The following is a 461,373-nucleotide window of genomic DNA, read 5'->3' as shown; positions in this document are numbered from 1 at the left end:
GCAGCAGGGAGGCCTCCAGCCGCTGGTACTCGCCCGGGGAGCCCCGGAACCCGAGGCGTGTGCCCAGCAGGTCCGCCAGCGCCGTGGCCCAGGCACGCGGGCCGGTGAGCCCGAAGGGCAGCATCCCGGCCAGCCGGTCGAGTTCGATCTGCGCCGCGTCGAGCCCGGCGTCGTCCAGCGCGGAGTCCGCCTCCGTACCGATGAGGAGGCAGAGCAGCGCGACGTCGGGCCGCTCCGCGCGGGCCTCGGCGGCGAACAGGCTGCGCCGGTCCGGCGATGACGGTCGAGGTTCCATGTCCGTCCGTGGCTCCTCACGCGGCTCGGAAGTGGTGGTACCGGTGATGCGTGGCGAAGCCCATGCCGTCGTACAGCGCGCGGGCCGCGTCGTTGTCCGACTCGACCTGGAGCCACGCGGCGGACGCGCCCTCGTCCAGCGCGCGGCGGGCGAGCGCGCGCATCACCGAGCCCGCCAGCCCCTGCCGCCGCCGCGCGGGAGCGACCTCGACGGCCATGAAGCCCGCCCAGCGCCCGTCCACGACGCACCGGCCGATCGCCGCCGGTACGCCGTCGTCGCCGGCCACCGAGGCGAACCAGACACAGGGCCCGGCGCTCAGTACGCGCAGCACATGCGGACCGGGCTCCCCGGAGCGCTGGTAGCGGCGCAGCCACGCCTCGTCGCAGGCGCGGTCCAGTCGCACCGGGGCGGCGGACGCCGGGCCGTTCCCCGGCGGCCCGTCCGCCAGCGGCGCGAGCGCGCCGACGCGCACCTCGGCCGTCACCTCCCGCCGCCAGCCCCGCGCCTCCAGTTCGGCGCAGAGCTGTTCCTGCGTCCCCTCGGCGCCCGTGGCCGTCTGGATGTACGCCGGCAGCCCCCGAAGGTCGTACCAGCGCCGTACGCGCGCCAGCGCCCCGTCCAGGGGCATTCCCGGATCACCCAGCGGCAGCGCCGAGTTGGCGCGCCGGGTGAATCCGCCGGACGCCCGCAGCTCCCACTCGCCCAGTGCCTCCCGCTCCACGGGCTGCCACGCCCGCGCCGTCACCCGGGCCAGCTCCCGGAACGAGGCGGCCGGCCCCCGTCGCCTGGCGGGCGCGGCCGGCACGGCCTTGCCCGCGACGAGCGAGGACTCCGGGATCCGGACGGTCTCACCGGTGCGGCGTGTGATCAGGACCACGCCGTTGTCCCAGGATGTGAGAACACCGACCGTGTCGGTGAACTTCTCCGCGCCGTCGCCGGCGCCGGTCAGACGGCGGACCGACACGCGTTTGCCCACGTCAGCGCGGGTGATACGGACCTCCAGCCGTCCGCCGGTTGTGAATTCCACAGCTCTGTGCGCCCCTCCTGTGCGGATCGTGCCCAGGAACGGAGATACTAGGTGCGGGCATCGACGACGCCGCGCTCCCGCGCGCCCGTGGACGGAGCCGCAGATGGCCCGCCGCGCCCTATCGAGGAGGAACGACAGCGTGACCTACGTCATCGCGCAGCCTTGTGTGGATCTCAAGGACAAGGCGTGCATCGAAGAGTGCCCGGTCGACTGTATCTACGAGGGCTCCCGGTCCTTGTACATCCATCCGGACGAATGCGTCGACTGTGGCGCCTGTGAGCCGGTCTGCCCGGTCGAGGCGATCTTCTACGAGGACGACACCCCGGAGGAGTGGAAGGACTACTACAAGGCGAACGTGGAGTTCTTCGACGAACTCGGTTCCCCCGGTGGCGCCTCCAAGCTCGGTCTCATCGAGCGCGATCACCCCTTCATCGCCGCGCTGCCGCCGCAGCCTCAGAACGACTGACGGGCCAGGTCGGACAGGGCCTGGGCCCCGGTCCCGTACGGCACACCGCCGTACGGGACCGAGGTGTTTCCCCTCGTCCTCGAAAAGTGAGCAGTGTCGAGAAAGTGAGCACCGTGTCCGCAGTCTCTTCGCGCCTCCCGGTCTTCCCCTGGGACAAGCTGGAGCCCTACAAGGCGACAGCGGCGGCCCATCCGGACGGCATCGTGGACCTGTCCGTCGGGACCCCGGTCGATCCGGTCCCCGAGCTGATCCAGCGGGCCCTTGTCGCCGCCGCGAACTCCCCCGGCTATCCCACGGTGTGGGGAACGGCCGAGTTGCGCGACGCGCTGACGGGCTGGGTCGAACGAAGGCTCGGCGCGCGCGGCGTCGCGCACACCAACGTCCTTCCGGTGGTCGGCTCCAAGGAGTTGGTGGCCTGGCTGCCGACCCAGCTCGGCCTCGGCGCCGGTGACCGGGTCGCGTATCCGCGGCTCGCCTACCCGACGTACGAGGTGGGCGCCCGGCTGTGCGGCGCGGAGCCCGTCTCCTACGAAGACCCCACCGAACTCGACCCGGCGGGCCTGCGGCTGCTGTGGCTCAACTCGCCGTCGAACCCGACCGGCCGGGTCCTGGACAAGGCCGAGCTGACCCGGATCGTCGCGTGGGCCCGTGCGCACGGTGTGCTGGTCTTCAGTGACGAGTGCTACCTGGAACTCGGCTGGGAGGCCGAGCCCGTCTCCGTACTCCACCCGGACGTCTGCGGTGGCTCCTACGAGGGCGTCGTGGCCGTCCACTCGCTCTCCAAGCGCTCCAACCTGGCCGGTTACCGCGCGGCCTTCCTCGCGGGCGACGCGGCCGTCCTGGGCGAGCTGCTCCAGATCCGCAAGCACGGCGGCATGATGACGCCGGCGCCGGTGCAGGCGGCGACCGTCGCGGCGCTGGGCGACGACACGCACGTCACGGAGCAGCGCGCGCGCTACGCGGCCCGCCGCACCGCCCTGCGCGCGGCCCTTCAGGGCCACGGCTTCCGGATCGAGCACAGCGAGGCGAGCCTGTATCTGTGGGCGACGCGCGACGAGCCGTGCTGGCGGACGGTGGAGCACCTGGCGGCGCTGGGGATCCTGGTGGCGCCGGGGGACTTCTACGGCCCCGCGGGCGACAGCTTCGTACGGGTGGCGCTCACGGCCACCGACGAGCGCGTGGAGGCCGCGGTCAAGCGGCTCGGCTGAGACCTGAGCCGTCGGCCGGCGCGGGACGGCCGACGACGCGAAGGGGCCCGGGGAGTACGTACTCCCCGGGCCCCTTCGCCTGTGCGTACCGACAGGACCGGCTCGGATCAGAGGGGCAGGTTGCCGACCGGGAGCTGGCCGGTGGGCAGGCCGCCGAGCGACTGGGTGGGCAGGCCGTTCTCGGTGACGGACGTCGCCGCGTCGCCGAGGGTCTGACCGGCACTGCCGGCGACCTGACCGGCCGCCCGCTGGGCGACGGGGGTCGCCTTCTTGGCGACAGCGCCGAGGGTCTTGCCGGCCGCCGGGACGGACGAGGCGATCGCCTCGCTGCCGGCCTCGCCGGCCAGGCCGGTCGCCTTCTGGGCGCCGCTGTCGAGCGTGCTGCCGAGGGCGGCGCCGTCGAGCTGGGAAACGGCACCGAGGTCGGCGGCCTGCGGGAGCGCCGCTGCGTTGGCGGAGCCGGCCGCACCGACCACGGGGGCTGCGCCCGCCGCGACAAGCAGCGCGGCGCGGGCGATCCGACGGGTCAGGGGGAGGGACATGGTGCTCCTTCGACGGAAGAGGGAATTGTCGTGCTCCGGTGAGCGGACGCAGTGACAACCCCTCGAAGGGCACTGGAGGTTGCGGTGTGCAAGAGTAAAGAATTGGTAATGCGTCGCATTATCGGCCACGGATAAAAACGGTCAAAGGATCCTCGGTACGGAAACCTGGCGAACCGTCACTTCGCTTTTGTGGCAAGGGATTTGGTGCCAGGAAAGGACGCCGCACGGTGAGATCACCCCATGCCGACCGGATATGCCGCGGGTACCCCGTCCGGGCGAAGTCCGCCGTACTACTGCGCGATACGCATTCGAACGTCGTTCGCGGCGGATTTCTCCGGACCCGATTGGCCCTCGGTCTTCCGCCAGCCCTCTTCGGACTTCGCCGCGCTCCACACCCGGTTTCCGACCGAGACCTCCGCGATCCGCAGATCGGCTGAGTGCGCCACCGCCCAGTGGGCGAGTTCCCAGCCGCGCGCCGAGTCCGACGCGCCGACCGGCACCGCGACCTCGGCAGGGCCCTTCGCGTCGGCCTGTCCGCCCCCGTCGGCCTGTCCACCCGTCTGGCCGCCCGCCTCGCCGCCTTCCGCGGCCGGGTCGGCGCCGGCGGTGCCCGGCAGCACCTCGGGCCCGAAGGCGCGCGCCAGGGCCGTCCGTACCTTCGCCGGATCGCCCGGTTCGCCGTCGCTCGCGCCCGTGCAGGTGAGCGTCGCGGCGGCCCGCCCGGTGAGCGCGGCGGACAGCAGCGTCGCGTCCGGCTCGTGCTTCGCGTACGCCTGCGGGAAACCGCTGCGCTGGACACGCTGCGCCGCCTCCGTAAGAGGCAGCCGCGAGTAGCCGGGGACCTCGGCGAGCCCCGCGTAGAACTTCCCCGCCGAGTACACCGGATCGAGGATCTGCTCCACCGTGCCCCAGCCCTTCGACGGGCGCTGCTGGAAGAGGCCGACCGAGTCCCGGTCACCGTGGTCGATGTTGCGCAGCGCCGACTCCTGGAGAGCGGTCGCCAGAGCGATCGTGACCGCGCGCTCGGGCATCCCGCGTGTGGTGCCGACTGCGGAGATCGTGGCGGCGTTCGCGGCCTGCTCCGGGCTCATCTCGTACGAGGGCACGTCGCCGCCCGACGCGTCGGCGGCCCGCGCCGTGCAGCGCGGCGGGCCGCTGTCGCCGGACACGTACCGCACCGCGACATAGCCGGCCACCGCGAGGAGCACGGTGAGCGCGGCCGTGAAACGCAGGAGTCGGCCGCGACGGGAAGGGGAGACGGTCTCGGACACGCGCCCACCGTACCGGCCCCGAAGGCCGCGCAGGGCCCGTCCGCCAGGCCCCTGCCGTACCCGCGGGACACGGGCCACGTCGTAGGGTCTGGCCATGCCCGAAACGAAGCCTGGAACCGTGCTGGACCTCACGCTGGACGCCCCGGAGCTGACCGCCCGGCTCGTCGACATCCCGTCCGTCAGCGGCGACGAGAAGCCCCTCGCCGACGCCGTCGAGGAGGCGCTGCGCGCCCTGCCGCATCTCACCGTCGAGCGGTACGGCAACAACGTCGTGGCGCGCACCGACCTCGGACGGGCCGAGCGGATCATCCTGGCCGGCCACATCGACACCGTCCCCATCGCGGACAACGTGCCCTCCAGGCTCGACGGGAACGGCATCCTGTGGGGCTGCGGCACCACCGACATGAAGTCGGGTGTCGCCGTCCAACTGCGCATCGCCGCGACCGTCCCCGCGCCCAACCGCGACCTCACCTTCGTCTTCTACGACAACGAGGAGGTCGCCGCCGACCTCAACGGTCTGGGACACGTGGCCGCCGCCCGCCCCGACCTGCTGAAGGCCGATTTCGCCGTCCTGCTCGAGCCCTCCGACGCGCAGGTCGAGGGCGGCTGCCAGGGGACGCTGCGGATCCACCTCCGTACGGAGGGCGAGCGCGCGCACTCGGCGCGGAGCTGGATGGGGTCCAACGCCATCCACGCCGCCGCGCCGATCCTGGCCCGCCTCGCCGCGTACGAGCCGCGCCGCCCGGTGATCGACGGGCTGGAGTACCGGGAGGGCCTGAACGCCGTGGCGATCGAGGGGGGCGTGGCGAACAACGTCATCCCCGACGTGTGCACCGTGGTGGTCAACTACCGCTACGCGCCCGACCGCGGCGAGGAGGAGGCGCTGGCCCACGTGCGCGCCGTGTTCGCCGACTGCGGGATCCGGGAGTTCGTCGTGGACGATCACTCGGGCGCGGCCCTGCCCGGCCTCTCGCACCCCGCCGCCGCCGCTTTCATGGCGGCCGTGGGCGGCACCGCGCAGCCCAAGTTCGGCTGGACGGACGTCTCGCGTTTCGGCGCCCTCGGGGTGCCCGCGGTCAACTACGGCCCGGGGGACGCGCTGCTCGCCCACAAGCGCGACGAGCACGTGGCCGTCGAGCGGATCACGCACTGCGAGAACCGGCTGCGGGAGTGGCTGACCTCGTAACCAGGCGTGGGCGGGGCGGTCGGGCACGAGGCCGATACGCGGTCGCTGCGCCACCGGCGTGCGCTCCCCGCGCGCCCCGCACACGGTCGGTACGGCGGGGGCGTCGGACCGACCGCCGGAATTTCGCCGTTTGTCACCTCCATGGATCTACGCTGGCCGAGAACTGGCACAGCAGCGGAGGGAGCAGTCCATGGGCAGTCCTGAGGAAGCACGGAAGCCGGACACGCAGCGTCTCGGGCCGGTGCTGCGTCGCCGGGACCAGGTGCAGCCCGGCACCACCGACCAGCGGCTGCTGGACACCGCGGGCGACTCCGAGTGGGTGCACACCGACCCCTGGCGGGTCATGCGCATCCAGTCCGAGTTCGTGGAGGGCTTCGGCGCGCTCGCCGAACTGCCCAGCGCCATCAGCGTCTTCGGCTCGGCCCGTACGCCGGTCGACTCGCCGGACTACGAGTCGGGCATCCGGATCGGCCGGGCACTGGTCGAGGCCGGTTTCGCGGTGATCACCGGCGGCGGCCCCGGCGCGATGGAGGCGGCGAACAGGGGCGCGCGGGAGGCGAAGGGCATCTCCGTAGGACTCGGCATCGAGCTGCCCTTCGAGCAGGGGCTCAACCCCCATGTCGACATCGGCGTGAACTTCCGTTACTTCTTTGTCCGAAAGACGATGTTTGTCAAATACGCCCAGGGTTTCGTCGTGCTGCCCGGCGGTCTCGGCACGCTGGACGAACTGTTCGAAGCGCTCACACTCGTGCAGACGCGCAAGGTGACGCGCTTCCCGATCGTCCTGTTCGGCACGGCGTACTGGAACGGGCTCATCGACTGGCTGCGCGGCACGGTCGTGGCGCAGGGCAAGGCGTCCGAGAAGGACCTGCTGCTGTTCCATGTCACCGACGACGTCGAGGAAGCGGTGGCGCTGGTGACCAAGGAGACCGGCAAGTAGCGGTATCCGTACGGTCGTCGGGTCAGGCGAGTCCCCGGCGGGCCACCGCCGGGGGCCGGTGGCCCGCGAGGGACGCCACCATGTCCAGCACCTGCTTCGTCTCGGCCACCTCGTGCACCCGGTAGATCCGCGCGCCGAGCCAGGCCGAGACGGCGGTCGTCGCGAGCGTGCCGATCAGCCGCTCCTTCACCGGCTTGTCGAGGGTCTCGCCCACGAAGTCCTTGTTGGACAGCGACACCAGCACCGGCCAGCCGGTCTCGGCCATCTCGCCCAGCCTGCGGGTCGCCTCCAGCGAGTGCCGGGTGTTCTTCCCGAAGTCGTGCCCCGGATCGATCATGATCGCGTCCCGCCGGACGCCCAGCTCCACCGCCCGCTCGGCCAGCCCGAGCGTCACTCGGAGAATGTCCGCGACCACGTCGTCGTACGCGATCCGGTGCGGCCGGGTCCGGGGCTCGGCCCCGCCCGCGTGCGTGCAGACCAGCCCCGCGCCGTACCGGGCCGCGACCTCCGCCAGCGCCGGATCCACCCCGCCCCAGGCGTCGTTGAGCACATCGGCGCCCGCCGCGCAGACGGCCTCACCGACCTCGTGCCGCCAGGTGTCGACGCTGATCACCACGTCCGGGTACCGCCTGCGGACCTCGGCGACGAAACCGACCGTGCGGCGCGCCTCCTCCTGGGCCGTCACCTCGTCGCCGGGCCCCGCCTTCACCCCGCCGATGTCGATGATGGCGGCGCCCTCGGACACCGCCCGCTCCACCCGGTCGAGCGCGGGCCGGTCGCGGAAGGTCGCGCCCCGGTCGTAGAACGAGTCCGGCGTCCGGTTGACGATGGCCATGATCACCGGCTCGTACGCGTCGAACTCCCGCCGTCCCAGCCGCAGAGTGCCGCTGCTCATCCCCTGGTCACCGCCCGTTCCAGCCGCCCGTTGCCTCGCGACAGACCCTAACTGTCACTCCCGCATGGCACGATCGGCACCGGACGTTTTCCTGCCCCGGGGAGAAGCACGTGTTCTTGTTCTTGCTCATCGCGATGGTCGTGGTGGTCACGGCCGTCACCCTCGCGGTGGTCGGCGGTGGCGACCGCGAGGTGCTGCCCGAGTCCGCGCCCGAACACCTCGTGGACCCGCTGCCCACGACACGCCCGGTGGGCCGGGCCGACATAGAGGCCCTGCGGCTGCCGGTCGCCCCCCGCGGCTACCGGATGGCGGACGTGGACGAGGTGCTGGCCAGGCTCGGCGCCGAGCTGGCCGAGCGCGACTCGCGGATCGCCGAGCTGGAGTCCGCCCTGGCCGGCGCCCAGGCGACGGCGGTCGGCCGGCCCGACCTCTTCAAGAACCCGGGCGAGGAGGATCCGCGGTGACCGACGGGGGAGTGGTGGCGGGACCGGACGGCGAGCCGCGCTGTCCCTGGGGCCTGTCGACCGAGGACTACGTGACGTACCACGACGAGGAGTGGGGCCGCCCCGTCCACGGCGACGACGCGCTGTTCGAGCGGCTGTGTCTGGAGGCGTTCCAGTCCGGCCTCTCCTGGATCACGATCCTGCGCCGCCGCGAGGGCTTCCGCCGGGCCTTCGCGGGATTCCGCATCCCTGCGGTCGCCGCCTTCACCGACGCGGACGCCGCCCGGCTGCTGACCGACGAGGGCATCATCCGCAACCGCGCCAAGATCGACGCCACGCTCGCCAACGCGCGCGAGCTGGCCGACTGGCCCGCCGGCGAGCTGGACACCGTCATCTGGTCGTACGCCCCCGACCCGGCGACGCGCCCGGTGCCGAAGACGATCGGGGACGTCCCGGCGGTGACCGACGAATCGACCGCGCTGGCCAAGGCGCTCAAGAAGCGCGGCATCCGATTCGTCGGCCCCACGACGGCGTACGCCCTGATGCAGGCGTGCGGCCTGGTGGACGACCATCTGGCGGGGTGCGTGGTCCGCGGACAGCTCGCCGGGTCCTGAGGCCCGGCGAGGCCGTCAGCGGCCCACGTAGCGGGGCTGCTCCTTGGCGAGGAAAGCCTGGACCGCGATGCCGTGGTCCTGCGACGCGCCCGCCCGGTTCTGGAGTTCGCCCTCCTTCTCCAGCGACTCGGCCAGCGAGTGGCCCGCCCCGTACGCCAGGGACTCCTTCAGCGCCGCGTACGCCAGCGTGGGGCCCTGCGCGAGGGTCCGGGCGACCGTCACCGCCTCGGTCGCGAGATCGGCCGCGGGGACCAGCTTGTTGACGATCCCCAGCTCCTCCGCCCGCCGCGCCGTGATCGACCGCGGGAACATCAGCAGATCGGCCGCCCTGCTCTGCCCGATCAGCCGGGGCAGCGTCCACGACACGCCGGAGTCGGCCGTCAGTGCCACGCCCGCGAACGAGGTGTTGAAGGAGGCCGTGTCGGCGACGACGCGGTAGTCGCAGGCGAGCGCGAAGCCCAGGCCCGCCCCCGCCGCGACCCCGTTGACCCCGGCGACGACCGGCTTCGGCATCTCGGTCAGCGCCCGCACGATGGGGTTGTAGTGCTCCCGCACGGTGGTCATGGTCCCGCCGCTGCCGTCGGCCGCGTCGGCCGCCAGCAGCGAGACATGCTCCTTCAAGTCCTGCCCCACGCAGAAGGCGCGCCCGGTGGCGGTGAGGAGCACGGCCCGTACGGCCAAGTCGCCGGCGGCGGTGAGAAGCGCGTCGCGCAGGGCGACCTTGGCCGCGATGTTCAGCGCGTTCATGGCTTCGGGCCGGTTGATCGTGACGGTCGCGAGCCCGTCGCTCACCTCGTACAGCACCGTGTCGGCCATGATCGGATCTCCTCTGCGATGGTGACTGCCTGTCCCGCTGTCCTGTCGGGGCCCAGCATGGCGGAGATCACCGCAGGTCGGCATGTGACCTGCGTCAAACATTCCACGGCCGCGGAGCCGTGAACAGCCGCGAAGTATCGCAGGCGGATCGCCGAATTGAGTCGTTTTGAGAGAGCGCGTTGCGCAAGCGATGCCGTCCGATGTTGGTCATCGGGTCCCGCCATGCGGGATAATGGCCTGGAAGCAATGTGTTCGATGCCGGTGACACAGCGCCTGTCATGGGGCCGCCGGCTGCGATGAGCTGGTTTCAGGAAGGGGAACGAGCATGGCGGCCATGAAGCCGCGGACGGGCGACGGCCCGCTCGAGGTGACCAAGGAGGGGCGGGGCATCGTCATGCGCGTTCCGCTCGAAGGCGGCGGTCGGCTGGTCGTCGAGCTGACCCCCGACGAGGCGGATGCGCTGGGTGACGCCCTGAAGAAGGTCGTCGGCTGACGCGGACAGAACGCGCACTCTCGTGCTGCCCCGCCGCGGACACCTCCGTGTCGGGGCAGCTTTATGCCGTTCTCCGTTCTCCGTTCTCCGTTCGCCACGGAGCGCGTCGTCGGCGAGGCCACCCGCCGGACCCGGTGGGTGAGCCTTTCCCCTGGCGGCGTGCCCCTAGCGGCGTACCGCGCAGAGCAGCCCGTCGCCCACCGGCAGCAGTGACGGCAGCAGCTCGTCGTGCATCTCCCGGACCGTGCGCAGCAGCTCGCGCAGCCGCAGCACCTCGTGGGGCTGGGACGCCGAGTCGACCGTACGGCCGTCGGCGAAGACGCCCTCGAAGCACACGAGCCCACCCGGCCGCAGCAGGCGCAACGATTCAGCGAGATAGTCCAGGCACTCCAGCCGGTCACCGTCGCAGAAGACGAGGTCGTACCCGCCGTCGGCGAGCCGGGGAAGTACGTCGAGGGCCCGGCCGGGGATGAAGCGCGCGCGGTTGTTCGTGAAGCCGGCCGCGCGGAACGCCTCACGGGCGAACTGCTGCCGCTCGGGCTCCGTGTCGACCGTGGTCAGAACACCGTCGGGCCGCATCCCGTTCAGGAGATAGATCCCGGAGACCCCGGTACCCGTACCGATCTCCGCGACCGCCTTCGCGTCCGCCGTGGCGGCAAGCAGACGAAGCGCTGCGCCCGTGCCCGGTGACACCGAGCGGAGCCCCATGTCCCGGGCCCTGTCGCGGGCCCAGCGCAGTGCCTCGTCCTCGGCGACAAAAGCGTCGGCGAACGCCCAGCTTGTCTGCCGGTTGGCGGTAATGACCCTCTCCTGTCCCCGTAGTTGGCGCACCGGTGACTGTATCCGCTGGACGCGGGAACCCGCTGATGGGACCGGGCGTTATCAAGGGGTGGGGGAACACATGGATGAAGACCTGGGACCAGGCGCAAATTCAGGCAAAGATTCTTATCCGGAGCTAACGGGCGAGGTGGCTATGGTAGGTGCTCCGCTGGACACCACCAGAGTCGATAGGGGAGGTGCGGCTGCGCCTGCGGATCGGGGAGGAGCGTTCAAGCGCTTTCTCAGGTCGGCCGGTGAGCCGAAATCCGTGACCAACTTCGCTGACCGTTCTCGCTCGACCGACTCCGCAGTTACGGCGACCTTCGCATCGGATGCGGAATCGCAGGCGTGGACGCCTCCTAGCTGGGAGGAGATCGTCAGCACGCACAGCGCCCGCGTGTACCGCCTGGCCTACCGTCTCACGGGCAACCAGCACGACGCCGAGGATCTGACCCAAGAAGTCTTCGTCCGGGTCTTCAGGTCCCTGTCGACGTACACCCCCGGCACGTTCGAGGGCTGGCTGCACCGCATCACCACCAATCTGTTCCTGGACATGGTCCGCCGCAAGCAGCGGATCCGCTTCGACGCGCTCGGTGACGACGCGGCGGAGCGCCTGCCCAGCCGTGAGCCCTCACCGCAGCAGGTCTTCCACGACACCCACTTCGACGCGGATGTGCAGCAGGCGCTGGACACCCTCGCTCCCGAATTCCGGGCCGCGGTCGTCCTGTGCGACATCGAAGGACTGTCGTACGAGGAAATCGCCGCCACCCTGGGCGTGAAGCTCGGCACGGTGCGCAGCCGGATCCACCGAGGCCGTTCACACCTGCGCAAGGCCCTCCAGCACCGTTCTCCCGAGGCTCGGGCCGAGCAGCGCACGTTCGCGAGCGTGGCCGGGGAGGGCGGACTCGCGTGAGTGGCACAGGACCGACCCCCGCGGAGCAGCACCTGGGGGACCGGCTCGCCGCCCTGGTGGACGGGGAGCTCGGTCACGACGCCCGGGAGCGTGTGCTGGCGCACCTCGCGACCTGCGCCAAGTGCAAGGCGGAGGCCGACGCCCAGCGCCGGTTGAAGAACGCGTTCGCGCAGTCGGCACCGCCGCCGCTGTCCGAAGGGTTTCTCGCCCGGCTCCAGGGTCTGCCCGGCAGATCGTCCGACGACGACGAGGACGAGGCCCCCGGCCCGTTCGACGGATCGGCGTTCGGCGGCGGTGTCTTCGGCCCACGCAGCGACGCGTTCGGCCACCACCCGACCGGTGCCCCCACATCCCCCCTGCGCGGCCGCTCAGGCTCCGGCGCGGGTTTCAGAATCCACGAGGTGGGGCGCGTCGAGGCCGAGCGCTCCCCGTGGCGCGGCCGGCGGTTCGCCTTCGCCGCCGCGAGCGCGGTGTCGTTCGCCGCGATGGCGCTGAGCGCGCTGCCCATGGGCGCCACGGCCGACACGGCCGCGCGCGGACCCGGCGGCAACAGCATCACGCCGCTGACCAGGGCCACCACCACACCCAGCGGGGGCACCCGAGGCAGACAGGGCGGCGAGCGGGGTGAGCGGGGCGCCATCCTCCCGCAGTCCGTCGACAGCGCGCCCGTGCTCGTCCCCGGCCCGACGCCCTCGCCGTTCACTGCCCATCCGTTCCAGTCGGCGGTTCTCAACCACTTCCCCGCGGCGCCCTTGATACGGCCTACGGGCGCGGCGTTCCAACTCGCCGCCAGCCCCGGACTGACCACCCCCACGGCCACGCCCGACCCCACTCATCTCTCCGCGCCCACACAGTCCGGCGTGCCGCTTTCGCGGCGTCGGTGACGGGGTCCCGGACGGGGTCCCTGCGCGGACATTCGTAAACCTGGTTGAATCCCTGCACGGGTGCCCTTCTCGGGGCACGGACGAGTCAGGTGCGGGGAGAGCATGGACGACGGGAAGCCCACCGGACCCAAGGCCAAGTGGTGGAGCCGCCCGGCGTCGGGACGCGCGATACCGCGAGAGCCCGACGTACCGGAGCGCCGGAACACCGAGGAGACGACGGAACTGTCGCCGGTCACCGATGAAGTCCCCCCGAATCCCGACCGCGCGCCGGTCCCCGAACCGGCCGACGCGCAACCGGCCGACAGCGTCCCCGAGCGGGCGTCCGAGCCGGGTCCGGATCCGGCCCCGGATCCCGAGGACCATCTGCTCGCCCCGCCCGAGCGCGCCCCCTCCGCGGTGAGTGCCGCGACACAGACGCAGGGCCGGCCGCAGCCGCTCCACGAGCCCGACCCGTACAGCACACCGCCCTACGGCGGCCCCGGCCCCTGGGCGCCCGCACCGCAGGTGCAGCGACCGGTGCCCACCCCGGCGCAGGGCACGCCCATTCCGCCGCAGCACTACGCCGGGCCGACCGGCCCGGCCGCCCCCGGCGGGCCGCAGCAGCACGCCCAGCCGCAGCCCCCGCAGACGTCCGGATACGGCGTGCCGGCGCGGGCGGCCCAGCAGCCGATGCCGCAGCCCATGCCCGCGCCCGCGCCCCACCCCCAGCCCCACCCGCAGGCGCATCCCCAGCCGCACCCGCAGCCTCTCGCGCACCCGCAGGGGCAGACGCAGCAACTCCCCCCGCCCCAGGGCCCGCACCCGCACCCGCAGCCGACCCAGTGGCTCCAGTACGACCCCTGGAGCGCCCCCGGGCCGCAGCAGACCCTGTCGTACCCCGACGCGGGCCGGTCCCGGAAGAAGCGCCGGGGCATCGGCCTCGTGGGCGCCCTGGCCCTCGCGCTCTGCACCGCCGTCGTCGGCGGCGGTGTCGGCGCGTACGTCGAGCGCAACGGCGGCCTCACCAGCGTCGAGCTGCCCCAGGCGGGCACCGACGGCGGAGACCGGCCGGCCGACAGCGTCGCCGGGATCGCCTCCAGCGCCCTGCCCAGCGTCGTCACCCTCCATGTCAGCGGAGGCGGCGAGCAGGGCACCGGCACCGGCTTTGTCCTGGACCGCACGGGCCACATCCTGACGAACAACCATGTCGTCGACCCGGCCGGCGACTCCGGCGACATCTCGATCACCTTCAGCGGCGGCGAGACGGCCAAGGCGAAGGTCGTCGGCAAGGACAGCGGCTACGACCTGGCCGTGGTGAAGGTCACCGGAGTCTCCGGGCTCAAGCCGCTGCCGCTCGGCAACTCCGACAACGTCCAGGTCGGCGACCCGGTCGTGGCGATCGGCGCGCCCTTCGACCTCCAGAACACCGTGACGGCGGGCATCATCAGCGCCAAGGAACGCCCGATCACGGCAGGCGGCGAGAGCGGCGACGGCAGCGACATCAGCTATGTCGACGCCCTCCAGACCGACGCCCCGATCAACCCCGGTAACTCCGGTGGCCCGCTGGTGAATTCGAAGGCACAGGTCATCGGCATCAACAGCGCGATCCGCGGCGCGGACGGCGGCGGCACACCGGACGGCGCCCAGGCCGGCTCCATCGGCCTCGGCTTCGCCATACCGATCAACCAGGGCAAGCGCGTCGCCGAGGAACTGATCAACACGGGCAAGGCGTCGCACCCCGTGATCGGTGTCACGCTCGACATGGAGTACACGGGCGACGGCGCCAAGGTCGGTGCCAAGAGCGCCGACGGCGGACCGGCGGTGGAGGACGGCGGCCCGGCCGCGAAGGCGGGGATCAGGACCGGCGACATCATCACCGAGGTGGACGGCCAGCGGGTGCACAGCGGCGAGGAGCTGATCGTGAAGGTCCGTTCGCACCGTCCGGGTGACGAGTTGGAGCTGACCCTGACCCGCGGAGGTAAAGAGCAGACCATGACTCTGGTCCTCGGCAGCGCGGAGGGTAGGTGAGAGCCGAATGAAGGTACCGTCCGGGCTGGTCCGCCGGGTACCGTGGAGCGGCCCGGGCCTTGACCCACCACAGGCCAGGCCGACAAGGTCCCGCCTGCGGGCACGGAGAACACGAGGAGCAGCAAGGTGTTCAATGACATAGGCGCGCTCGAGCTGGTGACGCTCGTGATCCTCGCCGTGCTCGTCTTCGGCCCGGACAAGCTGCCCAAGGTCATCCAGGACGTGTCCCGTTTCATCCGGAAAGTCCGCGAGTTCTCCGACAACGCGAAGGACGACATCCGTTCCGAGCTGGGCCCGGAGTTCAAGGACTTCGACTTCGAGGACCTCAACCCCAAGAAGTTCGTCCGCAAGCAACTGGCGGAGCACGAGGACGACCTGGGGCTGAAGGAGATCCGCAGCAGCTTCAATCTCAAGAAGGAAATCAACGACGTCGCCGACTCGGTCCACGGCAAGGGCGGTGACACCGCCGGGAGCGACACCGGTGGCGGTGACACCGCCGAGAGCAAGCCCGCGCCGCCGAGCCTGACCAAGAGCCCGTCCGGCACCTCCGGCACCGCTGACCTGCTCAAGAAGCCGGAGACACCCGCGCAGGCCGATCGTCCGCCTTTCGACGCAGACGCCACCTGAGCCCGATCCTGCCCGGCGAGCCGGTAACGGGTGGCTATCCTCCATCTGTCCGGTAGTGAGACGTCCGTGAGGGCGGGCCGCTCCGGACCCCGAGATGGAGGAGGCGGTCCGGACAGATGGAGACGACGAACCGGGTAGGGGCCCATGGCGCGGCCGGCACGGCGGAGGGAGTGCCGGGGGCCCGGCGCACGGTCGACGGCTATCTGCGGGCGACCTTCCCCTGGTACGGCCTGGACGACGCGTTCACCGGACCCAGATGGCTGATGCAGGTGGGGACGGCGGCGGACGACACCGTGCAGCACGGCTCCACGGGTCACGGCGACGAGCCGTCGATAAGACCGGACGCGTCAGCCGCGGAGAAGGAGCGTTTCGCGGCGGTCGTGACGGTCGCCGCGAGCCCCGTACGCCGCAGTGGTGACGGCACGGGCGTCCTCGACGCCACGACGGTGTCCTCGGCCGCCTGGCTGGCCGGTTCGGGGCTCCTGGTGTCGACCTGGCCCGCGCAGCTCGACCACTCGCTGCGCGACGACTGGCTGGACCAGCAGACCGAGACGGCCTTCGAGTTGGCCGACGACCTCAACGGCTCCGCCTGGTCGGTGCTGTCGCTTCCCGTGGACGGTGTGCCGACCCCGTTCCACTATCGCGAATCCGAATTCGGCTGGGTGCTCGCCGGCTCGACGGGCCCGACCGCCTCGGCCGAGGCCGGGGTGCACATCGGCGCGTACGGGCGGGGCATGAGCGCGTACGGCCTCGGCTTCTCCGTGATCGAGGACATCCACTCGTACGTGAGCGAGTGACCGAGTGACCGCGTAGCCACGTGTAAGGGGCGCCCACCATGGGTGGGCGCCCCTTACACGTGGCGTGGCCGGTCTCAGAACTTGTTACGCGGCGTCAGCCCCAGCGTCATGCCCGCCAGTCCACGCTGCCGCCCGCCGAGCTTGCCGGCGATCGACCGCAGCGCGGCGCCCGCCGGGGAGTCGGGGTCGGAGAGCACGACCGGCTTGCCGTCGTCGCCGCCCTCCCGGAGCCGTACGTCGATCGGGATCGCGCCGAGCACCGGCACCGAGGCGCCGGTCGTCTTCGTCAGCCCGTCGGCGACGCGCTGGCCGCCGCCGGTCCCGAACACGTCGATGACCTCGTCGCAGTGCGGGCACGGCAGCCCCGACATGTTCTCGACCACGCCGACGATCTTCTGATGGGTCTGTACGGCGATGGAGCCGGCCCGCTCCGCGACCTCGGCGGCGGCCTGCTGCGGGGTGGTGACCACCAGGATCTCGGCGTTCGGCACGAGCTGTGCCACCGAGATCGCGATGTCGCCCGTCCCCGGCGGCAGATCGAGCAGCAGCACGTCCAGATCGCCCCAGAACACATCGGCGAGGAACTGCTGGAGCGCCCGGTGCAGCATCGGTCCGCGCCACACCACCGCCGAGTTGCCCGGGGTGAACATACCGATCGAGATGACCTTCACACCGTGCGCCGACGGCGGCATGATCATGTTCTCGACCTGGGTGGGCCTGCCGTCCGCGCCCAGCATGCGCGGCACGCTGTGCCCGTAGATGTCCGCGTCGACGACACCCACCTTCAGACCGTCGGCCGCCATCGCGGCCGCCAGGTTGACCGTCACCGACGACTTGCCGACGCCGCCCTTGCCCGAGGCGACCGCGTACACCCGGGTCAGCGAGCCGGGCTTGGCGAAGGGCACCTCGCGCTCGGCCGTACCGCCGCGCAGCGACGTGGCCAGCTCCTTGCGCTGCTCGTCGCTCATCACGTCGAGCGTGACGTCGACGCGGGTGACGCCCGCGACCGAGGCGACGGCCTCCGTGACGTTCGTGGTGATCGTCTCGCGCATCGGGCAGCCGGACACCGTGAGATAGATCGTGACAGCCACCGCGCCGTCCGACCCGATGTCGACCGATTTGACCATGCCGAGGTCGGTGATCGGCCGGTGGATCTCGGGGTCGTTCACCGTCGCCAGTGCTGCGCGCACCGCGTCCTGCGCGGGGGCGGCGGTTCCGTGCGTGTCGGTAGCCATAGGGAGATGGTACGGCGCCGCGCGCATGCCCCGGAAAGCGCGTCAGTGCTCGGGACGGTCGGGTTCGTCACGTCCGCGCGACGGGTCCGCGGGCGGCAGGACACGCTGTTCGGCGAGGTCCCGCATCAGGTCCTGCAGCTCCGAGCGGATCCAGTCACGGGTGGCGACCTCGCCGAGCCCCATCCGCAGCGAGGCGATCTCGCGGGTCAGATACTCGGTGTCGGCGATGGAGCGCTCGTTCTGCTTGCGCTCCCCCTCCTGGGTGACCCGGTCCCGGTCGTCCTGGCGGTTCTGCGCCAGCAGGATCAGCGGAGCCGCGTACGACGCCTGGAGGGACAGCGCGAGGGTCAGGAAGATGAACGGGTACTCGTCGAAACGCACTCCGGGGGGCGCGAAGATGTTCCACAGCACCCACACGATGATGGTCAGCGTCATCCAGACGATGAAGCGTCCCGTCCCGAGGAAGCGCGCGATCCGCTCCGAGAGCCGGGCGAACGCCTCGGGGTCGTAGTCCGGCAGGAGCCTGCGCCTGGGCGTACGCGGCTGGTCCAGCCGTCCGTGCGGCCCACGCGCCACGGCGCTCGCTCCCGTGGCCGCCAGGCTCCGTTCCCTCGCCGTGTCCCTCTCCGGCCGCTCAGCGCTCACTCGCGGCCTCCTGAAGGCCGTGGAACCCGGTCTCCCGCCAGTCGTCGGGCAGCAGGTGGTCCAGGACGTCGTCGACGGTCACGGCGCCGAGCAGCGACCCGCTCTCGTCCACGACCGGCGCGGCCACCATGTTGTACGCGGCGAGATAGCCGGTGATCTGGGGCAGCGGCGTATCGGGCGCCAGGGGCGGCAGGTCGCTCTCCACGATCGAGCCGACGAGCGTGAACGGCGGGTCGCGCAGCAGCCGTTGGAAGTGCACCGTGCCCAGGTACTTGCCCGTCGGCGTCTCGTCCGGCGCCCGGCACACGTAGACCTGCGCCGCCAGCGCGGGCGACAGATCCCGCCGGCGTACCCGCGCGAGCGCGTCGGCGACCGTCGCGTCCGGCCGCAGCACGATCGGCTCGGTCGTCATCAGACCGCCCGCCGTGCGCTCCTCGTACGCCAGCAGCCGCCGCACGTCGGCGGCGTCGCCGGGCCGCATCAGCGCCAGCAGCCGCTCCTTGTCCTCCTCGGGCAGCTCGGACAGCAGGTCGGCCGCGTCGTCCGGGTCCATCGCCTCCAGGACGTCGGCGGCCCGGTCGTCGTTGAGCTTGCCCAGGATCTCCACCTGGTCGTCGTCGGGCAGCTCCTCCAGGACGTCGGCCAGCCGGTCGTCGTCCAGGGCGGCGGCCACCTCGGCGCGTCGCTTCGGCGTCAGATGGTGCATCACATTGGCCAGGTCGGCGGGGCGCAGCCGCTCGAACGTGGCGACCAGGGACTCCGCGCCCTGGCTGTCCTCCTCCAGCGTGAAGCCGGTGACGGCGGACCAGTCGACGGTCAGCGTCTCGCCGCGCCGCCGCAGCGCGCCGCCCTTGCCGCGCCGGACGAAGACCTTCCCGATCTCCCACTCGCGGCGCGCGGGCAACTGCTCGACGGCGACATCGAGGACCGTCGCCTCCTCGCCGCTCTCCACGAGCTGTACGCGGCGGTCCAGCAGCTCGCCCAGCACCAGCCGTTCGGTGGGGCGCTGCTCGAAGCGCCGCATGTTGACCACGCCCGTCGTGATCACCTGGCCGGACGCGACGCCCGTGATCCGTGTCATGGGCAGGAAGATCCGCCGCCGGCTGAGCACTTCCACGACCATCCCGAGCAGCCGGGGCGGCCGGCCGCCGACGCGCAGCATCGCGACGAGATCGCGTACCCGCCCGACCTGGTCACCGTTGGGGTCGAAGACCGGCACCCCGGCGAGATGCGAGACGAAGACACGGGAGGCGCCCGACGCCATCATGTGCTCCTCCTCGTCCGCGGCCGGCTCTGTCCCGCCCTGCGTCCTGCCCTGGTTGTGGGCTTGCCGTGACTGTCCCCGACTGTCCCTCTATCGACCGTGACAACGGGTTCAGGCTAGCCCGTACCGCTCCGTCCCGCCCTGGTGGATCCGTCCGTACGGTACGGGCGATCCGCCGCCGGGGCTCGTTGTCGAGGGGGGTGCCCGGCACGGGTACGCTGCGGTCTGCCGTTCCCCGTCACGCATGAGAGGCAGTGCGTTCGTGACCCTTCTTCGGTCCTCCGCCCGACTTTGCCGGGCCGCGGTTCCGCTGGCACTCAGCGTCGGGATGACCCTCGCGCTCACGGCGTGCGGCGGCGACGAGGATCCGGACGCCGGCACGAACGGCGTCGGCAAACTGACGGCCGCCGGGATCGAGAAGAAGGCGAAGTCGGCGGCCGAGAGCGCGGACGCGGTACGGCTGTCGGGCACGGTCGTCACCGACGGGCAGACGTACAAGCTCAACATGTCGCTCAAGGAGGCCGGCGGGACCGGATCGGTCAGCTCCGAGAGCGGCGGCACGTTCGAGCTGCTGCGCGTCGAGGACGAGCTGTTCCTGAAGGCGGGCACCGACTTCTGGACCCACGCGGACGGCAAGGGCGGCGAAGGCGGGGCGAGCGCCGAGCCCAGCGAGGCCGACGCGGAGGCCGCGAAGAAGCTCGACGACAAGTTCGTGAAGGTCCCCGAGGACGATCCGTCGTACAAGCAATTTCGGGGCTTCACCGACAAGAGCCTGCTGCTCGACGGGTTGCTGGGGCTGCACGGCAAGCTCGGCAAGGGTGACCGGACCGAGATCGGCGGCGTACGCACCATCGAGGTCAACGGCAGCGAAGGCGCGGGCGGTTCCCTGAACGTGTCGCTGGAAGGTACGCCGTATCCGCTGCGACTGGCGCGCGCGGGTGACGCGGGGACGCTGGCGCTCAGCGACTGGGGCAAGGACTTCCCGCTGAAGGCGCCCTCGAAGGGTGAGACGGTCGACTACGGCAGCACGCTGCCGAGCACCTGACCGGTTCTGAGTATCCGACCGGATGACCGGACCGGGGCGCGCCGCTCGTCAGCCCTGCTTCTTCCTCCGCTTGAACAGCAGCCGCGGCACCGCCGCCGGGGCGCTCTGACGCGTCGTCGCCGACGTCGGCAGCGGCGCCGCCGCCTGCGAGTCCCGCGGCATGTCGGTGATCGCGTCGCGTGGCTCCAGTCGCAGCACCCGCGACTCGCGCGCCCAGCGCTCCGTCATCGCGTCGAAGTCCGGCGCGTTCAGCCGTTTGCCCTTCAGCTCGGCGACCGCCGCCTCCCACTCCTGCGTACGAGGAGTGAGTTCCGTGACGGACGCGGTCCAGGCCACCAGCCGCCCGCCCTTGTCCTTGCTCCGTACGGTCACCTCGGCGGTGGCGCCGTCGACCAGCCCCGGCAGGGGCTGCTCACCGCTGCCGTCCCCGACGATCAGCGCGGCGCCGTCGAGCCAGACATGCCACAGGGCACGGGCGGGACCGCCCGCCCGTACCCAGATGAGGCCGGACTTCTTGGTGGCCTCCTCGACAAGCGCCGTGCCGAGGAGCGGGGAGCCGGGGGCGGTTTCTGTCATGCCCGCAGCCTAAGCCGTGTCCGACCGCCGTTCGGCGGCCTCAGGACACGACCTAGAGCCACCCGTTGCGCTTCAGCGTCCGGTGGATGGTGAGACAGACGACCGCGATGCCGCACAGCACCATCGGGTAGCCGTACTTCCACGCGAGTTCCGGCATGTGGTCGAAGTTCATGCCGTAGACGCCGCAGACAGCCGTCGGTACGGCGATGATCGCCGCCCACGACGTGATCTTGCGCATGTCCTCGTTCTGCGCGACCGTCGCCTGCGCCAGATTGGCCTGGAGGATCGAGTTCAGCAGCTCGTCGAAGCCGACGACCTCCTCGTGCACCCTGGCCAGATGGTCCGCGACATCCCGGAAGTACTTCTGTACGTCGGGTTCGACCAACCGCATCGGACGCTCGCTCAGCAACTGCATCGGGCGCAGCAGCGGCGCCACGGCGCGCTTGAACTCCAGTACCTCGCGCTTGAGTTGGTAGATCCGCCCCGCGTCCGAACCGCGCGGGCTGCCCTTCGCGGGCGCCGAGAACACATCGATCTCGACCTCGTCGATGTCGTCCTGCACGGCGGCGGCCACCGCGATGTAGCCGTCCACCACATGGTCGGCGATGGCGTGCAGGACGGACGACGGCCCTTTGGCGAGCAGTTCGCTGTCCTCCTCCAGCCGGTGCCGCAGCGCCCGCAGCGAACCCTTGCCGCCGTGCCGCACGGTGATGACGAAGTCCCGGCCGGTGAAGCACATGACCTCGCCGGTCTCCACGACCTCGCTGGTCGCGGTGAGTTCGGCGTGCTCGACGTAGTGGATGGTCTTGAAGACGGCGAACAGGGTGTCGTCGTACCGCTCCAGCTTGGGCCGCTGGTGGGCGTGTACGGCGTCCTCGACGGCGAGCGGGTGCAGCCCGAACTCGGCCGCGATACCGGCGAATTCGGCCTCGGTCGGCTCATGGAGGCCGATCCAGGCGAAGCCGCCGCCCTTGCGCACCTCCAGCATCGCCTCGTGCGGGGTGAGGCACGGCTCGTCCTTCACCCGGCGGCCGTCGCGGTAGACGGCGCAGTCGACCACGGCGCTGGAGGCCGAGGGGTCACGGGTGGAGTCGTACGTGCTGTAGGCGGTGTTGCTCTTGCGCAGGGACGGACGGACCGCCGCACGCAGGTCACGGATCATCGACATGGCTGGCTCCTCACGGAGAGGCCGTCGGCGGGGCGTGGCGCAGCCCGGAACGGGGACGTGACGCGCGTACGTGCAGACGGGCCATCGAATCCGGATGGCATGCCATGACGTGACACGACGCGGCGCGTATACGTCCGCAAAGCGGGCGGCACCGCGAGGACGCGGTGACGGCGTTCGCTACAGACAGGCAAAAACAGTGCTGGTGCAGTGCTCTTCCGTCGTGCGACGAGCCGCGGGCCTGTACGGGGCAGGGCCTCAGTAAGAGGCGGTACAGCGCGAGGAAGAGCGGCTGGTACTGGCCGGGTGACTTCGATCCACCGCAGCCCCACCTCCTCCGGCCGGTCCCCCGTGGGGGATGACGTGTGTCGGGACCGGAGAGCGACGCTGACGCGCGCTGTCCCGACCGGCGGCCCAGACTAGCAGCCGATCAGGGCCAATTTCGTCTCCTGCCCGTTAAGACGGCGTTCTATGCTCGCCCGATGGCAGAAGTTCTCTCTCTGGTCGAGGCACGGTTGCGTACGGCGCTCGGCGAACCCGATTCGCGCGCCGCGATGACGTTCGTGGGTACGGACCGTGTCGAGGTGCTGCGCTTCCTCGACACGGGGGACCGGGACGACTGGGGGGAGTCCCCGGGGTCCGGCGGCGGCGCCGTCGTGCGGTACGCCACGCTGGGAATGTCCGCGCGGCCGATGGCCGATCCCACGGTCGTCGTCCCCGACCCGGACCGGGGGCCGCGCGCCGAGCTGGTCCTGTCGGTACGCGCCGGGCTCGCCGACACCGACAAGGTGCTCCACCCTCTCGCCGTACTGGCCGCGTCGCCCCAGGTCGAGGGGCTGGTCGTGTCCCCGGGGGCGTCCCTGGAGATCGGTGAACCCCTGTGGCCGGGCGCGCCGTTCAGCTCCGTGCTCGTCGCGGAGTCCGGCGGGCTGGTGGCCGATCTGGAACTGGCCGAGCCACTGGAGCCCGTACGGTTTCTGCCGCTGCTCCCGATGACGGCCAACGAGGCCGCGTGGAAGCGGGTCAAGGGCGCGCAGGCGCTCCAGGAGCGGTGGCTGACGCACGGGACGGACCTGCGCGACCCGCTGCGCGGCTCGGTCCCGCTCGACTGACGGCCGACTGCCGGCCGACCGAGGGCCGACCGAGGGCCGGCGTACCCGCGTACCCGCGTACGCCGGAGCGCGGCCGGTCGCTGAACCTCGTACGCCGCCCGCAGGAGCACCCGTCTCGTACAGGCCGCCGGTATTTGCCAGGGTTCTGTGCCGGACGGGTGATCGTCCTTGACGGGGGGACGACCGCGGAGGACCGTGGGGCGCTATGAGGGGCGAACCAGGTTGCCCGAAGTGCGGTGGCCGGGTCAGGGCGCCCGGTCTCTTCGCCGACTCCTGGCAGTGCGACACGCACGGCACGGTCCATCCGATGCAGCCGGTCATACCGCCCAGCGTCGAAGCCCTCGGAGTCGTGGTGAACCGCGCCCGGGTCCCCGTCTGGATGCCCTGGCCGCTCCCGGTCGGCTGGCTCTACACCGGTGTGGCGTACGCGGGCGACGACCGCAGCGGCGGCCGGGCCACCGCTGTCGCGTGCTCCGGACCCGGCCCGCTCGGCGGCTCGGGGGAGCTGCTGCTGGTCGCCGAGGAGCTGGGCGTCGGCCTCGGCGCGCGGTACGCGGGGATCGACGGACCCGATCCGGGACCGCACATCTGCGCCGACAAGCCCCCGCACGCCAAACTGCTGGCCGCCGGCCGCCCCACCCCGCTCTGGCACGTGCCCGACGTCCCGCCCGACCGCGCGGTGTTCGCGGGCGAGGCGCTGGGGCTGTGGCTGTGGGCGATCGTCTGGCCGGAGCAGACGGGGCTGCTGATGTACGACGAGCTGGTGCTGACCGATCTGCGCGACGCGGGCGCCGAGGTGGATCTGCTGCCGTGCGGGGCGCTGTCCCCGCGTCTGCTGAGCCGGCCGGGAGCCTGACGGGCCTTGACGGGGGCGGAGGGCCCCGGGGCGGGGAGCGGCCGGGAGCGCCCCGTACGCCCGTTATCCTGGAGCGTCCCCTGCCTGCCCGAGCCCTGGAGTACGCGTCGTGCGCATCGACCTGCACACCCACTCCACGGCGTCGGACGGTACGGACACCCCGGCCGATCTGGTACGTAACGCCGCCGCCGCCGGTCTCGACGTCGTCGCGCTCACCGATCACGACACCACCCGGGGCCATGCCGAGGCCGTCAAGGCCCTCGCCGATCTCGACACCGGCCTCACTCTCGTCACCGGCGCGGAGCTTTCCTGCCGGACCGACGGTGTGAGCTTGCACATGCTGGCGTATCTCTTCGACGCCGACGAGCCCCAACTGCTGCGCGAACGCGAGCTGGTGCGCGACGACCGGGTGCCGCGCGCGCGGGCGATGGTGGCCAAGCTCCAGGAACTCGGCGTGCCGATCACCTGGGAGCAGGTCACCCGCATCGCCGGGGACGGCTCGATCGGCCGCCCGCACATCGCGTCGGCGCTCGTCGAACTGGGCATCGTGGGCTCGGTCGACGAGGCGTTCAGCTCCCAGTGGCTCTCCGACCACGGCCGGGTGCACGTGCCCCGGCACGAGCTGGACCCCTTCGAAGCGGTCCGGCTGGTCAAGGCAGCCGGCGGCGTCACCGTCATCGCGCATCCGCTCGCGGTGACCCGTGGCGCGGTGGTGACCGAGGCGGCCGTCGCGCGGCTCGCCGAGGCGGGGCTGGACGGCGTCGAGGTCGACCATATGAACCACGACGAGCCCACGCGCGCGCGGCTGCGCGGACTCGCCGCCGAGCTGGGCCTGCTCACGACCGGGTCGAGCGACTACCACGGCAGCCGCAAGACCGTCCGGCTCGGGGACTACAGCACGGACCCGGAGATCTACGGCGAGATCGTCCGGCGCGCTTCGGGCGCGTTCCCGGTGCCCGGTACGGGCGGACACGCGTAAGCGCTCGTTCCGCGCCGCCTGTTCGACGGCGCCTGTTCCACCGCCCGTTCCGCCTGTCCGCGTGCCCGAGGGCCTGTACCCGCCCCCGTCGTCCCCGTACCTCCGCGTACGCGCTCCGCACGGCTCCCGAGCCCTCGCTCGCCGGAGCCGAGCCCCGTGTTCCGTCCGCCCACTCCTCGCAAGGGCACACCGTGTTCGACGCCGCCGTTTTCGGCTCTCTCTTCCTGACCCTCTTCGTGATCATGGACCCGCCCGGGATCACACCGATCTTCCTCGCCCTCACCTCCGGGCGCCCCGCCAAGGTCCAGCGCCGGATGGCCTGGCAGGCGGTGGCCGTCGCCTTCGGTGTGATCACCGTCTTCGGCATCCTCGGCCAGCAGATCCTCGACTATCTGCATGTGTCCGTCCCCGCGCTGATGATCGCGGGCGGACTGCTCCTGCTGCTCATCGCGCTCGATCTGCTCACCGGCAAGAGCGACGAGCCCAAGCAGACGAAGGACGTCAACGTCGCCCTCGTACCGCTCGGGATGCCGCTCCTGGCGGGGCCCGGCGCGATCGTCTCCGTGATCCTCGCCGTCCAGCACGCCGACGGCGCGGCGGCGCAGGTGTCGGTATGGGCGGCGATCGTGGCGATGCACGCCGTGCTCTGGCTGACGATGCGCTACTCGCTGGTGATCATCCGGCTGATCAAGGACGGCGGTGTGGTGCTGGTGACCCGGCTCGCCGGAATGATGCTCTCGGCCATCGCCGTGCAGCAGATCATCAACGGCGTCACCCAGGTCGTGCGGGCCGCGTGAGACCAAAGCGCCCCCGTACGGACCATCCGTACGGGGGCGTCTCGACAGGTGCCGATCAGTGGATCAGATCCGAGGGATCGATCCTGGAATTACGAGGCCGTGGTGACGGCCGGCCGGATATAGAGGCGCTGCCCTGTTGAGGCGGCCTGCTGCACGATCTGATTGACGGAGGCGGCGTCCACGACGGTGCTGTCGACGGCGGTGCCGTCAGCATCGTTCAGTCGCATGATTTCGAAGCGCATATCGCTTCTCCCTTCGTCTGATCCTCCGTAGGAGAACTGTGTGTGACGGTTGGTCCGTCGTTGATTACATAAGGCCACAACGCCTTGCCCTCTGCAAACATTCCCTACACTAAGGAAAGTTTTCAGGTCGTTGACTACTGGCGGGTACGGCCGTGTCCACGGACAATGGGCACCGTATGAGCGAGGCATGGTTCAACCCCGACATCGCCGAGGTCGGCGCCCGCCTGGAGCGCACGAACGAACTGCTCCAGCGGATGCTCGCCGAGGTCGCGAAGACCCCGTCCACCCACGCCATTTTCGTCGACGCGGGTTACGTCTACGCTGCGGCCGGATTACTGGTGGCGGGTACCGAGGACCGACGGGCCTTCGATCTCGACTCCGAAGGGCTCATCGAGGCGTTCATCGACAAGGCGCGCACGATCTTCGCGGACAGCAGGCTGCTGCGCGTGTACTGGTACGACGGCGCGCGGCGGCGTATCCACACGCCCGAGCAGCAGTCCATCGCCGAGCTGCCCGACGTCAAGGTCCGTCTCGGCAATCTCAACGCCAACAATCAGCAGAAGGGCGTCGATTCGCTGATCCGCACCGATCTTGAATCGCTCGCCCGGCACCGCGCGATCAGCGACGCCGCGCTCGTGGGTGGCGACGAGGACCTGGTGTCCGCCGTCGAGGCGGCGCAGGGATACGGCGCGCGCGTCCATCTCTGGGGCATCGAGGCCGGCGACGGGCGCAACCAGGCGGAGCCGCTTCTGTGGGAGGTCGACAGCCAGCGCACCTTCGACCTCGACTTCTGGAGGCCGTATGTGACACGGCGGCCGGTCACCACGTACGAGAACGAGGGCGAACCGCCGCCCTCGCGCGAACAGGTGCGCTTCATAGGCGCGCAGATCGCCGCGACGTGGCTGGTGGGGCGCGGGCGGGTGGCGATGGCCGAGCTGCTGCCCGGCCATCCGTATCTGCCGGGGCCGGTGGACCAGGATCTGCTGATCGAGGCGGAGAAGCTGCTGCAACGCTCGCTGCGCGGGCACGCCGTGCTGCGGCGGGCGCTGCGTGACGGGTTCTGGCAGCACCTTCAGGCGCAGTTCTGAGTCTTCCAGGTGCTCAGTGCCGGTCGTTCCGGGTCAGCTCCGGTCAGCTCCGGGGGCTGTCCCAGAAGGCGCTGAGCGCGGCGGCCGTACGCGGCGGCTGATCGGTGTTCGGCGAGTGCTCGGCACCCTCGATCACGGTCCTGCGCGCGCCCAGTCGGCGCGCCATGTCGTCGAGCAACGGCACCGGCCAGGTGTCGTCCCGCTCGCCGGACATCACGTGAACTGGCAGATTCCGTACGGCTGCCAGCTCGGCCACCCGGTCCGGCTCCACCGTCAACTGCCGCCCCGTGGCGATCAGTTGGGCCGGGTTGTGGCCCAGCCAGCGACGGTGCAGATCCGCGCTGCCGCCGTCGATATCCGTCTCCTCCGGCGGCTCCATCGCGCGGATGCCCGCCCAGACCTGCTCCATGTCCATGTGCGTCAGCTCCAGGGCCTCGCTCAGCAGCCGTACACGCTCCTGCTGGGAGGGCGCGATACGGGCGGGGCCCGAGGAGATCAGCGTCAGCGTCAGGAACGGCTCCGGGTCCGTCAGGACGGCGGCACGGGCGATCTGCCCGCCCAGCGAGTGCCCCACGAGATGGACCGGGGCGCCGACCGCCGCCGACTGCGCCAGCACGTCGGCCGCCAACTCCTGCTGGGCGTAAGCCTCTTGGGAGTCGGGGCCGGCGGACTCGTACTGCCCGCGGCCGTCCACGGCGACGACGCGGTAGCCGGCCGCGGTGAGCGGTTCCAGCATCGCGATGAAGTCCTCCTTGCTGCCGGTGTATCCGGGCAGCAGCAGCGCGGTGCCCCGTGGCGTCCCCTCGGGGCGGGCGTCGAGCACGGCGAAGGGCCCGCGCCGCGTCGGCATCTGGAGCGCGCGGGCGCAGGACGGGGGAGTGAACGTGGGCGGCCGGCTCATGCGACGAGCCTAAGACCCCACGCCGACGACCGCCTCACCCGGCAGGGGCGTCGAAGACACCCTCCTACTGAGGCACGCGTATACGCCGACGGCCCGGCACCCCTCGCGGGGGCCGGGCCATCGGTGTGTGCTGTGCGGTGTCAGCTCTCGGGCTGGGCGACCGCCGCGCGGGTACGGCGGCGGCGCGGCTTGGCCTCGGCGACGGGGGCCTCGGCCTCCGCCGTCTCGACCTCGACCGGGGCCTTGGCGCGCGTACGGCGCCGGGGCTTGGTCTCGGCCTTCGGCTCGGCGACGGTGTCGGTGTCGGCGGCCGGGGCCACGGCCTCGACGGTGTCGACAGCGGGCTTGGCGGCGCGCGTACGACGACGGCGCGGCTTGGTGACCACCTCGTCTTCGGCGGCGGCGGCGTCGGCCTTCGGCTCGGCCGACGGCTCGACGAACACGTCCGCCACGGCCGTACCGACCGCGGCGACCGCCTCGGCGGGCACGCCCACGCGCGTACGCCGACGACGACGCGGGATACGCGGCTCGGTGCCGTCGGCGCCCTCGGCGGTGTCGACCGCTCCCGTCGCCGCCGGGTCCGTCGCCGTCACGCCCTGCGCCTCGCCGGCCTCCAGGGGAGTCCCGCCGCGGGTACGGCGGCGCTGCCGCGGCGGACGCGTCCGCGCCGGGCGCTCCTCCTTCACGGCGGCGGCCGTCCGCGCCGAGGAGGACGGACCGGCGGCGGACTTACGGCCACGGCCGCCCGTCTCGCCCAGGTCCTCGACCTGCTCCGCCGACAGACCGGCACGCGTCCGGTCCGTACGCGGCAGGATGCCCTTGGTCCCCGCGGGGATGTTCAGCTCCTCGAAGAGGTGCGGCGAGGTCGAGTACGTCTCCGGCGGGTCCGGGAAGCCCAGGTCCAGCGCCTTGTTGATCAACTGCCAGCGAGGGATGTCGTCCCAGTCGACCAGCGTCACGGCGATGCCGGACGCGCCCGCGCGGCCTGTGCGGCCGATGCGGTGGAGGTAGGTCTTCTCCTCCTCGGGCGACTGGTAGTTGATGACGTGCGTCACGCCTTCGACATCGATACCGCGAGCGGCGACATCGGTACAGACGAGAACGTCCACCTTGCCGTTGCGGAAGGCGCGCAGCGCCTGCTCACGGGCCCCCTGTCCCAGGTCGCCGTGGACGGCGCCCGAGGCGAAGCCGCGCTGGGCGAGCTGGTCCGCGATGTCGGCGGCCGTACGCTTCGTACGGCAGAAGATCATCGCGAGCCCGCGGCCCTCGGCCTGGAGGATGCGCGCGACCAGCTCCGGCTTGTCCATGGAGTGGGCGCGGTAGACCCGCTGGGTGGTGTTGGCGACGGTCGCGCCCGCGTCGTCCGGCGACGTGGCGCTGATGTGCGTCGGCTGCGACATGTAGCGACGGGCGAGACCGATGACCGCGCCCGGCATGGTCGCCGAGAACAGCATCGTCTGGCGCTTCGCCGGCAGGAGCTGGATGATCCGCTCGACGTCGGGCAGGAAGCCCAGGTCGAGCATCTCGTCGGCCTCGTCCAGGACGAGTCCGCGCACATGCGACAGGTCGAGCTTGCGCTGGCCCGCCAGGTCGAGGAGCCGGCCCGGAGTGCCGACGACAACGTCGACACCCTTCTTCAGGGCCTCGACCTGCGGTTCGTAGGCACGGCCGCCGTAGATCGCCAGCACGCGCACATTGCGCACCTTGCCGGCGGTCTGGAGGTCGTTGGTGACCTGCTGGCACAGCTCGCGGGTGGGGACGACCACGAGGGCCTGCGGGGCGTTGGTCAACTGCTCGGGAGCCGCCCGGCCCGCCTCGACGTCGGCGGGGACCGTGACGCGCTCGAGGAGCGGCAGGCCGAAGCCCAGCGTCTTGCCGGTGCCGGTCTTGGCCTGGCCGATCACGTCCTTGCCGGACAGTGCGACCGGGAGGGTCATCTCTTGGATGGGGAACGGAGACAGAATGCCGACGGCTTCAAGCGCTTCGGCTGTCTCGGGGAGGATTCCGAGGTCTCGGAAAGTCGTAGTCAGGGTGCTGCCTCTTCTGTGAGACGCGACGCGAGGCGAACGCTGGGGGTCGTACCGCACCTGGGTACTCGGCCGGCCGTGGATTGGCCGGATGGCGCGGGACCACTGCCGTCGCTCGAGCGCTCGTGCCGCTGAGGGGGCCCCTCATCTGCGGACATACGCTGCTGTGCGTACGATCCGCGCGGAGGGCGGTCGGGGTCGGAGCCGATCGGGCCACCGACCGGGCATCCTCATGGGGCCTGTCCGGGACAGATCTCCCGGTCAAACACTGCGATGGCCCACCGAATACTCGGCAGGCGCATTACCACTGTACCCCGGAATCGCGCATGTGTGTTGGACGAATTCGTCGGATCGGTATGACGGCAGTCTCTGACCAGGCCCTTACGGGGTGCGCGGAGCGGGCTATTGTGCGCTCCATGGAGACGTCTGACAACGCCACTGCGCCCGAGTCCGCACCCGGCTCCGCCGCTGGATCCGTACCTGGCTCCGCACCCTCGGAACTCACCGGGATCGCCGCCCAGGACTGGGCGACCGCCTCCGCCGATCCGAAGTACCGGGCCGCGGTCGTGGATCTGCTCGGGGCACTCGCCTACGGCGAACTGGCGGCTTTCGAGCGGCTTGCCGAAGACGCCAAACTCGCACCGACACTGGACGACAAGGCGGAACTCGCGAAGATGGCCTCCGCCGAATTCCACCATTTCGAGAGGCTGCGCGACCGGCTCGGTGAAATCGACGCCGATCCCACGGGTGCCATGGATCCCTTCGCCGCCGCGCTGGACGACTTCCACCGGCAGACCGCACCGTCGGACTGGCTGGAGGGCCTGGTCAAGGCGTACGTCGGCGACTCGATCGCCAGCGACTTCTACCGCGAGGTGGCCGCGCGGCTGGACTCCGACACCCGAGGTCTGGTGCTCGCTGTGCTCGATGACACAGGGCACGGCAATTTCGCGGTCGAGAAGGTCCGGGCGGCGATCGAGGCCGAACCGAGGGTCGGCGGGCGGCTCGCGCTGTGGGCGCGGCGGCTGATGGGCGAGGCGCTGTCGCAGGCGCAGCGCGTGGTGGCGGACCGGGACGCGCTCTCGACGATGCTGGTGGGCGGGGTCGCGGACGGCTTCGACCTGGCCGAGGTCGGCCGGATGTTCTCGCGGATCACCGAGGCGCACACCAAGCGGATGGCGGCGCTGGGACTGGCCGCCTGAGGCTGTTCTCCGGCGGCGGGGGCCCTGGGGTCGAGGGCTGTGTCCCTGCCGGGGGATCGGCGGGGCCGGGGGATCGGCGGGGGTCGGTGTCAGGAGGGCATCGGCCGACGCAGACCGCGGCCCGCGGGACGCAGCAGCAGCGACAGCAGGACCGTCCCCACGGCCACCGCGCCGATCAGCGTCGCGACGACATGACCGGGGCCGAGCGCCGCGTGGGTGAGCACCGCGCCGAAGAGGGAGCCCAAGGACCCCGCCGCGAGCACGAGGCGGCGGGACGGGAGCCGGTGGGGCAGCCGCTGGATCGCGGCCCACGAGGCACCGAGTCCGAGCAGGATCGCACCGAGAGCTTCGAAGATCACTGCTGATCACCTCACCAAGCGCGCTGGGCAATTCGGTCGTAGCCCGGTCTACCCGGAGTGTGCGTGAGGCAACCCTCCGCGATCCGAAGAGACGACGAAGGAGTGGCCCGGCGGGAGATCCCGCCGGGCCACTCCTTCGTCGCTGTGATGCTGTCGCGCCGTCTCGGACAGGGCCCGGGTCGTGCCCTAGAGAGCGCCGAAGCCCACTCGTCGTGTCGTCGGCTCGCCGATCTCCACGTACGCGATGCGTTCGGCCGGTACGAGCACCTTCCGCCCCTTCTCGTCCGTGAGGCTGAGCAGCTTCGCCTTGCCGGCGAGTGCGTCGGCGACGGCGCTCTCGACCTCCTCGGCGGACTGCCCGCTCTCCAGAACGATCTCGCGGGGCGTGTGCTGCACGCCGATCTTGACCTCCACCGCTATGTCCCTCCGAACGGTCGGTGCGTTGCGCGGTCAACCGCGCGGTACGCAGCACACATTAGCCCGGCGGGAGAGTGCTCAGGACGGTGGCGGGGCACGCCCGCAGCGAACACGGACAGGGGTCAGGCGCCGGGGTGCTGCTCGCTGCCGTGCAGCGGGAATCCGGCGATGCCGCGCCAGGCGAGGGAGGTGAGAAGTTCCACGGCCTTGTCGCGCGGGATGACCGACTCGCTCGAGAGCCAGTAGCGGGCCACCACCTGGGAGACGCCGCCGAGCCCGACGGCCAGCATCATGGACTCCTCCTTGGAGAGGCCCGTGTCCGAGGCGATCACGTCGGAGATGGCCTCCGCGCACTGGTGCGCCACCCGGTCGACGCGCTCGCGCACGGCCGGTTCGTTCGTCAGGTCGGACTCGAAGACCAGCCGGAACGCGCCGCCCTCGTCCTCGACGTAGGCGAAGTACGCGTCCATCGTGGCCGCGACGCGCAGCTTGTTGTCGGTCGTCGACGCCAGGGCCGTACGCACCGCGTGCAGCAGCGCCTCGCAGTGCTGGTCGAGCAGTGCCAGATAGAGGTCCAGCTTCCCCGGGAAGTGCTGGTAGAGGACGGGCTTGCTGACGCCGGCCCGCTCCGCGATGTCGTCCATCGCCGCGGCGTGGTAACCCTGTGCGACGAAGACTTCCTGAGCCGCGCCCAGAAGCTGATTGCGTCGAGCGCGGCGTGGCAGGCGCGTGCCTCGCGGGCGCGCCGCCTCGGTCTGCTCTATGGCTGTCACGCCGCCTCCCAGAATCGTTCGTGCGCGCTGTGCGCCGCCTTGCCATCGTACTTTTGGGTAACCCGGCTGTGCGTGGTCAGGTCGCAGAATTTCACGGACCGGACGGTCGGGGAGCCGGATATCCGTCCGGCCTCACAGGCGGCGGCGGAGAAAAGTATCCAATGCTGACAAAAGGCGAACCCGGTCCTGGGCGGTCGCTCAGCGGTAGTCGTCCTCGTCCTGGGAGACGATACGCGCCTGCTCGGCGGCGTCCGCCTCGTCGGCCTCGGTCGTACCGACAGGGGCCGGTGGATCGTCGCCCTCCGGCCGCACGTCCGTGTGCTGCTCGGCGGCGTCGGCCTCCGGCGTCTCCTCGTCGATTTCCTCGAGTGCGCCGTAATCCGTCCCGGCGGTCGGTTCTTCTTCGTCGGTGTCGTTCGCGAATGTGTCCGGGTCGCTCGGGTCCGCCGCCATGGGGCGCCGCCCTTTCCTTCTCCGGTCGTCTTCCGTCTTCCATTCGCGCGTCTACCGTTCGCGAAATGAGGCGAATGCCTACGCGTACTTACGAGGGTAGGAGGTACGGACCCGAGACGCTATGTGTCCTGTGACGGTGAACACGCGAACCGGCACGTGATCGTCTCGTAACATTGCCCGCATGTCTTCGACCGAGCTGCCGGAAACCCTCGCCGCCCTCCCGCGCGTGAGCACCGTCCGGGTCGCCGACGGTGAGCGGCTGCGCACGGTGGCCCTGCCGGGGCTGAGCCTGCACGTGCGCTCACGGCCCCCCACGCGCACCGGGCTGCCGCGCGCGCTGTACGTGCACGGTCTCGGCGGCTCCTCGCAGAACTGGTCCGACCTGATGCCGCTGCTGGCCGACGTGGTCGACGGCGAGGCGGTCGACCTGCCCGGCTTCGGCGACTCACCGCCGCCGGGGGACCGCAACTACTCGATCACCGCCCACGCGCGGGCCGTGATCCGGCTGCTCGACGCGCGTGGCCACGGCGCCGTGCATCTCCTCGGCAACTCCATGGGCGGCGCCGTCACGACCCGGATCGCCGCCGCCCGCCCCGACCTGGTGCGCACGCTCACCCTCGTCTCGCCCGCGCTCCCCGAGATCCGCGTGCAGCGCGACGCCCTGCCGACCGCCCTGCTGGCCGTGCCCGGTGTCGCCGCGCTGTTCGGCCGGATGACGCGCGAGTGGACGGCCGAGCAGCGCACACGCGGGGTGCTGGCCCTGTGTTACGGAGACCCCGGCCGGGTCTCCGAGGAAGCGCTGCGGCACGCGGTGCAGGAGATGGAGCGGCGGCAGAGTCTTCCGTACTTCTGGGAGGCGATGACCCGCTCCGCGCGGGGCATCGTCGACGCGTACACCCTCGGTGGACAGCAGGGGCTCTGGCGGCAGGCCGAGCGGGTCCTCGCGCCGACGCTGCTCGTCTACGGAGGGCGGGATCGGCTTGTCGGATACCGGATGGCACGGAAGGCGTCCGCCGCCTTCCGGGATTCCCGGCTCCTGACACTTCCGGACGCCGGGCATGTTGCCATGATGGAGTATCCCGAGGCGGTCGCCGAGGCCGCGCGGAGTCTCATCCGGGAGTCGGACGGGGCGACGGGCGACGCGGGCGCGACGGCTGGTGAGATGACAGATGAGACGAACGACCGCGCCGGCCGTAGTGACGGTAGGGGCGGGGCGCTCGTGAGGGACGACGGCGACGACGGTGACAACGACAGTGGCGGGAGCTGATCCTGGGCGTGGGACGACACAGCCGTAAAGGCCCCGCACCCCAGGGATCCGACCGCAAGAAACGCGCCTCCCCCGCGAGCGGCCCCGTGGCCGGCGGGCAGGAGGCGCCCCCCGCGCCACCTCGCGGCGAGCGGGACCATGCGGCGCCGGCGTACGGCACCCCCGCGCAGGGCGTGCCGCAGGTGCGTGGCGGGCATCCCGAGCACCGTGAGCCGGGTGGCGGCTGGGGCGGGCAGCAGCGCTACGGGGACTGGCAGGGCGACGGCTCGCCGGACCGGGGCGGGCCACGGGGTCCGCAGCAGCCGCAGGGGCAGGGCCGGGTGCCGGGGCCGCGCCGTGAGTTCATCGACGCCTTCGACGCGCCGCCCCTTCCGTACGGAACCGGTGTCGCCGCCGGACTGGGTGTCGCCGGCGGCGTCGGCGTCGGTAGGGGCGTCGACTCCACGCGGTGGCGTCCCGATCCGTACGCCCCCGGCACCGACCGGGACGACGAGAGCGGCGGGCCCCGCGTGGGCTCCGCCGACGGCTCGGGCCGCGGCTCCGACCGCGACGACGACGGCGAGGCCGTCCCGGACCCCGAGGGCGACCGGAGCGCCGGGAGCGACGGCGAGCGGCCCGCCAGGGGCGGTCTGGGGCGTACCTTCACCGGGATCGCCGCGGCGGCGGTGATCACGGTGCTCGCCGTCGTGGTGGCCGGCCAGGTCAGGGACGGCGGTGGCTCCCGGGCCGACGCGGGGCCCCCCGGCGGGCTCGCCCGCGACGGGGATGACGCGGCCTCGCGCTCGGACGGCAGGCCGACGCCGCAGGAGCCCGCGGTCGAGGCCCCGGCGGTGCCGCCCACCTACAGCCAGTTGATGACCAAGCAGTTCCCGCTGGCCGCCGATCTGAAGGGCTCGGGCGAGTTCGGGGCGGTGCCGGGACTGGTGAAGGCGCCCGGCGAGGGCAAGAAGATCCGCTATCGGATCGATGTCGAGAAGGGCCTCGGTCTCGACAAGGAGCTGTTCGCCGACGCCGTACAGAAAACCCTGAACGACGACCGGAGTTGGGCCCACGACGGGGCCATGACCTTCGAGCGGATCGCCGGCGGCTCGCCCGACTTCGTGATCACGCTGGCGAGCCCCGGGACCACGGCCGAGTGGTGCGCCAAGTCCGGTCTGGACACCACCGTCGACAACGTGTCCTGCGACTCCGCCGCGACCGACCGCGTCATGATCAACGCGTACCGCTGGGCGCGGGGGGCCAAGACCTACGGCCCCAAGGCGATGCACACCTACCGGCAGATGCTGATCAACCACGAGGTCGGGCACCGGCTCGGACACGGCCATGTGAGCTGTAGCACACCCGGCTCGCTCGCCCCCGTGATGCAGCAGCAGACCAAGACGCTCGATCTCGACGGCGTCAAGTGCAAGGCCAACCCCTGGGTGTTTCCGGGTAGTTGAGGCATCGGCCGCAGCTTGACGCAGCGTGACCGACTGACCCCTTACCGCGACGGAACGCTGTCGTGGTGGGAAAGTTACGTGCATTCACCCCTTCTGGTGGTGCGACGGACAACCGTCCGCCGTTCGACCGTCATGTCCGCTTACGGTCGTCCCGCTGCGAGTCGCCGATCCAACGGCGGCTTCCCACAAGGGAGATCGGGGGTGTGCTCGTGCGGATCGGACTGCTTACGGACGGTGGCTACCCGTATGCGACGGGTGAGTCCAGGCTGTGGTGCGACCGGCTCGTACGCGGGCTCACACAGCACGAGTTCGACATCTACGCGCTCAGTCGCAGCGCCCACCAGGAGGGCAACGGCTGGATCCAACTGCCGCCCTCCGTACAGCGGGTGCGCACGGCGGCCCTCTGGTCGGCGCAGGGGGACGGGAGGGCGTACGGACGGCGTGAGCGACGGCGCTTCGTGGCGCACTTCGGAGATCTGATCAACGCCGTCTGCACCCCCGACGGGCCGGCCGCGGAGAGCGCGCGACGCGAGGGCGACGGCGACTCCGACGGCGACGCGCGCGGCACGAGCGCCTTCGCCGAAGGGCTGTACGGGCTCGCCGAGCTGGCGCACGAGCACGGCGGTCTGGCCACGGCCCTGCGTTCGGAGGCCGCCGTACGGATCCTGGAGTCCGCCTGCCACGCCCCCGGTGCACGCCGGAGCGTGCGCGGTGCCACCGTCCCCGACTACCTGGTGTTCGCCGACCAGTTGGAGCGCGCGCTGCGCCCGCTGGCCCTCGACTGGTACGACGACGACGGCCTTGGCGCCGTCGACCTCTGTCACGCGACGACGGGCGGATCCGCCGCCCTGCCGGGACTGGTGGCCAAGCGCTTCTTCGGGGTTCCGCTGCTGGTCACCGAGTACGGCGTGCAACTGCGCGCCCACTACCTGGCCGCCGGACCCGGCGGTGACGCGCCTCTGCGCGCGCCGGTGCGCGCCCTGCTCGCGGCCTTCCAGGGCCGGCTCGCCGCCGAGGTCTACCGGCAGGCCGCCGTCATCACCCCCGGCAACACCCACGCCAGACGCTGGCAGGAGCGCTGCGGCGCCGACCGCGCCAAACTGCGCACCGTCTACCCCGGCATGGAGACGGAGCGCTTCGCGGCGCTGGGCGAGAGCGACGGGAGCGCCGGGGCCGGTAGGGGCGGCCAGGACGGCGGCGACGGCGGTGACGGCGGTGACGGCGGTGACGGCGGTGATCCGAACACCCTGGTGTGGGTCGGGCGCATCGAGCCCGCCAAGGACCTCATCTCCCTGCTGCACGCCTTCGCCGACATCCGTAAGGAGGAGCCCGCCGCCCGACTGAGGATCATCGGCGCCGCGGCGCAGGGCACGGAGGCGACGGCGTATCTCGCCCACTGCCGCGCGCTGGCCGCCCAGTTGTTCCCCGACGAGGCGGCCGGCGCGCACGCCGTGGGCGACAACTGCGTCTCCTTCGAGGAGGTCGGCGGGCCCGGCGCGCCGGACTTGGTGGACGCGTACGCGGCGGGCGCGGTGATCGTCCTGTCCAGCATCGTCGAGGGCTTCCCGGTCAGCCTGGTCGAAGCGATGTTCTGCGGGCGCGCCACGGTCTCCACCGACGTCGGCGCGGTCGTGGAAGTCATCGGTGGCACCGGGCTCGTCGTGCCCCCGCGCAATCCACGGGCGCTCGCCGACGCCTGTGTCGCGCTGTTGCGCGACCCGGAGCGGCGCGAACGGCTGGGCGCCGCCGCGCGGGCGCGCGCCTTCGAACTCTTCACCGTCGAGCAGAATCTGGCGGCGTTCCGCGGCATCTATCTGGAGCTGATCTCGCACGCCCCGGTCCGGCGCCCGGCCGAGACCGTGGACGCGCACGGCGAACCACTGCCGTTCGCCAACCCGGCCGAGGCGTACGTCCCCGGCCACTGGACCGCCGGACAGGCCAGGACCGTACCGATGCCGTCGCCGGTACCGATGGTGCCGCCCGTATCGATGCCGCTGCCCCTGCCCGTAGCCGCGCCCCTGTCCTTGTCCGGGGCGACCGGGGTGGCCGGGGTGGCCGGGGTGGCCGGGGTGGCCGGGGTGGCCGGGGTGTCCGGGGTGGCCGGGGCGCCGCGTCCTACGGAGGCGGTCGGCGTGGGAGCCGGACAGACACGGGGGGAGAGCGATGTCTGACGCGGGCACCACACCCGGGGGAGCGACCCGGCTCGCGCGGCGGCAGGGCCCCGCCGACCCCGTCAAGACGCTGATGCACAGCCACCGCGAACTGTGCGAGCGCGCCGTCGACCCGCTGGAGATCGCCGCCGGTCTGGAGGCGCACGGCGTCACCGACCGGGCGGCCGCGCGCTTCCGGCACCGGGACGTCTTCTCCCTCGCGGAGGAGCTGTACGCGCGCGTGCCGCGCGCCACCGACACGGATGCGGACACCGCCGACGCCGAAGCCGCCCCGCATCCGGCGCGCTCCACCGACCCGCGCGCCGGGTGGGCGCTGCGCACCCTGCTCCCGGGCGCCGTGTGTGCCCTGGCCGTCGTCGCTCTGCGGTACGCGGGGGAGGCCGGCGGCACCGGTGAAGGGGCGCGGTCCGCGATAGGTGTGGCGGGGGCCGTCGCCCTCGCCATCGCGCTCACCGTCGCGCTCCGGCGCGGACCGCTGCGCGTCGAGGGCCACACCGCGCGCGTCTCCCGTCTGTGGGTGTGCTGGCTGCTGGCGTACGTGCTGTACGGAGACGGGCTGCTGCGTCTGTCGGGCGGCGGCGCACCGCACGGGACGTCGCCCCTGACGCAGGCGGCGGCGCCGCTCCTGGCCCTGGCGTTCGCCGTGGTCCCCGCCGCCTGGTGCGCCCATCTGATCTCCCTACAGGCGCGGCGCGGGCTCACCGGCAGCCGCGGACTGGCCGAGTTCGCCTCCCGCACCCGGCCGCCGCTGCTCGGCCTGCTCGTGCTCCATCTCCTCACGCTGACCGCGCTGGCCGTCCTCGCCGAACACCTCGTCGGCGGCGACCGGGGCACGGGCGCCAGTCATCCCGGCGCCACCGTGGCCCTCGGCGGTCTGCTGTTCCTCGCCAAGCTGCTCACCGTCCACGGCTTCCCGAAGGCCGCGGCGACCGGCCTCGCCACCGCCTGCGCCGTCGAGGCGCTGGCCCTCGTCCTCGCGACGGCGGGCCGCGTCCCCGGCCTCGAGACCGTCTCCGCCCCCGTCCGGGCCCTTGTCGACGCGGGGGGAGCCGGAGCCGTACCGGCCCTCGCCTGCGGCGCCGCCGCGCTCGGCCTGCTGATCCACGCCACCGTCGCACTGCCCCGGGCCTCGGCCCATACCTGACCGGCGGACCACCGACCACCGACCTCCGGCGCACGCCCCGTCCGGGCCACACCCCCGGACCCCACAGACCTCCCGCGGAGCCGACGCCGCGGGCGTAACCCGAAGCACACGGCAACATCCTCTAAGGAGACGACAGAACATGACCCGTCAACCCCCAGCACCGGCACGTCGGAACCAAGGGGCCGCGCGATGAGGGTCCTGCTGCTCGGTGCCAACGGTTTCCTCGGGCGCTTCGTCGCCGACCGGCTGCTCGCCGACCCGGCCGTGCATCTGACCGCACTCGGCCGCGGCGACGACGCCGACGTACGGTTCGACCTCGCCGGCGGCAGTCCCGGAGCCCTCACCCGCTTCCTGGACGCCGTCCACCCCGGAGTCGTCATCAACTGCGCCGGCGCCACGCGCGGCGGCGCCCGCGACCTGACCCGGCACAACACCGTCGCCGTCGCCACCGTCTGCGAGGCGCTGCGCCGCAGCGGCTGCGGCGCCCGCCTCGTCCAGCTCGGCTGCTCCTCCGAGTACGGGCCCTCCCAGCCCGGCTCGTCCACCGCCGAGGACGCCGTGCCACGGCCCGGCGGCCCCTACGGGGTGAGCAAGCTGGCCGCCAGCGAGCTGGTGCTGGGCGCCGGGCTCGACGCCGTCGTCCTGCGGGTCTTCTCGCCCGTCGGGCCCGGCACGCCCGCCGGCTCCCCGCTCGGCAGACTCGCCGAGGCGATGCGCCGCGCGATGCAGTCCGGCGACGGCGAGCTGAAGCTCAGCGGCCTCGGCGTGCAGCGCGACTTCGTCGACGTACGCGACGTGGCCCGCGCGGTGCACGCCGCGTCGCTCTCGGCCGCGCAGGGCGTCGTCAACATCGGTACGGGGCGCGCGGTCCGGCTCAGAGACGCCGCCGCCGTCCTCGCACGGGTCGCCGGATACGGCGGCGCCCTGCACGAACTGGACGCGCCCAGCGGCCCGCCACGCTCCGTACACGCCGCCACCCATGCCACCCACGCCACCCTCGGCCCGCAGCGCGGCGAGCACCCCTCGGAGCAGTTGGGCGCCGGCCCGTTCCCGTACCCCGACGGCTGCGGCGGCTGGCAGCAGGCCGACGTCCGCACCGCGCGGGACCGGCTCGGCTGGCGGCCCCGTATCAACCTGGAGGAATCGCTCGCCGACATCTGGATGGAGGCGGCATGCCGCATCTGACGTCCACCGGGGACAGTCTGTCGGCCACCGGGGCGGCCGGGCTCGGCTTCGGCATCCCCGGTTACGCGCATCCGCTGCTCGCCCCGGTCGAGTGGGCCGAACTGACGCGCCCCGGCACGCCGTTGCACTGGGCGGTGCTCAACGTCGCGGACGGGCCCGGCAGCATGCCCGACCCGCACTGTCTGGAAGCCGCGGGCCGGCTCAAGAACGCGGGCGTGCGGGTGCTCGGGCATCTCGATCTCGCCTACGGGGCCCGGAGCTTCGGCGAGATCGTCTCCGACGCGCACGACTTCCACGACTGGTACCGCGTCGACGGCTTCTATCTGGACCGGTGTCCGTCGCAGGCGTCGTACCTCCCCGACGTCAGACGTACGGCCGCGACGCTGGACACCGTCGCCTACCGGGGCCATCTGGTCCTCGGCCACGGCACACATCCGTACCCCGGATACGCCGAGATCGCCGACCAGTTGGTCACCTTCCGCGGGCCGTGGACCGACTATCGCTGGTCACAGGTGGCGGAGTGGACGGCGGAGCATCCGCCGGAGCGCTTCGCGCATCTCGTCCACGGGGTGCCGCGCAGCCATCTGGACGAGGCGATGAGGATCGCGCGCTGGCAGGGCGCGGGCACGGTCTTCTTCACCGACCGCAGCGATCATGACGAGCGGACGGGACAGAACAGCCCATTCGCGGCCCTGCCCGGCTACTGGGACGAAATCGTCTCGCAGATCGGACCGGGTGTCTCGGAATGAGAAGGCGCGTGGCAGTGTTACTTGAAGAACAAACGTACTGACCAACCGACCAATCCCTGTTGAGGTCCCTGTGTCGCTGCCACCCCTGGTCGAGCCCGCTGCCGAGCTCACCGTTGACGAGGTCCGCAGGTACTCCCGTCACCTGATCATCCCGGACGTCGGGATGGACGGGCAGAAGCGGCTGAAGAACGCGAAGGTGCTCGTCGTCGGCGCCGGCGGGCTCGGCTCGCCCGCGCTGATGTATCTGGCCGCCGCCGGTGTCGGCACGCTCGGCATCGTGGAGTTCGACGAGGTGGACGAGTCGAATCTCCAGCGGCAGATCATCCACAGCCAGGCGGACATCGGCCGCTCCAAGGCCGCTTCCGCGCGTGACTCCGTCCTCGGCATCAACCCGCTGGTGAAGGTCGTTCTTCACGAGGAGCGGCTCGAGTCCGAGAACGTGATGGAGATCTTCGCCCAGTACGACCTGATCGTGGACGGCACGGACAACTTCGCCACCCGCTATCTGGTCAACGACGCGTGTGTGCTGCTGGGCAAGCCGTACGTATGGGGCTCGATCTACCGCTTCGACGGTCAGGCGAGCGTCTTCTGGTCCGAGCACGGTCCCTGCTACCGCTGCCTCTACCCGGAGCCGCCGCCGCCCGGAATGGTCCCGAGCTGCGCCGAGGGCGGCGTTCTCGGCGTCCTGTGCGCGTCGATCGGGTCCATCCAGGTCAACGAGGCGATCAAGCTTCTCGCGGGCATCGGTGAGCCGCTGCTCGGCCGTCTGATGATCTACGACGCGCTGGAGATGCAGTACCGCCAGGTCAAGGTCCGCAAGGACCCCGACTGCGCGGTCTGCGGCGAGAACCCGACCGTCACCGAACTCATCGACTACGAAGCCTTCTGCGGCGTCGTGTCCGAGGAGGCGCAGGTGGCGGCGGCCGGTTCGACCATCACTCCGAAGCAGCTCAAGGAGTGGCTCGACGACGGCGAGAACATCGAGCTGATCGATGTGCGCGAGCCGAACGAGTTCGAGATCGTCTCGATCCCGGGCGCCAAGCTGATCCCGAAGAACGAGTTCCTGATGGGGAACGCGCTCCAGGACATGCCGCAGGACAAGAAGATCGTCTTGAACTGCAAGACGGGTGTCCGCAGCGCGGAAGTGCTCGCGGTGCTCAAGTCGGCGGGCTTCGCCGACGCCGTGCACGTCGGCGGCGGGGTCGTCGGGTGGGTCAACCAGATCGAGCCGGAGAAGCCGATCTACTGAGTGACGCAATCTATGTAGGAGGCCGGTCCACGCATCTCGTGGACCGGCCTCCTACGTATGCGGGGCGGGGCACGGCCTCACGTACGTCGCGTGCCTCATGTACGTCGCGTCCCTCACGTACCCCGCTCGCATCACTTGCAGACCGTCCCGGCCTTCGGCACGTCGCCGTTCAGCAGATAGCCGTCCACGGCGTTCTGCACGCACGCACTGCCCCCGTTGTACGCGCCGTGCCCCTGGCCCTCGTACGTCAGCTCCACGCCGACACCCTTGCCGAGCGCCTTCGCCATCGCCTGCGCGCCCGCGTACGGCGTCGCCGGGTCACCGGTGTTGCCGATGACCAGGATCGGGGCCGCGCCCGGCGCGCTGACGTCCGGCTTGTCCCACTCGCCCGGCACCGGCCACTCGGAGCAGCCGAGCAGGCCCCAGCCGAGGAAGTCGCCGAAGACCGGCGACGCCGCGCGGAATTCGGGGAGCTTCGCCTTGGTCTGCGCGAGTGAGTAGCGCTCCTTGGAGTCCACACAGTTGACGGCCGCGTTGGCCGCCTGGATGTTGCTGTACCGGCCCTTCTCGTCGCGGCCGTTCATCGCGTCCGACAGGACCAGCAGCAGCGCGCCGCTGCCCCCGTCGGCCTCGTCCAGCCCCTGTTCGAGCAGCGGCCAGTACTCCTTCGAATACAGCGTCTGGGCAATGCCGTTGGTGGCCTGCGTCTCGGTGAGCTTGCGCGAGCCCAGGCCGGCGATCGGCTGCTTGTCGAGCCGGTCGAGCAGCGCGACGATGAAGCCCTCGATCTGCTGCGGGGTGCTGCCCGGCAGCGTGCACTTGTCGCCGCGGTTCACACAGTCCTTCGCGAAGTTGTCGAGGGCGAGCTGGAAGCCCTTGGCCTGGCCGAGCGAGCCCTGTTCGGAGGTCTCGCTCGGGTCCACGACGGCGTCGAAGACCGCGCGGCCCACGGACTTCGGATACAGATGGGCGTAGACGCCGCCCAGTTCGGTGCCGTACGAGATGCCGAAGTAGTTGAGCTTGTCGTCGCCGAGGACCTGGCGCATCAGCTCCATGTCGCGTGCGGCGTTGACGGTGCCGACGTACGGGAGTTCCTTGCCGGACTTCTGCTCGCAGCCGCTCGCGTACCACTTGAGGCCGTTCACGTACGCCTTCTCCTCGGCGGTGTCGTCCGGGGTCATGTCCTGGGCGTAGTACGCGTCGAGCTGCTTGTCGTCCTTGCACTCCACGGGCTCGCTGCGGCCGACGCCGCGCGGGTCGAAGCTCACCAGGTCGTAGCGGGTGCGCAGCTTCTCGTAGTCGTTTCCGAAGGAGGGCAGTCCGGTCACACCGGAGCCGCCGGGGCCGCCGAAGTTGAAGACGAGTGAGCCGATGCGCTTGCCCGGATCGCTCGTCTTCGCCCGGATCAGGGCCAGCGGGATCGTGGCGCCCGTGGGCTTCGCGTAGTCGAGCGGGGCGGTCATCGTGGCGCACTCCCACTTGGTGCCGCCCGGCAGCGGCGACGGGGACGTACCGCCGCCCTCGGCCTCCGACGGGGTCGGACAGGCCTTCCAGTCCAGCTTCTGGGACGTCAGGTCCTTGGGCGCGGCGGAGGCGTCGGCCCTGTCCTGGCCGTCTTGGTTGTTCTGGCTGTTCTGCCCGCCCTGGTCGCCGCTGCCGGAGCCCGAGCCGGAGCATCCGGTGGCGGCCAGCAACGTGGCGACAGCGACGGCGGTGACGGCGGTCAGCGCCGGGCGGCGGCGACCGGCGGGGGCGGTGGAGGCGGAGAAGGAGGGCATCGGCATCTCCCCATGGTGCGTCGTGGCGGGGAGAGGCGCGCGGCCCGGGGTCCAGCCGGGTGGTGCCACCGTCCCGGAAGCCGCCCTGGGAGCCGTCCTGGGAGCCTCGGGAGCTGTGCCGGATGCCGCGGGTCCGGGGCCGTGTCCCGGGCGGCGTCAGAGGGCTCCCTTGCGGGTGAGGTGGTTGAAGCAGATCCATCCGGGCAGCACCGGCAGCCACAGCGTCAGCGTCCGGAACAGGAGCACCGCGGGGACCGCGACCTCCGACGGCACGTGGCCCGTCACGACCAGGCCGACCGTCAGCGCCGTCTCGACGGCGCCCACACCGCCCGGCGTCGGCGCGGCCGACCCCAGCGCGTTGCCCGCCAGGAAGATGACGGCGACGGTCGCGTAGCTCAGCCCGTGACTGTCGCCGTCGAAGGCCCGCACGGACGCGTCCAGGCACATCACGAACAGACCGGTCAGCAGCAGCATGCCGCCGATGCCGGTGGCGAGCTTCATGGGCCGCTGGAGGACGTCGAGCATGCGCGGCACGACCCCCGCGAACAGCGAACGCAGCCGCGTCACCAGGAACTTGCGCAGGAACGGGATCGCCGTGACGACCAGCACCAGCACGGCGACCGTCAGCAGACCGGCGATCACCGTCCTGGACGGGGTGAGGGAGGCCGTCTTCTCCGTACCGGTGAGATAGCCGAAGGCGAGCAGCAGCAGGATGTGCGCGCCGAGCCCGAACAACTGCGAGGCGCCGACGCTGGCCACGGCGAGCCCCGGGCGTACGCCCGCGCGTTGCAGGAAGCGGGTGTTGAGCGCCACCCCGCCGACCGCCGCCGGGGCGACGATCTTGACGAAGGACCCGGCGACCTGCGCCACGACCGTACGCATGAAACCCACCCGCTCCGGCACGAAGCCGAGCAGGCTCATCGCGGCGGCGAAGTAGGTGAGCGAGGAGAACAGGACGGCCGCCGCCACCCAGCCCCAGTGCGCCTCCGCGAAGACCTTGCCGAAGTTGATACCGGCGAGCTGCGAGAGCAGGAAGTACGCGGCGACGGCGCCCGCGATGAAACTGAACAGCGTGCGCGGTCTGATCCGCTCGAGACGGACCGGTTCGACCGGTGCCTGCGGTCTGATGAGCAGCACCTGCGCCCGGATCTGGGAGAGCAGGTCCTCCTCCCGCGCCTCCTCCTGCGCTTCCCCCAGGGCCCGCTTCTCGGCCTGCTTCTCGGCGCGCAGCGATTTGCGGGCGGCCTTGCGTTCGGCGTCGGTGGCCGGTTCCTTCGCATGCGACGTACGGGAGCGCTTGGCCGCCTGAGACGCCTGGAGCACCGCCTGGCGCTCGCGCTCGGACCGCTCACGGGCGAGCCGGCGCAGCGTCGCGCGCGTGGAGCGGCTGAGCGCGATCGGCTGGAGCAGCGGCAGACAGTCGGCGACGGTGTCGGGGCCCAGGACGTGTACGGCGGCGGCCACCGCGCGTTCGGCGCCGATCCGCAGTCCGACCGTGGTGAGGAGCTGCGCGATGTCCATCCGCAGCACTATGTCGCCCGCGGCGATCTCACCGCCGCGCAGATCGGTGACGATCACCCGGCCGTCCCGGTCGACCAGCAGCGCGTCGCCGGTGAGCCTGCGGTGGGCGATACGGCGCGACTGGAGCGCCTTGACCTGTTCCCAGGCGCCGCGCACCAGCTCGTCGGTGATCTCGTCGTCCGGCAGCGAGTCCAGGGACCTGCCGCCCATGTGCTCGTACACCAGGATGACGGCGTCGGGGCCCAGCTCCGAAGTGGCGATCAGCTTGGGGGCGTTGGCGCCGGCGGCGATGGCGGCGTACGCGAGAAGCGCCTCTTGCTCCAGCGCCTGGCGCAGGGAGGGGATCGAGCGGCGGGTGCTGATGGAGCGCAGGGTGAGGCGCCGCCAGACTCGGTAGAAGAAGCCCTGCGCCTGCTGTTCTCGGTCGACGACGGTGACGTCCAGCGGTGGGCCCTCGTCGAGCGTCACCAGATAGCGACGGCCCCGTTCGCCCTGCTCGGCCGAGTCGCCGACATCCTCCGGCTCGGCGCGCATCGCGCTGACGGGGCGGAAACCCACATGGCGAAGACCCGCCATCAGTGTCTGGCCGGTGGGCCGTACGTTCGGCGAACCGACCGTGTAGAGCGTGCCGTACGCGACGGTCCAGCCGATCAGCACGGTGAGGATGATCGAGAACGGTGTCGTGTAGCCGGCGACCAGCATCGCGAACGCGTCGAGCAGCAGCACCACCCACAGGACCACGCGCCAGCGGGGTCTGCGGGCCATCCCGACGGCCGTCATATAGGCGATGACGGGCGCGAGATAGCCGTGTACGGGGTCGGTGAGCCCTTCGCCGGGCTGCGCGCGCGTCAGCGCGTCCTGGATGGAGCCGGGCGCCGCGCGGGCGACCCACAGATCGGTGGCGAGCGTCACACCGTGCGCGAGGACGGCGGCGAGCACGCCGTCGGCGATGCGCAGGCCGTCGCGTTTGATCAGCCGCTCGATCGCGAAGGCGACCGGGACGAGCAGCACGGCGATGCTGGAGATCAGGCCGGCGACCTTGACGAGCACGTCGGGGGCCTGGCCGGTGCCCTTGCTGATGTCCTGTTCCAGGCCGGACGTGGTGCCGTGGGCGAAGGCGGAGAGGCCGATGACGACGGCGATGGCGAGGACGCCGATGAGCAGGCGCAGGAGGTCGGAGGGGCGGTGCACGCGGGCGGCGAGCAGCGGCTCGTCACCGGCGAGCGGGTCGGCGTGGCTGCCGGGGGGGATGTCGCCGCTGTCGCTGTCGCTGTCGCTGTCGTTGTCGCTGTCGCCGTCGTCCGTGGTGTCCGCGGTGTGTGCGGTGTCCGCGGTGTCGGCTTCGGGGGTGGTGCCGGACTCGGCCTCGGCGCCGGTGTCCGCGCCGGTCTCCGCGCCGGTGTCGGGGGCCGATTCGGGGCGTGGCTCGGCGTCAGGGGTGCCGGCCACCGTCGGAGGCTGCACGCCCTGCTCCTTTGTCGAATCCGTGTCTTCTTGATCTCGTATCACCAGTCACCGCCCGGACGATGGTGGCACGCCAGGGTGACAGAGGGGGGTATCAGGGTGCATTGAGGAACACCGCGTCGACCGCGCCGAGCCCCTGGCGCGTGCCGCCGGGCCGGGCCGGGCGGTCGGGTGGACTGTCGGTGCCGTGCGGCAGGATGAGGCGGATGATGGGACGGATGAGGAGCGACGAGCCCGACGAGGTGTCCGGAGACCTGCCCGAGTACGCGGAGCGGGTGCTCGACGTCGCCGACCTGATCCCGCCGGGCCGCGTCATGGCGTACGGGGACGTGGCCGAGTGGCTGGGCGAGGGCGGCCCGCGCCAGGTCGGCCGGGTGATGGCGCTGTACGGCGAGACCGTGCCCTGGTGGCGTGTGGTCCGCTCGGACGGTGTGCTGCTGGTCGGCCATGAGCTGGGGGCCCTCGCCCACTACCGCGAGGAGGGCACCCCGCTGCGGGAGGCCCCGCGCAGCGCCGACGGCCATCTGCCGCGCCTCGATATGAGACGGGCGCGATGGGACGGCCGGCCGCCGGAAACGGGCGCTGATACGGGCGATGCTGCTCACATCTGACAGTTTCTGACATTCCGCTGCGTCGCGGGCGGTCCTGCGAGTCCGCTGAGGACCGTACGGATGACGACGAGGCGCGGCGACAGCGGCCAAAGTCGCGACCACCGCGACCACCGCGGTCGCTGTGCCCGTGAAGGCCGTCAGATCATCAGGCGGACTCCCCGCTTCCGTACCGCCCCTCGGCGTAGCCTCGTCAGCTCGCGGCACACACCCCCCAGAAAGCCCCGTCACCACCAGCACCCCCTCCAGGACCGGCGATCCACGTGAGCTCCTCCTCTTTCACCGGGCGTACCCCGCACCGTCGGGTACGGCAGCGGACCTCCGGTGCGTACCGACTGGTGCGCACGGCACCGGCTCCGGTGGATCCCCCTGTGCTGGACGCAGCGCAACGTCCGGTGGTTGACCACGACCGCGGACCGCTGCTCGTCCTCGCGGGTCCGGGCACGGGGAAGACGACCACGCTGGTCGAGAGCGTCGCCGCGCGGGTCGCGCGGGGCCTCGATCCGGATCGGATGCTCGTCCTGACCTTCAGCCGCAAGGCGGCCGTCGAACTGCGCGACCGTACGGCGGTCAGGCTGGGCGGCGCGCAGGGGCCGCAGGCGACCACGTTCCACTCCTTCTGTTACGCCCTGATCCGCGCCCACCAGGAGGCCGACCTCTTCACCGAACCGCTGCGGCTGCTGTCGGGACCGGAGCAGGACGTCGCCGTACGGGAACTGCTCGCCGGCCAGGTCGACCTGGAGCGCGAGGGGCTGGCGCACATCCGCTGGCCCGACGAGCTGCGGGCCTGCCTCACCACGCGCGGTTTCGCCGACGAGGTACGCGCGGTGCTCGCCCGCAGCCGTGAGCTGGGGCTCGGCCCGGACTCCCTGGCCGTCTTCGCGCGGCGCACGGGCCGCCCCGACTGGACGGCGGCGGCCTCCTTCCTCGCCGAGTATCTCGACGTCCTGGACATGCAGGGCGTCCTCGACTACGCCGAACTGGTCCACCGGGCCGTGCTCCTCGCCGAACGCCCTCAGGTCGCCGCCCAACTGGCCGACCGGTACGACGCGGTGTTCGTCGACGAGTACCAGGACACCGACCCGGCGCAGGTCCGACTGCTCAGGGCGCTGGCCGGGAACGGCCGCACGCTGGTCGCCTTCGGCGACCCGGACCAGTCGATCTACGCGTTCCGGGGCGCCGACGTGAACGGCATCCTCGACTTCCCGGACGCCTTCCCGCGCGCCGACGGACGGCCGGCCCCGGTGGAGGTCCTGACGACCTCCCGGCGTTCGGGAGGGGGCCTGCTCGCCGCGAGCAGACTGCTGACCCGCCGGATGCCGCTCAACCGGCTGCCGGCCGAGAAGGTGCGGGCGCACCGCGAGCTGGCGGCGGTCCGCGAGGGCGGCCGGGTCGAGACGTACACGTATCCGACCGCTTCGACCGAGCTGGAGAACATCGCCGACATCCTGCGGCGCGCGCATCTTGAAGAAGGCGTGCCGTGGAGCGAGATGGCGGTGCTGGTACGGGCCGGCGGCCGGACCATCCCGGCCGTCCGGCGGGCTCTCACCTCGGCTGGCGTGCCCCTGGAGATCGACGGCGACGATGTGCCGCTGCGTCATGAACCGGCGGTGTCACCGCTGCTGACGGCGCTGCGCGCGGTCGCGACTGCGGCGGTGGGGTCGGTGGGGCCGGTGGGGCCGGCGCGGGGAGAGTCGGAGCCCGAGGCGGAGGCCGACGGGGGCACCGACACCGAAACGGACACCGAAGCGGACGGTGGCACCGGCACCGGCACCGGCACGCGGATCGAGGGCCGCCGGCTCGACGTCGAGACCGCGCTCGCGCTGCTCACCTCGCCCCTCGGCGGCATGGACGCCGCCGACCTCCGCCGCCTCGGCCGGGCCCTGCGCGACGAGGAGCGGGCCGCCGGGAACCGCGTACCGCCGCCCTCAGACACCCTCCTGGCCCGCGCCCTCGCCGAACCGCAGCGGCTCGTCGCACACGACCCCGCCCACGCGCGCGGCGCGCAGCAGCTCGGCGCGCTCCTCGCCAAGGCACGTGACCTGCTGGCGGGCGGCGGCACCGCCGAGGAGGCGCTGTGGGAGCTGTGGAACGGCACCCGCTGGCCCGAGCGGCTGAGGCTGTCGGCGCTGCGGGGCGGTGCCGGAGGCCGTAACGCCGACCGGGACCTGGACGCCGTATGCGCCCTGTTCGACGCCGCGGCCCGAGCCGAGGAACGCACCGGTGGGCGTGGTGCCCTCAACTTCCTTGAGGAGATCGACGCGCAGGACATCGCCGCCGACACACTCGGCGGCAGGGCGGTACGGCCCGACGCCGTGCGTCTCATGACCGCGCACCGCTCCAAGGGGCTGGAGTGGCGGCTCGTCGTCGTCGCCGGGGTACAGGAGGGGCTGTGGCCGGACCTGCGCCGGCGCGGCTCTCTTCTGGAGGCGGACAGGATCGGCCGCGACGGTCTGGCCGAACCCCTCACTCCCGGCGCCCTCCTTACCGAGGAGCGGCGTCTGTTCTACGTGGCGGCGACCCGCGCCCGCGAACGGCTCGTCGTCACCGCGGTCAAGGCCCCCGCCGACGACGGTGACCAGCCGTCCCGCTTCCTCACCGAGCTGGGCGCCGACCCCAAGGACGTCACCGGCCGGCCACGCCGTCCGCTCGCCGTCGCCGCGCTCGTGGCCGAGCTGCGCGCCACGACCGTCGACCCGAAGGCGGCGCCCGCGATGCGTGACGCGGCGGCCCGCAGGCTCGCCCGGCTCGCCGCGCTCCGCGACGAGGAGGACCAGCCGCTCGTCCCCGCCGCCCACCCCCACCGCTGGTGGGGGCTGTACGAGCCGACGCACAGCGCCGTGCCCCTGCGCGACAGGGACAAGCCCGTCGCGCTCTCCGGCAGCGCGCTGGACCAGCTCGCCAACACCTGTGCGCTCCAGTGGTTCCTCGGGCGTGAGGTCAAGGCGGACGAGCTGTCCACCGCCGCCCAGGGCTTCGGCAACGTCGTCCATGTCCTGGCCGACGAGGTGGCCTCCGGCCGTACCCCAGCCGACCTCGACGTCCTCATGGAGCGCCTGGACTCCGTCTGGGACGCCCTCGCCTTCGACGCGCCCTGGAAGTCCCAGCAGGAGAAGCAGCACGCGCGCGTGGCGCTGGAGCGCTTCCTGCGCTGGCATGTGATGGACCGCGCGGGGCGCACACCGGCGGCCACCGAGCACTCCTTCGACGTCACCCTTGAGGCGGGGGCGTACGAGGTACGGATCCGGGGCTCCATGGACCGCGTGGAGCAGGACGCCCAAGGACGCGCCTACGTGGTCGACTTCAAGACCGGCAAAGCGGCTCCTACCAAAGAGGAGGTCGCGCACCACCCTCAGCTCGCGGTGTACCAGCTCGCCGTGGGGGAGGGCGCGGTGGACGAGGTCTTCGACGGGCGGCGGCCGGAGCCGGGCGGCGCCGAACTCGTACAACTGCGGCAGCCCGCGGCCAAGAAGGAGGGCGGCGAGGATCTGCCCAAGATCCAGGCGCAGGAACCGCTCGCCGGGGAGTGGGTCGGCGATCTGCTCGCGACGGCGGCCGGGCGCGTACTGGACGAACGCTTCACCCCCAGCGCCGGCCAGCACTGCGCGCACTGCTCCTTCCGCGCGTCGTGCAGCGCGCAGCCGGAGGGCCGGCAGATCGTGGAGTGAGTGCCCCTCCCGGATGAATCCCCTCGTGCACATGCACCCTTCGCGGCTCGTCACATGACCGGAAAGGGAACGGCACGCAGGCACGGAGTGCGAGACGTGTCAGACGTCGGCACACGTGCCGGAGGTGCCGGATGTGCGAGGAGAGACGACAGATGACCGCGATGAAGCGGAAGTTCCCGAAGGCGGCGCTGGTGAGTGCGATCACGGTGGCCGCTCTGGCGGGCTGTTCCACCGGCGGTGGCACCAAGGTGGCGCAGGGCGCGGTCGACAAGGAGGCGGGGGCCGCCGCGAAGCAGGCGGTCGCGCCGTCGTCAGGAGCGCCGTCGGCCGATCCCTTCGCGGGCCTCGGCGCCGAGGAGATCGCCCGTGAGTCCGTGACCGCGACGAAGGGCGCGAAGTCCCTGCGGCTGACGGCGCAGGGCACGGACGGCGGCCACCGCGTCAAGGTCGACTTCTCGCTGGACGAGCGGGGCACCTGCGCCGGGGGGCTGCGCCGCGACGACAGCGAGGCCGAGTTCACCGTGGTGGACGGCGTCACCTACCTCAAGGGCGACGACGAGTTCTGGCGGTCGATCAGCTCCGCCGGGAGCGCCGGGAACGGCGGGAACGACGAACTGGTCCAGCTCCTGAGGGGCAAGTGGCTCAAGATCCCCGCAGGGGGAGACGCCGCCGGGCGCGCGCTGGGCGGCGCGTGCGATCTGGACGCGATGCTCGACCGCCTGGACACCGCCGAGACCAAGGGCGTGACCAGGGGCGCCGCCGCCGAGGTCGACGGCCGCAAGGCGGTGACTCTGGTGAAGAGTGAGGACGGCCTGACGCGTACGACGTTCGTGGCGGCCGAAGGGGCGCCGTATTTGCTGAAGTCGGTCAGCGAGGGCGGCCGGAACCCGGGCACGGTCCTCTTCGGGGACTTCGGCGTGCCGGTGAAGGCGACGGCGCCGCCCGCCGCCGAGGTCGTCGACCTGGGGGACGTCCAGCGGTAGGGCCGAGCCCTCGGTCGCAGGGGCCGGCCATCGGCCCGGCTTCCGAGGCCGTGGGGGACCGCCGGCGACGGTGACGTACGGCACCCAACAGCCGTACCGTCCCGATCTGTCGGATCTGTCGGATCTATCCGTCGTTCCGCTGTCAGTGGTCCCCGATAGCCTCTCTGAAGTGTCCGCACGTATCACCGACCCCGCGCAGCTCAACGAACTCCTCGGCATCCCGTTCACTACGGAGCAGACGGCGTGCATCACCGCACCGCCCGCCCCGCAGGTGATCGTCGCCGGGGCGGGCTCCGGCAAGACGACGGTGATGGCCGCGCGCGTGGTGTGGCTGGTGGGCACCGGCCAGGTGGCTCCCGAGCAGGTCCTCGGCCTCACCTTCACCAACAAGGCCGCGGGTGAACTGGCCGAGCGGGTCCGCAAGGCGCTCGTACGGGCCGGGGTGACCGATCCCGACCTGCTCGACCAGGAGAACCCTCCGGGCGAGCCGCGCATCTCCACGTACCACGCGTTCGCCGGACAACTCCTCACCGACCACGGCCTGCGGATAGGGCTGGAGCCGACCGCCCGGCTGCTGGCCGACGCCACGCGCTACCAACTCGCCGCGCGGGTGCTGAAAGAGGCCCCCGGCCCGTATCCCGCCCTCACCCGATCGTTCCCCGCCCTGGTCAGCGATCTGCTGGCCCTCGACGCCGAACTCGCCGAACATCTCGTGCCGACCGGTGAACTCGCCGCGTACGACACCGAACTGCTGCGCACCCTCGAAGGTGCCCGGCTCACCAACGCCGACCTGCGCAAGGTGCCCGAGACCGCCACCGCCCGCCGTGAACTGCTCGATCTGGTCGGTCGCTACCGCGCGGCCAAGAGCGCCCGCGACCTGCTCGACTTCGGCGACCAGATCGCGCTCTCGGCCCAACTGGCCCTCACCCGGCCCGAGGTCGGCCGCATCCTGCGCGACGAGTTCCGCGTCGTGCTGCTCGACGAGTACCAGGACACGTCGGTCGCCCAACGTCTCCTCCTTTCAGGTCTCTTCGGCGCCGGCACCGGCCACGCCGTGACGGCGGTCGGCGACCCCTGCCAGGCGATCTACGGCTGGCGCGGCGCCTCCGTCGCCAACCTGGACGACTTCCCCTCCCACTTCCCGTACGGCGACGGCAGCCCGGCCGCCCGCTACTCGCTCAGCGAGAACCGCCGCAGCGGCGGCCGACTGCTCGACCTCGCCAACGGCCTCGCCGGGCCGCTGCGCGCCATGCACGAGGGCGTGGAGGCGCTGCGGCCCGCGCCAGGCGCCGAGCGCGACGGCATCGTGCGCTGTGCCCTCCTGCGTACCCATGCCGAGGAGTTGGACTGGCTCGCCGACTCCGTCGCCCATCTGGTGCGCACGGGCAAGGAGCCCGCCGAGATCGCGGTGCTGTGCCGCACCGCCGCCGACTTCCCCGCGATCCACAGCGCGCTCGTCGCCCGCGACGTGCCCGTGGAGGTCGTCGGCCTGGCCGGGCTACTCCATCTCCCGGAGGTCGCCGACCTCGTGGCGATGTGCGAGGTCCTTCAGGACCCGGGCGCCAACGCCTCCTTGGTACGGCTGCTCACCGGCCCGCGCTGGCGCATCGGCCCCCGCGATCTCGCGCTCCTCGGCCGCCGCGCCCGACTGCTGGTGCACCGCGCGAACGGCGCCTTCGGCGACGAGTTGGCCGACGCCGACGAACGGCTGGCGGCGGCGGTCGAGGGCACCGACCCCGCCGAGGTGATATCGCTCGCCGACGCGCTCGACACCTTCCTGGGGTCGGCCGGCGGCAAGGACGACGGCCTGCCGTTCTCGGCCGCCGCGCGTGTCCGGTTCGCCCGGCTCGCGGCCGAACTGCGCGATCTGCGCCGCTCGTTGGCCGACCCGCTGATGGACGTCCTGCACCGGGTCCTCGCCACCACCGGCCTCGAGGTCGAACTCTCCGCATCGCCGCACGCACTGGCCGCGCGGCGGCGCGAGACCCTGGGCAACTTCCTCGACACGGCCGCCTCTTTCGCGGCGCTCGACGGGGACGCCACACTCCTCGCCTTCCTCGCCTTCCTCAGGACGGCGGCGCAGTACGAGAAGGGCCTGGACAACGCCCTGCCCGGCGGCGAGAACACGGTGAAGGTCCTCACCGCGCACAAGTCCAAGGGCCTGGAGTGGGACGTCGTGGCCGTCCCCGGGCTGGTCACCGGACAGTTCCCCAACAGCAAGGCGCGCGAGGCCTGGACGTCCCAGTCGAAGGTCCTGCCGCACGCCCTGCGCGGCGACGCCCCGACGCTCCCGGACGTCCCGGAGTGGGACGCCAAGGGCCTCAAGGCGTTCAAGGACGAGATGCGCACCCATCAGCACACGGAGGAACTGCGCCTCGGTTACGTGACGTTCACCCGTCCGCGCTCACTGCTGCTGGGCTCGGGCCACTGGTGGGGCCCGACCCAGAAGCGGGCCCGTGGCCCCTCGGACTTCCTGCACGCTCTGTACGAACACTGCGCGGCGGGCTTCGGCGAGATCGAGGTGTGGGCCGAGGAGCCACCGGAGTCGGAGGAGAATCCCGCGCTGCTCACGGCGGACACGGCGCGGGCGTGGCCGCTCCCGCTGGACCCTGAGTCGCTGGCCCGCCGCCGCGCGGCGGGGGACACGGTCCTGGCGTATCTGGACGCCCTGACGGCCTCCGTCGGGGCGGGGAACGCGCCGTACGACGAACCTCCTACGGAAGAGGACGCCCCTGAGGAGGACGCACCGCCGCCGGAGGACGACGCGTACGGCGATCTGGCGGACTGGGACGACTGGGCGACGGGACGCGGGCACACGCAGCACGCGCGGACCCCGGAGACCGTGGAGCACCCGCCGGAGGCAGGGGCAGGGGCAGAGGTAGAGGTAGAGGCACAGGCACAGGCGGCGGACGTGGCGGCTGCGGATGCCCCGGCCGGTCCCGTCGCGCGCCTGCCCAACCCCCGACCACCGGCCGAAGCGGACCACCTCACCATCGAGGAGCGCCGCACCCTCGCCTCCTGGGACCGGGACCTCGACGCCCTCTCCGGAGAGCTGCTGCGCGCCCGCGCACGCGTCCATGACGTCCCCGTACCGCCGTCGCTGTCCGCCTCACAACTGCTGCGTCTCGCCGCCGACCCAGACGGCTTCGCGCAGGAGCTGGCCCGCCCCATGCCCCGTCCGCCGCAGCGCGCCGCACGCCGCGGCACCCGGTTCCACGCCTGGGTGGAGTCGCGGTTCGAGGAGCTGCCGCTCCCGATGCTCGGCCCCGACGAACTGCCCGGCGGAGCCGCGGACGAGCCGGAGATCGCCGACGAACGTGACCTGGCAGCCCTCAAGGAGGCGTTCGACCGCACCTCGTACGCCCGGCGCACGCCGTACCGCGTCGAGGCGCCGTTCCAGCTCACCCTCGCCGGCCGCGTGATCCGGGGCCGTATCGACGCGGTGTACCGCGACGTCGACCCGGTGACAGACACCGTCACGTACGAGATCGTCGACTGGAAGACCAGCCGCGGCCGTACCGCCGATCCGCTCCAGCTCGCGGTCTACCGGCTGGCCTGGGCCGAGCGGCACGGCATCGCGCCGGAGGCGGTCACGGCCACCTTCCTCTACGTACGCAGCGGCGAGGCCGTACGCCCCGATGGCCTGCCCGGCCGCACCGAACTGGAACGCATCCTCCTGTACGGGACGGACCACGACAGCGACGACGGCACCGACGACGGCACCGACCGCACCTCCGCGCCCGCCGCTGGCGAACACATGCCAGAACGGGATCCCGAACGGGGAACGGCAGACAAGGCCACCCCCGCAGCCGGATAGGCTCGAAGTATGAGCGAGACCCCGGACAGCGCCGTCCGTACGCACACCCGTGACTACATCGAGTCCCACCGCGCGGCTTTCCTCGACGACCTCGCCGAGTGGCTGCGCATCCCGTCCGTATCGGCGCAACCCGACCATGAAGCGGACGTACGGCGCAGCGCCGACTGGCTCGCGGCGAAACTTCGCGAGACCGGCTTCCCGGTCGCGGAGATCTGGGACACCCCCGGCGCCCCCGCCGTCTTCGCCGAGTGGCCGTCCGACGACCCGAAAGCCCCGGTCGTGCTGGTCTACGGCCATCACGACGTACAGCCCGCGGCCGTCGAGGACGGCTGGCGGACCGATCCCTTCGAGCCCGTCGTCCAGGACGGCCGGCTCTACGCGCGCGGTGCCGCCGACGACAAGGGGCAGGTGTTCTTCCACACACTCGGCGTCCGGGCCCATCTCGACGCCACCGGCCGCGACAGCCCCGCCGTCCATCTGAAACTGCTGGTCGAGGGCGAGGAGGAGTCCGGCTCACCGCACTTCCGGGCGCTGGTCGAGCAGCGGGCCGCCCGCCTCGCCGCCGACGCCGTGATCGTCTCCGACACCGGCATGTGGTCCGCGGACACCCCCACCGTCTGCACCGGGATGCGCGGCCTGGTGGAGTGCGAGGTGGAGCTGTACGGCCCCGACCAGGACATCCACTCCGGCTCGTTCGGCGGCGCCGTGCCCAACCCCGCCACCGTCGCCGCCCGCCTCGTGGCCGCGCTGCACGACGCCGACGAGCGGGTCACCGTGCCCGGCTTCTACGACGGCGTCGCGCCGCTCACCGACGCCGAGCGCGCGCTCATCGCCGAACTGCCCTTCGACGAGGGCGCGTGGCTGCGTACGGCCAAGTCGCACGGCACACTCGGCGAGGCGGGCTACTCCACGCTCGAGCGTGTCTGGGCCCGCCCCACCGCCGAGGTCAACGGCATGGGCGGCGGCTATCAGGGCCCCGGCGGCAAGACGATCATCCCGTCGTCCGCCCGGCTGAAACTCTCCTTCCGGCTCGTCGCCGGCCAGGACCCGGACCGGATCGAGCGCGCCGTCGGTAACTGGATCGACGCCAGGATCCCGGCCGGTATCCGCCACAAGACCACCTTCGCCGGGGCCACCCGCCCCTGTCTGACCCCGCTGGACCATCCCGCGCTCCAGTCGGTCGTACGGGCCATGGGACGGGCCTTCGACCAGAAGATCCGCTTCACCCGCGAAGGCGGCTCGGGACCGGCCGCCGACCTCCAGGACGTGCTCGGCGCACCCGTGCTGTTCCTGGGCATCTCCGTACCGTCCGACGGCTGGCACGCGCCCGACGAGAAGGTCGAGATCGACCTCCTTATGAAGGGCGTGGAGACGACCGCCTACCTGTGGAGCGATCTCGCCGCCGCCCTTCGCTGAACAGACACCCATCCATCCGGGGGAGTTGGAAGTACCAGTGAGCACCACCACCAGCGACGGAGACACCGCCGCACACCGGCCGATCGTCCTCACCTCCAACAGCGGCATCGACCGGGCCGCACACCACCGCCTCGACGAGGCGTGGCTGGCCGCCGCGTGGAGCCACCCGACGACGCGGGTCTTCGTGGTCTCGGCCGGTCAGGTACTGATAGACGACACCCCGGACGGCCGCACCGAACTCGTCATGACCCCGTCGTTCGAGGCGCCCCTGACCGAGACGCACCGCTACTTCCTCGGTACGGACGACGACGGAGTCAGCTACTTCGCACTCCAGAAGGACACCCTGCCGGGCCGCATGGACCAGTCGGCGCGCCCCGCGGGGCTGCGCGAGGCCGGGGTGCTGCTCTCCCCGCGCGACGCGGGCCTGATGGTCCACGCGGTCGCGCTGGAGAACTGGCAGCGGCTGCACCGCTTCTGCTCCCGCTGCGGCGAGCGCACGGTGATCGCGGCGGCCGGCCATATCCGCCGCTGCCCGGCGTGCGGCGCCGAGCACTATCCCCGTACCGACCCCGCCGTGATCATGCTCGTCACCGACGAGCAGGACCGCGCGCTCCTCGGCCGTCAGGTGCACTGGCCGGAGGGCCGGTTCTCGACGCTGGCGGGCTTCGTGGAGCCGGGGGAGTCGATCGAACAGTCCGTGGCCCGCGAGGTGTTCGAGGAGGCGGGCATCACGGTTGGCGCCGTCGAGTACGTCGCGAGCCAGCCGTGGCCGTTCCCCTCCAGTCTGATGCTGGGCTTCATGGCCCGCGCCACGTCTTCCGAGATCGAGGTGGACGGCGACGAGATCCAGGAGGCGCGCTGGTTCTCGCGCGACGACCTGCGGACCGCGATCGAGTCGGGCGAGGTCCTTCCGCCGTCCGGCATCTCGATCGCGGCGCGGCTCACGGAGCTGTGGTACGGAAAGCCGCTGCCGAAGCCGCTGAACTGACGGGAACACACCGGAACACGCCGCGACGCGCAGGAGCCCCCGCCGACCGGCGGGGGCTCCTGCGCGTCGGCCGGGCCCGTGGGCTCAGGCGCCGACCTTCTGCTTGACCTGCGCGAGAGACGGATTCGTCAGCGTCGACCCGTCGTCGAAGAGCAGGGTCGGCACCGTCTGATTGCCGCCGTTCGCCTTCTCGACGAACGCCGCCGAATCCGGGTCCTGCTCGATGTTGATCTCGGTGTACGCGATGCCTTCGCGGTCCATCTGGCCCTTGAGCCGACGGCAGTATCCGCACCATGTGGTGCTGTACATCGTCACGGTCCCCGGCATGTCTTCTCGCGCTCCTCTGGCAGGCTCGAAATGTCTTCGCTGACAGGAGAACGTACGTGACCTGGCCACCATTCCCGCACTTGTACGACCAACGTGACTCCCCTGTGGACAAGTGCGGCACCAGCCTCACGGGACCTGGCAGCATGGCGGGGTGACAGCAGCAACGCACTCCCCACTCTTCCCGCAGGATTCCGACGGCAGCCAGATCGTGGCGCCGCCGCGCGACGCAGACGCGGTGCTCGACGGGCTCGACCCCGAGCAGCGCGAGGTCGCGACGGCGCTGCACGGTCCGGTATGCGTGCTGGCCGGTGCCGGCACGGGCAAGACGCGCGCGATCACCCACCGGATCGCGTACGGCGTGCGGGCCGGGATCCTCCAGCCCGCCAGCGTCCTCGCCGTCACCTTCACCAACCGGGCGGCGGGGGAGATGCGAGGGCGGCTGCGCCAGCTCGGCTCCGGCGGTGTCCAGGCGCGTACGTTCCACTCGGCGGCGCTGCGCCAGCTCCAGTACTTCTGGCCCAAGGTGGTCGGCGGCGAGCTGCCCCGGCTCCTCGAGCGCAAGGTGCAGTTGGTCGCGGAGTCGGCGGCCCGCTGCCGGATCCGGCTCGACCGCAACGAGCTGAGGGATGTCACCGGCGAGATCGAGTGGGCCAAGGTCACCCAGACCGTGCCCGCCGACTATCCGGCCGCCGTCGCCAAGTCCCACCGCGACGCCCCGCGCGACCCGGCGGAAATCGGCCAGATCTACGCGATGTACGAGCAGTTGAAGCGCGACAGGTCGGTGATCGACTTCGAAGACGTCCTGCTGCTCACGGTCGGCATCCTCCAGGACCGGCACGACATCGCCGAGCAGATCCGCGGTCAGTACCAGCACTTCGTGGTGGACGAGTATCAGGACGTGAGCCCGCTCCAGCAGCGGCTCCTCGAGCTGTGGATGGGCGACCGGGAGAATCTGTGCGTCGTCGGCGACGCCAGCCAGACGATCTACTCGTTCACCGGCGCCACCCCGGACCATCTGCTGAACTTCCGCACCCGCCATCCCAGCGCGAAGATGGTGAAGCTGGTCCGTGACTACCGCTCCACCCCCCAGGTCGTGCACCTGGCCAACGGCCTGCTGAATCAAGCCAGGGGCCGCGCCGCCGAGCACCGGCTGGAACTGATCTCCCAGCGCGACGCGGGCCCCGAGCCCGTCTACTCGGAGTACGCGGACGAGCCGGCCGAGGCCGAGGGCACCGCGCGCCGTATCCGCGATCTCATCGCGGCGGGTGTCCCGGCCGGCGAGATCGCCGTGCTGTACCGGATCAACGCCCAGTCGGAGGTCTACGAACAGGCGCTCGCCGACGCCGGGGTGCCCTACCAACTCCGCGGCGCGGAGCGGTTCTTCGAGCGCCAGGAGGTACGGGAGGCGGGCGCGGCCCTGCGCGGCGCGGCCCGCTTCGGCGGCAACGATTCCCTGCTGGACGATGTCGTGGATCTGCCGTCCCAGGTGCGGGCCGTGCTCTCCACCAAGGGCTGGACCACCGAGCCGCCCACCGGCTCGGGCGCCGTGCGCGACCGCTGGGAGTCGCTGGCCGCCCTCGTCCGTCTCGCCGAGGACTTCGTACGGGCCAAGCCCGAGGCGACCCTCGGCGATCTGGTGGCCGAGCTGGACGAGCGCGCCGCCGCCCAGCACGCCCCGACCGTCCAGGGAGTCACCCTCGCCTCGCTCCACGCGGCCAAGGGCCTGGAGTGGGACGCCGTTTTCCTGGTCGGCCTGACCGAGGGCATGATGCCGATCACCTACGCCAAGACCGACGAGCAGGTCGAGGAGGAGCGCAGGCTCCTGTACGTGGGGGTCACCCGCGCGCGGCTGCACATCTCCCTGTCGTGGGCGCTCTCCAGGGCCCCCGGCGGCCGGGCCTCCCGACGCCCCACCCGCTTCCTGAGCGGCCTTCGGCCGGGCTCCTCGGCCCCTGGAACTCGCGGTGCGGGCGCGGCGGCGGCCGGCGGTGCCGGCGAGCGCGGTGGCCGGCGCAAGCGGCGCGGCCCGGTGCTGTGCCGCGTCTGCGGGACGACGCTGACGGACGCGGGCGAGATGAAGCTGATGCGCTGCGAGGGCTGCCCCTCGGACATGGACGAGGCGCTGTACGAGCGGCTGCGCGAGTGGCGCTCCGACCAGGCGAAACAACTGGGCCAGCCCGCGTACTGCGTGTTCACCGACAAGACGCTGATGGCGATCGCCGAGTCCGTGCCGGGCGACGACGGTGAGCTGTCCAGGATCTCCGGGGTCGGCGGCCGCAAGCTGGAGCGGTTCGGAGCCGATGTCCTCGCCATCTGTGCAGGTGAGGAGCTTGCCGGGGACGACGAGGACGACTGATGAAAACTCATCGAAAAAATAGTTTGCGCCCGCCCCGCGAATCACCATAGGTTCTTAACCACGGGAACAGCGGGCTTCTCCAAGACCCTGTCCCCATGTTCTACTTGTCCGAAGTGGTATCCGGATTTCGATACGCCGAGAGGAGGCGATTCCAGTGATCAGCATCACCAGCAACTTCGTGCGCACCGTCAAAATGACCGATCGCTCGGTCGTCTCCGCCTGCTCGTTCGACGTTTCGCTGTCCGGACTGCTCGCCACTGATGGATCTTCGTTCATCGCCACCGGTCTCTCCGGAGTCAACGCCGGCCGGACCAACCCCGTGGCACTTCCTGTCACGGGCGGCAATGAGCGACCGAGCAAGGCACTGGCGGCAGAAGTAGCAGCGGCAGAGGCCAAGGCCTATGCGATCGCGGCAGCCGGTGCGGAAGCGAAGAAGCAGACGAAGCAGCACCACACGATGTGGGCCTTCCGTGGGCCTGACCCCTGGAGTGATCCAGCCTGATTCACCATCAGGCCGGCGCCTTCAGGGCCGCGGAACCCCACCCGGGATCCGCGGCCCTTCTGTTTGTCCCGAACGGGACGGGCGGAGCGAAGGGGCCTCGGGAAGAGAACCACCCCGGTACCAGCCGACACCTGGCCAACAGGCCGGACCGACCAGACGAGGAAGACACCACCGTGCAACTCGAAGCGCACGCCCCGTCCGTACCGCCTTCCGAAACGATCACCCCGCCCGGCCTCACGGAGGACTCCACCTTGACCCCGCTCACCGCGCTCACCGCGCTCGACGACGCCATCGAGAACCTCGGCGTACCCGTTCCGTGCCGTGCCTACGACCCGGAGGTCTTCTTCGCGGAGTCCCCGGCCGACGTCGAGTACGCCAAGTCCCTCTGCCGCACCTGCCCGCTGATGGAGGCATGCCTCGCCGGCGCCAAGGAGCGGCGTGAGCCGTGGGGTGTCTGGGGCGGCGAGCTGTTCATCCAGGGTGTGGTCGTTGCCCGCAAGCGGCCGCGTGGCCGTCCGCGCAAGAACCCGGTCGCGGCATGAACGCCACCGGCACCATCGACCGCCCTTTCACGCACGATCCCAAGAAGCAGGCTCTGATGACCTCTTCCCTGCGTGAGCCGTCCGGCTCCGCGACCACAGCCGTCAGTACCACCGGCGCGAGCGACTCGCGCCAGAACAGGACCCGCGAGATGCAACTCATCCCAGAAGCCATGGCACGCGCGCATATGACCGAGCGCCTGCGTGAAGCCGACGCGGAACGCCAGGCCGTGCGCCTGGTCGCCGCTCGGCGGATGCAGCGCCGTGCCGAGCGCGTGTCGATGCGCGCCCGCCGTGCGCTGGCCATGGCGGTCATGCACTGACCACCACCGGCCGGGCGCGACAGCGCGACAGGCTCCGAGTAAGTGCCCTTGATGCGGGGGCCGGTCCTCAAGGACCGGCCCCCGCGGCGCGTTCGCCACGTGGCCGACCGGGCACGTGCCCGTGTGCTGTCCTCAAGCGCCGGACGGCCTAGGACTTGTCCGGCCGATCATGTGACTGGTTCATGTCCGGGTCGTTGGTGTGGGCATGGGGCGGGGTGATCTGAGTGATGCCGAGTGGGAACGGCTGCGGCCGTTCCTGCCAGTCAGCAACGGGCGTTGTGGCAGGTGGCGGGACCATCGGCAGGTGATCGACGGGATCCTGCACCGGGTCCGGACCGGTGTTCAGTGGCGTGACCTGCCCGAACGGTTCGGCCCGTGGAAGACCGTCTACGAACGGCACCGGCTGTGGTCGGGCGACGGGACGTGGGAGCGTCTGCTCCAGCATGTCCAGGCCGCCGCGGATGCGGCGGGTGAGATCGACTGGGACATCTCGGTCGACTCCACCATCGTGCGGGCTCATCAGCACGCGGCCGGCGCCCGCACCGACCCGCCGCCGGCACCCGCCTCAAAGGGGGGCGACGGTCCAGAACACCAGGGCGAAACCGCCTGGCAGAGTCTGCACGCCCGCCTGGTGGAGGTGGTGCGGGAGGTGAGGGCCTGGGCCGCTCACGCGGCGGGTTCACCACCAAGCTCCACCTGAGCGCAGACGGCCGCTGCCGCCCGCTGTCCCTGATCGTCACACCAGGTCAGGGAGCGGACTGCACCCAGTTCAAGCCGGTCCTGGAGAAGATCCGCATCCCGAAGACCGGGCCTGGCAGGCCCCGCAAGACGCCTGACAGCGTCGCGGCCGACAAGGCTTACAGCAACGGGCCGTGCCGCGAATACCTGAGGCGTCGCGGTATCCGGCACACAATCCCGGAGAAGACCGACAGCCAGGCCGCCCGCCTGCGCAAAGGCTCACGCGGCGGACGGCCACCGGGCTTCGACGAAGACCGGTACAGGAAACGCAACACCGTCGAACGGGCCATCAACCGCCTCAAGCAGCACCGGGCGGTCGCCACCCGCTACGACAAACGCCGCTACGTCTACCTCGGCACCGCAACCGCCGCAGCCCTCACCATCTGGCTCCGAACATGATCGACCGGACACCCCCTAGTGATCTGGTTGTGAGTTCGTTGGGCACCACGTGAGTCGCTTTGCGCACCAATTCGCGGGTTCGGCTGACGGGTGCCGGTGGGCTTCGGTCTGCTGTCGGTTGTGGGTGACAGCAGGCTGGAGCCGTTGGTCCTGAGTGAGGCCGAGCGGCAGGTGTTGAGTATGTGGGTCAAGCGCCGGACGACCGCGCAGGGTCTGGCCCTGCGGGCGCGGATCGTGCTGGCGTGTGCGGAGGGCGGGCCGAACCTGGCGGTCGCGGCCCGGCTGGGGGTGAACCGGGGCACGGTCGCGAAATGGCGGACCCGGTTCCTGCGGGACCGGCTCGACGGGCTCGCTGATGAGCCTCGGCCCGGGGTACCGCGGAGCATCACCGATGCCCAGGTCGAAGAGGTGGTGGTCCGCACCCTGGAGCAGACACCCGAAGGCGGGACGCACTGGTCGAAGCGGGAACTGGCCAGGGCCGTGGGGATCTCCCCCGCGAGTGTGCTGCGGATCTGGCACGCTTTCGGTCTGCAGCCGTGGCGGACCGAGACCTTCAAGATCTCCCCGGATCCGTTCCTGATCGACAAGGTCCGTGACGTCGTCGGCCTCTGTCTCGCCCCGCCGGCCAACGCGGCTGTCTTCGCGGTGGACGAGAAACCGCAGATCCAGGCCCTTGAACGGACCGCGCCGGTGCTGCCCATGATTCCGGGAGTGCCCGAGCGGCGGAGTTTCGACTACGTCCGGCACGGCACCGTCGATCTGTTCGCCGCGTTGAACACCGCGACGGGCAAGGTGATCACGAAACTGTCCGCGCAGCACCGTGCCGTGGACTTCCGCGACTTCCTCGACGAGATCGACCGCCAGACGGAACCTGGCCTGGCGGTCCACGTGATCTGCGACAACCTCTCCGCCCACAAAGCACCGGTGGTGCACAAGTGGCTGATCGCGCACCCCCGCTTCCACCTGCACTTCACCCCCACCTACTCGTCATGGATCAACCAGGTCGAGCGGTGGTTCGCCGAGCTGGAACGACGCTGCCTCGAACGCGGTGTGTTCTGCTCCCTCGACGACCTCAAGGCCGCACTGGAGAACTGGACCAAGGTCTGGAACGACGAAGCCCGGCCATTCAAGTGGACCAAGACCGCCGATCAGATCCTCGACCGGATCTGCCGCTACTGCTCACGCATCTCCGAACCAGATCACTAGGCGCCTGCCTCCGCCTCGGCCTCCTCCTCGTACGCGTACTCCTGCGGCAGGAAGCCGGGCAGCCACTCCTCCAGCTCGTCGCGCAGCCGCACCGTGGCGTTCAACTGGCACAGCACTCCGATCGTGCTCAGCGTGACGCGATGTATCAGCAGATAGGCGGGCGGCAGATTCAACTGCTTCCCCAACTGGTGGGCCGGGGACCGCGGGTCGCCGATCCGCGCCGCCTGGGTACGCATCCAGCCGCGGCTGAAGGTGAACTCCTCCGCCTCCGCCGGCTCGATGATCGGCACCAGATACTCCAGCACCGCGTCCGGGTCGAGATCGATCGACTCCTTGACGAACCCCTCCGCGCGCAGCAGTTCGTACACCGCCTCGGCGTCACCCTCCAGCGTCAGCCGCAGCGACTCACCGATCGTCTCGGGCAGCCCGCCCGGCAGCCGGTCCACCGTGCCGAAGTCCAGCACACCGAGCCGCAGTTCACCCTCGGCCTCCATACCGTCGTCCCCGGCGTCGGCCGGCGGCAGCAGCCGGAAGTTGCCCGGATGCGGATCCGCGTGCAGCAGTCCCGTACGGGCCGGGCCCGAGAAGAGGAAACGCGCCAGCAGTTGGCCCGCGCGGTCGCGCTGCTCGTCGGTGCCGTCGGCGATCACGTCCGCCATCGGCATGCCGTCCATCCACTCCGTGACCAGCACCTGGTCACACTGGTGCACCACGTCCGGCACCACCACGTCGGGATCGTCCGCGAACTCCGCCGCGTGCTCCCGCTGGGCCTGTGCCTCCAACTCGTAGTCCAGCTCCTCCGACACCCGGTCGCGCAACTCGGTGATCAGAGGCTTGACGTCCATGCCCGGGATCAGCGGACCCAGCAGCCGGGCGAACCGGCTGAGCTGCGCCAGGTCGGACAGCAGCGCCTCACCGGCACCCGGGTACTGGACCTTGACGGCCACCTTCCGCCCGTCGTGCCACACCGCCCGGTGCACCTGCCCGATCGAGGCGGCGGCCGACGGCTTCTCCTCGAACTCCAGGAACAGCTCGCGCCACTCCTCACCGAGCCGCTCCGCCAGGACCTTGCGCACCGTGCTGGTGGGCATCGGAGGGGCCGCCTCCTGGAGCTTGGTGAGCGCCGCCCGATACGGCCCCGCCACCTCCTCGGGCAGCGCGGACTCGAAGACGGACAGCGCCTGGCCGAACTTCATGGCCCCGCCCTTGAGCTCGCCGAGCACCTTGAAAAGCTGGTCCGCCGTGCGCTGCTGGAGCTCGCGGCCCACGATCTCGGCGGACTTGCCGCCGATCCGCTTGCCCAGGCCCCAGGTGGCACGGCCGGCGAAGCCCAGTGGCAGCGCGGCCAACTTGGCAGTTCGGGTGACCGCCTTCCGGGGAAGATCAGACATACGCCCCTCCAATTCCCAGACAGCCGAGCCGCGTACGGCGGTTATCCCACCATTGTGTCGTGCGGCGCGCCTGGCACGGTCATGCCCTCTCCCTCCAGTTCTCCGGCGGCCCCGCAGGGGCAGGCCGGATGCGGCACGATCCGCTCCGAACGCCAGTCGAGCAGGGGCTGCGTGATCTCCCAGCGCGCACCGGTGCTCGCCGGCAGCTCCCCGTCCAGGAAGGACAGCGCGTGGGCGGCGGCGAGACCGGCCACGGTGGTGGCGAGCCCCAGGTCACAGGCCGGAGTCACCGACGCCCGGCGCCCCGACCGCCACTGCGCCAGCATGAGCGGCCACCCCGGTTCCCGCCCGATCCGCTCCTCGGCGAGGCACCCCGCGCACGCTGTGCCGCCGGGCAGCACCAGCGGCCCCACCACGCCCGTGGCCTCGACAACTCCCGCGTAAAGATGGGGAATCCCGGTGGCGATCCAGCGCTCGGCGGACGCCGGATCAGGGGCGTAGGCCGCGAGTCCGTCCCGTGGGGCGACGATCACCAGCGACAGCCCCGCCCCGCCACCGCCTACCCTCGCCGCCCGCTCGTCGGCGCGCTCGGGCCGCTCGATCGTCTGCCCGCCCGCCGGCACGTCGTCGCAGACTGCCATGCCATTCGCATCGTCCGCACCCTGCGTCGCTCTGACGGATCGGCTCGGCGCCGAGCGCCGCACCAGATGCCGGGCCGCCACATCCCTGCGCTCACCGACCGACTCCGCGGGCAGCCCGCCCGGCGCCACGTCCCACGCCTGTGCGAGCCCGCTGTCCAGCACATCCACCCGTCCCACCCCGGCGGCCGAGAGCGCCGAGGCGACCGCCGCACCGACGCGACCCGCCCCGCGCACCTGGACGCGCATGGTGCGCCGGGCCGCCAGCCGCTCCATCGCCGCCCCCGGCTCCCGGTGAATGACGGACAGCGACGCCAGATCCGCCCGCAGCCTGTCCAGCTCGACCTTTCGATTCCGTAACGCTTCGGCGGCCCGCCCGCCCGCCGTGCTGTCGTCCAGCAGCCCGGCCGCCGCGAGCCGGTCCACCAGCGCGTCCGCCTTGCCGTCCGGCAGCCCCATGGTCCGCGCCTCCTCCCGCAGCAGCGGAAGCCCCCGCGTGCCGTCGAGCAGATCGAGGAAACTGCCCGTGGCCGTATCAACAGGCCCCACCACCACCGCGTGCGCAGGCGTGATTCCGAACTGAACCGTCTGCCGCTCCCGCCAAGCCCGGCGCAGCGCGGGCTTCACCATTGGATGCATATTCGTCTCCCCCGTGATGCCTGTCGTGCGATCGGATTCCAGAATGCAGGGAACCGGTGAGAGGTGCGGAGAGTTATCCACAGGCGTGGGGAATTAGTCGTTCGAATGACGGGTGTATGGAGTGGATCAAGATCGAAAGGCCCCCGCGACGGGACTTCTCCCACTGACAGCGGGTAACGTCGAGACGTGTCCGCCGACCCTTCCCCTCGCGTTGCGGGGGAATCCCCACCACACAGCGCCGGAAGCGAAGAGCGCGGCGTGACCGGCCGCCCGCAGCGCGGCCCGGCGACGAGCGCTGTCGAAGTCCGCAGGAGCGCTCGGCGCAACAGGACGGTCTCGGCCTACCGCGAGGGCGACCGCACCATCGTGCTCATCCCGGCCCGGATGTCGGAGGCCGAGGAGCGGCGCTGGGTGACGGTGATGCTCGACAAGCTCGCCGCCCAGGAGAGCAAGCGCATCCTCGGCGACGGCGATCTGACCGAGCGCGCCAACCGGCTCTCCGCGCAGTATTTCGACGGCCGCGCCCGCCCCGCGTCGGTCCGGTGGGTCACCAACCAGAACACCCGCTGGGGCTCCTGCACCCCGGCCGAGGGCAGTATCCGTCTGTCGCACCGGCTCCAGGGCATGCCCGAGTACGTCGTCGACTACGTGCTCGTGCACGAGCTCGCCCACCTGCTCGTCCCGGGGCACGGCCCGCGCTTCTGGAAGCTGCTGGAGGCCTACCCCCGCACCGAACGCGCCCGTGGCTACCTCGAAGGTGTCGCCGCCGCCGAGCGGCTGCCGCATCTGCCCGCAGCCCCCGGCGAGTGACGTCGCTTCCTCGGTGATCGTGTACCGAATCTGTACCGGCTTGGCCCGATCCGGGAGTTAACCGTTAGCCTGACGCGACGTGTTCAGCTCGGGATGGGGGACGGTCGTTACGCATGGCCAGGGAATTCCAACGCGGCCACAAGGCCAAGATCAGTGACCTCACGCCGGGGACGGATCTGTACGTAGGTGTGCAGATCGCGGCACCCGGCTTGACGTTCGACATCAGTTGTTTCGGCCTCGACGCCAATGAACAGCTCTCGGACGACCGGTATTTCATCTTCTTCAATCAGCCGAAGTCTCCCGAGGAATCCGTCCAGTTGCTGGGCGCGCAGTCGGGGGACACCGAGTCATTCCGCGTCACGCTCGACCGCATTCCCGCGAACATCCACCGGCTCTCCTTCACCGCCACCATCGACGGTGCCGGACAGATGTCGCAGGTGGGCCCCGGATACATCCGGATAGTCGCGGGCGGCGAAGAAGTCGTCCGATACGCGTTCAACGGATCCGAGTTCAGCACCGAGCGCGCGGTGATGCTCGGCGACTTCTATCTGAAGGACGTCTGGCGGTTCGCCGCGGTCGGCCAGGGCTTCGACGGCGGTCTCGACGCGCTGCTCAAGAACTTCGGCGGCGAAGTCGCCGAGGAGGAACCGGCCGCCGCCCAACCGCCCGCCGGTGGAGCCGCGCCGGGGTTCGCCCCGCCGCCCGGCGGCCCCGCGCCCGCACCGTCCTTCGGAGCCCCCGCCGCGCCGCAAGTCCCGCAGCCCGCACCGTCGTTCGGTGCACCGCCGCAGGCCCCGGCCCCGGCACCCGCTCCGCACCCGATGCACGGCGCGCCGACCGTCGCCGCGCCGATGGCACCGCCGCCCGCGCCGTCGCCGTACGCGCAGCCGCCAGGCCAGCCGCAGGCGCCGCAGCAGCCTCAGTTCGGCCAGATCCCCGGCCAGGCTCCGGGCCAGATGCCCGGCCAGTTCCCGGGTCAGGGGCAGCCACCCGGCGCACCCTCCCCGTACGGGCAGCCGGCGCCGTCTCCGTACGGAGGCCACCCCCAGGGGGCACCGCCCCCCGGCATGCCCCAACCGGTCCAACAGGCCGGCGCGGGGCTCCAGGCGGCGCTCCAGCCGTACCGCGAGGCGGCCACCGGCCAGCGCTGGACCCCGCAGAACCAGCAGCTCATGCGGGTCGACCTCGCCATGGGCGGCGACGCCGTCCTCGCCCGTCAGGGCAGCATGGTCATGTACCAGGGCAAGATCGACTTCAGCGCCAAGAGTGCCGGTTTCGCGGGCCGTATCGTCGGCAACGCGACCGGGCAGGAAATGCAACTCATGCGCTGTACCGGCCGCGGCCAGGTGTTCCTCGCCGAGGAGGGCTCGCATCTGCACCAGATCGAACTCCAGGGTGACGGAATCTGCGTCTCCGCGGAGAACGTCCTGGCCTTCGACGAGTCCCTTCAGTACGAGGTCCGTCGTATCGAGGGACACGGCATCCCCGGCGGAGCCCTGTTCACCATGCAGTTCCAGGGCACCGGCACCGTCGTCGTGAAGACCCACGGTGTCCCCGTCGTCCTGCCGGTCACGCCCACGACCTTCGCCGACTGCAACGCCGTCGTCGCCTGGTCCGCCGCGTCCCAGGTGATCCTCTCCAGCCAGGTCCGGCTGCGCCGCAACGCGTATCCCGGGCACAGCGGGGAGACCGTGAATCTCCAGTTCCGGGGCGCTCCCGGGAACTTCATCGTCGTCCAGCCGTACGAGGTCTGAGGGAGCCCGGCACATGAACCAGCAACTCGCGGGCTTCGCCCCGACCCCCGTCACGGCCCGGATGGAGAATCACGGCCGCACCATGCTCAAGGTCGCCATGACCACCGGGCAGGACCTCTACGCGCGCACCGGCTCGATGGTCGCGTACGAGGGCTTCGTGCAGTACGAGCCCAATCCCCCCGCCGTGCGTCAGGCCGCCGCCCAGTGGGTGACGGGCGAAGGCGCACCGATCATGAAGTGCGCCGGAGACGGCCTGCTCTACCTCGCCGACTACGGCGCCGACGTCGTCGTCATCAACCTCAACAACGACTCGCTCTCGGTCAACGGCACCAACCTCCTCGCCTTCGACGCACACCTCCAGTGGGGCGTCGAGAAGGTGAAGGGGCTGGCGAAGTTCGCCGGACAGGGCCTGTGGAACGTCACGATCGCCGGGACCGGCTGGGTCGCGCTGACCTCGCGCGGCACGCCGATCGTCGTCGACTGCGGCCGTGGCGAGGACGAGACGTACGTCGACCCCGACGCCCTCGTCGCCTGGTCACCCGCGCTCAAGGTGAAGGGCAAGCGGAGCTTCAAGGCATCGTCACTGATCGGGCGCGGCAGCGGAGAGGCGTACCAGATGGCGTTCTCGGGCCAGGGCCTCGTCGTCGTACAACCGAGCGAGGACAGCACCGACCGCCTGCGGATCCGCGGCTGAGGGGGAGGAGAACATCATGCAGAGCTCGCTTTTCGGACTCGCGGAGACGCAGTCCCAGGACCGCTATGTCGTGCAGAACCCGCAACTGCTGCGGGTGGCGCTCACCGGCCAGGACGACGTCCTCGCCCGTAAGGGCGCGATGGTCGCCTACCAGGGCCTTGTCGACTTCGACGGCGAGTACCAGTCCCCGGGCCAGCGGCGCGCAAGGGCGAACACCGGTGAAGGTCTCGACCTGATGCGCTGCTCGGGTCAGGGCACGGTCTACTTCGCCAACCTCGCGCAGTACGTGCACCTCGTGGACGTCGACCAGGAGGGCATGACCGTCGACAGCGCCTATGTCCTGGCGCTCGACTCCACGCTGCGCACCGAGGTCATCGCCGTGGACAGCCAGTACGGCATCTCGGGCTCCGGCAAGTACCAGCTCAACATCTCGGGCCGGGGCAAGGTCGCCCTGATGACGTCCGGGCAGCCGCTGATGATGCAGGTGACGCCCGACAAGTACGTCAACGTCGACGCCGACGCGATCGTGGCGTGGTCCTCCGGGCTGCGGGTGCAGATGCAGGCGCAGACACACTCCTCGAACATACGGCGACGGCGCGGCAACACGGGCGAGGGCTGGGAGCTGAGCTTCCTCGGCCAGGGCTTCGCGCTCGTGCAGCCCAGTGAGGTCATGCCGCCGCAGAACGCGGACATCGGGCAGGGCGTGCGTGCGCAGTTCGGCGCGGGTCAGCAGGGCGCCCACGCACAGAACCAGAACAACGTCTGGAACAACGGCCGCTGAGGCCGGTTCTGCCGTCACTCAGGGGCGGTCTCCTCGGAGGCCGCCCCTGACCCGTACCGTTCTTCGTCCGCTACGTCGGCCTCAGCCGCGCACCCGCGCGGACAGCGCGGCGCGCGTGCGGTCCAGGAGCCGTACGACCGACCCGTCGGCGACCGCCGCCACCTCGTCGTAGCCGAACCAGCGCAGATCCAGCGACTCCTCGCTGATCTCCGCCACCGCGCCGACCGGCGCCACCGCCACGTACTGGACATCCAGATGCCAGTGGCAGGGCGCCGGGATGGCGTGCCTGTCGAGCTGTACGGGTCCGCCCGGCAGCAGTGTCAGTCCCCGGATCCCGGACTCCTCCGTGGCCTCGCGCAGCGCAGCGGCGGCGAGCGAGGTGTCCTGGGGCTCGCAGTGCCCGCCCATCTGGAGCCACAGCCCCAGCTTCTTGTGAAGGGTCAGCAGGATCCGGCGGCGCTCCGCGTCGATCACCAGCGCGCTCGCCGTGACATGCCCGGCCCCACAGGATTTCCACATCCCGTCCGGACGGGCCGCCAGATGCTCCAGATAGATCCGGCGCAGTTCCTTCTGGCCGTCGTCCCGATCGTCGTACGTCTCCAGTACGCGGACGGTGTCGTCGTGCAGACTCACTTGGCGCTGTCGTCCTTGCCCTGGTCGTCGCCCTTGCCCTCGTCGCCCTTGTCGCCCTTGTCGCCCTCGTCGTCAGGGCTGGTGTCCTTCTCCAGCTTCGGCTTGCCGCCCGCGGCCTCGCCCAGCATCTTGTCCAGCTCGGAGAAGTCCGCGTGCTCGTGGTGCACGAAGCCGTCCGGGTCGTCCAGGTCCGAGGCCGTCGGCAGCATGTCCGGGTGCTCCCAGAGCCCGTCGCGGCCGTCCACGCCCCGCGCGTCCGTGAGCGAGGCCCAGAGCCTGGAGGCGTCCCGCAGCCGCCTGGGGCGCAACTGAAGGCCGATGAGGGTGGCGAAGGTCTGTTCGGCCGGGCCGCCCGACGCGCGGCGCCTGCGCAGCGTCTCGCGCAGCGCGTCCGCCGACGTCAGCCGGGTCTTGGCGGCCTCGTGCACCACCGCGTCCACCCAGCCCTCGACCAGCGCCAGCGCGGTCTCCAGACGGGCCAGGGCGGCCTTCTGCTCAACCGTGTCCTCGGGCTGGAACATGCCCTGCTGGAGCGCTTCCTGAAGCTGCTCGGGGTTCGACGGGTCGAGCTGGCTGACGGCGTCCTCCAGCTTGGACGAGTCGACCTTGATGCCGCGCGCGTAGCCCTCGACGGCGCCGAACAGATGCGACCGCAGCCACGGCACATGGGCGAAGAGACGCTGGTGGGCGGCCTCGCGCAGGGCCAGATACAGCCGCACCTCGTCCCGGGGGACACCGAGGTCCTTACCGAAGGCCGCGATGTTCAGCGGGAGCAGCGCGGCCTTGCCGGCCGGGCCCAGCGGCAGTCCGATGTCGGTTGAACCGACCACCTCGCCCGCCAGCACGCCCACGGCCTGCCCGATCTGCTGGCCGAACATGGCGCCTCCCATGGAGCGCATCATGCCGATCAGCGGGCCCGCCATGGCCTGCATCTCCTCGGGCAGCACGTCGCTCATCGCGGCGCCCACCCGCTCGGCCACCGGGTCGACGAGCTGCTGCCACGCGGGGAGGGTCGCCTCGACCCACTCGGCACGGCTCCACGCCACGGTCGAGCCCGAGCCGGACGGCAGGGACGTCACGGCGTCCAGCCACACATCGGCCAGCCGCACGGCCTCCTCGACCGCGATCCGCTCGCCGGGGCTCACGCTGGCGTCCTTCGTGCCGTCCGGTGTGCCCTGCGAGACCTGCCGGCGGGCGATCTGCTTGGCCATGTCCCAGTTCACGGGACCGCCCTCGTAGCTGAGCATCTGGCCGAGCTGCTGGAAGGCCGCGCCCAGGTCGTTCGGGTTCATCGACCCGAACATCGCGGCGAACGGGTTGTCCCCGCCCGCCCCGGGACCGCCCGGACCACCGGGCAGGCCGAACCCCGAGAAGGGGTTGCCCCCTCCCTGACCGCCGGCACCCTGACCACCTCCGGCGGGGTCGTTCTTCTTGCCGTCGCCGTCCTCTGGCTCCTCCGGCGGAAGGCCGAATCCGAATGGTGTGTCACTCACGGGTTTCCTCGGCTCGTTGGGCCGCCGGCTTTCCGGCCGGCGGCGACTGCCCGACAACACCACCCAGCGTAGACATCCCGGCCCGCATCCGGGCTCGGTGCTTCGCCAACGCCTGGCCTGCGGCAGGATGGACGCCACCTGGTACGTACGTGTCATACACGTCCGTACTGAAGACAACCGCTGGAGACGCCCGGTGAGTTCCCCAGATCCGCAGGTTCGCGCAGCGCGAAACCGCTCAACCCCGACCCCGCCACGCGGCCCCGTCGTCGCGGTCACCGGAGCCGCCTCGGGCGTCGGAGACCTGCTCACGCGGCGTCTCGCGGCCTCGGAGGAGATCAAGCAGGTCGTCGCCATCGACGAGCGGCGCGGGGAGGTGACCGAGGCGCAGTGGCACATCCTGGACGTACGGGACCCGGCCATCGCCGAGAAGCTGCGCGGCGCGGACGTGGTGGTCCATCTGGCGCTCGATCTGGACCTGGAGCGGGATGCCGCGGCCCGTACGGCGTACAACGTACGCGGCACCCAGACCGTGCTCACCGCCGCCGCTGCCGCCGGGGTGCACCGGGTGGTGCTGTGCACCTCGGCCATGGTCTACGGAGCGCTGCCCGACAACGACATTCCGCTGTCGGAGGACGCCGAGCTGCGCGCGACGGCGGAGGCCACGGGCGTCGGCGATCTGCTGGAGATCGAACGGCTCGGCCGCCGCGCGCCCCGCGCGCACCCCGGTCTGAATGTCACGGTCGTACGGCCCGCCGTCCTCGTCGGCGGCACGGACACCGCCCTGACCCGCTACTTCGAGTCGCCCCGGCTGCTGGTCGTGGCGGGCTCCCGCCCCACCTGGCAGTTCTGCCATGTCGACGACCTGGTCAGCGCCCTGGAGTACGCCGCGCTGGAGAAGGTCGAAGGCGAGTTCGCGGTCGGCTGCGACGGCTGGCTCGAACAGGAGGAGATCGAGGAGCTGAGCGGCATCCGCCGCATGGAGCTGCCGTCGGCGGTCGCCCTGGGCGCCGCCGCGCGGCTGCACCGGATCGGCCTCACCCCGTCCCCGGCCGGTGACCTCGCCTACACGATGCACCCCTGGGTGGTCAGCGTCAGCCGTCTCCACGACGCCGGCTGGCGGCCCCGGTGGACCAACGAGGAAGTCCTCGGCGCGCTCCTCGAAGAGGTGGAGGGCCGGCACACCGTCGCGGGCCGGCGCCTCGGCCGTAAGGACGCCACGGCGGCCGGTGCGGCCGGTGCGACGGTCGCCCTGCTCGGCGCGGCGGCGGTGGTACGCCGCGCCCGTAAGGCGCGCCGACGCCTCTAGGGCGTGTCGTGCCGGTGGCCACGCCCGGTGGGTCCTCGCTCTCCGTAGGAGGCCGCGCCGCGGGACACTGCGAGCCGGGCTGCCCGATCGCCGGTCGCACGCGCCATTACGTAATGCCGGTGCCGTACGGCACGATGGAGCGCATGGCACGCATCGAGACGCACCCGGGCGAGGGGGCGGCACCCGACCCCGTCCGGCTGCTGGCGATCCGCGAGACCCCGCTGTCCGTGGACGAGATCTTCCAGGCCGTCGGGGACGACGCGGCCGGAGGCACCGCCCTGTTCGTCGGCACGGTCCGCAATCACGACGGGGGCGCCGACGTGGACACCCTCGGGTACTCCTGCCACCCGTCCGCCGAGGCCGAGCTGCGCCGGGTGGCCGAGAAGGTGGCCGCCGACTTCCCCGTCCGCGCACTGGCGGCCGTCCACCGTGTGGGTGACCTCGCCGTCGGAGATCTGGCGGTCGTCGTCGCCGTCTCCTGCCCGCACCGCGCGGAGGCGTTCGAAGCCTGCCGCAGACTGATCGACGACCTCAAGCACGAGGTGCCGATCTGGAAGCACCAGACCTTCTCGGACGGTACGGAGGAATGGGTCGGCGCCTGCTGACGCCACTGTCCGACCGCCCCGTCGCCGTCTGTTCCCATGTGGCCCGATTTGCGTAACCGCACCCCTGGCCGGAGCGTTGAAGCAGCAGATGACTAATCTGCTGATCAGTCGGTTTGCACACACATGGGTAAGGAGGTCGGAATGGCCGCGCTTGCCTGGTTGCTGATTCCGCTCTTCGCCGCGGTCGGCGCGGCGATATGGGGAAGCTGGGCCTCAAGGAACCGAACCACCGGAGACATAGCCGAACTCGCCGGCTACGCACGCTTCCGGGACGCGATGTCGAAGTCCCACCCCGGTACGACGGACGCCGCCTGAGGCGCCCAAGTCGCCCCGTACGGACCGGCCCCGAGGGTGCACTGACAGACCCTTCCCGTACTGTCGTTCCATGCCACGCCGCACCGCGACGATGCTCGCCTCCACCCTCGTCCTCATCGCGCTGCTCTGCGCGGGAGTGTTCATCCCCGTCCCGTACGCCGAGATGAGTCCCGGCCCCACGGTGAACACGCTCGGCGACGCGAATGGCGAGCCGGTGCTGCACATCGCCGGTCGAAAGACCTATCCGACGACGGGTCATCTCAATATGACGACCGTCAGGGTCACCGGCGCGGATTACAAGATGAATGTGGTCGAGGCGGTCTACGGCTGGCTGTCGCACGACAACATCGTGGTGCCGCACAACACGCTCTATCCGGACGGCAAGACGGAGGAGCAGTCCACGCAGGAGAATGCCGAGGAGTTCAGCCAGTCCCAGGAGAGCGCGAAGGTCGCGGCCCTGAAAGAGGAGAACATCCCCGTCACGTCACGGGTCGTCGTCGCCGCGGTCGTCAAGGACAGCCCCTCCGACGGGACGTTGCACGCCGGTGACGTCATCAAGGCCGTGGACGGCAAGACCGTCGAGGCGCCGCCGGACGTCGCGGAGATCGTCACCAAGCACAAGCCCGGCGAGGACGTCGTCTTCACGATCATCCCGGCCAAGGTCGCCGAGGCGGCCGAGAAAGCCGGCAAGGAGCCCGAGGGCAGCGAGAAGGTCACGGTCACGACGGTGAAGTCGGACGAGGGTGACGACCGGGCCATCGTCGGGATCCAGGCCGGGACGGACCACACGTTTCCGTTCGAGATCGACATCAAGCTGGCCGACGTGGGCGGACCGAGCGCCGGGCTGATGTTCGCGCTCGGCATCGTCGACAAGATCACGCCCGGCGATCTGACCGGCGGCAAGTTCGTCGCCGGCACCGGCACGATCGACGACAACGGGAAGGTCGGCCCGATCGGCGGTATCGGGATGAAGCTCGTCGGCGCGCGGGACGCCGGGGCGCGGTACTTCCTGACGCCGGACGAGAACTGCGCCGCCGCGGCCTCCGACATCCCGGAGGGTCTGACCCTGGTGCGGGTGAAGAACATCGAGGACGCGACGGCCTCTTTGAAGAAGATCAAGAGCGGGGACCCGGCGGGCCTGCCGAGCTGTTCCACGAGCTGAGCGCGGTCCGTCCCTGTCGGATCCGCCCGGCGGGCGAATTGGCCCCGAGCGCCGGGCGGGCCGGCTACGGGCGCCGGGCGGACCGGCCGCGCGGGCCCGTCCGGCGCTCGGGCGTTACGCCTCGAACGTGGCCGACAGAGCCTCCGCGAGGCCCGGCACCAGACCGGCGCCGGTCAGTACCTGCGTCGGTGAGTCCTTCTCGCGCAGCCGCAGCGCCGAGTCCCGCGTCCCGTCCCGCAGGACGGCGACCGTCATCCTTACCTCCTGACGGTCCGGGTGGGCGGCGACCCAGTCCACGAGCGCGGACTCGTCGAGCCCTTCGGGCACGGCCGCCTCGGCGGACGGCGGCAGCATCAGCCGCTCCACCGTGATCGCGCAGCCCGCGACCGCGCCGGGCCAGGCGATCGTGGCGAGGAATTCGTCGAGCGGGGTGCCCGCGGGGATCTCGTCCTGCTCGACGGGCGTGAGCGGGGCGGGTGTCGAGCCGTCGTCGAGACCGAGCTGGGTGGCCAGCTCCGGTTCGTCGGAGCGAAGTCGGGCCGTGTCGACGAGCGCGAACAGCCTGGCCGGCTGGTCCCAGCCCAGGCCGGAGGCGTATTCGTCGATCTCCAGCACCGCTCTGGTGATGGGGGTCGAGGCGACCGGACCCGACGCCGAGTTCGGCTGATCGGACGAGGACGCTGCGGAAGAGGAGGAGGAAAGGTTGGACATGGCCAACATCCTGCCTCCTTCGGACCCCCGTGCGGGAACTAGGTAAAGCCTCAGTAAGTTGCATGGGTGGGGCCTACGCTCGCTTGGACCCCCTTACAGACGCTGATTTAGCTGCTTCACACGACCGCGAACTTCGAGGTGCGCACGTTGGCTTTCCAGATGCCGGACCGCGGCGGAGGCCCGACCGGGCCACGGATCAGAGTGGGCCGGCCGTCCAGACGTGCCCGGACCCTGCTCATGACACTGGGCATCCTGGCCGTCCTGGCCATGCTGTTCGTCATGTTCGCGGGGTTCTGGACCGACTGGCTCTGGTATCGCTCGGTGAAATACTCGTCCGTTTTCACCACCACCCTCTGGACCAAGATCGGTTTGTTCGCGGTCTTCGGTCTGCTGATGGCGGCGGCCGTCGGCGTGAACATCTGGCTGGCGCACCGGCTGCGTCCGCCGCTGAGCGCGATGTCGATGGAGCAACAGAGCCTCGACCGTTACCGGATGGGTATCGCCCCGTACAAGAAGTGGGTGCTGCTCGGGATCACCACCCTGGTGGCGCTGATCGCCGGAGCGTCCGCGGCCGGTCAGTGGCGCACCTGGCTGATGTGGGTCAACGGGGTGTCCTTCGGGCAGAAGGACCCGCAGTTCGGGCTGGACGTGAGTTTCTACGCGTTCGACCTGCCCTGGTACCGCTTCATGCTGGGCTTCGGTTTCGCCGCCGTCGTCCTGGCGCTGATCGCCGCCGCGCTGACGCACTATCTGTACGGAGGGCTGCGCGTCACCAGCCCCGGCGCGCGCGCGACGGGCGCGGCCACCGGTCATCTCTCGGTGCTGCTCGGTGTGTTCGTCTCGCTCAAGGCCGTGGCGTACTGGCTCGACCGGTACGGCCTCGCGGTCAAGTCGAGTGACTTCAAGGCCACCGGCAACTGGACGGGTCTGCGGTACGTCGACGCCAACGCCTATCTGCCGGCGAAGACGATCCTGTTCTGCATCGCCGCCATCTGCGCCGTGCTGTTCTTCGCGACGCTCTGGCGCCGCACCTGGCAGCTCCCGGTGATCGGCTTCGGTCTGATGGTCCTGTCCGCCATCCTCATCGGCGGCCTCTACCCGGCGATCGTGCAGAAATTCCAGGTCCAGCCGAACGAGCAGGCCAAGGAAGCGCCGTACATCGAGAAGAACATCGATGCCACGCGCGCCGCGTACGGCATCGACGAGGCCCAGGTGACGGACTACTCGGGCAAGGCCGATCCCGACAAGAAGGCGCAGCAGCGTGAGGCGGCCGACTCCGCCGCCAGCTACCGGCTGGTCGACCCCAACGTCGTCTCGCCCGCCTTCCAGCAGCTCCAGCAGGAACGCAAGTACTACCAGTTCCCGGACACGCTGGACGTCGACCGCTACGAGGGCGCGGACGGCAAGCCGCAGGACACCGTCATCGGTCTGCGCGAGCTGAACATCGCCGGTATCCCCGAGCGCAACTGGATCAACGACCACTTCACCTACACCCATGGGTACGGAGCGATCACGTCCAAGGGCGAGGCGACGGTCTCCGACGAGAACGACGGCACGATCGGCGCGCCCGACTTCACCGAGTCCGGCCTGCCGACCACCGGTGACCTGCCCGAGTACGAGCAGCGGATCTACTACGGCGAGAAGACCCAGCAGTACTCGATCGTGGGCGGCCCGCAGAAGGAGCTCGACTACGAGAAGAACGGTGAGAAGACCACCAGTTACAAGGGCGACAGCGGTGTCGATCTCTCCAACCCGGTGAACCGCGCGGCCTACGCCGTGGCGTTCAGCGAGCCGCAGATGCTCTACTCGGGCGCCATCGGCGAAGGTTCGCGGATCCTGTACAACCGCACGCCGAAGGAGCGCGTCGAGGCGGTCGCACCCTGGCTGACCATCGACGGCGACGCCTACCCGGCCGTGGTCGACGGCAAGATCAAGTGGATCGTCGACGCGTACACCACGACGAACGGCTATCCGTACGCCTCCCGTACGACGCTGGGCGACACCACGGCGGACTCGCTGACCAACAACCAGCGCGCGGTCGTCGCGCAGGAGAACCAGGTCAACTACATCCGCAACTCGGTGAAGGCCACCGTCGACGCGTACGACGGCTCGGTCAGCCTGTACCAGTGGGACACCGAGGACCCGGTCCTCAAGACCTGGATGAAGGCTTTCCCGAACACGGTGAAGCCGAAGTCGGAGATCAAGCCGGACCTGCTGGCCCACCTGCGGTACCCGCAGGACATGTTCAAGGTCCAGCGTGAACTGCTCACCCGCTACCACGTCGAGGACGCCGCCCAGTTCTACAGCGGCTCCGACGCCTGGCAGGTGCCCGACGACCCGACGAACAAGGACAACAGTGCGGTCCCGCCGTACTACCTGAGTCTGAAGATGCCGGGGCAGTCGTCCCAGAAGTTCTCGCTGACGACGACCTTCACACCCAACGGACGTCCAAACCTAGGGGCGTTCATGGCGGTCGACGCCGACGCCAACAGCAAGGACTACGGCACGATCAGAGTCCTGAGAGTGACCTCCACGGTCCAAGGGCCACAACAGGTGCAGAGCGAGTTGAACGGCGTGCCCGAAGTGGCCACGTTCGTCCGGGACATGAGAGGCACCGACTCCGACATCGAGTACGGCAATCTCCTGACCGTGCCGCTCGACGGGGGCTTCCTCTACATCGAGCCGGTGTACGCCCGAGGTGGCAGCGCCAACTATCCGCTGCTGAAGAAGGTGGCCGTCTCCTACGGAGGCAAGCCGGTCTTCAAGGACAGTCTGTCCGAGGCGCTGAACGCGGTGTTCGGTGTCGACGGCGCCGAGCCACCACCGGAGACGACACCGCCACCGGGGGACGGCGACACGACGCCGCCGCCCGCCACCGGTGACGCCGCGCTGGAGAAGGCCATCGCCGACGCCCAGAAGGCGTACACGGACGGTGAGGCCGCCCTGGCGAAGCAGGACTGGGAGGCGTACGGGAAGGCCCAGGAGGACCTTCAGGACGCCCTGGAGCGCGCGGCCGAGGCGGAGAAGAAGGCGCCGCCACCGGCCAAGACCGAGCCACCGGCCGGCGGGAGCGACGACAAGACCTGATCAGCAACCACCCCGCGTCGTGGTACGGTTGAGAAACAACGACGCGGGGTGGAGCAGCTCGGTAGCTCGCTGGGCTCATAACCCAGAGGTCGCAGGTTCAAATCCTGTCCCCGCTACTTACCAGTCAAAGGCCCGGATCCGATCAGGATCCGGGCCTTTGCTGCGCGTTGTGATGTCCTCGTACCTGTTCGTGGCCGGTCCGTGACCGTGTGTCCGGTGAAGTGGGCGGTGAGAGTGGCGAGTTGGGCGCCCAGGCGTTTGAGTTGTCTCTCTGTGGGCATGTCGACAAAACGCTGAAGTGACCTTGGTGGCCGCGATATACCAGGTGTACGCGGGTAACAGGTGGTGCGACGATGGATTTTATGGGGGACAGGGCAACTCTGTTGGAGACAGGGCGGTTTGTACAGGGACGGGCGGACAGTGCCGCCGACGCCGAGAATGTCACGGGCGCGACCGGTGCCACGGCTGCCGGTGGCCCCACGGAGAGCGCCGACGCCGAGACGGAGGCGCGCCACCGGCGGGCCGCCGACACGGGCGACGTCGCGTCGATGAGCGTGCTCGGCGCGCTGCTGCTGCGCCGCGGCGATCTCGACGCCGCCGAGAACTACCTGCGCGCCGCGACCGCCGAGGGCGACCGCGCCGCGGCCAACAACCTGGGCGTCCTCCTCCACCAGCGCGGTTACACCGAAGAGGCGTCGGGCTGGTGGCGCGTCGCCGCCGTCGCCGGTTCGGCCGCCGCCGCGCACGCGCTCGGCCGGCACTACCGCGAGCAGGGCGACGAGCCCGCCGCCGAGTACTGGCTGCGGCTGTCCGCGGAGCAGGGGCACGCGCTGGGCGCCTACGCGCTCGCCGACCTGCTGGAGCACCGCAGCGACGTCGGTTCGGAGCGCTGGCTGCGGGCCGCCGCCGAGCAGGGGCACCGGGAGGGCTCGTACCGCCTCGCACGCGCGCTGGAGCGGCGGGCGCGGCAGGCCGCGCGGACCGGCAACACCGTCCGCGCGGTGATCACGGGCAAGCGCGACGGTACGGGCGCGGGCGCGGGCCCCGGCGTGCGCGAGGCGCGCGTCGGCGTCGGCGTCGGCGTCGGCCCCGACGGCGCGGGCCCCGGAGCCGAGGCCGACGCCGGGCAGTCGCTCCTCGCCGAGGCCGCCCAGTGGTACCGGCAGGCAGCCGCCCGCGGGCACCGCCGCGCCGCGCTGCACCTGGGCGCGATCCTGGAGAGCCGCGGTGAGTTGAAGGAGGCCGGGCGCTGGTATCTGACGTCCGCCAAGGACGGCGAGGCGCGGGCCGCCTGCGCCCTCGGCTTCCTGCTGCGCGACGCCGGTGACGAGGAGAGCGCCGCCGTGTGGTGGCTGCGGGCCGCGCAGGACGGCGACGGCAACGCCGCCAACGCGCTCGGCGCGCTGCACGCCGCGCGCGGCGAGCAGCAGACCGCCGAACGCTGGTACCGCGCCGCGATGGACGCGGGCGACGTCAACGGGGCGTACAACCTCGGGCTGCTCTGCGCGGCCCAGGACCGTACGGCGCAGGCCGAGCAGTGGTACCGGCGGGCCGCGTACGCGGGCCACCGCGAGGCGGCCAACGCCCTTGCCGTCCTGCTGCTCCAGGCCGGTGACCCGACCGGCGCCGAGCCGTGGTTCTCCAAGGCGGCCGAGGCGGGCAGCGTCGACGCGGCGTTCAACCTGGGCATCCTGTACGCGGGCCGTGACGACGACCGTACGGCCCTGGTCTGGTACGAGCGGGCCGCGGCGGCCGGGCACACCGAAGCGGCCCTCCAGGTGGGCATCGCGTGCCTCAGGGACGGCGACGAGCAGGCCGCGGAGCGGCATCTGCGGTGCGCGGCCGGTGGCGGCAGCGCGGAGGCGGCCTTCCGGCTGGCGACCGTGCTGGACGCGCGGCAGCCACCGCCGAGCGCGCCGGCGCTCGGTGAGACACAGCCGGAGAAGACCGAGTGCGAGCAGTGGTACGAGCGCGCGGCCGAGCACGGTCACCGGCGCGCCCAGGTGCGGGTGGGGATGCTCGCCGCGGGCCGCGGCGACATGACGGACGCGGCGCGCTGGTACCGGGAGGCGGCGGAGGCGGGCAGCCGCAACGGCGCCTTCAACCTGGGGCTGCTGCTCGCCCGCGAGGGCAGCGAGCGGGAGGCGGCGCTGTGGTGGTCCCGCGCGGCACAGGCGGGCCACGGGCGCGCTGCGCTGCGCCTCGCGCTGCTCGCGGCCCGGCGCGGGGAGCTGACCGAGGGGCAGCGCTGGTGCGCCCGCGCGGTCGAGTTGGGGCCGTCCGAGGTTACGGAGCGGGCCGCGCGGCTGCGCGAGGCGCTGCATCAGGAGCTGACCGCGTGAGCGGCGGTCGCCGTCGGGCGACCGCCGCCGGCTGCCCCGACCACCCGCTTGTCCGCGCCGAAACAGGGATTTGCGCTGGTCGACGGGGTCACGTAATGTCGAGTTCACCGACGCGGGGTGGAGCAGCTCGGTAGCTCGCTGGGCTCATAACCCAGAGGTCGCAGGTTCAAATCCTGTCCCCGCTACTGAAGAAGGACGAAGGCCCGGATCCGATACAGGATCCGGGCCTTCGTCGTACTCCGAAGCGGTTCGGGGCGGATGCGAGGCGACTGGTCCGCCCGGCCCAACGGGCTCAGGCTTGGGCGCAGTTGGGGCAGGTGCCCCGGTACGTCACTTCCACGTCCGAGATCGCGAAGCCGAAGCGCTCGGTCGCGGGCAGGTCGGCCAGCAGATCGCCCAGCGGGTGCACGTCGCGGATCGTGCCGCACTGCGCACAGACCAGGTGGTGGTGGGGCCGGTGGGCGTTCGGGTCGTACCGCTTGGCGCGCCGGTCGGTGGAGACCTCGATGACCTCGCCGAGCGACACCATCTCGCCCAGCGTGTTGTACACCGTCGCCCTGGAGATCTCGGGCAGCCGGGCGACCGCCCGTGCGTGCACCTCGTCCGCGGTGAGGTGCACGTGGTCCCCGTCAAGGACCTCGGCCACCACACGGCGCTGGGCGGTCATCCGCCAGCCGCGTTCGCGAAGTCGTTCCAACAGGTCACTCATGAGAGTCAGCTTAACAGTGAGGGCGCCCAGATCCTGAATGAGTGTGGAGTTGGATCCTTACTTGACTTAGACAAAGTCCATCGTAGGATCGGTGACAGGCAAACGCCGAGTGACAGGTTCAACAGCAGGTATGACGCAGGAGGCGCACGTGACGCAGGGACCGCTTACTACGGAGGCCGGTGCGCCGGTCGCCGACAACCAGAACAGCGAGACGGCGGGCGCCGGCGGTCCGGTTCTGGTTCAGGATCAGGCTCTTCTTGAGAAGCTGGCCCACTTCAACCGCGAGCGCATCCCGGAGCGCATCGTGCACGCCCGCGGCGCCGGGGCGTACGGCACCTTCACGCTCACCCACGACGTATCGCGGTGGACGCGTGCCAAGTTCCTCTCCGAGGTCGGCAAGCAGACCGAGACGTTCCTGCGGTTCTCCACCGTCGCCGGAAACCTCGGCTCGGCCGACGCTGTGCGCGACCCGCGCGGCTTCGCGCTGAAGTTCTATACCGAGGAGGGCAATTACGACCTCGTCGGCAACAACACCCCGGTGTTCTTCATCAAGGACGGGATCAAGTTCCCCGACTTCATCCACACCCAGAAGCGCGACCCGTACACGGGCAGCCAGGAGGCTGACAACGTATGGGACTTCTGGGGTCTGAGCCCCGAGTCGACGCACCAGGTCACCTGGCTGTTCGGCGACCGCGGCATCCCCGCGACGCTGCGCCACATGAACGGGTACGGCTCGCACACCTACCAGTGGAACAACGAGGCCGGCGAGGTCTTCTGGGTCAAGTACCACTTCAAGACCGATCAGGGCATCAAGAACCTCACCTCCGCCGAGGCCGCCGTACTCGCCGGCGCCGACCCGGACAGCCACCAGCGCGACCTGCGTGAGTCCATCGAGCGCGGTGACTTCCCGTCCTGGACGGTGCAGATCCAGGTCATGCCGGCCTCGGACGCCGCCACCTACCGCTTCAACCCGTTCGACCTGACCAAGGTCTGGCCGCACGAGGACTACCCGCCGATCGAGATCGGCAAGCTGGAGCTCAACCGCAACCCGGAGAACATCTTCGCCGAGGTCGAGCAGTCGATCTTCAGCCCGGCGCACTTCGTGCCCGGCATCGGCCCGTCGCCCGACAAGATGCTCCAGGGCCGTCTCTTCGCGTACGGCGACGCCCACCGCTACCGCGTCGGCGTCAACGCCGACCATCTGCCGGTGAACCGTCCGCACGCCACCGAGGCGCGCACGAACAGCCGTGACGGCTTCCTGTACGACGGCCGCCACAAGGGCGCCAAGAACTACGAGCCGAACAGCTTCGGCGGCCCGTACCAGACGGACAAGCCCCTCTGGCAGCCCGTAGCGGTCGCCGGTGTCACCGGCGAGAGCGCGGCCCCCAGCCATGCCGAGGACAACGACTTCGTGCAGGCCGGAAACCTCTACCGGCTGATGTCGCAGGACGAGAAGGGCCGGCTGGTCGACAACCTCGCCCAGTTCATCGCCCAGGTCTCGCGCGACGACATCGCCGAGCGAGCGGTCAACAACTTCCGTCAGGCGGACGGAGACTTCGGCAAGCGGCTCGACACCGCGGTCCAGGCCCTGCGCGGCTGACGGCCCTCGCCGATGAGGTGGTGGAAGCCGGGTTCCGGGACGGATCCGGCTTCCATCACCGCCCCGCGATATCTCTCGGCCACTGCGGGGCCTGTCAGCCGGTCAGGGCCGACGGGCGCCGCCTGACCGGGGCCCAGCAGCGGATGATGTCGCGTACGGAGACGATGCCGACCGGCTCCCGGTCGTCGCAGACGATCAGATGACGGAAGCCGCCGTGTGTCATCGCCTCGGCCGCCTCCTCCAAGGTCCAGATCGGCGACGCGTACACGACATCGGTGGTCGTGTGCGTGCCGGCGAGCTCCACCTCGGGATTCTGCCCGGCGCCGATCGAGATCAGGATGTCACGCTCGGTGATGATCCCGAGCCCGCTGGTATCGGTGTCCAGGACGACGGCGGCGCCGACCCGGCGTGCCGCCATCAACTGCGCGGACTGGCGGAGTGTGTGGGTGGGCCCGATGGTGAGGACCACCGTGCTCATGGCGTCACGGACGAGCATGGATGGAGCCACCTCCTCGGTGAACCGGTCCCTGTGCTGGAGAACGGATTCACAAGTTCACAAGTGGGGGGACTCTCAGAGTGACACCGACACGGTGAGTCAACAAGGGGGCGGACGGAGCGAGCCGCCCGGCGCGCGATGATCAGAACCGCACGCCCCTGGAGTCCCAAGGGTTCCCGCGTCCCCCGAATGGCCGAGCGCCCGGTGAAAAAGTTTGCCGGGTGTCCGGTCGCGCACGGGACTTCTGTACAGCCGGGACGCCGTGAGCGGTCCAAGACGGCCGGGTGTGAGCACCCTGGCGAGTGAGCCGAAGGGGCGCGTCGGTGTCGAAAGGGAGAGCGCGCACAGGCCCCGAGGAACGAGGGGCCGAGCACGGTCGACCGTCGACGCCGACTCAAGGCGCCCCGGAGGCGAACCGAGCCCCAAAAGAGAAAAGGCGTCAGTAGCGCTGGTTCAGATAGCCGAGCAGCTCCTCGTGGAGCACTCCGTTCGACGCCGCCGCGTTGCCGCTGTGCGGCCCCGTACGCCCGTCCAGGCCCGTGAACTGCCCGCCCGCCTCCTGGACGATCACCGAGGGCGCCGCCATGTCCCACAGGGACAGCTCCGGCTCGGCGCACATGTCCACCGAGCCCTCGGCGACCATCATGTACGGCCAGAAATCGCCGTATCCGCGCGTACGCCAGCAGGCCCGGGCCAGATCCAGGAACCCGTCGAGGCGCCCCTGTTCCTCCCAGCCCTTCAGCGAGGCGTGCGCGAACGACGCGTCCTGGATGCGCGACACCTTCGACACGCGCAGCCGCGTCGCCGACGAGAGGCTGCGGCCCGAGTACGCGCCGCCGCCCTTCGCCGCCCACCAGCGGCGCGCCAGCGCGGGCGCCGACACCACGCCGACCACCGGCTCGTAGCCGCCCTCGCCCGCCACCATCAGCGAGATCAGCGTCGCCCAGACGGGGACGCCGCGTACGTAGTTCTTGGTGCCGTCGATCGGGTCGATCACCCAGCGGCGCGGGCCGGTGCCCTCGATGCCGTACTCCTCACCGAGGACGGCGTCCCGGGGCCGCGCGCGCTGGAGATTGCCGCGGATCAGCTCCTCGGCCGACTTGTCGGCCTCACTCACCGGGGTCATGTCCGGTTTGGTCTCCACCTTCAGGTCGAGGGCCTTGAACCGGTCCATCGTCGCGGCGTCGGCGGCGTCCGCGAGGACATGGGCGAGTCGCAGATCATCGTGGTAATCGGGCATGGTCGTCACAGTATCGACAGCGTCCAAGATCGGGCTACGGGCCGATGACCGGCCACCGGGGGAGCCGGACCCGCCCCCCGTCCTCTTGACAGCGCGCGAGGCTGCGTCAACTCTGAGTGCGGAGCCGAACGGCCCGGGAGGCACCGATGCCTACAGCGCGCGAAGCCCTACTCAACGCCGCTCTTTCGGCGCTCACGGACCAGTCCTGGTCCGCCGTAAGGATGGTCGACGTCGCGTCGGCCGCCGGGGTCTCGCGGCAGACCCTTTACAACGAGTTCGGCAGCAAGGACGGTCTTGCCCGCGCTCTCGTACGGCGCGAGGCCGATCTGTATCTGTACGGAGTCGAGCGGCTGCTGGCCGAGCCGGCGGACGCGGTGGACCGGCTGGTGTCGGTGGCCGAGTGGACGGTGTCCGAGGCGCGCTCCAGGCCCCTGCTGCGGGCCCTTCTCACCGACGGCTGGACCGAACGCACCCCGGCGCCCCGCCCCGTACGCCCGGCGGCGCCCGCGGGCGGCGCGCCCGCCCAGCGCCGCGCGGACGCCGGGCCGCCCGCGCCGGCGGATCTGGTGGCGGCGGTACGGAACAGGGCCGTGGCCGCGCTGGACCCGGGGCGGCCGGACCGCCGGGGTGGCCGCACGGACCGGCTCCGGGGTGACCAGCCCCGTACGGAGCCGCTGGTCGTGCACGCGGGACGGGTGCGGCGGGCGCGCGTCGAGCAGGCGAGGGCGGACCAGGCACGTGCCGAGCAGGCGCGCGCCGAACAGGGACGCGCCGAGCAGGGCCGTACCGAGCAGGGCCGTACCGAGCAGGGCCGTACGCCTGCGCTCCGCAGACCCGAGCGGGCCCCCGAGCCCGCCCCCCTCCGTACGAAGGACGAGTCCGCCGAGCTGGCCTTCCGCTGCGAGCTGGCCGTACGCCTCGCTCTCGCGCATGTCGTCGCCCCCGACTCGGAGCCGGTCGGCCGACTGGTCCGCGCGGCCGTCGCCGGACCGATCGCGGCCGTCAGTGCTGGGACGAGCCCGAGAGCTGGAGGCCGATGACCCCGATGATGACCAGCGAGATCGAGACAATCTTCAGCGTGGAGACCAGGTCGTCCAGGAAGATCATCCCGTAGATCGCCGTACCGGCCGCGCCGATGCCCGTCCACACCGCGTACGCCGGTCCGACGTCGAGCTTCTTGAGAGACAGGGTCAGCAGACCGAAGCTGGCCAGCGCGAAGACCGCGAAGGCGATCGTCGGCCAGAGCCGGGTGAATCCGTGGGAGAGCTTGAGACAGACGGCGAAGCCCGTCTCGAGCAGTCCTGCGACCACGACCAGCAGCCACGCCATCGTCTGTGCCCTCCCGCATCGCTGACCGCGTCATCTTCCGCGCCGTCTTCCGAGCCCCGGTAACCCTCATCGGCCTTGCCAAGACTTGGTGAGTTTATGCACTTACCAAGGCTTGCGCGTGGCAAACATGGCGAGATCAGTCGCCCTCGCGCCGTTCCCGGGTGGAGAGCAGCCGGCGCAGCGAGTCGAGCCTCGACGGGTCCGCGTGCCCCTCGGCCACCCACGCGTCCAGCGCGCAGTCCGGTTCGTCGTGGCTACAGCCGCGCGGGCAGTTCTCCGTCCCCGGCACAAGATCCGGGAAGGCCAGGATGACGCGCGAGGGATCGACATGGTGCAGGCCGAAGGAGCGGATACCGGGAGTGTCGATCACCCAGCCGTCCGCCTTCTCCAGGGGCAGCGCGAGCGCCGATGTGGTGGTGTGTCTGCCGCGCCCGGTGACGGCGTTGACCAGGCCGGTCGTACGGCGCCTGTCGTCCGGTACGAGGGCGTTGACCAGCGTCGTCTTACCGACGCCGGAGTGCCCGACGAACGCCGTCATCCGGCCTTCGAGGTAGTCGCGCACGCGGTCGGCCGCCTCGCCGGTGGCCAGCTCGTCCCGTCGCGTGACGACGTAGCGGATCCCCAACGGCCGGTAGGTCTCCAGCAGTTCGTCCGCCGACGCCAGGTCGGACTTGGTGAGGATCAGCAGCGGTTCGAGGCCCGCGTCGAAGGCCGCGACCAGACAGCGGTCGATCAGCCGGGGGCGCGGCTCGGGGTCGGCGAGTGCCGTGACGACGGCGAGTTGGTCGGCGTTGGCGACGACCACGCGCTCGAACGGGTCGTCGTCGTCCGCCGTGCGCCTCAGTACGGAGCGGCGCTTCTCGATCCGTACGATGCGCGCGAGCGTGTCCTTCTTGCCGCTCAGGTCGCCGACGAGCCACACCTGGTCGCCGACCACGGCGGCCTTGCGGCCCAGCTCGCGCGCCTTCATCGCCAGGACGACGGTGTCGCCCACCAGGCACGTGAGCCGGCCGCGGTCGACGGTCAGGACCATGCCCTCGGCCGCGTCCTCGTGCTTGGGGCGGATGTTGGTACGCGGCCGGTTGCCCTTGGGGTTGGGGCGTGAGCGGATGTCGTCCTCGTCCGGGTTCTTGCCGTAGCGGCGCATCGCGTCAGGCTCCCGCTCCCGCGAGCATCTCGGTCCACATCTGCGGGAAATCGGGCAGGGTCTTGGACGTCGTCGCGACGTTCTCGATCTCCACGCCGTCGACGACGAGTCCGATGATCGATCCGGCCGTGGCCATGCGGTGGTCCTCGTACGTGTGGAAGACGCCGCCGTGCAGCGGACGCGGGCGGATGTGCAGGCCGTCGGCGGTCTCGGTGACATCGCCGCCCAGCTCGTTGATCTCCTTGGTGAGGGCGGCCAGCCGGTCCGTCTCGTGAAGCCGCAGATGGGCGACGCCGCGCAGCGTGGAGGGGCTGTCGGCGAGTGCCGCGACGGCCGCGATACCGGGGGTCAGCTCGCCGACCTCGCTCAGGTCGACGTCGATGCCGTGGACCCGGCCGCCGCCGGTGAAGTTGAGCCCCTGCGGGGTCAGTTCGCAGGAACCGCCCATTTCGGTGAAGATCCGGCGCAGCGCGTCGCCGGGCTGGGTGGTGCGGCTGGGCCAGTCCCGTACGGTCACCCGGCCGCCGGTCACCAGGGCGGCGGCGAGGAACGGCTGGGCGTTGGAGAGATCCGGCTCGACGGTCAGGTCGCGGCCGAGCACCGCGCTGGGGGAGACCCGCCAGACGTTGGGCTCGCCGCCGGTCTCCGGCTCGTCCACCTGGGCGCCGACGCGGCGCAGCATGTCGACGGTCATCCGGATGTGCGGCAGCGACGGGAGGGTGGCGCCCACGTGCCGTACCTCGACGCCCTGGTTGAAGCGCGGGGCGGAGAGCAGCAGCGCGGAGACGAACTGGGACGACGACGAGGCGTCGATCCGCACCGTGCCGCCGTCCAGCGCGCCGCCGCCGTGCACGGTCAGCGGGAGGGAGCCGCGGGACTCGTCGTCGATGCGGGCGCCGAGGACGCGCAGGGCGTCGATGACGCCGTTGAGCGGGCGTACGTAGGAGCGGGGGTCGCCGTCGAAGTGGATGGGGCCGTCGGCGAGGGTGGCGACGGGCGGGAGGAAGCGCATGACCGTGCCGGCGTTGCCGACGTCGACCGTGGCCGGGCCGCGCAGTGAGTTGGGGAAGATCCGCCAGGCCTCACCGGTGAACGACGGGCTGCCCGCGCCGTGTGCGGGGGTCATGGAGCCCGCGGCGGCGGAGCTGGAGGAGACCGTCTCCTCGATGCCGACGCCCATCGCGCGCAGGGCGTCCGCCATCAGCAGGGTGTCGCGCGAGCGCAGGGGCCGGCGCAGCCAGCCGGGTTCGGCGGCGAGCGCGGCGAGGACGAGACCGCGGTTCGTGACCGATTTCGAACCGGGCACGGTGACCGTCGCTTCGACGGCCCCGCTCGCGTAAGGGGCGGGCCAGGGGGCAGGATGCACGGCGCTTTCGGTCATGGCTTTTACTTTAATGGCTGCACAACGGCCGCGATCTCGATCAAATACGTTGAAATCGGGGCGTAATACGAAGGTGGTATGGGGGTGACGACCGGCTCGCGTGCCCCGCGCGTGCGCTACAGGCCGAGCAGCCAGGTGCCTCCGCCGATCAGTGAGCACAGCGAGACGGCGTGGAAGAGGAACAGCCACATCGCCGGCGGTACATGCGTCAGCCGCCCGAGCTGGTCCGCGTCGGAGTCGGGGGCGCCGCCGTGCCGCCGCTTGGACTGGAGCTCGAACGCCGGCCGTACACCGCCGAGCAGCAGGAACCACACGGCCGTGTACGCGAACGCGGCCTGCACGGCCGGACCGGTCAGCCACGAGATCAGCAGGAACGCCGCACCCGTCACGACGACGGTGAGCACCCCGTACGCGTTGCGGATCATCACGAGCATCACCAGCAGCAGGGCTGTCGCCAGCCACAGCAGCAGCGTGATGTGGTGCGCGGCGAGCAGCCAGGCGCCGCCGAGGCCCAGCAGGGGCGGGGCCGTGTAGCCGGCCGCCGCGGTGAGGATCATGCCGATGCCGGTGGGCTTGCCCCGGCTGACCGTGAGGCCGGAGGTGTCGGAGTGCAGTTGGATGCCGTCGAGCTTGCGGCCGGTGAGGAGGGCCACGAGGCCGTGTCCGCCCTCGTGGGCGATGGTGACGGCGTTGCGCGACAGATGCCACAGGGCGCGCGGGACGACGGCGCTGAGCGCGACGACGGCCGTGACGATCACCAGCCAGTCGTCGGGGACGGGCTGGGTGCCGAAGACGCGATCCCACAGATCGCCGATCGAGGCTATGGAGCTGGAGTCGGTACTGATCATCGCTCGGGCGGCTCCTTAAGGGGGTGTGCGTCGTCGCAGTGTGGCACTTGCGTGCCGGGGCCGGGTCACGCACGCGGACGGGACCGGGCCTAGAGACTTTCAAGCCACGTGCGGTCAGGGGCAGTTCACGTCTTGACGACACCCGAGGGTGGCTGCCATGGTCTAGACCTAGTAGAACATCGGAATGGAATCCCCTGCGGCAGCACACCACCGGACCGTCACCGGACCTCTGTGGCTGTCGATGCAACTGTTCGTGCACCTTCGCGAGTTCCCCACACGCAGTGAGTCCGTCACGGGGCGGAGCCGGCCGCGTCCGCGGCGCCGGTCCCGTCGGGCGTCACCACGAAGGAGTTGTCATGCACAAGAAAACTCGACTCGCGCTCATCCTGAGCGCGGCGGTCGCACCGATCATCGCCGTCACCCTCCCCGCCCCGACCGCCTCCGCGCACGGCTGGATCAACTCGCCCGCCAGCCGCCAGGACCAGTGCAAGACCGGCGTCGTCTCCTGCGGCGACATCAAGTGGGAGCCGCAGAGCGTCGAGGGCCCGAAGGGCCAGAACAACTGTCACGGCGGCGTCGGCCGGTTCGCCGAGCTGAGCGACGACAACAAGGGCTGGAAGCGCTCCGACATCAGCTCCACCCAGACGTTCAACTGGACGCTGACGGCGCGGCACCGCACCAGCACCTGGCAGTACTTCGTCGGCGGCACCAAGGTCGCCGAGTTCAACGACGGCGGTGCGCAGCCCGGCGCGAACGTGAGCCACAGCGTCAACTTCGGCGGCATCCGCGGCAACCAGAAGGTCCTGGCCGTCTGGAACGTCTACGACACCGCGAACGCGTTCTACGCCTGCATCGACGTCAACATCCGCTGACCGAGGCGGGTCGAAGCTGACATCTGGCCCTGTCGGGGCCGGGGCTCGCCCCGGCCCCGACAGGGCTGTCGCCGTCACCCTGCCCCTGCCCACCCTGCCCGTGCCCCTGCCCACCCTGCCCGTCCGGCATACGCCGACCCTCTGCGAGTGTTGGACAGGTGTCGGTAGCGTGACCTGGCGCGAGTGCGTCGGGTCGGCAAGGGGTGGTTGAGGATGTGCGGTCGGTACGCGGCGAGCCGGAGGCCGGAGGATCTGGTCGGGCTTTTCGAGGTCGAGAAGTGGGAGCCGAAGGAGACGCTCGCGCCCGACTGGAACGTGGCTCCTACCAAAGAGGTGTACGTGGTCCTGGAGCGCCCGGTGAAGGGCGCCGACGATCCCGCCCCCGTACGGCAGCTCCGCACGCTCAAGTGGGGGCTCGTGCCCTCCTGGTCCAAGACGCCCGAGGGCGGCGCCCGGATGATCAACGCACGTGCCGAGACGGTGCACGAGAAGCCCTCCTTCCGGCGCCCCTTCGCCTCCCGGCGCTGCCTCATACCGGCCGACGGGTACTACGAGTGGGTCACCGCCCCCGAGGAGCGGGAGCTGGAGGAGCGGGGCAAGAAGAAGCGGCCCCGCAAGCAGCCGTACTTCGTCACCCCGGCCGACGGGTCGGTCATGGCCATGGCCGGTCTGTACGAGTTCTGGCGCGACAAGACCCTCCCCGACGACCACCCCAACGCCTGGTGGGTGACCTGCTCGGTCATCACGACCGAGGCGGAGACCGGTCCGCTCGGGGTGGCCCCCGCCGAGGGGCCGGGGTCGCTCGCCGACATCCACCCCCGGATGCCGCTGATGCTGACGCCCGACCGGTGGGACGCGTGGCTGGATCCGGCGCGTACGGACGTGGACGAGCTGCGCGGGCTGCTGACGCCGCCGCCGGAGGGGCTGATGCGGGCCTATCCCGTGGCGACGGCCGTCAGCAACGTACGCAACAACGGACCGGAGCTGCTGGAGGAGTTGGCCGCACCCGAGGAGAGCACCCTCTTTTAGAAGAGGTGGCGATCGCGCGTCGCGCGCCGGTGGTGGATCCGGCGAGTTCCCGTGCGCCGATGTGATCCTGGTGTCATGCAGAGCGAGATCGTCGACACTCCCGCGGGCGACGCCCGCATCACCTGGCACCCTCCCAAGAAGGAGACGGCCGCGCGCCTCGTCCTCGCCGTCAGCCACGGCGCGGGCGGCGGCATCGAGGCACGCGACCTCCAGGCGCTCGCCGCCGCGCTGCCCGCGCTCGGGGTGAGCGTGGCGCTGGTCGAGCAGCCGTGGCGGGTGGCCGGGAAGAAGCTGGCACCGGCGCCCAAGACCCTCGACACCGGCTGGCGGGCCCTGTGGCCGGCGCTGGCCGAGCGCGGGCTGCCCGTCGTCGCGGGCGGGCGCAGCGCCGGGGCACGGGTCGCCTGCCGTACCGCGCGGGAGCTGGGCGCCCACGCCGTACTGGCCCTGAGCTTCCCGCTGCACCCGCCGGGCCGGCCGGAGAAGTCCCGCGCCGACGAACTGCTCGGGGCGGGGGTGCCGACGCTCGTCGTGCAGGGCGGGAACGACCCGTTCGGGAAGCCGGCCGAATTCCCCGCCGGGGTGCCCGACGAGTCGTCCGACGGCGGTTACGAGCTGCTTGAGGTGCCGTACGGAAACCACTCCTTCGCGATCCCCAAGCGGGCCACGATCACTCAGGAGGAGGCCATGACCGTCCTCACCGACGGCGTCGGGAAGTGGATCGGGTCACAGTCGTCGCGCTGACGCGGCGCTGACGGAGAGTGGTCACGTACCCGGGAATGTGTCGCACGCGGCGACTGTTGTGCGAGATGTCGGTACACAGATCCTGGAAAGGGAGTCCGTCGCATGGGTTCGACCATCTGCCCCGCCCGGTCGCACGCCACCGAAGTGGAGTGGACGGTGCTCTCCGCACCCAGGACCGCGCCCGCTCGCCCGGCGGCCGAGACGGCATCGAAGCCCGCCTCGCCACAAGGTCGACTATTCTCCGATTCGAGTGGGTCCGCCTTCGGACCTGCCACAGCGTTGGAGGAGGTGGGTCCGGTCACTGGGACCGACACAGGGACCGACGACGGCCACAAGGAAGAGTCCGCCGCCGAGCGTAACGCCCGATTCGAGCGGGACGCACTCGGCTATCTCGACCAGATGTATTCGGCCGCGCTGCGTATGACGCGCAATCCGGCCGATGCCGAGGACCTCGTGCAGGAGACGTACGCCAAGGCGTACGGCTCCTTCCACCAATTCCGTGAGGGCACCAACCTCAAGGCGTGGATGTACCGCATCCTCACCAACACCTTCATCAACTCGTACCGCAAGAAGCAGCGTGAGCCCCAGCGCAGCGCCGCCGAGGAGATCGAGGACTGGCAGCTCGCACGCGCCGAGTCGCACATGTCGACCGGCCTGCGCTCCGCCGAGTCCCAGGCGCTCGACCATCTTCCCGACTCCGACGTGAAGGAAGCGCTCCAGGCGATTCCCGAGGAGTTCCGCATCGCCGTGTATCTCGCGGACGTAGAGGGCTTTGCGTACAAGGAGATCGCGGACATCATGGGGACACCCATCGGTACGGTGATGTCGCGACTGCACCGTGGCCGGCGTCAACTGCGCGGCATGCTTGAGGACTACGCCCGCGAGCGCGGGCTTGCCCCGGCCGGCGCCGGAGAGTCGTCGGACGATCGGAAAGGCTCGGGCTCATGAGTTGCGGAGAGCCGCACGAGACGGATTGCACCGAAGTTCTCGATCATCTTTACGAGTACCTCGACCGGGAGATGCCGGACAAGGACTGCACCAAGTTCGAGGAGCACTTCGACGAGTGCTCGCCGTGTCTGGAGAAGTACGGACTCGAACAGGCCGTGAAGAAGCTGGTCAAGCGGTGCTGCGGACAGGACGACGTACCGACCGACCTGCGGGCCAAGGTCATGGGACGGATCGACCTCATCCGCGCGGGGCACACGGTGCCCGAGCGGGACGTGACGGCCCTCGACACGGACCGGACGGCGACCGCCGGCGAGTAGCCGGTATCCGGCAGCCGCAGTAATCGCACGCCTACGGGGCGCGCCGCGCACATCGCGGCGTGCCCCGCGCGCTTTTCGACCGGTATCACCCGATGGTGCTAATCGCCGCTGTAGGCCGGTGGGCCGCTGCCCAACTGGCTAGCCTGGCACTTTCTTTCGGGCCGGTGACGAGGGGGCGGGTGCGGGGTGAAGGCGGGGGTGAACGCCATTCCGGGAGCGGCGCGCGCGTACATCTGCTGCGCCGTGCTGGGCGCCCTCGCGTGCGTGCTGCCCGCGTTCGCGCTGCCCGGGTTACGTGTCGTCGGCGCGCAAGCGCGACCGGACAGCCAGTGGCCCGCCGTCCTGCTGCTCGGCGCGTTGTACGCGCTCTGCGAGGCCCCGGCCCGCTGCCGCTTCCTGGGGAAGTCGGTGCGCGGCTCGGTGCCCGTCGCCGCAGGATCGTTCTTCCCCGTGCTGCTCACCGCCGCGTTCCTGCTGCCGCCCGCCGCCGCGGCGCTGGTGGCCGTCCCCGGCGCGCTGGCCGGTCAGGTCGCGCGGCGACCGGCCGGGGTCCGCCGCGTGTGGCGCGCGGCGCAGCTCGCGATCGCGACGTGGGGCGCCGCGCAGGCGCACCTGGTCCTCGGCGGACCGGCGGCGCTGGGCGGCGCCGTGTCCGCGGGCCACGGTGTCCCCGACTTTCCGTACGCCCTGCTGCCCGCCGGGGCCGGGGCGCTCGCCTTCTGCCTGATCCTGAGCGCGCTCGACGGCGGCATCCTGGTCACCGCCGAACGGCGCCCCGTGCGCACCGCCTGGCGCGGCCTGCTGCCGCGCTCGCTCGCGCCGTACGGCGCGCACGCCCTGGCCGGACTGATGATGGCCGTGCTCTGGCGCAGCCCGTACGGCCCGCTCTCCGCGCTTTTCCTCCTACTGCCGATGTACATCTCCTGCTGGGTCTTCACGCAGTACCACCGCGAGCGCGCCGCCCACCAGGCGACCATCAGGGCGCTCGTCCAGGCCGTCGACCTCAAGGACCGGTACACACGCGGCCACAGCGAACGAGTGGGGCGGGCGTCGGCGATGATCGCCGGCGAGCTGGGGATGGCCGGTGAGCGCCTGGAAGTCCTCCGGTTCGCCGGGATCCTGCACGACGTGGGCAAGCTCGGCGTCCCCACGCGCGTGCTGCGCAAGGACGGGCCGCTGACGCCCGAGGAGCGGCGCGTCATCGAGCTGCACCCCGAGTACGGCCACGAGATCGTGCGCGGCATCGACTTCTTGGGAGAGGCCCGGCTGGCGATCCTGCACCACCACGAACGGCTCGACGGCAGCGGCTATCCGTACGGCCTGGCCGGGGCCGAGATTCCCGAGTTCGCACGGGTCGTCGCGGTCGCGGACGCCTTCGACGCGATGACCTCCACCCGGTCCTACCGACGGGCGCGGCCCGTGTCGGCGGCCGTCTCGGAGCTGCGGCGGTGCGCGGGCACCCAGTTCGACCCGCGGATGGTGCGGGCGCTCGTGCGGGCGCTGGACCGGCACGGCTGGCAGACGGCGGTGACGTCGGACGAGACGGGCGTCGGGGCGGCTGGGGCCGGGCGGGTGCCGGAGCCCTCCTCGGACCTGTCGCGGGAGGCGCCCGCCGTGTCCGCCGGGGCGCTGCTCCAGGCGGCCCCGAGCACGCTTGCCGCTCCGCGAAAAAACGTCCCGCCACCGCACCGCCGCCCGGACGGCCCGGGTACGACCCCGCCGCGCGGCGGTTCGGGCACCCCCGGCGGCCACCGATGAGCGCCCCGCGGCCTCGGCCCCCGGCCACCACCGACCGGCTGCGCGCGGTGCTCAGCCCCGAAGGGACCGGTCGTCGGCCGGCCCCGGTGGACTCTGCCGGTCTCGGCACCGGCGCCTGTCGGCTGCGCGTGGCCCTCAGCTCCGAAGGGGCCGGCCGCCGTCTGCCGCGCGTGGCCTCCAGCGCCGACCGGGTAGGTCGTCGGCCGGCCCCGGTGGGCCCTGCCGGTCTCGGCACCGGCGCGTGCCGGCTGGGCGCGGCATCGAGCGTCGACCGGGTGGGTCGTCGGCCGGCCTGGGTGGACCCTTTCGGTCGTGTCACCGGCGCCTGCGGCCGGACGTGCGGGCTTCGCCAGACGGGCGCGGCCTCCAGTGCCGGCCGAGCCGGTTGTCGGCCACGCCCGGTGGGCCCCGCCGGTCGCGGCACCGGCGCCCGCCTGCCGCGCGCGGACTCCAGGGCCGGTCGAGCCGGCCGCTGGCCGGTCCCGGTAGGCCCCGCAGGTCACCGCACCCGCGCCCCCGCCGACGGCAGCAGTCCACGCGCCCCCGGCGGTCGCCCATGAGCGCCCCGCACGCCCCGTCCGTACCCCGCCCCTCCCTCACCGTCGTCGCCGTCCACGGTGGTGCGCTCGTGCTTGCCGGGGGTGGGCTCGCGTGGACCCTGTGGCACGGGGTCGCCGAGCCCCGGAACGCGCTCGCCTTCGGCGTGCTCATCGCCCTCGGCGAACTCGTCCGCCGGGGCGCACTCCCCGGCGAGCGCGAGCCCGCGCCCCTCGCCGCCGCCGGGGCCCTCGCGTACGCCCTGCTCGGGCAGAGCGCGGGGCGGCCGGCCGAGCACGGTGTGCCGCAGACCGTCGCCGTCGTCGTCGCGGCGGTTCTCGTCGGAGCCGTACCGCATCTCGCCCGTGGCCACGGTCCCGCGCTCGACCACGTCGCCCGCCGCGTGCTCACCGTCGGCTTCGCCGCCGTCTGCTTCCAGCCGCTCGTCGCCTCCGGCGAGTTGGGGAGGAGCGTCGGCGAAGGCCCGTACTACGCCCTTCTGCTCCTCCTCCTACTGATCCTGACCGCCCTGTGCGACGCGGTCCTCGCCGCGCTGATCCTGCGCGCCCGCACCCGCCATCCGTACGGTCCGCTGCTCCGCGACGAGCTGCGCGCCCTGATCGGCATCGGCTCGGCCGTCTGCGCGACCGGCGCCGTGATGGCGCTCGGCGTCGCCGTCGCCGGGCTGTGGGCGCTGCCCGTCCTGTGTGTGCCGCTGCTGCTGACCCAACTGTCGTTCCGGCGGTACGCGGCGGTCCGTACGACCTACCGGCAGACCATCGCCTCGCTCGCCCGCTCCACCGAGATCGCCGGATACACCCGCCACGGCCACGCCCGTAGGGTCGCCGAGCTGAGCCGCGCGGTCGGCCGCGAGCTGGGGCTCTCCGGGACCGAGCTGACCGTCCTCGAACATGCCGCGCTGATGCACGACATCGGCCAGCTCTCGCTCGTCGACCCGGTGCCCGACGGTGCGACCGCCCTGCTGCCCATCACCGAGCAGCGGCGGATCGCGCTGCTCGGCGGAGCCGTCGTACGCCGGACCGGGGTCCCGTCGGCGGTCGCCGTCGTCGTGGAACGGCAGGCCGATCCGTACCGCGAACAGCCTCTGTCGGCCCGGATCGTCCGCGCCGTCAACGCGTACGACGATCTCGCCGGGACGGGCGCGGGCGGCGCGGGAGGGGCGACCGGGCCGCTCAGCGCCCTGGAGTGGCTGCGCCTGGGCACCGGGCACGACTACCAGCCCGAGGTGGTGGAATCCCTCGCGCGTGTCCTGTCACGCGGTGGTCTGACCCCTGGTCGGGCTGGGTAACCCATGGGTAAGGAGCGAGCGTCCGACCGGGCATGGTTGGATGCGAAGAGGAGTCCAAGAGGGTGTCCGGGGGCACAGACCCGAGCGACCGGCAGGCGGGAATCGTGAAGATCTTCGGGAAGGTACGGCATCGGCCCTCCGCCTCGTGGCGGCAGGCCACCGACCGCGCGTTCACGCTGATCGGCGACGGACGGTACGAGGACGCGGGCGCGCTGCTCACCCGTGCGGCGGATCTGGAGCCCTGGCTCTCCGAGTCCTGGTTCAACCTGGCTCTGCTGCACAAGTTCCGGCACGACTGGGAGCAGGCGCGGGCCGCCGGGCTGCGTGCCGTCGCGCTGCTCGACAAGGAGACCGGGGCACCCGACTGGTGGAACGTGGGGATCGCGGCCACCGCGCTCCAGGACTGGCCGCTGGCCCGGCGGGCCTGGCAGGCGTACGGCCTGAAGGTGCCCGGCAATCAGTACGCGGCGGCGGCGACCGGTGAGCCGGTCGGTATGGACCTGGGCAGCGCGGCCGTCCGCCTCTCGCCCGAGGGCGAGGCCGAGGTGGTCTGGGGCCGCAGGCTCGACCCGGCCAGGATCGAGATCCTGTCCATCCCGCTGCCGTCGTCGGGCCGGCGCTGGGGCGAGGTCGTCCTGCACGACGGCGTGCCGAACGGTGAGCGGACGACCGCCGCGGGGTCGCACGGCGCCGCGCGGGCCTTCCCGGTCTTCGACGAGATCGAGCTGTGGGCCCCGTCGCCCGTGCCGACCTGGGTGGTGCTGCTGGAGGCGGCGACCGAGTCCGACCGGGACGCCCTGGAGCGGCTGGCGGCCGACGCGGGCTTCGCCGCCGAGGACTGGTCGTCCTCCGTACGACTGCTCTGCCGGGCCTGCTCGGAGAGCCGTATGCCGAGCGCCGAGGGCGACGGCGAGCATCTGGACCCGCACGATCACAGCGAGCCGGGCCATCCGGGGCCGCTCGGGCATCGTACGGAGGGCGAGCTGTGGGTGCCCGAGCGCGAGTGCGGAATAGCCGCACCGCCCGGACTGGTCCGCGGTCTGCTCGACGGCTGGGTCGCGGACAGCCCTGACACACGTGAGTGGCGGGATCTCGAAGAGGTCTGCTGACCTCTCGGCGGGCGCCGGGTCCCGCGGCGGCGCGGGCGACCGGCGCGGGGGAGACAGCGGCACGGCGGGCCGTAGGCTGTACGGGCACATCGCACAGGCGGCGGTGTACAGGCAGCAGCGGGTACCGAGGAAGGCGTACTGCGGACATGGCGCAGCAGGAGACGGACCAGATGACCGAGGGCGGGGCCTCCCAGGCGGAGCGGGGGGACGGGTTCGTCGCGGGCGGCGAGGGGATCGTGGACGACGAGGGGTTCGTCGTGGACACGCGGGACGCGGAGGCGCGTGAGCTGGCCCACCGCGAGCGCGGCACGTCGCGGCCGATCACCGTCGTCGGCAATCCGGTCCTGCACAAGGAGTGCGCGGACGTCACCGAGTTCGACGGCGAGCTCGCCGCGCTCGTGGACGACATGTTCGCCAGCCAGCGGACGGCGGAGGGCGTGGGCCTGGCCGCCAACCAGATCGGTGTGGACCTGAAGGTCTTCGTCTACGACTGCCCGGACGACGACGGTGTGCGGCACGTAGGCGTCGTATGCAACCCGGTGCTGGACGAACTCCCGCCCGAGGAGCGCAATCTGGAGGACGGCAACGAGGGCTGCCTGTCCGTCCCGACGGCGTACGCGGAGCTGGCGCGGCCCGACTACGCGGTGGTCCGGGGCCAGGACGTCCACGGCAAGGAGATCAAGGTGCGCGGCACGGGCTACTTCGCGCGCTGCCTCCAGCATGAGACGGACCATCTGTACGGATATCTGTACATCGACCGGCTCTCGAAGCGCGACCGCAAGGACGCGCTGCGGCAGATGGAAGAGGGCACCCCGCGTTACGAGACGGTGCCGAACGCCTGACGTTCGAGGGATGAGCGGCTCCGTTCCGGAACTTCGGGAGCGGGGCCGCCCGCGTCGCCATTGGTCGGACAACAGGCCCTGGTCGGAGATGGGTTGACGCGCGTCGACCCGTGCGCCACTCTCTGCCGTACATCCCGCTTCGCCGTACGTCTCGCGATACACCCGGCGTACGTCTCGCCGTACGTCTCGCCTCGAATCTGGAGACCCGATGCTTCGACGCACCGCACGACTCCTGCTCAGTCTTGTCATGACCCTGTCGTTCGCCTGGGCAGGTGCGGTGGTCACCGCCGGCACCGCGCAGGCCGACGGCTGCTACACCTGGTCCGGCACCCTCTCCCAGGGGTCCAGCGGCGCCGCTGTGACCCAGCTCCAGATCCGCGTGGCCGGCCACGCGGGCAACGGCGCCGTACTCGGCATCGACGGCGCGTACGGACCGGCTACCGCCGCCGCGGTCAAGCGCTTCCAGTCCGCGTACGGGCTGGCCGCCGACGGCGTGGCCGGCCCCGCCACCTTCAACAAGATCTATGAACTCCAGGACAACGACTGCACACCGATCCACTTCACCTACGCCGAACTCAACACCTGCAACTCCGACTGGTCGGGCGGCGCGGTGAGCGCCGCGACCGCCAAGTCCAACGCCCTGCGCACCATGTGGAAGCTGGAGGCGATGCGGCACGCGATGGGCGACCAGCCGCTCCGTGTCACCAGCGGATTCCGCTCGCAGGCGTGCAACGCGGCGGTCGGCGGGGCCAGCGGCAGCCGTCATCTGTACGGTGACGCCGCCGACATCGGGTCCGGACCGCACACGCTGTGCTCCCTGGCCCAGAACGCGCGGAACCACGGCTTCAACGGCATCCTGGGCCCGGGGTACCCCGGACACGACGACCACGCGCACGTCGACCACCGTTCGGGCCGCTTCTGGTCGGCGCCGAGCTGCGGGATCTGAGTAACGGCACTCTCCGCCGATACTCTCCGCCGACGCTCTCCGCCGGGGCCTCACGCGACGCGCGTGGGGCCTCGGAACGTGCGCCGGTAGGCGTTCGGGGTCGTACCGAGCGTGCGCAGGAAGTGGTGGCGCAGCCCCGCCGCGGTCCCGAAGCCCGACCGGCCGGCGATCGCGTCCACCGTCTCGTCCGTCCCCTCCAGCAACTCCTGTGCCAGCAGCACGCGTTGGCGCAGCAGCCAGCGGTACGGAGTGGTCCCCGTCTCCTGCTGGAAACGGCGCGCGAAGGTACGGGGCGACATATGGGCCCGCTCCGCGAGCTGTTCGACGGTGATCTCGAGGTCCAGATGCCGCTCCATCCAGGCAAGGACCCCGCCCACCGTGTCGCACGCGGTGGGCAGCGGGCGCTCGATGAACTGCGCCTGCCCGCCGTCACGGTGCGGCGGCACCACCATGCGGCGGGCGATCGCGTTGGCGACCTCGGGGCCGTGCTCCTGGCGTACGACATGCAGGCAGGCGTCGATGCCGGCGGCCGTACCGGCGGACGTGACGACCAGTCCGTCGTCGACATACAGGACGTCGGGCTGCACGTCGGCGAGCGGATACGCCTTCGCCAGCTCGGCGGAGTGCTTCCAGTGGGTGGCGCAGCGGCGCCCGTCGAGCAGTCCGGCGGCGCCGAGGATGAACACGCCCGCGCAGACACTGAGCACGCGCGCGCCCCGGTCCACAGCCCGGCGCAGGGCGGCCAGCAGCTCGGGCGGATAGTCGCGGACGACGTACGTGTCCCCGGCCGGCACGCAGATCAGATCGGCCTCCTCCAGCCGGTCGAGACCGCTCAGGTCGGACAGGGTGAATCCCGCGTGCGTCCGCAGGACGGCGCCCTCGGCCGAGACGGCGGCGAAGTCGTAGACGGGCAGCCCCTCGTCGCTGCGGTCGAGGCCGAACACCTCGCAGACCACGCCCAGTTCGAAGGGGTGCACGCCGTCGAGAAGGACGACCGCCACGTTTTTCAGCATGGCAGCAGTCTGGCAGTAATTCGATGGTCCATGACAGTCCTGCCACTGCTTTTTCTGCCCTGGAGCGACGACAGTAGAGCCATGAACACAATCGGTGGTTACCTCGTCGTACTGGCCCTTTTCGTCCTTCTCGCCCTTCCCGGGATCGTCGGGCACATCAAGGACCGCGCCATCGACCGCCAACTGCGGCGCGCGGAGCACCCGGACGGTGCGCCGGAGCCGCCCGTCGACCGGTCACAGACATATGCGCCGGCGCGGCCGCCGCGGCACCGAGCGCGCACCACAGCAGGTCAGGCGCATTGAAGGTCGACCCGAGCACGAGCCGTACGAGCACACTCCGCCCGGCAGGCTCGGCGGGCCCGGCGGTCACCCCGCTGAGCTGAGCTGGAGCCGTTGACGCCCGCCCCCGTACTGTGGGTTCGTATGACCGACGCCGAGATCGAGATCACCGCAGACCTGGTCCACGACCTGTTGCGGGAGCAGCATCCGGACCTCGCAGGACTGGCCATCCGTGAAGTAGCGGGCGGGTGGGGCAACCAAATGTGGCGCCTCGGGGACGACCTGGCCGTGCGCATGCCGCGTCAAGAAGGTGCCCCGGACCTTCTGCGCAAGGAGTACCGGTGGCTGCCCGTCCTGGCTCCGCGCCTGCCGCTGCCGGTCCCCAACCCCGTACGGATCGGGGAACCGTCCGCGCGCTTCCCGAAGCCCTGGACCGTCATGACGTGGGTGCCCGGCGAGCCGCTGGACCACACCTCCATCAGCCGCGGCGACCACGCGGCCGACACTCTCGCCGGCTTCCTCAGGGCGCTCCACGTGGAGGCACCCGAAGACGCGCCGATCAGTGCGGACCGCGGCGAGCACCCCAAGAAGTGCACCGACGGATTCGACCACTTCTTCCACTCCGTCGCCGTCCCCGGCGACCTCGCCGACGGGGTGCGGGCCGTCTGGGACGACGCCGTCGCGGCTCCCGAGTGGCAGGGCCCGCCGCTGTGGGTGCACGGTGACCTTCATCCCGCCAATGTCGTCGTCTCGGACGGGACGCTCGCGGGTGTGATCGACTTCGGTGACATGTTCGTCGGCGACCCGGCGTGGGACCTCGCCGCCGCGTGGGTGATTCTTCCGGCGGGCGCCGCCGCACGGTTCTTCGACGTCTACGCGCGCGCGGACGAGGCGGCGATCCGGCGCGCCCGCGGACTGGCCGCCATGAAAAGCCTGATCCTCATGCTCATGGGCCAGAACGGGGATCGGGGCCTTCCCGGCGGCAAGCCGACATGGGGACCCGCCGGCCGGGCAGCGCTCGATCGTGTGGTGCGAGACGGTCCGGTGTAGCCGTGGGACGGTCCGCGACCCGTACACGCGCCGTCAGTAGGAGGCGCGCCCCGAGTCATGCCCCGAGTCATGCCCCGAGTGGTGTCCCGCCATCGCCTCGCGCCGCACTTGCCACGTCTGGAGCTTCACGCTTCGCGTGTCGTTCTCGCGGAGCACCGGTGGCTCCTCCGTGAGCTGGAAGCCCGTGGCGCGCGCCACCGCCGCGCTCGGCGCGTTGGACGGCTCTATGCGGAGCACCGCGCGGCGGACCGCCGGGTCGTGGAAGGCGTGGGGGAGCAGCACGCGTACGGCTCGCGAGGCCAGGCCCCGGCGGCGGTACGGGGCGCCGATGCCGTAGGCGAGTTCGACCTGCGAGCCGTCCTGCGCCGCCATGAACAGCAGCACCTCGCCCATCGGGGTCTGCCCGTCCGTCGTGATGGCGAACTGGAGCGCCTGGCCCGCCGCCCGCCGTTCGTGGGCGCGGGTGACGTACTCGCGGGCCGCGGCCTCGTCGAACGGCGTGCGCAGCGGCGTCCAGCGGGCCATCTCGGGCTCGTCGAAAAGCGCGGACAGGGCGGTGACGTCCGCCTCGGTCCACTCCCGTAGGCGAAGGCCCTCACCTGCGGGGAGAGGGAAGGGTGTGCGAAGCATGGGGTCATACTGCCGCAGCCCCGTGGTGCGTTCCACGGGGCTGCGGCGGTTCCACTTCTTCAGAAGTCGTCGTCGAAGCCGACCGTTCCCTCCACCGCCACCTGGTACGCCGACGGGCGGCGCTCGAAGAAGTTCGTCAGCTCCTGGACGCCTTGCAGCTCCATGAACGAGAACGGGTTCTCGGAGCCGTACACCGGCGCGAAGCCCAGGCGCTGGAGGCGCTGGTCCGCGACGCACTGGAGGTATTCGCGCATCGACTCCGTGTTCATGCCCGGCAGGCCCTCGCCGCACAGGTCGCGGCCGAATTGCAGCTCCGCCTCGACCGCCTCCTTGAGCATGTCGGTGACCTGCTGCCGCAGTTCGTCGTCGAAGAGTTCCGGCTCCTCCTTACGGACGGTGTCCACGACCTCGAAGGCGAAGTTCATGTGCATCGTCTCGTCGCGGAACACCCAGTTGGTGCCGGTGGCCAGCCCGTGCAGCAGACCGCGCGAGCGGAACCAGTAGACGTACGCGAACGCTCCGTAGAAGAACAGGCCCTCGATGCACGCCGCGAAGCAGATCAGGTTCAGTAGGAAGCGGCGCCGGTCCGACTTCGACTCCAGGCGGTCGATCTTCTCGACGGAGTCCATCCACTTGAAGCAGAACTGCGCCTTCTCGCGGATCGACGGGATCTCCTCGACCGCGTCGAACGCCGCCGCGCGGTCCGCCGGGTCCGGGAGATAGGTGTCGAGCAGCGTCAAGTAGAACTGGACGTGCACGGCCTCCTCGAAAAGCTGGCGGGAGAGATAGAGCCGCGCCTCGGGGGAGTTGATGTGCTTGTAGAGCGTCAGCACCAGATTGTTCGAGACGATCGAGTCGCCCGTCGCGAAGAACGCGACCAGCCGGCCGATCATGTGCTGCTCGCCGGGGGAGAGTTTGGCGAGGTCGGTGACGTCGGAGTGGAGGTCGACCTCCTCCACCGTCCAGGTGTTCTTGATCGCGTCGCGGTAGCGCTCGTAGAAGTCCGGGTAGCGCATGGGGCGCAGGGTCAGCTCGAAGCCCGGGTCGAGCAGGTTCTTGTCTACGGCAGGGGTGGAACTCATTACTGGCAGGCCTCGCAGGACTCGGGGTTTTCCAGGGAGCAGGCGATCGCGTCGGCGTCCGGCGCCATCTGCACCGGTACGGCCGGGGTGGGTACGGCCGCCGCCACCGGTTGGGACTTCGCCGCGCGGGCGATCCGTGTCGCCGGGCGCGAGCGCAGGTAGTACGTGGTCTTGAGCCCCTTCTTCCAGGCGTACGCGTACATCGAGCTGAGCTTGCCGATGGTCGGCGTCTGAAGGAACAGGTTCAGCGACTGGCTCTGGTCGAGGAACGGCGTGCGCGCCGCCGCCATGTCGATCAGTCCGCGCTGCGGGATCTCCCACGCCGTGCGGTACAGCTCACGCACGTCGGCCGGGATCCAACCGAAGCCCGCCACCGAGCCGTTGGACTCGCGCAGCGCCTCGCGGGACTGCGCGTCCCACACGCCGAGCCGCTTCAGCTCGGCCACCAGGTAGGCGTTGACCTGGAGGAATTCGCCGGACAGCGTCTCGCGCTTGAAGAGGTTGGAGACCTGCGGCTCGATGCACTCGTACACCCCGGCGATCGACGCGATGGTGGCCGTCGGCGCGATGGCGAGCAGCAGGGAGTTGCGCATTCCGCTCTTCGCGACGCGCGCCCGCAGCGCGTCCCAGCGCTCGGGCCAGTTGAGCGCGACGTCGTAGTGGTCCGGGTGCAGTACGCCGCGCGCGGTGCGGGTCCGGTCCCAGGCCGGCAGCGGGCCCTCGCGCTCGGCGAGGTCGCAGGACGCCTCGTACGCCGCGAGCATGATGCGCTCGGCGATACGGGTGGAGAGCGCGGCGGCCTCGGCGGAGTCGAACGGCAGCCGCTTCTTGAAGAAGACGTCCTGGAGGCCCATCACGCCCAGGCCCACGGGGCGCCACTTGGCGTTGGAGCGGCCGGCCTGCTCGGTCGGGTAGAAGTTGATGTCCACGACCCGGTCGAGGAAGGTCACGGCGGTACGGACGCTGTCGTCCAGCCGCTCCCAGTCCAGCTCGCCGCTCTCGGTCACGAACGCGCCGATGTTGACCGAGCCGAGGTTGCAGACGGCCGTCTCGCCGTCGTCCGTGACCTCCAGGATCTCGGTACAGAGGTTCGAGGAGTGCACGACGGTGCCGGGCTCGGCGGTCTGGTTCGCCGTACGGTTCGACGCGTCCTTGAAGGTCATCCAGCCGTTGCCGGTCTGCGCGAGGGTACGCATCATGCGGCCGTACAGCTCGCGCGCCGGGATGGTCCTGCGGGCCTTGCCCGCCGCCTCGGCCGCGCGGTACGCCGCGTCGAAGTCGTCGCCCCACAGATCGACCAGCTCGGGCACGTCGGAGGGGGAGAACAGCGACCAGTCGCCGTCCGCGTCGACCCGGCGCATGAACTCGTCGGGAATCCAGTGCGCGAGGTTCAGATTGTGCGTACGGCGCGCCTCCTCGCCCGTGTTGTCGCGCAGCTCCAGGAACTCCTCGATGTCCGCGTGCCAGGTCTCCAGATAGACGCAGGCCGCGCCCTTGCGCCGGCCGCCCTGGTTGACGGCGGCGACGGAGGAGTCGAGCGTGCGCAGGAACGGCACGATGCCGTTGGAGTGCCCGTTCGTGCCGCGGATCAGTGAACCGCGGGCGCGGATACGGGAGTACGAGAGGCCGATGCCGCCCGCGTGCTTCGAGAGCCGGGCGACCTGGTGGTAGCGGTCGTAGATCGAGTCCAGCTCGTCCAGGGGGGAGTCCAGCAGATAGCAGGACGACATCTGGGGGTGCCGGGTGCCGGAGTTGAAGAGGGTGGGGGAGGAGGGGAGGTAGTCGAGCCGGCTCATCAGGCCGTACAGCGCGGCGACCTCGTCCACGGCGGCCGGGGAGTCGTCCTTGGCCAGCCCGGACGCGACGCGCAGCATGAAGTACTGCGGCGTCTCGATGACATCGCGGGTGATCGGGTGCCGGAGCAGATAGCGGCTGAAGAGGGTACGCAGGCCGAAGTAGCCGAAGCGGTCGTCGGCGGCCGGGTCGATCAGCGCGTCGAGGCGGGCGGCGTGGCGGGTGACGAACGCGGCCGTACGGTCGGCGATCAGGCCCTGCGCGTGGCCCACGCCGACCGACGAGGAGAACGAGACGGCGCCCTGACCGGCGGCCTCGTCCGCGATGGTGCGGGTGAGCAGACGGGCGGCGAGACGCGAGTACGCGGGGTCCTCGGAGATGAGCCCGGCGGCGGCCTCGGTGGCGAGTTCACGCAACTCGGCCTCGTCGGACGCGGCGTTACGGCCACGGAGCGCGGCGGCGGCGACCTTGCCGGGGTCGGTGTCTGCGAGGTCGGCGGTGAGGTCCGTGAGGAGCCGCAGAAGGCCCGTCCCGGGCCCGTCGGCCGGCCTGTCGGCTGTGACGGCGGCGGCCGTGACGGCGGCCGTCTCCCGTACCCGCTCGGAGATCGCTGAAGCCGGATCGGCTGGCGCGATGGTCACGTGGTGCTCTCCCTCGCTCGGCTCTGGGCCACGGAGGGAGGGGCACGGCAGCGCACGCCCGCGTACGCCGCCCCACAACCGGGCAGCGCGCGCTGCGGCGTCCACCGGCCCAACCTCGAGGCCCGGACGTCTCGGCACCCGGATCGGTCGAGCCGGATGCGCCGTCGGCAGGTGCTCGGACTCGCGGGCACGACAAAGCGCACCACAGCACACCGTTGCGGGACAGTTCCGGATTCCCACCGGATTCTCCTGCGGCGACAGCAGACTTGAGCATACATGTGGGGTTGCTTGGGAGCGGCACCCCCCACATGTTGTGTCGCGGGCGTTTCGCCTTGCCCGGAATCAGCCCCGAAACGCCTTAGATTTCCAGGCTGTAGGTGAGCAGGGACAGCCCTGGGATGGGCGACCAGTCGCGCTCCGGGGTTCGTACGAAGCCCAGGCGCTCGTAGATCCGGTGCGCGTCGAGCATCGACTTCTGCGTGGACAGCCGCACCCGTACACACCCCTCGGTGGCCCGCGCACGGTCCACACACGCCCGCACCAGCGCCCCGCCGACACCCCGTCCCCGGGCGGCCGGCGCGACGGCCAGCATGCGGAACTCGGCCTCCCCGTCCCCGGCCAGATCGGCCCACGCGGACGGCCCGGAGACATGGGCCACCCCACCGAGCACACCCCCGTCCGCGCCGACGGCCACGAGCACCTCGGCCCCGACGGCCCGCGCCGCGACGTCCCGCAGGGTCGCCAGATAGGGGTCGTCCTCCCCGAAGTCCAGCAGCCCGTCGTCCAGATAGGCCCGCGCGGTTATCTCCCCGAGCACGTCGTACTCGCCGGGCTCGGCCGCTCTGATGGTGAAGCCGGCCTCCGGCCGTGTCGTCTGATCCATCCATGCAGTGTGCGACACGGCTCCGGCGGTGCGTTGTCCGAGGGCACCGCTAGCGTCGATCGCGACATGAGGAGGTTTGAGCCGCGTGGTCACTACCGACCGAGTCCATGTGGAAACCGACGACTTCGACGAGTTGTACCGCATTCTGAGCCGTACGGCCGAGCGTGCCCGCCTTGAGCTGATCGACGGGAAAGTGCACAGCAAGGCGGGCCCGGACGGTACGCACGGATGCATCATGCAGTGGCTCCTGCGCCGCTGTATGCGGTCGCGACCAGAGCTGTGGCTCTATCCCGCCCAAGGGCTGAAAGCCCAGCGACATCGCCAGGGACGCGTCCGGACGGACGGTTCTCTCGCTCCGAGCGGTGCGTTCGTCGGCCAAGGCGAGTGGGTCGACCCTGGCCCCGTCCTCATGGCCGTCGAGGTCACGTTGTACGACTCCGACTCCGACACCGACGCGCGCGACCGCGTGGAGAAACCCCGTGTCTACGCCGAGACCGGTATCCCCGTCTATCTGCTGATCGACCGGGACTCCTGCGAGGTGACCGTCCACAGCGAGCCGGACGGTGTGCGGTACGAGAGCGCCCGCACCGTGCCCTTCGGCAAGACGGTCGTTCTGCCCGGCCCGGTGGACATCACCCTGGAGACCGAGCAGCTCAAGGAGTGGGTGTGCTGACACCGGTTCGCGTACGGCGAAGGGCCGCCGCTCCCCGTGGGGGAACGGCGGCCCTGGGACCGCTCAGCAGCAGCGGAAGCCCTCCCTCGGGTCCGCCTCGCGCGCGTCCATCCGTTCGCGTTCGAAAGCGCGGCGGGTCTTGACCTCCGCCGTCGGGTCGCAGGCGCGGGTGTGGGCCACGTAGTGGTCGTACGCCGACTCGCCCGTCAACTCGCGTACGTACCAACGGATCCGGCCCATCGCGTGGCGCACCTTCGCCGCGGAGGTCAGGACCGCGGACGTCATGACGGCCCCACCCCCGTCCCGGTGGACGCCCCCGTCCCGTTGGACGCCGCCGCCAGTTCCGCCTTCTCCTCCTTCGTCGGGATCAGGCCCGCCGGCGCGACCAGTTCCGACTTCACGTACGGCGTCTCCGACAGCTTCACGCTCTGCGGGTCGCGGATCGCCTTGTAGCAGACCCGCGCCGCGTCGGCGATGACCACGATGATCAGGATCGCGAACAGCGCCGAAAGCACGCCGTCCACCGTCGAGTTGGTGACGACCGTGTGCATCTCGTCCATCGATGTCGCCGGCGGGATCACCTCGCCGTTGTCGATGCCCGCCTGGTAGACGTCGCGCTGGGTGAAGAAGCCGACCCTCGGGTCGTCGGAGAAGATCTTCTGCCAGCTCGCGGTGAGCGTGACCGCCGCGTCCCAGGCGAGCGGAACGCCCGTCACCCAGGCCCACTTCAGCCGCCCCGACTTCACCAGCAGCGTCGTGCACACCGCGAGCGCCACCGCCGCCAGGAGCTGGTTCGCGATGCCGAACAGCGGGAAGAGCTGGTTGATGCCGCCCAGCGGGTCGTGCACGCCGACCCACAGGAAGTAGCCCCACGCGCCGACGACCACCGCGCTGGCGAACCAGACGCCGGGCTTCCAACTGACCTGGCGCATCGGCTTGTACACATTGCCGAGCATGTCCTGGAGCATGAAGCGCCCGACGCGCGTGCCCGCGTCCACCGTGGTCAGGATGAACAGCGCCTCGAACATGATCGCGAAGTGGTACCAGAACGCCTTCATCCCCGTACCGCCGATCACGGACGAGAAGATGTCCGACATCCCGAGCGCGAAGGTCGGCGCGCCGCCCGTACGCGACAGCAGGCTCGACTCCTCGACGTCCTTCGCCGCCTGGGCGAGTTGATCGGGCGAGATCGTGAAGCCGAGGTTCGCGACCGCCTGGGAGGCGGATTCGACCGTGCCGCCGATGACACCGGCGGGGGAGTTGACCGCGAAGTACAGACCCGGGTCGATGATGCACGCCGTGATCATCGCCATGATCGCGACGAACGACTCGGTGAGCATCGCGCCGTACCCGATCATCCGGATCTGGGTCTCCTTCTGCACCATCTTCGGCGTGGTGCCCGAGGAGACCAGTGCGTGGAAACCGGACAGCGCGCCGCACGCGATGGTGATGAAGACGAACGGGAACATCGATCCGGCGAAGACCGGACCGTCCCCCCGGCTCGCGAACTCGGTGACCGCGTCCATCTTCATCGTCGGCAGCGCGACGACCACGCCCACCGCCAGCAGCGCGATCGTGCCGACCTTCATGAAGGTCGACAGATAGTCGCGCGGCGCCAGCAGCATCCAGACCGGCAGTACGGAGGCGAGGAAGCCGTACACGATCATCCAGATGACCAGCGTGCCGGCCTCCAGAGTGAAGGTGTCGGCGAGCGAGGACTCGGCGACCCAGCCGCCGGCCACGATCGCGAGCAGCAGCAGCGCCACGCCGATGAGCGAGACCTCGCTGACCTTGCCCGGCCGCAGCACCCGCAGGTACACGCCCATGAACAGCGCGATCGGGATGGTCATCGCGATGGAGAAGACGCCCCACGGCGAGTCGGCGAGCGCGTTGACGATGACCAGCGCCAGCACCGCCAGCAGGATGATCATGATGAGGAAGACCGCGATCAGCGCGGCGGCGCCGCCGAACGGGCCGATCTCGTCACGGGCGATCTGACCGAGCGAACGGCCGTCCCTGCGCGTGGAGAAGAACAGCGTGACCATGTCCTGGACCGCGCCCGCGAAGATGACACCCGCGACGATCCAGATCGTGCCCGGCAGATAGCCCATCTGCGCGGCCAGCACCGGCCCGACGAGCGGCCCCGCGCCCGCGACGGCGGCGAAGTGGTGCCCGAACAGCACACGCCGGTCGGTGGGGTGGAAGTCGACACCGTTGTCGAGGCGTTCGGCGGGCGTGGCCCGCGTCTTGTCGACCTTCAGCACCCGCCGCGCGATGAATCTGGCGTAGAAGCGGTAGGCGATCGCGTACGAGCCGAGTGCCGCCGCCAGCATCCAGGCCGCGGAGACCTCCTCACCGCGCGACAGCGCGAGGACGCCCCAGCCGACCGCGCCCACCAGGGCGACCAGCGCCCAGATCGCGATCGACTTCGGCGCGAGACGCCCGGACGAGCCCGAGCCCGAGCCCGAGCCCGAGCCCGACGAGCCCGACGAATTGGTCGAACTAGGTGTGTTCTGTGCGGAACTTGCTGGTGTCGACTCTGGCATGGTGGGTCGTCCCCTCGCTGATCACCTGCGGAAACACGCAGGAAATCTAGGGGACTTGCTCGCATGCGTCACCCCCCAGGCGTCTCGTACTCCCGCGCGGGTGCTGAACGTACGTCGTGATGTGGGGTTTTGTTGGTTGAGGTCCGGCTCAGTCGGTCGGCCGGCGCAGCCTCGCCACGAACTTGTAACGGTCGCCGCGGTACACCGAGCGCACCCACTCCACCGGCTCCCCGGAGGTGTCGATCGAGTGCCGCGACAGCATCAGCATGGGCAGGCCCACATCAGTACCGAGCAGCCCGGCCTCGCGCGGTGTCGCCAGCGACGTCTCGATGGTCTCCTCGGCCTCCGCCAGGTGCACCCCGTACACCTCGGCCAACGCCGTATACAGAGATGTGTACTTGACGAGTGAACGGCGCAGCGCGGGGAAGCGTTTGGCCGAAAGATGTGTGGTCTCGATGGCCATCGGCTCGCCGCTCGCCAGCCGCAGCCGTTCGATGCGCAGCACGCGCCCGCCGGTGGTGATGTCGAGCAGCCCGGCGAGCGTGTCGTCGGCGGTGACGTAGCCGATGTCGAGCAGTTGCGAGGTCGGCTCCAGGCCCTGCGCGCGCATGTCCTCGGTGTACGAGGTGAGCTGGAGCGCCTGCGAGACCTTGGGCTTGGCCACGAAGGTGCCCTTGCCCTGGATCCGCTCCAGCCGGCCCTCGACCACCAGCTCCTGGAGCGCCTGGCGCACGGTGGTGCGCGAGGTGTCGAACTCGGCCGCCAGCGTGCGCTCCGGCGGTACGGGCGTGCCCGGCGGCAGTGTCTCGGTCATGTCGAGCAAATGCCGCTTCAGCCGGTAGTACTTGGGCACACGGGCGGTGCGGGTCGCCGCCCCGTTCTCGGGTTCGCCGCCGCCCCCGTCCGTGGCCATGGTCTGCCTTCCCGACTCCTGCGCTGCTGCCGTCACCGGCTCCTCCGTCTGTTGCGGCTCACATGGTGGCACGGTCCGGTCGCGGGTCGTCTCCCCGATCCAGGTGTCGGTCCGATAACGGACACGACAGCCCTCTTATACACCCTTGACACCCCTAAAGGTCTAGGCCAAGCTCCCCGTACTGGTCTAAACCATTAAAGACCAGGTCCCAGCCCCGGTGGTACTCGTCGTAAGTCTTCGCGGTGGGGAGGGGGGGCAGGAATCCCTGAGGAGGATGGCGTGAAGCGCAAGCTCATCGCGGCGATCGGCGTCGCGGGCATGATGTTCTCGGTCGCGGCGTGTGGATCGGACGACAGCAATTCGGCGGAGGATCCGAAGGACCGTAAGGACACTGTCACCGTCTGGCTGATGGTGGACGCGCAGAGCACCTGGCCGGAACTGGTCAAGGATGTCAACGCGCAGTTCAAGGAGAAATACCCGAACGTCAAGGTCAATGTCCAGTACCAGCAGTGGGCGGACAAGGCCAAGAAGCTCGACACCGCCCTCGGTGGCGACAAGTTCCCGGACGTCGTCGAGCTGGGCAACACCGAGACGATGCAGTACATCCTCAACGGCGCGGTCGCCGAGATCGACCCCAAGAAGTACGACAACTCGGACACCTGGATCCAGGGTCTGAAGGACACCTGCACCTTCGAGGGCAAGCAGTACTGCGTGCCCTACTACGCCGGTGCCCGAGTCGCCATCTACAACACCGAGATGCTCAAGAAGGGTGCCGGCCTCGACACGCTGCCGGAGACCGAGGACGAGATGCTCGCGGCGATGGACAAGGTCGGCGCCGAGTACGCGAAGGACGACAAGCGCTTCTCCAGCCTCTACCTGCCGGGCCGTTACTGGTACGCGGCCATGTCGTACGTCGCCGCGTACGGCGGCAAGATCGCCGAGTACGACGAGGGCGCCAAGGAGTGGAAGGGCACGCTCTCCTCGCCCGAGGCGCAGAAGGGCATCCAGCACTTCATCGACCTGGTCAAGAAGTACAACAAGGCGGACCTGACCAAGGACGAGCAGGACCACGCCAATGTGATGGCCAACGAGAAGGCGGCCCTCATCTACGGCAACGGCTGGGAGTCGGGCTCCGTCATCGACGGCGAGAACAACGGCAACCCCAAGCTCGAGGGCAAGATCCTCACCGCCGGAATGCCCGGCCCGAACGGCAAGGCGCTGCCCTCCTTCATCGGCGGCTCCGACCTGGCGATCACCGAGAAGTCCAAGGTGCAGGACCTGGCCGAGGACTGGGTCTCGATGTTCACCAGCGAGAAGTCCATGGAAGTTCTCGCGAGCAAGAACATCCTGCCGAACAACGAGAAGCAGCTCGAGCCGCTGAAGGCGAAGCCGGAGACGGCCGCCATCGCCAACGCCGTACCCGACGCGTGGTTCACCCCGATCGCGCCCGGCTGGACCTCCATCGAGAAGGAGGAGGTCCTGAAGAACATGCTCCTGTCGATCCTCAAGGGTGACTCCGTGGCCGACGCCGCGAAGGAAGCCGACGCGAAGATCAACGAACTGATCAACGAAGAGTCCTGACCCAGGAGTTCTGAGCCAGGGTCAGGAGCCACGAGCCCTGACCCAGGGCCTCCGGCGCCCCCGCCCCCGGAGGGCCCGTCGGCTCAACGGCGGGCGGGCGGGGGTCCGGTCACCACCGGGCCCCCGCTCCCCGCCCTTTCGGGCGTGGATTCGGTGCAGAGAATGAAACGGAAGGTCAGTCAGTGACTGCTGCCGACACGCAGGAGGCCGCCGGACCACCGGCGCCCCCGGTACCGCGTGACCCGAAAGGGACAGACGGCCGGCCCGACCCCGGGAACGGGACGGTCAAGGCCACCGGGAGGAGACGCCGCAAGAAGGGCGAACTCCTTCCGTTCCTGCTGATTCTCCCGGCGATCGTCGCCATCGCCGCCGTCTACGCCTTCCCGCTCACCAAGACCGTGATCATGTCCTTCCAGGACATGGGCCGGCGCGAGCTGTGGACGGGGGACTCGCCGCCCTGGGTCGGCTTCGAGCAGTTCACCAACATCCTCGGTGACAACGAATTCTGGTCCGTCACCGGCCGCACCGTCCTGTTCATGATCGTCTGCGTCGCCCTCACCATGGCCATCGGCCTGCTGGTCGCCCTGATGATGACCCGGCTGTCCACCTGGGTGCGCCTCACCCTGACCGCGGCGCTGATCGCCGCCTGGTCGATGCCCCTGATGGTCGCCGCCTCGATCTTCCGCTGGCTGTCGGACTCCGACTACGGCCTGCTGAACACCCTGATAGCCAAGGTCGCCGGCGAGGACTTCCTCGGCCACAACTGGTTCCTCGACCCCTGGCAGGGCTTCGCGATCATCACGCTGCTCGTCGTCTGGGGCGCGATCCCGTTCGTCGTGATCACGCTGTACGCGGCCCTCACCCAGGTCCCCCGGGAGCTGGAGGAGGCGGCGGCCCTCGACGGTGCCAGCATCCGCGGCGTGTTCCGCTTCGTGACCTGGCCCGTCATCCGCCCGGTCTTCGTCATGGTCACCACGCTCTCGGTGATCTGGGACTTCAACGTATTCGGCCAGATCTGGCTGTTGCGCGGCAACAAGCCCGAACCGGAGTACGAGACCCTCGGCCTCTACTCCTTCTCCAAGGCGTTCGAGTCCACCTCCTTCAGCCAGGGCACCGCGATCGCCCTGATCACCGTCCTGCTGCTCTCCGGCGTGGCCGTGTTCTACCTGCGTCAGCTCATGAAGACAGGAGAGGTCGAATGAGTACCTCAACCTCCGCCGCGCCCACGCCCGTTCCCGCCACGTCCGCGCCGGTCACCGAGCAGAAGCTGCGCCCGGACCGCAAAAAGAGCCGCGGCCTCTTCGACGTACTCGGTCTGCTGTTCGCCGTCGTCATGGCCTTCCCGGTGTACTGGCTGGTCATCAGCTCACTGCGGCCCAACCACGAGATCCGCTCCTACGACCAGACGCTGTGGCCGTCGTCGCTCACCTTCGACAACTTCGCCCGCGCGGTCGACCAGCCGAACTTCGGCACCGCCGTCCAGTCCAGCCTGATCGTCTCGGTCACCGCGGTCGTCGGCGGCATGGTCATCGCGACGCTGGCGGCGCTCGCCATCGGCCGGTTCAGATTCTTCGGCCGCCGCGCGCTGCTGATGGTGCTCATCCTCGTACAGATGCTGCCGCCGACGGCGATGCTCATCCCGATCTACGCGCAGCTCAACGCGATCGGGGGCCTGGACGAGTACTGGGGCCTGATCATCGTCTACCTGGTGTCCACCCTGCCGTTCGCGATCATCATGATCCGCGGTTTCGTCGTGAACATCCCGGTGGAGCTGGAGGAGTCGGCGATGGTCGACGGCTGTACGCGGATGGGCGCCTTCCGGCGGGTGATCTTCCCCCTGCTGGCCCCGGGCCTCGCGGCGGCGTCGATCTTCGCGCTGGTCAACGCGTGGAACGAGTACCTCTTCGCGTACATCCTGATCAACGACAACTCCAAGTACACGCTCAACGTGTGGCTGATGACCTTCACCACCGAGCGCGGCACCGACTACGGGGCGCTGATGGCGTCCTCGACTCTCATCGCGCTGCCGGTGGTGGTGTTCTTCATGATCATTCAGAAGAAGATGGCGACCGGTCTGACATCCGGCGCAGTAAAGGGATAACGCCGTATGACGACTCTCACCCATGGCTCGGACACACTGACCCGGGACGCGCTCGCCGTCCTCCAGCCCGGCTTCCACGGCACCACGGCGCCCGACTGGCTGCTGCGGCGCATCGGCGAAGGACTGACGTCCGTCGGTCTCTTCGGCCGCAACATCAGTTCGCCGGCCCAACTGGCCGCGCTCACGGCGCAACTGAGGGCCGAGCGGGAGGACGTCCTCGTCGCCATCGACGAGGAGGGCGGCGACGTCACCCGTCTCGAGGTGCACGAAGGCTCGTCCTTCCCCGGCAACTACGCGCTGGGCTCCGTGGACGACGTCGACCTCACCCGCGCCGTCGCCCGCGAGCTGGGCAGCCGGCTCGCCGCGTGCGGCGTCAACCTCAACTGGGCGCCGTCCGCCGACGTCAACTCCGACGTCAACAACCCGGTCATCGGCGTCCGCTCCTTCGGCGCCGACCCGGCGCTCGTGTCCCGGCACACGGCCGCCTATGTAGAAGGTCTCCAGTCCGCCGGGGTGGCCGCCTGCACCAAGCACTTCCCGGGACACGGCGACACGGCCGTCGACTCGCACCTCGCGATGCCCCGCATCGACGTGGACTTCGACACACTCCACGCCCGTGAGCTGGCGCCTTTCCGCTCGGCGATCACCGCCGGTTCCAAATCGGTGATGAGCGCGCATATCCTGCTTTCCGCGCTCGACCCGGACCGCCCCGCGACTCTCAGCCCGCAGATCCTCACCGGACTGCTCCGTGAGGAGCTGGGCTTCGACGGGCTGATCGTCACCGATGGCATCGAGATGCAGGCCATCGCGTCGACGTACGGCATCGAGCGCGGCTCCGTCCTCGCGATCGCCGCGGGCGTCGACGCGATCTGCGTCGGCGGCGGCCTGGCCGACGAGGGCACCGTCCTGCGACTGCGCGACGCGCTCGTCGACGCGGTACGCGGCGGCGAACTGCCCGAGGAGCGACTGGCCGACGCGGCGGCGCGGGTACGCGCCCTCGCCGACTGGACGCTGCGGGCGAGGGGGGCTTCGGGGCCGGGCGCGGCTGCACAGGAGGGGACCGCGCCCGGCATCGGCAGCGGTACGGGCACGGGCTCCGGCCCCGGTGCCGGTGCCGACATCGGGTTGATCGCCGCGCGCCGCGCCCTGCGGGTGACGGGCACGATCGAACCTCTTCAGGAGGCGCCCTACGTCGCCTCCTTCGAGCCCGTCGCGAACATCGCCGTCGGCGACGAGACCCCCTGGGGCGTCGCGGCCGAACTGGCGGAGCTGCTCCCGGGTACGCGGAGCGACACCTACGGCGCCGAGGACGGCGCGGCCGAGGTACTGGCCGCGGCGGGGGAGCGCAGGATCGTCGCCGTGGTACGCGACGTCCACCGGCACGCCTGGATGGCGACCGTCCTTCAGGGCATCCTCGCGGCCCGTCCGGACACGGTCGTCGTGGAGATGGGTGTCAACCACGCCGAGCCCACGGGAAGCCCGCACATCGCCACGTACGGCGCCGCGCGCGTCTGCGGACGGGCGGCGGCGGAAGCCCTGACGGGTCGGGGGGCCTGAGCACGGCGCGTACACGCAGAACACCGGAGGGCCCGCCGCACACGGCGGGCCCTCCGGTGTTTCACGTCCGGTGTTTCACGTCCGTCCGGCGATCGGGGACGAGCCGGTCAGATGCCCTGCCAGTCCGGCTTGGCGGCGTACGTGGCGCGGAAGTACTCCGCCAGCTTCAGCTTGGACGCCGCGGCCTCGTCGACCACCACCGTGGCGTGCGGGTGCAGTTGCAGCGCCGACGCGGGTACGACGGCGGCCACCGGCCCCTCCACGGTCTGCGCCACGGCCTCGGCCTTGCCCTCGCCCGTGGCCAGCAGCACCAGGTGCCGGGCCTCCAGGATCGTGCCGATGCCCTGGGTGATGACGTGGTGCGGGACCTCGTCCGGGCTGTCGAAGAACCGGGCGTTGTCCGCCCGGGTCTGACGCGTGAGCGTCTTGATACGGGTGCGCGAGGCCAGCGACGAGCACGGCTCGTTGAAGCCGATGTGCCCGTCCGTACCGATGCCGAGCAGTTGGAGGTCCACCCCGCCGGCCTCGGTGAGCGCCCGGTCGTACGCCTCGCACGCCGCCTGTACGTCCTCGGCGGCGCCGTCCGGTCCCATGAAGGCGTCCTCGGTCAGTCCGAGCGGTTCGACGACCTCGCGCAGGACCACCGAGCGATACGACTCCGGGTGCCCGGCCGGCAGGCCGACGTACTCGTCCAACTGCGCGATGCGGGCGCCCGACGCGTCCACCTCGCCGGCGCGCACCTTGGCGGTCAGCGCCTGGTATATGGGCAGCGGGGTCGATCCTGTGGCCACCCCGAGCAGGGCGTCGCGCTTGCGGCGCAGCAGGCCCGCGATGCTCCGCGCTATGAGCTCGCCGCCCGCCTTGGCGTCCTGGACGATGACAACTTCCACGCTGGGCCTGCCGATCTGGTGAAGGGTCCTCTGGGTCTCGTGGTATAGACCAATCTAGCAGAGCGCCCGGGGGTGGCGGGGCCCCCTCCGCTGGCGGGGGTACAGGTTCTCGTGGTCGACTTGTGCGGGGCCCGTGGGCGCCGTCCCCCGGTCATCCTCAGCGATGTGGAGGCACCCCACCATGTCCGCGACGAATCCTTCTCAAGAGGCCGTACGGCTCGCGCACACCGAACCTCCGGGCCGGCTGATGGCCGCCGAGACGGCGGAGCAGCCGGCGGTGCTGCGCCGCATCCTTGAAGAGGGCGCGCCGCGCGTCCGCGCGGTGGCCGCCGAGATCGCCGCGCGCGGTCCGCGCTTCGTCCTGCTCACCGCGCGCGGCACCTCCGACCACGCCGCGCTCTACGCCAAGTACCTGCTGGAGATCCGCCGGGGCATGCCCTGCGGGCTGTCCTCCATGTCCACGACGACGGCGTTCGGCGCCCGGCCGGACCTGCGCGACGTGCTGGTGATCACGGTCAGCCAGTCGGGCGGCTCGCCCGACCTGATCGCGTCCACCCGCGCCGCCCGCGCGGCGGGGGCGATCACGCTCGCCGTGACCAACAACCCGGACTCGTCCCTGGCCGCCGTCTCCGAGTTCCACATCGACATCCTCGCGGGCCCGGAGAAGGCCCTGCCCGCGACGAAGACGTACACGGCCTCCCTGCTCTGTCTCTACCTGCTCGTCGAGGGCCTGGACGGAGGTGACGGGGCCGCCGCGAACGTCCTGCCGGACCTGGCGGGGCGGATCCTGGCCCGCGCGGACGAGGTGCGCACCCTCGCCTCCCGCTACCGGTTCGCCGAGCGGATGGTGATCACCTCGCGCGGCTACGGCTACCCGACCGCCAAGGAGGCGGCGCTCAAGCTCATGGAGACCAGCTACATCCCCGCCCTCGCCTACTCGGGCGCGGATCTGCTGCACGGACCGCTCGCCATGGTCGACAACATCTCGCCGGTCATCGCCGTGGTCACCGACGGCCGGGGCGGCGAAGCGCTCCGGCCGGTCCTGGAGCGGCTGCGCGGCCGGGGCGCGGACCTGTGTGTGGTCGGCCCGGAGACCTACGTCGCCGCCGCGTCGACGGGATTCGCGCTTCCTACGGAGGGCGTCGCCGAGGAGGTCCAGCCGGTCCTGGAGATCCTGCCGCTCCAGCGCCTCGCGTACGAGATCGCCCTGGCGCGCGGCCAGGACCCGGACGCCCCGCGTGCGCTGGCCAAGGTCACCGAGACCCACTGAGCCCGCGGCCCGTCCGCCCTGACGCGCCGCCGCCCCCGGAAACACCCACGGGCCGCGGCGCCAGGACGGGACCCTCAGCCCGTCCGGCACCGCAGCCCGGAGTTGCTACGGCCACAAGGGCCGTGAGGGAGGTATCGACGCAGTCAGGGCAGAGAGCGCCGGTTACCTCGTTCCGTCCTCCTGTGCGGGGAGGACGGAAGCTTTACCCAAGCATTGTGGACTAGACCATTCTCATCTGTCCATCGATCGGGAAGGGCATTTTCCAGCCCCATCCCTCACCACGTGGGGCGGACCGCCCCGGTTCACCTCGCGGGTACGCTCGCCTGTGTGCCCTCCATGAACGACCTCGTACGCCAGCACACCGCCCTGACCGAGTCCGACCTCGAATGGCTCCATCTGCTGGTCTCGGAGTGGCAACTGCTCTCCGACCTGTCCTTCGCGGACCTCGTCCTGTGGGTCCCCACCCGCGACGGCGCCCGCTATGTCTCCGTGGCCCAGATGCGGCCCAACACGGGCCCCACGTCCTACCAGGACGACATGGTCGGCCATCTCGTCCCCCGGGGCCGCAGGCCGCTCCTGGACGCCGCGCTGGACGAGGGCCGGATCGTGCGGGAGGGGGACCCGGAGTGGCGCGAGGAGGTCCCGGTGCGGGTCGAGTCCATCCCCGTACGCCGCGAGGGCCGCGTCCTCGGCGTGATCGCCCGCAACACCAACCTGCTCACGGTCCGCACCCCCAGCCGGCTGGAGCTGACCTACCTCCAGTCCGCCTCCGACCTCGCGCAGATGATCGCCGCCGGATCGTTTCCCTTCCCCGGCCAGCAGGTCGACATGGACGCCTCGCCGCGCGTCGGCGACGGGCTGATCCGGCTCGACGTCGACGGCGTCGTCCAGTACGCCAGCCCCAACGCCCTGTCCGCGTATCACCGGCTGGGACTCGCGTCCGACTTGGTGGGACATCACCTCGGACAGACGACCGACGAACTGGCCCCGGCGCGCGGCCCGGTGGACGAGGCCATGGTCAAACTGGCCAGCGGCTACGCCCCGCGCGAGACCGAGGTGGAGAGCAGTGGCGGCGTCATCCAACTGCGCGCCATCCCGCTCAGGCCGAAGGGCACCCGGATCGGCTCGCTGATCCTGCTCCGTGACGTCACCGAACTGCGGCGACGTGAACGCGAGTTGATAACGAAGGACGCCACGATCCGGGAGATCCACCATCGGGTGAAGAACAACCTCCAGACGGTCGCCGCGCTGCTCAGGCTCCAGGCCCGCCGGATGGACTCGGAGCAGGGCCGCGAAGCCCTCAACGAGGCCGTACGGAGGGTCGGTTCCATCGCCATCGTCCATGAGACGCTTTCTCAGAATCTGGACGAACGCGTCGAGTTCGACGAGATCGCGGACCGGGTGCTCGCGATGGTGTCGGAGATCTCGCCCGGCAAGACGGTGCGCCGCACCGGCCGGTTCGGGATTCTGGACGCCGAGGTGGCCACGCCGCTGTCGATGGTTCTCACCGAGATCCTGCAGAACGCGCTGGAGCACGCCTTCGCGACGGGGGAGCGCGGCACGGTCGAGGTGCATGCCGTCCGCAGCGGCGGGTCCGCCGCCAAACGCCCCGCCGACGGCCGCCGTTCGGACGCCCGGCTGCTCATCACCGTCCAGGACGACGGGCGCGGACTGCCCGAGGGCTTCGACCCGCGACGGGCCGGCAATCTGGGGCTACAGATCGTACGGACGCTGGTGGAAGGGGAGTTGGGCGGCGGATTCGACATGCTTCCCGGCCGGGAGAAGGGCACGCGGGTGATCCTCGACATCCCGGTCGAGCCGCACAAGTGACCGACGCCTGAACGTCTTTCACAGCAACGAGCCCCGGACCGTGGTGACGGTCCGGGGCTCGGCCTCAAGCTCTGTGACGTTGCGCATCGGGGGGTACTGCGCGCTGCGGTTCGGGGGCGGGGTTATGCGTACACGCTGTACGCGCCGCCGGGCTCAAGGTCGGTGGCGGGGGCTCAGGCGGTCGCGTTACGCGCCCGATTGCGAGCGGCACGGCGCTTCATCGCGCGGCGCTCGTCCTCGCTGAGGCCACCCCAGACACCCGAGTCCTGACCGGACTCGAGCGCCCACTGCAGGCACTGCTCCATGACGGGGCAGCGACGGCAGACGGCCTTGGCTTCCTCGATCTGCAGCAGCGCAGGACCGGTGTTGCCGATGGGGAAGAAGAGCTCGGGGTCTTCCTCGCGGCAAACGGCGTTGTGACGCCAGTCCATGGCTGCTACCTCTCTTGGTGTTACGTGCGGATTGCTTGTGAATGTGAACGCTTTCACGAATCCCCCGACAAGGGAAGGGCCGACTCCCAGATGAACTGGTGTGGTCCTGGTTTGAGGAGGGGGTTCTGGTGCTCAGTGGAGGCCGGTGTTGCGGGCCGTCCCGAGCGCCATGTAGAGATTCGCAAACCTCGGCGGCGGATACAACCCCTTCAGGAAAGTTTTTTTTGATTCCTCGGTGTCGACTCGGTCACAGCCGTACTTCCATGGGGTGGAGGCCAGCCTAAACGTTCGAGTGAAAGGACTTTCCCCACTTCCACTCACACAATCACACGCAGTGCACGGCGTACGCCTGTGAACGTCACGCTCGTTCGCAGTCCCAGGTGGTCGCCATCCATCTGGAAGGGCAGTGGGACCTTCGATTGCAAGGTGAAGTCGGTCAGGTCGTGCAGCGAAACCGCGTGCCTGCCGTGCGGCCCCCGTTCGGGGGTCGAATTGAGCAACTGCGTCGCATAACGAGCCACCGCCGGAGTCGACAACTTGCTGAGTCCGAGCACGTCCAGAGCGGTGTCGAACGAGGCGCCCGGCGACGCGTACAGCGGACGATTGCCCAGGTAGGAATAGGGAGCGGTGTTGCAGACTATGGACAGCACGAGGTCTGTGACCGGCTTCTCGCCGGGGCGCACGAGGGTGATCATGCCGTGTCTGCGATGGGGCTCGTCGAGGAACTGCCGTACCACCTGGCGCACATAGAGCGCGTGCGTCGAACGCTTACCGCGCTCCCGCTGCTGTTCGACTCGGCCGACCACTCCCGCGTCGAATCCCAGCCCCGCGCAGAAAGTGAACCAGCGTGCGGGAACCGACTCGTCGTCCGTCCCCGGAGTGCCGGCCGCCAGTCCCAGACCGACCGTACGTTCGCTGCGGCTACTCAGCGCGTCCAAAATGGCGCCGGTCGCCTCCACGGCGTCATTGGGCAGTCCGAGCGCGCGGGCGAAGACATTCGTCGAACCACCCGGCACGACAGCCAACTTCGGCAGCCGGTCGGGGTCCGGACCGCCGTGCAGAAGGCCGTTGACGACCTCGTTGACCGTGCCGTCGCCGCCGAGGGCGACGACCAGCTCGATGTCGTCGGAGTCCGCCGCGCGCCGTCCCAGATCCCGGGCGTGACCCCGGTACTCGGTCGTCACCGCCTCCAGCTTCATCTCGCTGGCGAGCGCGTGGATGAGTACGTCGCGTGTGCGGGCACTGGTGGTGGTTGCTGCCGGATTGACCACAAGGAGTGCGCGCATACGGAGGAGATTACCGGCCACGGACCCCTGCCCCCGCCCCGGGCGGACCGCCCGCCCCCGCCGGGGGCCGGCCGGTCACCGGCAGCCGGCCGCTACCCTGCTGGGGTGAGCAGCAGTGAGCGGAACACCCCCGACCCCACCCCGCGCCCCGGCCGACTGACCGCGGCGGCGGCCTGCGCCGGGCTCGAAGCCCTCGCGCTCGTCGTCGGCGGCGGATACATGCTCGCCATGGGTCTGCTGGGGCAGCCCGACAGCCCGCAGCAGGCAGAGACGGGCGGTCTCACCCTCATCGCGCTGGCCGTCATTCCGCTGCTCGCCGCCCGGGGGCTGCTGCTGCGCCGGAGCTGGAGCCGCGGCCCCGCGCTCGTCACCCAGTTCATGGCGCTGCCGGTCGCCTGGACGCTGCTGAACTCCAGCGGCGCGTTCATCCCGGCCGGGATCGCGCTCGCGGTGGTCGCCGTCACGGCGCTCGTCCTGCTGCTGAACCCGGCGACCGCCAAGGCGCTCGGCATCCGGGGCCCGAACGCGGCGTAAGACAGGGCGTAAGGCTGTGGCCCGGGAGCGTTGACCGGGTCGCGCGGCTCGTCGGCCGCGCTTGTCCTCGATCGCCGGACGGGCTTGAAATGCCGACCGGACGGGCCCGAATTGCGACCCGTCCGGCGATCGAGAACTTTCTCACTCCTCCACGAGCAGCTTCTCGCGCAGTTGGGCCAGCGTCCGCGCCAGCAGACGGGAGACATGCATCTGCGAGATGCCGACCTCCTGCGCGATCTGCGACTGCGTCATGTTGCCGAAGAAACGCAGCAGCAGAATCCGCTTCTCCCTCGGCGGCAGATCCTCCAACAGAGGCTTCAGCGACTCGCGGTACTCGACGCTCTCCAGCGCCTCGTCCTCCGAGCCGAGCGTGTCCGCCACCGCCGGGGACTCGTCGTCCGTGTCGGGCACGTCCAGCGACAGCGTGCTGTACGCGTTGGCCGACTCCAGCCCCTCGAGGACCTCTTCCTCGGAGATGCCCAACCGTTCCGCCAACTCGTGCACCGTCGGCGAACGGCCGTGCTGCTGGGAGAGTTCGGCCGTCGCCGTCGTCAGCGACAGCCGCAACTCCTGAAGACGGCGCGGCACCCGCACCGCCCAGCCCTTGTCACGGAAGTGCCGCTTGATCTCGCCGACGACCGTGGGCGTGGCGTACGTCGAGAACTCGACACCCCGCTCCGGATCGAACCGGTCCACCGACTTGATCAGGCCGATCGTCGCGACCTGCGTCAGATCGTCCAGCGGCTCGCCGCGATTGCGGAACCGGCGGGCCAGATGCTCCACGAGCGGCAGATGCATCCGCACCAGTTGATTGCGCAGCAGCGCCCGTTCCGGCGAGTCCTCGGGCAGCTTGCGCAGCTCGATGAACATCGCCCGCGCCCCGCTGCGGTCATGTGGATCGTGTTGCCTGTGCTCGCTCATCGTGGCCGCCCGCTCTGCCCGCTCCTGCTCCGCCCCGGCCGTCTGGCCGTCAGGCCCGTCCACCGGATGGGGCCGGGCCTGCTGCTCCGGAATGCCCGACGGCACGAGCGCCGGATCCGCCGGAACCTCATGCCCCTCGCGCGGATCCTGCGGGACCCGCTCCTCGTCACGCACCGGACCGTCCCCGTTCCTCACGCCGGCCCGGGTCCCGCGCCGCGCTGTTTGTACAGGCTGATGGCGACCGTACGGTCGTCGGCGACCGTCGCGTCGACCTTGCCCGCGAGGGCCGAGAGCACGGTCCACGCGAACGTGTCACGCTCCGGCGCGCGCCCGTCCGTCGTCGGCGCCGAGACGGTCACTTCGAGCGAGTCGTCGATGAGCCGGAACACACAACTGAGGACGGAGCCCGGAACGGCCTGTTGCAGCAGGATCGCGCAGGCTTCGTCAACCGCGATGCGCAGGTCCTCGATCTCGTCGAGGGTGAAGTCCAAACGTGCTGCCAGTCCGGCCGTAGCCGTACGCAGCACGGACAGGTAGGCACCCGCAGCGGGCAGCCGGACTTCCACGAAGTCCTGGGTCCCGGGCTCGCCTGCGATCTGGGACACCCTCACCTCCAAGGTGGCACAAGCTTCTCAAGGGCTCCGGAAGAAAAACGCCCGAAGCCTCGCGGTACGTGGTCGGCACGCGGCCGGTCTGGACTGGCGACGCTATCGCGATCCATGGTCCCGTGTCGCAGGGACCCCCGGGCCGCACCGAGCGGTCAGTTACTCATAGTAGGCATATGAGTACGGACAGTGGCTAGGGGTGTGTGGGAATCAATTGCGAAGAACCGGCGGATGGTTGACGTACCCACGCCTCGGACGATCGAACCGTCGACAAAGCACCAACGCCACCTCCCACCTGGCTCGAAGCCACGCATCATGGTCCGGGGCGTGGGAGGCCGGCAACATGCCGACACTCACTCATGATGGCCAGATTACGACGCAGCCAAGGACGGTGGGATGGACCCGTTGCAGTTGATCGCCCTCGTGGCGGGAAGCGCGGTGATCGCCGCACTGGCGCGCAGGACGCCCGTGCCGGCCCCGCTGCTCCTGGTCACGGCGGGACTCGGCGCCGCGTACGTCCCGGGCGTGCCCAGCTACGTACTCGACCCGCACATCGTCCTGCCGCTGCTGCTGCCGCCCCTGCTGCACATGGCCGCCGTGGACAGCTCGTATCTCGATCTGCGGGCCAATGTGCGGCCTGTCGGACTGCTCTCCGTGGGATACGTCCTCTTCGCGACGCTCGCCGTCGGCTATCTCGCCTATCTGTTCATCCCCGACATGCCGCTGACCGCCGCCCTGGTGCTCGGCGCCGTCATCGCGCCGCCGGACGCGGTGGCCGCCACCGCGATCGCCCGCAAACTGGGGCTGCCGAGCCGGATGACGACCATCCTCCAGGGCGAGTCGCTGGTGAACGACGCGACCGCGATCACCGCGTTCAAGGTGGCGCTCGCGGCGGCCGTGGGGGAAGGCGCGAGCTGGGCCGGCGGGCTCGGCGAGTTCGCGCTGGCCTCTTTGGGAGGACTCGGCGTCGGCTTCGTACTGATGGTGCCGATCCACTGGCTCCGTACACATCTGCGGGAGGCGCTGCTCCAGAACACGCTCTCGCTGCTCATCCCCTTCGTCGCCTACGCGGTGGCCGAACAGGTGGGCGCGTCGGGGGTGCTGGCCGTCGTCGTGGTCGGGCTCTATCTCGGACACCGGTCCTGGCAGGTCGACTTCGCGACCCGGCTCCAGGAGGAAGCCGTGTGGAAGATGGTCTCCTTCATCCTGGAGTCCGTCGTCTTCGCGCTGATCGGGCTCCAGTTGCCCTATGTACTGAAGGGGCTCGGCTCCTACGGTGGATTGGAGGTCGCCGGTTACGCCGTCGGGGTGTTCGTCGCCGTCGTCGCGGTCCGCTATCTCTGGGTCTTTCCGGCCACCTTCGTGCCGCGCCTGCTGTCGAAGCGGATCAGGGAGCGAGAACCGGACACGACCTGGCGGGCACCACTGATCATCGGCTGGGCCGGGATGCGCGGCGTGGTGTCGCTGGCCATCGCCTTCTCCATCCCGCTGACCACGCACAGCGGTGACGCCTTCCCGACCCGCAATCTCGTCCTGTTCCTGGCGTTCACGACCGTCATCGCCACCCTGGTCGTCCAGGGCCTCACGCTGCCCGCGCTGATCAGGCTGCTGAAGCTGCCGGGGCGCGACCCGTACGCCGAGACGCTGGCCGAGGCGCAGGCACAGAATCAGGCGTCGGTGGCGGCGGAGCAGCGGCTGGACGAACTGCTCGCCGACGAACACAACGCGCTGGCCGAACCGTTGGCGAACCGGCTGCGGGACGTGCTGGAGCGGCGGCGGAACTCGGTGTGGGAGCGGCTGGGCACCGTCAACGAACTCACCGGCGAATCCGCCGACCGTACCTATCAGCGGCTGTCCAGGGAGATGATCGGCGCCGAGCGGGAGGTCTTCGTGACGCTGCGCGACGAGCGGCGGATCGACGACGAGATGCTGCGGACGCTGCTGCGCCGGCTGGACCTGGAGGAGGCCGCGGCCTACCGGGAGGAGGCCGACTGAGCGCCGTCGGCGCCGGGTCCGGGGCGCTCGGACGGCTCCGGGGGGCGGCCGGTGACGACGGCGGCGACCGTGCTGCCCGGCGGGAAGGCGCCCTCCTCGGCGAGGGTGGTCAGGCCGTGGAGCATCTTGGCGACGTACAGGCGCTCGACGGGCAGCGCGTGCCGGTCCTCGAAGTCGGCGGCGAAGGCGTCGAGAGCGGGCGTCGTACGGGCGTAGCCGCCCGAGTGGAAGCGCTCGTCCAGCCACCAGTCGCCCCGGGGGCCGCCGAAGGCCGCCGACTGGAGGGCGCGGACCTCCCCGGCCAGAAAGCCGCCCTTCAGTACGGGGAAGCCGACGGCGCGCTGTCCGGGGGCGAGACCGGCGGCCAGGCCCGCGAGGGTGCCACCGGTGCCGCAGGCGACGCCCACCACGTCGGCGGCCCCGCGCAGCTCCCGCCCCAGGGCCGTACAGCCCTGCGCGGCAAGGGAGTTGCTGCCGCCCTCGGGAACGACGTACACGCGCTCGCGGGGCACCGGGAGCCCGTCGACGGCGGCGGCCAGGATCGTCCTCAGTACGGAGGGCTCGGTCTTACGGCGGTAGGTCGCCCGGTCCACGAAACGCAGCCGCATGCCGTCGGCCGCGCACCGGGCGAGCGACGGGTTCAGCGGGCGGGTGGCCAGCTCGTCGCCCCGTACGACGCCGACCGTCGCGAAGCCCAGCAGTCGCCCCGCGGCGGCGGTGGCGCGCAGATGGTTGGAGTAGGCGCCGCCGAAGGTCAGCAGGACACGGTGCCCGCCGTGGGCGGCGGCCCGCAGATTCGGTTCGAGTTTGCGCCACTTGTTGCCCGCGAGGGCGGGGTGGATCAGATCGTCACGCTTGAGCAGCAGCCGTACGCCGCGGCGGGTGAAGCGCTCGTCCTCGACGGGCCGCAGGGGTGAAGGCAGCCGTGGTCGCAAGGAGGCGAGGTCGAGCGCTTGCGGAGGCACACATCCATTGTCGCGCCGGTGCGGTGGCCTGCTTCGGGCGGATCAGGCTTTACCCCTGGCTCAGCCGTTCGTCGACGCGCCGGCGCAGGCCGGCCATCGAGACGCCTCTGGGGTCGATCTTGCCGGGCTGCCACTCCAGGTGGCCGATGACCGAGGGGCCGTTCCAGTCGTGGACGCGGCAGACGGCGGCGGCCGCGGCTTCCATGGCCTCGACCTGGACGGCGGGCCACGGGTCCTTGCCGTCGCCGAGGTTCTCGCACTCGAAGCCGTAGAAGTGGCGGTTGCCGTCGGTGTTGGCCTCGTTGTCCGGCGGCAGGGCCTTCTCGGCGATGACGGCGCGCAGGACGTCGTCATCGCCGCTGCCCGCGTGGTTGGCCCGGCCGTAGCCGACCAGATGGACCTTGCCGTCCTTGGCGATGACGCCGTGGCACAGCGGGCCCGGCAGCCCCGCGTAGCCGTCACGGCAGATGCGGACCGTCTTCGCGGTGCCCTTGGTGACCGTGTGGTGCATCATCACGCCGTGGACCGGGCCCCAGGGCCCCACGTGGTTGCGGTTGTGCGTACGCCAGTCGCCGACCTCGACGACGCTCAGCCCTTCGTTCTTCAGCGCGCGGATGAAGCTGCTCGCAGACATGGGTGTCGCCATGGCCGCCTCCCTGAGCGGTGGATGTGGAACTTCTCCTACCGGTGGCTCTTACCCGAACGCGGCCGGGTGGACCACCGATTCGCACGCTGTACGAGCCGATCCGGTCACTTTCGGCCGTGCGTGGGCCGTGGATGACAGAAGCCGCAAACGTGCCCCGACCGCGGTGATCCAGTCCCACTCATTTGTGTGATGGCGCGACAACTACACGTGATGCAAAGCTTTTCACGCAGGTCAGCCCATGAATCGAGAGGGAGTTACATGTCGGTTGGTGACGAGGTCCGTACAGTGGAGCCGCCTTCCCAGCAGAGTCTGGGAACGGCCGCGGCGCGGAACCTGGCGACCACCACGAAGTCGGCGCCGCAGATGCAGGAGATCACCTCACGGTGGCTGCTGCGGATGCTGCCCTGGGTGCAGGTGCAGGGCGGTACGTACCGGGTGAACCGCCGGCTCAGCTACGCGGTGGGCGACGGACGCGTGACATTCGTGCAGACCGGCGACCGGGTGGCGGTCATCCCGGCGGAGCTGGGCGAACTGCCCGCGCTGCGTGGCTTCGAGGACGAGGAGGCACTGGCCGAGCTGGCGAACCGCTGCGAACAGCAGGAGTTCGCCCCGGGCCAGACCGTGGCCGCCGCCGGCGGACCGGCGGACCGGGTGTATCTGCTGGCGCACGGCAAGGTGGAGAAGGTCGGCGAGGGGCCGTACGGGGACGAGACGGTGCTCGAAGTCCTCGCCGACGGGGCGTACTTCGGGGATCAGGCGCTGGTGGACGACGAGGCCACCTGGCTGTACACGGCCCGCGCGGCGACGGCGTGCACGGTGCTCGTGCTGACCCGGCAGGACGTGCTGAACCTCGCGGAGCGTGCGCAGTCGCTGCGCGGCCATCTGGACGCGCTCGCGTCCATCCCCGAGCAGCGGACCAACAAGTACGGCGAGGCGGCGATCGACCTGTCCGCCGGCCATGTCGGCGAGGCGGTGGTGCCTCATACGTTCGTGGACTACGAGGGGGCGCCGCGGGAGTACGAGCTGAGCGTCGCGCAGACCGTGCTGAAGGTCCACAGCAGGGTCGCCGACCTCTACAACCAGCCGATGAACCAGACCGAGCAGCAGTTGCGGCTCACGGTCGAGGCGCTGCGCGAGCGCCAGGAGTACGAGCTGGTGAACAACCGCGAGTTCGGCCTGCTGAACAACTGCGACTACGGCCAGCGGATCCAGCCGCACGAGGGCGCGCCCACCCCGGACGACATGGACGAGCTGCTGTCCCGCCGCCGTGGCTCGAAGATGTTCCTTGCGCACCCGAGGGCCATCGCCGCCTTCGGGCGCGAGTGCAACAAGCGGGGGCTCAATCCGACGACGGTGGATGTCGCGGGCCATCAGGTGCCGGCCTGGCGCGGTGTGCCGATCTTCCCGTGCGACAAGATCCCGGTCTCGGACACCCGGACGACCTCGATCATCTGTATGCGTACGGGCGAGACCGAGCAGGGCGTCATCGGGCTCCAGCAGAGCGGTATCCCGGACGAGATCGAGCCCAGCATGTCGGTGCGGTTCATGGGCATCGACGAGCAGGCGATTATCTCCTACCTGGTCACGGCCTATTACTCGGCGGCGATTCTCGTGCCGGACGCCCTCGGTGTCCTGGAGAACGTGGAAGTGAGCCGCTGGGGGTGACCTGACATGACCTGAGTGACGTCACCGGGTGGGGCCCGTTTCCGTACGTGCGTCCATACGTGCGTAGGTTCCGTGCGTCCGTACGGCGGGCGGGCCCCGCCCGGCTCCAGGGCATGTCCGGCTGATGAGGAAGCGAACGTGACCATGACCAGTGCGGATGCCGCTACCGACGGCCATGAGGCCGTGGCGCTCCTGGAGCGCTCGCGTAGCGTCGTCCAACCCGAACTGCGCGCGGCCGTCGAGTCGTTGCCACCGGCGATACGCCGTGTCGTGAGATACCACTTCGGCTGGCAGCGGGCCGACGGGTCGCCGGCGGCGGGCGGCGCGGGGAAGGCGATCAGGCCCGCTCTCGTGCTCGCGGCGACACGGGCTCTCGGCGGGGAGCCGCACCGCGCCGTCCCGGCGGCGGTCGCCGTGGAGCTGGCGCACAACTTCACCCTGCTGCACGACGATGTCATCGACGAGGACCCGACCCGAAGACACCGGCCCACGGCCTGGACGGTCTTCGGCACCACCGACGCGATCATCGCCGGCGACGCGCTCCAGGCGCTGGCGCTGCGGCTGCTGGCCGAGGACCGTCATCCGGCCTCGTCCCCGGCCGCCGTGCGGCTCACCGACTGCGTCATCGAGCTGTGCGCCGGACAGCAGACGGACTGCGCGCTGGAGCTGCGCGGGCCGCAGGATGTCTCGCTGGACGAGTGCCTGACGATGGCGATGGCCAAGACCGGTGCGCTGCTGGGCACTTCGTGTGCTCTGGGCGCGCTCTACGCGGACGCGGGGGACGAGGAGGTGGCCGCGCTCGACGCGTTCGGGCGGGAGGCGGGGCTGGCGTTCCAGCTCATCGACGATCTCATCGGGATCTGGGGCGACCCGGACCGTACGGGCAAGCCGGCCGGTGCGGATCTGGTCGCCCACAAGAAGTCGTTGCCGGTCGTCGCCTCGCTGGTCTCGGGGCACCCGGCAGCCGAGGAGCTGGCGGATCTCTACCGGCGCCCGATGGACGAGGCCGCCGTCGCGCGCGCGGCGTCGGCGGTCGAGCGGGCCGGCGGGCGCGACTGGGCGCAGGCGCAGGCGGCGGACCGGATGTCGCGGGCGGTCCAGCAACTGTCCACGGCGGTGCCGGACTTGGGGGCGGCGGGTGATTTGTTGGCGCTGGCGGAGTATGTGACACGTCGGACGCGGTAGTTCTGCGATCGGGGTTGGCTCTGCCCGGGTCCGGCCGGTGGCCGGTTCGTCCTCAATCGCCGGACGGGCTGGATTGGTTCCGGTCGGTGGGTGGTGTCCTCAATCGCCGGGCGGGGTTGGAGTGCCCGCCGGGCCGGTTTGGAGTGCTCGCCGGGTGGGCCGGGATCGGTGCGGGCGGAGAAGGGGCTTGCGTAACCACTACGGGTGAAGCACTATGGATGGAGTGGTCATGCCGGGTACCGGACATGGCGTCTCTTAATCCTTCGCCCATCGCAAAAGAGGACAGACTTGCGCAAGCTCAGCTATTTCATCGCAGCGTCGATCGACGGTTTCATCGGCGACCCCAGTGGTGAGGCGGAGTTCTTCACCCGTTACGTCGACGAGGAGTACTTCGACTTCCTCAAGGCGGAGTATCCGGAGACGCTGTCGACGCCCGGCCGCCGGCATTTCAATCTCGGCCACCTGGAGAACCAGCAGTTCGACACGGTCATCCAGGGCCGGCGCAGTTACGACGTGGCCCTCAAGGAAGGCATCACCAGTCCGTACGCGCACATGCGTCAGCTCGTGGCGTCGCGGACCCTCACGAACCCTGACCCGGCCGTGGAGATCGTGTCCGGCGATGTCGCCGCCAGGATCAGGGAGTTGAAGCGGGAGGAAGGGCTCGGGATCTACCTCTGCGGCGGCGCGAACCTCGCGGCCGAGCTGTTCGACGAGGTGGACGAGCTGGTCGTCAAGTCGTACCCGCTCATCCTCGGCTCCGGAATGCCCATGTTCGGCACGAAGTACGCCCAGACCGAGTTCGCGCTGGAATCCAACCGCACCTTCGGCAACGGAGTAGTCGTCAGGACATACAGCCGCAAGCGGTGACCCACGCGGCGGCGGAGCGTCCCGTACCGCTACAGTCCGCGCCATGACAGCGGAGTCGACGGAGTCATGGGCGGGCTGGTATCGGGACCGCCGCGGTGCGGAACCCATCGCGATCATCGCGGACGGGCGGCAAGTCCGCACCCACATCAGGGGAGTTGCTTACGAGGGGGCCGATTTCTCCGTGCTCGAACCCACGGAGGCGGGCGGGGTGTTGTCGTCGTGCGTGCTGGAGTGGGACATACCCATGCCCGTCAGTGCGGGCGGCACGGTCCAACAGGCCACGCTGAGCTGCCTGCTGACGCTCGGTGAGCGTCCGTCGGGCACACCCTCGGGCCGCGCTGAGCTGAGCCTCACGCTGCGCTGCGGCGGGGCGGCCTACGAGTCGGGCATCGTCGGGGGAGGGTTCCGTGACGCCCTCGACCGGATCAAGCGGCAGTTGCCCGACGACACGGAATTCGGGGGCAGGATCCTGGTGAACGCCTGACCTCCCCAGAGGTACGAACCACCCCGAGAACCACCCCTCGACCGCCCCGGCAGGTGCATGACGCCTGCCGGGGCGGTTGCTTTGTGCCTCGATACTTGTTCTAGTAGTATGCGAACAAGGGAGGTTTTATGAACCAGGCTCGTATGCGCCTCGCGACCGTCACCGTCGCGCCGTTCCTGGTGGCGCTCGTCGTCCATCTGACCGTTTTCCTCACCCTCGGGGACCGGTTGCCCGACTCGCTCGCCGCCCACTTCGACCTGTCCGGTGACTCCGACCGCGCGTCCATGTCCCGTACCGCGTTCCTCGGCGGCGCCGTCGCACTCTTCGCCGGCGTCGGCGTCCTGTGGGTCGTGGCGGCGCTCGGCAGTCCCCTCACCGCACGCGGGGTGAAGGGGCTCACGGCGGGAGGCTGGGGGCTGTCCGGGCTCCTGGGATACGCGCTCACCGCGACGCTTTTCGCCAATCTCGACGCGACCGACAGCTCCGCCGTCCGCCTCCCGCCGTGGCAGCTCGGCGTCGCGGTGGCCGTCGGTCTGGCGGCGGCCGGCGTGGGCCTGCTGCTCACCCGCTTCGTACCGGACCCGAAGCCCGAACCCGCCGGGGACGACGGCACGGCCAGGATCGACCTGGCGGACGGTGAACTGGCCGGCTGGTCCCGGCGGACCGGGTCCGGCGCGCTGCTCGCGGGCGGTCTGGTGACGCTGGTCGCCGGGGTGTTCGTGGTGGTCCTCGCAGGCTGGCGGTACGGTCCTTTCGTGTTCGTCATCGGCTTGCTGCTCCTGGTCTTCGCCTCCGCGCACGTGTCGGTCGACCGGCACGGGCTCACCGTCCGTATGGGCGTGCTGTCCTGGCCACGGATACGGGTCCCGCTCGACGCCGTCGAGACGGCGAGCAGCCGCCGTATCAACGCCGTGGCGGACTTCGGCGGTTGGGGCTACCGGATCCGCCACAAGCGCACCGGGTTCGTGCTGCGCTCGGGGGAGGCGATCGTGGTGCGACGCACCAACGGCCGGGAGTTCGCCGTCACGGTGGGCGATTCGGCGACCGCCGCCGCGCTGCTCAACACGCTCGCCGACCGGCGGAAGAGGGGCTGACGTGCTCTTCCGGGTGGACCCGGCGTCCTCCGTGCCGCTCGGCGACCAGATCGCGGGGTCCGTGCGCGGTGCCATCGCCGACGGCACGGTGAACCCCGGTGACCGCCTCCCGGCGGCGCGGGCGCTCGCCGACTCGCTCGGCGTCAACGTCCATACGGTGCTGCGCGGTTACCAGCGGCTGCGCGAGGAGGGCCTGATCGAACTCCGCAGGGGCCGGGGCGCGGTGGTCGTGCCGGGACCGGTCTCGCCCGGACGGGCCAAGCTGCTGGAGCGGGTACGTGAACTGGTCGCCGAGGCACGCGAGTTGGGGATGTCGGAGGAGGAGCTGGTGTCGATGGTGCGGATGAACCTCACGAGCTGACCCTGACCTTGGCGCGCACCGCCGGCACCTGCTGGACCGCGGACGCACCACGGGCGTGCCGGTACTCGACCAGCGAGTACCGGCACGCCCGATTTCGACGCCTGATCCGGTGGGGGGTTCGCGATCCGACGATCGGTGGCGGACCGGCGCCGGATCGCGACGGATCAGCGACGGATCAGTGACGCGTCAGGACACCTTGGCCAGCGCGGCCGCGAAGCCGTTCGCCCAGAGGGTGTTGACGCGGCTGCGCTCGGCGGCGTCCGGCTGCGGGTTGGTGCAGGACGGGCCGGGGCCGCCGCCCGACATCAGCTTGCTGCACGGGGCCGAGTAGTTGTCCGGGAGGCCGAGCACGTGCCCGGTCTCATGGGCGGTCACGCGCGTGGAGTTGTACACCTGGTTCTGCCGGTAGTCCAGGAAGATATAGCCGCGCCCGTGCCCGTCCGTACTCGCGTACGAGCCACGCGGGTCGTTGCCCTCGTGGTAGGTGAAGTCGGCGTTACTGCCCTGCTGGAGCCGCACGTTGGCGACGGCGCTGTTCCAGATCTGGGTGCTGCTGGCTATCTGCCCGGCGAACGACGGGGCGCCGGAGGCGTCGTACACGACGGTGACCGCGAGCGCGCCGGGATTGGCGGCACGCTTCTCGGCGACCGACTTCAGGACGGCCTCGTAGAAGGCTTCGGTCGCGGCCGAGTCTTCCGACGAGCCCTCGTACGCCGCGTACGAGGTGGTGGCGGGGGTGGCGCCGGTGGGGTCGGCGGCGGCGGCCGGGGTGGCGGTGAGGGCGGTCGCGAAGGCGAGAGAGATTCCGCAGATCGCGGAAAGCGCCGTCTTGGGGTATCTCATATGGGGGGCTCCTACTCGTCCGACGAACGGGTTCGGTAGGGAGAGTGTCGTGCCCCGCGGCGCCGTCGCGGATGATGCCGAAGGGCGATAGCACCGGAGCATCCCCCCGGCGTCGGCCCGCCCAATTTCCCGCGAATGAAAGGCAATTACCGCGCTTTGGGTCCCTGGCGTGACGCATACGGCGGGCCTACCCTTCGGTACATGGAGCTGGAGGTCAGGCATCTGCGCGCGCTGTGCGCCATAGCCGACGCGGGCAGCCTGCACAAAGCGGCCCGGCAGCTCGGCATGAGCCAGCCGTCCCTGACGACGCAGTTGCGGCGGATCGAGAACTCACTGGGCGCCGAGCTGTTCTCCCGTGAACGCACCGGCTGCCGGCCCACGCTGCTCGGCCACTCCGTGCTCAGCCGCGCCCGCCCGCTGATCGCCCAGATGGCCGTGCTCGTCAGCGAGGCGCGAGCCGCGGCCGACCGGTCCGCCGGTCCCCGGCTGCGGATCGGCTCGACGGCGAGCCGCGCCCTGGCGGGCTGGCTGCGCAGGCTGCGCGAACGGCTGCCGGACACCGACATCTCGCTCCAGATGGACGTCTCGGCGAACGCGCTGCTGCGGCAGGTCGCGGCGGGCGGGCTCGACGTGGCGTTCGTGCACGAGGTGGAGGGCTGCCCGCTGCGCGTGCCGCCGGGGCTCGACCGGCGCGTACTGGTCGAGCGGGAGCCGCAGTTCATCTCGCTGGCCCGGGACCATCCGGCGGCCGGCCGGCAGATAGTGGAGCTGGCCGATCTGGCGGCCGACCGGTGGATGATCGATCCGACCGTGGACGGTGAGTGGGACGGTCTGCGCCGCGTACTGAGCGCGGCGGGGCTCAACCCGCCCGTCCTGCACGGGGATTACCTCACCGCCTCGTCGCTGATCGCGGTCGGCGAGGCGGTGGCGCCCTGCCAGCCCACGTCGGTCCCGCGCGAGGACATGGTCGTACGGCCGCTGCGGGACGACCCGCTGGGGGTGCGGCTGCTGCTGTTCTCGCGGCCGGGGGCGTACGAGGGCGCGGGCATCGCCGAGGGTGGCGGGGAGGGCCCCGGTGGCGCCGAGGTGTACGCGGACCTGGCGGCGGCCTACCGCGAGGCGGCGTCGCAGGCCGTCGTGTACCACCAGTGGCTGACGCGCAACAAGAGCCCGCTGCTGCATACGCCGGCCGCCTGAGCCCGCTTTTCGCACTCTTCGCCCGCCTTCTCCCTCCTTCTCGCTCCCGTCGAACAACGGGGTTAGTAATTCGCGTAGGCACCTGCTAACTTTTCTTTGCATGTGCAGGAGGTCGCGATGAGCCCACCCGTGCCCACGGGCGACGAACTGGTGCGCGTACTGGCGACGCTGTCCAACCCCCACCGGCTGCGCGTCGTCGCGGCGCTCGCCGGAGGACGTAACTACGTCAGCCGACTGGCCAGGGAGTTGGACATCAGCAGGGCGCTGCTCCAGGTCCATCTCAAGAAGCTCGAAGCCGCCGGTCTGGTGACCTCGCGGCTGGAGCTGTCGGAGGACGGAAAGGCCATGAAGTTCTACGAGGTGAACGCGTTCGCGGTCCTTCTGACGCCGCAGGACATCGTCACCGCCGTACAGACGCTGAGCAATCAGAGCAATCAGAGCAATCAGAGCAATCAGGGCAACCAGAGCAACCAGAAGGACGAGAGAGAAGAGAAAGGGGCCACCTGATGGAAGACGAACAGGACTGGCAGGAAGTCATAGGCGCGGTAGGGCTGTTCGCGCTCCTGCTGATCGTGGTGACGCTGACGCTGTGGCACTTCACCGTGGGCCGCCGGAACAGGGAGATCAGGGCCGGCGAGAACGAGTACCGCCAGCTCGCCGCCCAGGCGGTGGAGGGCCAGGAGCGTACGGAGAAGCAGCTCGCCGACCTCGGCAGGCAGCTCACCGATCTCCAGAGCCGCACCGGATCGCTGGAACGGATCCTCAAGGACGTCGAATAGCGCGGCGACCGAGCAGGACAGAGCAGAACAGAACAGGACACGACACAACCCCGGGCCGCCGAGCGGCAACTCGACGGCCCGGGTACTGGAAGACGCTCCACCTCGCCCTGCGGCGAGCTCCACGGATACGACCCTCCGAGTGAAGGAGAGCAGCTAATGCTGCGCCGAATCAAATCAGAACGCCCACGCGCCGGACTGGTCGAGTCCGTCGCGGGCTGGTCCGCCAGACACCGTACGGCGGCCATCGCCGCGTGGCTGCTCCTGGTCGTCATCGCCGTCATGTCCAGTTCGCTGTTCCCCGGCGACGAGGTCAGGTCCACCGACCCCGGCGAGGCGGGCCGGGGCCAGCGGATGGTCTCCGCGCAGAACGCCGGTGACTCGATACGCGAGAGTGTGATGATCCGGGCCGGGGAGGGCGCGGACCCCGACACCCGGCGCGCCGTCACCAAGGACCTGGTCGCGGCGCTGGGCGCGGTGCCCGGCGCCGTCACGGACGTCGGGTCGCCGAGCGGCGAACACGGCGGGCGCTGGGTCTCGAAGGACGGCACGGCCGACCTCGTCACCTTCGAGATCGCCGGTCCCGACGCCGAGTTCGGCACCCACAAACAGACGGCCTTCGCCGCCGTCGAGAAGGTGACGCGGCAGCACCCCGAGGCGCGCGTCGACCAGGCCGGGGACTCCAGCCTCGCGTCGGCGGTGGACGAGGGCATCAAGGACGACATGAAGCGCGCCGAGACCACCTCGCTGCCGCTCACCGTCGTCATCCTGCTCGTCGTCTTCGGCTCGCTGATCGCCGCCGGGATTCCGCTGCTGCTGTCGGCGACCGCCGTGGCCGCCGCGTTCGGGCTGCTGGACACGCTCGGCAGGTGGGTGCCGTTCAACAGCGCCTCCTCCGCGATCGTGCTGCTCATCGGCATGGCGGTGGGCATCGACTACTCGCTGTTCTATCTGCGCCGTATCCGCGAGGAGCGCGCGGCCGGGCATCCGGTGCGAGAAGCGCTGCGGATCGCGTCGCGCACCTCGGGCCACGCGGTCGTGGTCTCCGGTCTGACGGTGATGGTGTGCATGACCGGCCTGCTGTTCACGGGAGTTGACGTGTTCAAGGGGCTCACGCTCGGGACCGTCCTGGTGGTCGGTCTGGCGGTGCTCGGGTCGGTGACGGCGCTGCCCGCGCTGGTGGCCGCGCTCGGTGACCGTATCGACCGGGGCAGGATCCCGTGGTTGGGACGGCGGCGTACGGCGGCGGGCCGCTCACGCCTGTGGACGGCCGTGGCGGAGCGCGTCGTACGCCGTCCGCTGCTCACCGGCGGTACGGCGGCGGTCGTCCTCGCCGCCATGGCCCTGCCGGCGCTCGGGATGCACCTCCAGGACTCCACGCAGATCCAGTCCCTGCCGCGCGGCGTCTCGGCGGCGGCCGACGCGGGGGCCCGGATGCAGGAGGTGTTCCCCGGAGTGGCCATGCCCGCGCGCGTGGTGGTGTCGGCCGACGGGCCTCAGGTGCGGGCGGCGGCCGACGCGCTGCATGAGCAGGCCGCGCGCAGTGACGGGGCGCTGCGCGAGCCGATCACGATGGTGCCGGTCGGTGAGGCGCTGGTCATACGGGTGCCGCTGGCCGGCGCCGGTACGGATCCGGAGTCGATGCGGGCCCTGGAGTTCCTGCGGGAGCGGGCGCTGCCCGCGACGGTGGGGGCGGTGGAGGGGACAGAGATCGCGGTCGCGGGCCGTACCGCCATGCCGTACGACTTCACCCGGCAGGTGAACGCGCGGACGCCGCTGGTCTTCGGCTTCGTCCTCGTCCTGGCCTTCGCCCTGCTGGTCGTCGCCTTCCGCTCGCTCGCCCTGCCGCTGGTGTCGATCGCGCTGAATCTGCTGTCGATCGGGGCGGCGTACGGGGTGCTCGTCGCGGTCTTCCAGGGTGGCCGGCTGGAGTCGCTGCTGGACTTCAACGCCTATGGCGGTGTGGTGAGTTGGCTGCCGCTGTTCATGTTCATCATTCTCTTCGGGCTGAGCATGGACTACCACATCTTCATCCTCAGCCGGATCCGCGAGCGGTGGACCGGTTCGCCGGGCGGCGGCCCCGACGCCACCCGCGAGGCGATCGTCGGCGGCATCGCCGCCAGCGCGGGTGTCGTGACCAGCGCGGCGGTCATCATGGTCGGCGTCTTCTCGGTCTTCACGACGCTGTCCGCGATCGAGTACAAGATGCTCGGTACGGGGATGGCGGTGGCGATCCTCATCGACGCGACGGTCGTACGGGGCGTACTGCTGCCGGCCGCGCTCGCGCTGCTGGGGGACCGGGCGTGGACGCTGCCGGGGCGACGGCGAACGCAGGTCGCTCGCCCCGGGACCGACCGTCAGAGGTACGAGTCGAGCACCACCCGCGCCTGATCGCGCGCGAGCCCGAAGGCGTCGGGGAAGACGCCCAGGCCGTGGGCGACGAGCGCGCCCTCGTGGAGCAGCATGAGCGTACGTCCGAGGCGGTCGGCCGCCTCGGACGCGGTCGCCTCGCCCGGTGCCAGGACCTCCCGAGCCAGGCTGGTGAACAGCTCCAGCATCCATGCCTTCTGGCCGGTGATCATCGCGTACGCCGGATGCCGGGGGTCGTCGATCTCGGCGTGGGCGTTGATCATGCCGCATCCCCGTGAGCCGTTCGCCTCCGCCCAGGCGCGCGAGGCGGCGAAGACCGCGAGGACATGCTCGGCGGGGGACGACGGAGCCGCTGCCAGCCGTTCGTCCAGCAACGCGCGCCAGCGCTCGTCGCGGCCGGCCAGATACTCCACGACGATCTGCTCCTTCGAGCCGAACCGGTCGTAGAGCGTCTTCTTGGTGACCCCGGCCTCGGCCGCGATGCGGTCGACGCCTACGGCGTGGATGCCGTGCTCGTAGAAAAGCCGCGACGCGGCGTCGAGGGCGCGTCGCGCGCCGGGAGTCATGACGATCCGTCTCGGGGTGCTGTTCCTGCTCATGCAAGAAGTATACCGATCTGTATAGTGCAGGAGGTGAGTAAACAGATCGGTCTACCTGTCTCCTCGGTCACCGGTGGTGTCCTTTCATGAACGTCCTCCTCTCCGTCGCGTTCGTCGTCTGCTGGAGCTCGGGCTTCATCGGCGCCAAGCTCGGGGCCGGCAGCGCCGACGCCGTCACGATCCTGATGTGGCGCTTCCTGCCGCTGGCGCTGGTCCTCGGGGCGGTCGCCGCCGTGCGCGCCCGCGCGGCCTGGCGCGGGCTGACGGCGCGCGACGTGCTGCGGCAGTGCGTGATCGGCGCGCTGTCGCAGAGCGGATACCTCCTCACCGTCTACTACGCCATCCAGCTCGGCGTCTCCAGCGGCACGACCGCCCTCATCGACGGGACGCAGCCGCTCGTCGCGGGCGCGCTGGCCGGACCGCTGCTGCGGCAGCACGTCTCCCGGCGGCAGTGGCTGGGACTGTGCCTCGGTGTGACGGGCGTCCTCGTCGTCACATCGGCCGACGCGGCGGCGGTACGGGGCGTCGCGCCGTGGGCGTACGCGGTGCCGTTCCTCGGCATGCTGTCGCTGGTCGCCGCGACGTTCCTGGAGAGCCGCGCCCGTACGACCGTCGCGCCGTCCGTGGCCATGACGATCCACTGCGGCACGAGCGCCGTCGTCTTCACCGCCCTCGCCGCCGCCTCGGGCGCGGCGGTGCCACCCGCCGAGACGTCCTTCTGGCTGGCGGTCGGCTGGCTGGTACTGCTGGCGACGTTCGGCGGATACGGCTTGTACTGGCTGGTTCTGCGCCGCTCCGGGGTGCTGCGCGTGAACACCCTGATGTTCCTGATGGCGCCGGTCACAGCCGTGTGGGGTGCGGTCATGTTCGGCGAGCCCTTCGGCCCGCAGACCGCCGCCGGTCTGGCCGTCGCGCTGATCGCGGTGGCGGTGGTACGAGACCGGTCGGCCGGGCCGGTGGGCGGCGGAAACTCCGGTGACGTGCCCGCCCGTCACGCCGACAATGGCACGCGGGTATGACCGCGCGAGCGTTCGAGATGCCCCCGACGACCCATAACCGGCAAGGAGCGACCCCATGGTGCGCCGCACGACCGTCCCCGGCCTCTTCCCGCCCCCCGGCTACGCGCACGCGGCCGTGGTCGAGACCGACAGCCGCCTGGCGTTCATGGCGGGATCCGTACCGCTCGACAAGGACGGCACACTCGTCGGACCCGGCGACTTCGCCGCGCAGACCGAACAGGTTTTGGCCAACCTGGAGACCGCGCTGCGCGCCATCGGCAGCGGGCTCGACCGGGTGATATCCACCGACGTGTACGTGGTGTCGTCCGACCCGGCGGATCTGAGCCGGGTCTGGGACGTCGTCCACGCCTCGGGCCTCACCACGGCGCCGCACACCTCCACACTGCTCGGCGTCGCGTGCCTCGGCTACACCGGGCAACTGGTGGAGATCACGGCGGTGGCCGAGGTCGCCGAAGGCGCCCAGGCCGGCGCGGCGGCGGACGCGGGGCGGTGAGGCCCAGCGCACGCGTGGCCGTGACGGCCGCCGCGCTCGCGGCCGTCACGGCGCTCGCCGGCTGCTCGCCCGGCTCCGCCGACGACGGCGCGGGCGGCACCTCCACGACCGACACCTCCGCGTACACCGACGGCAGCCGCGTACCAAACGTCGACGAGGAACGGGACATCCCCGAACTCCCCCTCGCCCGCTACGAGTTCAGCGAGACCGACACCAAGCGGTTCAGCCAGGCCCAGGCCCGTTCCGCACAGCGCTGCATGGCGGACTTCGGCTTCCCGGACTTCCCCCTCGAACCCGCCCTTCCCGACTCGCTCGGCACCACCACGGGCATGATGGTCGCGGTGGCGATGGCGACCTCGTTCGGCGAACTCGACCTGGACGAGGCCCGCCGCTGGGGCTACGGCTGGGAGCCGAAACCGGCCGACAGCCAGGCCGGGAAGAAGGGCCGCGCGATGACCGACGCGGAGTATCAGGTGTACTACAACTCCGGCGGCTCCGCCGATCGCACCGTCAACGGCCGCGAGGTCCCCGAGAACGGCTGCTACGGCCGCGCCTTCGCCCAACTCACGGACGGGGTCCAGGACGCCACCCGCATGTGGACCTACCCCTCGAAACGGGCCGAGGCGCTGGCGAGGACGACACTGAAGGACCCCGACGCGAGCGAGGCGCTGCGCACCTGGGCGGACTGCGTCGAGGACAAGGGCTTCACCCGTTACGCGGGCCGCGAGGAAGCCTTCCGCGACAAGGCGTGGCACCGGGGCGACGACGGCAACACCCGCCGTACGCAACGCGAAAGGGACACCGCCGTCGCCGACATCGAGTGCGCGCGCGAGCACAACACGGTGGGGGTGTGGTGGGCCGCCTCGGCGCGCGCCCAGACGTCCGACATCGACAGCCACCGGGCCACGTACGAGGCGGTGCGCCGCGACAAGGATGTCGTACGGGCCAACTCCCGCCACATGTTGGGGAATTGAGCGGGAGGTGAGCGGGGATCGCGCGGCGACCGTGGCTGCGGAGCCCGTCCGGTAGGGGAAACCCGACCACGAAGTCTCGACCTGACCGTGCAGACCCCGACCGGCCCCGGCGGCTGCAATGTCGAGGTGATTACTTGGCGAGTCGAACGCGAGAACAGCAGGTCCGCAGCCCCGTGGCAGTGGTCCGTGGGATGGGCCGTCGCCGCCGTGTGGGCGGCGGCCTTCCCCGTCGTCTCCGGTGTGGACACGCACCGCGTCTGGGGGAGCTGCGCGGCCGTGGGCTACACGGGCGCCGCCGTCGCCGCGCGGATGCTGCCGCGCCCGCGCGCCGTACGGGTCTCGGTCGCGGTGGCCCTGGCGGGCGCGGTCGTACTGCCGCTGCTGTTCCTCGTCCTCACCGGGCAGGCACAGTCCGAGGTCGATGTCATCGAGCGGTCCGGCCGACTGCTGTCCGAGCGGGGGACCCCGTATCTGGACGCGCCCACGCGGGTCGAGGAGTACACGCCGTATCTGCCGGGGATGGCGCTCCTGGGAATCCCGCGCGCGCTGCTCGGCGAACACACCTGGGCGGCACGGTACTTCGGCGACGCGCGGCTGTGGTGCGCGGCGGTGTTCCTGGCGTGTCTGGTGGCGAGCCGCGCGGTCGTACGGCACCCCGGCGCTCACATGGGCGGCGCCCAAGTACGCGACGGCGACGAGCGGTTCGCTGCCGCGATGGCCGTCCTGATCGCCTCGCCCGTGGTGGCACTGCCGCTGTGCGTCAGCGGAGTCGACCTGCCGCTCGCCGGGCTGTGCGTGCTGGCCATCGCCTGCGCCGTACGCGGCCGGCCGGTGGCGGCCGGGCTGGTGCTCGCCGCCGCGTGTTCGCTCAAGTGGACGGCCTGGCCCGCGATTCCGGTCGTCGTGTCGCTGCTGGGCTGCGCGTGGGGCGCGCGGCCGGCGCTGCGGAGCGCGGGTACGGCGGTTGCCGGTACGGCCCTGCTCGTCCTGCCGAGCGCGCTGCTGTCGCCCGGTCCGATGGTGCGGCAGGTGCTCGCCTTTCCCACCGGGCGGGGCGAGTTGGCGACCCCGGCGGCCAGCCCGCTGCCCGGCCGGCTGCTCGCCGAGCAGGGCGCCATGGGGTGGGCGGCGGCGGTGACGCTGCTGATGTGCGGCGCGATCGGAGTCGGTGTCTCGCTCGTCGTGAAACCGCCACCGGACGCCGTGGCGGCGGCCGGCCGGCTGGCGATCGGCCTCGCGATCGCGTTCCTGCTCGCGCCCGCCGGGCGGTTCGGCTATCTGGCGCTTCCGGTGCTGCTGGTGGTGTGGGCGCGGTGGGTGGGCGCGGCGCCGGCGTCGCAGCCTGAGCCGACGCGTACGGCGGTCGGCACGGGCGGGGGGCGGCGACGCTCATGAACGCGACTCTCGTCATCACCAACGACTTTCCGCCCCGCCAAGGGGGCATCGAGACCTTCGTGCACGCGCTGACCGCCCGTATGCCGGCCGACCGCGTCGTCGTCTACACCTCCAGCGAGCCCGGAGCCGCCGCGTACGACGCCACCCTCCCCTTCCCCGTCATCCGCGACCGCGCCCACATGCTGCTGCCCACGTCGCGCGTCACCCGGACCGCGATCGAGATCGCGCGGAGCCACGGCTGCGACCGGGTCTGGTTCGGCGCGGCGGCCCCGCTCGCGTACATGGCACCGGAGTTGCGGCGCGGCCCGATACGGCGCACGGTCGCCACCACCCACGGCCACGAGATCTGGTGGGCCCGGACGCCCGGCGCGCGGCAGGTCCTGCGGCGGGTGGGCACGTACGTGGACGTCGTCACCTACCTCGGCGAGTACACCCGCTCGCGCATCGCCCCGGCGCTGGGCCCCGGCGCGCGGACGAGCCGCCTCGTACCGGGCGTGGACGCCGCGACGTTCCGGCCGGACAGGGCCGCGAGCTGCGCCCGTGACATCCGTGACCGGCACGGGATCAAGGGGAAGAAGATCATCCTCTGCGTCTCGCGCCTCGTCACCCGCAAGGGCCAGGACGTCCTCGTACGGGCACTGCCGCTGATCCGGCGGGCCGTACCGGAAGCCGTGCTGGTGCTGGTCGGCCAGGGGCCGGACGAACGGCGCCTGCGCGCACTCGCGCGCCGGCACGCCGACGGCGCGGTCGTCTTCGCGGGCGGCAAGGACCATACGCGGACGGCGAGTTACTACGCGGCGGCCGACGTCTTCGCGATGCCGTGCCGCACACGCAAGGGCGGCCTGGAGGCGGAAGGGCTCGGCATCGTCTTCCTGGAGGCGGCGGCCAGCGGGCTGCCGGTGGTCGCGGGCGACTCCGGAGGCGCGCCCGACGCCGTACTCGACGGGCTTACGGGTCGGGTGGTCGACGGCCGCGACGTGGCGTCGGTGGCGCGGGCGCTGACCGCACTGCTGCTCGCACCGGAGCGGGCCGCCGAGATGGGGGAGGCAGGGCGGCGCTGGGTGACGGAGCGGTGGTCCTGGGAGGCGTCGGCGCGCCACCTGACGGAACTGCTCGCTCCTGAGCGGGAGTTGGGATCCCTCTGAGACCAGGTCCGTCCGGTGGCCGGTTCGTCCTCAATCACCGGACGGGCTGAGATTCGTCCGGCCGATGGGCGGTGTCCTCAATCGCCGGACGGGCTTGAATGCCCGAACGACCCCGGCGGGACCCAGGCCGTGCCACCCGGCGCTCTCTGCCACCGCTACCCCGTCTCGCCCCGCAGATGCGCCAGCACCGCGAGCACCCGCCGGTTGCCCTCCGTGGGGTCGAGGTCCAGCTTCATGAAGATGTTCCCCGCGTGCTTGACCACCGACGCCTCGGTGACCGTCAACCGCTGCGCGATCGCCTGGTTGTTGAGACCTTCCGCCATCAGCCCCAGGACCTCGCGCTCGCGCGGTGTGAGCCGGCGCAGCGGGCGGCTCCGCGCGTGCTGGACGAGCAGGACCCGTACGACCTCCGGGTCGATGACCGTCTGTCCGCCCGCGACCCGCCGCATCGCGTCCAGGAACTCCGAGACCTCGCCCACCCGGTCCTTCAGCAGATAGCCGAGCCCGGCGGCCTCCGCCCCGCTGCCGCCGCCGAACAGCCGCGTCGCGTACGCGGTCGCGACGTACTGCGACAGCACGAGCACCGGCAGCCCGGCGTGCCGGGCCCGTAGCTCCAGTGCCGCCCGCAGCCCCTCGTCCCGCTGCCCCGGCGGCATCCGGACATCGGTGATCACCAGGTCCGGGAGGGCGGGGAGCAGGTCGTCGACGGCGCGCGCCAGCGCCTCGGCGTCGCCGACCGCCGCGATCACCTCGTGTCCGCCACGGGTCAGCAGCTCGGTGAGCCCCGCCCGCAACAGCACGGAGTCTTCCGCCAGCACTACGCGGAGCACGGCACCTCCATGCTCACCCGCGTCGGACCGCCCACCGGACTGGACACCACGAGCCTGCCTTTCAAGATCGCCGCACGGTCCGCGAGACCTTGCAGGCCCGCGCCGGCGGAGGGGACCGCCCCGCCGTCGCCATTGTCGGTGATCACGAGCGTCAGTCTGCCCTTGCGCAGCCTGCCGACGACCGTCATGTCCGTGGCGTCACTGTGCTTGGCCGCGTTCGTCAGCGCCTCGGTGACCGTGAAATACGCGAGCGTCTCCACCGCGTCCGGCAGCCGGCGCGGCAGATCGATGTCCACCCCGACCGGGATCGGGCTGCGGAGCGCGATCTCCGCGACGGCGGCGTCCAGACCGTGATCGGTCAGGACCTGCGGGTAGATGCCGCGCACCAGGTCCCGCAGTTGCGTCAGCGCGAGCCGCGCCTCGCCCCGCGCGCGCGACACCAGCTCGGTGGCCGGCGACCCGCTCTCCCGCAGCTCCATCTCGGCCAGCCCCAACGTCATGGTGAGCGCGACCAGTTGCTGCTGCGCGCCGTCGTGCAGATCACGCTCGATACGGCGGCGCTCGGCCTCGAACGCGTCGGCCAGCCGCGCGCGCGACCGGGTCAGCTCGACCACCTGACGCTCCTCGTCGCGCGGCGACAGCACGAACACCGCGATCTTGACCTGCGCGCCCGCCAGCAGGCCGGCGGCGTACGCGCACAGGGCGAGGGCGACCAGGCCCACGGCGGTGGCGGGCAGGGCGTGCAGCGGGCTCCGGATCGCCTGTCCGGGAATGAGCATCACGGTGTCGGGGGCGGTGTTGAAGACGATGAGCGGGGCCGCCGTCAGGATCAGGGCGAACGTGAGCCCGACCGCGAGGGCGCAGCCCGCCAGCACCAGGACGGGCGAGAAGACGACGACGTACCCGAGTTCGCGCCAGGTCGCACGCTCCCGCAGCCGGGTACGCAGCCGGCCCCGGCGGCCCGCCCCGACCAGCGAACGGTGCGGATCGCCCACCGGCACCGGTTCCACCAGCCGGGTCCGGCGCCGTTCGAGTGCGGCGACGGGGATACCGAAGGTGGCGGCCAGCATGAGCACGAGATCCACGCCGATGACGGAGAAGGCCAGTCCGCAGACGGCGAGCACCGCGAGAAGGACGACGGCGGCGAGGCCGGTGACCGCCCCGCCGAGCAGATGCGCCCAGACACGCCAGGGCCAGCTCGACAGGAGGAAGCGGTGCGGGGGCTGCCGCATGGCGCGCCATACGGTGACGCCGGGCGCGGCGTCCTCTTCCCGTATCGCTCCGGGGTTCGTCCTCAGGTCCGGCTCGTCCGGCTCGTCCGACATATGCACCAGGCCAGGGTACGAAACGGGGCGCGGCACCTAGTTTTCGCGGAGTGGCGCCCGGCCGGGCGCCCGCTCAGCCGGGCGGGGCCACCAGCCCCGTCTCGTACGCCAGGATGACGAGTTGGACCCGGTCGCGGGCGTCGAGTTTGGCCAGCAGACGGGTCAGATACGTCTTGGCGGTGGCGACGCTGATGGACAGCTCCGCCGCGATCTCCGTGTTGGACAGACCGCTGCCGACCAGCACCAGCACCTCGCGCTCCCGGTCGGTGATGCCGGTGACCGTCCGCCGTGCCGGGGCCGCCGCGGGGCGGCCCGCGAACTCCTTGATCAGACGGCGGGTCACGCTCGGCGCGATCAGTCCGTCGCCGCTCGCGACCACCCGGATCGCGGCGAGGATGTCGTCCAGCGCCATGTCCTTGACGAGGAAACCGGCCGCCCCCGCGCGCAGCGCGCCGTACACGTGATCGTCCTCGTCGAACGTCGTCAGCACGATGACATGCGTCGTGCCGGGACCCTCGGTGATCTGCCGGGTGGCCCGGATGCCGTCCGTGCCGGGCATGCGGATGTCCATCACCACGACATCGGGGGCGAGTTCGGCCGCCAGCCGTACGGCTTCGGCGCCGGTCCCGGCCTCGCCGACCACATCGAGGTCGGGGGCGTCGGTGATGACCATGCGCAGCGCGGCGCGGACGAGGGGCTGGTCGTCGGCGAGTACGACGCGTACGGGCGCCGTGCCGCCGCCGGTCATGCCCGTCACGCCGGTACCGGCAGCCGGGCCGTCACCCGGAAGCCGCCTTCGGGGCGGGGCTCGGCGGAGAAGTCGCCGTGCAGCAGCGTCGCGCGCTCGTGCATACCGACGAGCCCCCATCCCCATCCGCATCCCTGGGCCGCACCGCCGCGCCCGTCGTCCGTGATTTCGATGGCCAACTCCTCGGCCTGGGAGTCGACGGTGACGTGGCACGACGCGGTGCCCGCGTGACGTACGACGTTGGTGACCGCCTCCTGGATGATGCGGTACGCCGAGATGTCGATCTCCGGCGGCAGCGGGCGCGGTTCGCCGTGCCACCGCACGTCGACGCGGACCCCGGCCGCCGTCGTCGTCTCGGCGAGCCGGTCGACGTCCGCGAGACCAAGGGCGGGGTCGAGCGGCGCGACGTACGCGGCGCCCGGTCTCTGTTCCCCGCCTTCCGGCTCCGCCTGCCGCAGCGCGCCGAGCATCCGCCGCAGCCCCGCCAGCGTCTCGCGCCCGGCGGTCTCGATACTGCCCAGCGCGTCGCGCGCCGCCAGCGGCTGCGTTTCGATGACGCGCGCCGCCGCGCCCGCCTGGAGGGCGATGATGCCGATGCTGTGCGCGACCGTGTCGTGCATCTCGCGCGCGATCCGCAGCCGCTCGGCGGTGACCGCCTGCGCCGCCGCCTGGACGCGGGACTTCTCCGCGTACTCCCGTGCCTGGTGCGTCGAGTTGCCGATCAGCCAGGCGATGACCACCGTCATGGCCACGGCCATCTCCGCCGACATGCCCACGTCCCAGCCGCGCAGCAGCCGGAAGCCCAGGAAGCCGGCGAGCGTGCCGAGCGCCATGGCGGCGGCCACGACCCCGGTCCGGCGCGGCTGCGTCGACGCCACGAAGTACAGCGCGACGTCGACCGCCAGGAACTGCGCGAGGGGGATCTCACCGGCGCCCAGTGGGGTCGTCGCGAGGACGGAGGCGGCGAGGAGCAGGCCCATGGCGGACAGCGGACGGCGCGGGACGCGCCGCCCGCCCGCCACCGCCAGGGCCGTGGCGACGGCCAGCATGACCAGGCCGTCCCACCGGTAGATCAGGACCCCCGCCAGCACGGCGGGCTCATCCTCGCCGGGCAGCCTGAGCCGGACGAGGAAGGTGAACACCGCGCCCGCCGCCCACGCGAGGGCGACCCAGACGCTCGGCTGTACCCGCTTGAGCAGGGGCATGGGCGGCATGGCGTGCATGCGCCGATCGTAACGACGGCGCCCCCGGCCGGTCATCGGACCGTGGTCGTACACCCGTGGCAGACATCCGGCGCCCCGATTGACGGCGCAGGTCCGACGACACACGGGGGAGCGCGCCGCCACCGTTGGCCGGGTGATCGAAGTCAACGAACTGACCAAACGCTACGGCGGTACGAGCGGGACCACCGCCGTCAGGAATCTCAGCTTCACCGTCCGCCCCGGCCTTGTCACCGGCTTCCTCGGCCCCAACGGTGCGGGCAAGAGCACCACGTTGCGGATGATCCTCGGCCTGAACGAACCGAGCGGCGGATCGGTCACGGTCGACGGCCGGCCGTTCCGGGACCGTCCGCGCGGGCTGCGGCACGTGGGGGCGCTGCTCGACGCGGGCGATGTGCACGGCGGGCGCACCGCCCGCGCCCATCTGTCCGCACTGGCCCGGAGCAACGCGCTGCCGAAGGGGCGGGTGGACGAGGTGCTGCACGAGGTGGGGCTGACGGCCGCCGCCCGGCGCCGTATCGGCGGGTTCTCGCTCGGGATGAAACAACGGCTCGGGATCGCGGGCACGCTGCTGGGCGATCCGCCGGTGCTGCTGTTCGACGAGCCGCTGAACGGGCTGGACCCGGAGGGGGTGAAGTGGGTGCGAGGGCTGTTCCGGCGCCTCGCCGCCGAGGGCCGCACGGTGTTCGTCTCCAGCCATCTGATGAGCGAGATGGAGTCCACGGCGGACGAACTCGTCGTCATCGGGCGCGGCGAGCTGATCGCCGCCGAGAGCCTGGCGGACTTCGCGGCCCGTGGCACCCGGTCGAGCGTCACCGTACGGACGCGGGACGGCGCCGCGCTGACGGAACTGCTGACGGCGGAGGGCGCGGACGTACGGCCGGCCGGTACGCCGGGGCGGCAGGACCTGCTCACCGTCACGGGCGTGGACAGCGAGCGCATCGCGGAACTGGCCTTCCAACACCGCATCCTGCTGGGCGAGTTGACCACCGAACGGTCCTCCCTGGAGAAGGCGTTCATGGAACTCACCGCCGACAGCGTCGAGTACGGCGCGACTCAAGCCCCGGGAGCCACCCGATGACCGCCGCTACCACCACCGCTGTGACGACTGCCGAACCCGCCGCCCGCTTCCGTGATCTCCTGGCCGCCGAATGGCTCAAGTTGTGGTCGCTGCGCTCGACGGTATGGGCGTACGCGATCGGCGCGCTGGTCGTCGTCGGGTTCAACGTCGGCGCCACGTACGACCGTTACCGCTACTGGAGTGCGCACAACGCGGCCGACCGCGCCAGTTTCGTCTCCGACGGAATCGCCCTCATGTACGCCTACACCACCAACGCGGGCACACTCATGATGCTCGCCGCCGGTGCCATCGGGGCGGCCGCGATCACCGGCGAGTACGGCACGGGCCTGATCCGTACGACATTCGCCGCCGTCCCGGCCCGCCGCTCGGTGATGGCGGCCAAGGTCTGCGTTCTCACGACGGTCATGACCGGGTACGGGGCGGTCGTCGCCGCCCTCTCGTTCTGGCTGTCCCAGGCGATCCTGGCCCGGCGCGACGCGGGCGTGTCCCTCTCCGACCCCGGCTCCCTGCGGGTGGTCGTCGCCTCGACGCTGCTCGCCCCGGTGTGCGGCCTCGTCGGCATGGCCCTCGGCACCCTCCTACGACACGGCGCGGCGGCGACGGTCACGGTCGTGGTGGTCCTGCTGGTCGTCCCCCTGGTCTTCGCCGACGACCGCCACTGGGCCGCCGTGATCGACCACGCGCTGCCCAGCAGCGCCTGGATGCGCCTGGTCGACACGCGCTACGGCTCCGGCATCGGGCTCCCCTACCCGTGGACGGAGGGCGGGGCATGGACGGTGTTCGCCCTGTGGGCGCTCGGCGCGGCGGCCGTGGCGGTGCTCGCGGTGCACCGCCGGGACCAGTGACGGACCATCAGCGAGCGCCTTCCACCGGCGCCGGGGGTTTCGCGTGAGGCGGTTCAGCTCGCCGACGTGGTCGACGTGGTCGACGTGGTCGACGTGGTCCGGCGGCCGGCGAAGGCGCGCAGGAGCACGGCGAGGGAGACCAGGACGATGCCGAACCAGACGACGCTCGTCACACCCACGTGGTCGGCGAACAGGCCGCCGATCAGGGCCCCCAGGGCGATGCAGGTGTTGTAGGCCATGGTGTTGAGCGACATCGCGGCCTCGAAGGTCTCGGGGGCCGCCGAGAGCGTCATATTGATCTGGCTGAGCTGGACGACGCCGAAGGCGAGGCCCCACAGGACCATGGCGGCGATGACGCCGATCTCGTACGAGCCTATGGCCAGCAGCATGACGAGTGCGGCGATCATGACCAGGCCGCCCCCGATGAAGCTGCCCCGCAGGCTCTTGTCGACGCTCCGGCCGCCGACGAAGTTGCCGATCGCGCCGCCGACACCGAAGACGATGAGGACGACGGTGATGAAGCCGACGGAGGCGGACGTACTTTCCTCGAGGTAGGGGCGGACGAACGTGTAGGCACCGAAGTGGCCGAGGACGAAGAGCACCACCATGACCAGGACCACACGCAGCGGCACGTTCTTGACGGGCAGTCCGAAGACCTCGCGGACCGAGACCGCGTTGGCCGACGGCAGCGACGGGATCGTGAAGGCGACCGCGAGGAACACCAGGGCGCTCAGACCGGCCCAGATCTGGAAGGTGGTGCGCCAGTCGGTGGCGCTCTCCAGCAGGGTGCCGAGCGGGATGCCGACGACGGTGGCGATCGAGATCCCGGACATCACGACGGCGGCGGCCCGGTTGGCGTGGTGCCGCGGGACGATACGCATGGCCATGCTGACGCCGATGGCCCAGAAGACACCACTGGCGAAGCCCATGATCAGCCGAGTGCCCAGGATCAGCGGGTAGTTGGGGGCGATCGCGGTGATCAGGTTGCCGACGGCCAGGACGGCCAGCAGTGTCGTCAGCAGCCGGCGCCGGTTGACGCGCCGGGTCCACGCCACGATGAACGGCACACTGAGCCCGGCCGCGACACCCTGCGCCGTGACCATGAGGCCGGCCGAGCCCGTGGAGACCCCGAGGCTCTCGCTGAGCGGGGTGAGCAGGCCGATCGGCATCAGTTCGGTGGTGAGGAAGACGAACAGACTGGCGGTGATGGCAGCCACGCCCAGCCATCCCCGGGCCGGGGTGATCCGGCTCTGTGGCGTAACAGGGGCAGGGGCGGGGACGTTCATCTCTTCTGTGGTCATGTCTGTCAACTTTCTGAAATGTGGTCAGGCGCAGGCGTACGGGAACGACTCATGACGCGGGCCGGGGAGGCGTCCCCGGACTTCGGTCCGGGCGGACGCGGTTGGCCGAGCACGACCGCCACGAAGACGACGAGCAGGCCGACGATCTGGAGCGCGGACAGCGCCTGGTCCTTGACGAGGTAGCCCAGGACGGTCGCCACGACCGGGCTGCCCAGCGCGAGGAAGGAGATGGCCACAGCCGGCAGGCGTTCGATGCCTCGGAACCACACGATGTAGCTCAGGACCGCGCCCAGGGTGACGAGGTAGCCGAACCCGATGACGTGGGAGCCGGTGACAGCGTCGGGAAGGTCCTCCAGCGACAGCCAGAACGGCAGCAGGGCCAGCCCGCCCGCGGTGAGTTGCCACCCGGTGAACGTGAGCAGGCCGACGCCTTCCGGCCGGCCCCACCGCTTGGTCAGTGTGATGCCCGAGGCCATGCACAGCGCTCCGCCGACCGCGGCCAGGACTCCGAGGGCGTCGAGTGACGCCGTGCCCTTGAAAACGAGCAGCCCGACGCCCACGGCGCCCGTCGCGCAGGCCAGGACGTGGCTGGGTCTGATCCTCTCGCCGAGGAGGAGAGCGGCCAGGATGACGACGAGCATGGGCTGCGCCGACATGATCATGGCGGCGATGCCGCCCGGCAGTCGGTAGGCGGCGGTGAACAGCAGGAAGTTGAAGGCGCCGATGTTCAGAACGCCCAGCACAAGCGCACGCCACCACCAGATACCGATGGGCAATCGCCGGCCGACGGCCAGCAGGACCAGGCCGCCGGGCAGGGCCCGCACGGTGGTCGCCAGGAGCGGCCGGTCCGGGGGCAGCAGTTCGGTGGTGACCAGGTAGGTGCTGCCCCAGATCGCCGGGGCCAGGCCGGCGAGGGCCGTCCCGGATCGCGGTGCGGTGGTGCTCATGGCCGTCGCTCGTCCTTTCGGTGTCATGGGCGCCAGGGCGCCAGGGCGCGCGGGATCGCCTCGGCGGTGTGCGCCCAGGTGCGGGGGATACGGGAGAGGGCAGCGCGGCAGTTGCTTCCGGGCCTGCCGGAGGAGCCTTGATCGAGGGCCCCGCCCGGCGGAGCCGACCCGAGGACGTTCCTGCCGCGTGCGAACGTCACCAGTGTCGGGCCGGAGATATCAATGAGTCCAACACATGCTTGTCACGTGACGGATCTCGTATCACGATGGATCGATGGAGCTCCAGCAGATGCGGTACGTGATCGCCGTGGCCGAGGCGAACAGCTTTACGAGGGCTGCCCAGCGCTGCCTCGTAGTCCAGTCCGCGCTCAGTCATCAGATCGCGCGCCTGGAGAAGGAGTTGGGCGCGCGACTCTTCGAACGCACCAGCCGCCGGGTCCGGTTGACCCCGGCGGGCGCGGCCTTCCTGCCCGTCGCCCGCCAGTGCCTGGACGCCGCGGAGCGGGCCGCCGCCGAAGTCGCGGCGGCTGTCGGGGAGGTGCGCGGGCGGCTCGCGGTGGGACTGATCCCCAGCGTCGGCGCCGTGGACGTTCCCGCCGTACTCAGGGACTTCCACCGGCGCCATCCGAAGGCCCGGATCAGCATCGACGTCGGAGCGAGCGACGAGCTGGTCGAGCAGGTCAGGCAGGGCGAGCTCGACGTGGCCTTCATCGGCATCCCGGTCACGGCCCGCCCCCGGGGCGTCATGGCCCGGGAGCTGGCCCGCGAGCGGCTGGTCGCCGTGGTCTCCCGGGATCACCCGCTCGCCGGCGAGACCTCGGTAGACCTGCGCCGACTGTCCGCGGAGGAGTTCGTGGACCTACCCGCGAAGACCGCCGGCCGGGCCCAGTCCGATCTGGCCTTCGTCGCCGCCGGCCTCACCCGCGAGGTCGCCTTCGAGGTGAGCAACGCGGACTATCTGGCCCGACTGGTCGGCGCGGGCCTGGGCGTGGCCCTGGCCCCGCGCGCGTACCTCGCGACCCTGACGGGGATCACCACGATCGAGGTCACGGACGCACCGTCCCGCGCCGAGCACCTGGTCTGGGGCCGGGAGAACATCGGTCCGGCGGCCACGGCCTTCCTGGAGCTGCTGGACATCGAGCCCTCGCCCCAGAAGGCCGGGCCCCTCCCGGCCGCCGTGCCGGGAACGGACCGCTGACACCCGCCGGCCCCGCCGCGAAAAAACGACCGCACCCGGTCCGTCGTGCGGGCCGGGTGCGGGCGGTCGGGCTGATGTGCCGAGCCTGATGACGACGGGCGATCAGGCCTTCTTCGTCTCCCAGAAGATCTTGTCGATCTGGGCGATGTACTCCAGGGCCTTCTGGCCCGTCGCCGGGTCCTTCGAAGCCTTCGCGGCCGACAGCGCCTTGAGGGTGTCGTTGACCAACTGGTGCAGCTCCGGGTACTTCTCGAAGTGCGGCGGCTTGAAGTAGTCGCTCCACAGCACCGAGACGTGGTGCTTGGCGAGTTCGGCGCGCTGTTCCTTGATGACCGTGGCGCGGGCCTGGAAGTGCGCGTCGTCGTTGGCCGCCATCTTTTCCTGGACGGCCTTGACCGACTCGGCTTCGATGCGGGCCTGGGCGGGGTCGTACACGCCGCAGGGGAGGTCGCAGTGGGCGCTGACCTTCACCTTGGGGGCAAACAGGCGGGAAAGCATGGAGCTGTCCTTCCTCGTGATCGTCTTCTCAGGTGGGACATTACTCCGTGAGAAGCCGGATTTCGCGAGTGCCCCCTAGGGCTTAGGACAAAAGTCCGGGGTCGGATCGGGACCGGCGGCGGAACGTACCGTGGGACCGGGAGGTGCCGGATGACGGAGCACGGGCGCGAGCCGAGAGCGCTGTTGGGGATCGCGGAGGTGTCGGGACCGTCCATGTATCCCACCCTCAAACAGGGCGATCAACTGCTGGTGCACTACCACGCACCGGTGAAAGTCGGCGATATCGCCATACTGAAACATCCGCTCCAGCAGGATCTGCTCATCGTGAAGCGGCTGGTCGAGCGGCGTGACGGCGGCTGGTGGGTGCTCGGGGACAATCCGGGTGCCGAGGGGGACAGCCGGGTGTTCGGGGCCGTCCCCGCCGAGCTGCTGCTCGGCCGGGTCCGGGCCCGTTACCGGCCGCGCGCCGAGGATCAGCGGTCCGCGGCCGGCGCGCTCGCGTGGGCCTTCTCCGCGCTGCGGCCCGTGCTGTCCGACCGCTCGGTCTCCAGGCGTTTGCGGGCCCGGTAGGCGGCGACATTGGCGCGGGTCGCGCAGCGGTCGGAGCAGTAGCGGCGCGAGCGGTTGGTCGAGGTGTCGAGGTAGGCGTTACGGCACGGCGCGGCCTGGCACAGGCCGAGCCGGTCCACCCCGTACTCGGTCAGATGGAACGCCAGGCCCATCGCGGCGATCGCGGCGAACCCGGCGGTGGCGTTCGACGGGTGCTCGGCCAGATGCAGATGCCAGCGCGGATGGCCCTCGTCGTCCAGGAAGTCGTGGCCGGAGATCTGCGGGCTGACGGGGAATTCCAGCAGCAGCGAGTTCAGCAGGTCGACGGCGCGCGTGGCCTCGCCCTCGTCGGCCGCCGCGAAGATCGCGCGCAGCCGGCCGCGTACGGAGCGGAAGCGGGTGACGTCCGCGTCGGTGGCCCGGCGCGACGCCTGGGTGGATTCGCCGAACAGGGCCCGGACGGCTTCGACGGAGGTCAAGGTGTCCGTGCCGCGGGCCGGTTCCTCGGTGTTGACCAGTCGTACGGCGTAGTCCGAGTAAGAGGCCAGTTCCACTTGTAGTCCTTACGGCAGCGGTCTAGGGTCGGCGTAATAGCTGGTCTTGCCTACAGGGTATTACGGAGCGGAGGATTCCGATGGTGGACACGGGCACGGGGACGGGCACGGCGGCGGACGCGGGGACTGCCCCGGGCACCGCCGTGAGCGAGGCGCCCGGGGCGGAGCGGGCCCGCTGGCGGGCCTGGCAGGACAGTTGGGACCGCCAGCAGGAGTGGTACATGCCCGACCGCGAGGAGCGCTTCCGGGTGATGCTCGACATGGTCGAGGCCCTGGTCGGCCCCGAACCGAGGGTGCTCGACCTCGCGTGCGGCACGGGCAGCATCACCGACCGGCTGTTCCAGCGGTTCCCCGCCGCCACCAGCACCGGCGTCGACCTCGACCCCGCGCTGCTCGCCATCGCCGGCGGCTACTTCGCCGACGACACGCGCCTGACGCTGGTGCGGGCCGACCTCAAGGACCCCGACTGGACGGCGAAGCTGCCCTACGACTCGTACGACGCCGTCCTCACCGCCACCGCGCTGCACTGGCTGCCCATCGAACCGCTGGCCGCGCTGTACGGGCAGCTCGCCGGCCTCGTCAGGCCCGGCGGCGTCTTCATGAACGCCGACCATATGACGGTCCCCGGCACACCCCGTATCAACGCCGCCGAACGCGCCCACCGGCACCGCGAGATGGACCGCGCCAAGGCCGAGGGCGCCGTCGACTGGGCCGACTGGTGGAAACTCGCGGCCGAGGACCCGGTGCTCGCGGGGCCGACGGCCGAGCGGTTCGCGATCTACGGCGAGCACGCCGAGGGCGACACGCCCTCCGTGGAGTGGCACGCGACGACGCTGCTCGGCGCGGGCTTTGCCGAGGCGCGCCCGGTCTGGTCCTCGCCGTCGGACTCGCTGATGCTCGCCCTGAAGTAGGCAGAAGGAAGGGGGTGTTACGGGCGTCGCGCGCCGTAACACCCCCGCGTCGCTACAGCACCTTCGACAGGAACGACTTCGTCCGCTCGTGCCGCGGATTCGTCAGCACCTCACGCGGGTGGCCCGACTCCACGACCATCCCGTCGTCCATGAACACCAGCGCGTCGCCGACCTCGCGGGCGAAGCCCATCTCGTGCGTCACCACGATCATCGTCATGCCCGACTCGGCGAGATCGCGCATCACGTCCAGGACATCGCCCACCAGCTCCGGGTCGAGCGCCGACGTCGGCTCGTCGAAAAGCATCAGCTTCGGCTCCATCGCCAGCGCGCGGGCGATCGCCACCCGCTGCTGCTGACCGCCCGAGAGCTGCGAGGGATAGCCGTCGGCCTTGTCCGCGAGCCCCACCCGGTCCAGCAGCTTCCTGGCCCGCTCCCGCGCGACGGCCTTCGGCTCACGGCGCACCCGCATCGGTGCCTCCATGATGTTCTCGACGGCCGTCATGTGCGGGAAGAGGTTGAAGCGCTGGAAGACCATGCCGATGTCCCGGCGCTTCAGGGCCACTTCGGAGTCGCGCAGCTCGTACAGCTTGTCGCCCTTCTGGCGGTAGCCGACCAGCTCGCCGTCGACGTACAGCCGTCCGGCGCTCACCTGCTCCAGATGGTTGATGCAGCGCAGGAAGGTCGACTTGCCGGACCCGGAGGGCCCGATCAGACAGAAGACCTCGCGCGGCGCGACCTCCAGGTCGATGCCCTTGAGCACATGCGCGGCGCCGAACGACTTGTGTACGGCCTCGGCCTTCACCATCGGGGTCATGCGGTGCCTCCCTTCGGGCGGCCCAGTGAGAACAGATTGGCCTTGATCCGCTGCAACGGGGTCGGCGGCAGGGTGCGCAGCGAGCCACGCGCGTAGTACCGCTCCAGGTAGTACTGACCGATGCTCAGGACCGAGGTCATGAGCAGATACCAGGCGGCGGCGAGGAACAGCATCTCGACCGGGGCGCCGGACGTCTGCCCGATGTCCTGCGCGTATCTCAGCAACTCGTAGAACTGCACGGTCGCCACCAGCGATGTCGTCTTCAGCATGTTGATGACTTCGTTGCCGGTCGGCGGCACGATCACCCGCATCGCCTGCGGGATCACTATGCGGCGCAGCGTCTTGCCGTGGCTCATGCCCAGCGCGTGCGACGCCTCCGTCTGCCCCTCGTCGACCGAGAGCAGACCGGCGCGGCAGATCTCCGCCATGTACGCGGCCTCGTTGAGACCGAGGCCGAGCAGCGCCGTCAGGAACGGCGTCATGAAGCTGGCCCAGTAGTCCTTGTAGATCGGCCCGAGGTTGATGTACTCGAAGACCAGCCCCAGGTTGAACCAGACCATGAGCTGCACGAGGACCGGCGTACCGCGGAAGAACCAGATGTACGACCACGCGAGGGACGACATCACCGGGTTCTTCGACAGCCGCATCACCGCCAGGACGATGCCGCCGATCACGCCGATGGCCATCGACAGGACGGTGAGGATCATCGTCTGGCCGACACCCTTGAGGATGCGGTCGTCGAAGAAGTAGTCCGGTATGGCGCCCCAGTTGATCCTGCCCTGCCAGAACGCCCTGACCAGCAACGCCAGCAGCGCGAGCGCGACGACCGCGGCCACGTACCGCCCGTAGTGCCGGACCGGTATGGCTCTGATGGCCTGCGGCCCGGCGGATCGCGCCGGGGCCGCGTCGGAGGGGCCGTCCGACTTCGATATCTCAACAGTCACGGATGCTGCCTTTCGCGAGCCGGGCGCGGATCAGGTGCCGGCGTTGATCGTGGCTTCCTTGACCGCGCCGGCGTCGACGCCCCACTTCGCGATGATCTTGTCGTACTCGCCGTTCTTGATGATCGCGTCGAGCGCGGCCTGGAGCGCCTTGCTCAGCTCGTCGTTGCCCTTGGCGACCGCGATGCCGTACGGGGCGGCCTCGATCTGCTCGCCGACGAGCTGGAAGTCGTTGCCGCCGCCCGAGGTCTTCACCGCGTACGCCGCGACCGGGAAGTCCGACGAACCGGCGTCGGCACCGCCGGCGCGCAGCCGGGTCTGGGCGAGCTGGTCGTTGTCGAACGCCTGGATGCCGATGGCCTTCTTCTTGCCGTCCGTACACTTCTTCGACTCGGCCTTGGCCAGATCGTGCGAGACGGTGCCACGCTGGACGACCATCTTCTTGCCGCACAGGTCCGACCAGCTCGCGATGCCCTTGTCGTCGCCCTTCTTGGTGTAGATCGAGACACCGGCGGTGAAGTAGTCGACGAAGTCGACGCCCTCACCGACCTTCTTGCCCGTCTCGGAGTCCACGCCGTCCTGGCGGGCCTTGGTGTCGGTCATGGCCGACATGGCTATGTCGTAACGCTTGGAACGCAGCCCCGTCAGCAGCGTGTCGAAGGTGCCGTTCTCGAACTCGAACGTCACACCGAGCTGCTTGCCGAGCGCGGCGGCGATGTCGGGGTCGATACCGACGGTCTTGCCCGCTTCGTCCTTGAACTCGACGGGCGGATACGCGATGTCGGAGCCCACCTTGATGACGCCCTTGTCCGCGATCTCCTTGGGCAACTGGTCGGCCAGCGGGGCGCTCTTGGTGGTCGCGGGCGAGTCCTTGGACCCGCTGTCCGACCCGTTGTCGGTCTGGTCGCCGCAGGCGGTCAGCAGGAGTGACCCGGCGACCACGATCGCGCCGACCGCGGCGATCCGGGACTTCCCGGCGGTGGTACGGCTGGTGAGGCTGGCGGTCATGATGAGGATCCTCCGGCGGACGAGGGACGTGTCACGGGGCGGGCACGCGCGCACACGCCATCGAGTGTCGCGACCCTGTGTGATTGATTAGGGCATCTTGCCATTCGGACTGGTCCGTTCAGGGGCCCCGTCATGTCAAAATCGGATAACGGGTGACCCCCGTGTCCCGGCGGACCGGCACATCAATACCGGACCATCTACGGGAACGCCTTCCTCCGGCCGGACGATCTGCGTCCCGTCCCGGCTCTCCCGGCGGTTTCGTGTCGTGCGGCGCGAGTGTCCTGAAACTCCGCTATGAGTCATGTCACCGCTTGTAGAACGAGTCGTGGACAACCCGCCGACGAGGCCCGTCCGGTATGAAGGACAGCTACACCCCTCATCCGGGGCTCAGGGCGCGTGTGCGGCGCGCCCGCGCGTACGTACCTCCTCCTGTTCGGTGCTCCAACCGCCGATAACAGGTCACGTACGCGGTGCCCGCCCACCCCTCCGTAACCCAGGAGTGGACACCCTCAACTGATGAAGAGACTTAAGGGGTCAAAGACATGGCAGCGGAGATCGTGAATCCTCGCAGTGAGAGCGAAAGTGTCAGTGCCGGTGTGAGTGACGGCGTGAGTGACGGCGTGAGCGATGGCGTGAGCGACGGGGTGAGTGTCGGCGAAGGCGCGACGGACGAGCCCTTCGATCCGGCGTTCGCGCTGCACCGCGGCGGGAAGATGGCCATCCAGGCCACCGTGCCCATCCGGGACAAGGACGACCTGTCACTCGCCTACACGCCCGGCGTCGCCAAGGTGTGCACGGCGATCGCCGAGAACCCGGAGCTGGTCCACGACTACACGTGGAAGTCACAGGTCGTCGCCGTCGTGACGGACGGGACCGCGGTCCTCGGCCTCGGGGACATCGGACCGGAGGCGTCGCTGCCCGTGATGGAGGGCAAGGCGATCCTGTTCAAGCAGTTCGGCGGCGTCGACGCGGTGCCGCTGGCGCTGGCGACCACCGATACCGACGAGATCATCGACACCGTCGTGCGGCTCGCGCCGTCCTTCGGCGGGGTGAACCTCGAGGACATCTCGGCGCCCCGCTGCTTCGAGATCGAGCGCAGGCTCCAGGAACGGCTCGACATCCCCGTCTTCCACGACGACCAGCACGGCACGGCCGTCGTGACGCTCGCCGCCCTGCGCAACGCGGCGAAGCTCACCGGGCGCACGCTCGGCGAGCTGCGGGCCGTCATCTCCGGGGCGGGCGCGGCGGGTGTGGCCATCGCGAAGTTCCTGCTGGAGGCGGGGATCGGCGACGTGGCGGTCGCCGACCGCAAGGGCATCGTCAGCCCCGACCGCGACGACCTGACCGACGTCAAGCGCGAGCTGGCCGCCCTCACCAACCGGGCGGGGCTCTCCGGCTCCCTGGAGGCCGCGCTGTCCGGCGCGGACGTCTTCATCGGCGTCTCCGGCGGTACGGTCCCGGAGCCGGCGATCGCGTCGATGGCACCGGGCGCGTTCGTCTTCGCCATGGCCAACCCGAACCCGGAGGTCCACCCGGACATCGCGCACCAGTACGCGGCGGTGGTGGCGACGGGGCGCAGCGACTACCCGAACCAGATCAACAACGTGCTGGCGTTCCCGGGGATCTTCGCGGGCGCGCTCCAGGTGCGGGCCTCGCGGATCACCGAGGGCATGAAGATCGCCGCGGCGAACGCGCTGGCGGATGTGGTGGGTGACGAGCTGTCGGCGGACTACGTGATTCCGTCGCCGTTCGACGAGCGGGTGGCGCCGGCGGTGACGTCGGCGGTGGCCGCGGCGGCGCGGGCGGAGGGGGTTGCGCGGCGCTAGCTTCTGCCGGTCCGCGGGTCGCCTTTCCCCGGCGGGGTGGCGGCCTGCGGGCCGGGTTCGTCCTCGAGCGCCGGACGGGCTTGGTGGTGGGCGGGGTTGCGTTTGCCGCCTGCGGGCCGGTGGTCGTTGGCCTCAAGCGCCGGCCGGGCTTGGTGGTTGCGGTGGTGGCCGGGTGCCGCTCCGGGGTCATGCCCGGACGGCATGATTTACGGCGCCCGACGGTCCTGGGCAACTGCTGGTCCGGGTTGCGCCACAAATCACGCTTTAGTGTCCGGACACGACCCCTGCGCGTCCCCCTTCCCCGCGCGGGAGGTGGGGGTTGACCCTCGCCGTCGCGGTTCGAACTCCCGTCTCCGAGTTGGGCCCAAGGCGCATGCCATCGCGGCTGTGCCGGTCTTGGTTCGCCGCCGGTAGCTGTTTGTTGCACCCGCTTCTCCGACGTGGCGTCGTGGAAGAATCCGCGTGTGCCTACCTGGATAACTTCGCGCCGTCTGGGCGCCACCGCGGTCCTGTACGCCGTATTCGTCGGGGGGTGGTTCCTCGGCCAGCCCCTTGAGCACGTCGGTTGCAACAGTCCTGATACGACGACTGCGTTCGAGAGAGACGAGACGATCAACGAGCCCGGCGACATCGTCTCCGACATCCGCACCACGGCTACGTCCGCCGCGCAGGTCGCCACCGTCGAGATCTTCGCCACCAGTTCGCTCGTGCCGTGCGACGCGACGTCCCGCCCTCGTCTGGTGGCCTGGGTGACCGGCGACTGGCGCTGAGGGGGGGGCGGGGTCGGAGGGTGGGTGTGTTCGGACACCCGTCGAGACCAACGAGCCTTGCACGCGGCGTAAATCACGCCGTCCGGACATACCCACCCGCAGGGCCCGCACCCCGACCCCGGCAACGAAACCGCAACCCGGACCCGCGACCGCCGGACGGCTACCGAGGCTCACCGAACAGTGCCCGCTCCACCGCTCCGTACGTCCCCCCGTGATCCGCGAGTACGTCCGCCACTACACCCGGCCGGGCCGTCAGGGCCAGCAGGATGTGGCCGTCGGAGATCTCCTTGTCGCCGCGTCCGACCGCGACCCGCAGGGACTGCTCCAGCGTCTGCTTCGCGGCGGGCGTGAACTTCGTGTGCGACACCCACCCCCGCTTCCTCTTCCGGCCCGCCCGCAGCGCGCCTTCGCCGTGCGTGCCCTCGACCCTCGAGACGATCTCCGCCACGTCGATCCCCAGTTCGGCGAGCGCCGCCGTATCGGCGTGTGTCATGCCGCCCCGCCGGCCCGCGTCGGCCAGTCCCGCCTCCACGGAGTCGCGCCGGTCCAGGATGCCGAGCGACGCGAAGGCGAACGCCGATCGCGTGCCCTTCGAGTCGAGCAGCGCGAGCAGCATGTGCTCCTCGCCGACCTCGGGTGCCGACGTGCGTTCGGCCTGCTCGACGGCGTCCGTCACCACGGCGCGCGCCCCTCGTGTGAAGCGTTCGAACATCACTGCCTCCCGTACTTCTTGTGTACCGCCTGCCTGCTGACACCGAGCTGGGTCGCGATCTCCTGCCACGACCAGCCCTGATTACGGGCGCTGCGCACCTGGACGGCTTCGAGCTGTTCGGCCAGCCGCCGCAGCGCGGCGACCGCCCTCAGCCCGACCCGCGGGTCGCGGTCGCCCGACTTCTCGGCGAGATCCATCGCATCCGTCATGCCTGTCAATTTACGTTGACAGACATTGAGTGTCAACCAACATTGACAAGCGGTGTCAGCCCCGCAGCCGCCGCGCCCAACGCCGCAGTACGGAGCGGCGGTTACGGGGCGCGGTGGGCCGCCTTCGGTACGGACCGGGGCCACCGGCCCCGCGCGCGTCGTGCGGATCGTCCGGCGCCGGAAGCGGGAGCTGCCGCTCGGCCGCCGCCTGGATCTCGTAGTGCGCCTCGTGCGCGGTCACGCGGAACGCCTCGTCGTACGCGGCCATGGCCGCCGTGATGCCCGCGCCCGCGGTCCCGCGGCGCTTGACGTGCAGCGCGAGCCGGCCGAAGAGGCCCATGACCAGTGCGAGTGTGCCGACGACCAGCAGCAGGGGCAGCAGTGCGTCCATGAAAGCTCCTTCAGCCGGTCAGCACGATCTTGCCGAACAGATCGCCCGCCGCCATTCGCTCGAACCCCTCGCGGGCCCGGTCCAGCGGTAGGACGTCGTCGATCACCGGGCGGATCCCCGTCGTCGTACAGAACGACAGCAGGTCCTCCAACTCGTCCTTCGTGCCCATGGTCGAGCCGACGATCTTCAGCTCCAGGAAGAAGATCCGGGTCAGCTCGGCGTGCGAGGGCCGGTCGCCGCTGGTGGCGCCGGAGATCACCAGTGTGCCGCCGGGCCGCAGGGACTTGACCGAGTGGGACCAGGTCGCGGCGCCGACCGTCTCGATGACCGCGTCCACGCGGTGCGGCAGCCGCGCGCCCGGCTCGAACGCGTCGACGGCGCCCAGTTCGACGGCGCGCTTGCGCTTCGCCTCGTCGCGGCTGGTGGCGTACATCCGCAGCCCGGCCGCCTTCCCGAGGACGATCGCGGCGGTCGCGACACCGCCGCCCGCGCCCTGGACGAGGACGGAGTCCCCGGGCCGTACACCGGCGTTGGTGAACAGCATCCGGTACGCGGTCAGCCAGGAGGTCGGCAGACAGGCGGCCTGCTCGAAGGTCAGGCCGGCGGGCTTGGGCAGCAGATTCCAGGTGGGGACCGAGACCTGCTCGGCGAAGGTGCCCTGGTAGCGCTCGGTGAGGATCGAGCGGGGCTCACGGGGGCCGACGCCGTGGCCGCTCTGGCCGACGACGGAGTGGATGACGACCTCGTTGCCGTCCTCGTCGATCCCGGCGGCGTCACAGCCGAGGATCATCGGCAACCGGTCCTCCGAGATGCCGACCCCGCGCAGGGTCCAGAGATCGTGATGGTTGAGTGAGGCGGCCTTGACTCTCACGGTCGACCAGCCGGGGCGTGGCTCGGGAGCCGGGCGATCGCCCAACTCAAGGCCGTTGAGGGGCTGGTCGCGGTCGATGCGGGATGCGTAGGCGGCGAACATGACCTTGACCCTAGGGCGGGGACGGGACGCGCGGAAGCACGCGGGCGTGTGAGGCGGGTCCCGCCCCCGCCGGGTGTCAGTCCCTGCGGTACTGCGCGGGTGACGACTTCGTCGCCGGGTCCTCGTACGCGCCCGCCGTACCCCGGTCCACATGGAACGTGGTCAGGGTGGAGACGGCCGAGGCCGGGTCGCGGCGGTCGTCGATGACCCGCATATGGGTGCTGAACCGTTCCGGCGTGACCTCGTACACGTCGTAGCCGTAACGATTCCCCTCGAAGTACTGAAGGTGCGGATTGGCCGCGCCCATCAGCGGACCGTTGGTGGCGTTCCACTGCGCGCTGTACGCGCTGGAGGTCACCGAGTGCGCCGTGAACTCCGTTCCCACGACGGGTGATTCGGTGTTGTCGTAGTCCGGCCGGATGTCGTCCACGAACGCGGAGTGCCAGTCGCCGGTGAGGACCACGAGGTCTTCGAGGCCGCTGGTACGCACATGCTCCAGCACCTCCTTGCGCTCACTGAGGAAGCCGTCCCACTGGTCGGTGAACATGTAGCCGCCGCCGGGGCGGCCACGCAACTGGCTGAGCATGATCGAGTTGGCCCAGACGTGCCAACTGTCGGGCGCGCGGTCGACGGTCGTCTTCAGCCAGGACTTCTGGTCGGCGCCCAGGATGGTGCCGCCCGGGAGATTCTGCGCGGAGCGGTACTGCCGCAGGTCGAGCACGGCCAGCTCCAGCAGATCGCCCCAGCGGCGCACCCGGTGGATGTCGATGTCCGGCAGGACGGAGTCCCCGGCGCCGCGGTGCGGCAGGTGCTCGTACCACGCCTGGTACGCGGCGGCCCGGCGTGCCATGAACGGGGCGCCGCCACCCGTACCGCTGTAGTCGTTCACGACCTCGTGGTCGTCCCAGGTCAGGAACCACGGGTGCGCGGCGTGCGCGGCGCGCAGCGACGGGTCGCCCTTGTAGAGGGCGTGGCGCATCCGGTAGTCGTGCAGGGTGTAGATCGCCGGACCGTTGTGGTCGCGGATGTCGCTGCCCTCGGGGCCGTGCTCGTATATGTAGTCGCCGAGGTGGATGACGAAGTCCAGCTCCTCCCGGGCGATCCCGGCCAGGGCGGCGTAGTGGCCCTGCGGATAGTTCTGGCAGTTGGCGGTGGCGAAGCGGGCGCTGCGGACGTGTCCGGAGGGTGCGGTACGGGTACGGCCCAGGCGGCTGGTTCTGCCCAGCGCGGTGAACGCGTAGTAGTACGTACGGCCGGGGCGCAGACCGCCGACCGGTACGTGCACGCTGTGCGCGAGGGTCGCGGACGCGGGGACGGTGCCGCGCGCGACGACGCGGCGCAGGGCGCGGTCCTCGGCGACGACCCACTTGACGTCGACCAGCTCGGCGAGCGGCTGGTCGCCCGGCTCGGCGAACGGCTCGGGCGCGAGCCGTGTCCAGAGCACGACACTGGTGGGCCGCGGGTCGCCGGACCCGACGCCGAGGGTGAACGGCGCCTCGTCGTAAGCCGATCCAAGCGTCTCGGCGGCCTCGCGGGCCTGCGCGGGGGAGAGCCCGGCGCTCAGGGGCCAGACCACGTTGAGCGCGCCGACGGCGCCGGCCGCCTTGAGCAGATCACGTCGGTTGAGGGTCACGAGTGCCGTCCCGTCGTTGTTAGCCGGAGTGAGATCGCGTCGGCGTAGCCGTCGTTGGACGTGCCCGAGCCGGTGCGGGTGAAGGAGAGCTGTACGCGCGCGGAGCGGGCACCCGGCGGTACGGCGGCCTCGGCGTGGCGCTCCAACAGGGCGGTGGCGTGGCCGCGTTCACCGGCGGTGACGGGGCCGAGCACGGACAGCGCCAGCGGGGTCCCGGCGCGGTCCCGGAACTCGACGGACAGCCTGACCCCGTCCTCCTGCCCGGCGTACCCGCCGAGCCAGCCGCTCAGCACGTACCGGACGCGCTCGGCGTCGACGGCACGGTGCCCGGCCGAGCCGGCGGCGGGAAGGGCCACCTCCTGGACGAGGGCGGTGACGGCGCTGTTCCCGCCGGAGAAGAACCGCCCCCCGCCGCCACCGCCCGGCCCGGGGTCGGCGGGCGTGGGATAGCCGCCACCGACGTCGTACCCGACAAGCGCGGGCGCACCCTGCCGCACGACCCAGCCGACAACCTGCCCGACTGGCTCGGCGGTTCCCCCGGCTCCTTGCTCGGCATCACCGTTGACAAGCAGATTCACAAGCGCCTCCTGGGTGGGATGTGTAGCGCGAGGATCCCACCAGGCGCGGGTGAATGGCGGGGGTTGGTTGGGTTGCGGTTGTCGGGGCGGGGCCGGGGCGACCGCGCTCCGACGGTCGGGTCCATTTATTCAAGGTAAAGAATGCGAAAATTCACGCCGAGCCGGCGACCCCTGGAGTGTTGTCGGTGAACTGGATGAGCGTCACCGGAAAATTGCTGACGTGACGCCGTACGGCGGGAGTTATGTAAGGCTCGGACCGAATTTGGTTACGCCCGAAAACGAAGTGGACCGTGCGATTAAGGCTGTCGCCGACATTAAGTGAACCTGCGGGCCGGTGGTCGTTGTCCTCAAGCGCCGGACGGGCTGGGTGGTTGCGGTGGTGGCCGGGGGCCGCTCCGGGGTCATGCCCGGACGGCATGATTTACGGCGCCCAGCGGTGTTGGTGTGGTGCTGGGCCGGGTTGCGCCACAAATCACGCTTTAGTGTCCGGACACGACCCCTGCGCGTCCCCCTTCAACCCGCAGGGGGTGGGGTTGTTTTAACTGCGGGCGGTGGCGGCGTGAGGGGGGCGGGGTCGGAGGGTGGGTGTGTTCGGACACTCAGGCTGATTTGTGTCGCGTGGACATGCTGGTCTCGTCGAGACCAATGAGCGTTGCACGCGGCGTAAATCATGCCGTCCGGACATATCCACCCGGAGGCCCCGCACCCCGCCCCCGGCAACGAGACCGCAACCACCAAGCCCGTCCGGCGCTTGAGGACACCCGACCACCGGCCCGCAGGCGCGAACCCGGCAACCCCTACACGGGCGGCTGACCCAGCAGCCCCCCAATACGCGCCGCCGCCGTCGACAAGTGGTGGCGGGCCTCCTTCAGTTGGGACTCCGTCACTCCGTGGTCCCGCGCCGCGTCGCGGACGTCGTCGCGGAAGCGGTCCAGCAGCCGGTCCAGATCGCGTACCGGGTCGCCCGTCGAGGGCGTGTCCCGCGCCCAGTCGGCATCCGTGTCCGCCGGTTCCGGTTTGGTGAACGGTGGCCACGCGGTGCCCTTCGCCAGGCCGCCGAGTTGCGTCGACAGTTCGGACAGGCCCTCCCGTACCCCGGTCGGCCAGTCGCCGCGCGAGAAGTGGCCCTGGACCTGGTCCTGGACCTGCTTGGCGATACGCAGCATCTCCTCGCGCGCCGTCTCCTGCGCCTCCTTGGCCTGGCGCCGCGCCTGCTGTGCGTCCTCACGCGCCCGGCGTGACTCGTCCTTCGCGCGGCGCGCCTGTTCCTTCCACTCCTGCTTCGCGCGGCGCAGTTCGTCCTTCGCCGCGTGCCAGGACTCGCCGTCCTCCGGCATGTGTTCACCGCTGGCCGACGCGGACGCCGCCGCCGCGCGCATCTCGTTACGGAGCTGGCCCGCCGCGCCCCGTACGTCGTCGCGGATCTCCGCGGCGAGTTCGGAGACGGACTCGCGGATCTCCAGCTCCAGATCGGCCAGTTCACCGCTGCGGCCCGCCAACTCCTCGCGGCCGGCGTCGGTGATCGAGTAGACCTTGCGGCCTCCCTCGGTGGCGTGGGTGACCAGCCCTTCGGCCTCCAGTTTGGACAGCCGCGGGTAGACGGTGCCGGCGGAGGGCGCGTACAGGCCCTGGAAGCGCTCCTCGAGCAGCCGGATCACCTCGTAGCCGTGGCGCGGCGCCTCGTCGAGCAGCTTGAGCAGGTAGAGGCGGAGGCGACCGTGGGCGAAGACCGGGGGCATGTCAGAGCTCCTTCTCGTCGGCGTCGGCGTCGGCGGACGCGGCACCTACCGGCGCCACGCGTTCCGCACCGTACGGTTCCTCCGCCGGTGGCCGCCGCAGCAGGGCGATCGAGCCGGACACCGTCACCGCCCTGAGCTGCCCCGTACCCGCCCCGAGTGTGCCGGTGATCTTCTTCGCTCCCCACTGCCCGCCGACCCGCAGGTCGTCGAAGGCGTTGGAGACCGAACCGCTCGCCGTGTTCGCCTCGACCGTCGCGTCCGCCGGGTGCGGGAGCCGGATCGCCACCTCGCCGGAGATCGTGTTGATCTTGATGTCGGTGGGTTTGCCGGCGGGCTCCAGGTCGATGACCATGTCGCCGCTGACGGTGTCCGCGCGTACGGAGGCCCCCGCGCCGTCTACGACGGTCAGATCGCCCGAGACCGAGTTGAAGCGCAGATCGCCGGTGACGGCCTGGGCCTCCACATTGCCGGCGACGGTCTCCGCGCGGACCCGGCCGGCCAGGCCGACGAGCGTGGTGTCTCCGTTCACGCCGCGGATGTCCGTACGCCCCTTGATCCCGGAGACCACGGCGCTCGCCCCGACGACGCCGACCTCGACGCTCGCCCCCGCCGGGACCGTGAGGGAGACGACGGCGGTGCGCCGGTGGCCCTTGCGGTCGAGCCACTTGAAGAAGCTCTGCCAGGGCAGGTCCTCGTAGGCGATGGTGAGCGTGCTGCCGGTGCGGGTCACGATCAGGGGCGGGCCCTGGATCTCGGAGATCTCCAGCCGCGCGCCGCCCTGTTCGGCCAGTGCGGTCTCGTCGGTGCCGACGACATTCACGGTGCCGTTCACGATACGTACGCTGAGCGCCGTCACCGGGTCGTCGAAGGTGAGCTTCTTCGGCTCGCTGACTTCCCACGTCGACTCTGCCATGGTGCTGACTCCCTGCGGCCGGCCATGACGCAACATATCGCGTCTCTTGCTCAACACGATATATCGTGGATAGGGGAAGTCAAGACCTATCGCGATGCCCGGCCGAGGCCCTAGTCGTCTTCGTCTTCGTCGTCCAGGCGGGCCAGCCACGTGGCCAGACGCTCCACCGGAACCTCGAAGTCCGGGTTGAGATCGACGAACGTACGCAACTGCTCGGCCAGCCACTCGAAGCTGACCTCCTCCTCTCCCCGCCGCTTCTGAAGCTCCTCGATTCCGCGATCAGTGAAATACATGTCATCAGCGTAACGAGCTGGTGGGAGGGGGAGGTAACCCAGAACACAGGTGTGCGGTGAGTGGGGGAGGGGTGGCGTTGGAGCACGACGTACAGGAGGTGGTCCTGCCCGGTGGGCAGGTCATTCTCGCCAGGGTCAGTGTCCTGCGGCCGGACGAGTCGACGTTCGACGACGTCGGAGCCGTCGACCGGCTCCGGGCGGGCGTGACGCGGGTCAACGAGGTGATCGCCGCGGTCGGCGCGACCGTGATGGACGCGGCGCGGGCGGCCGGGCCGAGCGAGGTCAGCGCGACGTTCGGTATCGAGCTGGCGATGAAGCCGGGCAAGGCGGTGGCCGCCGTGCTGGCCGACGGGGAGGCCAAGGCGTCCATCTCCGTCACCCTCACCTGGCAGCCCGGCCGCGACCGCGCGGAGCCCCCCGTCCCGGACGGGCCACCCGCCTCGCCGGGACCCGAACCACTCCCCACTTCGGGATCATCCGGTTAGCCTCGTCCCACATGCCTCAACTTCGGGGGGACGGGGTGCGGATGAACGACACTCAGGTCTGCGGATCGCTCGACAAAGGGGCGCGCGCCGTCCCAACGCCCTCGTACTCCCCGTGTGTTGACGCATGAGCTCCCTCGAAGACCCCGTGAGCCGGGGAGTCGTCCGCATCGGCCCCGCCGCCGACGGGTATGACGCAGACAGTGCCGGATTCTGGGGCAGCGGCTTCTTCGTCGCCCCCGAATGGGTCGTGACCTGCGCGCATGTCGTGGACAAGAGGGTGGGTGCGATGGATCGGGAGCCAGCGGGCGGTGTCACGGTCACCACCTACGACGACGAGCGACTGGCGGGCGAGATCGCCCATGTCGTCGCCGGTCACGACCTCGCGCTCATCCGGGTCCCGGGCGCCGACTTCGCCGACTGCCTCTGGCTCAGCGACCGTTCGGCGCCCACTCCCGCCGACGTCGAGCTGTACGGCTGGGCGCAGACCTCGGGGGCGCACGGCGGCGAGGAGTTCCTTTCCACGACGGCGATGGCCACCGGAGGACGCCGCGGGAATCCGATGTGGCTCCAGAACGGGCTGGTGCTGCACGGCTGTTCGGGCGGACCGGTCATCGACACCCGGCACGGATCGGTCATCGGCATCATCAAGGGCAAGGGCCAGGGCGACGCCACCATCGGCCGCGCCGAGTCCGTCACCGCGCTGCGCACCCTCTGCGACCAGGGCGCCCAAGCCCTGTGGGCGGAGGTCGTCGGCGCCCACGACCGGCACCATCTGCGGCGCTTCGAGGGCTCCGGCGACTGCTGGCCCCGGCTGCACACCCGCCTCGCGGTGGCGCAGGGCCGGCCGCACAGCTTCAATCCGCGCTCGCGCACCCAGTTGTACGGGCTGTTCGCCGATGTCGAACCGCCGTCCGGCCCCGGCCAGGTGCTGCATCTGGTCAACGGCACCAGCCGCCGTCTGCTGCGCAGCCCGCAGCGCATCGAGTCCAACGACCCGCGCAACTGGCGCGAGGGCTCGGGCCTCCTCTACGACCCGCGCGAGCGCACCGAAGCGGCCCTGGCGGGCCGGGACCTCGAACAGGAAGCCGTCGTCCTGTACGCGGCGATGGTGTACGGCGCGCTGCGCGCGACCCGCGGCACCCCGGGGGCCAAGAAGCTCCGCGACTGGGTCGAGACGGCCGCCAACTCCCTGGAGACCGAGTGGATCCGCGAGGAGAGCCTGGCGCTCCTGGCCGGCGGCGACGACGACGCGGCGGACGACGGCGGCGGCGCGGGTACGGGCCCCGGCGGAGCGGCCCACGACGACGTACTCGTCGTGATCGAGCCCGAGATCTACGGCACCCACCCCTGGCGCGTACAACTGCTGGACCCGGACGGCGGCACCACCACCGTCCGCTACGACGAGGAGGGCGTCCCGCGCACCGGCCTCGAGGCCGCCGTACGCCAGGGGCTGAGCGAGGCGCTGGCCCGCGCGGACGCCGGGCAGTATCTCGCCGCCGTCGACTTCCTGCTGCCCCGCGCGCTGTTCGACGAGCCCGTCGACGAATGGCGCTCCCGGCTGCCGCGCGGCGACGAACCGCCCAGCGTGCACACCCTCCCCATCGGACGGCGCCGAGTCGTCGCCCTGCGCGACCAGTTGCGCCGGCGCGACGGCGTGACCCCGGAGTGGAACCGCGGCAGACGCGCCACCGACCACGGGCCCCTGGAAGCCGTCCCGCTGTGTCTGGACGTACCGGACGCGGGGCACGGCGCCGCGTCGCCCGAGGGCGAGGAGGCGGCGTACGCGCGGCTGTCGGTGAGCGGCACGGCGGGCGTCGCGGGGGTGTCCCTGCCCGTGTACTGCGCGAGTACGGCCACGGGGCGCGGCTCGCGCGTCCTGACCCGCGCCTTCCACGCCGGCCATGTCGCCGTGCTGTGCCGGCGCACCGGCGAGGACGGGCACGACGACTGCGCCGAGTTCTACCGCAGGGCGGCCCAGTTGGTGCGCGAGGCCCCCACCGGCAGCGAACTGCGCGAGCGCGTGCGGGTGCTGCGCAACCTCAGCGCCGCCGACCCCGACCGGGAAGGCCAGGTTGATCAGGAAACAGCCTGGGCACGGCACATCGTCCTCATCTACGATCCACCCCACAGACCGGCGCTGCCCGACGAACCTCTGCACAGTCCATCCCTATGACCGGAACATGCCCCCAAGTCACCTGCCGCGGACGGGGTACGGACGACCAGGCGGGGTACGGACGTCCAGGATGCCGGGCGTACGCCGGGCTGAAAGCGATGAGGAGCCCACAGTGAGCGACTGGCGCATCTACCGAGGAGCGGGGCTGCCGCACGACGGTGCGCGGCAGTTACCCGATCCGCCCCCCTGGCGCGAGTTCACCGCGCGAAGCACCCACGGCGTCAACGGCGGTGATGGCGGCGACGGTACGCAGGACGGGCCGGCCGACAGCGAAGAGGTGGACAACGCCCGCCGGCTGGGCGTCAAACGCCGACTCGTGGAGTCGTTCCACCCACGCCCCGACGAGGTCGAGGCCGTCAACGCCTCGCTCCAACTGCGCCGTCCGCTGCTCGTCACCGGCAACCCCGGCACCGGCAAGTCGACACTCGCGCACGCCGTCGCCCACGAGCTGCGGCTCGGCCGGGTGCTGCGCTGGCCCATCGTCAGCCGTACCACCCTCCAGGACGGCCTCTACCACTACGACGCCATCGGCAGGCTCCAGGACGTACAGCTCGACCGGGCGGTGTCCGGCGACGCGGTGCGGCAGCCGCCCATCGGCTCGTACATCAGGCTCGGCCCGCTCGGTACGGCGCTGCTGCCGTCGCCCGACGGACTGCCCCGGGTACTGCTCATCGACGAGTTCGACAAGAGCGACATAGACCTGCCGAACGACCTCCTGAACGTCCTGGAGGAGGGCGAGTTCACGATCCGTGAGCTGGAGCGGCGCGCCGAGCGGGAACCGGCCACCGACGTCCTCACCGACGACGGCACCCCGGTGACCGTCGTGGGCGGCCGGGTGCGCTGCACCGCGTTCCCCTTCATCATCCTCACCTCCAACGGAGAACGGGACTTCCCCGCCGCCCTGTTGCGCCGCTGCATCCAGCTCGACCTCAAACCGCCCGGCCAGAAACAGCTCGCCGCGATGGTCGCGGCGCATCTGGGCGAGGAAGCCCTGGAGGAGGGCGCCGAGCTGATCGAGCGGTTCCTCCAGCGCGAGCCCGGCGAGGTCGTCGCCACCGACCAGCTCCTGAACGCGCTGTATGTGACCCAGCGCGCCGCCGACGCCGAACAGGTCACCCGCAACAGGCTCGCCGAGATGCTGCTCCGCCCTCTCGACCGTCCGAGGTGATGGCGGTGACCACCCCCGGCCCGCCCCCCGGCGCCACCCCGCGCCCACCCCCCGGTCAGCAGGGGCACCCGGACCACCCGGCGCGGCAGCCGTCCGGCGGGCAGCCCGGCGACCCGTCCGGCGGGCCGCCGCCCGGCTCCTCGGGCGGGCCCGACAGGCTGGTGGAGCTGGTCGGCCGGCTGCGCGCGGCGGGCCTCGACGTATCGGCCAGAGAGCTGGCCGACGCCGTCTGGCTGGCGCGTCTGACGGCGCCCCGGCCCCGGACAGGGGATCGTCCGGAGCACCATGAACCTCCCACCGCCCGCCCGGCCGGGCCACAGGCGCCCCTACGGCCGCCCGCCGACGAGCCGGGGTCCCGGCCGCCCGACCCCGCGCCCCGCAGCGCCGAACAGACCGCGCCCGTCTCCCTCTACGCCCCGTCCGGCGCGGACGCCGTGCCCACCCGGTCGTTCCCGATACGGGCACCGGCCACCGGAGCCCTGTCCGGCCTGCTCGGGCTGCAACGCGCGCTGCGACCGCTGCGCGGCTACCGCCCGCCCGTGCCCCCGCTCCTCGGCCCGGAACTGGACGAGGAGGCGACCGCCGAACGCAGCGCCGCGGACGGCTTCCTGCGCCCCGTACGCCGCCCGGCCGCGCACCGGGAGGCCGAGATCCAGCTCCTGATGGACGCCTCACCGACCGCCTCCGTGTGGCAACTGACCCTCGAACGGCTCCGCCAGGCCTGCGAACGGCTCGGCGCGTTCCGCGACGTCCAGGTGCACTACCTGCACCAGGGGCCGGACGGTACGGCGATGGCCGGCACCGGGCCCGACCCGCACCAGACCCGGCTGCGCCCCGCCGACCAGCACCGCGACGTCACCGGCCGCCGGCTCACCCTCGTCATCAGCGACTGCGTGGGACCGCTGTGGCAGTCGGGCGGCGCCCAACGCCTGCTCCACCGCTGGGCCGAGAGCTCCCAGATCGCCGTCGTGCAGCCCCTGCCGCCGCGGCTGTGGGACCGCACGGCGCTGCCCGCCGACCCGGGGCTCCTCGTGCACGAGCCCGGCGTGGGACGCGGCATGCGGTTCGTCCCCGACGAGACGCACGGGCGCGCCGCACCGCCCGCCGGCGCGCTCCCCGTGCCCGTCCTGCTGCCGACCGACCGGGTCCTCGGCGGCTGGGCCCAACTGCTCGGCGGCACCGGCACCCGTACGATGCGCGGCGCGGCGGGCTGGGTGCTGCCCCGGCATCCGGCACAGCCCGAGTCGGGACCGTACGGCGGGGCGCGCACCCCGCAGGCACGGCTGCGCGACTTCCGCTCCGGCGCGTCGCCCGGCGCGCTGGAGCTGGCCGTGCATCTGGCGGCCGTACCGCTCTATCTGCCCGTGATGCAGCTCGTACAGGAAGCGCTGCTGCCCGACACCGGCCCCATGCAACTGGCCGAAGTACTCCTCGGCGGACTGCTGGAGCGGCTGCCCGACACCGCCGATGTGCCAGGACCGCGCTACGACTTCGCGCCCGGCGTACGCGAGCTGCTGCTGGAGATGCTTGACCAGGGCGCCGCCGAACTGGTCCTCAAATACCTGTCGGAGTACGTCACCCGGCGGTTCGGCAAGGGCATGCGCAACTTCCCGGCGCTGGCCGTCGCCCGCCTCCAGGGGCTGGAGACCGGCGAGCCGGTGGTGCCCGAGGACCCCGACGGCGGTCCGCAGGCCGACGAGGAGCTGTTCGCGCAGGTCCCCGCGCGCGTGGTGCGCTGGTACCGGCCCGTACGGCCGGTGCCCGGCAGGCTGGACGAGGTGGAGCGGCTGCTGGGCCTGTGGCGCGACCGGCGCGACCGGCAGATGCTGTTCGACGCGCAGGCGCTCGCCGAGGCGGCGCTGGCCGCCGACGACGAGGGACGCTCGCGGTATCTGCTGGGGCGGGTGCTGTTCGCCCGCGCCAACACGGCGGAGGCGCGCCGCGATCCCGAGGAGGCGCACGCGCTGCTGACCCGCGCCGAGCGGCTGCTGACCGGACACGAACCGGCGACGGCCGTCGCCCGCGCGGACGTACGACACGAGCTGTGGCGCCAGTCCGGCGACGTGCGATGGCTCCGCGCGGCGGTCGCCGGGCTGGCCGAGATGCCCGACGGGGCGGACCTCGCCACCCGCACGGCGCGCCAACTGCGCATGGGCCGGGTCCTGCTCGACCTGGCCACGGCGGGCACCGAACCGCAGGAGCCGGCCGCCGCCGCGGTGAGCGAACTGCGCACCGCGCTCGGCATGCTGGACGAACTCCAGGCACCCCCGCACCGCCGCGCGGGCGCGCTCCTGGACCTCGTGTCCGCCCTGCGGCTCACGCGCGAGCGCGACACGGCCGAACTCCTCGACCTGACAGGAGCGGCCGAGGCGGCGGCCGAGGACAGCGCCCCGCTGCTGCTGCGCGCCCGGCGCGAGCGGGCCCGGATCCACCGCGAGGAGCGGGACTGGGAGGCCGCGGCGGCCTCGTACCGGCGGGCCGAGCACAGCGCCCCGCGCGACCGGGACGAGCGCTGTGAACTCCTCGCCGAATGGGGCGAGATGCTGCTCACCGAGACCCGGCGCCCCGACCGCGCGGAGGGCATCCTGCGCGAAGCCCTCACCAACGTCTCCTCCACGGTCCCGCTGCGCTGGCGGCTGCATCTGCTGCTCGGTACGGCCCTGCTGGACCGCTACCGGGGCGACGGCGCGGACGGCGGCTTCCTGCCCGACGTCTACGAAGGCTGCCATCTGCTGGAGCTGTCGGCCCGGCGCGCCGCCGACCCGGCCACCCGGGCGCGCTCCTGGCTGCTGCTGGCGGGCGCGCGCCTGGAACTGCCCCAGGCGCAGACGCACTTCGCCGCGGCGGAGTCCGCGTACGGCCGGGCGCTGCGCGAGATCACCGACCCGCCCTCGCTCACGGCGGCCCGCGCGCTGCACGGCCGCGCGGAGCTGTACGAGCGCATGTCCCGCCCGTCCGCCGCCCTGGCGGACTACACCGCCGCGGCCACCCACTGGTCCGGCCTGGCGGCGCTGGGCACCCCGGCGCCGCGGGCCGAGACACGGGCGACAGGTGAACGGCTGGAGGCGCTGTCGGCCTCGCGGTGACCGCGGGGGCGGTGTCCGCAACGTAGCGCCGTCCGCCCCGCGGGGCGGGGCGCACACCCCCGCCCCCGCCCTGCGGGGCGGCTGATGTCTCGTCGGTGCGGTGCATCGCAAGGCGGAGGTCCGGCGTTGTGGATGGCCCGGCCGTACGTGGCCGACTCCGACAACGTAGGGGGCACCTCTGTGCCCGAAGGGCTACGGGGGAGAGCCGGCTTCCGGGCGTCGCGCGCCAGGCGGGAATTGTCAGGCACGGCCTGGCCCGGCGGCTTCGCCCCCCTCGCGTGCGCGACCGGCGCGTGCATCGACGCGCCCCGGTACGCGCTCCCCAGGAGACCGCGCGGGTGCGGCCGAACTCCAACTCCCTGTGTAGCGAACGGGTTTCCGATTCGTGTGCTCGGGAAGAAGAACCCTCACGGCGTCGCCTCCCAACAAGGTGTGCCGTGAACCCGGCGCCGTCCGCCCCGCAGAGCGGTGCTCACGGCGTCTGGTGTGCGCGATCGCAAGGCGGGACTTTCACCACACGCCCTCGGGGGCATCGGGGAGGAGCAGAGCGTGCTGGAGCAACGTGTGGCCGGATCCGCGGAGCGGATCGAAGGGATGCCAGGCAGCCCGGCGCTCCCCGATCTCACCGGTGTCGATCTGTGGACCCTGGGGGACCTGGACGACACCGCGCTGATGGCGGCCGTCGAGGACGTGCTCCGCTGTCCGGGCTCGTTCACCGATTCGTGGAACGACGGGGAGTGAACAGGCGGACGTGGCGACGGGATTCGGCCACTCTCGCGGCGGAGCGGAGGTAGTGGCCGCGGCGCCGGGGGCCTTCGTGGTCCCGCCCGGCAGCCTCGTGCGGCTCGCCACCACCCGCCAACTGTCGCGTGACACCGACCTGTTGCACGCCGCGCTGCACAGCCGCCGGCTGGTCCTGTTCAAGGCCCTCCTCGCCCGCGTCGGGCACGAGCACTTACCGCGGGGCGCCCGCGCCGCGTTCGACCGGGACTGGCGGCTGCTGGCGCGGGCCGAGACGCCCGCACCGGACGTCGCCCGGCGGCTCCTGGACTACCCCGCTGTCGGCGGATGGGTCGTGGACGCCCTCAACGCACCCGGACCGGAATCTCTCGCCGCCGCCCTGCACCCCCTCGGCGGGATCGCCGTCGGTACGGCGCTGCGTACCGGAGTCTCGCTCGACACCGTGCTGCCCACGGCGGACGGCCGTCTCGTCCTGCCCGGCACCGGCGTCCACGACGCCCGCACACCGCTCGTACGGGTCCGTACGGGGCGCCGCGGCACCCTGCTCACCCCCGTGGGCCGCCCGGCCCGCTCCGTACTCCTGCGGCCCGACGGCCGGGGGGTGGGGTTGGGGGTGGGCTGGGACTGTCTGGCCGTGCTGCCGGGCAGCACCGGCCGGCTCGACGACCTGGGCGCCGGAGAAGCCGCCCCCGCCGCCGACGTACGGCCGCGTACCGACCGCACCGCCTGGCTCACCCGCTGGCGCGCCGCCGTCGCCCTCCTCCAGGCCGCCGACCCGTGGCGCGCGGCCGAGGTCACCCGGCTCGTACGGTCCGTGGTGCCGATGGTGCCGGCCGGCGAAGGGGCCTCCAGCGGCACGCTCAGGGCGGCGCCCTGGGCCGTACAGACCGCGCTGCCCGACACCGCGCGGCGCTTCGCCGAGGTCCTTGTCCATGAACTCGCCCACAGCAAGCTCGCCGTTCTGGCCGACCTCGTCGCACTGCACCGCGCGGACGGCGCCGCCGTACACCGCGTCGCGTGGCGCAAGGACCCGCGGCCCCTCGGCGGCGTCCTCCAGGGGACGTACGCGCATCTCGCCCTCGCCGACCTCTGGTCGCGCGTCGCCGAGCGCCCCGGCGCCGCGCCCGCCGCCCGCCGCACGGCCCGCGCCCGCCGCGAGGAGTACCGGGCGCAGGTCGCCGACGCGCTCCCGGTCCTGCTGGACAGCCATCAACTCACCGAGTACGGCGTGCGGTTCACCGTCTCGATGAAGCGGCATCTGACGTCGCTGGGAAGCGGCCCGAATAGCCCGTACGCACTGTCCGATTCCCTGTCCGGTGACGGTGACGTTCGGTAACATTTCAGACGCGCCGTCAGGGAACGGCGCAGCTCGATGAATGAGGAGACGCGCGCATGGTCGCTCAGCGGCACCTGACGGGGGACGGCGGCCCCGATCAGGAGTCCCAGCATTTCGTGGTCGCCTTCCCGGGCCACCACCGCCCGTGGGCCACCTGGATCGCACGCCGGCTCGAAGCGCACGGCCATCGCGTCACGAGCCATCGCTGGGATCCCGACCGGGAGCTGCCCCTGGAGGACGCGCTCGGCGACCTGCTGCTGGCCAGAGGCCGGGTCCTGCTGGTGCTCAGCGAGTGGTTCTTCCAGTTGGGTCCGCGCCGCGAGGGCGAGTGGAACGACGTGCTGCGCGGCTTCGTCGCCGACAACGCCGACCGGTTCGCCGCCGTCAACCTGACCAACCGCTCGCTGCTGCCGGCCACCGCCGTCCTCGAACCGGTCGACCTGTGGGGCATCGGCGAACAGGAGGCCGAACGGCGCCTGCTGACCCGGCTCTCCCTCGAACCGACCGCGTCCCGCGACGACTTGGTGCCCACCGCCTCCCGCTACCCCAGCGACGCGCCCGCCGTCTGGGGTGAGGTGCCGCGCCGCAATTCCCGCTTCACCGGCCGGGACGAACTGCTCAACCGCGTCCAGGAATCGCTCACGGAGGTCGAGCCCGGCGCGGCCGTCTGCGCCCTCGTCGGCATGTCGGGCATCGGCAAGACGCAGCTCGCCGCCGAGTACGCCCATCGCTTCATGCCGGACTACGACGTCGTGTGGTGGGTCAACTCCGACCAGCGCGGCACCCAGCGCGACCGGTTCGGCGAGCTGGCCCCGGCGCTCGGACTGCGCAGCGGCTCCGAGCCCGGCGAGCGGATCCGCGCGGTGCGCGACGCGCTGCGCCGCGGCGACCCGCACAGCCGCTGGCTGGTCATCTTCGACGGCTGGGAGGACGTGGAGGAGGCCGCCGCGATGCTGCCCCGGGGCGGCACCGGCCATGTCCTGATCACCTCGCGCAACCACAACTGGCGCACCGTGGGCGAGGTCGTGGAGGTGCCCGTCTTCCGGCGTGCCGAGTCGACCGGCTATCTGATGCGCAGGGCCCCGCACATCACGGCGGCCGAGGCCGACGAGGTCGCCGTCGAGTTCCAGGACCTGCCGCTCCAGATGGCCCACGCGGCGGCGCTGCTCGGCGAGTTGCGGATGCCCGTGCCGGAGTATCTGGAGAAGGTCCACAGCGGCGAGATCAACCCCCTGGACGAGGTCTCCGAGCTGGGCGACTACCCCAGCTCCTCGCTCACCTCCTGGTCGATGCTGTTCAACCGGGTCCGCGAGTCCGAGCCCCGCGCGCTCGAACTTCTGAAGTTGTGCGCCTGTTTCGCACCCGGCCGCATCCCCATCGGCCTGGTCCGCGGCGTGTCCCCGGAAGGGCTTCCGGAACAACTGCGCTGGATCGCCGACAACTCGCCCGACTGGCCGCGCGCCCTGGACACCCTCGCCAACTACTCGGTGATCATCAAGGATTCACGCAGCCCGTCCGTCTCGGAGGCCGGCGAGGCCGGGCTCCGCCAGGAGTCCATCCACATGCACCGCGTCGTGCACGGCATCGTCAGCCGGCTCACCGCGGGCGACGACCGTGACATCCACCGCGCGGTGGTCCGTCAGGTCCTCGTCGACAGCGACCCGGGCGAGCCCGCCGACAGCAGGCAGTGGCCCCGGTACGCCGAGATCCTGCCCCAGCTCGAATACTCCGGCGCCCTTCAGAGCACCGACCCGCGTACGGTGCAGCTCGTCCTGAACTGCCTGCGGTACTGCCACACCAGCGGTGAGTACACCGTCGGCATGGACCTGGCCCGGCGGGTCCGGGAGCGGTGGGTCGAGCTGTTCGCGCCCGACTCCGAGGTCATGCTGGAGCTGAGCGCCCGCACCACGATCATCCTGCGCGCCAGCGGCCGGTTCCACGAGGCGTACGACCGCGACAGCGGGACCCTGGAACTGCTGCTGGCCCAGGCGGAGCCCGACCGGGTCCGGCTGATGTCCGCCAACAGCGGGCTCAGCTCCGACCTGCGCTTCCTCGGCCGCTACCCGGAGTCGTACCAGCTCCAGCGGGACGTGGTCGACGTCGGCCGGGAACTGCTGGGAGCCGATCAGTGGACCACCCTCCAGGCCCAGCACAACCTCGGTGTGTCCCTGCGGCTCCTCGGCAAGTACGAGAAGGCGTACGAGATCGACCTCGACACGCTCCGCAAGCGCGAGGCCGTCCTGCGCGCCCGGCACTCCAACACCCTGCACTCCGTCAACGCCTGCGCCCGTGACCTGCGGCTGCTCGGGAAATATCATGACGCCCTGGCCAGACAGGAGTTGGGCGTACGGACCCAGATCCAGGTCCTCGGCGAACATCACCCGCAGACGCTCTGGGCGCAGCACAACCTGCTGCTGTGCAAGCGCAGGGCGGGCACGAAGGGCGAGGACATCGGTCCGGTGATGGCCGACCTGCTCGAGCGCCAGGAGCGCGTCTACGGCAAGGGCCACCACAACAACCTGATGCTGGTCACCGACTACGGCAACTACCTGCGCGTGCACGGCGATCTGGGCCACGCCAGGGACCTGCTCGCCGAGGCCGAGGTCACCTACCGCGCACTGGTCGGCCAGGCCCACCCCGTACCGACCGGCATGCAGTCCAACATCGGCCTCCTCATGCAGGCCGAGGGGGACAGGGACGGCGCGCTCGTCCTCTTCGAGCAGGCGCTGACCGGACTGCGTACCCTGCTCGGCGACGACCACCCGTGGACGCTGGGCTGCGCGCTGAACGCCTCGGGCGGGCGCAATCTCACCGGCAGGCTGGAGGAGGCCGCCGAGCTGAGCAGGGAGACGCTGCGGCGTGCCAGGGCCGCGCTGGGCGACGACCATCCGATGACGCTCTCCAGTCAGACGGCGCTCGCGGCCGATCTGCGGGCGCTGCGGCAGCGGGAGGAGGCGGACAAGGTCGAGGAGGACGCGCTGTCGAAGCTGACGCGCACGATGGGCGCGCAGCACCAGCACACCCTGTCGGCGCGCCAACGGGTGCGGCCCTACTGGGACTTCGAGCCGTACCTCGGCTGACGCCCCGCGCCCGTACGTACGTCGTACGGAGCAGGGCCCGGCACCGCTCGCTCGCGGTGCCGGGCCCTGCTTTTCGTACGTACGGGCGTTACGGGCTTCGGGACCCGGTCAGGCGTCGAAGACCTCCGCGCACAACTGCGCCTGCTCCGCCTGGTGCCGCTTGGCGGAGCCGACCGCCGGCGACGACGACGCGGTCCGCGAGATACGGCGCAGCCGCTCACCGTGCGGGACGTCGGCGCCGACCGCCAGGTCCAGATGGTCGATCAGGTTGAGCGCGATGAACGGCCACGCGCCCTGGTTCGCCGGCTCCTCCTGCGCCCACAGGTATTTCTCGGCGTTCGGGTACTTCGCGATCTCCGCCTGGAGCTCCGCGCCCGGCAGCGGGTACAGCCGCTCAAGCCGCACCAGCACCGTGTCCTTCAGACCGCGCTTCTGCCGCTCGGCGTCCAGGTCGTAGTAGACCTTGCCCGCGCAGAAGACGACCTTGCGGACGTCCGCCGGGTCGATCGCGCCCGACTCGGCCAGCGCGTCGCCGATCACCGGGCGGAAGCCGCCGGTGGTGAACTCCTCGATCTTCGAGTTCGCGGCCTTCAGCCGCAGCAGCAGCTTCGGGGTGAAGACCACCAGCGGCTTGTGGTGCGGGTTGTGGACCTGCCAGCGCAGCAGATGGAAGTAGTTCGACGGCAGGGTCGGCATCGCGACGGTCATGTTGTTCTGCGCGCACATCTGGAGGAAACGCTCGGGGCGCGCGGACGAGTGGTCCGGGCCCTGGCCCTCGTAGCCGTGCGGCAGCAGCAGCGTGACGCCCGAGGTCTGGCCCCACTTCTGCTCCGCCGAGGAGATGAACTCGTCGACGACCGTCTGCGCCCCGTTGACGAAGTCGCCGAACTGGGCCTCCCACATGACCAGCGACTCCGGGCGGGCCAGCGAGTAGCCGTACTCGAAGCCCATCGCCGCGTACTCGCTCAGCAGCGAGTCGTAGACGTTGTAGCGGGCCTGCTCGTCGGAGAGGTAGAGCAGCGGGGTGTAGTCCTCGCCGGTCTCCTGGTCCACCAGCACCGCGTGGCGCTGGCCGAACGTGCCGCGGCGGGTGTCCTGGCCCGACAGCCGGACCGGGGTGCCCTCCATCAGCAGCGAGCCGATGGCCAGGGTCTCGCCGGTGCCCCAGTCGATCGTGCCGTCCTCCACCGACGCCGCGCGGCGCTGCATCTGCGGCATCAGCCGCGGGTGCACCGTGATGTTGTCGGGGATGTTGACCTGGGACTCGGCGATCCGCTTGACGACCTCCTGCGAGATGGCCGTCGTGACCGCGACGGGGAACTCCGCCTGGGCGTCCGGGACATGGGTCGGAGCCGGGTGCGACGTGGCCTCGCGGACCTCGGCGAACACCTTCTCCAACTGGCCCTGGAAGTCCTGGAGCGCCTGCTCCGCCTCTTCCAGCGTGATGTCGCCGCGGCCGATCAGGGACTCGGTGTACAGCTTGCGCACCGAGCGCTTCTTGTCGATCAGGGTGACCATCTGCGGGTTGGTGAACTGCGGGTTGTCGCCCTCGTTGTGACCGCGCCTGCGGTAGCAGATCATGTCGATCACGACGTCCTTGTTGAACGTCTGGCGGAACTCGAACGCGAGCCGCGCCACCCGGACACATGCCTCCGGGTCGTCACCGTTGACGTGGATGATCGGCGCCTCGATCATGCGCGCGACGTCCGTCGCGTACATCGACGAGCGCGACGCCTCCGGGGCGGCGGTGAAACCGACCTGGTTGTTGATCACCACATGCACCGTGCCGCCGGTGCGGTAGCCGCGCAACTGCGACATGTTCAGCGTCTCGGCGACGACACCCTGGCCCGCGAAGGCCGCGTCGCCGTGCAGGGCGACGGGCAGCACGGTGAAGTCGGTGCCCGCCTTGTTGATGATGTCCTGCTTGGCGCGCGCGATGCCCTCGAGAACCGGGTCGACCGCCTCCAGGTGCGAGGGGTTCGCGGCCAGCGACACCTTGATCTGCTCGCCGTCGAGCCCGGTGAAGGTGCCCTCGGCGCCCAGGTGGTACTTCACGTCGCCGGAGCCGTGCATCGACTTCGGGTCGAGATTGCCCTCGAACTCGCGGAAGATCTGCGCGTACGACTTGCCGACGATGTTCGCCAGGACATTGAGCCGGCCACGGTGGGCCATACCGATGACGACCTCGTCGAGCCGCGACTCGGCCGCCGAGTCGATGACCGCGTCGAGCAGCGGGATGACGGACTCGCCGCCCTCCAGCGAGAACCGCTTCTGGCCGACGTACTTGGTCTGGAGGAACGTCTCGAACGCTTCCGCGGCGTTGAGCCTGCGCAGGATCCGCAACTGCTCCTCGCGCTCCGGCTTGGTGTTGGAGCGCTCGATCCGGTCCTGGAGCCACTTGCGCTGCTTCGGGTCCTGGATATGCATGAACTCGACACCGGTGGTGCGGCAGTACGAGTTGCGCAGCACGCCCAGGATGTCGCGCAGCTTCATCATCGACTGCCCGGCGAAGCCGCCGACCGCGAACTCCCGCTCCAGGTCCCACAGCGTGAGGCCGTGCTCGGTGATGTCCAGATCGGGGTGCTTGCGCTGGCGGTACTCCAACGGGTCGGTGTCGGCCATGACATGGCCGCGCACCCGGTAGGAGTGGATCAGCTCGAAGACCCGCGCGGGCTTGGTGACGTCCTCGTCGTGCGAGGCGTCGATGTCCTTGAGCCAGCGGACCGGCTCGTAGGGAATCCGCAGCGCCTTGAAGATCTCGTCGTAGAAGTCGTTCTCGCCGAGCAGCAGTTGACTGAGGATCCGCAGGAATTCGCCCGACGCGGCGCCCTGGATGACGCGGTGGTCGTACGTCGAGGTCAGCGTCATGACCTTGGAGATGCCCAGCTTGTTCAGGGTGTCCTGCGACGTGCCCTGGAACTCGGCCGGGTAGTCCATCGCGCCGACGCCCAGGATGAGGCCCTGACCGGGCATCAGACGCGGTACGGAGTGGACGGTGCCGATGCCGCCCGGGTTGGTCAGCGACGCGGTGACTCCCGAGAAGTCGTCCATCGTCAGCTTGTTGGTGCGGGCGCGGCGGACGATGTCCTCGTACGCCTGCCAGAACTCGAAGAAGTTGAGCGTCTCGGCCTTCTTGATGCCGGCGACGACGAGTTGACGGTCGCCGTTCGGCTTCACCAGGTCGATGGCCAGGCCGAGGTTCACATGCTCGGGCTTGACCAGGGTCGGCTTGCCGTCCTTCTGCGTGAAGGAGTAGTTCATCGACGGCATGGCCTTGAGGGCCTGCACCATCGCGTACCCGATGAGATGCGTGAAGGAGATCTTGCCGCCGCGCGCCCGCTTCAAGTGGTTGTTGATGACGATGCGGTTGTCGAACAGCAGCTTCACCGGGACGGCGCGCACGGACGTGGCCGTGGGCAGCTCCAGCGACGCGTTCATGTTCTTCGCGACGGCGGCCGACGGGCCGCGCAGCGTCACGTACTCGGGGCCCGTGGGCTCCTCGCCGAACAGCTCGTCCTTCGGCGCGGCGGCCGCGGTGGAGGCGGCGGCCGGCTTCGCGGCGGCGGGCTTCGCGGCCGGCGGCGCGGCCTTGACCGGCGCGGGAGCCGCGGCGGCGGGCTTCGCCGGAGCGGCCGGGGCGGACGCCGGGGCCTGGGACTCGGCCCGGGGAGCGTGCGCCTGCGCGGGAGCGGCCGCCACCGGCTTCGCAGGGGCGGCGGGGGCCGTGGTGGTGGCCGTGGCCGTCGGCACGGGCGCCGCGGTGGGTGCGGCCGGTGCGGTGGTGGGCGCGGCCGGCGCGGCCGGCGTGGCACTCGCCGCAGCCCCCGCGGCTGCGGTGGACGCCGTCGTGGGCTCCGGGGCCTTGTCCGCCGCACCGGTGGTGCCCGGCTTGTAGTCGGCGAAGAAGTCCCACCAGGCACGGTCGACCGAATTCGGGTCCTGGAGGTACTGCTGGTAGATCTCGTCGACGAGCCACTCATTGGGCCCGAAGGCGGCGGCAGGATCTTTGTCCTGGCCCGTTCGGTCGGTCGAAACGCTTGAGTTACTGGGGGACTGAGACGACACGGCGGCAACCGCCCTCTTCCGCTTCACAAGGTGATGGACAGCGGGAATCAAGGCTACGCCTACCGGGCCGAGAGGAGCAGACCGGGCGGGGGCAACGTCATGCAAGTCACACCGGAAGGCGGGTTTCGGCACAGGAATTGGCGGGAAACGAGCCAGGTTTCCTTTGAGCTGTCCTGGAGCTGTGGACGCACTCCGACACTGACGCGGCCTTTTCGCCGCCTGAGCGGGTCCGGACCGGCAGCACCCGACCGAATTTCCGGCAGAACTGGCTTGTCCGGTGCCTCCGGTTCGAACCCTACGTCAACCGCGCGCCCGTGGGATTCCCGGAAGTGTCACCTGGATGAGGCAGCCACGTACGGATTCGGCCACCCCGATACGCCCGCCGTGCAGATCCACCGCCCAGCTCGCGATCGCCAGCCCCAGTCCCGTACCGCCGTCACTGCCGGGACCGTGCGGCGACGGGGCGCTGCCGCGGTTGAAACGCTCGAAGACGCGGTGCCGCTCCGGCTCGGGAATACCGGGCCCCTCGTCCTGGATCTCCAGATCCAGCGACTGCGGCCCGTGCCCGCGCCGCGCCCGTACCGTCACCCGCCCGTGCGGCGGGCTGTGCTTGACCGCGTTGTCGATGAGGTTGGCGACCACCTGGTGCAGCCGCTCCGCGTCCGCGTGCGCCGTCAGCTCCGGCGGCGACACATCCAGATGCAGATGGACGTCCGTACGGGTGTGGTTGCCCGAGCCCGAGCTGAGACCGCGCTGCGACGCCGCGAGATTGGCCTCCTTCAGCACCCCGGACAGATACGGCCACACCTCGAAACGCCGCGCCTTGAGCGGCAGTACACCGTTGTCGAGCCGGGACAGATCCAGCAGCGTCTCGACCAGCCGGCCAAGACGCTCGGTCTGCTTCAGCGCCGTACGCATCGTCTCCGGGTCGGCGGCGGACACCCCGTCCACCACGTTCTCCAGGACGGCGCGCAGCGCGGCGATCGGTGTGCGCAGCTCGTGCGAGACGTTGGCCACCAGCTCCTTGCGGTGCCGGTCCACGGCCTCCAGATCGTCCGCCATGCGGTTGATGGTGGAGGCCAGGTCGCCCAGCTCGTCACGGCGGTCGGCGCCGCTGACGCGCCGTGTGTAGTCACCGTGCGAGATGCCCTTCGCGACGGTGTTCATCTCGTCCAGCGGGGCGGTCAGACCGTGCGCCACGAACTGCGTTATCAACAGCGTCGCGATCATCGAGAAGACCGTGATGAAGCGCAGCTCGGTCTCGGTGCGCAGCGCTACCATCAGCAGACCGGTGGTGATGAGCACGGAGACCACGACGAGCGTGCCGAGCTTCGTCTTGATGGAGAACGGCCGCAGACCGCCGCTGTTCGGCCCGCCCTGCCCACCGTGCCCGCCGAGAGACCCGTGCCCCGACCTGATCCGGGCCGGGCCCTTGCGCGCCGGACCGTGCCCGGAGGGGTCGTGGCGCTGCGAGCCGCTTCTGGAGGGGCAGGAGGCGCGCGAGGGACGGCCGGCGCGGCCCGTACGCCCGGGGCTCTCGTCCTGCTCGTTCCCGTTCCCGCTGCCCCTGTCGCCCGCCGGCCGGCTCATGGCGCCGGTGTCTCCAGGGCGTAGCCCACGCCGTGCACCGTACGGATGCGCTCCGCGCCGATCTTGCGGCGCAGCGCCTTGATGTGGCTGTCGACCGTACGGGTGCCGGAGGCGTCCGCCCAGTCCCACACCTCGGCCAGCAACTGCTCGCGCGAGAGCACGGCACGCGGCGTGTTCGCCAGACAGACCAGCAGGTCGAACTCGGTGGGCGTCAGATGGACGTCGTCGGCCCGCACCCGCACCCGGCGCTGCGCGTGGTCGATCTCCAGCTCGCCGAGGCGCAGGATGCCGCTGCGCGGCGTCACGGCGGCCAGCGCCGCCCGCTCCACCCGGCGCAGCAGGACATGCACCCGCGCCGCCAGCTCCCGCATCGAGAACGGCTTGGTCATGTAGTCGTCGGCCCCGACACCGAGCCCCACGAGCATGTCGGTCTCGTCGTCGCGCGCCGTCAGCATCAGCACCGGCACCGGACGCTGCGCCTGGACGCGGCGGCAGACCTCCAGCCCGTCGAAGCCCGGCAGCATCACGTCGAGGACCATCAGATCGGGCTGCCACGCCTCGGCGGCGTCCACGGCAGCCGGGCCGTCGACCGCCGTCTGCACGACGAAGCCCTCGGCGCGCAGTCTGGCCGCGATGGCGTCCACGATCGTCGCGTCGTCCTCGACCACAAGCACCCGGCGCTGCGCGCCGGGAGTGGCCGCGACCCCGTTCTGGCTGGTGTGTGTCTGCTCCATCGCCCCGCCCCTGGTACGTTCCGCGATCCGTGTTCCTCGATCCACGATCCCCGTGAGGATGTGCATCCCGTGTGTGGGGAGCAGCGTAGAGGCACCGGAGGGGTCCCGGCTACGCAGACGGCTACGCAGGGCGAAGGGCGAGATGGACCACGTCAGGCACTCCTCGGGCAACTTGGATCTCTTCGGTCCTAACCCCGGTGAAACCGGCATTCCGCAGGGCCTGTTCGAATACGGGGGAGGGCTGGGCGGACCAGACGGCGAGGACGCCGCCGGGGTTGAGCCGCGCCCGGCAGCGGGCCAGCCCGCCGGGTGTGTACAGGCCCGCGTTGTCGTCGGTGACGGTCCAGCCGGGCCCGTTGTCGATGTCGAGGCACAGCGCGTCGTAGACGTCCGCCGTCGTACGCAGATACTCGACCAGGTCGGTGTGGAGGATCACAGTGCGCGGGTCGCCCAGCGCGGTGCCGGAGATCCGGGCGAGCGGTCCCTCGTGGTGCCACTCGATGACGGCCTGCTCGCGTTCGACCACCACGATCCGGCCCCAGCGGTCGTCGTCGGCGGCGTGCGCGAGCGAGAAACCGACGCCGAGCCCGCCGATGAGGACGGACGGCCCGCTGTCGCGGCGCTCGGGAGTGAGGGCGGCCTGCGCGGCGTCGATCAGCAGCCGCTCGGAGCGGCCGTCGGAGGTGTCCATCAGGAACGTGCCGTTGGCGATGATCTCGTGGATGTCACCCTCGTCTACGGGGCCGGGCCGCCTCCGTAGGACGACCTCGCCGTACGGGCCGTCACGCCGGTCGAGGGTGACGGGGCGGTCGTCGGTCGCTTCGGTCGCTTCGGTCGCTTCGGCGGTGGAGTCGGGCACGGGGACGTCTCCTCAGATCTGCGGCTGACCGGGTCCGCCGTCATCCTCGCGGGGGGCGCGGGGTGCCGACAAACCCGTTCGTGAGGCGGCGGTTGACGCGGTGCGTCCCGGACGCGCGGAACTACCCGCGCTCGCGCCCAGCGCCCCGCCACGCGTGGAGCGCCGCGCCGCAGCCGTACACCGCCAGCGCGGTCACCCACGCCCGTACCTCCCCCTCCGGCCGCATCGGCCACGCCCACGCCGCCGCCGCGCCGCCGTCGGCCGGGTCCGCCGCCCCCAGATACGACGTGACGGCCACGTAGACCATCATCGGCAGCCAGCTCAGCCGGGCGCCGAGCAGCACCGCCGACGCCGCCGCGACCCCGGTCGAGCCGATGACGTTGCGCGCCATCGCCGACGCGCCGTAGGCGTCGAAGTGGCCCGGCACGGCGAGCGCGAGCAGCGCGGCGGCGAGTGCCGTGGCGAGCAGCAGATGGGCGAGGCGGCGCGGCCACCAGGGCCGTACGGCGCCCCGTTCCAGCTCCGGGCTGTGGGTGAAAAGCCCTGTGCCGATCACTCCGGCGGCGAACAGCGGGGCGAGGACCACGACCGACAGCCGCGCGGTCGGCCCGGCGTCGGGCTGCTCCACCAGCCGCTGCGCGGCCCAGGCCGCGCCGAGGGCGGTCGCGGCGAGTACGGCGAGGGTGGCGGGCGCGGCGCGGGAGCGGGCGTACAGGCGCAGACCGGGCAGGGGCCTGCGAGCGGTCGTGCGAGCGGTCACGGACGCGGTCATGGGACGGGCACCTCGGCGGGGTCGCAGCCGGGGACGGCTTCTCCGGCGATGTAGCGGGTCAGGTAGGCGCGGCCCTGCGCGGGGTCCATGGCTCGCAGCCGTTTGAGATGCCTCTCCACGCCGGCTATGTCTTCGTAGGAGGCGAAGTCAGACGCCGGGGCCAGCCATTGGTGGACGGCGCTGTTGATGTCACTGGCTTGGTCGAAGCCCGGCAGCTCGAAGTCGCTGTCCGGGCAGGTTTCCGAGAACAGCCAGCCGACAGTCGAATTCGCGTACTCGGCGGGCTCCGGGATGCGGCCCCGTACCGCCGCGTCGTACGGACTCGGCAACTCCACGTCGCCGGGTGCCGGGCCGGCCGGAGCGGTGCCCTGGCGTACGACCCGTGCGCTCCCCGACCAGTACATCCCCGTCCCTGGCGCGCCGGGGCCGCTGATCCAGCGGGTCGGCGCACCGGGGATGCCGCGCAGTTTGCCGTTGAGATCGGCGAGCGCGGCCGACACGTCGGGCAGCAGGTCCTTGTCGACGGCGCTCACGCACACCTGTGGTGTGCCGTCGTCGCAGACGAGCCGGGACGCCTCCGGGTCGCCGCGCCACAGCCCGTCGCCGGTCTGCACGAGGATCACGGCGGCGGTACACGCGGCGGCCAGCGGCAGTACGGCGACGGCGCGTCGCCGCGCGGCGAGCGCGAGGAGCGCGGCGGTGGCGAGACCCGCGGTCCACACCATGGCGGCCGGCCCGAACCACCACACGGGGCGGTCCCAGAAGTAGTCGTGCAGAGCGGCGGGATTGAGCCACAGGCGCGGGTCGTTGCCGTAGGTACTGAAGAGGATGAGGGTGATGTACGCGAGCACGGCGAGCAACGGGGCCGTCAGCCGCCAGGGGACCAGCCGGCCGGCGACGAAGCCGAGGACACCGGCGGAGCCGAGAGCGACGGCGTCGGCGAGGACGAGGGACGCATAGGGGCGTCCCCCGCTCACGTACGGCCAGGTGGCGAGCAACGAGCCGCCGGCGGCGACGAGATAGCCGATGGCGGGCCACAGCGCGGCGGGCAGCGCGGCGGGCATCGTCCGCCGCAAGGGACTGCGGGGGAGCGTGGACACCAGCTCCCCCGTGCCGCGCCGCCGCTCCCGGCCACCGTGCCAGCAGCCCGCCGCGAGGGCGAGCGGCACGCCGAACAGGATGCCGTACTCGCGCAGCGCGTCGGTGACCGCGACCCACCGGCCCTGCCAGGCGGGCGCGGCGGTGTACATCCCGACCCCGACGACAAGGGCGAGTGTCAGCCCGGTCCAGGGCCCGATGCCACGGACCAGCTCGGTCCGGGCGGGGTGGCGGGGGCGGGGGCGGGGGCTGTCCTGGGGGCGGGTCCGGGCGGCCGGGGCGGCGTGGGCGGTACGGGCGGTACGGAGGGGGCTCACCGCTGTGCCTCCGTGCTGTCGGGGCGGGCGGGACCGGCGGCGTACGGGGCCGCTGCCGGTTCGGCCGTGCCGGGTCGGGGTGCCTTCCCGGTCCCGCTCTCGGGACGGCCCGGACTGCCGGAACCGCCCCCGTCGCCGGGCGGGTTCGAACCGGTCGGATTCTGTGTCGCGCCCGCCACGCCGGTGGCGCGGGCCGGCTTCGCCGTGCCCTCGGCGACCGTCCGCCCCGCCACACGCGGCAGCGGCAGCCGCTCGCCCGCGCGGTGGGCGCGCAGCGCGGACGTGTAGCCCCGTTCGATCGGGTTTCCGTCGTGGTCCGAGGGGTCCTCCCCGCGACCCGGCGGCGTCGAGTTCGAGCCAAGACTCGTCAGCTCCGCCGTCGTCCCCCGGAAGGCCACCCGGCCCGATTCCAGCAGCGTCACCTCCGAGCAGGCCGCGGCGACGTCCTCCACCAAATGGGTCGAGACGATCACCGTCGATTCCGTGCCCAAGTCCCGCAGCAGTCTTCGGAATTCGACCCGTTGCTCCGGGTCGAGCCCGGCCGTCGGCTCGTCCAGGAGCAGCAGGTCCGGCTCGTTGACGACGGCCTGGGCGATACCGACCCGGCGGACCATCCCGCCGGACAGCGTCTTGATCTTCGCGTCGATACGGTCCAGAAGGCCCACCCGGTCCACCGCGCGCACCACCGCCTCGGGCACCCCGGCCGCGGGCATCTCCTTGAGCCAGGCGATGTACGAGACGAACTCCCGCACCGTGAAGCCCGGGTAGTAGCCGAACTCCTGCGGCAGATACCCCAGTCGGCGCCGCACCGCCGACCGCGCCCGGTGTTCCGAGACGTCGTGGCCCAGCAGGTGGACCCGGCCGTCCGTCGGCGCCGCGACCGTGGCCAGTACCCGGATGAGTGAGGTCTTGCCCGCCCCGTTCGGGCCGAGCAGACCGTGCACGCCGGTGCCGAAGGTGAGATCGACCGCGTCGAGCGCGACCGTCCTGCGGTGCCTGACGGTGAGCCTCTGTACCGAAACGCCGTTCATCGCCGTGTCCCCCTTGGTGTCGTTCATATGCGCCCCACCTGATGGAAGGCCGGGAATTCGACGGACCGTCGCCGTAGCGCGAGCAGCCCCGCGCACAGGACGGCCGCCGCCGCCCAGCCGCTCTGCGCGGCCGGCCCCGCGAGATACCGCGCCAGATGCTCGGACAGCTCGGCGGTCGGCGCGAGCCCGCCCGAGGCCCACGCCGCGCCACCGGTCGGGCCGAGCACGGGCACGGTCACCGCCAGCACCCAGGCGGCGGAGAGCCCCCCGGCGGCGACGCGGCAGCCGACGTACGTGCCGAGCGCCAGGACGGCCAGCGACAGCGTCAGCCCCGGCAGCAGCCAGACGGCCGCCCCCGGCGCCCCCGCCGACGCGGGCAGCGCCGCCCCCGCCAGCGTCAGCAGCGGCAGGCTCACCGCCAGGACGGCGGCGGTCCGCGTCAGCAGCAGCCGCAGCCCGCCGCCGGGAGTGGACGCGGCGATCTCGTACAGCGGGTCGGCGGACCCCCTGTACGACACGGCGACCCCCGCCACCGGCAGCACCGGCGCCAGCGCCAGCAGCACCGGGCGGGCGCCGGTGAAGTCCGCGCCGTACGCGAGGGCGACCGCCCCCGCCGCGACGAGCACCACCGCGAGCAGCCACGCGCCGCGCAGCGCCGGTCCCGCCGCCCACAGCAGCCGGGCGGTCGGCCCGACCCGTGGCGCGGCGGACGCGGCGGGCGCGGCGGTGGTCAGCACCGCCGCCCGTACGTCCGCGAGCACGGGGCCCGCGGCACCCCTCCGTACCGCCGCGGACACCCGTACCGCACACGCCCCGCACGCCTCGACGTGCTTCTCCAGAGACCAGGCGTCCGGCTCGGACACCGTGCCCGCCGTGTACGACGCCGCCAGCGTCTCGTCCACATGCCAACTGGTCGGGGTCATGCCGTGCCTCCCAGCGGTGCGATCCGGCCCAGTTCCAGGCCCAGTTCCAGGCGCAGTTCCTTGCGGGCCCGCATCGCGCGGGTCTTGACGGTGCCCTCGGGTATGCCGAGCAACTGCGCCGTCTCGCGGGTGGTGAGCCCGTCGACCACCGTGGCGCGCAGCACCTCGCGCAGCTCGGGCGAGATGCGGTCGAGCGCCGCGCCGACGTCGCCGAACTCCAGCCCCGCGAGGACCCGTTCCTCGGCCGAGGGCGCGACGGCGGCGGGCGGGTGTTCCACCTGGCCCCGCTCGTCCGCCCGTTCGGCGCGCGCCTGTACGCGCCGGGCGTCGACCAGCCGCCGACCGGCGATCACCCACAGCCAGCCGCCCGCTTCCCCGCCGCGATGGGTCGCGGCGGAGCGCCAGACGGTGACGAAGGTGTCCTGGAGGACTTCCCGTACGGTCTCGGGATCCGCGCAGCGCCGGGTCAGCCGCGTGTGCAGCCAGCCGGCGTGCCGGTCGTAGAGCACGCCGAGCGCTTCCGCGTCCCCCTTGGCGACGGCGCGCAGCAGTGCGGCGTCGTCTCGGTCGGCCCCCGTGGGGCGGAACAGTCTCACGCTCTCTCTATCGCTCGGTCGGAGCCCGCCGGTTCACGCGGCCGGTTCACGCAGCCCTTCCGACGGCCTTCCGACGGCCGTCCGTCAGCGGTCCGTCAGCGGTTCGTCAGCGGTCCGTCCCGCGTACGACGCCCGTCAGCGGGCCCTGGAGTCGCCAGCCGAGCGACGTGTACAGACGCAGGCCGTCCCCGGTGGCGGCGAGGACGCCGGTGGTGGCGCCCGTGTCGGCGGCGGCGCTCTCCAGCGTGCGCATCACCAGTCGGCCGAGGCCGCGCCTGCGGTGGTTCTCCGAGGTCTCGACCTGGTCGACGACCACCGTGTCTCCGTCGCCCGTCGCGGCGACCTGGCCGCGCGCGGCGAGAGCGCCGTCGGGGGCCGTCACCCGCACGTGAAGGACGCCGTCGCGGGTGTCCGTGTCCACCGTGTAGCCGTCGGGCGGGTCCGGCACGGCCGGCGGGACGGGAGAGCGGCGCAGCGCGTGGAACATCATGTGGCCGGGGTCGTCCGGCACCGTCCAGCCCGGCGTGATCCACCGCGCGGCCCGCTCCGGCGGCGCGAGCACCTTCAGCCAGGCGCCGGCCTCGGTGATGGTCTCGCAGAGCTTCCTTACGGAGGGCTCGTCGGGCTCGGGGAGGACATGCCGGAACACATGGCCAGGCAGTCCGACGTCGATGCGGTAGCCCCACGGCTCCCGCACCGGCGCCGGGGACGAGCGGGAGACGACCCATCCCGCGACCCACACCGGCGTAATGGCTGAACTATCCATAGGAGTATTACAGCGCACCTCTCGGGCCGCGTGCGAGTGCTTTCCGCCGGGCGGGATCGGCAGCGCGGCCGGAGCCGTACTCTGGCCGTATGGCAAAGGCTGAGGCTGACCGTATGGGGGTCGTCACCGCGCTGGTGCGCTCCTCGTTCCTGGTGAACGCCGTGTACGCGCAGTCGAGTCGCGAGTTCGGTCTGCCCCCGCAGCAGGGCCAGTTGCTCTGTGTGCTGATGCCCCAGCCGTACGGGATGAGTGAGCTGGGCGCGATGCTCGGGCTCGCGAAGTCGAGTCTCACCGGACTGGTCGACCGCACCGCGCAGCGCGGTCTGGTGCGGCGCGAGCCGGATCCGCGCGACGCGCGCGCGGTCCGGGTCGCGCTCACCGAGGAGGGCCGGCTGCTCGTGGACGAGTTCTACGAGGCGACCTGCCGTGCCATCGACGTGCTGCCCGCAGGGCTCGACGGGCCCGACCGCGCCCGGCTCGCGGAACTGCTCGGCCGGGTGGTGAGCGACAACGAAGTGCCCGCGGTCTTCATGGAGGCCGACGAAGTGGCCGACGCCGCGCGGTAGAAGCCCTTGGGCACGTACAGGGGGTGTGACCGAGATACGTGTCAAAGGGGCAACGGGATGATCTTGAAGCCCTGAGCGCCCTCTGCCCGTCACCCATTCGGCTCAGTGTCGTTGGTGGTGATGTTGAGGGTCGTCGTAACCCGGCTGGAGGGCAGGGTCTCCCCGGCGGTCCTCGCCCTGGTGAAGGCCCAGGTGGTGCAGGCCGGCGGGTTCGGCGCGGTCATCCGCGCGGTGGACGGCTTCGGCGGGTTCGCGAAGCAGTACGAGCAGATCGAGAAGGTCTGTGCTCAAGCGCCTGCGCTCCGGGTCGCGGAAGAACGCCACCTACGCCGCCTTCCGTGAGGTCGGCCGCGTGATCCGCGCGGTCCAGCTCCTTCGGTATCTGTCGGATGCGCCGCTGCGCCGGCGGGTGACGGCGGCGACGAACAAGGTGGAGTCGTTCAACCGGTTCTCCCAGTGGATCGGCTTCGGCAACCGCGGCGTCATCGCCGACAACGACCCCATCGAGCAGGAGAAGGCGATGAAGTTCAACGCCCTGCTCACGAACACGGTGATCTTCCACAACGCCCTGGACATCGCCGAGATCGTGCGGCAACTCCTGGACGAGGGATGGGAGATCGACCCCGAGGGCCTGGCCCACAACTCGCCGTACCTGACCGAGCACATCAACCGGTTCGGCGAATACTCCACCCATGAACTCGGCATCCAGCCCGACGCGTACGACCCGAAACTCGACGTTGACTTCACCCCGCTGCGTGACCAGGACCTGACCACAGCCGGCCTCGGCCAGGCCGCTTGACCGACCGTGAGGCTCCTCGTGTAAGCGCTGGTCATGGGCAGGGGTGTGGACTGTCCGTTGTCTACGGCTTGACGATGTGGCGCCAACTGCCACGTGATCGGACCCCCGTCCCTGCCGTCGCCGGCGGGGACGGGAGGAGCACTCGGGAGCGGCAGGTTGAGGGGGTGGCTTCTCCACCGGGCAGGTGCTCTGTCGCCAGGAACGACTGACCATGCAACGGCTCGCTGGGGTAGTTCGGTTTGCCGTGAGGGTTTGCCGCTGCGTTGCAGGACATACTCGCTCCTGCCCATCTATCGGGCCGATGTGTGGCGTGTTCCTCCGAGGGGCAGGCAACCGCCCAGACATTCCCCAGTGGATGGAGAAGCCGATGAGTGGCAAAGTCGCAGTGGTAACCGACAGTTCCTTCGAGGCGCAGGTGCTCGATGCCGAAGGGCCCGTGCTCGTTCATTTCCGGGCCGAGTGGGCCGGACCGAGCAAGATGCTCGCGCCCATCCTCGAAGAGGTTGCTTCCGAGTACGCGGGCCGGCTCACCATCACGGAGCTGGACATTGACCGTAGCCCGGCCACGGCACCAAAGTACGACGTCAACGGCATTCCGACGCTTCTGCTCTTCAAGCACGGCAGCGCGACGGCGAGGAGGGTCGGGGCCCTGTCGAAGGGCCAGGTGACGGAGTTCCTCGACGAGAACCTGTGACAGAGGTCGGCGCCGGCCGTCGACGACAGAGTCTGGCGGGACCTGATCGTCTGACCGCCTGCCGGTGTCTCTGCGCCCTCATGGCGCCTGCGGGGTGTGCCGAACTGTCTACCGGACCGGCCGGGCGGCCTGCTGACCGTCCGGCCGGATCGTCACGCTGCGGCTGAGGCGGTAGCCGCCGACGGTGCCGGGTGTGACGTTCGGTCTGTGGTCAGGTGCAGTTGATGGTCAGTGCGGTGAGCGCGGTGCACTTGCGGGTCGCCTTGTCGTTGGCCGGGTTCGGGTCGGTGGGGCTGCTCGCGGTGCGGGTGGCGGTGACCGTGTAGGTGGTGCCCAGGCTCAGGACCGCTACCGGGGCGGAGAAGCGGCGGGTGACGCTGGCGCCCGGGGCGAGCGGGCCGGTGGTGCAGGTGACCGTGGCGGAGGCGACGGTGCAGTCGGTGCTGGTAGCGGTCATCGGGGAGGGCAGCGGAGCCTTGACGGTGCCGGAGGCCAGCGGGTTGGGGCCGTGGTTGGTCAGGGTCAGGGTGTAGTCGATGCGCCCGTTGAGCAGGTTCGGCACCGGCTTGGCCGCGAGCTGGACGCCGAGGTCGGCTTCGGGTGCTGCGGTCGCGGGGGTGATCGCGATGCCGCTCGGGCCGGAGCCGACGGAGTAGGAGGCCGAGACGGAGTTCGTCGCGGTGTCCACGACGGTGACGTTGTCGTCGCTGTAGCCCGTGACGTACACCTGGGCGCCGTCAGGGGTCACCGCGACGGCGTCTGCGTTCTGGGGCACGGGAGTGGTGGCGACGACGGTGCTGGTGGCGGTGTCGATTGCCCGGACGGCTCCCGGGTCGTCGCCGGAGACGTAGGCGCGGGTGCCGTCCGGGGAGACGGCCGCGGCGAGATTAGTGCTGCTGGCGGGAAGCGTCGCGGCCACGGTGTTGGTGGTGAGGTCGAGTACGGCCACGGAACCGGCTGTGGGAACGTAGGCGCGGGTCCCGTCGGGGGTGAGCGCGATATCGCTGGTTTCGTCGCCGGTGGGAATGGTCGCGGTGACTGCCTTGGTGGCGGTGTTGATGACGGAGACCGTTCCGCCGGTGAAGTTGGCGGCGTAGGCGCGTGCGCCGTCCGCGCTGACGGCCACCGCCGCCGTGTAGTCGCCGACAGCGATGCTCGCGGTGGTCGCCCCGGTCGTGGTCACACTGGAATGAGTCATTGCGACGTCTCCCGTCCTGGCCCGCGCCGGGCGCGCAGGCCCCCACCGGCATCAAAGCTGCCGGGACGCGTCAAGATCTCGACACTCCCTGGGCTGGGGCCCGTTGGCGCATTTGACCGGATGACGATCATGAAACGTCTGGAACTGGCTGGTTTGGCTGCCCCGTGCCTGGCGCAGAAAATACCGGATTTACTGCGACAGAGGCCCTGCCGTGATCACCGCGACCTGCGTCGGGCCATTCCGGCCGCCGAGGCGAGGTGTACGCGTTTACTGCGGCAGTGCCGGATGGGCGGAGTGGGCATGAGGATCGAACCAGAGACCGACCTCGGGAACGGGGGCGCACTACGGTTGCCGCGCGCCCGGGTGGTGCCTCTGTCCGCCCCGCCCGCGTCGTACACCGCGGCGGTCGAGCGGTAACCGAGCCGCTTGCCCCAATGCTGCTGACCTACCTCGAGCAGCGCCCGAACACCATGACCGCCACCAATCCCAACGCCCGGTGGTTTCCCGGCCGCAGGGCTGGACAGCCCATGACCCCGCACACGCTCGAACTCAGGCTTCGCCACCTGGGCTTCCCCACCCAGCGAGGACGCACGTCGGACATCCGCCACCTCGTTCTCCAGGCCCCCCGCACCCGTGATCGCCCGCATGCTCGGATACCACGACGACACCACCGCCCAGCTCGCCGCCGAGGCAGGAGGAACCTGGCGCCACTATGCCCCCGGCGACCACACACGGTGACACCAGCGCCTCAATGACCAGGGAATAGGCGTCAGTCGATTACGCGAGGTCGCCAGTTTCACACCCCTACAGGCACGTACAGGCGCGGATCTCACGCGGTGTTGAACAGTGCCGCGAACCGCCCGGCGTACAGGTCCGCCCCCTTGTACCGGGACACCGCCTCCGCCGCCAGTACGGACGGCCCTTCGGGCGTCGGCACCTGACCGACACCGCCGCCGGGACCGAGCGGCAGCAGGATCGACGGGACGGGGGACGGCCGGTAGACGGAGGCCGGTTCCTCGCCCCGTATCTGCGCGAGGATGTTGGCCGCCACGACCTCGGCGTGCCGCATCGCGTAGCCGGCCATCTTCGACTCGTCGAGTGCGGCGAGGTCGCCGAGCGCGTAGATGTGCGGGTGTACGTGACCGTGCGCGTCGACGTTGAGCCTGTCCGTCACGCGTACATGGCCCTGCGGCGTGCGGGCCGGCGCCAGTTCCTCGCCGAGGTAGTCACCGCTGACCCTCACCCCGTGGCAGCGGAACCAGATGTCGGCGGACAGTTCCCCGGCCCCCACCGTGGCGACGCTGAACGCCCCCGCCCGCCCCGGCGCGCTCGCCGGTTCCCGCGCGAGCGCTGTCCCCAGCAGCAGCTCCACACCCAGCGCGTCGAGCTGCCGGCGCAGGTCCTCCCGCATCTCCCGCGTGAAGGCGGGCATCAGCCGCTCGGCCGGGTCGACCACCGTCACACGCTTCTTCGGCCACACGTGCTTGACCTCGCCCGCCAGCTCCAGCCCCACCGGCCCGGCGCCGACGATCAATACCCGCTCCGCGCCCGCGAGTTCCTTGTGCGCCGCCCGGATCCGGTCCAGCGCCTCGGCGGCGACGTCCGTGTCCATCTTGGCCGGGAAGGGGTAGTCGGAGCCGGACGCCAGGACGACGTAATCGGCGGCCACGCGCCCGCCGGACGCCAGGGTGACCCCGCCCGTGTCCACCGACACCGCCCGCTCGCGCACGACCCGGCCGTGCTTGAGGAGCTTGTCGTACGGATAGAAGATGTTGCCCGCCCAGTCGGGCCGCACCAGCGCGCGCAGCGCTCCGGCGGCGTGGACGAAGGCGTCCTTCGGCTCGACGAGGACGACATCCACCCCGTCGTCCGCCCCCTCGTCCAGCGCCTTGGCCACGGCGGAGCCGCCGTAGCCCCCGCCGACGACAACGACGGTCCGGCGCGCGTCGACGGCCCGGCTGTCTGTGTCAGTCATGTCATTGGCTCCCCACGCACCCGAAATGCTAGTTCGTACTACGAACCATATTAGTTCGCAACACGAACCACAAGCGGGTGCAGCGGGTGAGGGGACTTCGTCAGCTCCCGGGAAAGGGTTTCCACGACGTCGCCCGGTCGGGCTCCGGCGGCCCCCATGCCAGGGCGTGAAGTTCGAGCAGTCCCGGCTTCTCGCCGTCCATCAGCGACGGCGTCTCCAGCCGGTCCGCCATCTCCTCCAGATAGGTCGTCAGCGACTCGTACCGGGGCGTGTGGGGGTGCCGGTACCGGTCCCAGTCGCAGAGCCGCCCCGTCTCGGCGTCCAGATACAGGCCCGAGGTGTGGTCGTGGGCGCCGAGGGAGAAGACGGGGATCCAGGCGGGCCGCCAGATCACGAACTCCTCGCTGCCGTCGCGGCGCTGGAGGTCCGTCTTCATCGCGTACACGGACGCCACCGCCTCGAAGTCCATCAGAGTCAGGCCGCCGAGCATGAACGTGGCCCAGGGCACGTCGTGCACCCCCGCGTGTTCGTGCCACAGCGCCCTCAGTCCGGGCGGTATCCGTACGCCGATCCGCTCCTGGAGCGCGGCGATCTCCGAGTGGATCGCGCCCGGCCGGAGCGCGGCCAGCGTCCCCGGCGCGTGCCGGTCGAGCCATGCCTCGATGCGCTGCCAGGCGTCGGTGACCTGTCGCGCCTCGATCGCCGCTTGCTGCGCTTCCATCAGGCCCCGCAGTTCTTCCTTGTCCATGGCGGTCACCGTAGCGACCGGGGGCGATCGCTCAGAGCGAACACCCTCCCCAGGTATCCGGGGAACAACGACAGGCTCACAAGCATTGAGTCTGCATAGCTCAAGTTTTGACTGCCGAAGGGGAGACCATGGCTGCCACGTCCACACCGCTCACCCTGCCCGTTCTGCCGCTCGACGACGAGGTCGTGCTGCCCGGGATGGTGGTGCCGCTGGACCTGTCCGACTCCGAAGTACGTGCGGCCGTCGAGGCCGCCCAGGCGGCCGCCGGCGACGGATCCGACGGCTCCGACGGGGGAAAGCCCAAGGTGCTGCTCGTGCCGCGCCTCGACGGGGCATACGCGGGGACCGGCGTCCTCGGGACCGTCGAGCAGGTCGGCAGGCTCTCCGACGGCGACCCCGGCGCCCTGATCCGCGGCAGGGGCCGCGTCAGGATCGGCGCCGGTACGACCGGGCCCGGCCGGGCCCTGTGGGTCGAGGGGCTGCGTGTCGACGAGACCGTGCCCGACCCGCTGCCCGGTTCCGTCACCGAACTGATCAAGGAATACAAGGCTCTCGCCACCGACTGGCTGAAGAAGCGCGGCGCCTGGCAGGTCGTGGACCGTGTCCAGCAGATCGACGACGTCTCGCAGCTCGCCGACAACGCCGGCTACTCGCCGTTCCTCAGCACGGCCCAGAAGGTCGAGCTGCTGGAGACCGCCGACCCGGTGGCCCGGCTGAAGATGGCGACCGACCAGCTCCGCGAGCACTTCGCCGAGCAGGACGTCGCCGAATCCATCGCGAAGGACGTCCAGGAGGGCGTCGACAAGCAGCAGCGCGAGTTCCTGCTGCGGCGCCAGCTCGACGCCGTACGCCGGGAGCTGTCCGAGCTGAACGGCGACGCCGGGGACGAGTCCGACGACTACCGGTCCCGCGTGGAGGCCGCCGACCTGCCCGAGCACGTCCGTGAGGCCGCGCTCAAGGAGGTCGACAAGCTGGAGCGGTCGTCCGACCAGAGCCCCGAGGGCTCGTGGATCCGCACCTGGCTGGACACCGTCCTCGAACTGCCGTGGAACGAGCGGTCGCAGGACGCGTACGACATCCAGGGCGCCCGCGGCGTTCTCGACGCCGAGCACGCCGGTCTGGACGACGTGAAGGAACGCATCACGGAGTATCTGGCCGTCCGCAAGCGCCGCAGCGACCGCGGTCTCGGTGTGGTCGGAGGCCGCCGAGGCGGCGCCGTCCTCGCCCTCGTAGGACCTCCCGGAGTCGGAAAGACCTCCTTGGGAGAGTCCGTCGCGCACGCCATGGGACGGTCCTTCGTCCGCGTCGCGCTCGGCGGTGTCCGGGACGAGGCGGAGATCCGGGGCCACCGGCGTACGTACGTGGGCGCGCTTCCGGGCCGTATCGTCCGGGCGATCAAGGAGGCCGGTTCGATGAACCCGGTCGTCCTGCTGGACGAGATCGACAAGGTCGGCTCCGACTACCGGGGCGACCCGGCAGCGGCCCTCCTCGAAGTCCTCGACCCCGCGCAGAACCACACCTTCCGCGACCACTACCTGGAGGTCGAACTCGACCTTTCCGACGTGGTCTTCCTCGCCACCGCGAACGTCCTGGAGGCCATCCCCGAGGCACTGATCGACCGGATGGAGCTGGTGCGTCTCGACGGCTACACCGAGGACGAGAAGGTCGTCATCGCACGTGACCACCTGCTGCCCAGGCAGTTGGAGCGGGCGGGTCTGGACACCGGCGAGGTCACGCTGGAGGACGAGGCGCTGCGCAAGCTGGCGGGCGAGTACACCCGCGAAGCGGGCGTACGTAACCTCGAACGATCGATCGCCAGGCTGCTCCGCAAGGTCGCGGCACAGCACGAGCTGGGCGAGCGCGAACTGCCCCTCTCCGTAGGAGAAGGCGATCTGCGCGGCCTGATCGGCCGGCCGCACCACGTGCCCGAGTCCGCCCAGGACCCGGCCGAGCGCCGCACCGCGGTGCCGGGCGTGGCCACGGGCCTCGCCGTCACCGGGGCCGGCGGAGACGTCCTCTTTGTAGAGGCGTCGCTGGCCGACCCGGAGACGGGTGGTTCGGGTCTCACCCTGACCGGACAGCTCGGCGACGTCATGAAGGAGTCGGCACAGATCGCGCTGTCCTTCCTGCGCTCGCGCGGCGCCGAACTGGAGCTGCCGGTGGCCGATCTGAAGGACCGGGGCGTGCACATCCACTTCCCGGCGGGCGCGGTGCCCAAGGACGGCCCGAGCGCGGGCATCACGATGACGACGGCGCTCGCCTCGCTGCTGAGCGGACGCCAGGTCCGTACGGATGTCGCCATGACCGGCGAGGTCTCGCTGACCGGCCGGGTGCTGCCCATCGGCGGCCTGAAGCAGAAGCTGCTGGCCGCGCACCGGGCGGGCATCACGACGGTCGTGATCCCGAAGCGGAACGAGGCGGACCTGGACGACGTCCCCGCCGAGATCCTGGACAAGCTTCAGGTCCACCCGGTGACGGATGTACGCCAGGTCCTGGAGCTGGCGCTGTCGTCCGCGACGGCTCCGGCGGCCGTGCCGGCGGATGTCCCGGTCGCCGCGTAAGGCGCGCACGCGGGACAGGGCCCACGCGTCCACCGCCGCAATCGCGAGGGGCGGGCCCCGGCACTTACTCGGTGCCGGGGCCCGCCCCGTTCCTGTGCCGGGAGCGCGGGCTCGACCGGCCCTCCGTTTCCGGTCGCGCCCACACCCCCGGCGTCAGTCGCCCGGCGTCGCGCCCGCTCGCTCGCCGGGTGGGCCGTCAGCCGTTCGCGAGAGCCACGACGCGGTCGAGCGCGCCGTTGAACTTGTTGTGGTCGCCCACGATCGGCCCCGTCGAGGTGTACTGCCACATCGTGTAGAAGCCCCAGCCCGCCGGGAGTTCGCCCACCGTCGCGCTGTAACGGGCCACCCAGAGCGGGTTCGTGGCGCCGAAGGCGCTGGAGTTGCCCGTGCACTGGGTCCACCAGCTCGTGGCGGTGTAGATCACGGCGTCACGGCCGGTGCGCGCCTTGTACGTGTTCACGAAGTCGCGGATCCAGGCGACCATCTGCGCCTGCGTCTTGCCGTAGCAGGCGGCGCCGTACGGATTCCACTCGATGTCCAGCACACCCGGCAGGGTCTTGCCGTCGCGCGACCAGCCGCCGCCACCGTCCACGAAGTAGTTGGCCTGGTTGGCGCCGCTGGAGTCGTTGGGGGTGGCGAAGTGGTACGCGCCGCGGATCATGCCGATGTTGTACGAGCCGTTGTACTGCTGCGCGAAGTACGGGTTCTTGTAGTAGTTGCCCTCCGTGGCCTTCACGTACGACCACTTCACACCGCTGCTCCACAGCGCGGACCAGTTGACGTTCCCCTGATGGCTGGAGACGTCGACGCCCTCGGTCTGCACGGCGCGGTTTCCGGCGGGCGGGGTGCCCGTCCGGCCGTCGTGCTCGACGACGCCCATGCCCATGTGGGCCGAGCCCCGTTGGGGTGTCGCCGAGGAGCGGGGGGTGCCGTCGGCGTTCGCCGCGCCCGGCAGGGTGAGGAGAAGGGCGAGAGCCGCGAGGAGCGCACCGGCGAGGGTGAGGCGCCGGCGACCTGACGTATCGGATCTGTGCACGGACATGTGCGTGCCTCCGAGAACCTTTGGGGGTAGCTCATGACATGTCGACATGTAGTGGTGTGAACATGTCAACAATGGCGCTGTGGGCGACGCTACGTGAGTGGAACGGAGTGACGGAAGGGCCTCAGGCTGCCGCCGTTGGTATAAACCTGCGAAATACTGGCGGAGCTGGGGCAATGGGCCTCGGAGACGGAAAACTTTCAGGAGCGGGAAAGCGCGCGATGGGTGTTGTGGGTGCTGACGTGCACGGAGACGGTACGGAGAACGAACCCGAACCAGTGGGGAAAAGTGCTGTGGACCACGAATTCCTGGCACTGGAGCGTGAGTTGGCCGTCTTTCTGCGCCGCGCCAGAGCCAATTCCGGTGAAATGGCCCGCGAGGTCCACCCCGAACTGGAGCCCGCCGCCTATGGACTTCTCGTACGGCTGGAGGAGACCGGTCAGCAGCGCGCCACCGATCTCGCCGCCTACTTCGGGGTCGGCAAGGCGACGATGAGCCGTCAACTGCGCGCGCTGGAAGGGCTCGGACTCGTCACGCGCGAGCCCGATCCGGCGGACGGGCGCGCCTCGCTGGTCCGGCTCACGGGCGAGGGCGTCGCGCGCTTCCGCCGGGTGCGCGACGCGCGGCGCGAGCGGTACGTGCGCAAGCTCGCCGACTGGGACCGGGCGGAGGTCGCCGAACTGGCGCGGCTGCTACGCCACTTGAACGCACGGGCGGAGAGCTGAGGGGGAGGGTGCGCGGGCCTTGGCGGCGGGGGCCGGGGGCGGGGAGACGGGCCTCTACGGCTCCACGTACACGACGGTCGCGTCGTCGTACGGCTTGCCCCGCCGGAAGGCCACCCCGTCCGGGTCGGCGGACTCCGCCGCCCGCACCCGGTCGATCAGCTCCTGCGGCCCGCTCTTCCTGACGAGCGCCAGGCAGTCCGCCCAGTCGCCCTCCCCGAACACCTCGACCCAGCGCGCCGCGCCGTCCGTGAGCGCCACGGCGGTACGTACCCGCGAGGCGGGCGTCCGCCCTGTCACCGCCTTCGACGCCACGGCCGGGTCGACGGCCGCCGTGAAGAAGCCGCCCTCCGCGTTGCGCAGCGCGTCCGTCGCGGCGGCCCGGCGGCGGACCTCGCGGGGGACGCGGTCCAGCCGGTCGTCCACGACGGCCCGTACTTCACCGTCCGGCGACTCGAGGAGGAGGGTGGAGTCCGACAGGACAAGGTGTTCGACCGTGTCCGCGTCCCAGCGCACCATGACGACGGTCGCCTGGGGTGTTCGGGGGTGAGAAAGGTCACACGTGTCGCGGTGTGCGTCGGCCGTGCGCCGGATCGACTCGGCGAGGGCGTCGGCGAGGGCCATCTCCCGCCGTGAGGCGGACAGTTCGGTCAGGGCCCCGCCCAGTCGGGCGGCGAACCACGGGACGCCGTGCACGCAGCCGTCGCCGTCCGGCGGGGGCGTCACACCGTCCAGCGCGATCAGCACGCCGCCGCTGCCCGCCGAGGGCGTGGCCACGGCTGTCCAGTCCTCGTTCGGGCGGGGATGGCTGCCGGGGGCGGTGGCGATGTCGATGCGCATGGGCACCAGTCTGCCTGAGAGGCGCCGGGCTCCGCCGGACGCCCTTCACCCGTGACCGTACGCCTCCGTACGCCTCCGTACGCGTCCGCACTCCTCTGTACGGAGGCGGGGCCGGGCGCGGATCCGGCGTGCTGCCGGCGGCCCACCTCCGTACTGCTTCCGAACCGCTTCCGAACCGCTTCCGGATCAGGCGGAATGATCAGTTCCGCGACGATGCGGCCGGGCATCCTGCCAAAGCTCACGCGTAAGTTCCAACCGCCCCACCGTGCACATCCATGACGCGCGCCCGCGCGAGTTGTTCGCCAACTCCTCCTTGATGTTCACTCGTTCAGGTGGCGGAGCGGCCGAAACGCGCCCCCTCCGAAAAACGCTGGAATGGTCGGAAGCCGTGCCAGGGGTGGAGGGGTTGTCCGGGTGTGACCGGACGTCACCTCTGCTTCATGGGCGGACGAGTCGAGAATGCGAGCACCGGTGCAGAAGAAGCGGCCTCGGGGCAAGGGCGGCACGCGCGGCGGGTCCCAGGGCTCGGCAGAGCCCCGTAAGGCCGGAACGACCGGTTCCGCCGATGCGCCGGAGGTTCCGGCCGGACGGCCCGTACGCGTACGCAGCCGGCTCGTCGCCGCGGTCGCCGTCGTCGGTGTCACCGTCGTGGCGGCCGGCCTCCCCGCCGTCCTGGCCGCCTCGGCCGAACTGAACGACGCCCAGCGCCTGGTCACCCTCGCCGAGCTGAACCGGCAGACGGCCGTCCTCGCCCACTCCCTCGCCGACGAGCGCGACGAAGTCGTCGTCCACATCGCCGGCGGCCGCGAGGAAAGCGACGAGACCAGCAGCGGTGACGACGGCGAGGACGGGGCGGACGGTGAGGACGGTGCGCCCGGCGGTGACCCCGCCACCCGCGTCGACCGGCAGATCGACGAGATCGACGAGGCCGCCTCCACCGGGCTGCGCAGGGACCTGTCCACCGTCCCGTCCATCCGCCGCACCGCCCTCACCGGCAAAGGCACCGCCCTTGAGGCGTACCAGGCGTACACGGACGTCATCGCCAAACTGCACGCCCTCAGCGACGAGGTCGCCGAGAACACGCCCCCCGAGGCCGCCGACGGCACCCGCGCCCCCGCCGCCCTCGGCCGCGCCGTCGAGCAGGCGTCGGCCACCCGTGGCCTGCTGCTGGCCGCGCTCGCCGTCCCGGAACCAGAGAGCACCGCGCCGCAGTACGACCCGGTCACCGGCCTCCCCGTCCAGAGCGACGACGGCGGGGCCGGCGGGGACGCCGCCGAGAGCGACCGCACGCGCGACGCGCTCAGCGCCGCCGCCCAGCAGGCACGCGTCCATGAACTGGCCTCCCTCGCCGACTTCGACCAGTCGGCGCGCGCCGAGGCGCGCGACTCCCTCGCCACGACCGTCACCGGGCCCGAGGTCACCACGGCCGAGAAGTATCTGACCCGCCTCACCGACAGCCCCGAACTCTCCGACAGCGACCGCGACTCCAACCAGGAGAAAGTCGAGGCGTCGCTGTCCAGCCGTATCGAGCAGATGCGCGGCGTCGAGTCCGGCATCGGCTCCAGCCAGCTCAAGCGACTGGAGCAGGTCCGCGACGAGGCGGTCACCTCGCTGGAGCTGGGCATCGCGCTCCTCGGCGGCCTGCTGATCGGATCGGTCGGGGTCTCCACCGCCATCGCCCGTACGCTCACCAGACCGCTCGCCGTCGTCCGTATCGGAGCGGCCCGGCTGGCCTCCGAGCCCGCGACCGAGGAGCCGGTCCGCTTCACCGGCCGCAACGACGAGTTCGGCCAGGTCGTACGGTCGCTGAACAGCCTGCACACCAAGTTCCTCGATGTGTCCGCCCGCGCCGAGAAGCTGAACAGCGACCGCACCGGACTGATCGGCGCCCGCCAGGCGATGGCCGACCAGCGCGCCGAACTCCAGCAGCGGACGACGGAGATCACCGCACAACTGGAAGCGCTGCGGGACACCGTCCACCACACCTTCGTCAGTCTCTCACTGCGCACGCTCGGCCTCCTGGAGCGCCAACTCGGCGTCATCGAGAGCCTGGAGGAGCGCGAGCAGGACCCGGACCGGCTCGGCGTCCTGTTCCGGATCGACCACATGGCCACGGTCATGCGCCGGCACAGCGAGAACCTGCTGGTGTTCGCCGGGCACGAGCACGGCGGGAGTTACGCGGGCCCCGTACCGCTCGTCGATGTCCTGCGCGCGGCGGTCAGCGAGATCGAGAAGTACGAGCGGGTCACCATCCAGTCGCTGCCGCCGCACGCCCAGTTGGCGGGCTTCGCCGCGGACGACATCAGCCATCTCGTCGCCGAACTCCTGGAGAACGCCACGTCGTTCTCGCCGCCCGACGCCCACGTCGAACTCTCCGGCTGGCTGCTGGAGAACGGCGACGCGATGCTCTCCGTGCAGGACCGGGGCATCGGCATGTCGGCGGCGCGGATCGCGGAACTGAACGAACGGCTCGCGGACGCGCAGCCGCGGTCGCAGTCGGTCAAGCCCGCTGTCACCGAGGGCGAAGGCGACGGGCTCGGTCTGCGCCTCGCCGCGCTGCTGGCCGCGCGCCACGGCGTCGAGATCACCCTGCGCGAGCACCAGCAGGGCGGGATCGCGGCGGTCGTCGTACTGCCGAAGGCCCTGCTGCCGACGATCCCGCCCTTCGCGGCCCCGCACCGGGCGACAGCGATGGGCGCGGCACCGATGCTGTCCCTGCCGGGGTCGGTGGCGGAGGCCAACTCCAATGTGCTGATGGGCCGTTCGGGCCGGGACCCGCTGGTGGCGCGGGACGGGGCGGCGCGGGACGAGGCGGTGCAGGAGGGCGCGCCCGCCGACGACCCGTACGCCATCGGGCCCGACAGACACGAACGGGTCGCGGACACCCCGACTGTCTCAGTCCCCGAGACGGACGAGACCGATCGGGCGGACGGGACAGGCGGGACGTACGAGACAGATCGGCACCCCGAGCCGTCAACCGCCACGTCAACCGCCACGTCAACCGAGACGTCAACCGAGCCGGTCAACGCCCCCGTCAACGACACCGTCACACCGGCCGTCACCGACAAGGGACTTCCCAAGCGTGTCCCGAAAGCAGTCAAGCCCGCCTCCACGACGGCCGATCGGACCGGTAGCGTCGACGCGGACGCGCTGCGCCGCAGGCTCGGTGGCTTTCACCGGGGAGCCAAGGCCGGCAAGCGCGACGCCGACGCCGAGCTCTTGGAGCAGACCGAAGTGCAGAATCAGAACAGTTCAGTACCACGGCAGTCAGTACCACGGCAGATGGAAGCGGCGGAGGGGACCGGCGCACGTACGGACGAGACGGGGGAAACTGTCGAGGAGGCACGCAGTTGACGGCGACCGGAACATTCGGACTGAGTAGCGAAGCCCGCAATCTCCACTGGCTGTTGACGAATCTCGTGGACGAGGTGCGCGGAGCACGCTCCGTCGCGGTGGTGTCGTCCGACGGGCTCCTTCTGCTCTCCTCGGATCCCGCACAGCACGACGCGGCGGACAGCGCGGGCGGGACCGAGGGCCCGCGCGGCTCCAGTGCCGACCTCGCGACCATCATCTCCGGCATCAGCAGTCTCACTCTCGGCGCGGCCGAGTTGATGGACGGTGGGGGCGTCAAACACACCATGGTGGCCATGGAGGAGGGCAGCGTCTTCGTCATGTCGATCAGCGACGGTTCGCTGCTCGGTCTGCACGCCGGCGCCGACTGCGACATGCACGTCGTGGCGTACCACATGGCGATGTTCGTCGGCCGCGCCGGGCACGTACTCACCCCCGAACTCCGTGGCGAGCTGCGCAAGTCGTTGGAGAGCGCCCGATGACATCCGCGGCGGCCGGAGCCGGAGCCGGAGCCGGACCCCGACCCGGCCCCGGGGCCCGATCCGCCCGCGGACTTCCCACGCGCGGCACGGATCGCCGGATCGCGCGGGTGCGTCCGTACGCCCTGACGGGTGGCAGGACGCGCTTCGGGCATGTGCTGCTGGTCGAGACGTTCGTCGCCGCGCTCGAAGCGCCGCCGGAGCGCAAGGAGTTGACGAGCGGCAGGGGTGCGGGCGACGGCGTCGTGTCGCGCGTCATGCCGGAGATGCGCGCCATCGTCGAGCTGTGCGGACGGATGCGGACCGTCGCCGAGATCTCGGCACTGCTCAAGATTCCGCTGGGGGTCGTCCGGGTGCTGCTCAGCGATCTGGCCGACCAGGGAAAGATCCGTGTGCACGGGACCGGCCACGGCAGTGACCATCCGGACCGGGCGCTGCTGGAAAGGGTGCTGGGTGGACTTCACCGGCTCTGACACGTCCGGCGTGCCGGACGTGTCCAAGGCGTCCGGCCGGTCCGACGCGCCCGTCACGCCCGTCAGGCCCGTCACGTCCGTTAGACCCGTCACGTCCGACGCGTCCGAAGAGGCGTTGCGCGACTGGCAGTTGGACAGCTTCCGAGCGCCCATAGCGACCAAGATCGTGGTCGCGGGCGGCTTCGGCGTCGGCAAGACGACCTTCGTCGGATCGGTCTCCGAGGTCAGACCGCTGCGCACCGAGGCCGTGATGACGCGGGCCAGCGAGGGGACCGACGATCTCGCAGCCACCCCCGAGAAGACCACCACGACCGTCGTGATGGACTTCGGCCGGCTCACGCTGGATGACGATCTCGTGCTGTACGTCTTCGGCACCCCGGGCCAGCAGCGTTTCTGGTTCATGTGGGACGACCTGGTGCGCGGCGCGATCGGCGCCGTCGTCCTGGCCGACACCCGCCGGCTCGCCGACTGCTTCCCGGCGCTCGACTACTTCGAGAGCTGCGGTCTGCCGTACGTGGTGGCCGTCAACCACTTCGAGGGTACGGAGTCGTTCGAGGTCCAGGACGTACGGGAGGCGCTGACGGTTCCGGCGCACGTACCCGTAATGATCATGGACGCGCGTAAACGGATCACGGTCGTCGAATCGCTGCTGGCCCTGGTGGGCCACGCCCTCGAAGCCGTACACGAATAGCCCCGCAGCGGGCAGCGACAACAAGCAGGCAGCAACAAACGGAGACCCCGCCATGCGGAAGATACTCGTCGTCGGCGCCGGCCAGTCCGGCCTCCAGCTCGCCCTCGGACTCCAGGCGTACGGGTACGAGATCACTCTGATGTCCAACCGCACCGCGGACGAGATCCGCTCCGGCCGGGTCATGTCCACGCAAGTCATGTTTCACACCGCCCTCCAGCACGAACGTGACCTCCAGCTCGGCTTCTGGGAGTCCCAGGCCCCGCGTGTCGAGGGCCTGGGCGTCTCGGTCGCCGCGCCCGGCTCCGCCCGCGTGGCCGACTGGGTGGGCAGGCTGGACGGGATCGCGCAGTCCGTCGACCAGCGGGTCAAGATGTCCGGCTGGATGGAGACGTTCGCGCAGCGCGGCGGCCAACTCGTCATCCACGGTGCGGCCGTGTCCGATCTCGACTACTTCTCGCGCGCGTACGACCTCGTCCTCGTCTCGGCCGGCAAGGGCGAACTGGTCGCCATGTTCGGCAGGGACGCCGCCCGTTCGCCGTACGGCACCCCGCAGCGGGCGCTGTCCGTCGCGTACGTCCACGGGCTCGGCCCGCGCCCCGAACACCCGGACCTCGAGGCCATCCGCTGCAATCTCGTGCCCGGTGTCGGCGAGCTGTTCGTGATGCCGACGCTGACCGTCACCGGCCGCGCGGACATCCTCTTCTGGGAAGGCGTACCGGGCGGGCCGCTCGACGTCTTCCAGGGCATAAAGGACCCGGCGGACCATCTGACGCTGACGCTGGAACTGATGGAGCGCTACACGCCCTGGGAGTACTCCCGCGCGACGAAGGTCGAACTGACCGACGCGAACGCCACGTTGGCCGGCCGTTACACACCCACGGTCCGGCACCCGGTCGGACGACTGCCGGGCGGCGGGCTCGTCCTCGGGGTGGCCGACGTCGTCGTCGCGAACGACCCCGTCACCGGCCAGGGCTCCAACTCGGCGTCCAAGTGCGCAGCTTCGTATCTGGAGTCGATCGTGTCGCACGGCGACCGGGAGTTCGACGAGGCGTGGATGCGGGCGACGTTCGACCGGCACTGGGAGAGCGCGCGGCACACCACGAAGTGGACGAACGCGATGCTGGCGCCGCCGCCGGCGCACGTGCTGGACATGTTCGAGGCGGCGAACCAACTCCAGCCGGTCGCCGACCGGTTCGCGAACGGCTTCAACGACCCGTCGGACTTCGAGAACTTCCTCTACGACCCGGACAGGACGAAGGCGTATCTGACGGCGGTGGCGGAGGACACACCCGGCGGCCATCAGGGCGCTCGCGGGACGGGCCGCACATGCGGCCCGTCCGGCGATTGAGGACAGGCGCGGCCCAAGTGCCGCGCAACCCGGCCGACGCTCCCCGCCGGCCGACACTCCCCGGCCACGGCACCAGCGGCCCTACCGCCCGCTCCGCGAGTTGTTGCCGGTGTCGTCGCCCTCCGTGGCGCCCGGCGGGAGCTTGGGCGGCACGTACGACGCCGCGTCGAGCGGTGCGGCGCCCGGGTCCGGCCGTACGGCGCCGAGCAGCGGATTCGACGCGATGGGGGAGACCTTCACCCGTCCCCCCGGGCGCGGGGCGTGGACGACCTTCCCGTCGCCGAGGTACATCGCCACATGCGTGGCCTTCGGGAAGTACACCACCAGATCGCCGGGGCGCAGCTCGCTCAGCTCCACCCTCGGCAGCCCGGCCCACTGCTCCTGGCTCGTCCGGGGCACGCTCACCCCGGCGCGCGTCCAGGCCCGCGAGGTCAGCCCCGAGCAGTCGTACGACTCCGGGCCCTCCGCGCCCCACAGATACGGCTTGCCGATCTGGTCGACGGCGTACGTCAGCGCCTCGTCGCCCTCGGCGGAAGGCGCCCGGAGGCTCCGTTCGGCGCTCCCGCCGCCCCGGCCGAGGCTCGCGCCGGCGTCCGCCTCCGCCTCCGCGTCGGCCGCCTGGCCGAGCGCGCCGGAGGTGATCAGCTTCTCCTGCGCCTTGTCCGTGTCGGCGGCCTCGCGCTCGGCGATCGCGTCGATCTGCGCGGAGGTGAGCGACGCGAGCATCTTCTCGACGTCCGCCAGCTTCGTGCGGACCGTGTCACGCTGCTTCTTCTGCTTCGCGGCGAGCGCCTTCTGCTGGTCGAGTGCCTTCCGGGACTGCGCGGCGAGGGTGTCCGCGCGCCGCTCGCCGTTCGTCAGCCGCGCGACGGTCGACAACCGGTCGCTCTGCGCACGGTCCATCAGATGCTTCTGGTTCAGGGCGTGTTGGGGATCGTCTGAGAGCAACAACTGCACGTAGGAGGAGAGTTCCGAGGTGCCCTGGTACTGCTGCCGGGCCAGTTGCCCCGCCTGGGCGCGGCTGCGGACCAGTGCCGCGCGGGCGTCGGTGAGACCCGCGCCGACCGTCTTGGCCCTGGCCTGCTGCGCGGTCAGCTTCACCTCGGTGGCGTTGTACGCCTCGGTGGCCTCCTCGGCCTGCTGGTACAGCTTCCGCATCTCGGTGAGCAGTTCGGAGACGCTGCGCGGTGCGCCGTCGCTGACGGGCCCAGGACCGGGACCGGGCTCGGCGGCGGCCGGCGCGGCGCACGGTACCGCCGCCAGGACGGCGAGTGCCGCCGTACAGACGGACCGCAGGACCCTGCCTGACCCTGAACCTGACATGCCATCACCTCCGGTTGCGGGACGGCCTGTCCGACCCCAGGGTGATGATGCGGCGTCAATTGCCCAGCTCTCGTGTGCTTACCGCACAATTGGGCGATACGGCGGCATGCCGTCACCCCCGGCGGGCCGAAGTGACGGCCCCCGGCGTGGCGGCTTGCGGCTCACGGCTCTCACGTACGGGTCAGTCGACCGGCAGCGCGTAGAAGGTGCCGCCGCGCCGGATCACCGCCGTCTTCCCGGCCATCAGCGGCTGGTACGCGGGCGCCACCACGGCCGCGCCGTCGCCGTCGCCGTCTGCGTCGGCATCGGGGGACGGGGCGGGCCCGCCGGCGTTCTGGAACTTCCAGAGCCGCGTGCCGTCCTTCGCCCCGAACGCCGTCACCTGGAGCCCGTCGGCCGACAGCACCGTCCGGCCGCTCTCGCTGAGCGTGATGCGGGGGACACCGGTCCAGGCCGGACCCTCGGTCGTGCCCTGCCAGCGCTCCGCACCGGACTCCGGGTCGATCGCGTACACCTCCTGGTAGCGGTTGGCGATGTAGAGCGTGGAGCCGTGGAGCGTTCCGGTGCCGAAGGCGAACGAGTTCTGTCCCGACACCCTGGGCGCGCCCGGCCTGCGCCACAACTGCTTGGCGTCGGCGGTGTCGTACGCGTACAACTGGTCGGCCGCCGCTCCGAACAGCCGGCCCTTCGCGTCGCCCACCGAACCGCCCGTGGGCGGCACCGCGCCGAACGACTTCGACCAGCTCAGCTTGCCGTCGGCGCGGCTGAAGCAGTGGTAGACCGACTTGCCCTTGCCCGCCCTGACCTGCGCGGGCAGCAGCGACTTGGCGTCCTGGCGCACCACAATGTCCGCCTCACGTACGGCGATCAACTGGTACGCGGGAGTCAACGGCGCGCGGCCGTTGGAGATCGCGGAGCGCCACAGCTCCTTACGGGTCGTCAGATCGAAGGCGAAGAAATGGGTGCGGACCGTGGCCGTCTTCCCCGTACCGGTCTTGTGCGAGCCGGTGAACCAGACCTGGCCGTCACTGGCCCCGGCGACGCCGGCGACCGTCAGACCGGGCGCGTCGGCGATGCCGTCCGCGTAGTCGATCCGGTGCTCGACCGCGCCGGAGGCGGCCGAGATCCAGAGCAGGCCGGCCGTCCCCGCGACGAAGGCGAGGGAGCCGGAGGCGGGCTGTGCGGGGTGGAGGGCGGCGGCATCGGCGCTGCGCCAGAGCCGCTTTCCGGTGCGCGCGTCCACGCCGGTGGCGCCCGACTGCGTCGTCAGGACGAGGGTCCGGCCACCGATGACGGCGGCGCTCAGGATTTCGTCGGCCGCCACCTTCTGCTCGTACGCCCACAGGGCCTCGGGCGGCAGCCCGGTCAGGCCCTTGGGGGTGTCGTTGCCGGGCTTGCTGTCGGTGTCGTCGGCAGGCTCGTCGTCGGCGAGCGCGAGCACGCCGCCGCCGCCGATGACGAGCCCGGCGGCACCGGCGACGATGCCGGTGATGAGCGCGCGCCGCCCGAGGGGCCCCGCACCGGTGGGGGCGGCCGGGACCGGGGCGGGCGTCGGCCCCGGCGGCAGGGCGGGCGGTTCTGGCGGCCCCTGCGGAAAGGGCTGGGGCTGCTGGGACTGCTGCGGTACGGGGGCGGCGGCCGGCGGCAGGGGGAGCGCGGTCGGCTCGGGCCGGGCACGGGGCACCGAGAGTGCGGCGGTCGGCCGGTCGACGACACCGCTCTCGCTGCCGGACGCGGTCCGGGGACGGCCGATACGGGTGGTGCGGGTGTCGGGCTCGGCCGCGCCGGGAACGGCGTCCGTCACCCCACCCTCCGGACCGTCCAGAGGAGCGTGCAGGGCGTCAACTCGGGCGGCCTGTTCGGCGATTGAGGCGGACAGCGCGTCGGGCAGCCAACCGCCCGGCACGGCGGTCACCGCTGCCCCACCGTCCAGCGCCGGCGCCAGTTGCGCGGCGACGTCGGTGGCCGTCGGCCGCGCCCCCGGCTCCTTCGCCAGACAGCGCGCGACAATCGGCCGCAACTCCTCCGGCACACCGTCGAGTTCGGCCGCCCCGTGCGCGATACGTTCGGCCGCCGCGTCGGGCGGCCCTTCGGCGAGGGGCGTCGTGCCGGTGGCCGCGTACGCGAGCAGCAGCCCCAGCACGAAGATGTCGGACGGCGGCCCCGGCACCTCGCCGTCCAACTGCTCCGGGGTCAGATACCCCAGCCGTACGGACAGCCGCCCGCCCTCCGCGGCCTCCGCCGACGCCGCCGCGCCCAGCGCGCCGAAGGCGGTCAGACGCGGCCCGTCGGCGGCGAGCGTCACGGTGTCGGCGGTGAGCCCGTGCAGTACGGCTCCGGTCTCGTGCACCCGCGACAGCGTCTGTGCGAGCGTGGCGCCCAGCGTCCGTACGGCACGCTCGGGCAGCGGACCGGCGACGGCGATGGCCTCGCCGAGGGTGAGCGCGGGGACGTACTCGCTCGCGGTCCACAGGATGTCCGTCTCGGCCGCGTCCGTACGGAAGTCGAGCAGCGGCTGCACCCACCCGCCGGCCAGCCGTTCGGCGGTCCGTGCCTCGGCCTGGAAGCGCCGCTGGAAGGCGGGCAGCGCGGCGAGCGCCGGGCGGGCGACGACGACGACGGCGGTGGCGCCGTTCGCGCCGTACGCCAGATACCGCACGGCACTCGCCGACTCCCGGTACCGCGCCAGCACGGTGTAAGGGCCGACAAGGCGTGGGTCGTCGTGCTGTAGCGGTTCCATGACGCGAATGCCCCCTGGTGGCTCTGCCGGGAAGTCGTCTCCGGCCCGGTCGATCCTAGGCCCTGCAAATCGCGTCTGCCGCACCATATGTGACCGTGTGGTGGCCCGGATTTCGCGATCGGGCCGCGCGCTCCCTCCGACGTCTCAGCCGCGATCGGGCTTGGACCAGGGCCACTTGAGCGTGCGCCGCTCGCGCCCGCCGGGGACGTACTCGTACTTCCAGCCGCGTTGCAGCCCGAGCCGCTTGGTGTACCCGGCGGGCACACGCCGGTACGCGAACACGGTGGGCGCCCCGCCGCCCGCGTCCGGGACGGGCACCTCGTACCACTTCGGCGGCTGCCCGGTCGGCCCGGTCAGCACAGGCAGTACGCGACCGTCGAGCGGCCCACCGACAAAGACGGTCTCTTCGCTTCTCACGCCGCCAGTGTCGCGCAGCGCCCGGCCGGGGCGGACGCCGGTCACCCTCGCGGCGTACGACGCCGTCCCCGCCGTCCGGCCCCCGCCCCACCGCCGCGACCAGCGACTTAGCGCTCCGCGCTGCGCCGTTCGACGGAATCCGGCGCCTCGCGTCGGCGCGCCGCTTGACGGTGTGGCTGCCTTTCATGAGGGCGACGGCCCGGTTTTCCGAGCGGGTGACACACGCCCGCACCGTGCCAAGGAAGCGGAGATCCCCACCATGCGTGTTGCTCGCATCCTCGCCACCACCGCCCTGTCCTGCCTGGTTCTGGGCGCGGGTGCGACGACGGCCCAGGCCGGCGGCCAGCCGACCCTCACGGTCAGCCCGAGCCCGGCGACCCGCGGCTCCTCGGTCGCGATCTCCCTCAACGGCGGCTGCGAGGCCAACTCGGTGACGGCCTCGTCGGCGGCCTTCACGGGCTCGGTCACGCTGGCCTCGGGCTCGACGGAGGGCACCTACCGCGGCACGGCCACCATCCGCAGTGACGCCCGCGCGGGCTCCCACACGATCACGATCGCCTGCCCTGGCGGCGGCCCCTCCACCTTCACCTTCACGGTCGGCACGACAACCCCGACCAGGGGCACCCTGGGCGGACTTGGCGGCAGCATCACGGAGATGGACACCCCGAAGATCGCGACGGGCGCGGCCCTGGTGACGCTGGCGGCGGCGGGCACGACGCTGGTCCTGCGCCGCCGGGCGAAGAACTGAGCGAACGGCGGGGGCGCCGTCAGCTCCCTGCGACGGCCCCCCGGCTCCCCGCGCTCTGCAAGGCGGCGCGCAGCACCGCGTGCCGGAAGTGGTACGTGATCCCCTCCTCGCGGAGCACACCCGCGGTCTGAGCCGTGGTCATGAAGTCGCCGAACCGGAGCGGCAGTTGGTCGCGGACCAGGAACCAGGCGTGGGCGGCCCGGAACGCCGGCCACGCCGTGAACAGGCCGGGCCCGACCACGGCGCCGGCCGTGGTGGCCGCGACCAGGAACGCGCCCGGGGGTGTCCGGTCCAGATTCAGTGACCAGGCGATCCAGGTCACCAGCGCCGTCGCGAAGGCGAGGCAGAAGGCGACCACGGCCGTGGCCTTGCTGTCCCGGCGCAGCAGTTCAAGGGGCCGGGTGGCGTTCGCCGGGGCGACGTTCGCGTCCAGAGTGTGTACGCGGTCGAGTACGGTCCCCGCGGCGAATCCGCCGCAGAGCCCGGCGACGACCGACAGCGCCGTCCCCTGGCCGAGCAGCGCCCACAGGTCGGCCCAGCGCAGCGGAGCGAACAGCAGGCCCGTCAGGAGCTGAGCGGCCACCCCCGCAGCGGCCAGGACGGGCAGCAGCCGAACGACCCTGGACATAACAATCCTGCCGTTGACATCCGAGCGGAATCCGCCCGGTACGGCGGAGCGGTCCCGGTACTCCTCACCCCGGATGACCACGTAAGCCACCGCGAACGCGGCGCCGCACGCCGTCCCCCACAGCGCGCCCGCCAGGACCGCCGTCCCCGCCGCCCGCGAGAAGAGGGCGAGACCCGCCACCAGCGCGGTCAGCAACAGACCGTAGACCAGGGCGAGTTGCCACTGCGCGCGGCGGTACAGCGTCCACCACCGGATACCGCCGTCACCCGGGTGCTCAGCCAGGAAGCGCAGCAGCCGCAGTGCGCGGCGGGTCGTCCAGCGCTGCCCCGCACCCGGGCCGCTGTTCAGCGGGTCGAAGACAGCGGGGATCAGCGAGGCCAGCAGATGCCGCTCGATGTCCTGCGCGGTGGGGAATCGCGCCGGGTCCGCCAGCTCCGCCGGGACGGCGGTGCCACTGCCGTAGACCTGAAGACCGAGCCACTGCATGAGGGGCGTGGCGAAGACTTCCTTGGCCGCGGGCGCGCTCCCGGCGCGCATCGCCTCCAGCAGGGGGAGCCAGGCGGGCCGGTTGGGTGGGCTCGAGTCGGCCAGGAAGTCGGCGAGGTGCCGCGGCTCCAGTGGTCCCAGGCGAACCGCCACGGATCCCCGCAGGGCCCCGACCGTGGCCACCGCGTCACGGAACTGTTCCTCCCTGGAGGCGAGCGCGATCGACAGCCCCGCGCCCAGCGCCTGGTTGAGCGCCCGCAGCAACGCGGCCCGCTCAGACCCGGCCACCTCGTCGAAGCCGTCCAGGAACGGCACGACGGCGCCGTCCCGCAGCAAGGCGCGGGTGAGGTCCTGCGACTCGACTCCACTCTCCGGGCCGACGACGGCCGGGTACCGGTCGGCGATCTGCCCGATCAGCCACGGATAAAGCGGCCGGCGCGCGTCCCACCCGGCCAGGGACAACACCACGGGCACAGGTCCGTCGATGTCCGGCCCGCCGGTGGCCGACGCCAGGAGCTGCTCGGCCAGCAGATGAAGCGCGATGCTCTTACCGGAGCCGGCCGGTCCGACGACCACCGTCCGGGCGGGCCGGGGCCCCTGCCAGAGTTGTTGCCGAATGCGATCGACGCGGCGCGACCCCGGCGGGCCGTAGTCGGCCGTCACACCGTTGTCGGCGAACTCGGGCGCCGGCTCCCACGGAACGGCGATACAGGCCACCTCGACGCCGCGATCCCGCAGATCCCCTTGAAGGCGATCAAGCTCGGCCCTCCCGAGGGAGGCCAGCCACTGCTCACGCGTGGGAGGAGTCTGCGGCGGCTGCGGCCTGGACCGCCGCCACAACGCGTAGAGCCCTGGGAACAGCAGCCCGAGTGAACCGACGAAGGTGTCGGCGGGATCGGTGATGGACGCGGTGGCCCGCCAGGAGTGGATCAGGTAACTGCCCACGAGGAGACCCAAGATGATCGACGCGATCAGAGCGGTGGCGGATGTCCCGCGTAATCGTGCACCGTTGGCCATGCTCGGCAGTGTGCCGGACACGGCCCACCCGGCGCACACCCTCGTACGAAGGCTGAGCCCCGGCACCCGGGTGTCTCGGAAGGGCCCGACTCGAAGCCCCACGAAAGTCGGCAGGGCCGCAGCCACGAACACCACGCCGCCGCGCCCAGGGACGGCGAGCACGCGCTCGACTCTTCCTCGGAACACCCCCGCCTGCGCGGGAGAACACCGCCGCTCTGCCGGGGCCGCTGTGTCATGACTTCCTGGCCCGCTCCGGGCACCTGTACCTCGTCGGGAACGGGCGCACGAACCGCGCCGGAACAGTCGCAAGGAACGCCTACGGCGCGGTCCTCAACGAGCGCTCCGTACACCCGGCACCGGAGGCGGCCGAACCACTGGATGGCAACTCCCCGTCGTACGGGCTGGGGTGCGAGAACTCCGGTGCTGCCGGCGGGACTGGCCCGCGAAGCAGTACGACGTCGCCGTCCGCGTCCAGGCCGCGCGCTGCCGCCACCACGGATGGAGCCCGGACAGCGTGTGGGCACTCAAGGAAGCCATCCGGCGGAAGCCCGTCGACCCGCGCATCCCGGTGGACCCGTTATGCCCGATTACTTCGCTCGGGTTTGAGGAGCCTCAACATTACGGCGAATACGGGGGAATCTTCGTAGGGCTTGGACTCGTCAACTTTCTCGTATCCCCATGATTCATAGAGTGCCACCACTTTGGGATGTGAAAGGTCGACAAACAACGTCACCGCCTCTTCTGTCCTGCTTGCCAACAGGGCCTCGTGGAGTTTCAAAGAGGCGCCCGTCTTTCGCCATCGGGGTAGCACCATCAGTTCAGACAGTGCGAAGGCTCGATCCTCTGCGCCCAGGAACTCAGGTCGGTCCGAGCCCCTCCACCAGCCACCGGGGCTGAAAGGGGCTCCGTATAGGTAGCCCACTGGTTCACCCTCGTCAAAGCCGATGAGGCAGACCCAGCCGTCCCGGCTGCTCCAGCCATCAACGAATTCAGCGAAACGCTCTCTGGAATCAAAGGAACCTGTCGACCCCTCGTAGGCCGCATCGTGGATGTCCAGAAGCATCGTCCGGATACCCTTTGCATCCTGCTGTTCGTAGAACTTCACTTCCATTGCTGCGACCTTTCGAGCCATGAAGTAACGTCAGGCGCCCTGGACCCCGCCGAGGCAACCACAGTCCGCACCCTGCCGAGGGTGTCGATGGTGCGCTTCGATCCCGACCCGTCGAGTAGGCCGAGCGCGTCCTGGCTTGTGGCACACGCCAACTCCAACTCCCCCTGACGTGCTTGGGCCAGCGCGAGGTGCGCCGTGTACAGGGACACGTTGCGAACGAGTTCGGGACGAATCCCTGAGAGCGTTCGATGAAAGAAGTACTCGGCCTTCCCGAAATCACCCACACAGAACCAGATGCTGGCCGAGAGTCCGTCCAGCTCGCTCTGATCGTAGAAATCGATCCAGGCCGACCGCTTTTCATCGCCAGCTCTGCAAAAGGATCTCTCGGCGGCGGCGAGGGCTCGGAGGGCTTCACTACGCCGAAAACTCCGGGCCAACTCCTTTGCATTGCGCATATAGGCAAGAGAAGCGTACAAAGGATCACGACGGGCGATCCAATGCCCTTTCATGTTCTCGGCAGCAGCCAAACCTTCAACATGGTCTTCTCGTTGTCCGGCCGCCATCGCCAAGTGGTTCCAGACGTGGTATTGCGTCTCGGAGTCCCCGGATAAGCCGGCCAATGTGACCGCTCTGTCCAGGTGTCTCCGGGCGCGGGTGCGAACCTTGGCGTCAATAGCGGCGAAAGCGGCAGCGCTGATTACGTCGGAAGCAAGGGAGTAAAGCGCCTTTCGCACTCGGGTCGAGGCCGTTCCCGAGGAAAGGGTGGACTGGATGCGCATGGAAAGCTCGACAGCATCGTTCTCCACCTGCCTCGCGCCCCCGACTTTCCAGTCATCCTGGAGGATCCGCACATACTCATTGTGGAAACGGTATACGTCACTCATACCGAGTCGGGTGAGTGGCGGCGCGCTGGCTGGTGAAGGACCGCTGGCGGTAGTGTTGGACCGGCGCCGCGCTTGACCGGTCTCGCCCCGGCCGAACCCCAACTCGGTGGCCGATCGCCCCAGTACTTTCTCAAGGCAGAGACGTTGCCTCGCATGAGGCCACTGGGTGCCGCCGTCGAGGTACCGCCGCACATCCCGGTCCGTGAGGCGCCCTTCGCGGCCCGTCAGCGCTTCGTTCTCGGCATTGAGTCTGCGGGCTAACTCCGTCTGAGAGAGTCCCAGATCAGCCATGGCTGCGGCCAGTGCTTCGTTCTTCGCCACATCCGCAAGGTACCCCCGGCGCCTCGACTACGGCAGTCCGAAGGTAAAAATCACCGGGGTCACGTTCTCGCTAGCAGGGCATCTTCGCCTGGTCTACAGGCCAGTTCAGAGATGGACTTCCTCCTGAGCCCCCACCGTACGGGTGGAATGCCCGCTCGGGCTTGGCCGGGCTCACACCCCGCAGCCCCCTGGAGAAGCCCGTGAGTGACCGCAGTCAGGACGAGGTGCAACCCCAGTGACCGGCACCCTTCACGACATCGCGGGCGAGGCCGTCGAACTGCTCGCGCTCCCCCCGCTGGACATCGCCACGATGCGCGAGGCCGTGCAGCGACTCCTCGGCCCGGCGGCCGACCTGCCCGGCGAGAGCGAGGTCGACACGCTCATCCTCCAGTTGCGCGGGCACCTGAACCTGCTGATCCCCGAGCTTGAGCAGCAGGGCGGCAGCGGCGACCCGCTCGCAGCGGCTGGGATCGGTGAGGCCCACCGCCGGTTGTCGGGCGGTCCGAGCGCGCTTGGCCCGATGCGGCACGCCATACTCCTGGCCCGCTCCGTTGTGGTGTTGTGCGCGCATTGGGAGCGTCTGGCGGTGTCGCCGTGACACGGCCCGTTGCCCCGTGGCTTCCCCCGGCACGGAGCGGTGTCCAGTTGACGGCCGCCGGGAAGTCGTGGGACGCGGTGCGTGTCCCGGCCCGGTACGCACGCGGGATGCTCGACCGGCTCGGCGGCACCAGTGGTGCCGTCATCGAGGACCTGTCCAGCCAGTGCCGGTACTGGCTGGTGCGGCCCGGAACGGCGGACGAGTGGAGACTGTCTCCGATGTACGTCTCGATCCTCGGAGAGAACGCGTACGTCGCCGTCCCGCCCATCACCCGCACCAAGGGCCACCGCCTGCAATGGGCGGTACCGCCCACGCCCACCCGCTACCTCACGCCCGCCGGCGCGCTGTACGACGCACTCGACACCGAGATCCAAGCGGTCAGCGGCCCCCGCACCCCGCCGGCGCCAGTCGCCCTGTACCGGGGCGACCCCATCACCCCGACACCGGACGAGGCGGCCCTGCACGCGCTCATGGACCACACGGACAACTGCCCCCCGTGCCGTGCCCGCACGGACGGCGGATACTGCCCGACCGCCGCCGAGCTGGTGCGCGCCGAGAGGGAAGCACGACGATGACGATGCTGGGATCCGGGACAACGCTCGGCCTCAAGCCGTTGTGCTGGGCGCTGAAGCCGAGGACGCAAATCCGATGTGTGCGGATCGGCCCCGACCATGACGGCGACCACACCAACACCTACCGCGACGGCGGCGTCTCCTGGCCACAGGTGTCTGGGGAGAAGCGGTGACCGAACAGCGCGGCTGCCTGTGCACGTTGGCCACACCGTCCTGCTTCGGATTCCTCGCCGTGATCGGGCTCCTTCTTGGCGCGTGCGCGCTGTACGACCTGACGTTCTGAGACCCCCTCGCCCGTGGTTGCGGCGGCGCGCCACGAGCGAGGGGCTGAACCGCCCCGTCCAGTGTCCACCTCCGTTCGCCGACCGGGGCGCTCCTCTCGGCTCGTGCGCGTATCCGAGCCGAGAGGAGTACCAAGACCCCCGCCTGGCCGGACGTACCCCGGCCAGAGCGGTGACCGAAAGCAAGTACGCCTACGGAAGGGACACCTGATGGGGCACACACTGAGCGCATGCGACCACGAATGGACCGAGTGGAGCGGCAAGTCCCGCTGCCGTAAGTGCGGCGAAACGCAGCAGTAGCCGAGTGGGAGGGGCGTCGGTATCCCCGGCATCTCTTCCTTGGGTTAGGGAGGGGACACATGATCGAGCGTGTGGAGTGGGAACAGCTACCCGCCGGCCTCCGGGTATCTGTGGAAGTACGGACGGGCGCCGTGGTCGCGGCGGAGCTGGTGCCTCAAGGGCTCAACTGCACGGTCGCGTTGGCACTGACCACACAGCGCGGGCCGCTTTTTTTCAAGGGCGTCCGCGAGGACGACGCCGAAGGCGTCGCCGCGCTCCGCTGGGAGGAACAGCTCAACCCCACAGTCAGGGGCGTCAGCCCCACCATCCGCCACACCTTCCGCTCGGACGGCTGGTACTGCGCGGCGTTCGACTACCTCGAGGGCAGGAACGCAGACCTCGGACCGGGCTCCGCAGACTTGGAAGCCGTGGCGCTCACCCTCCAACGCATGCACCAACTCCGCCTGCCCGACCTCACGATCCCGCCCCTCGCCGACCGGTTCAGCGGGCATCTGCTGCCGGGAGAGGAGCGGGCACTGGCCGGTGGACACCTCCTGCACACGGATACCAACCCGCACAACATCATGATCAGTGGCGGTAACGCCTACGTAGTCGACTGGGCCATGCCCGCAGTCGGCCCGGCCTGGGTCGACGCGGCATACACCGCGGTCCGCCTCATGGAGTACGGCCAGTCTCCGGCCGCGGCGCTGGCGTGGCTGAACACGATCCCCAGTTGGCGCCGCGCGGACCCGAAAGCTGTCGCGGCATTCACCTCCGCCACCTGCCGACGGTGGACAGCCACCGTCGGCGAGAAAGGCGCGGCTGCCAGCAACACCCGGATTCAACACCTCACAGCCTGAAAGGGCCGCCAAACGGTGCCCTGGCTCCGGAACACCCCCCTCTGCGCGGGGAGAACCGCCGGACCCTCGGCGTCGACCAGGGCGAGGACGGAACACCCCCGCCTGCGCGGGAACAACCCTTCGGGACCTGCAGTTTTCGGAGGGCTTTGCCCTCTCTTGGGATAGCCGCCAGCCGACACCGCATCAGTCTGGCAGCTCCCCGGCCAGTTCAGGGCACCGCCCCATCATCGCCCGGCCGGTCGGCGACCCCGTCGCCACCTCGCGGCGGTGTCAATTCCCGCCCGGTTGGTGGGTGTTCGGGCCGGCGTCGCCACGCCGACGACAGGTCGCCCCCGAACTCGGCACCCGTGTCGTGGCTCCGCGCCTCGCGGCGGCGGGCGGTGTGGCAGCATCCGCAGGACCGGCCCGTCCCCGCCGCCCGGCCCCCGCCTCACGCCAGCAACCCCGACGCCTTCCACAACCGGCGCCCCGTCCCCCGTAGCACCCCGATGTCGTCCAGGAAGTCCGTCAGGCGTTTCGCGCCCGACTGCATCACCTCTCGGCGGTGGGGGCTCGTGCGGACCTGGGCCAGGGCCTCGTGGCGGTTCAGGCCCACGTTGTCGTAGACCTGGGGGTTGATGAAGCAGACCGAGAAGACGCGTGCCGCCTCGCCCGCCGTGAGGCGGGTCAACTCCCGTTCCCAGCGCGGGGACGTGACCATCTGGCGGCGCAGTTCCTCGCGGGCGTAGCGGACATGGCGGGCCTCCTCCACCACGTGGATGCGTGTCACGCCGCGGACCAGTGTCTGGACGCGCTCGTCCGGGAACGTCAGGCGCTGCATCCAGTCCAGGATCTCCTCGCCCAGGAGCGTCGCGGCGAACGAGCCCGGGGTTGTGGAGACCGTCTTCAGCAGGCGTGCGACGTTGTGGTAGACGCGAGGGACGGGGTACGCGGGGGCGCCGCCCTTCTCGATCATCCGGGCGAACATCATCGAGTGCCGGCACTCGTCCGCGATCTCGGTCAGCGCGTAGCGGACGTGGTTGCTGGTCACCGACTTGTCGTAGATGTGCCTGACCAGGAGTTGCATCAGGATGATCTCGAACCAGATGCCGAGCGAGGCGAGCGACGCGGCCTCGTGGCGTGCCAGGTCCATCCGCCGGTCCTCGGACATCTTGTGCCACAGCGGGGTGTCGTAGAGGGAGACGAGCTCCGGCGGCCAATACCACTTGCCGTCCTCCGCCGGGGCCTCCCAGTCGAGGTCCCTGTCCGGGTCGAAGGAGTGCTTCGCCGAGGCTTCGAGCAGGCGTTGTGCGACCTGTTCGCGGTCCCGCAGCGGGCCCAACGCGTCGCGCAGGAGCTGGATCCCGCGGCCGCTGTCGTCGTCGCGCGTGTGCGTTGCCGTCGTTGCCGTCGTTGCTGTCATGGCTGAGGCACCTCATGACTGGGTTACCGGGGGTACGGTTCTCGTCCCAGCTATAAGACTTCCTGTCAGTAGCTCTCGTCAATCCCTCCGCACAACCGGCCGAATTCCAGCACGCACTCCGCCACCGACTCCGGCTCCTCCAGCAGCATCGCGTGCGTCGCGTCCATGTCCCGGGTGGCGGCGGTCGGGCGCTCGTTCACCAGCGCGGCCAACTCCTCGTCCATCCGCCGCGCGTGAGTCTCGATCAGCTTGTCGAACCACTCCATCCCCGGCATCGGCGGCTGCGGCCTGCGCGCCCTGACCACCAGCAGCGGGCACGCCAGTCGGCGCATCTCCGCGAACAGCTCCAACGCGTCCAACGCGTCCAGCATCTCCAGCGAACGCTCGCGTTCCGGGAGCGTCTGCCAGCGGCCGTAGGGGAGTTGGTGTACGGCGGCCCGCGCCGCCGCCTCCGCGCGTGCGTACGGGATGCCGAACTGGCCCGCGTACGCCGCCTGTTGCTCGATGAACTCGGGTGGCGCCACCTGGCCGGCCGTCGCCCGCGTCATCTCGCCCAGGCGTACGACGCTCTCGCGCTCCTCACCCGCGTACTCCTGCGGCGAGCCCCACCACAGGCCGTCGAGGTTCACCACGCCCGGCGTTGCTCCGGGGTGCTCGGCCGCGTACCGCACGGCGATCATCCCGCCCAGCGAGTGACCGACCAGGATCGCGTCCGGGGCGTCGTGCGCGCGCAGCGCGGCCTCGACGGCGGCGGTCGTGGCATCGAACGACCAGGGTTCGTCGCCGCTCGGATCGCTGGAGCGGCCGTGCGCCGGGAGGTCGGCCGCGAGCACGCGGTGGTACGGGGTGAGGAGCGGGGCCACGGCGTCCCAGTCGGCGAGCGAACGCCCCGCGCCGTGCAGAAGAAGCAAGGGCGGCCCGTCGCCGCCGTGGTCATGAATGTGAAGTGGCATGGCTCAACGGTAGGGGCGCTGCGGAGCTTCAAGATCATCCGGCAGGAGGAAGGAATCGGGGCCCCCGGCGGTACATAATGGATGAGGGGCAGGGGCCCGAAGGTCTTCAGGGGCGCATGACAGGCAGGGCCTCCTCGGCCGCACTCGCGATGTCGAGCAGCGAGACGTCCGCACCGCGCGCCGCCACCAGTTGGAGTCCCACCGGGCAGCCGTCCGGTGTGAAACCGGCGGGCAGGCTCGCCGCTGGATGGCCGCTCAGGTTGAACGCCCAGGTCAGCGCCGTCGAGTAGACGTCGACGCCCGGACCCTCGTGGCCGTGCGGGCGGTTCGGCGTCACGGGGGTGAGCAGCAGCGGCGTACGCGCGAAGTACGCGTCGAGTCGCCGGTCGTTCTCCTCCCGTACGGCCCCTACGTCCAGGCCCGCGCCGCCCCGTGCCGCCAGCCACGCCTCGCGCGGGTCGAGCAGTGAGAGCGGGGAACCGGCGCCTGCGGCCGGCCGTACGACCCCCGCCGCCACCAACCGGTCCACCGCCCCCCGTACCACCGCCTCCACCGCCGGATCCGTCCGCGCGAAGCCGAGATCCGGCGAGTACGTCGCCGGCACCGGTGCCCGCACGCGGGGGCCCTCCTCGTAACCGTCCAGCACGCACCGCAGATATGCCCGCGCGTCCGCCACCCGCCGCGTCAGCACCCCCGCCGTCGCCAGCCCCGTGCGGTCCGGCGACGGCAGCAGCCCCCTCGTCGTCTTCAGGCCGAACACCCCGCACCACGCCGCCGGAATCCGCACCGACCCCGCCCCGTCGCTTCCCGTCGCCAGCGGCACCAGGCCGGCGGCGACCGCCACCGCCGAGCCCGCCGACGAACCGCCGGGCGTGCGGTCGGCACGGTAGGGATTGACCGTACGGCCGTGGGCGCCCCGGCCCCAGGTCTGCCAGTACGTCTCCGGCCCCGGCACCGCCGTCGAACCGACCGGCACCGCCCCGGCCGCGATCAGCCGCCGCGCCGCGTACGAGCGGATGCCCGTCGGGCCCTTCACCGCGAACGGCAGCCCCGCTAGCGGCAGTTGACGGTCGACCGCGTGCGCCCGCTCGAGCGCCCGCGCGTGCCACACCTCGATGAACGCGCACAGCTCCGGGTCGCGCCGGTCGATCCGCTCCAGCGCCTCGCCCACCGTCCACCAGCCTGTCACTCCGACGCCCTTCCCCGGTTGCGGCCTTCCGGAACCGTACCCACGCTTGGTGGGCGGCACGGATGTGCCGGCGGGCGCTGGTGAGAGACGGGACAAGTCATGAGGGTGCTGCTGACGGTCCAGATGGACACCGAGAAGGCGAACAAGGCGATCACGGATCGCACACTGCCCAACACCATGAAGGCGGTGTTCGACCGGATCAAGCCGGAGGCCGCGTACTTCGGCAGCCAGGAGGGCATGCGCACGGCCTACATCGTCTTCGATCTCAAGGACGCCTCCGACATTCCGAGCGCCGCCGAGCCGTTCTTCCAGGACCTCGGCGCCAAGGTGACCTTCGTGCCGGTGATGAACTTCGACGACGTCCAGGCGGGCCTGCAAAGGCTCTGACCGCGGTGAGTCCCGAGGTCAGTCCCGCAGCGCCGCCTCCATCACCGCCCGTGCGATCGGCGCCGCGTCGCCGCCCCCGCTGATCTCACCGCGCACCGCCTCCGCGTCCTCCACCACCACGGCTACCGCCACCGCCGGCCGGCCCGCGTCCCGCGCCTGTGCCCAGGAGATGAACCAGGCATACGGCGTACCGGAATTGCCCACACCGTGCTGCGCCGTCCCGGTCTTCCCGCCGACCGTCGCGCCGTCGATCCCGGCGCTCATCCCCGTACCGGTGTCCACCACCTCCACCATCAACTGCCGCAGCCGGTAGGCCGTCGACGGGCTCATCGCCTGCCGGTACGAGTGCTCGCCCGTACGGGAGACGACATCACCGTCCGCCGCGAGCGTCCGGTCCACCAGATACGGGTACTTGAGATCCCCGCCGTTCGCCACGGCCGCCGCCACCATCGCCATCTGGAGCGGTGTCGCCGTCGTGTCGAACTGCCCGATCGAGGAGAGCGCGAGCTGGTCGTCGCTCATCTCCCGGTCGAAGTTGGACACGGCGACCCCGGACGGGATCCTCAACCGCCCGTCGTTGAAGCCGAATCTGCCCGCCGTCTCCACCATCGCGTCGAGCCCGACCCGCACCCCGAGACCGGCCATCACCGAATTGCAGGACCACTTCACGGCGTACGCCAGCGACTCCTTGTCGCAGCCCCGCGCGTCGTTGGGGAGCGTGGTGCGGGTGCCCGGCAGGACGTACGGCTCCGGGACGCCCGTCGGCGCGTCGACGTCGTCGACCACCCCGGCGTCCAGCGCGGCGGCGGCCGTCACGATCTTGAAGGCCGAACCGGGCGGGTACGTCTGCCGGATGGCCCGGTTGAGCATCGGCTGCGCGTCCGCCCCGTTGAACCGCCGCCACGCGTCGGCCACGGCCCCGCCCGTACCCGACAGTTGTCCGGGGTCGTACGACGGGCTGCTGACCAGCGCGAGGATCTTCCCGGACGTCGGCTCGATCGCGGCGACCGCGCCCCGTCTGCCGTCGAGTCCGGTGTAAGCGGCGCGCTGCAAGGCCGACTTGACGGTCGTGACGACCTTGCCGCCGCTCTGGTGGGCGCGGGTGATGTCGTTCCAGAACGGCAGCGGGGCGAGCATGGGGTCGGTGCCGGTCAGGAGGGGGTCCTGGGCGTTCTCCAGCAGGGTGGTGCCGTACGTCTGCGAGGAGTAGCCGGTCACCGGTGCGTACAACGGGCCCTGGGTGTAGGTGCGTTCGTAGCGCAGTTGCTGGCCGGTGTCCTTGGAGCCGGTGACGGTCCGGCCGTCGACCAGGATCTGGCCGCGCGGCTGCTCGTAACGGTCCATCGTCTTACGGCGGTTGGCCGGGTTGTTGTCGAGGGAGCCGGCCTGGATGACCTGGATACGGGCCGCGTTGACGAGCAGGGCGACCAGCAGCAGCAGACAGAACGCGGCGGCGAGACGGATATGACCGATCATTACTCGCTCCCCGCCGCCGGGCCGGCCGGCCCCACAGGTCCGGGCGGACGGTTCGCCACCTCCGTACGCGCGATCACGCCCATCTCCACCGTCTGCGGGTGCGGTCTGCGCGCCGAGTCGCTGAGCCGGATCAGCAGCGCCACGATGACCCAGTTGGTGACGACCGACGAGCCTCCCTGCGCCAGGAACGGCATCGCCATGCCGGTCAGCGGGATCAGCCCCGTCACCCCGCCCGCGATCACGAACACCTGGAGCGCCACGATCGACGCCAGTCCGACCGCGAGCAGCCGCCCGAACGCGTCGCGCAGGGCCAGCCCCGTGCCGTAACCGCGCGCGACGAGCAGCGCGTACAGCAGGAAGATCGCGGTCAGCCCGATCAGCCCCAACTCCTCGCCCGCCGTGGCGAGTACGAAGTCGGACTTGGCGGCGAAGCCGATGAGGAAGGAGCGGCCGAGCCCCAGCCCCGTACCGAACATCCCGCCCGCCGCGAACGCGAAGAGGGACTGGGCCAGTTGGCCGGGGCCATGGCCGGCGTCGATGGAGGCGAACGGGTCGAGCCAGTCCTGCACCCGGTTGTGGACGTGCGGTTCGAGCCAGCCGACGGCGAACGCGCCGACCCCGGCCAGCAGCAGCCCGACCGCGATCCAGCCGGTGCGGCCCGTCGCCACGTACAGCAGGATCACGAAGAGTCCGAAGAAGAGCAGCGAGGTGCCGAGATCGCGTTCCAGGATCAGGACGAGGACGCTGAGCAGCCAGATCGCGACGATGGGGCCGAGCACCCGGCCGGTGGGCAGTTGGAGCCTCCAGATCCGGCGGCCGGTGTACGCGAGGGCGCCGTGGTTCGCCGCGAGATAAGCGGCGAAGAAGACGGCGAGCAGGATCTTCGCGAACTCGCCCGGCTGGAAGGAGAGTTCGCCGATCCGGATCCAGATCCTGGCACCGTTCACGGCGGGGAAGAAGATCGGCACGGTCATCAGCAGCAGCGCGGCGACCACCGACAGATACGCGTACCGCTGGAGCACCCGGTGGTCGCGCAGGAGCACGACGACGACGATGAACAGCGCGACACCGAGGGTGGACCAGACGAGCTGCGCGGGCGCGTCGCGCTCGCCGGGGGTCGACAGGTCGAGGCGGTGGAGCAGCACCAGCCCGATGCCGTTGAGCAGGACCGCGATCGGGAGCAGGAGCGGGTCCGCGTACGGGGCGCGGAACCGCACCGCGAGATGTGCGACGAGCGCGAGCAGACCCAGCCCAGCGCTGAGACCGAGGGCGTCGGGCGGGGCGGCGTCGTCACGGGCGAGGCCGACGGCGACGTAACCGAAGACGGAGATCAGGACGGCGCACACGAGGAGGGACAGCTCGACCCCGCGCCGCTTGCGGAGGTGTGGTTCGGGCGGTTCCAGCGGTTCGGGCGGGGGAGAGTCCGCCGTCGTTGCGGTCATGGAGCGCAACGTAGCAACCCGACATGCCTTATGTCCGGTTATGTAAAGACATAAGGCATGTCGGTCAGGTCAGGCTCCGCGCGGGGTCAGCACCAGCGCGGCGCCTCGCCGATGTTGGCGATGTACGCGGCCGAGCCCCACGCCCAGGTGCCGTCCGTGAGGAGGTACCAGCGGTCGTTCCCGTTCACGTTGTCGCCCCGCGTCTTGCAGAAGATGTGCACGATCGAGCCGTACGCGGCCGTGCCGATGACCTTGCTGCTACGGGTGGGCTTGTCACGCAGCAGCAGCCCGCTCTTGGCGGTGACGCGGCCCTTGTACTCGCGCGCGGACGGCGCGGCGGCGGCCTCGGTCTCCACGGCCTCGGGGTTGGCGCCGGCGGGGCGGCCCGCCTCGGTGCCCGCCTCGGCGTCGGTGCCGATGTCCGCGTGGCCGTGCGCGCCGACGGGCGGCGGGGCCGGTACCGCCGCCAGCGCGGGCGTGGCGGTGAGGGCCGCGACGGCGACGGCGAGCGCTGCGGCGTACGGGCCGAAGGAACCCCGGAGACGCGGGGCGGAGGAGCGCAGGGAACGCTGGGACATGCGTGACTCCTGATGTTCGGGGAGGGGTGCGGAGCCGACGCGGAACTGCGCGACCCTCGCCCGATTTACCCTAGTTTCGTCACATTCTGTCCGCAACCGTAACTCTGCGTGCCTCACCGCTCCCAGTGCGCTCAGTGCGCTCAGTGCTGGTACGGGTTGCCGCCCTGTCCCGGCTGCTGTCCCTGGCCACCCTGACCGCCCTGCGCGAACGGGTTGGCGCCGTGCTGCTGGCCGACGCCCTGCTGGGCCTGCGACGCGCTCTGCGCGAGAAGCTGCTCCGCCTGCTCGTTCGGCACCTGGTGCTCCACGCCGCAGAACGTGCACTGCGTGTAGTGCTTCGTCGAGTACGGGAACAGCGGCACGAAGAACAGCGTGAACTTGGAGACGCGCTTGCGCAGCGTGTGCGCCGACGGATTGCCGCACTGGCCGCACACGAGCGTCAGTATCGCCAGTTGGTAGATATAGCCCTTGGTCCCGAAGATGATCATTCCTGGTTCCTTCTCTTCTTGTGACGCTTCATGACGCTGATGACCGGCGCGCACCCCCATGGTGCACGCCCGCCACGCCCCCGGTCACGGCAGGCGGCCCGCCCGGTTGAGATTGATGAGCGGGCCGAGGAGATCCCCGTACCGTTCCAGTCGCCCCGCGATGTCGCCGATGCGGAAGACCAGGTCCTCCGGCGCCGCGCAATCGCCCACCTCTTGCCAGGACACCGGGGTGGAGACGGTCGGTTCCGTCCTGGCGCGCAGGGTGTACGGCGCGGCCGTCGTCTTGGCCGCCGAATTCTGGCTGTGGTCGACGAAGACCTTGCCGGGGCGCAGCGCGCGCCTCATCCGGTGGACCACCAGATGAGGCAGCTCGGCCTCCGCCTCGACGGCGAGCGACTTGGCGTACGCGGAGACCTCGCGCGACGGTGTGGGCTCCAGCGGTACGAGCAGATGCAGGCCCTTCGAGCCGGACGTCTTGGCGTACGCGTGCAGCCCGTCCGCCGTCAGCCGGTCGCGCAGCCACAGCGCCGCCGCGCAGCACTCCACCACCGTGGCGGGCTCGCCCGGGTCCAGGTCGAAGACGATGCGGTCGGCGCGGGCCGGGCTGTCGGCCCGCCACTGCGGGGTGTGGAACTCCACCACCAGGTTCGCCGCCCACATCAGCGTCGCCAGGTCCTCCACCAGCACCTGCTCGGCGATCTGGTCCGCCGAACGGGGCACCGTCGCCCTGCGCACCCACGACGGTGTGCCCGGCGGCGGGTTCTTGGTGAAGAAGCGCTGGCCGGCGGGGCCGTCCGGGTAGCGGAGGAAGGAGACGGGACGGCCCGCCAGATGGGCGATCAGGGCACCGGCCGAGGTCGCGCAGTAGTGCAGGACCTCGCCCTTGGTGGTGCCGGTGGCCGGGTAGAGGACCTTCTCCAGATTGCTGAGGGCGATCCGCCGCCCCTCCACCTCGGCGATGGGCGTCATACGATGAGAATCCCACGAATTCGGATGTAAGGGATTAACCGTGCGATCCATATGGAACGGCGCAATCTCCTTCGGTCTGGTCAGCATCCCGATCAAGCTGGTGAACGCCACCGAGAGCCATGCGATCTCCTTTCGGCAGATCCATTTGGCGGACGGCGGCCGGATTCGTTACCGGAAGGTCTGCGAGCTGGACGAGGAGGAGGTCACCTCGGCCGAGATCGGCAAGGCGTACGAGGACGCGGACGGGTCGATGATCCCGATCACGGACGACGACCTCGCCCAGCTCCCGCTGCCGACGGCGAAGACGATCGAGATCGTGGGATTCGTGCCCGAGGCGTCGATCGATCCGCTCCAGGTGGGCTCGGCGTACTACATCGCGGCGAACGGCGTGCCCGCCGCGAAGCCGTACACGCTGCTGCGTGAGGCCCTGAAGCGGAGCGAGAAGGTCGCGATCGCGAAATTCGCGCTGCGCGGGCGCGAGCGGCTCGGCATGGTGCGGGTCCTCGGCGATGTCATCGCGCTGCACGGGCTGCTGTGGCCGGACGAGATCCGGCAGCCGGAGGGGGTGGCGCCGGAGACGGACGTCAGCATCCGGGACGCCGAACTCGACCTGGCGGACGCCCTGATGGACACGCTCGGCGAGGTCGAACTGGACTCGCTGCACGACGACTACCAGGAAGCCGTGGAGGAGTTGATCGCCTCCAAGGCGGGAGGCGCGGCACTGCCGGCGCCGGAGGGGGCGGGGGAGCGGCGCGGGGGCAAGGTGCTGGACCTGATGGCGGCGCTGGAGGGCAGCGTGCGGGCGGCGAAGGAGTCACGGGGCGAGGGGAGCGGGGGCGGGCACGGGAGCGGGGAGCACGCGGAGGTGACGCATCTGCCCACCGGCAAGAAGTCGGCGGGTACGAGGAAGTCCACCGCGAAGTCCACCGCGAAGGCGCCCGCCAAGACGGCGGCGAAGAAGACGGCGGCGAAGAAGGCAGCGGCCAAGAAGACGGCGACGGGCAGGACGGCCGCGAAGAAGACGGCGACGGGCAAGGCCGCCGCCAAGAAGACGACGGCGAAGAAGGCTCCGGCACGGAAGCGCTCCGCCTGATTCCCGGCATCAGCCGCCCCGTGCGTCCGGGAGCGCGAAATCGTCCGGCAGCGGTGTGTCCAGCGCGTTGAGCGCGGCGACGAGCTTCTTCTCCTCGTACGTGAAGTGGGACTCCACCAGCGCGACGAGACCGTCCAGTTCGCCCCGCACCCTGCGCGCCTCGGCGGCGTCCGGGACGGCGCTGATGCCGTCGAGCAGGTCCTGGAGGCGGCCGAGGATGGCGGTCACCATGTGGTGATCGTCCGCGAGTTGTCGCAAGACGGGGGCCAGTTCGGGGAAGCGCCGCGCCAGGGCCGGGAAGACGCTGTCGTCCTCGGCCGTGTGATGCCGGGTCAGGGCCGAGCAGAACGCGAGGCAGTGCGCCTGTAGTTCGCGCGGGCGCTCGCCGTCGCCCGCGAGGTAGCCGTCGACGTCGTCCTGAAGCCGGGCAAGCTCCTCGCGGAGCCAGATGTGTACCTCGATCAGTTGATTGCCGAACGCCGCGAGGCGGTCGCCCGGCGCGTCGCCCGGTATGGCAGAAGTCCCCATGCCCTGGATCATATGCATGTATGCGCGTTATGGATTCTGTTGGATTTTGTGCGACAGACCCTGGCGGTTCCGGGGGATTCCGGTGGACAATCCGGGGCGCGGGCGCCTGGTCATGCGCAGATCAATTCTGTTCCGCCTTCACCAACTCGCGCCCCGTGTTTGCCCGTTGGGCCCGGCTCCGAGTGAGAGGGACAAGCGATGAGGAACAGCAGACCGAGACCGAGATCAACCAACCGATGGCGTGCCGCCTGTGCCACCGCGCTCGCGGGCGTGCTCTGCCTGGGGACCCCGGCGGCGGCCCAGGACGACGCGAGCGGCCCCCGGCCCGCCGGCTCCGCCTGGACCGTGTCCCGGGGCGGGCCCACCGCCGACGTACGGCTCGACCCCGCGGCCGGCACCGTCACCCTCGCCGTACGCGACGCGGGCCGCACCCTGGTCGAGCCCTCGCCCGTCGGCATCGTCACCGAGGACGCCGACCTGACGCGCGGGCTGCGCCTGGTGGACCGTAAGGACCGCCGTGTCACGGAGCGGTACACCACCGTCGTCGGCAAGGAACGCCGCCGCACCGTCGACATGGCCGAGTCGCGCTTCACCCTGGAAGGGGCGGACGGGGCGCGGGTCGACCTGGTCGTGCGCGCGGCCGGCGACGGAGTCGCGTACCGCTACGTGCTCCCCGCGGGCAACGGCGGCGGCGCCGTGCTGCGCGAGGCGTCCGGCTTCGTACTGCCGGGCGACGCGCCCGCCCGGCTGAGCGACTACTCGGTCAACTACGAGCAGCCGTACGACGGTTCGACCGCCGCCGGCGCTTCGAGCGGCCAGTACGCGTACCCCGCGCTGTTCCAGGTGGGCGACGACCACGTACTGCTCTCCGAGGCGGACGTCGACGGCCGCTATCCCGCGAGCCGGCTCACGCACACGGCGGGCAGCGGGCGTTACGACGTGGCGCTTGCCGACCCGTCCGTGCCCCTGCCCGCCGGCGGGCCGCTCGCGACCCCCTGGCGGACCGTGATCGCCGGTGACCTGGCGACCGTGGCCGAGTCCACGCTGGTGGACGACCTGGCCCCGCCCTCCCGCGTCGCGGACACCTCCTGGATCCGTCCCGGCACCGCCGCCTGGTCCTGGCTCGCGGGATTCGGCGCGGCGCAGCGCAGCCTTCAGGCGCAGCAGCGGTTCGTGGACTACGCGGCGGCGCACGGCTGGGAGTACTCCCTGGTCGATGACGGCTGGAACACCACCGACTGGATGCCGCAGTTGATGGAGTACGCCCAACAGCGGGGCGTGCGCGTCCTGTTGTGGATGCACTGGACCGATCTCGACACGCCCGCCGAGCGCACGCGACAGCTCGACAAGGTCAAGGCGTGGGGCGCCGCCGGACTGAAGATCGATTTCATGGACTCCGACTCGCGCGAACGCATGCGGTGGTACGACGAGATCCTTCAGGAGACGGCCGATCGCGAGTTGATGGTCAACTTCCACGGCTCGACGCTGCCGCACGGCATCCAGCGCACCTGGCCGCACGTCATGACGATGGAAGGCGTGCACGGCGCCGAGCAGGGCAACGTCAAGGCCGACGACATGGCGACGCTGCCCTACACCCGCAACGTGGTCGGCTCCATGGACTTCACGCCCATGGGCTACCAGTTCGGGCAGCGCAACAACACCGAGGCCGCCGAGCTGGCGCTGTCGGTCGTGTACGAGTCCGGGTTCCAGAACTACGCGGGCAGCGTCGAGGCGTACCGGACGCGGCCCGAGGTCGCCCGGTTCCTCGAACAGGTCCCGACCGTCTGGGACGAGAGCCGGCTCGTCGCCGGGTCTCCGGGCGAGGGTGCGACGTTCGCGCGCAGGAACGGCGACCGGTGGTTCGTCGGCTCCATCACGGCGGGCGACGCGGGTACCGAGCGCGTCCCGCTGACCTTCCTCGGATCCGGGAACTGGCGGATCGACGTCGTACGGGACGGGGCCGCCGGACTCGTACGCCAGAGTGAGGTGATGAACCGTCAGGACGTACTCACGGTGCCGGTGTTGGCGGCCGGCGGCTTCGCCGCGCAGATCTGCCGCGCCGTGCCGGGCCGCGACAGTTGCGACCGGCCGGTGGACGGCGTGCCCGTGGGCACGCTGTCCGTCACCCCCGCGAAGGCCGACGCCCGGCCGGGCACGACGGTCGATGTCGAGGCGAGCTTCGTGCTGGACGAGGCGGGCCCCGCCGAGGACGTGACGCTGAGCGCCCGTACCCCCGAGGGCTGGACGGTCGACGGCTCCGGCGCGACGGCGGACGAACTGACCGACGGCGCCGAACTGACCGCCTCCTGGCGGGTCACGGTCCCCGCCGACCCCAAGTACGGGGCGACGGAGATCCCGGTCACGGTGGCCTACCAGGACCCGGACGCGCGCCGCGGCACGGCGCCGCTGACGGTCGAGCGCACGGTGCGCGTCTTCGTGGCACGCGAAGGCACCGTGTACGTCAGCTCGTTGCCGTTCGTCTCCGAGAAGAACGGCTGGGGCCCGGTCGAACGCGACCTCTCCAACGGCGAGAACGGCGCGGGCGACGGCGGCCCGCTGCGGCTCGGCGACACGACGTACGACAAGGGGCTCGGAGTGCACGCGCTGTCCGAGGTGACGGTCGACCTGAACGGCGAGTACGACCGCTTCGCGGCCTGGACCGGCATCGACGAGGAGAAGCCGGACAAGGGCTCGGTGGCCTTCGAGGTGATCGGCGACGGCCAGGTCCTGGCGCGCAGCGGCGTCCTGGGGCCGAGGGACGCGCCGCACGCGTTCGACGTCGACGTGAGCGGGGTGCGGCAGTTGACGCTGCGCGTCACGGACGGCGGCGACGGCATCGACTCGGACCACGGGGACTGGGCGGACGCCCAACTGCGGCTTTCCTCGCGGTAGTCGGCGCGCGTGAGGGGGGTGGGCGGTGGGCGCCCACCCCCCGGTCGGCGCGGTGGGTTCAGCCGGTGGTGATCTTGAAGGTGGACGGTGAGAGGTTCTCCATGGCCACCTGCCCCGGCAACAGGTTCTGGATCTTGTTGCCGGTGAACTTTCCGGTGCCGGTGACTCCCGAACTGACGCGGATTCCCTGCTTCGCCGGGCGGTCGATCGTGTTGTTCGTCAGCGTGACATTGACGCGCGTCCGGTCGATGTTGAGCCCCGCGGTGAGGGACCCACGGATGATGTTGTCGCTCATGGTGACGTTCGTGAAGGCGGTCGGGAACTGCGAGGTGCTGCTCGGCGAACCGATGCTGACACCGTGCCGGGCTCCGTTCCAGCCGCCGCCGCCCTGGAGGAGGTTCCCGGTGACCGTGGCGGACTCCAGGGGGTGACCCGAATCGCCGAACACGCTGATGTCCATGGCGTTGTTCGACGACACGCTGTTCACCACGTTGTTCCGGACCTCGACGTTCTTTCCGCCGGCGATCCGGATTCCGTTGGCCCACCAGGGCGCGATCGCGGTGTTGTTGAGGATCTTCGCCCCGGAGATCTGGCCGTTGTCGCCACCGGCGCCGGCGTCGGCGTACGTGGCGAAGGAATCGTCACCGGTGTTCCGGGCGAAGTTGTTCCGGACCGTGATGTTGAGGCCGAGCTTGTCCGGACTGGGTGTGTTGCCGTTGTTGATGTTGTAACCGTCACCGTAGGTGTCCGCGGTCCGGCTGTTCTGAACGATGCCGTTGCTGCCCGACAGCCAGTTGGAGTCGATGTGCCGCGTCCAGAGCCGGTCGATCAGCCAGCCACCGGCACCGCCGGCGTTGATGCCGTAGTCCGAACCGCCGGTGCCGCCGACTCCCCGCCAGATCGCGTTGGTGTCTATCTGAAGGTCGGTCACCGTGGTCTTCGAGCCCACCGTGATCTGCGAGCGCCATGAGTTGGCGGGGAGAGGAACCTTGCGGTACAGGGTGGTGTACCACATGCCGGCGCCCTGGACCGTCACGCCGGTGAAGTCCAGCGGCTTGGAGACCAGGCTGTTCGTCAGGTACTTGCCCTGCGGGATCCACACCGACTTGCCCTGCGTGCGGGCGGCGTTCACCGTGTTCTGGATGGCTACCGTCGAATCCTTCGAGAAGTTCGGATCGGCGCCGTTGCTGACGACCGAGATCGAGTTCGCCGGTTGGGCGAGCGCGGCCCCGACGTTCTCCAGGTCGACGGAGTCGATGTCGTAGACGGCGGCCGTGTTGGCGGCGTCCTTCTTGAGCTGGATGGTGCTTCCCGGGGCGATCGCGGCACCCGTGACGCGCAGGGGGAATTCGTTGTAGAAGCGGTAGGCCACTCCGCCGGACCTGGGGTCGTCCGGATCGGTGGTCGCGCCGCGGTAGTTCCACGCCTGCTGGGAGCTGAGCGAAATCGCCTGGCGGAAGGCGCCGTTCACGTACAGGTTCAGCGTCGCGTTGATCCCGCCGCCACCGGCGGAATCCGGAATCGAGGCGCGGACCACGAGGCTGTTGGCGTTCTTCCCCGTGTTGTTCGGGAATGTCACCGAATCGCCGTTGGCCTTCAATTCGACCAGCGAATAGCCCGAGGCCTCACCCTCCAGGGTGGCCTTGGTCGGTGGCGCCGCGCCCGGACTGATGGATCGGACACGGGCGCCGCCGCCGAGCGTTCCGGTTTCGGCTTCGACCGTCACGAAAGGTGTCGTGGCGCCGGCCGCCGCGACGATCTGGGCTTCGGACCTGGCGGCCGGCTGCGTGGTGGCGGCCATGGCAACGATGTCAGAGTGCGCGTCGTCGCCGGTCTGGGCGGACAGCAGACCCACGGTGAGCAACGCGATGCCGCAGAGGGCGGGAAGTGTTCTTCGGTACATGGTTCACCCCTTGATGGGATTGGCGACTGTGCGGGAACCGCCAAACCGCGAGCGGGAAACTTGCCCGGGAAAGCTCGGACGCCAAGGCGGTCGGTACCCGCCGCCCTCTGCGCTGGCAGTTTGACCATACGACCGAGAGTGAACTGCCGAACCCATGGCTCGTCAATAGTCCTAGCTCTCGCTTTCGATACATCATGCTATGAGTAATTTGCTGGGCGATGTGTGCTGCTGGGCGGCATGTATTCGCCATATACATCGGATGACCGGCGATATCGCACGCCGTATCAGAGGTTTCCGGCCAGGTAATGGGCGCGGATTTCGCCGTCGCGACCCGCGCGACCGGCCTCCCGTGGCCCCTCTCTGCCCCTCTCGGCCCCTCGCCGCCCCTGCCGGGGCGGGGAGCCACGTCGATAAGATCCCTCCTGGCCCCGCGCGTTGGGGGAAACGGAACATCGACCGAGTGAGTGGGAGAGCCAGGTATGCGTGGAGGCAGCGTCGCCGTCGTCGGCGGCAGCATCGCGGGGTGTGCCACGGCGCTGGCCGTGTCACGCGGCGGGGCCGGGAAGGTCACCGTCTTCGAGCGGGCCGACGCCCAACTCCGGGACCGGGGCGTCGGAATAGCCCTTCACAACGACCGGTACGACGAACTCCAGAGCGCCGGATACGTGGCCGCCGAGATGCCGTGGGCGCCGCTGACCCGGCGCGTGTGGAGCGTGCGGGACGGTGACGCCGACCATGGACGGGCCGTGGGCGAGCAGCCGTTCCCGTTCCGCGCCTACAACTGGGGTTCGCTGTGGAGCGAGTTGCGGCGCCGGGTGCCCGCAGAGGCCGACTACCGCTCCGGCGCGCTCGTCACCGCCGTCGAGCCCGACTCCGACGGCGCGACTCTCCAACTCGCCGACGGACAGCGGGAACGCTTCGACGCCGTGATCGGGGCCGACGGCTACCGCTCCGTCGTCCGCGACGCCATGTTTCCCGGGCTCAGCGCCACGTACGCCGGCTACATCGGCTGGCGCGGCACCTCCGCCGACGTCGCCGACCTCCCCTCGGACGGCAACGACGCGCACAACGTGGTCTTCCCCGGCGGCCACTGCATGATCTACCGCATCCCGGACGGCGTCGGCGGCCACCGGCTCAACTGGGTGCTCTACACCGCCGCGCCCGAGTCCGAGGACCTGCACCCGGACCTGAAGACGCCCACCTCGCTGCCGCCCGGCCGGCTCAACTCGGAGCTGACCGCGTACCTCCGGGCCCTGGTCGCGGACAACTTCCCGCCCTACTGGGCGGCCAGGGTGCTCCGTACACCCGCCGAGACCACCTTCATCCAGCCCATCTACGACCTGGAGGTACCGCACTACACCTCCGGTCGGATGCTGCTCGTCGGCGACGCCGCCAGCGTCGCCCGGCCGCACATCGGCGGCGGCAGCGTGAAGGCGCTCCAGGACGCCACGGCCCTGGAGGCCGCGGCGGAGGCCGGGGGGAGCTGGAAGGAGATCATGGAGGCGTACGACACCAACCGTGGTGCGGTCGGCGCCTCGCTGGTCGCGCTCGCGCGCAGGATGGGCAGCGCGCAGGTCGAGAACACGCCGGACTGGAGCGCGATGGGGCAGCCGGAGTTCGACGCGTGGTGGCAGAAGCAGAACAGCGGGTCCGACCGCAACAGCGGGTTCGGCGGGCACCGGCTGAAGTGACCGCCCGGCTCACCGGGTCCGCCCGGTGGGCCGGTTCGTCCTCAGTCGCCGGACCCGCTTGATCGGCCGCCGGACGGGCTTGATCAGCCGCCGGACAGGCTGCCTCGCGACGAGGTCAGCTCCAGCGCCTCGTGCAGCGGCGTCGGGTCGGTGCGGGCGTCCGTGCCCGTCATCCGCAGGCTCAGCCGGCCCGACGTGAGGACCGTGACGGTACGGGCGCACTGCGCCGCCTGCGTGGGGCTCGGCGACACCAGCAGCACCGCGATGCCCTCCTGCGCCAGCGTGCTGACCAGTTCGTAGACCTGCTTGACCAGGCCCGGCGCCAGCCCCTCCGTCGGCTCGTCCATCAGCAGCACGCTCGGCGAGCCGAGCAGCGCGCGGGCCAGGGCGAGCATCTGCTGCTCGCCGCCGGACAGATCCGTGCCCCGGTTGCCCCGCCGCTCACCCAGCCGGGGCAGCAACTCCAGCACCCGGGCCGGGGTCCACGCGCTGGGCCGGGTCGCGTCGCCGCGGCGCGGCGGGCGGTAGGACAGCCGCAGATGCTCCGCGACGGTGAGTCCGGCGAAGACCCGGCGGCCCTGTGGTACGAGGCCGATCCCGGCGCGTGCCACCCGGTGCGCGGGCTGCCCGGTCATGTCCTGGCCGTTCAGCCGTACCGAACCGGCGGAGGGGCGGATGAACCCCGCCACGGTGTGGACGAGGGTGGTCTTGCCCGCCCCGTTGTGGCCCACGATCGCGTGGACGGAGCCGGCGGGGACGCTCAGGTCCAGGTCGTGCAGGACGGTGCCACCGTGGTAGCCCGCCGTCAGGCCGGTGAGTTCCAGCATCGGTGGTCGGTCACCCTCTCGCTTCTGCTGTGTGGCCGGCTTTCGTGGCGTGGTACGCGTCGCGCACCTCAGGATGGGCCAGCGCCTCGGCGGTGGGGCCGGTGATCAGGACCCGTCCGGCAGCCAACACGGTCACCGTTTCCGCGAGTTGGGCGACGACCTCGACATGGTGCTCCACCAGGATGATGGCGACGCTGTCCGGGAGGCCGCCCAGGATCGTGAGCAGACGGCCGATGTCGCCCTCCGTCAGCCCGGCGGCCGGCTCGTCCAGCAGCAGCAGACGCGGGTCACCCGCGAGAGCCGCCGCGAGGTCGAGCATGCGGCGCTGACCGTGGGACAGGTCGGCGGCCGGTTTGCGGGCACAGTCGGCGAGGCCGACCGCCTCCAGGTGGCGCGCCGCCGACTCGGCGTGCTGCCGGTAGCGGGACGGCCGCCGCCAGGCGCCCCGGCGCAGCGGATGGTGCCGCCAGCCGGCCAGCACGATGTTGTCCAGCACTGTCAACTCGCCGATGACGGACGGCTGTTGGAAGCTGCGGGCGATGCCGAGACGGCTGCGTTTGGCGGTGGCCGTACGGGTGATGTCGCTGCCGCCAAGGGCGATGGTGCCGTGGTCGGGGCGGTCGGTACCGGCGATGAGGTTGAGCAGGGTGGTCTTGCCGGCGCCGTTGGGGCCGATGACGGCGTGCCGTGCTCCGGCGGGGAGTTGGAGGCTGACGTCGTCGACGGCGGTGAGACTCCCGTACCGCCTGACGAGATTCTTCAGGTCCAGTACAACTGTCATGGGGCGACCTTCCCGGCCGGGACGCTGTCGTGGTCGGGCGGGAGTTCCGCACCCTTGGCGGGACCCCGCGCACCGGGTCCGCCACGCAGCCCGGCCAGACCGCGCGGCAGCAGATAGACGGCGGCGACGAACAGCACGCCGAGCAGCAGCGGTCCGTGACCGGGCCATGAACTGGCCACCCAGTCACGGGTGAAGACGATGAGCCCGGCGCCGATCAGGGCGCCGATCACGGACGTGTTGCCGCCGATCACGGCCGCCAGCAGCGCGAACGCCGCGATCTCGAAACCGACGTCGGCGGGGGAGAGGTACTGCTGCACGGTGACCATCAGCGAGCCGCCGACCCCGGCCAGCGCACCGGCGCCGATGTGCGCCATCAGCAGATAGCGCTCCACCGGGTGGCCGGACGCGCGCATCCGCGCCTCGGCGTTACGGGTGCCGGTCAGCAGCTTTCCGGCGGGGGAGCGCAGCACGAGCAGGGTGACGACGACGGCGACGACCGCGACGGCGAGCGCGTAGTTGTAGACCTCGCTCTCGTCGACCATCCCTTCCCCGCCCCAGAGTGCCTGCGTGGGCGGGAAACCGACGAGCCCGTCGGCGCCGCCGGTCACGGACTTGAGCTGGTTGATCGCGGCGCTCGCCAGCTCGCCGATGGCGAGCGTGATCATCAGGACCGTGGTCCCGCGGGCCCGGATCACGGCGGGCCCCGTCACCAGGGAGAACAGCGCGGCGGCGACGGCCGCGAGGACGACCTGGACCGGGCCCACCGTCCATCCGGCGTCGGCGAGATTCGCGGTGGCGTACGCGCCTACGGCGAACGGCGCCGTCTGGCCCAGGGTCGGCAGTCCGGCGTAGCCGGTCAGGATGGTGACGCTGACCGCGAGCAGCCCGAGGGCGAGCGCGGAACCGGCCAGCGAGAGGGAGTACGCGTCGAGCAGCGTCGGCAGGGCGATGAGCACGACGAGCAGGACGAGGAGCGGAGCGGCCTGGCGTACGCGCGAGGCGAGGTCGCCGTCGGCGCCGCCGCCCCTCAGCAGCCACGGCAACGCCCCGCGCCCCGCTTCCGCCTTGCCCGCGTCGGCCTTGCCCGCACCGGACGGGACCTCACCGGACGGCACCCCACCGGACGGCACCCCACCGGACGGGACCGCGTCAACCGCGCCCCGCCCCCCGCGTCCCCGCCCCTTCAACGACACGGAGAGCCGTCGCCGCAGCCACTCCACCGGGTCGGCCGCACCGTCCCCGCCGCCGTGCGCCCCCGCTGTCGCCGGCTCGGTGAACCGGGACCGCAGGATCAGTACGGCGGCCATGGCCGCGAACAGCAGGTACGGCGCCCAGTCCGGCGCCAGCGAGACACCGAGCGTCTGCACCTCGCCCACGGCGATCGCCGCGAAGAACGTCATCCACAGCGACCGCAGCCCGCCGAGCACGACCACCACGAGCGAGAGCATCAGCACGGTGTCGGCGGTGCCGGCCCCCGGCCCGATGATGGGCGCGCCGAGCACTCCGGCGGCCCCGGCCAGCGCCCCGGCGGCGGCCAGTACGCCGGTGTGCACCGCGCGGGGGCTGTGCCCGGTGGTGGCCAGCATCTGCGGGTCGTCGGCGGAAGCCCGTACCGCCGCTCCCACCCGGGTGCGGGTGAGCACCCACGTACCGAACGCCGCGAGCAGCACGGCCATGAGGATGAAGCAGAGCCGGTACGCGGGGTAACGGTGGCCCAGCAGCGTCACCGAGGTGTCGAGCGCCTCGGGGACGCGTACGGGTAGCTCGTCGGCCCCGAAGAACTCCACGAGAAGATTGCCGCCGATCAGGGCCAGCCCGAACGTCAGCAGTGCTTGTGCGAGATGCCCACGACGGGCCAGGGGGATCGTCGCGGCGGACAGACCGGCCCCGGCGGCGGCTGCCGCCGCGGTCCCGGCCGCCAGTCCGACGACGAGGCCGCCCCAGGTCCCGTCACTCAACTCGGCACCGGTATAGGCGCCGATCGCGTACAGCGTGCCGTGCGACAGGTTCAGCACGCCCGCGGTGCCGAAGGCGAGACTCAGACCGGCGGCGACCACGAACAGCAGCAGCCCGTAGGCCACTCCGTCCACCGCCGGTACGAGGTGGGCATCAAGGAGATTCATCTCAGCTACCGAGCGTCGCCAGGTCCTGGACCATGACGTTCGACAACTGGTCGCCGTCCTTGCGCACTTGGCGCAGGTACCACTTCTGCACCGGCGAGTGCGCCTTGTCGCCGAACTCCCAGGGGCCGCGCGGGCTGTCGATCTGGCCGAGATCGCCGATGGCGGTGTTGATGGTCTCCGGCGTCACGTCGCCCTTGTCGGCGGCGTCGGCGATCGCCTGGTCCAGCACGGCAGCCGCGTCGTACGAGGCCATCGCGTAGGTCGTCGGCTGGGTGTCGTGCTTGGCGGTCCAGTCGGCGGCGAACTTACGGTTGGCCTCGTTGTCGAGGTCGGCCGCGTAGTTCAGGACCGAGTAGACGTCCTTCGCCGCGTCGCCCTGCGCCTGGAGCACGCTGCCCTCGGTGACGAAGGCCGTGTACAGCGGCAGATCGGCGACGTCGGACTGGGCGTACTGCTTGGCGAAGTCGATGGCGGCCTTGCCGGCGTAGAAGCAGTACACCGCCTTCGCGTCCGTCTTGGCGATGTCGGCGAAGTACGGCATGAAGTTGGTGGTCTTGGGGAACGGCGTCCACTTGGTCTTGCCGTCCGGGTTGGCGAGCTTGCCGCCGATCTTCTTGAACTCGTCGGTGAATCCGCGCAGTTCGTCGTAGCCACCCTGGTAGTCGGGGCCGATCGCGTAGACCGGGCCGTCGACCTTCTCCTTGACGTACGGGGCGATGGCCGCGCCCGGCTCGTCGGAGAGGAAGCTCGTGGTCCAGAGGTACTTCATGTCCTTGACGGGCGGCCGGCCGTTGGACCCGAGCAGCGGGATCTTGGCCTGGTCGATCAGCGGCATCACCGCGTTGACCGAACCACCGCTGACCAGGCCGGTCAGCGCGTCGACCTTGTCCTTCTTGATCAGCTTGGTGGCGGCGGGGACCGCGGTGGGCGGACCGTCGCCCTCGTCCGCCACCACCAGCTCGACCTCACGGCCGCCCAGCTTGTTGTCGTGCGTGGCCAGATACAGCTCGAAGCCCTTGCGCAGCTCCGTGCCGACCGGCTCGTACGTGCCCGACAGCGAGGCCACCAGGCCGACCTTCACGGTGTCGTCGTCGCCGGCGCCGCTGTCGCCGCTGCACCCGGTGACGGCTGCCAGGCCGAGTGCGATGGCGGCTGCGCCGACCGGCCGGACTCTGCGGCGGCCACGCGGTATGGATATGTCGAAGAACATGAGGGCTCTCATCAGGAGGAAGTGAAAAGACGGACGGAACAGCGCGAACGGCCCCATGGAGACGACGCGGCCGAACGGTGGGGGCTTGGCACGACCCGGACGTCAGCGCGAGGGCTGCGCGTTCGCGTCGCGGACCTGGGGAGTCAGGGAGTCGCCGACCTGGTTGATCAGCTCGGACATCATGTAGCTGACCTCGCCGATGTCCGCGTCCCTGGTGGTCGTCACCAGCAGGGACGCGCCGCTGGAGACGGCCATCGAGAACATGTAGCCGCCCTCCATGGCGGTCAGGCTGTGCTCGACGGGGTCGGTGTTCGTCAACTGGGCGGCGGCGGAAAGGAGGTTGACGACACCCGATGCGATGGCGGCCAGCCGGTCGGCGTCGTCACGCTCCACCCCGGTGTAGGCCAGGGCGAGTCCGTCCACGGACACGGCTATCGCCTGGGTGACCTCCGGGATGCGCCCGGCGAAACCGCTGAGGATCCAGCTCAGGTCGTTGGGTGAGGTCGTCATTTTTTGCTCCGTTGGGTGTCGTCGTCGGTGGCGGAGCGCCCGCGGTGGCTCGTGCTCCTGTTGATCCCCTGGGCGTAGGCCGCCAGGACGTCAGAGACCTGCCGGGAGTCCCGACGGCGGGGCGACGGCTTGGGGCCGGCGCCGGATCGCTGTTCGGCGCCGTCGCGTTTGCCCAAGGTGGGCCACTGCTGCGGCGTGTTGCGCTGTCGCAGTGGCAGTCCTGAGGAGCTGACTCCGGCGATGCGGGAGACCGGCTCCGCGTGAACGGGGTGCTGGGAAGGCGCGTTGGCGCGCTCGCGGTCGTCGGCCGCGGAACTCGCGGACCCGCCGGACCCGTTGGTGGAGCCGTCTTGGCCGGGACGGTAGTCACCCGTGTCGGAGCGACCGCCGTTCCGGCCGGTGCCTGCGCCGGTGCCAGTGCCTGTACCGGCGGCGTTGCGGCCCGCCGAGGCGCCCGCCCCGGCGGGCTGCCGGCGGCCGAGCGGTCCGGGCCCGGTGATCGGGCGGGGTGCCTCGTACCGTACGCCGGGACGCTCCCCGAGCGAGCCCTGCGCACGCGGCGTCGCCTCCTGCGGAGCCACGGCCAGCACGCTCGCCGGGAGGGTGACCTCGGCGATCGTGCCCGGCCCTGAGGAGTCGCGCAGCTCGACGACGATGCCGTGCCGGGCGGCGAGCCGCGCCACCACGTGCAGACCCATGGACCGTACGTCGCCGATGCCCGACTTCGGCTCCAGCAGACCCTTGTTGAGGTTGGCGCGCCGTTCGGCGGTGATGCCCACACCCTCGTCCACGATCTGTACGACCGCCCGGTCCCACAGCCGCCACACCGCGACCCCGACCTGCTTGTCCGGGGGCGAGAAACGCGTCGCGTTGTCGAGGAGTTCGGCCAGGATGTGCGCCACGTCGTGGACGACGCGCGCGGCGATGCCGATACCCGACTCGATGACACCGAGGGACACCCGGTCGAAGCGCTCGATCTGCTGAGCGGCGGCCACGATCACCGTCGAGCAGGAGATGTCGGCGGACCGCACCCGGCCGTGCCCGTAACCACCCAGCACCAGCAGGTTGTTGGTGTTGCGCTCCATGCGGATCGCGAGGTGGTCGAGCGCGAACAGGATCTTCATACGCTCGGGGTCGGCCTCGTCGCGCTGCACCGCGTCCAGCTCGGACACCATGACGGTGGTCAACTGCGCGCCCCTGCGGGCGACACCGACCAGCGTCTCGGCGAACTGTTCGTGAATATGGGCCTGTTGCGCCGCCAGTCGGACGGCTTCGTGGTGAACGGCGTTGAACGCCTCACCGACCTCGCCGATCTCGTCCAGACCGGTCGTCTTGACCGGGTTGCCCGAGCGCTCGGCGACCTGTTCGGGTGTGGCGCCGCTGAGCGCACCGGGCTGGGACAGCTCCGTCATCACCCGCGGCAGACCCGTGTGCGCCACCTCGTGGGCGGCGTTGCGCAGATCCCGCAGCCGGCGGATCATCACGCGGCCGAGCCGGATGGCGACGACGACCGCGCTGATGAGCGTGAGCAGCACCAGCGCCACCTCGGCGCCGGCCAGCCAGGCGAGCGAGGTGCGCGTCTCGGTGACGGTCTTGAGTACGGAGTCGTCGATCCGGCTCTCGACGGAGCGCAGGATCGCCTGCCGGTCGGCCGTCGCCTGCTGCCACTCCTTCTCGGTGACGGTGAGCTTCTGATCCGGCCCGGTGCGGCCGACCTCGTCCTCGAGCCGGCGCGCCTCAAGGGCCTTCGGGCCCGCGAGCGTGCGCTCCAGCCAGGTCCGCCACTGCTGCGGCCCCAGATCGAACAGGGCGCCCGTCGCTTCGGTGTAGCCGATCCTGGTGGCGTCGAAGGTCCGCTTGGACGCCTCGGTGAAACCACCCGACGCCTGCGCCTTCATGACCGCGACCTGCTGCTGGCCCAGGTGCTCGGAGGCCCGCGACAGCGCGGCGGCGGCGCGGATCCGGTCGGCGACGTCGGCGTCGACACCGTCGGCCTGGGCGATACCGTCGCGGTAGTCGATCAGGTCGGCGATCACGATCCGGTAGCCGAACGTCAGCGCCGTGACGGTGCTGCCACCGGAGCGCACCTGGGCACGCAGGGACGGCATCTCGTCGATGAAGCGGTCGATACGGTCCAGAGCGGCCTGCGCCGTACCCGGAACGGACGACAAGTCGCCGATCTGTGAACGGAATTGGGCGACACTCTTGTCCGTCGCGCTCGAGGTCTCGCGGAACGCGTCCGTATCTCCCTGGGTGGAGACCAACGCGGTGGCCGCTGCCCGCTCACGCTGTAGACGGTGGGTCAATTCGCTGACGGTCGAGGCGACATCGACCATGGTCGTGAGGCGATTGGCCTGAAGTGCCTGGGTGGTCGCGGGAGCGAGGGCCAGCACCGCGAAGGTGACGGCCACCACGAGGGGCACGGTGACCAGCAGGACAAGGCGGCGATTGATTTTCACTGCGCGGCTCCATCGCCGGAACCGGTGCTGAGTATCGGTGACACGCAGATACCTATTAACGGATTGGGGGGTGACGGTGGGGATCGCGAGTAGATCGTGTGCAAGGTTACGGAAGGGGCTGGCGAGGCCCCCGTGGCGCGGCTTGATCCTATGCCGTCGCACCGTGCTATGGATGCGTACATCCTCGAAAAATGCAGGTGCCTAACAGGCCACGAGCGATCCAACTCGGCCAACTTTAGGGCCCGTAGCACCCCTCGACGTGGCAAGTGGAATCACGAAATTTTCTCAACTCCACCCCACCTGACCAGCACACCGGCACCTCACACCCCTCGCGCCACCCACCACCGGAATGTCCCGTGACCCGCTTCGGCGCGCCGACTTGACTGGACGGGTGGCCTTCGGAATGTCGTTGTCGAAGGGTTAGCTCACAGCACCTCAACGAACGTGCCCAGACGGGCATTTCGGTCACACACGCATATGCCCGCCACGCAGCCACACCTGACTAACCGAAACTTGACGCTCCGTCACATGCCTTCACGCATCGCCGCCGCAGCCCCTTCGAGGTCCACCACGCGGGCGGCGAACAGACAGTCCCGGGCCTGTCGGTCACTCAGGCGAAGGGTTGACGTACGGACGGTCACTTGATGCAATCATTCGTTACGCCCTCCGGGTTTCCGGCGGGTTCTGGAACTGGCTTCGGCTCCGGCATCAACGCGGGGGAATACACAGCGTGGCGCTCGACAGTCTCAAACTCAGTGACGTTCTCAAAGATGTGGCGTCCGGGGTCCTCCAACTCCCGGACTTCCAACGTGACTGGAAGTGGGACGACGAGCGGATCAGGATGCTCATCGCCACGGTGACGCTCGACTACCCGCTCGGAGTGGTGATGGCCCTCCAGACCGGCGGTACGTCCCCGTTCAAGGCCCGGACGCTGAAGGGCGCGGAGGGCGCGGAGGGCACTGCGCCGGACCTGCTGCTCCTGGACGGACAGCAGCGACTGACCTCGCTCTACCAGGCGTTGCACCGAGATCGTCCTGTCGAGACCGTCGATGCCCGGGGCAAGGACTGGAAGCGCTGGTACTACATCGACATCGCCAAAGCGGTCGGGACACCCGCCGAGCGTGACGAGGCGATCATCTCCGTGCCCGAGGACCGGGTCCTGAAGTCGGATTTCGCCCGCAACGTCGTACTCGATCTGTCCACCGTCGAGAATGAGTGCGCGGCCGGCTACTTCCCGCTCAATCTGGCGTTCGACACACAGCGCATGAACGCCTGGCACAAGGCGTTCGTGAAGATCGACGAGTCGAACTGGGACCGTTGGTCGCAGTTCGAGGAGCTGGTCCTCAACCACATGCAGTCGTTCCAGGTACCGATGATCAAACTGGCGGCCTCCACCACCATGGATGCCGTCTGCGCCGTCTTCGAACGGGTCAACCAGGGCGGTGTGCCCCTCAACGTCTTCGAACTGCTCACCGCCACCTACGCGGGCAACCAGGAGCACCTGGCGCGGCACGGGGACTACTACCGGCTCCCGGCGGAGTGGAAGCGGATCAAGACGGAACTGACCTCGTCCCACTCCGTGTTCGGCAGGCCGGAGGCGGGTCTTGAGGCGGGCCTGAGCAGCAGTGACTTCCTCCAGGCCGTCGCCCTGGTCCGCACCTGGGAGCAGAAGCAGGCCCGTCTGCGCACCTCGGTCGCCTGCAAGCGACGGGATCTGCTGGAGCTGCCGCTCGCCGACTTCCGGCGGCTGGCACCGCGGGTCGCGGACGCGTTCCAGTGGGTGGGTGGCTTTCTGGAACAGCAGTGCATCGTCCGCGCACCCGACCTGCCCTACCAGACGCAGTTGGTGCCGCTGGCCGCCGTACGGGCCATCCTCGGCGATGAGGCGAACTCACCGGGAGTCGACGAGCGGATCACCCAGTGGTACTGGTGCGGTGTGCTCGGTGAGATGTACGGCGGTTCCACCGAGAGCCGGTTCACCCGTGACGTGGAGCAGCTCATCGGCTGGATCCGCGGCGCGGACGGGGTCATGCCCGACACAGTCGCCGAGGCGGCCTTCCTCGAAGACCGGCTTGACACACTCACCACCCGCAACAGCGCCGCCTACAAAGGTATTTACGCACTGCTGGTCAAGCAGGGTGCGGTGGACTGGCACTTCGCCGACGCGCCGCTCACCCCGGAGCGGATGGTCGAGCACTATGTCGACCTGCGGCTGATCTTCCCCAAGACGTGGATCGCGAAGAACTACTCCGCCTACTCCGCACGGGCGAACTCCATCGTCAACAAGACGCCACTGTCCTACCGGGCCGGCCGGAGCATCACGGGATCACCCGCCGTGTATCTCAAGTCGCTCGTGCTGGAGTCGGGGATGCGCCCCGAGTGGTACGACGACGTCCTCGCGACCCATCTCATCGAATCGTCCACGCTGCACGAGGCCGACTTCGAGCGCTTCTACGACAACCGCGCCAAACAACTGCTGGACCTGGTGATGTCCGCCATGGGCAAACGCACCGTCTTCCGCGATACGAGTGACACGGCGGGTTGGTGAGCGGAGCCATGTCGACGATGCCGTCCGACGAGCAGCTTCTCGAACTCAAGGGCAAGAAGATCCCGGTCACCGAATTCCTCGCGGTCTTCCGTACGCGGGTGCGCAACGATCAGTCTGTGCTGCTCATCACGCAGGCACTGAAGGACGTCGGCCTCTCGACCTTTCCGTACTTCGCCAACTGCAACGCACGGGCCGACGTCCATATCGTGGCCCTGGAATCCGTCCCGGCCGAGGAGCCCGGCCCCCAGGACGGCGAGGGCGAGACGGACGGTTTGTCACCGGGCGCGCTGCCGCAGCACTCCTTCAGGATCGGCGACATACCGGCCGCGCACAGCGGGGTCGACTCCGTCCCCTCCAGCGCGCCGGTCACCCAGGCCACCTATCTCATGCGCACCAAGAACTACTCCCAGGTGCCTGTCATCGACGGCCGGTCGACGTTGTGCGGCGTCGTCACCTGGAGTTCGGTGGCCAAGATGTACGAGACCGGTGCCACCCCCGTCCTGGCGAACGCGATGGTGGACGATCCGCCGATCGCGGACGCCCGCGCGGACTTCTTCTCCCAGTTGCCGATCATCTGTGAGTACGGCTACCTCCTGGTGCGGGACAGCAGTGGGCGGTTCACCGGAATCGTGACCGCTACGGACATCACCGAGCGCTTCGACGCGACGGCCTGGCCTTTCTTCGTCGTGGGAGAGATCGAGTTCCGGCTGCGCAAGTGCCTGGGCACGGCACTCGATCCGGATGCCATCCGCGCGGTGCAGCCGAACAGTCCGAGCAGGCAGACCGGCCTGATCACGGATCTGATGTTCAACGGGTATGTGAAACTGCTCGACGGTCACCAGCAGAACCCCGCGCTGTGCCCCAAGGCGGATCAGAATTGGCAGGCTCTCGGCTGGACCGGGGTGGACCGGGTCCAGTTCGTGCACCAGCTCGACCGGGTGCGGGAGATCCGCAACATGATCGCGCACTTCGACCCCGAGCCGCTGTCGAAGAAGCTGAGCGACGAGCTGCGGCAGTTCGTCGGGCTGCTCCGACAGCTCACCTGACGCCCGGCGGACCGGGGGTCGGGCCAGTGAACACTGCCGTACGGCCGCCGGGACGGCCAGGAGTCCGGGGCAGGCTGGTGGCCGGCGGCCTGGTGCTGAGCGCGGTGATATCGATCACCGCTGGGTGAGGGACGGACGGATCGTGCTGTTCGACCGACTCGGCGACCCCGATGTGTGCGTGAAACCATGGATCGCGGTGCTGAACTTCAGCTTGCTCAGTGCGCGAGGGACCGCTGCGGGCAGGCCCAGTCGTTCCACGCCCGCCTGCTCACCTGAGACGCCAACATCCTGGTTGATTGGTCACGGGAGACGCCCGATGGCGCGCAGATGTCCACTTGAACAAGGAAGCCCCGCCACTCGGGCGAGCGGCGGGGCACGGAGGGTGGATATGAGAGTCAGAGCCGTCCGGCCTTGACCTCCGTGACGAAGGATGCCCAGCCCTGCGTCGGGAAGACGAGCACGGGGCCTTCGACGCGCTTACTGTCCCGGACAGGCGTGACGCCGGGGAGTCCTTCGGCGATCTCGACGCAGTTCCCGCCGTCTGCATTGGTGTATGACGACTTGCGCCAGACGGCTGTGCTCAGGTCGTGTGCGGTGGTCATTGGCTTGTCTAGTCCTCCGCCGCCGATTCGATCAGGGTGAGGGACGCTGTCGGCGACAGCGCAGCGGCCCTTGCCAAAACGTATGCCTCCTGGTGGCGCTCAACCAGTGGCGTATCGTCCAGCAGTTGGCCGGAGAACGGGCCCTCTACATAGGCGACGGCGGGAGCATCCTTGAACGTCATCAGCGAGACCATCCCCATCATGAAGACGTGAGGACCAGCAGAGTTCGGCAGCACCTGGATAACGGCCCGGCGCTTCCTGGAAAGCTCCGCGAGGTGTGCCAGTTGCTCACGCATTACCTCTGCACTGCCGACCTGCATGCGCAGCGCCGACTCATGAATGATCTCCCACAACTTGGGCGTTGCTGGGTGCTCCAGCAGCCGCGTCCGCTCCACGCGAGGGCGTACCCGTTCCTCGATTTCCGCGTCCGTCGACTGCGGGAGGCCCCCCCACATGACCAACCGCCAGGGCGATGACTCGCATCGCGACACGCTCGCCGACCACGCCGACCCGCACGCCGCGATCACGGAAGCCGTACGAGAACTGGATGAGGCCCTTGTCGCTCTCGGGATCACCCTGCCGTCCCTGGGGATCGATCTCCCCTCCTACACGCTGACGCCCACCCCACACCCCCTCGTGGATCTCGGCCGCTGCAACCTCGCAACGGCCCGGCGGCTCACGGTCGCACTGCGTAACACGACGCCGTGAGTGGCGGGCCGTCGGAGACCTTCGCCCCTGGCACCGTCGTCCACGACGAACTGCACAACCGCGTCGGGGAAGTGAGAGGCAACGTGGGACCGTACATCCAGCTACGGCCCCTCGGAGGCGGCCTGGAGTGGGACACCGCGCCCGAGCGGCTACGGCTCGCGACAGCGCGGGAACGACTCAGCGCCGCCGTGGCGGCGGCCAACGCAGTCAGCCGGGGACGGAAGAGGCAATAGCCGCCGGGGGACACGCAGGTGGGGCGGGCCGTATCGCCCGCCCCACATCACCATCCGGGTTTCCGCCTGAGCAGAAAGCCTGGACCGCTGCCATAGGCTGAGGGCATGGCGTACAAGCTCTCGCAGGTGGACATCGAAGGGTATGCCTCGATCCGTTCCAGCACGCTCGTACTCGGTGACGTCACCGTTCTGGTCGGTGCCAATGGCGCGGGCAAGAGCAATGTCGTGGGGGCTCTGGAACTGCTCGGACGGATGGCCGACGACGAGCTGAGTCTGGAGGTCGGGCTGCGCGGCGGGGCAGGAGCCATGCAGTACGCCGGCCCGCGGGCCGAGGAGGGCATCCGGCTCACGGTGTCCGCGGAACCGTACCGCTATGAGGCCCATCTGATCCCGGCCGCCAACGACTCCTTCATCTTCGCTGAGGAGAAGGGAGAGTTCCACGAGGCCGGCCATGCCACTCCCCTGCATGAGAGCTTCGGGCGGGGGCACCAGGAGTCCCGTTTGGGGGAGTGGGAGCGGGAGCAGATTTCCCGGCTGGCCGGGCCGATGCGCTCGATCCTGGGTGGCTGCCGGGTCTTCCACTTCCAGGACGCCAGTAGCAACGCACCGGTCAAGAGCCTTGGATTCACCGCCGACAACGACTCGCTCAGACCGGATGCCAAAAACCTCGCGGCCTTCCTCCTGCGGCTGCGTGACAACGAGCCCAAGGCGTACCGGCGGATCGTGCGGGCGGTACGGATGGTTGCGCCGTTCTTCCGGGATTTCCAGTTGGCCGAGGAGTCGGGCGGAAAGATCCGCCTGCGCTGGCTCCAGGACGGAGTCGACACCGTATTCCCGGCCGAGGCGCTGTCGGACGGGACACTGCGATACATCTGCCTGTGTGTGCTGTTGCGGCAGCCGGATCCACCGGCCCTACTCACCCTGGACGAACCGGAATTGGGCCTTCATCCCTACGCCGTTGTGCAACTCGCGGACATGTTGCGCTCCACCGCGGTCCGCAGCCAGGTTGTCATCGCCACGCAGTCGGTGACCCTGCTCAACCAGTTCTCGGTGGAGGACATCGTGGTGGTGGAACGGGAGGACGGAGCTACGGTGCTGCGCCGTCCCGAGCGTGAGCAGTTGCGGGACTGGCTGGAGGACTACTCCCTCGGCGAGCTCTGGGAGAAGAACGTGCTGGGCGGTCGTCCGGTCCGTGAGGTACTCAGGCGGGGACGCACGGCGTGATCACGGTGGGTGTGTTGTGTGAGGGACAGACCGAGGAAACCATGATCAGGGAATTCCTCGGGCCCGAACTCGAACCCGAGGGAATCTTTCTCGTACCCACCATTCTGCTGACCAGCAGTACCGCCGGCGGTCCGTCCGGACGGGGCGGGGTCAGCAAATGGTCAAGGATCGAGAAGGACCTGCGGAACCGGCTGTCCAGCACCCCGCACTGGGCCGCGGTGACCACACTGCTCGACTACTACGGACTGCCGTCGGACAGCCCGGGCATGGCGGACCGCCCGGCGGGTCCACCGCGACAGCGTGTGGAACACGTGGAGCGGCGGATCGCGGAGCGGATCGACCACCCCCGCTTCGTCCCCTATCTCGTCATGCATGAGACCGAGGCATGGGTCTTCGCGGCGGCGGAACATCTGGCGGAGTGGTACGAGGACGACGCGCTCGGCGCGGAGCTCAAGCGGCAGACGGACGAGGCGGGCGGGCCCGAGTTGGTGAACGAGACTCCGGACAAGGCCCCGTCGAAGCGCCTGCGGCGATTGCTGCCGGAGTACAACAAGAGGCTCGACGGGCCGGTCGCGGTCACTGAGTTGGGCTTGCGGGCGTTGCGGGCGGCATGTCCGCACTTCGACGCCTGGATCAGCGGACTGCTGGCGCTGAGGTGACTGCGCCGATTGCCATCCAGCACTCCGCGACGCGCTGTCCGCCGCCGCGTTCCCACCACGTGCGACAGCGCGCTTTCACGGATTCATTCACGCACGGCCGGTAACGGAAAGCCGATAGGCCCGGACCCAGTGAGACTGAGTCAGGGCCTATACGCTCGGCACTGTCGCAAACCCAGCAAGCTGATCACGCTGGTCCGGCTACGGTGCCCCCGGCAGGATTCGAACCTGCGCACCCGGCTCCGGAGGCCGATGCTCTATCCCCTGAGCTACGGGGGCGTATCGCCGTGAAAATCTTGGCGACGGGTGAAACCTTACCAGCCCCCACGGGGTCGTCGTGAACAGGTATTTGCCCTGCGCCGTCGTGCCGGGGCGGCGGTGGTCGGTCGGCTGTCGGTCGGCCGTCGGTCCCCCGGGCGGGGGGAGAAGTGGGCAAAACCCGGACGCGGCCCGGGACGCCGACCTACTCTCGAGTTGTGTCAGGCGCGTCAGGCCGCGTGCTCGTTGTCGACGACAACAGGGTCATCCGGCAGTTGATCAGGGTCAACCTTGAGCTGGAGGGCTTCGAGGTCGTGACCGCGGCCGATGGTGCCGAGTGTCTGGACGTCGTGCACCAGGTCAGGCCCGATGTGATCACCCTCGACGTCGTCATGCCGCGCCTCGACGGGATCCGTACCGCCGCCAGGCTGCGGGCCGATCCGCTCACCTCGCATCTGCCCCTCGCGATCATCAGCGCCTGCACGCGCTACGAGGTGGAGACCGGCATCGTCGCCGACGTCGACGCCTTTCTCGCCAAGCCCTTCGAGCCCGCCGAACTGGTCAGGGTCGTACGGCAGTTGATGCGCCGGGAGGGCCCGCCGTCCCTGGACGGCAGGCATGGCGCCGGGCGCGCGGGCAGCACGCCCGGAAGCGCGCGCGGCTGACGCGCTCCGGCCCGGATGGGCCGCGCGGGTGCCCGTATCGCGAAACCGGTTCGCGAAGACGCCCCCCTCCTCCCATACGCTTGTCCCGTGACCCCCGCCGACCTCTCCCGAACCGTCCTGTGCGCCGTGCGCCGCGCGGTCGGCGAGGGTGTGCTGGCCGGGCCCGTACCGGACAGCGTGCAGGTCGGGCGCCCCGGGCCGGGCGGCAGCGGGGACTACGCGACCTCCGTCGCGCTGCGCCTCGCCGGACCCGCCCGGCGCAGCCCCCGCGACGTCGCGGAGATCCTGCGCGCCGAGATCCTGCGCTGCTCCCCGGACCTCGTCACCCACGTCGAGGTCACCGGACCGGGCTTCCTGAACTTCACGCTCGCCCCCGGCAGCCGCTCCGCACTCGTCCGCGCCGTCCTCGACGCCGGGATCCGTTACGGGTACGGGGACGCCCTCGCCGGGACCGCAGTCGTCCTCGCGCCCGCCGGCGAGATCCGGGCCGCCGTCCACACCGAGACCGTCGTACGGCTGCTGCGCACGCAGGGGGCCGACGCCCGCACCGGCGAGGACGCCACGGAGCGGCTGTCCGTACGGCCCGTGCCCGCCGCCCTCGCGGGGGACCTCTTCGCCCGCCTCGGGCCCGACGCCGCCCGCTGGGGCCTGCTGCGCCCCGCCGCCCAGGACCGGGCCGCGACCGGCGACAGCCTTCTCGTACAGCACGAGAGCAACCCCCTGTTCACGGTGCGCTACGCCCACGCCCGTACCCGCGCCCTCGTCCGTAACGGCGCCGCCCTCGGCATCCCGGCAAGTGGCAGTCACACGGACGAACCCGCAGCGCGCCCGCTCCTCGACAGCATCGGCGACCACCCCGGCGTACTCGCCGCCGCCGCCCGCCATCGCGCCCCCGACCGGGTCGCCCGCCATCTCGAACGCACAGCGGAGGCGTTCCTGCACTTCCAGGAGACGTGCCGCCCGCTGCCGGTCGGCGACGAGAAACCCTCGGCCGCCCACCGCTCCCGGCTCGCACTCGCCGAAGCCGCCGGGACGGTGCTGGCCGGTGGCCTCGCACTCCTCGGCATCGACGCGCCCGCACACCTCTGAGAGAGCAACAAGACCATGAGCCGTTCCGCCCACCCCGCCGGGCCCCGCTACGCCGACGTGCACACCGAGGGCCACTACTCCCCGCCGCCCGCCGACCTCAACGCGCTGGACGACAAGATCTGGTCGCGTACGGTCAGCCGCGACGCGGACGGTGTAGCCACCGTCGCCGGGCTGCCGGTGACCCGGCTCGCCGAGGAGTTCGGCACCCCCGCCTACTTCCTCGACGAGGCCGACTTCCGGGCCCGCTGCCGCGCCTGGACCGACGCCTTCGGCAAGAACGCCGACGTGTTCTACGCGGGCAAGGCGTTCCTGTCCCGCGCCGTCGTCCACTGGCTCAAGGAGGAGGGGCTGAATCTCGACGTCTGCTCCGGCGGCGAGCTGGCCACCGCGCTGGACGCCGGCATGCCCCCCGAGCGCATCGCGCTGCACGGCAACAACAAGTCGGTGCACGAGATCGAGCGCGCCGTCCTGGCGGGCGTCGGGCGCATCGTCCTCGACTCGTTCCAGGAGATGGTGCGCGTCGCGCACATCGCGCAGAGTCTCGGCCGGGTGCAGCCCGTGCAGATCCGGGTGACGGTCGGCGTCGAGGCGCACACCCACGAGTTCATCGCCACCGCCCACGAGGACCAGAAGTTCGGCATCGCGCTCGCCGACGGACAGGCCGCGGAGGCCGTCCGCCGGGCGCTGCGGCTCGACGGCATCGAACTCATCGGCATCCACTCGCACATCGGCTCGCAGATCTTCGACATGGCCGGATTCGAGGTTTCCGCCCGTCGCGTCGTGGAGCTGCTGGCCGCGATCCGCGACGAGCACGGCGTCGAACTCCCGGAGATCGACCTCGGCGGCGGTCTCGGCATCGCGTACACCCCCGAGGACGACCCGCGCGAACCGCACGAGATCGCCAAGTCCCTCACCGCGATCGTCACCCGCGAGTGCGAGTCCGCGGGGCTGCGCACCCCCCGGATCTCCGTCGAGCCCGGCCGCGCGATCGTGGGCCCGACCGCCTTCACGCTCTACGAGGTCGGCACCATCAAGCCGCTTGAGGGCCTGCGGACGTACGTGAGCGTCGACGGCGGCATGTCGGACAACATCCGTACCGCGCTGTACGACGCCGAGTACAGCGTCGCGCTCGTCTCCCGCCGCTCCGACGCCGCGCCGATGCTCTCGCGCGTCGTCGGCAAGCACTGCGAGAGCGGCGACATCGTCGTACGCGACGCCTTCCTGCCCGCCGACCTGGCGCCCGGTGACCTGATCGCCGTCCCCGCCACCGGCGCGTACTGCCGCTCCATGGCGAGCAACTACAACCACGTGCCGCGCCCGCCCGTCGTCGCCGTCAAGGACGGCGGGGCGCGGGTGATCGTCCGGCGCGAGACGGAGGAAGATCTCCTGCGTCTGGACGTTGGCTAACTGAGATACACGTCTCGCATGACGGACGGAGGGTAGAAACTTCCGTCCGGTGCGTGAGACTGGTCCACATCGCTGAGAGGGAATCGAGGTCGCATGATGCGTACGCGTCCGCTGAAGGTGGCGCTGCTGGGCTGTGGGGTCGTCGGCTCAGAGGTGGCGCGCATCATGGCGACGCACGCCGACGATCTGGCCGCGCGGATCGGCGCGCCCCTGGAACTCGCCGGGGTCGCCGTCCGCCGTCCCTCCAAGGTGCGTGAGGGCATTGACCCCGCCCTGATCACCACGGACGCGACGGCGCTGGTCAAACGGGGCGACATCGACGTCGTCGTCGAGGTCATCGGCGGCATCGAGCCCGCCCGCACCCTGATCACCACCGCGTTCGAGCACGGCGCGTCCGTCGTCTCGGCCAACAAGGCGCTGCTCGCCGAGGACGGCGCGACGCTTTTCGCGGCGGCCGAGAAACACGGCAAGGACCTCTACTACGAGGCCGCCGTCGCGGGCGCGATCCCGCTGCTGCGACCGCTGCGGGAATCCCTCGCGGGGGACAAGGTCAACCGGGTGCTCGGCATCGTCAACGGCACCACCAACTTCATCCTCGACCGGATGGATTCCTCCGGCGCCGGCTACTCGGAGGCGCTGGACGAGGCGACGGCGCTCGGTTACGCGGAGGCCGACCCGACCGCCGACGTCGAGGGTTTCGACGCCGCCGCCAAGGCCGCGATCCTCGCCGGGATCGCCTTCCACACCCGCGTACGCCTGGACGACGTCCACCGCGAGGGGCTGACCGAGGTCACCGCCGCCGACATCGCCTCCGCGCGGCGCATGGGCTGCACCGTCAAGCTCCTCGCCATCTGTGAGCGCGCCGCCGACGGCCGGTCGGTCACCGCGCGCGTCCACCCGGCGATGATCCCGCTCAGCCACCCGCTCGCCTCCGTACGCGAGGCGTACAACGCGGTCTTCGTGGAGGCCGAGGCGGCCGGGCAGTTGATGTTCTACGGCCCCGGGGCCGGCGGCCCGCCCACCGCGTCCGCCGTGCTCGGCGACCTCGTCGCGGTGTGCCGCAACCGGCTCGGCGGGGCGACGGGGCCGGGTGAGTCCGCGTACACGCGCCTTCCGGTCAGCTCCATGGCCGAGGTCGTGACGCGGTATCACATCAGTCTCGACGTGGCGGACAAGCCGGGTGTACTGGCCCAGGTCGCCACGGTCTTCGCCGAGCACGACGTGTCGATCGACACCGTGCGTCAGCAGGGCCGGCTCGACAGTGAAGGACTGGGCGGCGAGGCATCCCTCGTCGTCGTCACCCACCGCGCGCCCGACGCCGCCCTCTCGGGGACCGTCGAAGCGCTGCGCAAGCTCGACACCGTGCGCGGTGTCGCCAGCATCATGCGTGTTGAAGGGGAGTAAGGGACCCATGACGAGCATCGGCACCCACCAGTGGCGCGGCATCATCGAGGAGTACCGGGACCGGCTGCCGGTCACCGACACGACGGCGGTGGTCACGCTCCGTGAGGGCGGTACGCCGCTCGTCCCCGCCCAGGTCCTCTCCGAGGCCACGGGCTGCGAGGTGCACCTCAAGGTCGAAGGCGCCAACCCGACCGGGTCCTTCAAGGATCGCGGTATGACGCTGGCCATCACGCACGCCAAGGAGGCGGGCGCGCAGGCCGTCATCTGCGCCTCCACCGGCAACACCTCGGCGTCGGCAGCCGCTTACGCGGTACGGGCGGGGATGGTCTGCGCCGTCCTCGTGCCGCAGGGCAAGATCGCGCTGGGCAAGATGGGCCAGGCGCTGGTGCACGGCGCGAGGATCCTCCAGGTCGAGGGAAACTTCGACGACTGTCTGACGCTGGCGCGCGGACTGTCCGACAACTACCCGGTGGCGCTGGTCAATTCGGTGAATCCGTCCCGTATCGAGGGCCAGAAGACCGCGGCGTTCGAGATCGTGGACGCGCTCGGCGACGCCCCCGACATCCATGTGCTGCCCGTCGGCAACGCCGGCAACATCACGGCGTACTGGAAGGGTTACACGCAGTACGCGGCCGACGGCCCGGCGACCCGTACGCCGCGCATGTGGGGCTTCCAGGCGTCCGGTTCGGCGCCGATCGTGCGCGGCGAGATCGTCAAGGACCCGCACACCGTGGCCACCGCGATCCGTATCGGCAACCCGGCGTCGTGGCAGCAGGCGCTGGCCGCCAGGGACGAGTCCGGCGGCTTCATCGACGAGGTGACGGACCGCCAGATCCTGCGCGCCTACCGGCTGTTGGCCGCCCAGGAGGGTGTCTTCGTGGAGCCCGCGTCGGCCGCGTCCGTCGCCGGTCTGCTCAAGGCGGCCGAGGAGGGCAAGGTCGACCGGGGCCAGCGCATCGTCTGCACCGTCACCGGGAACGGGCTCAAGGACCCGGACTGGGCGGTCGCCGGAGCGCCCCAGCCGGTCACGGTGCCGGTCGACGCGGTGACGGCGGCGGAGCGACTGGGACTCGCGTAAGCCGAGTCGTAAGCCGAGTCCGGAGCGTGTGCGGGGGTGTACGGGGCGGGTACGGGGCAGGGGCGCGCGGGCCGGACACCAGCCTGTGCGTACACAAACCACACCAAGACTCCGCATAGGCGCACAGGAACGCACGCGACACGCATCGTGCGCCTCCTGTGCGCCCTATGTCGCGACGGAACCTTCCTTCGATAGGCTGTACCCAACCCGCCCCGCCGCATATGCCGCGGTGTTGTCGCCCTCGTGGCCGTCGGGTGTTCCCGTACCTCGTTCCCGTACCTCGCCGAAACCCGCAGTCCCGCAGCCCGATCGCCCCTTCCGTCTTCCCCGCCGCCACCCAAGGAGAGTCGTCCAAGCGATGGCCGGTCCCGCTTTCCGCGCCGCCGCCGTACGGGTGCGCGTCCCCGCCACCAGCGCCAACCTCGGGCCGGGATTCGACGCCCTCGGCCTGTCGCTCGGGCTCTACGACGACGTGGTGGTGCGCGTGGCCGATTCCGGCCTGCACGTCGACATCGCCGGCGAGGGCGCGCGGACGCTGCCCCGCGACGAGAACCACCTGCTCGTACGGTCCCTGCGCACCGCGTTCGACCTGCTCGGCGGCCAGCCGCGCGGCCTCGAGGTCGTCTGCGCCAACCGAATTCCGCACGGCCGGGGTCTCGGCTCGTCGTCCGCCGCCATCTGCGCCGGGATCGTCGCCGCACGCGCGGTGACGATAGGCGGCGACGCCCGACTCGACGAGACGGCGCTGCTGGAGCTGGCCACCGAGATCGAGGGCCATCCGGACAATGTGGCGGCCTGTCTGCTCGGCGGTTTCACGCTCGCCTGGACCGACGGGGGAGCGGCGCGGGCCATCCGGATGGAGGTCGCCGAATCCGTGGTCCCCGTGGTGTTCGTGCCCGACATGCCGGTCCTCACCGAGACCGCGCGCGGGCTGCTCCCGCGCTCCGTCCCGCATGTGGACGCCAGCTTCAACGCGGGCCGGGCGGCCCTGCTCGTACAGGCTCTGACCAGGCGTCCCGAGCTGCTGCTCGCCGCCACCGAGGACCGGCTCCACCAGGAATACCGCGCTCCGGCGATGCCGCAGAGCGTGGAGCTGGTCAACCGACTGCGGGCGGACGGCGTCCCCGCGGTCATCTCCGGCGCGGGCCCCACGGTCCTGGCGCTGACCGAGGACAGTGCGGCCGACAAGGTCGCACGGCTGGCCGGCGAGGGCTGGGCGGCGAACAGGCTCGGCCTCGACGGCACAGGCGCGAGCGTGCTGCCGCTGGGTTCTCAATGACGGTGGATTGCCGGTGAGCGAGATTGCCGGTGAGTGAGAGGGGGAATGTTTGTTGGAGCCGGTAGTGTTAACCTCAAGTCTGCACCCGACGTCTTTGTGGCTCGGTGCATCGCGTCCCCATTCGGGACCACCATTCTTCCGGGAGCCTCCCCAACTGCCTGAGCAGCCTGCCTGAGCAGTTTTGAGCACGCCTCGGAACCGGCACGACACCCCTCGCTATGTCCAGGAGTGGGCCGAGCAGGGGGACCTCGGGCCGGACCCATTGCACGTACGCAAGTTTTCCGTCGTACCCGGCGGGACCATCGCCCCGGCTTCGGCCCATGATCGACTCGATCACAGCCCGCAGTCGGACAGCACAACCGGTCGCCGAGCCAGAAGGCCGACGTCCGCTCCAGGGAAGGACCCTTCGTGAGCGACACCACCGATCTGATGGGCGTGAGCGCCGACAACAGCGTCGACACCACCGCGCCCGCCGAAGGTGCTGCCACTGGCACCACCTCACGGCGCCGCCGCTCCGGCACCGGCCTCGACGGCATGGTCCTGGCCGAGCTGCAGCAGGTCGCGTCCGGCCTCGGCATCAGGGGCACCGCGCGGATGCGCAAGAGCCAGTTGATCGAGGTCATCAAGGAGGCGCAGGGCGGCGGTTCGCCCGCGCCCAAGAGCGCCGACGCCACCGCCGCCTCCGGCGGTGACGTCGAGGCGAAGCCCAAGCGCCGCGCCACCTCCAAGGCCCGTACGGGCGACGCGGCCCCGGTCGCGGACGCCCCCGCCGCCGACAAGGCCACGGACAAGTCCGCGGACCAGGCCCCGGCCAAGGCCGAGACGGCCGACAAGGCCGACAGCCAGATCGACATCCCGGGCCAGCCGGCCAGCGACGACCAGCCCACGGGCGAGCGTCGTCGGCGCAGGGCCACCGCGCAGGCGGGCAGCCCGGACAGCAAGACCGAGAGCCGCGGCGAGTCGGGCACCGACACCGTCGTGGACGACAGGCCCGACGCCAAGGCCGAGGCCGCCGTCTCCGCGTCCGACCGGGGCGACGCGGACGGACGCCGCGGGGAGCGCCAGGAGCGCGGCCAGCGCGGCGAGCGCGGCGACCGGGACCGCGGTGACCGCGGCGACCGGCAGAGCCGCCAGCGCGACCGCCGGGGCAAGGGCGACGACCAGCAGGGCGGTGGCGGCCAGCAGACCGGCGGCCAGCGCCAGCAGCGCCAGGGCCAGAGCCAGGGCGGCGGTCAGAACCAGGGCAGCCAGGGCAACGGGCCGCAGGACGACTTCGACGACGAGGCGGGCGGCCGGCGCGGCCGGCGCGGCCGGTACCGCGACCGCCGGGGCCGTCGTGGCCGCGAGGAGTTCGGCGGCGGCGGCGAACCGCAGGTCGCCGACGACGATGTGCTGATCCCCGTCGCGGGCATCCTCGACATCCTCGACAACTACGCGTTCATCCGGACCTCCGGCTATCTGCCGGGCCCCAACGACGTGTACGTGTCGCTCGCCCAGGTCCGCAAGAACGGCCTGCGCAAGGGTGACCACGTCACCGGCGCGGTGCGCCAGCCCAAGGACGGCGAGCGCCGCGAGAAGTTCAACGCGCTCGTGCGCCTGGACTCGGCGAACGGCATGGCGGCCGAATCGGGCCGCGGGCGCCCGGAGTTCCAGAAGCTGACCCCGCTCTACCCGCAGGACCGGCTCCGGCTGGAGACCGACCCGGGTGTGCTGACGACGCGGATCATCGACCTCGTCGCACCGATCGGCAAGGGCCAGCGCGGTCTGATCGTGGCCCCGCCGAAGACCGGCAAGACCATGATCCTCCAGGCCATCGCCAACGCGATCACGGTCAACAGCCCCGAGTGCCACCTGATGGTCGTCCTCGTGGACGAGCGTCCGGAAGAGGTCACCGACATGCAGCGGTCGGTGAAGGGCGAGGTCATCTCCTCGACCTTCGACCGCCCCGCCGAGGACCACACCACCGTCGCCGAGCTGGCCATCGAGCGCGCGAAGCGTCTCGTGGAGCTGGGTCACGACGTGGTCGTCCTGCTGGACTCCATCACCCGCCTGGGCCGCGCGTACAACCTCGCCGCCCCGGCCTCCGGACGCATCCTGTCCGGTGGTGTCGACTCGACCGCGCTCTACCCGCCGAAGCGGTTCTTCGGCGCGGCGCGCAACATCGAGGACGGCGGTTCGCTGACCATCCTGGCCACCGCGCTGGTCGAGACCGGCTCGCGCATGGACGAGGTGATCTTCGAGGAGTTCAAGGGCACCGGCAACATGGAGCTCAAGCTCGACCGCAAGCTCTCGGACAAGCGCATCTTCCCGGCGGTGGACGTGGACGCGTCCTCCACCCGTAAGGAAGAGATCCTGCTCGGCAGTGACGAGCTGGCCGTGGTCTGGAAGCTGCGCCGGGTGCTGCACGCGCTCGACCAGCAGCAGGCGATCGAGCTGCTTCTGGACAAAATGAAGAAGACGAAGTCGAACGCGGAGTTCCTGCTCCAGATCCAGAAGACGACTCCGTCTCCCGGAAACGGCAACGACTGACGCGTAACGACTGACGCCGTAACGACTGACGCGTCATTTAAGGGAATCGCGTCCCGATTGCTCAAGTTCCGTATGGATCCGCCCCGTTACTTCGGTGACGGGGCGGATTTCTGCATGTAATATCCGGTGAGCCGTTCCATCCCCCCACACGGCGCCAAACCAATTCCCTTGATTAGTGGGAGATTTGCGTGCGTGTGTCGCGTCACGACCGACCGGTCCGGAGAGTGCGAAGACTGATAGCCACCGGTGCGGCGGCTCTCGCCGTTCTCGCCGGCGGGCTGGTAGCCACCGCTCAGGCCGCCGACGACGACGGCGGTGAGCGGTTCCTGCCGCCCAAGGACTCCAAGGTCGTCAGTTCCAAGGAAGTCTCGCCGCGAATCATCGGCGGAACGAACACCTCCATCAGCAGCGCCCCTTGGATGGTGCAACTGCTTTTCGAGTACAACAACGACGGATACTTCTACTTCACCTGCGGCGGAACGCTCGTCGCTCCCAACAAGGTTCTCACCGCGGCGCACTGCGTCACGGACGACAACGGCAATGCGCTCGACATGGTCGGCCGCGGCATGATTCTGGCCAACACGGCCAAACTCGCCGGCGGTCCGAACGACGAAGGCACGGCGGTCAAGATCAGCCGTTCCTACTTCGCGGGCTCCTACAGCGCTGCCGAGATCGACAACGACGTCGCGCTGCTGACGCTCGCCAAGCCCCTGACGGGCACACCGGCGCAGCCCGCCGCCTATCGGGACACCACCCGCTACGCGCCGGGCACCACCGCCACCACCTACGGCTGGGGCATGACCGGCTCGTCCCCGGACGACCTGCTGGCCGACACCCTCCAGCGGGTGACGCAGCCGCTGCGCTCGGACGCCGAGTGCACCGAGAACCTCGACACCGCGCTCGACTACCCGGGCGCCTTCAAGCCCGGACACATGATCTGCGCCGGCAACGGCGGCACGGGCGACGACTCCACGGGCAAGGCGACCTGCCCCGGAGACTCCGGCAGCCCGATGATGGTGAACGGCCGGATCATCGGCGTCACCTCGTGGGGCGTGGCCACCCAGTCCGAGCTGTGCAACTTCGGCGGCACGTACGACGTGTACACCAAGGTCTCGACCTATATGCCGGCCCTCCAGCCGCGCATCGAGGACACCAACTTCAGCCGCGACAGCAAGGCTGATCTGTGGGCCCGCACCAGCGCGGACGGCAAGCCCTACACGTTCACCTCGACCGGTAGCGGCTTCGCCTCCCGCAAGGCGTTCCCCGGCACGTACAGCGCGTACAACCTGGTCGTCCAGACCGACCTGAACAGGGACGGTTACGAGGACCTGGTCGCGCGCGGGACCTCGACCGGCGACGTGTACTGGCTGCACCGCTCGGCGACCAGCTCCACCTACGTGAAGACCAAGATCTTCGGAGACTGGAAGACCTTCCGCACGATCGTCACCCCCGGTGACGTCACCGGTGACGGCCACCCCGACCTGCTCGGGGTCGCCTCCACCGGACAGTTGCGGCTCTACCCGGGCCTGGGCAACGGCAAGTTCAGTGCCTCCACCGCGGTCGGCACCGGCTACCAGCTCTACAACCAGGTCCGCGGCCACGGCGACTTCACCAACGACGGCAAGCCCGACCTGCTGGTGCGCCGGGGCAGCACGGGTGACCTGCTGCTCGCCAAGGGCACCGGCAACGCCGCCGCCCCGTTCGAGACGCCCGTCGTGGTCCGCACCAACTGGTCCGCGTACACCACCATCGCCACCCCGGGTGACGTCACCGGCGACTCCAAGCCCGATGTCGTCGTCCGTAACGCGGCCGGCACCCTGTATCTCCTCAAGGGCACCGGCAAGGCCACGTCCGAGATCTTCGCCACAGGCGTGAAGATCGGCTCCGGCTGGACCGGCTACCACACCATCGCCTGAACACCGCAGGTCAGTGACCGGGTGATCGGCCACTGACCGTGGCTTCGCACCATCCTTCTGTGGCCCCCGCTCCGGCGGGGGCCACAGCTTGTTGTGCAACCCTGCCTGCTGCCCCGCACGTCTGAATCACGGACGACCGACAACGGGCGAGGGCCGACGGGAGCCGAGGATCACATGACGGATCAGAGCAAGGGCCGAATACGCGCGAAAGGCACGCGCCGCAAGAAGCCCAGCACGCGCCGTCGCGCCGCGACCGTGGTCGCCTGGTCGGCCGCCGCCCTGGTGCTCGTCGGCGGATCCGGTCTCGGATACGCCTACTTCAAGCTCAACGGCAACATCCAGGGCGTCGACATCAACGCCAAGCTCGGCACCGACCGCCCCGCCGAGGTCGACAACGGCTCGATGGACATCCTGCTCCTCGGCTCCGACTCGCGCTCCGGCGACAACTCCGAATACGGCGTGGACGAGGGCGGGGCCCGCTCGGACACCGCGATGATCATGCACGTCAACGAGGGCCACAAGACGGCCAGCGTCGTCTCCGTACCGCGCGACACCCTTGTCGACCGCCCCGACTGCGAGAACGACAAGGGCGACACCGTCGCCGGCGTCCAGCGGGCCATGTTCAACACCGCGTACGAGGTCGGCGGCCCGGCCTGCGCGGTGAAGACCGTCGAGAAGATGTCCGGCATCCGCATGGACCACTACATCGAGGTCGACTTCACCGGCTTCAAGCAGCTCATCGACGATCTGGGCGGCGTGAAGATCACCACCACCGTGGCCATAGACGACGCCAAGAGCGGGCTGACACTCGAACCCGGCCCGCACACCCTCGACGGCGAGCAGGCGCTCGGCCTCGTCAGGACGCGCAAGAGCGTCGGCGACGGCAGTGACCTGGGCCGTATCCAGCTCCAACAGGCGTTCATCAAGGCGCTGATCACCCAGGTCAAGGGCATCGGTCTGCTCAGCAGCCCCACGAAGCTGTACGGCATCGCCGACACCGCGACGAAGGCGATCACCCCCGACTCCGAGCTGGACACGGTCAAGGAACTCGTCGGCTTCGCCGGCGGCCTCAAGAGCCTCGGAGCCTCGGACGTCAACATGATCACGCTGCCCGTCCAGTACGACCCGGCGGACCCGAACCGCGTCGTCCCGCTGGAGAAGGAGTCCGAGCAAGTCTGGACCGCGCTCCGGGCGGACAAACCGATCCCGGCGTCCGCCACGAAGGACTCCGCGGGCGACAAGGGCGACGCGTCGGACGTGGTCGCGGGCGGGTGACCACACCCGCCACCGGCACCCCACCCCGGGCGGAATAGATCCGGGGCCACCCCGGTTTTGGAGATACGGCCGGTCCTGGCAGACTGGTACGTCGGCCCCGGTTCACGTACGAGCATCCGCGCGTGCGACCCGGCGCCTTCCTCGCCTGGCGAGGATGTTCCCTAGGAGACACCTTGAAGCGCGACATCCACCCCACGTACGTCGAGACCCAGGTGAGCTGTACCTGCGGCGCGTCGTTCACCACCCGCAGCACGATCGAATCCGGCTCCGTCCGCGCCGAGATCTGCTCCGAGTGCCACCCGTTCTACACGGGCAAGCAGAAGATCCTCGACACCGGTGGCCGTGTGGCCCGCTTCGAGGCCCGCTTCGGCAAGGCTGCCGCCGGCTCCGCCAACAAGTAGCGAGCCAACTGCGCCGGTTCTCGGCGCCCCTGCCCCGGGGCGTCGAGACCGGCGCTTTGCCGTCCCGCAGCGTCTTCGCACAGCACTTTTCGTACGCAACCCAGGAGCCCCCGAATGTTCGAGGCGGTCGAGGAACTGGTCGGCGAGCACGCCGATCTGGAGAAGAAGCTCGCCGACCCGTCGGTCCACGCGGACCAGGCGCATGCCCGCAAGCTCAACAAGCGGTACGCCGAACTGACCCCGATCATCGGGACGTACCGCTCCTGGAAGCGGACCGGGGACGACATCGAGACGGCCCGGGAGTTCGCCGCCGACCCCACCGACGTCTCGGCCGGCGACTTCGCCGCCGAGGTCAAGGTGCTGGAGAAGCAGCGCGACGAACTCACCGAGAAGCTGCGGCTGCTGCTCGTCCCGCGCGACCCCAGCGACGACAAGGACGTCATCCTGGAGATCAAGGCGGGCGCGGGCGGCGACGAGTCGGCGCTGTTCGCCGGCGACCTGCTGCGGATGTATCTGCGCTACGCCGAGCGCGTGGGCTGGAAGACCGAGATCATCGACGCCACCGAGTCCGAGCTGGGCGGCTACAAGGACGTCCAGGTCGCCGTGAAGACCAAGGGCGGCAACGGGGCCACCGAGCCGGGACAGGGCGTCTGGGCGAAGCTGAAGTACGAGGGCGGGGTGCACCGCGTGCAGCGGGTGCCCTCCACCGAGTCGCAGGGCCGGATCCACACCTCGGCCGCCGGTGTGCTCGTGACACCGGAGGCGGAGGAGGTCGACGTCGAGATCCTCGCCAACGACCTGCGGATCGACGTCTACCGCTCGTCGGGCCCCGGCGGCCAGTCCGTCAACACGACCGACTCCGCCGTTCGCATCACGCATCTGCCCACCGGGGTCGTCGCCTCCTGCCAGAACGAGAAGAGCCAGCTCCAGAACAAGGAGCAGGCCATGCGTATCCTGCGCTCGCGGCTGCTGGCCGCGGCACAGGAGGAGGCGGAGAAGAACGCGGCGGACGTCAGGCGCAGCCAGGTGCGTACCGTCGACCGGTCCGAGAAGATCCGGACGTACAACTTTCCGGAAAACCGGATCTCGGACCACCGCGTCGGCTTCAAGGCGTACAACTTGGACCAAGTGCTCGACGGTGAACTGGCGGCAGTGATCCAAGCCTGCGTCGACGCCGACTCGGCGGCGAAGCTCGCGGCGGCCTGAGCCGCCCCCGGCACCCGTCACGTCGTCCCCGTCCCGTCCTCTTCCACGACTCAGGAGGAACCAGCGTGCAGCCACCTTCTGGGGGGCCCAGCGACCCTCAGCGGCTCCGCCGCGGGCCCGCCCCCCGCAGTCTGCTGCTTGCCGAGGTGGCCCAGGCCACCCAGCGGCTGGCCGACGCGGGCGTGCCGTCGCCGCGGTTCGACGCGGAGGAGCTGGCCGCCTTCGTGCACGGCGTCAAGCGCGGAGAGCTGCACAGCGTCGTGGACGAGGAGTTCGACGCCCGCTACTGGGAGACCGTCGCGCGCCGCGAGGCCCGCGAACCGCTCCAGCACATCACCGGGCGGGTGTTCTTCCGGTATCTGGAACTCCACGTCGGGCCAGGGGTGTTCGTGCCCCGGCCGGAGACCGAGTCCGTCGTCGGCTGGGCGATAGACGCGGTCCGCGCGATGGACGTCGTGGAGCCGCTGATCGTCGATCTCTGCTCGGGATCCGGCGCGATCGCGCTCGCCATGGCGCAGGAGGTGCCGCGCTCGCGTGTGCACGCCGTGGAGCTGTCCGAGGACGCCCTCACCTGGACGCGCAGGAACGCCGAGGGGTCCAGGGTCACCGTGCACCGCGGAGACGCCCTGACGGCCCTCCCGGACTTCGACGGCCAGGTCGACCTGGTCATCTCCAACCCGCCGTACATCCCGCTCACCGAGTGGGAGTATGTGGCGCCCGAGGCCCGCGACCACGACCCGCAGATGGCGCTGTTCTCCGGCGAGGACGGCCTCGACACGATCCGGGGGATCGAACGCACCGCGCACCGGCTGCTGCGGCCCGGCGGCCTCGTCGTCGTGGAGCACGCGGACACGCAGGGCGGACAGGTCCCGTGGATCTTCAGCGAGGAGGCCGGCTGGGCGGACGCGGCCGACCACCCGGACCTGAACAAGCGCCCGCGCTTCGCGACGGCCCGCAAGGCGATGCCGTGACGGCCGGAACAGGGACGACAACGGCGACCCTCGACGCCGTGGCCTCAGCTCCAGGGCTCTGTGCGAGTGAGCCGAAGGGGCGAGCACGGTCGACCGTCGAAAGGCGCTTGAGCGCCCCGGAGGCGAACCGAGCACACCAAAAAACACAGAAAGAGGGCTGTTAGATGGCACGGCGATACGACTGCAACGACGCGACCGACCGTACGACCGGTCTGCGTGAAGCCGCGTCCGCCGTCCGTCGCGGCGAACTCGTCGTCCTGCCCACCGACACCGTCTACGGGCTCGGTGCCGACGCGTTCAGCTCGGAGGCCGTCGCCGACCTCCTCGACGCCAAGGGCCGGGGCCGTAACATGCCCACGCCCGTGCTCATCGGCTCCCCGAACACCCTCCACGGCCTCGTCACGGACTTCTCCGAGCAGGCGTGGGAGCTGGTCGACGCCTTCTGGCCGGGCGCGCTCACGCTCGTCGCCAAGCACCAGCCCTCGCTCCAGTGGGACCTCGGCGACACCCGTGGCACCGTCGCGATCCGGATGCCGCTGCACCCCGTCGCGATCGAGCTGCTGACCGAGGTCGGCCCGATGGCCGTCTCCAGCGCCAATCTGACCGGACACCCGGCGCCGGAGGACTGTGACGCGGCGCAGGAGATGCTGGCGGACGCGGTGTCGGTCTATCTCGACGGCGGCAGGACGCCCGGCATCGTGCCGTCCTCGATCGTGGACGTGACCGGCAAGGTGCCCCTGCTGCTGCGTGTGGGCGCCGTCGACGCCGATGAGCTGCGCAAGGTCGTACCCGACCTCGAGGTGGCCAATTGACCGCCCCTGAGGGGCGTGGCATAGCGGGACTCCCCGGCACCTTCCGCATCCTCCACGTCAGTACCGGCAACGTGTGCCGCTCGCCCATCACCGAGCGGCTGAACCGCCATGCCCTCAGCGACCGGCTCGGCGAGCGGCTGACGGGCGGGCTCATCGTGGAGAGCGCGGGCACCTGGGGACACGAGGGGGCCTCGATGGAGGCCAACGCGGAGGCCGTCCTGGCGGATTTCGGCGCGGACCCGTCCGGCTTCGTCGGACGGGAACTGCTGGACGAGCACGTCATCCGCGCCGACCTGGTGCTCACCGCGACACGTGACCACCGGGCGCAGGTCGTCTCGATGGGGCACTCGGCGGGGCTGCGGACCTTCACACTGAAGGAGTTCACGCGTCTCGTACGGGCCATAGACCCGGCGACGCTGCCCGACGCCCTGGACGAGGGTGTGGTCGAGCGCGCCCGTGCGCTGGTGCGTGCCGCCGCCGCGCTGCGCGGCTGGCTTCTGGCCCCCAACGCGGAGGCGGACGAGGTCTACGACCCGTACGGCGCCCCCATCACGTTCTTCCGCTCCATCGGCGACGAGATCCACCAGGCGCTGGACCCGGTGGTGACGGCGCTCACGGGCGTACCCACCCGGCACTGACCACCGGCCCGCTCGCACACCGTTGAACAGCGGCGACGTACGGTGAGACGCACGACGGGGCATAAGGTGGGGCGAGTTTGTGCAACCGTCGCGCCGCCGTGTATGTCCTTACCTCATGTGGCTACGCGCATTCCATCAGCCGTCCTGTCGCGAGTTAGTGTGTGTGGCTCAGATGGCCGGCGATTCCTGTGGGGCAGCCTGTGCGTGATTACCTGCTGACGCTCTGCGTGACGGCCGCGGTGACTTATCTGCTGACCGGTCCGGTGCGGAAGTTCGCCATCGCGATCGGCGCGATGCCCGCGATCCGCGCCCGCGACGTCCACCGCGAACCGACACCGCGTCTCGGCGGTATCGCCATGTTCTTCGGCCTGTGCGCCGGGCTGCTCGTGGCCAGCAACCTGCAGAATCTCGGCGGGGTCTTCGAGCGGTCCAACGAGCCGCGCGCGCTGCTGTCCGGGGCCGCGCTGATCTGGCTGATCGGTGTCCTGGACGACAAGTTCGAGATCGACGCCCTGATCAAGCTCGGCGGCCAGATGATCGCCGCCGGCGTGATGGTGATGCAGGGTCTGACGATCCTGTGGATCCCGGTGCCCGGTGTCGGCACCGTCGCGCTGACCTCCTGGCAGGGCACGCTCCTGACCGTCGCGCTCGTCGTCATCACCATCAACGCGGTCAACTTCGTCGACGGACTCGACGGTCTGGCCTCGGGGATGGTGTGCATCGCGGCGGCGGCGTTCTTCCTGTACGCGTACCGGATCTGGTACGGGTACGGCATCGAGGCCGCCGCCCCCGCCACACTCTTCGCCGCGATCCTGATGGGCATGTGCATCGGCTTCCTGCCGCACAACATGCATCCGGCGCGGATCTTCATGGGCGACTCGGGCTCGATGCTGATCGGTCTGGTGCTCGCGACGGGCGCCATCTCCATCACGGGCCAGGTCGATCCGGACGCGCTGAAGATCTACGCCGACGGTTCGACCCGTGAGGCCACCCACGCCGCGCTGCCGGTCTTCATCCCGCTGCTGCTGCCGCTGACGATCATCGCGATCCCGGTCGCCGACCTCGTCCTGGCGATCGTGCGCCGCACCTGGAACGGACAGTCGCCGTTCGCCGCCGACCGGGGCCATCTCCACCACCGGCTGCTGGAGATCGGGCACTCGCACAGCAGGTCCGTACTGATCATGTACTTCTGGTCGGCGCTGATCGCCTTCGGTGTGGTGCTGTACTCGGTCCACTCCTCGTCCACGATGTCCACGATGTGGATCGTGCTCGCGGTCGTCGCGCTGAGCGCGCTGGGGCTGCTGCTCCTGCTGCTGCCGCGCTTCACGCCGCGCGCCCCGCGCTGGGCCGAGGCCGTCGTACCGCCGCGCTACCGGCGTCGACGGCGGGGCGTCCAGGGGGAGTTGGCGCGGGGCGCCGACGAGGCGGCGGAGCCCGCGGAGCCGGTGGAGAGCCGGCCGGGCGCCGGATCGCAGGTGCCTCACGAGTCCCTTCCGGCCGACGCCGTAACGGCCGACGGGCGCACTCCGGTCCCGGCGGGCGTCAACGGGGCTACCGCGATCGGACCGCGATCTCGTCTCACCGATCGACGCAAGGCGGATTCGGCGTACTGAGAATTACCTCAACAGGCCCCATTACCAGACAAGACGGTCCGATGTCCGGCTCACACGCGCGGATTCGTCCTCATGTGTGACGGTCAGCACACGTTCATGGTAAAGACCTCATCAAATAGTTTGTGATACCGTTCACGAGACCCGGCGCCAGAGCCGAAGGACCGTAGTGCGACGGTCCGTTGGCCCGAGAATCCAACTCTCGGACCGGGCCTACGCTCGTCCATGACGACACCATCTGCCCCACCCAGCAAGCGGAGCTGCCGCCATGCCGACCAACGACGTCCGGATCCTCCTCAACACCGCCGTACCCACCGTGGCCGCCGGCGTCATCGCCGTGGGCATCAGCGGTGCGGTCAGCGGTGGCAAGGGTGCTCTGGGAGCCGCTGTCGGTGTACTGGTGGTCGTCCTGTTCATGGGTGTCGGTCTCACCGTTCTCCAGCGCACCGCGAAGTCGCTGCCGCACCTCTTCCAGGCGATGGGGCTGATGCTCTACACCGCCCAGTTGCTGCTGCTCCTGGTCTTCCTGGCGGTCTTCAAGGACACCACGCTGTTCAACCCGAAAGCCTTCGCCTTCACGCTCCTCGCGGCGACCCTCGTGTGGATCTCCGCACAGGCCCGCGCGTACATGAAGGCCAAGATCCTCTACGTCGAACCCGACTCCTCGACGGCCGGAAAGCCGGAGAAGACGGGGTCGTCGGCGTGAAGGGTAGGGCCGGGATAAGTGCCCGTTCGGGATCCTGCTATCGTCCGGTTCCAACTGCGGCATTGCGGGCGCGGGCATCCGAGCTGACGCCTGTTCCATCGCGAGGCTCCATGCCTGAGAGCCGCCCCCATATCTGTCACACCAGTCCAGTGCCGAACCGCGGCTTCATGCCGCGCCGACACAACGAGGTTGCCGTACCTATGCGCCACGCTGAAGGAGCCCGCGGTGAGTGCTGATACCCAGACCCTCGCCTTCGATGCGAGCTGCCATATCTTTTCGGGCTGCGGGTTCCCGGCTCCGGGCCTCCATACGTTCATGTACAAGCCCATTTTCGAGGTCGCCGGCTTCGAATTCAACAAGCCGATGTTGCTTGCCCTGTTGAGCACCCTCGTGGTTGTCGGATTCTTCTGGGCTGCGTTCAACAAGCCGAAACTGGTGCCGAACAAGGTCCAGATGATCGGCGAGGCCGGTTACGACTTCGTCCGCCGCGGGATCGTCTACGAGATCATCGGCAAGAAGGACGGTGAGAAGTATGTCCCGTTGATGGTGTCCATCTTCTTCTTCGTCTGGCTGATGAACCTCTGGTCGATCATTCCGCTCGCCCAGTTCCCGGTCACTTCGCTGATCGCGTTCCCGGCCGGTCTGGCGATCATCGTCTACGTCCTGTGGGTCAGCCTGACCTTCAGGACCCACGGGTGGAGCGGTGGCTGGAAGAACATCACCGGCTACGACAAGTCGCTCGGCTGGGTCCTGCCGCTCGTCGTCGTGATCGAGTTCTTCTCGAACCTGCTGATCCGGCCCTTCACTCACGCGGTCCGACTGTTCGCGAACATGTTCGCCGGTCACCTGCTCATCGTCATGTTCACGCTGGCCACGTACTACCTGCTGAACGGACTGGGCTTCGTCTACGCCGGTGCCTCGTTCGTGATGGTGCTCGTCATGACGATCTTCGAACTCTTCATCCAGGCCGTCCAGGCGTACGTCTTCGTGCTCCTGGCCTGCAACTACATCCAGGGCGCGCTCGCCAAGAGCCACTGAGCCCAACTCCGTAACCAGAACACCAGAACCAACAGACGTCCGGTGGCCAACCCCCACTCGGTCCGTGAAAGAGAAGGAAGTAACGGCATGTCCGCTGCTCTCGAACTGGTCAACCTCGCCTCCGCCAAGACGACCGTCGTCGGCAACGTGGCCTCGATCGGCTACGGCCTCGCCGCGATCGGCCCCGGCGTCGGCGTCGGCATCATCTTCGGTAACGGCACCCAGGCGCTCGCCCGTCAGCCCGAGGCGGCCGGCCTGATCCGCACCAACCAGATCATGGGTTTCGCCTTCTGTGAGGCGCTTGCCCTTATCGGCATCGTCATGGGCTTTGTCTACCAGTAAGCCGGACCGGCAAGCCAAGCCCGACCCCTTTCACGGAAGGCATTGATGTGAACGCTCTCTACGTTGCGGCAGCGGCGGAGCCTCAGAATCCGCTCGTCCCGCACCTTGACGAGCTCATCATCGGCCTGATCGCCTTCGTCATCGTCTTCGGCTTCCTCGCCAAGAAGCTCCTCCCGAACATCAACAAGGTTCTGGACGAGCGCCGTGAGGCCATCGAGGGCGGGATCGAGAAGGCGGAAGAGGCCAAGACCGAGGCGCAGAGCGTCCTGGAGCAGTACAAGGCCCAGCTCGCCGAAGCGCGTCACGAGGCCGCCCGTCTCCGCCAGGAGGCGACCGAGCAGGGCGCCACCATCATCCAGGAGATGAAGGCGGAGGGGCAGCGGCAGCGGGAAGAGATCGTCGCCGCGGGCCACGCTCAGATCGAGGCCGACCGCAAGGCCGCGGCCTCGGCGCTGCGCCAGGACGTGGGCAAGCTCGCCACCGACCTCGCGGGCAAGCTCGTCGGCGAGTCCCTCGAGGACAGCGCCCGGCAGAGCCGCACCATCGACCGCTTCCTCGACGAGCTCGAGGACGGCGCGTCGAGGGCTGAGGCAGCCCGATGAACGGAGCGAGCCGCGCGGCGCTGGCCGCCGCAAGCGAGCGTCTTGACGCGCTGACCGACAGCACCTCGGTCGACGCTTCGAAGCTCGCCGAGGAGCTGACCGCCGTCACCGCGCTGCTTCACCGCGAGGTGTCGCTGCGCCGGGTCCTGACCGACCCGGCGCGGTCCGGCGAGGCCAAGGCCGAGCTGGCCGGCGGACTGCTCAACGGGCAGGTGGGCGGCGAAACCGCCGACCTGATCACCGGCATGGTCCGGTCCCGCTGGTCGCAGCCGCGTGACCTGGTCGACTCGGTGGAGGAGCTGGCGGCCGTCGCCGAGCTGACCGCCGCGCAGCGCTCCGGTGGCCTCGACGACGTGGAGGACGAGCTGTTCCGGTTCGGCCGGATCGTCGAGTCCAGCACCGGACTGCGGGCGGCACTGACCGACCAGGCGGCCACGGCCACGGCCAAGACCGGGCTGCTCACCAGCCTGCTGGGCGGCCGGGCCAACCCGAGCACCGAGCGGCTGGTCGTGCGCCTGGTGTCCCAGCCCCGAGGACGTAGCCTGGAAGCGGGTCTTCAGACCCTCTCCCGGCTCGCCGCGGCCCGCCGGGAGCGGATGGTGGCGGTCGTCACATCGGCGGTTCCCCTCACCGAGGGCCAGAAGCAGCGCCTCGGCGCCGCCCTGGCCAGGCTGTACGGCCACCCGATGCATCTGAACCTCGACGTGGACCCCGCGGTCCTCGGCGGGATCTCGGTCCGCGTCGGCGACGAGGTCGTCAACGGCACGGTCGCGGAACGTCTCGACGAGGCGGCACGGCGGCTCGCCGGCTGAAGGCCGGCAGCCGGTACGTGATATCCGGATTACCGACACAGACACATATACCGAGATCAAGAACTGCGGCCCGGTTGGGCCGTGCAGAAATTGCAGAAGATTCCTGGGGGTCGCCCCCAGACCCCCATAGAACTTCGGGCCCAACAAGGAGAGCAGGGAATCCAGATGGCGGAGCTCACGATCCGGCCGGAGGAGATCCGGGATGCGCTGGAGAACTTTGTCCAGTCGTACAAGCCGGACGCGGCCTCGCGCGAGGAGGTCGGGACGGTCAGCGTTGCCGGTGACGGCATCGCGAAGGTCGAGGGTCTGCCCTCGGCCATGGCGAACGAACTGCTGAAGTTCGAGGACGGGACCCTGGGTCTCGCCCTGAACCTGGAGGAGCGCGAGATCGGCGCTGTCGTCCTCGGTGAGTTCAGCGGTATCGAGGAGGGTCAGTCGGTCACCCGTACCGGCGAAGTGCTCTCCGTCGGCGTCGGCGAGGGTTACCTCGGCCGTGTCGTCGACCCGCTCGGCACCCCGATCGACGGCCTTGGCGAGATCGCGACCGACGGCCGCCGCGCCCTGGAGCTCCAGGCTCCCGGCGTCATGGTCCGTAAGTCGGTGCACGAGCCGATGCAGACCGGTTACAAGGCTGTCGACTCGATGGTGCCGATCGGCCGCGGCCAGCGTCAGTTGATCATCGGCGACCGTCAGACCGGCAAGACCGCCCTGGCTGTCGACACCATCATCAACCAGCGCGACAACTGGCGCTCGGGCGACGTGAACAAGCAGGTGCGCTGCATCTACGTCGCCATCGGCCAGAAGGGCTCCACCATCGCGTCCGTACGTGGTGCGCTGGAAGAGGCCGGCGCTCTTGAGTACACGACGATCGTCGCCGCCCCGGCGTCCGACCCGGCGGGCTTCAAGTACCTGGCCCCGTACACCGGTTCGGCCATCGGCCAGCACTGGATGTACCAGGGCAAGCATGTCCTGATCATCTTCGACGACCTGTCGAAGCAGGCCGACGCCTACCGCGCCGTCTCGCTGCTGCTGCGCCGTCCGCCGGGCCGCGAGGCCTACCCGGGCGACGTCTTCTACCTGCACTCGCGTCTGCTGGAGCGCTGCGCCAAGCTCTCCGACGACATGGGCGCCGGTTCGATGACGGGCCTGCCCATCGTCGAGACCAAGGCGAACGACGTGTCGGCGTTCATCCCGACCAACGTCATCTCCATCACCGACGGCCAGTGCTTCCTGGAGTCCGACCTGTTCAACGCCGGCCAGCGGCCCGCGCTGAACGTCGGTATCTCGGTCTCCCGAGTCGGCGGCTCCGCCCAGCACCGGGCCATGCGCCAGGTGTCGGGACGGCTGCGCGTGGACCTCGCCCAGTACCGCGAGCTGGAGGCGTTCGCCGCCTTCGGTTCCGACCTGGACGCCGCGTCGAAGGCATCGCTCCAGCGGGGTCAGCGCCTGGTCGAGCTGCTGAAGCAGCCCCAGTACGCGCCGTACCCGATCGAGGAGCAGGTCGTCTCCATCTACGCCGGCACCACCGGCAGGATGGACGACGTACCGGTCGAGGACATCAGCCGCTTCGAGAGCGAGCTGCTGGAGCACCTGCGCCGCGAGCGCAAGGAGCTGCTGACGTCCATCGTCGAGGGCGGCAAGATGTCGGACGACACGGTCGAGTCCATCTCCGACGCCATCGCCGCCTTCAAGAAGCAGTTCGAGACCTCGGACGGCAAGCTTCTGGGCGACGACGCCCCGGCCGTCAACGTCTCCAAGTGACGACGGAAGGGACCTGACTCATGGGAGCCCAGCTCCGGGTCTACAAGCGTCGCATCAAATCCGTCACCGCGACCAAGAAGATCACCAAGGCGATGGAGATGATCGCCGCCTCGCGCATCGTCAAGGCGCAGCGCCAGGTGACGGCCTCCACGCCGTACGCGACCGAGCTGACCCGCGCGGTCACGGCCGTGGCGACCGGATCCACCACCAAGCACCCCCTGACCACGGAGGTCGAGTCACCGACCCGGGCCGCTGTCCTGCTCGTCACGAGCGACCGCGGACTGGCCGGCGGCTACTCCTCCAACGCCATCAAGGCGGCGGAGCGGCTCACCGAGCGGCTGACGGGTGAGGGCAAGCAGGTCGACTCGTACATCGTCGGCCGCAAGGGTGTGGCCTACTACGGCTTCCGTGAGCGCGAGGTCACGCAGTCGTGGACCGGCTTCACCGACAGCCCGACCTACGCGGACGCCAAGAACGTCGCGGGACCGCTGATCGAAGCGGTCCAGCGGGACACGGCGGACGGCGGCGTGGACGAACTCCACATCGTCTTCACCGAGTTCATCTCGATGCTGACGCAGACGCCGGTGGAGAACCGGCTGCTGCCGCTGTCCCTCGCCGACACGGCGGACCAGGACCAGGACGACGCGTCGGCGACGAAGCACGAGATCCTTCCGCTGTACGACTTCGAGCCGTCGGCGGAGGACGTCCTCGACGCCCTGCTGCCGCGCTACGTCGAGAGCCGTATCTACAACGCGCTGCTCCAGGCCGCCGCCTCCAAGCACGCGGCCACCCGCCGCGCGATGAAGTCGGCGACCGACAACGCCGGGGATCTCATCAAGAGCCTTTCCCGGCTTGCCAACGCGGCCCGCCAGGCCGAAATCACCCAGGAAATCAGCGAGATCGTCGGTGGCTCCAGTGCCCTGGCCGACGCGACCGCGGGGAGTGAAAAGTAATGACGACCACAGTTGAGGCGGCCACCCCGGGAAGCACGGCCACAGGCCGCGTGTCCCGGGTCATCGGCCCGGTCGTCGACGTGGAGTTCCCCGTCGACGCCATGCCGGAGATCTACAACGCACTGCACGTCGAGGTGGCCGACCCGGCCGAGGACGGCAAGCAGAAGACGCTGACGCTCGAAGTCGCCCAGCACCTGGGTGACGGAGTCGTCCGCGCCATCTCGATGCAGCCGACCGACGGTCTGGTCCGCCAGGCCGTGGTGACGGACACCGGCGAGGGCATCTCGGTGCCCGTCGGTGACGTGACCAAGGGCAAGGTGTTCAACACCCTCGGCCAGATCCTGAACGACCCGGACGGCGAGGCTCAGATCACCGAGCGCTGGCCGATCCACCGCAAGGCCCCGGCCTTCGACCAGCTCGAGTCGAAGACCGAGATGTTCGAGACCGGCCTGAAGGTCGTCGACCTGCTGACCCCGTACGTCAAGGGCGGCAAGATCGGTCTGTTCGGTGGTGCGGGCGTCGGCAAGACGGTCCTCATCCAGGAAATGATCATGCGTGTGGCCAAGCTGCACGAGGGTGTTTCCGTGTTCGCCGGTGTCGGTGAGCGCACCCGTGAGGGCAACGACCTCATCGACGAGATGACCGAGTCGGGCGTTCTGGACAAGACCGCGCTGGTCTTCGGCCAGATGGACGAGCCGCCGGGCACCCGTCTGCGGGTCGCCCTGTCCGCCCTGACCATGGCGGAGTACTTCCGCGATGTGCAGAAGCAGGACGTGCTCCTCTTCATCGACAACATCTTCCGCTTCACCCAGGCCGGTTCCGAGGTCTCCACGCTGCTCGGCCGTATGCCGTCCGCGGTGGGTTACCAGCCGACCCTGGCGGACGAGATGGGTGTGCTCCAGGAGCGCATCACCTCGACCCGCGGTCACTCGATCACCTCGATGCAGGCGATCTACGTGCCGGCGGACGACCTGACCGACCCGGCCCCGGCCACGACCTTCGCGCACCTCGACGCGACGACCGTGCTGTCGCGTCCGATCTCGGAGAAGGGCATCTACCCGGCGGTCGACCCGCTGGACTCGACGTCCCGCATCCTGGACCCGCGTTACATCTCGCAGGCGCACTACGACGCGGCCAGCCGTGTCAAGGGAATCCTCCAGAAGTACAAGGACCTCCAGGACATCATCGCGATCCTCGGTATCGACGAGCTGGGCGAGGAGGACAAGCTCGTCGTCCACCGGGCCCGTCGCGTCGAGCGCTTCCTGTCGCAGAACACCCACGCCGCCAAGCAGTTCACCGGCCTGGACGGCTCCGACGTACCGCTCGACGAGTCGATCGCCGCGTTCAACGCGATCTGTGACGGGGACTACGACCACTTCCCCGAGCAGGCGTTCTTCATGTGCGGTGGTATCGACGACTTGAAGGCGAAGGCCAAGGAGCTCGGCGTCTCCTGAGTCCACGACTCATGGTGGGGGGCGGCCTCGTACCGCCCCCCGCCGAACCGCCGATCGTGACCCCATAGAATGAGACCGACGCCCGGCGACAGAGCCGGGTGGTGACCCGAGGAGCCCCCCTTGGCTGCTGAGCTGCACGTCGAGCTGGTCGCCGCGGACCGCAGTGTCTGGTCCGGCGAGGCCACCCTGGTTGTCGCGCGGACCACGTCCGGCGACATCGGCGTCATGCCCGGTCACCAGCCGCTGCTCGGTGTGCTGGAATCGGGCCCTGTGACCATCCGTACGTCCGACGGCGGCACGGTCGTCGCCGCCGTGCACGGCGGTTTCCTCTCGTTCGCCGACAACAAGCTCTCGCTGCTCGCGGAGATCGCCGAGCTGGCGGACGAGATCGACGCCCAGCGTGCCGAGCGCGCGCTGGAGCGCGCCAAGTCGGGTGAGGACGACGCCGCCGAGCGCCGTGCCGATGTCCGACTGCGCGCTGTGGCGGTGCGTTGACGCACCGCTCCTGGAATTACCCTCAGCCGCGGCCCGTTCTGGAGTCATCCAGACCGTGTCGCGGCTGAGGCGATGTGGCCGCTGTTTTTATTCGTCCGTCCGTTCGTGCGGGTTACTCGATAGGCGAGGAGGTCGGTACCGATGGTCCTCGCTCTGCTTGTCTGCGGACTGGTCGTCGTGCTGGTTGCGGTGGGGCTCTTCGTCTTCGGGCTGCGCCGGCGGCTGATCCAGCGCTCCGGTGGGACCTTCGACTGTTCGCTGCGCTGGAACGTGGCGGAGGAGCCCGACACGACCGGCAAGGGCTGGGTGTACGGCGTCGCCCGCTACAGCGGCGACCGGATCAACTGGTTCCGGGTCTTCTCGTACGCCCCCAGGCCGCGCCGCAGCCTGGAACGCTCCGCCATCGAGGTGCGCGCCCGGCGCGCTCCCGAGGGCGAGGAGGAGATGGCGCTGCTCTCCGACTCCGTCGTGCTCGGCTGTGTCCACCAGGGCACGCGCCTGGAGCTGGCGATGAGCGAGGACGCGCTGACGGGCTTCCTCGCCTGGCTGGAGGCGGCACCGCCCGGCCAGCGGGTGAACGTCGCCTGAGTCTTCGACCGGGTCTGTGACGTGACGACGAGGGGGACGGTGCCCGTGGGCGCCGTCCCCCTCGCTTTACGCGGAGTGTGTTACTTCAGACCGTTGTTGATCGCGGTCACGAGTTCGCCGTTCGCCGTGTCACCGGTGAAGTCCCAGAAGAACGCTCCGCCGAGACCCTGGCTCTTGGCCCAGGTCATCTTCGTGCCGATCGTCGCCGGGGTGTCGTAACTCCACCAGTTGCTGCCGCACTTGGCGTACGCGGTGCCGCCCACGGTGCCGGTGGCGGGGCAGGTGTTCTTCAGGACCTTGTAGTCCTCGTTGCCCGCCTCGTACGTGCCGGGAGCCGGGCCCGTCGCCGTACCTCCTGGCTCGGCCTGGGTGACTCCGGTCCAGCCGCGACCGTAGAAGCCGATGCCGAGCAGGAGTTTCTTGGCCGGAACGCCCTTCGCCTTGTACTTGGCGATCGCGTCGGCGGAGTTGAAGCCGGCCTGCGGGATGCCCGGGTACGAGGTGAGCGGGGAGTGCGGGGCCGTGGGGCCCTGCGCGGCCCAGGAGCCGAAGAAGTCGTACGTCATCACGTTGTACCAGTTGATGTACTGCGCGGCGCCGCCGTAGTCGGCCGCGTCGATCTTGCCGCCGCTGGACGCGTCGGCGGTGACCGCCGCGGTGACCAGGTAGTCGGGGCCGAACTTGGCACGCATGGCCTGCATCATGTTCTTGACCGACGCGGGACCGCTGGTGTCACAGGTCAGACCGCAGGCGTTCGGGTACTCCCAGTCCAGGTCGATGCCGTCGAACACATCGGCCCAGCGCGGGTCTTCGACCAGGTCGTAGCAGGACTGCGCGAACGCGGCCGGGTTCTGCACCGCTTGACCGAAGCCGCCGGACCAGGTCCAGCCGCCGAAGGACCACAGGATCTTGATGTTGGGGTTGGCGGCCTTGAGCTTGCGGAGCTGGTTGAAGTTGCCGCGCAGCGGCTGGTCCCAGGTGTCGGCGACGCCGTCGACCGACTGGTCGGCGGTGTACGCCTTGTCGTACGCGGCGAAGCTGTCGCCGACGGTGCACTTGCCGCCGGTGACGTTGCCGAACGCGTAGTTGATGTGGGTGATCTTGGACGCGCTGCCCGACGTCACCAGGTTCTTGACGTGGTAGTTGCGGCCGTAGACGCCCCACTCGGTGAAGTAGCCCATCTTGATCTGGTCACCGGGCGGGGTGCCCGGGTCGGTGCCGCCGCCGGTGGTCTTGACGGCGACCGCGCCGCTGGCCGGTCCGGTCTGGTCGGCCGTGTCCCGGGCCTGGACGCTGTAGGAGTAGCTGGTGCCCGCGGTCAGGCCGGTGTTCGTGTACGTCGTACCGGTGACCGTGGCGATCGTGGCGCCGTCCCGCAGGACGTCGTAGTTCTTGATGCCCTTGTCGTCGGTGGCCGCGCTCCAACTGAGCTTCGCCGACGTGTTGGTGATCTCGCTGGCGGTGGGGGTGCCGGGCGCGGTGGGGGCCGTGTCACCGGGGACGCTGCCGCCGTCGCAGGAGGCGCCGTTGAGCTTGCAACCGGTCGGGGAACCGGCGCCGGTGCCGTTGAAGCCGAAGGTGACGGAGGCGCCCGGGGAGAGGGTGCCGTTCCAGCCGACGTTCTTGGCGGTCCAGTGGTTGGTGCCGCTCTTGGTGACGGTGGCGTCCCAGGCGGAGCCGACGGCGGTGCCGGCCGGGAAGTCCCACTCGACGGTCCAGGAACCGATCGTCGTGGTACCGGTGTTCTTCACCGTCCACGAGCCTTCGAAGCCGCTGCCCCAGTCGGACTTCTTGGTGTACGTGGCGGTGGCCGACTCGGCGGCCGCGGCGGGGGAGGCCAGGGAGACCATGGCCGCGAGGGGGAGGAGCAGTGCGGTCAGCGCCGCGACGGTTCGGGATCTGAATCTGCTTCTGCGGACGGACGTCTTCGTGCTCAAGGGGTACTCCTCGAGTGAGTCAAGACAGTTCGGGGATGGTCCGGATCGATCCGTGACACCCGACTCTTGCGACAGCTCGCGCACTAGTCAGTGGGCGTGAGAGTAAGGAGGTCTGGACCAATCGTCAATAGGTCCAGACCAAAGACGCGGTCGGTCGGCGGCCCGCCGTCCCGCCGCACGGACCCCGCAATTCCGCCTTGCCGGCGCCGCGCCGTCAGATCCCCAACTCCTGTGCCAGCACCGCCGCTTGCACCCGGTTACGCAGCTCCAGCTTGCCCAGCAGCCTGCTCACATGCGTCTTGACCGTCGCCTCGGCCATGTCCAGCCGTACCGCGATCTCCGCGTTCGACAGCCCGTCGCCCAGAGCGGCCAGCACCTCCCGCTCGCGCCGGGTCAGCGCGTCGAGCACCGACAGGTCCGGCGCGTCCGGCGCGTCCGGCGACCGTACGGCCTTCGGTGAGGCGAACTCCGCGATCAGCCGGCGCGTCACGGCGGGCGCGATCAGGCCCTCGCCGCGCGCCACCGTCCGCACCGCCTCGACAAGAGCCCACGCCTCGGTGTTCTTCAGCAGGAATCCGGCGGCGCCGGCGCGCAGCGCCCCGAAGACGTACTCGTCCAGATCGAACGTCGTCAGTACGAGCACGTCGGCCAGTTGCTCGGCGACCACCTGCCGGGTCGCCGACACCCCGTCGAGACGCGGCATCTGAATATCCATCAGCACCAGATCCGGGCGCAGTTCACGGGCGAGGCGTACGGCCTCCTCGCCGTCCCCCGCCTCGCCGACGACCTCGATCTCCGGGGCGCTGCGCAGGATCAGAACCAGCCCCGCGCGTACCGCCGACTGGTCCTCGGCCACCAGAACCCGGATCGTCATGCCGTGCCGTCCCCCTCGTCGACGGGCAGCTCGGCCCGTACCCGCCAGATCTTCGTGCCGGCCGCGTCGTCCGCCGTGACCGGTCCCGCCTCGAACTCGCCCTCCAGCAGGGCCACACGCTCCCGCATCCCGACCAGACCGGCGCCGGAGCCCGGCGCGCGGGGGCCGGGCCGGTCACCGTACGGGCTGACGACCTCGACGCGCAGGGCGCGCCGCGAATGGTCCAGGGACACCGTCACCGGGCCGGGCGGCGCGTGCTTGAGCGCGTTGGTCAGCGACTCCTGGACGATGCGGTACGCCGCCATCTCGACCGGCGCGGGCAGCGGCGCCCCCGCGCCCCGCCGGTCCTGAAGCGTGAATGTGAGCCCGCTGGACGCGCCGTTGGTACGCGCCCGCTCCACGAGCGAGTCGAGCGCCCCCAGCGTCGGCGCCGGGGCCGGGGACAGGTCGTCGCCGCTGTCCCGCAGCAGCCCGATGAGGCGTCGCATCTCGGCCAGTCCGGCGACGCTGTTCTCCCGGATCACCGTCAGCGCGTCCTTCGTGGTGCGCGCGTCGTCCAGGGAGAGCGCGGCGGTGGAGTGGATCGCGATGGCCGACAGATGGTTGGCGACCATGTCGTGCAGCTCACGGGCCATCCGCGCGCGCTCGGCCATGACGGCCTGGGTGCGGTCGATCTCGGCGAGCAGCGCGGTCTGTTCGGCCCGCAGCCGGGCGGCCTCGGCGGCGTCGCGGTGATTGCGCACCAGTACACCGGTGGTGGCCGGGGCGATGCTGATCGCGCCGGCGACGACACCGAGCAGCAGCCCCTCGGGCGAGCGGAGCCAGCTCACGGCCGTGACGGTGACGACGACCGTGATCAGCGCCGTACCCCAGGGGATACGGCGGGCGGCGGACGGGCTCCCGTACAGCACCGCCGCGTACACGATGTCCGTGAACATGGCGATCGTCGCCACGCTGCCCTCGGTGAACTGGTCGGTGATCAGCGCGAGGGTCGCGACGAGCAGCGCCGTACGGGGCGCGCTGCGGCGCAGCAGCTCCATCAGGGAGAGCGCGGCGACCGGCACCAGCACCCAGGCGCCGGTCAGTCCCCGGCTGCCCTGGGTGTGCAGCCCGAGCGCCCAGAGCAGCACGCCGCCGAGCAGGCCGGCCGCGGCGATCAGGACGTCCTCTCGGTGCGGACGCGGAAGGCGCGCCGGGCGCGGGAAAGCGGTCACCCCACCATCAAACACGGCTCCACGGGCGGGTACCTCCACGTACCGGCCGAGACCGGCCGAGGGCGCGGTACATCGAAGGATGCAGTCGCGGCCGTGCCGTTTCGTCACTGGTGACGACGATCGGGCGGCGGCCCGGCGCAAGACTTGGAGCGAGCCGGAGGGAGACTGCCGTGATCGTCACGCTGATCATCATCTGCGAGGTCGGATTCTGGGTGCTGCTGGGCATCGGACTGGCCCTGCGCTACTTCGCCAAAATGCCGCGCGCGTCGGTCGCGGTGCTGCTGTGCGAACCGCTGCTGGAGGTCCTGCTGCTGGTCGTGACGGCCATCGACCTCAAGAACGGCGCCGAACCGGACTGGAAGCACGGCCTCGCGGCGGTCTACATCGGCTTCTCGGTGGCCCTCGGCCCCGAGTTGATCAAGTGGGCCGACGCCCGCTTCGCCCACCGCTTCGCGGGCGGCCCGCCGCCGGTGCGCCCGCCGAAGTACGGCAAGGCCCGCACGGTCCACGAGTGGCGGACGGCGGCCCGCTGGATCGCGGCCTCGGCCATCGCGATCGGTCTGCTCCAGGCCGCGATGTGGTACGTGGGCCCCGACGGGGACACCGGGTCGCTCGAGACGTGGCGGGAGAGGATGACCCTCCTCATCGGCATCAACGTGGTGATCGCGCTCGGCTACACGGTCTTCCCGAAGAAGGGCCCCGGCGACTCGGCCCCGGCGGAGCGGCCCACGTCTTACAGCGACCGCTGAGGGGCGTTCAGCGCTCGCCGCCCGGCACCCACAGCACGTCTCCGACCTCCTTGTTGGCCACCCTGGCCAGGATGAACAGGAGGTCGGAGAGCCGGTTGAGATACGTCGCCGTCAGCGGGTTCATGTCGTCCCCGTGCGTCTCGAACGCCGCCCAGGTCGAGCGCTCCGCGCGCCGTACGACGGTGCACGCCTGATGCAGCAGCGCCGCCCCCGCCGTACCGCCGGGGAGGATGAAACTGCGCAGCTTCTCGGTCTCCTCCAGGAACAGGTCGCAGTCCGCCTCCAGCTTGTCGACGTACGACTGCTCGACCCGCAGCGGCGGATGCTCGGGCGCCTCGACCACCGGTGTGGACAGGTCGGCGCCGACGTCGAAGAGGTCGTTCTGGACCCGGACGAGGACCTTCACGATGTCGTCCCTGAGCTGTCCCAGCGCGATCGCCGTACCGATGACGGCGTTCGCCTCGTTGGCGTCGGCGTAGGCGGCGATCCGCCGGTCGGTCTTGGCGGTACGGCTCATGTCACCGAGCGACGTGGTGCCCTGGTCGCCGGTACGGGTGTAGATACGCGTCAGATTGACCATGCGGCCAGCCTAGGGTGCGCCCGGCCGGCCCCGCCCGGCGCGCGGTCAGGTGTTTCGGTCAGGTGCCTCGGTCAGGCGTCGGCCTTGTGGAACACCCGGGTTCCGATCGTGACCGACACCAGCGCCAGCGCCAGGGCCATCAGCACGCCGTAGAGCATCGCGGCGCTCGCGTAGTCCCCCACGTACCCCGCCCGTACCGCGTCCACCAGGTAGCGCAGCGGTACGGCGTGCGACAGCAGGTCCAGCCAGCCCGGCGCCAGTGTCATCGGCAGCACCAGACCCGACAGCAGCATCGTCGGCATGGTCAGCGCGTTGATGACGGGTCCGAACTCCTGCGGCGTCGAGACGTTCATCGCCAGGGCGTACGACAGCGAGGCCAGCGCGGCGGCCAGGACGCCCACGAACACGAACCCGATGAGGATCCCGCCCAGCGGCGCCCGCAGCCCCATCGCCAGCGCGGCGAGGACGAGGAGCACGGACTGGAAGACGAAGAGCGCCGCGTCGCGCAGCACCCTCCCCAGCAGCAGGGCGAGCCGGCTGACCGGTGTCACCCGCATCCGTTCGACGACTCCCGTCTGCTTCTCGACGAGGATCGAGAAGCCCGCGAACGAGGCGCCGAGCAGGGCGAGTTGGAGAAGGAGTCCGGGCACCAGGAGCTGCCAGGAGTCCGCCTCCGATCCGAGCGGCAGATCGGTCAGCAGCGGCCCGAAGAAGAACAGGAACAGCAGCGGCATCAGGACGCCGAAGACGATCTGGAACTTGGAGCCGAGGGTCTGGCGGGCGTACCGCCCGAAGACCAGCGCGGTGTCCGAGGCCAGTGACGAAACGAGTGGTGACACGGCGGGAGCCTCCTAGACGGCTACGGGAACGGCGTCGTCCGGCGCTGGGGCGCGCCCGGTGATCGCGAGGAAGGTGTCCTGGAGGGAGGCGCCGGGGGAGCCGCCGTACTCGCGCTTCAGCGCGTCGGGTGTGCCCTCGGCCGCCACGACGCCCCGGTCGATCACGACCAGCCGGTCGGACAGTTCGTCGGCCTCGTCGAGATAGTGCGTGGTGAGCACGACGGTCGTGCCGTGCTCCTCGCGGATACGGCGGATCAGCTCCCACAGACCGGCCCTGCTGCCCGGGTCGAGCCCGGTGGTCGGCTCGTCCAGGAACAGCAGCTCGGGGCGGTGTGTCAGCCCCATCGCGATGTCCAGCCGCCGGCGTTGCCCGCCGGAGAGTGACACGCACTTGCGGTCGAGCAGGTCGGACAGGTCGAGGTCGTGCGCCAACTCCTGGGCGCGGAGCGTGGCTTCGGCCTTCGTCAGCCGGTACAGCCGGGCCTGGGTGATCAGTTCCTCGCGTACGGAGATCTGCGGGTCGACGCCGCCCGCCTGTGCCACGTACCCGATCCTGCGCCGCACCCGCGCGGCCTCGCGGGCGAGGTCGAACCCGGCGACCGTCGCCACGCCCCCGGTGGGCGCCAGCAGCGTCGTGAGCATCCGCAGGGTGGTGGTCTTGCCCGCGCCGTTGGGGCCGAGGAGGCCCAGGATCTCCCCGGCCCGCACGGTCAGATCGATACCGCGCACCGCCTCGACGGTGCTCTGTCTGGTGGAGAAGGACCGGGCGAGCCCGGCCGTACTGATGATTGCCATGACCTCAGAAAAACAGAGTCACTTAAATTATGCAACCACTCCAAAAATGCGGAGACCCCAGCGAAGGAGTGCCGGGCGGGCGCCGCCCCCTAGAGTGAGAGGCATGTCCGAAGGGCTCCGGGAGCGCAAGAAGCGCCAGACCAGGCAGTACATCTCCGATGTCGCCACGCATCTGTTCGTGGAGCGCGGCTTCGACGCGGTGACCATCGCCGAGATCGCCGAGGCGTCGGACGTCTCCGTCAACACGGTGTACAACTACTTCTCCACGAAGGAAGATCTCTTCCTCGACCGCAGCCAGGGCATCGTGGAGCGGCTGTCCCGGTTCGTACGCGCCCGTGACGCGGGGGAGTCGGCGGCGGACGCCGTCCTGCGCGAACTGCGCGAGCTGACCGAGACCGTCTCACCCAGCATCGGACTGCACAGCGGCTCCGCCGACTTCATGCAGGTCGTCCAGGGCTCACACGCACTCAGATCCCGCCTCTGGTACATCCAGCAGGACCTCCTGGTCCATCTGGAGGGGGTGCTGCGTGAGGAGACCGGTGCCGGCGAGTCGGACACGCTGCCCACCCTGGTGGCCGGTCAGCTCGCCTGGGCGCACGGCACGCTCATGGCGTTCGTCGGCCGCCGGATGCTGGCGGGCCGGACCCCGCAGGAGACCTCGCGCGAAGCACTCGTGCTGCTGGACGACATCGAGGAAGTGCTGGGCGAAAAGGTGCTCAAGTACGCGGTACGGCAAGGCTGATGACCAGGTCCGGCGTGCGTACGGATGTGATGTCCGTCATGTGAGACGTGACGCGCATCTCTTCACCACCACAGGGCAGCTCATCACCGATAACCTCCGGCAGAGAGCGAATGTAAAGCGTGTGTTAAGGCACCCGCCGGTCCGGAGCGGAAATCAAGGGGTACGTCGTGGCCAGGAAGCTCGCCGTCATCGGTGCCGGACTCATGGGGTCCGGAATCGCGCAGGTCTCGGCCCGGGCGGGCTGGGACGTCGTCCTGCGAGACGTGACCGACGACGCCCTGGCCCGTGGCAAGGACGCGATCCGCGCCTCGTACGCCAAGTTCGTCACCAAGGGCAAGCTCGAGGAGGCGGACGCGGACGCCGCGCTCGCCCGGATCACCACGACCACCGATCTGGACGCCGCGTCCGACGCCGACATCGTGGTCGAGGCGGTCTTCGAGAAGCTGGAGATCAAGCACGAGATCTTCCGGACGCTCGACAAGCTCGTACGCGACGACACCGTCCTGGCCTCCAACACCTCGGCGATCCCGATCACCAAGATCGCGGCGGTGACGGAGCGTCCGGAGCGGGTCGTGGGCGCGCACTTCTTCTCGCCCGTACCGATGATGAACCTCTGCGAACTCGTACGGGGCTACAAGACCAGCGACGAAACCCTCGCCACCACACGGGAGTTCGCCGAATCGGTCGGCAAGACCTGCATCGTCGTCAACCGTGACGTCGCGGGCTTCGTCACCACCCGGCTCATCACGGCCCTGGTCGTCGAGGCGGCCAAGCTCCAGGAGTCGGGCGTCGCCACCGCCGAGGACATCGACATCGCGTGCAAGCTCGGCTTCGGGCACGCCATGGGGCCGCTCGCCACCGCCGACCTCACGGGCGTCGACATCCTGCTGCACGCGGCCGACAACATCTACACCGAGTCGCAGGACGAGAAGTTCGCGGCGCCCGAGCTGATGCGCCGGATGGTGGACGCGGGTGACATCGGGCGCAAGAGCGGGCAGGGCTTCTACAAGCACTGATTCCGCCGCGGGCGGGGACGGGGTCACATCGACCGTTCTGTCCTCACCCCACCGGGTGAATTCGGTATCAGTTCGCTTACGGACGGCAACTTCCGCGGCCGCACAACTGTCAGGTATTGCACAACCCTTTACACAATGACCTTGCACAACGGCCTTGCGCACAGACCAGAGAACACAGACCAGAGAACACAGACGCGGAGCACAGAAGCATTCGGGGAGCGCATATGTACATCAGGGGCGACCACGCCGAACTGGTCGTCGAGGGCCGCCTCGACGTCCGCAGCGCGGCGGACGCCCGTACGGTCCTGCACACGGCCGTCGACGACGGAGCCGGCGACCTGGTGCTCGATCTGACCGGACTGGATTCCTGGGACGCCACCGGCCTCGGCGTCATCATGGGCGCGCACCGCAGGGCCGGACGGTGCGGACGCCGGCTCGTCCTGCGCGGTGTGCCGGCCCAGATGCAGCGTCTGCTGGTGGCCACCCGGCTGCATCGCATCCTCGCCATCGAGGGCGGTATCGCAGCAGAATCGCTTCCGCGCGTCTGACGTGGGCACGCACAATCCTCACGAGACCGTGACGTCTCGGACGGGGTGGCACCCCGGCTGTTCCTGGATACTGTGCGGAGGTTTAGGGTTTCGGCCGTCGGCCGACCAAGAACCCACGCGGCGGGCACCGGACCAGAAGTGACAGCGGGGCGTGCGAGGCCGAGAGGGCAACCGCGCGCCACGATCTGGGGGGCTTTGACGATGAACCCGACCGACCCGACCCACCCGGCGGACGACTCGCGTCCCGAGGGTGCCGGGCGCGCCGACGACAGACCGGCGGAGGCCGTGGACCGGCCGAACCCGTGGCTGTCGCACCCGACGCCCGCGCGCACCGTCGAGCTGATCTCGGGCGACTTCCTGATCACCGTCAACCCCGTCGACGGCAGCGAGATCGAGCCCTGCCCGCCCGGCTCGCAGCCGCCCGCCCCCGTCCGGCTCGACGCCGACGAGCGCGCCGAGCGGCGCAGGGCCGGACGGCCGCCGATACCGCCGGGCCCCGGCGCACCCCCGTTCCCGCTGCTGGAGCGTCAGGAGGAGCGCGAACGGCTCGTCGCACTGCTGGGGCGCGGACTGTCCGTACGGCTCACCGGCTCGGCCGGCTCCGGCCGCAGCGCACTGCTCGAAGCCGTCGCCGCCGACTGCGAGGACCTGGCGCCGGACGGGGTCGTGCGGCTCAGTGGCCACCACCGCACCGTCACCGAGCTGCTGTACGAGCTGTACGCGGCCGTGTACCGGTCCGTGCTGCACCGCCCCGACCGCGACGGACTGCGCGAGCTGGTCCGCGGCATCGGCGCCGTCGTCGTCCTGGACGACCTGGAGTTCGGCGGCGACCCGCTGGACGAACTGCTCGAAGCCGCGCCCGAATGCGCCTTCCTCGTCGCCGTCACCCCCGAAGTGGACGCGCCCATAGGGCGCTCGCGGCTCGAAGAGGTCCTGCTCGGCGGTCTGGGCCGCGGCGCCTCGCTCGAGCTGCTGGAGCGCGCCACGGGACGCCCCCTCACCGACGAGGAGGCGAACTGGGCCGGTGACCTCTGGTTCGAGTCCGAGGGGCTGCCGCAGCGCTTCGTCCAGGCCGGCGCGCTGCTGCGCGGGCGCGACGAACTGCGGGCCAACTCCGGTACGTACGACGCGGACGGCGTCTTCGTCCACGAGCTGGAGGGCCCGCCCGCAGGTGCCGGTTCCGCCGGCGACGGGCTCACCGCCGACGGGTACGACGTACCGCTGCCGACCCTCGGCGAGGGTGCGGCGCCCGCCGTGCTGCTCGCCTCCCGGCTCGGCGAGGCCGCGCGTGAGACGTTGCGCTTCGCCGTCGCGCTCGGCGGCGAGGTGCCGCACCAGGCCCATCTGCCGGCCCTGGTGGGCGACACCCACGCCGACGCCGCGATCGGCGAGCTGATGAACGCCGGCCTGCTCTCGCCGGTCGGGCCCCGCTACCGGCTCGCCGCCGGTGCCCTGGCCCAACTCCAGGCGCGCGGATACGGCGTTGAGGCCACGTCCCGCGCGCACACCGCCGTCCAGCACTTCACCTGGTGGGTCGGCCACCCGTCCGTCACCCCCCGGCGCGCCGCCTCCGAGGCGGACGCGCTGCTCGCCGCGATGACGCCCCTGGTGTCCAGCGGCGAGCCGGGGCACGCGAGCGCCGCCGTGCTGCTGGCCAGGGGCGCGGCGCCCGCCTTCATGGCGGGGCTGCACTGGGGCGCCTGGGAGCGCGCGCTGCGGACCGGCCAGGAGGCGGCCAGGATTGCCGGAGAGGTCGCCGAAGAAGCCTATTTCCACCATGAGTTGGGGATTCTCGCGCTCTGCGTCGGGCGGCTGGACCGGGCCCGCGCCGAGTTGGAGACCTCGATCGGTATGCGTGGGGCGGTGGCGGACAAGCGCGGCACGGTCTCCGGGCGCAGGGCGCTGGCCCTGGTCTCCGACCGGGAGAACGGGAACACGGGCACACCGGCCGCGTCCGCGTCCGCGTTCCACCGGGGCGACGACGAGCTGCCGGTGTCGCCGCCGCGCGGTGTGTCGATGGTTGTCCCCGTCCTCAAGCCGCCGTCGCCCGACGAGCGGATGACACTGGTCACCCGGCGCGACGACACCCCGGCGGCGGGGTCCCGTACCGGCGGGCCGCCGACCGCGCGCCGGCGCCGTACGGTGCTGGGCGGCGCCCGCCGCAACCTGGTCGCCGCGAGCGCGGGCGCCGTACTCGCCGCCGTACTGGGCACCGTCGTGACGCTCGGGGCGACGGGCAACGACGCGCCGACGGACCGGGTGCAGAACGACCAGTCGGCGGACGACGACGACAGCGGTTACGACACCGAGACGCCGACGGACACCAGCACGAAGCAGCCGGCGGCCAAGCCGGGCGGCGGCGGCCCGGCCACCACCAGCTCGGGCCCGCCGACGCCCAGCACGAGCGGCGGCTCCGAGTCCACGGACCCGGGCGACAGCCCGTCCGACGACCCCACGCAGCCGTCCGAGGATCCGGACCCCTCCGACCCGGGCCCGACGAAGTCGACGCCGGGCCCCGGCCCGACCAAGACCACCACCACCCCGTCGCCCCCGACATCGTCCCCGCCCTCCAGCTCCCCGCCCCCTCCGTCCTCCTCGTCCCCGGCGCCCCCACCGCCTCCGGAGTCGGCGACGGTGGGCGTCCCGGTGCGGCCGTCGTCGGCGTCCCCCTCGGACTCCCCGACGACGGACGACAGCACGGACGGGGCGGACGGGGCGGAGCCCACGCCGTAAGTGATCTGAACGGTCAGGACCCGTGGCCCGGATCCGCACCCACCCAGCGGTGATAGGCGCCCAGGTCGACGTTGCCGCCGCACACGATGGTGACGACGTGCCGGCCGGCGAAGCGGTCACGGTCTTCGAGGATCGCCGCGATGCCGAGCGCGGCGGACGGTTCGACGACGAGGCCCGCGTGCTCGAGGAGCATCCGCATACCGGCGACGATCGACGCCTCCTGGACGAGGACGGCGTCGTCGGCGACCTGGAGGAGATCGTCCAGGACGGCCGGGATGGGGCGTCGGCCGGCGACGCCGTCCGCGATGGTGTCGGTCGATTCGGTGGTGACGACGCGCCGTTGGCGCCAGGACCGCGTCATCGCGGGCGCGCCCAGTGGCTGTACGCAGATCACCTCGACCTCGGGCGCGTACGCCTTCAGCACATGACCCACGCCGGTCGCCAGCGCCCCGCCGCCGAGAGCGATCAGGACGGTGTCGAACGACGGCGCGCCGTCCACCAGTTCAAGACCGATGGTCGCCGCGCCCTCGCAGGTCTCGATGTCCAGGCTGTCCTCGACCAGCCTGATGCCGCCGCGGCGCGCGATGTCCGCCGCCCGCTCCCGAGCCATCTCGTGGTCGCCGTCCACCAGCTCCAGCCGGGCGCCCAGCGCGCGGATACGATCGAGCTTGGCCACGGTCGCGAAGCGGGACGCCACGACGGTCACATCGAGCCCCCGGCCACGACCGGACCAGGCGAGGGCCTGCCCGAGGTTGCCCGCGCTGGCACACACCACGGCACGCTCTCCCGTGTCGGCGAGCAGGCTCGCGACCAACTCGGTGCCACGGCCCTTGAAGCTGCGGACCGGGTTCGCCGTCTCGAGCTTGACGCTCACCGCACACCCGAGCGCGGCCCCCAGCGGCTCGCAGCGGTACAGCGGGGTGTCGAGGAAGACCGGATCGATCACCTGGCGAGCCGCCCGTATCCGGGCGATGTCGAGGCGGGTCTGCGGCATGACACCGCAGCGTAGTCTCCCCCCCCCGTCCGGTTACATCTTTCGCAGCCCGTTCAAGACCCGCTCCATGAGCGCGGTTTCGACCTGTTCTCTCGCCTTGCCCTCGGGTGCCGGAATGCCGCTCGGTACACGGTGAGGAAGCGGCGGTACGTCAGGGGTGAGGGCAGGTGCCCTGATGAGCGGCAACTCAGCCCACACGATCTTGCCACCGGCCGCGGGGTTCTTGGCGGCGGGGTGTCGGGGCCAGTCATCTTGACGGCGTTCGTCACCAACTCCGAGACGGCCAACAGTGCGTCGTCCATGACGTCGGTGGCGCCCCACCAGCGCAGGGTGCACCCGGTGAAGGCGCGGGCGCAGCTCACGGCGGTGGGCAGGGCGACGAGGGTCAGCCGGTCCCAGGCGCGGAGAAGTGGCATGGCGCGCTATGAGGCGTCGAGGGTGTGGACGGTGGCGCGGAGGCTGGATTCGAGGCGGGAGAGCAGTACGCGTTGGAGGGCGCCGCTCTGCCCGAGGTGGTCGAGGGAGGGTACGAGTACGTGGTGGGCGCCGGTGCGTCGCAGGGTGTTGACCAGGGTGGTGAAGGCGTCGAGTTTGCCGCGGGCGAACTCGTGGTGGACGGCGATGAGTTGCAGGCCGTGGGTGTGGGCGTAGCGCTCCATGTCATCTTCGAGGGTGGGTGCCTGGCGGTAGGCGGCGTCGGAGAAGACACGCAGGTATCCGTAGGCCGGCGCGGGGTTGTTGGTCGTGTCGTTCACGGTGCTTCTCCGGTTCGGATGACGGCGGAGGCGAACCACACGTGCCCGCGGATGGCGTCCTGCAAGGTCTGTTGAGCGGTGGTGCTGAGGGAGCGTTGGGTGTTGAGGTGTGGCCAGGACGGCACGACGACGTTGCGGGTGCGGGTCCATCGGCAGGCGGTGACCAGGGCTTCCCAGGCGGTTACGCGGGTCCAGGTGTGCTCGGTGAAGACGTGCGGCGGCGCGAAGCCCTCACGCCGGGCGAACGCGGCGATGTCCCCGCGTAACCGGTCGATGTCCTGGTCGCTCAGGCCGGGCAACGCCCGTACGTACCCGTACATCGGCGGATTGGCCCGGCTCACCGCTGGGCTCCTTGAACGATCCACACCGGCCCGTGGGCCCCGTTCGCGGCGTACTCCAGGAAGTCGGCCACTCCCATTTCCACGACGACCGTGGTCCGGGTGTCCAACGCGCCGTGCGCCATCACCGGCAGCCCCTGTTGCTGGAACGCCTCACGGCGCTCCAGCACCTTGCCGATCTTCGATTTCGCTCGTATGGCGAGCACGGTTTCCGCACGTCCCGTGCGGCTGAAAGTCCGCATGTCGATTGCTCCCTGGTTGAGCGGTCGTCAGCTCCCGGACCGTGCAGTGCGGTTCGGGGACGCTTGCCTGACCAGGCTTTCGACATGCCAGGGGCAGAACCAGGGACGCAACGTCCCACTTTCACGACGCTATTCGGCGACCCCCAGGAATTCCGCCAACAGCCTCAGCCCGGGAGGGTGGTTGGGCAGTGACCAGAGGTCTCGGACGATGGCGACCGCGAGGGTGTGGTGGCGTATCCACTCAGGTGCCACGCGCTTCAGGGACTCCAGGGTTTTCACCGCGCCGGCGGCGTCCCCGATGTCCGTGTGCGCCCGCGCCACGTCAAGCAGTAGCCACGTCCGCCACGACGGTGGTGTGTCCTTGCTCAGACGCATGCCCTTGGCGAGAGCGAGGGCGTCTTCGGGGTGCCCGTACTGAACGGCCAGGCGGACGCGCTCGATACGGACCGAGGATGGGCTGAAGACGCTGACCATGCGGTTGTCGTCACCGGCGGGGAGCTTGGAGACGCGAGCGGCTTCGTTCTCCGCCGCCTCCATCATCGAAGCCGCGCGGTCGTAGTTGCGGCTCCGAGCGGCCGAGGTCGCGGCGCTCATGGTGAGGGCGCCCCACACCTTCAACCCGTCGGCCGTGTCCGTATGCCCCGCCGCCCTCATTTCGTCGGCGGCATGGCCGGCGACGTACAGCGCGTCCTCCAGGCGCCCTTGGCGCTGGTACGCCCACGCCGTGGAGTTGACGATCATCGGCAGAAGCAGCGGGTCGCAGGACTGCTCGGCCGCACGTATGGCGCGCTCCAGGCTCGCCAGCGCGAGGTCGGTCGTGCCCATGCGGATGGCGACGTGGCCACCGAGTTGCAGCGCCTTCCCCAGGGCCGCGAATCCGGCCTTGCGATCGTCGTCGGTGCCGGAGACCGACGCGGATCGGGCCTCCGAGATCAGATCGGGAAGTGCCTTCATCACGGCATCGAACTCGGCCGAGTGGTACCGCGACCAACCGTCCGCGATCTGCTCCCGCAGGCGCTCCAGGGAGAAGTCCGTTCCTACCGGTGGCTCTGGCGGTCCCCACAGCGGGGGCATGATCGCGCGGCGCACCGCGACGAGACGCGGACCGTTGGCCTCACCGGTCCGGGCGACCGCAGGAGGATCGCCCAGGAGCGCGGTCAGCTCTACACCCAGCCCGTTCGCGAGAGCGTGCAGCGTAGGGAGACGAGCCGAGTGCTTCCGCCCCTGTTCGAGCTGACGGACCACGTCCACGGAGACACCGGACCGCTCCGCGAGGTCTTCCTGCGTGAGATCGGCCAGGCGACGCAGGCGACGGAGTGTCTTTCCAAGGTTCTGTTCGCTCGCTACCACGCAGCCACGCTACGCCGCGACCGTGCGGGAACGCGTGCGCCCCACGAAGTCGGCCGGCCGGCCAAGCCGCGCGAGGGCGACACCAAGACCCCCGGCTTCTACGGCGCCGAGGCGACCGCGCAGCGGCTGGCCGGACTGACGGAATGGCAGCGTGCCAGCGCCGTCAAGGCCAACCCGGACTGGGCGCAACTGCCCGTGCGTGTACGCGCGCTGAGGGACGGCAAGTTGCTCTACATGGCCGTTCCGAGGATGGCCGGCCTGCGGCCGTTCTTCCAACTCGACCCCGACGTGCTCGACATCCCCGCCGAGGGCCGCGGGCCCACGCACACCCGCAGCCCCGCCAACCGCCCTCAGAACAGCCGCAGCTTGTCGTCCTCGATGCCACGCAGCGCGTCGTAGTCCAGCACCACGCAGCCGATGCCCCGGTCCGTCGCGAGGACGCGGGCCTGGGGTTTGATCTCCTGGGCCGCGAACAGGCCGCGGACCGGGGAGAGATGGGGGTCGCGGTTCAACAGGTCGAGATAGCGCGTCAGTTGTTCCACGCCGTCGATGTCGCCGCGGCGTTTGATCTCGATGGCGACCGTCGCGCCGTCCGCGTCGCGGCACAGGATGTCCACCGGGCCGATGGCGGTGGGATATTCGCGCCGGATCAGGCTGTAGCCGTCGCCCAGTGTCTCGATGCGGTCGGCCAGAAGCTCCTGAAGGTGTGCTTCCACGCCATCCTTGATCAGACCTGGATCGACTCCCAGCTCGTGTGACGAGTCGTGGAGGATTTCCTCCATCGTGATGATCAGTTTCTCGCCCGCCTTGTTCTCGACCGTCCATACGCCGACATCGTCACCCGCGCCCTCTTTGAGTTTGCAGGGCGGAGACATCCAGTTCAGGGGTTTGTACGCCCGGTCGTCCGCGTGGATCGACACGCTCCCGTCAGCTTTGACCAGGATCAGACGGGGGGCGGTGGGCAGGTGGGCGGTGAGCCGGCCCGCGTAGTCGACGGAGCAGCGGGCGATGACGAGGCGCATGGTCCGCAACGCTACTCGACTGTCGGCGTGCGCCGTGATTCGCCCCTCAAGCCCCTTTCGTTTGTGGCCGGTTGTGTTCCCATTCGCCTGGTGCGGTCCGGACAGCACGCATAACGTGGATGCAGGAGGTCGCCGACCGTGCACGCTGCGTCGTCGTCTCCCCCTTCCCTGCCCGTAAGGCCCCAATTTATCGGGGTCGCGAGAGGAGAACCCATGTCGCTCGACGTCTCACCGGCACTGTTGGAGCAGGCCGAGCGAGGCGAGGTCGACGAAGCGGAATTCGTCGACTGCGTCCGGACCTCCCTGCCCTTCGCGTGGGAGATGATCAGCTCCTTGGTGGCCCAGTTGAAGGTGGACGGCGGAGAGTTCGCCGACAACCAGACGCCGCCGCCGGACGAGCAGGCACGCGGTCAACTGCTGCGCGCACTCGCCAGTGACGCGATCCGCGGGGCGCTTCAGCGCCACTTCGGAGTGCGTCTGGCATTCCAGAACTGTCACCGGGTCGCGGTGTTCCCGCTGGACCCCTCGGTCGACGAGAGGCTCGCCCGCTTCACTTCCATCAGGGGGCAGTTGCTCAACCAGTCCCCGGAGCTCCGGGACTGCTGACGGCTTCGGTCCGTTGGCGGATTCCTGGGTCGACACAGGGATCCGCCCGACGGCCGTCGTGACGCCGCCGCGGTGGCCTCGTCCGCCGCGCCGCCGTCTCAGCACAGTCGCGGCAGCACCTCCGCCCCCATCCTCCGTACGTTCTCCTCCGTGGCCGCCAGGTCCCCGGAGCCCTCGACGAGCAGCGCGAAGCGCGTGATTCCGGTGCGTTCCGCCGTGGCCGCGAGACGGTCGGCGGCGAGCCGCGGGGACCCCACCGGATGCAGAGCGCACAGCAGTTCCGTGTACGCGACGGGATCACGCATGGACCTCGGCCTCCCGTCGACCGTCACATGCGCGTCGAGCCCCTGCCTGAGCCAGCCGGGCATGGCCTTCACCAGCGTCTCGGCCGCCTCCGTACGGCCGTCGGCGATCTGCGCCACTCCCGCGGACACATGCGCGGCGGCGTCGGCGTCGTCGGGCGTACGGCCGGCGGCGATGGCGTGCGTCCGCCACAGGGCCACCATCTCGGCCTTCTCCTCGTCCCCGCAGTGCATCCCGAGCAGCATCGGCAGTCCGCGCTCGGCCGCGAGCCGCACGCTCTTGGGGGATGTGCACGCGACGACCACCTCGGGCCCGCAGGCACCTTCGATGAGTTCGCCCGGACTGGGTACGACGGGGACCTCGCGGAAGCGGTAGCGCTCGCCGTCCGCCGACACCCGCGGCTCGCGGAGCCAGCGCAGCAGCAGATCGAGCGATTCGGGGAAGTCCCTTTCGTACGCCCGCAGTCCCGATCCGAAGACCTCCAGATCGACCCACGGCCCGCCCCGGCCCACGCCGAGCGAGAACCGTCCGCCGGAGAGCAGATGCAGCAGCGCCGCCTGCTCGCCGAGCGCCACCGGATGGATGTTCGGCAACACGCTGACCGCCGTACCCACCCGTAAACGCTGTGTGCGCCCCAGGAGCAGGCCGGCGAGTGTCACCGCCGACGGGCAGGTGCCGTACGGCACGAAGTGGTGCTCGGCCAGCCAGACCGAGTCCAGCCCGGATTCCTCCGCGACCTCCGCCGTACGCACAGCTCTGTGCAGTGCTTCCCCCTGGCCCTGGCCCGGGAACTGGGCCGCCAGTACAAAAGCTCCAACTCGCATCGCCTTCTGCCTCCTTGCGGCTGACGCGGCTCCCCCCTGTAGGCAATAACGTCTGACACGTGCCATAGGCACGGGCCCGGCGGAAGTTGTTGCGATTGTCCGCTAACTGCCCCGTCCGGGTGCCCACCGTCTCACGCCGTGCGGGCAGGGCACCGGGAGAGCGGCCCGTACGCTGGAGGGGAACCGTGCTGTCTGCCCCGTGAGGTGTCCCGTGTCCCCGCGCCGCAACCGCCCCCGAGGCGGCGAGACCCCGACCCCGACCGACCAGGCCGGTGAGGCGTCGGACCGGTACGGCGGGTTCCAGCGGACCGAGTCCTGGCAGGGCGAGCAGTGGGCGGTCCGGCAGGTCGCCGGGGCGAGCGCGGCGGGCAAGCGGTACCGCTGCCCCGGCTGCGACCAGGAGATCCCCTCGGGTGTGCCGCACGTGGTGGCGTGGCCGGAGTACGGGGGCGTGGACGACCGGCGGCACTGGCACAAGGCGTGCTGGAACGCGAAGGACCGCCGCACCTCGCGGGTGCAGCGGTCCCGTAACGCGCCGAAGTTCTGAGCCACAGCTCCCGGCCGTGGTTCGGCGCTACACGTCGCGCCGGTCCAGCGAGAAGAAGGCCAGGGCCATCACCACGGCCGTGGCGCCCGCCACGATGAACAGCGGCTCCCAGCCGGACGGCCCCGTCCCGGTCATCGAGGTGTCGTAGAGCACCGCGATCTGGCTCGGGATCGAGTACTCGAACAGGGCCTGCTGCACATCGACCAGCGACGACGAGAACATGAACATCGCCAGCACCAGCGGCAGCAGCACCACCCCGATCATGATGGTGATCGCCCCCGCCGAGTGCCGGATGATCGCGCCCACGGCCAGCGACATCAGGCCCAGCAGCGCCACGAAGAGGCCGACGCCGAGCGTGGCCCGTAGCCACTCCTCGCCGGTGGGCGCGCGACCACCCACCAGCGCGACCTGGATGGCGCCCACCAGGGCCGCCATCACCGTCGTGATCGTCAGGACGAGCAGGAAGAAGACGAGCGACTTCGCCGCCAGCACCCGGCCCCGGCTGGGGCAGGCGGTCAGAGTGGTGCGGATCATGCCCGTGCCGTACTCGGACGCGATCGTCAGCACGCCGAGGGTGATCACACAGATCGAGCCGAGCAGTACGCCGAAGAAGCCCAGCGGCAGCGCCGAGTCATTGCCGAGAGTGGTCTCCGAGAGGGATACGGCCCAGGCCGCGAGCGCTCCGATGCCCAGCATCAGGACGATCATGACGCCGAGCGTCCACATCGTCGAGCGGACGGAGCGGATCTTGGTCCACTCCGAGGCCAGCGCGTCGCCGAGGGTGGCCGGGCGGACCGGGATCGGCGAGGTGTACGACCCGAAGGGCTGCCCGCCCTGCCAGATCGGGGCCTGCTGCTCGTACGGCGCTGTCATCGCTCGTCCTCGGTGGTCTCGTCGGTCTTCGCGTCGCTCGCGTCGCTCGCGTCGCTCGCGCGGCCCGCGTCGCTCCCGCGCTTGGTCGGATCGGGCGCGGGCGAGGGCGAGGGCACGGCCGCCTTCGCGGCTACGGGCTCCGCCACGGGCGCGTCCGCCGGAGCCTCGGCGGGTGCCTGCGCGGCTGCCGGGGCGTCCTCCCGCGTGTACGGGTTCTGTCCGGGCGGCGGCGGTGGGTACCAGCCCTGCGTCGGCACCTCGGGCACCACCGGCGGCTGGTAGAGCTGACCGCCGTAGCCCGGCTGCTGCGGCGGCGCGAACCCCGCGAGCTGGTCGGCGGTCGAACGGAAGTCCACGGCGCTCTGCGTGAGGCGCATGTACGCCTCCTCCAGCGACGCCTGGTGCGGGGACAGCTCCCAGAGCCGTACGTCCGACTCGTGCGCCAGATCGCTGATACGGGGGAGCGGCAGCCCGGTGACCCGCAGCGCGCCGTCCGGCTCGGACAGCACCTGCCCGCCCGCCTCGCCGAGCGCGGCGACCAGCTTCTCGCGGGCCTCGGGATCGCTCTGCGCGGGGCGGACCCGCGCGAAGTCCGCCGAGTTGTGCGAGATGAAGTCCCTGACGCTCATGTCGGAGAGCAGTTGCCCGCGCCCGATCACGATCAGATGCTCGGCGGTGACGGCCATCTCGCTCATCAGGTGCGAGGAGACGAAGACCGTACGGCCCTCGGACGCCAACTGCTTCATCAGATTGCGGACCCAGAGGATGCCCTCGGGGTCGAGGCCGTTCACCGGCTCGTCGAACAGCAGCACCTGCGGGTCGCCGAGCAGCGCGGCGGCGATGCCGAGCCGCTGGCCCATACCGAGGGAGTAGCCGCTGGAACGGCGGCGCGCCACGTCCTGGAGGCCGACCACACCCAGCACCTCGTCGACCCGGGCCGCCGGGATGCCGGAGAGCTGCGCGAGCGACAGCAGATGGTTGCGCGCGCTGCGCCCGCCGTGCACCGCCTTGGCGTCGAGGAGCGCGCCGACCTGACGGGGGGCGTTGGGCAACTCCCGGAAGGGATGACCCCCGACCGTCACATGGCCGGCGGTCGGCCGGTCGAGGCCGAGGATCATACGCATCGTCGTGGACTTGCCGGAACCGTTGGGGCCCAGGAACCCGGTGACGGTACCGGGCCTCACCTGGAAGGAAAGGTTGTACACGGCCGTCTTGGCGCCGTAGCGCTTCGTCAGGCCGACTGCCTCGATCATTCTCCAGCCCCATCGACAGTTCAGTCTGGTGGTCGGGGCGGTGGCCTCATCGGACCGAAAGCCCCCGTAAGAGTTAGGAGGATATCCGGGCCTTGACGGTTCCGGCCAAGTCGTCGCGACGGATCGGCGGCAGTGGGCTCCCCTTGAAGAGGCGTTACGCGTCGCGCTTCTTCAGTACGAGGTAGCCGCCGATCAGCGCCGCGACGACCCACAGCGCCATGATCCCCATGCCGCCCCACGGGCTGTACGGAGCCTTCTCCGAGTTCAGCGCGTCGGGCACCACCTGCATGATCTTGGAGCCCGCCTGGTCGGGGAAGTACCGGGCGACGTTCTTCGCCTTCGGTACGGAGGCGAGGATCTGCGAGACGAGGAAGAAGAACGGCATCAGGATGCCGAGCGACAGCATCGAGCTGCGCAGCATCGTCGCGACACCCATCGAGAACAGCGCGATCAGCCCCATGTACAGACCGCTGCCGACGACCGCGCGCAGCACATGCGGCTCGCCGAGGGACGTCCCGTGGTCGCCGAGCACCCCCTGGCCGAGGAAGAACGCGACGAAGCCGGTGACGAACCCGACCCCCAGCGCCAGCGCCCCGGCGACCAGCAGCTTGCTGAAGAGGAACGTGCCCCGCTGCGGTACGGCGGCGAGCGAGGTGCGGATCATGCCCGAGCTGTACTCCGAGCCGACGACCAGGACACCGAAGACCACCATCGCCAACTGCCCCAGGATCATCCCGGAGAAGCTGACGAACGTCGGGTCGAAGGTGGCCCGCTCGGCGTCCGACAGATCGTTGAACGTGGAGCTGAACAGCGCCGACAGGGCGACACCCATGGCCACGGTGACGAGGAACGCGACGGCGAGGGTCCAGATCGTGGAGTTGACCGTACGGATCTTGGTCCACTCGGACTGGAGGACCGCTGGTACCGATGCCATGGGTCAGGCTCCCTTGCCCTGGTTGTCGCCCTGTCCCCACCGGGGACCGGGGTCCGCGGGGGCCGCCGGGGCCGTGCCGCCGCCGGAGTGCGCGTGGTACTCGACCGACTCGGCCGTCATCTGCATGAACGCCTCTTCCAGCGAGGCGCGTTGGCTGCTCAGCTCGTGCAGTACGAGACCGTGCCGGGCGGCCAGTTCGCCGACCTCCTCGGAGGTGGAGCCGTCGATCTCCAGCGCCCCGTCACTCGCCTCGGTGACGGTGAAGCCGCCCTCGTGGAGCGCGTCGCGGATCTGCTCGCGCTGCGGGGAGCGCAGCCGTACGAAACTGCGTGAGTTCTCCTGGATGAAGTCGGCCATCGAGGTGTTCGCGAGCAGCTTGCCCTGCCCGATCACGATCAAGTGCTCGGCGGTCAGGGCCATTTCACTCATCAGATGGCTGGAGACGAAGATCGTCCGGCCCTGGGACGCGAGGGTCTTCATCAGATTGCGGATCCAGTGGATGCCCTCGGGGTCCAGACCGTTCACCGGCTCGTCGAACATAAGGATCTCGGGATCACCGAGCAGCGCCGCCGCGATGCCCAGCCGCTGCCCCATGCCCAGCGAGAAGCCCTTCGACTTGTGCTTGGCCACGGCCGTCAGACCGACGGTGTCAAGGACCTCGCCGACCCGGCTCACCGGGATGCGGTTGCTCTGCGCCAGACACAGGAGGTTGTTGTACGCGCTGCGCCCGCCGTGCATGGACTTCGCGTCGAGCAGGGCGCCGATGTACTTCAGCGGCTCCTCCAGCTCGCGGTAGGGCTTCCCGTCGATGCGGACCGATCCGCCGGTCGGGATGTCCAGGTCGAGCATCATCCGCATGGTGGTCGACTTACCGGCTCCGTTGGGCCCCAGAAACCCCGTCACCACCCCGGGCCGGACCTGGAAGGAGAGCTGGTCGACCGCGATTTTCCGCCCGAAACGTTTGGTGAGCCCTTCGACCTCGATCATGCGGACAACCTAAGGGGACGCAAAGCCCCCCGCCACTTAGGTGGCGGGGGGCTTGCACGATCGTTACTCGCCGAACGGTGCCGTCCGTACTCGCCGAACGGTGCCGTCCGTGAGCCCTCCGTGAGCCGTAGGGCTAGCGCGACTGCTGCGCCGGGACCCCGCGCGAGATCGGCTCGTCCTCCGGCGTACCCGCCGCGGCGACGGCCGCGCCGGTCAGCGTGGCCAGCATCTCGCGGACGTTGGTGAGCTGCGCGTTGATCGAGTCGCGGCGGTTGGTGAGCGCCGCCAGCTCGCGCTCCGATTCGCTGCGGATCCGGTCGGCCTTGGCGTTCGCGTCGGCCACGATGTCCTCGGCCTGGCGCTGCGCGGTCTCCACCGTCTGACGGGCGCGGCGCTCCGCGTCCGTACGAAGCTTCTCCGCCTCCAGCCGAAGCTGCTCGGCGCGGTGCTCGATCTCCGCCAGGCGCTTCTCGGCCTTCGCCTGACGCGACGCCAGGTCACGCTCGGACTGCTCACGCCGCTTGGCGAGGTTCGTCTCGAAGTCCGCGGCGGCCTGGGCGGCCTTGGCGCGGGTCTCCTCGAAGAGAGCGTCCGCCTCCTCGCGCTTCTGCTGCGCGTCCTTCTGCGCCTCGGAGCGCAGCGTCGACGCCTCGCCCTTGGCCTTCTCGACGATACGGACGCCGTCGTCCTCGGCCTTCGCCTTGCGCTCGGCGGAGAACGCCTCGGCGTCGTTACGCACCTGCTGGGCCGCCGACTCGGCCAGCTCACGGTGCTGTTCGGCCGCGCGACGGGCCTCTTCACGCAGGTCCTTCGCCTCCTCCTCGGCGAGGCGGAGGATCTTCTCAACACGCGCTCCCAGGCCGGCGTACGACGGCTCGGCGTCGCTGACCTGGGCCTGAGCGTTCTGCGTCTCGAGGTGCAGCTCCTCGATGCGCTTTTCCAGTGCGGTGATCCGTGCGAGAGCGCTGTCACGGTCGGCGACGAGTTTGGTAATGCGGTCATCCACCTGACCGCGGTCGTAACCACGCCGCACGAGCTCGAAGCCGAATGGGGAGGAAGTGTCGCTCATGGGGTTCCTGTCGAATGAGACCGGTGAGGTGTTAGGGGGAATCCTAGGGGCCGAAGCGGCGTGTCATCGAGCAGATGCAGGTTTGATCTGGAGAATGTCCAGCCTTTTGGGTGGCTAACTGTCTGACGGCTTGCCACCCGAACGGGTAACACCCGCCGCGGCGCCCGCCTTGACGCTACCTCCGCCGGAGCCGCCACCCGTACCGCTCTTGCCGCTCGCGGCCGGAGTCTCGAAGGATTCGAGGGCTTCCAACACGTCCTGGACACGGGAGATCTCGGCCTGGATGTCCTCGCGCCTGCGTTGCTGGACGTCGAGTTCACGCCGGCCGTCCTCGACGGTCCGGGCCGCCCGCTCCTCGGCCTCGGCGAGCAACTTCGCACCCTGACGGGTCAGTTCGGCCTTCTTCTGCTCCGCTTCCTTCAGCAGACCCTCGGCCTTCCTCACCGCCGCGATCCGGACCTTGCTCGCTTCCGAACCGGCCTCGGCCACCAGCGACTTGGCCTTCTCCACGGCCTCCGCGTGCTGCTCGGTTGCCGCCTTGACCAGTTTGTCGACGCGTTCGCCCGCGTTCTTCATCTGCTCGGCCGTCTCGCGCCTTGCCCGGTCGTGCAGTTGGTCGATCTCGCCCTCGACCCGCGCCCGCAGCTCCTCGGTGCGCTCGCGGATGGCCGTGGCGTCGTTGCGCGCGCCGACCAGCAGCTCGTCCGCGTCCGTACGGGCCTTCTCCACCAGGGAGTTGCCCTCCACCGTGGCGTCCGCGTGGATGCGCGCCGCCTCGGAGCGCGCGGCGCCCACCATCGCGTCGGCCTGCGCCTCCGCCTCCGTGGTGGCGCGCAACGCCTCCTCGCGGGCCTTGTTGATGAGCTGGTCGGCCTGCTCGGCCGCGTCGCCCCGGCGCTTGGACGCGTTCGCCCGCGCGTCGTCCAGCAGCCGGTCCGACTCCGTGATCGCGTCGCTGACGGTCTGTTCGGCCGAGATCTCGGCGTCCGACTTGATCCGCTCGGCCTCCGCGCGCAGCCGTTCGGCCGCCCGCTGGGCCGAGTTGACGGTCTCGGCGGCCTCGGCGCGCATCCGCTCCGACTCGCTCGACGCCTCGCCGATGAGCCGGTCCGCCTGCCCCGCGGCGTCGCCCCGGATGCGGTTGGCGTCGTCGCGCGCCTCCTGGCGGGCACGGGCGGCGTCCTGCTCCGCGGCGGCCAGGGAGTCCGACGCCTCGGTCCGCACCCGCTGCGCGTACTCGGAACTCTCCGCCCGCAGCCGCTCCGCCTCGGTGGCCGCCTCGCTCACGGTGCGCTCGGCGAGGCTCCGGGCCGCGTCGGTCTCCTCCTGGGCGCGCGCCCGCAGCCGCGCCACGTCCTCGGCGGCGCGCTCGCGCTCCGCGTACGCGTCGGAGCGGACCCGGTCCGCCTCCTCCTGCGCCTCGGAGCGTGTCCGCTCGGCGGCGTGCTCGGCCGCCGAGCGCAGTCCGGCGATCTCCTGCTCGGCCTGGTCGTGCAGCCCGGCGACCGCGTCGCGTACCTGCTGCGCCGTCTGCTCGGCGGCCGACACCATCTCCGTGGCGCGGAAATCGGCCTCCTCGACCAGCCGCGCCGCCTCGGTCTGCGCCTCGTCGACCCGCTTACGGGCCGAGGCCAGCAGATCCTCGCTCTGCTCGCGGGCCCGCTCGCGCTCCTGGTCCGCCTCCGTACGGGCGGCGGTCAGCAGCTCCTCCGCCTCACGGCGGCGGCGGGTCGCCTCCTCCCGCGCGGCGTCCAGCGCCTCGGCGGCCTCGGTCCCCACCCGCTCGGCCGCGGCGGCGGCCTCGGAGCGCAGCCGGTCGGCGCTCTCCTGGGCCTCGGACTTGATCCGCTCGGCCTCCTGGGCGGCCTCGTCGCGCAGCCGTACGGCCGCCGACTCGCCCTCCGCGCGGGACTGCGCGGCGTCCCCGGACGCCTCCGTACGCAGCCGCTCGGCCTCCTGCTCGGCCTGGGCCTGGAGCGTACGCAGCCGCTCGGCGGCCTCCGCGCGCAGCCGCTCCGTCTCCTCGGCGGCCTCCCGGCGGATCCGCTCGCTCTCGGCGCGCGCGTCGGTCAGCGCCGACTCGGCGCCGTTCAGGCGTTGTTCGGCCTCGGTGTGCAGCCTGGTCAGCTCGTCGGACGCCTCGTCCTTACGGGCCTCGACACCGCGCTCGGTCTCCTCGCGCAGCTCGACCGCGGCCTGCTCGGCGGCGGCCTTCACCGCCTCGGCCTGCTCCTCGCCCTCGGCGCGCAGCCGGTCCGCCTCCGCGCGGGTGCGCTCCAGGGTCTCCTCGGCCTGCTTGCGCAGCGTCGTCGCGCGCTCGATGGCCTCCGTACGGACGCGCTCGCTGTCCGTGGACGCGGTGGCACGCAGCTCGTCGGCGTCCGCGCGGGCCTTGGTCAGCAGCTCCTCGGCGGTGCTGGCCGCCTCCTCGATCTGCTGGACGGCCTCCCGGCGCGCCTCGCCGCGGATGCGCTCGCCCTCGGCGACGGCCTCCGAGCGCAGCGTCTCGGCCTCGCCGCGCAGCCGGCGGGCCTCCTCCTGGAGCTCGACCGTCTTGGCGCGGTACTCCTTGGTGTCGTCCTTGGCCGCGCCCTTCAACTGGTCGGCCTGCTCGGCCGCCTCGCCGCGCAGCCGGTCCGCCTCCGCCTCGGCCTCGCGGCGGATGCGGTCGGCCTCCTCGCTCGCGGCGCGGGTGGTGGCCCTGGCGTCGTCGGAGGCCTTGGTGAGGACTTCCTCGGCGGTACGGGCGGCCTTGGCCAACTGGGCGGCGGAATCCTCCGCGGCGGCCGTACGCGCCTTCTCGGCCGCCTCCGCGACCATCTTCTCGGACTCGGCACGGGCGTCGGCGAACGCCTGCTCGGCCTCCGCCTTCAGCGCCTCCGACTCCTTCGTGGCCTCGCCGACGAGCCGGGCGATCTCGGACTTGGCGGTACGGGTGCGCTGCTCGTACTGGGTCTCGGCGCCGGCCAGCCGCTTGACCGCGGCCTCCTTGGCCTCGGTGAGAAGCTTCTCCGACTCGGCGCGGGCCTCGCGCAGCCGCTCGTCCGCCTCCTGTATGCGCGCTTCGGCCGACCGGCTCAGCTCGCCCGCCTGCTGGCGCGCCTGGTCGGACTCGGCCGTCGTCGTCGTACGCAACTGCTCGGCGTGGCTGGTGGCCTCCTGCGCCTGCGTGGACGCGGCGTTGAGCAGCCGCTCGGCGTCCTTGCGGGCGCGCTGGAGGATCGCCTCGGCCTCGGCACGGGAGGTCTCGGACTCGGCGCCGAGCCGGCGGCGGGCCTCCTCGGCGACGCGGGTGGCCTCCGCGCGGGCGGCGGCCAGGGACTTCTCGGCCTCGGCGCGAGACTCGTCCAGCAGCCTGCGGGCCTGCGTCTCCGTACGGCCGCGCAACTGCTCGGCCCAGGCGACGTTCTCGTTCACATGCGATTCGACGGTCTGGCGGCGCTCGGCCAGCTCCTGGTCGAGGCGCTGGCGGCGCTGCACGGCCTCGGCGTGCAGCTCGGCCTGGAGCCTGGCCTGGTGCTCGGCGTGCTCCTGGAGGATGCGCTGTGTCTGGGCGCGGGCGTCGCGCAGCTCGCGTTCGGCGTCGGTACGGAGCTGATCGGCCTGGATCTGCGCGTTGCGGAGCATCTGCTCGGCCTGGTAGCCGATGTCGGCGTTGTCGTAGGAGGAGGGCCGGGACGCGAGGTTGCGGCGCGCCTCGTGCAGTTTCGCGCGCAGTACCTCGACCTGGTAACCGAGGTCCTCGGCGTGCTGGACGGCCTTCTCCCGCGCGGTCTTCAGCCGATCCATCTCGGCTTCGAACCGCGAAAGGTGGTCGTCGTCAGCTCGGTGGCTCTCCTGGCGTTCGTAGCCCCGCACTGCGCGGTCCCATCCGTCCCCTGGTCGCAACTCTGGCAACTCCGCATTCGACACCGCCCGACGGGCGGACGGCCCCCGGGGAATGGTGACAGATCATCGGCCGAGGCGCCGCCCCGACCCGGTCCCGGCCCGGAGCGGCCCACTCTACCGGGCCGGGAATCGTTCGGGTCAGTGCTCCTGGACAGTGGAACCGCGCACGAACCGGGGCTTCACGGCCGAATCAGGGCTTCGCGGCCGAGGTGACCAGCTCGGTGAGGACCCCGTGGCAGTCCTTGGGGTGGAGGAAGGTGATGCGCGAGCCCATGGAGCCGTTGCGCGGCTCGTCGTACAGGACCCGGACGCCCTTCTCCCGGACCGCCCGCGCGTCGCCGTCGACGTCGGCGGTGCCGAAGGCGATGTGGTGGACCCCCTCGCCGTTCTTGGCCAGCCACTTGCCCACGGCCGAGTCCTCGCGGATCGGTTCGAGCAGTTGGAGGTAGGAGGCCCCGCCGTCCGAGGTCTCGTTGATCTTGAGCATGGCCTCCCGTACGCCCTGTTCCTCGTTGACCTCGGTGTGGAACACCTCGAAGCCGTAGGTGGCCCGGTAGAACTCGACGGTGGCATCGAGGTCGTGGCAGGCGATTCCGATGTGGTCGATTCGCGTCAGCATGCGCCCAGTGCAGCGCCAACCGTCCGGTTACGCAACGTGCGCGCTGTCACACTCGTTGCCAGGTGACCCGGGACCTGTGTGGTCAGTACATTTGGTGAACCCTCGTTAACCCCCAATCGTCAGGCAAAGGGGTTCCACTCATGCCGGATTCGAGCATCACCACTTCCGTCATCGTCGCAGGTGCGCGTACGCCCATGGGCAGGCTGCTGGGATCGCTGAAGTCGTTCTCGGGAGCCGACCTCGGCGGCTTCGCCATCAAGGCCGCGCTGGAGCGGGCCGGCGTCAGCGGTGAGCAGGTGCAGTACGTGATCATGGGGCAGGTGCTCCAGGCCGGGGCCGGGCAGATCCCCGCCCGCCAGGCGGCGGTCAAGGCCGGTATCCCGATGGACGTCCCCGCGCTCACGATCAACAAGGTCTGTCTCTCCGGCCTCGACGCGATCGCGCTGGCCGACCAGTTGATCCGCGCGGGCGAGTTCGACATCGTGGTCGCCGGCGGCCAGGAGTCCATGACCAACGCGCCGCATCTGCTGCCGAAGTCCCGCGAGGGCTACAAGTACGGCGCGATCGAGATGCTGGACGCGATGGCGTACGACGGTCTGACCGACCCGTTCGAGTCCATCGCCATGGGCGCCTCCACGGAGAAGCACAACACCAGGCTGGGGATCGCCAGGCCCGAGCAGGACGAGGTCGCGGCACGCTCCCACCAGCGGGCCGCCGCCGCGCAGAAGAACGGCCTCTTCGCCGCCGAGATCACCCCCGTCGAGATCCCGCAGCGCAAGGGCGACCCGGTGGTCTTCGACCGCGACGAGGGCATCCGCGCGGACACCACCGCCGAGTCGCTGGCCACGCTGCGGCCCGCCTTCGCCAAGGACGGCACGATCACGGCGGGCTCCTCGTCGCAGATCTCCGACGGCGCGGCGGCCGTCGTGGTCATGAGCAAGGCCAAGGCGCTGGAGCTGGGCCTGGAGTGGATCGCGGAGATCGGCGCGCACGGCAATGTGGCGGGCCCGGACAACTCGCTCCAGTCGCAGCCCGCGAACGCGATCAGGCACGCCCTGAAGAAGGAGGGCATCGCCGTCGAGGACCTGGATCTGATCGAGATGAACGAGGCGTTCGCCGCCGTCGCGGTCCAGTCGACCAACGAGCTGGGCGTGTCGCCTGAAAGGGTGAACGTGAACGGCGGCGCCATCGCGCTCGGCCACCCGATCGGCATGTCCGGCGCCCGGCTGGTGCTGCACCTGGCACTCGAACTGGGGCGGCGCGGCGGCGGAGTCGGCGCGGCGGCGCTGTGCGGCGGCGGCGGGCAGGGCGACGCGCTGATCGTGCGGGTGCCGAAGGCGTAGGTCCGGATTTCCCCCAGCGACAGGAACGGAGCGCGGTACGGATGACGGTGGACGTCCCCCAACTGGTGGCCCAGGCACGGGAGGGCCGGCCCCGGGCCGTGGCCCGGCTGATCTCGCTGGTCGAAGGGGCGTCACCGCAGTTGCGCGAGGTGATGGCCGCGCTGGCGCCGCTGGCCGGCGGCGCGTACGTCATCGGGCTCACCGGGTCGCCCGGTGTCGGCAAGTCGACAACGACGTCCGCGCTGGTGTCCGCGTACCGCAAGGCGGGCAAGCGCGTCGGTGTCCTGGCCGTCGACCCGTCGTCCCCCTTCTCCGGCGGGGCGCTGCTGGGGGACCGGGTCCGGATGTCCGACCACGCGTCGGACCCCGGCGTCTACATCCGCTCCATGGCCACCCGGGGCCATCTCGGCGGGCTCGCCTGGTCGGCGCCGCAGGCGGTACGGGTGCTGGACGCGGCCGGCTGTGACGTGATCCTGGTGGAGACCGTGGGGGTCGGGCAGTCGGAGGTGGAGATCGCCTCGCAGGCCGACACCTCGGTGGTGCTGCTCGCGCCCGGTATGGGGGACGGCATCCAGGCGGCCAAGGCCGGGATCCTGGAGATCGGTGACATCTACGTCGTCAACAAGGCGGACCGGGACGGCGCCGACGCGACGGCGCGCGAGCTGAACCACATGCTCGGACTCGGCGAGGCGCGCGGCCCCGGCGACTGGCGCCCGCCGATCGTCAAGACGGTGGCGGCGCGGGGCGAGGGCATCGAGGAGTTCGTGGAAGCGCTGGACAGACACCGCGCGTGGCTGGAGAAGCACGACGTCCTCGCCGAACGGCGGGCCCGGCGCGCCGCCCGCGAGGTGGAGACCATCGCCGTCACCGCGCTGCGCGAACGCATCGACGACCTGCGCGGCGACCGGCGCCTGGGGGCGCTGGCGCGGCGGATCGTCGCGGGCGAACTGGACCCGTACGCGGCGGCGGACGAACTGGTGGCGGGGCTGACGGGCGGGTAGCCACGGGGCGGGCGTGCGAGTGCCGGTGGCAGAGGAGGGGGATGTTCCTCTGCCACCGGCTGCTCCGCCGACGCATTGAGCGCGAGGCGTCAGTCGTCGTCGCCGTCGTCGTCACCGCGGTCGTCCCGGCCGTCGTCGTCCCGCCCGTTGTCGTCGCTGTCGTCGTCGCTGTCCGCCGCCACCGTGCCGGAGGACATGGCGACCTTCACCTCGTGCGAACGGCCGTCGCTGCCGCGCACCGTCACCTCCCAGTGGTTGGCCTTGCCGTCGTCGTCGTCCGAGTCGACCGACGTCACGGTGCCGGGGTGCTTCTTCAGCGCGGCGGCGGCCGCCTCCCGGGCGTCGACCTTGGCGCCGCGCACCGCGGTGCCCTCGTCCCGGTCGTCGCCGTCGTCGTCACTGTCGTCGTCGTTGTCCGCGCGGACCGCACCGGTCGCGGCGTCGACCCGCAGCTCGTACCACTTGCCGTCCTGGCCGATGATGTCGACCTCCCAGTGGGAGCCGGCGGACGAGCTGTCGTCGTCACCGTCGTCGTCCAGCTCGACGGACTCCACCGTGCCCGGGTGCTGCTCGAGCGCCGCCGCCGCGACCTGGTCCACGGTGAGCTTCGAGCCCGCCGCCGAACCCGCCCCCGAGGTGTCGTCCTTGCCGTTGCCGTCGTTGCGGTCGTCGTCGTCCCCGTCGTCCCCGTCGTCGTTCACCAGCGACGCCGAGGAGACCGACTTCGGCGCGGCCTCCCCGCCGCTGTCGGTGGCACCCATGGCGACCGCGGTGTACGTACCGCCGCCGACCAGAGCCGCGGCGGCGATACCGGCGATGACAAGATTGCGCTTCATGAGGGGGTCCTCCCGTTGGGCCGTTTTCGCTTGACCTCAATCTGGCTGACGGAAGCTGAAGGCAGCCTGAAGTCACCTGAAGCGATCTTCAGGTTCGTTTTGGGAGGCTGTGCGCATGCGCCTGTTGATAGTTGAGGACGAGAAGCGGCTCGCGGTGTCGCTCGCCAAGGGCCTGCGGGCCGAGGGCTTCGCCGTGGACGTCGTGCACGACGGCCTCGAAGGGCTGCATCTGGCCGGAGAGGGCGCGTACGACCTGATCGTGCTCGACATCATGCTGCCCGGCATGAACGGCTACCGCGTCTGCGCCGCCCTGCGCGCCGCCGGCAACGACGTACCGATCCTGATGCTGACGGCCAAGGACGGCGAGTACGACGAGGCCGAGGGGCTGGACACCGGCGCCGACGACTATCTGACCAAGCCGTTCTCGTACGTCGTGCTCGTCGCCCGCGTCAAGGCGCTGCTGCGCCGCCGGGGTTCCGCCGGAGCCTCGCCCGTCCTGCGCGTCGGCACCCTCAGCGTCGACACCGCGACCCGCCGCGTCCATCGCGGGGACGCCGAGATCACGCTCACCGCCAAGGAGTTCGCGGTCCTGGAACAGCTCGCGACGCGGGCCGGGCAGGTCGTCGGCAAGCCGGAGATCCTGGAGCACGTCTGGGACTTCGCCTACGACGGCGACCCCAACATCATCGAGGTCTACATCAGCGCGCTGCGCCGCAAGCTCGGTGCCACCACGATCCAGACGGTGCGCGGCGCCGGTTACCGGCTGGTGGGCGTATGAGACGCCCCTTCTCCTCCGTACGGTCGCGGACCGCGCTCGCCGCGACCGCCGTGGTGGCCGTGGCGCTGGTGGCCGCCGCGTTCGCCCTGCTGTTCGCCCTGCGCGCCAACCTGACCAACCAGGCGCAGGGGCAGGCCGACCAGTCGTCGCACGAGGTCGCCCAGCAGCTCGCGAACCTTACTTCCCTGGGTGACCTTGAACTGCCGGACAGCGCGGATCATCCGGTCCAGGTGACGGACGCGAAGGGGAAGCTGCTGGCCGCCGGCGAGGACATGCAGAAGATCACCGGTACGGGGGTGGCCGCCGTACGGCCCGCGTCAGCCCCGCCGACGACGACGCCGGCCCCCACCCGGACCCCCACCCCGTCGCCCGCACCGACCGGCGACGACGACGATGACGACAGCGGTGGTGACGACGACAGCGGGGACGACCAGGACGACGACAGCCAGACCCCGGGCGACCCGGCCGCCGGGACCGTCTCCTCGCCCAAGGGCCACACCGACGGAAGCGTGACCGTCGACGGCAAGACCGTGGACTACCGCTTCTCCGTGCGCGAGGTCACCGATCTCGCCGGCGGCCCCTATCTGGTCCACGCGGGCGCCTCGCTCCAACCGCAGCAGAGCGCCGTCCGCGCGACCACGGTCGCGATGGTCATCGGCGTGCCCGCCCTGCTGGTCGTCGTCGGCGGGGTGACCTGGCTGGTCACCCGGCGCGCGCTGAAGCCCGTGGAGGGCATCCGGCGCGAGATGGCCGCCATCACCGCCTCCGAGGACCTGAGCAGACGGGTGCCCGAGCCGAGCACCCACGACGAGGTCGCCAAGCTGGCCCGTACGACCAACGAGACGCTGACCGCGCTCGAAGCCTCCGTCGAGCGCCAGCGGCGCTTCGTCGCCGACGCCTCGCACGAGCTGCGCAGTCCCATCGCCTCGCTCCGTACGCAGCTCGAAGTGGGCGAGGCGCACCCGGAGTTGCTGGACGTGCCGGGCGCGGTGGCCGACACCGTACGGCTCCAGCAACTCGCCGCCGACCTGCTGCTGCTGGCCCGTCTCGACGCGGGGGAGCAGGCGGGGCGTAAGCGGCTGGATCTGGTCGCGCTGGTACGTGAGGAGGTCTCGCAGCGGTCGGCGGACCGGATCCCGGTGCTGGCGGACGTCCGGGGCAGCGCCGAAGTGGCGGGCTCACGCGGCCAGTTGGCGCGGGTGCTCGGCAATCTGCTGGACAACGCGCAGCGCCACGCGGCGGGCGAGATCCGGGCGACGGTGCGACGGGAGGGCGGTCAGGTGGTGCTCGCGGTGTCCGACGACGGGGCGGGGGTGCCTCAGGCGGAGCGGGAGCGGATCTTCGAGCGGTTCGTACGGCTCGACGACGCCCGCAGCAGGGACGACGGCGGCGCCGGTCTTGGCCTCGCGATCGCCCGCGACGTGGCACACCGGCACGGCGGCACGCTGGACGTCGGCCGCGGGGAGGCGGGCGGCGCGCTGTTCGAGCTGCGCCTGCCCGCCGCCGGCCGGGACCCGCGACGGCCGGTCCCCACCGGTGCGTCAGCTCTTGGCGCGGTGCCCGCGCAGATGCTCGGCGACCGGCGTGAGTGACCGGCTCAGCGCGGCGAGGGCTTCGGGCGGCAGGAGGTCGAAGAAATGCTTCCGTACGGAGGCGACGTGGTGCGGAGCGACCTTCTGCATCGTCTCCATGCCCTCATCGGTGAGGACGGCGAAGAGACCACGGCGGTCCGACTCGCAGTTCTCGCGGCGGACCAGCCCGGCGGTCTCCAGCCGGGTGATCTGGTGCGAGAGACGGCTCTTGGACTGAAGCGTGGCGGCGGCGAGGTCACTCATCCGCAGGCGTCTGTCCTCGGCCTCGGAGAGGTTGACCAGGATCTCGTAGTCGTTGTTGGTCAGCCCGAACGGCTGGAGGTCCTTCTCCAACTGGTGCATCAGCAGTCTGCTGACATCCAGATGGGTGCGCCAGGTGCACTGCTCCGCGTCACTCAGCCAGCGGGTGGCCGTCTCGGTCTCCATGTATGAATTCTACCTAAGATGTTGAAAATTGGACGAAGTCTACGAGTGTGACGCCCGGCACAGAAAGGCGCACACGTTCGAGGTCACACTCCGCAGACTATCGTTCACAGCCCGAAGCGTCGCTGGAGATCTCCGAGCTGGCCCGGCATCCGGGGCGTGCCGCCGCCCGGCTGCCCCGCGGGCCGGGTTCCGCCGCCGCCCGGGACGCCCGGCTCGTTCGGGACCACGCCGCGCGCCGTCTCGGGCATCAGTGTCTCGCTCGACTGGAGAAGCACCGTCCCCGCCCCGACGAACTCGAACTGATGCTCCTCGCCCGACGACCCGCCGAGCCCGGTCATCGCCCGCAGCCCGCCCATCACCCCGGTCATATACGCGTGGTCGTAGTGGTGGCACGGCGACGGGCAGTCCGCCCAGCCCACCAGGGCCTGCGGGTCCACCCGCAGCGGCGGCTCCATGAAGACCACCGGACCGTTCGAAGCGGCCACGAACTTCCCCGTACCGATCAGGGTCAGGAAGCCCGGCACGATCGACTGCTTCAGCGCCAGGGACGGCTCGTACGCCAGCAGATTCCCGGAGCGGACGGTCAGATTGCCGTTCTCCAGGTCGAAGGAGTTGACGTCGAACGCGCGGTCGGCGAGGAGCATCTTGCCGCTGCCCTCCGCCACCACCCAGTCGCTCGCGTGCAGCGGCGAGTGGAAGCTGCCGCGCACCAGCCGGTCGAGCCGACCGTGGCCGATGCCGTTGAAGTCGATCCGCCCGTAGTAGGCGATCATCTTGCCCTTCTGGAGGAACCACTGGCTCCCCTTCAGCTCCACACAGAAGGTGTACGCGTTGACGTTGTCGTCGCTCGGCAGCGTCATCGGGTCATGAATCACGGGCGCGCTCACAGCTTTTCCTCCGACGCCTGGACATACACCGCACCGTTGCCGCTCAGCTCGAGCTGGAACGCCTCGCCCGAGCCCCGGCCCACCATGTCGCGCCAGCCGACGGCCGTGGAGAGTTTGTTGCGGACGTCGCCGTGGTGGGCGACATACGCCTGCGGGTCGACATGGACCGTACGGCCCTGGCCGATCGGCAGCTCGATGATCCCGCCGTGCGCCATCACGGCGACCGCGCCGTGGCCCTTGAGGGTCGTGGTGAACAGGCCCTGACCCGTCACCTGGCCGCGCACCATCCCCATCACGCCGCCCTGCGCGCCCATGAACATCGTGCCCTGCTCCAGCGTCCCGTCGAAGGCGAGCAGCCGGTCGGCCTCCACGTACAGGGTGTCGCCGGACAGTCCGATCACCTGGATGTGGTGGCCGCCGTGGCCGAACATCACCGTGCCGTTGCCATCGACCGTCATCAGCGGGGTCGCCTCGCCCGCCACGCGCCGGCCGATCATCGACATCAGACCGCCCTGGCCGCCCGCCGTGTTCGGGGTGAACGTGACCTCGCCCCGGTACGCGAGCATCGCGCCGCGCTGGCTGAACATCCGTTGGCCGGGCGCCACCGTCGCCTCGACCATCTTCGAGTTGATCTCCCGGAACGGCATCAGACATCGCCCCCGACGGTGTTGCGCTCGCTCGGCTGTACGTACACGAGCCCGTCGCCCTCGAAGCGCATCTGGAACGCCTCGCCGCCGCCCTCGCCCATGATCGTCCGGAAGTTCACCCCGGACTGGAGATTCTGCTGGAGGTTGCCCTGGTGCGCGACGTACGCGCCGGGGTCGACGGAGAGCGGATACTGGGGTGTCACCCGCAGTACCACGGCCACGCCGTCCGACATGATCGCCGCCATGCCCGTGCCCTCGACGGTCGTCGTGAACAGGCCGTTGCCGCTCGCGCCGCCGCGCAGACCGGTGAAGCTGGTGCCGGTGCGCAGTGCGCCGTCCGTGCACAGGAGGTTGCTCGCCTCCACATACAGCTTGTCGCCGTGCAGCGACACGAGAGAGATCTCGCTCGCGCGGTCCGCGAAGAAGCAGGTGCCCTCGCCCTTCACCTCCATCATGACCATCTGTTCGCCGGTCAGGCGCCGGGTGACCATGCCCCGTATGCCCTCACCGCCGCCGGACAGCTTCTTGAACGCCATCCGGCCGTCGTAGGCGACCATCGAGCCGTTCTTCGCCCGTACCGAGTCGCCCGCCATGTCGACGGCGAGCACCTTGCTGCCTTGGAGTCGCAACTGAGCCACAGGTCGAAGGTAGCCGGACCCGGATAAAAAGCGGGCAAAGCCTGGTGCCACAATGGAGCGTCGCTTGTGCGCGCGTTCACAAGATGATCACGCGGGCGCATGGTCGCGCGTGATCACGCACGCGACGATCACGCACGCGACGATCACGACGCCCCCCCGACGACGAAGGTGCCTGCCTCGTGGACATCAAGACCGCCTCATCCCTCCACCGTCTCCGCCTGGTATCGGCGCCGGAGGCCGTGTCGTTCCTGCTGCTGCTCGTCTGCTCCGTGCTCAAGCGCACCACGGACTTCAACGCCGTCCCGGTGATGGGCGCGATCCACGGGCTGCTTTTCGTCCTCTACGTGATCTTCTGGCTGGACGCCTGGAGGCGCGTCAAGTGGTCGCTGGGCACCGGCGCCCTCTACTTCGTGCTGTCGGTCCTGCCGCTCGGCGGCTTCTTCGCCGAGCGCAAGCTCAAGCGTGAGGCCGAGGACGAGGTCATCGCCTCGCGCGCCCGCCGCGAGGGCACGGTCAGCGCGTGATCGTCGCCTTCTCCATCACGCCGCTCGGTGTGGGCGAGGACGTGGGGGAGTACGTCGCCGACGCCGTCCGGGTCGTACGCGAGTCCGGGCTGCCGAACCACACCGACGCCATGTTCACCTCCGTAGAAGGTGAGTGGGACGAGGTGATGGACGTGGTCAAGCGGGCGGTCGCCGCCGTCGAGGCGCGGGCCCCGCGCGTCTCGCTCGTCCTGAAGGCCGACGTGCGGCCGGGCGTCACCGACGGCCTGCACTCGAAGGTCGAGACGCTGGAACGCCACCTCTCGGGCTGACACGTGGGCCGACACGCCGGCTGACGCGCGCTCACCTCACCGCCCCTGCGAGCCGTAGGGGCGGTCGGCATCGAGCACCAACGGCCTACACTCCGCCGTCCCTTACCGCCACTCGCACGGACGACTCCAGTCGACACGCCGAGGTATATCCCCTTTTCTGGGGATATCGACCTTGCTGAATCGCTGGAGGCACCGTGCGGCCGGAGTCATACGACTACGACACCCACAGCCGTCTCGCGGGCCCGCTGACCGAGCCGGACCGGACCACCGCCTACCGGGTGCGCTACCGCAGCCTGCTCGCCGAGGAGCCCCACCGGGTGCGCGCGGTCGTGCTGATGGTCATGGCCCCCCTCCTGTCCGGCGTGCTGCTGGTCTATCTGATCTGGCCCACCCACTGGACCGAACGCGAGGGCGGCGCCCGCTGGCTGATCGCCTTCGACACCGTGATGCTCGTGTCGATCGGGCTCATCGCCTTCTTCATGCTGGTCAACGTCGCCTCCATCGCGCACGCGACGCTCGTCGCCCGCGACCCGATCCCCGTCGTCGCCGAGCTGGGCACCCGCGTCGCCTTCCTCACCACGTACGTCCCCGGCAAGGAACCGCTCTCCATGCTGCGGGCCACCCTCGAAGGCGCCGTACGACTGCGCCACCGCGGCCCCCTCGACATCTGGCTGCTCGACGAGGGCGACGACCCGTCCGCGCGGCTGCTCTGCCGGGAGCTGGGGGTGCGTCACTTCAGCCGCCTGGGGGTGCCGGAGTGGAACCGTAGGAAAGGCGTCCACAAGGCCAGGACCAAGCACGGCAACTACAACGCCTGGCTGGCCATGTACGGAGACGACTACGACTTCTTCGCCTCCGTCGACACCGACCACGTACCGCTGCCCAACTTCCTGGAGAGGATGCTGGGCTTCTTCCGCGACCCCGACATCGCCTTCGTCGTCGGACCGCAGGTCTACGGCAACTACGACTCGGCGGTCACCAAGGCGGCCGAATCGCAGCAGTTCCTCTTCCACGCGCTGATCCAGCGGGCCGGCAACCGCTACCACGCGCCCATGTTCGTCGGCACCAACAACGTCGTACGGATCAGCGCGCTGAAGCAGGTCGGCGGTCTGTACGACTCCATCACCGAGGACATGGCCACCGGCTTCGAACTGCACCGCAGGAAGAACCCGCTGACCGGCCGGTTCTGGCGGTCCGTCTACACCCCCGACGTCCTCGCCGTGGGCGAGGGGCCCGCCTCCTGGACCGACTTCTTCACCCAGCAGTTGCGCTGGTCGCGGGGCACGTACGAGACCATCCTGAGGCAGTACGGCAAGGCGCTGTTCCGGGTGCCGCCCGGCCGGCTCCTGAGCTACACGCTGATGCTCGTCTACTACCCGATGACCGCGATCAACTGGCTCCTGGGCATCCTGAGCTGCGTACTGTTCCTGTGGCTCGGCGCCTCCGGCACCCAGGTGTCGTCCTCGCTGTGGCTGATGCTCTACAGCGACGCCGCCGCCTTCCAGATCGGCCTCTACCTCTGGAACCGGCGGCACAACGTCTCGCCGCACGAGCCCGAGGGATCCGGCGGGCTCGCCGGCATGGCCATGTCCGCGCTCTGCGCGCCGATCTACCTCAAGTCGCTGGGCTCGGCGCTGCTGCGCACCAGGGGCCGCTTCGTGGTCACCCCCAAGGGGGGTGAGACGAGCGCGGACCGTCCCATGACCTTCCGGCTGCATCTGTTCTGGGCGGCCGTGCTCACCGGCTCACTCGCGGCGTCGGTGTACTTCGGCCATACGCACGCCGCGATGCGCACCTGGGCCGTACTGGCCCTGGTCATCTCGCTCGCCCCCGTCGCCGTCTGGGGCTGGACCACCCTGCGCGGGCGCCGCGCCGGGGCGCGCATCCCGGTGCAGGCCGTCGACGAAGGACCGGAGCAGAGCGAGCCGGCGCTCGCCACGACGACGACAGGAGGGAACTGAGCCATGGCCTACCGGCCCTCGCGCAAGTTCAAGAAGACGCTGTTCGGCGGTGGCGCCGTGCTGGTGCTGATGTCGCTCAACGCGCCCGCCGCCATCTCCTTCGCGCAGGACAAGTACCACGCGTACAAGATCGCGCAGCCCGGCTACAAGTCGGAGTACGGCTCCTGGGAAGTGCTCGACGTCCCCAAGGAGTACCGCACCAACGCCATCCACGCCGCGCTGCTGCACACCGGCAAGGTGCTGCTCATCGCCGGATCCGGGAACAACCAGAAGCAGTTCGACGCGGGGACCTTCGACACCGTCCTGTGGGACCCGGCGGACAACTCGTACCGCAAGATCCCCACCCCCGAGGACTTCTTCTGCTCCGGACACTCCCAACTGCCGGACGGGCGGCTGCTGGTGGCCGGCGGCACCGCGCGCTACGAGGTCCTGGACGGGGAGGTCAACCGCGCGGGCGGCGGGATGCGCGTCAAGAACGAGAACCCGGACCAGCCGCGGACCTTCAAGAAGGGCACCCGCTTCCGGTCGCCGTCCGGTGTCGAGTACGTGAGCAAGTTCGATGTCACCGTGCCCAAGGCGAAGCGGGACTTCAAGATCAGTTACGCCAAGAGCGGCCGGATGCTGCCGTGGAAGACCAAGGTCACGGCGGGCGAGGCACGCGTCTTCGTGGAGGCCGCGCGGAAGGGCGCGAAGGGGCTGACGACCCAGGCCGCGCAGTACGAGATCGTCGGCCTCAAGGGCAAGGACGCGGACAACTACTACGGCCTGGCGCAGAAGCTGACCACGGAGAAGCAGGACTTCCAGGGGATCAAGGCGGCGTACGAGTTCGACCCGGTCGCGGAGAGATACATCCCCGTCGACCCGATGAAGGAGGCCCGCTGGTACCCGACGCTGGTCACCCTCCAGGACGGCCGGGTGCTCGCCGTCTCGGGCCTGGACGACGTCGGCGCCGTACTCACCGGGGACAACGAGATCTACGACCCCAAGTCCAAGAAGTGGTCCAAGGGCCCGACGCGCTACTTCCCGACGTATCCCGCGCTGTTCCTCACCAAGGGCGGCAAACTCTTCTACTCGGGCTCGAACGCCGGTTACGGGCCCGCCACGGCCGGCCGCCAGCCGGGTCTGTGGGATCTGAACAAGAACATCTTCACGAAGGTCGGCGGGCTCACCCAGCTCGACGAGACGGAGACCTCGGCCTCGCTGGTGCTGCCTCCCGCGCAGGACCAGAAGGTGATGGTCATGGGCGGCGGCGGGGTCGGCGAATCGTCCAGGTCCACGTCCCGTACGGCGATCGTGGACCTGAAGGAGGACAACCCGGCCTTCCGGGCCGGGCCGAGCCTGCCGCAGGGGACGCGCTATCTGAGCAGTGTGATCATGCCGGACGACACGGTCTTCACGAGCGGCGGATCCTCCGACTACCGGGGGCGCAACGCCAGCGACATCCTCAAGGCGCAGTTCTACGACCCGAAGACCAACACCTTCAAGAAGGCGGCCGACCCGACCGTGGGCCGTAACTACCACTCCGAGGCACTGCTTCTGCCCGACGGACGGGTGGCGACCTTCGGCTCCGACCCGCTGTTCGACGACGCCGACAACACGAAACTCGGCACGTTCGAGCAGCGCGTGGAGATCTTCACGCCGCCCTCTTTGGAAGGCAACCGCGCGAAGGCGCGGCCGGTGCTGGGGGAGGGGCCGGCGGAACTCGACCAGAACGGTCGCGCCACCTTCCGTACGGAGGTCTCCCAGCGGATCGCGACCGCGCGGCTGATGCGGCCGAGCGCGGTCACGCACAGCACGGACGTGGAGCAGCGCTCGATCGACCTCGCCCTGGTCAGGCGGGGCGGCTCGGTGACGGTGGACGTCCCGTCGGATCGGACGCTGGTGCCGCCCGGCTGGTACATGCTGTTCGTGACGGACACGGCGGGGGTGTCGTCGGAGGCGAAGTGGATCCAGGTGAAGTAGCCGTGGGAGGGACGAGCGCTACGCGCCCGCGCGGCGGGCGAGTCCGAGGGCGTAGTCCGGCCACCACGTACCGGCGGCCGGGCCGCCCCGGCAGGGGCCGTCCGAGTCGCCGGGCCGCTTGATCCACAGATACGCGTCGACCAGCGCGTCACCGGTCTCGGCGGTCGGCGGCGTACCGAGCGACCTGCCCGGCGGATTGCACCACGCCTCCTCCCGCTCACCGGTGAGGGGGCCGGCGCCGTTGCGGCTGGTGTCGACGGTGAAGTGGGCGCCGTCGAGGAGTCCGGAGAGCCGGGTGCCGAACGTTTTGACCGCGTCGTCCGTCTCGAAGTTGGAGACGTTGAGCGAGAAGCCGTCCGCCTTGTCGACACCGGCCGTGCGCAGCGGCTCGGCGATCTTCTCCGGCTCCTTGATCCAGGCCGGGTTGCCCGCGTCCAGATAGACCTTGGTGGCCGGCTGCTGTTTGAGCCGGTCGATCGCGTCCGAGAGCAGTTGGTTGCGCTCCGCGTGGTGTTCGGCGGGGGTGCAGCCGTCCACCAGGTGGGAGAGGGCGTCCGGCTCCAGGATCACCAGGGCGCGGGCGTCGCCGATCGCGTCGGCGAAGGAGTTGATCCAGTCGAGATAGGCGCGGCCGTCGCGGGCGCCGCCGGCGGAGTAGAGACCGCAGTCGCGGTGCGGGATGTTGTACGCGACGAGGACCACCGTGCGCTGTCCGGCGGCGCCCTTGACGGCCCGCCGGATGCCGGGGGCGGGGTTGTCGCCGCGCGGCCAGTCGGCGACGGGGCGCTCGGAGATCCGCTTGAGGACCTTGGCGTCCTCGGTACGGCCCTGGGCCTGCCACTCCTCGACCTGGCGGGCCGCGTCGCTCTGCGGATCCACCCAGAACGGCGAACCGGCGGTGGGGGCGGCCTCGCCCCGTACGGCCGGAGTCCCGGTCTCGTCCCGCGCGGGGGCGCCGGGGGTGTCGGAGCCGGCGGAGCAGCCCGCGAGCGCGAACACGGCGGCGGTGGCCGTGGCGGTGGCGAGGGAGACGAGGGAGACGAGGCGCGTGGTGCGGCTGGACATCCAGCCCCCTTGGGCGACTGACGACCGGAGAAGCACAGGACCGGGCAATCGTGACATAACAGTCACAATGTGTGGGGTTACGACACCGCCAGCGCGATGCCGAGCGGTGTCCGCTCGTACAGCACCTGGTGCGAGTGGCGCCGCGACGTCAGCAGGCCCGCGTCGCGCAGCACCGACAGATGCGCGGACACGGAGGACGGGGCGAGGCCGAGCCGGTGCGCGAGCGCGGTGGTCCCGGCGGGTTCGTCGAGCGCGCACAGGACGTCCGCGCGGACCCGGCCGAGCAGCCGGGCGAGCGCGTCCGGCGTACGGTCCGCCGCCTCTGTCCACAGCCCGCCGATGCCGCGCGCCGGGTAGAACACGGAGGGCTGCCAGGGCGGCTCGTGCCCGCCGATGATCTCGGGCCAGACGAAGACGCTCGGTACGAGGACGAGACCGCGTCCGCCGAGCACCCGGTCGTGGTCGCCGCGCGTGCCGACGACGGTCAGGGTGGAGTCCGCCCAGACGAGCCGGGGGCTCAACTCGCCCAGCAGTTGCCCGAATCCGACCTCGGCGAGCCGCCGCGAGTGATAGGCGATGTCCGCTTCGAGCAGGGCGCGCAGCCGGGGCCAGTCGGGCTCGATCAACCGCTGCCAGACCTCCTCCAGCAGCCCGGCGACCTCCCGCACCGCCCGCGCGGGATCGGCCAGCAGCTCGCGCCCGAGGTCGCTCTCGGCGGCGCCGGGCGTCTCGGCGAGCGCGAGGGCCATGTCCCGGTGGGCTGCCTCGAGGGGCGTGGAGCGCACCAGCGCGATCTCCTCGGCGAAGGTGACGACGGGGCTCTCGGGCGGCGGGCAGAAGAAGTCGGGGTTGTGCCCGAACTGCGGCATGAACAGCCACAACGGCCTCAGATCGAGCCCGTCCGCGGCGCTCTTGATCCGCCGCAGCCACGGCAGGTGATACCCGTGCCGCTCGGGCCGCGAGAGGGTGCGTACGGCCTCCTGCGTCTCCCAGAGCGGCGACAGGGCGAACCGGACGCGCAGCAGATCGCGCTCCCCGAAGTGCAACTGGAACGCCACGGGGGTCCCTCGCTCTTGTACGGAAGATTCGGCTGACCCCGAAAGTCTAGGCCCCGGGCCCCTCCCGGACGATGCTGCGTCCCATGCCGATACCGACCCCCGCCGGGTCCGAGGCCGGGCCACCCGCGGTGTCCTCAATCGCCGGACGGGCTGAATCAACCCACCCGCCCACGGAGAACCCCCCGGTGCCTACCGCTACGGACGGTCCGCCCGGTCCACCACCCCGAGCGACACGTCCCCCGGCGGTGGCCCAGGTGCCGCCCATGCCCGGCGGGCCGGAGGGATCGCCCGCGCCACAGGGCGGCACCGGTGGGGCTCCGTGTCCCGAGGAGGGCGGGCGCGGCCCGCTGCCCGCGTCTGCGGGCCTGGTCGGCTCGGTGGTGCCCGCCGAGTCCGGCGGGCCGCCTGTCGAGGCCGCCGAGGGGCGGATGGGGGCGGTGGCCGATGTGCCGTCCATGCCCGGCGGGTCGGAGGGATCGCCTGCGCAGCAGGGCGGGTTGGTACCGCCGCCCGAGCAGGGTGGCACCGGCGGGGCGCCCGTCGTGTCGGCCGAGGTCGCTGAAGGACGGACGGGGGCGGCGGCCGATGTGCCGCCGGGCGGCACCGGCGGGGGGCTGCCGTCGCCGGGACGGCCCGGCGGGCTGCCGTGTCCCGAGGAGGGCGGGCGCGGCCCGCTGCCCGCGTCTGCGGGCCTGGTCGGCTCGGTGGTGCCCGCCGTGGCGGCCGAGGCCGCCGAGGGGCGGACGGGGGCGGTGGCCCAGGTGCCGCCCATGCCCGGCGGGCCGGAGGGATCGACCGCGCCGGTGCCCGCCGAGTCCGGCGGGCCGCCCGCCGTGGCGGCCGAGGCCGCCGAGGGGCGGACAGGCGAGGCCGCCCAAGGGACGGCGCCCGCGCCGGGCGGCGTCGACCCCGTCGGCGGCCCCGAGGCGCCCGCGCCCCCGGCAGGTGGGTACTCCGCTGTCTTCGCCGTCAAAGAATTCCGTGCCGTCTTCGCCGCGCATCTGTTGTCGCTCCTCGGGGTCGTCGTCACCGAGATCTCGCTCACCGTCCTCGTCTACGACCTCACCGGGTCCCCCTTCCTCAGCGCCCTCACCTTCGCGCTCGGCTTTCTGCCCTACCTCTTCGGCGGGACGCTCCTCGCCGGGGTCGCCGACCGGTTTCCGGCGCGGCGGGTGCTCGTCGTGTGTGATCTCGTCTGCGCCGGGTGCGTCGCCGTGATGGTGGTGCCCGGGACGCCCGTCGCGGGGCTGCTCGCGCTGCGGTGCGTCGTCGCCGCCGTCGCGCCCGTGTTCACCGGGACCCGTATGGCGGCGCTCACCGACATCCTCGGGGACGGCGATCTCTATGTCCTCGGCCGCTCCCTCCTGCGGATCGTGTCGCAGAGCGCCGTCCTCGCCGGGTTCGCCGTCGGCGGCGTCCTGCTCACCGTCGTCACCCCGCGCGGCGCGATCTCCCTCACCGTCGTCACCTTCCTCTGCTCGGCCGTACTCCTGCGCTTCGGTACGAAGGACAGGCCGGCCCGCCTTCTCAAGAAGGAGGGCGGCGCGAATCTGCTGCGGGATTCGCTGGAGGGCGCCCGGCTGGTCTTCGCCGACCGGCGGATCCGCGCGCTGACGCTGCTGTTCTGGGTGCCCGCGATGTTCGTCGTCGCGCCGGAGGCCCTGATGGCGCCCTACGCCGACCGGATCGGCGTCGGCCCCGCCACACTCGGTCTGATGATGACCGCCATGCCCGTGGGGCACATCGCGGCCGAACTCGTCGCGGGCTCCGCGCTCAGCCCCCGTACCCGCTCGCGGATCGTGCTCCCGTCGGCCGCCGTCGGGCTGGTGCCTCTGCTCGTCTACGCCGTCACGCCCGGCGTGGCCCTGGCCCTGGTCGCCCTCGTGCTGTCCGGCGCCGGCGCCGTCTACATCATCGGCCTCGACCAGTGGTTCGTGGACGCGGTCCCGGACGAACTGCGGGGCCGGGCCATGACGTTGATGACCGCGGGGCTCATGACGGTGCAGGGCGTCGGCATGGCGCTGGCCGGTCTCGCCGCCGAGTTCCTGCCCGTGCACCAGGTCGTCGCCGGGGCCGGCGCGATCGGAACCGTATGTTCCGTACTTCTCGTGTACGAGGTCCGCCGCACGGGGCGCCCGGGTAATCCGGGAGTAGGGGCAGACCGCCATATGACCAGTCGGTAAGGTCGCTGACGTGTCCAAGCCGCTCAGCCTTGCCTTCGATCCCATCGCCCGAGCCGACGAGCTCTGGCAGCAGCGCTGGGGCCCCGTGCCGTCGATGGGCGCCATCACCTCGATCATGCGGGCCCACCAGATCCTGCTCGCCGAGGTCGACGCGGTGGTCAAGCCGTACGGACTGACCTTCGCCCGCTACGAGGCGCTGGTGCTGCTCACCTTCTCCAAGGCCGGTGAGCTGACCATGTCCAAGATCGGCGAGCGGCTGATGGTCCACCCGACGTCCGTCACGAACACGGTGGACCGGCTGGTCAAATCCGGACTGGTCGACAAGCGCCCCAACCCCAACGACGGCCGCGGCACGCTCGCCTCGATCACCGACCGGGGCCGCGAGGTCGTGGAGGCCGCGACCCGCGACCTGATGGCGATGGAGTTCGGCCTCGGGGCGTACGACGCACAGGAGTGCGCCGAGATCTTCGCGATATTGCGCCCGCTGCGCGTCTCGGCCAAGGATTTCGAGGACGAGAGCTGAGCAGCCAGGGGGGAGCCCCGCCGTCCGCGGGGACTTTTCGGGGCGATACGCTCCTGGGCATGAAACAGAGCATCCTGACCCGCTACCGGGTCATGGCGTACGTCACCGCCGTATGGCTGCTGGTCTTCACCGTCGCCATCGTCATGAAGTACGGCTTCGACACCGGCGACACGATGGTGATCTCCCAGATCCACGGCCTGCTCTTCATCGTCTACGTCGTCTTCGCCTTCGACCTGGGCTCCAAGGCGAAGTGGCCGTTCGGCAAGCTCCTGTGGGTGCTGGCCGCCGGCTGTATCCCGGTCGCCTCGTTCTTCGTCGAACCGAAGATCACCCGAGAGGTCCAGTCGCTGATCGTCCGCGACGAGACCGCCCCCGTCGAGGTCTGACACCGCTCCCCCCACCGCCGCGAGCAAACTCGTGGCGGTCAGCGTTCGACTTTTACTAGGACGTCCTAGTAAATTCATGGGTATGGACGCTCACGAGCATGCCGAGACCGCAGCCATCGAGGAGGGCCGCCGGCGCTGGCAGGCCCGCTACGACAAGGCCCGCAAGCGCGACGCGGACTTCAGCACGCTCTCCGGCGACCCCGTCGACCCGGTCTACGGACCGCGTCCCGGTGACACGTACGAGGGATTCGAGCGGATCGGCTGGCCGGGGGAGTACCCCTTCACCCGCGGTCTGCACGCGACCGGCTACCGGGGCCGTACGTGGACGATCCGCCAGTTCGCCGGCTTCGGCAACGCGCGCCAGACCAACGAGCGCTACAAGACCATCCTCGCCAACGGCGGCGGCGGTCTCTCCGTCGCCTTCGACATGCCGACCCTCATGGGCCGCGACTCCGACGACCCGCGCTCCCTCGGCGAGGTCGGCCACTGCGGCGTCGCGATCGACTCCGCCGCCGACATGGAGGTCCTGTTCGGCGACCTCCCGCTCGGGGACGTCACGACGTCCATGACCATCAGCGGCCCCGCCGTCCCGGTCTTCTGCATGTATCTGGTCGCCGCCGAGCGCCAGGGCATCGACCCCTCCGTACTGAACGGCACGCTCCAGACCGACATCTTCAAGGAGTACATCGCCCAGAAGGAGTGGCTGTTCCAGCCCGAGCCCCATCTGCGGCTGATCGGCGACCTGATGGAGCACTGCGCGGCGTCCATCCCCGCGTACAAGCCCCTGTCCGTCTCCGGCTACCACATCCGCGAGGCCGGGGCCACGGCCGCGCAGGAGCTGGCGTACACCCTCGCCGACGGCTTCGGCTATGTGGAGCTGGGCCTGTCGCGCGGCATGGACGTCGACGTCTTCGCCCCCGGTCTGTCCTTCTTCTTCGACGCGCACCTCGACTTCTTCGAGGAGATCGCCAAGTTCCGCGCCGCGCGCCGGATCTGGGCGCGCCGGCTGAAGGAGATGTACGGCGCGAAGACCGACAAGGCGCAGTGGCTGCGCTTCCACACCCAGACGGCGGGCGTCTCGCTCACCGCGCAGCAGCCGTACAACAACGTCGTACGGACCGCCGTCGAGGCCCTGTCGGCGATCCTCGGCGGCACGAACTCGCTGCACACCAACGCCCTGGACGAGACCCTGGCGCTGCCCAGCGAGCAGGCGGCCGAGATCGCGCTGCGCACCCAGCAGGTGCTGATGGAGGAGACCGGCGTCGCCAATGTCGCCGACCCGCTGGGCGGTTCGTGGTACGTGGAGCAACTGACCGACCGTATCGAGGCCGACGCGGAGAAGATCTTCGAGCAGATCACGGAGCGCGGTCTGCGGGCGCACCCGGACGGACAGCACCCCATCGGCCCGATCACGTCCGGCATCCTGCGCGGCATCGAGGACGGCTGGTTCACCGGCGAGATCGCCGAGTCCGCCTTCCAGTACCAGCGTGCGCTGGAGAAGGGCGAGAAGCGGGTCGTCGGCGTCAACGTCCACCACGGCTCGGTCACCGGCGACCTGGAGATCCTGCGGGTCAGCCACGAGGTCGAGCGCGATCAGGTGCGGGAGCTGGCGGACCGCAAGTCGGCCCGCGACGACGTCCGCGTCCGTACGGCGCTGGACGCGATGCTGGCCTCCGCGCGGGACGGCTCGAACATGATCGGGCCGATGCTCGACGCGGTGCGCGCGGAGGCGACGCTGGGTGAGATCTGCGGCGTGCTGCGGGACGAGTGGGGCACGTACACGGAGCCGCCCGGTTTCTGAGGACCGTTCAGTGCCTGACGTCGGGGCGCGCGTATGTCCGGGGCAGGTCGCTGTCGCCGCCCAGGTTGTCGATCATGCGGCGCAGGACGTTCAGCGTCGCCGCGTACTGCTGCGGCGAGATTCCGTCGAGCACGCGCTCGTGCACCTTGGCCAGTCGCTCCTTGGTACGGAGCCGGCCGGCCTCTCCCGCCTCCGTGAGGACGAACGTGCCCGATTCCTCGGTCAGCCAGCCGCGGGCGATCAGATCGCCGTACACGGTCTCGAAGTCGGTGTCCTGGTCGTCGAAGGGGGCGAGCCGGTCGGTCAGCCGGGCGCGGCCCCACGAGCCGGGGGCGCCCGCGATGTGGTTGAGCGACCACCAGTGCGGCTGGGTGAGGTGTTCGACGGCCAGCTCCGCGCGGATGCGGCCGACGACCTGGCGCATGGTCGCGCCGCTCCAGTAGCCGATGGGCTGGGCGGTCAGTTCCTCGACGGTGTAGTCCTGAACGGTCATGGCGGCGTCCTTGTGTGAGTGCGGTAGCGGTACGTCCACGACGCTAGATTCTCAACCGCGCTTGAGGTCAAGGACGCAGGGAGCGCAGGGCGTGGACGGGCCGCGTCGCGGGGGCTTCACGACCCCCGGACCGCGCCAAGACCCGTCACCAGCAGCAGCGTGAAGTCGCGTGCCCAGTCCTCGTCCACCGGCTCCGCGCTCACCAGCGTCCGGTGCACCACCGCGCCCGCGATCACGTCGAAGATCAGGTCGGCGTTACGGGCCGCCGCCTCCGGATCGCTCTCGTACGGCAACTCGCCCCGCGCCTGCGCCCGTTCACGGCCCTTGAGCACCAGGCCCTTCTGCCGGTCGACGATCGCCGTACGGATCCGGTCGCGCAGCGCGTCGTCCCGCGTCGACTCGGCGACCACCGCCATCAGCGCCGTCTTGGTCTCGGGCCGCTCCAGCAGCGCGGCGAACTGGAGCACGACCCCCTCGATGTCGGCCGTGAGGCTGCCCCGGTCATGGATCTCGATCTGGTCGAAGAGGACGGCGACCGCGTCGACCACCAACTCGTTCTTGCTCGACCAGCGCCGGTAGAGGGTGGTCTTGGCGACGCCCGCGCGCGCCGCGACGTCGCCCATCGACAGCTTGGACCAGCCCTGTTCCACCAGTGCGGCCCGGGTCGCCAGCAGGATCGCCGTATCGGCCGCGGCGCTGCGGGGGCGGCCGGAACGGGTGGGGGTGCGGTGGCTGCGGCTCAGCATGCCCGCGACCATACCCGTCGGTAAGGAATCCGCTGTGAGTCAGTTCACCGCGAGATTCCCGGACGGACGGGGGAGCTTGTCGGTTACGCTACGACCCGTAGCGAAAGGGCCGTCTCTCCTTGAGCGGTTCTTGAGCGGCGACCACTGGCGCGGGGTGGGGACCCCGTACCGAACCCAGGTCCCCGACAGGGGACTTGCCCCGAACGTGTTCAGGTCATGCGCGGGGCTGTGTTCAGGGCGTGAAGGCCGTGTCCGACCGTGCGCCCCGCATCCCGCGGGGTCCCGCGGCGGGCGCGGTCGTGTGCGAGCGGTTCGTTCTCGCCACGACGGGCGGCGCGAACTGTCCGATTGCTTTTCACATGCGCGCGCGGAGAGGGGAGGATGTACTCATGCAGCCTAGGAACATGTCCATGAGCGGCGTCGTCGATCTCGCCGCGGTGAAGGCGGCCGGTGAGGCCAAGGCCAAAGCCGAGCAGGCCCGCGCCGAGGCGGCCCGGCGGGGCGACACCGGTGCCGTACCCCCCTCCAGCCTGGTGATCGACGTCGATGAGGCGGGCTTCGAGCGCGACGTCCTCCAGCGCTCCGCCGAGGTCCCGGTCGTCATCGACTTCTGGGCCGAGTGGTGCGAGCCGTGCAAGCAGCTCAGCCCCGTGCTGGAGCGGCTGGCCACGGAGTACAACGGCCGGTTCGTTCTCGCCAAGGTCGACGTCGAAGCCAACCAGATGCTGATGCAGCAGTTTCAGATCCAGGGCATCCCCGCGGTCTTCGCCGTGGTGGCGGGCCAGGCGCTGCCCCTCTTCCAGGGCGCGGCCCCCGAGGCCCAGATCCGCGAGACACTGGACCAGTTGATCCAGGTCGGCGAGCAGCGCTTCGGGCTCACCGGCATCACGGTCGACGCCGAGGCCGGCGCGGAGCCCGGCGCGGACGAGGAGCCGGTGGAGCGGGCGGGGCCGTACGACGCGCTGCTCGAAGCGGCCGTACGCGCGCTGGACGCCGACGACTTCGGCGGCGCCGCGCAGGCGTACCGCAACGTGCTCGCCGACGACCCCGGCAACACGGAGGCGAAGCTCGGTCTCGCGCAGGCCGAACTGCTCGCCCGCGTCAAGGGGATGGACCCGCAGCAGGTGCGCAAGGAGGCGGCGGAGCGGCCGGACGACGTCCCCGCGCAGATCGCCGCCGCCGACCTCGATCTGGTCGGCGGCCATGTGGAGGACGCCTTCGGCCGGTTGGTCGAGGCCGTACGGCGTACGGCGGGTGAGGACCGGGACGCGGCGCGGCTGCGACTGCTCGAACTCTTCGAGGTGATCGGCTCGGACGACCCCCGGGTGACCGCCGCGCGCTCGGCACTTGCCAGGGTTCTTTTCTGAGCGGGTTCCGCGTCCGTCACGTGCCCTGAGGTGGCGCGTACCGATTTGCCGACTCGACGACACCGGCGACCCCGCTTTACCAAAACTTGGTAAAGCGGGGTCGCTGTTACTCCGAGTAAATCAACCCTCTTGTTCTGTCCGGTTATTGGCGGTATTCGCGAGTTCTGTCGGGTCGATTCGAGGCACCCTGAGTGCCCGCTCGGCACCGCCCCGTGGCCCCTTCGTGAATCACTCATTACTTGCCAGTAACGAACCCCCTTGTGTCCCGGGCGTGAATACACCACGATCGTCCACGCTCGGTCCGACAGCGCACCGGTACGGCGACCCAGCCGTGCCCCCACCGCGGTCGGTCCCCACCGGGCGGGCCGGCGGAGCGGTGGCGCCGACCCAGGGGACAGGGGGGTTCCCGCCGACCGGCGGGGCCTGTCCGGCGGCCACGCGACGCGCGTGGCCCAGTGGTTGTCGCTCGGGGGTGATCGTCGGTGATTCTGACGCGGCTCGTTCCGCGTGATACGCACAGGCGCTCTCCTTCCCGAGGACGTAGCACTTCTCCCATCCCAGGACGGGCCGACGCCCGATCCGGAGATGTACGTCCGAGAAGGAGGAAAGTGATGGAGTCCCAAGCACGTGGCGGGACCAGATGGAAGCGTTTCGCCGTCGTCATGGTGCCGAGCGTGGCCGCGACGGCCGCGATAGGTGTCGCTCTGGCACAGGGCGCGCTCGCCGCGTCGTTCAGTGTGTCGGGGCAGAGTTTCAAGGTCTCGGCCGACCAGTTGGTGGGCCAGGACTTCGTACAGTACGGAAGCCTCGCCGAAGGCACGGATCTCAAGGGCAACCCGACCAAGCACCCGGTTGCCGTCTCCGGTTTCAGCGAAGCCACGATCAGCAACATGTGCCAGTCGGTGGTCACCCCGAACGTCCCGATCTTCGGCAGTATCAGCCTTGAGCTGCGCGCCGGCCGGGAGAGCAGCAAGCCGGTCAGGGCGACCAACCTGTATCTGGATGTCGCCAAGCTCGAAGCCGACGCCAAGTTCAAGAACATCGACATCGGTGTGGCGGCCGGCGACACGAGGATCCAGCCGGAGACCGAGAAGAAGGTCAACCCCTTCGGCTTCGCGCAGCGGGCCGAAGAGGCGACGCTGACCGATGTGAAGCAGACGGCCTGGGCGACCACGGCCGGCACCTTCGAGCTCAGCGGACTGAGCCTGAAGCTGCACAAGGGCGTCAAGGAGTGCTACTAGACCCTCACCGGGTCCTGAGCACGTCGCCCCCTGGGGCGGGCGCGCGCCTCGTCCTTCGCGGTCGCGTCCGCCCACTCCCCCCTCTCTCTCACAGCAACACCGGTTCCAGGGAGCTGTTTTCCATGAGCGCCGAGTCTTCGGAGCCCCGCGGCCGATTCACTTACTGGCGGCTGCGGTTCCGCGCCTGGCGGGGCTCTCGGCCGTTCTGGGCGGGATTGTTGTCGCTCCTGAGCGGAGCGCCGATCGTCTACTTCCCTTACGCCGAACTCAAGTTGGGCCATCTCACGCTGACCATGGCCACCACGGCGGGCGCGGGCTCGCTGATCATCGGTGTCCTGCTGGCCACCCTGGGACTGACGATGTGGTTCCAGAGCGCCGTGCGGGTGTTCGCGGGTGTCGCCACGATCCTGCTGGGACTCGTCTCGATACCCGTGGCGAACTTCGGCGGATTCGGTCTGGGATTCCTGCCCGCCCTCATCGGCGGAGCCCTGTCCATCGCCTGGGCGCCGGGCCGGCCCGTGGAGGCCGACGACGAGCACGCCGACGGCCCCGGCGACAGCACGTCGGGCAAGCCCGCCGCCGTACGCCGGCAGACGTTCGGACCCGACAGCGGCGCGGTCGACCAGGGCACCGGGGACGGGGGCGGGGACGGCCCTTTTCTCCCCGGCCCGTCTGACGGGGACCCGAATCTGACTCAGACCACTGCTCAAGCCAACGGCGGGAGGAACAGTGCGGGGTGATGAGACACGGCCGGAGACGGCCGGAGGCGGGCGGGCCCGCGAGAGAAGCGGCCCGCGCCACGCCGCCCCCAGGAAATCGCTGCTGACCAAGCTCCATATCCCGGCCGGAAAGGCGTTCGCGCTGGCCGCGATGCCGACGGCGGTGTTCGTCGGGATGGGGCTCACGCCCCGGCTCGCGCTGGCCGAGGACTCCAAGGACATTCCGTACGCGCCGGGGCCGTGCGTCACGCGCTCCGACGAGCCGCCGGAGTCCAACTCGCCGTCGCCGTCGCCGTCCGAGACGCCCTCGGACGACGCGTCCGGCGACGCGTCCGGGGATCCGTCAGGGGATTCCCCGGAGCAGCCGAAGCCGCCCACCGGTGACGGCGGGGACGAGGGCGGGGACGGGGGCGACGCCACCGAGCCCTCGCCCGGCGAGACTCCGGCCGCGCCCAAGGAGCCCGCACCGGAGCCGAGCACGTCGGAGCCCAAGAACCCGCTGGACCCGCTGGGGTTGGGTGACGCGCTGGGCGGTCTCCTCGGCGTACCGGACAAGGAGACGGACGAGCCGGCACCGGACAAGCCGGCCGACCCGGCCGACCCGGAGCCCGAGAAGCCCGGTGCGGACGACGGAAAGCCCGCGGAGCCGGACCCGGAGACCGGGACGGACAAGCCGGACGACGCCGACAGCACCGAGGACGCCATCAGGGACGCCGCGGACGAGGCCGGCGTGGATGTCGAGGAACTGGACGACGCCGCGAAGGGACTTGAGGCCCGCAAGGACGACGACATCCCCGAGGGCGCCGACGGCAAGCCGCGGTTCCCCTGCCCGGAGCCCGACCCGGACGCGCTGGCCGCCGCCGAACTGGAGCCAGGCATCCCGCTGTTGCCGGACGACCCGTGGAAGCTGGAGAGCACCAAGCTCACGCTGCGGGGGCTGGACTACCACGGCATCGTCGAGGTGAAGACGGGCAGCGGAAAGATCAAGAAGGCGCTGAAGTTCACGGCGTCGGAGGTGGACATCAAGGACCTGCACCAGAAGGTCGTCTACCCCGAGGACCGCACGGCGCACGTGGCGAGCCGGCCGGGCTCCACGTCGACCATCCGCGACGGTCAAGTCACCATGTACACGGAGGAGTTGAAGGGCAACCTGTTCGGTCTGATCCCGATCACGTTCAGCCCGGACACCCCGCCCCCGGTCAACGTCCCCTTCGCCTTCTTCACGGAGGTGGAGGTGCTCCAGGCGGGCCAGTTCGGCGGCACGCTTACTGTTCCCGGGCTGCACAACTACATCACTGGCTAAGGCCGCAATCGCCGGACGGGCTCAAAACGAGCCCGTCCGGCGATTGAGGACAGGTAACCCGGTTCCGCGTCAGCTCTGGGCCGTGACCGTGTCGCCCAGGTGGTGCACGCGCACCATGTTCGTCGTCCCCGGGACACCGGGAGGCGAGCCGGCCGTGATGATCATCGTGTCCGACTCGCTGTAGCGCCGGAGCTTCGCAAGCTCCGCGTCCACCAGGTCGACCATCGCGTCCGTGGTCTCCACATGCGGTACGACGAACGACTCGACGCCCCAGCTCAGCGAGAGCTGGTTACGCGTCGCCTCGTCCGTCGTGAAGGCGAGGATCGGCTGACAGGTGCGGTAGCGCGAGAGGCGGCGGGCCGTGTCGCCGGACTGGGTGAAGGCGATCAGCGCCTTGCCGCCCAGGAAGTCCGCGATCTCACAAGCGGCCCTGGCGACCGAACCACCCTGCGTACGGGGCTTCTTGCCCGGTACGAGCGGCTGGAGGCCCTTGGACAGCAGCTCGTTCTCCGCCGCGACGACGATCTTCGACATCGTCTTGACCGTCTCGATCGGATACGCGCCGACGGACGACTCCGCCGACAGCATCACCGCGTCGGCCCCGTCCAGGATCGCGTTCGCCACGTCGGACGCCTCGGCGCGCGTCGGGCGGGAGTTGGTGATCATCGACTCCATCATCTGGGTCGCCACGATCACCGGCTTCGCGTTGCGGCGGCACAGCTCGATGAGGCGCTTCTGCACCATCGGGACCTTCTCGAGCGGATACTCGACCGCCAGGTCGCCACGGGCCACCATGATGCTGTCGAACGCCGCGACGACGGCCTCCATGTTGGCGACGGCCTGCGGCTTCTCGACCTTCGCGATGACGGGGACCCGGCGGCCCTCCTCGTCCATGATCTTGTGGACGTCGTTGATGTCGTCCGCGTCGCGCACGAAGGACAGCGCGATCATGTCGCAGCCCATCCGCAGCGCGAAGCGCAGGTCCTCGACGTCCTTCTCGGAGAGCGCCGGGACATTGACCGCCGTACCCGGCAGGTTGATGCCCTTGTGGTCGGAGATGACCCCGCCCTCGATGACCAGCGTCTTGACCCGCGGGCCGTCGACCTCGGTCACCCGCAGCTCGACGTTGCCGTCGTTGATCAGGACCTGGTCGCCCTTCGCGACGTCGCCCGGCAGCCCCTTGTAGGTGGTGCCGCAGATGCCCTTGTCCCCGGCGACATCCTCGGTGGTGATGACGAACTCGTCACCCCGCACCAGCTCGACGGGCCCCTCGGCGAAGGTCTCCAGCCGGATCTTCGGGCCCTGGAGGTCGACGAGCACGCCCACGGCCCGGCCGGTGGCCTCGGCCGCCTTCCGGACGCGGTGGTACCGCTCCTCGTGCTCGGGGTGGGACCCGTGGCTCATATTCAGTCGGGCCACGTTCATACCGGCCTCGATGAGCGATTTCAACTGCTCGTACGAGTCGACGGCGGGGCCAAGTGTGCAGACGATTTTGGAACGGCGCATAAGGCGGATCCTATCGGTTTGTTTCGGCTCGGAATATTCCGTCTGGCGGAAAGTACAAATGGGCGGGGTGGCGCTCAGGCGTCGACCAACGCGAAGGTCTGGCGGGCGATCTCCATTTCCTCATCGGTCGGCACCACGGCGACCGCGACGCGCGCGTGCTCCGGCGATACGAGACGCGGCTCGCCGGACCGTACGGCGTTCAGCTCCGCGTCCACGACCAGCCCCAACTCCCCGAGCCCGGCGATCGCGGCCGCCCGCACCGGCGCCGCGTTCTCGCCGACGCCGGCGGTGAACACCACCGCGTCCACCCGGCCCAGCACGGCGTAATAGGCGCCGATGTACTTCTTCAGACGGTGGATGTAAATGTCGAAGGCCAGCGTCGCCGCGGCGTCCCCCGCGTCGACCCGGCGGCGGATCTCGCGCATGTCGTTGTCGCCGCAGAGGCCCGTCAGCCCGCTTTTCTTGTTCAGAAGTTCATCGATCCGGTCCGTGTCCATTCCGGCGACCCGCTCCAGATGGAAGACCACCGCCGGATCGATGTCCCCCGAGCGCGTACCCATCACCAGCCCCTCCAAGGGGGTCAGCCCCATCGAGGTGTCCACACAGCGCCCGCCCGCGACGGCCGACGCCGACGCCCCGTTGCCCAGGTGCAGCACGATCAGATTCAGCTCCTCGGGCGGGCGGCCCAGCAGTTCGGCCGCCCGCCGGGAGACGTACGCGTGCGAGGTGCCGTGGAACCCGTAACGCCGGATCCGGTACGCGTCGGCCGTCGCCACGTCGATCGCGTACCGCGCGGCGTGCTCCGGCATCGTCGTGTGGAACGCGGTGTCGAAGACGGCGACCTGCGGCAGATCCGGGCGCAGCGCCCGCGCGGTCCTGATGCCGATGATGTTCGCCGGGTTGTGCAGCGGTGCCACCGGCACCAGCCGCTCGATCTCCGCGAGCACCGCGTCGTCGATGACGGTCGGGGCACTGAACCGAAGCCCGCCGTGCACCACGCGGTGGCCGATCGCCGCCAGCTCGGGGGAGTCGATCCCCGTACCGTCCAGGGCCAGTTCCTCGGCGACCGCCTTCAACGCCCGCTCATGGTCGGCGATCCGCTCCGTACGCTCGCGCGCTTCGCCTGACGACGGCGTGTGCACGAGGCGCGACGCGCTCTCCCCGATGCGCTCCACCAGGCCGGCGGCGAGCCGGGTCCCGTCGCGCATGTCCAGCAACTGGTACTTCACCGAGGAGGAACCGGAGTTGAGGACGAGGACTCGGGTGGGCTGCGGGGTCACGGGCGGGACGCCTTTCAATCGGTGGAGGTTGTGGAGGCTGCGGAGTCACACGCCGTCGTCCTGCGCCTGGACGGCCGTGATGGCGACGGTGTTCACGATGTCCTGGACCAGGGCGCCGCGCGAGAGGTCGTTCACCGGCTTGCGCAGCCCCTGCATGACCGGACCCACCGCCACCGCGCCCGCCGAGCGCTGCACCGCCTTGTACGTGTTGTTGCCGGTGTTCAGATCGGGGAAGATCAGCACCGTCGCGCGCCCCGCCACCTCCGACTCGGGCAGCTTCGTCGCGGCGACGCTCGGCTCCACCGCCGCGTCGTACTGGATCGGCCCCTCGATCCTCAACTCGGGCCGCGCCGCGCGCACCAGCTCCGTCGCCTCGCGCACCTTGTCGACGTCCGCGCCCGAGCCCGAGGTCCCCGTCGAGTACGACAGCATCGCGATCCGCGGCTCGACCCCGAACCGGGCGGCGGTCGCGGCGGCCTGCACCGCGATGTCCGCGAGCTGCCCGGCGTCCGGGTCCGGGATCACGGCGCAGTCGCCGTACACGAGCACCTTGTCGGCCAGACACATGAAGAAGACGGAGGAGACGCTGGACGAGGGCGACGTGGTCTTGATGATCTCGAACGCCGGGCGGATCGTCGCCGCCGTGGAGTGTACGGAGCCCGAGACCATGCCGTCGGCCAGCCCCGCGTCGACCATCAGCGTGCCGAAGTAGTTCACGTCGGCCACCACGTCGTACGCCAGCTCCACCGTCACACCCCGGTGCGCGCGCAGCTCCGCGTAACGCTCGGCGAACCGCTGCCGCAACTCGTCCGTCGCCGGGTCGACGAGCCGGGCGCCCGCCAGGTCGATACCGAGATCGGCGGCCTTCTTGGTGAGGGTGTCGACGTCCCCGAGGAGCGTCAGATCGCAGACGTCGCGGCGCATCAGCACATCGGCCGCGCGCAGCACCCGCTCCTCCGTGCCCTCCGGCAGGACGATCCGGCGGCGTACGGCGCGGGCCTGCTCCAGCAGATCGTGCTCGAACATCATCGGCGTCACCCGGCCACTGCGCGCCACCGACATCCGCTCCAGCAGATCGCCGGTGTCCACGTACCGCTCGAACAGTCCCAGCGCCGTCTCCGCCTTGCGCGGCGTATCGGCGTTCAACTTCCCTTCCAGCGTGAAGAGTTCGGCCGCCGTGGGGAAGGAGCCGGCGACCACGGCGACGACCGGTGTGCCGGGTGCGAGCTTGGCGGCGAGGGTGAGGACCGAGTCCGCCGGCCGTTCGTTCAGCGTCAGCAGCACGCCCGCGATGGGCGGCGTCCCCGCCGAGTGCGCGGCGAGCGCGCCCACCAGCAGATCCGCCCGGTCGCCCGGCGTGACCAGCAGACAGCCCGGAGTCAGGGCGCCCAGCAGATTCGGCAGCATCGCGCCGCCGAAGACGAAGCCGAGCGCGTCACGCGCCAGACCCGCCTCGTCCCCGAGCAGCACCGTGCCGTCGAGGGCGCGGGCGATCTGCGCGACGGTCGGCGCGGCCAGCGCCGGCTCGTCGGGCAGCGTGTAGCAGGGCACCGGCAACTGCCGCGCGAGCTGCGCGTCGATCGCGTCGCGGTCCTCGGGGGCGACCCGGTTCACCACCATCGCGAGGACGTCGCAGCCCAGCACCGTGTACGCCCGGTGCGCGTTGCGCGTCTCGGCCTGTATCGACTCGGCGTGCTGGCCCCTGCCGCCGACCACCGGTATGACCGAGGCGCCGAACTCGTTGGCCAGGCGCGCGTTGAGCGCCAGCTCGTCGGGCAGCGTGGTGTCGGCGAAGTCCGTACCGAGGACGAGCACCACCTCGTACTCCCGCGCGACCTCGTGGAAGCGCCGTACGAGCTGCTGGACCAGCTCGTCCGTACCGCCCTCGGCCTGGATGCCGGCGGCCTCCGCGTAGCCGAGGCCGTAGCCGGACGCGGGGTCCTGCGAGAGCCGGTAGCGGGCCCGCAGCAGGTCGAAGAGGCGGTCGGGGCCGTTCGCGTGGACCAGCGGGCGGAAGACACCCACCCGGCCCACCTGGCGGGTCAGCAGCTCCATGACCCCCAACTCGACGACCTGTCGGCCGTCTCCGCGTTCGATCCCGGTCACGTACACGCTGCGTGTCACGCGCGCTCTCCTGTTCGATGAAGATGGAGTGGTGGCGGACCGGCAGCGGTAGGGCTGGAAGGGGAAATTCCTGTTTCTGCCATGAGGCCCGTTAGGGTGGCAACGCCCTCTTGACAATACCCGTGGGGGTGGGTACGGGCGCCTTCAGGTTCCGGGCGGCACGGCCCCGCACCGGACCACACCCCGAGCGAGCAGGAGACACAGCGCGATGCGTATCGGAGTCCTCACCGCAGGCGGCGACTGTCCCGGCCTGAACGCCGTGATCCGTTCGGTCGTCCACCGCGCCATGACCGGCCACGGTGACGAGGTCATCGGCTTCGAGGACGGCTTCAAGGGCCTGCTCGACGGCCACTACCGCCCCCTCGACCTCGACTCCGTGAGCGGCATCCTGGCGCGCGGCGGGACGATCCTCGGCTCGGCCCGGCTGGAGCGCGGCCGGCTGCGCGAAGCGGCCGAGAGCGCCGACGAACTGGGCCGTAAGTACGGCATCGACGCGCTCATCCCGATCGGCGGCGAGGGCACGCTCACGGCGGCCCGGATGCTCTCCGACGCGGGCATGCCCGTGGTGGGCGTACCGAAGACCATCGACAACGACATCTCCTCCACCGACCGCACATTCGGCTTCGACACGGCCGTGATGGTCGCCACCGAGGCCATCGACCGGCTGAAGACCACGGCCGAGTCGCACCAGCGCGTCATGGTCGTGGAGGTCATGGGCCGGCACGCCGGCTGGATCGCGCTGGAGTCCGGCATGGCGGGCGGCGCGCACGGCATCTGTCTGCCGGAGCGGCCCTTCGAGGTCGACAGCATCGTGAAGATGGTCGAGGAGCGCTTCGCGCGCGGCAAGAAGTTCGCGGTCATCTGCGTCGCCGAGGGCGCGCACCCCGCCGAGGGCTCGATGCACTACGCGAAGGGCGAGATCGACCAGTTCGGCCACGAACGCTTCGAGGGCATCGGCAACCGCCTCGCGGGCGAGCTGGAGCGGCGCATGGGCAAGGAGGCCAGGCCGGTCATCCTCGGCCATGTGCAGCGCGGGGGCACACCGACGGCGTACGACAGGGTGCTGGCGACCCGGTTCGGCTGGCACGCGGTGGAGGCGGTGCACAACGGCGACTTCGGCCGGATGACGGCGCTGCACGGCACGCGCGTGGCGATGGTGCCGCTCGCGGAGGCGGTGACCCGTCTCAAGACGGTCCCGGAGAACCGGATGTTCGAGGCGGAGTCGGTCTTCTAGGGCGCGCGGGGAGCGGCGTCCGCCTCCTGCCGGGTGGCCGGCTCGTCCGGCTCGTCCGGCGGGCGCGGGTGCCTTGGCGGTACCTGGTTGGGGCGGAGGAGCGGCCGTTGTCGTTCACCACGATGATCACCGGCCGCTCAGGGGCGGCACCGAGGTTGTTCAGGGCCTCAGATGAGAGCCCGCCGGTCAGGGCACCGTCCCCTCTGACCGCGACCACCGCACGGTCCTGCTCGCCGGACAGTTGCCGGGCTTTGGACGGATACCCCGACAGGCCGTCCTGCCGGCGCAGGCCGTCGAACTCCCAACGCCGGACGGGGCAGCTCCCGCTCGGGCAGGGCGCGTACCTCATCCAGACCGCCGGGCAGAACGGACAGCGCCGTGGGTACGGCGGCGGCACTGGTCATCTGCATCTCCTTCGCCGGAGTCCGGGGAGAGCGGCCCCACAACGCCGGGCGTTGTGGACCCGGGCGGCGGGGGTATCACCAGTACACAGCCGCGTGGCCGCCTCTCCCAGAGGCCGGGGCGGGCAACTCGATGCACTCCATGCAACCTTGCGCCCTTGTGAGCGCCCCGTGGCGGATCGCGGGAGACCGTCATGCGGCTCTGCGAAGCCGGCCCGGATCGCCGCGCCGTCGCCGGCCGTCCGAACGTCGAATCCGCTCAACTCGCGCCGAGCAGTTCGGTGATCTGTGCGTAGAACGCGGCGGGGTCGCCGCCGAGCGACGCCTTCACCATCGCGGTCCAGTCGTCGACGATCACCTCGATCGAGCCGGCGGCCAGGCCGTCGAGCGAGCGGCGCGGCACGTCGCGGGGATCGATCTTGGGGCCGTCGTATCCGGCACTGATGTCCGTCTCGGCGGCGCCGAGGAGGACGCCCTGGACGAGCGTGCCCTGAGCCGCGAGTTCAAGACGGACGCTGTTCGTCATGTTCCACTCGGCGGCCTTGGCGGCGGCGTACGAGCCGGTGCCCGGGGCGGCGAACCACGACAGCGCCGACAGGATGTTCACGAGCGCACCCCCGCCGTTGGCCGCGAGGACGGGGCTGAACTGGCGGATCACGTCGAGCGTGCCCCAGAAGTGCGTGTCCATCTCGCGGTGGACCTCGTCCAGGTCACCCGTGACGAGGGGGGTATTGGTCGCTATGCCGGCGTTGTTGACGAGGAGGGTCACGTCCCGCGCGGTCGCGGCTGCCGCGATGACGGACTCGTGGTCGACGATGTCGAGTCGCAGCGGCACCACCCGGGTGTCGTCGAAGTCGAGGCTTTCGGGGCGGCGAGCCGTCGCGTAGACCTTGCTCGCCCCGCGCTCAAGCAGTTCGAGGACGAACTGACGGCCGATACCGCGGTTGGCTCCGGTGACGAGGGCGATCTGGTCGGTGACGTTCATGGTTCCTGCCTTCTGCGTAGGTCTGGGTTCGGCGAGCCATGTCCGGCCCGGCATCGGCAACCGTAAAACCTCACATTGACGTCAGGGGCAAGTCGAGATTCGCGAAGCCGTAGTAGCAGGAGGACACAGACGCGGATCGGCGAGATCGCCCACCAGGCCGGGGTCGGCACCAGAGCGCTCCGGTACTACGCAGAGCAGGGTCTGCTCACCTCGCAACGCACCCCCAGCGGCCGGCGGACCTACCCCGAGTCAGCCGTCGAACGTATCCGGCCGATCCAGCAGTTCTTCACCGCCGGCCTGCCCGGCCGGACCATCCTGCGGCTGCTGTGACCGGTGGTGGCGCGGGGGAGTCCTTCAGGGCCGTACCCGCGCTGTTCAAAGCTGAGCGTCGAGGCGGGTACGCAGGGCCGCCACGTCCGCGCCGCACTGGCGCAGCAGTTGGGCGGGCGGGGCATCCGGGTCGGCGAGCAGGGTCGTCAGCAGATGCGCCGTGCCGACCGTCTCGGACTTCCGCTCGGCCGCCAGCAGCCGGGTCTGCGCCACCGCCTTGTCCGTGGCGGGGGAGTGCTCCACGTCGGCCGCGATGGCAGGACCCGCCGCCGGGTCGGACGCCGCCGCTGTCGCCGCGCGGACCAGGTCCACCTGCCGTACGCCGGCCGAACGCAGTTCGTCCGCCGCCGAGTTGGCCGCGAGCAGTTCGCCCGGCAGCGACAGCCCGGCGACGGTGAGCCCCCGGTCCAGGGCCACTACGGCGAGCAGCAGATCCACCGGCTCCGTCGCCGTACGGCCGCACCGTACGGCCTGGCGCTGTGCCTCGTTGCGGAGCACCAGCAGGACCGGCGCCCCGTCACCCGCCGCGCGCGCCATCCGCGACAGCATGCCGCGCGCCCACCACGTACCGCGCTCGCCCAGCATCCCGGCCCGGCGCAGCAACGCGACGCTGCCGGGCGCGGCTTCGGCCTCGGCGGTCCAGGGGGCGGCACCCGCGCGTACGGCTTCGGCCTGGGCGTCCAGGGCGGCGGCCGCCGCCGTCAGATCCACCCGGCGCAGCGCCAGCGCCTCCAGCGCCCGGGTCTCGGGGGTCTCCAGCAGGGCCTGCGCCAGATGCCGTTCGTGCGCGTCGGGCGCGCCCTGCGCACGGGCCAGCCGAAGCGCGCACAGCAGCGTCTCACGCAGCGCACCGGTCGGCCGGGGCCGCTGAGTCCCCTCCGCGCGCAGGGTCTTCGAGGAGCCGGCCGCCACCCACAGCGCCTCCCGCCACGCGGCGTCCACCTCGATGGCGTCCTGCTGGGCCTCGGCGCCGTCGGCCGGGGCGACGGTACCGCTGTCGTCGCGCGCCCAGTGCTCCGCGCCACGGGCGCGGATCTCCCCGCCGAGCGAGCCGGACTCCCGGAAGCCGGGGACCAGCGCTTCCCCGGGCTTCTCGCTGTCGTCGAGCAGGGTGGACAGGAGGTGTTCGGTGCCGATGGCGGGCCCCGTGCGCCGGATCGCCTGGCTCACCGTGCGTACCAGCAGCGAGATGGCGTCCGAGGCGAACTCGGTCGTCGTGACGGAGGTCAGGTCGGCGGTCCGGCTCTTCTCCATGGTGCGTCGTCTCCCGGTCGTGCGGTCGTGCGGTCGTGACTACGGCCAACTACGTACGCGAAGACGTCGCACCACTCCCGCTGGTTCACTCCCGCCGCAGATCCACACCGCAGGCGCCCTACCCCTTCACCGCCCCGCCCAGCGCGAAGCCCCCGCCCAGCCGCCGCGAGATCAGGATGTAGAGCAGCAGCACCGGCGTCGAGTAGAGGATCGAGAACGCCGCCAACTGGCCGTAGACCACCGAGCCGTAGTTGCCGAAGAACGTGAAGATCGATACGGACGCGGGCAGTTGGTCCGGAGTCAGCAGCAGCATGAAGGGCACGAAGAAGTTCCCCCAGAGCTGGATGAACGTGTAGATCATCACGACCGTCATGCCCGGCCCCATCAGCGGCAGCACGATCCGCGTCAGCGTCTGGAGCATCGAGGCCCCGTCCGTCCACGCCGCCTCCTCCAGGACGGTCGGCACCCCGTCCATGAAGTTCTTCATCAGCCAGATGGAGAAGGGGAGTTGCGACGTCGCGAGGAACAGCGCCGTACCGTACATCGTGTCGACCAGGTTGACCTGGACGAACAGTCCGTACACCGGGACCATGATCGCCGTGATCGGCAGACATGTCGTGAACAGGATGGTCAGCAGATACGGGCGGCTGAACCGCGAGCGGTAGCGGGACAGCGGATACGCCGCCAGCGCCGCGCACGACACCGTCAGCAGCGTCGCGCTGCCGCACAGCAGCAGGCTGTTGAGCATCGGCGTGAACGTGATCTCGTCGGTCAGGACCGCGCCGAAGTTCTCCGTGGTCGGCGACGACGGCAGCCGTACCCGCAGGTCCGCCTCGGCGTCGACGGAGGACAGCAGCAGCCACAGCAGCGGCAGCAGGAAGGCCGCGGCGACCGCCAGCAGCGCGGCGTCCGAGGCGAGCCGGGCGCGAGTGGCGCGCTTCATCACACCTCCACCTTGAGCAGACGCACATAGACGATCGAGAACAGCGCGCCCACGAGAAGCAGCAGCAGCGCGACCGCCGTGCCGTAACCGATCAGGCTCTTGAGGAACGCCTGGTCGTACATGAACACCGGCAGCGTCTGGCTGCGGTTGCCGGGACCGCCGCGCGTCATCGCCCAGATCAGTCCGAAGACCGACAGGGTGGAGAGCGTGTTGAGCATCAGATTGGTGCCGATGGAACGGCGGATCATCGGCAGCGTGATGTACCACAGCCGCCGTACCCCGTTCGCGCCGTCGACCTCCGCCGCCTCCGTGATCTCCTTCGGGATCTCGGACAGCGCGGCGGAGTAGATCAGCATCGAGAACGCCGTGCCGCGCCAGACGTTGGCGAACGACACCGCCAGGATCGGCAGGGTGAACAGCCAGTTCTGGGACGGCAGATGGAGCCAGTCCAAGATGGCGTTCAGCGTCCCCTCGCGGCGGAAGAACGCGTACAGCAGGAACGCCGCGACGATCTCCGGCAGCACCCACGCCGCGATCACGACGGCGCCCGTGACGGTGCGCACCGGCCGCGAGGCGGCCCGCATCAGACCGGCCAGCGCCAGCCCGATCGTGTTCTGGCCGACGATCGACGACACGAAGGTGAAGACGAGCGTCAGCCAGACCGCGTTACGGAAGTTGTCGTCCGCGAAGGCCCGCCGGAAGTTGTCCAGACCGACGAAGTCGGAGGTGGACGAACCGGTCAACTGCGTGTTGGTGAAGGCGATCCAGACGCAGTAGCCGATCGGCCCGGCGAGGAACAGCAGCAGCAGGATCGTCGCCGGGGCGAGGGGCAGCCAGCGCGTCAGCCGCCCCTTGCGGACGTTGCGGCCTTCGCGGCCTTCGCGGTCTTTACGTCCCCCGGCCGACACCGCGGGTCCGCCCTTGCTCACCGGGGCGCCCGCGGTGCCCACCGCGCTCATGGCGCCCCCGCCGCCGTGACCGCGTCCGTGGCCGCGTCCGTGGCCGCGTCCGCGTCCGTGGTCGCGTCCGAGGTCGTGCTCACTTGTCGACCACCGCGCCCTCCGCGATGGTCTTCAACTCTTCGTCGTACGCCTTCGCCGCGTCCGCCGCCGACGAGTCACCCGTCGTCACCGACTCCATCGCCTCGCCGATGGCGGACGACACCTGGGGGTAAACCGGCAGCGCGGGGCGGTAGTTGGTCACTTCGACGAGCTTGGTGAAGAAGTCGATACCGGGCATCGACTTCAGATACTTCGGATCGGCCGCCACATCCTCACGGACGGCGATCTGCGCCCCGACCACATTCCACTCGACGGCGTTCTCCGTCGTCTGCTGCGTCTTGATGAACTCGAAGGCCAGCTCCGGGTTCTGGGCCTTCTGCGGGATCGACCACGCCCACCCGCCCGACATCGACACACTGCCCGGCGCCTGCCCGTTCTGCGTCGGCATCGGCGTCTGCGCCAGCTCGGTGGACCACTCGGGCCACTCCTTGGGGCCCTCGTTGATCCAGTTCTGCCCCATCCACGACCCGTCGAGGGAGATCGCCAGCTTGCCCTCGGGGAAGAACTCGGTCGCCACGCGCGTACCGATGTTGGGGTCGAGCGCGTCGGAGACGTCCGGCCCCAACTTCTCGGAGTACACGGTGCGTACGAACTCCAGCGCGTCCGTGAAGCCCTTGTTGCCCGCCACCCACTTCTTCGCCGACGGGTCGTAGAGCGGGTCCGCGCCCGTGCCGTACAGCAGCATCTCGAAGCCCTGCATGACCGCCGCCTCGCCGGGGCCCTTGCCGGTGTAGACGTTGAGCGGGATCGCGTCCGGGACCTCGCGCTTGATCGTGCGCGCCGCGTCCAGGACCTCCGCCCAGCTCTTGGGCTGCCAGTCGGCGGGCAGCCCCGCGTCGGCGAAGATCTTCTTGTTGAACCACAGACCGCGGGTGTCGGTGCCGTCCGGGACGCCGTACGTCTTGCCGTCCTCCGCCTTCGCGGCCGACTTCGCCGTGTCGACGAACTGGTCCCAGGTGTCCCACTTGTCCAGATACTCGTCCAGCGGGCGCAGATAGCCGGCCTTGATGTCGGAGTTGATACGGAAGGTGTCCTCGTAGACCAGATCGGGCGCGGTCTTCGAGGAGCGCATCATCTGCTGCGCCTTGGTGGCGTAGTCGTTGTCCGGGGCCTGGATCGGGATCAGTTCGACCTTCTTGCCCGGATTGGCCTTCTCGAAGTCCTTCTTCACGGACTCCAGATAGTTGTCCTTGAAGCGGATCTTGTTGTCCGTCGATCTGTTGTAGGCGACCTTGATGGTGTCCGGATCACTGCCGGACCCGCCGCCGCACGCCGTGAGCGCACCGGCGGCCAGGACCGTGACGAGGATCAGTGGGGCGGTGGGGCGCACGGGCACGACCTCCTCTTTTAGCCACGAAGGGCTGCCCGGCGACCGTAGATCGGCGCCAATCTGAAGGTCAATCCCCGTGCACCGCCCACTACTTGCGGGGTACCAGCGGGCCGACCTCGGCGGCCGTAAAACGTACGAAGCCCTCCGGATCCGGCTCGTCGGGCGTCGGCTGGAGGACCACGGTGTCGGCCCCCGCCTCCACCAGCGCCAGCACCGCCTCGGCGACGGCCTCCGCCGGACCGGCGACCCCGTGCGGCAGACCGGTCGCGTCCAGCTCGGCCCGCAGCCGCGCCGCGCCGCCCGGACCGGTCGCCGTGTGCAGATACACGACCACCGGGTGATGGCCGGTGCGCCCCGCCGACTCCCGTCCCTCCGCGATGAGTTGGCGCGAGCGGCGCACCTCGTCGGGTGTGGTGCCGCCGGTCAGGATGGTGCCGTCGGCGGCCTCGCCCGTCAGCCGCATCGTGCGGGGCCCGGTGGCCCCGGCGAACACGGCGGGCGGTACGGGGACGGTGGACGGCGGCCAGTCGAGGGCGACGGCGTCCAGCTTCACGTACCGCCCGTCCGTGGTCACCCGCTCGCCCGCCAGCAGCGCGCGCAGCGCCGTCAGATACTCGCGCAGCAGCGTCACCGGCGACTCGACGCGCGTACCGGTCTGCGCCATCCAGCCCTGGACGCCGTGGCCGACCCCGAGGAGGGGCCGCCCCGGGAACATCCGGTGCAGCGTGGCGGCCTCCATCGCCGTCAGCGCGACATTGCGCAGCGGTACGGGGAGCAGACCGACCCCGACGCGCAGGTGCCGCGTCCACGCCAGGGCGGCGGAGGCACTGGCGATACCGCTCTGAAGGAAGCAGTCCTCCCAGAGCCACAGCTCGTCAAGGCCCGCGTCGTCCGCGGCGCGGGCGATGTCGCGGAGTCGTTCGGGGGGCAGTTGGGGGCGGAACACGGCGCCGAGAACAGTCATGCGGTCATTGTTCACCGCGCCCGTACGGAACCGCCAGGGCGGGAGAACAGCACGTCAGCGCGTGGAGACGAGCCACCGGTACTGGAGCTCCGGGCGCCCGATCTGGCCGTACTGCGGGCTGCGGGCCGCCTGCCCCGCGCTCACCAGATGCTCCAGATAGCGCCGCGCGGTGATCCGCGAGATACCCAGGCGCGCCGCCGCCTCCGTGGCCGTCAGCCCCGCCCGCTCGTCCCGCAGCGCACGTGTCACCGACTCCAGCGTCGGCCCGCTCAGCCCCTTCGGCAGCGACGCGGGCTGCGGCGCCCGCAGCGCGCCGAGCGCCCGGTCCACCTCGTCCTGGCCACTGGCCTCACCGGCGGCGGCGCGGAACTCCGCGTAACGGCTGAGCCTGTCGCGGAGCGTGGCGAACGCGAAGGGCTTGAGCACGTACTGCACGACGCCCAGCGACACCCCTTCGCGTACGACGGCGAGATCGCGCGCCGACGTGACGGCGATGACGTCCGCGTGGTGGCCGGCCGCCCGCAGACTGCGCAGCAGGTGGAGCCCGTGCCCGTCCGGCAGATACAGGTCGAGGAGGATCAGATCGATGTCCGTACGCTCCAGGACCCGGCCCGCCTCGACGCGCGAGTGCGCGACCCCGGCCACCGCGAAGCCGGGAACCCGGCCCACGTACAACTGATGCGCGTCGGCGGCGACGGGGTCGTCCTCCACGACGAGTACGCGAATGGGGCGCAGGACGCTGTCGCCGCTGCCCTTGTTCCCGGTCATGATCCGCCGCGCTCCCCACCGTCGGTCGTGGCACCGTCGGTCGTGGCACCGGCCATCGACTCTGCCGTACCGGCGTCCCCGTTCGCACCCGTATCGGCACCCGTGTCCGTGAGGGTGCCCGTGCCCAGCGGCAGCCGTACGGTGAACTCCGCCCCGCCGTCGCGCCCCGGTGCCAGCTCCACCGTGCCGCGCGCCCGGTGCACCGCCTGCCGTACGAGAGCCAGCCCCAGCCCGCGCTCCGCGCCCCGGGTCGACCAGCCGCGCCGGAACACCTCCCCGATGTCGCCGGGGGCGACGCCCGGCCCGGTGTCCCGCACCCGTAGCAGCAGCTCACCGCCCTCGACCGGTTCACCGTCCTTGACCAGCGCCGTGACCGTGACCCGCGCGCCGTCCGTGCCCTGGGCGGCGTCCACCGCGTTGTCGATCAGATTGCCCAGCATGGTCACCAGATCGCGCGCGGCGAGCGACGGCGGCAGCACCCCGTCGTCGATACGGCTGTCCTCGGCCAGCACCAGCTCCACACCGCGCTCGTTCGCCTGCGCCGCCTTGCCCAGCAGCAGCGCCGCCAGCACCGGCTCGGCCACCGCGCCGACGACCCGGTCCGTGAGCACCTGCGCCAGCTCCAGCTCCGCCGTGGCGAACTCCACCGCCTCGTCCACCCGCCCCATCTCGATCAGCGACACGACCGTGTGCAGCCGGTTCGCCGCCTCGTGCGCCTGCGAGCGCAGGGCGTGGGTGAAGCCGCGCTCCGAGTCCAACTCGCCCGACAGTGCTTGCAGTTCGGTGTGGTCCCGCAGCGTGGCGACCGTGCCGCGCCGCTCGCCGCCGATCACCGGGCGGGTGCTGACGACCACGATGCGGTCGGCCGTCATATGGACCTCGTCCACGCGTGGTTCCGACGCGAGGAGCGCGCCGACGAGCGGGGCGGGCAGGCCGAGTTCGTCGATGTTGCGGCCCACGGCGCTGTCGTCCAGACCGAGGAGTTCCTGTCCGCCGTCGTTGATCAGCGCGATCCTGCGCCGTCCGTCCAGCATGAGCAGCCCTTCGCGCACGGCGTGCAGCGCCGCCTCGTGGTAGTCGTGCATCCGGCTCAGCTCGCCCGCGTTCATGCCGTGGGTGTGCCGGCGCAGCCGCGCGTTGATGACGTACGTGCCCACCCCGCCCAGCGCGAGGGCGCCCCCGGCCGCCAGCGCCAGGATCCGTACCTGCTCCTCCAACTGGCTGGAAATACGGTCCACGGTGATGCCGACACTGATCAGCCCGGTGATCCGGCCGTCGTCCTTCACCGGGGTCACCACCCGGGTGGAGGGGCCGAGCGTGCCCGTGTAGGTCTCGGTGAAGGTCTTGCCGAGCAGCGCGGGCTCCGTCGTGCCGATGAACGGCAGCCCGATGAGCTGGGGATCGGGGTGCGTCCAGCGCGTCCCGTCCGGCTTCATGATCGTGACGAAGTCCACGCCCGTGTCGACCCGCACGCGCTCCGCGTAGGGCTGGAGCGTGGCGGAGGGATTGTCGGACCTGATGGCCTCCCGTACGGAAGGGGAGTCGGCCATCGCCCGCGCCGTGGCCGTGACCTGGCGCTCGGCGGTCTCCTCGGCCTGCGCCCGGTCCGAGAAGTAGGCGAACAGCGCGCATCCCGCCACGACGGCGGCGACCAGCACGACCTGCATCGCGAAGAGCTGGCCGGCGAGGCTGCGGGGGCGGGGAAGCTGCATGGCACAAGTCTGCCTGGCCGGAATTCGTATGAACGAAATGCACGTAAGGGTGACCGGCGTCACAGGCTGAGCCATAGTCGCCGGGACCCCCTCGGGACGGGAGGGTCGCGTAGGGACAAACGAGTCAAGGAGGACCCGTGGCCGCTACTCGGGACCGTACCCATTATCTGTATCTGGCCGTGATCGTCGCAGTGGTTCTCGGAATCACGGTCGGATTCGCTGCCCCGGGGGTGGCCGTCGAGCTGAAGCCCATCGGGACGGGCTTCGTCAACCTCATCAAGATGATGATTTCCCCGATCATCTTCTGCACCATCGTGCTGGGCGTCGGATCCGTCCGCAAGGCCGCCAAGGTCGGCGCGGTCGGCGGTCTGGCCCTGGGCTACTTCATGGTCATGTCGACCGTGGCGCTGGCCATCGGCCTCGTCGTCGGCAACATCCTGGAGCCGGGCGCAGGCCTGCACATCACCGACGCGACGGCCGACGCCGGTGCGGCGCAGGTGGCCGGCGACGCCGAGACCACCGCCGAATTCCTGGTCGGCATCATCCCGACCACACTCGTCTCCGCCTTCACCGAGGGCGAGGTCCTTCAGACGCTGCTCGTGGCACTGCTCGCGGGCTTCGCGCTCCAGGCGATGGGCCGCACCGGCGAGCCGATCCTGCGCGGCATCGGGCACATCCAGCGCCTGGTCTTCCGCATCCTCGCGATGATCATGTGGGCGGCCCCCGTCGGCGCCTTCGGCGCGATCGCGGCGGTGGTCGGCGAGACCGGTATGGACGCGCTGAAGTCGCTGGCCGTCATCATGATCGGCTTCTACGTGACCTGTGCGCTGTTCGTCTTCCTCGTGCTCGGCGTACTGCTCAAGGTCATCACCGGCATCAACATCTTCTCGCTGCTGAAGTACCTGGCGCGCGAGTTCCTGCTGATCGTCTCCACCTCGTCGTCGGAGTCGGCGCTGCCGCGGCTGATCGCGAAGATGGAGCACCTGGGTGTCAGCAAGCCCGTCGTCGGTATCACCGTGCCGACCGGCTACTCCTTCAACCTCGACGGCACCGCCATCTACCTCACGATGGCGTCGCTGTTCATCGCCGAGGCGATGGGCAACCCGCTCGCGATCGGGGAGCAGATCGGGCTCCTGCTGTTCATGATCATCGCGTCGAAGGGCGCGGCGGGTGTCACCGGCGCCGGTCTGGCGACCCTGGCGGGCGGCCTCCAGTCGCACCGGCCCGAACTGGTCGACGGCGTCGGCCTGATCGTCGGCATCGACCGCTTCATGAGCGAGGCGCGCGCCCTGACGAACTTCGCGGGCAACGCCGTCGCCACGGTCCTGGTCGGTACGTGGACGAAGGAGATCGACCGGGCCAGGGTGGACGAGGTGCTGGCCGGACGGATTCCGTTCGACGAGAAGACGCTGGTGGACGACCACGGCGGGGGCGGGCCCAGCCTCACGAAGGACGCCGACGGTCCCTCCGACGGCCCCTCGGAGATGCCGGAGCAGCGCGACGTGGACGAGACGCCGGCGAAGGTCTGACCGTAAAACCCGGGCCGGTAGTTGATCCCCCATCTCACCGGCCTTGCGAATGACCGGCCCGTACGGAGACGTCCGTACGGGCCGGTCACCTTCGTGCTGTGCCATGACTCAGCCGTACGGGATCCGGACCACCGACTGGTTGCCGATGCCCAGCGTGCTGGCGCCGTTGCCGATGGCGTTCCAGACCTCGATCCGTACCTTGCCGTTGACGAGGTTTCCGTGCGAACCGGTCGACGCCTTGAGGCCCTTGGCCTGCGTGTAGTGCTCGAAGCCGGGCGCCGGGTCCGTGGCGAAGTAGCTGTACGTCTCCGTACGGTCCCAGGTGCCGTCGCCCGTACGGTCGTAACTCACCCTCACCTGCTGGCCGTTGGCCACCGTCGTGCCCGCGTCCACGAAGAGGTCGAACTGCGTCCCCCCGCCGTTGTAGGCGCGGGTGATGCCGCCGGAGGTGAAGACCTGCGGGTTGTACGGCGTCCCGTCGCGGTTGCCGCCGTCCGCCGACGCGAGCGTGGCGTTGGCGCCCGACGTGGCGGCGTCACCGAGACCGCCGCCGGTGCGCGCGTACAACTGCGAGGAGCCTGACGGGGGTGGATCGGTGGGCGGGTCGGTCGGTGGATCGGTCGGGCCCGATCCGCCACGCGTCCAGACGCCGACGTAGTCGACCAGCATCGGCCGCCCCGGCACGGTGGCCGGTGTCGGTGTGGGCCCGCCGAGCGCGTCCGGGAAGGCGCCGCCGATCGCGACGTTGAGCAGGATGAAGTACCCGGCGTGCTCCGTCATGTTGGCCCACGTCGTCGCGTCCATCTGGGCCTGGGTGACGGTGTGGTAGAGCTGGTCGTCCACGTACCAGCGCAGCGCGTTGGGGGTGCTTGAGCGGTCCCACTCGAAGCGGTACGTATGGAAGGCCGACTGGCAACTCGCGCCGGGGCAGGCGCGGTTGGCGGCGATGCCGGTGGTCTCGTTGCAGGGGCCGCCCGGGTTCACGCCGCAGTGCAGCACCGCCCAGACGGAGTTGATCCCGTTGACGTTCTCCATGATGTCGAACTCGCCGATGGCGGGCCAGTTCCAGTAGTTGCCCCGGTAGGGCGCGCCGAGCGCCCAGAAGGCGGGCCAGTAGCCGGCCGCGGCGGCGCCGGTCACGTTCGGCATCTGAATCCGGCCCTCGATACGCAGGGTGCCGCCGGCCGGTGCCTTGAAGTCGGCGCGTTTGGTCTCCACGCGCGCGGAGGTCCAGTTGCCCGCGCCGTCCCGGAGCGGGGTGATTTTCAGGTTCCCGTTGCCGTCGAGACTCAGATTCTCGGCGTTCGCGGTGTAGTTCTGGATCTCGCCGGTGCCCCAGTTGCCCGGACCGCCGGGGTAGCCGTGTCCCGTGTCGACCTGCCAGTTGGCGGCGGACGGCGGCGCGCCGCTGCCGCCGTTGAAGTCGTCGCTCCACTGGAGGTTCCAGCCGGGCGCGGGCGGTACGTCGCCCCGGGCGGTCCCGGCGCCGGTGAGGCCGACGAATCCGGCGACGGCGACGGACAGGGCGAGGAAGGCGGCGATGAGGGGGGTGCGGGGGGTCCGGCGGGTGCGGGGTCTGTTTCCGGTGCGGCTCGTTCTCAAGGAACACCTCCGGTGTGGATGGTGCCGAGATGTGTCGTACGCGTACGCGTAGGACGAGCTGAGAGCGCTCTCACCTCTGTTGTTTAGATGAACCCCGAGTGCCCGTCAATGACCTGCGCGCGTCGACTTCTTGAAGGATTTCCCGAGCCCCGTGCTCGAGGTCGTCCTCACTCGAGCTTCCGCGTCAGTTCTTCGAGCCGGCCGGCGGCCTCGGGATCGAAGTCGGGGTGGTCCAGGCTGAGCGGCCGGTGCTGGGCGTACGCGCTGAGCGGCGCGGCGGGCGGGGCGTCGACGCGGGCGGCCAGCGGGCGGATCCCCTCCTCGACGGGTTTGCCGTACCTCTTCAGCGACTCCACGTGCGCGGCGGTCTCGGCGTCGAACTCGCCGCAGAATCCGGTCGACACGCCGCCGGGGTTGATCAGTACGTAGCGGGTGCGGACACGGTCCGAGATGTGCGTGTGCCGGGCCGCGTACGCGACGCCGAGCAGGTCGTTGGCGCGGCCCGCCTGGAACTGCGCCTCCACGCCCGAGTAGGTGTTGCGGAGCATGAGGTCGTCCCAGTGGATACGGCCCGCGGGGAAGCCGGGTCCCGACACGTTGGCGATGACGCGCGGGCCGGAGCGGCTGCCCTCGGTGAGCCCGTGGCTGAGCAGATAGCGGCTCAGATACTCCAGCGCGAAGACCCCTTCGATCCCCTCGGCGGTCTCCCGGCGGGTGGCACGGAAGTAGCGGGCGCACAGCACGAGCGCGTCCACGTCGGGGAAGTCGTTGGTGATGCGTTCGATGACGCGCCGGTTCTCGCTGATCAGGCTGAGATCGGCCGGGATGAAGGTGGCGCCGGGGACGGTGCTCGCCTTGCGCTCGTCACGGCCGACGATGACGACGGTGTCGCCCCGGCGGAGGTAGTCACGGGCGAGGGCCCGGCCCATGCCGTCGGTACCGCCGGTGATCACGAGGGTCTTCATGGGGGTGTCCTCCAGTGCCGCGCGCCTCAGAAATGAACCAGCGGGTTCAATCTAGTGATCTGACTCGTTCATTGGCAACCGGCAGATCCAGAACATTGAACCGGCGGGTAAAATCGCCGTATGGCAGCCACCCCCTCGCGCGGACGGATCGACAAGCGGCAGGCGATCCTGGAGGGCGCGTTCACCGTGTTCGCCCGCCGCGGCTACGCGCAGGCGTGCGTGCAGGACATCGCGAACGCGGCGGGCGTCGCCAAGCCCACCGTCTACAACCATCTGACCGACAAGGCGACGCTGTTCCGGCACGCGATGGAGGCGGCGGCCCGTACCGCGCTCGACCAGCGACTCGCCGCACTCGCGCCCCTGCTCGAACCGGGCGACGACCTGCGCGCCACGCTGGAGGGCGTCGGCCTCGACCTGCTGCGTCTGCACTGCGACGAGCGCTCGTGCGCGCTGCGCCGGCTGCTCTACGCGGAGATCACGACGTTCCCGGACGCCCTCGACCTGGTCGCCACCGCGGGCCCCCACCACCTGGCCGACGCCCTCGCCGACCGCCTGGCCCGGCTCGTCCTCGACGGCCGCCTGCGCGCCATGGACCCGGCACGGGGCGCGGAGCAGTTCCTGGCACTGCTGATCGGCCCCCTGGAGGCCCGCTCCCACATGGGCACGCGCCCGATCCCGGACACCGCCCTGCGCGAGGTGTCGGACGCCGCCGTGGACACGTTCGTCCGGGCCTTCGGCTCCGCGCCCGAGGCCGCGCCCGAGGATCAGCCGAGCGACGCCCCGACGCGCTCGCGCACGGCGACCGCGCGCGGGTCCTCGTAACCCCGCAGCAGCCCCAGCGCGGCGGCCCAGTACCCGGCGGCGGCCCCCGGATCGTCCCCCACGACAGCCCCGGCGAGCCCGTCGAGCGCGACGGCCTCGTGCCACCCGTCCCCCAACTCCCGGTGCGCGGCGACGGCCCGGCGATGGAACTGCGCGGCTTCCGGGAGCCGTTCGAGCGCGTGATACGTCAGCCCGGCCCCGTACCAGGCGAGAGCTTCCCGGCTGCGATTGCCGAGCCGTCGGTGGAGGACGGCGGAGCGCTGGTAGGAGACGAGAGCGTCGTCCCACTTGCCGAGGGAGCGCTGCGCGTCGCCGAGGGCGATGAGCCAGTAGCCCTCCAGCCGGTCGTCACGGAGGGTCAGCGCGATGTCCAGCGCCTGCTGGGCGCAGCGCAGGGCCTCTTCGGGACTGTCCTCTTCGAGCAGGAGGCAGCTCATGACCCGCAGGATGTTCCCCTCGCCCCGGGGATTGTCCATGGCGCGGTGCGCGGCGAGGGCTTCTTGGGCGACGGCCGACGCTTCCGTCGGCCGCCCCGCGCTGAAATGGGCCGAGGCCAGATTGGACAGCGCGATCGCCGCCCACGGGGGCGAGTCCGCCTCCCTGAAAAGCGGGATGGCCCGCGCGAAACACTCGGCGGCGGGGTCGAGTTGACGCCTGCGCAGATGCACGAGGCCGATCAGATTCAGTGAGGTCGCCTCACCGACGGGATCACCGGTTTCATGGTGGATCTCCAGAGCGCGCCGGTGGCATTCCAGCGCCTCGGAGAGCCGGTCCACCCGGACGTTGTCCCTGCCGAGGTGGGTGAGAAGTTGAGCCTCGCCCCGACGGTCGCCGGATCGCCGGGCTGCCTCCAGCGCGATGTCGCCGACCGCCAGCCACTCGCTGACCGGCGCGAAGGAGGGGCGGGCGTTCCAGAAGACGACCGCCAGTTGCCAGGCCCTTCGGTCATGCGTCCCGGCCGCGTCGCGGATCGCCTGGAGCAGGTTTCCGTGCTCGCGTTCGGCCCAGTCCAGTGCGCTGTCGTAGTCCGTGAACACCGACGGACGCACCGCGTCCCCCGGCGGCTCGAGCCCCACATGCTGTTCGTCGGGGCTGATCCAGCTCTGGGCGGCGTCCGCGCCGTGCAGATACCAGTCCAGTACGCGGTGCAGCGCCGCCTCCCGCTCCCCGGCCGGCTCCTCGATGTGGGCCTGGTCGGTGGCGTACGCGCGCAGCAGGTCGTGGAATTGGTAACGGTCGGGGCCCATCTGCTCCAGCAGATGGGCGTTGACCAGGATGTCGAGCAGTTGCCGGGTCCTGCTGACGGGAGCCGCGACGAGGGCGGCGGCGGCCTGAAGGCCGAACTCGGGCCCCGGATGCAGTCCGAGCAGCCGGAACAACCGGGCCGCCTGTTCGGACAGGGCGCGGTAGGACCAGGCGAAGACGGTGCGGACGGCCTCCGCCTCCTCGTCGTCCCCCGTGCTCAGCGCGTCCCACAGCGCCGACTCGTCCCGCAGATCGGCGATGAGGTCGTCGAGCCGCAGATGCGGCCGGCTCGCGGCGCGCTCGGCCGCGATACGCAGCGCCAGCGGCAACCGCGCGCAGAGATCGGCCAGTTCGGTCAGCTTCTCCAGATCGTCCGCCGGGCGGTAGCCGGCGGTGACCGTCCGCAGCAGCGCCACCGCCTCGGCCTGCGGCAGCGTGCCGAGGGTGAGTCTGCGGGCGCCGTCGCGGACGGCCAGCCCGGAGAGCCGGCTCCGGCTCGTGACGAGGGCGAGACAGCCCGGTCCACCGGGAAGCAGCGGTCGGACCTGTGCGGCGGTGGAGGCGTTGTCCAGCAGGACGAGCATCCGGCGCTCGGCCAGCAGCGACCGGTAGAGAGCGGCGGCGGTATCAATGTCTTGCGGTACCGACCGCGGCGGTACACCGAGGGCGGGCAGGAACCGGTGCAGCGCCTCCTGGGCGGTGATCGGCTCGCCAGGGTCGTAACCACGCAGGTTGACATAGAGCTGCCCGTCCGGAAATCGGTCCCGGACCTGGTGGGCCCAGCGGAGCGCGAGCGAGGTCTTGCCCGCGCCGGCCGTGCCCGCGACGACGCAGACGGAGATGACCAGCGGGTCGCCGTTCTCCCCGGCCACGATGGCGTTCAACTGGTCCAATTCATGGAGGCGGTTGACGAAACCGTGCACATCGGCGGGGAGCTGGCGAGGTGGCGGACCCGCCGATGCCCGCTCCTCCTCGCTGCCCGGCCCATGGAAGTGAATGCCACCGCTGACGCTTCCGGCCTGTACGACATCGCGAGACGACCCCGACAGGTCGTTTGCCGACGCGCCGGGGCGTTCCTCGTCGTTACCGTTCTGGCTGATCGTCTACTCCGGAAGGCTCGTCGGGACGGGAAGGTGTGCCACGGCCCGTTCGAAGTATGACGCGATCTCCTCGCCCGACTCGTAGAGCGACTTGATGTAGTGCTCCCATTCGGTCACCACGTCGGGCTCCGTGAAGCGGATCGCCCCCTGCGGATGCCCTGCCTCCGAGTAGAGGATGTTGAAGAGAGTCCGGCCGCCGAGCACCACGAGTTCCGGCAGCGGACCCGATCGCTCGAAAGCGGCGACGGATTCGGCGCTCACGACGCGCACGCGCGCGCCGAATCGGGCCTGTTGCCGTAGTGAGTGCAATTCCCACTGGAGATAGGGAGTCAGCGGCTCCTCGACCACGCGCACACGGTGAAAAACATGCCCCTGGCGTTCGTCCTGCCGGGCGGTGGCCGCGAGAGCGTCGCGGCGTTCCCCCATGAGTCGTAGCGACTCTTCCCATTCACCCCGCCGAAGGGCGTCACGGCTCGGACTGCCCTGCTCCTCGAAATGCTGCCGCCGCTCCAGCTTCCAGGAGCTCACGTCGCGAAGTACGGCGCTGCGCTCGCGGAAGTCCTTTCGGTACACCTCGCGGACGAGTCGCTCGCCACGCTCCGGCAGGAGGGCGGGCACATATGTCTCAGGCATCGGGAATGTCCGCCTTCGCGGCACTCAAGGTGCTTCCGGGAATCACGACCAGACGCTCGTCCGGAGCGAGTGTGACCTCTCGCGGAAGACGCGGAGCGTAATGACCGGTCAGATCCCGGCCGATCACCGCGATATCGCCGTTGTCGAGCTGCCAGATGTCGGGGCACTCGTCATTTCCGTCCGAATTCCCCAGCTCTTGCGGCGACTTGCCGAGTCGCCGCTCGAATAAGGCGGACGGATCCGCCTCCCAGGCACGGGCCATGGCTACCTCCACGCGATGTGGTCGACAGTACTGACGCGCCACATTTTACGTTCATTCGATTACGCAGAGCAACCGGTACGGTCGGTTTCGCGCCACCCCTCAGGCGCTTCCGCGCGCCGCGTACTTACCCGTAGGTGCACAGCCGACCTAATAGTCCGTACTTGTCCAGCGGCTGCGCCCCGCTCGATGATCACCTCAAGTCCACCGACCCCCAAACCCCCGCCGCCGTGACCGTCCTCGGCCTCGGCGGCATGGGCCGTGCCCTCGCCGGTGCCTTTCTCGACGCCGGGCATCCGACCACCGTCTGGAACCGTTCCCCCGGCCGCGACGCCGAGCTCGTCCGGCGTGGTGCGCTCCGCGCCCCCGACGCCGCCGCCGCGGCGCGCGCCGTCGGCCTCGTCATCGTGTGCGTCCTCGACTACGACGGCGCGTGGCAGATCGTCGAACCGCTCGGCGACGACCTCCGTGACCGCGCCCTCGTGAACCTCACCTCCGACACCCCCGAGCGCGCCCGCGAGTTCGCGCGCTGGGCCGACGGCCGTGGCGTCGGGTATCTGGACGGCGCGGTGGGCGGTCTCGGCATGATGGCGGTGAGCGTCGACCACGTCCTGCACGCGGCCCGTGACCGGGGGCTGGACGTGGCCCAGTTGACGGCGATCAAGGTCGTCGCGGACCGGGCAGTCGCCCAGGGGCACGGGGGCGACGACTGGGGGAGCACGGTCGAGGCGATCCGCCCCGCCGGTGCGTAGTCACACGGGCCCGCAGGCGTCGCGACGACTCGTCACTCGTTGCCTTGACGTCGGCGTCAAGGATTACCGTCGTGGACATGCGCATCGGCGAGCTGGCGGAGCGGGCGGGGACCAGTACCCGCACTCTGCGTTACTACGAGTCCCGCGGGCTGCTGCCCGCCCGGCGGGCGGGCAACGGCTACCGCACGTACGACGAGGACGATCTGCGGCTGATCCAGCAGATCCGGACCCTTCAGGACTTCGGGTTCGATCTGGAGGAGACGCGGCCGTTCGTCGAGTGTCTGCGGGCCGGGCATCCGGCCGGGGACTCCTGTCCCGCCTCGCTCGAGGTGTACCGGGGCAAGCTCGCCGAGCTGGACGAGCTGATCGGCCGGCTCGGTTCGATACGTGCCCAGGTCGGCGAACAGCTCGCCCAGGCCGAGGCGGCGCAGATCCCGGCCGCCGGGCCGGAGCCGCTGTGTGAGCTGACGATCCACCCGCTCCGAGAAGGGGAAGACACATGATCCAGGCAGAAGGCGTCGCCGTGGTGACGGACGACAGTTTCGAGGACGAGGTACTGAGGGCGGACCTGCCCGTGCTGGTGGAGTTCACCGCCGACTGGTGCCCGCCGTGCCGCCAGCTCGCGCCGGTGCTCAGCGCCGTGGCCGAGGAGGAGGCGGCGCGGCTCAAGGTCGTCCAGCTCGACGTGGACACCAACCCGCGGACCATGAACCGCTACGGCGTCCTCGCGATGCCGACGCTGCTGGTCTTCCGAGCCGGCGAGCCGGTGAAGTCGATGGTCGGCGCCCGCCCCAAGCGCCGGCTGCTCCAGGAGCTTCAGGACGTCATCTGACGCCTGCCACCACGACCCCGCGCACAAAAATACCCCGACACCGAATTGACGGTCGGGGTATTGCTCTGCGTATATTTGGTATTTCGACTTTCCCTTTCCCGGACAAGTCGAAACCAACTCACTGAGCAGAGTTTATCGGACAGGGGCTGAATTGTCAACCGAGGAATTGCGGAGCGAACAGCAATTCGTCTCGCTCCTCCATGAGCGTCTCGACGCGCTCCGGGAGCAGGCCGAAGGCGCCGTGCGGACATCGATCGGGCAGGTCAGCACCGGCCGACAGGCCATGGTGGAGCGGGACATCCGGGTCGCCGAGCACTCCGGCACCGTCACCACGCTGAATGCCGTGGAGTCCGGGCTCTGTTTCGGCCGTATCGATCTCACCGACGGCGCCACCCATCACATCGGGCGCATCGGAATGCGGCAGGACGACGCGGAACGCACTCCGCTGCTCATCGACTGGCGCGCTCCGGTCGCCCGTCCTTTCTATCTCGCCACCGGCTATTCGACGATGGGTCTGCGCCGTCGTCGGCACATCACCACCGAGGGGCGGCGGGTCACCGCGCTCCACGACGAGATCATGGATCTCACCGACACCACCCGCACCGGTTACGAGGACCCGGACGGCGACGCCGTCCTGCTCGCCGCGCTCGACTCGGCCCGCACCGGGCGGATGACCGACATCGTGCGGACCATCCAGGCCGAGCAGGACCGCGTCATCCGCGCGCCGCACCGTGGGGTGCTGGTCGTGGAGGGCGGGCCCGGGACCGGCAAGACCGCCGTCGCGCTGCACCGGGCCGCGTATCTGCTGTACGCGCACCGCGAGCAACTGGCCCGGCGCGCCGTGCTGATCGTCGGACCCAACCCGGCCTTCCTCGGGTACATCGGCGAGGTGCTGCCCTCGCTCGGTGAGACCGGTGTGCTGCTGGCGACGGTCGGCGAACTCTTCCCCGGCGTACGGGCGACGGCGACCGACACCCCGGCCGCCGCGGCCGTCAAGGGACGCGTGGAGATGGCGGGCGTCCTGGCCGCCGCGCTGCGCGACCGCCAGCGCGTGCCCGATCCGCACATCGAGATCGAGCACGACGACGGGACGCTGTATCTGGACCGGGCGATGGCCGAGGACGCGCGCGCCCGCGCGCGGGACGCCGACCTCCCACACAATCTGGCCCGGCCGCACTTCGCGTTCTCCGTCATCGACTCGCTCACCGAGCAGTTGGCCGAGCGGCTGGGTGCCGATCCGTACGGCGGACCGAACCTCCTCGACGCCACCGACGTCGCACAACTCGGCAAGGCGATCGCGACCAGCCCCGCGGTACAGTCCGCGATCGACGAGCTGTGGCCGACCCTCACCCCGCAGGATCTCGTCGCCGAGTATCTTGCCGAACCGGCGCATCTCCCGGACGGTGACGGCGAGTTGATCAGGCGTCAGATCAGCGGAGCCGGCCACTGGACCGAGGCCGACGTCCCGCTCCTCGACGAGGCCGCCGAACTGCTGGGCCAGGACGACGCCGCCGCGCGCGCCGCCGCCGAGGCCGAGCGGCGCGAGCGGATCGAGTACGCGCAGGGGGTGCTGGAGCTGAGTTACGGCTCCCGTACCTACGAGTTCGAGGACAAGGACGAGGAGGAGTCGGAGGTCCTGCTCGCGCACGACCTCATCGACGCCGAACGCCTCGCCGACCGCCAGGAGGAGAGCGACACCCGCAGCGCCGCCGAGCGCGCCGCCGCCGACCGCACCTGGGCCTTCGGTCATATCGTGGTGGACGAGGCGCAGGAACTGTCCGCGATGGCCTGGCGGTTGCTGATGCGCCGCTGCCCGGCCCGTTCCATGACCCTGGTCGGCGATCCGGCCCAGACCGGGGACGTGGCGGGCAGCGACTCCTGGCGGCAGATCCTGCGGCCGTACGTCGGTGAGCGCTGGGAGCATGTCCGGCTGGGCGTCAACTACCGTACGCCCACCGAGATCATGGCCGTCGCCGCCGAGGTGCGGCGGCTGGCGGACCCGGACTTCGAGCCGCCGCGTTCGGTGCGCTCGACGGGAGTCGGCCCGTGGGTACGGGAGGTGAAGCCGGCCGACCTCGTCCGTACGGCCGCCGCGAGCGCCGTCGAGCACGCGGCCTCGCACGCGGCGGAACACGGCGCCGGCGGACGGCTCGCGGTGATCGCCCCAGCCGTGCTGCTGCCCGCGCTCGCCGCCGAACTCCCCGACGCCTCCTGGGGATTCGACGCAACGGCCCTCGATCTCACCCGGCCGGTCGTCCTGCTCGATCCCCGGCAGGCGAAGGGGCTGGAGTTCGACACGGTGATCGTTCTCGACCCGGAGGCCGTTCTGGACGACTCGCCGCGCGGTGTCAACGATCTGTACGTGGCGCTGACCCGGGCGACGCAGCGGCTGGGCATCGTACGCGATGTCACCGTCCCGCCCCGGCTCGCGTACGAGAGCGCCACCGGGGCGCCCGGGGCTTGACCTTCACATTGATGTGAAGGTTTATGTTTCGACTGTCCAGCAGCGGAAGTGAAAAGGGCGAGGGAAAAGGGGCAGCCGTGTCCGGAGCGGTGATCATCGGAGTAGGGCCGGGGACAGGCCGCGCGGTGGCGCGGCGCTTCGCCCGTGAGGGGCTGCCCGTCGCGCTGGTCGCGCGCCGGGAGGAGACCCTGCGCGCGGCGGCCGGCGCGATCGCGGACACCGGCGTGCGCGTCGTCACGCAGGCGGCCGACAGCACGGACGAGACCGCCCTGCGCACGGCCCTCGACAAGGCGGCCGGTGAACTCGGCCCGCCGGACGTCGTCGTCTACAACGCGGCGCTCATCCGCGCCGACACGGTGGGGGAACTCTCCCTGCGCGAGCAGTTCGACGCCTGGGCGGTCAACGTGGGCGGCGCGCTCACCGCCGCCGCCCACGTCGCGCCCGCGATGGCGCGGCGCGGCGCCGGCACGATCCTGATCACCGGAGGCATGCCCGAGCCGAAGCCCCGGTACGTGAGCCTGTCGCTCGGCAAGGCGGGCGTACGGACCCTGGTCACCCTGCTCGACCAGACCTACGGCGCCGCGGGCGTGCACGTCGCGAGCGTCACCGTCCACGGTCCCGTCGCGGCCGGTACGGACTTCGACCCGGACGACATCGCGGACCACTACTGGCGGCTGCACACACAGCCACGGGCCGACTGGCAGCACGAGGCGCACCACATGGGCGCGGGCGGGCGGCCCACCCCTTAGGCCGTGTCCGGGCGGGCCGCACACGCGGCCCGCCCGGCAGTGTGCTCAGACCGGCTTCAGCCACAGCGTCGCCAGCGGGGGCAGCGTCAGTTGGACGCTCGCCGGGCGGCCGTGCGTGGGGACCGGCTCCGGCTTGAGGGTGTCCATGTTGAACACGTCCCCGCCGCCGTAGCGCCCCGCGTCGGTGTTGATCGCCTCCGTCCAGCCCTCGATGCCCTCCGGGACACCGATGCGGTACTGGTGCCGTACCACCGGCGAGAAGTTGGAGACGACGAGCAGCGGCGCGTCCCGCGCGTCGAAGCGCAGGAACGCGAACACGTTGTCCTCCCCGGCGTCCCCCTCCACCCACGAGAAACCCTCGGGGACGGTGTCGCGCTGCCACAGCGCCGGGGTCCGGCCGTAGACCACGTTCAGATCGCGCACCAGGTCCCGTACGCCGCGGTGGTCGGCCTCCGCCGCGTACGACGGGTCCAGCAGCCACCAGTCCGGGCCGTGGCCCTCCGACCACTCCGCGCCCTGGGCGAACTCCTGCCCCATGAACAGCAGTTGCTTGCCCGGATGCGCCCACATGTAGCCGAGGTACGCCCGGTGGTTGGCCCGCTGCTGCCACCAGTCACCGGGCATCTTGGAGACCAACGACCGCTTGCCGTGGACGACTTCGTCGTGCGAGATCGGCAGGACGTAGTTCTCGCTGTACGCGTACACCATCGAGAACGTCATCTCGCTGTGGTGGTACTTGCGGTGCACCGGCTCCTTGGAGACGTAGTCCAGGGAGTCGTGCATCCAGCCCATGTTCCACTTCAGACCGAAGCCCAGACCGCCGAAGCCGCCGGGGCCGATGTGGTGCGTGGCGCGGGTGACGCCGTCCCAGGCCGTGGACTCCTCGGCGATCGTGACGACACCGGGGCAGCGGCGGTAGACGGTCGCGTTCATCTCCTGGAGGAAGGCGACGGCGTCCAGATTCTCCCGGCCCCCGTGTTCGTTCGGCGTCCACTCGCCGGCCTCGCGGGAGTAGTCCAGGTAGAGCATGGACGCGACCGCGTCGACCCGCAGACCGTCGATATGGAACTCCTCGCACCAGTAAACGGCGTTGGCGACAAGGAAGTTGCGCACCTCGGTGCGGCCGAAGTCGAACTCCAGCGTGCCCCAGTCGGGATGCTCGGCGCGTGACGGGTCCGAGTGCTCGTACAGCGGCCTGCCGTCGAACTGGGCGAGCGCCCACTCGTCCTTCGGGAAGTGCGCCGGCACCCAGTCCACGATGACGCCGATGCCCGCCCGGTGCAGCGTGTCCACCAGGAAGCGGAAGTCGTCGGGCGTGCCCATGCGGGAGGTGGGGGCGTAGAAGCCGGTGACCTGGTAGCCCCAGGAGCCGCCGAAGGGATGCTCGGCGACCGGCATCAGCTCGACATGGGTGAAGCCCAGATCCTTGACGTACGACGGGAGTTGGAGCGCGAGTTGACGGTACGTCAGGCCCGGTCGCCAGGAGCCGAGATGGACCTCGTACACGGACATCGGCGCCTCGTGCACCGGCAGGTCGGCGCGGTGCGCCAGCCACTGTTCGTCGTGCCAGACGTGGTGCGACTGGGTGACGATCGACGCCGTCGACGGCGGCACCTCGGTGCGCCGCGCCATCGGGTCGGCGCGCAGCGTGTGCGTCCCGTCGGGCCGGGTGATGTCGAACTTGTAGAGCGCCCCCTCGCCGACGCCGGGCACGAACAGCTCCCACACACCGGTCGAGCCGAGCGAGCGCATCGGATAGACCGTGCCGTCCCAGAAGTTGAAGTCACCGGCGATCCGCACGCCCCGCGCGTTCGGCGCCCAGACGGTGAAGCGGGTGCCCGTGACGCCCTGGTGGACCATCGGGTGCGCGCCGAGCACCTTCCACAGCTCCTCGTGCCGGCCCTCGCCGATGAGATGCAGATCGAGGTCGCCGAGGGTCGGCAGGAAGCGGTACGGGTCCTGCACCTGAAGCTCGTCCGTCTCTTCGGCGGTGCTGCCGCCCTCCTCGGCCGTGGGCCCGTAACGCACCAGCAGGGAGTACTCGGGGACCTCGCGCCACGGCAGGACACCGGAGAACAACCCCTCGCCGTCGTCGTGCAGTTGGGCCCGCAGCCCCTTCGCGACGACGGTCACGCCCTTCGCGTACGGGCGCAGCACCCGCAGCACGACGCCGCCCTTGCCGGTGCGGGCGCCGAGCACGGCGTGCGGATCGTGGTGCGCGCCGCCGAGCAGCCGGTGCCGGTCGGACTCCGCGAGCGGCGGCGCCGGCCGTACGACATGGCCACCGGTCTCCTGGCGCGACTGGCGCGACTGGCGCGGCTGGCGCGGCTTCGAGGGCGTACCGGCGGCGGCCGTCTCCGGCACCGTCGCAGCGGCCTTCGGCGGCTTCGCGGGCTTCGGCGCCTTCGCGGACTTGCCGGTCGCCTTGCCGGTCGGCTTGCCCCCCTTCTCGCGCTTACGGCGTTCACCGGCGGGGGCCGGTACGCCGTCGGCGGGGAGCTGGGGCTGCGGCCGGGACTCGGGCTGGGCTTGGGGCTGCGGCTCTGACGGGTTCTCGGACGGCGGGCGGGCGGTCACGGGGGCTGCCTCCTCGGTGCGGGTGACGGGGGTCTGGGGGCCGGTGGGCCGAGGGGCGGCCCACCGGTCAACGGTGGCGGCGGTTCGTCTCGCGCGATCGGCGCCGCGTGATCGGTGTCAGGGGCGGTGGCCGGCCAGCCGGTGGATCGCCGCCATCGGGACGGGCAGCCAGTCGGGGCGGTTGCGGGCCTCGTACAGCACCTCGTACACCGCCTTGTCCGTCTCGTAGGCCCGCAGCAGCGCCGCGTCCTCACGCGGGTCGGTGCCCGTCGCCTCGGCGTAGCCGTCGCAGTACGCGGAGCGGGAGCGCTCCGCCCAGTCGGGGTTCCAGGGAAGGTGGGAGCGCGCGGCGTAGTCGAAGGAGCGGAGCATGCCCGCCACGTCGCGCACCGCGGGCTGCGGGCGGCGGCGTTCGGTGAGGGGCCGGGCCGGTTCGCCCTCGAAGTCGATCAGGGACCACTCGCCGTCCGGTGTCCGCAGCGTCTGGCCGAGATGCAGATCGCCGTGCACACGCTGCGCCCGCGTATCGAGATCCCGCCCGCTGCCGGACCGCGCCAGCGCGTCGAAGGCGGTACGCAGCCCCGCGACGTACGGCAGCAGCGCGGGCACCGCCTGCGCGGTGGCGTCCAGGCGCCCGGACATGGCCCCGGCCAACTGAGCCGTCTGGCGCGGCCCGAGCGACACGGTCGGCAGCGCGGCGGCGAGCGCGAGGTGCACCTCGGCGGTGGCCCGTCCCAGCGCACGCGCCTCGTCGGTGAAGCCACGGCCGTCGGCCAGCGCGCGCAGGGCGAGCTGCCAGCCGTCCTCGGAGTCCTGGAGGAACGGCTGGAGCACCCCGAGCGTCAGGGGTTCCCGGCCGGCCCCGCCGCCCATGTCCGCGCCCACGGCCTCGAACCAGGCGACCGGCGACGGCACCCGCCGGCAGCCCTGTCGGGCGAGGGCGAGCGGCAGCTCCAGATCGGGGTTGGCGCCGGGGAAGACCCGGCGCAGGATCTTGAGGATGTACTCCTCGCCGTAGACGAGCGAGGAGTTCGACTGCTCCGCGCCGAGCAGCCGAGGCACGAGCCCGGCCGGGATCTCGACGGCCCGGTCGAAGCGCAGCGGCCCCAGGGCGCCGGGGGAGCGCAGATGCTCCAGCAGCAGATCGGTCAGGTGCGGATCGTGCAGCGCCTCGTAGACGGTCCGGCCGGCCAGCGGCCCCGTGCCGACGACGCCGACGCGGGCGGCGGCGAGGCCCGGCGGCAGGGCGGACCGTACGCCCAGCAGCAACTGGTAGCAGTCGTCGGTGGGGGCGACGGGGACCGGTGGCGCGTCCAGGTCGGGGGTGGAGCGCTGTTCGACGCGTACCAGCAGATGCAGCAGGCCGGGATCGGCGCCGGGAGCGCCCGGAGCGCCGGGCGGCAGCAGTTCGGTGGCGGCCACCGCCGAGAAGCCCGTGATCGGCCGGCCCTTGCCCGCGAACCAGCGCTGTCGCGGCAGCCACTCGTGCAGCAGCGGCGCGAGCGATTCGACCAGTCTCCCGGCTCCGGCGGGCGGGAGCGCCCCACCGGGGCTTGGTGAGCTCCGGGTGGATGCAGCCTTCGACATGGCATCGCGTCCTTTCCCCGGGCACACCACAGGATGCGCAGAGTGTCCCGGATTGCGGCAACGGAGTCCGGCTGTGCGGGACGTGTCGGGTGAGGATGGTCCGTACGGACCGAAAGCCCGCCCGGCGCGGGGAGTCCGCCCGGACCGTGAATCGGTTCGTAACGACGGACTCGATGTCGGGGATGGTGCCCCGTGCGAGGCGGTGGTAACCGACCGCCTCGCACTCGCGTTCTGGCCGGTCGATTTCCACCGGCCCTCGAACGCCTGGCCGTCAGCCGGGCGCGGGGTCCTGCCTGAGCCGGAACCAGTAGAAGCCGTGGCCCGCCAGCGTCAGCAGATAGGGCCAGTCGCCGATCGCCGGGAAGCGCACCCCGCCGATCAGTTCCACCGGATGGCGCCCGCTGAACGCGCGCAGATCCAGCTCGGTGGGCTGCGCGAAGCGCGAGAAGTTGTGCACGCACAGCACCAGGTCGTCGCCGTTGCCGTCCTGCGAGGGCGCCTCGCGCAGGAACGCGAGCACCGCCGGGTTGGTCGACGGCAGTTCCGTGTACGAGCCGAGCCCGAAGGCCGGGTTCGACTTACGGATCTCGATCATCCGGCGCGTCCAGTGCAGCAGCGACGACGGCGACGCCATCGCGGCCTCGACGTTCGTCACCTGGTAGCCGTAGACCGGGTCCATGATCGTCGGGAGGTAGAGCCGCCCGGGGTCGCAGGAGGAGAAGCCCGCGTTGCGGTCCGGCGTCCACTGCATCGGGGTCCGTACGGCGTCGCGGTCGCCGAGCCAGATGTTGTCGCCCATCCCGATCTCGTCCCCGTAGTAGAGGATCGGGGAGCCGGGCAGCGACAGCAGCAGAGCGGTGAACAGCTCGATCTGGTTGCGGTCGTTGTCCAGCAGCGAGGCGAGGCGGCGCCGGATGCCGATGTTGGCGCGCATCCGCGGATCCTTGGCGTACTCCGCGTACATGTAGTCGCGCTCTTCGTCCGTGACCATCTCGAGCGTCAGCTCGTCGTGGTTGCGCAGGAAGATGCCCCACTGGCAGCCGGTCGGGATCGCCGGGGTCTTGGACAGGATCTCCGAGACGGGATAGCGCGACTCGCGCCGTACGGCCATGAAGATGCGCGGCATCACCGGGAAGTGGAACGCCATGTGGCACTCGTCGCCGCCCTTGGCGTAGTCGCCGAAGTAGTCGACCACGTCCTCCGGCCACTGGTTGGCCTCGGCGAGCAGCACCGTGTCCGGATAGTGCGTGTCGCAGATCTCGCGGACCTCGCGCAGCAGCGCGTGGGTGGCGGGGAGATTCTCGCAGTCGGTGCCCTCCTCCTGGTAGAGGTACGGCACGGCGTCGAGACGGAAGCCGTCGATGCCCAGGTCCAGCCAGAAGCGCAGCGCCGAGATGATCTCCTCGCGCACGGCCGGGTTCTCGTAGTTGAGGTCCGGCTGGTGGGAGAAGAAGCGGTGCCAGTAGTACTGCTTGCGGACCGGGTCGAAGGTCCAGTTGGACGTCTCGGTGTCGACGAAGATGATCCGCGCTTCCGGGAACTGCTTGTCGTCGTCGGCCCAGACGTAGTAGTCGCCGTACGGCCCGTCGGGGTCCTTGCGGGACTCCTGGAACCAGTCGTGCTGGTCGCTGGTGTGATTCATGACGAAGTCGATGATCACGCGCATGCCGCGTTGGTGGGCGGCGTCGACGAACTCCACGAAGTCGGCGAGGTCGCCGAACTCGGGGAGTACGGCGGTGTAGTCGGAGACGTCGTAACCGCCGTCTCTCAGTGGGGACTTGAAGAACGGCGGCAGCCAGAGACAGTCGACACCGAGCCACTGGAGATAGTCCAGTTTGGCGGTGATGCCTTTCAGATCTCCGACGCCGTCGCCGTTGCTGTCCTGGAACGAGCGCACCAGGACTTCGTAGAAGACGGCTCGTTTGAACCAGTCGGGGTCACGGTCCTTCGCGGGAGTGTCCTCGAACGTGTCGTGGACGGGCTCATTGATGATCATGTTGTGGGTGACCCTCCGATCGGCGGGGACGGTCGCAGAACGACGATGTGCGCGGGTGTGACACCCGGCTCCAGGCGCACGTAGTTGGCCCTGCCCCAGTGGTAGATCTCTCCGGTGAGCTCGTCGCGCACCGGGGCGGTCTCGTGCCAGTCGAGGCCGAGCCGCGGCATGTCCAACGAGACCGTTGCCTCCTGGGTGTGGTGAGGGTCGAGGTTCACGACGATCAGCACGACATCCGGGCCGGAACCCGATCCCGCGTCCGTGCCCGATCCCGATCCCGTGCCCGTGTCTGTGCCCGACCGCTTGCTGTATGCGATGACCGCGTCGTTGTCGGTGTGGTGGAAGTGGATGTCGCGCAACTGCCGCAGCGCGGGGTGCCGGCGTCTGATCCGGTTGAGCGCGGTGATGAGCGGGGCGATGGTGCGTCCCTCTCGCTCCGCCGATTCCCAGTTGCGGGGGCGCAGCTCGTACTTCTCCGAATGCAGGTACTCCTCGCTCCCGGCTTTCACCGGGGCGTTCTCCATGAGTTCATACCCTGCGTAGACGCCCCAGGACGGCACCATCGTCGCGGCGAGTACCGCGCGTACCTCGAATGCCGGACGGCCGCCGTTCTGAAGATAGGCGTGCAGGATGTCGGGCGTATTGACGAAGAAATTCGGGCGCATGTACGAGGCGGCCTCGCCCGACAGCTCGGTGAGGTAGTCCGTCAGTTCCTGCTTGGTGGTACGCCAGGTGAAGTACGTGTACGACTGCTGGAAGCCGATCGCGCCCAGCGTGTGCATCATCGCCGGCCGGGTGAACGCCTCGGCCAGGAAGATCACATCGGGGTCGCTCGCGTTGATGTCGGCGATCACCCGCTCCCAGAACACCACCGGCTTGGTGTGCGGATTGTCGACGCGGAAGATCCGCACGCCGTGGTCCATCCAGTACCGCAGCACCCGCAGCGTCTCCGCGACCAGGCCGTCCATGTCGCGGTCGAAGGCGATCGGGTAGATGTCCTGGTACTTCTTGGGCGGATTCTCGGCGTACGCGATCGTGCCGTCCGCGCGGTGGTGGAACCACTGCGGGTGTTCCTTGACCCAGGGGTGGTCGGGGGAGCACTGGAGGGCGAAGTCCAGCGCGATCTCCATGCGCAGCGAGGCGGCCTTCGCCACGAAGGCGTCGAAGTCCTCGATCGTGCCGAGGTCGGGGTGGATCGCGTCGTGGCCGCCGTCCGCCGAGCCGATGGCCCACGGGACGCCGACGTCGTGCGGGCCGGCGGAGAGCGTGTTGTCCGGGCCCTTGCGGTGCGCCGTGCCGATGGGGTGGACCGGCGGCAGATAGACGACGTCGAAGCCCATCGCGGCGACGGCGGGCAGCCGCTCGGCGGCCGTCCTGAACGTGCCGCTGACCGGTGGCTTTCCTTCGGCGACGACGGCCCCCTCGGAGCGCGGGAACAGCTCGTACCAGGAGCCGTACAGCGCCCTCTCGCGCTCCACCAGCAGCTTGACCGGCTTGGCCGACGAGACGAGCTCGCGCAGCGGGTGGCGCGCCAGGGCGTCGTCGGCCTCCGGGGTGAGGGCGGCGGCGAGCCGGGCGGCGGCCGGGCGGCGCTGGTCGCGCAGGGCGTCGACGGCGGCCAGGACCGCCTCGCGGCCGTCGCGTTTGGGGACGCCGGCCGCCGCCCGCTCGTAGAGCGCGGCGCCCTCGGCCAGGACCAGCGCCGTGTCGATCCCGGCGGGGATCTTGATCTGGGCGGTGTGGCGCCAGGTGGCGAGCGGATCGCTCCACGCCTCCACCTTGTAGGTCCAGTGGCCTTCGGACGTCGGTGTGACGTCGGCGCCCCAGCGGTCGGTGCCGGGGGCCAGCTCACGCATGGGGGTCCAGGGGCCGGGCCGGCCGTCCGGGCCGCGCAGGACGACGTTGGCACCGACCGCGTCGTGGCCCTCGCGGAAGACGGTCGCGGTGACCTGGAACGTCTCGCCGCTCACCGCCTTGGCGGGGCGTTTGCCGCAGTTGACGAGGGGGCGTACGTCCAGGACGGGAATGCGACCGATCATGAGATCACCTGAGGGCTGAGCGGGCGTGGCAGGCAGGGCGGGCCGAACGATTCGAGGGGCTTTTGGGGGTATTTACTCTTTGATGTTATTTGTAGCTGCTCTGTCGGTGACTGGCGGGCTGCGCGCATGGCCGCTCCTGTCCGCGTTCACTCCAATAGCGGTGGAATCGGGTGAAACGAGCGTGCTTGCCGTACGTACCGGATGAGCCTTCCCACGATGCTCGGGTCCACAATCCGCCGCCCCGTTAAGACCTGGGCAACTCTCGGGGCGTGGCCGCGACCGGCCGGATCCGGACACGTGAACGCCCCGCCCTCGCGGGCCGCCGGGGCGGCTTCCGCGAGAACGGGGCGGGGTCGGGTTCCGCCGGTGGGGGAGTCAGCTCGTCTCCGCCGACCAGACCTGCCACGGCTGGCGCGTCACCCACTCGTCCACCGGCGCCGGTTTCACGGCGAGCGCGTCCGCCGCCCGGCAGTTGTCGCCCGCCATCAGCAGCGGGTCGGTGCCCGTCGCCATGTAGTGGTAGATGCCCGCGACCCCGGCCGCCGCGTCGGCCCCGGCGACCTGGGACAGCGCCTGCTCGAACACCGACGGCGGCAGCGGCAGATACCGCACCTCACGGCCGAGCCCGGTGGTGAACGCCGAGGCCAGCTCGTCGCCGGTCAGCGACTCGCTCCCGCCGATGTCGAAGGTCTCGCCCACCACACCGTCCGCGGTGAGCGCCGCGAAGACCGCCTCCGCGAGATCGCGGTGCGAGATCCAGGCGGCGGGGGTGTCGCCGGGCAGCGGGTAGGCCAGCACGCCCTCGGTGACGAGCGCCGGACCGTTCCACGGGCTGAACAGGTTGTCCAGATAGACCGGCGGCCTCAGCACCACCAACGGCACACCGCTCGCCCGCAGTTCCTCCTCGGCGATCCGGCGCGTCTCGAAGGCGGCGACATTCGTCGACTCCGCCGGGATACGCGTGTTGGCGTTGTAGACGAGGCGCTGGATTCCGGCCTCGCGCGCCGCCGTGGCGACATTACGGGCGTAGCGCCGCACCTGCTCCGTCCCGTACACCAGCGGCATCACCACGCAGGCGTGCGTCGCGCCCTCCATCAGCCGCCCCACATCGGCGGGATCGGCCAGGTCACCAGCCACGAACGAGGTGCCGGGGAGCGGCGGCCGGTCCGCCTCGGCGGTGCGGGTGAGCGTACGGACCCGCTGTCCGCGCTCGGCCAGCAGACGGGCCACGGCACCGCCCTGGAACCCGGTCGCCCCCACGACGGCGACGCGCATCGGAATCTGATCGGACATGTGTCTGAAGGCCCTTCGATAGGGTGTGTCTGCTGTCTATGACGGCTCTTTCACAAGGCTGGCGGCGTCGGCTTCGGCCGATCAATTAACAAACCGGGGCGGGGGTTGAAGGATCGTCCATGGAACCGATGGAGCCCATCAAGACCGAGAGTGACGATCTCCTGAGCGAGCTGCTGAAGCCGCTGAGGCTCACGGGGGTCTTCGACAGTCGTTGGCACGTCAGCGCGCCGTGGGCCATCGAGGGCGACGCCGAGCAGAGCTGCGCGATCCTCCACTACATCGTCGAGGGCTGCTGCTGGATCAGCGGTGAGGGCCAGACGCCGGTGGAGCTTCGCGAAGGCGATCTCGCGGTCTTCCCCACCGGCACCGCGCACCGCATCTCCGACCGGCCGGACCGGGGCGGCGGGCTGCGGCTCGCGGCCGTACTGCCCGAGCGGCAGCCCGGCACCTCGGGCGAGCTGAGAATAGAGGGCGGCGGGCCGGAGAGCCGGCTGCTCTGCGCCGGACTGCACTACGACGCGAGCGCCGCCACCGGCCTGTACACGGCGCTGCCGTGGGCGCTGGTCCTCGACCGCACCCAGGTGGACAACGAACCGCTGCTGCGCGACACACTGCGGCTGCTCGCCTCGACGCAGCGCCCCGTGGGCCCCGGCGACCGCCTCATCACCCTGCGCGCCTTCGAGATGGCGCTGGTCCTGGCGCTGCGACCGCTGCTGCGGGAGATCGCGGACAATCCGGCCTCGCTGCCGGTCCTGAGCCATCCGGGCATCAGCAGGGCGATGGTGATCATCGCGACGCGGTTCGCCGAGCCGTGGACGATCGAGTCCCTGGCGCGGGAGGTCGGCATGTCCCGATCGGCCTTCACCGCCGCCTTTCGCGAACTCGTGGGCGAGGCCCCGGCCCGGCATCTGACGGGGCGTCGGATGCAGGAGGCGGCGCGGCTGTTGGGGGAGACGTCGCTGCCGCAGTCGGCGGTGCCGCAGCGGGTCGGTTACCGCAGCGCGGTCGGTTTTCATCTTGCGTTTCGCAAGTGGTACGACAGGACGCCCGGCGAGTACCGCAGCGGTCAGGTGCCCGCCGCGTAGGGCGCGCCGAGGTCGCGGTCTGGCCGGTTATTAAGGACCGCTGGACGGTCGTTCATTGCTCACGGCGCTTGCGCCAGGGAAGGCTCTCAGTCAGTGGGAGGGCCGTTCCGCATGTGCTCGATGTGCCGGGCGAGTCGCAGGTGTCGCAGGATTCGTTTCAATCGCGTTCGATTCGTTTCGATCCGTTTCGATCCGTTCGGTTCGTTGGGTTCGTTTGATCCGTATGAGGAGAAGTTTTGACCAGATCGGGTCAGGAGTATCTGGAGTCGTTGCGCGACGGCCGTTCGGTATGGCTGGACGGCGAGCGGGTCGAGGACATCACGCGGCATCCGGCGTTCCGTAACACGGCGGGGTCCATCGCCCGGCTCTACGACCTGGCGCACGACTCCGCGCACACACCGGTGCTGACGCGTGACGGCGTGCACCGGGCGTACGCCGTGCCGCGCGGCTACGAGGATCTGGTCGCGCGCCGGCGTGCGTACAAGGTGTGGGCCGAGGCGAGCTTCGGCTTCCTGGGGCGTACGCCGGACTACATGGCGGGCGGCGCGGCCGGATTCGCCGCGCTGCCGGGTGTCTTCACCACCGACAACTTCGACGGCGCGGCGAACGCGCTCGCGTACCACCGGCGGCTCGCCGACGGCGACCTGTACCCGACCTTCACGATCACCAACCCGCAGGGCGCCAGGACCCCGTTCGACGCGCGCGGGGGCACGGCGGACGACGATCCGGTGGTGCGGGTGGTCGCCGAGAAGGACGGCGGGATCGTCGTACGGGGCGCCAAGATGATCGGCACGGCGGCGGTCTTCGGCAACGAGGTCATCGTCGGGACGATCGAACCGCTCGCGCCGCGCGACGTGGAGCGCGCCGTCTGCTTCTCGATACCCGTCGACACACCGGGGCTCAGCTTCATCTCCCGCGTCTCGTACGAGGGCCGGGCGCGCAGCGTCTTCGACAACCCGCTGTCGTCGCGGTTCGACGAGAACGACGCGCTGCTCGTCTGCGACGACGTCTTCGTCCCGTGGGAGCACGTCCTCACCTACCGGAACGTCGACGCGAGCTTCGGGATGTGGTGGCGCACACCGGCGTACGTGAACTTCGTGCACCAGGCCGCGACGCGCTTCTGGACCAAGCTCGAATTCCTCGCCGGGATAGCGATCCTGCTGACGAAGTCCAACGGGACGTACGAACTGCCCCCCGTCACCCAGGCCATCGGCAAGCTGCTGGGCAAGGTTGCCCAGGCGAAGGCGTTCGTGCTGGCCGCCGAGGCGAGTTACGAAGAGGTCGACGGCGGGCGCGGCGGAGTGATGCCCGGCAAGGACATCTCCTTCGCGCAGCGCATCATGGCGGGCGAGCTGTATCCGCAGGCCGTACAGGAGATCAAACTCCTCGCGGGCGGCGGGGTGATCCAACTGCCCGCGTCGGGCGAGGACTTGCTCCATCCGGAGCTGGGGCCGCTGGTACGGCGGTACATGGGGGCGCCCGGTCATTCGTCCGAGGGCCGGATCAAACTGCTGAAACTGGCCTGGGACGCGCTCGGTTCGGAGTTCGCCTCCCGCCACGAGCAGTACGAACGCTTCTACCACGGTGCGCCGCACGTCTATCTGACGCAGCAGGCATGGGAGGGCGACACGGAGTCCTGCGAGCGACTGGCCCGCGCGTGTATCGACGGCTACGCGCTCGGCGGTGAGCCCGAGGGGCCGGATTCAAGATGACCGGCACACGCGGGAACGGGCGGGCGGACGGGGTCGAGTCCGCCGCCGGCGCCTCGGCACTCGGCGCGGAGGAGTCGGCACCCGGCCGTGCCCGTTCCGGCGACGGGGCCGGCACACAGTCTCCCGGCGTCCCGGGGTTTCGCGCCCCCGGCCCCGTGGCGCCGGGATCCGATCAGCGACCGGGACCGCGACCCCGCCCGCGACCGGCCGGGCGCGGAGCCAAGGCCGGCCTCGCGCTGCTCGCCTCCACGCAGTTGCTGCTCATCATGGACACCGCGATCATCAACGTCGCCCTGCCGTCCGTCGGCAAGGACCTCGGATCCGGCTCCGCCGGTCTGTCCTGGGTCGCCAACGCGTTCCTGATCACCTTCGGCGGGCTGCTGCTCCTCGGCGGCCGGGCCGCCGATCTGCTCGGCCACCGGCGGGTGTTCCTCGGCGGGCTCGGGGTGCTCGGCGCCGCCTCCGCGGTCGGCGGGGCCGCCGGTTCGGTGGAGGTGCTTGTCGGGGCGCGCGCCGTCCAGGGCGTCGGTGCCGCGCTCGCCGCCGCCGCCGCGTTCGCGCTGCTGCTGAACCTGTTCCCCGACGGCCCCGACCGCCACAAGGCTCTCGGCGCCTTCGCCGCGATGGGCGGACTCGGCGGCGTCCTGGGCACCGTACTCGGAGGCGTACTCACCGATCTCCTCGGCTGGCGCTCCACCTTCTGGCTGAACGTCCTCGGCGCGCTCGTCCTCGCCGCCCTCGCCCTGCGGCTCCTCGACGGCAACACCCGCAGCGCCGAACGCGGCTTCGACATCGGCGGCGCGCTCACCGCGACCGCGGGCCTGGGGCTCGTGGCGTACGGCCTCGTCGGCGCCGGCGAGGCGGGCTGGACCAGCGCGCGGACCCTCGGCGTGTTCGCCGCCGGGCTCGTACTCCTGGCGGCGTTCGCCGCCTTGGAGAAACGAATCGCCCACCCGCTCGTGCCGCCCGCCGTCCTGCGCCGCCGTGCCCTGCGGCTCGCCAACTGCCTGAGCGCACTGGCCCAGATGGCGCTTTTCCCGATGTTCTTCCTGGTCAGCCTCTATCTCCAGAGCGTCCTGGACCAGACCCCCCTCATCGGCGGACTCGGCCTGCTGCCGCTGTCCCTCGTCGTCGTCGCCACCGCCCCGCAGACCGGCCGCCTCATCCACCGGCTCGGACTGCGCGCCACGATGACACTCGGCTTCACCCTGCTGTTCGTCGGCATGCTCTGGCTGGCGCTCGCGCTCGCCGCCGAGGGCACCTTCTTCTCCACCGTCCTCGCGCCCAGCCTCGTGCTGGGCGCCGCGCTGCCGCTCGTCATGGTCACCACCAACGTGGCCGCGACCGCCGACGCGGCGCCGGGCGAGACCGGGCTCGCCTCCGGACTCATCAACACCAGCCAGCAGTTCGGCTCCGTACTCGGCCTCGCCGTCCTCGTCGCCGTCGCCACCGCCCGTACCGACGCGCTCGGCGCGACCGGCTCCGCCGACGAGACCGCCGGCTTCAAGGCCGCCCTCGTCGTCGGCGCCGTCTTCGCCGCCTGCGCCGCGCTGCTCTCCTTCCGGCTACGGCTCCCCGCGCCTGTGTCCGCGCCCCCGCACCAGGACCGGGTCGGCGGCGCCCCGGAGTAGACCAGGAGGAGGAGCGAGTGCGCAGGCGGGGCGGGGCCCGGTCGACGGTCCAGGTCCGGACAGGGCCAGGGGGGAAGCCGCGACGGGGCGAAGGGGCCGCCGGCCGGTCGGGGCGCGTGATCGAGCGCGACAGTGGCCGCGACGGCGGGACACCGCCCGTCCCGTGTCCCACCACCCACCCGACCCACGCCCGAGGGGGGCACTTCCATGACGTTGTACGACCTTGTCGCGCCCGCGATCGAGGCGCGCTGTGAACCGCGCTACCGCATAGCCGGCATACGCGCAGCCGATCCACTGGGCGCCGACGCGATACTCGCCGCCGTACCCGCGATGAACCGGGACGCCGACGTCCCCGCGCTCAGCGTCGCCCTGCGCACGCTCGTCCCCGATCCCGACCGCACCGCCTCGCTGGGCGTGGTCGACGCGCTCGCCGCCGTACGCGACCTCGGTCTGCTCCTCGGCTCGATCAAACGGCACGGTGTGGAACCGCTCGCCGCCGTCCCCGAAGTCCTGCCCGCGCTCCAGGAGTTGGGCCGGCGCACCGACATGGTGCCGCGCGACACCGTGCACCACTACACGACGTGGAATCCGCTCGGCGACCGCCAGCGCATGTACACCGGCGAGCGGATGGAGGGGCACCTCCAGGACGCCGTACGCATGGTCTTCCCCGCGCTCGTCGCCTCGCTCGACACCTGCGCGGAGGTGGCGGGTCTGGAGCCGTACGACCCCCGCTTCGCCGACGCGCTCGACCGTACGGGCGAGCACGTGCAGGCCATGGTCGACTCCATCGACTTCACCGTCGCGCAGGTCACGCCGGACTTCTTCGCGCGCGGGCTGCGCCCGTACTTCGAGGAGGTCGACGTCGACGGCCACGACTATCTGGGCCCGGCGGCGGCGCAGGTACCGCTGTGGCTGGTCGATCTGACGCTGTGGCAGAGCGACCGGAGCAGTCCGGAATACGACGCGTTCCTCGACGAGTCCGTGCGCTACAGCCTGCCGTCGTGGCGGGCCTTCCACGCGGCGCACCGGGGCTCGACGTCCGCCGTCAGCAAGCTGTCCGCCGCGATCAGTTGGGAGTCGACGCCGCGGCTGCCACCCGTGCTGGAGGCGTCGGCGCAGGCGCTGGCGCGGGTGCTGCGGATCCTCAAGACGTTCCGCGCGAGACATATCGGCATCGCGCGCAAGGCGTACAGCGACGAACTGCGGCTGTACGACGCGGGCAGCGGGGGCGCGCCGATCGCGCTGCTGCGGTCGGTGCTGGATCTGACGCGGGACAACGAGACGCTGGTGCGGCACGCGAATGTGCGCATGCACGCGCCGATGACCGCGTCCGCGTCGGGGCCCAAATCCGCGCCCGCGCCCGTGCCCGCCACCCCACCGCTCTGCGAGAGGAGATTGACCCCATGACCCACATCATGATCGCGGGCGGCGGCATCGCCGGTCTCACCGCGGCCCTGTCCCTGCACGCCGCCGGTTTCGACCGGATCACCGTCGTGGAGGCGGTCCGGGAGATCCAGCCTCTCGGCGCCGGGCTGAACATCATGCCCAACGCCGTACGCGAACTCGACGCGCTCGGGCTGCTCGGCCGACTGGACGAGTGCTCCGTACGCACCGCGGAACTGCGCTACTACCACCGCGCCGGCGGGCTCATCTCCCGCGAGCCGCGCGGCCTGGCGGCCGGCTATCTGTGGCCCCAACTGTCCATCCACCGCGGCGACCTGCAACGGGTCCTCGCCGACGCGGTACGCGAAAGGCTCGGCAGTGACGCGGTGGTCGCCGGGGTGCGGGTGGGCGGCGTGGAGACCTCGGCGGACGGCCGCGCGCGCGTCCTGCTCGCGCACCGCGACGTGCGGGGCGGGAGCCGCGGGAGCGGGGCCTCCCTGGAGCCCGACGTACTGATCGGCGCCGACGGCATCCGCTCGGCGGTCCGCGCCGCGCTGAACCCCGACGAGGGCGAGCCGCCGTGGAACGGCATGCTCGTGTGGCGCGGCGTCTCGCGCGTCCCGGCGCACCGCGCGGGCACGTTCATGTTCATCGCGGGCGACGACCGGCAGAAGGCCGTGGTCTACCCGATGACGCACCCCGGCTCCGTCGGCCGGGACCGGCACGTCCTGGTCAACTGGGCGCTGGCGATGCCCGCGACGGAGATCGCCGCCGCCGGGCGCGGCGACTGGAACCGGCCGGTGCCGGTCGCGAAGTTCGCGCACCACTACGCGGGCTGGGAGTTCGACGGCATCAGCGTCCCCGAGATCCTGGCCGCCGCCGACCGCGCCTTCGAGTACCCGATGGTGGACCGCGAACCGCTGGCGCGCTGGACCCACGGCCGTACGACCCTGATCGGCGACGCGGCCCACGCGATGTACCCGATCGGCTCGAACGGTGCGACGCAGTCGATCGTCGACGCGCGTGCGCTGGCGCACGCGATGGCGACGCACCCCGACCGCTCCGAGGCCCTGACGGCGTACGAGACGCAGCGCCGCCCGGCCATGACGGAGCTGCAACACGCCAACCGCCGGCAGGGCCCGGAGGTCGTGATCAACCTGGCCCACGCGCGCGCCCCCGAGGGCTTCACCGACATCGCGGACGTGATCCCGCCGTCCGAACTGGCGGAGATCGCGTCGCGGTACGCGACGACGGGCGCGTTCGACCCGGATTCGGTGAACGCGGGCTCCCCGTACGAGCCCCCGCTGGGCGTGCGCTCCTGAACGGGCGGGGCGGTGCTCCCCCACCGCCCCGCCTGACCGTCGTCAGCGGGCGAGGGCCAAGTCGCGTGCCTGGGTCATGAGTTCGGTGTTGGTGAGGGTGAGGCGTCCGGTGTGGAGGCGGTCGTGTCCGTAGGTGGTCTTGAAGAGGTCGGTGGTGCTGTCACGCTCCAAGGACCAGTGCACGTCGTTGAGTTCAAGGCTGCCGGGTTTGCGGATGACGCGTCCGCTCCAGCCGGTGCACAGCAGCCAGCACGCTTCGGCGAATCCGGGTCCACCGGCGGAGCCGTAGACCTTCCTCGGGTGGTGGCGTGCGGCGATGTCCATGAGGGGCAGGTCCGGGACGCCGTCGACAGGGACGTAGCCCACGACAGCGGTCTGTCCGAAGGCCCCGAGGGTGGTGTACGCGAGGATGCCGTACCGGTCCGGCCAGGTATGGAGGAGTGGGAGGACGGTGACTCTCCCGGTGCCCGTCATGGGTTGTGCCATGAGCGTCCTTTCGCGACGGACCGGCCCGCCCCGGGTGTTGCGGGGGCGGGCCGTCCTGGTGGGTCAGCGGTGGGTGAGGCTGTCGTTGTCGCCGCAGCCGGCGGCGGGGTTGGAGCCGCCGCCGTCACTGTCTTCGATGTCGGTGTTGTCCTCGTCGCCCCGGACGATCGCCCGGCGCTGTACGGTCGTGGTCATGTGCCGTTCCCTTCTTCAGGAGGGGTGGTGCGTGGACCCGTCCCTGGCCGGGGTTTCTTGGTCGGAGTCACGGCCAAGGACGGGGATCATCGGGGTTTTCGCCGCTCGTGTGTACGGCGGGGCCAAGTGGCGCCGTTGACGCCGGCGTAGGCGTTGGTGTGGTCGCCCGCGTGGTGCGGGTCGAGGTGGGTGCAGCGGATTTGCGTCTTCGGCTTGAGCGCCCAGCACAGAGGCTTGAGGCCGAGCGGTGTGGCCCCGGACCCCAGGGTCGTCATCGTCGGGTTTCCCTCTCCGCGCGCACCAGCGCGGCGGCGACCTGGCAGTACCCGCCGTCTGTACGGGTGTGGCACAGGCCGCAGTTGTCCGTGTGGTCCATGACCGCGTGAAGTGCCACCTCGTCCCGCGGCGACGATTGGGGCAGGTCCTCGGAGCGGATCGGGTCGCCGCGGAACAGCAGGGTGACGCCGTGCACGACGCAGTACGCGCCCACGTCATCCTCTTCGGGGAACTCGTGCTCACCCTTGACACACATCATGTGATCCCCTCCGCTCGTGCCACGACGGGCGCGGCCACGTTGGCCTGGAAGGTCGTGCGATGTTGGTCGTCTGCTTCGAGCACGCGCAACGTCCGCCGGACGAAGCGCCACCGCGAACTGACACTCATTGGCGCACCGCCGCGAGCCGCGCGATTCGCCAGGCGTCGCGCATGCCGCCGCCAGCTTCGCAGTGCCCTTCACCCCGGCCGCACGTCGAGCATTCGGTCACGTGCTTCAGGAATTCGGCGTACAAGTTCCGGACCTCAGCCTCAGTGACGGGCTTCGGCCCCTCCGTGACGTCACTCATAGGTACTCCTCGTTCACTCCTGGTAGGTGAGATAGCCCGAGAATAGAGAGTGAGCTAGTCCAATACAAGTCCTTGCGGTGAGCTAGTTCAGAGTGGGATGCTCCTCGCATGACCACGCCGAATGTCCGAATTGCCGAGCACTACCGGCAGCTCATCCGGGACGGGGCTCTCCGCCCCGGTGACCAACTGCCCTCTGTTCGGGCCATGTCCGAGGAGCACGGCGCGGCTACCGCGACCGTGCGCGCCGCTATGGGATGGCTGAGGACGGAGGGCTGGATCGTCACCACACAGCGCGGTTCCTTCGTGGCCGACGAGCCCACCAACACCACCGCGCCGGCTGACCGGCTGGAGCGCGTCCGCCGCACCGGCAGCATCCTGGCCAAGGGCGAGACGAAGCGTGTTCTGTCCGCCACCACGATTGTTCCGCCCCTGTATGTGGCGGAGCTTTTCGATCAAGATCCGGGCATGCGGGTCATCCGGAGGGAGTACGTGATCGGCTCCGGCCGGGCACGTCTCGCGCTGGAGGTGGACTGGTTCCCTCTCGCCTTCGAGGAGTTGGTAGCTGATCTCCTCAGCACCGCGCCCAATGCCGGGGCGAATCTGTTTGCCCAGATCGAGACGGCCACCGGCCGCACGGTGACGCACGGCCGTGATGCGATGCATGGCCGTGCCGCTGACCAGCGCGAGGCAGCTCACCTCGGCATCGCCACCGGCGATCCGATTCTCGCCGGAGCGCACGAGTGGAGCGACGCCGACGGCGTGATCGTCTACGGCGAATGGTGCCTGCCGCAGCGCCTGACCATCGGGTACGAGTACAAGATCTGACGGGATTGTTCTGGTCGCCGCTCTGGCCGAACCGTTGTCCCAACTCGGGCATCAGCAAGTTCAGGTGACCGCGCAACTGGAGGATGAGCAGAGCGACTTCCTCGCTGCTGGGAGGGGTGGCCCCGCTGCCGCCGAGTAACCGGGCCGATGCTGTGCGCATCGTTTCGACGTCGAGCGGAATGAGGTGGCTACTTCGGACCACGGTCGGCTCCATGTGACGGTGTGTATGGGTCTCGTCACACAGTGCCGCCTGGATCAGGCAGAGAAAAGGTAAGTCCGGCATGGGTTTACGTCACATGAGAGGGAAACTTCTCTGCACAGTGCGTCAGCACCTCGCTACCGTGGCGTAGGTCATAGCGGGGAGACTTGATGACCGATCAGCACCAACCCAACCGTGCGCTGCGGCGGCTCATGAGCGAGTACGGCTTCACCCGGGAGGGATTGGCCGACGAGGTCAGTGACACCGCCGAAGAGATCTTCGGTGCACCTGGCAGATGCTCCGCCCGCCTGGTGGCCCATTGGACCAGCGGCAAAGTCACCTGGCCGCGAGAGCGTAGCCGCCTGCCACTCGAAGCCATCTTCGGTCGACCAGCCACGGAACTAGGCTTCACGCCTCCCGTCACGGATACGGCCAGGGTTACCGTTCGAGGGACAGCACAACCCCCGTCCCAGGACTCCCCTGTGCACCGACGCAAGTTTCTACTCAACTTGACTGGCACTCTGCTCGCCCTTCCCACGCTTCCCGAGGCGGGCCGACTCGGCATGGCCGAGGTTGAGCGCGTGCGCAGCGTTGCCACCAGGCTGCACCGACTCGATGACCTTCATGGAGGCGCGGAGCTCTCCAAGGCCGCAGCCCATTACATCGATCACGTTGAGCAAGCCGCACGGCGGTGTACCTACGGTGACCGTGTCCAAACGGGTCTCTACAAGGCCCTCGGAGAGGTCGCCACAAGCGCCGGATGGTTCGCCTTTGACGACGGGCAGCAGAAGGCAGCCCGCCATTGGTGGGACACAGGATTGCGCTACGCGCTGCTCGCCCGCGACAAGAGGCTTCAGGCGCGGATCTGGTCGTCCATGTCGCACCAGGCGTGCGTACTGGGACACGGGGGCGAGGCCGTGGACATCGCCCGCGTGGCACTCGCTGAGACCCGGGGACGGCGAGACGGCCAGCTTTCATCCCTGTTGCACACCCGCGTCGCTCGCGGACACGCGGTGCAGGGTCAGGGCGGCCGGTGTGGCCGCTCCATGCTCCGGGCGGAGCAGGAGTTTGAGCGACAGCCCGAAGAACCCCAGCAGTGGCTGAGATTCTTCAACACCGGTGAGATCTCAGGCACGGCCGCGCTCTGCTTCATCGATCTTGGTCAGCCCGCCAAGGCCGTGGACGCCGCCCGCGACGCGCTCGCTGTGGTGCAGTCCACCCCGTTGAGGCGCAATGAGCTGGCAGCACATGTCCGGCTTGGCCGAAGCCTGGCAGCGGCTGGCGAACTCGATGCGGCCCTTGCCTCTGGGGAGAATGCGCTCACCCTTCTCCACAAGGTGAGCAGCCCCCGGATCAACGAGGGCTTAAGACGGCTACGGAACGACCTACTTGACCGTGCCCCGACGGGAGCGGCGGACTTCTCGACACGTTATGAGGCGATGGCTGCATGTCCGTAGATCTGCTGACGATCAGCTACTACACCCTGGAGCAACTGCCCCAAATCCGCAGCACCATCTTGGGCGTTTATGCCGATGTGTACGCCGACGAAATTGACAGCGATCCTTTCTTCTCCATCGAACGCTTCGAGGAGCGTTTGGCGTTGCATACGTCAGCGCCAGGATGGGCCTGCGCGATAGCTGAAGTGGGTGACCACGTAGCTGGCTACACCTATGGATTCACCGCCCGCGACGATGAGGGCACGTTCAAGTTGTGCGAGAACATGCTTCGGCAGACGTGGCGCAAGCGAGGCATTTCCAGGCTGATGCATGACGAATTGATGAGCCACCGTCAGGAGCGTCTGTCTCAACTGCTGGTTCGCCGCGAACGTCCGCGCCTCCGGGCGATGTACGAAACCTGGGGATATGGGCGCGCTGGTGAGAAGTTGCCGTTCCCGGACTCGCCGTTGTACGACGTGATGGTGCTCAAGTTGCAATGACCGGGAGCTTTCGGCACGCACACGCCGGGAGCTGGATCGCATCCGGTACGTGATCCGCCTGGCTGAGGTGTGAGAGGAACCAAGGTGGCTGACGACCTGTCTGCGGTGGGGCGTTTCCTGTACGAGGCGGGAACGCTCAAGCACACGCGGCGCACCGGCTGGTGGATGGCTGGAGTGAACCCCCCCGAGAGCGTTGCCGAGCACTCATGGCGGACCTCACTCATCGCGTCCATCATCGCGAAACTTGAAGGTGCCGACCCTGCCTGGGCAGCGTTCCTCGCGGTGTGGCATGACACGCAGGAGACCCGGACCGGCGACGTGAACCATCTCGGGAAGAAGTACGGCGCGGAGATCGATCCGCAGGCGGTCGCCGCCGATCAGACGGAAGGCATGCCCGAGGTTCTGGTCGACACAGTGCGGGCACTGGTCGCGGAGTATGAGGCGAAAGAGTCCGCCGAGGCCGTGTGTGCCCGGGATGCCGACAAGCTGGAGTGCATGCTTCAGGGCACGGAACACCCCCGCCTGCGCGGGGAGAACTGCTGGCCGGCGAGGTAGAGGCGCTGTACGAACGGAACACCCCCGCCTGCGCGGGGAGAACGCGACGCGCTCGCGGGCGGCAGCCTGCGTCACCGGAACACCCCCGCCTGCGCGGGGAGAACCCTTCGCGACCTGCGGTTTTCAGGGGGCTTTGCCATCTCTTTGGAGAAGCTACCAGCAGGGGCCACAACGTCAGTGTTGCAGCTCCCCGGCAGCTCAGGGCGCAGTGCGTCATTCCCGGACGAGCTCGGTCAACGGACGCCCCCTGCCCGAACGACACCGATGCCGTGCAGTGGCCTCGCACCAGAGGCAGGTAGCAGCGCGGGGAACGGGCCTACGACAGGTCCGGCCCGCGCCGACGTACCCAGGTAGGTCGTCCATGTCGCACCAGGTGTGCGTACTGGGGCAGGGGAGCGAGGCCGTGGACATCGCCTGCGGTAGCACTCGCCGAGACCCGGGGACGGCGAGACGGCCGGCTTTCATCCCTGCTGCACACCCGCGTCGCTCGCGGAGACGCGGTGCAGGGTCAGGGGCAGGGTCAGGAGTTTGAGCGGCAGCCCGACGGACCCCGGCAGGGGTTGAGGTTCTTCAAGACCGGTGAGATCTCAGGCACGGCCGCCTTCTGCTTCATCGATCTTGGTCGGCCCGCCAAGGCCGTGGATGCCGCTCGCGACGCGCTCGCTGTGGTGCGGCCCACCGGTCCTCGCCTCCGGCGAGACTGCGTTCACCCTTCTCCACAAGGTGAGCTTGAGACGGCTACGGGACGACGTTTCCCGTACGAGACGGGAACGCTCAAGCACACGCGTAGACGAGATCGATCCGCAGGCACGCCTGATGAGGTCCGGCCGGGACAGTCACCCAGTCCGGGCAACGCCCCGCCGATGAGGTGCTGGGGGCAGGGCTCGCTCGACTGGCTGCGCGCGGCTCTCGGCGAGAAGCCGGCCTGACTTCCGACCCGACGAAGGCAGCCACGCCCATCAGGACGGCGTACCCGGTGGGTCGACGCCCGCCACCCGTCCGGGTGACCCCCCGGCGCGCCTCGCGCGCCAAGGGGTCGCGCGAGGGGCGGGCCCGGTGCGCTCGTGCGCCGTGGTTGGGGCAGGGGGCGCGGGGATACCGTCAGGGTGATGGCGGGGTGCACAGCGTGGTGCGGTCCGTCGGTCCGGACGTCCCCTGCGAAGGTGGAACACGTGAAGGCAATCCGTCGATTCACCGTGCGCCCCGTCCTCCCCGAACCTCTGCGACCACTCAGCGGCCTCGCGCGCAATCTGCGCTGGTCCTGGCATCCCGAGACCCGTGAACTCTTCGAGGCCGTCGACCCCGGCGGCTGGCGCGCCGCCGGGCGTGATCCGGTGCGGCTGCTCGGGGCCGTATCCGCCACGCGGCTGGTCGAGCTGGCGGGCGACGCGCCGTTCCTGGGCCGGCTGGCCGCAGTCGCCGCCGGGCTCGACGACTATCTGCGCGGCGACCGCTGGTATCAGGAACAGCGTGGCCAGGGTGCCGAGCTGCCCGACGCCGTCGCGTACTTCTCGCCCGAGTTCGGCGTCACCGCCGCCCTGCCCCAGTACTCCGGCGGCCTCGGCATCCTCGCCGGTGACCATCTCAAGGCCGCCAGCGACCTCGGCGTACCGCTCATCGGCGTCGGGCTGCTCTACCGGCACGGCTACTTCCGGCAGTCCCTGTCGCGCGACGGCTGGCAGCAGGAGCACTATCCCGTCCTCGATCCGAACGAGCTGCCGCTCAGCCTCCTGAGGGAGGCGGACGGCAGACCCAGCCGTGTCGCGCTCACGCTGCCCGGTGGCCGGTCGCTGCGCGCGTGTGTCTGGCAGGCGCGTGTCGGCCGGGTGCCGCTGCTGCTGCTCGACTCGGACATAGAGGACAACGGGCCGACCGAGCGCGAGGTGACCGACCGTCTGTACGGCGGCGGCAGCGAGCACCGGCTGCTCCAGGAGATGCTGCTCGGCATCGGCGGCGTCCGCGCCGTCCGCGCGTACTGCCGGATCTCCGGCCATGCCGAGCCCGAGGTCTTCCACACGAACGAGGGCCACGCCGGCTTCCAGGGTCTGGAACGGATCCGTGAACTCGCCGACACGGGGCTCGGGTTCGACACCGCGCTGGAGGCCGTCCGGGGCGGCACCGTGTTCACCACGCACACCCCCGTGCCCGCCGGCATCGACCGGTTCGACCGCGAACTCGTCGCGCGCCACTTCGGTGACGACGGCGAACTGCCCGGCGTCGCCACCGACCAGGTCCTGCGCCTGGGCCGGGAGACCTTCCCCGGTGGCGACCCCAACCTGTTCAACATGGCCGCCATGGGCCTGCGGCTCGCCCAGCGCGCCAACGGTGTCTCCACGCTCCACGGCGCCGTCAGCCGGCAGATGTTCGCCGGTCTGTGGCCGGGCTTCGACCCGCAGGACGTACCGATCACCTCGGTGACCAACGGGGTGCACGCGCCGACCTGGGTCGCCCCCGAGATCGCGGCGCTGGGCGACGGCGGGGCGAGCGAGGTGCCGGACGCCGGCCTGTGGGGCGTACGGCGCGCGCTGCGCGAGCAGTTGGTGTACGAGGTACGGGACCGGCTGCGTGCCTCCTGGCACCAACGGGGCGCGGCCGACGCCGAATTGGGCTGGATCGACGGGGTCCTCGACCCCGACGTCCTGACCATCGGCTTCGCCCGGCGGGTCCCCTCGTACAAGCGCCTCACGCTGATGCTGCGCGACCGCGACCGGCTCACGGAGCTGCTGCTGCATTCCGAGCGGCCGATCCAGATCGTCGTCGCGGGCAAGGCGCACCCGGCGGACGACGGGGGCAAGCGGCTGGTGCAGGAGTTGGTGAAGTTCGCCGACGATCCGCGCGTACGTCACCGCATCGTCTTCCTGCCCGACTACGGGATGGCGATGGCGCAGAAGCTCTATCCGGGCTGTGACGTCTGGCTGAACAACCCCCTTCGCCCGCTGGAGGCGTGCGGCACGAGCGGGATGAAGGCGGCGCTCAACGGCTGTCTCAACTTGTCGGTGCTGGACGGCTGGTGGGACGAATGGTTCGAGCCGGACTTCGGCTGGGCCATCCCGACGGCGGACGGTTCCGCCGACGAGGACCGGCGCGACGCGCTGGAGGCGAACGCCCTCTACGCGCTGATCGAGGACCGCGTCGCGCCCCGTTTCTACGACCGTACGGGGGCGGGAGAAGGGGCAGGCGCGCTGCCGGGGCGCTGGATCGAGATGGTCCGGCGCACCATGACCACGCTCGGCCCGAAGGTCCTCGCCGACCGCATGGTGCGCGAGTACGTGGAACGGCTCTACACACCCGCCGCCCACGCCCACCGCGCGCTGGACCCCGCCGCGGCAAGGGAGTTGGCCGACTGGAAGAACCAGGTCAGGGCCGCCTGGCCGGGTGTGGCCGTCGACCATGTGGAGGCCGTCTCGGCGACCACGGCGGGCGGCAGCGCGGAGCTGGGCTCGACCCTCGCGCTACGGGTGCGCGTCACCCTCGGCCAACTCGTCCCCGACGACGTGGAGGTGCAGGCCGTCGCGGGCCGGGTGGGCGCCGACGACACGATCGCCGACGCGCAGATCTTCCCGCTGAAACCGGCGGACGGGCCTGACGATGCGGGCCGTTGGGGGTACGAGGGGCCGCTGGCCCTGGACCGTACGGGGCCGTTCGGCTACACCGTCCGGGTCCTGCCCACGCATCCGATGCTCGCCACCGCCGATCTCGGGCTGGTCGCGCTGCCGACCGAGGCGACGGGTGAGGGCGCGGGGGTGCTGATGCGCTGAGGTGCGCCGAGGTGCGCCGAGGTGCGCCGAGGTGCGCCGAAGTTTCATATCCGTGGGGCCCGGGACAGGACAGCGACATCGTCCGCCGGGCCCTTCGGCGTCCCCGCCAAGTTCATTGGTACGTACCTTGACGTGTCCATGTGATGGCCTTAAATTCCTCACTCAATCAGGGTTCACAACTCCGCCCGTTGTTCATGTAAGTGAACTGGGAGTTGAGGAACACCCCCCAACCGGAAGGCACCCCATGCGCCCCGGAGTCATCCCCAGAGTCCTTGGTCTGTCCGCCGCGCTCGCCGGTCTGATCGGCGCGGCCTTCATGGCCCCCGCCTCGGCCGGCGACCGGGCGGTGGAGCGGTCGGCGGGCCAACAGGCCGCCGCTCCCGCGACCTTCACCCACCCCGGTGTCGGCGTCAGCCGCCCCCAACTCGACTTCGTACGCGGCAGGGTGCAGGCCGGCGCCCAGCCGTGGAAGGCCGCGTACGACCAGATGATGGGGAGCAAGTACGCCTCCCTGTCACGCGTGCCCAAGCCCCGCGCGGTCGTGGAGTGCGGCTCGTACTCCAACCCCAACAACGGCTGTACGGACGAGCGTGAGGACGCGATCGCCGCGTACACCACCGCGCTCGCCTGGTACATCACCCAGGACGACCGCTACGCGAAGAAGTCCGTCGAGCTGATGGACGCCTGGTCCAACACGATCCGCGACCACACCAACAGCAACGCGCCGCTCCAGACCGCGTGGGCCGGTTCGTCCTGGCCCAAGGCCGCCGAGATCATCAAGTACACGTACACGTCGTGGCCCAACTCCGGCCGCTTCTCCACCATGTTGCGTAACGTGTACCTGCCGGAGATCATCAACGGCTCCAACTCCAACGGCAATTGGGAGTTGAGCATGAACGAGGCCGCGATCGGCATCGCGGTCCATCTGGAGGACCGGGCCGCCTACGACAAGACGGTGGGCCGCTTCCGTAACCGGGTCCCCGCGTTCATCTACCTGCCCTCGGACGGGGCGCTGCCCAAGACGGTGCCCGGCAGCGGGCTCGACACCCGCGACGAGATCATCGGCTACTGGCAGGGCCAGTCCACCTTCATGCAGGGACTCGCGCAGGAGACCTGCCGCGATCTGACCCACACCGGCTACGGCCTCTCCGCCATCTCGCACGTCGCGGAGACCAGCCGCATCCAGGGCCAGGACCTCTACCCGGAGGTGGGCGACCGGCTGCGGCACGCGATGGGCTTCCACACCAAGTACCAGAACGGCGATCCGGTTCCCGGCAACCTCTGCGGCGGCAGCCTCAAGGACAATCTGGGGCCGATCACCGAGGTCGCCTTCAACGCGCTGGGCAACCGGCTGGGCTACGGAATGGCGAACACCCAGGCGTACACCGAGCGGATGCGCCCCCAGGGCACGAACAACCTGTTCGTCGCATGGGAGACGCTGACGCACGCGAACAACCCCGCGTGAACTCGTAACAGTGGTAGGGACCTTGACGGGTCGTCAGTGACCTGTCAGGGTCCCATCCATTTCCCGGTCGCGTAGTCATGGCCGTATATGCCCTCGGCGGCCGACGCGCTCGTACGGAACGGCTTTCCGCCGTCGTCGATACGCGTGAGGCCCGTACGGGTCCCGGCCGCCCAGCGCAGCTCCACGTACCAGTCGCAGTCGCAGCCGTTGGTGCTCGCCTCGATCCGCAGGACCAGCGGTTCGACCGACGTGACCTGATACGGAAGCTTGGGAGCCGGCAGCGGCCCCTGCTCGCTTCCGCCGTCCACCGGGCGCGCGACCGGCCGCGACGCGTCCAGATCGACGGCGAACACGGCGGGGGTGATCGAGCCGCCGCAGCCGTTGCTCATGTCGTACGCGTTCCAGTCGAGCGGCGCCCGCCGCCCCACCACCCGGATGAACACCTCCTGGACGACGACGGGGCCCGCGCCCGCCGCCGCGCGCACCGTGGCCTGGGTGATGGACGAATCGCCGTGCACCGCGCCGAGCGCCGTCGCCCACTGCCGCGCGTCCTGGGCGCTGGGTGGTGGGGGTACGGCGGCGGGGGCGCGGTTGATCAGATACGTATGGCCGCAGTCCAACTGCCACTTGTGGCTGTCCGCGCTCCACACCAGCGGCTTGCTCTTGCCCGTGCCGACTTCCGGTTTCCCGCCGTCCGCCGGGGCGCCACCCCCACCGCCCCCGGCCACGTCGCTCCCGCCGCCCGCCGCGCCGGAACCGGTGGACCCGGACGGCGACGCCTTCGGGCTGCCGCCGGACGTCGACGGGCTCGTCCTGGCGGACGGATCGCCCGACCTCGCGGACGGTACGGGCGGATCCGCCGGGCGGTCCGGTCCGGGGTCGGTGAGACGCGGACTGCTCTCGTTCCTGCCGGAGTCGGGACCGCCGAGACCGGCCGCGACGATGACGGTGCCGCCGAGGACGGCGACGACGGCGAGCGCGGCGCCGACGACCTGGCGGCGGCGCAGGCGTAAGGCGCGGAAGCGCGACAGGGGCGGGGGCGTGGCGGCGGGCGGCGGCGGGTCGAGATCGTCGGGGTGGGGGTGGGGGTGGGGGGCGGGGTCGACGTTGTCGGTCGGCGGCACCGGTTCGGGTTCCCGTTCCGGTTCGCGTACGGGGGGCTGTTCGGCAACTGCGACCGTGACAGCAACTGCGTCCCCGTCCCCGTCCCCGTCCTCCCCCTCCTCCCCCTCCTCCGTACGCGCCGAGTGCGCCCGCAGCCATAGCCGGTGCAGTTCCACCCGCTCGGCCGACGTCGCGCCGACCACCCGGGCCAGCTTCTCCACGGGCGCGTAGTCGACGGGCAGCGCGTGGCCGTGGCAGTAGCGGTGCAATGTCGAGGCGCCGAGGTGCAGTTGGGCCGCGAGCGATCCGTAACTGCGGTCCGTTCTCTCCTTGAGCGCGCGCAGCCGCCGCGCGAATTCGGCGGTCTCCGCCGGGATCTTCCGCGACCGGCCCACCACACGTCCCCCTCCCGCCCGCCACGCGGTTCCGCGCTCATTCCAGGCCCTTGTCATTCCCCCAGGCCACAGTACGCGTACGCGTTCCACGCGTTCCGTACTTCCCAAGGGTTGTTGCCGTCCGTTCGATCACCGCCCAACCTGAGATCACCGGCCGGGAAACCGGTGCGCGGAGCACGACCAGCACGACCAGGGGGGATCCACCGAATGACCATCTCGATCACCATGAACTCAGGCAGGAACATGCGAAGAAGCACGGCCCGTCGGGCACTCACCTCGGCGACGACCGCCGCACTCGCCGGCGCGCTCGCGCTCTCGGTGTCCGGCAGCGTCCAGGCCGCGCCGAAGGCGACCACACCCGGCTTCCTCGCGGCGCGGGACATGCCGCAGGCCGCGGGCACCGTCTGGACCGCGGGCCAGGTGACGCGCGGCGCTCCGGAGCAGGACCCGTTCTGCCTGGAGAAGGTGCTGCCCGCCCAGGGCACGACCTGGTACCGGCAGTTCGGCACCGACCTCGACACGGGCGGCGCCCAGGTGAGCGTCCAGGCGCCGAGCGCCGCCGCGGCCAAGAAGCTGGCCGCGTCCGCCGAGGCGGCGGTGGCGTCCTGCGCCGCCGACTGGCTGCGCGCCACTCCCGGCGGTACGGCCTCGTGGGACGACTACGGCCGGATCGCGGTGGAGGAGGGCGCCCGTGTCTTCGGCGTCGCCACCTCGGTCCCGGACTCCGGCCTCGACGTCCATCTGCTGGGCATCGGCCGGGACGGCGCCACCGTCACGATCGTCACGTGGGGCCGGCTCGGGGATCTGGGCGACGCCCCGGTCGGGGCTTTCAAGAAGACCACCACCACGGCTGTGAACAAGCTCCGTTAGGGAGACTTGGGAGCGCACGCCGAGGTGGAGGGCGCGGGCGACGGGGGAAACGGCGCCACGGGCGCGGAGGATCGGTGGCAGTACGGAGCGGGGGAGCCGTCGAGCGGTGGTCGGCGACGGTCGGTCTCCGTACTGTCCACATCGACCACGATCCTTCGGCTCGCGAGGGCCGGTCGTCTGTGACACACAGCCGGTGACGGACAACATGAAGCACTCCTTGACCGGGAGTGCGCGGGGGGAAAGTCCGCGCCGGCCGGTTCCCGGCCCACCCCTTCGGGCGCGCCTTCGAGGGGGCGGGGCCGGGAATTCGCCCTTCGAACGACACGACACGGAACCGCCCGGGTCCTCAGGACCCGGGCGGTTCCAGTGATGTGATGTGACGGTGCGTCAGCTCTGTGCGGTGACGCGCCACTCAGCCGATCAAGGGAACGTGAGCTTCACGCTGTTGATACGTCCGGTGTCCTGCGCCGCGACGTCCTGCACCCGCAGCTTCCAGGCGCCGTTGGCCACCTCCGACGAGGCGTTCACCGTGTACGTCTCCACGACGTTGTCCGCCGAGTCGCCGCTGCTGGAGGGCTTCAGCGGGTAGACGGTCCCGTCCGGGGCGACCAGGTCCACGACCAGGTCACCGCGCCAGGTGTGCGTGATGTCCACGCCGACCGGGAGGGCGGCGGGCGCGTTGCCCGTACGGCCGGTGACGTTGACGGTCGAGGTGACCGCCGCGCCGTTGTCCGGGATGGCGACGGCCGCCGTGTTCTCGAAGACCGTGCCGCCGCTGCCGCCACCGGGGCGGGTTCCGACGCTGATGCCGGCCCACGCGTCGGCGACCGACTTGTACTCGGCGCTCGCCGTTCCGTACAGCTCACCGGCGACCGCGAGTGTGCCGGTACGGGCCCCCGCGTAGTTCGTCGTGGAGTTGAACTTCGTGGTGAGGGCCTTGAACCAGATCTGCTCGGCCTTGGCCCGGCCGATGCCGGTCACCGGCAGTCCGTCGGACGTCGGGGAGTTGTAGCTGACGCCGTTGATGGTCTTGGCGCCGCTGCCCTCGGAGAGCAGGTAGAAGAAGTGGTTCGCCGGGCCGGACGAGTAGTGGACGTCCACGCCGCCGATACCGGAGTACCAGTAGTCCTTGGAGGCGCCGTCCTTGCTCGGCTGGTCCATGTACCGCAGCGGGGTCCCGTTGCCGTTGATGTCGATCTTCTCGCCGACCATGTAGTCGCCCACGTCCTGGGCGTTGTTGGCGCTGAATTCGACGGCCGCCGCGAAGATGTCCGAGGTCGCCTCGTTGAGACCACCGGACTCACCGCTGTAGACGAGGCCCGCCGTGTTGGCGGTGACGCCGTGCGACATCTCGTGCGCGGCCACGTCGATGGACGTCAGCGGCTTGGCGTTGCCCGCGCCGTCGCCGTACGTCATGCAGAAGCAACTGTCCTGCCAGAAGGCGTTGACGTAGTTGTTGCCGTAGTGCACCCGCGAGTACGCGCCGACGCCGTCGCCCCTGATGCCGGAGCGGCCGTGCACGTTCTTGAAGTAGTCCCAGGTGAGCGCGGCACCGAAGTGCGCGTCGGCGCCGGCCGTCTCCGTGTTGGAGGCGGCGCCGTTGCCCCAGATGTCGTCCGGACCCGAGAAGAGGGTGCCGGTGCCCGAGGTGCCGCGGTTCAGGTTGTACGTCTTGTGGTTGCCGCGGCCGGTGTCGGTCAGCGTGTACGACGGAGCCGTACCGAGCGTGACCTGGCCGCTGTACTGCGTGTTGCCCGTGCCCTCGTGGACGGCCTGCCACTCGTACAGCTTCTCGCCGGTGGCGGCGTCGGTGACGACGTGCAGCTCGTTCGGGGTGCCGCCCTTCTGGACGCCGCCGACGACCGTCTCGTACGCGAGGGTCGGCTTGTCGTCCGCCAGCCAGACGACCTTGCGCGGCGCGCGGTCGGTGGCCGCCTTCGTCGAGCCCTCGGCCTTCGCGGCGGACAGCGCCTGCTTCTCGGCGCTCGCCGCCGGTACGTCGGCGTTGGTGTCGACGGACTTGAGCGGCGCCTTGGACGCCTTGCTCACGCCTTCGGTGGCGCCCGCCTTCGTGGTGGCGACGACGAGGTCACCGCCGAGGACGGGGAGGCCGGCGTAGGTGCGCTCGTAGCGGGTGTGCGTGGTGCCGTCCTGGTCCTGGACGACGTCGCGTACGACCAGCTTCTCCTGGGCGCCGAGGCCGAGTTCGTCGGCCGTCGCCGCCTTGGTGGCGTCGGCCTCGCGTATCAGCTCGGCGCGCTGGGAGGGCGAGAGGGACTTGGGGAGCGCGCCGGGGTCGGCCTTGCCGGCGACCGGTGCCGAGGGTGCCGAGTCGGGCGCGGCGGCGGCGCTGCCGGCCTGGACTCCGACGGCGAGCAGGGCGGTGACAGCGATCAGAGCGCCGGTCGCGGTGATACGACGGCTGGGCGTGGGTCTCACGCGAACTCCTTCTGCGAGGGGGGTACCGGACCACGCTGGGGTGGGCGGCCCGGACAGTGCAGGAGCGGTGGGGCGTTGGGGCGTTGGGCACGAGCTGTACGGCACGAGCTGTACGGCACGAGCGGTGGAGCGGTGGAGCGGGTGGTGCTCGGACCGGGGGAAGAGTCGCAGGAATCCGGCCTTGCTGTCAGGAGCGCGTCAACAAGTTGGCCGGAAATCGTCCGCTGCGCGAAGTGCCGTGTTCGTTAAGCGAAATCCGCGCCACTGTTGCGGCGGTGTTACGCGGGCGTACGCCGGGCGATGGTGATGATCTCCGGACTCGCGTCGGTCAGCGGGCCACGGTCCCAGTCGCCGTACCGCTCCTCGACGACCAGCCCCGCTTCCGTGAGGAACGTGTCGAGCCGGTCGGCGCCGAGGAACCGCAGGGTGCTGTCGCTGTGTCGCGGAGCGCGCTCGCCGGGGATGTCGAGGGTGGTACGGAAGGAGACGATGTCCCCGTCCACGGAGTGGACTTGACGTTCCATCAGCAGCGTGGCGGATCGGTCGGCGCCCGGAACCGGCACATCGACGGGCCCGTCCGTCGTCCACGACTCCCACGCGCGCGCGAGCGGGTTGCGCGTCTCGAAGCCGAACCGGCCGTTGTCCGTCAGCGCCGCGCGCACGGCGGCGAGCGAGGCGCGCAGCTCGTCGTCCCCCAGCAACTCCTGGAACGCGTGTCCGGTCATCACCGCGAAGTCGAACTCACGCTCCCAGGAGGTGGATTCGAGGTCACCGAGAATCCACTCGACGTCCAAATCCGGCCGTCGACGGGCCTGTTCCAGCATCCCGACAGCGGGGTCGAGACCGCGAAGCCGCCCCTGATGCCCGGCCTCCCGCGCGAGACGCAGCAGACTTCCCGTACCGCAGCCGATGTCGAGGACGGACGGCGCGGACATGATGTGCGGCAGATAGAAGCCGAAGTCGGTCCGCTCGTCGGTGGGGGACAGCACGTCGTACCAGGCAGCGAGCGCCGGATCGGCGAAGAAACGATCGACCATCGCCCGATGGTAGGACGGCCGTTGGAGGATTGGAGGGGACGCATCCCCTGTTCCGCCAGTCCGCGTCCTTCGGGCGGGCGCGGGGGTCGCTCAGCCGGGCAGGACGCCCTTCACCTCCGTGGCGGGGACGGTGTCGGCGGCGGGCGGGGCCGTCGCCTTCACCGGCTTCCCGAAGTCGGAGAAGGTCATCGTCGTTGTCACGTTGACGCCCGCCATGGAGAAGGTCAGCCGGGTGCGGACCACCCGTCCCGAGCCGTCGACCCACGCGTCCGCGAAGACGGGTATGTCCTCGCCCAGGCTTTCGCGCGCCTCGTCGAACCTGGCCCGGAGGCTTTCCTCGGTCCGGAGCGTGGCGGTGGCGTGGTCGAGCATCCCGCGATAGTGCGTGGTCCGCGCCCCGTTCACCTTCGCCGTGCCCTCGTCGGAGACCTTCTTCACCGCGGCGACCTGGACGAGGACATGTTCGGGATCGTTCAACGGCGCGCGCAGCACGGCGTGCGCCTCGGCCTTGTCGCGGTCGATCGATCCCCAGTGGCCTTCAAGGCCCTCGGCGCCACGCAGATAGACCTTGTCGCCCACGAAGATCTCGTCCAGGTGACTGATGGCGCCGCCGGGCAGGTCGACGGAGAGCCGGCCCCGGTCGGCCGCCATGTCGAAGTCGCCGGTGATGGACATGCGGTACGTCGTGGTGCCGTCGCCCAGCTCGATCTTCTGGTCGAGCCGGGAGCTGGTGCCGCGCGTCGCGGCGACCGCCTCCCGTACGGTCTTGCCGGGATCGGCGGGATCGGCGGGATCGGCGGACGCCCCGGAGGCGGCCGGGCGCGCTTTCGCGCCGCCGGCGGACGCGTCGTCCGCCGCGCCGGAACAGCCGGCGAGGCCCAGCAGCGCGCCGACGCCGACACCTGCGACGCCCACACCGACGGGACCGAGGACAACACGGGAATGACGCATGGGACAACTCCGGGAATCACGCCGCGCGCCGCACGCGTGCGTGAGCGCAGGAGAGGGCATATGCCCAGGACAGGGGTGGACGAACCTTTCCACAAGGGGCGTGGGGGCAGCACCCCTTTTTCCGTCCGGCGGCCCCTCCCACTCCCGTAAAGTCCGTGGCGTCACTGCTCCGGCAGGGCCGAGCACAGCGGTCGACCAGGAGACGAACCATGGACCCCGAAGCCACCCCCGCCCCCCTCGCAGCCGTCCCCGCGACGGGCCGGCCGCTGCCCGAGGCCGAGCCCGGACTCGTGCGGCGGTGGCGGGCCGGGGGAGGTGAACTGGTCGAGCTGCTGGGGGAGTTGCGTGAGCGGTTCGGCGGGGTCGCCGCGTTCCGTATCGGGCCGGCTCCCACCGTTCTCGTCACCGATCCGGAGGCCGTACAGCACGTACTCGCCCGGCACCCGGACCGTTACGTCAAGCGCTCCCACCGCGCCCGGCTGCTGATCGGTGACGGCGTGCTCGCCGCCACCGGTGAGGCGTGGAAGTCCCAACGCCGCCTGTTGCACTCCCAGTTCACCGGACCCGGCATGCGCCGCTACGAGCAGCGGATCACCGAGGCCGCGCGGACCACCGCCGGGCGCTGGGAGGAGTACGCCCGTACCGGCCAGACCTTCGACGTCGGGCGGGAGATGCGCCGCTTCGCCCTGGACGCGATCTGGCGCTCCCTCACCGGGCACCGGCTGGACGACGGGACCGAGCGTGAACTGGACGCCGTGGCCGCCGTGGCGACCGCCCTTCCGACGCTGCCCGCCGATGTCACCGACGCCCATGACGCCGTCGCCGCCGATCTCGCCCGGATCGACGCGGTCGCCCGGCACGCCATCGAGGCCGCTCGCGGCGGGGCGGCCGGCCCCGACGGACCGGGCCTGCTGCGCGTGCTGATCGACGCCGCCACCGAGCGCCCCGAATACACCGACCGGCTGATCCGCGACGAGCTGGTGACCCTGCTCGCGGCCGGGCACGAGACCACCGCCACCACCCTGACCTGGCTCTATCTGCTCCTCGACCAGCACCCCACGGCCCGCGAGGACGCCCTCGCGGCCGGCGCCGAAGGCTCGGCGGAGCGCCGCCAGGCCGTCCAGGCGCTGTTCCACGAGACGCTACGGCTCTACCCGTCCGCCTGGATCCTGCCCCGTCACGCCACCGAGGACGACACCCTCGCCGGCTACACCATCGAGGCGGGCACCGACATCCTGGTCTGCCCGTACCTCACGCACCGGGACCCCGAACTGTGGCCGGACCCCGACCAGTTCGACCCCCGCCGCTTCACCGCCCCCGCCGCCCGGCCCGCCCATCCGGGCTCCTACTACCCCTTCGGTATCGGCGCCCGCGCCTGCCTCGGTCTGCAATTCGCGCTCCGCGAATCGACCGTCCTCCTTGAACACCTGCTGCCCGCCCGCACCGTGACCTTCTCCGCCACCCCGCCGAAGGCGGCCTACGGCATCACGGTCCGCCCCGACGGCCCCACCCTCGCGACGTCGGCGCCGCAGGCATCCGGACCGGGCGGGACGAGGACACCGTGACCCCATCGGCAAACGCCCATCCGGACGTGAGCTTTCCGGACCTCACTCGGCAGGACGCCGGTATCGCGCTGATCAGCCCCTGGGGACACGGCGCAGACGAATCAGACCTGTTCTCGCGGGCGCGCCGAGAGAATCCGCCCGGACTGCTGAGCCTCACCCGGTTTTCTGCCGACAGCGGCCAGGAGCTCCACTACGCCCAGTGGACCGACGACGCGTCGTGCCTGCGCTGGCTGGACGACGCCGACGCGCCACCGGCCCGCTACGTCGTGTATCGCGGCTACCGCGCCGATGACGCGGTGAGCGGAAGCGGGACCGGGAACGGGAACGGGCCAACCATGCTGGCCACGCCCCGGTTCGCCTGCGCCGGACGCGACAGCCAGCAACGGCTGGCCGAAACGATCGTGGAGGTGCTGACCGCGCTCTCACCTCCCGGCCTGCTCGGTGCCCACCTTCACCTTTCGGTGGACGGCAGCCGGGTGGTCAATTACGCGGAATGGACGGACGAGGCGGCCTGGCGGGCATTCGTCGGCGGACCCGCCCAGGGGCGGATGCGGGCGGCGTTCGACGGCCTGGACGGCGTCAGGCTGCTCAACACCCCGCAAGGCGTGGCCCGTTACCGGCTGGACGAGACGCGACCGTAGACGCGTCACGCGAACGGCCGCAACGGCCGCAACGAGCGCGAACGGCCGCAACGAGCGCGAACGGCCGCAACGAGCGCGAACGGCCGCAACGGCCGCGAACGGCCGGGGGCGTCAGGCCAGGCTGTCGCGCCAGGCGCGGTGCAGGCCCGCGAAGCGGCCTACGCCTTCGATCAGTTCGGCCGGGGAGCCGTCCTCGACCACGCGGCCGTGTTCCATCACCAGCACCCGGTCGGCTATCTCCACCGTCGACAGACGGTGTGCGATCACCACCGCCGTACGGCCGTGGAGCACCGTGTCCATCGCCCGCTGCACAGCACGCTCGCCGGGGATGTCGAGCGAACTCGTCGCCTCGTCCAGGATCAGTACGGACGGGTCGGCGAGCAGTGCGCGGGCGAACGCCACCAACTGGCGCTGGCCCGCCGAGATCCGGCCGCCCCGTTTGCGTACGTCCGTGTCGTACCCCTCCGGCAGAGTGCTGATGAAATCGTGCGCGCCGATCGCCTTCGCGGCCCGCTCGATCTCGTCGCGCGACGCGTCGGGCCGGCCGATCGCGATGTTCTCGGCGACCGTGCCGGAGAAGAGGAACGCCTCCTGCGTGACCATCACGACACCGCGCCGCAGTTCGGGGGTGTCCAGGTCCCGCAGATTGGTGCCGTCGAGCAGGACACGGCCCTCGGTGGGGTCGTAGAACCGGGCCAGCAGCTTGGCCAGCGTCGACTTGCCCGCGCCCGTCGAGCCGACGACGGCGACCGTCTGGCCGGCCGGGATCGTCAGGTCGAAGGAGGGCAGCACCTCGCCGCCCGTGCGGTACGAGAAGCTGACCGTGTCGAACACGACCTCCCGGCCCGGATGCCCGCCCGTCAGCTCCGGCAGCGGGCGGGGGTCCGCCGCCTCCGGCACGGACGGGGTCTGGGCCAGCAGGCCCGCGATCTTCTCCAGCGAAGCGGCCGCCGACTGGTAGGAGTTGAGGAACATCCCGAGCCGGTCGATCGGGTCGTACAGCCTCCGTAGGAAAAGCACCGCCGCCGCGAGCACCCCGAGGGCGAGTGTCCCGTCGGCGACCCGGAAGGCGCCCCACACCACGATCGCGACCAGGGCCATGTTCGCGACGAGCCGTGAACCGACCACATAGCGCGCCATTTCCAGTATCGCGTCGCCGTTGGTGCGTTCATGGTGGTGGTTGAGCGCGTGGAAGCGGTCGTCGTTGGCGGCTTCGCGGCGGAACGCCTGCACGGGCCTGATGCCGTTCATCGTCTCCGCGAACTTCACGATGACCGCCGCGATGGCGGTGGAGCGCTTGCCGAAGATGGCGCCCGCCCTGCGCTGGTACAGCCGCACCAGCGCGTACAGCGGTACGAAGGAGAGCACCGCGAATCCGCCGATGCCCAGGTCCAGATAGAGCAGCATCGCCGAGATGTAGACGAAGGCGAGAAGGACCGTGATGAGTTCCTGGAGCCCTTCGGCGAGCAGTTCACGCAGCGACTCGACGTCCGTGGTGGAGCGGGAGATCAGCCGTCCCGAGGTGTAGCGCTCGTGGAAGTCCACGCTCAGCGCCTGGGCATGGCGGAAGATCCGGCCGCGCAGATCCAGGAGCACGTCCTGGTTCACCCGGGCCGACGAGCGGATGAAGGCGTACTGGAAGCCCCCGGAACCGGCGGCGCAGAGCAGATAGCCGACAGCGACCGCGATCAGCGGGCCGTTGTCGTTCGCCCGGAACGCGGGCACGCCCCGGTCGATGGCGTACGCGACGAGCAGCGGGCCCGCCTGCGCGGCGGCCTGCTGGAGCAGCAGGAGCAACGCGGTGAGGACGACCCTGCCACGCCGGGCGCGCAGCAACGACCGCAGCAGCGCGCCGGTGGCCCCGCGCGGCGCTGGCAGGTCGTCCTGCGCGAAGGGGTCGTCGGCCAGGGACGCGGGCCGGTGTTCGACGGGAGGGCCGGGAGAGCGGGTAGAGCCAGGGGAGCCAGGGGACTCCGTGGCGGCGGTTGCCTCCGCGCCGGGGCCCGGTCCGGTCGGTTCGTCGCTCGTGGTCTTCGGCGGCGACGTCATCGCATGCTCCCCTCGACGGCTTCCGCCCCCATGTCGCTTCCCGCCTCACCGCCGGCCCCGGACATCAGCCACGCGTACTCCGCGTTGTCCCGCAGCAGTTCGTGGTGCGTACCCACCGCCGTGATCCGCCCCTCCGAGAGCAGCGCCACCCGGTCCGCCAGCATCACCGTCGACGGCCGGTGCGCGACGACCAGTGCCGTCGTCTCCTCCAGCACCCGGCGCAGCGCCGCCTCGACCAGCGTCTCCGTATGCACGTCGAGCGCGGACAGCGGATCGTCGAGCACCAGGAAACGCGGTCCGCCGACCACCGCCCTGGCCAGCGCCAGCCGTTGCCGCTGGCCGCCGGAGAGGCTGAGCCCCTGCTCGCCGACCTCCGTGTGCACACCGTGCGGCAGGTCCTGGACGAAGTCGGCCTGCGCCACGTCCAGCGCCCGCAGCAGCGCCGCGTCGTCGGCGCTCTCGGCGCCCATACGGACGTTGTCGCCGACCGTCGCCGAGAACAGCGTCGGTTCCTCGAAGGCCACCGACACCAGTTCACGCAGCCGCTGCCGGGGCAGCAGAGCGATGTCCGCGCCGTCGAGCGTGATCCGCCCGCCCGTGACCTCGTGCAGCCGGGGCACCAGCGCGGTGAGCGTCGTCTTGCCCGAACCCGTCGCGCCGACGAGGGCCATGGTCTCGCCGGATCTGATGTGCAGGTCCACCTGGGTCAGTACCGGCACGGACCCGGCCTCGGCGTCGGGATACCGGAACGACACACCGTCGAAGCGCAGCCCGTCCGGCTCACCGCCCACGATCGCCGCCGGCCCGGCCGTGTCCGCCGTCTCCTCCTTGGCGTCCATCACCTCGAAGTACCGCTCCGTCGCGGTCGCCGACTCCTGGCTCATCGCCAGCAGGAAGCCGATCGACTCCACCGGCCAGCGCAGCGCCAGCGCCGTCGACAGGAAGGCCACCAGCGTGCCTGTGGACAGATGCCCGTCGGCGACCTGGACCGTGCCGAGCACCAGCGCCGCGCCGATCGCCACCTCGGGGATGACCATGATCAGCGCCCAGATCCCCGCCAGGAGGCGGGCCTTGCCCAGCTCCGTACCCCGCAGCCGGGCCGCGAGCGCCCGGAACGCGAGCGCCTGGCTGCGGTGTCTGCCGAAGCCCTTCACGATCCGTACGCCCAGGACGCTCTCCTCGACCACCGTCGTCAGATCGCCCACCTGGTCCTGCGCCTTGCGCGCCACCAGTGCGTACTTCGCCTCGAAGACCGAGCAGATGACGACCAGCGGCACCACGGGCGCCAGCAGCACCAGCCCCAGCGTCCACTCCTGCATCAGCAGAATCAGGAATCCGACCAGGATCGTCGTCCCGTTCACCAGCAGGAAAGTCAGCGGAAAGGCCAGAAACATCCGCAGCAGCATCAGGTCCGTCGTGCCGCGCGACAGCAACTGGCCCGAGGGCCACCGGTCGTGGAAGGCGATCGGCAGCCGCTGGAGATGCCGGTAGAGATCCGCCCGCATCGCCGCCTCGACCCCCGCCAGCGGTCTGGCCACCAACCACCGCCGCAGGCCGAAGAGTCCGGCCTCGAAGATCCCGAGCAGCGTCAGATACAGCGCGCCGAGCCAGATGCCGCCCGTGTCGCCGTCCGCGATCGGGCCGTCGACCATCCACTTCAGGACGAGGGGGATGACCAGGCCCAGGCACGAGGCCAGCACCGCGACGAACGCGGCGCTGAACAGGCGCACGCGCACCGGTCGTACGTATGGCCACAGTCGGAGCAGCGAACGCACGGCGGAGCGGTCCTTGGTCGGTACATCTTCAGAGGTCGGCATCAGAACGAGACTACGTACCGGCACTGACAGTGCCCATCGATTTCCGGCTGAGGCCGACAGGGAGGGCTGATGCCGGTATCAACCGATCGGTTGATACGAGGTCGAGCGCGTTGGCCGATGCCGCCGCCGGGCGCGGGGCGACAAGCTGCTGCCATGGCGATCATCGAAGTGAACGGCCTGCGCAAGGCGTACGGGGGAAAGCCGGCGGTCGACGGTGTCAGTTTCACCGTCGAGGAGGGCGAGGTCTTCGGGATCCTCGGTCCCAACGGTGCGGGCAAGACGACGACCGTCGAATGCGTCGAGGGGCTGCGGGTCCCCGACGCCGGTACGGTCCGGGTCGCCGGACTCGATCCGGTCGGCGACCACCAGCAGGTCACCCAACTCCTGGGCGCACAGCTCCAGGAGAGCGAACTCCAGCCGAAGCTCACCGTGCGCGAGGCGCTGGAGCTGTACTCCGCGTTCTACCCCAAGCCCGTCGACTGGCGTCCGCTCGCCGGCCGCCTCGGCCTCGAGCCCAAGCTCTCGACGCGCTTCGCGAAGCTGTCCGGCGGGCAGAAGCAGCGGCTGTTCATCGCGCTGTCCCTGATCGGCGGTCCGCGCGTGGTCGTGCTCGACGAGCTGACCACCGGTCTGGACCCGCGTGCCCGCCGTGACACGTGGAGTCTGATCGAGGAGATCCGGGACTCCGGGGTGACCGTGCTGCTGGTCACCCACTTCATGGAGGAGGCGCAGCGGCTCTGCGACCGTATCGCCGTGATCGACCGGGGGAGGGTCGCCGCGCTCGACACCCCGTCCGGGCTGATCGCGCGCTCGACCGCGTCGACCGTCATCTCCTTCACGCCGTCGCAGCCGCTGCGCAACGAGGACCTGGCCGCGCTGCCCGAGGCGGTGTCCGTGGAGACGAACGGCGACCGGATCGTCATCAACGGCACCGACGAGACCGTCAACGCGGTCATCACGCTGCTCGCCCGCCACCACGTCACGGCGCACCAACTCCGGGTCACCGAGGCGACGCTGGACGACGCGTTCCTCGACCTCACCGAGACGCAGACGGCCACCGCCACCGGCACGGCCGACGCCCCCGCCACCACCGCCCCGCAGCCCGAAGAAGAGAGGGTCTGATCATGGCCTCCGCGTCCACCGCCGTCCTCAAGACCGAGGCGCGCCTGCTGACCCGCGAGCCGGGCGTCCTCTTCTGGATCATCACCTTCCCGACCCTCCTGATGGTGATCCTCGGACTGATCCCGGGCTTCCGCGACGCCGACCCCGACCTCGGCGGCCGGCGGGTCATCGACCTGTACGTCCCCGTCGCCGCCCTCCTCGCCGTGATCACGGCCGGGCTCCAGGCCATGCCGCCGGTCCTGATCGGCTACCGCGAGCGCGGCATTCTGCGCCGTATGTCCACGACACCCGTGCGGCCCACCACGCTGCTCGTCTCGCAGCTCGCGCTGCTCGGCGGCAGCGCGCTCGCCTCCGCCGTGCTGGCGATCGCCGTCGGCAGAATCGCCTTCGGCGTGGCGCTGCCCCAGCAGCTCGCCGGCTATCTGCCGGCCCTGATCCTCGCGACCGCCGGTGCCCTGGCGCTGGGCGGCCTGGTCTGCGCGATCGCCCCTACACAGAAGGCTGGCCAGGCCATCGGCTCGGCCCTGTTCTTCCCGTCGATGTTCACCGCCGGTGTGTGGCTGCCGGTCCAGTCGATGCCCGACCTGCTGCGGGACATCGTCGGCTACTCGCCGATGGGCGCCGCGTCCGAAGCCCTCGACGCCGCCACGCGCGGCGGCTGGCCGCACTGGGCGGACCTGGGCGTGATGGCGCTGTGGACGCTCCTGCTGACCGTCGGCGCCGCCCGCTGGTTCCGCTGGGAATGACCACCCACCGGCCGGCGCGGGCGTCCCCGCCACCGGCCCGCTCCGGCCGCCACCGGGGACGGGGCACACTGTGGCGATGGGGATGGGGATGACGACAGACAGGGCGCCGCGCGGGCCGGTCTCCGTGGAGGAGCGGTGGGAGCAGTTCTTCCGGTGGGGCCCCTATGCCCTGCTGGCCCTCGCCACCGTGATCTCGGCCGTCACCGCCGACTACGTCGGCATGAGCCGCACCGAGCTGTACGCCGCCGGGGCGCTGGTCGTCGCCGCCGTCCCCCTCCAGATGTGGTGGGGCCGGATGGTGCGGGCCCGGCCGCTGCGCGCGAGCGAGTCGTCGGCCGTCGGACAGGTCTACTACGTCGTACGGACCGCCTTCACCTTCGTCCTCACCTGGCTCAACCCGCTGTTCTCGATCTACGCCGTCATCGGCTACTTCGACACCGACTTCCTCCTGCCGAAACGGGCCGTGCGGGCCGGGCTTCTCGTCACCTCCGTCACCATGGCGGGCGCGCAATCGGGCGGTCTGCCGCCCGACGGCACCCTCCAGTGGATCCTCTTCTGCGGGCTCCTGCTGCTCAACGGATCGCTCACCCTCGGCTTCGCCCATCTCGGTCGCAGGGAGGTCGAGATCGCCGCCGAGCGGGCCGCGACCATCGTCGAGCTGGAAGAGACCAACGCCCGCCTGGAACAGGCCATGGAGGAGAACGCCGGTCTGCACGCCCAACTCCTCGTCCAGGCCCGCGAGGCGGGCGTCGCCGACGAACGCCGCCGGCTCGCCGCCGAGATCCACGACACCATCGCCCAGGGACTGACCGGCATCATCGCCCAGCTCCAGGTGGTCACCGCCACCCCCGACCCCGAGCTGGCCCGCGAGCATCTGACCCGGGCCGCCGCCCTCGCCCGCCACAGCCTCGGCGAGGCCCGCCGCTCCGTGCGCAACCTCGGTCCGGCGGCGCTGGACCACAACACCCTGGCCGAGGCCCTGAAGAAGACCGTCGCCGAGTGGTCGGAGCGGACCGGTGTACGGGCCGGGTTCACCGTCACCGGCACCGAGGAGCCCCTGCACGACGAGGTCGCCGCCACGCTGCTGCGCATCGCGCAGGAAGCCCTGGCCAACACCGCCAGGCACGCGGCGGCCGGACGGGCCGGTGTCACCCTGTCGTACATGGGCCACGAGATCACCCTCGACGTACGGGACGACGGGTGCGGCTTCGACCCCCTCGTGCTGCGCCCGCGTTCCGGCGCGAACGGCTTCGGGCTCGACGGTATGCGCGCCCGCGCGGAGCGCATCGCGGGCACCGTCACCGTGGAGTCGGAGGTGGGCGGCGGCGGCACGGCCGTCTCGGCTCGCGTACCTTTGGTCCGTCATGCAAGAGCGGACCATCACCCTGATCGTCGTCGATGACCATCCCGTCGTACGGGACGGTCTGCGCGGCATGTTCGAATCGGCCGCCGGTTTCGCGGTGCTGGGCGAGGCGTCCGGCGGTGTCGAGGGCGTCGAGCTGGCGCTCCAACTGGACCCCGACGTCGTCCTGATGGATCTGCGGATGCCGGACGGCGGGGGAGTCGACGCGATCGCGGCGCTGACCCGGCACGGCGCCCGTTCCAAGGTGCTCGTCCTCACCACGTACGACACGGACTCCGACACCATCCCCGCGATCGAGGCGGGCGCCACCGGCTATCTCCTCAAGGACGCGCCGCGCGAGGAGCTGTTCACGGCGGTACGGGCGGCGGCCGAGGGACGTACGGTCCTGTCGCCCGCCGTCGCGTCCCGGCTGGTCTCGCGCGTCCGTGCGCCCGCCGCAGGCAACGAACCGCTGTCCGCGCGCGAACGCGAAGTCCTCGAACTCGTCGCGCGGGGCACGTCGAACCGCGAGATCGCCGCCGAGCTGTTCATCAGCGAGGCGACGGTGAAGACCCATCTCACCCATATCTACGGAAAGTTGGGCGTCAAGGACCGGGCGGCGGCGGTCGCGGTGGGATACGACCGCAAGATCCTGGGCTGAGCCCTCCTCTTCAGGAGGGCGCGAGGCTCACCCCCGTACGCGCAGCAGCAGCACCGCCCGCGCGGGCACCGTCGTGACCGTCCCCCCGTCGAGCACCGTCCCCGGCTCCTCGTCCTGGTCCTCCGACGAGGTGTCGACCACCAGCTCGTACGACCGCGCCCACGGCTCGCCCGGCAGCGCGAAGTCCACCGGCTCCGCTCCCGAGTGCAGCACCGCCAGGAAGCTGTCGTCGGTGATCTTGCGTCCGCGCGCGTCACGCCCCGGGATGTCGCGCCCCGACAGGAACAGTCCCAGCGTCGACGCGGGCGCGTACCAGTCGTGCTCCGTCATCTCCGTCCCGTCGGGTCCGAACCACGCCAGGTCGCGCAGCCCGTCCGGCGCCTGCGCGCGGCCGGAGAAGAACGCGCGGCGGCGCAGCACCGGATGGGCCCGGCGCAGCGCCAGCAGCCGCCTGGTGAGCCGGTAGAGGCCGTACGAGCCTGGCCGGTCGAGCAGTGACCAGTCGAGCCAGCTCGTCTCGTCGTCCTGGCAGTACGCGTTGTTGTTGCCGCCCTGCGTACGGCCCATCTCGTCGCCCGCGACCAGCATCGGCACACCGGTCGACAGCAGCAGGGTGGTCAGCAGGTTGCGCAGTTGCCGCCGCCGCAGCGCGTTGACCTCGGGGTCGGCACTCTCGCCCTCCACGCCGCAGTTCCACGCGCGGTTGTCGTCCGTGCCGTCCCTGTTGCCCTCGCCGTTGGCCTCGTTGTGCTTGTGCTCGTAACTGACGAGGTCGCGCAGTGTGAAGCCGTCGTGGGCGGTGACGAAGTTGACGGAGGCGTACGGCCGCCGGCCGCCCCACGCGTACAGGTCGCTCGACCCGGACAGCCGGTAACCCAGATCCCGTACGTCGGGTGTGGCACCGCGCCAGAAGTCCCGTACGGCGTCCCGGTAGCGGTCGTTCCACTCGGTCCACAGCGGGGGGAACGCCCCCACCTGGTAGCCGCCGTCGCCGACGTCCCAGGGCTCGGCGATGAGCTTCACCCGGCGCAGCACGGGGTCCTGCGCGATCACCGCCAGGAACGGCGACAGCATGTCGACGTCGTGCATGGAGCGGGCGAGCGCCGCCGCCAGGTCGAAGCGGAAGCCGTCGACACCCATCTCGCCGACCCAGTACCGCAGCGAGTCCGTGATCAGCCGCAGGACCTGCGGCTGGACGACATGCAGGGTGTTGCCGCAGCCCGTGTAGTCGGCGTATCTGCGGGCGTCGGACTGGAGGCGGTAGTAGCCGCGGTTGTCGATGCCCCGCAGGGACAGCGTCGGGCCCAGCTCGCCCGCCTCCGCCGTGTGGTTGTAGACGACGTCGAGGATGACCTCGATCCCGGCGTCGTGCAGGGCGCGCACCATCCGCTTGAACTCCCCGACCTGCTGTCCCCGGGTGCCGCCGGCGGCGTAGCCGGCGTGCGGGGCGAAGTAGCCGATGGAGTTGTAGCCCCAGTAGTTGCGCAGACCGCGCCGCAGCAGATGGTCCTCGTGCGCGAACTGGTGCACCGGCAGCAGCTCGACGGCGGTCACCCCGAGCCGTACGAGATGCTCGATCGCCGCCGGGTGGGCGAGGCCCGCGTAGGTGCCGCGCAGCTCGTCGGGGATGCCCGGATGGCGCATGGTGAAGCCGCGTACATGCACCTCGTAGATGACCGTGTCCGCCCACGGCGTCTTGGGCCGCCGGTCGTCGGCCCAGCCGTCGTCGGGGGAGTCGTCGTGGACGACGACGCCCTTGGGGACGTACGGCGCGGAGTCGTGCTCGTCGCGCACCGTGTCGGCCACCTGCTGCTGCGGCCAGTCACGCACATGGCCGTACACCTCGGGCGGCAGCGCGAAGTCGCCGTCGACGGCGCGCGCGTACGGGTCGAGCAGCAGCTTCGCCGGATTCCAGCGGGCGCCGGTCCAGGGGTCCCAGCGGCCGTGCACCCGGAAGCCGTACCGCTGTCCGGGGCGTACGTCGGGCACGAAGCCGTGCCAGATCTCGTGTGTCAGCTCCGTCAGTGGGAGGCGGACCTCGACGACACCGCCACCGCCTTCTACAGAGGCCGCGTCGTCGAAGAGGCACAACTCGACGGCCTCGGCGCCGCCCGCCCACAGGGCGAAGTTCGTCCCCGCGACCCCGTCCGGGCCCACCCGGAACCGCGCACCGAGCGGCGTCGGCGCTCCCGGCCACACCTCGGGCGGGCAAGCGGCGGAGGCCGCCTCCCCGGCGGCCTGCGGCCCGCTCCCCGCCGCACGCCGGACACCTGGCCGGCCTTCCCGCCCGACGTCTGTCACGGCGTCTGTCACGGCGTCTGGATGGATCTCTTCGGCCGGATCTCTCACGTGATCCATCATCGGATCCAGGACCGCTTCCCGCACTGTCTCCTGCTCGGCTGCGCTCGCCACCTGTCAGCCCCTCCGGCTCGTCGGCCCCCGCGCATCCGGCGGCCACGGCGTCCCGGCCGTGGCTCCCCCTCGCGTGGTCCTCCCACGTGTTCTTCCCGCCGGACGGCCCGCACTCACGTTTCCCCCACAGGGGGGTCGTCGTTGGGCGGGTCGTGACACACGTACTGAAGCGGGCAGGGACCGGCATCGCCGCCGTCCTGACATGGGCAGGACTGATCGCGGGGCTGGCCGGACTGACGGGATGCACCGTCGGCGAGACCTTCACCGAAAGCAAGTCCCGGGCGCCTGGGGACACGATCCGGATCAGCCCCGAGGACGGGGCCAAGAACATCAAGCGCGGCGACCGGATCGAGGTGCGGATCCCGGACGGCAAGCTGGAGCGGGTCGACGTCGTCCGGGTCGACGGCGCGCAGCGTACGCGACTGCCCGGCCGGATCTCCGACGACGGGCTCGTCTGGGCGCCGCGGGAGCGGGCGCGCGTCGTGCTCGCCGCCAAATACAGCGTCGACGTGGTCGCCGTGGACGGCGCGGGCCGCCGCTCGGCCCGGCACTCCACCTTCACCACCGCCGTACCGAAGCACCGCTTCATCGGCTACTTCCAGCCCGAGAACCGCTCGACCGTCGGCACCGGCATGATCGTCTCCTTCGACTTCAACCGGAAGATCGAGAACCGCGCCGCCGTCCAGCGCGCCATCCGCGTCACCTCGAATCCGCCGGTCGAGATCGTCGGCCACTGGTTCGGCGCCCAGCGCCTCGACTTCCGGCCCCGGGAGTACTGGAAGCCGGGCACCGAGGTCAGGGTCGATCTGGGGCTGCGCGACGTCCAGGCCGCGCCGGGCGTCTTCGGTATCCAGGAGAAGACGGTCGGCTTCACGGTCGGCCGATCCCAGGTGTCCCTCGTGGACGCGGAGAAGCACACCATGGAGGTACGGCGCGACGGTGCGCTGGTCTCGACGGTGCCGATCACGGCCGGGGCGCCCAAGACCACCACGTACAACGGGAAGATGGTCGTCACCGAGCTGTACGACGTGACGCGGATGAACGGCGCCACGGTCGGCTTCGGCGGTGAGTACGACATCAAGGACGTGCCCCACGCGCTGCGCCTCACCACGTCGGGGACGTTTCTGCACGGCAACTACTGGGCCACTCCGGAGACTTTCGGCTCGACCAACGTCAGTCACGGGTGCGTCGGACTGCGCGACGTCAAGGGCGGCAGCGCGGACACCCCGGCGGGCTGGTTCTTCGACCGGACGCTCGTCGGCGATGTCGTGGAAGTGGTCAACTCCCGTGACAAGACAGTCGATCCGGACAACGGACTGAGCGGCTGGAACCTCGACTGGCGGAAGTGGAAGGCGGGTTCCGCGGTCGCCGGCTGACGGGGCGCAGCCGTACGGCAGCCGTACGGCTGCCGAAGAAACTGCCTCGCACCCACCCTCACCTGCGTGACCGTCCCTGATTCCGGGAAGTGTTGGAACGGAACGGTGACAATCCCGGGGAGTCCGGGACGGCTCGCGGTGTGATTATCTATCGCCGTGCGCGCGAGCAAAGCGCGCGGGGGTATGGAGCCCGGTCGTGCGTCGTTCGCACCCGGCTCCGAGGCCGAGGCGGGGCCCGGCCGTGTGAGGGGAGACGACCATTGAACGGGCAGCCGCTTTCGGGGGCATCGGCGCGGTCATCGGCGCAAGCCGACCGGACACAGGGACAGGCACAGGGACAGGCACGGGGACTTGGGCGGGGACGGGCACGCCGCCAGGCACGGGGCAGAGGGCTCGCGGCGTTCGCGCTGGGCGGTCTGCTCCTGTTCGTGACGGCGTGCGGCGGCGGGGACGGCGGAGACGACAAGGGCGCTGACGGCAAGGGCGAGAAGGACGGCGGGAAGGTCGAGAACGCCGCATCGCAGGCTGTCGTGACGGTCGCGCCCAAGGACGGCGCGAAGTCGGTCGCGACGAGCGGCGCGCTCAAGGTCACCGCGAGCAAGGGCAAGTTGACGACCGTCACCGTCAAGGACAGCAAGGGCAATCCGGTCGACGGCAAGATAGCCGCCGGCGGTACGGCCTGGCAGCCGGCCCGGCATCTGGCCGGAGCCACCAAATACACGGTGCACGCGATCGCCAAGGACTCCGAGGGCCGGGTGTCGGCGAAGGACAGCACCTTCACCACCCTCGTACCGAAGAACACCTTCATCGGCCACTACACGCCCGAGGACGGCTCGACGGTCGGCGTCGGTATGCCGGTCTCGCTCAACTTCACCCGAGGGATCACCGATCCCGAGGCCGTGGAGCGGGCCATCAAGGTGACCGCCGAGCCGTCGGTCCCCATCGAGGGCCACTGGTTCGGCAACGACCGGCTCGACTTCCGGCCCGAGAAGTACTGGGCCGCGGGCACGAAGGTGACCGTCGAGCTGAATCTCGACGGTGTCGAGGGACGGCCCGGGGTGTACGGCGAGCAGGCGAAGACGGTGAAGTTCACCATCGGCCGCTCCATGGTCTCCACGGTGGACGCCAAGGCCAAGACGATGCGGGTCGTCAAGGACGGCAAGGAGATCAAGAAGGTCGCGATCACGGCGGGCGCGCCGTCGACCACGACGTACAACGGCGAGATGGTCATCAGCGAGAAGCACAAGGTGACGCGGATGAACGGCGCCACGGTCGGCTTCGGCGGTGAGTACGACATCAAGGACGTGCCGCACGCGATGCGGCTGTCCACGTCGGGCACCTTCATCCACGGCAACTACTGGGCGTCCGCGGGGACGTTCGGCTCGGCCAACGTCAGCCACGGGTGCGTCGGACTGCGCGACGTACGGGGCGGCTACGACAAGAGCACGCCGTCCGCGTGGTTCTACGACCGGTCGATCATCGGTGACGTGGTGATCGTGAAGAACTCCGACGACAAGAAGATCGCCCCGGACAACGGCCTCAACGGCTGGAACATGTCCTGGGCCGAGTGGACGAAGTAGTCCCGCCGCGGTCCTTGAGCCGTGGTCCTTGAGCCGTACTTCTTGAGCCGTACTTCTTGGAAGAAGGGCCCGGCGCACCCCACCAGGTGCGCCGGGCCCTTCCGCGTACGGGCACCGCACCGGGACCAGGATCTAACCTGCCTGGTATGTCATCTGTGAATCTCGAAGTCTCCGGCGGCGTCGGCACCATCCGGCTCGACCGCCCGCCCATGAACGCGCTGAACATCGCGATCCAGGACCGGCTCCTCGAACTCGCCGCGGAGGCCGGGCGCCGCGACGACGTCAGGGCCGTGATCCTGTACGGCGGGGAGAAGGTGTTCGCCGCGGGCGCGGACATCAAGGAGATGCGCGACATGGACCACGCGGCGATGGTCGTACGGTCCCGGGCTCTCCAGGAGTCGTTCACCGCCGTGGCACGGATCCCCAAGCCCGTGATCGCCGCCGTCACCGGCTACGCGCTGGGCGGCGGCTGCGAGTTGGCGCTGTGCGCCGACTTCCGGATCGCCGCCGAGAACGCGAAGCTCGGGCAGCCCGAGATCCTGCTCGGCCTGATCCCGGGCGCGGGCGGCACCCAGCGCCTCGCCCGGCTGATCGGTCCCTCCAAGGCCAAGGACCTCATCTTCACCGGCCGTCAGGTGAAAGCGCCCGAGGCGCTCGCGCTGGGGCTGGTCGACCGCGTCGTACCGGCGGAGCAGGTCTACGAACAGGCGCACGCGTGGGCCTCGAAGCTCGCCCAGGGGCCGGCCCTCGCGCTGCGGGCGGCCAAGGAGACCGTGGACGCGGGTCTGGAGACCGATCTGGAGACCGGGCTCGCGCTCGAACGCAACTGGTTCGCGGGCCTGTTCGCCACCGAGGACCGCGAGCGCGGCATGCGCAGCTTCGTGGAGGAAGGGCCCGGCAAGGCCAAGTTCCTCTGACCGCACCGTGGTTGGACGGCCGGCGCGGGTGCGTCAACCTGGTGCCCGGCTCAGCTCCGCCTTAAGGCAGCCTTAAGGCGGAGCAGTTGATCACAACTGGTGATCACCCGTGCGTGAGGTGTTATCGCAGCTCAGGATGGGTAACGGACGCGGCGTCATACCAGGGGCATATGCCAAACTCGGCTGTCCGGGTGGGTCGGCCGACGGTGTCGAATCCCTCAGAACGGCCCCGAGAGCCCGTCTGGGCAGCCATGATGGACGCATGGCGGGCCTTGAGGGTGTGGAACAACCGCGGCACGGCGGCGACGCGGCCGCTACGCGATTGACTCCGGCCGTCGAGGACGAACAGGCGCGCGGAGTGCTCGAACTCTTCGGCAATCCGACGGAAGCGGAAGTCCGGCTGGCCTCCCGCCCCGAGTCCGCCCTGGCCGCGCGCAGACTCACCCATATCGTCGTGCTGCGCCAGTGGGCGCTGTCCCCGCAGATGGCCGAGCACGCGGTGCTGCTCGTGTCCGAACTCGTCGGCAACGCCGTACGGCACACCGGCGCACGCGTCTTCGGTCTGCGGATGCTGCGCCGCCGCGGCTGGATCCGTATCGAGGTACGCGACCCCTCGCGCGGACTGCCGTGTCTGCTGCCGGTGCGCGAGCTGGACACCAGCGGGCGGGGCTTGTTCCTGGTGGACAAGCTCTCCGACCGGTGGGGTGTGGATCTGCTGCCGCGCGGCAAGACGACCTGGTTCGAGATGCGGGTCTCCGACCGCCGCCCCTGAGGCCGCTCCCCAAGGCTTCACCGTCCGCTGCCGGGCTGCCGCCGAGGTGGCGGAGGGGTGCCGATAATCTGACTTCTGTCAGTAGGGACCGAGAAGGGGCGGAAGCAGTGGCGGACATCGAAGAGGCGCGCAAGGCGTTCGACCGTTTCGACGCGAACAGCGACGGGCTGATCACGGCGGCGGAGTACAAGAGCGCGATGGCGCAGCTCGGCGACTTCCATGTGACGGAGGCCGTCGCCCAGGCCGTGATCAACGCCCACGACTCCAACAACGACGGCCTGCTCACCTTCGAGGAATTCCTGGCGTCCCGCGCGAAGGGCTAGATCCTGGTCCTGTGCTTGCCCTTGATCGCCGGACGGGCTTGAAAGCCCGTCCGGCGATTGAGGACACAGCGCAGCAGCCCGTCCGGCGATCGAGGACGAACCGGCCACCGCACGGGAGGGGTGAGCGTGCCGACACGGGCCATGGCCGTCGGCGTCGGCGGAGCCGTACTGGCGCTGCTCGTCGTGCTGTACGGCGCCGGCGTCGCCTCGCACGGCACCGGCGAGCTGCGCATACCCGCCGCCGGCACCACCTCCCTCCTGCGCGCCGCGGTCTTCACCGCGCTCGCGCTGCACCTCGGCGAACTGGCCGGCGCCGTCCTGGCCCGCACCGGCCCGCTGCCCCGCACCCTCGCGCTCCCCGCCGCGCTGGCCGGAGCCGCCGCCGCGGCCGGGCAGATCGTGGTCCTCGCGGTGGTGAGCGACCTCGACATCCCCGCGACGTACGGCACCCGCGAAGGCGGCCTGCTCCTCGTCATGGCCAACGGCTTCCTGCTCGCCGCCGGATGCGCCGGAGCCGGCCGCCCCCGCTGGGCGCTCGTCCCGCTCGCCGGGGTCGTCCTCGCGGAGGCGCTGCGCGCGCATCCGGAGCCGTACTCCCCGGAATGGGGCACGGCGCTCACGGTCGTCCATCTGAGCGCCGCGTCCCTGTGGGCCGGCGGCCTGTGCCATGTCCTGCGCACGATGTGGCTGCGGCGCGGCGACCCGGCGGCGGCCCGCGCCGTGCTGAGCCGCTACGCGCGCGGCGCCGTCTGGCTGCTGGTCGTGCTGGCGGCGACCGGCACGCTGTCCACCCTGCGCAGACTGCCCGCCGACGTGGTGGTGACATCGGCGTACGGCCGTGTCCTGATCGCCAAGCTCCTGCTCGTCGCGGTGGCGAGCGCGCTGGCGCTGATGGCGCGGCGCCGTCTCCTGCGCAGCCGCGACGCGCATGTCGCCGCCCGTGTCGAACTGGGAGTGCTGGCGGCCGTGGTGCTGCTGTCCGCCGTCCTCACGGTGGTCCCCGACCCGCACTGGCTCAGCACGCGCTGAACGGGGCGGCCGGTGGGCCCGGGGGCGGGTCAGCCCGCCTCGGCCCGAGCCGCCGACTCGTCGGCGACGTATCGCAGTCTCAGCTCGTGCGGCAGGTCCGAGTACCGGTCCTGGCGCAGCGCCCAGCCCTGCTCCTCGGCGATCCTCAGTACGTAACCGGCGCCCACGGCGCGGTACTTGCGTACCGGTATCGCACAATTCCACGGCGGCACCGGACCGTTGCGGGTGCTCGCCGCGGCGCGTGTCTGCTTCGCCAGGGCCTCGTGGGCGCGCGCCCGGTAGAACTCCGCGTCCCCCCCCGTGCCGCAGCTCGGGCCACGACACGAACCACCGGGGCCATACCTGAGCAGATCCGCCACGAGCCCGAAGGCGAGCAGCACGACGGTCCCCACCAGGACAAGAACCCAGTGCGGCGGCAGCAGGATCACCGTGAGGACGAAGCGCGTCACGAGGTTCGCGGTGGACCGGACGGGCACCGGCTCCCAGCAACTGCCGGGGTACCTGGCCGGGCCGCTCCTGGAACATCTCGTACGCGATCGGTGGGAGCCGGGGCCCCGACCAGGGCGATGATCGTAGTGGTGCGCGTACCTGTCAACGATGGCGACCGCTACTTCCGTGCGGCATCCTCTGTTGAAGGGCTGACGGGTACGAGATGAGCAGCACGGCGAGGGATCACGGATCGTGAAAGCGGAGAGCGCGCGGAGCGCGGAGAACATGGACCTGCTGGCTTTCGTCCGGGCACGCCTGGACGAGGAGGAGCAGATCGCGCGGGCGGCCGGCGGCGAGCCCTGGCGGTGCCCGCCCGAGGCGCCGGGGGAGGTCCACGACCGGTCCGGCGGGATCTCGTTCAGCGTGCGGACACAGGGGTACGACCGCCACATCGCCCTTCAGGACCCGGCCCACACACTGCGCCGTATCGAGACGAGCAGGGTGCTCCTGGGCGAGTACGCGGAGGTCGCGCATCTGGATGTCGACCGGCCCCAGCACGACTTCCCCTCCGGCCGCGCCGTGGGACTGGGCTTCGTCGTCCGGCAGATGGCGGCCGAGCACGCCGGGCACGGCGACTACCAGGTGCGATGGCTGCCGCGTTTCGCGCGCTGACGGACGGCCCTCGCACGGCCCGTGCGCCCGCGCTCGGGCGCCCGGATCCGTGGTACGAGCGGTACGAAACGGGCAGGTCACCGCCCGTGTCCGCGAAGTGACCGCCTCATATGCCGATCGGATATACGATCACTCAACAATGTCTGGCACGGGGGTAGTTGACGAGCCACGCCCGCGTCGAGACCCACCGGCGAACCGCCGCGGACGACTCACCGCCGGACATCGACTTCAGCCAACTCGAAGGTTTCCCATGGTCCGATCCCCCACCACTGCCACCTCACCGTCCTCACCGCGCACTCGCGCGACACGGTTCCTGTGGCCGGTGGCGCAGCTTCTGGCCCTCCTGACCCTCGCCGTCGGCGCGGTGGCCCTGGCAGACGTACACCTCGGTGCGGCGGTGGCGTACGGCGCGGTCGCCCTGCTGGTCCTGGCCGCCATGGAATCCCTGCGCAGACAGCACCGTGACGCCGCGTCGGACGCCGCGCTGCGACGGGCCGAGACCGAGCGGGTACGGGCCGAGGCGGGCAGCCGCGAGGCCCACTGGCACAGCTACGTCCAGAGCCGGTCCGAACTGGTGCGCGCGGAAGTCGAGTTCCTGGTCACCAAGCGACTGCCCGCCGCCCTCTCCCGCACCGAGATCCCGCAACCGCAGCACAGTGACGACGAGTTGGGCGCCGGTGTCGCCGAGTGGTTCGAGCGGCTGCTGACCGCCGTCACGGAAGCCGCCGACGACCGCGAGGAGTCGCAGCGCCTCTCGCTGGTCGAGCTGGCGAGCCGGGTGCAGACGTCGGCGCACCGCATCCAGGCGACCGTGACCGGTCTGGCCGACCGCTACCCCGGCGACGCGGACCTGCTGGAGACCACCATGCTGGTGGACCATGCCGCCACCCAGCAGGCCCGGCACGCGCAGAGCCTCAAGGTGCTGTGCGGCGAGTGGCCCGGCCAGCAGTGGCAGCGCCCGCTCGCCCTGGTGGACGTCGTACGCGCCGCGTCCGGGCGCATCGTCGCCTTCAAGCGCGTCGAGGTCAGCGGTGACCCCGACGTGGGCATCACCCCGTCCGTGGTCGAACCGCTGATCCACCTCATGGCCGAACTGCTGGCCAACGCCACGGAGTACTCGCCGCCGAAGACGGGCGTGCCCGTGACCGTGCGTACGGTGCAGCGCGGCGCGGTCATCGAGGTGGACGACGGCGGCCTCGGCCTGGACGAGTACCGGCTCGCCGAGGCGCGCGAGATCGTCTCGGGCAGTCGGCTCCTGGGTGTCGGCGACGTCGGGGAGATCCCGCAGACCGGCCTCGCGGTGGTGGGCCGCTTCGCCGAACGGCACGGCTTCCAGGTCGACCTCGGGCCATCCCCGTACGGCGGTGTCCGGGCCGTGGTCCTGGTGCCGGTGGACGTACTGGAAACGCTCGCGCCCGCCGGAACGCGGACGGGGCGGGTCATGCCCGCCACCCAGCCGGTCCCGGAGGTGCCCGCCCCGGACCGCGAGGCCGCGCCCGCGCCGACGCCGCCGACGGAGCCGGAGCCGGAGCCGGAGGCGGCGCGGGAGACACCGGAGACGGCACCCGAACCCGAGGCGTCGCTCGCGCCCGCCGAGCCCGTACTCGCGCCTTCCGAGCCCGCCCCGGCCGCCGCAGCCCCGATCACCGCCGAACCGGCCGTCGACCCCGCGCCGGTGATCCCCCCTCCGGCGCCCGCGCCCGACGCTCCGCGCACCGGCAGACGGCTCCCGCAGCGCCGTTCGCGGCGCGACGAGTACGAGCCCGGCGCCGAAGCGGTGACCCCCGCCCCCTCCGCCGTCACCCCGCCGGTCTCACCGGAAGAGGCCGGCGACTGGATGGAGCAGTTCTTCGAGGGCGGTCGCTCCTGGCCGTCCACCGACGAGGGCCTGCCCGGCCCCTCTTCCTCCGCCAATCCCCTCCCCCCAGAAGGACAGACGTGAGTATGAGCTACGTGGAGAACCCGGAGCAGCGCGGTTGGATGATCGCCGACGTCGCCGTCGTACCAGGTGTCCAACGGGTGATCGTGTTCAGCGCCGACGGGCTTCTGCTGGCCAGTTCGGAGGGAATGGACCGGGACTCCGCCGAGCGCCTGTCGGCCAGTTGCTCCGGACTCCAGTCCCTCGGCCGCAGTCTCGGCCGGGAGTTCGGCGAGGACGGCGGAGCCGTACACCAGCAGATGGTGGAGTTCAACGGCGGCTTCCTCTTCATGCGCAGCGCCAACGGCGCCCATCTCGCGGTGGTCACGGGCCCCGTGGTGGACCCGAAGCTCGTCGCCCGGCAGATGCAGGCGCAGGTGATGAAGATCGGCGCGGGCAACCTGAGCAGTCCGCCGCGGCAGGACTCCGTATGACCGGTCCGGGAGAGGAGTACAGCGCCGGCGCCAAAGACAGAGACAGCGGCGACACCGGCGCGCTACGTCCGTACGTGATCACCAAGGGGCGCTCCCGGCCGACCCGCAACACCATAAGCATGGAGACCCTTCTCGTGGCGATCAGCCCGCCACGCGCCCTACCGGTCTCGGCGACCAGGGAAGAACGCGCCCTGGTGCGGATGTGTGAGCGGCTGCTGTCCCTCGTGGAGGCGGCGGCCCATCTCGCTCTGCCGGTCAGCCTGGTGAAGGTGCTGGCGTCCGATCTCGTCGACAGCGGTCATCTGTCCGCCCGTTCGGGTGTGCCCAAGGCCGCCCTGCCCGACTCGCAACTCCTCCAGGAGGTACTGGATGGTCTCCGTCGGCTCCGCTGACCGCTACCTGCCGGACACGGTCCAGCAGGCCGTCAAGATTCTCGTCGTGGGCGCCTTCGGCGTCGGCAAGACCACGCTGGTCGGCTCGGTCAGCGAGATCGAACCGCTGCGTACCGAAGAGGTCATGACGCAGGCGAGCGTCGGCGTGGACGACCTGGCCGGAATGAGTACGAAAACCACGACCACCGTCGCCATGGACTTCGGCCGGGTCACTCTCAACTCCCGCCTCGTCCTGTATCTGTTCGGGACTCCGGGGCAGCGCCGCTTCTGGGATCTGTGGGAGGGACTGGCGGAGGGCGCGCTCGGCGTCCTGGTCATCGTCGACACCCGAAGACTGGAGGACAGCTTCGACGTCCTCGAACAACTGGAGCTGCGCGGACTGCCGTTCGCGGTCGCGGTCAACCAGTTCCCGGACAGCGAGCAGTACGGCGCCGACGAACTGCGCGGCGCGCTCGACCTGTTGGACCGGACGCCGGTGGTGGTGTGCGACGCGCGCGACCACGCCTCGTCCGTCGACGCCCTGATCAGTCTTGTCGAGTATGTGTCCGCGAGTTCGGCACGCACCCCGGAGACCGCCTCATGAGTTCCGCCCCGCCCCCCACGCCCGCGCCCGCCCCCGCTTCTGACGCCTCGTCAACTACGGAGTCGGCACCCGAGTCCGCGCCCGCGCCCGCGCCGGAGTCCGCCCCGTCACCCCCTCCGCAGTGTCCCGCCCACCAGTCGCACGGCGGCGGCACGGGGCTGCTCCCGCTGTCCGCCGCGGTGGGCGCGCCCGACCCGCGCGCGGTCTACCGCAAGCTCCGCGCGGAGTGGGGCAACGTTGCCAAGGTGGAGCTGGAACCGGGCGTCCCCGCCTGGCTCGTGATGGGCTACCGGGAGCTGCTGACCATCACGAGGCAGGAGCAGATCTACTCCCGCGACGGCCGCAAGTGGCGCCATATGCACGACGGCGTCGTCGCGTCCGACTCCGGACTGCTGCCGATGATGGGCTGGCGCGCCAGTGTCATCGGCTCGGACGGCCCCGAGCACCGGCGGCTGCGCAAGCCGCTCGACGACGGCATCGCGAAGATCGACCAGCGCAAGGTGCGCCGCCACGTCGAGCAGATCTGCACCGATCTGATCGCGGAGTTCTCCGAGCGCGGCAGCGCCGACCTGGTGAACGAGTACGCCACGATCGTCCCCATGCTGTCTCTCGCCTCCCTTTTCGGCCTCGACGCCATCGAGGGGCGGGAGTTGCTGGACGCGCTCATCGCGCTGTTCGGCAGCGCCGACGACTCCCAGGCCGGCAACCGCCACTTCGAGCAGATCCTTCTCGACACGGTGCGCGAGCGGCGGCGCAACCCGACCGACGACATGACGACGGTCTTCATCAACCACCCCAACCTCCGCAACGAGGCCGAGCGTCTTCAGTCCATCGTGGTGATGATCTCCGCAGGCAACGAGACCGTCACCGCCTGGATCTCGCACACGCTGCGCCTGATGCTCACCGACCCGCGCTTCGCCGCCCGGCTGCACGGTGGCCGCCTCGGGGTGGACGACGCGCTCGACCAGGCACTGTGGCGCGACCCGCCGATGAACAACATGCCGGCCCGGTACGCCCTGCACGACACGGAGTTGGGCGGCCGGTTCATCCAGCGCGGCGACTGCCTCATCCTCGGGCACGCCGCCGCCAACGACGACCCGGCGATCCGCGCCGACGAGGGCGACGAGGAGCCGGGCAACCGCGCCCATCTCGCCTTCTCGGCCGGACCGCACGTCTGCCCGGCGCAGGTACCGGCGCGGCTCATCACCCGTACGGCAGTGAACACCGCGCTGAACCTGCTGCCGGACATGAAGCTGGCCATCCCCGCCGAAGAGGTGACCTGGCGCCCCTCACCCTGGACGCGGATCCCCGTCTCGCTCCCGGCACGATTCTCGGCGGCGCGGATTCCGCTCCGTACCGGCCGGGGATAGCCCGAAGTAGCCGAAGTGGCTTGATGCAGACGGAACTTCCCAGAGATCCGCACACACCCGCCCGAGTTCTGGAGAAGCAACATGACCTTGCAAGCGGCAGCCTCGTCCGAGGCGGAGATACCGGTCGTCACCCTCGACCCGCACGGCAGCGACCACCACGGCGAGGCGGCCAGACTCCGCGAACTCGGCCCCGTGGTCCGTATCGAACTGCCCGGAGACGTCATGGCGTGGTCCGTGACCGACCACGCCCTGCTGAACGACATGATCGCCGACCCGCGCTTCAGCAAGGACTGGCGTAACTGGAACGCCGTCCTGCGCGGCGAGATATCCGACGGCTGGCCGCTCATCGGCATGGTGAAGGTCACCAACATGGTCACCTCGGACGGCCAGGAACACCGCAGGCTGCGCAAGCTGGTCACCCAGACGTTCACGCCCCGCCGGGTCCAGGAGCTGCGCCCGCGTATCGAACAGATCGTCAACGAGCTGCTGGACGCCCTGCCTTCGCACGCGGACGCCGACGGCAGCGTCGACCTCCGGCGCCACTTCGCGCACCCGGTGCCCATGCAGGTCATCTGCGAACTGTTCGGCGTCCCCGAGCACGAGCGGCCCCGGCTCAAGGAGTTGATGGACAACATCTTCCGCTCCGACCTCGGACCGGAAGAGGTGACGGCGAGTCAGATCGAGCAGTACCAGTTGCTGGCCCGGGTGGTCGACAACTGCCGTAAGAATCCCGGCGCCGACCTGACCAGCGCGCTCATCGCCGCCCGCGACGAGGACCCCGACTCGCTCAGCGAGGAGGAACTGGTCGGCACGCTGCTGCTGATGCTCTCCGCCGGTCAGGAGACCACGCTCAGTCTGATCACCAACGCCGTACGCGCCCTGCTCACCCACCCCGACCAGCGCGCCGTCGCCGAGCGGGGCGACGAGGCGGTGTGGGCTGCCGTGGTCGAGGAGACCCTGCGCTGGGACGCGCCGATCGGCAACTTCCCCTTCCGCTATCCCCTTGAGGACGTGGAGATCGCGGGCGTACGCATCCCCAAGGGGGAGGCCATCATGGCCCCGTACAGCGCCGTCGGCCGTGACAAGGCTCAACACGGCGACTCTGCCGACGAGTTCGACATCACCCGGGAGCAGCGCAAGCACCTGGCCTTCAGCCACGGTCCGCACTTCTGTCTCGGCGCCCCGCTGGCCAGGCTCGAGGCGGCGCTGGCCATCCCGGCGGTGTTCGCGAGGTATCCGGAGCTGACACTGGCCGTCGACCCGGCCGACCTGATCCCGGTGCCCTCGCTTTTCTCCAACAGCTCGGCCACGCTCCCGGTACGTCTGGAAGGCTGACCGGGCACGCGTGCGGTCGCCGAGGCCGCGCCGGCGGACGCAGAGGACGGGCCCATGACGACAACGGCGGCGTACGACGAGATCGCCGACTGGTACGAGGGGCAATTCCTCGGCGCGGGCGGGGACGGGCACAGCGACCCGCTCGGTCTCGGCGACCTCATCGACGACCTGCTCGGCGAGGGCACCGGCACCTGTCTGGAGATCGGCTGCGGCACCGGCATCCACGCGGCCCGCGTCCGGGCGCTCGGCCGCACCCCCGTCGGCGTCGACATCGCGGCCGGAATGCTGCGCCACGCGCGCGGCCGGCTGCCGGTGGCGCGGGCCGACGCCGAGCGTCTGCCCTTTCGCGACGGATCGGTCCCGGCCGTACTCGCGGCGATGGTGCACACCGATATGCCCGGCTATCCGGCGGTGCTCCGGGAGGTGGCCCGGGTGCTGCGCCCCGGCGGGGTGTTCGTGCACCTCGGCGTCCACCCCTGCTTCTGCGGAGGCTTCGCCGACCGCGGCGACCCGGACGCGGTCGTCGTGCGGCCCGGCTATCTCGACGGCCACTGGACGACGGCCTCCTGGACGGACCAGGGCGTGCGCGCCAAGGTCGGCGCGACGCACCGTCCGCTGCCGGAGCTGCTGCACGCCTTCCTGGACGCGGGTCTGACGCCGGAACGGTTCGCCGAGTCCGGCGGTCCGACACCCGTGGTCCTGGCGGCCAGGACCCGGTCCGCCGGCCCAAGGCCGTAATAAAGAGCATTATCTGTACGTGGTCGAGGTGACCGTCCTCGTACCCCACGAACGTGTGAACCCGGGCCTGATGCCCGCTTCCGCGTCACTCCGCGCAACCGGCATGCAATAGATTGCGGACGTAATCATCTTTGTTTGTCGGGGTTTGCCCTGCCGTCATATAAGAGTTCGACGTGGCGGCCGGTGACTGAACTGGAGTTGGTGTGGCAGCACAGCCCGGATACGAGGTCGGCGCCCCGCAGGAGAGTGACGACGAGTCGTACGCGAACGAACTGCCGGTACGGCGCAAGCAGCCCGGCAATGTCGTCATCAAGTGGCTCACCACCACCGACCACAAGACGATCGGGACGCTCTATCTGATCACGTCGTTCGCGTTCTTCGTGATCGGCGGAGTGATGGCGCTTCTCATGCGCGCCGAACTGGCGCGCCCCGGACTGCAAATCGTGTCGAACGAGCAGTTCAACCAGGCGTTCACGATGCACGGCACGGTCATGCTGCTGATGTTCGCGACGCCGCTGTTCGCCGGATTCACCAACTGGATCATGCCGCTCCAGATCGGCGCGCCCGATGTGGCGTTCCCCCGGCTGAACATGTTCGCCTACTGGCTCTATCTGTTCGGCTCGATCATCGCGGTGGCCGGCTTCATCACCCCGCAGGGCGCCGCGGACTTCGGCTGGACCGCGTACTCCCCGCTGACGGACCCGGTCCGGTCACCGACCATCGGCGCCGACCTGTGGATCATGGGTCTGGCCTTCTCCGGATTCGGCACGATCCTCGGTTCGGTCAACTTCATCACCACCATCGTCTGTATGCGCGCACCCGGCATGACGATGTTCCGGATGCCGATCTTCTGCTGGAACGTGCTGCTGACCGCTGTGCTGGTCCTGCTCGCCTTCCCCGTCCTGGCCGGTGCGCTGCTCGCGCTGGAGGCCGACCGGAAATTCGGTGCGCATATCTTCGACGCCGCCAACGGCGGCGCGTTGCTGTGGCAACACCTGTTCTGGTTCTTCGGGCATCCAGAGGTGTACATCATCGCCTTGCCGTTCTTCGGGATCGTCTCCGAGATCATTCCGGTGTTCAGCCGGAAACCGATCTTCGGCTATATCGGCCTGGTCGGCGCGACGATCGCCATCGCCGGTCTGTCGGTGACGGTCTGGGCGCACCACATGTTCGTCACCGGCGCTGTTCTGCTGCCGTTCTTCTCATTCATGACCTTCCTCATCGCGGTGCCGACCGGTGTGAAGTTCTTCAACTGGATCGGCACGATGTGGAAAGGCTCGTTGTCCTTCGAGACGCCGATGCTGTGGTCGGTCGGATTTCTGGTCACGTTCCTTTTCGGTGGTCTGACGGGTGTGATCCTCGCGTCGCCGCCGATGGACTTCCATGTCTCCGACTCGTACTTCGTCGTCGCGCACTTCCACTACGTCGTCTTCGGCACGGTGGTGTTCGCGATGTTCGCCGGCTTCCATTTCTGGTGGCCGAAGATGACGGGCAAGATGCTGGACGAACGGCTCGGGAAGATCACCTTCTGGACGCTGTTCATCGGCTTCCACGGCACATTCCTGGTGCAGCACTGGCTCGGTGCGGAAGGAATGCCACGCCGTTACGCGGACTATCTGGCCGCCGACGGATTCACCGCGCTCAACACCATTTCCACGATCAGCTCGTTCCTGCTCGGCATGTCGATGCTGCCCTTCTTCTACAACGTCTGGAAGACCAGCAAGTACGGGAAGAAGATCGAGGTGGACGACCCGTGGGGCTACGGCCGTTCACTCGAATGGGCGACTTCGTGCCCGCCGCCGCGGCACAACTTCATCACGCTGCCGCGCATCCGCTCCGAATCCCCGGCGTTCGACCTGCACCACCCGGAGGTGGCCGCTCTCGACGACGCGCACAGCGCGGGCCGGCGGGACGTCCTGGAGCCCCAGGGGGGCGCCGCGACCGCACCGGGAGACGACAAGGACCGGTCGTGACCGGCGAGTCGGAACCCTTCTCGGGCGAAGCCTCCTCGGGCATCCAGCAGTTGGAGGGCTATCTACTGGCCCAGAGCCGGGTGCGGGAGGCCCGTACGCACGCGGTGGTCTTCGCCGACCGCATGCCGTGGCTGACCAGCGCACAGCACGAGGAAGTCGTCAGCCTCTACACCCAGGACCACATCGCCATGTCCCGGCGGGCGCTGGAGGCGGTGGTGGCGCGCGCGGGTGAGCTGAGGGCGGAGTACTCGGCGCGGTACGAACTGCTGAAGCGACGGCTGCTGTGCGCGGGTCTCATGGCTCTGATCGGCTTCGCCTGCGTGTTCTTCCTGTCGCACGTGCCTCGCTGACGCACCGACGCGGCGCGTCGAGGCCGGTGGCCCGGTCAGTGGAAGGCGTGGACGACGGCGTGGCCCTTGCCGCGGCCGATCATCCACTTGTTGATCGGGGTGGTGACGAGGAACGCGACGGCGAATCCGCCGAGGAGCGCGTACCAGAACAGTCCGTCCGACAGATGCGCCTCCATCGCTCCCGGAGTGAGGGCGATGATGCTGTTGTCGACCAGCTCCATGACGGCGATGGACACGGTGTCGGCGGCCAGCGCGACCTTGACGGCCGACTTCCAGTCGAGGCCGGCCCTGCGCACCGCGAACAGGGTGAAGGAGTAGCCGAAGACGAAGGCCAGGAAGATCGCCAGGGCCATGGTGGGCACATTGCCCCACAGCAGGGCGGTGCCGATGACCATGCCGAGGATCTCGCCGATGGCACACCCGGTCAGACAGTGCAGTGTCGCCTTGACCGCCATGCTCCAGGACGCGCCACCGGTGCCGCCCGTGCCGGCCGCCATGTGTTCCGCGTGGTCGGTGTGGGCGCTGTGGTCGGTGTGGTCCATAAATCTCGACCTCTTTCCGCTTCCGTAGGGGGCGCGTGGCGGGCCTTGGCGCGCGACCCGACAGAGATTATACCCCCCTGGGGTACCAGGCAATGCGTACCTCAGGGGGAGTGGCGCCCCGTACGGACGGATCGGGAGGGGTCAGAGTCGGTCGAGGACCGTGTTCAACCGCTCGACCTCGGCCGTCTGGGCCTTGATCACGTCGGCGGCGAGCTTCTTGGCCGTGGCGTTGTCGCCGTTCTTCCGCTCGTCCCCGGCCATGGCGATCGCCCCGTTGTGGTGGTCGATCATCAGCTCCGCGAACTTCCTGTCGAAGTCGACGCCCTTGGCGTCGGTCAGCTCCCGCGTGTCCTCGTCGGACATCATCCCGGACGTGTCGCCAGTGTCGCCCGAGCCGCCCGAGCCGTGGTCCATGCCGGGCATGGACTCGTCGGCCGACTCCGGCTCGCCCCAGGCCGTAAGCCAGGTGCGCATGGTCGTGATCTCCGGGTCCTGCGCCTTCTCGATCTCCGTGGCGAGAGTCTTGATCTCCGCGTCGGAGGCGCGGCCCTCGGCCAGCGCGGCCATCTCCACGGCCTGCTGGTGGTGCGGGATCATCCCCTGGGCGAAGGCGACGTCCGCGTCGTTGAACGCTCCCGGGGCGGGGTCGGCGCCGTCGCCGGCCTTCTTGGAGGCGGTGGGGGAGGACTCGCTCCCGTGGTCCATGCCGTCCATGTCGTCGCTGCCGCACGCGGCGAGCAGAAGGGCCGTGGCGGTGATCGCGCCCGCGACCGCGAGGCGGCGCCTCAGGGAGCGGTGGGCGGCGTGCTTGATGGAACTCATGTCGGTACACCTTGTGTGGTCGGTCCTGCGGATGTGCGTACGCGGCTTCGGGTCCGTGAGGACGGTCGGCCTATATCCGCAGGACTGACAGCGACGCCAAGTCCGGTGTACGGGGCGGTGAGTTGGAGCGCGGTTCGACGGCCAGGCCGGCGAGTGGGTCCGTGAAACGGCCCGGCCACCGGGCGAACGCCGCCAGCGCGAGCGCCGCGATCGCCCACGTACTGAGCACCGCCACGCAGAGCGAGGTCATGTCCATGGCCATACGGTCCATGGTCATGACCTGCTCGTGGGACGGAGACGGGGCCGGGGCCGCTACCGGATGTGGGGGAGCCGGTTCGGCGGAGGTGTGGGCCATCGGGCCTGTCACCGAGGCATGCGCCGCGTCGGGATGCCCGACCGTATGCATGGCGAACACGCCGAGCGCGAGCACGACGACCAGCAGGAGGCGTCCCACGGCGCCCCCGGCCCGTCCGTACCCGCTCATGTCCACCGCGTACCTACACCTACCTCTGCGCTACAGCCGCACGCCCCACATGAACGGCATGCCGCTGCGCGCGATCGACTCGTAACGCACGCTCGCCCCCGGCTTGGGGGAGTGGAGTATCTGTCCGTTGCCGGCGTAGAAGCCGACATGGCTCAAGTCGGTGCGCATGATGATGAGATCGCCCGGCTTCAGATCGCCCAGGGAGTTGATCCGCGTGCCGACTTCGGCCTGCGCCTGCGATGTCCGGGGTATGGAGACCCCCGCCTGCTTGAAGGCCCATGAGGTCAGCCCCGAGCAGTCGAACGAGTTCGGGCCCGAGGCGGCCCAGACGTACGGCATGCCCACCCGGCTTTTCGCGGCGTCGAGCGCGGCGGCGCCCCGGGACGAGGCGCTGGCCTCGTTGCCCAGGTCGGCCCGCTCGCTGCTGCGGTCCGCGCGCTCCTGCTCCTGCTCCATCTTCGCCCGCTCCTCGGCCGTCAGGGTGTTCAACAGCCGCTGAGCCTCGGCGAGTTTGCCCTGGATCAGACGCTTCTTGGCGCCCAACTCCGTGCGGGTCTCGGCCAGTTCGCCGAGCTTCGCGGTGGCCTGGGCGCGCTGCTGGTCGAGGAGACGCTGTTTGGCCTGGGCCTGGCGCATGACGTTCGCCTGCCGGCTGCTCGCGCGCTCCAGGTTCGACGCCTTGTCGAGGTAGTCGTCCGGCGCGGAGGACAGCAGCAGTTGGAGGGAGGGGTCGAGGCCGCCGCCCCGGTACTGCGCGCTCGCCACCGAACCCAGGCTGTCGCGGAGCGCGTTCAGTTCCTCCTGCCCGCGCGCCACGCTGTCCTGAAGGTTGTCGGCCTGCTTGCGGAGCGTCTTCTGCTTCTCGTTCGCCCCGTTGTACGTCTCCGTCGCCTGCGTAGCTTCTTCGTAGAGCCGGTCGACCTGTGCCTGGACGCCCTTCTTCGTGGGGTCGGGCAGAGGATCGGCCTGGGCCGACTGCGCGGAGATCGCCAGAGCCGCCGCCGTAGCGGCGAACACGGTCGGATACGCACGTCTTGGCTGCTGAGGACGACGGTGGGACGCCACGGATGAACTCCTTCTGCTGCCTCCGCCCGCCACCTCGGTTCGGCGGCCGACCGCCACGAAGGGCGAGCCAGAGCGTAACTGTTAAGCAGTTTAGTGGCAACGTGGGGCGGGGAAGGGACGCGGCAGGAGACATAGGATGAGCGGGCGAGGCCACCCACGACGGAGGGCCGCACGGCCGGCGTGGCCGGGGCGAGGGGAGCGGGGAATTGCGTCAACTCGGTGAGCTGGAGGCGGAGATCATGAACCGCCTGTGGTCCTGGGGACGGCCCGCGACCGCGCGCGACGTGCTCACGGACATCAACACCCAGCGGCCCATCGCCTACAGCACCGTCAAGACCGTGGCCGACATCCTCTACCGCAAGGGCATGCTCCGCCGCGAGAAGGAGGGCCGGGCCTGGCTGTACGAGCCGACCTGCACCCGCCAGCAGTACACCGCGGCCCTCATGCAGGAAGCACTCGGCGGCAACCCCGACCCGGCCGGCGCCCTCCTCAGCTTCGTGGAGCAGATCTCACCCGGCGAGGCCGACGCGCTCCGCGAGGCCCTGCGGGTGGCCAAACGGCGCGGGGGCACGCCGTGACCACGGTCGCCGTGCTGGCCGGCTGCGCCCTCCTGACCGGCACCGTGGCCCCGTACCTCCTGGCGCGGGCGCGCTGGCTCCACCGCGCCCCGACGGCCGCGATCACCGCCTGGCTCGGACTCGCCGCGACCTTCGTCGTCTCCGTCGCGCTGGCCTGCTACCACCTGCTGCTCTCCGAGCCGCATGTGCACGACGGTCTCGTCGGGCTGCTCACCGCGTGCGGCCTGATGACGGGCGGCCCCGCGCGTGACTCGCCGCCGAGGCCCGGCGACCTCGCGGCGGTCCTGCTCCCGGCGGCTCTCGTACTGCTCCCGGCGCTGTGTCTGGTGCGGATCTCCTGGCGTACGCACCGGGCCCGCAGCCGCCAGCGCGACATGCTCGCCCTGGTCGGCAGCCCCGTGCCCCGCTACGGCGCCACCGTCGTGGAGCACGGGGTGTCGGCCGTCTACTGCCTGCCGGGCCGCTCCCCGCGCATCGTCATCACCAGCGCCGCGCTACGGGCCCTGTCCGACGAACAACTGCGCGCCGTACTGGCCCACGAGCACGCCCATCTCGCGGGCCGCCACCATCTGGTGCACGCCGCCGTGGCGGCCTTCGCGCGCGCCTTCCGGGGCCTGCCGCTCGCCAGGCTGGCCAAGGAGCAGACGGCGCTCCTGCTGGAGATGGCGGCGGACGACCGGGCGCTGCGCGGCCATCCGCGCGTGGCGCTCGCCGAAGCCATGTACGAGGTCGCGGCCGGACAGACCCCGCACCTCGCGATGGGCGCGGGCGGCTCCGGCTCGCTCATCCGGATGCGCCGCGTCCTCGACCCGCCCCCGAAGCCCCGCCGCGCGACGGCCCCGGCCGTCGTCCTGGCCTCGGCCGCCGCCCCGCTGCTGCCCCTGCTGATCGCCTGCGGCCCGATGGTCTGAAGGGCCGGCGCGGACGGCGGTGGGCGTCGTGCGGTGGACCTCGGCGCGTTCGCGCCGCGGCGACAGCGACCCGCGTGGCGGCGACCTCCGCGGGACAGGGCCCAGGCCCTGTTTGAGAAGTCCCGCCTGCCCCGCGACGCCCGGCAGGCACTCCTCCGTAGCCCCGAGGGGGCCACGAGAGGTACCCCCGGCGCGTTGTCGTCAGTCGCCCACGTACGGCCGGGCCATTCACCACGCCGATCCTCCGCCTTGCGATCGCACGCACCGACGCCAGACATCAGCCGCTCCGCGGCGGGCGCGGTGCCCGCCCTGCGGGCGGACGGCGCTCCTTCTGAAACACGGCCTAGGCGTGCGGCTCGGGCCCGGTGCCCTTCCAGTAGGGCGGGCACTCGGTCGTGGACGCCTTGGCCCAGTTGTCCTCGATGACCGCGCGGTAGCGTGTCAGCTCGGTCCCGCTGGACGCGTTCGCCTCGAGGTCGTCACGGACCGGGACGACGAGGAGCAGACGCTGCCCCTTCCGGAAGGGCTCCGCGACCTGAGCCACCGCCGGGTCGACGAGGTTGAGTTCCACCGTGTCCGCACCCTTGGCCGGTTTGATCCAGTCGTCCACGGCGAATGTCAGCAGGACGCGCCCCGTCTGCGGCGCCGGGCGTACGTCGAGCACGTCTCCCTCGGCGATCAGCCGCGCGCAGGCGATGCCTTCGGCGGCGGTCTGCCCGATGCCGCTTCCGCTTCCGCTTCCCCTTCCGGATCCCTCTTCCGCGCGTTCGCCGCTTCCCACGACGTTGGTCAGCAGGACCGTGCACAGGGCTGCCGCGCCCAGCAGTGCGGCGCCGGCGAGTGCGAGTCGCCGGTGCCGGCGCCGGGCGAGTGGTGCGCGCCTGACCGGCCGTACCGGGTCCGGATGCGCGGCGGCGTCCCCGATCAGTTCCAGAGCGGCCCGCAGCCGCCTCTCCTCCCGCTCCGTCAGTTCCGGCATGTCAGGTCTCCTCCACGTCGCGCAGTTCGGTCCGCAGCGCGGCCACGGCATGGTGCAGCCGACTCTTGACCGTGCCCTCGGGCACCTGAAGCAGCCGGGCGATGTCGCGGACGGCGAGGTCCGTGTAGTAGCGCAGTACCAGTACTTGGCGCTGCGGGCCGGGCAGCCGTTCCAGGCACTCGGCCACCAACTGCGCCATGACCAGGTCCTCCTCCGGTCGTTGCGCCGGTGGGCGCACGGACCACAGGGCGGCCAGGCGTTCGCGCAGGCCCATGTCCCTGGCCCGCCCGCGATGCCAGTCGACGGCGATGCGTGAGGCCACCACGGCGGCCCAGGCCGTGGGGTTACGGATCATCGGCCGGTCCGCCTCGCTCTGCGCCTCGAGGAGTTTCAGCCGTACTTGCTGTACGCCGTCGTCGAGTTCGTGCCAGGGAACGCCGCCCATCAGCAGCACGGCCCGCAGTCTGTCGTCGGTCACCGCCGCCCGGGACGGCGCTGACTCGCCGGTCCGCCCTTCAGCCATCCGAAACCGCCCTTCCTCTCCCCTACGACGGAGCCGCCCCCCGGAACGTTCATCCGGAAGGCGGCTCGGCGACGACGAACGTCAGCCGCACGAGGCGGTGTCGGCCGGTGGCGCGACGTTCTGCCGCGTCGCCGCCGGTACGGCCGCGGACAGCTCGCGCGTCAGTACGTCGGCGGGCCGGCCGGCCAAGCGCTCCTCGAGACCCGTGTCGGTCGTCGAAGAGTTCTCGGGCTCGGCCGCGAGCGGTGCCGTGGCCGCGCTCCGCTGCTGGACGCGCCCTTCCTCCTCCCCGTTACCCAGAACGCCCGCGTCGTAGGCGATCTCGGATCCCTCACCCAGTCCGAGCCAGCGGCCGGGCACTTGGCCGTCGCCCTCGGCGCAGCGCGGACCTTCCCAGACGAGCGCCATGACATAGGTGTGGTCGGACTCGACCCGTGGACGGTCCTCCAGGACCATCGTGCGCCGGTCGGCGGTGTCGCCGGCGACGAACTGCCAGCCGGCAGCGGTGTAGTCCCAGGTACTCGGGGGCTTCTGCGAAGCCCCCGCACGGGACCAGAGCACGTCGTCCACCCGCATGGTCACCTGTCGGCCGATGATTCCCTCACCGCGCTGGAGTTCGGCCTCGTTCGGTGCGACTTCCCGTTCGGTCACCGCCGATGCCACGACCACATGGTCGGCGTAGGTCACCCAGTCCTCGGCCGTCTGACTGGGCAGGCGGTCCGAGGCGTGGCCCATGACCACATCGCCGCCGGTCCGCTGGGTACGGGCCTCGGTCGTCGGCTCGTCGGGAGGGCTGATGAGGGCGGCGGTGACCACAGCGGTGAGTGTCGCTCCCGCTACGGAGGCCGCGATACGTGCTAGGCGTCGCACAGGTCCTCCTCAGAAGGCACCGTTGATGTTTTCACGGTTGTTGGCGCCGAGCCCGGTGTTGTCGCCCACCGGTACGGTGAGACATCCGAGCCGGCTGTCGGTGTTGAGCAGCAGGGGACTCGCCCGGTTGCCGTGGACGAGTCCGATCGCGTGGCCCGTCTCGTGGCAGGCCAGACCGCGTGTGTAGTAACCGGGGCCGCGAAAGCGGACATATTGTTGATCGCACTCGAAAAGCGAACCGTCAACCGCGTCGTTGCACCAGGTGACGGCGTCCGCGGTGGAAGGGACGCTGGCGTCGCATTCCTGGTAGATGATGTCCGTCTCGGCCCCACCGCTGAATTCCGGCGACGAGTCGTAGCCGACGGTGAGATCAGTGGGCCGGTAATCACTGTTCATCGTCGCGTTCACCGCGGCCTTGTCGCCCGACTCCAGCTCGCACGTGGGGCCGTTGCTGTCCATGTAGTAGCTGACCTGGGCGTTGTCCGTGCGGCAACTGATGGAGCCGTTGCCGCCCACCGGGTCGTTGTAGCAGGCGAGCGTGTTGTTGTTCGTCGGGTGCATGTTGTCGGTGGTCGCCGCCCACGCCACTCCCGCGGCGATTCCCAGCGCGAGTGTGGTGAGAACACCTGCGAGCGTCAGCGCCGCGCGTCGGCGTCTTGACTTTCCTTGAGGATTGGGCACACGTGTCCCTTCTCTTTTATGCTGTCACTGGAGTGAGTGTTCGTACCTCGCGGGAATTCCTAACATCTTTCGGCTTATGGCGCATCAATTACCACATAGGTGGAATTGTGAAATCCGCTTTTTGTGGTGGTTGGGCGTCATATGCGCACAGAGGCGCCGGCCCTCCGCGTCCCGGTGAGGCTGTTCCTCAGCACTCGATGATGTTCACCGCGAGCCCGCCCCGCGCGGTCTCCTTGTACTTGACCGACATGTCGGCGCCGGTCTCCTTCATCGTCTTGATGACCTTGTCCAGGGACACCTTGTGGCTGCCGTCGCCGCGCAGCGCCATCTTGGCAGCCGTCACCGCCTTGACCGCCGCCATGCCGTTGCGCTCGATGCACGGGATCTGTACGAGGCCGCCGACCGGGTCGCAGGTGAGGCCGAGATTGTGCTCCATGCCGATCTCGGCGGCGTTCTCGACCTGTTCGGGGCTGCCGCCCAGGACCTCCGCGAGCGCGCCCGCCGCCATCGAGCAGGCCGAGCCGACCTCGCCCTGACAGCCGACCTCGGCGCCCGAGATGGACGCGTTCTCCTTGAAGAGCATGCCGATCGCGCCCGCCGCCAGCAGGAAGCGGACGATGTCGTCGTCCCTCTCGGCGTCCGTGTGGCCGGCCGCGGCGAAGTTCAGGTAGTAGTGCAGCACCGCCGGGATGATGCCCGCGGCGCCGTTGGTGGGGGCGGTGACGACCCGCCCGCCCGCCGCGTTCTCCTCGTTGACCGCCATCGCGTAGAGGGTGATCCACTCCATCGCGCGGGCCGCCGGGTCACCCTCGGCGCGCAGTTGCCGGGCCGAATTCGCCGCGCGGCGGCGGACCTTGAGGCCGCCGGGCAGGATGCCCTCGCGCGCCATACCGCGCGACACGCACGCCCGCATGGCCTCCCAGATCTCCAGCAGACCCTCGCGGATCTCGGTCTCCGTACGCCACGCCTTCTCGTTCTGGAGCATCAGCGCGGAGATCGAGAGCCCGGTCTCGCGGGCCAGCCGCAGCAGTTCGTCACCGCTGCGGAAACGGTACGTCAGCACCGTGTCGTCCAGTTTGATGCGGTCCTCGCCCACGGCGTCCTCGTCCACGACGAAGCCGCCGCCGACCGAGTAGTACGTCTTCTCCAGGAGGATGGCGCCGTCGGAGTCGTACGCGCGGAGCGTCATGCCGTTCGCGTGGTACGGCAGCGCCTTGCGCCGGTGCAGGATCAGGTCCGCGTCGAAGTCGAAACCGATCTCGTGCATCCCGAGCAGACTGATCCGCCCGCCGGTGCGGATGGCCTCCACCCGGGCGTCGGCGGACTCGATGTCGACCGTACGGGGGGACTCGCCCGTCAGGCCCAGCAGGACCGCTTTGGGGGTGCCGTGGCCGTGGCCGGTGGCGCCGAGCGAGCCGAACAGCTCGGCCCGTACGGAGGCGGTGTGGGCCAGCAGGCCCTCGTTCTTCAGCCGCCGGGCGAAGAGACCCGCCGCGCGCATGGGGCCGACCGTATGGGAGCTGGACGGGCCGATGCCGATCGAGAAGAGGTCGAAGACCGAGATGGCCACGGTGGGACTCCTTGTTGGTAGACGCCGTTGTCTGCCGGGGTGGTGCAGAAACCGCATATACAGGGTGTAACGGTACGGGGCACCGCGCGCGCCGGTCGGGCGCGCGCGGTGCCGCCACGGCCTACAGGCCGGGGTACAGCGGGTGCTTCGCCGCCAGCGCCGTCACGCGTGCCGCCAGGGCGTCGCGGTCGAACTCGGGCTTCAGCGCCGCCGCGATGACGTCCGCGACCTCGGTGAAGTCCTCGACGGTGAAGCCGCGGGTGGCCAGCGCCGGGGTGCCGATCCGCAGGCCGGAGGTGACCATCGGCGGGCGCGGGTCGTTCGGGACGGCGTTGCGGTTGACCGTGATGCCGATCTCGTGCAGCCGGTCCTCGGCCTGCTGACCGTCCAGCTCCGAGTTCCGCAGGTCGACCAGGACCAGATGCACGTCCGTACCGCCGGACAGGACCGAGACACCGACCTTCGTGACGTCGTCCTGGACCAGGCGCTCGGCGAGGATCCGGGCGCCGTCCAGCGTGAGCTGCTGGCGCTCCTTGAACTCGTCGGTCGCCGCGACCTTGAACGACACCGCCTTCGCCGCGATGACATGCTCCAGCGGACCACCCTGCTGCCCCGGGAAGACCGCCGAGTTGATCTTCTTGGCCAGCTCCTTGGTGGACAGGATCACGCCACCGCGCGGGCCGCCCAGGGTCTTGTGCGTGGTCGTGGTGACGACGTGCGCGTGCGGCACCGGGTTGGGGTGCAGGCCCGCGGCGACCAGACCGGCGAAGTGCGCCATGTCGACCATCAGATACGCGTCGACCTCGTCGGCGATCCGGCGGAACGCGGCGAAGTCGAGCTGACGCGGATACGCGGACCAGCCGGCCACGATGAGCTTCGGGCGCGACTCCTTGGCCAGGCGCTCGACCTCGGCCATGTCGACCTGACCGGTCTTGTCGTCCACGTGGTAGGCGACCACGTTGTAGAGCTTGCCGGAGAAGTTGATCTTCATGCCGTGGGTGAGATGACCGCCGTGGGCCAGGTTCAGGCCCATGATCGTGTCGCCGGGCTTGAGCAGCGCGAACATCGCCGCGGCGTTGGCCTGCGCGCCGGAGTGCGGCTGCACGTTGGCGTGCTCGGCGCCGAACAGCGCCTTCACCCGGTCGATCGCGATGTTCTCGATCACGTCGACGTGCTCACAGCCGCCGTAGTAGCGGCGACCCGGATAGCCCTCGGCGTACTTGTTGGTCAGGACGGAGCCCTGCGCCTCCATGACGGCGACCGGAGCGAAGTTCTCCGACGCGATCATTTCGAGCGTCGACTGCTGGCGGTGGAGTTCGGCGTCGACAGCGGCGGCGACGTCGGGGTCGAGCTCGTGGAGAGAGGAGTTGAGGAGCGACTTCGAAGACATCACAGTCCCTGGGGTCTCAGTTGCCGGAGAATTCCGTGTACGCGTCGGCGGAGAGCAGGTCCTCCGGCTCCTGTGCGACGCGTACCTTGAACAGCCAGCCGCCCTCGAAGGGTGCGGAGTTCACCAGCGAGGGGTCGTCCACGACGTCCTGGTTCGCCTCGGTGACCTCGCCCGTCACGGGGGAGTACAGGTCGCTGACCGACTTGGTCGACTCCAGCTCGCCGCAGGTCTCGCCCGCGGTCACCGTGTCACCGACCGAGGGGAGCTGGGCGTACACGACGTCGCCGAGGGCGTTCGCCGCGAACTCCGTGATACCGACCGTCGACACGCCGTCATCGGCGGCCGACAGCCACTCGTGCTCCTTGCTGTAGCGAAGCTGCTGGGGGTTGTTCATGTCGTGAATTCTCCTGTACGCGGGGGAGTGGTGGTGAACAGGTGTCTTGCCCAGTGAGATACGGGCGCGGTACCGGCGAGATGCAGGCGCGGTACCGGGGAGTTACCTCTGCCGCTTGTAGAAGGGCAGCGCGACGACGTCGTACGGCTCGATCGAGCCCCGGATGTCGACCCCGACGCCCGCCGTGCCCGCCGCGGCGTGCGCCGCGTCCACATAGGCCATCGCGATCGGCCGGCCCAGCGTCGGCGACGGTGCGCCCGAGGTGACATGGCCGACCACCTGACCGCCGGCCACCACCGGATAACCGGCGCGCGGCACCCGGCGGCCCTCGGCGACGAGCCCGACCAGTGTGCGCGGCGGCGCGCTCTCGGCGCGCTCGGCAGCCGCCTGAAGCGCCGTACGGCCCACGAAGTAGCCCTCCTTCTCGAACTTGACGACGCGACCGAGGCCCGCGTCGAAGGGCGTGAGACCGGTGGACAGCTCCTGCCCGTACAGCGGCATCCCGGCCTCCATACGAAGGGTGTCGCGGCACGAGAGCCCGGCCGGTACGAGTCCGTCCGACGCGCCCGCCGCCATCAGGGCCTGCCACAGCCCTTCCGCGTACCGGGGCTCCACGAACAGCTCGAAGCCGTCCTCACCCGTGTAGCCGGTACGGGCGATCAGCGCGGGCACCCCGGCGACGGTGCCGGGCAGCCCGGCGTAGTACTTGAGCCCGGCCAGATCGGCGTCGGTGAGCTGGGCGAGGATGCCCGGCGACCGGGGGCCCTGGACGGCGAGCAGCGCGTACGCGTCGCGGTCGTCGCGCACCTCGACGTCGAAGTCCGCGGCGCGGCCGGTCAGCTCGTCGAGCACCACCTGCGCGTTGGAGGCGTTCGCGACGATCATGAACTCGGGGGCGCCGTGGCTGTCGAGGCGGTACACGATCAGGTCGTCCAGGATCCCGCCGTCCTCCTGGCAGATCATGGTGTAGCGGGCACGGCCCACGGCGAGGGTGCCGATGTTGCCGACCAGCGCGTAGTCCAGCGCCTCGGCCGCCTGGGAGCCGGTGACGGTGATCTCGCCCATGTGGGAGAGGTCGAAGAGGCCGGCCTTCGTACGGACGGCCAGGTGCTCCTCACGCTCGCTGGCGTAGCGCAGCGGCATGTCCCAGCCCGCGAAGTCGGTCATCGTGGCGCCCAGTGAACGGTGCACGGCGTCGAGCGCGGTCAGGCGCGGGGCGTCGGGACCGGCCGCTTCGGGGGCGGGGGTGTGAGACGTATTGCTCATAGGTGTGGCTCCCAGGGCATGACAGAGAGGACGATCCTCCCCATCTGTCATCGGAACCTGAGAGGTTCATCACGACGTGTACGTACACGTACGCATACGAAGGGTCGTGACTTGCACCTTGGGTGGAAGCGCCTGACGGCGATTCGCTTTTCAGATCTGCCTCGTCCGCGCGGTACTGGGCCTGAGAGATTCAAGGGAGGAACTTGCTCCTTCGGCGCCTGGCACCCACGGTGACAGGACTCTCCCGCGCGGATTCGAACGGCCGGTATGGAGTTGGCGCGCACATCATCGCACGCGTCGGCCTCCGTAGGGAGGGAGGGCGGGCGACGGGCACCGGGGGTCGGCCCGAGGGGGCCGACAGGGCCGCGATCAGCAAAACGCTTGTGCCGTATTACCGGTTCTTTACACTTCATGGGCAAGGGGACATCGGCCACGGCGATGGACCCGACAGGGGGAAGGCGATGACATTGCAGCGGTCCCGTGCAAGTGCGTACGCGACGACCGCGGGGGTGCCCGCCCGGCCGGAAGCGGTCCCCCGCAAGGCCCTGGCGGCCGTCCCGCCGGTGGTCCGCGATCTGCGGGAGCGGGGGCGGCGGGGGCCTCGGCGCCTGGCGTTCGGGGCCGGCGACGTGGTCGTCGTCTCGGGCCTGCCGGGCAGCGGGAAGTCCACACTGATCGGCCGCGCCGCCGCCGGCCGGGGGATCGACTCGCAGGACACCCGCGACCGCTGGGCGCGGCGGCTGCCCGAGCGGCTGCCGTACGCGGTCTACCGGCCGCTGGTGCGCCTCGCGCACTACGCGGGGCTGCGGCGTGCGCTGCGCTCCGGCGAGAGCGTCGTCGTGCACGACTGCGGCACCCAGGCGTGGGTACGGCGCTGGCTGGCGCGCGAGGCGCGGCGGCGCGGCAGGAAGCTGCATCTCGTTCTGCTGGACGTGACGCCCAGGACCGCCCGCGCGGGCCAGCGCGAGCGCGGGCGCGGGGTGTCCGGGTACGCCTTCGCGCGCCACCGGCGCGCGGTGGGCCGGCTTGTCGCGGACGCGGAGGCGGGGCGGCTCCCGGCGGGCTGCGCGTCGGCGGTCCTGCTGGACCGCGACGCGGCGGGCGCGCTGACGGGGATCGACTTCCCGGTGACGTGACCGGGGCCGGCGCATGTTCTCGATCGCCGGACGGGCCGCACCTGCGGCCCGTCCGGCGATTGAGTCCACACCCACCACCGGCGTTAGGGTTTCCCGCGGTACGCGGCGCGGATTCGGGGAGACTTGAGTGAACACAGCATGGCCCGGCAACGAGCTGGAAGAAGTGCTCGCCGCCTCGATCGGGAACGCCTCGGCGGGCGGGCGGCTGGTCGAGGTCCTCGGCCGCAGCCGGCTCTGGGTGCCACTGCCCAACGGCGGCGGACCCGACAGCCCCGGCCTCGATCTGCCCACCATGGAGATCGAGGGCGTGCCGTACGTCCCCGTCTTCAGCTCCGAGCAGCAGTTCCTCCAGTGCGTCGGGGCGCACATGCCCTTCACCGTCGCCCCGGCCCGCGAGTTCGCCCGCGGTCTGCCGCCGCGCCTCGGTATCGCCGTGAACCCCGGCGGCATGGTCGGCGCCCCGCTGCCGCCGCTCGCCGTCGCGGAGCTGTGCCGGGTGGGCCGTACGCCGCTGGACGGCCCCGCGAGCGGGGGCAGGGTGCGGCTGTTCGAGCCCGACTGGCAGCAGGAGCCCGTCGACTTCCTGGCGGCGGCGGGCGAGGAGTTCGAGGCGTCCGGTGTCGTCCTCACCGCGCGGCGCGGGCTGGCGAGCATCGAGGGCGAGGCCCCGGTGCTCTTCGTCGGTGTGCAGCTCTCCTCCTGGGAGGCCGCCGAACGCAACGCCCCCATGGACGCGCTCGGCAGGGCGCTCGGCCGGGTCCAGGTCAACTGGCCCGTCAATCTCGTCCTGCTGGACGCCACCCAGGACCCGGTCGGCACCTGGATGCTGGAGCGGGTGCGGCCCTTCTACCGGCGGGCGGCCGGGCCACCCGCGTAACACGCCGTGGCGTACTGGCCCCGGAACAGGCCATGACCCGCCGCACTAAGCTGGTTTGATGGCCTGGCCGGCACCGGCCCGAAGCGGGGAGGCCGGTGAAAAATGGTGGATCGACGAGGGGCGGGACCAACAGTGAGCGCGTCAGGCACCGCGGCGACGGGGCAGGTCGAGCACATGCTGCGCCAGGTGACGCCAGGACGCTACGACGCCTACGAGGCGCTGCTCCAGGCACTCGCCGACGGCACCGCCGGCCAGGTGTGGATGCTGCTGTGGCACGGCCGCGCGGGCTCGCCCGACGCGCAGTACGGGAACATGGAGGTCGACGGCCTCGGCTACGCGCCCTGCGTCACCTCCGCCCAGGAACTGTCCGTCAGCGGCTGGAACCGCGCCCACGAGGTCGTCTCCGGCCGCGACATCGCCCGCGCCCTCTACCCCGAACGCTGGGGAATCTGGCTCAACCCGCACGCGCCCGGCGGCGGCGTCGGCATCCCGTGGCTCGACCTGCGCCGCGTCGCCACCGGTCTCGACCGGATGCCGGCCGGACCGCTGCGGCTGTCCGAACCGGCCGTGGAGATCCCGCAGTTCTACGCGCTGCTCACGCAGAACGCCCACCGCACCCCCGCCGTACGCTCGTTGCGCCGCGCGTGGGTCCACCCCGCGCTGGGCGCGCCGTATCTCACCATCGGTCTGGATCTGTACGACACGAGCCCGGCGTCCGTCGACGCCGTGCGCGCGATGATGCAGCAGTCCATCGGCGCGGTCCCGGAAGGGCTGCCGGTGTCCACCGTCGCGATGTCCGACGAGTACGACCCGGTCACGATGTGGCTGCGGGCCAACTCCCGGCCGTTCTACGACCGGGAGGCCCACGGGGCGCCGCAGGCGGCTTCCGGTTACGGCTATCCGCCGGCCGCGCCGCGCGCCTACTGACCCCTGTCCGCTCCGTACCGACCAGTACCGACCAGTACCTGCCACCCGGGTCCGTACGGCCTCCGGACACCGCGAGCCGTACCGAAACATCGCGAAAACGGCGCCCCGTTCCGCTCAGGCGATCACAACGTCCGGATAACGGTAGCTGTCTGACTCCATCACGTTTGAGCAAACATTCCCCTTGCCCTCTGGCGGGTGATCACTACGGGCATGAAGACTCCCCCGCAGCAGGGACCGTCGGTCCTGCGTGCGAGCAGCCAGGCATCGCTCCACGGGAAGCCCTTTGAACAGGCAACTTCCGCGACACCAGCACCGACGGTGCGCCAACTGATGCGAGAACAGGCCGTTACAACGGCGGGTACGGGGCCGGCGAGCGCCGGCCAGGAGGGGTCGAAGACGTTGTGACCGCACCGATCGAGACCACCAAGTCGGCTGCCGAAGTGCAGCCCGAGGCAGTGCTCACGGGCGCCAAGCAGAGCCAGATCGAGGGCCGTTCGCTCGGACGAATAGCCTGGACGCGCTTCAAGCGCGACAAAGCGGCCGTCGCGGGCGGCATCGTTGTCATCCTCCTGGTCCTCCTCGCCGTCCTGGCCAAGCCGATCCAGTCCGTCTTCGGTCTCGACCCGAACGCGCTGAACCAGGACCTGGTGGACCCGCAGCTTCTGGCCCCCAAGGGCGCCTGGGGCGGCATGAGCTGGGACCATCCGCTCGGCGTCGAGCCCGGCCTCGGCCGTGATCTGCTCGCCCGCATCATCGAGGGCTCCTGGGTCTCGCTCCTCGTCGCCGCCGGAGCGACCCTGCTCTCGGTGGCCATCGGCACCCTCCTCGGCGTCATCGCCGGTTACTACGGCGGCTGGGTCGACGCCGTCGTCAGCCGGCTGATGGACACCTTCCTCGCCTTCCCGCTGCTGCTCTTCGCGATCTCGATCTCCGCCGCCCTCCAGGACGGCGCCTTCGGGCTCAGCGGACTTCCCCTGCGGATCGGTGTGCTGATCTTCGTGATCGGCTTCTTCAACTGGCCCTACATGGGCCGGATCGTGCGCGCGCAGACCATGAGCCTGCGCCGCCGGGAGTTCGTCGACGCGTCCCGGAGTCTGGGCGCCAGAGGGCCGTTCATCCTCTTCCGGGAACTGCTGCCGAACCTCGTCGCGCCGATCCTCGTCTACTCGACGCTCCTGATCCCCACCAACATCCTCTTCGAGGCCGGTCTGAGCTTCCTCGGAGTGGGTATCGCCCCGCCGCAAGCCTCATGGGGCGGCATGCTCACCACCGCGGTGGACCTGTACGAGGTCGATCTGCACTACATGTTCGTGCCCGGCATGGCGATCTTCATCACCGTGCTGGCATTCAACCTGCTGGGTGACGGGCTGCGTGACGCACTCGACCCCCGCAGCAAGTAACCACCCGGCACCACCGGCTCCATCCAGCACCATCCACAGCGGCCGACCTTGAGCTCCGTGCCGTATCCATTGATAGAGGGGCTTTCCTCAGGATGAAGACCAAGAAAGCGACTGCTGTCCTGGCGACAGCCATCGTGCTGGCGCTCAGTGCGTCGGCGTGCGGCGGCTCGGACAGCAAGGACGACAACAGCAAGGGCGGCGGCGCCGGTATCGACGCCGGTCTGACGTCGGTAGTCAACAAGTCCGACAAGAAGGGGGGCACCGTCACCTTCGAGCACTCGGACGTGCCGGACTCCCTCGACCCCGGCAACACCTACTACGGCTGGGTGCAGAACTTCTCCCGGCTGTACGGCCGTACGCTCACCTCCTTCAAGCCGGCCGCCGGCAAGGAAGGTCTTGAGGTCGTTCCCGACCTCGCCGAGTCGCTGGGCGAGTCGAGCCCCGACGCCAAGACGTGGACGTACAAGCTGCGCAAGGGCGTCAAGTTCGACGACGGCAGCCCGGTCACGTCCAAGGACGTCAAGTACGCGATCGAGCGCAGCAACTTCGCGCCCGAGGCCCTGTCGCACGGTCCCACCTACTTCAAGGCGTACCTCGAGGGCGGCGAGGACTACAAGGGTCCCTACAAGGACAAGTCGCCCGAGGGTCTGAAGTCCATCGAGACCCCGGACGACCAGACGATCATCTTCAAGCTCAACAAGCCGTTCGCCGACTTCGACTACCTGGCGACCTTCTCGCAGACGGCCCCCGTGCCGCAGGCGCGGGACAAGGGCGCCGAGTACGTCCAGGCGATGGCGTCGTCCGGCCCGTACAAGTTCGAGTCGTACAACGAGGGCCGCAGCGCGACCCTCGTGCGCAACCCGCACTGGGACCAGGCCACCGACCCGATCCGCCCGGCGCTCGCCGACAAGATCACCATCAAGTTCAAGGTCAACCCCACCACGGTCGACCAGCACCTGATGAGTGACAACATCACGGTGGACGCCGCGGGCACCGGCCTTCAGACGAAGACCCAGCCCAAGGTCCTCACCAAGGCGACCGAGAAGGCGAAGACGGACAACTCGTACGCCGGCGCCACCTCGTACCTCGCGCTGTCGACGAAGGTGAAGCCCTTCGACAACGCGGACTGCCGCAAGGCCGTCCAGTACGCGATCGACAAGGCGTCCGTCCAGGCCGCGCTCGGTGGCGACACCAAGGGCGACGTGGCGAGCACGCTGCTCCCGCCGACGGTCAACGGGTACCAGAAGTTCGACCTGTACCAGACCGAGGGCAACAAGGGCGACGTCGCCAAGGCCAAGGCCGCGCTGGCCGACTGCGGTCAGCCCGACGGCTTCAAGACCAACCTGACGGCCCGCTCCGACCGCCCCGACGAGGTGCAGATGGCGACCGCCATCCAGGCCTCGCTCAAGGAGGTCGGCATCCAGGCCGAGATCAAGCAGTACCCCTCGGGCAAGTACTTCGGTAACTTCGCCGGTGTTCCGAGCTACGTCAAGGAGCACGACCTCGGCATGATGATGATGGCGTGGGGCGCCGACTGGCCGACCGGCTTCGGCTTCCTCGACCAGATCGTCAACGGCTCCGCCATCAAGCCCTCGGGCGGCAACAACCTGATGGAGCTGGACGACCCGACGATCAACAAGGCGCTGTCGGACGGTATCGCGCAGACCGACGCCGCCGCCCGCACCAAGGCGTGGGGCGAGGTCGACAAGCTCGTCATGGAGAACGCCTCCGTCGTGCCGCTGATCTACCGCAAGAACCTGCTGTACCGCCCGGACTCGGCGACCAACGTCACCGTGACCCAGGCGTACCTCGGCATGTACGACTACCTGCTGATCGGCTCCACCACCTAAGTCAGCGGTAGAGCTTTCCCAACCCCCCGAAATGCCTGAAAGGCAGGTGAAGGCATCGGGTCCGCCGGCCGGGTCACCCCCGGCCGGCGGACCCGGCGCCGATCGGCTGTGACTGCGTACATCATCCGACGCGTGATCGCCGCGGTAATGCTGTTGCTGGTGGTCAGCGCAGTCACCTTCGCGATCTTCTTCCTTGTCCCACGGCTCGGTGGGCAGACGATCGACCAACTGGCAGTCCAGTACGTCGGTAAGGACGCCAACCCCGACTCGATCGCCGCCGTCAAGGCGAACCTGGGGCTCGATCAGCCCCTCTACACGCAGTACTACGACTTCATGAAGGGCATCTTCGTCGGCGCCGAGTACAACTTCGGCCCCGACCCGTCGATGTGCAACGCGCCCTGCTTCGGCTACTCCTTCAAGTCGCACGTCGAGGTGTGGCCCGAGCTGATGGAGCGGGTGCCGGTCACGTTCTCCCTGGCCATCGGTGCCGCGGTGATCTGGCTGATATCCGGTGTCGCCATCGGTGTCCTCTCGGCGCTCAAGCGGGGCTCGATCTTCGACCGCCTGGCGATGACGCTGGCGCTCGCGGGCGTCTCGCTGCCGATCTTCTTCACCGGCATGCTCGGTCTGGCCATGTTCACCGTCCAGTGGCCCCTGTGGTCGAGCGGTGTCAACTACGTCCCGTTCGCGGACAATCCGGCGGACTGGGCATGGAATCTGATCATCCCCTGGTGCAGCCTCGCCTTCCTCTACTCCGCCCTGTACGCCCGGCTCACCCGGGCGGGCATGCTGGAAGTGATGGGCGAGGACTACATCCGTACGGCACGGGCCAAGGGCCTGCGGGAGAGCACGGTCGTCGCCAAGCACGGACTGCGGTCCGCGCTGACGCCGATCGTCACGATCTTCGGCATGGACTTCGGTCTGCTGCTCGGCGGTGCCGTCATCACCGAACAGGTCTTCTCCTTCCAGGGCATGGGCGCCTACGCGATCCAGGCGGTGAAGGAAGCCGACCTGCCGATCGTGATGGGTGTGACCCTGTTCGCCGCATTCTTCATCGTCGTCTGCAATCTGCTGGTGGACCTGGTGTACGCCGCCATCGACCCCAGGGTGAGGTACTCGTGAGCGAGGTTTCCAAGGAGCAGTCAGGCGTACGGGTGCCGTCTCCCGCCGCCGCGCCGGGCGAGCCGGTGGTCTCCGAGGCCGCCGGGCCCGCCGGGTCCGGCGATCCGGGGGAGCCGTTTTTGTCCGTACGCGATCTGCGTATCCACTTCAGCACCGACGACGGTCTGGTGAAGTCGGTGGACGGCGTCAGCTTCGACGTCCAGGCCGGCAAAACCCTCGGCATCGTGGGTGAGTCGGGCTCCGGCAAGTCGGTCACCTCGCTCGGCGTGATGGGCCTGCACCGCTCCGCCAACGCCGCGATATCGGGTGAAGTCTGGCTGGACGGCGAGGAGTTGGTCGGGGCCGACCCCGATCATGTACGGCGGCTGCGCGGCCGGAAGATGGCCATGATCTTCCAGGACCCGCTCTCCGCGATGCACCCGTACTACCGCATCGGCGCGCAGATCGTGGAGGCGTACCGCGTCCACCACAAGGTCAGCAAGAAGATCGCCCGCGCGCGGGCGGTCGAGATGCTCGACCGGGTCGGTATCCCCGAGCCGCACAAGCGCGTCGACAGCTATCCGCACGAGTTCTCCGGCGGTATGCGCCAGCGCGCGATGATCGCGATGGCCCTGGTCAACAACCCCGAACTGCTCATCGCCGACGAGCCGACGACCGCTCTGGACGTGACCGTCCAGGCGCAGATCCTCGACCTCATCAGGGATCTGCAGAAGGAGTTCGGCTCCGCCGTCATCATGATCACCCATGACCTCGGGGTCGTCGCCGAGATGGCGGACGATCTGCTGGTCATGTACGGCGGCCGGTGCATCGAGCGCGGACCGGCCGAGAAGGTGTTCTACGAGCCGCAGCACCCCTACACCTGGGGTCTGCTCGGCTCGATGCCCCGGATCGACCGTGAGCAGACCGAACGGCTCATCCCCGTCAAGGGCCAGCCGCCGTCGCTCATCAACGTGCCGGAAGGCTGCGCCTTCAACCCGCGCTGCCCGTACGCGGATGTGCCCAAGGGCGGCATCACGCGTACCGAGCGCCCCGAGCTGAAGCAGGTCGGCACCGGGCACCACTCCGCCTGTCATATGACGCAGGAGGAGCGGACCAAGATCTGGACCGAAGAGATTGCGCCGAAGCTGTGAGCGCCGAAGCCGCGAGCAACGCAAGCGCCGAAGCCGTGAGTAACGCAAAGGATCCCGCTGTGGCGGACAGGCCGGAGAAAGACAAGGCGGGTGAGCCCCTGCTGAGGGTCGAGGGGCTGGTCAAGCACTTCCCCGTCAAGAAGGGGCTGTTGCAGCGCCAGGTCGGCGCCGTCAAGGCGGTCGACGGGCTGTCCTTCGATGTGCGGGCCGGTGAGACGCTGGGCGTCGTCGGTGAGTCCGGCTGCGGCAAGTCGACCATGGGCCGGCTGCTCACGCGACTGGACGAACCGACCGCCGGGCGCATCGAGTTCCAGGGCCACGACATCACGCACATGTCGGCGGGCAGGATACGGCCGCTGCGCCGCGACGTGCAGATGATCTTCCAGGACCCGTACTCGTCGCTGAACCCGCGCCATACGATCGGCACGATCGTCGGCGCGCCGTTCCGGCTCCAGAAGGTGGAGCCCGAGGGCGGGGTGAAGAAGGAGGTCCAGCGGCTGCTCGGCCTGGTGGGTCTGAGCCCCGAGCACTACAACCGCTATCCGCATGAGTTCTCCGGCGGTCAGCGCCAGCGCATCGGTATCGCGCGGGCCCTGGCGCTCAGCCCGAAGCTGGTCGTCGCCGACGAGCCGGTCTCCGCGCTGGACGTGTCGATCCAGGCGCAGGTGGTGAACCTGCTGGACGACCTCCAGGACGAGCTGGGGCTCACGTATGTGATCATCGCGCACGACCTGTCGGTCATCCGCCATGTCTCGGACCGCATCGCCGTGATGTACCTCGGCAAGATCGTCGAGCTGTCGGACCGTAAGTCGCTGTACGAGCGGCCGATGCACCCGTACACGAAGGCGCTGCTGTCGGCGGTGCCGGTGCCGGACCCGAGGCGGCGCGGGGTCAAGAGCGAGCGGATCCTGCTCAAGGGCGATGTGCCGTCGCCGATCTCGCCGCCGACCGGCTGCCGGTTCCATACCCGTTGCTGGAAGGCGACGGAGGTGTGCCGGACGGTGGAGCCGCCGCTGATCCAGTTGGAGCCGGGGCACGAGGCGGCCTGCCACCACCCGGAGAACGCGCCGGACCAGATCCCGGACGACACGAAGGTGCTCGCCTCGGCGCGCGAGGCGATCGCGCTGGTGGGTGAGGCGGTGGCCGGCGACGCGAAGGCGGCGGTCGCCGCGGAGACGTCCGTGGCGCCAGCGGCTCCTGCGGCTGCCGAGGCCGCCGAGGCGCCGGCCACCGCCGAGGCGCCGAAGAAGGGGCTCGCCAAGGAGTAGCCCGCGGCCCGTACCGTACGCACGCCCCCCGTCCGCATGTTCCATCATGCGGACGGGGGGCTTCTGCGTCGTACGAGAGGTTCACCCGGTTCGCCCGCCCCAACTGCGGCTCACCTGGCACGACTTGACTGGTTGGGCCGCGATGCCCCGGAGTCTGGTCATTTGTCGAGTGTCCGGATCTCAGGTCTGCAACTCCGCATTGCGGCCTGTTCATTTGGCACTTTCTTGACTGTAATGTTCGGCCGTCAAGACCGAGTTCCGGACTCGTCGGACCCCTGGGGTGGACCATGCGAATATTCAAGTCCCGAGCCGCTGGAGCGATCGTCACGGCCTTGGCCGTCGCGCTGATCGCCACAGGCTGCTCCAGCGACCGCGACGAGGAAGGTGACTCGGGCGGCGCGAAGGACACCTTCGTCTTCGGCGGCCCCGGTGACCCGGGCTCGCTCGACCCGGCGCTGGCGAGCGACGGCGAGACCTTCCGGGTCACCCGGCAGGCGTTCGAGGCGCTGCTGAAGCACGAGTCGGGCGGCAGCGAGCTGGCCCCCGCGCTGGCGGAGAAGTGGTCGAGTGACGAGGCCGGCACGGTCTGGACGTTCAACCTCCGTAAGGACGTGACCTTCCACGACGGCGAGAAGTTCAACGCCGCCGCCGTGTGCGCCAATTACGACCACTGGTTCAACTGGAAGGGCACGTACCAGTCCAGCGCGGTCTCCTACTACTGGCAGACCGTCATGGGCGGCTTCGCGGCCAACGAGGACCCGGAGACGCCGAAGGCGAACTACAAGTCCTGCACCGCGAAGGACGACAGCACCGCCGTCATCGAGGTCAACGAGCCCTCCGCGAACCTCCCGGGCGGCTTCTCCCTCCAGGCGCTGGCGATCCACTCGCCGAAGGCCCTGAAGGAGTACGCGAAGCAGGACGCGACCGCCAAGGGCGACGCCATCACGTACCCCGAGTACAGCCAGGTGGCGGGCACCGTCGCGGGCACCGGGCCGTACAAGATCAGTGAGTGGAACAAGGGCAACAAGGAAGTCACGCTGGAGCGTTACGACGACTACTGGGGCGCCAAGGCGAAGATCAAGAATCTGGTCTTCCGCACCCTCGACACCGAGGACGGCCGCCGCCAGGCCCTCCAGGCCGGTGACATCGACGGCTACGACCTGGTCGCGCCCGCCGATGTGAAGACGCTGGAGAGCGACGGCTTCCAGGTCCCCACGCGTGACGTCTTCAACATCTTCTACGTCGGCATGAGCCAGGAGAAGAACAAGGCCCTGAAGAAGCCCGAGGTCCGCCAGGCCATCGCGCACGCCATCGACCGCGAGAACCTGGTCAAGACCCAGTTGCCCGAAGGCGGCGTCGCGGCGACGCAGTTCATGCCCGACACGGTCGCCGGCTACTCGGACGCCGTACAGAAGTACCCCTTCGACACCGCCAAGGCGAAGTCGCTGCTCGCGGGCGCCGACGAGAGCGCCCTGAAGATCGAGTTCTGCTACCCGACCGAGGTCACCCGCCCGTACATGCCCGCTCCGCAGGACATGTTCGAGCTGATGAAGGCCGACCTGGAGAAGGCCGGGATCACGGTCACGCCCAAGCCCATGAAGTGGGCGCCGGACTACCTCGACGCCACCGAGGCCGGCGGCTGCGAACTGCACATGCTGGGCTGGACCGGTGACTTCAACGACGGTTACAACTTCATCGGCACCTGGTTCGCCGAGTACGACAAGCAGTGGGGCTTCAAGGACAAGGGCGTCTTCGACGCGATGAAGGCCGCGTCGATCGAGACCGACCCGGCGAAGCGGACGGACCTGTACAAGAAGGCCAACGAGACGATCATGGCGTACCTGCCGGGTGTGCCGATCTCCTCGTCGCCGCCGGCGATCGCGTTCGCCGACGACATCAACCCGCCGAAGGTCTCCCCGCTGACGCAGGAGAACTTCGCCGAGACGTCCTTCAAGTAGCGGCACCAGTCAGGGTCCGCCCGGCCGGCGGCGTACATACCCCGGCCGGGCGGACCCGTCCTACGTTCCTACGTACCGAAGAAAGGGGCACGCGGGGTGCTGCGACTCGTCGCACGACGACTGCTACAGCTGATACCCACCCTGCTCGGACTGTCGGTTCTGCTCTTCCTGTGGCTGAACCGGCTGCCCGGCGGACCCGCTTCGGCGATCCTGGGCGAACGGGCGACCGAGGCCGAAGTGGCCCGTATCAACCGGGCGTTGGGCCTCGACGAGCCGGTGTGGGTCCAGTACTGGCGATTCATCAAGCGGATCTTCCAACTGGACCTCGGCACCTCCACCCAGACCGGCCGGCCGGTCTGGGAGGAGTTCACCCTGCGCTTCCCGGCGACCGTCGAACTCAGCGTCGCCGCGATGCTCATCGCGATCGTCGTCGGCATCCCCCTCGGCTACTTCGCCGCCCGGCGCCGCGGCAGTTGGCTCGATGTGACCGCCGTGTCGGGCTCGCTGCTCGGTATCTGTATCCCGGTCTTCTTCCTCGCGCTGCTCCTCAAGGGCGTCTTCGCCGTCAACCTCGGGATCTTCCCGAGCTACGGCCGTCTTTCGACCGGCATCGACGCGACGAAAGTCACCGGATTCGCCGTCCTGGACGGCCTGTTGACGGGCGAGTTCGACGCCTCGTGGGACGCGATCACCCATCTCGTACTGCCGGCGGTCGCGCTCGCCTCGATCCCGCTCGCCGTCATCGTGCGGATGACGAGGGCCGGGGTGCTCGAGGTGCTGGGCGAGGACTACGTACGTACGGCTGAGTCCAAGGGCCTGGACAAGCGCGTCGTACGCGGGCGGCACGTCCTGCGCAACGCGCTGCTGCCGGTGATCACCGCCGTGGGGCTGCTGACCGGCAGCCTGCTGTCCGGCGCCGTCCTCACCGAGTCGGTTTTCACCTTCGGCGGGATCGGGTCCTTCATCCGTACGTCGATCGACGCCCGTGACTATCCGGTGCTCGTCGGCTTCATCCTCTTCATCGCGCTGGTGTACGTCCTGATCAATCTGCTGGTCGACGTGGCGTACAGCCTCATCGACCCGAGAGTGCGGGTGCACTGACGTGAACGCGAATTCCGACCTCACTCCGGGCCCGAGCGTGAAGGTGACGAAGAAGGCCGACAAGATCGACCGGCTCGCGCAGCTCATGGAGCGGACCGAGACCACCTCGGGCGCCGGACTGTGGCGCGAGGCGTTCCGCCGGCTGCGTACCAGCAAGGCCGCGGTCATCGGCGCCGTCGTCATCGGTCTGTTCGTGCTGATCGCGATCGTCGGCCCGTGGCTCGCCCCGTACAGCCCCACGGCGCAGGACTGGCGCGGCGAGGTGTTCCCCAACCAGGGCCGCTTCGTCGGCCCGCGCGGCGAGAACTGGTTCGGCCTGGATCATCTGGGCCGCGACGAGTTCTCCCGGATGCTCGTCGGCGCCCGGCAGACCCTGCTCGTGGGCGTCGTGTCGATGCTCATCGGCCTGGTGGCCGGCGCGGTCATCGGCGCCGTGTCGGGCGCGGCGGCGACGCTCGGCGGGGAGCCGGGCAAGCGCCTGGACACCGTCATCATGCGTGTCACGGACATGATGCTGGCGCTGCCCTCGCTGCTGCTGGCCGTGTCCGTGGCCGCGGTGCTCGGCCAGTCGCTGACCACCGTGATGATCGCGGTGGGTGTGGTCCAAGTGCCGGTGTTCGCCCGGCTGTTGCGCGGCTCGATGCTCGCGCAGGGCAGCTCGGACTACGTACTGGCGGCCAGGGCGGTGGGCATCCGCAAGCGGCGTATCGTCCTCACCCAGATCATGCCCAACTCGCTGAGCCCGGTGATCGTCCAGGCGACGCTCTCTCTCGCCACCGCGATCATCGAGGCCGCCGCCCTGTCCTATCTGGGCCTCGGCAATCCGGACCCGGCGATCCCGGAGTGGGGCGTGATGCTGTCGCAGGCACAGCGCTTCTTCGACAACGCGCCGATGATGTCGGTCTATCCGGCGGTCGGGATCATCGTCACCGCTCTCGGCTTCACGCTGCTCGGTGAGGCGATGCGGGAAGCTCTCGATCCGAAGCTGCGAGGCTGAAGTCCTATGTCGCTACTGTCGGTTGACGCACTGTCGGTCACCTTCGCCGGGCACGGTACGGGGCGGGGAAAGAGCGCCGCGCGCGGCACCAAAGCCGTCGACGGCGTCTCCTTCGATGTCGCCGAGGGCCAAGTCGTGGGCCTCGTCGGCGAGTCGGGCTGCGGCAAGTCCGTGACCGCGCTCGCCCTGATGGGTCTGCTGCCGCGCCAGGGGGTGAGCGTCGGCGGGCGCGCGGAGTTCGACGGCGCGGACCTGCTGTCCATGGGCGAGAAGAAGATCCGCGATCTGCGCGGCAGCCAGCTCGCGATGATCTTCCAGGACCCGCTCTCCTCCCTCAACCCGGTCGTGCCCATCGGCGTACAGGTCACCGAGATCCTGAGCCGCCACCGCGGACTGAAGGGCGAGGCGGCCCGCAAGGAAGCGGCGACGCTGCTCGACCGGGTCGGGATCCCCGACCCGGACCGGCGGTTGAAGGAGTACCCGCACCAGCTCTCCGGCGGAATGCGGCAGCGCGCGCTCATCGCCATGGCGGTCGCGTGCGCGCCGCGCCTGCTGATCGCGGACGAGCCGACGACGGCGCTGGATGTCACCATCCAGGCCCAGATCCTCGAACTGCTCAAGGAGTTGGTCGATCAGCAGGGCACCGCCCTTCTGATGATCACTCATGACCTGGGCGTCGTCGCCGGGTTGTGCGACCAGGTCAATGTCCTCTACGCGGGGCGCGCGGTGGAGACGGCGGGCCGCCGCGAACTGTTCGCGCACCCCACCCATCCGTACGCGCACGGTCTGCTCGGCTCCATCCCGCGCCTGGACGCACCGCGCGGCGAACCGCTCAGGCCGATCCGGGGGTCGATCAACGACAAGATCGCGTGGGCCGACGGCTGCGCGTTCGCGCCCCGGTGCGACTTCTACACGATGGAGTGCCTGACGGGCACGCCCGAACTCACCGAACCCCGCGCGCCCGGCCACCAGGTGCGCTGCGTCAACCCGGTCCTCGCGGCGGAGTCCGCCGCGGACACGGCGGAGGTCTCCTCATGAGCCTGCTCGAACTGGACGGCGTGAAGGTCCACTTCCCGGTCAAGAAGGGCGTCTTCTTCGACCGTACCGTCGGCCACGTCTACGCCGTCGACGGTGTCTCGCTGAAGGTCGAGGCGGGCCAGACGTACGGCCTGGTGGGGGAGTCCGGCTGCGGCAAGACCACCCTCGGCCGGGCCGTCCTGCGCCTCGTCGACATCACCGCGGGCGAGGTCGTCTTCGACGGTACGGATCTGGCGAAGCTGCCGCAGGAGGAGATGCGCAAGATCCGCCACCGCCTCCAGATGGTCTTCCAGGACCCGCTCGGCAGCCTCAACCCCCGGCAGAACATCGAGTCGATCCTCTCCGAGGGCATGGCGGCGCACGGCATCGGCGCCGACCAGGAGGAGCGCCGGGAGCGGATCAAGAAGATCCTCGCGGAGGTCGGCCTGCCGACCGACGCGCTCTCGCGCTACCCGCACGAATTCTCCGGCGGCCAGCGCCAGCGCATCGGCATCGCGCGGGCGCTCGTCCTCGAACCGGACGTGATCATCTGCGACGAGCCGGTCTCCGCGCTCGACGTCTCCATCCAGGCGCAGGTGATCAACCTCCTTGAGGAGCTTCAGGAGTCCAAGGGCCTGACCTATCTCGTCATCGCCCACGATCTGGCCGTGGTCCGCCATATCTCGGACGTCATCGGGGTCATGTATCTGGGCACGCTGGTGGAGGAGGCGCCGAGCGACGCGCTGTACGCCGAGCCGAGGCACCCGTACACGAAGGCGCTGATGTCGGCGGTGCCGGTGCCCGACCCGGAGGTGGAGGACCGCCGCGAGCGCATCCTGCTTCAGGGCGACCTGCCGTCACCGGCGGCACCGCCGGCCGGGTGCCGCTTCCATACGCGCTGCCCCTGGAAGCAGGAGACGCGCTGCGCGACGGAGCGGCCGGAGCTGACGGTGGTGGGGGACGGCCACCGGGTGGCGTGCCACTTCGCGGCGGAGATCGAGTCGGGGACGGTGGAGCGGACGCGGGCGACGGGGATCGCGGCGGTGACACAGGGCGTGTGAGGTGGCCGGCCGGGTGGCCGGGTGGCTGCTAGAGCGCCGTGGACCGTACATGCTCCGGCAGTTGCTCCAGGTCCGTGAGCGGCACCCGCTTCACGAAGACCGGCTTCCCGTCGACCTCCAGCAGCGCGGACGTGCCGCCGATACCGGAGCCGAGCGGCACGGCGGCGTCCACCAGCGCGCCCAGTTGGTGATCACTTCGCAGCGAGAGCGAGGTGGCGACAGTGCTGTAGGCCGCCAGGCGCGCCGCCGGTGACCTATCGGGATGCTCGATCGCCGGCCGCGTCGGAGCGCCGGCCGCGTCTGTTTCCACCTGTTCCACCATGCCCGCGAGTGTCCACCAGCGACTGCCCCCGCACCGCGAAAGTGAGACGAGCGCCTGATCGGGTGTTTCGCGCCCGGTGTAGAACTGTCGGGTGTTCCAGGAATTGTTCAGCCCCTCCGTCCAGCACTCGCTCGACCTCGCCGGCATCTTCGTCTTCGCGATCTCCGGCGCCCTGCTCGCCGTCCGCAAGAACTTCGACGTCTTCGGCATGGCGGTGCTCGCCGAGGTCACCGGGCTCGGCGGTGGCCTGCTCCGGGACCTGATCATCGGAGCCGTACCGCCGGCGGCGTTCACCGACCTCGGCTACTTCGTGATGCCGCTGGTGGCCACCGCCCTGGTGTTCTTCCTGCATCCGCACGTCGAGCGCATCCAGGGCGCGGTGAACGTCTTCGACGCGGCGGGGCTCGGGCTGTTCTGTGTGACGGGCACGGTGAAGGCGTACGAGTACGGGCTCGGCCTCACCGCGTCCGCCGCGCTCGGCCTCGCCACGGCGGCGGGCGGCGGCGTCCTGCGCGACGTGCTCGCCAACGAGGTGCCGTCGCTGCTGCGTTGGGACCGCGATCTGTACGCGGTGCCCGCGATCGTCGGGGCGACGACGGTGGTGATCTGCATCCGTTTCGACGCGCTGAACGGGCTGACGAGCGTGCTCGCGGTCGTCACCGCGTTCGTACTGCGGCTGCTGGCCATGCGCTTCCACTGGCGGGCACCGCGCGCGTACAACCGCCGCTCGACGGCGGCGGAGGAGCCGCCGGAACCGAACACCTAAGCTACCGCTCAGTATTTCACTGTTGTACGGTGCTGCTCATGGCACAGGCAGCGCAGGAACCCACCGGGGACAACGAGTTCGACCGCGACACCTCCGTCACCCTTCGCGAACCGGGCGTCTACGACGCGGACCTCTCCGAGGGCTGGACGATCCTCTCCGCCGTCAACGGCGGCTATCTGCTGGCGATCGTGGCCCGCGCCCTGCGCGACGCGCTGCCGCACCCCGATCCCTTCACCGTCACGGCCCACTATCTGACCCCGTCGCGCCCCGGCCCGGCGGTCGTGCGCACGCAGACCGTACGGACCGGCCGCACGCTCACCAACGGCCAGGCGTCGCTGTTCCAGTACCAGCCGGACGGCACGGAGGTCGAACGCGTCCGGGTCCTCGCGGCGTACGGCGCGCTGGACTCCCTCAGCGACGACGTCCGCACATCGGTGAAGCCGCCCACGCTGCCGCCGCCCGAGGAGTGCCTCGGTACCGAGGACGGCCCGGCCGCCTTTCCCGCCGACTCCGGCTTCACCCGGCGCGTGGTGGTCAAGCTGGCTCCCGAGACCACGGGCTGGGCGGTCGGCGCGCCCTCGGGGAAGGGCGAGGTGCGCGGCTGGTTCTGGCTGGCCGATCCGCGCGAGCCGGACCCGCTCTCCCTGCTGCTGACGGTGGACGCGTTCCCGCCGACCGCCTTCGACCTCGGGCTCACCGGCTGGACGCCGACCGTCGAACTGACCACGCACATCCGCGGTCGGCCGGCGCCGGGGCCGCTGCGGGTCCTCGTGACGACGCGGAATCTGGCGGGCGGCTATCTGGAGGAGGACGCGGACGTCTGGGACAGCGCGGACCGGCTGGTCGCCCAGTCCCGCCAACTGGCCCGCGCGCCGAGGGGGTCCCGGGCGCCCGAGGAGAAGTAGCCGCGACAGGCGGGTGCGGCGTACGCGATCCTGGCCGGGTGAAGTCCGACCGTCTCCTGTCGATCCTGCTGCTGCTCCAGACGCGAG

At 70.6% G+C, this 461,373-nt stretch carries 417 protein-coding genes, 3 tRNA genes, 8 pseudogenes and 2 riboswitches (2 of these 430 running past the window's edge); of the genes and pseudogenes, 239 read left to right on the top strand and 189 right to left on the bottom strand.

Annotated elements, in window-relative coordinates; translation table 11 throughout:
* Positions 1–295, bottom strand: the start of a protein-coding gene (locus tag OG329_RS13050) for a tetratricopeptide repeat protein (RefSeq protein WP_405795052.1). 551 nt of this gene lie to the left of the window's left edge; only the first 295 of its 846 coding nucleotides appear in the window; it begins with the start codon at positions 293–295; the stop codon falls past the left edge of the window.
* Between the two features lie 16 nt (positions 296–311).
* The gene (locus OG329_RS13045; RefSeq protein WP_405795050.1) at positions 312–1,322 is read right to left on the bottom strand and encodes a GNAT family N-acetyltransferase; all 1,011 of its coding nucleotides are present in this window, start codon (positions 1,320–1,322) and stop codon (positions 312–314) included.
* A 139-nt stretch (positions 1,323–1,461) separates the two neighbouring features.
* On the opposite strand from OG329_RS13045, the gene fdxA reads away from it, so the two are divergent.
* Positions 1,462–1,788 carry a ferredoxin gene (gene fdxA, locus OG329_RS13040; protein ID WP_189111520.1) on the top strand — a complete coding sequence of 109 codons (327 nt, stop codon included), beginning with the start codon at positions 1,462–1,464 and terminating at the stop codon, positions 1,786–1,788.
* Between the two features lie 113 nt (positions 1,789–1,901).
* Positions 1,902–2,996, top strand: coding sequence for a bifunctional succinyldiaminopimelate transaminase/glutamate-prephenate aminotransferase (locus OG329_RS13035; RefSeq protein WP_405795048.1), 1,095 nt, complete (start codon positions 1,902–1,904; stop codon positions 2,994–2,996).
* Positions 2,997–3,103: 107 nt separating this feature from the next.
* On the opposite strand, the gene OG329_RS13030 is transcribed toward OG329_RS13035, so the two are convergent.
* Both OG329_RS13030 and OG329_RS13025 read right to left on the bottom strand, forming a co-directional pair.
* Positions 3,104–3,538 carry an ATP-binding protein gene (locus OG329_RS13030; RefSeq protein WP_405795046.1) on the bottom strand — a complete coding sequence of 145 codons (435 nt, stop codon included), beginning with the start codon at positions 3,536–3,538 and terminating at the stop codon, positions 3,104–3,106.
* 290 nt (positions 3,539–3,828) lie between these two features.
* Positions 3,829–4,809 carry a hypothetical protein gene (locus tag OG329_RS13025; RefSeq protein WP_405795044.1) on the bottom strand — a complete coding sequence of 327 codons (981 nt, stop codon included), beginning with the start codon at positions 4,807–4,809 and terminating at the stop codon, positions 3,829–3,831.
* Between the two features lie 94 nt (positions 4,810–4,903).
* On the opposite strand from OG329_RS13025, the gene dapE reads away from it, so the two are divergent.
* Both dapE and OG329_RS13015 read left to right on the top strand, forming a co-directional pair.
* Positions 4,904–5,995 (top strand): succinyl-diaminopimelate desuccinylase, encoded by a 1,092-nt coding sequence (gene dapE / locus OG329_RS13020; protein WP_405795042.1) that lies wholly within the window; start codon positions 4,904–4,906, stop codon positions 5,993–5,995.
* 190 nt (positions 5,996–6,185) lie between these two features.
* Complete coding sequence (locus OG329_RS13015) at positions 6,186–6,935, top strand: TIGR00730 family Rossman fold protein (protein WP_405795040.1); 750 nt, start codon at positions 6,186–6,188, stop codon at positions 6,933–6,935.
* A 22-nt stretch (positions 6,936–6,957) separates the two neighbouring features.
* Here the strand turns inward: OG329_RS13015 and folP are convergent, their stop codons facing one another.
* Positions 6,958–7,830, bottom strand: a complete 873-nt coding sequence (folP, locus tag OG329_RS13010; RefSeq protein WP_405795038.1) for a dihydropteroate synthase — start codon at positions 7,828–7,830, stop codon at positions 6,958–6,960.
* 110 nt (positions 7,831–7,940) lie between these two features.
* Between folP and OG329_RS13005 the strand changes: the two genes are divergently transcribed.
* Together OG329_RS13005 and OG329_RS13000 are read left to right on the top strand one after the other, a co-directional pair.
* Positions 7,941–8,294: a DivIVA domain-containing protein gene (locus OG329_RS13005; RefSeq protein ID WP_405795036.1), complete on the top strand. Its 354-nt coding sequence runs from the start codon at positions 7,941–7,943 to the stop codon at positions 8,292–8,294.
* On the top strand, positions 8,291–8,887 hold the full coding sequence (locus OG329_RS13000) for a DNA-3-methyladenine glycosylase I (RefSeq protein WP_405795034.1): 597 nt from the start codon (positions 8,291–8,293) through the stop codon (positions 8,885–8,887). Before OG329_RS13005 ends, OG329_RS13000 begins: the two co-directional genes overlap by 4 nt.
* A 15-nt stretch (positions 8,888–8,902) precedes the next feature.
* On the opposite strand, the gene OG329_RS12995 is transcribed toward OG329_RS13000, so the two are convergent.
* Positions 8,903–9,703 carry an enoyl-CoA hydratase/isomerase family protein gene (locus tag OG329_RS12995; RefSeq protein ID WP_405795032.1) on the bottom strand — a complete coding sequence of 267 codons (801 nt, stop codon included), beginning with the start codon at positions 9,701–9,703 and terminating at the stop codon, positions 8,903–8,905.
* Between the two features lie 325 nt (positions 9,704–10,028).
* On the opposite strand from OG329_RS12995, the gene OG329_RS12990 reads away from it, so the two are divergent.
* Entirely contained in the window at positions 10,029–10,196 is a 168-nt protein-coding gene (locus OG329_RS12990) for a DUF3117 domain-containing protein (protein WP_003966491.1), read from the top strand.
* A gap of 165 nt (positions 10,197–10,361) precedes the next feature.
* Here OG329_RS12990 and OG329_RS12985 read toward each other — a convergent pair whose 3' ends face one another.
* Complete coding sequence (locus OG329_RS12985) at positions 10,362–11,027, bottom strand: O-methyltransferase (RefSeq protein WP_405795030.1); 666 nt, start codon at positions 11,025–11,027, stop codon at positions 10,362–10,364.
* A gap of 142 nt (positions 11,028–11,169) precedes the next feature.
* Here OG329_RS12985 and sigE point away from each other — a divergent pair, with 142 nt between their 5' ends.
* The 5 genes from sigE to OG329_RS12960 all read left to right on the top strand — a co-directional run bounded on the left by sigE (position 11,170) and on the right by OG329_RS12960 (position 16,243).
* Positions 11,170–11,928: an RNA polymerase sigma factor SigE gene (gene sigE, locus OG329_RS12980; RefSeq protein ID WP_187280064.1), complete on the top strand. Its 759-nt coding sequence runs from the start codon at positions 11,170–11,172 to the stop codon at positions 11,926–11,928.
* The gene (locus OG329_RS12975; RefSeq protein WP_405795028.1) at positions 11,925–12,812 is read left to right on the top strand and encodes an anti-sigma factor family protein; all 888 of its coding nucleotides are present in this window, start codon (positions 11,925–11,927) and stop codon (positions 12,810–12,812) included. Before sigE ends, OG329_RS12975 begins: the two co-directional genes overlap by 4 nt.
* A gap of 102 nt (positions 12,813–12,914) precedes the next feature.
* Positions 12,915–14,819, top strand: coding sequence for a trypsin-like peptidase domain-containing protein (locus OG329_RS12970; protein ID WP_405795026.1), 1,905 nt, complete (start codon positions 12,915–12,917; stop codon positions 14,817–14,819).
* 126 nt (positions 14,820–14,945) lie between these two features.
* Complete coding sequence (locus OG329_RS12965; RefSeq protein WP_405795024.1) at positions 14,946–15,446, top strand: sec-independent translocase; 501 nt, start codon at positions 14,946–14,948, stop codon at positions 15,444–15,446.
* A 116-nt stretch (positions 15,447–15,562) separates the two neighbouring features.
* Positions 15,563–16,243 carry a hypothetical protein gene (locus tag OG329_RS12960; RefSeq protein WP_405795022.1) on the top strand — a complete coding sequence of 227 codons (681 nt, stop codon included), beginning with the start codon at positions 15,563–15,565 and terminating at the stop codon, positions 16,241–16,243.
* Positions 16,244–16,317: 74 nt separating this feature from the next.
* On the opposite strand, the gene OG329_RS12955 is transcribed toward OG329_RS12960, so the two are convergent.
* From OG329_RS12955 to OG329_RS12945, 3 genes are read right to left on the bottom strand one after another with little or no spacing between them, the layout of a single operon-like run.
* Positions 16,318–17,478 (bottom strand): Mrp/NBP35 family ATP-binding protein, encoded by a 1,161-nt coding sequence (locus tag OG329_RS12955; protein WP_405795020.1) that lies wholly within the window; start codon positions 17,476–17,478, stop codon positions 16,318–16,320.
* A 42-nt stretch (positions 17,479–17,520) separates the two neighbouring features.
* Positions 17,521–18,078, bottom strand: a complete 558-nt coding sequence (locus OG329_RS12950; RefSeq protein WP_405801805.1) for a DUF1003 domain-containing protein — start codon at positions 18,076–18,078, stop codon at positions 17,521–17,523.
* A 34-nt stretch (positions 18,079–18,112) separates the two neighbouring features.
* Complete coding sequence (locus OG329_RS12945; RefSeq protein ID WP_405801804.1) at positions 18,113–19,387, bottom strand: magnesium transporter MgtE N-terminal domain-containing protein; 1,275 nt, start codon at positions 19,385–19,387, stop codon at positions 18,113–18,115.
* Between the two features lie 328 nt (positions 19,388–19,715).
* On the opposite strand from OG329_RS12945, the gene OG329_RS12940 reads away from it, so the two are divergent.
* On the top strand, positions 19,716–20,432 hold the full coding sequence (locus OG329_RS12940; protein ID WP_405795018.1) for a hypothetical protein: 717 nt from the start codon (positions 19,716–19,718) through the stop codon (positions 20,430–20,432).
* Between the two features lie 48 nt (positions 20,433–20,480).
* Here OG329_RS12940 and OG329_RS12935 read toward each other — a convergent pair whose 3' ends face one another.
* The gene (locus OG329_RS12935; protein ID WP_405795016.1) at positions 20,481–21,008 is read right to left on the bottom strand and encodes a hypothetical protein; all 528 of its coding nucleotides are present in this window, start codon (positions 21,006–21,008) and stop codon (positions 20,481–20,483) included.
* 52 nt (positions 21,009–21,060) lie between these two features.
* On the bottom strand, positions 21,061–22,176 hold the full coding sequence (locus tag OG329_RS12930) for a magnesium and cobalt transport protein CorA (protein ID WP_405795014.1): 1,116 nt from the start codon (positions 22,174–22,176) through the stop codon (positions 21,061–21,063).
* A 479-nt stretch (positions 22,177–22,655) separates the two neighbouring features.
* Between OG329_RS12930 and OG329_RS12925 the strand changes: the two genes are divergently transcribed.
* From OG329_RS12925 to OG329_RS12910, 4 genes are all read left to right on the top strand, one after another.
* On the top strand, positions 22,656–23,285 hold the full coding sequence (locus tag OG329_RS12925; protein ID WP_405795012.1) for a suppressor of fused domain protein: 630 nt from the start codon (positions 22,656–22,658) through the stop codon (positions 23,283–23,285).
* Between the two features lie 205 nt (positions 23,286–23,490).
* Entirely contained in the window at positions 23,491–24,141 is a 651-nt protein-coding gene (locus OG329_RS12920; protein ID WP_405795010.1) for a DUF6758 family protein, read from the top strand.
* Positions 24,142–24,250: 109 nt separating this feature from the next.
* Positions 24,251–25,120, top strand: a complete 870-nt coding sequence (locus OG329_RS12915) for a PHP domain-containing protein (protein ID WP_405795008.1) — start codon at positions 24,251–24,253, stop codon at positions 25,118–25,120.
* Positions 25,121–25,311: 191 nt separating this feature from the next.
* Entirely contained in the window at positions 25,312–25,917 is a 606-nt protein-coding gene (locus OG329_RS12910) for a MarC family protein (RefSeq protein WP_405795006.1), read from the top strand.
* A gap of 89 nt (positions 25,918–26,006) precedes the next feature.
* Here the strand turns inward: OG329_RS12910 and OG329_RS12905 are convergent, their stop codons facing one another.
* Positions 26,007–26,159 carry a hypothetical protein gene (locus OG329_RS12905; RefSeq protein WP_187280063.1) on the bottom strand — a complete coding sequence of 51 codons (153 nt, stop codon included), beginning with the start codon at positions 26,157–26,159 and terminating at the stop codon, positions 26,007–26,009.
* 176 nt (positions 26,160–26,335) lie between these two features.
* Between OG329_RS12905 and OG329_RS12900 the strand changes: the two genes are divergently transcribed.
* Entirely contained in the window at positions 26,336–27,247 is a 912-nt protein-coding gene (locus tag OG329_RS12900; protein ID WP_405795005.1) for an NYN domain-containing protein, read from the top strand.
* Between the two features lie 43 nt (positions 27,248–27,290).
* Here OG329_RS12900 and OG329_RS12895 read toward each other — a convergent pair whose 3' ends face one another.
* Positions 27,291–28,148 carry an alpha/beta fold hydrolase gene (locus OG329_RS12895; RefSeq protein WP_405795004.1) on the bottom strand — a complete coding sequence of 286 codons (858 nt, stop codon included), beginning with the start codon at positions 28,146–28,148 and terminating at the stop codon, positions 27,291–27,293.
* Positions 28,149–28,288: 140 nt separating this feature from the next.
* Positions 28,289–30,085 carry a DEAD/DEAH box helicase gene (locus OG329_RS12890; RefSeq protein WP_405795002.1) on the bottom strand — a complete coding sequence of 599 codons (1,797 nt, stop codon included), beginning with the start codon at positions 30,083–30,085 and terminating at the stop codon, positions 28,289–28,291.
* 506 nt (positions 30,086–30,591) lie between these two features.
* Between OG329_RS12890 and OG329_RS12885 the strand changes: the two genes are divergently transcribed.
* Positions 30,592–31,374, top strand: coding sequence for a ferritin-like fold-containing protein (locus tag OG329_RS12885; RefSeq protein ID WP_405795000.1), 783 nt, complete (start codon positions 30,592–30,594; stop codon positions 31,372–31,374).
* 89 nt (positions 31,375–31,463) lie between these two features.
* On the opposite strand, the gene OG329_RS12880 is transcribed toward OG329_RS12885, so the two are convergent.
* The 4 genes from OG329_RS12880 to OG329_RS12865 form a co-directional block, all read right to left on the bottom strand.
* Positions 31,464–31,733 (bottom strand): hypothetical protein, encoded by a 270-nt coding sequence (locus OG329_RS12880; protein WP_405794998.1) that lies wholly within the window; start codon positions 31,731–31,733, stop codon positions 31,464–31,466.
* 186 nt (positions 31,734–31,919) lie between these two features.
* Positions 31,920–32,147, bottom strand: coding sequence for a DUF3107 domain-containing protein (locus OG329_RS12875; RefSeq protein ID WP_023538836.1), 228 nt, complete (start codon positions 32,145–32,147; stop codon positions 31,920–31,922).
* A 125-nt stretch (positions 32,148–32,272) separates the two neighbouring features.
* Positions 32,273–32,923 carry a TetR/AcrR family transcriptional regulator gene (locus OG329_RS12870; protein WP_405794996.1) on the bottom strand — a complete coding sequence of 217 codons (651 nt, stop codon included), beginning with the start codon at positions 32,921–32,923 and terminating at the stop codon, positions 32,273–32,275.
* Between the two features lie 198 nt (positions 32,924–33,121).
* Positions 33,122–33,376 (bottom strand): hypothetical protein, encoded by a 255-nt coding sequence (locus OG329_RS12865; RefSeq protein ID WP_405794994.1) that lies wholly within the window; start codon positions 33,374–33,376, stop codon positions 33,122–33,124.
* A gap of 181 nt (positions 33,377–33,557) precedes the next feature.
* On the opposite strand from OG329_RS12865, the gene OG329_RS12860 reads away from it, so the two are divergent.
* The 8 genes and pseudogenes from OG329_RS12860 (at position 33,558) to moeZ (ending at position 42,580) form a co-directional block, all read left to right on the top strand.
* Complete coding sequence (locus OG329_RS12860; protein WP_405794992.1) at positions 33,558–34,643, top strand: alpha/beta fold hydrolase; 1,086 nt, start codon at positions 33,558–33,560, stop codon at positions 34,641–34,643.
* An 8-nt stretch (positions 34,644–34,651) separates the two neighbouring features.
* Positions 34,652–36,082, top strand: a complete 1,431-nt coding sequence (locus OG329_RS12855; RefSeq protein WP_405794990.1) for a DUF3152 domain-containing protein — start codon at positions 34,652–34,654, stop codon at positions 36,080–36,082.
* Between the two features lie 209 nt (positions 36,083–36,291).
* Positions 36,292–38,253: a DUF3492 domain-containing protein gene (locus tag OG329_RS12850; protein ID WP_405801802.1), complete on the top strand. Its 1,962-nt coding sequence runs from the start codon at positions 36,292–36,294 to the stop codon at positions 38,251–38,253.
* Positions 38,246–39,397 carry a hypothetical protein gene (locus OG329_RS12845; RefSeq protein ID WP_405794988.1) on the top strand — a complete coding sequence of 384 codons (1,152 nt, stop codon included), beginning with the start codon at positions 38,246–38,248 and terminating at the stop codon, positions 39,395–39,397. Before OG329_RS12850 ends, OG329_RS12845 begins: the two co-directional genes overlap by 8 nt.
* Before the next feature lie 189 nt (positions 39,398–39,586).
* Positions 39,587–40,339, top strand: a pseudogene (locus OG329_RS12840) (NAD-dependent epimerase/dehydratase family protein); the annotation flags it as partial.
* 84 nt (positions 40,340–40,423) lie between these two features.
* Positions 40,424–40,582, top strand: a pseudogene (locus OG329_RS12835) (reductase); the annotation flags it as partial.
* On the top strand, positions 40,570–41,331 hold the full coding sequence (locus OG329_RS12830) for a spherulation-specific family 4 protein (protein ID WP_405794986.1): 762 nt from the start codon (positions 40,570–40,572) through the stop codon (positions 41,329–41,331). The pseudogene OG329_RS12835 and the gene OG329_RS12830, both read left to right, overlap by 13 nt.
* Positions 41,332–41,401: 70 nt before the next feature.
* Positions 41,402–42,580, top strand: coding sequence for an adenylyltransferase/sulfurtransferase MoeZ (moeZ, locus tag OG329_RS12825; RefSeq protein ID WP_405794984.1), 1,179 nt, complete (start codon positions 41,402–41,404; stop codon positions 42,578–42,580).
* A gap of 131 nt (positions 42,581–42,711) precedes the next feature.
* Here the strand turns inward: moeZ and OG329_RS12820 are convergent, their stop codons facing one another.
* Together OG329_RS12820 and OG329_RS12815 are read right to left on the bottom strand one after the other, a co-directional pair.
* Positions 42,712–44,358 carry an alpha/beta hydrolase gene (locus tag OG329_RS12820; protein ID WP_405801801.1) on the bottom strand — a complete coding sequence of 549 codons (1,647 nt, stop codon included), beginning with the start codon at positions 44,356–44,358 and terminating at the stop codon, positions 42,712–42,714.
* 156 nt (positions 44,359–44,514) lie between these two features.
* The gene (locus tag OG329_RS12815; protein ID WP_405794982.1) at positions 44,515–47,343 is read right to left on the bottom strand and encodes a lysylphosphatidylglycerol synthase domain-containing protein; all 2,829 of its coding nucleotides are present in this window, start codon (positions 47,341–47,343) and stop codon (positions 44,515–44,517) included.
* Positions 47,344–47,561: 218 nt separating this feature from the next.
* On the opposite strand from OG329_RS12815, the gene OG329_RS12810 reads away from it, so the two are divergent.
* The 6 genes from OG329_RS12810 to nudC all read left to right on the top strand — a co-directional run bounded on the left by OG329_RS12810 (position 47,562) and on the right by nudC (position 58,823).
* The gene (locus OG329_RS12810; RefSeq protein ID WP_405794980.1) at positions 47,562–47,954 is read left to right on the top strand and encodes an MGMT family protein; all 393 of its coding nucleotides are present in this window, start codon (positions 47,562–47,564) and stop codon (positions 47,952–47,954) included.
* 260 nt (positions 47,955–48,214) lie between these two features.
* A complete protein-coding gene (locus OG329_RS12805; protein WP_405794978.1) occupies positions 48,215–51,619 on the top strand; it encodes an ATP-dependent helicase in 3,405 nt (1,134 codons plus the stop codon).
* Positions 51,620–51,771: 152 nt separating this feature from the next.
* The gene (locus OG329_RS12800; RefSeq protein ID WP_405794976.1) at positions 51,772–52,602 is read left to right on the top strand and encodes a hypothetical protein; all 831 of its coding nucleotides are present in this window, start codon (positions 51,772–51,774) and stop codon (positions 52,600–52,602) included.
* Between the two features lie 169 nt (positions 52,603–52,771).
* Complete coding sequence (locus OG329_RS12795) at positions 52,772–56,419, top strand: UvrD-helicase domain-containing protein (protein WP_405794974.1); 3,648 nt, start codon at positions 52,772–52,774, stop codon at positions 56,417–56,419.
* 9 nt (positions 56,420–56,428) lie between these two features.
* Positions 56,429–57,835, top strand: a complete 1,407-nt coding sequence (locus OG329_RS12790) for a dipeptidase (RefSeq protein WP_405794972.1) — start codon at positions 56,429–56,431, stop codon at positions 57,833–57,835.
* A gap of 37 nt (positions 57,836–57,872) precedes the next feature.
* Positions 57,873–58,823, top strand: coding sequence for an NAD(+) diphosphatase (gene nudC / locus OG329_RS12785; protein WP_405794970.1), 951 nt, complete (start codon positions 57,873–57,875; stop codon positions 58,821–58,823).
* An 84-nt stretch (positions 58,824–58,907) separates the two neighbouring features.
* Here the strand turns inward: nudC and OG329_RS12780 are convergent, their stop codons facing one another.
* Positions 58,908–59,150, bottom strand: a complete 243-nt coding sequence (locus OG329_RS12780; protein WP_023538817.1) for a mycoredoxin — start codon at positions 59,148–59,150, stop codon at positions 58,908–58,910.
* Positions 59,151–59,301: 151 nt separating this feature from the next.
* Here OG329_RS12780 and OG329_RS12775 point away from each other — a divergent pair, with 151 nt between their 5' ends.
* From OG329_RS12775 to OG329_RS12750, 6 genes are all read left to right on the top strand, one after another.
* Positions 59,302–61,506 (top strand): ATP-dependent DNA helicase UvrD2, encoded by a 2,205-nt coding sequence (locus tag OG329_RS12775; protein ID WP_405794968.1) that lies wholly within the window; start codon positions 59,302–59,304, stop codon positions 61,504–61,506.
* Between the two features lie 193 nt (positions 61,507–61,699).
* The gene (locus OG329_RS12770; RefSeq protein ID WP_405801799.1) at positions 61,700–62,008 is read left to right on the top strand and encodes a hypothetical protein; all 309 of its coding nucleotides are present in this window, start codon (positions 61,700–61,702) and stop codon (positions 62,006–62,008) included.
* Positions 62,009–62,181: 173 nt separating this feature from the next.
* Entirely contained in the window at positions 62,182–62,550 is a 369-nt protein-coding gene (locus OG329_RS12765; protein ID WP_329035607.1) for a WhiB family transcriptional regulator, read from the top strand.
* Positions 62,547–62,870 (top strand): hypothetical protein, encoded by a 324-nt coding sequence (locus OG329_RS12760; protein WP_405794965.1) that lies wholly within the window; start codon positions 62,547–62,549, stop codon positions 62,868–62,870. The genes OG329_RS12765 and OG329_RS12760 overlap by 4 nt, the downstream gene beginning before the upstream one ends.
* A gap of 205 nt (positions 62,871–63,075) precedes the next feature.
* Positions 63,076–64,007 (top strand): IS5 family transposase gene (locus OG329_RS12755; protein WP_405793393.1). Its coding sequence is split into 2 segments (ribosomal slippage): positions 63,076–63,489 and positions 63,492–64,007, totalling 930 coding nucleotides; the frame shifts between segments, so codons are not numbered across the junction.
* A 180-nt stretch (positions 64,008–64,187) separates the two neighbouring features.
* Positions 64,188–65,213: an IS630 family transposase gene (locus tag OG329_RS12750; RefSeq protein WP_405801797.1), complete on the top strand. Its 1,026-nt coding sequence runs from the start codon at positions 64,188–64,190 to the stop codon at positions 65,211–65,213.
* On the opposite strand, the gene OG329_RS12745 is transcribed toward OG329_RS12750, so the two are convergent.
* Together OG329_RS12745 and OG329_RS12740 are read right to left on the bottom strand one after the other, a co-directional pair.
* On the bottom strand, positions 65,210–66,604 hold the full coding sequence (locus tag OG329_RS12745) for an ABC1 kinase family protein (RefSeq protein WP_405794964.1): 1,395 nt from the start codon (positions 66,602–66,604) through the stop codon (positions 65,210–65,212). The two genes, OG329_RS12750 and OG329_RS12745, sit on opposite strands and share 4 nt — an antisense overlap.
* A gap of 41 nt (positions 66,605–66,645) precedes the next feature.
* Positions 66,646–67,881 carry a TOMM precursor leader peptide-binding protein gene (locus OG329_RS12740; RefSeq protein WP_405794963.1) on the bottom strand — a complete coding sequence of 412 codons (1,236 nt, stop codon included), beginning with the start codon at positions 67,879–67,881 and terminating at the stop codon, positions 66,646–66,648.
* A gap of 186 nt (positions 67,882–68,067) precedes the next feature.
* Here OG329_RS12740 and OG329_RS12735 point away from each other — a divergent pair, with 186 nt between their 5' ends.
* The 4 genes from OG329_RS12735 to OG329_RS12720 all read left to right on the top strand — a co-directional run bounded on the left by OG329_RS12735 (position 68,068) and on the right by OG329_RS12720 (position 71,920).
* A complete protein-coding gene (locus OG329_RS12735; RefSeq protein ID WP_405794962.1) occupies positions 68,068–68,691 on the top strand; it encodes a M48 family metallopeptidase in 624 nt (207 codons plus the stop codon).
* A gap of 113 nt (positions 68,692–68,804) precedes the next feature.
* The gene (locus tag OG329_RS12730) at positions 68,805–70,445 is read left to right on the top strand and encodes a TerD family protein (RefSeq protein ID WP_405794960.1); all 1,641 of its coding nucleotides are present in this window, start codon (positions 68,805–68,807) and stop codon (positions 70,443–70,445) included.
* 13 nt (positions 70,446–70,458) lie between these two features.
* Entirely contained in the window at positions 70,459–71,139 is a 681-nt protein-coding gene (locus OG329_RS12725) for an AIM24 family protein (RefSeq protein WP_405794959.1), read from the top strand.
* Between the two features lie 16 nt (positions 71,140–71,155).
* Positions 71,156–71,920, top strand: coding sequence for an AIM24 family protein (locus OG329_RS12720; RefSeq protein ID WP_405794957.1), 765 nt, complete (start codon positions 71,156–71,158; stop codon positions 71,918–71,920).
* Positions 71,921–72,001: 81 nt separating this feature from the next.
* On the opposite strand, the gene OG329_RS12715 is transcribed toward OG329_RS12720, so the two are convergent.
* Together OG329_RS12715 and OG329_RS12710 are read right to left on the bottom strand one after the other, a co-directional pair.
* Positions 72,002–72,553 carry an NUDIX hydrolase gene (locus OG329_RS12715; protein WP_405794955.1) on the bottom strand — a complete coding sequence of 184 codons (552 nt, stop codon included), beginning with the start codon at positions 72,551–72,553 and terminating at the stop codon, positions 72,002–72,004.
* Positions 72,550–74,046, bottom strand: coding sequence for a zinc-dependent metalloprotease (locus OG329_RS12710; RefSeq protein ID WP_405794954.1), 1,497 nt, complete (start codon positions 74,044–74,046; stop codon positions 72,550–72,552). The genes OG329_RS12715 and OG329_RS12710 overlap by 4 nt, the downstream gene beginning before the upstream one ends.
* Before the next feature lie 193 nt (positions 74,047–74,239).
* On the opposite strand from OG329_RS12710, the gene OG329_RS12705 reads away from it, so the two are divergent.
* From OG329_RS12705 to OG329_RS12690, 4 genes are all read left to right on the top strand, one after another.
* The gene (locus OG329_RS12705; RefSeq protein ID WP_405794952.1) at positions 74,240–75,352 is read left to right on the top strand and encodes an SDR family oxidoreductase; all 1,113 of its coding nucleotides are present in this window, start codon (positions 74,240–74,242) and stop codon (positions 75,350–75,352) included.
* A gap of 143 nt (positions 75,353–75,495) precedes the next feature.
* On the top strand, positions 75,496–75,957 hold the full coding sequence (locus OG329_RS12700) for a molybdenum cofactor biosynthesis protein MoaE (RefSeq protein WP_405794950.1): 462 nt from the start codon (positions 75,496–75,498) through the stop codon (positions 75,955–75,957).
* Between the two features lie 141 nt (positions 75,958–76,098).
* The gene (locus tag OG329_RS12695; protein WP_405794949.1) at positions 76,099–76,272 is read left to right on the top strand and encodes a hypothetical protein; all 174 of its coding nucleotides are present in this window, start codon (positions 76,099–76,101) and stop codon (positions 76,270–76,272) included.
* A gap of 70 nt (positions 76,273–76,342) precedes the next feature.
* Positions 76,343–77,434, top strand: a complete 1,092-nt coding sequence (locus OG329_RS12690) for a PDZ domain-containing protein (protein WP_405794948.1) — start codon at positions 76,343–76,345, stop codon at positions 77,432–77,434.
* Positions 77,435–77,548: 114 nt separating this feature from the next.
* Here the strand turns inward: OG329_RS12690 and OG329_RS12685 are convergent, their stop codons facing one another.
* Positions 77,549–78,145 carry a PPA1309 family protein gene (locus OG329_RS12685; RefSeq protein WP_405794947.1) on the bottom strand — a complete coding sequence of 199 codons (597 nt, stop codon included), beginning with the start codon at positions 78,143–78,145 and terminating at the stop codon, positions 77,549–77,551.
* Between the two features lie 159 nt (positions 78,146–78,304).
* Here OG329_RS12685 and OG329_RS12680 point away from each other — a divergent pair, with 159 nt between their 5' ends.
* The 4 genes from OG329_RS12680 to OG329_RS12665 all read left to right on the top strand — a co-directional run bounded on the left by OG329_RS12680 (position 78,305) and on the right by OG329_RS12665 (position 83,759).
* Positions 78,305–81,232, top strand: a complete 2,928-nt coding sequence (locus OG329_RS12680; RefSeq protein ID WP_405801796.1) for a UPF0182 family protein — start codon at positions 78,305–78,307, stop codon at positions 81,230–81,232.
* A gap of 42 nt (positions 81,233–81,274) precedes the next feature.
* Positions 81,275–81,348, top strand: a tRNA-Met gene (locus OG329_RS12675).
* A 237-nt stretch (positions 81,349–81,585) separates the two neighbouring features.
* Positions 81,586–83,574 (top strand): tetratricopeptide repeat protein, encoded by a 1,989-nt coding sequence (locus OG329_RS12670; RefSeq protein WP_405794945.1) that lies wholly within the window; start codon positions 81,586–81,588, stop codon positions 83,572–83,574.
* A gap of 111 nt (positions 83,575–83,685) precedes the next feature.
* Positions 83,686–83,759 (top strand) — tRNA-Met (locus tag OG329_RS12665).
* Between the two features lie 107 nt (positions 83,760–83,866).
* Here OG329_RS12665 and OG329_RS12660 read toward each other — a convergent pair.
* Complete coding sequence (locus tag OG329_RS12660; RefSeq protein ID WP_405794943.1) at positions 83,867–84,283, bottom strand: Fur family transcriptional regulator; 417 nt, start codon at positions 84,281–84,283, stop codon at positions 83,867–83,869.
* Positions 84,284–84,431: 148 nt separating this feature from the next.
* Between OG329_RS12660 and OG329_RS12655 the strand changes: the two genes are divergently transcribed.
* Positions 84,432–85,883, top strand: a complete 1,452-nt coding sequence (locus OG329_RS12655; RefSeq protein WP_405794941.1) for a catalase — start codon at positions 84,432–84,434, stop codon at positions 85,881–85,883.
* 94 nt (positions 85,884–85,977) lie between these two features.
* On the opposite strand, the gene OG329_RS12650 is transcribed toward OG329_RS12655, so the two are convergent.
* Together OG329_RS12650 and hisN are read right to left on the bottom strand one after the other, a co-directional pair.
* Positions 85,978–86,379 (bottom strand): cyclic nucleotide-binding/CBS domain-containing protein, encoded by a 402-nt coding sequence (locus tag OG329_RS12650; RefSeq protein ID WP_405794940.1) that lies wholly within the window; start codon positions 86,377–86,379, stop codon positions 85,978–85,980.
* 439 nt (positions 86,380–86,818) lie between these two features.
* The gene (hisN, locus tag OG329_RS12645) at positions 86,819–87,619 is read right to left on the bottom strand and encodes a histidinol-phosphatase (protein WP_405794939.1); all 801 of its coding nucleotides are present in this window, start codon (positions 87,617–87,619) and stop codon (positions 86,819–86,821) included.
* Between the two features lie 146 nt (positions 87,620–87,765).
* Between hisN and OG329_RS12640 the strand changes: the two are divergent.
* Positions 87,766–88,227 (top strand): annotated as a pseudogene (locus OG329_RS12640) (TetR/AcrR family transcriptional regulator); the annotation flags it as partial.
* 394 nt (positions 88,228–88,621) lie between these two features.
* Here the strand turns inward: OG329_RS12640 and OG329_RS12635 are convergent.
* The 4 genes from OG329_RS12635 to OG329_RS12620 form a co-directional block, all read right to left on the bottom strand.
* Entirely contained in the window at positions 88,622–88,948 is a 327-nt protein-coding gene (locus OG329_RS12635) for a multidrug efflux SMR transporter (RefSeq protein ID WP_078079487.1), read from the bottom strand.
* Positions 88,949–89,084: 136 nt separating this feature from the next.
* Positions 89,085–90,095, bottom strand: coding sequence for a ribosome small subunit-dependent GTPase A (gene rsgA / locus OG329_RS12630; protein ID WP_405794937.1), 1,011 nt, complete (start codon positions 90,093–90,095; stop codon positions 89,085–89,087).
* A gap of 4 nt (positions 90,096–90,099) precedes the next feature.
* A complete protein-coding gene (gene aroA, locus OG329_RS12625; RefSeq protein WP_405794935.1) occupies positions 90,100–91,476 on the bottom strand; it encodes a 3-phosphoshikimate 1-carboxyvinyltransferase in 1,377 nt (458 codons plus the stop codon).
* A gap of 116 nt (positions 91,477–91,592) precedes the next feature.
* The gene (locus OG329_RS12620) at positions 91,593–92,324 is read right to left on the bottom strand and encodes a M50 family metallopeptidase (RefSeq protein WP_405794934.1); all 732 of its coding nucleotides are present in this window, start codon (positions 92,322–92,324) and stop codon (positions 91,593–91,595) included.
* Positions 92,325–92,680: 356 nt separating this feature from the next.
* On the opposite strand from OG329_RS12620, the gene OG329_RS12615 reads away from it, so the two are divergent.
* The 10 genes from OG329_RS12615 to OG329_RS12570 all read left to right on the top strand — a co-directional run bounded on the left by OG329_RS12615 (position 92,681) and on the right by OG329_RS12570 (position 102,735).
* Positions 92,681–93,196 (top strand): lytic polysaccharide monooxygenase auxiliary activity family 9 protein, encoded by a 516-nt coding sequence (locus OG329_RS12615; protein WP_405794932.1) that lies wholly within the window; start codon positions 92,681–92,683, stop codon positions 93,194–93,196.
* A gap of 213 nt (positions 93,197–93,409) precedes the next feature.
* Positions 93,410–94,225, top strand: coding sequence for an SOS response-associated peptidase (locus tag OG329_RS12610; protein ID WP_405794931.1), 816 nt, complete (start codon positions 93,410–93,412; stop codon positions 94,223–94,225).
* A gap of 75 nt (positions 94,226–94,300) precedes the next feature.
* A complete protein-coding gene (locus OG329_RS12605) occupies positions 94,301–94,969 on the top strand; it encodes an alpha/beta family hydrolase (RefSeq protein WP_405794929.1) in 669 nt (222 codons plus the stop codon).
* Positions 94,970–95,257: 288 nt separating this feature from the next.
* On the top strand, positions 95,258–95,917 hold the full coding sequence (locus OG329_RS12600; RefSeq protein WP_023538783.1) for a sigma-70 family RNA polymerase sigma factor: 660 nt from the start codon (positions 95,258–95,260) through the stop codon (positions 95,915–95,917).
* The gene (rsrA, locus tag OG329_RS12595) at positions 95,914–96,234 is read left to right on the top strand and encodes a mycothiol system anti-sigma-R factor (protein ID WP_405794928.1); all 321 of its coding nucleotides are present in this window, start codon (positions 95,914–95,916) and stop codon (positions 96,232–96,234) included. Before OG329_RS12600 ends, rsrA begins: the two co-directional genes overlap by 4 nt.
* Before the next feature lie 198 nt (positions 96,235–96,432).
* Entirely contained in the window at positions 96,433–97,992 is a 1,560-nt protein-coding gene (locus OG329_RS12590) for an HD-GYP domain-containing protein (RefSeq protein WP_405794927.1), read from the top strand.
* Between the two features lie 556 nt (positions 97,993–98,548).
* A complete protein-coding gene (locus OG329_RS12585) occupies positions 98,549–99,838 on the top strand; it encodes an HD-GYP domain-containing protein (RefSeq protein WP_405794926.1) in 1,290 nt (429 codons plus the stop codon).
* A 104-nt stretch (positions 99,839–99,942) separates the two neighbouring features.
* Entirely contained in the window at positions 99,943–100,947 is a 1,005-nt protein-coding gene (locus OG329_RS12580) for a tetratricopeptide repeat protein (RefSeq protein ID WP_405801795.1), read from the top strand.
* Between the two features lie 146 nt (positions 100,948–101,093).
* On the top strand, positions 101,094–101,789 hold the full coding sequence (def, locus tag OG329_RS12575) for a peptide deformylase (protein WP_405794924.1): 696 nt from the start codon (positions 101,094–101,096) through the stop codon (positions 101,787–101,789).
* Positions 101,790–101,997: 208 nt separating this feature from the next.
* The gene (locus tag OG329_RS12570; RefSeq protein ID WP_405794923.1) at positions 101,998–102,735 is read left to right on the top strand and encodes a D-Ala-D-Ala carboxypeptidase family metallohydrolase; all 738 of its coding nucleotides are present in this window, start codon (positions 101,998–102,000) and stop codon (positions 102,733–102,735) included.
* 50 nt (positions 102,736–102,785) lie between these two features.
* Here OG329_RS12570 and OG329_RS12565 read toward each other — a convergent pair whose 3' ends face one another.
* Positions 102,786–103,748, bottom strand: a complete 963-nt coding sequence (locus tag OG329_RS12565; RefSeq protein ID WP_405794922.1) for a GlxA family transcriptional regulator — start codon at positions 103,746–103,748, stop codon at positions 102,786–102,788.
* A gap of 81 nt (positions 103,749–103,829) precedes the next feature.
* Between OG329_RS12565 and OG329_RS12560 the strand changes: the two genes are divergently transcribed.
* Together OG329_RS12560 and OG329_RS12555 are read left to right on the top strand one after the other, a co-directional pair.
* Complete coding sequence (locus tag OG329_RS12560; protein ID WP_405794920.1) at positions 103,830–104,051, top strand: hypothetical protein; 222 nt, start codon at positions 103,830–103,832, stop codon at positions 104,049–104,051.
* Between the two features lie 120 nt (positions 104,052–104,171).
* Positions 104,172–105,077 carry an aminoglycoside phosphotransferase family protein gene (locus OG329_RS12555; RefSeq protein ID WP_405794918.1) on the top strand — a complete coding sequence of 302 codons (906 nt, stop codon included), beginning with the start codon at positions 104,172–104,174 and terminating at the stop codon, positions 105,075–105,077.
* Between the two features lie 33 nt (positions 105,078–105,110).
* Here the strand turns inward: OG329_RS12555 and OG329_RS12550 are convergent, their stop codons facing one another.
* The 4 genes from OG329_RS12550 to OG329_RS12535 form a co-directional block, all read right to left on the bottom strand.
* The gene (locus OG329_RS12550; RefSeq protein WP_405794916.1) at positions 105,111–105,707 is read right to left on the bottom strand and encodes a GNAT family N-acetyltransferase; all 597 of its coding nucleotides are present in this window, start codon (positions 105,705–105,707) and stop codon (positions 105,111–105,113) included.
* Between the two features lie 59 nt (positions 105,708–105,766).
* Positions 105,767–106,789, bottom strand: coding sequence for a ribonucleotide-diphosphate reductase subunit beta (locus tag OG329_RS12545; RefSeq protein WP_405794915.1), 1,023 nt, complete (start codon positions 106,787–106,789; stop codon positions 105,767–105,769).
* Positions 106,789–109,224, bottom strand: a complete 2,436-nt coding sequence (locus OG329_RS12540) for a ribonucleoside-diphosphate reductase subunit alpha (RefSeq protein ID WP_405794914.1) — start codon at positions 109,222–109,224, stop codon at positions 106,789–106,791. Before OG329_RS12540 ends, OG329_RS12545 begins: the two co-directional genes overlap by 1 nt.
* 148 nt (positions 109,225–109,372) lie before the next feature.
* Positions 109,373–109,505, bottom strand: a riboswitch (cobalamin riboswitch).
* A gap of 77 nt (positions 109,506–109,582) precedes the next feature.
* Positions 109,583–110,107: a GNAT family N-acetyltransferase gene (locus OG329_RS12535; RefSeq protein WP_405794913.1), complete on the bottom strand. Its 525-nt coding sequence runs from the start codon at positions 110,105–110,107 to the stop codon at positions 109,583–109,585.
* A gap of 85 nt (positions 110,108–110,192) precedes the next feature.
* Here OG329_RS12535 and OG329_RS12530 point away from each other — a divergent pair, with 85 nt between their 5' ends.
* Positions 110,193–110,780: a Uma2 family endonuclease gene (locus OG329_RS12530; protein WP_405794912.1), complete on the top strand. Its 588-nt coding sequence runs from the start codon at positions 110,193–110,195 to the stop codon at positions 110,778–110,780.
* A 63-nt stretch (positions 110,781–110,843) separates the two neighbouring features.
* Here OG329_RS12530 and OG329_RS12525 read toward each other — a convergent pair whose 3' ends face one another.
* From OG329_RS12525 to OG329_RS12515, 3 genes are all read right to left on the bottom strand, one after another.
* Entirely contained in the window at positions 110,844–111,065 is a 222-nt protein-coding gene (locus tag OG329_RS12525; protein WP_405794911.1) for a YbdD/YjiX family protein, read from the bottom strand.
* Positions 111,062–113,326, bottom strand: coding sequence for a carbon starvation CstA family protein (locus OG329_RS12520; protein WP_405794910.1), 2,265 nt, complete (start codon positions 113,324–113,326; stop codon positions 111,062–111,064). The genes OG329_RS12525 and OG329_RS12520 overlap by 4 nt, the downstream gene beginning before the upstream one ends.
* Before the next feature lie 148 nt (positions 113,327–113,474).
* Positions 113,475–114,239, bottom strand: coding sequence for a GntR family transcriptional regulator (locus OG329_RS12515; RefSeq protein WP_405801794.1), 765 nt, complete (start codon positions 114,237–114,239; stop codon positions 113,475–113,477).
* Between the two features lie 279 nt (positions 114,240–114,518).
* On the opposite strand from OG329_RS12515, the gene OG329_RS12510 reads away from it, so the two are divergent.
* From OG329_RS12510 to OG329_RS12495, 4 genes are all read left to right on the top strand, one after another.
* Entirely contained in the window at positions 114,519–115,820 is a 1,302-nt protein-coding gene (locus OG329_RS12510; RefSeq protein ID WP_405794909.1) for a sugar ABC transporter substrate-binding protein, read from the top strand.
* Between the two features lie 182 nt (positions 115,821–116,002).
* Positions 116,003–117,022, top strand: coding sequence for a carbohydrate ABC transporter permease (locus tag OG329_RS12505; RefSeq protein WP_405794907.1), 1,020 nt, complete (start codon positions 116,003–116,005; stop codon positions 117,020–117,022).
* The gene (locus OG329_RS12500) at positions 117,019–117,921 is read left to right on the top strand and encodes a carbohydrate ABC transporter permease (protein WP_405794906.1); all 903 of its coding nucleotides are present in this window, start codon (positions 117,019–117,021) and stop codon (positions 117,919–117,921) included. The genes OG329_RS12505 and OG329_RS12500 overlap by 4 nt, the downstream gene beginning before the upstream one ends.
* Before the next feature lie 6 nt (positions 117,922–117,927).
* Positions 117,928–119,478 carry a glycoside hydrolase family 3 protein gene (locus OG329_RS12495; RefSeq protein ID WP_405794905.1) on the top strand — a complete coding sequence of 517 codons (1,551 nt, stop codon included), beginning with the start codon at positions 117,928–117,930 and terminating at the stop codon, positions 119,476–119,478.
* Between the two features lie 107 nt (positions 119,479–119,585).
* Here OG329_RS12495 and nagB read toward each other — a convergent pair whose 3' ends face one another.
* Positions 119,586–120,368: a glucosamine-6-phosphate deaminase gene (gene nagB, locus OG329_RS12490; RefSeq protein ID WP_405794904.1), complete on the bottom strand. Its 783-nt coding sequence runs from the start codon at positions 120,366–120,368 to the stop codon at positions 119,586–119,588.
* Positions 120,369–120,549: 181 nt separating this feature from the next.
* On the opposite strand from nagB, the gene OG329_RS12485 reads away from it, so the two are divergent.
* The gene (locus OG329_RS12485) at positions 120,550–121,638 is read left to right on the top strand and encodes an SIS domain-containing protein (protein WP_405794903.1); all 1,089 of its coding nucleotides are present in this window, start codon (positions 120,550–120,552) and stop codon (positions 121,636–121,638) included.
* A 336-nt stretch (positions 121,639–121,974) separates the two neighbouring features.
* The gene (locus OG329_RS12480) at positions 121,975–123,468 is read left to right on the top strand and encodes a histidine kinase N-terminal domain-containing protein (RefSeq protein ID WP_405801793.1); all 1,494 of its coding nucleotides are present in this window, start codon (positions 121,975–121,977) and stop codon (positions 123,466–123,468) included.
* 173 nt (positions 123,469–123,641) lie between these two features.
* Here OG329_RS12480 and OG329_RS12475 read toward each other — a convergent pair whose 3' ends face one another.
* Together OG329_RS12475 and OG329_RS12470 are read right to left on the bottom strand one after the other, a co-directional pair.
* A complete protein-coding gene (locus OG329_RS12475; RefSeq protein ID WP_004937597.1) occupies positions 123,642–123,899 on the bottom strand; it encodes a WhiB family transcriptional regulator in 258 nt (85 codons plus the stop codon).
* A 317-nt stretch (positions 123,900–124,216) separates the two neighbouring features.
* Entirely contained in the window at positions 124,217–125,185 is a 969-nt protein-coding gene (locus OG329_RS12470) for a diacylglycerol/lipid kinase family protein (protein ID WP_405794901.1), read from the bottom strand.
* Positions 125,186–125,290: 105 nt separating this feature from the next.
* Here OG329_RS12470 and OG329_RS12465 point away from each other — a divergent pair, with 105 nt between their 5' ends.
* Positions 125,291–125,719, top strand: a complete 429-nt coding sequence (locus tag OG329_RS12465; protein ID WP_405794900.1) for a hypothetical protein — start codon at positions 125,291–125,293, stop codon at positions 125,717–125,719.
* 141 nt (positions 125,720–125,860) lie between these two features.
* Here the strand turns inward: OG329_RS12465 and OG329_RS12460 are convergent, their stop codons facing one another.
* Both OG329_RS12460 and OG329_RS12455 read right to left on the bottom strand, forming a co-directional pair.
* Positions 125,861–126,835, bottom strand: a complete 975-nt coding sequence (locus OG329_RS12460) for an RNA polymerase sigma factor SigF (RefSeq protein WP_405794898.1) — start codon at positions 126,833–126,835, stop codon at positions 125,861–125,863.
* On the bottom strand, positions 126,832–127,245 hold the full coding sequence (locus tag OG329_RS12455; RefSeq protein WP_023538758.1) for an anti-sigma regulatory factor: 414 nt from the start codon (positions 127,243–127,245) through the stop codon (positions 126,832–126,834). Before OG329_RS12455 ends, OG329_RS12460 begins: the two co-directional genes overlap by 4 nt.
* Before the next feature lie 396 nt (positions 127,246–127,641).
* Here OG329_RS12455 and OG329_RS12450 point away from each other — a divergent pair, with 396 nt between their 5' ends.
* Positions 127,642–129,240 (top strand): Na+/H+ antiporter, encoded by a 1,599-nt coding sequence (locus OG329_RS12450; RefSeq protein ID WP_405794897.1) that lies wholly within the window; start codon positions 127,642–127,644, stop codon positions 129,238–129,240.
* On the opposite strand, the gene OG329_RS12445 is transcribed toward OG329_RS12450, so the two are convergent.
* Both OG329_RS12445 and OG329_RS12440 read right to left on the bottom strand, forming a co-directional pair.
* On the bottom strand, positions 129,219–130,205 hold the full coding sequence (locus OG329_RS12445) for a 1-aminocyclopropane-1-carboxylate deaminase/D-cysteine desulfhydrase (protein ID WP_405794896.1): 987 nt from the start codon (positions 130,203–130,205) through the stop codon (positions 129,219–129,221). The two genes, OG329_RS12450 and OG329_RS12445, sit on opposite strands and share 22 nt — an antisense overlap.
* Before the next feature lie 49 nt (positions 130,206–130,254).
* On the bottom strand, positions 130,255–130,839 hold the full coding sequence (locus OG329_RS12440) for an N-acetylmuramoyl-L-alanine amidase (protein WP_405794895.1): 585 nt from the start codon (positions 130,837–130,839) through the stop codon (positions 130,255–130,257).
* Between the two features lie 270 nt (positions 130,840–131,109).
* On the opposite strand from OG329_RS12440, the gene OG329_RS12435 reads away from it, so the two are divergent.
* From OG329_RS12435 to OG329_RS12410, 6 genes are all read left to right on the top strand, one after another.
* Positions 131,110–132,516, top strand: a complete 1,407-nt coding sequence (locus OG329_RS12435; RefSeq protein WP_405794894.1) for a family 2B encapsulin nanocompartment shell protein — start codon at positions 131,110–131,112, stop codon at positions 132,514–132,516.
* A 144-nt stretch (positions 132,517–132,660) separates the two neighbouring features.
* Complete coding sequence (locus OG329_RS12430) at positions 132,661–133,701, top strand: family 2 encapsulin nanocompartment cargo protein polyprenyl transferase (protein WP_405801791.1); 1,041 nt, start codon at positions 132,661–132,663, stop codon at positions 133,699–133,701.
* A gap of 288 nt (positions 133,702–133,989) precedes the next feature.
* The gene (locus OG329_RS12425; RefSeq protein WP_405794892.1) at positions 133,990–134,568 is read left to right on the top strand and encodes a dihydrofolate reductase family protein; all 579 of its coding nucleotides are present in this window, start codon (positions 133,990–133,992) and stop codon (positions 134,566–134,568) included.
* A gap of 43 nt (positions 134,569–134,611) precedes the next feature.
* Positions 134,612–135,052: a DUF6304 family protein gene (locus tag OG329_RS12420; RefSeq protein WP_405794890.1), complete on the top strand. Its 441-nt coding sequence runs from the start codon at positions 134,612–134,614 to the stop codon at positions 135,050–135,052.
* A gap of 128 nt (positions 135,053–135,180) precedes the next feature.
* On the top strand, positions 135,181–136,146 hold the full coding sequence (locus OG329_RS12415) for a DUF1648 domain-containing protein (protein WP_405794889.1): 966 nt from the start codon (positions 135,181–135,183) through the stop codon (positions 136,144–136,146).
* A 1-nt stretch (position 136,147) separates the two neighbouring features.
* Positions 136,148–136,507 carry a GntR family transcriptional regulator gene (locus tag OG329_RS12410; RefSeq protein WP_405794887.1) on the top strand — a complete coding sequence of 120 codons (360 nt, stop codon included), beginning with the start codon at positions 136,148–136,150 and terminating at the stop codon, positions 136,505–136,507.
* A gap of 186 nt (positions 136,508–136,693) precedes the next feature.
* Here OG329_RS12410 and snpA read toward each other — a convergent pair whose 3' ends face one another.
* Positions 136,694–137,350: a snapalysin gene (gene snpA / locus OG329_RS12405; RefSeq protein ID WP_405794885.1), complete on the bottom strand. Its 657-nt coding sequence runs from the start codon at positions 137,348–137,350 to the stop codon at positions 136,694–136,696.
* A 201-nt stretch (positions 137,351–137,551) separates the two neighbouring features.
* Between snpA and OG329_RS12400 the strand changes: the two genes are divergently transcribed.
* The 4 genes from OG329_RS12400 to OG329_RS12385 all read left to right on the top strand — a co-directional run bounded on the left by OG329_RS12400 (position 137,552) and on the right by OG329_RS12385 (position 141,714).
* On the top strand, positions 137,552–138,547 hold the full coding sequence (locus tag OG329_RS12400) for a LysR family transcriptional regulator (RefSeq protein WP_405794884.1): 996 nt from the start codon (positions 137,552–137,554) through the stop codon (positions 138,545–138,547).
* 117 nt (positions 138,548–138,664) lie between these two features.
* Positions 138,665–139,054 (top strand): ArsR/SmtB family transcription factor, encoded by a 390-nt coding sequence (locus OG329_RS12395; RefSeq protein ID WP_405794883.1) that lies wholly within the window; start codon positions 138,665–138,667, stop codon positions 139,052–139,054.
* Positions 139,054–139,326 carry a hypothetical protein gene (locus OG329_RS12390; RefSeq protein WP_405794881.1) on the top strand — a complete coding sequence of 91 codons (273 nt, stop codon included), beginning with the start codon at positions 139,054–139,056 and terminating at the stop codon, positions 139,324–139,326. Before OG329_RS12395 ends, OG329_RS12390 begins: the two co-directional genes overlap by 1 nt.
* Before the next feature lie 156 nt (positions 139,327–139,482).
* Positions 139,483–141,714, top strand: coding sequence for an MMPL family transporter (locus tag OG329_RS12385; protein ID WP_405794880.1), 2,232 nt, complete (start codon positions 139,483–139,485; stop codon positions 141,712–141,714).
* Here the strand turns inward: OG329_RS12385 and OG329_RS12380 are convergent.
* Entirely contained in the window at positions 141,681–142,292 is a 612-nt protein-coding gene (locus OG329_RS12380) for a TetR/AcrR family transcriptional regulator (protein WP_405794878.1), read from the bottom strand. The genes OG329_RS12385 and OG329_RS12380 overlap by 34 nt on opposite strands.
* Before the next feature lie 86 nt (positions 142,293–142,378).
* On the opposite strand from OG329_RS12380, the gene OG329_RS12375 reads away from it, so the two are divergent.
* From OG329_RS12375 to OG329_RS12355, 5 genes are all read left to right on the top strand, one after another.
* Positions 142,379–143,311, top strand: a complete 933-nt coding sequence (locus OG329_RS12375) for a DMT family transporter (protein WP_405794877.1) — start codon at positions 142,379–142,381, stop codon at positions 143,309–143,311.
* A gap of 55 nt (positions 143,312–143,366) precedes the next feature.
* Positions 143,367–143,804 (top strand): RidA family protein, encoded by a 438-nt coding sequence (locus tag OG329_RS12370; RefSeq protein WP_405794876.1) that lies wholly within the window; start codon positions 143,367–143,369, stop codon positions 143,802–143,804.
* Entirely contained in the window at positions 143,801–144,778 is a 978-nt protein-coding gene (locus OG329_RS12365; RefSeq protein WP_405794874.1) for a hypothetical protein, read from the top strand. The genes OG329_RS12370 and OG329_RS12365 overlap by 4 nt, the downstream gene beginning before the upstream one ends.
* Before the next feature lie 87 nt (positions 144,779–144,865).
* Positions 144,866–146,173 (top strand): glycosyltransferase 87 family protein, encoded by a 1,308-nt coding sequence (locus OG329_RS12360; protein ID WP_405794873.1) that lies wholly within the window; start codon positions 144,866–144,868, stop codon positions 146,171–146,173.
* Positions 146,170–147,318, top strand: coding sequence for a glycosyltransferase family 4 protein (locus OG329_RS12355; protein ID WP_405794871.1), 1,149 nt, complete (start codon positions 146,170–146,172; stop codon positions 147,316–147,318). Before OG329_RS12360 ends, OG329_RS12355 begins: the two co-directional genes overlap by 4 nt.
* A 155-nt stretch (positions 147,319–147,473) precedes the next feature.
* On the opposite strand, the gene OG329_RS12350 is transcribed toward OG329_RS12355, so the two are convergent.
* The 4 genes from OG329_RS12350 to OG329_RS12335 form a co-directional block, all read right to left on the bottom strand.
* Positions 147,474–148,148, bottom strand: a complete 675-nt coding sequence (locus OG329_RS12350) for a LuxR C-terminal-related transcriptional regulator (protein ID WP_405794870.1) — start codon at positions 148,146–148,148, stop codon at positions 147,474–147,476.
* Positions 148,136–149,380, bottom strand: a complete 1,245-nt coding sequence (locus tag OG329_RS12345) for a sensor histidine kinase (protein WP_405801789.1) — start codon at positions 149,378–149,380, stop codon at positions 148,136–148,138. Before OG329_RS12345 ends, OG329_RS12350 begins: the two co-directional genes overlap by 13 nt.
* A gap of 166 nt (positions 149,381–149,546) precedes the next feature.
* On the bottom strand, positions 149,547–150,221 hold the full coding sequence (locus OG329_RS12340; protein ID WP_405801787.1) for a response regulator: 675 nt from the start codon (positions 150,219–150,221) through the stop codon (positions 149,547–149,549).
* A gap of 5 nt (positions 150,222–150,226) precedes the next feature.
* The gene (locus OG329_RS12335) at positions 150,227–151,444 is read right to left on the bottom strand and encodes a sensor histidine kinase (RefSeq protein ID WP_405794868.1); all 1,218 of its coding nucleotides are present in this window, start codon (positions 151,442–151,444) and stop codon (positions 150,227–150,229) included.
* A 133-nt stretch (positions 151,445–151,577) separates the two neighbouring features.
* Between OG329_RS12335 and OG329_RS12330 the strand changes: the two genes are divergently transcribed.
* The gene (locus OG329_RS12330) at positions 151,578–152,522 is read left to right on the top strand and encodes an ABC transporter ATP-binding protein (protein ID WP_405794867.1); all 945 of its coding nucleotides are present in this window, start codon (positions 151,578–151,580) and stop codon (positions 152,520–152,522) included.
* A complete protein-coding gene (locus OG329_RS12325; RefSeq protein ID WP_405794866.1) occupies positions 152,519–153,367 on the top strand; it encodes an ABC transporter permease in 849 nt (282 codons plus the stop codon). The genes OG329_RS12330 and OG329_RS12325 overlap by 4 nt, the downstream gene beginning before the upstream one ends.
* Before the next feature lie 53 nt (positions 153,368–153,420).
* Here the strand turns inward: OG329_RS12325 and OG329_RS12320 are convergent, their stop codons facing one another.
* On the bottom strand, positions 153,421–154,668 hold the full coding sequence (locus OG329_RS12320) for an MFS transporter (RefSeq protein ID WP_405794864.1): 1,248 nt from the start codon (positions 154,666–154,668) through the stop codon (positions 153,421–153,423).
* A gap of 5 nt (positions 154,669–154,673) precedes the next feature.
* On the bottom strand, positions 154,674–155,615 hold the full coding sequence (locus OG329_RS12315; protein ID WP_405794862.1) for an EamA family transporter: 942 nt from the start codon (positions 155,613–155,615) through the stop codon (positions 154,674–154,676).
* A gap of 274 nt (positions 155,616–155,889) precedes the next feature.
* Between OG329_RS12315 and OG329_RS12310 the strand changes: the two genes are divergently transcribed.
* Positions 155,890–156,813, top strand: a complete 924-nt coding sequence (locus OG329_RS12310; RefSeq protein ID WP_405794860.1) for a LysR family transcriptional regulator — start codon at positions 155,890–155,892, stop codon at positions 156,811–156,813.
* A 102-nt stretch (positions 156,814–156,915) separates the two neighbouring features.
* Here the strand turns inward: OG329_RS12310 and sodN are convergent, their stop codons facing one another.
* The gene (sodN, locus tag OG329_RS12305; protein ID WP_405794858.1) at positions 156,916–157,311 is read right to left on the bottom strand and encodes a superoxide dismutase, Ni; all 396 of its coding nucleotides are present in this window, start codon (positions 157,309–157,311) and stop codon (positions 156,916–156,918) included.
* Positions 157,312–157,461: 150 nt separating this feature from the next.
* Between sodN and sodX the strand changes: the two genes are divergently transcribed.
* Positions 157,462–157,881 (top strand): nickel-type superoxide dismutase maturation protease, encoded by a 420-nt coding sequence (sodX, locus tag OG329_RS12300; RefSeq protein WP_405794856.1) that lies wholly within the window; start codon positions 157,462–157,464, stop codon positions 157,879–157,881.
* Here the strand turns inward: sodX and OG329_RS12295 are convergent.
* Positions 157,785–158,414, bottom strand: a complete 630-nt coding sequence (locus tag OG329_RS12295) for a CGNR zinc finger domain-containing protein (RefSeq protein WP_405794854.1) — start codon at positions 158,412–158,414, stop codon at positions 157,785–157,787. The two genes, sodX and OG329_RS12295, sit on opposite strands and share 97 nt — an antisense overlap.
* 80 nt (positions 158,415–158,494) lie before the next feature.
* Between OG329_RS12295 and OG329_RS12290 the strand changes: the two genes are divergently transcribed.
* Entirely contained in the window at positions 158,495–159,325 is an 831-nt protein-coding gene (locus tag OG329_RS12290; protein WP_405794852.1) for a class I SAM-dependent methyltransferase, read from the top strand.
* Positions 159,326–159,377: 52 nt separating this feature from the next.
* On the opposite strand, the gene OG329_RS12285 is transcribed toward OG329_RS12290, so the two are convergent.
* From OG329_RS12285 to OG329_RS12275, 3 genes are read right to left on the bottom strand one after another with little or no spacing between them, the layout of a single operon-like run.
* Positions 159,378–160,139: an amino acid ABC transporter ATP-binding protein gene (locus OG329_RS12285; RefSeq protein WP_405794851.1), complete on the bottom strand. Its 762-nt coding sequence runs from the start codon at positions 160,137–160,139 to the stop codon at positions 159,378–159,380.
* On the bottom strand, positions 160,136–161,083 hold the full coding sequence (locus OG329_RS12280) for an amino acid ABC transporter permease (RefSeq protein WP_405794849.1): 948 nt from the start codon (positions 161,081–161,083) through the stop codon (positions 160,136–160,138). Before OG329_RS12280 ends, OG329_RS12285 begins: the two co-directional genes overlap by 4 nt.
* Positions 161,084–161,113: 30 nt before the next feature.
* Positions 161,114–162,088 carry an ABC transporter substrate-binding protein gene (locus OG329_RS12275; protein ID WP_405794847.1) on the bottom strand — a complete coding sequence of 325 codons (975 nt, stop codon included), beginning with the start codon at positions 162,086–162,088 and terminating at the stop codon, positions 161,114–161,116.
* Between the two features lie 542 nt (positions 162,089–162,630).
* Between OG329_RS12275 and OG329_RS12270 the strand changes: the two genes are divergently transcribed.
* Both OG329_RS12270 and OG329_RS12265 read left to right on the top strand, forming a co-directional pair.
* The gene (locus OG329_RS12270) at positions 162,631–163,914 is read left to right on the top strand and encodes an NADP-dependent malic enzyme (protein WP_405794846.1); all 1,284 of its coding nucleotides are present in this window, start codon (positions 162,631–162,633) and stop codon (positions 163,912–163,914) included.
* A 464-nt stretch (positions 163,915–164,378) separates the two neighbouring features.
* Positions 164,379–164,684 (top strand): hypothetical protein, encoded by a 306-nt coding sequence (locus OG329_RS12265; RefSeq protein WP_405794844.1) that lies wholly within the window; start codon positions 164,379–164,381, stop codon positions 164,682–164,684.
* Between the two features lie 160 nt (positions 164,685–164,844).
* On the opposite strand, the gene OG329_RS12260 is transcribed toward OG329_RS12265, so the two are convergent.
* The 9 genes from OG329_RS12260 to OG329_RS12220 form a co-directional block, all read right to left on the bottom strand.
* On the bottom strand, positions 164,845–165,396 hold the full coding sequence (locus tag OG329_RS12260) for a Clp protease N-terminal domain-containing protein (RefSeq protein WP_405794843.1): 552 nt from the start codon (positions 165,394–165,396) through the stop codon (positions 164,845–164,847).
* The gene (locus OG329_RS12255; RefSeq protein ID WP_405794842.1) at positions 165,396–165,605 is read right to left on the bottom strand and encodes a helix-turn-helix domain-containing protein; all 210 of its coding nucleotides are present in this window, start codon (positions 165,603–165,605) and stop codon (positions 165,396–165,398) included. The genes OG329_RS12260 and OG329_RS12255 overlap by 1 nt, the downstream gene beginning before the upstream one ends.
* Positions 165,606–165,660: 55 nt before the next feature.
* Positions 165,661–165,996 (bottom strand): hypothetical protein, encoded by a 336-nt coding sequence (locus tag OG329_RS12250; protein WP_405794841.1) that lies wholly within the window; start codon positions 165,994–165,996, stop codon positions 165,661–165,663.
* Between the two features lie 10 nt (positions 165,997–166,006).
* Positions 166,007–166,969 carry a zinc-binding dehydrogenase gene (locus tag OG329_RS12245; RefSeq protein ID WP_405794840.1) on the bottom strand — a complete coding sequence of 321 codons (963 nt, stop codon included), beginning with the start codon at positions 166,967–166,969 and terminating at the stop codon, positions 166,007–166,009.
* 76 nt (positions 166,970–167,045) lie between these two features.
* A complete protein-coding gene (locus OG329_RS12240) occupies positions 167,046–168,602 on the bottom strand; it encodes an alkaline phosphatase D family protein (protein WP_405794838.1) in 1,557 nt (518 codons plus the stop codon).
* On the bottom strand, positions 168,599–169,180 hold the full coding sequence (locus tag OG329_RS12235) for a phosphoesterase (RefSeq protein ID WP_405794836.1): 582 nt from the start codon (positions 169,178–169,180) through the stop codon (positions 168,599–168,601). Before OG329_RS12235 ends, OG329_RS12240 begins: the two co-directional genes overlap by 4 nt.
* 797 nt (positions 169,181–169,977) lie before the next feature.
* A complete protein-coding gene (locus tag OG329_RS12230; RefSeq protein WP_405794834.1) occupies positions 169,978–170,919 on the bottom strand; it encodes a helix-turn-helix transcriptional regulator in 942 nt (313 codons plus the stop codon).
* Between the two features lies 1 nt (position 170,920).
* The gene (locus OG329_RS12225; protein ID WP_405794833.1) at positions 170,921–171,832 is read right to left on the bottom strand and encodes a DUF4097 family beta strand repeat-containing protein; all 912 of its coding nucleotides are present in this window, start codon (positions 171,830–171,832) and stop codon (positions 170,921–170,923) included.
* A gap of 110 nt (positions 171,833–171,942) precedes the next feature.
* Positions 171,943–172,125 carry a DUF6104 family protein gene (locus OG329_RS12220; protein WP_405794831.1) on the bottom strand — a complete coding sequence of 61 codons (183 nt, stop codon included), beginning with the start codon at positions 172,123–172,125 and terminating at the stop codon, positions 171,943–171,945.
* Between the two features lie 77 nt (positions 172,126–172,202).
* Between OG329_RS12220 and OG329_RS12215 the strand changes: the two genes are divergently transcribed.
* The 7 genes from OG329_RS12215 to fxsT all read left to right on the top strand — a co-directional run bounded on the left by OG329_RS12215 (position 172,203) and on the right by fxsT (position 184,194).
* Entirely contained in the window at positions 172,203–172,610 is a 408-nt protein-coding gene (locus OG329_RS12215; protein ID WP_405794829.1) for a CU044_2847 family protein, read from the top strand.
* Between the two features lie 124 nt (positions 172,611–172,734).
* Positions 172,735–174,783 (top strand): trypsin-like peptidase domain-containing protein, encoded by a 2,049-nt coding sequence (locus OG329_RS12210; protein ID WP_405794827.1) that lies wholly within the window; start codon positions 172,735–172,737, stop codon positions 174,781–174,783.
* 112 nt (positions 174,784–174,895) lie between these two features.
* Positions 174,896–175,951, top strand: coding sequence for an AAA family ATPase (locus tag OG329_RS12205; RefSeq protein ID WP_405794825.1), 1,056 nt, complete (start codon positions 174,896–174,898; stop codon positions 175,949–175,951).
* 5 nt (positions 175,952–175,956) lie between these two features.
* On the top strand, positions 175,957–179,037 hold the full coding sequence (locus tag OG329_RS12200) for an SAV_2336 N-terminal domain-related protein (protein WP_405794823.1): 3,081 nt from the start codon (positions 175,957–175,959) through the stop codon (positions 179,035–179,037).
* 549 nt (positions 179,038–179,586) lie between these two features.
* Complete coding sequence (locus OG329_RS12195; protein WP_405794822.1) at positions 179,587–179,778, top strand: hypothetical protein; 192 nt, start codon at positions 179,587–179,589, stop codon at positions 179,776–179,778.
* Between the two features lie 52 nt (positions 179,779–179,830).
* Positions 179,831–181,114, top strand: coding sequence for an aKG-HExxH-type peptide beta-hydroxylase (locus OG329_RS12190; protein WP_405794820.1), 1,284 nt, complete (start codon positions 179,831–179,833; stop codon positions 181,112–181,114).
* Positions 181,115–181,170: 56 nt separating this feature from the next.
* Positions 181,171–184,194 carry an FxSxx-COOH system tetratricopeptide repeat protein gene (gene fxsT / locus OG329_RS12185; protein WP_405794819.1) on the top strand — a complete coding sequence of 1,008 codons (3,024 nt, stop codon included), beginning with the start codon at positions 181,171–181,173 and terminating at the stop codon, positions 184,192–184,194.
* Between the two features lie 108 nt (positions 184,195–184,302).
* Here fxsT and OG329_RS12180 read toward each other — a convergent pair whose 3' ends face one another.
* The 10 genes and pseudogenes from OG329_RS12180 to OG329_RS12135 form a co-directional block, all read right to left on the bottom strand.
* Positions 184,303–188,259: a multifunctional oxoglutarate decarboxylase/oxoglutarate dehydrogenase thiamine pyrophosphate-binding subunit/dihydrolipoyllysine-residue succinyltransferase subunit gene (locus OG329_RS12180; protein WP_405794817.1), complete on the bottom strand. Its 3,957-nt coding sequence runs from the start codon at positions 188,257–188,259 to the stop codon at positions 184,303–184,305.
* A 300-nt stretch (positions 188,260–188,559) separates the two neighbouring features.
* A complete protein-coding gene (locus tag OG329_RS12175) occupies positions 188,560–189,615 on the bottom strand; it encodes an ATP-binding protein (RefSeq protein ID WP_405801786.1) in 1,056 nt (351 codons plus the stop codon).
* Positions 189,616–189,845: 230 nt separating this feature from the next.
* Positions 189,846–190,583, bottom strand: a complete 738-nt coding sequence (locus OG329_RS12170; protein WP_405794815.1) for a response regulator transcription factor — start codon at positions 190,581–190,583, stop codon at positions 189,846–189,848.
* 121 nt (positions 190,584–190,704) lie between these two features.
* The gene (locus tag OG329_RS12165; RefSeq protein WP_405794813.1) at positions 190,705–191,442 is read right to left on the bottom strand and encodes a spermidine synthase; all 738 of its coding nucleotides are present in this window, start codon (positions 191,440–191,442) and stop codon (positions 190,705–190,707) included.
* A 121-nt stretch (positions 191,443–191,563) separates the two neighbouring features.
* On the bottom strand, positions 191,564–192,214 hold the full coding sequence (locus OG329_RS12160; RefSeq protein WP_405794812.1) for a hypothetical protein: 651 nt from the start codon (positions 192,212–192,214) through the stop codon (positions 191,564–191,566).
* A complete protein-coding gene (locus tag OG329_RS12155; RefSeq protein ID WP_405794810.1) occupies positions 192,211–193,629 on the bottom strand; it encodes a hypothetical protein in 1,419 nt (472 codons plus the stop codon). Before OG329_RS12155 ends, OG329_RS12160 begins: the two co-directional genes overlap by 4 nt.
* Before the next feature lie 257 nt (positions 193,630–193,886).
* Positions 193,887–194,660 (bottom strand): annotated as a pseudogene (locus tag OG329_RS12150) (ABC transporter ATP-binding protein); the annotation flags it as partial.
* 23 nt (positions 194,661–194,683) lie between these two features.
* A complete protein-coding gene (locus OG329_RS12145; RefSeq protein ID WP_405794809.1) occupies positions 194,684–195,583 on the bottom strand; it encodes a zf-HC2 domain-containing protein in 900 nt (299 codons plus the stop codon).
* Complete coding sequence (locus OG329_RS12140) at positions 195,580–196,179, bottom strand: RNA polymerase sigma factor (protein ID WP_405794807.1); 600 nt, start codon at positions 196,177–196,179, stop codon at positions 195,580–195,582. Before OG329_RS12140 ends, OG329_RS12145 begins: the two co-directional genes overlap by 4 nt.
* A gap of 106 nt (positions 196,180–196,285) precedes the next feature.
* Positions 196,286–196,945, bottom strand: coding sequence for a GNAT family N-acetyltransferase (locus tag OG329_RS12135; RefSeq protein WP_405794805.1), 660 nt, complete (start codon positions 196,943–196,945; stop codon positions 196,286–196,288).
* A 113-nt stretch (positions 196,946–197,058) separates the two neighbouring features.
* Between OG329_RS12135 and OG329_RS12130 the strand changes: the two genes are divergently transcribed.
* From OG329_RS12130 to trxA (OG329_RS12115), 4 genes are all read left to right on the top strand, one after another.
* Positions 197,059–197,511: a MarR family winged helix-turn-helix transcriptional regulator gene (locus tag OG329_RS12130; protein ID WP_405801785.1), complete on the top strand. Its 453-nt coding sequence runs from the start codon at positions 197,059–197,061 to the stop codon at positions 197,509–197,511.
* A 114-nt stretch (positions 197,512–197,625) separates the two neighbouring features.
* Complete coding sequence (locus OG329_RS12125; RefSeq protein ID WP_405794804.1) at positions 197,626–197,853, top strand: hypothetical protein; 228 nt, start codon at positions 197,626–197,628, stop codon at positions 197,851–197,853.
* The gene (locus OG329_RS12120) at positions 197,795–198,310 is read left to right on the top strand and encodes a Tn3 family transposase (protein ID WP_405794802.1); all 516 of its coding nucleotides are present in this window, start codon (positions 197,795–197,797) and stop codon (positions 198,308–198,310) included. Before OG329_RS12125 ends, OG329_RS12120 begins: the two co-directional genes overlap by 59 nt.
* A gap of 367 nt (positions 198,311–198,677) precedes the next feature.
* Positions 198,678–199,004: a thioredoxin TrxA gene (gene trxA / locus OG329_RS12115; protein ID WP_405801784.1), complete on the top strand. Its 327-nt coding sequence runs from the start codon at positions 198,678–198,680 to the stop codon at positions 199,002–199,004.
* A gap of 211 nt (positions 199,005–199,215) precedes the next feature.
* Here trxA (OG329_RS12115) and OG329_RS12110 read toward each other — a convergent pair whose 3' ends face one another.
* The 3 genes from OG329_RS12110 to OG329_RS12100 form a co-directional block, all read right to left on the bottom strand.
* Positions 199,216–200,202: a hypothetical protein gene (locus OG329_RS12110; protein WP_405794801.1), complete on the bottom strand. Its 987-nt coding sequence runs from the start codon at positions 200,200–200,202 to the stop codon at positions 199,216–199,218.
* An 829-nt stretch (positions 200,203–201,031) separates the two neighbouring features.
* Positions 201,032–202,177: an NAD(P)/FAD-dependent oxidoreductase gene (locus OG329_RS12105; RefSeq protein ID WP_405794799.1), complete on the bottom strand. Its 1,146-nt coding sequence runs from the start codon at positions 202,175–202,177 to the stop codon at positions 201,032–201,034.
* A gap of 100 nt (positions 202,178–202,277) precedes the next feature.
* Positions 202,278–202,925: an SMI1/KNR4 family protein gene (locus OG329_RS12100; protein WP_405794797.1), complete on the bottom strand. Its 648-nt coding sequence runs from the start codon at positions 202,923–202,925 to the stop codon at positions 202,278–202,280.
* A gap of 128 nt (positions 202,926–203,053) precedes the next feature.
* On the opposite strand from OG329_RS12100, the gene lon reads away from it, so the two are divergent.
* Complete coding sequence (gene lon / locus OG329_RS12095) at positions 203,054–205,486, top strand: endopeptidase La (protein ID WP_405794796.1); 2,433 nt, start codon at positions 203,054–203,056, stop codon at positions 205,484–205,486.
* A gap of 196 nt (positions 205,487–205,682) precedes the next feature.
* Here the strand turns inward: lon and OG329_RS12090 are convergent, their stop codons facing one another.
* Positions 205,683–206,528, bottom strand: a complete 846-nt coding sequence (locus OG329_RS12090; RefSeq protein WP_405794794.1) for a lysozyme — start codon at positions 206,526–206,528, stop codon at positions 205,683–205,685.
* 218 nt (positions 206,529–206,746) lie between these two features.
* On the opposite strand from OG329_RS12090, the gene OG329_RS12085 reads away from it, so the two are divergent.
* Complete coding sequence (locus OG329_RS12085) at positions 206,747–207,250, top strand: MarR family winged helix-turn-helix transcriptional regulator (RefSeq protein WP_405794793.1); 504 nt, start codon at positions 206,747–206,749, stop codon at positions 207,248–207,250.
* A gap of 54 nt (positions 207,251–207,304) precedes the next feature.
* Here the strand turns inward: OG329_RS12085 and OG329_RS12080 are convergent, their stop codons facing one another.
* Positions 207,305–208,087: a hypothetical protein gene (locus OG329_RS12080; RefSeq protein WP_405794792.1), complete on the bottom strand. Its 783-nt coding sequence runs from the start codon at positions 208,085–208,087 to the stop codon at positions 207,305–207,307.
* Between the two features lie 471 nt (positions 208,088–208,558).
* On the opposite strand from OG329_RS12080, the gene OG329_RS12075 reads away from it, so the two are divergent.
* Genes OG329_RS12075 through OG329_RS12055 form a run of 5 tightly spaced genes read left to right on the top strand, consistent with a single transcriptional unit; the run spans position 208,559 to position 214,429 of the window.
* Positions 208,559–211,441: a nitrate- and nitrite sensing domain-containing protein gene (locus OG329_RS12075; protein ID WP_405801782.1), complete on the top strand. Its 2,883-nt coding sequence runs from the start codon at positions 208,559–208,561 to the stop codon at positions 211,439–211,441.
* Positions 211,438–211,920, top strand: a complete 483-nt coding sequence (locus OG329_RS12070) for a roadblock/LC7 domain-containing protein (RefSeq protein ID WP_405794790.1) — start codon at positions 211,438–211,440, stop codon at positions 211,918–211,920. Before OG329_RS12075 ends, OG329_RS12070 begins: the two co-directional genes overlap by 4 nt.
* Positions 211,917–212,390 (top strand): DUF742 domain-containing protein, encoded by a 474-nt coding sequence (locus OG329_RS12065; RefSeq protein ID WP_405794789.1) that lies wholly within the window; start codon positions 211,917–211,919, stop codon positions 212,388–212,390. The genes OG329_RS12070 and OG329_RS12065 overlap by 4 nt, the downstream gene beginning before the upstream one ends.
* Complete coding sequence (locus OG329_RS12060) at positions 212,371–213,081, top strand: GTP-binding protein (protein WP_405794787.1); 711 nt, start codon at positions 212,371–212,373, stop codon at positions 213,079–213,081. Before OG329_RS12065 ends, OG329_RS12060 begins: the two co-directional genes overlap by 20 nt.
* Before the next feature lie 52 nt (positions 213,082–213,133).
* A complete protein-coding gene (locus tag OG329_RS12055; RefSeq protein WP_405794785.1) occupies positions 213,134–214,429 on the top strand; it encodes a styrene monooxygenase/indole monooxygenase family protein in 1,296 nt (431 codons plus the stop codon).
* An 81-nt stretch (positions 214,430–214,510) separates the two neighbouring features.
* Here the strand turns inward: OG329_RS12055 and OG329_RS12050 are convergent, their stop codons facing one another.
* The 3 genes from OG329_RS12050 to OG329_RS12040 form a co-directional block, all read right to left on the bottom strand.
* Positions 214,511–215,752 (bottom strand): NlpC/P60 family protein, encoded by a 1,242-nt coding sequence (locus tag OG329_RS12050; RefSeq protein WP_405794784.1) that lies wholly within the window; start codon positions 215,750–215,752, stop codon positions 214,511–214,513.
* Positions 215,753–215,933: 181 nt separating this feature from the next.
* Positions 215,934–218,492: a PQQ-binding-like beta-propeller repeat protein gene (locus OG329_RS12045; protein ID WP_405794782.1), complete on the bottom strand. Its 2,559-nt coding sequence runs from the start codon at positions 218,490–218,492 to the stop codon at positions 215,934–215,936.
* 144 nt (positions 218,493–218,636) lie between these two features.
* The gene (locus tag OG329_RS12040) at positions 218,637–218,909 is read right to left on the bottom strand and encodes a hypothetical protein (protein WP_405794780.1); all 273 of its coding nucleotides are present in this window, start codon (positions 218,907–218,909) and stop codon (positions 218,637–218,639) included.
* Positions 218,910–219,168: 259 nt separating this feature from the next.
* Between OG329_RS12040 and OG329_RS12035 the strand changes: the two genes are divergently transcribed.
* The gene (locus tag OG329_RS12035) at positions 219,169–219,657 is read left to right on the top strand and encodes a hypothetical protein (protein ID WP_405794778.1); all 489 of its coding nucleotides are present in this window, start codon (positions 219,169–219,171) and stop codon (positions 219,655–219,657) included.
* 19 nt (positions 219,658–219,676) lie between these two features.
* On the opposite strand, the gene OG329_RS12030 is transcribed toward OG329_RS12035, so the two are convergent.
* The 3 genes from OG329_RS12030 to OG329_RS12020 form a co-directional block, all read right to left on the bottom strand.
* The gene (locus OG329_RS12030; RefSeq protein WP_405794777.1) at positions 219,677–221,788 is read right to left on the bottom strand and encodes a hypothetical protein; all 2,112 of its coding nucleotides are present in this window, start codon (positions 221,786–221,788) and stop codon (positions 219,677–219,679) included.
* A 577-nt stretch (positions 221,789–222,365) separates the two neighbouring features.
* On the bottom strand, positions 222,366–222,899 hold the full coding sequence (locus tag OG329_RS12025; RefSeq protein ID WP_405794775.1) for a GNAT family N-acetyltransferase: 534 nt from the start codon (positions 222,897–222,899) through the stop codon (positions 222,366–222,368).
* The gene (locus OG329_RS12020) at positions 222,890–224,104 is read right to left on the bottom strand and encodes an XRE family transcriptional regulator (RefSeq protein WP_405794773.1); all 1,215 of its coding nucleotides are present in this window, start codon (positions 224,102–224,104) and stop codon (positions 222,890–222,892) included. The genes OG329_RS12025 and OG329_RS12020 overlap by 10 nt, the downstream gene beginning before the upstream one ends.
* Before the next feature lie 235 nt (positions 224,105–224,339).
* On the opposite strand from OG329_RS12020, the gene OG329_RS12015 reads away from it, so the two are divergent.
* From OG329_RS12015 to OG329_RS12000, 4 genes are all read left to right on the top strand, one after another.
* A complete protein-coding gene (locus OG329_RS12015; RefSeq protein ID WP_405794772.1) occupies positions 224,340–224,702 on the top strand; it encodes a DUF6415 family natural product biosynthesis protein in 363 nt (120 codons plus the stop codon).
* A complete protein-coding gene (locus OG329_RS12010; protein WP_405794770.1) occupies positions 224,699–225,277 on the top strand; it encodes a hypothetical protein in 579 nt (192 codons plus the stop codon). The genes OG329_RS12015 and OG329_RS12010 overlap by 4 nt, the downstream gene beginning before the upstream one ends.
* Entirely contained in the window at positions 225,274–225,447 is a 174-nt protein-coding gene (locus OG329_RS12005; protein ID WP_405794768.1) for a hypothetical protein, read from the top strand. Before OG329_RS12010 ends, OG329_RS12005 begins: the two co-directional genes overlap by 4 nt.
* A 467-nt stretch (positions 225,448–225,914) precedes the next feature.
* The gene (locus tag OG329_RS12000) at positions 225,915–226,694 is read left to right on the top strand and encodes a phosphotransferase (protein ID WP_405794766.1); all 780 of its coding nucleotides are present in this window, start codon (positions 225,915–225,917) and stop codon (positions 226,692–226,694) included.
* A 430-nt stretch (positions 226,695–227,124) separates the two neighbouring features.
* Here the strand turns inward: OG329_RS12000 and OG329_RS11995 are convergent, their stop codons facing one another.
* The 3 genes from OG329_RS11995 to OG329_RS11985 all read right to left on the bottom strand — a co-directional run bounded on the left by OG329_RS11995 (position 227,125) and on the right by OG329_RS11985 (position 230,238).
* Positions 227,125–228,096, bottom strand: coding sequence for a diiron oxygenase (locus OG329_RS11995; RefSeq protein ID WP_405794764.1), 972 nt, complete (start codon positions 228,094–228,096; stop codon positions 227,125–227,127).
* Positions 228,097–228,161: 65 nt separating this feature from the next.
* Positions 228,162–229,049 (bottom strand): alpha/beta fold hydrolase, encoded by an 888-nt coding sequence (locus tag OG329_RS11990; protein WP_405794762.1) that lies wholly within the window; start codon positions 229,047–229,049, stop codon positions 228,162–228,164.
* A gap of 106 nt (positions 229,050–229,155) precedes the next feature.
* The gene (locus OG329_RS11985; protein WP_405794761.1) at positions 229,156–230,238 is read right to left on the bottom strand and encodes an amidase; all 1,083 of its coding nucleotides are present in this window, start codon (positions 230,236–230,238) and stop codon (positions 229,156–229,158) included.
* Between the two features lie 99 nt (positions 230,239–230,337).
* Here OG329_RS11985 and OG329_RS11980 point away from each other — a divergent pair, with 99 nt between their 5' ends.
* Positions 230,338–230,625: a DUF3303 family protein gene (locus tag OG329_RS11980; protein WP_405794759.1), complete on the top strand. Its 288-nt coding sequence runs from the start codon at positions 230,338–230,340 to the stop codon at positions 230,623–230,625.
* 18 nt (positions 230,626–230,643) lie between these two features.
* Here the strand turns inward: OG329_RS11980 and OG329_RS11975 are convergent, their stop codons facing one another.
* The 5 genes from OG329_RS11975 to ligD all read right to left on the bottom strand — a co-directional run bounded on the left by OG329_RS11975 (position 230,644) and on the right by ligD (position 235,578).
* Positions 230,644–232,101, bottom strand: coding sequence for a penicillin-binding transpeptidase domain-containing protein (locus tag OG329_RS11975; protein WP_405794757.1), 1,458 nt, complete (start codon positions 232,099–232,101; stop codon positions 230,644–230,646).
* On the bottom strand, positions 232,101–233,543 hold the full coding sequence (locus OG329_RS11970) for an FtsW/RodA/SpoVE family cell cycle protein (protein ID WP_405794756.1): 1,443 nt from the start codon (positions 233,541–233,543) through the stop codon (positions 232,101–232,103). The genes OG329_RS11975 and OG329_RS11970 overlap by 1 nt, the downstream gene beginning before the upstream one ends.
* A gap of 86 nt (positions 233,544–233,629) precedes the next feature.
* Positions 233,630–234,121 (bottom strand): SH3 domain-containing protein, encoded by a 492-nt coding sequence (locus OG329_RS11965; protein ID WP_405794755.1) that lies wholly within the window; start codon positions 234,119–234,121, stop codon positions 233,630–233,632.
* Between the two features lie 140 nt (positions 234,122–234,261).
* Positions 234,262–234,609: a zinc-ribbon domain-containing protein gene (locus OG329_RS11960; protein WP_405794754.1), complete on the bottom strand. Its 348-nt coding sequence runs from the start codon at positions 234,607–234,609 to the stop codon at positions 234,262–234,264.
* Positions 234,610–234,693: 84 nt separating this feature from the next.
* Complete coding sequence (gene ligD, locus OG329_RS11955) at positions 234,694–235,578, bottom strand: non-homologous end-joining DNA ligase (RefSeq protein WP_405794752.1); 885 nt, start codon at positions 235,576–235,578, stop codon at positions 234,694–234,696.
* Positions 235,579–235,618: 40 nt separating this feature from the next.
* On the opposite strand from ligD, the gene OG329_RS11950 reads away from it, so the two are divergent.
* Positions 235,619–236,671, top strand: coding sequence for a Ku protein (locus OG329_RS11950; RefSeq protein ID WP_405794750.1), 1,053 nt, complete (start codon positions 235,619–235,621; stop codon positions 236,669–236,671).
* 9 nt (positions 236,672–236,680) lie between these two features.
* On the opposite strand, the gene OG329_RS11945 is transcribed toward OG329_RS11950, so the two are convergent.
* Positions 236,681–237,199, bottom strand: a complete 519-nt coding sequence (locus OG329_RS11945; protein ID WP_405794748.1) for a hemerythrin domain-containing protein — start codon at positions 237,197–237,199, stop codon at positions 236,681–236,683.
* A gap of 198 nt (positions 237,200–237,397) precedes the next feature.
* Here OG329_RS11945 and OG329_RS11940 point away from each other — a divergent pair, with 198 nt between their 5' ends.
* Positions 237,398–240,091 (top strand): glycoside hydrolase family 97 catalytic domain-containing protein, encoded by a 2,694-nt coding sequence (locus OG329_RS11940; protein WP_405794747.1) that lies wholly within the window; start codon positions 237,398–237,400, stop codon positions 240,089–240,091.
* A 58-nt stretch (positions 240,092–240,149) separates the two neighbouring features.
* Here OG329_RS11940 and OG329_RS11935 read toward each other — a convergent pair whose 3' ends face one another.
* Positions 240,150–241,994: a right-handed parallel beta-helix repeat-containing protein gene (locus OG329_RS11935; RefSeq protein WP_405794746.1), complete on the bottom strand. Its 1,845-nt coding sequence runs from the start codon at positions 241,992–241,994 to the stop codon at positions 240,150–240,152.
* A 479-nt stretch (positions 241,995–242,473) separates the two neighbouring features.
* On the opposite strand from OG329_RS11935, the gene OG329_RS11930 reads away from it, so the two are divergent.
* Positions 242,474–243,685 (top strand): FAD-dependent monooxygenase, encoded by a 1,212-nt coding sequence (locus tag OG329_RS11930; RefSeq protein WP_405794744.1) that lies wholly within the window; start codon positions 242,474–242,476, stop codon positions 243,683–243,685.
* 83 nt (positions 243,686–243,768) lie between these two features.
* On the opposite strand, the gene OG329_RS11925 is transcribed toward OG329_RS11930, so the two are convergent.
* The 6 genes from OG329_RS11925 to OG329_RS11900 form a co-directional block, all read right to left on the bottom strand.
* Positions 243,769–244,512, bottom strand: coding sequence for an ABC transporter ATP-binding protein (locus OG329_RS11925; RefSeq protein WP_405794742.1), 744 nt, complete (start codon positions 244,510–244,512; stop codon positions 243,769–243,771).
* Positions 244,513–244,522: 10 nt separating this feature from the next.
* Positions 244,523–245,293, bottom strand: a complete 771-nt coding sequence (locus tag OG329_RS11920) for an ABC transporter ATP-binding protein (protein ID WP_405794741.1) — start codon at positions 245,291–245,293, stop codon at positions 244,523–244,525.
* A complete protein-coding gene (locus tag OG329_RS11915) occupies positions 245,290–247,416 on the bottom strand; it encodes an ABC transporter permease subunit (RefSeq protein ID WP_405794740.1) in 2,127 nt (708 codons plus the stop codon). The genes OG329_RS11920 and OG329_RS11915 overlap by 4 nt, the downstream gene beginning before the upstream one ends.
* Position 247,417: 1 nt before the next feature.
* The gene (locus OG329_RS11910; protein ID WP_405794738.1) at positions 247,418–248,626 is read right to left on the bottom strand and encodes an ABC transporter substrate-binding protein; all 1,209 of its coding nucleotides are present in this window, start codon (positions 248,624–248,626) and stop codon (positions 247,418–247,420) included.
* 102 nt (positions 248,627–248,728) lie between these two features.
* The gene (locus tag OG329_RS11905; RefSeq protein ID WP_354604905.1) at positions 248,729–249,136 is read right to left on the bottom strand and encodes a roadblock/LC7 domain-containing protein; all 408 of its coding nucleotides are present in this window, start codon (positions 249,134–249,136) and stop codon (positions 248,729–248,731) included.
* Complete coding sequence (locus OG329_RS11900) at positions 249,133–251,595, bottom strand: nitrate- and nitrite sensing domain-containing protein (RefSeq protein ID WP_405794735.1); 2,463 nt, start codon at positions 251,593–251,595, stop codon at positions 249,133–249,135. The genes OG329_RS11905 and OG329_RS11900 overlap by 4 nt, the downstream gene beginning before the upstream one ends.
* Before the next feature lie 730 nt (positions 251,596–252,325).
* On the opposite strand from OG329_RS11900, the gene OG329_RS11895 reads away from it, so the two are divergent.
* A complete protein-coding gene (locus OG329_RS11895) occupies positions 252,326–254,143 on the top strand; it encodes a DUF262 domain-containing protein (RefSeq protein WP_405794733.1) in 1,818 nt (605 codons plus the stop codon).
* 8 nt (positions 254,144–254,151) lie between these two features.
* Positions 254,152–255,189 (top strand): CBS domain-containing protein, encoded by a 1,038-nt coding sequence (locus OG329_RS11890; RefSeq protein ID WP_405794732.1) that lies wholly within the window; start codon positions 254,152–254,154, stop codon positions 255,187–255,189.
* Positions 255,190–255,584: 395 nt separating this feature from the next.
* Here the strand turns inward: OG329_RS11890 and OG329_RS11885 are convergent, their stop codons facing one another.
* Positions 255,585–255,791, bottom strand: a complete 207-nt coding sequence (locus tag OG329_RS11885) for a DUF397 domain-containing protein (RefSeq protein WP_405794730.1) — start codon at positions 255,789–255,791, stop codon at positions 255,585–255,587.
* 8 nt (positions 255,792–255,799) lie between these two features.
* Positions 255,800–256,246, bottom strand: a complete 447-nt coding sequence (locus OG329_RS11880; RefSeq protein WP_405794729.1) for a DUF5753 domain-containing protein — start codon at positions 256,244–256,246, stop codon at positions 255,800–255,802.
* On the opposite strand from OG329_RS11880, the gene OG329_RS11875 reads away from it, so the two are divergent.
* From OG329_RS11875 to OG329_RS11860, 4 genes are all read left to right on the top strand, one after another.
* On the top strand, positions 256,245–256,499 hold the full coding sequence (locus OG329_RS11875) for a hypothetical protein (RefSeq protein ID WP_405794727.1): 255 nt from the start codon (positions 256,245–256,247) through the stop codon (positions 256,497–256,499). The genes OG329_RS11880 and OG329_RS11875 overlap by 2 nt on opposite strands.
* Complete coding sequence (locus OG329_RS11870) at positions 256,496–256,732, top strand: hypothetical protein (RefSeq protein ID WP_405794725.1); 237 nt, start codon at positions 256,496–256,498, stop codon at positions 256,730–256,732. The genes OG329_RS11875 and OG329_RS11870 overlap by 4 nt, the downstream gene beginning before the upstream one ends.
* A 105-nt stretch (positions 256,733–256,837) precedes the next feature.
* Entirely contained in the window at positions 256,838–257,956 is a 1,119-nt protein-coding gene (locus OG329_RS11865; RefSeq protein ID WP_405794724.1) for an AAA family ATPase, read from the top strand.
* Positions 257,953–258,615, top strand: a complete 663-nt coding sequence (locus OG329_RS11860) for a DUF4276 family protein (RefSeq protein ID WP_405794722.1) — start codon at positions 257,953–257,955, stop codon at positions 258,613–258,615. The genes OG329_RS11865 and OG329_RS11860 overlap by 4 nt, the downstream gene beginning before the upstream one ends.
* A gap of 204 nt (positions 258,616–258,819) precedes the next feature.
* Here OG329_RS11860 and OG329_RS11855 read toward each other — a convergent pair.
* Positions 258,820–258,891, bottom strand: a tRNA-Arg gene (locus tag OG329_RS11855).
* Between the two features lie 149 nt (positions 258,892–259,040).
* Here OG329_RS11855 and OG329_RS11850 point away from each other — a divergent pair.
* From OG329_RS11850 to OG329_RS11730, 25 genes are all read left to right on the top strand, one after another.
* The gene (locus OG329_RS11850) at positions 259,041–259,535 is read left to right on the top strand and encodes a response regulator (RefSeq protein ID WP_405794721.1); all 495 of its coding nucleotides are present in this window, start codon (positions 259,041–259,043) and stop codon (positions 259,533–259,535) included.
* 87 nt (positions 259,536–259,622) lie between these two features.
* Complete coding sequence (gene nrtL / locus OG329_RS11845) at positions 259,623–260,624, top strand: ArgS-related anticodon-binding protein NrtL (protein WP_405794720.1); 1,002 nt, start codon at positions 259,623–259,625, stop codon at positions 260,622–260,624.
* A 15-nt stretch (positions 260,625–260,639) separates the two neighbouring features.
* Positions 260,640–262,031 (top strand): diaminopimelate decarboxylase, encoded by a 1,392-nt coding sequence (gene lysA, locus OG329_RS11840; protein ID WP_405794718.1) that lies wholly within the window; start codon positions 260,640–260,642, stop codon positions 262,029–262,031.
* Positions 262,032–262,124: 93 nt separating this feature from the next.
* A complete protein-coding gene (locus tag OG329_RS11835) occupies positions 262,125–263,435 on the top strand; it encodes a homoserine dehydrogenase (RefSeq protein WP_405794716.1) in 1,311 nt (436 codons plus the stop codon).
* 7 nt (positions 263,436–263,442) lie between these two features.
* Positions 263,443–264,513 carry a threonine synthase gene (thrC, locus tag OG329_RS11830; protein WP_405794714.1) on the top strand — a complete coding sequence of 357 codons (1,071 nt, stop codon included), beginning with the start codon at positions 263,443–263,445 and terminating at the stop codon, positions 264,511–264,513.
* A 358-nt stretch (positions 264,514–264,871) separates the two neighbouring features.
* Complete coding sequence (gene thrB / locus OG329_RS11825; protein WP_405794712.1) at positions 264,872–265,792, top strand: homoserine kinase; 921 nt, start codon at positions 264,872–264,874, stop codon at positions 265,790–265,792.
* Positions 265,793–266,200: 408 nt separating this feature from the next.
* Complete coding sequence (rho, locus tag OG329_RS11820; RefSeq protein WP_405794710.1) at positions 266,201–268,321, top strand: transcription termination factor Rho; 2,121 nt, start codon at positions 266,201–266,203, stop codon at positions 268,319–268,321.
* Positions 268,322–268,545: 224 nt separating this feature from the next.
* Entirely contained in the window at positions 268,546–270,237 is a 1,692-nt protein-coding gene (locus OG329_RS11815) for a trypsin-like serine protease (protein ID WP_405794709.1), read from the top strand.
* Between the two features lie 174 nt (positions 270,238–270,411).
* On the top strand, positions 270,412–271,512 hold the full coding sequence (locus OG329_RS11810; protein ID WP_405794707.1) for an LCP family protein: 1,101 nt from the start codon (positions 270,412–270,414) through the stop codon (positions 271,510–271,512).
* Positions 271,513–271,685: 173 nt separating this feature from the next.
* A complete protein-coding gene (gene rpmE / locus OG329_RS11805; protein WP_023538649.1) occupies positions 271,686–271,913 on the top strand; it encodes a 50S ribosomal protein L31 in 228 nt (75 codons plus the stop codon).
* A gap of 114 nt (positions 271,914–272,027) precedes the next feature.
* On the top strand, positions 272,028–273,119 hold the full coding sequence (gene prfA, locus OG329_RS11800; protein ID WP_405794705.1) for a peptide chain release factor 1: 1,092 nt from the start codon (positions 272,028–272,030) through the stop codon (positions 273,117–273,119).
* Between the two features lie 131 nt (positions 273,120–273,250).
* Positions 273,251–274,090 (top strand): peptide chain release factor N(5)-glutamine methyltransferase, encoded by an 840-nt coding sequence (prmC, locus tag OG329_RS11795; protein ID WP_405801780.1) that lies wholly within the window; start codon positions 273,251–273,253, stop codon positions 274,088–274,090.
* 164 nt (positions 274,091–274,254) lie between these two features.
* Complete coding sequence (locus tag OG329_RS11790) at positions 274,255–274,902, top strand: L-threonylcarbamoyladenylate synthase (RefSeq protein WP_405794703.1); 648 nt, start codon at positions 274,255–274,257, stop codon at positions 274,900–274,902.
* Positions 274,899–275,540: a protein-tyrosine-phosphatase gene (locus tag OG329_RS11785; RefSeq protein ID WP_405794701.1), complete on the top strand. Its 642-nt coding sequence runs from the start codon at positions 274,899–274,901 to the stop codon at positions 275,538–275,540. Before OG329_RS11790 ends, OG329_RS11785 begins: the two co-directional genes overlap by 4 nt.
* A 200-nt stretch (positions 275,541–275,740) precedes the next feature.
* A complete protein-coding gene (locus OG329_RS11780) occupies positions 275,741–277,153 on the top strand; it encodes an MraY family glycosyltransferase (protein ID WP_405794699.1) in 1,413 nt (470 codons plus the stop codon).
* A 265-nt stretch (positions 277,154–277,418) separates the two neighbouring features.
* The gene (locus OG329_RS11775; protein WP_405794697.1) at positions 277,419–277,856 is read left to right on the top strand and encodes a hypothetical protein; all 438 of its coding nucleotides are present in this window, start codon (positions 277,419–277,421) and stop codon (positions 277,854–277,856) included.
* 225 nt (positions 277,857–278,081) lie between these two features.
* Positions 278,082–278,894: a F0F1 ATP synthase subunit A gene (gene atpB / locus OG329_RS11770; RefSeq protein ID WP_405794695.1), complete on the top strand. Its 813-nt coding sequence runs from the start codon at positions 278,082–278,084 to the stop codon at positions 278,892–278,894.
* Positions 278,895–278,981: 87 nt separating this feature from the next.
* Positions 278,982–279,236 (top strand): ATP synthase F0 subunit C, encoded by a 255-nt coding sequence (atpE, locus tag OG329_RS11765; RefSeq protein WP_078075070.1) that lies wholly within the window; start codon positions 278,982–278,984, stop codon positions 279,234–279,236.
* Between the two features lie 47 nt (positions 279,237–279,283).
* Positions 279,284–279,838, top strand: a complete 555-nt coding sequence (locus tag OG329_RS11760) for a F0F1 ATP synthase subunit B (RefSeq protein WP_405794693.1) — start codon at positions 279,284–279,286, stop codon at positions 279,836–279,838.
* A complete protein-coding gene (locus OG329_RS11755) occupies positions 279,835–280,650 on the top strand; it encodes a F0F1 ATP synthase subunit delta (protein ID WP_405794691.1) in 816 nt (271 codons plus the stop codon). Before OG329_RS11760 ends, OG329_RS11755 begins: the two co-directional genes overlap by 4 nt.
* A gap of 165 nt (positions 280,651–280,815) precedes the next feature.
* Positions 280,816–282,411, top strand: coding sequence for a F0F1 ATP synthase subunit alpha (atpA, locus tag OG329_RS11750; protein WP_405794689.1), 1,596 nt, complete (start codon positions 280,816–280,818; stop codon positions 282,409–282,411).
* Between the two features lie 20 nt (positions 282,412–282,431).
* Positions 282,432–283,364, top strand: a complete 933-nt coding sequence (locus OG329_RS11745; protein WP_405794687.1) for a F0F1 ATP synthase subunit gamma — start codon at positions 282,432–282,434, stop codon at positions 283,362–283,364.
* Positions 283,364–284,818, top strand: a complete 1,455-nt coding sequence (gene atpD / locus OG329_RS11740) for a F0F1 ATP synthase subunit beta (RefSeq protein ID WP_405794686.1) — start codon at positions 283,364–283,366, stop codon at positions 284,816–284,818. The genes OG329_RS11745 and atpD overlap by 1 nt, the downstream gene beginning before the upstream one ends.
* A 120-nt stretch (positions 284,819–284,938) precedes the next feature.
* A complete protein-coding gene (locus OG329_RS11735; protein ID WP_405794685.1) occupies positions 284,939–285,313 on the top strand; it encodes a F0F1 ATP synthase subunit epsilon in 375 nt (124 codons plus the stop codon).
* 141 nt (positions 285,314–285,454) lie between these two features.
* Entirely contained in the window at positions 285,455–285,901 is a 447-nt protein-coding gene (locus tag OG329_RS11730) for a DUF2550 domain-containing protein (protein ID WP_405794683.1), read from the top strand.
* A gap of 80 nt (positions 285,902–285,981) precedes the next feature.
* On the opposite strand, the gene OG329_RS11725 is transcribed toward OG329_RS11730, so the two are convergent.
* The 3 genes from OG329_RS11725 to OG329_RS11715 all read right to left on the bottom strand — a co-directional run bounded on the left by OG329_RS11725 (position 285,982) and on the right by OG329_RS11715 (position 289,926).
* Positions 285,982–287,838, bottom strand: coding sequence for a glycosyl hydrolase family 18 protein (locus OG329_RS11725; protein WP_405794681.1), 1,857 nt, complete (start codon positions 287,836–287,838; stop codon positions 285,982–285,984).
* Between the two features lie 214 nt (positions 287,839–288,052).
* On the bottom strand, positions 288,053–288,712 hold the full coding sequence (locus OG329_RS11720; protein WP_405794679.1) for a response regulator: 660 nt from the start codon (positions 288,710–288,712) through the stop codon (positions 288,053–288,055).
* A complete protein-coding gene (locus OG329_RS11715) occupies positions 288,709–289,926 on the bottom strand; it encodes a sensor histidine kinase (RefSeq protein ID WP_405794677.1) in 1,218 nt (405 codons plus the stop codon). Before OG329_RS11715 ends, OG329_RS11720 begins: the two co-directional genes overlap by 4 nt.
* A gap of 170 nt (positions 289,927–290,096) precedes the next feature.
* Between OG329_RS11715 and OG329_RS11710 the strand changes: the two genes are divergently transcribed.
* Positions 290,097–290,675, top strand: coding sequence for a hypothetical protein (locus OG329_RS11710; protein WP_405794676.1), 579 nt, complete (start codon positions 290,097–290,099; stop codon positions 290,673–290,675).
* Between the two features lie 7 nt (positions 290,676–290,682).
* Here OG329_RS11710 and OG329_RS11705 read toward each other — a convergent pair whose 3' ends face one another.
* The 3 genes from OG329_RS11705 to OG329_RS11695 form a co-directional block, all read right to left on the bottom strand.
* Positions 290,683–291,255, bottom strand: coding sequence for a cob(I)yrinic acid a,c-diamide adenosyltransferase (locus tag OG329_RS11705; RefSeq protein WP_405794674.1), 573 nt, complete (start codon positions 291,253–291,255; stop codon positions 290,683–290,685).
* A 71-nt stretch (positions 291,256–291,326) separates the two neighbouring features.
* Positions 291,327–292,094 carry an ABC transporter permease gene (locus tag OG329_RS11700; RefSeq protein WP_405794672.1) on the bottom strand — a complete coding sequence of 256 codons (768 nt, stop codon included), beginning with the start codon at positions 292,092–292,094 and terminating at the stop codon, positions 291,327–291,329.
* Positions 292,095–292,106: 12 nt separating this feature from the next.
* Complete coding sequence (locus tag OG329_RS11695; RefSeq protein ID WP_405794671.1) at positions 292,107–292,889, bottom strand: ABC transporter ATP-binding protein; 783 nt, start codon at positions 292,887–292,889, stop codon at positions 292,107–292,109.
* A gap of 103 nt (positions 292,890–292,992) precedes the next feature.
* Between OG329_RS11695 and OG329_RS11690 the strand changes: the two genes are divergently transcribed.
* From OG329_RS11690 to OG329_RS11675, 4 genes are all read left to right on the top strand, one after another.
* Complete coding sequence (locus tag OG329_RS11690) at positions 292,993–293,631, top strand: TetR/AcrR family transcriptional regulator (protein ID WP_405794669.1); 639 nt, start codon at positions 292,993–292,995, stop codon at positions 293,629–293,631.
* Between the two features lie 167 nt (positions 293,632–293,798).
* The gene (locus OG329_RS11685) at positions 293,799–294,647 is read left to right on the top strand and encodes a 3-hydroxyacyl-CoA dehydrogenase family protein (protein WP_405794668.1); all 849 of its coding nucleotides are present in this window, start codon (positions 293,799–293,801) and stop codon (positions 294,645–294,647) included.
* Between the two features lie 224 nt (positions 294,648–294,871).
* Positions 294,872–295,195, top strand: a complete 324-nt coding sequence (locus OG329_RS11680) for an STAS domain-containing protein (RefSeq protein WP_189105430.1) — start codon at positions 294,872–294,874, stop codon at positions 295,193–295,195.
* A gap of 201 nt (positions 295,196–295,396) precedes the next feature.
* Positions 295,397–297,928 (top strand): ATP-binding protein, encoded by a 2,532-nt coding sequence (locus OG329_RS11675; RefSeq protein ID WP_405794666.1) that lies wholly within the window; start codon positions 295,397–295,399, stop codon positions 297,926–297,928.
* Positions 297,929–297,941: 13 nt separating this feature from the next.
* Here the strand turns inward: OG329_RS11675 and OG329_RS11670 are convergent, their stop codons facing one another.
* The 5 genes from OG329_RS11670 to OG329_RS11650 all read right to left on the bottom strand — a co-directional run bounded on the left by OG329_RS11670 (position 297,942) and on the right by OG329_RS11650 (position 301,565).
* A complete protein-coding gene (locus OG329_RS11670) occupies positions 297,942–298,922 on the bottom strand; it encodes a threonine/serine dehydratase (RefSeq protein WP_405794665.1) in 981 nt (326 codons plus the stop codon).
* A 422-nt stretch (positions 298,923–299,344) separates the two neighbouring features.
* On the bottom strand, positions 299,345–299,677 hold the full coding sequence (locus OG329_RS11665) for a recombinase family protein (RefSeq protein ID WP_405794663.1): 333 nt from the start codon (positions 299,675–299,677) through the stop codon (positions 299,345–299,347).
* Positions 299,674–300,018 carry a hypothetical protein gene (locus tag OG329_RS11660; RefSeq protein WP_405794661.1) on the bottom strand — a complete coding sequence of 115 codons (345 nt, stop codon included), beginning with the start codon at positions 300,016–300,018 and terminating at the stop codon, positions 299,674–299,676. Before OG329_RS11660 ends, OG329_RS11665 begins: the two co-directional genes overlap by 4 nt.
* A complete protein-coding gene (locus OG329_RS11655) occupies positions 300,015–300,257 on the bottom strand; it encodes a hypothetical protein (RefSeq protein ID WP_405794660.1) in 243 nt (80 codons plus the stop codon). The genes OG329_RS11660 and OG329_RS11655 overlap by 4 nt, the downstream gene beginning before the upstream one ends.
* Before the next feature lie 129 nt (positions 300,258–300,386).
* Positions 300,387–301,565: a helix-turn-helix domain-containing protein gene (locus OG329_RS11650; RefSeq protein WP_405801779.1), complete on the bottom strand. Its 1,179-nt coding sequence runs from the start codon at positions 301,563–301,565 to the stop codon at positions 300,387–300,389.
* Between OG329_RS11650 and OG329_RS11645 the strand changes: the two genes are divergently transcribed.
* Complete coding sequence (locus tag OG329_RS11645; protein WP_405802236.1) at positions 301,470–302,006, top strand: hypothetical protein; 537 nt, start codon at positions 301,470–301,472, stop codon at positions 302,004–302,006. The two genes, OG329_RS11650 and OG329_RS11645, sit on opposite strands and share 96 nt — an antisense overlap.
* On the opposite strand, the gene nucS is transcribed toward OG329_RS11645, so the two are convergent.
* Positions 301,958–302,629 (bottom strand): endonuclease NucS, encoded by a 672-nt coding sequence (gene nucS / locus OG329_RS11640; RefSeq protein WP_405794659.1) that lies wholly within the window; start codon positions 302,627–302,629, stop codon positions 301,958–301,960. The two genes, OG329_RS11645 and nucS, sit on opposite strands and share 49 nt — an antisense overlap.
* A gap of 213 nt (positions 302,630–302,842) precedes the next feature.
* Here nucS and OG329_RS11635 point away from each other — a divergent pair, with 213 nt between their 5' ends.
* On the top strand, positions 302,843–303,235 hold the full coding sequence (locus OG329_RS11635) for an SCO5389 family protein (RefSeq protein WP_023538618.1): 393 nt from the start codon (positions 302,843–302,845) through the stop codon (positions 303,233–303,235).
* Positions 303,236–303,333: 98 nt separating this feature from the next.
* Here OG329_RS11635 and OG329_RS11630 read toward each other — a convergent pair whose 3' ends face one another.
* Entirely contained in the window at positions 303,334–304,362 is a 1,029-nt protein-coding gene (locus tag OG329_RS11630; protein WP_405794657.1) for an LLM class flavin-dependent oxidoreductase, read from the bottom strand.
* 211 nt (positions 304,363–304,573) lie between these two features.
* Here OG329_RS11630 and OG329_RS11625 point away from each other — a divergent pair, with 211 nt between their 5' ends.
* Positions 304,574–304,909 (top strand): ATP/GTP-binding protein, encoded by a 336-nt coding sequence (locus OG329_RS11625; protein ID WP_405794656.1) that lies wholly within the window; start codon positions 304,574–304,576, stop codon positions 304,907–304,909.
* A gap of 27 nt (positions 304,910–304,936) precedes the next feature.
* On the opposite strand, the gene OG329_RS11620 is transcribed toward OG329_RS11625, so the two are convergent.
* From OG329_RS11620 to mce, 7 genes are all read right to left on the bottom strand, one after another.
* Positions 304,937–305,782: an ABC transporter permease subunit gene (locus tag OG329_RS11620; RefSeq protein WP_405794655.1), complete on the bottom strand. Its 846-nt coding sequence runs from the start codon at positions 305,780–305,782 to the stop codon at positions 304,937–304,939.
* The gene (locus tag OG329_RS11615; protein WP_405794653.1) at positions 305,779–307,035 is read right to left on the bottom strand and encodes an ABC transporter ATP-binding protein; all 1,257 of its coding nucleotides are present in this window, start codon (positions 307,033–307,035) and stop codon (positions 305,779–305,781) included. Before OG329_RS11615 ends, OG329_RS11620 begins: the two co-directional genes overlap by 4 nt.
* 154 nt (positions 307,036–307,189) lie before the next feature.
* Positions 307,190–307,969 carry an ABC transporter permease subunit gene (locus OG329_RS11610; RefSeq protein ID WP_405794651.1) on the bottom strand — a complete coding sequence of 260 codons (780 nt, stop codon included), beginning with the start codon at positions 307,967–307,969 and terminating at the stop codon, positions 307,190–307,192.
* Between the two features lie 3 nt (positions 307,970–307,972).
* Entirely contained in the window at positions 307,973–308,956 is a 984-nt protein-coding gene (locus tag OG329_RS11605) for an ABC transporter ATP-binding protein (protein ID WP_405794649.1), read from the bottom strand.
* Between the two features lie 133 nt (positions 308,957–309,089).
* Positions 309,090–310,025 carry a cellulose-binding protein gene (locus OG329_RS11600; protein WP_405794648.1) on the bottom strand — a complete coding sequence of 312 codons (936 nt, stop codon included), beginning with the start codon at positions 310,023–310,025 and terminating at the stop codon, positions 309,090–309,092.
* A gap of 114 nt (positions 310,026–310,139) precedes the next feature.
* Positions 310,140–313,883 carry a polarized growth protein Scy gene (gene scy, locus OG329_RS11595; RefSeq protein ID WP_405794646.1) on the bottom strand — a complete coding sequence of 1,248 codons (3,744 nt, stop codon included), beginning with the start codon at positions 313,881–313,883 and terminating at the stop codon, positions 310,140–310,142.
* Between the two features lie 220 nt (positions 313,884–314,103).
* The gene (mce, locus tag OG329_RS11590; RefSeq protein WP_405794645.1) at positions 314,104–314,532 is read right to left on the bottom strand and encodes a methylmalonyl-CoA epimerase; all 429 of its coding nucleotides are present in this window, start codon (positions 314,530–314,532) and stop codon (positions 314,104–314,106) included.
* Between the two features lie 140 nt (positions 314,533–314,672).
* Between mce and OG329_RS11585 the strand changes: the two genes are divergently transcribed.
* Complete coding sequence (locus OG329_RS11585) at positions 314,673–315,875, top strand: acetyl-CoA C-acetyltransferase (protein WP_405794643.1); 1,203 nt, start codon at positions 314,673–314,675, stop codon at positions 315,873–315,875.
* A gap of 41 nt (positions 315,876–315,916) precedes the next feature.
* On the top strand, positions 315,917–316,876 hold the full coding sequence (gene meaB, locus OG329_RS11580) for a methylmalonyl Co-A mutase-associated GTPase MeaB (RefSeq protein ID WP_405794642.1): 960 nt from the start codon (positions 315,917–315,919) through the stop codon (positions 316,874–316,876).
* Between the two features lie 89 nt (positions 316,877–316,965).
* On the opposite strand, the gene OG329_RS11575 is transcribed toward meaB, so the two are convergent.
* Positions 316,966–317,712: a PepSY domain-containing protein gene (locus OG329_RS11575; RefSeq protein WP_405794640.1), complete on the bottom strand. Its 747-nt coding sequence runs from the start codon at positions 317,710–317,712 to the stop codon at positions 316,966–316,968.
* A 115-nt stretch (positions 317,713–317,827) separates the two neighbouring features.
* On the opposite strand from OG329_RS11575, the gene OG329_RS11570 reads away from it, so the two are divergent.
* The gene (locus tag OG329_RS11570) at positions 317,828–318,490 is read left to right on the top strand and encodes a response regulator transcription factor (RefSeq protein WP_405794638.1); all 663 of its coding nucleotides are present in this window, start codon (positions 317,828–317,830) and stop codon (positions 318,488–318,490) included.
* Positions 318,487–320,082, top strand: a complete 1,596-nt coding sequence (locus OG329_RS11565; RefSeq protein WP_405794637.1) for a sensor histidine kinase — start codon at positions 318,487–318,489, stop codon at positions 320,080–320,082. The genes OG329_RS11570 and OG329_RS11565 overlap by 4 nt, the downstream gene beginning before the upstream one ends.
* On the opposite strand, the gene OG329_RS11560 is transcribed toward OG329_RS11565, so the two are convergent.
* From OG329_RS11560 to OG329_RS11545, 4 genes are all read right to left on the bottom strand, one after another.
* Complete coding sequence (locus tag OG329_RS11560) at positions 320,032–320,508, bottom strand: MarR family winged helix-turn-helix transcriptional regulator (protein WP_405794635.1); 477 nt, start codon at positions 320,506–320,508, stop codon at positions 320,032–320,034. The genes OG329_RS11565 and OG329_RS11560 overlap by 51 nt on opposite strands.
* A gap of 104 nt (positions 320,509–320,612) precedes the next feature.
* Positions 320,613–321,368, bottom strand: coding sequence for an AIM24 family protein (locus tag OG329_RS11555; protein WP_405801777.1), 756 nt, complete (start codon positions 321,366–321,368; stop codon positions 320,613–320,615).
* Between the two features lie 23 nt (positions 321,369–321,391).
* Positions 321,392–322,042 (bottom strand): AIM24 family protein, encoded by a 651-nt coding sequence (locus OG329_RS11550; protein ID WP_405794633.1) that lies wholly within the window; start codon positions 322,040–322,042, stop codon positions 321,392–321,394.
* A complete protein-coding gene (locus OG329_RS11545) occupies positions 322,042–322,680 on the bottom strand; it encodes an AIM24 family protein (RefSeq protein WP_405794632.1) in 639 nt (212 codons plus the stop codon). The genes OG329_RS11550 and OG329_RS11545 overlap by 1 nt, the downstream gene beginning before the upstream one ends.
* Positions 322,681–322,859: 179 nt before the next feature.
* Here OG329_RS11545 and OG329_RS11540 point away from each other — a divergent pair, with 179 nt between their 5' ends.
* From OG329_RS11540 to OG329_RS11525, 4 genes are all read left to right on the top strand, one after another.
* On the top strand, positions 322,860–323,204 hold the full coding sequence (locus tag OG329_RS11540; protein ID WP_405794630.1) for a DUF3817 domain-containing protein: 345 nt from the start codon (positions 322,860–322,862) through the stop codon (positions 323,202–323,204).
* Entirely contained in the window at positions 323,201–323,494 is a 294-nt protein-coding gene (locus tag OG329_RS11535) for an MTH1187 family thiamine-binding protein (RefSeq protein WP_405794628.1), read from the top strand. The genes OG329_RS11540 and OG329_RS11535 overlap by 4 nt, the downstream gene beginning before the upstream one ends.
* 194 nt (positions 323,495–323,688) lie before the next feature.
* Positions 323,689–325,455 carry a glycosyltransferase family 2 protein gene (locus tag OG329_RS11530; RefSeq protein WP_405794627.1) on the top strand — a complete coding sequence of 589 codons (1,767 nt, stop codon included), beginning with the start codon at positions 323,689–323,691 and terminating at the stop codon, positions 325,453–325,455.
* A gap of 3 nt (positions 325,456–325,458) precedes the next feature.
* Positions 325,459–327,417: a galactose oxidase-like domain-containing protein gene (locus tag OG329_RS11525; protein WP_405794626.1), complete on the top strand. Its 1,959-nt coding sequence runs from the start codon at positions 325,459–325,461 to the stop codon at positions 327,415–327,417.
* A gap of 18 nt (positions 327,418–327,435) precedes the next feature.
* Here OG329_RS11525 and OG329_RS11520 read toward each other — a convergent pair whose 3' ends face one another.
* Together OG329_RS11520 and OG329_RS11515 are read right to left on the bottom strand one after the other, a co-directional pair.
* Positions 327,436–328,482 carry a glycoside hydrolase family 6 protein gene (locus OG329_RS11520; RefSeq protein ID WP_405794625.1) on the bottom strand — a complete coding sequence of 349 codons (1,047 nt, stop codon included), beginning with the start codon at positions 328,480–328,482 and terminating at the stop codon, positions 327,436–327,438.
* A 77-nt stretch (positions 328,483–328,559) separates the two neighbouring features.
* On the bottom strand, positions 328,560–329,540 hold the full coding sequence (locus OG329_RS11515) for a DUF5937 family protein (protein WP_405794623.1): 981 nt from the start codon (positions 329,538–329,540) through the stop codon (positions 328,560–328,562).
* Between the two features lie 770 nt (positions 329,541–330,310).
* On the opposite strand from OG329_RS11515, the gene OG329_RS11510 reads away from it, so the two are divergent.
* The 4 genes from OG329_RS11510 to OG329_RS11495 all read left to right on the top strand — a co-directional run bounded on the left by OG329_RS11510 (position 330,311) and on the right by OG329_RS11495 (position 334,433).
* The gene (locus OG329_RS11510; RefSeq protein WP_405801775.1) at positions 330,311–331,723 is read left to right on the top strand and encodes an MFS transporter; all 1,413 of its coding nucleotides are present in this window, start codon (positions 330,311–330,313) and stop codon (positions 331,721–331,723) included.
* Positions 331,724–331,733: 10 nt separating this feature from the next.
* Positions 331,734–332,246, top strand: coding sequence for a MarR family winged helix-turn-helix transcriptional regulator (locus OG329_RS11505; RefSeq protein ID WP_405794622.1), 513 nt, complete (start codon positions 331,734–331,736; stop codon positions 332,244–332,246).
* Between the two features lie 59 nt (positions 332,247–332,305).
* Positions 332,306–332,632 carry a DUF3817 domain-containing protein gene (locus OG329_RS11500; protein ID WP_405794620.1) on the top strand — a complete coding sequence of 109 codons (327 nt, stop codon included), beginning with the start codon at positions 332,306–332,308 and terminating at the stop codon, positions 332,630–332,632.
* Positions 332,633–332,714: 82 nt separating this feature from the next.
* Complete coding sequence (locus tag OG329_RS11495; RefSeq protein ID WP_405794619.1) at positions 332,715–334,433, top strand: methylmalonyl-CoA mutase; 1,719 nt, start codon at positions 332,715–332,717, stop codon at positions 334,431–334,433.
* Between the two features lie 7 nt (positions 334,434–334,440).
* Here the strand turns inward: OG329_RS11495 and OG329_RS11490 are convergent, their stop codons facing one another.
* A complete protein-coding gene (locus OG329_RS11490) occupies positions 334,441–334,926 on the bottom strand; it encodes a MarR family transcriptional regulator (protein WP_405794618.1) in 486 nt (161 codons plus the stop codon).
* A 116-nt stretch (positions 334,927–335,042) separates the two neighbouring features.
* Complete coding sequence (locus OG329_RS11485) at positions 335,043–335,672, bottom strand: TetR/AcrR family transcriptional regulator (RefSeq protein ID WP_405794616.1); 630 nt, start codon at positions 335,670–335,672, stop codon at positions 335,043–335,045.
* A gap of 389 nt (positions 335,673–336,061) precedes the next feature.
* Here OG329_RS11485 and OG329_RS11480 point away from each other — a divergent pair, with 389 nt between their 5' ends.
* The 4 genes from OG329_RS11480 (at position 336,062) to OG329_RS11465 (ending at position 340,302) form a co-directional block, all read left to right on the top strand.
* A complete protein-coding gene (locus OG329_RS11480; RefSeq protein WP_405794615.1) occupies positions 336,062–337,039 on the top strand; it encodes a tetratricopeptide repeat protein in 978 nt (325 codons plus the stop codon).
* Positions 337,040–337,650: 611 nt separating this feature from the next.
* Complete coding sequence (locus OG329_RS11475) at positions 337,651–338,280, top strand: DUF6230 family protein (RefSeq protein ID WP_405794614.1); 630 nt, start codon at positions 337,651–337,653, stop codon at positions 338,278–338,280.
* Positions 338,281–338,402: 122 nt separating this feature from the next.
* Entirely contained in the window at positions 338,403–339,020 is a 618-nt protein-coding gene (locus OG329_RS11470) for a DUF6114 domain-containing protein (RefSeq protein ID WP_405794613.1), read from the top strand.
* Positions 339,010–340,302: a hypothetical protein gene (locus OG329_RS11465; RefSeq protein ID WP_405794611.1), complete on the top strand. Its 1,293-nt coding sequence runs from the start codon at positions 339,010–339,012 to the stop codon at positions 340,300–340,302. Before OG329_RS11470 ends, OG329_RS11465 begins: the two co-directional genes overlap by 11 nt.
* 69 nt (positions 340,303–340,371) lie before the next feature.
* Here OG329_RS11465 and pyk read toward each other — a convergent pair whose 3' ends face one another.
* The 3 genes from pyk to pta all read right to left on the bottom strand — a co-directional run bounded on the left by pyk (position 340,372) and on the right by pta (position 345,212).
* Positions 340,372–341,808: a pyruvate kinase gene (gene pyk / locus OG329_RS11460; protein ID WP_405794609.1), complete on the bottom strand. Its 1,437-nt coding sequence runs from the start codon at positions 341,806–341,808 to the stop codon at positions 340,372–340,374.
* 74 nt (positions 341,809–341,882) lie between these two features.
* Positions 341,883–343,088, bottom strand: a complete 1,206-nt coding sequence (locus OG329_RS11455) for an acetate kinase (protein WP_405794608.1) — start codon at positions 343,086–343,088, stop codon at positions 341,883–341,885.
* Between the two features lie 45 nt (positions 343,089–343,133).
* The gene (pta, locus tag OG329_RS11450) at positions 343,134–345,212 is read right to left on the bottom strand and encodes a phosphate acetyltransferase (protein WP_405794607.1); all 2,079 of its coding nucleotides are present in this window, start codon (positions 345,210–345,212) and stop codon (positions 343,134–343,136) included.
* A 208-nt stretch (positions 345,213–345,420) separates the two neighbouring features.
* Here pta and OG329_RS11445 point away from each other — a divergent pair, with 208 nt between their 5' ends.
* Positions 345,421–346,446 carry an ATP-dependent 6-phosphofructokinase gene (locus OG329_RS11445; RefSeq protein ID WP_364603686.1) on the top strand — a complete coding sequence of 342 codons (1,026 nt, stop codon included), beginning with the start codon at positions 345,421–345,423 and terminating at the stop codon, positions 346,444–346,446.
* Between the two features lie 85 nt (positions 346,447–346,531).
* On the opposite strand, the pseudogene OG329_RS11440 reads toward OG329_RS11445, so the two are convergent.
* Positions 346,532–346,753 (bottom strand): annotated as a pseudogene (locus OG329_RS11440) (1-deoxy-D-xylulose-5-phosphate synthase N-terminal domain-containing protein); the annotation flags it as partial.
* A gap of 353 nt (positions 346,754–347,106) precedes the next feature.
* Positions 347,107–347,832, bottom strand: coding sequence for an SDR family oxidoreductase (locus OG329_RS11435; protein ID WP_405794605.1), 726 nt, complete (start codon positions 347,830–347,832; stop codon positions 347,107–347,109).
* 75 nt (positions 347,833–347,907) lie between these two features.
* Between OG329_RS11435 and OG329_RS11430 the strand changes: the two genes are divergently transcribed.
* Positions 347,908–348,162, top strand: a complete 255-nt coding sequence (locus tag OG329_RS11430) for a MerR family transcriptional regulator (RefSeq protein WP_405794603.1) — start codon at positions 347,908–347,910, stop codon at positions 348,160–348,162.
* Between the two features lie 45 nt (positions 348,163–348,207).
* On the opposite strand, the gene OG329_RS11425 is transcribed toward OG329_RS11430, so the two are convergent.
* The 7 genes from OG329_RS11425 to OG329_RS11395 all read right to left on the bottom strand — a co-directional run bounded on the left by OG329_RS11425 (position 348,208) and on the right by OG329_RS11395 (position 356,194).
* Positions 348,208–349,416 carry a Clp protease N-terminal domain-containing protein gene (locus tag OG329_RS11425; protein WP_405794602.1) on the bottom strand — a complete coding sequence of 403 codons (1,209 nt, stop codon included), beginning with the start codon at positions 349,414–349,416 and terminating at the stop codon, positions 348,208–348,210.
* Positions 349,417–349,534: 118 nt separating this feature from the next.
* Positions 349,535–350,359: a carbohydrate ABC transporter permease gene (locus OG329_RS11420; RefSeq protein ID WP_405794600.1), complete on the bottom strand. Its 825-nt coding sequence runs from the start codon at positions 350,357–350,359 to the stop codon at positions 349,535–349,537.
* Positions 350,359–351,318 (bottom strand): carbohydrate ABC transporter permease, encoded by a 960-nt coding sequence (locus tag OG329_RS11415; protein ID WP_405794599.1) that lies wholly within the window; start codon positions 351,316–351,318, stop codon positions 350,359–350,361. Before OG329_RS11415 ends, OG329_RS11420 begins: the two co-directional genes overlap by 1 nt.
* A gap of 79 nt (positions 351,319–351,397) precedes the next feature.
* Positions 351,398–352,750, bottom strand: coding sequence for an extracellular solute-binding protein (locus tag OG329_RS11410; protein WP_405794597.1), 1,353 nt, complete (start codon positions 352,748–352,750; stop codon positions 351,398–351,400).
* 88 nt (positions 352,751–352,838) lie between these two features.
* The gene (locus OG329_RS11405) at positions 352,839–353,714 is read right to left on the bottom strand and encodes an LLM class flavin-dependent oxidoreductase (RefSeq protein WP_405794596.1); all 876 of its coding nucleotides are present in this window, start codon (positions 353,712–353,714) and stop codon (positions 352,839–352,841) included.
* A gap of 54 nt (positions 353,715–353,768) precedes the next feature.
* Positions 353,769–354,482 (bottom strand): response regulator, encoded by a 714-nt coding sequence (locus OG329_RS11400; RefSeq protein ID WP_405794594.1) that lies wholly within the window; start codon positions 354,480–354,482, stop codon positions 353,769–353,771.
* Positions 354,479–356,194 carry an ATP-binding protein gene (locus OG329_RS11395; RefSeq protein ID WP_405794592.1) on the bottom strand — a complete coding sequence of 572 codons (1,716 nt, stop codon included), beginning with the start codon at positions 356,192–356,194 and terminating at the stop codon, positions 354,479–354,481. Before OG329_RS11395 ends, OG329_RS11400 begins: the two co-directional genes overlap by 4 nt.
* 137 nt (positions 356,195–356,331) lie before the next feature.
* On the opposite strand from OG329_RS11395, the gene OG329_RS11390 reads away from it, so the two are divergent.
* Positions 356,332–357,723 (top strand): cation:dicarboxylate symporter family transporter, encoded by a 1,392-nt coding sequence (locus OG329_RS11390; protein WP_405794591.1) that lies wholly within the window; start codon positions 356,332–356,334, stop codon positions 357,721–357,723.
* 108 nt (positions 357,724–357,831) lie between these two features.
* On the opposite strand, the gene OG329_RS11385 is transcribed toward OG329_RS11390, so the two are convergent.
* Together OG329_RS11385 and OG329_RS11380 are read right to left on the bottom strand one after the other, a co-directional pair.
* The gene (locus tag OG329_RS11385; protein ID WP_405794590.1) at positions 357,832–359,325 is read right to left on the bottom strand and encodes a glycoside hydrolase family 16 protein; all 1,494 of its coding nucleotides are present in this window, start codon (positions 359,323–359,325) and stop codon (positions 357,832–357,834) included.
* A gap of 167 nt (positions 359,326–359,492) precedes the next feature.
* On the bottom strand, positions 359,493–360,290 hold the full coding sequence (locus OG329_RS11380; RefSeq protein WP_405794589.1) for an SDR family NAD(P)-dependent oxidoreductase: 798 nt from the start codon (positions 360,288–360,290) through the stop codon (positions 359,493–359,495).
* 120 nt (positions 360,291–360,410) lie between these two features.
* Here OG329_RS11380 and OG329_RS11375 point away from each other — a divergent pair, with 120 nt between their 5' ends.
* Entirely contained in the window at positions 360,411–361,112 is a 702-nt protein-coding gene (locus tag OG329_RS11375) for a TetR/AcrR family transcriptional regulator (RefSeq protein WP_405794587.1), read from the top strand.
* Here the strand turns inward: OG329_RS11375 and OG329_RS11370 are convergent.
* The 3 genes from OG329_RS11370 to OG329_RS11360 all read right to left on the bottom strand — a co-directional run bounded on the left by OG329_RS11370 (position 361,055) and on the right by OG329_RS11360 (position 364,352).
* Positions 361,055–363,250 (bottom strand): ATP-binding protein, encoded by a 2,196-nt coding sequence (locus OG329_RS11370; protein WP_405794585.1) that lies wholly within the window; start codon positions 363,248–363,250, stop codon positions 361,055–361,057. The two genes, OG329_RS11375 and OG329_RS11370, sit on opposite strands and share 58 nt — an antisense overlap.
* Before the next feature lie 210 nt (positions 363,251–363,460).
* Positions 363,461–364,090 (bottom strand): DUF6879 family protein, encoded by a 630-nt coding sequence (locus tag OG329_RS11365; protein ID WP_405794584.1) that lies wholly within the window; start codon positions 364,088–364,090, stop codon positions 363,461–363,463.
* Positions 364,083–364,352 (bottom strand): hypothetical protein, encoded by a 270-nt coding sequence (locus OG329_RS11360; RefSeq protein WP_405794582.1) that lies wholly within the window; start codon positions 364,350–364,352, stop codon positions 364,083–364,085. Before OG329_RS11360 ends, OG329_RS11365 begins: the two co-directional genes overlap by 8 nt.
* A 161-nt stretch (positions 364,353–364,513) precedes the next feature.
* On the opposite strand from OG329_RS11360, the gene OG329_RS11355 reads away from it, so the two are divergent.
* From OG329_RS11355 to OG329_RS11335, 5 genes are all read left to right on the top strand, one after another.
* Positions 364,514–365,101, top strand: a complete 588-nt coding sequence (locus OG329_RS11355) for an NAD(P)-binding domain-containing protein (RefSeq protein ID WP_405794581.1) — start codon at positions 364,514–364,516, stop codon at positions 365,099–365,101.
* 77 nt (positions 365,102–365,178) lie between these two features.
* Positions 365,179–365,604 (top strand): MerR family transcriptional regulator, encoded by a 426-nt coding sequence (locus OG329_RS11350; protein ID WP_405801773.1) that lies wholly within the window; start codon positions 365,179–365,181, stop codon positions 365,602–365,604.
* Entirely contained in the window at positions 365,601–365,933 is a 333-nt protein-coding gene (gene trxA / locus OG329_RS11345) for a thioredoxin (RefSeq protein ID WP_405794579.1), read from the top strand. Before OG329_RS11350 ends, trxA (OG329_RS11345) begins: the two co-directional genes overlap by 4 nt.
* Positions 365,934–366,084: 151 nt before the next feature.
* The gene (locus OG329_RS11340; RefSeq protein ID WP_405794577.1) at positions 366,085–368,397 is read left to right on the top strand and encodes a HelD family protein; all 2,313 of its coding nucleotides are present in this window, start codon (positions 366,085–366,087) and stop codon (positions 368,395–368,397) included.
* A gap of 77 nt (positions 368,398–368,474) precedes the next feature.
* Positions 368,475–369,146 (top strand): SDR family NAD(P)-dependent oxidoreductase, encoded by a 672-nt coding sequence (locus OG329_RS11335; protein ID WP_405794575.1) that lies wholly within the window; start codon positions 368,475–368,477, stop codon positions 369,144–369,146.
* A 45-nt stretch (positions 369,147–369,191) separates the two neighbouring features.
* On the opposite strand, the gene glgB is transcribed toward OG329_RS11335, so the two are convergent.
* The 5 genes from glgB to OG329_RS11310 form a co-directional block, all read right to left on the bottom strand.
* The gene (gene glgB / locus OG329_RS11330) at positions 369,192–371,723 is read right to left on the bottom strand and encodes a 1,4-alpha-glucan branching enzyme (RefSeq protein ID WP_405794573.1); all 2,532 of its coding nucleotides are present in this window, start codon (positions 371,721–371,723) and stop codon (positions 369,192–369,194) included.
* Between the two features lie 117 nt (positions 371,724–371,840).
* Positions 371,841–373,310, bottom strand: a complete 1,470-nt coding sequence (locus OG329_RS11325) for a maltokinase N-terminal cap-like domain-containing protein (protein WP_405794572.1) — start codon at positions 373,308–373,310, stop codon at positions 371,841–371,843.
* Positions 373,311–373,581: 271 nt separating this feature from the next.
* Positions 373,582–375,306: a maltose alpha-D-glucosyltransferase gene (gene treS, locus OG329_RS11320; protein ID WP_405794570.1), complete on the bottom strand. Its 1,725-nt coding sequence runs from the start codon at positions 375,304–375,306 to the stop codon at positions 373,582–373,584.
* Positions 375,303–377,345, bottom strand: coding sequence for an alpha-1,4-glucan--maltose-1-phosphate maltosyltransferase (locus OG329_RS11315; protein WP_405794569.1), 2,043 nt, complete (start codon positions 377,343–377,345; stop codon positions 375,303–375,305). The genes treS and OG329_RS11315 overlap by 4 nt, the downstream gene beginning before the upstream one ends.
* A 375-nt stretch (positions 377,346–377,720) precedes the next feature.
* Positions 377,721–378,638, bottom strand: coding sequence for an SDR family oxidoreductase (locus OG329_RS11310; protein WP_405794567.1), 918 nt, complete (start codon positions 378,636–378,638; stop codon positions 377,721–377,723).
* Positions 378,639–378,757: 119 nt separating this feature from the next.
* Between OG329_RS11310 and OG329_RS11305 the strand changes: the two genes are divergently transcribed.
* The 5 genes from OG329_RS11305 to OG329_RS11285 all read left to right on the top strand — a co-directional run bounded on the left by OG329_RS11305 (position 378,758) and on the right by OG329_RS11285 (position 385,771).
* Positions 378,758–379,723 carry an AraC family transcriptional regulator gene (locus OG329_RS11305; protein ID WP_405794566.1) on the top strand — a complete coding sequence of 322 codons (966 nt, stop codon included), beginning with the start codon at positions 378,758–378,760 and terminating at the stop codon, positions 379,721–379,723.
* Between the two features lie 236 nt (positions 379,724–379,959).
* A complete protein-coding gene (locus tag OG329_RS11300) occupies positions 379,960–381,435 on the top strand; it encodes a 4-hydroxyphenylacetate 3-hydroxylase family protein (RefSeq protein ID WP_405794565.1) in 1,476 nt (491 codons plus the stop codon).
* Entirely contained in the window at positions 381,432–383,066 is a 1,635-nt protein-coding gene (locus tag OG329_RS11295; RefSeq protein WP_405794564.1) for an MFS transporter, read from the top strand. Before OG329_RS11300 ends, OG329_RS11295 begins: the two co-directional genes overlap by 4 nt.
* A gap of 207 nt (positions 383,067–383,273) precedes the next feature.
* Positions 383,274–384,473, top strand: a complete 1,200-nt coding sequence (locus tag OG329_RS11290) for a monodechloroaminopyrrolnitrin synthase PrnB family protein (protein ID WP_405794563.1) — start codon at positions 383,274–383,276, stop codon at positions 384,471–384,473.
* Positions 384,470–385,771: a flavin-dependent oxidoreductase gene (locus OG329_RS11285; RefSeq protein ID WP_405794562.1), complete on the top strand. Its 1,302-nt coding sequence runs from the start codon at positions 384,470–384,472 to the stop codon at positions 385,769–385,771. The genes OG329_RS11290 and OG329_RS11285 overlap by 4 nt, the downstream gene beginning before the upstream one ends.
* A 42-nt stretch (positions 385,772–385,813) precedes the next feature.
* Here OG329_RS11285 and OG329_RS11280 read toward each other — a convergent pair whose 3' ends face one another.
* From OG329_RS11280 to OG329_RS11260, 5 genes are all read right to left on the bottom strand, one after another.
* On the bottom strand, positions 385,814–386,257 hold the full coding sequence (locus tag OG329_RS11280) for a hypothetical protein (protein ID WP_405794561.1): 444 nt from the start codon (positions 386,255–386,257) through the stop codon (positions 385,814–385,816).
* A gap of 63 nt (positions 386,258–386,320) precedes the next feature.
* A complete protein-coding gene (locus OG329_RS11275; RefSeq protein WP_405794559.1) occupies positions 386,321–386,452 on the bottom strand; it encodes a hypothetical protein in 132 nt (43 codons plus the stop codon).
* 86 nt (positions 386,453–386,538) lie between these two features.
* Complete coding sequence (locus OG329_RS11270; protein WP_405794558.1) at positions 386,539–386,727, bottom strand: hypothetical protein; 189 nt, start codon at positions 386,725–386,727, stop codon at positions 386,539–386,541.
* Positions 386,724–386,987 carry a hypothetical protein gene (locus tag OG329_RS11265; RefSeq protein WP_405794556.1) on the bottom strand — a complete coding sequence of 88 codons (264 nt, stop codon included), beginning with the start codon at positions 386,985–386,987 and terminating at the stop codon, positions 386,724–386,726. The genes OG329_RS11270 and OG329_RS11265 overlap by 4 nt, the downstream gene beginning before the upstream one ends.
* A gap of 124 nt (positions 386,988–387,111) precedes the next feature.
* Positions 387,112–387,294: a hypothetical protein gene (locus OG329_RS11260; protein ID WP_405794555.1), complete on the bottom strand. Its 183-nt coding sequence runs from the start codon at positions 387,292–387,294 to the stop codon at positions 387,112–387,114.
* A 108-nt stretch (positions 387,295–387,402) separates the two neighbouring features.
* Between OG329_RS11260 and OG329_RS11255 the strand changes: the two genes are divergently transcribed.
* Positions 387,403–388,119, top strand: a complete 717-nt coding sequence (locus OG329_RS11255) for a GntR family transcriptional regulator (RefSeq protein ID WP_405794553.1) — start codon at positions 387,403–387,405, stop codon at positions 388,117–388,119.
* Positions 388,120–388,171: 52 nt separating this feature from the next.
* Here OG329_RS11255 and OG329_RS11250 read toward each other — a convergent pair.
* Positions 388,172–388,279: pseudogene (locus OG329_RS11250) on the bottom strand (hypothetical protein); the annotation flags it as partial.
* Positions 388,280–388,488: 209 nt separating this feature from the next.
* Here OG329_RS11250 and OG329_RS11245 point away from each other — a divergent pair.
* From OG329_RS11245 to OG329_RS11225, 5 genes and pseudogenes are all read left to right on the top strand, one after another.
* On the top strand, positions 388,489–389,775 hold the full coding sequence (locus OG329_RS11245) for a hypothetical protein (protein ID WP_405794551.1): 1,287 nt from the start codon (positions 388,489–388,491) through the stop codon (positions 389,773–389,775).
* A complete protein-coding gene (locus OG329_RS11240) occupies positions 389,766–390,254 on the top strand; it encodes a GNAT family N-acetyltransferase (RefSeq protein WP_405794550.1) in 489 nt (162 codons plus the stop codon). Before OG329_RS11245 ends, OG329_RS11240 begins: the two co-directional genes overlap by 10 nt.
* 84 nt (positions 390,255–390,338) lie before the next feature.
* Positions 390,339–390,791: pseudogene (locus OG329_RS11235) on the top strand (HD family hydrolase); the annotation flags it as partial.
* A gap of 1,190 nt (positions 390,792–391,981) precedes the next feature.
* The gene (gene glgP / locus OG329_RS11230; RefSeq protein ID WP_405794548.1) at positions 391,982–394,567 is read left to right on the top strand and encodes an alpha-glucan family phosphorylase; all 2,586 of its coding nucleotides are present in this window, start codon (positions 391,982–391,984) and stop codon (positions 394,565–394,567) included.
* A gap of 244 nt (positions 394,568–394,811) precedes the next feature.
* The gene (locus tag OG329_RS11225; RefSeq protein WP_405794547.1) at positions 394,812–396,032 is read left to right on the top strand and encodes an alginate lyase family protein; all 1,221 of its coding nucleotides are present in this window, start codon (positions 394,812–394,814) and stop codon (positions 396,030–396,032) included.
* A gap of 44 nt (positions 396,033–396,076) precedes the next feature.
* On the opposite strand, the gene OG329_RS11220 is transcribed toward OG329_RS11225, so the two are convergent.
* The gene (locus OG329_RS11220) at positions 396,077–397,531 is read right to left on the bottom strand and encodes a helix-turn-helix domain-containing protein (protein ID WP_405794546.1); all 1,455 of its coding nucleotides are present in this window, start codon (positions 397,529–397,531) and stop codon (positions 396,077–396,079) included.
* A 207-nt stretch (positions 397,532–397,738) separates the two neighbouring features.
* On the opposite strand from OG329_RS11220, the gene OG329_RS11215 reads away from it, so the two are divergent.
* Positions 397,739–398,401 carry a hypothetical protein gene (locus OG329_RS11215; RefSeq protein ID WP_405794545.1) on the top strand — a complete coding sequence of 221 codons (663 nt, stop codon included), beginning with the start codon at positions 397,739–397,741 and terminating at the stop codon, positions 398,399–398,401.
* A 420-nt stretch (positions 398,402–398,821) separates the two neighbouring features.
* Here OG329_RS11215 and OG329_RS11210 read toward each other — a convergent pair whose 3' ends face one another.
* From OG329_RS11210 to OG329_RS11200, 3 genes are all read right to left on the bottom strand, one after another.
* Complete coding sequence (locus OG329_RS11210; RefSeq protein ID WP_405794543.1) at positions 398,822–400,840, bottom strand: M4 family metallopeptidase; 2,019 nt, start codon at positions 400,838–400,840, stop codon at positions 398,822–398,824.
* 278 nt (positions 400,841–401,118) lie between these two features.
* Positions 401,119–401,877 carry a class I SAM-dependent methyltransferase gene (locus tag OG329_RS11205; protein WP_405794541.1) on the bottom strand — a complete coding sequence of 253 codons (759 nt, stop codon included), beginning with the start codon at positions 401,875–401,877 and terminating at the stop codon, positions 401,119–401,121.
* A gap of 90 nt (positions 401,878–401,967) precedes the next feature.
* Positions 401,968–402,828 carry a hypothetical protein gene (locus OG329_RS11200; protein WP_405794540.1) on the bottom strand — a complete coding sequence of 287 codons (861 nt, stop codon included), beginning with the start codon at positions 402,826–402,828 and terminating at the stop codon, positions 401,968–401,970.
* A gap of 209 nt (positions 402,829–403,037) precedes the next feature.
* Between OG329_RS11200 and OG329_RS11195 the strand changes: the two genes are divergently transcribed.
* On the top strand, positions 403,038–404,393 hold the full coding sequence (locus OG329_RS11195; protein WP_405794538.1) for a cytochrome P450: 1,356 nt from the start codon (positions 403,038–403,040) through the stop codon (positions 404,391–404,393).
* Entirely contained in the window at positions 404,390–405,034 is a 645-nt protein-coding gene (locus tag OG329_RS11190) for an antibiotic biosynthesis monooxygenase (protein WP_405794537.1), read from the top strand. Before OG329_RS11195 ends, OG329_RS11190 begins: the two co-directional genes overlap by 4 nt.
* 111 nt (positions 405,035–405,145) lie before the next feature.
* On the opposite strand, the gene OG329_RS11185 is transcribed toward OG329_RS11190, so the two are convergent.
* Together OG329_RS11185 and OG329_RS11180 are read right to left on the bottom strand one after the other, a co-directional pair.
* On the bottom strand, positions 405,146–407,083 hold the full coding sequence (locus OG329_RS11185; RefSeq protein WP_405794535.1) for an ABC transporter ATP-binding protein: 1,938 nt from the start codon (positions 407,081–407,083) through the stop codon (positions 405,146–405,148).
* Positions 407,080–408,900: an ABC transporter ATP-binding protein gene (locus OG329_RS11180; protein WP_405794534.1), complete on the bottom strand. Its 1,821-nt coding sequence runs from the start codon at positions 408,898–408,900 to the stop codon at positions 407,080–407,082. Before OG329_RS11180 ends, OG329_RS11185 begins: the two co-directional genes overlap by 4 nt.
* A gap of 153 nt (positions 408,901–409,053) precedes the next feature.
* On the opposite strand from OG329_RS11180, the gene OG329_RS11175 reads away from it, so the two are divergent.
* The 4 genes from OG329_RS11175 (at position 409,054) to OG329_RS11160 (ending at position 412,771) form a co-directional block, all read left to right on the top strand.
* Positions 409,054–410,022, top strand: coding sequence for an ABC transporter ATP-binding protein (locus OG329_RS11175; protein WP_405794532.1), 969 nt, complete (start codon positions 409,054–409,056; stop codon positions 410,020–410,022).
* A gap of 2 nt (positions 410,023–410,024) precedes the next feature.
* On the top strand, positions 410,025–410,768 hold the full coding sequence (locus tag OG329_RS11170) for an ABC transporter permease (protein WP_405794531.1): 744 nt from the start codon (positions 410,025–410,027) through the stop codon (positions 410,766–410,768).
* An 88-nt stretch (positions 410,769–410,856) separates the two neighbouring features.
* Complete coding sequence (locus OG329_RS11165; RefSeq protein WP_405794530.1) at positions 410,857–412,170, top strand: sensor histidine kinase; 1,314 nt, start codon at positions 410,857–410,859, stop codon at positions 412,168–412,170.
* Positions 412,133–412,771 (top strand): response regulator, encoded by a 639-nt coding sequence (locus OG329_RS11160; RefSeq protein ID WP_405794528.1) that lies wholly within the window; start codon positions 412,133–412,135, stop codon positions 412,769–412,771. Before OG329_RS11165 ends, OG329_RS11160 begins: the two co-directional genes overlap by 38 nt.
* 27 nt (positions 412,772–412,798) lie before the next feature.
* Here the strand turns inward: OG329_RS11160 and glgX are convergent, their stop codons facing one another.
* Positions 412,799–415,183 (bottom strand): glycogen debranching protein GlgX, encoded by a 2,385-nt coding sequence (glgX, locus tag OG329_RS11155; protein ID WP_405794526.1) that lies wholly within the window; start codon positions 415,181–415,183, stop codon positions 412,799–412,801.
* Positions 415,184–415,335: 152 nt separating this feature from the next.
* On the opposite strand from glgX, the gene OG329_RS11150 reads away from it, so the two are divergent.
* The 6 genes from OG329_RS11150 (at position 415,336) to OG329_RS11125 (ending at position 421,180) form a co-directional block, all read left to right on the top strand.
* Positions 415,336–416,559: an Ig-like domain-containing protein gene (locus OG329_RS11150; protein ID WP_405794524.1), complete on the top strand. Its 1,224-nt coding sequence runs from the start codon at positions 415,336–415,338 to the stop codon at positions 416,557–416,559.
* Between the two features lie 260 nt (positions 416,560–416,819).
* Positions 416,820–418,139 (top strand): Ig-like domain-containing protein, encoded by a 1,320-nt coding sequence (locus OG329_RS11145; protein WP_405794523.1) that lies wholly within the window; start codon positions 416,820–416,822, stop codon positions 418,137–418,139.
* A 146-nt stretch (positions 418,140–418,285) separates the two neighbouring features.
* Positions 418,286–419,056 (top strand): enoyl-CoA hydratase/isomerase family protein, encoded by a 771-nt coding sequence (locus OG329_RS11140; RefSeq protein ID WP_405794522.1) that lies wholly within the window; start codon positions 418,286–418,288, stop codon positions 419,054–419,056.
* 262 nt (positions 419,057–419,318) lie between these two features.
* Positions 419,319–419,828, top strand: a complete 510-nt coding sequence (locus tag OG329_RS11135) for an ATP-binding protein (RefSeq protein WP_405794520.1) — start codon at positions 419,319–419,321, stop codon at positions 419,826–419,828.
* A gap of 107 nt (positions 419,829–419,935) precedes the next feature.
* The gene (locus tag OG329_RS11130) at positions 419,936–420,151 is read left to right on the top strand and encodes an EF-hand domain-containing protein (RefSeq protein WP_405794519.1); all 216 of its coding nucleotides are present in this window, start codon (positions 419,936–419,938) and stop codon (positions 420,149–420,151) included.
* A 141-nt stretch (positions 420,152–420,292) separates the two neighbouring features.
* Entirely contained in the window at positions 420,293–421,180 is an 888-nt protein-coding gene (locus OG329_RS11125) for a CopD family protein (protein ID WP_405801772.1), read from the top strand.
* A gap of 29 nt (positions 421,181–421,209) precedes the next feature.
* Here OG329_RS11125 and OG329_RS11120 read toward each other — a convergent pair whose 3' ends face one another.
* Positions 421,210–421,629 carry a hypothetical protein gene (locus tag OG329_RS11120; protein WP_405794518.1) on the bottom strand — a complete coding sequence of 140 codons (420 nt, stop codon included), beginning with the start codon at positions 421,627–421,629 and terminating at the stop codon, positions 421,210–421,212.
* A 265-nt stretch (positions 421,630–421,894) separates the two neighbouring features.
* Here OG329_RS11120 and OG329_RS11115 point away from each other — a divergent pair, with 265 nt between their 5' ends.
* The 10 genes from OG329_RS11115 to OG329_RS11070 all read left to right on the top strand — a co-directional run bounded on the left by OG329_RS11115 (position 421,895) and on the right by OG329_RS11070 (position 431,374).
* Positions 421,895–422,281 (top strand): DUF6221 family protein, encoded by a 387-nt coding sequence (locus OG329_RS11115; RefSeq protein WP_405801770.1) that lies wholly within the window; start codon positions 421,895–421,897, stop codon positions 422,279–422,281.
* Positions 422,282–422,531: 250 nt separating this feature from the next.
* Positions 422,532–424,223, top strand: coding sequence for an ATP-binding protein (locus OG329_RS11110; protein WP_405794516.1), 1,692 nt, complete (start codon positions 422,532–422,534; stop codon positions 424,221–424,223).
* Positions 424,224–424,225: 2 nt separating this feature from the next.
* Positions 424,226–424,633 (top strand): roadblock/LC7 domain-containing protein, encoded by a 408-nt coding sequence (locus OG329_RS11105; RefSeq protein ID WP_405794514.1) that lies wholly within the window; start codon positions 424,226–424,228, stop codon positions 424,631–424,633.
* A complete protein-coding gene (locus tag OG329_RS11100; protein WP_405794512.1) occupies positions 424,630–425,025 on the top strand; it encodes a DUF742 domain-containing protein in 396 nt (131 codons plus the stop codon). The genes OG329_RS11105 and OG329_RS11100 overlap by 4 nt, the downstream gene beginning before the upstream one ends.
* Positions 425,003–425,608 carry a GTP-binding protein gene (locus tag OG329_RS11095; RefSeq protein ID WP_405794511.1) on the top strand — a complete coding sequence of 202 codons (606 nt, stop codon included), beginning with the start codon at positions 425,003–425,005 and terminating at the stop codon, positions 425,606–425,608. Before OG329_RS11100 ends, OG329_RS11095 begins: the two co-directional genes overlap by 23 nt.
* Positions 425,605–426,978, top strand: a complete 1,374-nt coding sequence (locus OG329_RS11090; protein ID WP_405794510.1) for a cytochrome P450 — start codon at positions 425,605–425,607, stop codon at positions 426,976–426,978. Before OG329_RS11095 ends, OG329_RS11090 begins: the two co-directional genes overlap by 4 nt.
* An 81-nt stretch (positions 426,979–427,059) precedes the next feature.
* The gene (locus tag OG329_RS11085) at positions 427,060–428,313 is read left to right on the top strand and encodes a cytochrome P450 (RefSeq protein ID WP_405794508.1); all 1,254 of its coding nucleotides are present in this window, start codon (positions 427,060–427,062) and stop codon (positions 428,311–428,313) included.
* Between the two features lie 54 nt (positions 428,314–428,367).
* Complete coding sequence (locus OG329_RS11080; RefSeq protein WP_405794507.1) at positions 428,368–429,051, top strand: class I SAM-dependent methyltransferase; 684 nt, start codon at positions 428,368–428,370, stop codon at positions 429,049–429,051.
* Between the two features lie 203 nt (positions 429,052–429,254).
* Positions 429,255–431,024 carry a cytochrome c oxidase subunit I gene (gene ctaD, locus OG329_RS11075; protein ID WP_405794505.1) on the top strand — a complete coding sequence of 590 codons (1,770 nt, stop codon included), beginning with the start codon at positions 429,255–429,257 and terminating at the stop codon, positions 431,022–431,024.
* Positions 431,021–431,374, top strand: coding sequence for a hypothetical protein (locus OG329_RS11070; protein ID WP_405794503.1), 354 nt, complete (start codon positions 431,021–431,023; stop codon positions 431,372–431,374). Before ctaD ends, OG329_RS11070 begins: the two co-directional genes overlap by 4 nt.
* A 35-nt stretch (positions 431,375–431,409) precedes the next feature.
* On the opposite strand, the gene OG329_RS11065 is transcribed toward OG329_RS11070, so the two are convergent.
* The 4 genes from OG329_RS11065 to OG329_RS11050 all read right to left on the bottom strand — a co-directional run bounded on the left by OG329_RS11065 (position 431,410) and on the right by OG329_RS11050 (position 434,287).
* Positions 431,410–431,916, bottom strand: coding sequence for a DUF4396 domain-containing protein (locus tag OG329_RS11065; RefSeq protein WP_405794501.1), 507 nt, complete (start codon positions 431,914–431,916; stop codon positions 431,410–431,412).
* A 141-nt stretch (positions 431,917–432,057) separates the two neighbouring features.
* A complete protein-coding gene (locus tag OG329_RS11060) occupies positions 432,058–432,738 on the bottom strand; it encodes a DUF305 domain-containing protein (RefSeq protein ID WP_405794500.1) in 681 nt (226 codons plus the stop codon).
* Between the two features lie 70 nt (positions 432,739–432,808).
* A complete protein-coding gene (locus OG329_RS11055) occupies positions 432,809–433,222 on the bottom strand; it encodes a DUF6153 family protein (protein WP_405794499.1) in 414 nt (137 codons plus the stop codon).
* Positions 433,223–433,252: 30 nt separating this feature from the next.
* Positions 433,253–434,287 carry an NlpC/P60 family protein gene (locus tag OG329_RS11050; protein ID WP_405794497.1) on the bottom strand — a complete coding sequence of 345 codons (1,035 nt, stop codon included), beginning with the start codon at positions 434,285–434,287 and terminating at the stop codon, positions 433,253–433,255.
* Between the two features lie 206 nt (positions 434,288–434,493).
* On the opposite strand from OG329_RS11050, the gene OG329_RS11045 reads away from it, so the two are divergent.
* Both OG329_RS11045 and OG329_RS11040 read left to right on the top strand, forming a co-directional pair.
* The gene (locus OG329_RS11045; protein WP_405794496.1) at positions 434,494–434,865 is read left to right on the top strand and encodes a BlaI/MecI/CopY family transcriptional regulator; all 372 of its coding nucleotides are present in this window, start codon (positions 434,494–434,496) and stop codon (positions 434,863–434,865) included.
* Positions 434,862–435,776 carry a M56 family metallopeptidase gene (locus tag OG329_RS11040; protein ID WP_405794494.1) on the top strand — a complete coding sequence of 305 codons (915 nt, stop codon included), beginning with the start codon at positions 434,862–434,864 and terminating at the stop codon, positions 435,774–435,776. Before OG329_RS11045 ends, OG329_RS11040 begins: the two co-directional genes overlap by 4 nt.
* A gap of 343 nt (positions 435,777–436,119) precedes the next feature.
* Here the strand turns inward: OG329_RS11040 and OG329_RS11035 are convergent, their stop codons facing one another.
* From OG329_RS11035 to gcvT, 8 genes are all read right to left on the bottom strand, one after another.
* Positions 436,120–436,755: a hypothetical protein gene (locus tag OG329_RS11035; RefSeq protein ID WP_405794492.1), complete on the bottom strand. Its 636-nt coding sequence runs from the start codon at positions 436,753–436,755 to the stop codon at positions 436,120–436,122.
* A 1-nt stretch (position 436,756) separates the two neighbouring features.
* Entirely contained in the window at positions 436,757–437,278 is a 522-nt protein-coding gene (locus OG329_RS11030; protein ID WP_405794490.1) for an RNA polymerase sigma factor, read from the bottom strand.
* An 81-nt stretch (positions 437,279–437,359) separates the two neighbouring features.
* Positions 437,360–438,148 carry a hypothetical protein gene (locus OG329_RS11025; protein ID WP_405794489.1) on the bottom strand — a complete coding sequence of 263 codons (789 nt, stop codon included), beginning with the start codon at positions 438,146–438,148 and terminating at the stop codon, positions 437,360–437,362.
* Between the two features lie 9 nt (positions 438,149–438,157).
* Positions 438,158–438,829 carry a hypothetical protein gene (locus OG329_RS11020; RefSeq protein WP_405794488.1) on the bottom strand — a complete coding sequence of 224 codons (672 nt, stop codon included), beginning with the start codon at positions 438,827–438,829 and terminating at the stop codon, positions 438,158–438,160.
* Between the two features lie 187 nt (positions 438,830–439,016).
* On the bottom strand, positions 439,017–440,399 hold the full coding sequence (locus OG329_RS11015) for an L-serine ammonia-lyase (RefSeq protein WP_405794486.1): 1,383 nt from the start codon (positions 440,397–440,399) through the stop codon (positions 439,017–439,019).
* 121 nt (positions 440,400–440,520) lie between these two features.
* Complete coding sequence (glyA, locus tag OG329_RS11010; RefSeq protein ID WP_405794485.1) at positions 440,521–441,789, bottom strand: serine hydroxymethyltransferase; 1,269 nt, start codon at positions 441,787–441,789, stop codon at positions 440,521–440,523.
* 16 nt (positions 441,790–441,805) lie between these two features.
* Entirely contained in the window at positions 441,806–442,183 is a 378-nt protein-coding gene (gcvH, locus tag OG329_RS11005; RefSeq protein WP_405794483.1) for a glycine cleavage system protein GcvH, read from the bottom strand.
* Positions 442,184–442,285: 102 nt separating this feature from the next.
* A complete protein-coding gene (gene gcvT / locus OG329_RS11000; protein ID WP_405794482.1) occupies positions 442,286–443,449 on the bottom strand; it encodes a glycine cleavage system aminomethyltransferase GcvT in 1,164 nt (387 codons plus the stop codon).
* Positions 443,450–443,609: 160 nt separating this feature from the next.
* Positions 443,610–443,706, bottom strand: a riboswitch (glycine riboswitch).
* 204 nt (positions 443,707–443,910) lie between these two features.
* Between gcvT and OG329_RS10995 the strand changes: the two genes are divergently transcribed.
* From OG329_RS10995 to OG329_RS10935, 13 genes are all read left to right on the top strand, one after another.
* Positions 443,911–444,585 (top strand): AAA family ATPase, encoded by a 675-nt coding sequence (locus OG329_RS10995; protein ID WP_405794481.1) that lies wholly within the window; start codon positions 443,911–443,913, stop codon positions 444,583–444,585.
* Positions 444,586–444,712: 127 nt separating this feature from the next.
* Positions 444,713–445,462 carry an enhanced serine sensitivity protein SseB gene (locus tag OG329_RS10990; RefSeq protein ID WP_405794480.1) on the top strand — a complete coding sequence of 250 codons (750 nt, stop codon included), beginning with the start codon at positions 444,713–444,715 and terminating at the stop codon, positions 445,460–445,462.
* Between the two features lie 132 nt (positions 445,463–445,594).
* Positions 445,595–446,389 (top strand): enhanced serine sensitivity protein SseB C-terminal domain-containing protein, encoded by a 795-nt coding sequence (locus OG329_RS10985; protein ID WP_405794479.1) that lies wholly within the window; start codon positions 445,595–445,597, stop codon positions 446,387–446,389.
* A gap of 401 nt (positions 446,390–446,790) precedes the next feature.
* Entirely contained in the window at positions 446,791–447,789 is a 999-nt protein-coding gene (locus OG329_RS10980) for an ABC transporter permease (protein ID WP_405794477.1), read from the top strand.
* Positions 447,790–447,881: 92 nt separating this feature from the next.
* The gene (locus OG329_RS10975) at positions 447,882–449,639 is read left to right on the top strand and encodes an ABC transporter substrate-binding protein (protein ID WP_405794476.1); all 1,758 of its coding nucleotides are present in this window, start codon (positions 447,882–447,884) and stop codon (positions 449,637–449,639) included.
* Positions 449,640–449,747: 108 nt separating this feature from the next.
* On the top strand, positions 449,748–450,761 hold the full coding sequence (locus OG329_RS10970; protein WP_405794474.1) for an ABC transporter permease: 1,014 nt from the start codon (positions 449,748–449,750) through the stop codon (positions 450,759–450,761).
* A 65-nt stretch (positions 450,762–450,826) separates the two neighbouring features.
* Entirely contained in the window at positions 450,827–451,891 is a 1,065-nt protein-coding gene (locus OG329_RS10965) for an ABC transporter ATP-binding protein (protein WP_405801769.1), read from the top strand.
* 59 nt (positions 451,892–451,950) lie between these two features.
* Positions 451,951–453,159, top strand: a complete 1,209-nt coding sequence (locus tag OG329_RS10960; RefSeq protein ID WP_405794473.1) for an ABC transporter ATP-binding protein — start codon at positions 451,951–451,953, stop codon at positions 453,157–453,159.
* A 287-nt stretch (positions 453,160–453,446) separates the two neighbouring features.
* On the top strand, positions 453,447–455,117 hold the full coding sequence (locus OG329_RS10955) for an ABC transporter substrate-binding protein (protein WP_405794471.1): 1,671 nt from the start codon (positions 453,447–453,449) through the stop codon (positions 455,115–455,117).
* Positions 455,118–455,213: 96 nt separating this feature from the next.
* Positions 455,214–456,218: an ABC transporter permease gene (locus OG329_RS10950; RefSeq protein WP_405794469.1), complete on the top strand. Its 1,005-nt coding sequence runs from the start codon at positions 455,214–455,216 to the stop codon at positions 456,216–456,218.
* A gap of 85 nt (positions 456,219–456,303) precedes the next feature.
* Entirely contained in the window at positions 456,304–457,215 is a 912-nt protein-coding gene (locus tag OG329_RS10945) for an ABC transporter permease (RefSeq protein WP_405801767.1), read from the top strand.
* Between the two features lie 6 nt (positions 457,216–457,221).
* Complete coding sequence (locus tag OG329_RS10940) at positions 457,222–458,253, top strand: ABC transporter ATP-binding protein (protein WP_405794467.1); 1,032 nt, start codon at positions 457,222–457,224, stop codon at positions 458,251–458,253.
* Complete coding sequence (locus tag OG329_RS10935) at positions 458,250–459,293, top strand: ABC transporter ATP-binding protein (RefSeq protein ID WP_405794466.1); 1,044 nt, start codon at positions 458,250–458,252, stop codon at positions 459,291–459,293. Before OG329_RS10940 ends, OG329_RS10935 begins: the two co-directional genes overlap by 4 nt.
* Before the next feature lie 34 nt (positions 459,294–459,327).
* On the opposite strand, the pseudogene OG329_RS10930 reads toward OG329_RS10935, so the two are convergent.
* A pseudogene (locus OG329_RS10930) lies at positions 459,328–459,564 on the bottom strand (protein kinase family protein); the annotation flags it as partial.
* Between the two features lie 142 nt (positions 459,565–459,706).
* On the opposite strand from OG329_RS10930, the gene OG329_RS10925 reads away from it, so the two are divergent.
* The 3 genes in view from OG329_RS10925 to OG329_RS10915 are tightly spaced (at most 38 nt apart) and all read left to right on the top strand, a layout consistent with a single transcriptional unit that may run on beyond the window.
* Positions 459,707–460,381 (top strand): trimeric intracellular cation channel family protein, encoded by a 675-nt coding sequence (locus tag OG329_RS10925; protein WP_405794464.1) that lies wholly within the window; start codon positions 459,707–459,709, stop codon positions 460,379–460,381.
* A gap of 38 nt (positions 460,382–460,419) precedes the next feature.
* On the top strand, positions 460,420–461,286 hold the full coding sequence (locus OG329_RS10920; RefSeq protein ID WP_405794462.1) for a thioesterase family protein: 867 nt from the start codon (positions 460,420–460,422) through the stop codon (positions 461,284–461,286).
* Between the two features lie 38 nt (positions 461,287–461,324).
* Positions 461,325–461,373 carry the beginning of a helix-turn-helix transcriptional regulator gene (locus OG329_RS10915; RefSeq protein ID WP_405794460.1) on the top strand. 932 nt of this gene lie beyond the right edge of the window, so only the first 49 of its 981 coding nucleotides appear in the window; the start codon lies at positions 461,325–461,327; its stop codon lies off the right edge, out of view.

Source organism: Streptomyces sp. NBC_01506, from assembly GCF_045040295.1.
Taxonomy (GTDB): Bacteria; Actinomycetota; Actinomycetes; order Streptomycetales; family Streptomycetaceae; genus Streptomyces.
This window is presented reverse-complemented; position numbering and strand designations above follow the sequence as displayed.

Coding starts and splice junctions, on each gene's coding strand:
- OG329_RS13030 (WP_405795046.1), bottom strand. CDS start 3,538: ATGTCCCTCCCCCTGACCCGTCGGATCGCCCGCGCCGCGCTGCTTGTC.
- dapE (WP_405795042.1), top strand. CDS start 4,904: ATGCCCGAAACGAAGCCTGGAACCGTGCTGGACCTCACGCTGGACGCC.
- OG329_RS13015 (WP_405795040.1), top strand. CDS start 6,186: ATGGGCAGTCCTGAGGAAGCACGGAAGCCGGACACGCAGCGTCTCGGG.
- folP (WP_405795038.1), bottom strand. CDS start 7,830: ATGAGCAGCGGCACTCTGCGGCTGGGACGGCGGGAGTTCGACGCGTAC.
- OG329_RS12995 (WP_405795032.1), bottom strand. CDS start 9,703: ATGGCCGACACGGTGCTGTACGAGGTGAGCGACGGGCTCGCGACCGTC.
- OG329_RS12990 (WP_003966491.1), top strand. CDS start 10,029: ATGGCGGCCATGAAGCCGCGGACGGGCGACGGCCCGCTCGAGGTGACC.
- sigE (WP_187280064.1), top strand. CDS start 11,170: ATGGTAGGTGCTCCGCTGGACACCACCAGAGTCGATAGGGGAGGTGCG.
- OG329_RS12970 (WP_405795026.1), top strand. CDS start 12,915: ATGGACGACGGGAAGCCCACCGGACCCAAGGCCAAGTGGTGGAGCCGC.
- OG329_RS12960 (WP_405795022.1), top strand. CDS start 15,563: ATGGAGACGACGAACCGGGTAGGGGCCCATGGCGCGGCCGGCACGGCG.
- OG329_RS12955 (WP_405795020.1), bottom strand. CDS start 17,478: ATGGCTACCGACACGCACGGAACCGCCGCCCCCGCGCAGGACGCGGTG.
- OG329_RS12945 (WP_405801804.1), bottom strand. CDS start 19,387: ATGGCGTCGGGCGCCTCCCGTGTCTTCGTCTCGCATCTCGCCGGGGTG.
- OG329_RS12940 (WP_405795018.1), top strand. CDS start 19,716: ATGACCCTCGCGCTCACGGCGTGCGGCGGCGACGAGGATCCGGACGCC.
- OG329_RS12935 (WP_405795016.1), bottom strand. CDS start 21,008: ATGACAGAAACCGCCCCCGGCTCCCCGCTCCTCGGCACGGCGCTTGTC.
- OG329_RS12930 (WP_405795014.1), bottom strand. CDS start 22,176: ATGTCGATGATCCGTGACCTGCGTGCGGCGGTCCGTCCGTCCCTGCGC.
- OG329_RS12925 (WP_405795012.1), top strand. CDS start 22,656: ATGGCAGAAGTTCTCTCTCTGGTCGAGGCACGGTTGCGTACGGCGCTC.
- OG329_RS12920 (WP_405795010.1), top strand. CDS start 23,491: ATGAGGGGCGAACCAGGTTGCCCGAAGTGCGGTGGCCGGGTCAGGGCG.
- OG329_RS12905 (WP_187280063.1), bottom strand. CDS start 26,159: ATGCGCTTCGAAATCATGCGACTGAACGATGCTGACGGCACCGCCGTC.
- OG329_RS12900 (WP_405795005.1), top strand. CDS start 26,336: ATGAGCGAGGCATGGTTCAACCCCGACATCGCCGAGGTCGGCGCCCGC.
- OG329_RS12895 (WP_405795004.1), bottom strand. CDS start 28,148: ATGAGCCGGCCGCCCACGTTCACTCCCCCGTCCTGCGCCCGCGCGCTC.
- OG329_RS12890 (WP_405795002.1), bottom strand. CDS start 30,085: ATGACCCTCCCGGTCGCACTGTCCGGCAAGGACGTGATCGGCCAGGCC.
- OG329_RS12885 (WP_405795000.1), top strand. CDS start 30,592: ATGGAGACGTCTGACAACGCCACTGCGCCCGAGTCCGCACCCGGCTCC.
- OG329_RS12865 (WP_405794994.1), bottom strand. CDS start 33,376: ATGGCGGCGGACCCGAGCGACCCGGACACATTCGCGAACGACACCGAC.
- OG329_RS12860 (WP_405794992.1), top strand. CDS start 33,558: ATGTCTTCGACCGAGCTGCCGGAAACCCTCGCCGCCCTCCCGCGCGTG.
- OG329_RS12845 (WP_405794988.1), top strand. CDS start 38,246: ATGTCTGACGCGGGCACCACACCCGGGGGAGCGACCCGGCTCGCGCGG.
- OG329_RS12830 (WP_405794986.1), top strand. CDS start 40,570: ATGCCGCATCTGACGTCCACCGGGGACAGTCTGTCGGCCACCGGGGCG.
- OG329_RS12820 (WP_405801801.1), bottom strand. CDS start 44,358: ATGCCCTCCTTCTCCGCCTCCACCGCCCCCGCCGGTCGCCGCCGCCCG.
- OG329_RS12810 (WP_405794980.1), top strand. CDS start 47,562: ATGAGGAGCGACGAGCCCGACGAGGTGTCCGGAGACCTGCCCGAGTAC.
- OG329_RS12800 (WP_405794976.1), top strand. CDS start 51,772: ATGACCGCGATGAAGCGGAAGTTCCCGAAGGCGGCGCTGGTGAGTGCG.
- OG329_RS12790 (WP_405794972.1), top strand. CDS start 56,429: ATGAGCGAGACCCCGGACAGCGCCGTCCGTACGCACACCCGTGACTAC.
- OG329_RS12780 (WP_023538817.1), bottom strand. CDS start 59,150: ATGCCGGGGACCGTGACGATGTACAGCACCACATGGTGCGGATACTGC.
- OG329_RS12770 (WP_405801799.1), top strand. CDS start 61,700: ATGACCGATCGCTCGGTCGTCTCCGCCTGCTCGTTCGACGTTTCGCTG.
- OG329_RS12760 (WP_405794965.1), top strand. CDS start 62,547: ATGAACGCCACCGGCACCATCGACCGCCCTTTCACGCACGATCCCAAG.
- OG329_RS12750 (WP_405801797.1), top strand. CDS start 64,188: ATGTGGGTCAAGCGCCGGACGACCGCGCAGGGTCTGGCCCTGCGGGCG.
- OG329_RS12745 (WP_405794964.1), bottom strand. CDS start 66,604: ATGTCTGATCTTCCCCGGAAGGCGGTCACCCGAACTGCCAAGTTGGCC.
- OG329_RS12740 (WP_405794963.1), bottom strand. CDS start 67,881: ATGCATCCAATGGTGAAGCCCGCGCTGCGCCGGGCTTGGCGGGAGCGG.
- OG329_RS12730 (WP_405794960.1), top strand. CDS start 68,805: ATGGCCAGGGAATTCCAACGCGGCCACAAGGCCAAGATCAGTGACCTC.
- OG329_RS12725 (WP_405794959.1), top strand. CDS start 70,459: ATGAACCAGCAACTCGCGGGCTTCGCCCCGACCCCCGTCACGGCCCGG.
- OG329_RS12720 (WP_405794957.1), top strand. CDS start 71,156: ATGCAGAGCTCGCTTTTCGGACTCGCGGAGACGCAGTCCCAGGACCGC.
- OG329_RS12700 (WP_405794950.1), top strand. CDS start 75,496: ATGGCACGCATCGAGACGCACCCGGGCGAGGGGGCGGCACCCGACCCC.
- OG329_RS12695 (WP_405794949.1), top strand. CDS start 76,099: ATGGCCGCGCTTGCCTGGTTGCTGATTCCGCTCTTCGCCGCGGTCGGC.
- OG329_RS12690 (WP_405794948.1), top strand. CDS start 76,343: ATGCCACGCCGCACCGCGACGATGCTCGCCTCCACCCTCGTCCTCATC.
- OG329_RS12685 (WP_405794947.1), bottom strand. CDS start 78,145: ATGTCCAACCTTTCCTCCTCCTCTTCCGCAGCGTCCTCGTCCGATCAG.
- OG329_RS12680 (WP_405801796.1), top strand. CDS start 78,305: ATGCCGGACCGCGGCGGAGGCCCGACCGGGCCACGGATCAGAGTGGGC.
- OG329_RS12670 (WP_405794945.1), top strand. CDS start 81,586: ATGGATTTTATGGGGGACAGGGCAACTCTGTTGGAGACAGGGCGGTTT.
- OG329_RS12660 (WP_405794943.1), bottom strand. CDS start 84,283: ATGAGTGACCTGTTGGAACGACTTCGCGAACGCGGCTGGCGGATGACC.
- OG329_RS12650 (WP_405794940.1), bottom strand. CDS start 86,379: ATGCTCGTCCGTGACGCCATGAGCACGGTGGTCCTCACCATCGGGCCC.
- hisN (WP_405794939.1), bottom strand. CDS start 87,619: ATGCCCGATTACCACGATGATCTGCGACTCGCCCATGTCCTCGCGGAC.
- OG329_RS12635 (WP_078079487.1), bottom strand. CDS start 88,948: ATGGCGTGGCTGCTGGTCGTGGTCGCAGGACTGCTCGAGACGGGCTTC.
- rsgA (WP_405794937.1), bottom strand. CDS start 90,095: ATGCGCCGCTACGGCAAGAACCCGGACGAGGACGACATCCGCTCACGC.
- aroA (WP_405794935.1), bottom strand. CDS start 91,476: ATGACCGAAAGCGCCGTGCATCCTGCCCCCTGGCCCGCCCCTTACGCG.
- OG329_RS12620 (WP_405794934.1), bottom strand. CDS start 92,324: ATGATCAGTACCGACTCCAGCTCCATAGCCTCGATCGGCGATCTGTGG.
- OG329_RS12615 (WP_405794932.1), top strand. CDS start 92,681: ATGCACAAGAAAACTCGACTCGCGCTCATCCTGAGCGCGGCGGTCGCA.
- OG329_RS12610 (WP_405794931.1), top strand. CDS start 93,410: ATGTGCGGTCGGTACGCGGCGAGCCGGAGGCCGGAGGATCTGGTCGGG.
- OG329_RS12605 (WP_405794929.1), top strand. CDS start 94,301: ATGCAGAGCGAGATCGTCGACACTCCCGCGGGCGACGCCCGCATCACC.
- rsrA (WP_405794928.1), top strand. CDS start 95,914: ATGAGTTGCGGAGAGCCGCACGAGACGGATTGCACCGAAGTTCTCGAT.
- OG329_RS12585 (WP_405794926.1), top strand. CDS start 98,549: ATGAGCGCCCCGCACGCCCCGTCCGTACCCCGCCCCTCCCTCACCGTC.
- def (WP_405794924.1), top strand. CDS start 101,094: ATGGCGCAGCAGGAGACGGACCAGATGACCGAGGGCGGGGCCTCCCAG.
- OG329_RS12570 (WP_405794923.1), top strand. CDS start 101,998: ATGCTTCGACGCACCGCACGACTCCTGCTCAGTCTTGTCATGACCCTG.
- OG329_RS12565 (WP_405794922.1), bottom strand. CDS start 103,748: ATGCTGAAAAACGTGGCGGTCGTCCTTCTCGACGGCGTGCACCCCTTC.
- OG329_RS12560 (WP_405794920.1), top strand. CDS start 103,830: ATGAACACAATCGGTGGTTACCTCGTCGTACTGGCCCTTTTCGTCCTT.
- OG329_RS12555 (WP_405794918.1), top strand. CDS start 104,172: ATGACCGACGCCGAGATCGAGATCACCGCAGACCTGGTCCACGACCTG.
- OG329_RS12550 (WP_405794916.1), bottom strand. CDS start 105,707: ATGCTTCGCACACCCTTCCCTCTCCCCGCAGGTGAGGGCCTTCGCCTA.
- OG329_RS12545 (WP_405794915.1), bottom strand. CDS start 106,789: ATGAGTTCCACCCCTGCCGTAGACAAGAACCTGCTCGACCCGGGCTTC.
- OG329_RS12535 (WP_405794913.1), bottom strand. CDS start 110,107: ATGGATCAGACGACACGGCCGGAGGCCGGCTTCACCATCAGAGCGGCC.
- OG329_RS12525 (WP_405794911.1), bottom strand. CDS start 111,065: ATGACGTCCGCGGTCCTGACCTCCGCGGCGAAGGTGCGCCACGCGATG.
- OG329_RS12520 (WP_405794910.1), bottom strand. CDS start 113,326: ATGCCAGAGTCGACACCAGCAAGTTCCGCACAGAACACACCTAGTTCG.
- OG329_RS12515 (WP_405801794.1), bottom strand. CDS start 114,239: ATGGCCACGGACGGGGGCGGCGGCGAACCCGAGAACGGGGCGGCGACC.
- OG329_RS12500 (WP_405794906.1), top strand. CDS start 117,019: ATGAGTACCTCAACCTCCGCCGCGCCCACGCCCGTTCCCGCCACGTCC.
- OG329_RS12495 (WP_405794905.1), top strand. CDS start 117,928: ATGACGACTCTCACCCATGGCTCGGACACACTGACCCGGGACGCGCTC.
- OG329_RS12485 (WP_405794903.1), top strand. CDS start 120,550: ATGTCCGCGACGAATCCTTCTCAAGAGGCCGTACGGCTCGCGCACACC.
- OG329_RS12480 (WP_405801793.1), top strand. CDS start 121,975: ATGAACGACCTCGTACGCCAGCACACCGCCCTGACCGAGTCCGACCTC.
- OG329_RS12475 (WP_004937597.1), bottom strand. CDS start 123,899: ATGGACTGGCGTCACAACGCCGTTTGCCGCGAGGAAGACCCCGAGCTC.
- OG329_RS12470 (WP_405794901.1), bottom strand. CDS start 125,185: ATGCGCGCACTCCTTGTGGTCAATCCGGCAGCAACCACCACCAGTGCC.
- OG329_RS12450 (WP_405794897.1), top strand. CDS start 127,642: ATGGACCCGTTGCAGTTGATCGCCCTCGTGGCGGGAAGCGCGGTGATC.
- OG329_RS12440 (WP_405794895.1), bottom strand. CDS start 130,839: ATGTCTGCGAGCAGCTTCATCCGCGCGCTGAAGAACGAAGGGCTGAGC.
- OG329_RS12435 (WP_405794894.1), top strand. CDS start 131,110: ATGTCGGTTGGTGACGAGGTCCGTACAGTGGAGCCGCCTTCCCAGCAG.
- OG329_RS12430 (WP_405801791.1), top strand. CDS start 132,661: ATGACCAGTGCGGATGCCGCTACCGACGGCCATGAGGCCGTGGCGCTC.
- OG329_RS12420 (WP_405794890.1), top strand. CDS start 134,612: ATGACAGCGGAGTCGACGGAGTCATGGGCGGGCTGGTATCGGGACCGC.
- OG329_RS12415 (WP_405794889.1), top strand. CDS start 135,181: ATGAACCAGGCTCGTATGCGCCTCGCGACCGTCACCGTCGCGCCGTTC.
- snpA (WP_405794885.1), bottom strand. CDS start 137,350: ATGAGATACCCCAAGACGGCGCTTTCCGCGATCTGCGGAATCTCTCTC.
- OG329_RS12400 (WP_405794884.1), top strand. CDS start 137,552: ATGGAGCTGGAGGTCAGGCATCTGCGCGCGCTGTGCGCCATAGCCGAC.
- OG329_RS12395 (WP_405794883.1), top strand. CDS start 138,665: ATGAGCCCACCCGTGCCCACGGGCGACGAACTGGTGCGCGTACTGGCG.
- OG329_RS12390 (WP_405794881.1), top strand. CDS start 139,054: ATGGAAGACGAACAGGACTGGCAGGAAGTCATAGGCGCGGTAGGGCTG.
- OG329_RS12385 (WP_405794880.1), top strand. CDS start 139,483: ATGCTGCGCCGAATCAAATCAGAACGCCCACGCGCCGGACTGGTCGAG.
- OG329_RS12380 (WP_405794878.1), bottom strand. CDS start 142,292: ATGAGCAGGAACAGCACCCCGAGACGGATCGTCATGACTCCCGGCGCG.
- OG329_RS12375 (WP_405794877.1), top strand. CDS start 142,379: ATGAACGTCCTCCTCTCCGTCGCGTTCGTCGTCTGCTGGAGCTCGGGC.
- OG329_RS12370 (WP_405794876.1), top strand. CDS start 143,367: ATGGTGCGCCGCACGACCGTCCCCGGCCTCTTCCCGCCCCCCGGCTAC.
- OG329_RS12355 (WP_405794871.1), top strand. CDS start 146,170: ATGAACGCGACTCTCGTCATCACCAACGACTTTCCGCCCCGCCAAGGG.
- OG329_RS12345 (WP_405801789.1), bottom strand. CDS start 149,380: ATGCGGCAGCCCCCGCACCGCTTCCTCCTGTCGAGCTGGCCCTGGCGT.
- OG329_RS12340 (WP_405801787.1), bottom strand. CDS start 150,221: ATGACCGGCGGCGGCACGGCGCCCGTACGCGTCGTACTCGCCGACGAC.
- OG329_RS12335 (WP_405794868.1), bottom strand. CDS start 151,444: ATGCACGCCATGCCGCCCATGCCCCTGCTCAAGCGGGTACAGCCGAGC.
- OG329_RS12325 (WP_405794866.1), top strand. CDS start 152,519: ATGACCGCCGCTACCACCACCGCTGTGACGACTGCCGAACCCGCCGCC.
- OG329_RS12320 (WP_405794864.1), bottom strand. CDS start 154,668: ATGACCACAGAAGAGATGAACGTCCCCGCCCCTGCCCCTGTTACGCCA.
- OG329_RS12315 (WP_405794862.1), bottom strand. CDS start 155,615: ATGAGCACCACCGCACCGCGATCCGGGACGGCCCTCGCCGGCCTGGCC.
- OG329_RS12310 (WP_405794860.1), top strand. CDS start 155,890: ATGGAGCTCCAGCAGATGCGGTACGTGATCGCCGTGGCCGAGGCGAAC.
- sodN (WP_405794858.1), bottom strand. CDS start 157,311: ATGCTTTCCCGCCTGTTTGCCCCCAAGGTGAAGGTCAGCGCCCACTGC.
- sodX (WP_405794856.1), top strand. CDS start 157,462: ATGACGGAGCACGGGCGCGAGCCGAGAGCGCTGTTGGGGATCGCGGAG.
- OG329_RS12290 (WP_405794852.1), top strand. CDS start 158,495: ATGGTGGACACGGGCACGGGGACGGGCACGGCGGCGGACGCGGGGACT.
- OG329_RS12285 (WP_405794851.1), bottom strand. CDS start 160,139: ATGACCCCGATGGTGAAGGCCGAGGCCGTACACAAGTCGTTCGGCGCC.
- OG329_RS12275 (WP_405794847.1), bottom strand. CDS start 162,088: ATGACCGCCAGCCTCACCAGCCGTACCACCGCCGGGAAGTCCCGGATC.
- OG329_RS12270 (WP_405794846.1), top strand. CDS start 162,631: ATGGCAGCGGAGATCGTGAATCCTCGCAGTGAGAGCGAAAGTGTCAGT.
- OG329_RS12260 (WP_405794843.1), bottom strand. CDS start 165,396: ATGTTCGAACGCTTCACACGAGGGGCGCGCGCCGTGGTGACGGACGCC.
- OG329_RS12255 (WP_405794842.1), bottom strand. CDS start 165,605: ATGACGGATGCGATGGATCTCGCCGAGAAGTCGGGCGACCGCGACCCG.
- OG329_RS12250 (WP_405794841.1), bottom strand. CDS start 165,996: ATGGACGCACTGCTGCCCCTGCTGCTGGTCGTCGGCACACTCGCACTG.
- OG329_RS12245 (WP_405794840.1), bottom strand. CDS start 166,969: ATGTTCGCCGCCTACGCATCCCGCATCGACCGCGACCAGCCCCTCAAC.
- OG329_RS12230 (WP_405794834.1), bottom strand. CDS start 170,919: ATGCCCCCGGTCTTCGCCCACGGTCGCCTCCGCCTCTACCTGCTCAAG.
- OG329_RS12225 (WP_405794833.1), bottom strand. CDS start 171,832: ATGGCAGAGTCGACGTGGGAAGTCAGCGAGCCGAAGAAGCTCACCTTC.
- OG329_RS12220 (WP_405794831.1), bottom strand. CDS start 172,125: ATGTATTTCACTGATCGCGGAATCGAGGAGCTTCAGAAGCGGCGGGGA.
- OG329_RS12210 (WP_405794827.1), top strand. CDS start 172,735: ATGAGCTCCCTCGAAGACCCCGTGAGCCGGGGAGTCGTCCGCATCGGC.
- fxsT (WP_405794819.1), top strand. CDS start 181,171: ATGGTCGCTCAGCGGCACCTGACGGGGGACGGCGGCCCCGATCAGGAG.
- OG329_RS12170 (WP_405794815.1), bottom strand. CDS start 190,583: ATGGAGCAGACACACACCAGCCAGAACGGGGTCGCGGCCACTCCCGGC.
- OG329_RS12160 (WP_405794812.1), bottom strand. CDS start 192,214: ATGACCGCGTCCGTGACCGCTCGCACGACCGCTCGCAGGCCCCTGCCC.
- OG329_RS12145 (WP_405794809.1), bottom strand. CDS start 195,583: ATGACCCCGACCAGTTGGCATGTGGACGAGACGCTGGCGGCGTCGTAC.
- OG329_RS12135 (WP_405794805.1), bottom strand. CDS start 196,945: ATGGATAGTTCAGCCATTACGCCGGTGTGGGTCGCGGGATGGGTCGTC.
- OG329_RS12130 (WP_405801785.1), top strand. CDS start 197,059: ATGGGGGTCGTCACCGCGCTGGTGCGCTCCTCGTTCCTGGTGAACGCC.
- trxA (WP_405801784.1), top strand. CDS start 198,678: ATGAGTGGCAAAGTCGCAGTGGTAACCGACAGTTCCTTCGAGGCGCAG.
- OG329_RS12110 (WP_405794801.1), bottom strand. CDS start 200,202: ATGACTCATTCCAGTGTGACCACGACCGGGGCGACCACCGCGAGCATC.
- OG329_RS12105 (WP_405794799.1), bottom strand. CDS start 202,177: ATGACTGACACAGACAGCCGGGCCGTCGACGCGCGCCGGACCGTCGTT.
- OG329_RS12100 (WP_405794797.1), bottom strand. CDS start 202,925: ATGGACAAGGAAGAACTGCGGGGCCTGATGGAAGCGCAGCAAGCGGCG.
- lon (WP_405794796.1), top strand. CDS start 203,054: ATGGCTGCCACGTCCACACCGCTCACCCTGCCCGTTCTGCCGCTCGAC.
- OG329_RS12090 (WP_405794794.1), bottom strand. CDS start 206,528: ATGTCCGTGCACAGATCCGATACGTCAGGTCGCCGGCGCCTCACCCTC.
- OG329_RS12085 (WP_405794793.1), top strand. CDS start 206,747: ATGGGTGTTGTGGGTGCTGACGTGCACGGAGACGGTACGGAGAACGAA.
- OG329_RS12080 (WP_405794792.1), bottom strand. CDS start 208,087: ATGCGCATCGACATCGCCACCGCCCCCGGCAGCCATCCCCGCCCGAAC.
- OG329_RS12065 (WP_405794789.1), top strand. CDS start 211,917: ATGACATCCGCGGCGGCCGGAGCCGGAGCCGGAGCCGGACCCCGACCC.
- OG329_RS12055 (WP_405794785.1), top strand. CDS start 213,134: ATGCGGAAGATACTCGTCGTCGGCGCCGGCCAGTCCGGCCTCCAGCTC.
- OG329_RS12050 (WP_405794784.1), bottom strand. CDS start 215,752: ATGTCAGGTTCAGGGTCAGGCAGGGTCCTGCGGTCCGTCTGTACGGCG.
- OG329_RS12045 (WP_405794782.1), bottom strand. CDS start 218,492: ATGGAACCGCTACAGCACGACGACCCACGCCTTGTCGGCCCTTACACC.
- OG329_RS12035 (WP_405794778.1), top strand. CDS start 219,169: ATGCGTGTTGCTCGCATCCTCGCCACCACCGCCCTGTCCTGCCTGGTT.
- OG329_RS12030 (WP_405794777.1), bottom strand. CDS start 221,788: ATGGCCAACGGTGCACGATTACGCGGGACATCCGCCACCGCTCTGATC.
- OG329_RS12025 (WP_405794775.1), bottom strand. CDS start 222,899: ATGGAAGTGAAGTTCTACGAACAGCAGGATGCAAAGGGTATCCGGACG.
- OG329_RS12005 (WP_405794768.1), top strand. CDS start 225,274: ATGACGATGCTGGGATCCGGGACAACGCTCGGCCTCAAGCCGTTGTGC.
- OG329_RS12000 (WP_405794766.1), top strand. CDS start 225,915: ATGATCGAGCGTGTGGAGTGGGAACAGCTACCCGCCGGCCTCCGGGTA.
- OG329_RS11995 (WP_405794764.1), bottom strand. CDS start 228,096: ATGACAGCAACGACGGCAACGACGGCAACGCACACGCGCGACGACGAC.
- OG329_RS11990 (WP_405794762.1), bottom strand. CDS start 229,049: ATGCCACTTCACATTCATGACCACGGCGGCGACGGGCCGCCCTTGCTT.
- OG329_RS11980 (WP_405794759.1), top strand. CDS start 230,338: ATGAGGGTGCTGCTGACGGTCCAGATGGACACCGAGAAGGCGAACAAG.
- OG329_RS11975 (WP_405794757.1), bottom strand. CDS start 232,101: ATGATCGGTCATATCCGTCTCGCCGCCGCGTTCTGTCTGCTGCTGCTG.
- OG329_RS11970 (WP_405794756.1), bottom strand. CDS start 233,543: ATGACCGCAACGACGGCGGACTCTCCCCCGCCCGAACCGCTGGAACCG.
- OG329_RS11965 (WP_405794755.1), bottom strand. CDS start 234,121: ATGTCCCAGCGTTCCCTGCGCTCCTCCGCCCCGCGTCTCCGGGGTTCC.
- OG329_RS11960 (WP_405794754.1), bottom strand. CDS start 234,609: ATGATCATCTTCGGGACCAAGGGCTATATCTACCAACTGGCGATACTG.
- ligD (WP_405794752.1), bottom strand. CDS start 235,578: ATGACGCCCATCGCCGAGGTGGAGGGGCGGCGGATCGCCCTCAGCAAT.
- OG329_RS11945 (WP_405794748.1), bottom strand. CDS start 237,199: ATGGGGACTTCTGCCATACCGGGCGACGCGCCGGGCGACCGCCTCGCG.
- OG329_RS11940 (WP_405794747.1), top strand. CDS start 237,398: ATGAGGAACAGCAGACCGAGACCGAGATCAACCAACCGATGGCGTGCC.
- OG329_RS11935 (WP_405794746.1), bottom strand. CDS start 241,994: ATGTACCGAAGAACACTTCCCGCCCTCTGCGGCATCGCGTTGCTCACC.
- OG329_RS11930 (WP_405794744.1), top strand. CDS start 242,474: ATGCGTGGAGGCAGCGTCGCCGTCGTCGGCGGCAGCATCGCGGGGTGT.
- OG329_RS11925 (WP_405794742.1), bottom strand. CDS start 244,512: ATGCTGGAACTCACCGGCCTGACGGCGGGCTACCACGGTGGCACCGTC.
- OG329_RS11920 (WP_405794741.1), bottom strand. CDS start 245,293: ATGACAGTTGTACTGGACCTGAAGAATCTCGTCAGGCGGTACGGGAGT.
- OG329_RS11915 (WP_405794740.1), bottom strand. CDS start 247,416: ATGAATCTCCTTGATGCCCACCTCGTACCGGCGGTGGACGGAGTGGCC.
- OG329_RS11910 (WP_405794738.1), bottom strand. CDS start 248,626: ATGTTCTTCGACATATCCATACCGCGTGGCCGCCGCAGAGTCCGGCCG.
- OG329_RS11905 (WP_354604905.1), bottom strand. CDS start 249,136: ATGACGACCTCACCCAACGACCTGAGCTGGATCCTCAGCGGTTTCGCC.
- OG329_RS11890 (WP_405794732.1), top strand. CDS start 254,152: ATGTCGACGATGCCGTCCGACGAGCAGCTTCTCGAACTCAAGGGCAAG.
- OG329_RS11885 (WP_405794730.1), bottom strand. CDS start 255,791: ATGACCACCGCACACGACCTGAGCACAGCCGTCTGGCGCAAGTCGTCA.
- OG329_RS11875 (WP_405794727.1), top strand. CDS start 256,245: ATGACCAACCGCCAGGGCGATGACTCGCATCGCGACACGCTCGCCGAC.
- OG329_RS11880 (WP_405794729.1), bottom strand. CDS start 256,246: ATGTGGGGGGGCCTCCCGCAGTCGACGGACGCGGAAATCGAGGAACGG.
- OG329_RS11865 (WP_405794724.1), top strand. CDS start 256,838: ATGGCGTACAAGCTCTCGCAGGTGGACATCGAAGGGTATGCCTCGATC.
- lysA (WP_405794718.1), top strand. CDS start 260,640: ATGAGCCGTTCCGCCCACCCCGCCGGGCCCCGCTACGCCGACGTGCAC.
- OG329_RS11835 (WP_405794716.1), top strand. CDS start 262,125: ATGATGCGTACGCGTCCGCTGAAGGTGGCGCTGCTGGGCTGTGGGGTC.
- thrC (WP_405794714.1), top strand. CDS start 263,443: ATGACGAGCATCGGCACCCACCAGTGGCGCGGCATCATCGAGGAGTAC.
- thrB (WP_405794712.1), top strand. CDS start 264,872: ATGGCCGGTCCCGCTTTCCGCGCCGCCGCCGTACGGGTGCGCGTCCCC.
- OG329_RS11810 (WP_405794707.1), top strand. CDS start 270,412: ATGACGGATCAGAGCAAGGGCCGAATACGCGCGAAAGGCACGCGCCGC.
- prfA (WP_405794705.1), top strand. CDS start 272,028: ATGTTCGAGGCGGTCGAGGAACTGGTCGGCGAGCACGCCGATCTGGAG.
- OG329_RS11790 (WP_405794703.1), top strand. CDS start 274,255: ATGGCACGGCGATACGACTGCAACGACGCGACCGACCGTACGACCGGT.
- OG329_RS11775 (WP_405794697.1), top strand. CDS start 277,419: ATGCCGACCAACGACGTCCGGATCCTCCTCAACACCGCCGTACCCACC.
- atpE (WP_078075070.1), top strand. CDS start 278,982: ATGTCCGCTGCTCTCGAACTGGTCAACCTCGCCTCCGCCAAGACGACC.
- OG329_RS11755 (WP_405794691.1), top strand. CDS start 279,835: ATGAACGGAGCGAGCCGCGCGGCGCTGGCCGCCGCAAGCGAGCGTCTT.
- atpA (WP_405794689.1), top strand. CDS start 280,816: ATGGCGGAGCTCACGATCCGGCCGGAGGAGATCCGGGATGCGCTGGAG.
- OG329_RS11745 (WP_405794687.1), top strand. CDS start 282,432: ATGGGAGCCCAGCTCCGGGTCTACAAGCGTCGCATCAAATCCGTCACC.
- atpD (WP_405794686.1), top strand. CDS start 283,364: ATGACGACCACAGTTGAGGCGGCCACCCCGGGAAGCACGGCCACAGGC.
- OG329_RS11730 (WP_405794683.1), top strand. CDS start 285,455: ATGGTCCTCGCTCTGCTTGTCTGCGGACTGGTCGTCGTGCTGGTTGCG.
- OG329_RS11720 (WP_405794679.1), bottom strand. CDS start 288,712: ATGACGATCCGGGTTCTGGTGGCCGAGGACCAGTCGGCGGTACGCGCG.
- OG329_RS11705 (WP_405794674.1), bottom strand. CDS start 291,255: ATGGTCAATCTGACGCGTATCTACACCCGTACCGGCGACCAGGGCACC.
- OG329_RS11695 (WP_405794671.1), bottom strand. CDS start 292,889: ATGGCAATCATCAGTACGGCCGGGCTCGCCCGGTCCTTCTCCACCAGA.
- OG329_RS11690 (WP_405794669.1), top strand. CDS start 292,993: ATGTCCGAAGGGCTCCGGGAGCGCAAGAAGCGCCAGACCAGGCAGTAC.
- OG329_RS11680 (WP_189105430.1), top strand. CDS start 294,872: ATGTACATCAGGGGCGACCACGCCGAACTGGTCGTCGAGGGCCGCCTC.
- OG329_RS11675 (WP_405794666.1), top strand. CDS start 295,397: ATGAACCCGACCGACCCGACCCACCCGGCGGACGACTCGCGTCCCGAG.
- OG329_RS11670 (WP_405794665.1), bottom strand. CDS start 298,922: ATGCCGCAGACCCGCCTCGACATCGCCCGGATACGGGCGGCTCGCCAG.
- OG329_RS11655 (WP_405794660.1), bottom strand. CDS start 300,257: ATGCGGACTTTCAGCCGCACGGGACGTGCGGAAACCGTGCTCGCCATA.
- nucS (WP_405794659.1), bottom strand. CDS start 302,629: ATGCGCCTCGTCATCGCCCGCTGCTCCGTCGACTACGCGGGCCGGCTC.
- OG329_RS11635 (WP_023538618.1), top strand. CDS start 302,843: ATGTCGCTCGACGTCTCACCGGCACTGTTGGAGCAGGCCGAGCGAGGC.
- OG329_RS11630 (WP_405794657.1), bottom strand. CDS start 304,362: ATGCGAGTTGGAGCTTTTGTACTGGCGGCCCAGTTCCCGGGCCAGGGC.
- OG329_RS11620 (WP_405794655.1), bottom strand. CDS start 305,782: ATGACAGCGCCGTACGAGCAGCAGGCCCCGATCTGGCAGGGCGGGCAG.
- OG329_RS11615 (WP_405794653.1), bottom strand. CDS start 307,035: ATGATCGAGGCAGTCGGCCTGACGAAGCGCTACGGCGCCAAGACGGCC.
- OG329_RS11610 (WP_405794651.1), bottom strand. CDS start 307,969: ATGGCATCGGTACCAGCGGTCCTCCAGTCCGAGTGGACCAAGATCCGT.
- OG329_RS11605 (WP_405794649.1), bottom strand. CDS start 308,956: ATGATCGAGGTCGAAGGGCTCACCAAACGTTTCGGGCGGAAAATCGCG.
- OG329_RS11600 (WP_405794648.1), bottom strand. CDS start 310,025: ATGAGCGACACTTCCTCCCCATTCGGCTTCGAGCTCGTGCGGCGTGGT.
- mce (WP_405794645.1), bottom strand. CDS start 314,532: ATGCTGACGCGAATCGACCACATCGGAATCGCCTGCCACGACCTCGAT.
- OG329_RS11585 (WP_405794643.1), top strand. CDS start 314,673: ATGCCGGATTCGAGCATCACCACTTCCGTCATCGTCGCAGGTGCGCGT.
- meaB (WP_405794642.1), top strand. CDS start 315,917: ATGACGGTGGACGTCCCCCAACTGGTGGCCCAGGCACGGGAGGGCCGG.
- OG329_RS11575 (WP_405794640.1), bottom strand. CDS start 317,712: ATGAAGCGCAATCTTGTCATCGCCGGTATCGCCGCCGCGGCTCTGGTC.
- OG329_RS11570 (WP_405794638.1), top strand. CDS start 317,828: ATGCGCCTGTTGATAGTTGAGGACGAGAAGCGGCTCGCGGTGTCGCTC.
- OG329_RS11565 (WP_405794637.1), top strand. CDS start 318,487: ATGAGACGCCCCTTCTCCTCCGTACGGTCGCGGACCGCGCTCGCCGCG.
- OG329_RS11560 (WP_405794635.1), bottom strand. CDS start 320,508: ATGGAGACCGAGACGGCCACCCGCTGGCTGAGTGACGCGGAGCAGTGC.
- OG329_RS11555 (WP_405801777.1), bottom strand. CDS start 321,368: ATGACGCTGCCGAGCGACGACAACGTCAACGCGTACACCTTCTGTGTG.
- OG329_RS11550 (WP_405794633.1), bottom strand. CDS start 322,042: ATGCCGTTCCGGGAGATCAACTCGAAGATGGTCGAGGCGACGGTGGCG.
- OG329_RS11525 (WP_405794626.1), top strand. CDS start 325,459: ATGGCCTACCGGCCCTCGCGCAAGTTCAAGAAGACGCTGTTCGGCGGT.
- OG329_RS11520 (WP_405794625.1), bottom strand. CDS start 328,482: ATGTCCAGCCGCACCACGCGCCTCGTCTCCCTCGTCTCCCTCGCCACC.
- OG329_RS11510 (WP_405801775.1), top strand. CDS start 330,311: ATGCCCGGCGGGCCGGAGGGATCGACCGCGCCGGTGCCCGCCGAGTCC.
- OG329_RS11500 (WP_405794620.1), top strand. CDS start 332,306: ATGAAACAGAGCATCCTGACCCGCTACCGGGTCATGGCGTACGTCACC.
- OG329_RS11495 (WP_405794619.1), top strand. CDS start 332,715: ATGGACGCTCACGAGCATGCCGAGACCGCAGCCATCGAGGAGGGCCGC.
- OG329_RS11490 (WP_405794618.1), bottom strand. CDS start 334,926: ATGACCGTTCAGGACTACACCGTCGAGGAACTGACCGCCCAGCCCATC.
- OG329_RS11485 (WP_405794616.1), bottom strand. CDS start 335,672: ATGCTGAGCCGCAGCCACCGCACCCCCACCCGTTCCGGCCGCCCCCGC.
- OG329_RS11480 (WP_405794615.1), top strand. CDS start 336,062: ATGCAGCCTAGGAACATGTCCATGAGCGGCGTCGTCGATCTCGCCGCG.
- OG329_RS11475 (WP_405794614.1), top strand. CDS start 337,651: ATGGAGTCCCAAGCACGTGGCGGGACCAGATGGAAGCGTTTCGCCGTC.
- OG329_RS11470 (WP_405794613.1), top strand. CDS start 338,403: ATGAGCGCCGAGTCTTCGGAGCCCCGCGGCCGATTCACTTACTGGCGG.
- pyk (WP_405794609.1), bottom strand. CDS start 341,808: ATGCGCCGTTCCAAAATCGTCTGCACACTTGGCCCCGCCGTCGACTCG.
- OG329_RS11445 (WP_364603686.1), top strand. CDS start 345,421: ATGCGTATCGGAGTCCTCACCGCAGGCGGCGACTGTCCCGGCCTGAAC.
- OG329_RS11435 (WP_405794605.1), bottom strand. CDS start 347,832: ATGAACGTCACCGACCAGATCGCCCTCGTCACCGGAGCCAACCGCGGT.
- OG329_RS11425 (WP_405794602.1), bottom strand. CDS start 349,416: ATGGAGAAGAGCCGGACCGCCGACCTGACCTCCGTCACGACGACCGAG.
- OG329_RS11420 (WP_405794600.1), bottom strand. CDS start 350,359: ATGAAGCGCGCCACTCGCGCCCGGCTCGCCTCGGACGCCGCGCTGCTG.
- OG329_RS11415 (WP_405794599.1), bottom strand. CDS start 351,318: ATGAGCGCGGTGGGCACCGCGGGCGCCCCGGTGAGCAAGGGCGGACCC.
- OG329_RS11405 (WP_405794596.1), bottom strand. CDS start 353,714: ATGACTGTTCTCGGCGCCGTGTTCCGCCCCCAACTGCCCCCCGAACGA.
- OG329_RS11400 (WP_405794594.1), bottom strand. CDS start 354,482: ATGACCGGGAACAAGGGCAGCGGCGACAGCGTCCTGCGCCCCATTCGC.
- OG329_RS11395 (WP_405794592.1), bottom strand. CDS start 356,194: ATGCAGCTTCCCCGCCCCCGCAGCCTCGCCGGCCAGCTCTTCGCGATG.
- OG329_RS11380 (WP_405794589.1), bottom strand. CDS start 360,290: ATGAAGACCCTCGTGATCACCGGCGGTACCGACGGCATGGGCCGGGCC.
- OG329_RS11375 (WP_405794587.1), top strand. CDS start 360,411: ATGGCAGCCACCCCCTCGCGCGGACGGATCGACAAGCGGCAGGCGATC.
- OG329_RS11365 (WP_405794584.1), bottom strand. CDS start 364,090: ATGCCTGAGACATATGTGCCCGCCCTCCTGCCGGAGCGTGGCGAGCGA.
- OG329_RS11360 (WP_405794582.1), bottom strand. CDS start 364,352: ATGGCCCGTGCCTGGGAGGCGGATCCGTCCGCCTTATTCGAGCGGCGA.
- OG329_RS11350 (WP_405801773.1), top strand. CDS start 365,179: ATGCGCATCGGCGAGCTGGCGGAGCGGGCGGGGACCAGTACCCGCACT.
- trxA (WP_405794579.1), top strand. CDS start 365,601: ATGATCCAGGCAGAAGGCGTCGCCGTGGTGACGGACGACAGTTTCGAG.
- OG329_RS11325 (WP_405794572.1), bottom strand. CDS start 373,310: ATGTCGAAGGCTGCATCCACCCGGAGCTCACCAAGCCCCGGTGGGGCG.
- treS (WP_405794570.1), bottom strand. CDS start 375,306: ATGATCATCAATGAGCCCGTCCACGACACGTTCGAGGACACTCCCGCG.
- OG329_RS11315 (WP_405794569.1), bottom strand. CDS start 377,345: ATGATCGGTCGCATTCCCGTCCTGGACGTACGCCCCCTCGTCAACTGC.
- OG329_RS11310 (WP_405794567.1), bottom strand. CDS start 378,638: ATGTCCGATCAGATTCCGATGCGCGTCGCCGTCGTGGGGGCGACCGGG.
- OG329_RS11305 (WP_405794566.1), top strand. CDS start 378,758: ATGGAACCGATGGAGCCCATCAAGACCGAGAGTGACGATCTCCTGAGC.
- OG329_RS11295 (WP_405794564.1), top strand. CDS start 381,432: ATGACCGGCACACGCGGGAACGGGCGGGCGGACGGGGTCGAGTCCGCC.
- OG329_RS11290 (WP_405794563.1), top strand. CDS start 383,274: ATGACGTTGTACGACCTTGTCGCGCCCGCGATCGAGGCGCGCTGTGAA.
- OG329_RS11285 (WP_405794562.1), top strand. CDS start 384,470: ATGACCCACATCATGATCGCGGGCGGCGGCATCGCCGGTCTCACCGCG.
- OG329_RS11280 (WP_405794561.1), bottom strand. CDS start 386,257: ATGGCACAACCCATGACGGGCACCGGGAGAGTCACCGTCCTCCCACTC.
- OG329_RS11275 (WP_405794559.1), bottom strand. CDS start 386,452: ATGACCACGACCGTACAGCGCCGGGCGATCGTCCGGGGCGACGAGGAC.
- OG329_RS11270 (WP_405794558.1), bottom strand. CDS start 386,727: ATGACGACCCTGGGGTCCGGGGCCACACCGCTCGGCCTCAAGCCTCTG.
- OG329_RS11265 (WP_405794556.1), bottom strand. CDS start 386,987: ATGATGTGTGTCAAGGGTGAGCACGAGTTCCCCGAAGAGGATGACGTG.
- OG329_RS11260 (WP_405794555.1), bottom strand. CDS start 387,294: ATGAGTGACGTCACGGAGGGGCCGAAGCCCGTCACTGAGGCTGAGGTC.
- OG329_RS11255 (WP_405794553.1), top strand. CDS start 387,403: ATGACCACGCCGAATGTCCGAATTGCCGAGCACTACCGGCAGCTCATC.
- OG329_RS11245 (WP_405794551.1), top strand. CDS start 388,489: ATGACCGATCAGCACCAACCCAACCGTGCGCTGCGGCGGCTCATGAGC.
- OG329_RS11240 (WP_405794550.1), top strand. CDS start 389,766: ATGTCCGTAGATCTGCTGACGATCAGCTACTACACCCTGGAGCAACTG.
- OG329_RS11225 (WP_405794547.1), top strand. CDS start 394,812: ATGCGCCCCGGAGTCATCCCCAGAGTCCTTGGTCTGTCCGCCGCGCTC.
- OG329_RS11215 (WP_405794545.1), top strand. CDS start 397,739: ATGACCATCTCGATCACCATGAACTCAGGCAGGAACATGCGAAGAAGC.
- OG329_RS11205 (WP_405794541.1), bottom strand. CDS start 401,877: ATGGTCGATCGTTTCTTCGCCGATCCGGCGCTCGCTGCCTGGTACGAC.
- OG329_RS11200 (WP_405794540.1), bottom strand. CDS start 402,828: ATGCGTCATTCCCGTGTTGTCCTCGGTCCCGTCGGTGTGGGCGTCGCA.
- OG329_RS11195 (WP_405794538.1), top strand. CDS start 403,038: ATGGACCCCGAAGCCACCCCCGCCCCCCTCGCAGCCGTCCCCGCGACG.
- OG329_RS11185 (WP_405794535.1), bottom strand. CDS start 407,083: ATGACGTCGCCGCCGAAGACCACGAGCGACGAACCGACCGGACCGGGC.
- OG329_RS11180 (WP_405794534.1), bottom strand. CDS start 408,900: ATGCCGACCTCTGAAGATGTACCGACCAAGGACCGCTCCGCCGTGCGT.
- OG329_RS11175 (WP_405794532.1), top strand. CDS start 409,054: ATGGCGATCATCGAAGTGAACGGCCTGCGCAAGGCGTACGGGGGAAAG.
- OG329_RS11170 (WP_405794531.1), top strand. CDS start 410,025: ATGGCCTCCGCGTCCACCGCCGTCCTCAAGACCGAGGCGCGCCTGCTG.
- OG329_RS11165 (WP_405794530.1), top strand. CDS start 410,857: ATGACGACAGACAGGGCGCCGCGCGGGCCGGTCTCCGTGGAGGAGCGG.
- OG329_RS11160 (WP_405794528.1), top strand. CDS start 412,133: ATGCAAGAGCGGACCATCACCCTGATCGTCGTCGATGACCATCCCGTC.
- OG329_RS11140 (WP_405794522.1), top strand. CDS start 418,286: ATGTCATCTGTGAATCTCGAAGTCTCCGGCGGCGTCGGCACCATCCGG.
- OG329_RS11135 (WP_405794520.1), top strand. CDS start 419,319: ATGGCGGGCCTTGAGGGTGTGGAACAACCGCGGCACGGCGGCGACGCG.
- OG329_RS11125 (WP_405801772.1), top strand. CDS start 420,293: ATGGCCGTCGGCGTCGGCGGAGCCGTACTGGCGCTGCTCGTCGTGCTG.
- OG329_RS11115 (WP_405801770.1), top strand. CDS start 421,895: ATGGACCTGCTGGCTTTCGTCCGGGCACGCCTGGACGAGGAGGAGCAG.
- OG329_RS11110 (WP_405794516.1), top strand. CDS start 422,532: ATGGTCCGATCCCCCACCACTGCCACCTCACCGTCCTCACCGCGCACT.
- OG329_RS11105 (WP_405794514.1), top strand. CDS start 424,226: ATGAGCTACGTGGAGAACCCGGAGCAGCGCGGTTGGATGATCGCCGAC.
- OG329_RS11100 (WP_405794512.1), top strand. CDS start 424,630: ATGACCGGTCCGGGAGAGGAGTACAGCGCCGGCGCCAAAGACAGAGAC.
- OG329_RS11095 (WP_405794511.1), top strand. CDS start 425,003: ATGGTCTCCGTCGGCTCCGCTGACCGCTACCTGCCGGACACGGTCCAG.
- OG329_RS11090 (WP_405794510.1), top strand. CDS start 425,605: ATGAGTTCCGCCCCGCCCCCCACGCCCGCGCCCGCCCCCGCTTCTGAC.
- OG329_RS11085 (WP_405794508.1), top strand. CDS start 427,060: ATGACCTTGCAAGCGGCAGCCTCGTCCGAGGCGGAGATACCGGTCGTC.
- OG329_RS11080 (WP_405794507.1), top strand. CDS start 428,368: ATGACGACAACGGCGGCGTACGACGAGATCGCCGACTGGTACGAGGGG.
- OG329_RS11065 (WP_405794501.1), bottom strand. CDS start 431,916: ATGGACCACACCGACCACAGCGCCCACACCGACCACGCGGAACACATG.
- OG329_RS11060 (WP_405794500.1), bottom strand. CDS start 432,738: ATGAGTTCCATCAAGCACGCCGCCCACCGCTCCCTGAGGCGCCGCCTC.
- OG329_RS11055 (WP_405794499.1), bottom strand. CDS start 433,222: ATGAGCGGGTACGGACGGGCCGGGGGCGCCGTGGGACGCCTCCTGCTG.
- OG329_RS11035 (WP_405794492.1), bottom strand. CDS start 436,755: ATGCCGGAACTGACGGAGCGGGAGGAGAGGCGGCTGCGGGCCGCTCTG.
- OG329_RS11030 (WP_405794490.1), bottom strand. CDS start 437,278: ATGGCTGAAGGGCGGACCGGCGAGTCAGCGCCGTCCCGGGCGGCGGTG.
- glyA (WP_405794485.1), bottom strand. CDS start 441,789: ATGTCTTCGAAGTCGCTCCTCAACTCCTCTCTCCACGAGCTCGACCCC.
- gcvH (WP_405794483.1), bottom strand. CDS start 442,183: ATGAACAACCCCCAGCAGCTTCGCTACAGCAAGGAGCACGAGTGGCTG.
- gcvT (WP_405794482.1), bottom strand. CDS start 443,449: ATGAGCAATACGTCTCACACCCCCGCCCCCGAAGCGGCCGGTCCCGAC.
- OG329_RS10995 (WP_405794481.1), top strand. CDS start 443,911: ATGACATTGCAGCGGTCCCGTGCAAGTGCGTACGCGACGACCGCGGGG.
- OG329_RS10975 (WP_405794476.1), top strand. CDS start 447,882: ATGAAGACCAAGAAAGCGACTGCTGTCCTGGCGACAGCCATCGTGCTG.
- OG329_RS10955 (WP_405794471.1), top strand. CDS start 453,447: ATGCGAATATTCAAGTCCCGAGCCGCTGGAGCGATCGTCACGGCCTTG.
- OG329_RS10945 (WP_405801767.1), top strand. CDS start 456,304: ATGGAGCGGACCGAGACCACCTCGGGCGCCGGACTGTGGCGCGAGGCG.
- OG329_RS10940 (WP_405794467.1), top strand. CDS start 457,222: ATGTCGCTACTGTCGGTTGACGCACTGTCGGTCACCTTCGCCGGGCAC.
- OG329_RS10935 (WP_405794466.1), top strand. CDS start 458,250: ATGAGCCTGCTCGAACTGGACGGCGTGAAGGTCCACTTCCCGGTCAAG.
- OG329_RS10920 (WP_405794462.1), top strand. CDS start 460,420: ATGGCACAGGCAGCGCAGGAACCCACCGGGGACAACGAGTTCGACCGC.